The 456,315-nt window shown below is 65.0% G+C and carries 414 protein-coding genes, 2 tRNA genes, 2 pseudogenes and 3 riboswitches (2 of these 421 only partly in view); of the genes and pseudogenes, 267 read left to right on the forward strand and 151 right to left on the reverse strand.

Annotation, left to right across the window (positions count from 1 at the left end; all coding sequences use genetic code 11):
• The 15 genes from AC0WRY_RS12440 to mmsB (AC0WRY_RS12510) all read left to right on the forward strand — a co-directional run.
• Window positions 1–1,419 carry the 3' portion of a fumarate reductase/succinate dehydrogenase flavoprotein subunit gene (locus AC0WRY_RS12440; RefSeq protein WP_194407254.1) on the forward strand. It extends 324 nt beyond the left edge of the window, so only the last 1,419 of its 1,743 coding nucleotides appear in the window; its start codon lies beyond the left edge, outside the window; its stop codon occupies window positions 1,417–1,419.
• Window positions 1,420–1,450: 31 nt separating this feature from the next.
• A complete protein-coding gene (locus AC0WRY_RS12445; protein WP_007593252.1) occupies window positions 1,451–1,684 on the forward strand; it encodes a 4Fe-4S dicluster domain-containing protein in 234 nt (77 codons plus the stop codon).
• Between the two features lie 2 nt (window positions 1,685–1,686).
• Window positions 1,687–2,664 carry a HEAT repeat domain-containing protein gene (locus tag AC0WRY_RS12450; RefSeq protein WP_194407255.1) on the forward strand — a complete coding sequence of 326 codons (978 nt, stop codon included), beginning with the start codon at window positions 1,687–1,689 and terminating at the stop codon, window positions 2,662–2,664.
• Between the two features lie 132 nt (window positions 2,665–2,796).
• A complete protein-coding gene (locus AC0WRY_RS12455) occupies window positions 2,797–3,969 on the forward strand; it encodes a fumarylacetoacetate hydrolase family protein (RefSeq protein ID WP_491123166.1) in 1,173 nt (390 codons plus the stop codon).
• Window positions 3,970–4,309: 340 nt separating this feature from the next.
• Window positions 4,310–5,275: a galactofuranose ABC transporter, galactofuranose-binding protein YtfQ gene (ytfQ, locus tag AC0WRY_RS12460; RefSeq protein WP_194407257.1), complete on the forward strand. Its 966-nt coding sequence runs from the start codon at window positions 4,310–4,312 to the stop codon at window positions 5,273–5,275.
• A gap of 121 nt (window positions 5,276–5,396) precedes the next feature.
• Window positions 5,397–6,941 carry a sugar ABC transporter ATP-binding protein gene (locus tag AC0WRY_RS12465; protein ID WP_313754977.1) on the forward strand — a complete coding sequence of 515 codons (1,545 nt, stop codon included), beginning with the start codon at window positions 5,397–5,399 and terminating at the stop codon, window positions 6,939–6,941.
• A complete protein-coding gene (locus tag AC0WRY_RS12470) occupies window positions 6,938–7,930 on the forward strand; it encodes an ABC transporter permease (protein ID WP_194407259.1) in 993 nt (330 codons plus the stop codon). The genes AC0WRY_RS12465 and AC0WRY_RS12470 overlap by 4 nt, the downstream gene beginning before the upstream one ends.
• Entirely contained in the window at window positions 7,927–8,907 is a 981-nt protein-coding gene (gene yjfF / locus AC0WRY_RS12475; protein ID WP_211417554.1) for a galactofuranose ABC transporter, permease protein YjfF, read from the forward strand. Before AC0WRY_RS12470 ends, yjfF begins: the two co-directional genes overlap by 4 nt.
• Entirely contained in the window at window positions 8,904–9,680 is a 777-nt protein-coding gene (locus AC0WRY_RS12480; protein ID WP_194407261.1) for a FadR/GntR family transcriptional regulator, read from the forward strand. Before yjfF ends, AC0WRY_RS12480 begins: the two co-directional genes overlap by 4 nt.
• Window positions 9,677–10,603, forward strand: coding sequence for a Gfo/Idh/MocA family protein (locus tag AC0WRY_RS12485; protein ID WP_491123167.1), 927 nt, complete (start codon window positions 9,677–9,679; stop codon window positions 10,601–10,603). The genes AC0WRY_RS12480 and AC0WRY_RS12485 overlap by 4 nt, the downstream gene beginning before the upstream one ends.
• A 2-nt stretch (window positions 10,604–10,605) precedes the next feature.
• On the forward strand, window positions 10,606–11,682 hold the full coding sequence (locus tag AC0WRY_RS12490; protein ID WP_491123168.1) for an aldose epimerase family protein: 1,077 nt from the start codon (window positions 10,606–10,608) through the stop codon (window positions 11,680–11,682).
• On the forward strand, window positions 11,682–12,560 hold the full coding sequence (locus tag AC0WRY_RS12495; RefSeq protein ID WP_194408245.1) for an SMP-30/gluconolactonase/LRE family protein: 879 nt from the start codon (window positions 11,682–11,684) through the stop codon (window positions 12,558–12,560). The genes AC0WRY_RS12490 and AC0WRY_RS12495 overlap by 1 nt, the downstream gene beginning before the upstream one ends.
• Before the next feature lie 73 nt (window positions 12,561–12,633).
• Window positions 12,634–13,707 (forward strand): multiple monosaccharide ABC transporter substrate-binding protein, encoded by a 1,074-nt coding sequence (chvE, locus tag AC0WRY_RS12500; protein ID WP_194407264.1) that lies wholly within the window; start codon window positions 12,634–12,636, stop codon window positions 13,705–13,707.
• Window positions 13,708–13,886: 179 nt separating this feature from the next.
• Window positions 13,887–15,464 (forward strand): multiple monosaccharide ABC transporter ATP-binding protein, encoded by a 1,578-nt coding sequence (gene mmsA, locus AC0WRY_RS12505; RefSeq protein ID WP_491123169.1) that lies wholly within the window; start codon window positions 13,887–13,889, stop codon window positions 15,462–15,464.
• Window positions 15,461–16,651: a multiple monosaccharide ABC transporter permease gene (mmsB, locus tag AC0WRY_RS12510; RefSeq protein ID WP_194407266.1), complete on the forward strand. Its 1,191-nt coding sequence runs from the start codon at window positions 15,461–15,463 to the stop codon at window positions 16,649–16,651. Before mmsA ends, mmsB (AC0WRY_RS12510) begins: the two co-directional genes overlap by 4 nt.
• Before the next feature lie 77 nt (window positions 16,652–16,728).
• On the opposite strand, the gene AC0WRY_RS12515 is transcribed toward mmsB (AC0WRY_RS12510), so the two are convergent.
• Window positions 16,729–16,896 carry a hypothetical protein gene (locus AC0WRY_RS12515; protein ID WP_194407267.1) on the reverse strand — a complete coding sequence of 56 codons (168 nt, stop codon included), beginning with the start codon at window positions 16,894–16,896 and terminating at the stop codon, window positions 16,729–16,731.
• 173 nt (window positions 16,897–17,069) lie between these two features.
• On the opposite strand from AC0WRY_RS12515, the gene AC0WRY_RS12520 reads away from it, so the two are divergent.
• The 15 genes from AC0WRY_RS12520 (at window position 17,070) to AC0WRY_RS12590 (ending at window position 32,220) form a co-directional block, all read left to right on the forward strand.
• Entirely contained in the window at window positions 17,070–17,648 is a 579-nt protein-coding gene (locus tag AC0WRY_RS12520) for a cytochrome c oxidase subunit 3 family protein (protein ID WP_491123170.1), read from the forward strand.
• Window positions 17,648–17,908: a cytochrome C oxidase subunit IV family protein gene (locus AC0WRY_RS12525; protein WP_374762332.1), complete on the forward strand. Its 261-nt coding sequence runs from the start codon at window positions 17,648–17,650 to the stop codon at window positions 17,906–17,908. The genes AC0WRY_RS12520 and AC0WRY_RS12525 overlap by 1 nt, the downstream gene beginning before the upstream one ends.
• Before the next feature lie 112 nt (window positions 17,909–18,020).
• A complete protein-coding gene (locus AC0WRY_RS12530) occupies window positions 18,021–18,473 on the forward strand; it encodes a c-type cytochrome (protein ID WP_100177802.1) in 453 nt (150 codons plus the stop codon).
• 40 nt (window positions 18,474–18,513) lie between these two features.
• Complete coding sequence (locus AC0WRY_RS12535) at window positions 18,514–19,860, forward strand: cbb3-type cytochrome c oxidase subunit I (RefSeq protein WP_194407270.1); 1,347 nt, start codon at window positions 18,514–18,516, stop codon at window positions 19,858–19,860.
• 64 nt (window positions 19,861–19,924) lie between these two features.
• The gene (locus tag AC0WRY_RS12540) at window positions 19,925–20,734 is read left to right on the forward strand and encodes a CbbQ/NirQ/NorQ/GpvN family protein (RefSeq protein WP_194407271.1); all 810 of its coding nucleotides are present in this window, start codon (window positions 19,925–19,927) and stop codon (window positions 20,732–20,734) included.
• Between the two features lie 10 nt (window positions 20,735–20,744).
• A complete protein-coding gene (locus AC0WRY_RS12545) occupies window positions 20,745–22,664 on the forward strand; it encodes a nitric oxide reductase activation protein NorD (RefSeq protein ID WP_194407272.1) in 1,920 nt (639 codons plus the stop codon).
• A 72-nt stretch (window positions 22,665–22,736) separates the two neighbouring features.
• Window positions 22,737–23,399, forward strand: a complete 663-nt coding sequence (locus tag AC0WRY_RS12550) for an HAD family hydrolase (RefSeq protein WP_194407273.1) — start codon at window positions 22,737–22,739, stop codon at window positions 23,397–23,399.
• 7 nt (window positions 23,400–23,406) lie between these two features.
• Window positions 23,407–24,357, forward strand: a complete 951-nt coding sequence (locus AC0WRY_RS12555; RefSeq protein ID WP_194407274.1) for a sugar-binding transcriptional regulator — start codon at window positions 23,407–23,409, stop codon at window positions 24,355–24,357.
• 304 nt (window positions 24,358–24,661) lie between these two features.
• A complete protein-coding gene (locus tag AC0WRY_RS12560; RefSeq protein WP_246776500.1) occupies window positions 24,662–25,915 on the forward strand; it encodes an ABC transporter substrate-binding protein in 1,254 nt (417 codons plus the stop codon).
• A gap of 152 nt (window positions 25,916–26,067) precedes the next feature.
• Entirely contained in the window at window positions 26,068–26,940 is an 873-nt protein-coding gene (locus tag AC0WRY_RS12565) for a carbohydrate ABC transporter permease (protein WP_063203477.1), read from the forward strand.
• A gap of 4 nt (window positions 26,941–26,944) precedes the next feature.
• Window positions 26,945–27,775, forward strand: coding sequence for a carbohydrate ABC transporter permease (locus tag AC0WRY_RS12570; protein ID WP_211417539.1), 831 nt, complete (start codon window positions 26,945–26,947; stop codon window positions 27,773–27,775).
• 15 nt (window positions 27,776–27,790) lie between these two features.
• On the forward strand, window positions 27,791–28,798 hold the full coding sequence (locus AC0WRY_RS12575; protein WP_491123171.1) for an ABC transporter ATP-binding protein: 1,008 nt from the start codon (window positions 27,791–27,793) through the stop codon (window positions 28,796–28,798).
• A gap of 20 nt (window positions 28,799–28,818) precedes the next feature.
• On the forward strand, window positions 28,819–29,592 hold the full coding sequence (locus tag AC0WRY_RS12580) for an SDR family NAD(P)-dependent oxidoreductase (protein ID WP_194407278.1): 774 nt from the start codon (window positions 28,819–28,821) through the stop codon (window positions 29,590–29,592).
• Between the two features lie 40 nt (window positions 29,593–29,632).
• Complete coding sequence (locus AC0WRY_RS12585) at window positions 29,633–31,279, forward strand: FGGY-family carbohydrate kinase (protein ID WP_491123172.1); 1,647 nt, start codon at window positions 29,633–29,635, stop codon at window positions 31,277–31,279.
• Between the two features lie 5 nt (window positions 31,280–31,284).
• A complete protein-coding gene (locus AC0WRY_RS12590; protein ID WP_491123173.1) occupies window positions 31,285–32,220 on the forward strand; it encodes a carbohydrate kinase family protein in 936 nt (311 codons plus the stop codon).
• A gap of 6 nt (window positions 32,221–32,226) precedes the next feature.
• On the opposite strand, the gene AC0WRY_RS12595 is transcribed toward AC0WRY_RS12590, so the two are convergent.
• On the reverse strand, window positions 32,227–33,114 hold the full coding sequence (locus AC0WRY_RS12595) for a LysR family transcriptional regulator (protein WP_483069635.1): 888 nt from the start codon (window positions 33,112–33,114) through the stop codon (window positions 32,227–32,229).
• A 122-nt stretch (window positions 33,115–33,236) separates the two neighbouring features.
• Between AC0WRY_RS12595 and AC0WRY_RS12600 the strand changes: the two genes are divergently transcribed.
• The 9 genes from AC0WRY_RS12600 (at window position 33,237) to AC0WRY_RS12640 (ending at window position 44,320) form a co-directional block, all read left to right on the forward strand.
• Window positions 33,237–34,658 carry an amidase gene (locus AC0WRY_RS12600; RefSeq protein ID WP_491123467.1) on the forward strand — a complete coding sequence of 474 codons (1,422 nt, stop codon included), beginning with the start codon at window positions 33,237–33,239 and terminating at the stop codon, window positions 34,656–34,658.
• Window positions 34,659–34,757: 99 nt separating this feature from the next.
• On the forward strand, window positions 34,758–35,708 hold the full coding sequence (locus AC0WRY_RS12605; protein ID WP_194407282.1) for an ABC transporter permease: 951 nt from the start codon (window positions 34,758–34,760) through the stop codon (window positions 35,706–35,708).
• Window positions 35,705–36,592 carry an ABC transporter permease gene (locus tag AC0WRY_RS12610; RefSeq protein ID WP_194407283.1) on the forward strand — a complete coding sequence of 296 codons (888 nt, stop codon included), beginning with the start codon at window positions 35,705–35,707 and terminating at the stop codon, window positions 36,590–36,592. Before AC0WRY_RS12605 ends, AC0WRY_RS12610 begins: the two co-directional genes overlap by 4 nt.
• A gap of 2 nt (window positions 36,593–36,594) precedes the next feature.
• On the forward strand, window positions 36,595–37,608 hold the full coding sequence (locus AC0WRY_RS12615; protein WP_194407284.1) for an ABC transporter ATP-binding protein: 1,014 nt from the start codon (window positions 36,595–36,597) through the stop codon (window positions 37,606–37,608).
• Window positions 37,605–38,609: an ABC transporter ATP-binding protein gene (locus AC0WRY_RS12620; protein WP_212067043.1), complete on the forward strand. Its 1,005-nt coding sequence runs from the start codon at window positions 37,605–37,607 to the stop codon at window positions 38,607–38,609. Before AC0WRY_RS12615 ends, AC0WRY_RS12620 begins: the two co-directional genes overlap by 4 nt.
• Before the next feature lie 54 nt (window positions 38,610–38,663).
• Window positions 38,664–40,160 carry an ABC transporter substrate-binding protein gene (locus AC0WRY_RS12625; protein ID WP_194407286.1) on the forward strand — a complete coding sequence of 499 codons (1,497 nt, stop codon included), beginning with the start codon at window positions 38,664–38,666 and terminating at the stop codon, window positions 40,158–40,160.
• Between the two features lie 522 nt (window positions 40,161–40,682).
• A complete protein-coding gene (locus AC0WRY_RS12630; protein ID WP_491123174.1) occupies window positions 40,683–41,783 on the forward strand; it encodes a calcium-binding protein in 1,101 nt (366 codons plus the stop codon).
• Window positions 41,784–42,000: 217 nt separating this feature from the next.
• Entirely contained in the window at window positions 42,001–43,206 is a 1,206-nt protein-coding gene (locus AC0WRY_RS12635) for a calcium-binding protein (RefSeq protein WP_194407288.1), read from the forward strand.
• Between the two features lie 247 nt (window positions 43,207–43,453).
• Window positions 43,454–44,320, forward strand: coding sequence for a L,D-transpeptidase (locus tag AC0WRY_RS12640; protein ID WP_194407289.1), 867 nt, complete (start codon window positions 43,454–43,456; stop codon window positions 44,318–44,320).
• 48 nt (window positions 44,321–44,368) lie between these two features.
• Here the strand turns inward: AC0WRY_RS12640 and AC0WRY_RS12645 are convergent, their stop codons facing one another.
• Window positions 44,369–44,995 (reverse strand): alpha/beta hydrolase, encoded by a 627-nt coding sequence (locus tag AC0WRY_RS12645; protein WP_491123175.1) that lies wholly within the window; start codon window positions 44,993–44,995, stop codon window positions 44,369–44,371.
• Window positions 44,992–45,930 carry a ring-cleaving dioxygenase gene (locus AC0WRY_RS12650; RefSeq protein WP_194407291.1) on the reverse strand — a complete coding sequence of 313 codons (939 nt, stop codon included), beginning with the start codon at window positions 45,928–45,930 and terminating at the stop codon, window positions 44,992–44,994. The genes AC0WRY_RS12645 and AC0WRY_RS12650 overlap by 4 nt, the downstream gene beginning before the upstream one ends.
• 131 nt (window positions 45,931–46,061) lie before the next feature.
• Between AC0WRY_RS12650 and AC0WRY_RS12655 the strand changes: the two genes are divergently transcribed.
• Window positions 46,062–46,970, forward strand: coding sequence for a LysR family transcriptional regulator (locus tag AC0WRY_RS12655; RefSeq protein ID WP_194407292.1), 909 nt, complete (start codon window positions 46,062–46,064; stop codon window positions 46,968–46,970).
• Window positions 46,971–46,994: 24 nt separating this feature from the next.
• On the opposite strand, the gene AC0WRY_RS12660 is transcribed toward AC0WRY_RS12655, so the two are convergent.
• The 3 genes from AC0WRY_RS12660 to AC0WRY_RS12670 are packed head-to-tail and all read right to left on the reverse strand — an operon-like array spanning window position 46,995 to window position 51,044.
• Window positions 46,995–47,303 carry a barstar family protein gene (locus AC0WRY_RS12660; RefSeq protein WP_194407293.1) on the reverse strand — a complete coding sequence of 103 codons (309 nt, stop codon included), beginning with the start codon at window positions 47,301–47,303 and terminating at the stop codon, window positions 46,995–46,997.
• Window positions 47,304–47,322: 19 nt separating this feature from the next.
• On the reverse strand, window positions 47,323–50,016 hold the full coding sequence (locus AC0WRY_RS12665; protein ID WP_194407294.1) for a hybrid sensor histidine kinase/response regulator: 2,694 nt from the start codon (window positions 50,014–50,016) through the stop codon (window positions 47,323–47,325).
• On the reverse strand, window positions 50,013–51,044 hold the full coding sequence (locus AC0WRY_RS12670) for an ABC transporter substrate-binding protein (protein ID WP_194407295.1): 1,032 nt from the start codon (window positions 51,042–51,044) through the stop codon (window positions 50,013–50,015). The genes AC0WRY_RS12665 and AC0WRY_RS12670 overlap by 4 nt, the downstream gene beginning before the upstream one ends.
• Window positions 51,045–51,339: 295 nt before the next feature.
• On the opposite strand from AC0WRY_RS12670, the gene AC0WRY_RS12675 reads away from it, so the two are divergent.
• From AC0WRY_RS12675 to AC0WRY_RS12690, 4 genes are all read left to right on the forward strand, one after another.
• Window positions 51,340–52,089 carry a hypothetical protein gene (locus AC0WRY_RS12675; RefSeq protein WP_491123176.1) on the forward strand — a complete coding sequence of 250 codons (750 nt, stop codon included), beginning with the start codon at window positions 51,340–51,342 and terminating at the stop codon, window positions 52,087–52,089.
• A 66-nt stretch (window positions 52,090–52,155) separates the two neighbouring features.
• Entirely contained in the window at window positions 52,156–68,778 is a 16,623-nt protein-coding gene (locus AC0WRY_RS12680) for a leukotoxin LktA family filamentous adhesin (protein ID WP_491123177.1), read from the forward strand.
• A gap of 3 nt (window positions 68,779–68,781) precedes the next feature.
• Entirely contained in the window at window positions 68,782–70,464 is a 1,683-nt protein-coding gene (locus AC0WRY_RS12685; RefSeq protein ID WP_194407298.1) for a ShlB/FhaC/HecB family hemolysin secretion/activation protein, read from the forward strand.
• Between the two features lie 195 nt (window positions 70,465–70,659).
• On the forward strand, window positions 70,660–71,790 hold the full coding sequence (locus AC0WRY_RS12690; RefSeq protein ID WP_491123178.1) for a hypothetical protein: 1,131 nt from the start codon (window positions 70,660–70,662) through the stop codon (window positions 71,788–71,790).
• Between the two features lie 17 nt (window positions 71,791–71,807).
• Here the strand turns inward: AC0WRY_RS12690 and bluB are convergent, their stop codons facing one another.
• From bluB to cobU, 3 genes are read right to left on the reverse strand one after another with little or no spacing between them, the layout of a single operon-like run.
• Window positions 71,808–72,440, reverse strand: a complete 633-nt coding sequence (gene bluB, locus AC0WRY_RS12695; protein WP_194407300.1) for a 5,6-dimethylbenzimidazole synthase — start codon at window positions 72,438–72,440, stop codon at window positions 71,808–71,810.
• 4 nt (window positions 72,441–72,444) lie between these two features.
• Window positions 72,445–73,227 (reverse strand): adenosylcobinamide-GDP ribazoletransferase, encoded by a 783-nt coding sequence (gene cobS, locus AC0WRY_RS12700; RefSeq protein WP_194407301.1) that lies wholly within the window; start codon window positions 73,225–73,227, stop codon window positions 72,445–72,447.
• The gene (gene cobU / locus AC0WRY_RS12705) at window positions 73,224–73,727 is read right to left on the reverse strand and encodes a bifunctional adenosylcobinamide kinase/adenosylcobinamide-phosphate guanylyltransferase (RefSeq protein WP_194407302.1); all 504 of its coding nucleotides are present in this window, start codon (window positions 73,725–73,727) and stop codon (window positions 73,224–73,226) included. Before cobU ends, cobS begins: the two co-directional genes overlap by 4 nt.
• Before the next feature lie 122 nt (window positions 73,728–73,849).
• Here cobU and cbiB point away from each other — a divergent pair, with 122 nt between their 5' ends.
• Together cbiB and cobD are read left to right on the forward strand one after the other, a co-directional pair.
• A complete protein-coding gene (gene cbiB, locus AC0WRY_RS12710) occupies window positions 73,850–74,791 on the forward strand; it encodes an adenosylcobinamide-phosphate synthase CbiB (RefSeq protein ID WP_194407303.1) in 942 nt (313 codons plus the stop codon).
• A gap of 11 nt (window positions 74,792–74,802) precedes the next feature.
• On the forward strand, window positions 74,803–75,768 hold the full coding sequence (cobD, locus tag AC0WRY_RS12715) for a threonine-phosphate decarboxylase CobD (protein ID WP_194407304.1): 966 nt from the start codon (window positions 74,803–74,805) through the stop codon (window positions 75,766–75,768).
• Here the strand turns inward: cobD and AC0WRY_RS12720 are convergent.
• Both AC0WRY_RS12720 and cobO read right to left on the reverse strand, forming a co-directional pair.
• On the reverse strand, window positions 75,757–77,205 hold the full coding sequence (locus AC0WRY_RS12720) for a cobyric acid synthase (protein ID WP_194407305.1): 1,449 nt from the start codon (window positions 77,203–77,205) through the stop codon (window positions 75,757–75,759). The genes cobD and AC0WRY_RS12720 overlap by 12 nt on opposite strands.
• Before the next feature lie 5 nt (window positions 77,206–77,210).
• Entirely contained in the window at window positions 77,211–77,846 is a 636-nt protein-coding gene (gene cobO, locus AC0WRY_RS12725; protein ID WP_194407306.1) for a cob(I)yrinic acid a,c-diamide adenosyltransferase, read from the reverse strand.
• A 40-nt stretch (window positions 77,847–77,886) separates the two neighbouring features.
• Window positions 77,887–78,106, forward strand: a riboswitch (cobalamin riboswitch).
• Window positions 78,107–78,199: 93 nt separating this feature from the next.
• Between cobO and AC0WRY_RS12730 the strand changes: the two genes are divergently transcribed.
• Genes AC0WRY_RS12730 through cobJ form a run of 7 tightly spaced genes read left to right on the forward strand, consistent with a single transcriptional unit; the run spans window position 78,200 to window position 86,107 of the window.
• The gene (locus AC0WRY_RS12730; RefSeq protein ID WP_194407307.1) at window positions 78,200–78,574 is read left to right on the forward strand and encodes a DUF1636 family protein; all 375 of its coding nucleotides are present in this window, start codon (window positions 78,200–78,202) and stop codon (window positions 78,572–78,574) included.
• On the forward strand, window positions 78,571–79,605 hold the full coding sequence (cobW, locus tag AC0WRY_RS12735; RefSeq protein ID WP_194407308.1) for a cobalamin biosynthesis protein CobW: 1,035 nt from the start codon (window positions 78,571–78,573) through the stop codon (window positions 79,603–79,605). The genes AC0WRY_RS12730 and cobW overlap by 4 nt, the downstream gene beginning before the upstream one ends.
• Window positions 79,605–82,853: a cobaltochelatase subunit CobN gene (gene cobN / locus AC0WRY_RS12740; protein WP_491123179.1), complete on the forward strand. Its 3,249-nt coding sequence runs from the start codon at window positions 79,605–79,607 to the stop codon at window positions 82,851–82,853. Before cobW ends, cobN begins: the two co-directional genes overlap by 1 nt.
• Entirely contained in the window at window positions 82,850–84,013 is a 1,164-nt protein-coding gene (gene cobG, locus AC0WRY_RS12745) for a precorrin-3B synthase (protein WP_194407310.1), read from the forward strand. The genes cobN and cobG overlap by 4 nt, the downstream gene beginning before the upstream one ends.
• A complete protein-coding gene (locus AC0WRY_RS12750) occupies window positions 84,013–84,642 on the forward strand; it encodes a precorrin-8X methylmutase (protein WP_194407311.1) in 630 nt (209 codons plus the stop codon). The genes cobG and AC0WRY_RS12750 overlap by 1 nt, the downstream gene beginning before the upstream one ends.
• Before the next feature lie 2 nt (window positions 84,643–84,644).
• Window positions 84,645–85,376: a precorrin-2 C(20)-methyltransferase gene (locus AC0WRY_RS12755; protein WP_194407312.1), complete on the forward strand. Its 732-nt coding sequence runs from the start codon at window positions 84,645–84,647 to the stop codon at window positions 85,374–85,376.
• Complete coding sequence (cobJ, locus tag AC0WRY_RS12760; RefSeq protein WP_194407313.1) at window positions 85,373–86,107, forward strand: precorrin-3B C(17)-methyltransferase; 735 nt, start codon at window positions 85,373–85,375, stop codon at window positions 86,105–86,107. Before AC0WRY_RS12755 ends, cobJ begins: the two co-directional genes overlap by 4 nt.
• Here cobJ and AC0WRY_RS12765 read toward each other — a convergent pair.
• Complete coding sequence (locus AC0WRY_RS12765) at window positions 86,083–86,829, reverse strand: cobalt-precorrin-6A reductase (protein ID WP_194407314.1); 747 nt, start codon at window positions 86,827–86,829, stop codon at window positions 86,083–86,085. The genes cobJ and AC0WRY_RS12765 overlap by 25 nt on opposite strands.
• Between AC0WRY_RS12765 and cbiE the strand changes: the two genes are divergently transcribed.
• The 8 genes from cbiE to cobT all read left to right on the forward strand — a co-directional run bounded on the left by cbiE (window position 86,828) and on the right by cobT (window position 94,027).
• Complete coding sequence (gene cbiE, locus AC0WRY_RS12770) at window positions 86,828–88,009, forward strand: precorrin-6y C5,15-methyltransferase (decarboxylating) subunit CbiE (protein WP_194407315.1); 1,182 nt, start codon at window positions 86,828–86,830, stop codon at window positions 88,007–88,009. The genes AC0WRY_RS12765 and cbiE overlap by 2 nt on opposite strands.
• Window positions 88,006–88,374: a cobalamin biosynthesis protein gene (locus AC0WRY_RS12775; protein WP_194407316.1), complete on the forward strand. Its 369-nt coding sequence runs from the start codon at window positions 88,006–88,008 to the stop codon at window positions 88,372–88,374. The genes cbiE and AC0WRY_RS12775 overlap by 4 nt, the downstream gene beginning before the upstream one ends.
• Entirely contained in the window at window positions 88,371–89,153 is a 783-nt protein-coding gene (gene cobM, locus AC0WRY_RS12780; RefSeq protein WP_194407317.1) for a precorrin-4 C(11)-methyltransferase, read from the forward strand. The genes AC0WRY_RS12775 and cobM overlap by 4 nt, the downstream gene beginning before the upstream one ends.
• A complete protein-coding gene (locus tag AC0WRY_RS12785) occupies window positions 89,153–90,463 on the forward strand; it encodes a cobyrinic acid a,c-diamide synthase CobB (protein ID WP_194407318.1) in 1,311 nt (436 codons plus the stop codon). Before cobM ends, AC0WRY_RS12785 begins: the two co-directional genes overlap by 1 nt.
• Entirely contained in the window at window positions 90,460–91,191 is a 732-nt protein-coding gene (gene cobA, locus AC0WRY_RS12790) for a uroporphyrinogen-III C-methyltransferase (RefSeq protein WP_194407319.1), read from the forward strand. Before AC0WRY_RS12785 ends, cobA (AC0WRY_RS12790) begins: the two co-directional genes overlap by 4 nt.
• A gap of 45 nt (window positions 91,192–91,236) precedes the next feature.
• Window positions 91,237–91,455: riboswitch (cobalamin riboswitch) on the forward strand.
• Between the two features lie 37 nt (window positions 91,456–91,492).
• A complete protein-coding gene (locus AC0WRY_RS12795; RefSeq protein WP_194407320.1) occupies window positions 91,493–92,170 on the forward strand; it encodes an energy-coupling factor ABC transporter permease in 678 nt (225 codons plus the stop codon).
• 44 nt (window positions 92,171–92,214) lie between these two features.
• The gene (gene cobF / locus AC0WRY_RS12800; RefSeq protein WP_194408247.1) at window positions 92,215–92,964 is read left to right on the forward strand and encodes a precorrin-6A synthase (deacetylating); all 750 of its coding nucleotides are present in this window, start codon (window positions 92,215–92,217) and stop codon (window positions 92,962–92,964) included.
• Window positions 92,965–92,974: 10 nt separating this feature from the next.
• Complete coding sequence (cobT, locus tag AC0WRY_RS12805; protein WP_194407321.1) at window positions 92,975–94,027, forward strand: nicotinate-nucleotide--dimethylbenzimidazole phosphoribosyltransferase; 1,053 nt, start codon at window positions 92,975–92,977, stop codon at window positions 94,025–94,027.
• Here the strand turns inward: cobT and AC0WRY_RS12810 are convergent.
• The gene (locus tag AC0WRY_RS12810; RefSeq protein WP_194407322.1) at window positions 94,020–94,592 is read right to left on the reverse strand and encodes a histidine phosphatase family protein; all 573 of its coding nucleotides are present in this window, start codon (window positions 94,590–94,592) and stop codon (window positions 94,020–94,022) included. The genes cobT and AC0WRY_RS12810 overlap by 8 nt on opposite strands.
• Window positions 94,593–94,667: 75 nt before the next feature.
• Window positions 94,668–94,869, forward strand: a riboswitch (cobalamin riboswitch).
• A 115-nt stretch (window positions 94,870–94,984) separates the two neighbouring features.
• Here AC0WRY_RS12810 and AC0WRY_RS12815 point away from each other — a divergent pair.
• From AC0WRY_RS12815 to AC0WRY_RS12845, 7 genes are all read left to right on the forward strand, one after another.
• Entirely contained in the window at window positions 94,985–97,348 is a 2,364-nt protein-coding gene (locus AC0WRY_RS12815) for a TonB-dependent receptor (RefSeq protein WP_194407323.1), read from the forward strand.
• A 12-nt stretch (window positions 97,349–97,360) separates the two neighbouring features.
• Complete coding sequence (locus tag AC0WRY_RS12820; RefSeq protein WP_194407324.1) at window positions 97,361–98,794, forward strand: PepSY domain-containing protein; 1,434 nt, start codon at window positions 97,361–97,363, stop codon at window positions 98,792–98,794.
• A 148-nt stretch (window positions 98,795–98,942) separates the two neighbouring features.
• The gene (locus AC0WRY_RS12825) at window positions 98,943–100,544 is read left to right on the forward strand and encodes an ABC transporter substrate-binding protein (RefSeq protein ID WP_194407325.1); all 1,602 of its coding nucleotides are present in this window, start codon (window positions 98,943–98,945) and stop codon (window positions 100,542–100,544) included.
• A 17-nt stretch (window positions 100,545–100,561) separates the two neighbouring features.
• Window positions 100,562–101,503, forward strand: coding sequence for an ABC transporter permease (locus tag AC0WRY_RS12830; RefSeq protein WP_194407326.1), 942 nt, complete (start codon window positions 100,562–100,564; stop codon window positions 101,501–101,503).
• On the forward strand, window positions 101,500–102,423 hold the full coding sequence (locus tag AC0WRY_RS12835; protein ID WP_211418257.1) for an ABC transporter permease: 924 nt from the start codon (window positions 101,500–101,502) through the stop codon (window positions 102,421–102,423). Before AC0WRY_RS12830 ends, AC0WRY_RS12835 begins: the two co-directional genes overlap by 4 nt.
• A 13-nt stretch (window positions 102,424–102,436) precedes the next feature.
• Window positions 102,437–103,426, forward strand: coding sequence for an ABC transporter ATP-binding protein (locus AC0WRY_RS12840; RefSeq protein ID WP_194407328.1), 990 nt, complete (start codon window positions 102,437–102,439; stop codon window positions 103,424–103,426).
• The gene (locus AC0WRY_RS12845; protein WP_194407329.1) at window positions 103,423–104,415 is read left to right on the forward strand and encodes an ABC transporter ATP-binding protein; all 993 of its coding nucleotides are present in this window, start codon (window positions 103,423–103,425) and stop codon (window positions 104,413–104,415) included. Before AC0WRY_RS12840 ends, AC0WRY_RS12845 begins: the two co-directional genes overlap by 4 nt.
• Window positions 104,416–104,504: 89 nt before the next feature.
• Here the strand turns inward: AC0WRY_RS12845 and AC0WRY_RS12850 are convergent, their stop codons facing one another.
• From AC0WRY_RS12850 to AC0WRY_RS12900, 11 genes are all read right to left on the reverse strand, one after another.
• The gene (locus tag AC0WRY_RS12850) at window positions 104,505–104,792 is read right to left on the reverse strand and encodes a YciI family protein (protein WP_194407330.1); all 288 of its coding nucleotides are present in this window, start codon (window positions 104,790–104,792) and stop codon (window positions 104,505–104,507) included.
• Between the two features lie 69 nt (window positions 104,793–104,861).
• Window positions 104,862–105,836 (reverse strand): sugar ABC transporter substrate-binding protein, encoded by a 975-nt coding sequence (locus tag AC0WRY_RS12855; protein WP_194407331.1) that lies wholly within the window; start codon window positions 105,834–105,836, stop codon window positions 104,862–104,864.
• Between the two features lie 42 nt (window positions 105,837–105,878).
• Window positions 105,879–106,856 carry an ABC transporter permease gene (locus AC0WRY_RS12860; protein ID WP_194407332.1) on the reverse strand — a complete coding sequence of 326 codons (978 nt, stop codon included), beginning with the start codon at window positions 106,854–106,856 and terminating at the stop codon, window positions 105,879–105,881.
• On the reverse strand, window positions 106,853–107,803 hold the full coding sequence (locus AC0WRY_RS12865; RefSeq protein ID WP_194407333.1) for an ABC transporter permease: 951 nt from the start codon (window positions 107,801–107,803) through the stop codon (window positions 106,853–106,855). The genes AC0WRY_RS12860 and AC0WRY_RS12865 overlap by 4 nt, the downstream gene beginning before the upstream one ends.
• Complete coding sequence (locus tag AC0WRY_RS12870) at window positions 107,796–109,319, reverse strand: sugar ABC transporter ATP-binding protein (protein ID WP_194407334.1); 1,524 nt, start codon at window positions 109,317–109,319, stop codon at window positions 107,796–107,798. The genes AC0WRY_RS12865 and AC0WRY_RS12870 overlap by 8 nt, the downstream gene beginning before the upstream one ends.
• Window positions 109,316–110,710, reverse strand: coding sequence for an FAD-linked oxidase C-terminal domain-containing protein (locus AC0WRY_RS12875; RefSeq protein WP_194407335.1), 1,395 nt, complete (start codon window positions 110,708–110,710; stop codon window positions 109,316–109,318). Before AC0WRY_RS12875 ends, AC0WRY_RS12870 begins: the two co-directional genes overlap by 4 nt.
• 58 nt (window positions 110,711–110,768) lie before the next feature.
• On the reverse strand, window positions 110,769–111,653 hold the full coding sequence (locus AC0WRY_RS12880) for an intradiol ring-cleavage dioxygenase (RefSeq protein ID WP_194407336.1): 885 nt from the start codon (window positions 111,651–111,653) through the stop codon (window positions 110,769–110,771).
• Window positions 111,654–111,667: 14 nt separating this feature from the next.
• A complete protein-coding gene (locus AC0WRY_RS12885; protein WP_194407337.1) occupies window positions 111,668–112,570 on the reverse strand; it encodes an NAD(P)-dependent oxidoreductase in 903 nt (300 codons plus the stop codon).
• Window positions 112,571–112,591: 21 nt separating this feature from the next.
• Window positions 112,592–113,956 carry an amidohydrolase family protein gene (locus AC0WRY_RS12890; protein ID WP_194407338.1) on the reverse strand — a complete coding sequence of 455 codons (1,365 nt, stop codon included), beginning with the start codon at window positions 113,954–113,956 and terminating at the stop codon, window positions 112,592–112,594.
• A gap of 4 nt (window positions 113,957–113,960) precedes the next feature.
• A complete protein-coding gene (locus AC0WRY_RS12895; RefSeq protein WP_194407339.1) occupies window positions 113,961–115,040 on the reverse strand; it encodes a maleylacetate reductase in 1,080 nt (359 codons plus the stop codon).
• Entirely contained in the window at window positions 115,037–115,360 is a 324-nt protein-coding gene (locus AC0WRY_RS12900) for a Dabb family protein (RefSeq protein ID WP_491123180.1), read from the reverse strand. Before AC0WRY_RS12900 ends, AC0WRY_RS12895 begins: the two co-directional genes overlap by 4 nt.
• 108 nt (window positions 115,361–115,468) lie before the next feature.
• Here AC0WRY_RS12900 and AC0WRY_RS12905 point away from each other — a divergent pair, with 108 nt between their 5' ends.
• The 6 genes from AC0WRY_RS12905 (at window position 115,469) to AC0WRY_RS12930 (ending at window position 123,055) form a co-directional block, all read left to right on the forward strand.
• The gene (locus AC0WRY_RS12905) at window positions 115,469–116,392 is read left to right on the forward strand and encodes a LysR family transcriptional regulator (RefSeq protein WP_194407341.1); all 924 of its coding nucleotides are present in this window, start codon (window positions 115,469–115,471) and stop codon (window positions 116,390–116,392) included.
• A 13-nt stretch (window positions 116,393–116,405) separates the two neighbouring features.
• Window positions 116,406–117,851, forward strand: a complete 1,446-nt coding sequence (gene xylB / locus AC0WRY_RS12910) for a xylulokinase (protein WP_491123181.1) — start codon at window positions 116,406–116,408, stop codon at window positions 117,849–117,851.
• Window positions 117,852–117,981: 130 nt separating this feature from the next.
• Window positions 117,982–119,505, forward strand: coding sequence for a sugar ABC transporter ATP-binding protein (locus AC0WRY_RS12915; RefSeq protein ID WP_194407343.1), 1,524 nt, complete (start codon window positions 117,982–117,984; stop codon window positions 119,503–119,505).
• Window positions 119,498–120,538 (forward strand): ABC transporter permease subunit, encoded by a 1,041-nt coding sequence (locus AC0WRY_RS12920; protein ID WP_491123182.1) that lies wholly within the window; start codon window positions 119,498–119,500, stop codon window positions 120,536–120,538. The genes AC0WRY_RS12915 and AC0WRY_RS12920 overlap by 8 nt, the downstream gene beginning before the upstream one ends.
• 101 nt (window positions 120,539–120,639) lie before the next feature.
• On the forward strand, window positions 120,640–121,587 hold the full coding sequence (locus AC0WRY_RS12925; RefSeq protein WP_194407345.1) for an ABC transporter substrate-binding protein: 948 nt from the start codon (window positions 120,640–120,642) through the stop codon (window positions 121,585–121,587).
• A 463-nt stretch (window positions 121,588–122,050) separates the two neighbouring features.
• The gene (locus tag AC0WRY_RS12930; protein ID WP_491123183.1) at window positions 122,051–123,055 is read left to right on the forward strand and encodes a hypothetical protein; all 1,005 of its coding nucleotides are present in this window, start codon (window positions 122,051–122,053) and stop codon (window positions 123,053–123,055) included.
• A 157-nt stretch (window positions 123,056–123,212) separates the two neighbouring features.
• Here the strand turns inward: AC0WRY_RS12930 and AC0WRY_RS12935 are convergent, their stop codons facing one another.
• The 3 genes from AC0WRY_RS12935 to AC0WRY_RS12945 form a co-directional block, all read right to left on the reverse strand.
• Window positions 123,213–124,748 (reverse strand): glucosamine inositolphosphorylceramide transferase family protein, encoded by a 1,536-nt coding sequence (locus AC0WRY_RS12935; protein WP_491123184.1) that lies wholly within the window; start codon window positions 124,746–124,748, stop codon window positions 123,213–123,215.
• Window positions 124,749–124,776: 28 nt separating this feature from the next.
• Entirely contained in the window at window positions 124,777–125,952 is a 1,176-nt protein-coding gene (locus tag AC0WRY_RS12940) for a glycosyltransferase family 4 protein (protein ID WP_194407347.1), read from the reverse strand.
• 212 nt (window positions 125,953–126,164) lie between these two features.
• Window positions 126,165–127,511: a lipopolysaccharide biosynthesis protein gene (locus tag AC0WRY_RS12945; protein ID WP_491123185.1), complete on the reverse strand. Its 1,347-nt coding sequence runs from the start codon at window positions 127,509–127,511 to the stop codon at window positions 126,165–126,167.
• Window positions 127,512–127,967: 456 nt separating this feature from the next.
• Here AC0WRY_RS12945 and AC0WRY_RS12950 point away from each other — a divergent pair, with 456 nt between their 5' ends.
• Entirely contained in the window at window positions 127,968–129,167 is a 1,200-nt protein-coding gene (locus AC0WRY_RS12950; protein ID WP_491123186.1) for an FAD-dependent oxidoreductase, read from the forward strand.
• A gap of 28 nt (window positions 129,168–129,195) precedes the next feature.
• Here the strand turns inward: AC0WRY_RS12950 and AC0WRY_RS12955 are convergent, their stop codons facing one another.
• The gene (locus tag AC0WRY_RS12955; RefSeq protein ID WP_194407350.1) at window positions 129,196–130,332 is read right to left on the reverse strand and encodes a GNAT family N-acetyltransferase; all 1,137 of its coding nucleotides are present in this window, start codon (window positions 130,330–130,332) and stop codon (window positions 129,196–129,198) included.
• A 208-nt stretch (window positions 130,333–130,540) separates the two neighbouring features.
• Between AC0WRY_RS12955 and AC0WRY_RS12960 the strand changes: the two genes are divergently transcribed.
• From AC0WRY_RS12960 to AC0WRY_RS13010, 11 genes are all read left to right on the forward strand, one after another.
• Window positions 130,541–131,533: a Bug family tripartite tricarboxylate transporter substrate binding protein gene (locus AC0WRY_RS12960; protein WP_194407351.1), complete on the forward strand. Its 993-nt coding sequence runs from the start codon at window positions 130,541–130,543 to the stop codon at window positions 131,531–131,533.
• Between the two features lie 227 nt (window positions 131,534–131,760).
• Window positions 131,761–134,022: a TonB-dependent receptor gene (locus AC0WRY_RS12965; RefSeq protein ID WP_491123187.1), complete on the forward strand. Its 2,262-nt coding sequence runs from the start codon at window positions 131,761–131,763 to the stop codon at window positions 134,020–134,022.
• 203 nt (window positions 134,023–134,225) lie between these two features.
• Complete coding sequence (locus AC0WRY_RS12970) at window positions 134,226–135,305, forward strand: HoxN/HupN/NixA family nickel/cobalt transporter (RefSeq protein ID WP_194407353.1); 1,080 nt, start codon at window positions 134,226–134,228, stop codon at window positions 135,303–135,305.
• Entirely contained in the window at window positions 135,286–137,595 is a 2,310-nt protein-coding gene (locus AC0WRY_RS12975; protein WP_491123188.1) for a TonB-dependent receptor, read from the forward strand. The genes AC0WRY_RS12970 and AC0WRY_RS12975 overlap by 20 nt, the downstream gene beginning before the upstream one ends.
• 150 nt (window positions 137,596–137,745) lie before the next feature.
• Window positions 137,746–138,129 (forward strand): DUF3455 domain-containing protein, encoded by a 384-nt coding sequence (locus AC0WRY_RS12980; RefSeq protein WP_491123189.1) that lies wholly within the window; start codon window positions 137,746–137,748, stop codon window positions 138,127–138,129.
• A gap of 5 nt (window positions 138,130–138,134) precedes the next feature.
• Window positions 138,135–138,248, forward strand: a complete 114-nt coding sequence (locus AC0WRY_RS12985) for a DUF3455 domain-containing protein (RefSeq protein WP_491123468.1) — start codon at window positions 138,135–138,137, stop codon at window positions 138,246–138,248.
• Window positions 138,249–138,411: 163 nt separating this feature from the next.
• Window positions 138,412–140,859 carry an autotransporter family protein gene (locus AC0WRY_RS12990; RefSeq protein ID WP_491123190.1) on the forward strand — a complete coding sequence of 816 codons (2,448 nt, stop codon included), beginning with the start codon at window positions 138,412–138,414 and terminating at the stop codon, window positions 140,857–140,859.
• Window positions 140,860–141,223: 364 nt separating this feature from the next.
• A complete protein-coding gene (locus AC0WRY_RS12995; protein WP_491123191.1) occupies window positions 141,224–142,360 on the forward strand; it encodes a helix-turn-helix transcriptional regulator in 1,137 nt (378 codons plus the stop codon).
• 137 nt (window positions 142,361–142,497) lie between these two features.
• On the forward strand, window positions 142,498–143,739 hold the full coding sequence (locus AC0WRY_RS13000; RefSeq protein WP_491123192.1) for an MFS transporter: 1,242 nt from the start codon (window positions 142,498–142,500) through the stop codon (window positions 143,737–143,739).
• Between the two features lie 251 nt (window positions 143,740–143,990).
• The gene (locus tag AC0WRY_RS13005; protein ID WP_371746339.1) at window positions 143,991–144,773 is read left to right on the forward strand and encodes a Crp/Fnr family transcriptional regulator; all 783 of its coding nucleotides are present in this window, start codon (window positions 143,991–143,993) and stop codon (window positions 144,771–144,773) included.
• Window positions 144,774–144,797: 24 nt separating this feature from the next.
• On the forward strand, window positions 144,798–145,181 hold the full coding sequence (locus AC0WRY_RS13010) for a c-type cytochrome (protein ID WP_491123193.1): 384 nt from the start codon (window positions 144,798–144,800) through the stop codon (window positions 145,179–145,181).
• Window positions 145,182–145,216: 35 nt separating this feature from the next.
• Here AC0WRY_RS13010 and AC0WRY_RS13015 read toward each other — a convergent pair whose 3' ends face one another.
• Both AC0WRY_RS13015 and AC0WRY_RS13020 read right to left on the reverse strand, forming a co-directional pair.
• Complete coding sequence (locus AC0WRY_RS13015) at window positions 145,217–146,206, reverse strand: FAD:protein FMN transferase (protein WP_491123194.1); 990 nt, start codon at window positions 146,204–146,206, stop codon at window positions 145,217–145,219.
• A gap of 9 nt (window positions 146,207–146,215) precedes the next feature.
• Entirely contained in the window at window positions 146,216–148,294 is a 2,079-nt protein-coding gene (locus AC0WRY_RS13020) for a 4Fe-4S binding protein (RefSeq protein WP_491123195.1), read from the reverse strand.
• Window positions 148,295–148,424: 130 nt separating this feature from the next.
• On the opposite strand from AC0WRY_RS13020, the gene AC0WRY_RS13025 reads away from it, so the two are divergent.
• The 11 genes from AC0WRY_RS13025 (at window position 148,425) to AC0WRY_RS13075 (ending at window position 158,560) form a co-directional block, all read left to right on the forward strand.
• On the forward strand, window positions 148,425–150,209 hold the full coding sequence (locus AC0WRY_RS13025; RefSeq protein WP_491123196.1) for a cytochrome D1 domain-containing protein: 1,785 nt from the start codon (window positions 148,425–148,427) through the stop codon (window positions 150,207–150,209).
• Between the two features lie 75 nt (window positions 150,210–150,284).
• The gene (gene cobA, locus AC0WRY_RS13030; RefSeq protein ID WP_491123197.1) at window positions 150,285–151,064 is read left to right on the forward strand and encodes a uroporphyrinogen-III C-methyltransferase; all 780 of its coding nucleotides are present in this window, start codon (window positions 150,285–150,287) and stop codon (window positions 151,062–151,064) included.
• On the forward strand, window positions 151,054–151,365 hold the full coding sequence (locus AC0WRY_RS13035; protein ID WP_491123198.1) for a c-type cytochrome: 312 nt from the start codon (window positions 151,054–151,056) through the stop codon (window positions 151,363–151,365). Before cobA (AC0WRY_RS13030) ends, AC0WRY_RS13035 begins: the two co-directional genes overlap by 11 nt.
• The gene (locus AC0WRY_RS13040) at window positions 151,362–152,537 is read left to right on the forward strand and encodes a cytochrome D1 domain-containing protein (protein ID WP_194407364.1); all 1,176 of its coding nucleotides are present in this window, start codon (window positions 151,362–151,364) and stop codon (window positions 152,535–152,537) included. The genes AC0WRY_RS13035 and AC0WRY_RS13040 overlap by 4 nt, the downstream gene beginning before the upstream one ends.
• Entirely contained in the window at window positions 152,534–153,517 is a 984-nt protein-coding gene (gene ahbB, locus AC0WRY_RS13045; protein WP_194407365.1) for a siroheme decarboxylase subunit beta, read from the forward strand. The genes AC0WRY_RS13040 and ahbB (AC0WRY_RS13045) overlap by 4 nt, the downstream gene beginning before the upstream one ends.
• Complete coding sequence (locus tag AC0WRY_RS13050) at window positions 153,517–153,969, forward strand: Lrp/AsnC family transcriptional regulator (RefSeq protein ID WP_194407366.1); 453 nt, start codon at window positions 153,517–153,519, stop codon at window positions 153,967–153,969. The genes ahbB (AC0WRY_RS13045) and AC0WRY_RS13050 overlap by 1 nt, the downstream gene beginning before the upstream one ends.
• Before the next feature lie 2 nt (window positions 153,970–153,971).
• Complete coding sequence (gene ahbB, locus AC0WRY_RS13055) at window positions 153,972–154,448, forward strand: siroheme decarboxylase subunit beta (protein ID WP_491123199.1); 477 nt, start codon at window positions 153,972–153,974, stop codon at window positions 154,446–154,448.
• A gap of 15 nt (window positions 154,449–154,463) precedes the next feature.
• Complete coding sequence (nirJ, locus tag AC0WRY_RS13060) at window positions 154,464–155,672, forward strand: heme d1 biosynthesis radical SAM protein NirJ (RefSeq protein WP_491123200.1); 1,209 nt, start codon at window positions 154,464–154,466, stop codon at window positions 155,670–155,672.
• Window positions 155,650–157,215, forward strand: coding sequence for a cytochrome D1 domain-containing protein (locus AC0WRY_RS13065; RefSeq protein WP_491123201.1), 1,566 nt, complete (start codon window positions 155,650–155,652; stop codon window positions 157,213–157,215). The genes nirJ and AC0WRY_RS13065 overlap by 23 nt, the downstream gene beginning before the upstream one ends.
• A complete protein-coding gene (locus tag AC0WRY_RS13070; protein WP_491123202.1) occupies window positions 157,199–158,020 on the forward strand; it encodes a CbiX/SirB N-terminal domain-containing protein in 822 nt (273 codons plus the stop codon). Before AC0WRY_RS13065 ends, AC0WRY_RS13070 begins: the two co-directional genes overlap by 17 nt.
• Window positions 158,021–158,050: 30 nt before the next feature.
• Window positions 158,051–158,560, forward strand: coding sequence for a DUF2249 domain-containing protein (locus AC0WRY_RS13075; protein WP_491123203.1), 510 nt, complete (start codon window positions 158,051–158,053; stop codon window positions 158,558–158,560).
• 25 nt (window positions 158,561–158,585) lie between these two features.
• Here AC0WRY_RS13075 and AC0WRY_RS13080 read toward each other — a convergent pair whose 3' ends face one another.
• From AC0WRY_RS13080 to AC0WRY_RS13135, 12 genes are all read right to left on the reverse strand, one after another.
• The gene (locus tag AC0WRY_RS13080) at window positions 158,586–159,497 is read right to left on the reverse strand and encodes an HD domain-containing protein (RefSeq protein WP_491123204.1); all 912 of its coding nucleotides are present in this window, start codon (window positions 159,495–159,497) and stop codon (window positions 158,586–158,588) included.
• 77 nt (window positions 159,498–159,574) lie between these two features.
• On the reverse strand, window positions 159,575–160,051 hold the full coding sequence (locus tag AC0WRY_RS13085; protein WP_491123205.1) for a type III secretion system chaperone: 477 nt from the start codon (window positions 160,049–160,051) through the stop codon (window positions 159,575–159,577).
• A 117-nt stretch (window positions 160,052–160,168) separates the two neighbouring features.
• Complete coding sequence (locus AC0WRY_RS13090) at window positions 160,169–160,951, reverse strand: hypothetical protein (RefSeq protein ID WP_491123206.1); 783 nt, start codon at window positions 160,949–160,951, stop codon at window positions 160,169–160,171.
• Between the two features lie 30 nt (window positions 160,952–160,981).
• Complete coding sequence (locus tag AC0WRY_RS13095; RefSeq protein ID WP_491123207.1) at window positions 160,982–161,953, reverse strand: hypothetical protein; 972 nt, start codon at window positions 161,951–161,953, stop codon at window positions 160,982–160,984.
• Window positions 161,954–161,985: 32 nt separating this feature from the next.
• On the reverse strand, window positions 161,986–162,567 hold the full coding sequence (locus AC0WRY_RS13100; protein ID WP_491123208.1) for a tetratricopeptide repeat protein: 582 nt from the start codon (window positions 162,565–162,567) through the stop codon (window positions 161,986–161,988).
• A 141-nt stretch (window positions 162,568–162,708) separates the two neighbouring features.
• On the reverse strand, window positions 162,709–163,350 hold the full coding sequence (locus AC0WRY_RS13105) for a hypothetical protein (protein ID WP_491123209.1): 642 nt from the start codon (window positions 163,348–163,350) through the stop codon (window positions 162,709–162,711).
• A gap of 150 nt (window positions 163,351–163,500) precedes the next feature.
• Window positions 163,501–164,055, reverse strand: a complete 555-nt coding sequence (locus AC0WRY_RS13110; protein ID WP_491123210.1) for a hypothetical protein — start codon at window positions 164,053–164,055, stop codon at window positions 163,501–163,503.
• A gap of 141 nt (window positions 164,056–164,196) precedes the next feature.
• On the reverse strand, window positions 164,197–166,638 hold the full coding sequence (locus AC0WRY_RS13115) for a hypothetical protein (protein ID WP_491123211.1): 2,442 nt from the start codon (window positions 166,636–166,638) through the stop codon (window positions 164,197–164,199).
• A 150-nt stretch (window positions 166,639–166,788) separates the two neighbouring features.
• Window positions 166,789–167,247 carry a hypothetical protein gene (locus AC0WRY_RS13120; protein ID WP_491123212.1) on the reverse strand — a complete coding sequence of 153 codons (459 nt, stop codon included), beginning with the start codon at window positions 167,245–167,247 and terminating at the stop codon, window positions 166,789–166,791.
• A 2-nt stretch (window positions 167,248–167,249) separates the two neighbouring features.
• Complete coding sequence (gene sctX, locus AC0WRY_RS13125) at window positions 167,250–167,630, reverse strand: type III secretion apparatus assembly protein SctX (protein ID WP_491123213.1); 381 nt, start codon at window positions 167,628–167,630, stop codon at window positions 167,250–167,252.
• A 69-nt stretch (window positions 167,631–167,699) separates the two neighbouring features.
• Window positions 167,700–169,358, reverse strand: coding sequence for a hypothetical protein (locus AC0WRY_RS13130; RefSeq protein WP_491123214.1), 1,659 nt, complete (start codon window positions 169,356–169,358; stop codon window positions 167,700–167,702).
• 17 nt (window positions 169,359–169,375) lie between these two features.
• A complete protein-coding gene (locus tag AC0WRY_RS13135) occupies window positions 169,376–169,756 on the reverse strand; it encodes a hypothetical protein (RefSeq protein ID WP_194407382.1) in 381 nt (126 codons plus the stop codon).
• Between the two features lie 180 nt (window positions 169,757–169,936).
• Between AC0WRY_RS13135 and AC0WRY_RS13140 the strand changes: the two genes are divergently transcribed.
• Entirely contained in the window at window positions 169,937–170,602 is a 666-nt protein-coding gene (locus AC0WRY_RS13140; protein WP_491123215.1) for a hypothetical protein, read from the forward strand.
• A gap of 30 nt (window positions 170,603–170,632) precedes the next feature.
• On the opposite strand, the gene AC0WRY_RS13145 is transcribed toward AC0WRY_RS13140, so the two are convergent.
• The 4 genes from AC0WRY_RS13145 to AC0WRY_RS13160 form a co-directional block, all read right to left on the reverse strand.
• On the reverse strand, window positions 170,633–170,968 hold the full coding sequence (locus AC0WRY_RS13145) for a hypothetical protein (RefSeq protein WP_491123216.1): 336 nt from the start codon (window positions 170,966–170,968) through the stop codon (window positions 170,633–170,635).
• A gap of 108 nt (window positions 170,969–171,076) precedes the next feature.
• Entirely contained in the window at window positions 171,077–171,415 is a 339-nt protein-coding gene (locus AC0WRY_RS13150; RefSeq protein WP_194407385.1) for an EscF/YscF/HrpA family type III secretion system needle major subunit, read from the reverse strand.
• A 72-nt stretch (window positions 171,416–171,487) separates the two neighbouring features.
• Window positions 171,488–171,733 carry a hypothetical protein gene (locus tag AC0WRY_RS13155; RefSeq protein ID WP_194407386.1) on the reverse strand — a complete coding sequence of 82 codons (246 nt, stop codon included), beginning with the start codon at window positions 171,731–171,733 and terminating at the stop codon, window positions 171,488–171,490.
• A complete protein-coding gene (locus AC0WRY_RS13160) occupies window positions 171,726–172,556 on the reverse strand; it encodes a Crp/Fnr family transcriptional regulator (RefSeq protein WP_491123217.1) in 831 nt (276 codons plus the stop codon). Before AC0WRY_RS13160 ends, AC0WRY_RS13155 begins: the two co-directional genes overlap by 8 nt.
• Window positions 172,557–172,941: 385 nt before the next feature.
• Here AC0WRY_RS13160 and AC0WRY_RS13165 point away from each other — a divergent pair, with 385 nt between their 5' ends.
• The 3 genes from AC0WRY_RS13165 to AC0WRY_RS13175 all read left to right on the forward strand — a co-directional run bounded on the left by AC0WRY_RS13165 (window position 172,942) and on the right by AC0WRY_RS13175 (window position 177,281).
• Window positions 172,942–174,960: a hypothetical protein gene (locus AC0WRY_RS13165; RefSeq protein ID WP_491123218.1), complete on the forward strand. Its 2,019-nt coding sequence runs from the start codon at window positions 172,942–172,944 to the stop codon at window positions 174,958–174,960.
• Between the two features lie 123 nt (window positions 174,961–175,083).
• Complete coding sequence (locus tag AC0WRY_RS13170; RefSeq protein WP_194407389.1) at window positions 175,084–176,091, forward strand: hypothetical protein; 1,008 nt, start codon at window positions 175,084–175,086, stop codon at window positions 176,089–176,091.
• Between the two features lie 140 nt (window positions 176,092–176,231).
• A complete protein-coding gene (locus AC0WRY_RS13175) occupies window positions 176,232–177,281 on the forward strand; it encodes a hypothetical protein (RefSeq protein WP_194407390.1) in 1,050 nt (349 codons plus the stop codon).
• Between the two features lie 76 nt (window positions 177,282–177,357).
• On the opposite strand, the gene sctU is transcribed toward AC0WRY_RS13175, so the two are convergent.
• The 12 genes from sctU to sctI all read right to left on the reverse strand — a co-directional run bounded on the left by sctU (window position 177,358) and on the right by sctI (window position 186,865).
• Window positions 177,358–178,476, reverse strand: coding sequence for a type III secretion system export apparatus subunit SctU (gene sctU / locus AC0WRY_RS13180; protein ID WP_194407391.1), 1,119 nt, complete (start codon window positions 178,474–178,476; stop codon window positions 177,358–177,360).
• Window positions 178,473–179,330, reverse strand: coding sequence for a type III secretion system export apparatus subunit SctT (sctT, locus tag AC0WRY_RS13185; protein WP_194407392.1), 858 nt, complete (start codon window positions 179,328–179,330; stop codon window positions 178,473–178,475). Before sctT ends, sctU begins: the two co-directional genes overlap by 4 nt.
• Window positions 179,331–179,338: 8 nt before the next feature.
• Entirely contained in the window at window positions 179,339–179,605 is a 267-nt protein-coding gene (gene sctS / locus AC0WRY_RS13190; protein ID WP_194407393.1) for a type III secretion system export apparatus subunit SctS, read from the reverse strand.
• A gap of 71 nt (window positions 179,606–179,676) precedes the next feature.
• Window positions 179,677–180,321 carry a type III secretion system export apparatus subunit SctR gene (sctR, locus tag AC0WRY_RS13195; RefSeq protein ID WP_194407394.1) on the reverse strand — a complete coding sequence of 215 codons (645 nt, stop codon included), beginning with the start codon at window positions 180,319–180,321 and terminating at the stop codon, window positions 179,677–179,679.
• A 23-nt stretch (window positions 180,322–180,344) separates the two neighbouring features.
• Window positions 180,345–181,448, reverse strand: coding sequence for a FliM/FliN family flagellar motor switch protein (locus AC0WRY_RS13200; RefSeq protein WP_194407395.1), 1,104 nt, complete (start codon window positions 181,446–181,448; stop codon window positions 180,345–180,347).
• Window positions 181,449–181,484: 36 nt separating this feature from the next.
• On the reverse strand, window positions 181,485–182,189 hold the full coding sequence (locus AC0WRY_RS13205; protein ID WP_491123219.1) for a hypothetical protein: 705 nt from the start codon (window positions 182,187–182,189) through the stop codon (window positions 181,485–181,487).
• Window positions 182,186–182,662: a type III secretion system stalk subunit SctO gene (sctO, locus tag AC0WRY_RS13210; protein ID WP_194407397.1), complete on the reverse strand. Its 477-nt coding sequence runs from the start codon at window positions 182,660–182,662 to the stop codon at window positions 182,186–182,188. The genes AC0WRY_RS13205 and sctO overlap by 4 nt, the downstream gene beginning before the upstream one ends.
• Window positions 182,659–183,984, reverse strand: coding sequence for a type III secretion system ATPase SctN (sctN, locus tag AC0WRY_RS13215; RefSeq protein ID WP_371746360.1), 1,326 nt, complete (start codon window positions 183,982–183,984; stop codon window positions 182,659–182,661). Before sctN ends, sctO begins: the two co-directional genes overlap by 4 nt.
• A gap of 71 nt (window positions 183,985–184,055) precedes the next feature.
• Window positions 184,056–184,736 (reverse strand): FliH/SctL family protein, encoded by a 681-nt coding sequence (locus AC0WRY_RS13220; RefSeq protein WP_194407398.1) that lies wholly within the window; start codon window positions 184,734–184,736, stop codon window positions 184,056–184,058.
• Window positions 184,715–185,404: a hypothetical protein gene (locus tag AC0WRY_RS13225; RefSeq protein ID WP_491123220.1), complete on the reverse strand. Its 690-nt coding sequence runs from the start codon at window positions 185,402–185,404 to the stop codon at window positions 184,715–184,717. Before AC0WRY_RS13225 ends, AC0WRY_RS13220 begins: the two co-directional genes overlap by 22 nt.
• Before the next feature lie 107 nt (window positions 185,405–185,511).
• Window positions 185,512–186,327, reverse strand: coding sequence for a type III secretion system inner membrane ring lipoprotein SctJ (gene sctJ / locus AC0WRY_RS13230; RefSeq protein WP_194407400.1), 816 nt, complete (start codon window positions 186,325–186,327; stop codon window positions 185,512–185,514).
• Between the two features lie 49 nt (window positions 186,328–186,376).
• Window positions 186,377–186,865, reverse strand: a complete 489-nt coding sequence (gene sctI / locus AC0WRY_RS13235; RefSeq protein ID WP_194407401.1) for a type III secretion system inner rod subunit SctI — start codon at window positions 186,863–186,865, stop codon at window positions 186,377–186,379.
• Between the two features lie 335 nt (window positions 186,866–187,200).
• Between sctI and AC0WRY_RS13240 the strand changes: the two genes are divergently transcribed.
• The 3 genes from AC0WRY_RS13240 (at window position 187,201) to AC0WRY_RS13250 (ending at window position 191,610) form a co-directional block, all read left to right on the forward strand.
• The gene (locus AC0WRY_RS13240) at window positions 187,201–188,439 is read left to right on the forward strand and encodes a hypothetical protein (protein WP_194407402.1); all 1,239 of its coding nucleotides are present in this window, start codon (window positions 187,201–187,203) and stop codon (window positions 188,437–188,439) included.
• 6 nt (window positions 188,440–188,445) lie between these two features.
• The gene (locus tag AC0WRY_RS13245) at window positions 188,446–188,826 is read left to right on the forward strand and encodes a type III secretion system chaperone family protein (RefSeq protein WP_194407403.1); all 381 of its coding nucleotides are present in this window, start codon (window positions 188,446–188,448) and stop codon (window positions 188,824–188,826) included.
• Between the two features lie 450 nt (window positions 188,827–189,276).
• Window positions 189,277–191,610 (forward strand): secretin GspD/PilQ domain-containing protein, encoded by a 2,334-nt coding sequence (locus tag AC0WRY_RS13250; protein ID WP_194407404.1) that lies wholly within the window; start codon window positions 189,277–189,279, stop codon window positions 191,608–191,610.
• Window positions 191,611–191,654: 44 nt separating this feature from the next.
• Here AC0WRY_RS13250 and AC0WRY_RS13255 read toward each other — a convergent pair whose 3' ends face one another.
• From AC0WRY_RS13255 to AC0WRY_RS13295, 9 genes are all read right to left on the reverse strand, one after another.
• Complete coding sequence (locus AC0WRY_RS13255; RefSeq protein ID WP_194407405.1) at window positions 191,655–191,912, reverse strand: hypothetical protein; 258 nt, start codon at window positions 191,910–191,912, stop codon at window positions 191,655–191,657.
• A gap of 18 nt (window positions 191,913–191,930) precedes the next feature.
• A complete protein-coding gene (locus AC0WRY_RS13260) occupies window positions 191,931–192,695 on the reverse strand; it encodes a hypothetical protein (protein WP_194407406.1) in 765 nt (254 codons plus the stop codon).
• Complete coding sequence (locus AC0WRY_RS13265) at window positions 192,692–193,207, reverse strand: hypothetical protein (RefSeq protein WP_194407407.1); 516 nt, start codon at window positions 193,205–193,207, stop codon at window positions 192,692–192,694. Before AC0WRY_RS13265 ends, AC0WRY_RS13260 begins: the two co-directional genes overlap by 4 nt.
• Window positions 193,204–194,361, reverse strand: a complete 1,158-nt coding sequence (locus AC0WRY_RS13270) for a MotA/TolQ/ExbB proton channel family protein (RefSeq protein ID WP_194407408.1) — start codon at window positions 194,359–194,361, stop codon at window positions 193,204–193,206. Before AC0WRY_RS13270 ends, AC0WRY_RS13265 begins: the two co-directional genes overlap by 4 nt.
• Complete coding sequence (gene sctV, locus AC0WRY_RS13275) at window positions 194,358–196,484, reverse strand: type III secretion system export apparatus subunit SctV (RefSeq protein WP_491123221.1); 2,127 nt, start codon at window positions 196,482–196,484, stop codon at window positions 194,358–194,360. Before sctV ends, AC0WRY_RS13270 begins: the two co-directional genes overlap by 4 nt.
• Window positions 196,485–196,552: 68 nt before the next feature.
• Window positions 196,553–198,004, reverse strand: coding sequence for a hypothetical protein (locus AC0WRY_RS13280; protein WP_491123222.1), 1,452 nt, complete (start codon window positions 198,002–198,004; stop codon window positions 196,553–196,555).
• Between the two features lie 68 nt (window positions 198,005–198,072).
• Window positions 198,073–199,083 (reverse strand): hypothetical protein, encoded by a 1,011-nt coding sequence (locus tag AC0WRY_RS13285; RefSeq protein WP_491123223.1) that lies wholly within the window; start codon window positions 199,081–199,083, stop codon window positions 198,073–198,075.
• Complete coding sequence (locus tag AC0WRY_RS13290; protein WP_491123224.1) at window positions 199,080–199,685, reverse strand: hypothetical protein; 606 nt, start codon at window positions 199,683–199,685, stop codon at window positions 199,080–199,082. The genes AC0WRY_RS13285 and AC0WRY_RS13290 overlap by 4 nt, the downstream gene beginning before the upstream one ends.
• Window positions 199,686–199,690: 5 nt before the next feature.
• Window positions 199,691–200,164: a pathogenicity island protein gene (locus AC0WRY_RS13295; protein ID WP_194407413.1), complete on the reverse strand. Its 474-nt coding sequence runs from the start codon at window positions 200,162–200,164 to the stop codon at window positions 199,691–199,693.
• A gap of 355 nt (window positions 200,165–200,519) precedes the next feature.
• On the opposite strand from AC0WRY_RS13295, the gene AC0WRY_RS13300 reads away from it, so the two are divergent.
• The 3 genes from AC0WRY_RS13300 (at window position 200,520) to AC0WRY_RS13310 (ending at window position 202,758) form a co-directional block, all read left to right on the forward strand.
• The gene (locus AC0WRY_RS13300) at window positions 200,520–200,906 is read left to right on the forward strand and encodes a tetratricopeptide repeat protein (RefSeq protein WP_491123225.1); all 387 of its coding nucleotides are present in this window, start codon (window positions 200,520–200,522) and stop codon (window positions 200,904–200,906) included.
• Between the two features lie 127 nt (window positions 200,907–201,033).
• The gene (locus tag AC0WRY_RS13305; RefSeq protein WP_491123226.1) at window positions 201,034–201,789 is read left to right on the forward strand and encodes a hypothetical protein; all 756 of its coding nucleotides are present in this window, start codon (window positions 201,034–201,036) and stop codon (window positions 201,787–201,789) included.
• Between the two features lie 186 nt (window positions 201,790–201,975).
• Window positions 201,976–202,758 (forward strand): hypothetical protein, encoded by a 783-nt coding sequence (locus tag AC0WRY_RS13310; protein ID WP_491123227.1) that lies wholly within the window; start codon window positions 201,976–201,978, stop codon window positions 202,756–202,758.
• 375 nt (window positions 202,759–203,133) lie between these two features.
• Here the strand turns inward: AC0WRY_RS13310 and AC0WRY_RS13315 are convergent, their stop codons facing one another.
• Complete coding sequence (locus AC0WRY_RS13315; protein WP_194407417.1) at window positions 203,134–204,030, reverse strand: LysR substrate-binding domain-containing protein; 897 nt, start codon at window positions 204,028–204,030, stop codon at window positions 203,134–203,136.
• Window positions 204,031–204,232: 202 nt separating this feature from the next.
• On the opposite strand from AC0WRY_RS13315, the gene dctA (AC0WRY_RS13320) reads away from it, so the two are divergent.
• From dctA (AC0WRY_RS13320) to AC0WRY_RS13330, 3 genes are read left to right on the forward strand one after another with little or no spacing between them, the layout of a single operon-like run.
• Window positions 204,233–205,567, forward strand: a complete 1,335-nt coding sequence (gene dctA, locus AC0WRY_RS13320) for a C4-dicarboxylate transporter DctA (RefSeq protein WP_491123228.1) — start codon at window positions 204,233–204,235, stop codon at window positions 205,565–205,567.
• Window positions 205,568–205,591: 24 nt separating this feature from the next.
• Window positions 205,592–206,092 carry an ureidoglycolate lyase gene (locus tag AC0WRY_RS13325; RefSeq protein WP_211418215.1) on the forward strand — a complete coding sequence of 167 codons (501 nt, stop codon included), beginning with the start codon at window positions 205,592–205,594 and terminating at the stop codon, window positions 206,090–206,092.
• Between the two features lie 30 nt (window positions 206,093–206,122).
• Entirely contained in the window at window positions 206,123–206,962 is an 840-nt protein-coding gene (locus AC0WRY_RS13330; protein ID WP_491123229.1) for a bifunctional allantoicase/(S)-ureidoglycine aminohydrolase, read from the forward strand.
• A 31-nt stretch (window positions 206,963–206,993) separates the two neighbouring features.
• Here the strand turns inward: AC0WRY_RS13330 and AC0WRY_RS13335 are convergent, their stop codons facing one another.
• From AC0WRY_RS13335 to AC0WRY_RS13355, 5 genes are all read right to left on the reverse strand, one after another.
• Entirely contained in the window at window positions 206,994–207,548 is a 555-nt protein-coding gene (locus tag AC0WRY_RS13335; protein WP_211418213.1) for a TIGR02281 family clan AA aspartic protease, read from the reverse strand.
• A gap of 28 nt (window positions 207,549–207,576) precedes the next feature.
• A complete protein-coding gene (locus AC0WRY_RS13340; protein WP_491123230.1) occupies window positions 207,577–207,780 on the reverse strand; it encodes a DUF1289 domain-containing protein in 204 nt (67 codons plus the stop codon).
• Window positions 207,781–207,824: 44 nt separating this feature from the next.
• Window positions 207,825–209,420 (reverse strand): sensor histidine kinase, encoded by a 1,596-nt coding sequence (locus AC0WRY_RS13345; protein WP_211418211.1) that lies wholly within the window; start codon window positions 209,418–209,420, stop codon window positions 207,825–207,827.
• A gap of 138 nt (window positions 209,421–209,558) precedes the next feature.
• A complete protein-coding gene (gene nhaD / locus AC0WRY_RS13350; RefSeq protein ID WP_194407424.1) occupies window positions 209,559–210,839 on the reverse strand; it encodes a sodium:proton antiporter NhaD in 1,281 nt (426 codons plus the stop codon).
• A 114-nt stretch (window positions 210,840–210,953) separates the two neighbouring features.
• Window positions 210,954–211,826, reverse strand: a complete 873-nt coding sequence (locus tag AC0WRY_RS13355) for an NAD(P)-dependent oxidoreductase (protein ID WP_194407425.1) — start codon at window positions 211,824–211,826, stop codon at window positions 210,954–210,956.
• A 208-nt stretch (window positions 211,827–212,034) separates the two neighbouring features.
• Here AC0WRY_RS13355 and AC0WRY_RS13360 point away from each other — a divergent pair, with 208 nt between their 5' ends.
• From AC0WRY_RS13360 to AC0WRY_RS13380, 5 genes are all read left to right on the forward strand, one after another.
• The gene (locus tag AC0WRY_RS13360) at window positions 212,035–212,472 is read left to right on the forward strand and encodes a VOC family protein (RefSeq protein WP_194408252.1); all 438 of its coding nucleotides are present in this window, start codon (window positions 212,035–212,037) and stop codon (window positions 212,470–212,472) included.
• A 129-nt stretch (window positions 212,473–212,601) separates the two neighbouring features.
• The gene (locus AC0WRY_RS13365) at window positions 212,602–213,744 is read left to right on the forward strand and encodes an Mrp/NBP35 family ATP-binding protein (RefSeq protein ID WP_194407426.1); all 1,143 of its coding nucleotides are present in this window, start codon (window positions 212,602–212,604) and stop codon (window positions 213,742–213,744) included.
• A 218-nt stretch (window positions 213,745–213,962) separates the two neighbouring features.
• Window positions 213,963–215,051, forward strand: a complete 1,089-nt coding sequence (locus tag AC0WRY_RS13370) for a TRAP transporter substrate-binding protein (RefSeq protein WP_194407427.1) — start codon at window positions 213,963–213,965, stop codon at window positions 215,049–215,051.
• Between the two features lie 166 nt (window positions 215,052–215,217).
• A complete protein-coding gene (locus AC0WRY_RS13375) occupies window positions 215,218–216,306 on the forward strand; it encodes a TRAP transporter substrate-binding protein (RefSeq protein WP_194407428.1) in 1,089 nt (362 codons plus the stop codon).
• 262 nt (window positions 216,307–216,568) lie between these two features.
• On the forward strand, window positions 216,569–216,919 hold the full coding sequence (locus AC0WRY_RS13380) for a YunG family protein (protein WP_194407429.1): 351 nt from the start codon (window positions 216,569–216,571) through the stop codon (window positions 216,917–216,919).
• A gap of 36 nt (window positions 216,920–216,955) precedes the next feature.
• On the opposite strand, the pseudogene AC0WRY_RS13385 reads toward AC0WRY_RS13380, so the two are convergent.
• Both AC0WRY_RS13385 and AC0WRY_RS13390 read right to left on the reverse strand, forming a co-directional pair.
• A pseudogene (locus tag AC0WRY_RS13385) lies at window positions 216,956–218,484 on the reverse strand (FAD-dependent monooxygenase).
• Between the two features lie 227 nt (window positions 218,485–218,711).
• Window positions 218,712–219,446: a P-loop nucleotide/nucleoside kinase family protein gene (locus AC0WRY_RS13390; RefSeq protein ID WP_246776460.1), complete on the reverse strand. Its 735-nt coding sequence runs from the start codon at window positions 219,444–219,446 to the stop codon at window positions 218,712–218,714.
• A 3-nt stretch (window positions 219,447–219,449) separates the two neighbouring features.
• On the opposite strand from AC0WRY_RS13390, the gene AC0WRY_RS13395 reads away from it, so the two are divergent.
• On the forward strand, window positions 219,450–220,124 hold the full coding sequence (locus tag AC0WRY_RS13395; protein WP_038946264.1) for a response regulator: 675 nt from the start codon (window positions 219,450–219,452) through the stop codon (window positions 220,122–220,124).
• Window position 220,125: 1 nt separating this feature from the next.
• A complete protein-coding gene (locus tag AC0WRY_RS13400; protein WP_194407430.1) occupies window positions 220,126–221,553 on the forward strand; it encodes a sensor histidine kinase in 1,428 nt (475 codons plus the stop codon).
• Window positions 221,554–221,672: 119 nt separating this feature from the next.
• On the opposite strand, the gene AC0WRY_RS13405 is transcribed toward AC0WRY_RS13400, so the two are convergent.
• The 6 genes from AC0WRY_RS13405 to AC0WRY_RS13430 all read right to left on the reverse strand — a co-directional run bounded on the left by AC0WRY_RS13405 (window position 221,673) and on the right by AC0WRY_RS13430 (window position 227,967).
• Entirely contained in the window at window positions 221,673–222,962 is a 1,290-nt protein-coding gene (locus tag AC0WRY_RS13405) for a M20/M25/M40 family metallo-hydrolase (protein WP_194407431.1), read from the reverse strand.
• Window positions 222,963–223,081: 119 nt separating this feature from the next.
• Window positions 223,082–224,737, reverse strand: a complete 1,656-nt coding sequence (locus AC0WRY_RS13410) for a TRAP transporter large permease (RefSeq protein WP_194407432.1) — start codon at window positions 224,735–224,737, stop codon at window positions 223,082–223,084.
• A gap of 26 nt (window positions 224,738–224,763) precedes the next feature.
• Window positions 224,764–225,345 carry a TRAP transporter small permease subunit gene (locus AC0WRY_RS13415; protein WP_194407433.1) on the reverse strand — a complete coding sequence of 194 codons (582 nt, stop codon included), beginning with the start codon at window positions 225,343–225,345 and terminating at the stop codon, window positions 224,764–224,766.
• A gap of 171 nt (window positions 225,346–225,516) precedes the next feature.
• Window positions 225,517–226,536 (reverse strand): GTP 3',8-cyclase MoaA, encoded by a 1,020-nt coding sequence (gene moaA, locus AC0WRY_RS13420; protein ID WP_194407434.1) that lies wholly within the window; start codon window positions 226,534–226,536, stop codon window positions 225,517–225,519.
• Window positions 226,537–226,644: 108 nt separating this feature from the next.
• Entirely contained in the window at window positions 226,645–227,139 is a 495-nt protein-coding gene (locus tag AC0WRY_RS13425) for a hypothetical protein (protein WP_194407435.1), read from the reverse strand.
• 156 nt (window positions 227,140–227,295) lie between these two features.
• Window positions 227,296–227,967 (reverse strand): HAD family hydrolase, encoded by a 672-nt coding sequence (locus tag AC0WRY_RS13430; RefSeq protein ID WP_194407436.1) that lies wholly within the window; start codon window positions 227,965–227,967, stop codon window positions 227,296–227,298.
• A 171-nt stretch (window positions 227,968–228,138) separates the two neighbouring features.
• On the opposite strand from AC0WRY_RS13430, the gene rpiA reads away from it, so the two are divergent.
• Genes rpiA through gor form a run of 3 tightly spaced genes read left to right on the forward strand, consistent with a single transcriptional unit; the run spans window position 228,139 to window position 230,835 of the window.
• Entirely contained in the window at window positions 228,139–228,858 is a 720-nt protein-coding gene (gene rpiA / locus AC0WRY_RS13435) for a ribose-5-phosphate isomerase RpiA (RefSeq protein ID WP_194407437.1), read from the forward strand.
• Complete coding sequence (locus AC0WRY_RS13440) at window positions 228,855–229,400, forward strand: DUF2059 domain-containing protein (RefSeq protein ID WP_194407438.1); 546 nt, start codon at window positions 228,855–228,857, stop codon at window positions 229,398–229,400. Before rpiA ends, AC0WRY_RS13440 begins: the two co-directional genes overlap by 4 nt.
• A gap of 46 nt (window positions 229,401–229,446) precedes the next feature.
• Entirely contained in the window at window positions 229,447–230,835 is a 1,389-nt protein-coding gene (gene gor / locus AC0WRY_RS13445) for a glutathione-disulfide reductase (RefSeq protein ID WP_194407439.1), read from the forward strand.
• A 9-nt stretch (window positions 230,836–230,844) separates the two neighbouring features.
• Here the strand turns inward: gor and AC0WRY_RS13450 are convergent, their stop codons facing one another.
• Entirely contained in the window at window positions 230,845–231,984 is a 1,140-nt protein-coding gene (locus tag AC0WRY_RS13450) for a hypothetical protein (RefSeq protein ID WP_194407440.1), read from the reverse strand.
• Between the two features lie 372 nt (window positions 231,985–232,356).
• Between AC0WRY_RS13450 and AC0WRY_RS13455 the strand changes: the two genes are divergently transcribed.
• Window positions 232,357–232,665, forward strand: a complete 309-nt coding sequence (locus AC0WRY_RS13455) for a hypothetical protein (RefSeq protein ID WP_246776461.1) — start codon at window positions 232,357–232,359, stop codon at window positions 232,663–232,665.
• Between the two features lie 13 nt (window positions 232,666–232,678).
• On the opposite strand, the gene AC0WRY_RS13460 is transcribed toward AC0WRY_RS13455, so the two are convergent.
• From AC0WRY_RS13460 to AC0WRY_RS13470, 3 genes are all read right to left on the reverse strand, one after another.
• Window positions 232,679–232,864 carry a hypothetical protein gene (locus tag AC0WRY_RS13460; RefSeq protein WP_194407441.1) on the reverse strand — a complete coding sequence of 62 codons (186 nt, stop codon included), beginning with the start codon at window positions 232,862–232,864 and terminating at the stop codon, window positions 232,679–232,681.
• Between the two features lie 62 nt (window positions 232,865–232,926).
• Entirely contained in the window at window positions 232,927–234,156 is a 1,230-nt protein-coding gene (locus AC0WRY_RS13465; protein WP_194407442.1) for a carboxylate-amine ligase, read from the reverse strand.
• A gap of 17 nt (window positions 234,157–234,173) precedes the next feature.
• Entirely contained in the window at window positions 234,174–235,001 is an 828-nt protein-coding gene (locus AC0WRY_RS13470; protein WP_194407443.1) for a class II glutamine amidotransferase, read from the reverse strand.
• Between the two features lie 135 nt (window positions 235,002–235,136).
• On the opposite strand from AC0WRY_RS13470, the gene AC0WRY_RS13475 reads away from it, so the two are divergent.
• From AC0WRY_RS13475 to AC0WRY_RS13500, 6 genes are all read left to right on the forward strand, one after another.
• Window positions 235,137–235,523 carry a nuclear transport factor 2 family protein gene (locus AC0WRY_RS13475; RefSeq protein WP_194407444.1) on the forward strand — a complete coding sequence of 129 codons (387 nt, stop codon included), beginning with the start codon at window positions 235,137–235,139 and terminating at the stop codon, window positions 235,521–235,523.
• A gap of 267 nt (window positions 235,524–235,790) precedes the next feature.
• Complete coding sequence (locus AC0WRY_RS13480) at window positions 235,791–236,264, forward strand: tellurite resistance TerB family protein (RefSeq protein ID WP_194407445.1); 474 nt, start codon at window positions 235,791–235,793, stop codon at window positions 236,262–236,264.
• 2 nt (window positions 236,265–236,266) lie between these two features.
• A complete protein-coding gene (locus AC0WRY_RS13485) occupies window positions 236,267–236,629 on the forward strand; it encodes a hypothetical protein (RefSeq protein ID WP_194407446.1) in 363 nt (120 codons plus the stop codon).
• A complete protein-coding gene (locus AC0WRY_RS13490) occupies window positions 236,626–237,261 on the forward strand; it encodes a TerC family protein (RefSeq protein ID WP_194407447.1) in 636 nt (211 codons plus the stop codon). The genes AC0WRY_RS13485 and AC0WRY_RS13490 overlap by 4 nt, the downstream gene beginning before the upstream one ends.
• A gap of 34 nt (window positions 237,262–237,295) precedes the next feature.
• Window positions 237,296–237,877, forward strand: a complete 582-nt coding sequence (locus AC0WRY_RS13495; RefSeq protein ID WP_194407448.1) for a TIGR00645 family protein — start codon at window positions 237,296–237,298, stop codon at window positions 237,875–237,877.
• Between the two features lie 205 nt (window positions 237,878–238,082).
• Window positions 238,083–238,346, forward strand: coding sequence for a hypothetical protein (locus AC0WRY_RS13500; protein WP_194407449.1), 264 nt, complete (start codon window positions 238,083–238,085; stop codon window positions 238,344–238,346).
• 7 nt (window positions 238,347–238,353) lie between these two features.
• On the opposite strand, the gene AC0WRY_RS13505 is transcribed toward AC0WRY_RS13500, so the two are convergent.
• Window positions 238,354–239,250 carry an alpha/beta hydrolase family protein gene (locus AC0WRY_RS13505; protein WP_194407450.1) on the reverse strand — a complete coding sequence of 299 codons (897 nt, stop codon included), beginning with the start codon at window positions 239,248–239,250 and terminating at the stop codon, window positions 238,354–238,356.
• Between the two features lie 181 nt (window positions 239,251–239,431).
• Between AC0WRY_RS13505 and AC0WRY_RS13510 the strand changes: the two genes are divergently transcribed.
• From AC0WRY_RS13510 to AC0WRY_RS13520, 3 genes are read left to right on the forward strand one after another with little or no spacing between them, the layout of a single operon-like run.
• Window positions 239,432–240,820, forward strand: coding sequence for a class II 3-deoxy-7-phosphoheptulonate synthase (locus AC0WRY_RS13510; protein ID WP_194407451.1), 1,389 nt, complete (start codon window positions 239,432–239,434; stop codon window positions 240,818–240,820).
• 4 nt (window positions 240,821–240,824) lie between these two features.
• Complete coding sequence (locus AC0WRY_RS13515; RefSeq protein ID WP_194407452.1) at window positions 240,825–241,178, forward strand: diacylglycerol kinase; 354 nt, start codon at window positions 240,825–240,827, stop codon at window positions 241,176–241,178.
• A gap of 23 nt (window positions 241,179–241,201) precedes the next feature.
• On the forward strand, window positions 241,202–242,959 hold the full coding sequence (locus AC0WRY_RS13520) for an NAD+ synthase (RefSeq protein ID WP_194407453.1): 1,758 nt from the start codon (window positions 241,202–241,204) through the stop codon (window positions 242,957–242,959).
• A gap of 42 nt (window positions 242,960–243,001) precedes the next feature.
• Here AC0WRY_RS13520 and AC0WRY_RS13525 read toward each other — a convergent pair whose 3' ends face one another.
• Both AC0WRY_RS13525 and AC0WRY_RS13530 read right to left on the reverse strand, forming a co-directional pair.
• Window positions 243,002–244,195: a DUF2865 domain-containing protein gene (locus AC0WRY_RS13525; RefSeq protein WP_194407454.1), complete on the reverse strand. Its 1,194-nt coding sequence runs from the start codon at window positions 244,193–244,195 to the stop codon at window positions 243,002–243,004.
• 131 nt (window positions 244,196–244,326) lie between these two features.
• On the reverse strand, window positions 244,327–244,626 hold the full coding sequence (locus AC0WRY_RS13530) for a hypothetical protein (RefSeq protein ID WP_194407455.1): 300 nt from the start codon (window positions 244,624–244,626) through the stop codon (window positions 244,327–244,329).
• Window positions 244,627–244,914: 288 nt separating this feature from the next.
• Here AC0WRY_RS13530 and cysS point away from each other — a divergent pair, with 288 nt between their 5' ends.
• From cysS to AC0WRY_RS13550, 4 genes are all read left to right on the forward strand, one after another.
• Window positions 244,915–246,297, forward strand: a complete 1,383-nt coding sequence (gene cysS, locus AC0WRY_RS13535) for a cysteine--tRNA ligase (RefSeq protein WP_194407456.1) — start codon at window positions 244,915–244,917, stop codon at window positions 246,295–246,297.
• A 115-nt stretch (window positions 246,298–246,412) separates the two neighbouring features.
• Complete coding sequence (locus AC0WRY_RS13540) at window positions 246,413–246,904, forward strand: GNAT family N-acetyltransferase (RefSeq protein ID WP_194407457.1); 492 nt, start codon at window positions 246,413–246,415, stop codon at window positions 246,902–246,904.
• Entirely contained in the window at window positions 246,901–248,499 is a 1,599-nt protein-coding gene (gene cimA, locus AC0WRY_RS13545) for a citramalate synthase (protein WP_194407458.1), read from the forward strand. Before AC0WRY_RS13540 ends, cimA begins: the two co-directional genes overlap by 4 nt.
• A gap of 43 nt (window positions 248,500–248,542) precedes the next feature.
• Window positions 248,543–248,920, forward strand: a complete 378-nt coding sequence (locus AC0WRY_RS13550; RefSeq protein ID WP_194407459.1) for a VOC family protein — start codon at window positions 248,543–248,545, stop codon at window positions 248,918–248,920.
• A gap of 6 nt (window positions 248,921–248,926) precedes the next feature.
• Here the strand turns inward: AC0WRY_RS13550 and AC0WRY_RS13555 are convergent, their stop codons facing one another.
• Window positions 248,927–249,844, reverse strand: coding sequence for a LysR family transcriptional regulator (locus AC0WRY_RS13555; RefSeq protein WP_194407460.1), 918 nt, complete (start codon window positions 249,842–249,844; stop codon window positions 248,927–248,929).
• 100 nt (window positions 249,845–249,944) lie between these two features.
• Here AC0WRY_RS13555 and AC0WRY_RS13560 point away from each other — a divergent pair, with 100 nt between their 5' ends.
• Window positions 249,945–250,562, forward strand: a complete 618-nt coding sequence (locus AC0WRY_RS13560) for an FMN-dependent NADH-azoreductase (protein ID WP_194407461.1) — start codon at window positions 249,945–249,947, stop codon at window positions 250,560–250,562.
• 98 nt (window positions 250,563–250,660) lie between these two features.
• On the opposite strand, the gene AC0WRY_RS13565 is transcribed toward AC0WRY_RS13560, so the two are convergent.
• Entirely contained in the window at window positions 250,661–251,266 is a 606-nt protein-coding gene (locus AC0WRY_RS13565) for an LOG family protein (protein ID WP_194407462.1), read from the reverse strand.
• Window positions 251,267–251,467: 201 nt separating this feature from the next.
• Between AC0WRY_RS13565 and AC0WRY_RS13570 the strand changes: the two genes are divergently transcribed.
• The 4 genes from AC0WRY_RS13570 to AC0WRY_RS13585 all read left to right on the forward strand — a co-directional run bounded on the left by AC0WRY_RS13570 (window position 251,468) and on the right by AC0WRY_RS13585 (window position 256,013).
• The gene (locus AC0WRY_RS13570; RefSeq protein WP_194407463.1) at window positions 251,468–253,423 is read left to right on the forward strand and encodes an ABCB family ABC transporter ATP-binding protein/permease; all 1,956 of its coding nucleotides are present in this window, start codon (window positions 251,468–251,470) and stop codon (window positions 253,421–253,423) included.
• Between the two features lie 78 nt (window positions 253,424–253,501).
• Window positions 253,502–254,200: a phosphatidylserine decarboxylase gene (locus tag AC0WRY_RS13575; RefSeq protein ID WP_194407464.1), complete on the forward strand. Its 699-nt coding sequence runs from the start codon at window positions 253,502–253,504 to the stop codon at window positions 254,198–254,200.
• An 86-nt stretch (window positions 254,201–254,286) separates the two neighbouring features.
• On the forward strand, window positions 254,287–255,171 hold the full coding sequence (locus tag AC0WRY_RS13580) for a CDP-alcohol phosphatidyltransferase family protein (protein ID WP_194407465.1): 885 nt from the start codon (window positions 254,287–254,289) through the stop codon (window positions 255,169–255,171).
• 122 nt (window positions 255,172–255,293) lie between these two features.
• The gene (locus AC0WRY_RS13585; protein WP_194407466.1) at window positions 255,294–256,013 is read left to right on the forward strand and encodes an RraA family protein; all 720 of its coding nucleotides are present in this window, start codon (window positions 255,294–255,296) and stop codon (window positions 256,011–256,013) included.
• 14 nt (window positions 256,014–256,027) lie between these two features.
• On the opposite strand, the gene AC0WRY_RS13590 is transcribed toward AC0WRY_RS13585, so the two are convergent.
• On the reverse strand, window positions 256,028–256,321 hold the full coding sequence (locus tag AC0WRY_RS13590) for a hypothetical protein (protein ID WP_194407467.1): 294 nt from the start codon (window positions 256,319–256,321) through the stop codon (window positions 256,028–256,030).
• A gap of 299 nt (window positions 256,322–256,620) precedes the next feature.
• Between AC0WRY_RS13590 and AC0WRY_RS13595 the strand changes: the two genes are divergently transcribed.
• From AC0WRY_RS13595 to AC0WRY_RS13625, 7 genes are all read left to right on the forward strand, one after another.
• Entirely contained in the window at window positions 256,621–257,394 is a 774-nt protein-coding gene (locus AC0WRY_RS13595) for a motility protein A (RefSeq protein ID WP_063195489.1), read from the forward strand.
• A 24-nt stretch (window positions 257,395–257,418) separates the two neighbouring features.
• A complete protein-coding gene (locus AC0WRY_RS13600) occupies window positions 257,419–258,249 on the forward strand; it encodes an OmpA/MotB family protein (protein WP_194407468.1) in 831 nt (276 codons plus the stop codon).
• Window positions 258,250–258,461: 212 nt separating this feature from the next.
• Window positions 258,462–260,360: a potassium transporter Kup gene (locus AC0WRY_RS13605; protein WP_194407469.1), complete on the forward strand. Its 1,899-nt coding sequence runs from the start codon at window positions 258,462–258,464 to the stop codon at window positions 260,358–260,360.
• Between the two features lie 140 nt (window positions 260,361–260,500).
• Window positions 260,501–262,429 carry a potassium transporter Kup gene (locus AC0WRY_RS13610; RefSeq protein ID WP_194407470.1) on the forward strand — a complete coding sequence of 643 codons (1,929 nt, stop codon included), beginning with the start codon at window positions 260,501–260,503 and terminating at the stop codon, window positions 262,427–262,429.
• 304 nt (window positions 262,430–262,733) lie between these two features.
• Complete coding sequence (locus AC0WRY_RS13615; RefSeq protein ID WP_194407471.1) at window positions 262,734–263,060, forward strand: rhodanese-like domain-containing protein; 327 nt, start codon at window positions 262,734–262,736, stop codon at window positions 263,058–263,060.
• 21 nt (window positions 263,061–263,081) lie between these two features.
• Window positions 263,082–264,260, forward strand: a complete 1,179-nt coding sequence (locus AC0WRY_RS13620; protein WP_194408254.1) for an aminotransferase — start codon at window positions 263,082–263,084, stop codon at window positions 264,258–264,260.
• 7 nt (window positions 264,261–264,267) lie between these two features.
• Window positions 264,268–265,392: a polyamine ABC transporter substrate-binding protein gene (locus AC0WRY_RS13625; protein WP_194407472.1), complete on the forward strand. Its 1,125-nt coding sequence runs from the start codon at window positions 264,268–264,270 to the stop codon at window positions 265,390–265,392.
• A 32-nt stretch (window positions 265,393–265,424) separates the two neighbouring features.
• Here the strand turns inward: AC0WRY_RS13625 and AC0WRY_RS13630 are convergent, their stop codons facing one another.
• From AC0WRY_RS13630 to AC0WRY_RS13655, 6 genes are all read right to left on the reverse strand, one after another.
• Complete coding sequence (locus AC0WRY_RS13630) at window positions 265,425–266,357, reverse strand: lipid A biosynthesis lauroyl acyltransferase (RefSeq protein WP_194407473.1); 933 nt, start codon at window positions 266,355–266,357, stop codon at window positions 265,425–265,427.
• A gap of 11 nt (window positions 266,358–266,368) precedes the next feature.
• Window positions 266,369–267,646 carry a beta-ketoacyl-ACP synthase gene (locus tag AC0WRY_RS13635; protein WP_194407474.1) on the reverse strand — a complete coding sequence of 426 codons (1,278 nt, stop codon included), beginning with the start codon at window positions 267,644–267,646 and terminating at the stop codon, window positions 266,369–266,371.
• A gap of 18 nt (window positions 267,647–267,664) precedes the next feature.
• A complete protein-coding gene (locus tag AC0WRY_RS13640) occupies window positions 267,665–268,870 on the reverse strand; it encodes a beta-ketoacyl-ACP synthase (RefSeq protein ID WP_194407475.1) in 1,206 nt (401 codons plus the stop codon).
• Complete coding sequence (locus AC0WRY_RS13645; RefSeq protein ID WP_194407476.1) at window positions 268,867–269,337, reverse strand: 3-hydroxyacyl-ACP dehydratase FabZ family protein; 471 nt, start codon at window positions 269,335–269,337, stop codon at window positions 268,867–268,869. Before AC0WRY_RS13645 ends, AC0WRY_RS13640 begins: the two co-directional genes overlap by 4 nt.
• Window positions 269,338–269,347: 10 nt before the next feature.
• Window positions 269,348–269,635, reverse strand: a complete 288-nt coding sequence (locus AC0WRY_RS13650; RefSeq protein WP_007592476.1) for an acyl carrier protein — start codon at window positions 269,633–269,635, stop codon at window positions 269,348–269,350.
• Window positions 269,636–269,857: 222 nt separating this feature from the next.
• Complete coding sequence (locus AC0WRY_RS13655) at window positions 269,858–270,199, reverse strand: hypothetical protein (protein ID WP_194407477.1); 342 nt, start codon at window positions 270,197–270,199, stop codon at window positions 269,858–269,860.
• Window positions 270,200–270,525: 326 nt separating this feature from the next.
• Between AC0WRY_RS13655 and AC0WRY_RS13660 the strand changes: the two genes are divergently transcribed.
• The 3 genes from AC0WRY_RS13660 (at window position 270,526) to AC0WRY_RS13670 (ending at window position 271,865) form a co-directional block, all read left to right on the forward strand.
• On the forward strand, window positions 270,526–271,155 hold the full coding sequence (locus tag AC0WRY_RS13660) for a ParB-like protein (RefSeq protein ID WP_211418170.1): 630 nt from the start codon (window positions 270,526–270,528) through the stop codon (window positions 271,153–271,155).
• A 24-nt stretch (window positions 271,156–271,179) separates the two neighbouring features.
• On the forward strand, window positions 271,180–271,476 hold the full coding sequence (locus AC0WRY_RS13665) for a hypothetical protein (RefSeq protein ID WP_491123231.1): 297 nt from the start codon (window positions 271,180–271,182) through the stop codon (window positions 271,474–271,476).
• Window positions 271,477–271,559: 83 nt separating this feature from the next.
• The gene (locus AC0WRY_RS13670) at window positions 271,560–271,865 is read left to right on the forward strand and encodes a hypothetical protein (RefSeq protein WP_491123232.1); all 306 of its coding nucleotides are present in this window, start codon (window positions 271,560–271,562) and stop codon (window positions 271,863–271,865) included.
• Window positions 271,866–271,893: 28 nt separating this feature from the next.
• On the opposite strand, the gene AC0WRY_RS13675 is transcribed toward AC0WRY_RS13670, so the two are convergent.
• On the reverse strand, window positions 271,894–272,253 hold the full coding sequence (locus AC0WRY_RS13675; protein ID WP_491123233.1) for a hypothetical protein: 360 nt from the start codon (window positions 272,251–272,253) through the stop codon (window positions 271,894–271,896).
• Window positions 272,254–272,317: 64 nt separating this feature from the next.
• Here AC0WRY_RS13675 and AC0WRY_RS13680 point away from each other — a divergent pair, with 64 nt between their 5' ends.
• Window positions 272,318–272,461 (forward strand): hypothetical protein, encoded by a 144-nt coding sequence (locus tag AC0WRY_RS13680; RefSeq protein WP_194407481.1) that lies wholly within the window; start codon window positions 272,318–272,320, stop codon window positions 272,459–272,461.
• A 34-nt stretch (window positions 272,462–272,495) separates the two neighbouring features.
• Here the strand turns inward: AC0WRY_RS13680 and AC0WRY_RS13685 are convergent, their stop codons facing one another.
• Window positions 272,496–273,467 (reverse strand): hypothetical protein, encoded by a 972-nt coding sequence (locus tag AC0WRY_RS13685; protein ID WP_491123234.1) that lies wholly within the window; start codon window positions 273,465–273,467, stop codon window positions 272,496–272,498.
• A gap of 420 nt (window positions 273,468–273,887) precedes the next feature.
• On the opposite strand from AC0WRY_RS13685, the gene AC0WRY_RS13690 reads away from it, so the two are divergent.
• Both AC0WRY_RS13690 and AC0WRY_RS13695 read left to right on the forward strand, forming a co-directional pair.
• Window positions 273,888–274,055: a hypothetical protein gene (locus tag AC0WRY_RS13690; RefSeq protein ID WP_194407483.1), complete on the forward strand. Its 168-nt coding sequence runs from the start codon at window positions 273,888–273,890 to the stop codon at window positions 274,053–274,055.
• Window positions 274,052–276,616 carry an HAD-IC family P-type ATPase gene (locus AC0WRY_RS13695; RefSeq protein ID WP_491123235.1) on the forward strand — a complete coding sequence of 855 codons (2,565 nt, stop codon included), beginning with the start codon at window positions 274,052–274,054 and terminating at the stop codon, window positions 276,614–276,616. The genes AC0WRY_RS13690 and AC0WRY_RS13695 overlap by 4 nt, the downstream gene beginning before the upstream one ends.
• On the opposite strand, the gene AC0WRY_RS13700 is transcribed toward AC0WRY_RS13695, so the two are convergent.
• Window positions 276,613–277,116 carry an MgtC/SapB family protein gene (locus AC0WRY_RS13700; protein ID WP_211418166.1) on the reverse strand — a complete coding sequence of 168 codons (504 nt, stop codon included), beginning with the start codon at window positions 277,114–277,116 and terminating at the stop codon, window positions 276,613–276,615. The genes AC0WRY_RS13695 and AC0WRY_RS13700 overlap by 4 nt on opposite strands.
• A gap of 289 nt (window positions 277,117–277,405) precedes the next feature.
• Window positions 277,406–279,145 (reverse strand): ATP-binding protein, encoded by a 1,740-nt coding sequence (locus AC0WRY_RS13705; RefSeq protein ID WP_194407486.1) that lies wholly within the window; start codon window positions 279,143–279,145, stop codon window positions 277,406–277,408.
• A gap of 436 nt (window positions 279,146–279,581) precedes the next feature.
• Here AC0WRY_RS13705 and AC0WRY_RS13710 point away from each other — a divergent pair, with 436 nt between their 5' ends.
• Window positions 279,582–280,550, forward strand: coding sequence for a catechol 2,3-dioxygenase (locus AC0WRY_RS13710; protein WP_491123236.1), 969 nt, complete (start codon window positions 279,582–279,584; stop codon window positions 280,548–280,550).
• A 12-nt stretch (window positions 280,551–280,562) separates the two neighbouring features.
• On the opposite strand, the gene AC0WRY_RS13715 is transcribed toward AC0WRY_RS13710, so the two are convergent.
• Entirely contained in the window at window positions 280,563–284,084 is a 3,522-nt protein-coding gene (locus AC0WRY_RS13715) for a molybdopterin cofactor-binding domain-containing protein (protein ID WP_491123237.1), read from the reverse strand.
• The gene (locus AC0WRY_RS13720) at window positions 284,084–284,566 is read right to left on the reverse strand and encodes a (2Fe-2S)-binding protein (RefSeq protein ID WP_194407489.1); all 483 of its coding nucleotides are present in this window, start codon (window positions 284,564–284,566) and stop codon (window positions 284,084–284,086) included. The genes AC0WRY_RS13715 and AC0WRY_RS13720 overlap by 1 nt, the downstream gene beginning before the upstream one ends.
• Before the next feature lie 250 nt (window positions 284,567–284,816).
• Between AC0WRY_RS13720 and AC0WRY_RS13725 the strand changes: the two genes are divergently transcribed.
• The 8 genes from AC0WRY_RS13725 (at window position 284,817) to AC0WRY_RS13760 (ending at window position 293,066) form a co-directional block, all read left to right on the forward strand.
• Window positions 284,817–286,274 (forward strand): 6-hydroxynicotinate reductase, encoded by a 1,458-nt coding sequence (locus AC0WRY_RS13725; protein WP_194407490.1) that lies wholly within the window; start codon window positions 284,817–284,819, stop codon window positions 286,272–286,274.
• On the forward strand, window positions 286,271–287,167 hold the full coding sequence (locus tag AC0WRY_RS13730) for a UPF0280 family protein (protein ID WP_194408255.1): 897 nt from the start codon (window positions 286,271–286,273) through the stop codon (window positions 287,165–287,167). Before AC0WRY_RS13725 ends, AC0WRY_RS13730 begins: the two co-directional genes overlap by 4 nt.
• Before the next feature lie 15 nt (window positions 287,168–287,182).
• Entirely contained in the window at window positions 287,183–287,767 is a 585-nt protein-coding gene (locus AC0WRY_RS13735; protein ID WP_194407491.1) for an amino acid synthesis family protein, read from the forward strand.
• A gap of 76 nt (window positions 287,768–287,843) precedes the next feature.
• Entirely contained in the window at window positions 287,844–289,046 is a 1,203-nt protein-coding gene (locus AC0WRY_RS13740; RefSeq protein WP_194407492.1) for an ABC transporter substrate-binding protein, read from the forward strand.
• Between the two features lie 159 nt (window positions 289,047–289,205).
• Window positions 289,206–291,095 carry an ABC transporter permease gene (locus tag AC0WRY_RS13745; protein ID WP_194407493.1) on the forward strand — a complete coding sequence of 630 codons (1,890 nt, stop codon included), beginning with the start codon at window positions 289,206–289,208 and terminating at the stop codon, window positions 291,093–291,095.
• Window positions 291,092–291,883 carry an ABC transporter ATP-binding protein gene (locus tag AC0WRY_RS13750; protein ID WP_194407494.1) on the forward strand — a complete coding sequence of 264 codons (792 nt, stop codon included), beginning with the start codon at window positions 291,092–291,094 and terminating at the stop codon, window positions 291,881–291,883. Before AC0WRY_RS13745 ends, AC0WRY_RS13750 begins: the two co-directional genes overlap by 4 nt.
• The gene (locus AC0WRY_RS13755; RefSeq protein WP_172786252.1) at window positions 291,880–292,584 is read left to right on the forward strand and encodes an ABC transporter ATP-binding protein; all 705 of its coding nucleotides are present in this window, start codon (window positions 291,880–291,882) and stop codon (window positions 292,582–292,584) included. Before AC0WRY_RS13750 ends, AC0WRY_RS13755 begins: the two co-directional genes overlap by 4 nt.
• 26 nt (window positions 292,585–292,610) lie before the next feature.
• Complete coding sequence (locus tag AC0WRY_RS13760; protein WP_194407495.1) at window positions 292,611–293,066, forward strand: MarR family winged helix-turn-helix transcriptional regulator; 456 nt, start codon at window positions 292,611–292,613, stop codon at window positions 293,064–293,066.
• Window positions 293,067–293,084: 18 nt separating this feature from the next.
• On the opposite strand, the gene AC0WRY_RS13765 is transcribed toward AC0WRY_RS13760, so the two are convergent.
• Together AC0WRY_RS13765 and AC0WRY_RS13770 are read right to left on the reverse strand one after the other, a co-directional pair.
• On the reverse strand, window positions 293,085–293,774 hold the full coding sequence (locus AC0WRY_RS13765; protein WP_194407496.1) for a hypothetical protein: 690 nt from the start codon (window positions 293,772–293,774) through the stop codon (window positions 293,085–293,087).
• A gap of 125 nt (window positions 293,775–293,899) precedes the next feature.
• On the reverse strand, window positions 293,900–295,096 hold the full coding sequence (locus AC0WRY_RS13770) for an amidohydrolase family protein (protein WP_211418157.1): 1,197 nt from the start codon (window positions 295,094–295,096) through the stop codon (window positions 293,900–293,902).
• A gap of 159 nt (window positions 295,097–295,255) precedes the next feature.
• On the opposite strand from AC0WRY_RS13770, the gene AC0WRY_RS13775 reads away from it, so the two are divergent.
• The 6 genes from AC0WRY_RS13775 to AC0WRY_RS13800 all read left to right on the forward strand — a co-directional run bounded on the left by AC0WRY_RS13775 (window position 295,256) and on the right by AC0WRY_RS13800 (window position 298,656).
• Entirely contained in the window at window positions 295,256–296,029 is a 774-nt protein-coding gene (locus tag AC0WRY_RS13775) for a ferredoxin--NADP reductase (RefSeq protein WP_194407498.1), read from the forward strand.
• 95 nt (window positions 296,030–296,124) lie between these two features.
• Window positions 296,125–296,451 carry a hypothetical protein gene (locus AC0WRY_RS13780; protein ID WP_194407499.1) on the forward strand — a complete coding sequence of 109 codons (327 nt, stop codon included), beginning with the start codon at window positions 296,125–296,127 and terminating at the stop codon, window positions 296,449–296,451.
• Window positions 296,452–296,533: 82 nt separating this feature from the next.
• A complete protein-coding gene (locus AC0WRY_RS13785) occupies window positions 296,534–297,805 on the forward strand; it encodes a cytochrome P450 (RefSeq protein WP_194407500.1) in 1,272 nt (423 codons plus the stop codon).
• A 140-nt stretch (window positions 297,806–297,945) separates the two neighbouring features.
• Window positions 297,946–298,131, forward strand: coding sequence for a hypothetical protein (locus tag AC0WRY_RS13790; protein ID WP_194407501.1), 186 nt, complete (start codon window positions 297,946–297,948; stop codon window positions 298,129–298,131).
• 15 nt (window positions 298,132–298,146) lie between these two features.
• Window positions 298,147–298,347, forward strand: coding sequence for a hypothetical protein (locus AC0WRY_RS13795; RefSeq protein WP_194407502.1), 201 nt, complete (start codon window positions 298,147–298,149; stop codon window positions 298,345–298,347).
• Window positions 298,348–298,413: 66 nt separating this feature from the next.
• Window positions 298,414–298,656, forward strand: coding sequence for a hypothetical protein (locus AC0WRY_RS13800; protein WP_194407503.1), 243 nt, complete (start codon window positions 298,414–298,416; stop codon window positions 298,654–298,656).
• Between the two features lie 35 nt (window positions 298,657–298,691).
• Here AC0WRY_RS13800 and AC0WRY_RS13805 read toward each other — a convergent pair whose 3' ends face one another.
• The gene (locus AC0WRY_RS13805) at window positions 298,692–299,942 is read right to left on the reverse strand and encodes a DUF763 domain-containing protein (protein WP_194407504.1); all 1,251 of its coding nucleotides are present in this window, start codon (window positions 299,940–299,942) and stop codon (window positions 298,692–298,694) included.
• 127 nt (window positions 299,943–300,069) lie between these two features.
• Here AC0WRY_RS13805 and AC0WRY_RS13810 point away from each other — a divergent pair, with 127 nt between their 5' ends.
• Window positions 300,070–301,209, forward strand: coding sequence for a mechanosensitive ion channel family protein (locus AC0WRY_RS13810; protein ID WP_194407505.1), 1,140 nt, complete (start codon window positions 300,070–300,072; stop codon window positions 301,207–301,209).
• A gap of 12 nt (window positions 301,210–301,221) precedes the next feature.
• Here the strand turns inward: AC0WRY_RS13810 and AC0WRY_RS13815 are convergent, their stop codons facing one another.
• On the reverse strand, window positions 301,222–302,145 hold the full coding sequence (locus tag AC0WRY_RS13815) for a PepSY domain-containing protein (RefSeq protein WP_491123238.1): 924 nt from the start codon (window positions 302,143–302,145) through the stop codon (window positions 301,222–301,224).
• Window positions 302,146–302,282: 137 nt separating this feature from the next.
• Window positions 302,283–303,260, reverse strand: coding sequence for a tripartite tricarboxylate transporter substrate binding protein (locus AC0WRY_RS13820; RefSeq protein ID WP_491123239.1), 978 nt, complete (start codon window positions 303,258–303,260; stop codon window positions 302,283–302,285).
• A 94-nt stretch (window positions 303,261–303,354) separates the two neighbouring features.
• Here AC0WRY_RS13820 and AC0WRY_RS13825 point away from each other — a divergent pair, with 94 nt between their 5' ends.
• The 8 genes from AC0WRY_RS13825 to AC0WRY_RS13860 all read left to right on the forward strand — a co-directional run bounded on the left by AC0WRY_RS13825 (window position 303,355) and on the right by AC0WRY_RS13860 (window position 310,541).
• The gene (locus tag AC0WRY_RS13825; RefSeq protein WP_194407507.1) at window positions 303,355–304,065 is read left to right on the forward strand and encodes a TetR/AcrR family transcriptional regulator; all 711 of its coding nucleotides are present in this window, start codon (window positions 303,355–303,357) and stop codon (window positions 304,063–304,065) included.
• A 70-nt stretch (window positions 304,066–304,135) separates the two neighbouring features.
• Window positions 304,136–305,095 carry an amidohydrolase family protein gene (locus AC0WRY_RS13830; RefSeq protein ID WP_491123240.1) on the forward strand — a complete coding sequence of 320 codons (960 nt, stop codon included), beginning with the start codon at window positions 304,136–304,138 and terminating at the stop codon, window positions 305,093–305,095.
• Complete coding sequence (locus AC0WRY_RS13835; protein WP_491123241.1) at window positions 305,095–305,979, forward strand: amidohydrolase family protein; 885 nt, start codon at window positions 305,095–305,097, stop codon at window positions 305,977–305,979. The genes AC0WRY_RS13830 and AC0WRY_RS13835 overlap by 1 nt, the downstream gene beginning before the upstream one ends.
• A complete protein-coding gene (gene dctA, locus AC0WRY_RS13840; RefSeq protein WP_491123242.1) occupies window positions 305,976–307,277 on the forward strand; it encodes a C4-dicarboxylate transporter DctA in 1,302 nt (433 codons plus the stop codon). Before AC0WRY_RS13835 ends, dctA (AC0WRY_RS13840) begins: the two co-directional genes overlap by 4 nt.
• 67 nt (window positions 307,278–307,344) lie before the next feature.
• A complete protein-coding gene (locus tag AC0WRY_RS13845) occupies window positions 307,345–308,058 on the forward strand; it encodes a PIG-L deacetylase family protein (RefSeq protein WP_194407511.1) in 714 nt (237 codons plus the stop codon).
• Window positions 308,055–308,738 (forward strand): 4-carboxy-4-hydroxy-2-oxoadipate aldolase/oxaloacetate decarboxylase, encoded by a 684-nt coding sequence (locus tag AC0WRY_RS13850; protein WP_491123243.1) that lies wholly within the window; start codon window positions 308,055–308,057, stop codon window positions 308,736–308,738. The genes AC0WRY_RS13845 and AC0WRY_RS13850 overlap by 4 nt, the downstream gene beginning before the upstream one ends.
• Before the next feature lie 19 nt (window positions 308,739–308,757).
• A complete protein-coding gene (locus tag AC0WRY_RS13855) occupies window positions 308,758–309,627 on the forward strand; it encodes a substrate-binding domain-containing protein (protein ID WP_491123244.1) in 870 nt (289 codons plus the stop codon).
• Window positions 309,624–310,541 (forward strand): DUF1932 domain-containing protein, encoded by a 918-nt coding sequence (locus AC0WRY_RS13860; RefSeq protein ID WP_194408256.1) that lies wholly within the window; start codon window positions 309,624–309,626, stop codon window positions 310,539–310,541. Before AC0WRY_RS13855 ends, AC0WRY_RS13860 begins: the two co-directional genes overlap by 4 nt.
• Here AC0WRY_RS13860 and AC0WRY_RS13865 read toward each other — a convergent pair.
• Window positions 310,531–310,878, reverse strand: coding sequence for a hypothetical protein (locus AC0WRY_RS13865; RefSeq protein WP_194407514.1), 348 nt, complete (start codon window positions 310,876–310,878; stop codon window positions 310,531–310,533). The two genes, AC0WRY_RS13860 and AC0WRY_RS13865, sit on opposite strands and share 11 nt — an antisense overlap.
• Window positions 310,879–311,084: 206 nt before the next feature.
• Window positions 311,085–312,326 carry an amidohydrolase family protein gene (locus tag AC0WRY_RS13870; protein WP_194407515.1) on the reverse strand — a complete coding sequence of 414 codons (1,242 nt, stop codon included), beginning with the start codon at window positions 312,324–312,326 and terminating at the stop codon, window positions 311,085–311,087.
• Window positions 312,327–312,471: 145 nt separating this feature from the next.
• Here AC0WRY_RS13870 and AC0WRY_RS13875 point away from each other — a divergent pair, with 145 nt between their 5' ends.
• Both AC0WRY_RS13875 and AC0WRY_RS13880 read left to right on the forward strand, forming a co-directional pair.
• On the forward strand, window positions 312,472–312,891 hold the full coding sequence (locus tag AC0WRY_RS13875; RefSeq protein WP_194407516.1) for a nuclear transport factor 2 family protein: 420 nt from the start codon (window positions 312,472–312,474) through the stop codon (window positions 312,889–312,891).
• Between the two features lie 131 nt (window positions 312,892–313,022).
• Window positions 313,023–313,931 (forward strand): amino acid ABC transporter substrate-binding protein, encoded by a 909-nt coding sequence (locus tag AC0WRY_RS13880; RefSeq protein ID WP_491123245.1) that lies wholly within the window; start codon window positions 313,023–313,025, stop codon window positions 313,929–313,931.
• Between the two features lie 84 nt (window positions 313,932–314,015).
• Here the strand turns inward: AC0WRY_RS13880 and AC0WRY_RS13885 are convergent, their stop codons facing one another.
• Together AC0WRY_RS13885 and AC0WRY_RS13890 are read right to left on the reverse strand one after the other, a co-directional pair.
• Window positions 314,016–315,227: an acyl-CoA dehydrogenase family protein gene (locus AC0WRY_RS13885; protein WP_491123246.1), complete on the reverse strand. Its 1,212-nt coding sequence runs from the start codon at window positions 315,225–315,227 to the stop codon at window positions 314,016–314,018.
• Window positions 315,228–315,273: 46 nt separating this feature from the next.
• Window positions 315,274–316,899: a long-chain fatty acid--CoA ligase gene (locus AC0WRY_RS13890; RefSeq protein WP_491123247.1), complete on the reverse strand. Its 1,626-nt coding sequence runs from the start codon at window positions 316,897–316,899 to the stop codon at window positions 315,274–315,276.
• A gap of 177 nt (window positions 316,900–317,076) precedes the next feature.
• On the opposite strand from AC0WRY_RS13890, the gene AC0WRY_RS13895 reads away from it, so the two are divergent.
• From AC0WRY_RS13895 to AC0WRY_RS13965, 15 genes are all read left to right on the forward strand, one after another.
• Window positions 317,077–318,930 (forward strand): flavin-containing monooxygenase, encoded by a 1,854-nt coding sequence (locus AC0WRY_RS13895; RefSeq protein ID WP_491123248.1) that lies wholly within the window; start codon window positions 317,077–317,079, stop codon window positions 318,928–318,930.
• Window positions 318,927–319,730 carry a shikimate dehydrogenase family protein gene (locus tag AC0WRY_RS13900; protein WP_194407521.1) on the forward strand — a complete coding sequence of 268 codons (804 nt, stop codon included), beginning with the start codon at window positions 318,927–318,929 and terminating at the stop codon, window positions 319,728–319,730. Before AC0WRY_RS13895 ends, AC0WRY_RS13900 begins: the two co-directional genes overlap by 4 nt.
• 119 nt (window positions 319,731–319,849) lie before the next feature.
• The gene (locus AC0WRY_RS13905) at window positions 319,850–320,665 is read left to right on the forward strand and encodes a lytic murein transglycosylase (protein ID WP_194407522.1); all 816 of its coding nucleotides are present in this window, start codon (window positions 319,850–319,852) and stop codon (window positions 320,663–320,665) included.
• 130 nt (window positions 320,666–320,795) lie between these two features.
• Complete coding sequence (locus AC0WRY_RS13910; protein WP_018319783.1) at window positions 320,796–321,017, forward strand: hypothetical protein; 222 nt, start codon at window positions 320,796–320,798, stop codon at window positions 321,015–321,017.
• Window positions 321,018–321,029: 12 nt separating this feature from the next.
• Window positions 321,030–321,452 carry a hypothetical protein gene (locus tag AC0WRY_RS13915; RefSeq protein ID WP_194407523.1) on the forward strand — a complete coding sequence of 141 codons (423 nt, stop codon included), beginning with the start codon at window positions 321,030–321,032 and terminating at the stop codon, window positions 321,450–321,452.
• A 443-nt stretch (window positions 321,453–321,895) separates the two neighbouring features.
• Window positions 321,896–322,393, forward strand: a complete 498-nt coding sequence (locus AC0WRY_RS13920) for a hypothetical protein (RefSeq protein WP_194407524.1) — start codon at window positions 321,896–321,898, stop codon at window positions 322,391–322,393.
• A 305-nt stretch (window positions 322,394–322,698) separates the two neighbouring features.
• Window positions 322,699–323,850 carry a helix-turn-helix transcriptional regulator gene (locus tag AC0WRY_RS13925; protein WP_194407525.1) on the forward strand — a complete coding sequence of 384 codons (1,152 nt, stop codon included), beginning with the start codon at window positions 322,699–322,701 and terminating at the stop codon, window positions 323,848–323,850.
• 236 nt (window positions 323,851–324,086) lie between these two features.
• On the forward strand, window positions 324,087–325,052 hold the full coding sequence (locus AC0WRY_RS13930) for a helix-turn-helix transcriptional regulator (RefSeq protein WP_194408257.1): 966 nt from the start codon (window positions 324,087–324,089) through the stop codon (window positions 325,050–325,052).
• A gap of 119 nt (window positions 325,053–325,171) precedes the next feature.
• Window positions 325,172–325,420: a DUF6894 family protein gene (locus AC0WRY_RS13935; RefSeq protein ID WP_194407526.1), complete on the forward strand. Its 249-nt coding sequence runs from the start codon at window positions 325,172–325,174 to the stop codon at window positions 325,418–325,420.
• A gap of 261 nt (window positions 325,421–325,681) precedes the next feature.
• On the forward strand, window positions 325,682–328,459 hold the full coding sequence (locus AC0WRY_RS13940; RefSeq protein WP_491123249.1) for an autotransporter family protein: 2,778 nt from the start codon (window positions 325,682–325,684) through the stop codon (window positions 328,457–328,459).
• Between the two features lie 229 nt (window positions 328,460–328,688).
• A complete protein-coding gene (locus AC0WRY_RS13945; RefSeq protein ID WP_491123250.1) occupies window positions 328,689–331,892 on the forward strand; it encodes an autotransporter family protein in 3,204 nt (1,067 codons plus the stop codon).
• A 145-nt stretch (window positions 331,893–332,037) separates the two neighbouring features.
• Window positions 332,038–333,153, forward strand: coding sequence for a helix-turn-helix transcriptional regulator (locus AC0WRY_RS13950; RefSeq protein WP_491123251.1), 1,116 nt, complete (start codon window positions 332,038–332,040; stop codon window positions 333,151–333,153).
• 108 nt (window positions 333,154–333,261) lie between these two features.
• Window positions 333,262–334,380 (forward strand): helix-turn-helix transcriptional regulator, encoded by a 1,119-nt coding sequence (locus AC0WRY_RS13955; RefSeq protein WP_491123469.1) that lies wholly within the window; start codon window positions 333,262–333,264, stop codon window positions 334,378–334,380.
• A gap of 251 nt (window positions 334,381–334,631) precedes the next feature.
• Window positions 334,632–334,868 (forward strand): hypothetical protein, encoded by a 237-nt coding sequence (locus AC0WRY_RS13960; protein WP_483069741.1) that lies wholly within the window; start codon window positions 334,632–334,634, stop codon window positions 334,866–334,868.
• A gap of 186 nt (window positions 334,869–335,054) precedes the next feature.
• Window positions 335,055–335,783, forward strand: coding sequence for a sulfite exporter TauE/SafE family protein (locus AC0WRY_RS13965; protein ID WP_212069478.1), 729 nt, complete (start codon window positions 335,055–335,057; stop codon window positions 335,781–335,783).
• On the opposite strand, the gene AC0WRY_RS13970 is transcribed toward AC0WRY_RS13965, so the two are convergent.
• Window positions 335,780–338,968 (reverse strand): efflux RND transporter permease subunit, encoded by a 3,189-nt coding sequence (locus tag AC0WRY_RS13970; RefSeq protein WP_491123252.1) that lies wholly within the window; start codon window positions 338,966–338,968, stop codon window positions 335,780–335,782. The genes AC0WRY_RS13965 and AC0WRY_RS13970 overlap by 4 nt on opposite strands.
• Window positions 338,969–339,144: 176 nt before the next feature.
• Entirely contained in the window at window positions 339,145–340,386 is a 1,242-nt protein-coding gene (locus AC0WRY_RS13975) for an efflux RND transporter periplasmic adaptor subunit (protein WP_285812224.1), read from the reverse strand.
• A gap of 199 nt (window positions 340,387–340,585) precedes the next feature.
• Here AC0WRY_RS13975 and AC0WRY_RS13980 point away from each other — a divergent pair, with 199 nt between their 5' ends.
• Together AC0WRY_RS13980 and AC0WRY_RS13985 are read left to right on the forward strand one after the other, a co-directional pair.
• A complete protein-coding gene (locus tag AC0WRY_RS13980; RefSeq protein WP_194407534.1) occupies window positions 340,586–341,188 on the forward strand; it encodes a TetR/AcrR family transcriptional regulator in 603 nt (200 codons plus the stop codon).
• A gap of 229 nt (window positions 341,189–341,417) precedes the next feature.
• Window positions 341,418–341,750, forward strand: coding sequence for a hypothetical protein (locus tag AC0WRY_RS13985; RefSeq protein WP_491123253.1), 333 nt, complete (start codon window positions 341,418–341,420; stop codon window positions 341,748–341,750).
• Window positions 341,751–341,904: 154 nt separating this feature from the next.
• On the opposite strand, the pseudogene AC0WRY_RS13990 reads toward AC0WRY_RS13985, so the two are convergent.
• Window positions 341,905–343,385: pseudogene (locus AC0WRY_RS13990) on the reverse strand (amidase).
• A 436-nt stretch (window positions 343,386–343,821) separates the two neighbouring features.
• Between AC0WRY_RS13990 and AC0WRY_RS13995 the strand changes: the two are divergent.
• The 4 genes from AC0WRY_RS13995 to rnz are packed head-to-tail and all read left to right on the forward strand — an operon-like array spanning window position 343,822 to window position 348,381.
• The gene (locus AC0WRY_RS13995) at window positions 343,822–345,039 is read left to right on the forward strand and encodes a multidrug effflux MFS transporter (RefSeq protein ID WP_194407536.1); all 1,218 of its coding nucleotides are present in this window, start codon (window positions 343,822–343,824) and stop codon (window positions 345,037–345,039) included.
• A 15-nt stretch (window positions 345,040–345,054) separates the two neighbouring features.
• Window positions 345,055–346,452, forward strand: a complete 1,398-nt coding sequence (gene guaD / locus AC0WRY_RS14000; RefSeq protein WP_194407537.1) for a guanine deaminase — start codon at window positions 345,055–345,057, stop codon at window positions 346,450–346,452.
• 14 nt (window positions 346,453–346,466) lie between these two features.
• Window positions 346,467–347,450 carry an antibiotic biosynthesis monooxygenase gene (locus AC0WRY_RS14005; protein WP_491123254.1) on the forward strand — a complete coding sequence of 328 codons (984 nt, stop codon included), beginning with the start codon at window positions 346,467–346,469 and terminating at the stop codon, window positions 347,448–347,450.
• 28 nt (window positions 347,451–347,478) lie between these two features.
• Window positions 347,479–348,381: a ribonuclease Z gene (gene rnz / locus AC0WRY_RS14010; protein ID WP_491123255.1), complete on the forward strand. Its 903-nt coding sequence runs from the start codon at window positions 347,479–347,481 to the stop codon at window positions 348,379–348,381.
• A 16-nt stretch (window positions 348,382–348,397) separates the two neighbouring features.
• Here the strand turns inward: rnz and AC0WRY_RS14015 are convergent, their stop codons facing one another.
• Window positions 348,398–349,249: an IclR family transcriptional regulator gene (locus tag AC0WRY_RS14015; RefSeq protein ID WP_246776463.1), complete on the reverse strand. Its 852-nt coding sequence runs from the start codon at window positions 349,247–349,249 to the stop codon at window positions 348,398–348,400.
• 103 nt (window positions 349,250–349,352) lie between these two features.
• On the opposite strand from AC0WRY_RS14015, the gene AC0WRY_RS14020 reads away from it, so the two are divergent.
• The 8 genes from AC0WRY_RS14020 (at window position 349,353) to AC0WRY_RS14055 (ending at window position 356,864) form a co-directional block, all read left to right on the forward strand.
• Complete coding sequence (locus tag AC0WRY_RS14020) at window positions 349,353–350,273, forward strand: dihydrodipicolinate synthase family protein (RefSeq protein WP_491123256.1); 921 nt, start codon at window positions 349,353–349,355, stop codon at window positions 350,271–350,273.
• 4 nt (window positions 350,274–350,277) lie between these two features.
• Window positions 350,278–351,723, forward strand: a complete 1,446-nt coding sequence (locus AC0WRY_RS14025) for an FAD-binding oxidoreductase (protein WP_491123257.1) — start codon at window positions 350,278–350,280, stop codon at window positions 351,721–351,723.
• Window positions 351,720–352,826 carry a four-carbon acid sugar kinase family protein gene (locus AC0WRY_RS14030; RefSeq protein WP_491123258.1) on the forward strand — a complete coding sequence of 369 codons (1,107 nt, stop codon included), beginning with the start codon at window positions 351,720–351,722 and terminating at the stop codon, window positions 352,824–352,826. Before AC0WRY_RS14025 ends, AC0WRY_RS14030 begins: the two co-directional genes overlap by 4 nt.
• Window positions 352,823–353,860 carry a 4-hydroxythreonine-4-phosphate dehydrogenase PdxA gene (pdxA, locus tag AC0WRY_RS14035; protein WP_194407543.1) on the forward strand — a complete coding sequence of 346 codons (1,038 nt, stop codon included), beginning with the start codon at window positions 352,823–352,825 and terminating at the stop codon, window positions 353,858–353,860. The genes AC0WRY_RS14030 and pdxA overlap by 4 nt, the downstream gene beginning before the upstream one ends.
• A gap of 13 nt (window positions 353,861–353,873) precedes the next feature.
• Window positions 353,874–355,004: an iron-containing alcohol dehydrogenase gene (locus AC0WRY_RS14040; protein WP_246776464.1), complete on the forward strand. Its 1,131-nt coding sequence runs from the start codon at window positions 353,874–353,876 to the stop codon at window positions 355,002–355,004.
• A gap of 59 nt (window positions 355,005–355,063) precedes the next feature.
• Window positions 355,064–356,035 carry a Bug family tripartite tricarboxylate transporter substrate binding protein gene (locus tag AC0WRY_RS14045; RefSeq protein WP_194407545.1) on the forward strand — a complete coding sequence of 324 codons (972 nt, stop codon included), beginning with the start codon at window positions 355,064–355,066 and terminating at the stop codon, window positions 356,033–356,035.
• Window positions 356,036–356,283: 248 nt separating this feature from the next.
• Window positions 356,284–356,357: transfer RNA gene (locus AC0WRY_RS14050), tRNA-Gln, on the forward strand.
• Between the two features lie 144 nt (window positions 356,358–356,501).
• Window positions 356,502–356,864, forward strand: a complete 363-nt coding sequence (locus AC0WRY_RS14055; protein ID WP_194407546.1) for a DUF1428 domain-containing protein — start codon at window positions 356,502–356,504, stop codon at window positions 356,862–356,864.
• Window positions 356,865–356,872: 8 nt separating this feature from the next.
• On the opposite strand, the gene AC0WRY_RS14060 is transcribed toward AC0WRY_RS14055, so the two are convergent.
• Entirely contained in the window at window positions 356,873–357,547 is a 675-nt protein-coding gene (locus AC0WRY_RS14060) for a TetR/AcrR family transcriptional regulator (protein ID WP_491123259.1), read from the reverse strand.
• Between the two features lie 137 nt (window positions 357,548–357,684).
• Here AC0WRY_RS14060 and AC0WRY_RS14065 point away from each other — a divergent pair, with 137 nt between their 5' ends.
• Complete coding sequence (locus AC0WRY_RS14065; RefSeq protein WP_194407548.1) at window positions 357,685–359,973, forward strand: arylsulfatase; 2,289 nt, start codon at window positions 357,685–357,687, stop codon at window positions 359,971–359,973.
• 12 nt (window positions 359,974–359,985) lie between these two features.
• Here AC0WRY_RS14065 and AC0WRY_RS14070 read toward each other — a convergent pair whose 3' ends face one another.
• From AC0WRY_RS14070 to AC0WRY_RS14080, 3 genes are all read right to left on the reverse strand, one after another.
• Complete coding sequence (locus tag AC0WRY_RS14070; protein WP_194407549.1) at window positions 359,986–360,552, reverse strand: invasion associated locus B family protein; 567 nt, start codon at window positions 360,550–360,552, stop codon at window positions 359,986–359,988.
• A 64-nt stretch (window positions 360,553–360,616) separates the two neighbouring features.
• Window positions 360,617–363,763: a multidrug efflux RND transporter permease subunit gene (locus AC0WRY_RS14075; RefSeq protein WP_194407550.1), complete on the reverse strand. Its 3,147-nt coding sequence runs from the start codon at window positions 363,761–363,763 to the stop codon at window positions 360,617–360,619.
• A complete protein-coding gene (locus AC0WRY_RS14080; protein WP_194407551.1) occupies window positions 363,760–364,929 on the reverse strand; it encodes an efflux RND transporter periplasmic adaptor subunit in 1,170 nt (389 codons plus the stop codon). Before AC0WRY_RS14080 ends, AC0WRY_RS14075 begins: the two co-directional genes overlap by 4 nt.
• 379 nt (window positions 364,930–365,308) lie before the next feature.
• Here AC0WRY_RS14080 and AC0WRY_RS14085 point away from each other — a divergent pair, with 379 nt between their 5' ends.
• From AC0WRY_RS14085 to AC0WRY_RS14110, 6 genes are all read left to right on the forward strand, one after another.
• Entirely contained in the window at window positions 365,309–365,548 is a 240-nt protein-coding gene (locus tag AC0WRY_RS14085; protein ID WP_027571757.1) for a hypothetical protein, read from the forward strand.
• A gap of 243 nt (window positions 365,549–365,791) precedes the next feature.
• A complete protein-coding gene (locus AC0WRY_RS14090) occupies window positions 365,792–368,194 on the forward strand; it encodes a TonB-dependent receptor (protein WP_194408260.1) in 2,403 nt (800 codons plus the stop codon).
• 2 nt (window positions 368,195–368,196) lie between these two features.
• Window positions 368,197–368,886 (forward strand): Fe2+-dependent dioxygenase, encoded by a 690-nt coding sequence (locus tag AC0WRY_RS14095; RefSeq protein WP_194407552.1) that lies wholly within the window; start codon window positions 368,197–368,199, stop codon window positions 368,884–368,886.
• Window positions 368,883–369,836 carry a tonB-system energizer ExbB gene (exbB, locus tag AC0WRY_RS14100; protein WP_194407553.1) on the forward strand — a complete coding sequence of 318 codons (954 nt, stop codon included), beginning with the start codon at window positions 368,883–368,885 and terminating at the stop codon, window positions 369,834–369,836. The genes AC0WRY_RS14095 and exbB overlap by 4 nt, the downstream gene beginning before the upstream one ends.
• Before the next feature lie 3 nt (window positions 369,837–369,839).
• On the forward strand, window positions 369,840–370,295 hold the full coding sequence (gene exbD / locus AC0WRY_RS14105; protein ID WP_194407554.1) for a TonB system transport protein ExbD: 456 nt from the start codon (window positions 369,840–369,842) through the stop codon (window positions 370,293–370,295).
• Between the two features lie 11 nt (window positions 370,296–370,306).
• Window positions 370,307–371,119, forward strand: coding sequence for an energy transducer TonB family protein (locus AC0WRY_RS14110; RefSeq protein WP_194407555.1), 813 nt, complete (start codon window positions 370,307–370,309; stop codon window positions 371,117–371,119).
• Here AC0WRY_RS14110 and AC0WRY_RS14115 read toward each other — a convergent pair.
• The 7 genes from AC0WRY_RS14115 to gntR form a co-directional block, all read right to left on the reverse strand.
• Window positions 371,107–371,529, reverse strand: coding sequence for a hypothetical protein (locus tag AC0WRY_RS14115; RefSeq protein ID WP_194408261.1), 423 nt, complete (start codon window positions 371,527–371,529; stop codon window positions 371,107–371,109). The genes AC0WRY_RS14110 and AC0WRY_RS14115 overlap by 13 nt on opposite strands.
• A 63-nt stretch (window positions 371,530–371,592) precedes the next feature.
• A complete protein-coding gene (locus AC0WRY_RS14120; RefSeq protein ID WP_194408262.1) occupies window positions 371,593–372,273 on the reverse strand; it encodes a site-2 protease family protein in 681 nt (226 codons plus the stop codon).
• A 156-nt stretch (window positions 372,274–372,429) separates the two neighbouring features.
• Window positions 372,430–372,822, reverse strand: a complete 393-nt coding sequence (locus tag AC0WRY_RS14125; protein ID WP_194407556.1) for a GFA family protein — start codon at window positions 372,820–372,822, stop codon at window positions 372,430–372,432.
• 7 nt (window positions 372,823–372,829) lie between these two features.
• On the reverse strand, window positions 372,830–373,576 hold the full coding sequence (locus AC0WRY_RS14130; protein ID WP_194407557.1) for an SDR family NAD(P)-dependent oxidoreductase: 747 nt from the start codon (window positions 373,574–373,576) through the stop codon (window positions 372,830–372,832).
• A 19-nt stretch (window positions 373,577–373,595) separates the two neighbouring features.
• Window positions 373,596–374,327: an SDR family oxidoreductase gene (locus AC0WRY_RS14135; RefSeq protein WP_211418104.1), complete on the reverse strand. Its 732-nt coding sequence runs from the start codon at window positions 374,325–374,327 to the stop codon at window positions 373,596–373,598.
• A gap of 137 nt (window positions 374,328–374,464) precedes the next feature.
• Window positions 374,465–376,294 carry an IlvD/Edd family dehydratase gene (locus AC0WRY_RS14140; RefSeq protein WP_211418103.1) on the reverse strand — a complete coding sequence of 610 codons (1,830 nt, stop codon included), beginning with the start codon at window positions 376,292–376,294 and terminating at the stop codon, window positions 374,465–374,467.
• Between the two features lie 123 nt (window positions 376,295–376,417).
• Window positions 376,418–377,518, reverse strand: coding sequence for an HTH-type transcriptional regulator GntR (gene gntR / locus AC0WRY_RS14145; protein WP_194407560.1), 1,101 nt, complete (start codon window positions 377,516–377,518; stop codon window positions 376,418–376,420).
• Window positions 377,519–377,720: 202 nt separating this feature from the next.
• Between gntR and AC0WRY_RS14150 the strand changes: the two genes are divergently transcribed.
• The 14 genes from AC0WRY_RS14150 to AC0WRY_RS14215 all read left to right on the forward strand — a co-directional run bounded on the left by AC0WRY_RS14150 (window position 377,721) and on the right by AC0WRY_RS14215 (window position 390,941).
• Complete coding sequence (locus AC0WRY_RS14150; RefSeq protein WP_194407561.1) at window positions 377,721–378,788, forward strand: ABC transporter ATP-binding protein; 1,068 nt, start codon at window positions 377,721–377,723, stop codon at window positions 378,786–378,788.
• Between the two features lie 47 nt (window positions 378,789–378,835).
• The gene (locus AC0WRY_RS14155) at window positions 378,836–380,155 is read left to right on the forward strand and encodes an ABC transporter substrate-binding protein (RefSeq protein ID WP_194407562.1); all 1,320 of its coding nucleotides are present in this window, start codon (window positions 378,836–378,838) and stop codon (window positions 380,153–380,155) included.
• A 100-nt stretch (window positions 380,156–380,255) separates the two neighbouring features.
• Complete coding sequence (locus AC0WRY_RS14160) at window positions 380,256–381,173, forward strand: carbohydrate ABC transporter permease (RefSeq protein ID WP_018319834.1); 918 nt, start codon at window positions 380,256–380,258, stop codon at window positions 381,171–381,173.
• An 81-nt stretch (window positions 381,174–381,254) separates the two neighbouring features.
• Window positions 381,255–382,178: a carbohydrate ABC transporter permease gene (locus AC0WRY_RS14165; RefSeq protein WP_194407564.1), complete on the forward strand. Its 924-nt coding sequence runs from the start codon at window positions 381,255–381,257 to the stop codon at window positions 382,176–382,178.
• Between the two features lie 67 nt (window positions 382,179–382,245).
• Window positions 382,246–383,232, forward strand: a complete 987-nt coding sequence (gene denD / locus AC0WRY_RS14170; protein ID WP_491123260.1) for a D-erythronate dehydrogenase — start codon at window positions 382,246–382,248, stop codon at window positions 383,230–383,232.
• Between the two features lie 24 nt (window positions 383,233–383,256).
• Entirely contained in the window at window positions 383,257–384,225 is a 969-nt protein-coding gene (locus tag AC0WRY_RS14175) for a sugar kinase (protein ID WP_194407566.1), read from the forward strand.
• Between the two features lie 18 nt (window positions 384,226–384,243).
• Window positions 384,244–384,894, forward strand: coding sequence for a bifunctional 4-hydroxy-2-oxoglutarate aldolase/2-dehydro-3-deoxy-phosphogluconate aldolase (eda, locus tag AC0WRY_RS14180; protein WP_194407567.1), 651 nt, complete (start codon window positions 384,244–384,246; stop codon window positions 384,892–384,894).
• Window positions 384,895–384,954: 60 nt separating this feature from the next.
• Window positions 384,955–386,124 carry an acetyl-CoA acetyltransferase gene (locus AC0WRY_RS14185; protein WP_491123261.1) on the forward strand — a complete coding sequence of 390 codons (1,170 nt, stop codon included), beginning with the start codon at window positions 384,955–384,957 and terminating at the stop codon, window positions 386,122–386,124.
• Between the two features lie 192 nt (window positions 386,125–386,316).
• Window positions 386,317–386,523, forward strand: a complete 207-nt coding sequence (locus AC0WRY_RS14190) for a hypothetical protein (protein WP_194407569.1) — start codon at window positions 386,317–386,319, stop codon at window positions 386,521–386,523.
• Between the two features lie 126 nt (window positions 386,524–386,649).
• Window positions 386,650–387,849 carry a CaiB/BaiF CoA transferase family protein gene (locus AC0WRY_RS14195; RefSeq protein WP_194407570.1) on the forward strand — a complete coding sequence of 400 codons (1,200 nt, stop codon included), beginning with the start codon at window positions 386,650–386,652 and terminating at the stop codon, window positions 387,847–387,849.
• Window positions 387,850–387,995: 146 nt separating this feature from the next.
• Window positions 387,996–389,132 carry a thiolase family protein gene (locus AC0WRY_RS14200; protein WP_194407571.1) on the forward strand — a complete coding sequence of 379 codons (1,137 nt, stop codon included), beginning with the start codon at window positions 387,996–387,998 and terminating at the stop codon, window positions 389,130–389,132.
• Complete coding sequence (locus AC0WRY_RS14205) at window positions 389,129–389,488, forward strand: Zn-ribbon domain-containing OB-fold protein (protein WP_194407572.1); 360 nt, start codon at window positions 389,129–389,131, stop codon at window positions 389,486–389,488. The genes AC0WRY_RS14200 and AC0WRY_RS14205 overlap by 4 nt, the downstream gene beginning before the upstream one ends.
• Before the next feature lie 596 nt (window positions 389,489–390,084).
• Entirely contained in the window at window positions 390,085–390,612 is a 528-nt protein-coding gene (locus tag AC0WRY_RS14210) for a carboxymuconolactone decarboxylase family protein (RefSeq protein ID WP_194407573.1), read from the forward strand.
• A 26-nt stretch (window positions 390,613–390,638) separates the two neighbouring features.
• Window positions 390,639–390,941, forward strand: coding sequence for a nucleoside triphosphate pyrophosphohydrolase family protein (locus tag AC0WRY_RS14215; protein ID WP_194407574.1), 303 nt, complete (start codon window positions 390,639–390,641; stop codon window positions 390,939–390,941).
• Window positions 390,942–391,031: 90 nt separating this feature from the next.
• Here AC0WRY_RS14215 and glsA read toward each other — a convergent pair whose 3' ends face one another.
• The 4 genes from glsA to AC0WRY_RS14235 form a co-directional block, all read right to left on the reverse strand.
• Entirely contained in the window at window positions 391,032–392,879 is a 1,848-nt protein-coding gene (glsA, locus tag AC0WRY_RS14220) for a glutaminase A (protein WP_194407575.1), read from the reverse strand.
• 21 nt (window positions 392,880–392,900) lie between these two features.
• Window positions 392,901–394,976 carry a TRAP transporter permease gene (locus tag AC0WRY_RS14225; protein WP_194407576.1) on the reverse strand — a complete coding sequence of 692 codons (2,076 nt, stop codon included), beginning with the start codon at window positions 394,974–394,976 and terminating at the stop codon, window positions 392,901–392,903.
• 231 nt (window positions 394,977–395,207) lie between these two features.
• Window positions 395,208–396,374: a TAXI family TRAP transporter solute-binding subunit gene (locus AC0WRY_RS14230; RefSeq protein ID WP_194407577.1), complete on the reverse strand. Its 1,167-nt coding sequence runs from the start codon at window positions 396,372–396,374 to the stop codon at window positions 395,208–395,210.
• Window positions 396,375–396,540: 166 nt separating this feature from the next.
• Window positions 396,541–396,762, reverse strand: a complete 222-nt coding sequence (locus tag AC0WRY_RS14235) for an acyl-CoA carboxylase biotin carboxyl carrier protein subunit (RefSeq protein WP_194407578.1) — start codon at window positions 396,760–396,762, stop codon at window positions 396,541–396,543.
• 94 nt (window positions 396,763–396,856) lie between these two features.
• Between AC0WRY_RS14235 and AC0WRY_RS14240 the strand changes: the two genes are divergently transcribed.
• From AC0WRY_RS14240 to AC0WRY_RS14250, 3 genes are all read left to right on the forward strand, one after another.
• Window positions 396,857–397,831 (forward strand): IclR family transcriptional regulator, encoded by a 975-nt coding sequence (locus AC0WRY_RS14240; RefSeq protein ID WP_491123262.1) that lies wholly within the window; start codon window positions 396,857–396,859, stop codon window positions 397,829–397,831.
• Window positions 397,761–399,320, forward strand: coding sequence for an acyl-CoA carboxylase subunit beta (locus AC0WRY_RS14245; protein WP_194407580.1), 1,560 nt, complete (start codon window positions 397,761–397,763; stop codon window positions 399,318–399,320). Before AC0WRY_RS14240 ends, AC0WRY_RS14245 begins: the two co-directional genes overlap by 71 nt.
• Window positions 399,321–399,430: 110 nt before the next feature.
• The gene (locus AC0WRY_RS14250; protein WP_491123263.1) at window positions 399,431–401,128 is read left to right on the forward strand and encodes a GMC family oxidoreductase; all 1,698 of its coding nucleotides are present in this window, start codon (window positions 399,431–399,433) and stop codon (window positions 401,126–401,128) included.
• A gap of 5 nt (window positions 401,129–401,133) precedes the next feature.
• Here the strand turns inward: AC0WRY_RS14250 and AC0WRY_RS14255 are convergent, their stop codons facing one another.
• Entirely contained in the window at window positions 401,134–402,609 is a 1,476-nt protein-coding gene (locus AC0WRY_RS14255; protein ID WP_491123264.1) for an FAD-binding oxidoreductase, read from the reverse strand.
• 496 nt (window positions 402,610–403,105) lie between these two features.
• On the opposite strand from AC0WRY_RS14255, the gene AC0WRY_RS14260 reads away from it, so the two are divergent.
• From AC0WRY_RS14260 to AC0WRY_RS14285, 6 genes are all read left to right on the forward strand, one after another.
• On the forward strand, window positions 403,106–404,527 hold the full coding sequence (locus AC0WRY_RS14260) for a TadE/TadG family type IV pilus assembly protein (protein ID WP_491123265.1): 1,422 nt from the start codon (window positions 403,106–403,108) through the stop codon (window positions 404,525–404,527).
• 33 nt (window positions 404,528–404,560) lie between these two features.
• A complete protein-coding gene (locus AC0WRY_RS14265; protein WP_249132198.1) occupies window positions 404,561–405,097 on the forward strand; it encodes a TadE/TadG family type IV pilus assembly protein in 537 nt (178 codons plus the stop codon).
• Window positions 405,097–405,753, forward strand: coding sequence for a TadE/TadG family type IV pilus assembly protein (locus tag AC0WRY_RS14270; RefSeq protein WP_211418084.1), 657 nt, complete (start codon window positions 405,097–405,099; stop codon window positions 405,751–405,753). The genes AC0WRY_RS14265 and AC0WRY_RS14270 overlap by 1 nt, the downstream gene beginning before the upstream one ends.
• Window positions 405,754–406,118: 365 nt before the next feature.
• Window positions 406,119–406,694, forward strand: coding sequence for a peroxidase-related enzyme (locus tag AC0WRY_RS14275; protein WP_491123266.1), 576 nt, complete (start codon window positions 406,119–406,121; stop codon window positions 406,692–406,694).
• Window positions 406,695–406,800: 106 nt separating this feature from the next.
• Window positions 406,801–407,607: a CoA transferase subunit A gene (locus AC0WRY_RS14280; RefSeq protein ID WP_491123267.1), complete on the forward strand. Its 807-nt coding sequence runs from the start codon at window positions 406,801–406,803 to the stop codon at window positions 407,605–407,607.
• Window positions 407,604–408,350: a CoA-transferase gene (locus AC0WRY_RS14285; protein ID WP_491123268.1), complete on the forward strand. Its 747-nt coding sequence runs from the start codon at window positions 407,604–407,606 to the stop codon at window positions 408,348–408,350. Before AC0WRY_RS14280 ends, AC0WRY_RS14285 begins: the two co-directional genes overlap by 4 nt.
• A 188-nt stretch (window positions 408,351–408,538) precedes the next feature.
• Here the strand turns inward: AC0WRY_RS14285 and AC0WRY_RS14290 are convergent, their stop codons facing one another.
• The 3 genes from AC0WRY_RS14290 to AC0WRY_RS14300 all read right to left on the reverse strand — a co-directional run bounded on the left by AC0WRY_RS14290 (window position 408,539) and on the right by AC0WRY_RS14300 (window position 412,067).
• The gene (locus AC0WRY_RS14290; RefSeq protein WP_194407587.1) at window positions 408,539–409,837 is read right to left on the reverse strand and encodes an MFS transporter; all 1,299 of its coding nucleotides are present in this window, start codon (window positions 409,835–409,837) and stop codon (window positions 408,539–408,541) included.
• A gap of 111 nt (window positions 409,838–409,948) precedes the next feature.
• Window positions 409,949–411,145 carry an acetyl-CoA C-acyltransferase gene (locus tag AC0WRY_RS14295; protein ID WP_194407588.1) on the reverse strand — a complete coding sequence of 399 codons (1,197 nt, stop codon included), beginning with the start codon at window positions 411,143–411,145 and terminating at the stop codon, window positions 409,949–409,951.
• 151 nt (window positions 411,146–411,296) lie between these two features.
• On the reverse strand, window positions 411,297–412,067 hold the full coding sequence (locus tag AC0WRY_RS14300) for an enoyl-CoA hydratase (protein WP_194407589.1): 771 nt from the start codon (window positions 412,065–412,067) through the stop codon (window positions 411,297–411,299).
• Window positions 412,068–412,224: 157 nt separating this feature from the next.
• Here AC0WRY_RS14300 and AC0WRY_RS14305 point away from each other — a divergent pair, with 157 nt between their 5' ends.
• Together AC0WRY_RS14305 and AC0WRY_RS14310 are read left to right on the forward strand one after the other, a co-directional pair.
• Window positions 412,225–412,758 (forward strand): PaaI family thioesterase, encoded by a 534-nt coding sequence (locus AC0WRY_RS14305; protein ID WP_194407590.1) that lies wholly within the window; start codon window positions 412,225–412,227, stop codon window positions 412,756–412,758.
• A gap of 64 nt (window positions 412,759–412,822) precedes the next feature.
• Window positions 412,823–413,437, forward strand: a complete 615-nt coding sequence (locus AC0WRY_RS14310) for a TetR/AcrR family transcriptional regulator (RefSeq protein WP_194407591.1) — start codon at window positions 412,823–412,825, stop codon at window positions 413,435–413,437.
• Window positions 413,438–413,465: 28 nt separating this feature from the next.
• Here the strand turns inward: AC0WRY_RS14310 and AC0WRY_RS14315 are convergent, their stop codons facing one another.
• Window positions 413,466–414,374, reverse strand: a complete 909-nt coding sequence (locus tag AC0WRY_RS14315; protein WP_194407592.1) for a LysR family transcriptional regulator — start codon at window positions 414,372–414,374, stop codon at window positions 413,466–413,468.
• Between the two features lie 102 nt (window positions 414,375–414,476).
• Between AC0WRY_RS14315 and AC0WRY_RS14320 the strand changes: the two genes are divergently transcribed.
• The 8 genes from AC0WRY_RS14320 to AC0WRY_RS14355 all read left to right on the forward strand — a co-directional run bounded on the left by AC0WRY_RS14320 (window position 414,477) and on the right by AC0WRY_RS14355 (window position 423,951).
• Window positions 414,477–415,973 carry a CoA-acylating methylmalonate-semialdehyde dehydrogenase gene (locus AC0WRY_RS14320; protein ID WP_194407593.1) on the forward strand — a complete coding sequence of 499 codons (1,497 nt, stop codon included), beginning with the start codon at window positions 414,477–414,479 and terminating at the stop codon, window positions 415,971–415,973.
• Between the two features lie 23 nt (window positions 415,974–415,996).
• Window positions 415,997–417,142, forward strand: a complete 1,146-nt coding sequence (locus AC0WRY_RS14325; RefSeq protein ID WP_194407594.1) for an isobutyryl-CoA dehydrogenase — start codon at window positions 415,997–415,999, stop codon at window positions 417,140–417,142.
• A complete protein-coding gene (locus AC0WRY_RS14330) occupies window positions 417,139–418,206 on the forward strand; it encodes an enoyl-CoA hydratase/isomerase family protein (RefSeq protein WP_194407595.1) in 1,068 nt (355 codons plus the stop codon). The genes AC0WRY_RS14325 and AC0WRY_RS14330 overlap by 4 nt, the downstream gene beginning before the upstream one ends.
• A gap of 25 nt (window positions 418,207–418,231) precedes the next feature.
• Entirely contained in the window at window positions 418,232–419,119 is an 888-nt protein-coding gene (gene mmsB / locus AC0WRY_RS14335; protein ID WP_194407596.1) for a 3-hydroxyisobutyrate dehydrogenase, read from the forward strand.
• A gap of 128 nt (window positions 419,120–419,247) precedes the next feature.
• Complete coding sequence (locus AC0WRY_RS14340; protein WP_491123269.1) at window positions 419,248–420,966, forward strand: AMP-binding protein; 1,719 nt, start codon at window positions 419,248–419,250, stop codon at window positions 420,964–420,966.
• Window positions 420,967–421,446, forward strand: a complete 480-nt coding sequence (locus tag AC0WRY_RS14345; RefSeq protein ID WP_194407598.1) for a MaoC family dehydratase — start codon at window positions 420,967–420,969, stop codon at window positions 421,444–421,446.
• Window positions 421,447–421,715: 269 nt separating this feature from the next.
• Window positions 421,716–422,633 carry an SDR family NAD(P)-dependent oxidoreductase gene (locus AC0WRY_RS14350; RefSeq protein ID WP_194407599.1) on the forward strand — a complete coding sequence of 306 codons (918 nt, stop codon included), beginning with the start codon at window positions 421,716–421,718 and terminating at the stop codon, window positions 422,631–422,633.
• Window positions 422,634–422,766: 133 nt separating this feature from the next.
• Window positions 422,767–423,951: a TIGR03862 family flavoprotein gene (locus AC0WRY_RS14355; protein WP_246776503.1), complete on the forward strand. Its 1,185-nt coding sequence runs from the start codon at window positions 422,767–422,769 to the stop codon at window positions 423,949–423,951.
• Between the two features lie 9 nt (window positions 423,952–423,960).
• On the opposite strand, the gene AC0WRY_RS14360 is transcribed toward AC0WRY_RS14355, so the two are convergent.
• Window positions 423,961–425,178 (reverse strand): MFS transporter, encoded by a 1,218-nt coding sequence (locus AC0WRY_RS14360; protein WP_194407601.1) that lies wholly within the window; start codon window positions 425,176–425,178, stop codon window positions 423,961–423,963.
• A gap of 92 nt (window positions 425,179–425,270) precedes the next feature.
• Here AC0WRY_RS14360 and AC0WRY_RS14365 point away from each other — a divergent pair, with 92 nt between their 5' ends.
• Window positions 425,271–426,173, forward strand: a complete 903-nt coding sequence (locus AC0WRY_RS14365) for a LysR family transcriptional regulator (protein WP_491123270.1) — start codon at window positions 425,271–425,273, stop codon at window positions 426,171–426,173.
• On the opposite strand, the gene AC0WRY_RS14370 is transcribed toward AC0WRY_RS14365, so the two are convergent.
• The 3 genes from AC0WRY_RS14370 to AC0WRY_RS14380 all read right to left on the reverse strand — a co-directional run bounded on the left by AC0WRY_RS14370 (window position 426,174) and on the right by AC0WRY_RS14380 (window position 429,623).
• On the reverse strand, window positions 426,174–427,253 hold the full coding sequence (locus AC0WRY_RS14370) for a D-TA family PLP-dependent enzyme (RefSeq protein ID WP_194407602.1): 1,080 nt from the start codon (window positions 427,251–427,253) through the stop codon (window positions 426,174–426,176).
• A gap of 64 nt (window positions 427,254–427,317) precedes the next feature.
• Window positions 427,318–429,129, reverse strand: a complete 1,812-nt coding sequence (locus tag AC0WRY_RS14375) for an ABC-F family ATP-binding cassette domain-containing protein (protein WP_194407603.1) — start codon at window positions 429,127–429,129, stop codon at window positions 427,318–427,320.
• 2 nt (window positions 429,130–429,131) lie between these two features.
• Complete coding sequence (locus AC0WRY_RS14380) at window positions 429,132–429,623, reverse strand: YaiI/YqxD family protein (protein WP_194407604.1); 492 nt, start codon at window positions 429,621–429,623, stop codon at window positions 429,132–429,134.
• A 105-nt stretch (window positions 429,624–429,728) separates the two neighbouring features.
• Here AC0WRY_RS14380 and AC0WRY_RS14385 point away from each other — a divergent pair, with 105 nt between their 5' ends.
• Window positions 429,729–430,529: a hypothetical protein gene (locus AC0WRY_RS14385; RefSeq protein ID WP_194407605.1), complete on the forward strand. Its 801-nt coding sequence runs from the start codon at window positions 429,729–429,731 to the stop codon at window positions 430,527–430,529.
• 99 nt (window positions 430,530–430,628) lie between these two features.
• Here the strand turns inward: AC0WRY_RS14385 and AC0WRY_RS14390 are convergent, their stop codons facing one another.
• On the reverse strand, window positions 430,629–433,001 hold the full coding sequence (locus tag AC0WRY_RS14390; protein ID WP_194407606.1) for a xanthine dehydrogenase family protein molybdopterin-binding subunit: 2,373 nt from the start codon (window positions 432,999–433,001) through the stop codon (window positions 430,629–430,631).
• Window positions 433,002–433,212: 211 nt separating this feature from the next.
• Between AC0WRY_RS14390 and AC0WRY_RS14395 the strand changes: the two genes are divergently transcribed.
• On the forward strand, window positions 433,213–434,298 hold the full coding sequence (locus tag AC0WRY_RS14395; RefSeq protein ID WP_194407607.1) for a Ppx/GppA phosphatase family protein: 1,086 nt from the start codon (window positions 433,213–433,215) through the stop codon (window positions 434,296–434,298).
• A gap of 1 nt (window position 434,299) precedes the next feature.
• Entirely contained in the window at window positions 434,300–434,998 is a 699-nt protein-coding gene (locus tag AC0WRY_RS14400) for an RlmE family RNA methyltransferase (protein ID WP_194407608.1), read from the forward strand.
• Between the two features lie 62 nt (window positions 434,999–435,060).
• Here the strand turns inward: AC0WRY_RS14400 and AC0WRY_RS14405 are convergent, their stop codons facing one another.
• Window positions 435,061–436,551 (reverse strand): DHA2 family efflux MFS transporter permease subunit, encoded by a 1,491-nt coding sequence (locus AC0WRY_RS14405; protein WP_194407609.1) that lies wholly within the window; start codon window positions 436,549–436,551, stop codon window positions 435,061–435,063.
• 476 nt (window positions 436,552–437,027) lie between these two features.
• Here AC0WRY_RS14405 and guaB point away from each other — a divergent pair, with 476 nt between their 5' ends.
• On the forward strand, window positions 437,028–438,521 hold the full coding sequence (gene guaB, locus AC0WRY_RS14410; protein WP_194407610.1) for an IMP dehydrogenase: 1,494 nt from the start codon (window positions 437,028–437,030) through the stop codon (window positions 438,519–438,521).
• Window positions 438,522–438,590: 69 nt separating this feature from the next.
• Here the strand turns inward: guaB and AC0WRY_RS14415 are convergent, their stop codons facing one another.
• Complete coding sequence (locus AC0WRY_RS14415; RefSeq protein ID WP_491121955.1) at window positions 438,591–439,532, reverse strand: IS110 family RNA-guided transposase; 942 nt, start codon at window positions 439,530–439,532, stop codon at window positions 438,591–438,593.
• Between the two features lie 353 nt (window positions 439,533–439,885).
• Between AC0WRY_RS14415 and curA the strand changes: the two genes are divergently transcribed.
• Together curA and AC0WRY_RS14425 are read left to right on the forward strand one after the other, a co-directional pair.
• Entirely contained in the window at window positions 439,886–440,908 is a 1,023-nt protein-coding gene (gene curA, locus AC0WRY_RS14420) for an NADPH-dependent curcumin/dihydrocurcumin reductase (protein ID WP_194407611.1), read from the forward strand.
• A 154-nt stretch (window positions 440,909–441,062) separates the two neighbouring features.
• On the forward strand, window positions 441,063–441,359 hold the full coding sequence (locus tag AC0WRY_RS14425; protein WP_194407612.1) for a hypothetical protein: 297 nt from the start codon (window positions 441,063–441,065) through the stop codon (window positions 441,357–441,359).
• A gap of 14 nt (window positions 441,360–441,373) precedes the next feature.
• Here AC0WRY_RS14425 and AC0WRY_RS14430 read toward each other — a convergent pair whose 3' ends face one another.
• Window positions 441,374–442,216, reverse strand: coding sequence for a metallophosphoesterase family protein (locus AC0WRY_RS14430; RefSeq protein ID WP_194407613.1), 843 nt, complete (start codon window positions 442,214–442,216; stop codon window positions 441,374–441,376).
• Window positions 442,217–442,285: 69 nt separating this feature from the next.
• Window positions 442,286–442,900: an acriflavin resistance protein gene (locus AC0WRY_RS14435; RefSeq protein ID WP_194407614.1), complete on the reverse strand. Its 615-nt coding sequence runs from the start codon at window positions 442,898–442,900 to the stop codon at window positions 442,286–442,288.
• Between the two features lie 167 nt (window positions 442,901–443,067).
• Here AC0WRY_RS14435 and AC0WRY_RS14440 point away from each other — a divergent pair, with 167 nt between their 5' ends.
• Both AC0WRY_RS14440 and AC0WRY_RS14445 read left to right on the forward strand, forming a co-directional pair.
• Window positions 443,068–443,490 (forward strand): MAPEG family protein, encoded by a 423-nt coding sequence (locus AC0WRY_RS14440; protein WP_194407615.1) that lies wholly within the window; start codon window positions 443,068–443,070, stop codon window positions 443,488–443,490.
• Window positions 443,491–443,518: 28 nt separating this feature from the next.
• Complete coding sequence (locus AC0WRY_RS14445) at window positions 443,519–444,817, forward strand: RsmB/NOP family class I SAM-dependent RNA methyltransferase (RefSeq protein WP_194407616.1); 1,299 nt, start codon at window positions 443,519–443,521, stop codon at window positions 444,815–444,817.
• A 68-nt stretch (window positions 444,818–444,885) separates the two neighbouring features.
• Here the strand turns inward: AC0WRY_RS14445 and AC0WRY_RS14450 are convergent, their stop codons facing one another.
• Entirely contained in the window at window positions 444,886–446,406 is a 1,521-nt protein-coding gene (locus AC0WRY_RS14450; RefSeq protein ID WP_194407617.1) for a PAS domain-containing sensor histidine kinase, read from the reverse strand.
• A 143-nt stretch (window positions 446,407–446,549) separates the two neighbouring features.
• Here AC0WRY_RS14450 and AC0WRY_RS14455 point away from each other — a divergent pair, with 143 nt between their 5' ends.
• Genes AC0WRY_RS14455 through AC0WRY_RS14465 form a run of 3 tightly spaced genes read left to right on the forward strand, consistent with a single transcriptional unit; the run spans window position 446,550 to window position 449,221 of the window.
• Window positions 446,550–447,107 carry a GbsR/MarR family transcriptional regulator gene (locus tag AC0WRY_RS14455; protein WP_194407618.1) on the forward strand — a complete coding sequence of 186 codons (558 nt, stop codon included), beginning with the start codon at window positions 446,550–446,552 and terminating at the stop codon, window positions 447,105–447,107.
• A gap of 15 nt (window positions 447,108–447,122) precedes the next feature.
• Window positions 447,123–447,788 carry a DUF4166 domain-containing protein gene (locus tag AC0WRY_RS14460; RefSeq protein ID WP_194407619.1) on the forward strand — a complete coding sequence of 222 codons (666 nt, stop codon included), beginning with the start codon at window positions 447,123–447,125 and terminating at the stop codon, window positions 447,786–447,788.
• Window positions 447,785–449,221, forward strand: a complete 1,437-nt coding sequence (locus AC0WRY_RS14465; RefSeq protein WP_194407620.1) for a TIGR01777 family oxidoreductase — start codon at window positions 447,785–447,787, stop codon at window positions 449,219–449,221. The genes AC0WRY_RS14460 and AC0WRY_RS14465 overlap by 4 nt, the downstream gene beginning before the upstream one ends.
• Window positions 449,222–449,225: 4 nt before the next feature.
• Here AC0WRY_RS14465 and AC0WRY_RS14470 read toward each other — a convergent pair whose 3' ends face one another.
• Window positions 449,226–450,080 (reverse strand): LysR family transcriptional regulator, encoded by an 855-nt coding sequence (locus tag AC0WRY_RS14470; protein WP_194407621.1) that lies wholly within the window; start codon window positions 450,078–450,080, stop codon window positions 449,226–449,228.
• Between the two features lie 111 nt (window positions 450,081–450,191).
• Between AC0WRY_RS14470 and AC0WRY_RS14475 the strand changes: the two genes are divergently transcribed.
• A complete protein-coding gene (locus tag AC0WRY_RS14475; RefSeq protein ID WP_194407622.1) occupies window positions 450,192–450,614 on the forward strand; it encodes a tautomerase family protein in 423 nt (140 codons plus the stop codon).
• 43 nt (window positions 450,615–450,657) lie between these two features.
• Here the strand turns inward: AC0WRY_RS14475 and AC0WRY_RS14480 are convergent, their stop codons facing one another.
• Complete coding sequence (locus AC0WRY_RS14480) at window positions 450,658–451,371, reverse strand: DNA helicase (RefSeq protein WP_491123271.1); 714 nt, start codon at window positions 451,369–451,371, stop codon at window positions 450,658–450,660.
• 200 nt (window positions 451,372–451,571) lie between these two features.
• Window positions 451,572–452,309, reverse strand: a complete 738-nt coding sequence (lipB, locus tag AC0WRY_RS14485; protein WP_491123272.1) for a lipoyl(octanoyl) transferase LipB — start codon at window positions 452,307–452,309, stop codon at window positions 451,572–451,574.
• 68 nt (window positions 452,310–452,377) lie between these two features.
• Between lipB and AC0WRY_RS14490 the strand changes: the two genes are divergently transcribed.
• From AC0WRY_RS14490 to AC0WRY_RS14505, 4 genes are all read left to right on the forward strand, one after another.
• Window positions 452,378–452,620, forward strand: a complete 243-nt coding sequence (locus AC0WRY_RS14490; RefSeq protein ID WP_018647371.1) for a FliM/FliN family flagellar motor switch protein — start codon at window positions 452,378–452,380, stop codon at window positions 452,618–452,620.
• Between the two features lie 183 nt (window positions 452,621–452,803).
• Window positions 452,804–452,888: transfer RNA gene (locus tag AC0WRY_RS14495), tRNA-Leu, on the forward strand.
• 260 nt (window positions 452,889–453,148) lie between these two features.
• Window positions 453,149–453,757, forward strand: a complete 609-nt coding sequence (locus tag AC0WRY_RS14500) for a cysteine hydrolase family protein (protein WP_194407625.1) — start codon at window positions 453,149–453,151, stop codon at window positions 453,755–453,757.
• A gap of 367 nt (window positions 453,758–454,124) precedes the next feature.
• A complete protein-coding gene (locus AC0WRY_RS14505; protein WP_194407626.1) occupies window positions 454,125–454,325 on the forward strand; it encodes a hypothetical protein in 201 nt (66 codons plus the stop codon).
• Between the two features lie 158 nt (window positions 454,326–454,483).
• Here AC0WRY_RS14505 and AC0WRY_RS14510 read toward each other — a convergent pair whose 3' ends face one another.
• Entirely contained in the window at window positions 454,484–454,768 is a 285-nt protein-coding gene (locus AC0WRY_RS14510) for a hypothetical protein (protein ID WP_057197072.1), read from the reverse strand.
• Between the two features lie 180 nt (window positions 454,769–454,948).
• Here AC0WRY_RS14510 and AC0WRY_RS14515 point away from each other — a divergent pair, with 180 nt between their 5' ends.
• The 3 genes in view from AC0WRY_RS14515 to AC0WRY_RS14525 are tightly spaced (at most 60 nt apart) and all read left to right on the forward strand, a layout consistent with a single transcriptional unit that may run on beyond the window.
• Window positions 454,949–455,155, forward strand: a complete 207-nt coding sequence (locus AC0WRY_RS14515) for a hypothetical protein (RefSeq protein WP_194407627.1) — start codon at window positions 454,949–454,951, stop codon at window positions 455,153–455,155.
• A 2-nt stretch (window positions 455,156–455,157) separates the two neighbouring features.
• Window positions 455,158–455,358 carry a hypothetical protein gene (locus AC0WRY_RS14520; protein ID WP_194407628.1) on the forward strand — a complete coding sequence of 67 codons (201 nt, stop codon included), beginning with the start codon at window positions 455,158–455,160 and terminating at the stop codon, window positions 455,356–455,358.
• 60 nt (window positions 455,359–455,418) lie between these two features.
• Window positions 455,419–456,315, forward strand: the 5' portion of a protein-coding gene (locus tag AC0WRY_RS14525) for a flavodoxin family protein (RefSeq protein WP_194407629.1). The gene runs 180 nt beyond the window's last position; only the first 897 of its 1,077 coding nucleotides appear in the window; the start codon lies at window positions 455,419–455,421; the stop codon falls past the right edge of the window.

Consider the following 456,315-nt stretch of genomic DNA (forward strand, 5'->3'; position numbering starts at 1 on the left):
GACAGTTTCGGCATCCGTTTCCTGAAGAATGAGAATGGCGACTACGCCGTCAAGAAGGTGCACCACATCGGCACGTACGTCCTGCCGATGCCGAACGGCGAGACCGTGAAGAAGGCGCTCTACCGCCAGCTCCGCCGCGCCCGTATCTTGATCTCCAACCGCTATATGGCGACGCGGCTGCTCAAGTCCGCCGACGGTCGCATCGCCGGCGCGGTCAGCGTCAACACCCGCACCGCAGAGATGCTGGTGATCAAGGCCAAGGCCGTCATCCTTTGCATGGGCGCTGCCGGCCGCCTCGGCCTGCCGACCTCCGGTTACATGTTTGGCACGTATGAAAACGCCGCCAATTCAGGCGACGGTTACGCCATGGCCTATCACGCCGGTGCCGCGCTCGCGAACCTCGAATGCTTCCAGATCAACCCGCTGATCAAGGACTATAATGGTCCGGCCTGCGCCTATGTCGCCGGCCCCTTCGGTGCCTATACGGCGAACAACGAAGGCTCGCGCTTCATCGAATGCGACTACTGGTCCGGCCAGATGATGCTGGAATTCTACAACGAGCTCCTGTCCGGTAAGGGCCCGGTGTTCCTCCAGCTCAAGCATCTGCATCCCGACACCATCTCCGAGATCGAATCCACGCTGCACAAGGTGGAGCGTCCGACGCGCGGTCTGTTCCAGCAGGGACGCGGGGTCGACTATCGCAGCGAGTCGATCGAGATGCACATCTCCGAGATCGGCTTCTGCTCCGGCCACAGCGCCTCCGGCGTGTTCGTGGACGACAACGCCCGCACCACCGTGCCGGGTCTCTACGCCGCCGGCGACATGGCGAGCGTGCCGCACAATTACATGCTTGGCGCCTTCACCAACGGATCGGTCGCCGGCATCGACGCGATGGAGTACGCCGACAACCACGATTTTGCGGAGTTCGACGCCGCCGACATCGCGATGGAGCGCGACCGCGTGATGGCGCCGACCAAGCGCGAGGACGGCATTCCGCCGAACCAGGTCGAATACAAGACCCGCCGCCTCGTCAACGACTATCTCCAGCCGCCGAAAGTCACGCGCAAATACGAGCTCGGCATGCGCCGCCTCGCCGAGGCGCGGGAGGATATGCAGGAGCGCATGATCGCGCGCAACGCGCACGAATTGCTCCGTGCCCTCGAAGTGCAGTCGATCATGGACTGCGCCGACATGGCGGCGCACGCCTCGCTCTACCGCGAGGAGAGCCGCTGGGGCCTCTATCACTGGCGCACCGATTTCCCGGAGAAGGACAACGAGAACTGGTTCTGCCACACGTTGCTGTCGAAGCAGGACGGCAAGATGACCAGCGAGAAGCGCGCCGTGGAGCCCTATGTCGTGCCGATCGCCGATGACGAGAAGGATCTCTACGACAAGCAGCGCATCCGCGCCTCCGCCTGACCCACCGCGCCACAGCAACAGGAGACATCACATGCCTCTCGCGTCCTATCAGACCTCGGTTCCGGTGGTCGTCGACGATGCCAAGTGCATCGCCGACAAGGGCTGCACCGTCTGCGTTGACGTCTGCCCGCTCGACGTCTTGCGCATCAGCGACATGACCAACAAGGCCTACATGGCCTATGACGAGTGCTGGTACTGCATGCCCTGCGAAGCCGATTGTCCGACCGGCGCCGTCACCGTCAATATTCCCTATCTGTTGAGGTGAACATGTCGAGCCCGTTCGAGTCCTACGACGACCTCGAAGACGCGGACGAGCGGCTGCAGGCTGCCGATCCCGCCGAACGCCGCGTCGCCATCATCGCGCTGGGCCATTCCGGCGATCCGGCCGCGGTCGGACATCTCGCCAACATGGTCGCCGACCCCGATGCAGGCGTGCGCCAGCAGGTCGCGATGGCGCTCGGCGAGTTCGACGGTCCGGAGGCGGCAAGCGCACTGGTGAGACTGCTGGTCGACCCGGAGAGGATCGTCGCGGCGGCCGCCGCCGACAGCATGGCCGAGTTCAAGGATCCTGCTTGCGCGGGCGTGATCCTGCCGCTGGTGAAGCACCCCCACGCCTTTGTCCGCATGGGCGCGCTGCGTGCGCTCAAGGAATTGCGAAGCAAGGACACGCTGAAGCCGGCGCTGGAAGCGCTCCAAGACACGGACGCCGCCGTGCGCGTGCAGGCAATCGGCGTGATCGGTTTTCTCAAGCTGGAAGAATCGATTCCCGCGCTGACCGCGCTGATCAACGATCCCGACGCGCATGTCCGCCGTGCCGCCGTGAGCGCGCTGGCGTTCTCGCAGATGAAACCCGCGGCCGAGACCATCACCCGTGCGTTGAAGGATAGCGACTGGATGGTCCGCGAGATGGCCGCGGAAACGCTGGGCTTGAACGCCAATGGCGCGATCGCGGCCGACCAACTCATCGGCTCGCTCGCTGATGAATTCTGGCAGGTGCGGCTGAAAGCGATCCGCAGCCTTGGCCGGATGAAGATCGAGCGCGCAGTGCGGCCGATTGGCTATTGCGTCAATCACGACCAGGCCAATTTGCGTAAAGAAGCGGCCGCCGCGCTCGGCGAGATCGCCCATCCCGACGGCGAGGCGTTCCTCGCCGTGATCGCTGACGATCCCGATCCCGAAGTCCGCAAGAATGCGCGTTGGGCGCTGCAGCAGATCGCGGCGCGCAAGGCGCGGGCCGGCGCGTAAAGGGGAGGGCCGGGACATAGCGGGCCTTTCGCGGCCGCTCTGGACTTCCCCCGCCAGACGTTTATTGGTCTTCGCCAATGGGATCAGCGGCTGCAAACGCGGCTGGTCCTTAGAAACAGCGAGGGCGCGGCCATGACGACATTGACGGTGAAGGACCTTCTCCCCGAGGATGGAACGAAGGGGACGCTGGTCGGCCGCGTCTGGTTGCCACAGGTCAACGGTCCGGCCGTCGTCGCCGTGCGCGGTGACGGCGTCTTTGACGTCACGGCAAGGTTTCCGACCGTCAGCGCGCTGTGTGAGGAAGACAATCCGGCCAAGGCGCTTGGCTCGACCAAGGGCGAGCGCATCGGCGAACTCGAGGCGATCGTTGCCAACACCGCTCCCGACGGGCGTGATCCGAACAAGCCCTGGCTGCTCGCGCCTGTCGATCTCCAGACATTGAAGGCGGCCGGTGTCACCTTCGCGATCTCGATGCTGGAGCGCGTCATCGAGGAACGGGCCAAGGGCAATCCCGCCTCCGCCGAAGCCATCCGCAAAGAAGTGACGCGGCTGATCGGCGATGATCTGTCAAAACTCAAGCCGGGCTCGGATCAGGCCATGCACCTGAAGCAGGTGCTGATCGACCAGAACGCCTGGAGCCCGTATCTCGAGGTCGGCATCGGCCCAGATGCCGAGGTCTTCACCAAGGCCCCGACGATGTCGTCCGTCGGCACCGGCATGGATGCGGGCCTGCATCCGAAATCGACCTGGAACAATCCGGAGCCGGAGTTGGTGCTGTTCGTCTCCAGCCGCGGCAAGATCGTCGGCGGCGCGCTCGGCAACGACGTGAACTTGCGCGACTTCGAGGGCCGTTCGGCGCTGCTGCTGTCGAAGGCCAAGGACAACAACGCGTCCTGCTCGATCGGCCCGCTGCTGCGCCTGTTCGACGACACTTTTACGCTCGACGACGCGCGCAAGCTGGACATCAGCCTGAACGTGAAGGGCACGGACGGCTTCGTCCTCGACGGTCATTCCTCGATCAGCAAGATCAGCCGCGATCCAACCGACCTCGTCGCGCAGACCATCGGCAAGATCCATCAATATCCCGACGGTTTTGTGCTTTTCCTCGGCACCATGTTCGCGCCGGTCAAGGATCGCGATGCGCCGGGGCAGGGGTTCACGCACAAGCGCGACGACATCGTCACCATCGCGGCGCCGGAGCTCGGCAAGCTGGTGAACCGCATGCGCACCAGCGACGAGTGCGAGCCCTGGACCTTCGGCATCGGCGCGCTGATGAAGAACCTGGCGCAGCGGAAGCTGATCTAGTTCTTCGCCTCTTTCGCCTGCGGCGAGAGACCGACACGCGAGCGTGGCGGGTGAGGGCGCTTTCCACGAGTCGTTTATCTCCGTCGCTGCGGATGAGCGCCTGCACCCACCGCGCAAAATTCCCTTCATCTCCCCGTTGCATCTCTGGAACAAAGTCGCGCTGAGCGTGTCATAAAACCGCGCGCTCTCCCTCTCGCGCGTTTTCCTCCAAATAGTCAAATAATATGACTAGTCGGAACTCGCCTCCTATGGAATAGTGCCTCCCGCCGCCTCAGAGGCCGGCCTGCGGGTGCCATGCTACCAATCGGCGCCCCGGATAACATCTTGGGAGACACGCCTGATGACCCTCAAAGCCCTCTTTGCGGCCAGCGCCACGGCCGCCTTGCTGCTCGCGCTGCCTGCCAATGCCGGCCAGCTCACCATCGGCTTCTCGCAGATCGGATCGGAATCCGGCTGGCGCGCAGCCGAAACTTCGGTCTCCAAGCAGGAGGCCACCAAGCGCCAGGTCAATCTCAAGATCGCCGACGCGCAGCAGAAGCAGGAGAACCAGATCAAGGCGATCCGCTCCTTCATCGCGCAGAACGTCGATGCGATCTTCCTCGCGCCGGTCGTTTCGACCGGATGGGACTCGGTGCTGAAGGAAGCCAAGGAGGCCAAGATCCCGGTGGTGCTGCTCGACCGCGATATCGATCCCTCCGGCAAGGAACTCTATCTCACCGCCGTCACCTCCGACAGCGTGCACGAAGGCGCGGTCGCGGGCGACTGGCTGGCCAAGACCGTCGGGACGAAGGCCTGCAACATCGTCGAATTGCAGGGCACGGTCGGCGCCAGCGTCGCCGCAAACCGCAAGAAGGGTTTTGACACGGCGATTGCCAAGCACGCCAACCTGAAGGTGGTACGCAGCCAGACCGGCGACTTCACCCGCGCCAAGGGCAAGGAGGTGATGGAGAGCTTCATCAAGGCCGAAGGCGGCGGCAAGAACATCTGTGCGGTCTATGCGCATAACGACGACATGATGGTCGGCGCGATCCAGGCGATGAAGGAAGCCGGCCTCAAGCCCGGCAAGGACATCCTCACCGTCTCGATCGACGCGGTCCCCGATATCTTCAAGGCGATGGTCGCTGGCGAAGCCAATGCCACGGTCGAGCTGACGCCCAACATGGCCGGTCCGGCCTTCGATGCCGTCGCGGCCTTCAAGGAGAAGGGCACCGTTCCGCCGAAATGGATCCAGACTGAATCCAGGCTGCTTACCGCCTCTGACAATCCGCAGAAGGAATACGACAGCAAGAAGGGGCTCGGTTACTGAGGCGGCGCATTGCCGGACCGCCGTCGTCCGGTGGTCCGGCAACCCGCTTCGAAACCGCCGCGCGAACGCGTAGGCTGGATGTCCGCATCATTGGCGGACACCCGTGGGAGTGATTTTTGCCATGCAGAACAGCCGTGATCCTGCTGCCCCCCTGCTGGAGGTGCGCGGGATCAGCAAGAGCTTCGGCGCCGTGCACGCGTTGCAGGAGGTCGACTTCACACTGCGCGCCGGCGAGATCCATGCGCTGCTGGGCGAGAACGGCGCTGGCAAGTCCACGCTGATCAAGGTCGTCACCGGCGTGTTCCCGCGCGACTCCGGCATCGTCAGGATCGGCGGAGAAGAGATCGCGCCTCGCTCGGCCAAGGCGGCGCTCGCAGCGGGCATCGCCACCGTCTACCAGGAGGTCAATTTGCTGCCGAACCTCTCGGTGGCGCAAAATCTCTTCCTTGACCGCCAGCCGATGCGCTTCGGCATCGTGCGCGAAGGCGAGATGCGCCGTCGCGCCAAGGCGCTGCTTGCAGATTTTGGTCTCGACATCGACGTCGCCGCGCCGCTTGGCAGCTATTCCGTGGCCATCCAGCACGTCACCGCGATTGCCCGCGCTGTCGATCTCTCCGCGCGCGTGCTGATCCTGGACGAGCCGACCGCGAGCCTCGACCGCCACGAGGTCGAGATTCTCTTCGGAATCATGCGCCAGCTCGCGGGGCGCGGCATCGGTATCGTCTTCGTCAGCCATTTCCTTGATCAGGTCTACGAGATCTCCGACCGGATCACGGTGCTGCGCAACGGCCGCCTTGTCGGCGAGCGCGAGACCGCGTCCCTGGCGCGGCTCGAGCTGATCCGGATGATGCTCGGCCGCGAGTTGGCGGAGACCACCAGTGCGCGGGCGGCGGCGAGCGAACATGAAGTGCGCGAGGTCTGCGCGAGCTTTGAGAATTTTGGCAAGGCCGGTTACGTTGCGCCGTTCAATCTCGAGCTGCGTCATGGCGAGGTCGTCGGCCTTGCCGGACTGCTCGGCTCGGGCCGCACCGAAACCGCACGGCTGGTGTTCGGTGCCGAGCGCGCCGATCGCGGGCAGGCGAGGGTGGAAGGCGCGCCCGTCCGCCTTCAGTCGCCGCGCGACGGCGTCCGCCATGGCTTCGGCTATTGCCCGGAAGAGCGCAAGACCGACGGCATCGTCGCCGAGCTCACCGTGCGCGAGAACATCGTGCTGGCGCTCCAGGCCAAGCGCGGCCTGCATCGCCCGCTGTCCCGCCGCGAGCAGGACGAGATCGCGCGGCGTTACGTCAAGATGCTCGACATCCGTCCGGCCGACCCCGAGCGTCCCGTCGGGCTGTTGTCCGGTGGCAATCAGCAGAAGGTGCTGCTGGCGCGCTGGCTCGCGACCTCGCCGCGGCTCCTCGTGCTGGACGAGCCGACCCGCGGCATCGACGTCGGCGCCCATGCCGAGATCATCCGGCTGATCCGCGAGCTCTGTGACGATGGCCTCTCGCTGCTCGTGATCTCCTCCGAGCTCGACGAGATCGTGACTTATTCGGACCGCGTCGTGGTGCTGCGCGACCGCGCCCATGTCGAGGAGCTCGCGGGCGAGGCGGTCGACGTCGGCAACATCCTCGCCGCCATCGCCGCCGATAGCGTCACTGTTGCGCTTGAGGCTCACACATGACAGCGCTGCTGCCGCGCCGCGGCCTCGCCCAGATTCTCGCGCTGATCGTCATCCTCGCGGTCGACCGCGTGGTGTCGCCGCAATTCTTCGATCTGCGGCTGCAGGACGGCCGTCTGTTCGGTAGCCTGATCGACGTGCTCAACCGCGGCACGCCGGTGGCGCTGCTCTCGCTCGGCATGGTGCTGGTGATTGCGACGCGCGGCATTGATCTCTCGGTCGGCGCGGTGATGGCCATCTGCGGCGCGATCGCCGCAAGTCTTGCCGACAGTCACAGCCTTCCGGTGGTGGTGGCGGCCGCGCTGGGGGCGGGCCTTGTCTGCGGCCTCTGGAACGGATTTCTCGTCGCCGTGCTCGGCATGCAGCCGATCGTGGCGACGCTGATCCTGATGGTCGCGGGCCGCGGCATCGCCCAGCTCATCACCGAAGGACGCATCGTGACGTTCTCCTCGCCGGATCTGGTCTGGCTCGGGAATGGTTCGGTGCTCGGCCTTCCGGTGCCGGTCGTCATTGCCCTCGGTATGCTCATTCTCACTGGCGCTGTGGTGCGCGGCTCGGCGCTCGGGCTGCTGATCGAGGCGACCGGCGGCAACGCGCGCGCGAGCGAGCTTTCCGGCGTCGGCACCCGTGCGATGATCCTGTCGGTCTATGTCTGGTGCGGAGTCTGCGCCGCGCTCGCGGGCGTGATCGCAGCGGCCGACATCATGGGCGCTGACGCCAACAACGCCGGCTTGTGGCTCGAGCTCGATGCGATTCTGGCCGTGGTGATCGGCGGTACCTCGCTGTTCGGCGGCCGCTTCAGCCTCGTACTCGCGGTGTTGGGTGCGCTGATCATTCAGACGATGAACACCGGAATTCTCCTGTCCGGCTATCCGCCGGAGTTCAACCTGCTGGTCAAGGCGGTGGTGGTGCTCGCGGTGCTGCTGTTGCAATCGCCGAAGCTGTCCGGCTTTGCCGGTATCGCCGCACGGCTGCGGAGGACGAAAGCATGAGAGGCCTACCGCCCGTCCTCATCACCGCGATCGTGCTCGTGGCAGGCTTTGCGCTCTGCGCCATGCAGTTCCCCAATATCGCCTCGACCCGCGTGGTCGGCAATCTCCTGACTGACAATGCCTTCCTCGGCATCGTGGCAACCGGCATGACGTTTGTGATCATCTCCGGCGGCATCGATCTGTCGGTCGGCTCGGTGATCGGCTTCACCACGGTCTTCGTGGCGCTGGCGATCGAGCGTTGGGGCGTGCCGCCGCTGGTCGCCTTCGTCGCCATCCTCGCGCTCTCGGCGGCCTTCGGCGCGGCGATGGGCGCCGTCATCCATGTCTTCGACCTGCCGCCGTTTATCGTGACGCTCGCCGGCATGTTCCTGGCCCGCGGCGCCAGCTTCCTGCTCTCGACGGAATCGGTGCCGATCACGGCACCTGTTTATTCCACGGTGTCCGACTTCGCACTGCGGATGCCCGGCGGCGGGCGATTGACCGCGGTCGCGATCATCATGCTGGTGATCGTCATCGGCGGCGCCCTGCTGCTGCATCTCACGCGGTTTGGCGCCAACGTCTATGCACTCGGCGGCAGCCGGGCGACCGCGAGCCTGATGGGCGTTGCCGTCGGCAAGATGACGGTGAAGATCTACATGCTGTCGAGCCTGCTCGCGGGCATCGCCGGCATCGTCTTCTCGTTCTATACCAGCGCCGGCTATTCTCTCTCCGCCGTCGGCGTCGAGCTCGACACCATCGCCGCGGTCGTGATCGGCGGCACGCTGCTCACGGGCGGGCAGGGCTCGGTGATCGGAACCTTCCTCGGCGTCCTGATACAGGGACTGATCCAGACCTACATCAATTTCGACGGCACGCTGTCGAGCTGGTGGACCAAGATCGCGACCGGCGTGCTGCTGTTCGCGTTCATCGCGTTGCAGCAGGCCCTGGTCGCACTCGCGCGGCGGCCGGCGGCGAAACGCGCGGGAGCTGCCATATGACTTCGCGCATCGTCATCATCCCGACGCGGCGGGCCCATTCCAACCATGCGGAGGTGGCCCGCTCGATCGGCGTCGACATCATCGCCGGCCGCTATGCGGAAGGGACGCGCCTGCCGGGCGATGCCGAGATGATCGCGATGTTCGGCGTGTCGCGGCCGGTGCTGCGCGAGAGCGTGAAGACTCTCGTGGCCAAGGGCTTGCTCACCACCAAGGCGCGGGTCGGCACCGTCGTGCGCGAACGCGCGGCCTGGAACATGTTCGACGCCGACGTGCTGGCCTGGCATCTGGACGCCGGCATCGACAAGCGTTTCCTCAACGATCTCGCCGAGATCCGTCTCGCGGTCGAGCCGCGCGCGGCGATGCTGGCGGCCACGCAGCGGTCGGAGCAGGATCTCGTCGAGCTTCGCCGGTGCATGGACCATATGCGGCTTGAGGCGTCGGATTCGGTCGGCTTCGCCGATGCCGACCTCGCACTGCATGTCGCCGTCGCGCGCGCCTCGGGCAACCTCTTCATGCGCTCGATCGGACACGTCATCGAGGCCGCGCTGCGCGCTTCGTTCCTGCTGAGCGCGCCGGTCGAGCCGGAGGACCGCGACACCGTGCTGCTCTGGCACCAGAAGATCGTCGATGCCATCGCAGCGGGCGATGCCGAGGCTGCGTCGGAGGCGATGGTCTATGTCATTCACAACGGCATGAGGCGTCACGAGGGAACGGTGATCGAAACAGCCCCGGCGGACCCGCCGTCTTCTGCGAATACGGGAGAGCAAGCGTGACCGAACTTCGCATCGCCATCGTCGGTTTCGGCAAGATCGCGCGCGACCAGCATGTCGGCGCGATTGCCGCGGTGCCCGGCGTGACGCTGGCGGCAGTCGCCAGCCGCAACGCCTCGTTGCCGGGATTGCCGCATTTTGCGACCATCGAGGAATTGCTGGAGAAGGGACCGCCGATCGACGCGGTCTCGCTCTGCACGCCGCCGCAGGTGAGGCGCGCGCAGGCCGCGGCGGCGCTCGCGGCCGGCAAGCATGTCATGCTGGAGAAGCCGCCGGGTGCCGGCGTTGTCGAGCTCGACCCGCTGATCGCGATGGCGGCGGCGGCAATGCGAACGCTGTTTGCGACCTGGCATTCGCGCTACGCACCGGCGGTCGAGCCGGCCCGGCAATGGCTTGCCGCGCGCCGCATTGCCTCCGTTCACATCAGCTGGAAGGAGGACGTCCGCGTCTGGCATCCCGGTCAGGGCTGGATATGGGAACCGGGTGGCCTCGGCGTGTTCGATCCCGGCATCAATGCACTGTCGATCCTGACCAGGATCCTGCCGAAGCCGGTGTTCGTCACCGCGGCTGAACTTTCCTTTCCCGCCAATTGCCAGGCGCCGATCGCCGCGAACCTGACAATGACCGACGTCGACGGCCTGCCTGCAACCGCCGAGTTCGATTTCCGCCAGTCCGGGCCGCAAAGCTGGGATATCGTCGTCGACACCGATCGCGGCCGGATGACCTTGTCCAGCGGTGGCGCGCGCATGGCCGTTGACGGCAAGGTGCTTGCCGAAGCTCCCGATGAGGAATATCGCGGACTCTACCGGCGCTTCGTCGAGCTCGCGGCGACCGGCGCGAGCGACGTCGATCTGACGCCGCTTCGCCTCGTCGCCGACGCCTTCCTGCTCGGCAAGCGCACAATTGTCGAACCGTTCGTGGATTAGACATGGCTGGCTCAAAAATCGAAAGAGATGTCTTCGGAAGACTGCCTGATGGCCGCGACGTCGAGCGCATCGTGCTGCGCGCGGCAGGCGGGTTCGAGGCGCGCATCATCACCCATGGGGCAGTGCTTCAGGCGCTGATCGCGCCGGACGCGAAGGGCGGCCATGACGACGTCGTGCTCGGCCATGACGCGTTCGCCGGCTATCTCGCGGAACGAAAGTTCTTCGGCGCCACCGTCGGCCGCTACGCCAACCGCATCGCCAAGGGACAGTTTTCGCTCGATGGTAAGACGGTGCAGCTTGCCGTCAACAACGGGCCGAATGCGCTGCATGGTGGCCTCGATGGATTCGACCGCAAGCTCTGGGAGATCGTGGAGATCGACGAGGGCGCCGCGCCTGCGGTGACGCTGACCTATGTCAGCCCGCACGGGGAGGAGAATTATCCCGGCAAGCTCGACGTCCGCCTGACCTATCGTATCACCGGGCCGACCGAGCTGTCGCTGAACATGGAGGCGCGGAGCGACCGGCCAACCATCGTCAACCTGACCAACCACAGCTTCTTCAATCTCGAAGGCGCGACGTCAGGCATTCCCATTCTCGACCACCGCTTGACGGTGGCCGCCGAGCATTTTCTCGCCATCGATCCCACCGCCATTCCCTTGCCGGAGCCGCCGCGTCCCGTTGCCGGCACGCCGTTCGACTTCCGCGAATCTCGGCCGGTCGGCGAGCGCATCCGGCAGGGCGATCAGCAATTGCAGAACGGCCGGGGCTACGACCACACCTACTGCCTCGGACGTGATGGCAAGATCGCGCTCGCCGCGCGGCTGGAGGCGCCGCGCTCGGGGCGGATCATGGAGCTTTTCACCGACCAGCCCGGCCTTCAGGTCTATTCCGGCAATTATCTGGACGGCACGATTTCGGGGAAGGGCGGCAAGCTCATCCGGCAGTCGGACGCCATGTGCCTGGAGCCGCACATCTGGCCTGATGCGCCGAACCGGCCGGATTTTCCGAGCCCGCGCCTCGATCCCGGCCAGGTCTATCGCCATCACACGGTCTATCGCTTTGCAGTGAGGACGCCATGATGGAGCAGGTCGCCACCACCGTTCTCTCTAGCGATCCCTGCCATCTCGGCGAGGGTCCGACCTATGACGTGACCACCGATACCGCCTGGTGGTTCGATATCCGCGAGGGACGGCTGTTCGAGGCGCAGCTTTGCAGCGGCAGCATCCGCATTCATACGCTCGGCCGGATGGCGAGCGCGCTCGGGCGCATCGATGCCGAACGGCAGCTGATCGTCGCCGAGGACGGGCTTTACATCCGCAAGCTCGCCGACGGTGAGATGACGCTGTTCCTTCCGCTCGAGGCGGACAATCCCGTCACGCGCTCCAATGATTGCCGTGTGCATCAATCCGGCACGTTCTGGATCGGCACCATGGGCAAGAAGGCCGAGCCGAAGGCAGGCGCGATCTACGCGCTCCATCGCGGCAAGATCTCCACACTGTTTCCCGGCATCAGCATTCCCAATTCGATCTGCTTCTCGCCGGATGGAGCCACCGGCTACTTCACCGACACCCCGCGCGCCGTACTCTATGCCGTGCCGCTCAATCCCGCGACCGGCCTGCCGCGCGGCGAGCCGGAGGTGCTGCTGCGCCATACCGGCATTGGCGGTCTCGACGGCTCGGTGTGCGATGCCGACGGAAACATCTGGAACGCCTGCTGGGGCGCGGGCCGGATCGATGTCTATTCCCCGCAAGGCGAACGCCAGCGCTCGCTCAGCGTGCCGGCCAAGCAGGCGAGCTGCCCGGCCTTCGTCGACCCCGACCTGTCGCGCCTTCTCGTCACGTCCGCATGGCAGGATATGGACGCAGCCGCACGCGCCGCCGATCCGCAGGCCGGCTGCACTTTTCTACTAGAGGCCTCCGCGCGCGGTCGTGCGGAGCCCGACGTCAAGCTCGCATAGGAGACGACAAAGCAGCCCACGACCACGTTCGCGACGACACGAAGAAATAATCTGACACCCAAGGGAGTGAAACATGCTGAAACTGAAGACCACATTCCTCGCGCTGGCGCTGGCGGGCGCTGCGACGATGGCGACAGGTCTCGCCGCCTCCGCCCAGGACAAGGCGACCGTCGGCATCGCCATGCCGACCAAATCCTCGGCGCGCTGGATCGATGACGGCAACAACATGGTCAAGGTGCTGAAGGAGCGCGGCTACAACACCGATCTGCAATATGCCGAGGACGACATTCCGAACCAGCTCTCGCAAGTCGAGAACATGGTGACCAAGGGTGCGAAGGCGCTGGTGATCGCCGCGATCGACGGCACCACGCTGTCCGACGTGCTCAAGCAGGCCAAGGCAAAAGGCATCACCGTGATCGCCTATGACCGCCTGATCCGCGGCACGCCGAACGTCGATTATTACGCGACCTTCGACAATTTCCAGGTCGGCGTCTTGCAGGCGCAATCGATCGAGCAGGGGCTCGGCCTGAAGGACGGCAAGGGTCCGTTCAACATCGAGCTGTTCGGCGGCTCGCCCGACGACAACAACGCCTACTTCTTCTACAACGGCGCGATGAGCGTGCTGAAGCCCTACATCGACAGCGGCAAGCTCGTCGTCGCCTCGGGCCAGATGGGCATGGACAAGGTCGCGACCTTGCGTTGGGACGGTGCCACCGCCCAGGCTCGCATGGACAATCTGCTCAGCGCCTATTACGGCAACAAGAAGATCAACGCCGTGCTGTCGCCCTATGACGGCATCTCGATCGGCATCATCTCCTCGCTGAAGGGCGTCGGCTATGGTAGCGCCGATCAGCCGATGCCGATCATTTCGGGCCAGGACGCCGAGGTGCCCTCGATCAAGGCGATGCTGCGCGGCGACCAATATTCGACCATCTTCAAGGACACCCGCGACCTCGCCAAGGTGACCGCCGACATGGTCGACGCCGCGCTCGCCGGCAAGCAGGTCACGGTCAACGACACCAAGACCTACGAGAACGGCGTCAAGACCGTGCCCTCCTACCTGCTCAAGCCGGTCGTGGTCTACAAGGACAATTGGGAGAAGGTCCTGGTCGAGAGCGGCTACTACAAGAAGTCGCAATTCCAGTAAGACGTTTTCTTCCCCTCTCCCCGCTTGCGGGAAGAGGGGTGGGTGAGGGGGAGCCTCCACGGGGACGGTGGACATTGCTCCTGCGGAGACTCCCCCTCATCCGAAATCCGCGCGACGCGCGCATTTCGACCTCTCCCCGCAAGCGGGGAGAGGTGAGGTAACGGATGGGATATGACACGATGACCGCCATGCTGGAGATGCGCAACGTCAGCAAGAGCTTTGCCGGTGTGCAGGCGCTGCGCGACGTCAACTTCTCGGTTCACGCCGGGCAGATCCACGCGCTCGTCGGCGAGAACGGCGCCGGCAAGTCGACGCTGATGAAGGTGCTGAGCGGGGTCTATCCCGCCGGCAGTTACGAGGGCACCATCGTCTTCGACGGTGAGGAGCGGCGCTTTCGCGACATCAACGATTCCGAGGCGCTTGGCATCATCATCATTCATCAGGAGCTGGCGCTGATTCCGTTGATGTCGATCGCGGAAAACATCTTCCTGTCGCATCCGCCCTCGAAGCTGGGCGTGATCGACCGCGACGAGGTCTATCGGCGCACGCGCGCGCTTCTGGCGCAGGTCGGCCTGAAGGAATCCCCGGATACGCTGATCACCGATCTCGGCGTCGGCAAGCAGCAGCTGGTCGAGATCGCCAAGGCGCTGTCCAAGCGGGTGCGGATGCTCATTCTGGACGAGCCGACCGCCAGCCTCAACGAGGCCGATAGCGCCGCGCTGCTCGAACGACTGATGGTCTTCCGCGAGCAGGGCATCGGCTCGATCCTGATCTCGCACAAGCTCAACGAGGTCGCCAAGGTCGCCGACCACATCACCGTGCTGCGCGATGGCCGCACCGTCGACAGCATCGATTGCCGCAGCGAGCCGATCCAGGAAGACCGCATCATCCGCAGCATGGTCAATCGCGATATGGCGCACCGTTTCCCGGAGCGCAGCGCGAAGATCGGTGAACCCGTGCTCGACGTCGCGAACTGGTCGGTCTATCACCCGATCCATCCCGAGCGGCAGGTGATCAAGAACGTCAATTTCGGCGTCAGGCGCGGCGAGGTCGTCGGCATTGCCGGATTGATGGGCGCCGGGCGCACCGAGTTCGCCATGAGCCTGTTCGGCCGCTCCTGGGGCACTGCGATCAGCGGCTCTCTCCGGCTTGAGGGCAGAGAGATGGCATTGCCGAGCGTCGCGGCGGCGATCGACGCCGGACTTGCCTATGTCACGGAAGACCGCAAGCAGCTCGGGCTGATCCTGGCCGACGACGTTCGCAAGAATATCACGCTCGCAAGCCTTGACCAGGTCGCGCCTAAACGGGTGATCGACGACATCGCAGAGCTGAAGATCGCCAGCGATTATCGCACCCGCATGCGCATCCGTTGCTCCGACGTCTACCAGGAGACCGGCCAGCTCTCCGGCGGCAACCAGCAGAAGGTGGTGGTGTCGAAATGGCTGATGACCGACCCGAAAGTCCTGATCCTGGACGAGCCGACGCGGGGCATCGACGTCGGTGCCAAATACGAGATTTACTGTATCATCAACGAGCTGGCGGAAGCCGGCCGCGGTGTCGTGGTGATCTCCTCGGAGATGCCCGAACTGCTCGGCATCTGCGACCGCATTTGCGTCATGAATGACGGCGCCTTCGTCGGGGAGTTCGCAGGCGCCGAGGCGACGCAGGAAAAGATCATGCGCGCCATCATGCGCAACGAACGAAACATTGGGAACGCCGCGCGCGCGGCCGCGGAAATGGGAGGAATGCAGCCATGACCGACAAGACGGTATCGCTGCCCGAGGAGCGCCGGCACGGCAGCTTCATCAAGAACAATCTGCGCAACTACGGCATGTTGATGTCGCTGGTCGCGATCATGCTGTTCTTCCAGGTCATGACGGGCGGCACGCTGCTGCAGCCGCTCAACCTGACGAACCTCGTGCTGCAGAACAGCTACATCGTCATCATGGCGCTCGGCATGCTGCTGGTGATCGTCACCGGCCATATCGACCTCTCGGTCGGCTCGGTCGCCGGCTTCGTCGGCGCGGTCGCCGCCGTGCTGATGGTGACCTACAAGGTCGACTACACGCTCGCCTTTGTCGCCTGCCTGTTGCTGGGCGCGGCGATCGGCGCGGCGCAGGGTTATTGGGTGGCCTTTTTCGGCATTCCGTCCTTCATCGTGACGCTGGCGGGCATGCTGGTGTTCAAGGGGCTCGCGCTTGCGGTGCTGCAGGGCCAGTCCCTCGGCCCGTTCCCGGCGACCTTCCAGAAGCTGTCCTCCGGCTTCATTCCGGAGCTTCTGCCCGAAGCCGGCACGCTGCATCCGACCTCGATGCTGATCGGCGCCGTGCTTGCGCTCGGCCTCGTCTATGCCAGCGCCAAGGGCCGCTCGCGCGAGCAATCGCATGGCATCGAGGTCGAGCCTTATGCGTTCTTCCTGGGCAAGAGCGTCCTGCTCGCCTGCGCCGTGCTCTATTTCACCTATCTGATCGCCTCGCATCGCGGACTGCCGAACGTGCTGGTGATCATGACCGCGTTGATCGCGTTGTACGGCTTCGTCACCCGGCGCACCGTGATCGGGCGGCAGGTCTATGCGGTCGGCGGCAATGCGAAGGCGGCAAAACTGTCGGGCATCAAGACCGAGCGGCTGACCTTCCTCACCTTCGTCAACATGGGCGTGCTCGCCGCGCTCGCCGGCCTCGTCTTCGCCGCGCGCCTCAACACCGCGACCCCGAAGGCCGGGCTCGGCTTCGAGCTCGACGTCATCGCCGCCTGCTTCATCGGCGGGGCCTCGGCCTATGGCGGGGTAGGGCGCGTCGGCGGCGCCGTGGTCGGCGCCATGATCATGGGCGTGATGAACAACGGCATGTCGATCCTCGGCATCGGCATCGACTATCAGCAGGTCATCAAGGGCCTGGTGCTGCTCGGGGCGGTGTGTATCGACGTGTATAACCAGCGGCGGTAACGATGCCGTAGGGTGGGTTACACCGAGCGATTGCGCGTTGCGCAATCGTAGGGCTAATCCACCCTACGCCTCCGACACTACTGCAGCGGTGATTGCGTCGTGAACAGCACGGTCGCGATCGCGACGGAGAGGGTCACCGCCGAGACGGTCGCCACGGTCGACAGCACCCCCATGCGCCGGAGCGCGATGGCAAACACGATGATGATGGGGGTCGCGGTCAGCAGCCCGATTTGTGCATCGCTCATCGCATCGCTCACTGTTTTGCGGAACCGCTCTAAATATCCACCCTATGACGGCGGGGCGGCCGGAACGTTGCGATAGCGCAAACGCGCCCCTGGCCGGTTGCACTATTTGTCCGGCGACAAAGTCGGAATCGCGCCGGTGGACTATCTGTTCGGCGACTTGATTTGGAAATCAGATGTCGGCGACGGATTGCGAACAAGAGGGAACCGGTTGGGGAATCCTGGAAGATCTTCCCGGCGATCCCATGATCTGGGTGCTCATCTTCAGCGAGCTCGCCGCCTTCGGCTTGTTCCTCGGCGCTTTCGTCATCACCCGCGCGCTTCACCCGGCGCTCTTTGCCGCCGGACAGGCCACGCTCGACCCACATTTGGCGGGACTCAACACCATCGTGCTCGTGACCAGTGGCTGGGCCGCCGCGCGGGCAGCGGCTGCTGCACGGGCGGGGGAAAGAGGGCGCGCGCGCGGTTGGCTGCTCGGCGCCATGGCCCTTGGCGGCGTCTTTATCGCGGTCAAGCTGACCGAATATGCCGGCGAGATCGCGCAAGGAAACGGCCTGGAGACCAGCCCGTTCTTCACGCTCTACTTTCTCCTTACCGGCTTCCATCTCCTGCATGTCGGCCTCGGCATCGTCATCCTGGCCGTAGTCTTGCGGGGTGCCCGGCCGGCTGGCGTCGAGACCGGAACCGCTTTCTGGCACATGGTCGATCTGCTCTGGATCGTCATGTTTCCCATCATCTATCTGGTGCACCCGTGATTCCCGATCGTCTCGACATCGCCTGGATGACGTTGATCGGCCTAGCGCTCGCGACCCTTCTGGTTCCGACGCTGGTGTCGCGCCCCTTGTTCGCCAATGCTTTGCTGCTGACCTTCGCCGCCCTCAAGGGCCGCCGTATCGTGCTCGATTTCCTCGATCTTCGCTCGGCGCCGGCGCTTTGGCGCGGCCTCGTCAGCGCATGGGTTGTCATCGTGGTGCTGTTCGCCTGGCTCGCATCCGCCATCGTCGCCCTGATCTGACCGGCGGTTTGCGTATCGTCGCCATCGTTGCGCTTCGTCAAAGAGCGCTCCCTACCGATCGGCAATAAATAGCATCACAGATTTTCTCGACTCAAACCGGAAAGGATTGGCAATGGCTGAACGCCTAACCAAGTCGGCCGCGCGAAATGTGTTTTACGGCGGTTCGGCCTTTTTCTTCGCCATCTTCATAGGGCTGACGGCGCACAGCCATTACTACATGGCCACGACGTCCACGGACGCGACGACGCTGACCTCGTCGGTCGCTCGCGGCAAGCATGTCTGGGAGAAGAACTCCTGCATCAACTGCCACACGCTGCTGGGCGAGGGCGCCTATTTCGCCCCCGAGGTAGGCAATGTCTGGGATCGCTGGGGCGGCAAGGAGGATCCGGCCGCTGCACGCGAGACGCTGAAAGCCTGGATGCAGTCGCAGCCCTCGGGCGCAGAGGGGCGGCGGCAGATGCCGCAGTTCAACCTGACCGACCAGGAGCTCAATGATCTCGCTGACTTCCTGCAATGGGCCAGCACGATCAAGCGCCAGAGCTGGCCGCCGAACAAGGCCGGCTGAGCATGCTGCTTTCTTCTTCTTAAGACAGAGAGAACCCGAGATGAAATATCAAACCCAGAAAGTCGCGATGCTGTATTTCTACGGCGCGCTGACCTTGTTCCTGGCCCAGGTCCTGTTTGGCCTCCTTGCCGGAACGATCTACGTCCTGCCCAATACCCTGTCGGTCATCCTGCCGTTCAACATCGTCAGGATGATCCACACCAACGCGCTGATCGTATGGTCGCTGATCGGTTTCATGGGAGCGACCTACTACCTGCTTCCGGAAGAAACCGAGACCGAGCTCTACAGCCCGCTGCTGGCGAAGATCCAGTTCTGGATGTTCTTCGGCGCAGCCGGCGTCGCCGTGGTCGGCTATCTCTTCCACTATCACGAGGGCCGCGAGTTCCTCGAACAGCCCTTCATCATCAAGGTTGGCATCGTCGTCGTCTGCCTGATGTTCCTGTTCAACGTCACGATGACGGCGCTGAAGGGCCGCAAGACCACGATCACCAACATCCTGCTGTTCGGCCTGTGGGGCGTCGCGATCTTCTTCCTGTTCGCCTTCTACAACCCGGCGAACCTTGCCGTCGACAAGATGTACTGGTGGTACGTCGTCCATCTCTGGGTCGAGGGCGTCTGGGAGCTGATCATGGCCTCCGTGCTCGCCTATCTCATGATCAAGCTCAACGGCATCGATCGTGAGGTCGTCGAGAAGTGGCTCTACGTCATCATCGGCCTTGCCCTGTTCTCCGGCATCCTCGGCACCGGCCACCATTTCTACTGGATCGGCGCGCCCGGCTACTGGCAGTGGATCGGTTCGCTGTTCTCCACGCTCGAGGTTGCTCCGTTTTTCACCATGGTGATCTTCACGGTGCAGATGACCTGGAAGGCCGGCCGCAAGCATCCGAACCGCGCCGCGCTGTTGTGGTCGGTCGGCTGCTCGGTGATGGCGTTCCTCGGCGCCGGCGTGTGGGGCTTCCTGCACACGCTGTCGTCGGTGAACTACTACACCCACGGCACCCAGGTCACCGCCGCGCACGGCCATCTCGCCTTCTTCGGCGCCTATGTGATGCTGAACCTGTCGGTGATGGCCTACGCGATCCCGCAGCTCAAGGGACGGGCGCCCTATAACCAGTGGCTCTCCATGACCAGCTTCTGGATCATGTGCACGGCGATGATGACCATGACCTTCGCGCTGACCTTCGCCGGCGTGGTCCAGGTCCATCTGCAGCGCGTGCTCGGCCAGGGTTACATGGACGTGCAGGACCAGCTCGCGATGTTCTACTGGGTCCGGCTCGGCTCCGGTGTGTTCGTCGCGATCTCCGCGCTGATGTTCGTCTGGGCCGTGCTTGTGCCGGGCCGCGAGAAGCAGGCGGTCATCCCCGCCGCGCTGCAGCCGGCCGAGTAAACGAGAAAGGGCGGCCGCGGTTCGCGGCGGCCGCCAGCTTCCTTGGAAATTCCGGAGAGACATCATGAAAGCTGCCCTTCACACGGTCACCTCGGCGCCCGAATTGCCGGCCTATGTTCCGTCCGGAAAGGAATGCGAGCTGTTCGAGCATGCCTGGCGGCGGCGTCTGCCGGTTCTGCTCAAGGGGCCGACCGGCTGCGGCAAGACCCGCTTCGTCGCGCACATGGCGGCGCGGCTGGGACTGCCGCTTCACACCGTCGCCTGTCATGACGATCTGACCGCCGCCGATCTCACCGGCCGCTATCTGCTCAGGGGCGGCGACACCGTGTGGACCGATGGTCCGCTGACACGCGCCGTGCGCGAAGGCGGCATCTGCTATCTCGACGAGGTCGTTGAGGCCCGCAAGGACGTCACCGTCGTGCTGCATCCCCTGACCGACGATCGCCGTATCCTGCCGCTGGAGCGTACCGGCGAGGAGCTGGTGGCGCCGAACAGCTTCATGCTCGTCGTCTCCTACAATCCCGGCTACCAGACGCTGCTAAAGGCCCTGAAGCCCTCGACGCGCCAGCGCTTCGTCGCGATCGAATTCGATTTCCTCCCGCCAGAGCAGGAGATCGGCGTCGTGTCCGCCGAAAGCGGGCTGTCGCCGGAGCGCGTGCGGCCGCTGGTGGGGCTGGCTGGGCGGCTGCGCGCGCTCAAAGGCCACGATTTGGAGGAGGGCGTCTCGACCCGGCTCGTGGTCTATTGCGCGACCCTGATCGCCGCGGGCACGCCGATCGCCGATGCCGTGCTGGCGGGCATGATCGAGCCGCTCACCGACGATTCCGACGTGAAGGCGGCGCTGCTCGACGTCGCACGCGCCGTCATCGGGTGAGGCCGCGCCGATGCTCGACTTCCTCGAACTGGAGGAGACGGTCGGCCGCGCCTGGCACAGGATGGTCGGCGGCACCGCGAGCTATCCGGTTCACGACGATCACGCCGTCGCACTGACCGAGGTGAGGGGCCGGCTCGCGGTGATGTTCCGCGCGCTCGGCGGCGAGACCGGGGTGCAGATCGCAAGCGCAGGCGCGCGAAAATCGGGGCACCGTCTCGGCTGGCGGCAGCGTATCGGCCTCGGCGACGAGCGGCTCGAGCAGCCGGGCCGTGACGCCGCGACCATCTTTCTTCCCGATCGCATCTCGATTTTTCCCGACCGCGCGTTGAACGCGGCGCTCTATCGCTGGCTTGCGGCGTGGTTCGCGGCCGCGCCGATTGAAACGATCACCGAAGCCGATCCGCTGCGGCGCGATCTTCTGGTGTTGCGCCGGGCCAGCGAGACGGCGGTCTGGGTGCTCACGCAATTTCCCGGGCTTGTTGCCGACTATGCGCAGCTCGCCGCGGCAACTGCCGAGGCCCGGCCGCGTCGCCCCCTGCCGCGCATCGAGCAGGAGGTCGAGCAGATCGTGCTGGCCCTGCTCGGAACCGGCAAGGCGCCTTCGGGCAGACTGTGGCCGGCGATGATGGGGACGGGCCCGCTGCCGGACAAGGCGCCGCCGGGCTATCATTCGATCCTGCCGTGCCCGCTCTGGGGGGATTGCTGGACGCGCGAGCTCTCGCCCGCGCATGCCGGCGAGGACGAATGCGCACCGGGCGCGGAAGCGGCGGCCGAGAACGATCGCAAGCGCTTTGCCGTCCGCGAGCGTGAGGACAATGCCAACCGCCGCGATCCTTTCGTGCTCAATCGCTTCGAGAAGATCCTCGCGATGGCCGAGATGGTCAATGTCGACCGTCCGGCCGATGACAGCGAGGACGAGGATGCGCAGAAGGCCGCCGACGATCTCGAGGAGATCACGCTCAGCCGCCGCACCGGCAAGCCGGCGAGCCGGTTCAAGTTCGATCTCGACCTGCCGCCGGAAGCCCTCGACGCCTCGAAGCTGAATGCTGACCTCACTTATCCCGAATGGGACTACCGCAGCGGCTCCTATCTGCCCGATCATTGCCGCGTGCTCGCGGCTGCGGCCTCCGAGCAGGGCGAGAGCTGGACGCCTGACGACGCCACGCGCCGGCACATCCGCCAGGTGCGCCGCCGCTTCGAGGTGCTGCGGCCGCGCCACGAGCTGATGCGCGCCCAGGCCGACGGCCACGACCTCGATCTCGACGCGCTCGTGCGCGCGCAGTGCGACCTGCGCGCCGGCAGCGGCGGCAGCGGTCTCGATCGCATCCATGTCGCGATGCGCCCGCAAGGGCACGATCTCGCCGTCACGCTGCTCGTCGACGTCTCGCTGTCCACGGACGCCTGGGTCGACGGCTACCGCGTGCTCGACGTCGAGAAGGAGGCGCTGCTGGTGCTTGCCCACGGGCTTTCGGCCTGCGGCGATCACCACAGCATCCTGACCTTCACCTCGCGCCGGCGCTCCTGGGTGCGGCTCGAAACCGTGAAGGCCTTCGGCGAGCCGATGAGCGGGACGGTGGAACGCCGGATCGGCGCGCTGAAGCCCGGCTATTACACGCGGATCGGCACGGCCGTGCGCCATGCCGCGGCCGAGCTCGCCCGCCAGCCGCAGCGCAAGAAGCTGCTGATCGTGCTCACCGACGGCAAGCCGAACGACGTCGACCATTACGAAGGGCGCTTTGCGGTCGAGGACACTCGCAAGTCGGTGCAGGAGGCACGCCGGCTCGGCATCGCCGCCTTCGGCGTGACGGTGGACGCAACCGCGCAATCCTACTTCCCGACCCTGTTCGGCCGTGGCGGCTACGCGATCGTCGGCAACATCAAGCGGCTGCCTGCGGCGCTGCCGGCGATCTACCGGCAGGTCGCGCATTAAGGGGAAAGGCCGCGTCGTTCCGCTCCCGCGTGAGCTATTGCTCATATGTTGAGTATATGATCGTATAGCCGGATGGACCCCGGCCGGCCAAGACCCGATCTGATCATCTTCGATTGCGATGGCGTGCTCGTCGACAGTGAGCTGCTGAGCTGCCGGTGCCTGTCCGAGGTGCTGGCCGAGTTCGACATCGCGCTCAGCCCGCAGCAGGCGCTCGAACTCTTTCTCGGGCGCAGCACCAAGGCGATCGAGCAGCACTATCGTGATCTCGGGCAGATCGTGCCGGACGGCTTTCTGCCGCGCCTGAAGTCGCAAGTGCTGTCGACATTCGCAGCATCGCTGCAGCCGATCCCCGGCATTGCCGGCGTGATCTCCGAGCTCCCCGTGCCGTTTTGCGTGGCATCGTCCAGCGACCTCGATCGCGTTGCGCTCTCCCTCGATGTCACCGGCCTGCGGGCGCATTTCGGCGACCGGCTCTACACCGCGCAAATGGTCAGGCACGGCAAGCCGGCGCCGGATCTCTTTCTCCTCGCGGCGGAGAAGATGGCGGTGCAACCTGCGCGCACGCTGGTGATCGAAGACAGCGTCAGCGGCGTTGCGGCGGGCAAGGCGGCCGGCATGACCGTCTGGGGATTTGTCGGCGGCAGCCATTACCGCGGCCGTGACGGGCGGGCTATATTGTCCGGCGCGGGGGCCGACCGGGTCTTCGCGCGCATGAGCGATTTCTGGGAGGCGTGAGGCCCGCATGGCCGCCGAGAACGACAGATCGCGACTCGACGATGCCGCGCGTGCCGGCTGGCTCTATTTCATCGCCGGTCACACCCAGGACGAGATCGCAAAGATGCTCCAGGTCTCGCGCGCCTCGGCGCAGCGGCTGGTCTCGTTGTGCCTCGCCGAGCGCCTCATCACCTTTCGGCTGGAGCATCCCATCGCCGCCTGCATGGAACTCGCAGCGCGCCTCAGGGAGCGTTTCGACCTTGCCCATTGTGAGGTGGTGCCGGCCGATCCGGCGGCGCCGCAGGCCACCGCAGGCATCGCGGAGCGCTGCGCCAATCTGCTCGACGCGACGCTGCGGTCGGAGACGCCCGTGATCGTCGCGCTCGGCACCGGCCGTGCCGTGCGCGCCGCGGTCGAGCGCGTCACGCCGATCGACCGGCCCAATCACCAGATCGTCTCGCTGGTCGGCAACATCTCCGCCGACGGTTCGGCGAGCTTTTACGACACCGTCGGCCGGCTCGCGGACCGCACGGGCGCGCGGCACTATCCGATGCCGCTGCCGTTCCTGATGTCGTCCGAGGACGAGCGCAACAAGATGGTCCGCATCGAGCCGATCGCCAAGGTGAAGGCGGTGGCGGCCAAGGCGGATTTGCGCCTCGTCGGCATCGGCCAGATGGACCAGAAGGCGCAGGTTCACATCGACGGCTTCGTCACCCGCGACGAGTTGTTCGAGATGATGCGGCTGGGCGCCATCGGCGAGATCACCGGCTGGGCCTACGATTCCAAGGGCCGCCTGCTCAAGGCCGGCACCAACAAGCGCCTCACCAGCATTCCGCCGGAAGTGCCGGCGAAGACCACGACGATCGGTGCCGCGGTCGGGGCAGCCAAGGTGCCGGCCATCGCGGCGGCGCTGAACGGCGGCCTGGTCAACGGGCTCATCACCGACGAGACGACGGCGCGGGCGATCCTGGAGCGGTAGGCGAAGTTAGCGCGGCAGCGGCGCTGCGCTCCCTCTCCACGCAAGCAGGAGAGGGTGGAGCAAGCCGCGCGTTCGCCCGAGCCACTGCCGCCGCTCCGCGCTGCCACTCTCATCCCTGTCGCACCGCAGCACTCATAAGTTGAGCAAATGCGTGCGCGCCTGCTTGACAACCGTCGCCCTCTCGGTTGAACATACGCCCAACGCGTGGGCATATGCTCAAAACGCGAGTTGAGGGGAGGTCACCGTGAAACACGTCCTGGGCGCCGTCTGCGGCGCGTCTGCACTTTTGCTGGCCGTCCCCGCGATGGCCGAAACCACCCTGACGATCGCCACCGTCAACAATGGCGACATGATCCGCATGCAGGGGCTGACGGCCGAATTCACCAAGAAGAATCCAGACATCACGGTGAAGTGGGTGACTCTGGAGGAGAACGTGCTGCGCCAGCGCGTCACCACCGACATCGCCACCAAGGGCGGTCAGTTCGACGTGCTCACCATCGGCACCTATGAGGTGCCGATCTGGGCCAAGAAGGGCTGGCTGGTGCCGCTGGCCAATTTAGGGGCCGATTACGACGTGGCCGACCTCCTGCCCAAGATCAAGGACGCGGTCTCCGTCGACGGCAAGCTCTACGCCGCGCCGTTCTATGGCGAGAGCTCGATGGTGATGTATCGCACCGACCTGTTCGAGAAGGCCGGGCTGAAGATGCCGGAAAAGCCGACCTGGGATTTCGTGGTGGATGCCGCCAAGAAGCTCACCGACAAGAGCGCCGGCACCTACGGCATTTGCCTCCGCGGCAAGGCCGGCTGGGGCGAGAACATGGCGTTCCTCTCGGCCATGGCCAATTCCTACGGCGCGCGCTGGTTCGACGAGAAGTGGCAGCCGCAGTTCAACACGCCGGAATGGAAGACGACGCTGACGACCTACGTCAATCTGATGAAGGAAGCCGGTCCTCCCGGCGCGAGCTCCAACGGCTTCAACGAGAATCTGGCGCTGTTCAACGCCGGCAAGTGCGCGATGTGGATCGACGCCACGGTGGCGGCATCCTTCGTCACCAACCCGAAGGATTCCAAGGTCGCCGACAAGGTCGGTTTCGCGCTGGCGCCCAACACCGGCCTCGGCAAGAACGCCAACTGGCTGTGGGCCTGGAACCTCGCGATCCCCGCCGGCTCCAAGAAGACGGAAGCTGCCGAGAAGTTCATCGCCTGGGCAACCAGCAAGGACTACACCAAGCTCGTCGCATCGAAGGAGGGCTGGGCCAACGTGCCGCCGGGCACGCGCACCTCGCTCTACCAGAACCCCGATTATCTGAAGGTCGCCCCGTTCGCGAAGCTGACGCTGGCCTCGATCGACGCGGCCGATCCGAACAAGCCGACGGTGAAGCCGGTGCCTTACGTCGGGGTGCAATACGCCGCCATTCCCGAATTCCAGGGCATCGGCACCCAGGTCGGCCAGCAGTTCTCGGCCGCACTCGCCGGCTCGATGACGGTCGATGCCGCGCTGACCGCGGCGCAATCGGCGACCGAGCGCGAGATGAAGCGCGCCGGCTACATCAAGTGAACCCGGGCTCGACCTCCTGAGCTCAGACTTGCGGCCATCCGCCCATCCCCGGATGGATGGCCGCCTTCTTCCCGAGGTTTCATTTTGACGCGTTTTCTTCCCGCGAACCCGTCGCACCTCCGCGCGAAAACGCTCTGAAGGAGAAGTCAGGGATGGCAACCCGGCAGACGCAGTTCCTTGCGCGCTCGCTCCTGACGCCTGCGGTCGGGCTGCTCTTCATCTGGATGATCGTCCCGCTGGCGCTGACGATCTACTTCTCGACGCTGCATTACAGCCTGCTCGATCCCGGCTCCGAGTCGTTCGTGGGCCTGGAGAACTTCCGCTACTTCCTCACCGATCCCGCCTTCCTGGCCTCGCTTCAGAACACGCTGGTGCTGGTCGGCTCCGTGCTGGCCCTGACGATCCTGCTCGGCATCCCGCTCGCGCTGCTGATGGACCAGCCGGTGATCGGGCGCAATTTCGTGCGGCTGATGGTGATCGCGCCGTTCTTCGTGATGCCGACGGTCAGCGCGCTGGTCTGGAAGAATCTGTTGATGCATCCGGTGTCCGGGCTGTTCGCCTGGCTCGCCTCGCTTTTCGGATTGACGCCGATCGACTGGTTCAACGACGTGCCGCTCTTTGCGGTGATCCTGATCGTGACGTGGCAATGGCTGCCGTTCGCGACGCTGATCCTGCTCACCGCGCTGCAATCGCTCGACGAAGAGCAGAAGGAGGCTGCCGAGATGGACGGCGCCAGCGCGGTCTCGACCTTCATCTACATCACGCTGCCGCATCTGGCGCGCCCCATCACGGTGGTGATCCTGATCGAGACGATCTTCCTGCTCACGGTCTTTGCAGAGATCTATGTCACCACGGGCGGCGGCCCTGGCCTGTCCACCACCAACATCGCCTTCCTGATCTATTCGCAGGCGCTGATTCAATACGATGTCGGCACGGCCTCGGCGGGCGGCCTCGTCGCGGTCGTGATCGCGAACATCGTCGCCTTCTTCCTGGTCCGCATCGTCGGCCGCAATCTGGAGGCGTGAGATCGTGGCACGGAGGGCGACGACGCAGCAGGTGGTGGTCTCGACGATCGGGGCCTGGTTCTTCGGCTTCCTGATCTTCTTCCCGATCCTCTGGATGGTACTGGCGAGCTTCAAGACCGAGCTGGAAGCCTTTGCCATCCCGCCGTCCTTCCTGTTCTTCCACTGGACCACCGAGAATTACGCGACGGTGCAGGAGCGCAGCGACTACCTTCATCACGCGATGAACTCGATCATCATCGCCGGCGGCTCGACGCTCATCGCTCTCTTGATTGCCGTTCCCGCGGCCTGGTCGATGGCGTTCTCGCCGACCAAGCGCACCAAGGATATTCTGCTCTGGATGCTCTCGACCAAGATGATGCCGCCGGTCGGCGTGCTGGTGCCGATCTACCTGATCTACAAGTCCTTCGGTCTTTTGGATTCTCGCATCGGCCTCGTCTTCATCCTGTGCCTCGGAAACCTGCCGATCGTCATCTGGATGCTCTTCACCTATTTCAAGGAGATCCCGCGCGACATTCTTGAAGCCGCGCGCATGGACGGCGCCACCATCGGCCGTGAGCTGGTCTATGTGCTGACGCCGATGGCGATCCCGGGGCTGGCGTCCACGATGCTGTTGAACCTGATCCTCGCCTGGAACGAGGCGTTCTGGACGCTCAATTTGTCGACCTCGAACGCGGCGCCGCTCACTACCTTCATTGCCTCCTATTCCAGCCCGGAAGGGCTGTTCTGGGCAAAGCTGTCGGCTGCCTCGACGCTGGCGATCGCGCCCATTCTCGTCCTCGGTTGGTTCAGCCAGAAGCAGCTCGTGCGTGGGCTCACCTTCGGCGCGGTGAAGTAGAGGGGCTGCGGGATCATGGGTCAGATCACACTTCAAGGCGTGCAGAAATCGTTCGGCCCCGTGCACATCATCAAGGGCGCTGACTTGGACATCGCCGACGGCTCCTTCGTGGTGTTCGTCGGTCCGTCCGGCTGCGGCAAGACCACCTTGCTGCGGCTGATCGCCGGGCTCGAGGACGTCACCGGCGGCAACATCCTGATCGACGGCAGGAACGTCGTCGACACGCCGCCCGCCAAGCGCGGACTGTCGATGGTGTTTCAGTCCTACGCGCTCTATCCGCATATGAGCGTGCGCGGCAATATCGGCTTCGGCCTGAAGATGGCTGGGCTGGCGAAAGACGAGATCAACCGCAAGGTCGAGGCCGCCGCCGCGACACTGAATCTCACACCCTATCTCGATCGCAAGCCGCGCGAGCTTTCCGGTGGCCAGCGCCAGCGCGTTGCGATCGGCCGGGCCATCGTGCGCGAGCCCAAGGCGTTCCTGTTCGACGAGCCGCTGTCCAACCTCGATGCCGCGCTGCGCGTGCAGATGCGCATCGAGGTGACGCGGCTGCAGAAGCAGCTCGGCACCACCGCGATCTACGTCACCCACGACCAGGTCGAGGCCATGACGATGGCCGATAAGATTGTCGTGCTCAACGGCGGCAAGATCGAGCAATATGGCTCGCCCCTGGAGCTCTACGAGCGGCCCGCCAATCTTTTCGTCGCCGGCTTCATCGGCTCACCCAAGATGAATTTCGTCACCGGCGAGCTCGCCCAGCAGCAGGGGGCGGCGACCATCGGCGTGCGGCCGGAGCATCTCAAGATCGAGCGCGACCGTACGGGCGGCTGGCAGGGCACGATCGCGGTCGCCGAGCATCTCGGCAGCGACACCTTTCTCTATGTCGATGCCGGCGCGCTCGGCATGCTGACGGCGCGCTATATCGGGGAATTGAGCCTGCACGCCGGCGACTGCGTCTCACTGGTGCCGGACCCCGCCCGCATTCACCGCTTCGATGCGAGCGGCAACGCGCTTCGGAACTGACAAGAAACGGAAAGACGACCATGTACCTGGAAAAATTCAAGCTGAACGGCAAGACCGCGTTCATCACCGGCGGCGGGCAGGGCATCGGCCTTGGCTGCGCGGAAGCGCTGGCTGAAGCGGGCGCCAGGGTGATCATCGGCGACCGCGACAGCAGGATCGCCGACAGTGCCAAGGCCAGCCTGAAGGCGAAGGGCTTTGACATCGAGACCGCGATCATGGACGTGACCGACACCAAGCGCGTGGCGGAGGTCGCCAACGACCTCGTCGCCCGCCACGGCAAGGTCGACATTCTCGTCAACAATGCCGGCATTGCCCGCAGCGAAACTCCGGCCGAAACCGTCACCGATGAGCACTGGCTCAACGTCATCGACGTCAATCTCAACGGCACCTTCTGGTGCTGCCGCGAATTCGGCAAGCACATGCTGAAGGCGAAGAGTGGCGCCATCGTCAATGTCGGCTCGATGTCCGGCTTCATCGTCAACAAGCCGCAGGAGCAGTGCTTCTACAACGCCTCCAAGGCTGCGGTTCATCACCTGACCAAATCGCTGGCCGCCGAATGGGGCGCGCGCGGCATCCGCGTCAATGCGGTGGCGCCGACCTATATCGAAACGCCGCTCAACGCCTTCGTGAAGAGCAACGCCAAGATGTATGACGCCTGGATCGGTGGAACTCCGATGGCGCGGATGGGACAGGTCGAGGAGATCGCCTCCGTCGTGCTGTTCCTCTCCTCGGAGGCCGCAAGCCTGATGACCGGCAGCATCGTGCTGGTGGATGGCGGTTACACTTGCTGGTAGGCTCACCGTCAAAACTGACGGAAAGCGACCGGGAGCGACAATGCTGCGAGCGTATATCGGCGTCGACGTGGGGACCACCAGCACGCGGGCCGGGGTGTTTGACGAGTCTGGAACACTGCTTGCAACCGCCCGGCATCCAATCCGGATCTGGCACGAGCCCGGCGACGTTGTCGAGCAGTCCTCGCAGGACATCTGGGAAGCCTGCGTCAGATCGGTGCGGGCCGCGATGGCCGAAGCGTCGATCGCGCCTGACAGCATCGGCGGCATCGGCTTTGACGCCACGTGTTCGCTGGTTGTCCTCGATAGACAGGGCGAGCCGCTCACCGTCAGCGCATCCGGCGAGGCCGAGCGCAATGTCATCGTCTGGATGGATCATCGTGCCGTTGCCGAGGCGCGGCTGATCAACGAGACCGAGGATGCTGTGCTGCGCTATGTCGGCGGCTCGATCTCGCCAGAAATGGAAATGCCGAAGCTGCTATGGCTGAAGCGGCACCTTCGTGGGAGCTTCGACGCCGCCGGCCACTTCTTCGATCTCGCGGATTATCTGACCTGGCGCGCGACCGGCTCGCTGCAGCGCTCGACCTGCACCGTGACCTGCAAGTGGAACTATCTCGCCCATGACGGCGGGGGCTGGAGCGCGCAATTCTTCAAGCGCATCGGCCTGTCGGACTTCGTCACCGAGAAATACGCCCGCATCGGCACCGAGATCGTCGCCCCCGGCACGCGGCTTGGCTCCGGACTCACCCGCACGGCCGCGGCCGAACTCGGCCTGCCAGCGGGCATACCGGTCGGCGCCTCGCTGATCGACGCCCATGCCGGGGGCATCGGCGCGATCGGCGGCCGCGACGGCGCGGGCGGGGCCAGCGATGCCTGCGACCGGCTCGCCTATATCATGGGAACGTCGGCCTGCATCATGGCGACGACGAAAGAACCGTGTTTCGTGCCGGGGGTGTGGGGACCTTATTACTCCGGCATGGTCCCGGACTTCTGGCTCAACGAGGGCGGCCAGTCTGCAGCGGGTGCGGCGATCGACCATCTCCTCAAGTCGCATCCCGGCCATGCCGAGGCCAGCGCCGCTGCGCGCGGTGAGGGTCTCGACCTCATCGACTTCCTCGAGCGCCGCATCATCGTGCGTACCGGCAGCGCCAGCCATGCTGCGCTGCTTGCCCGCGATATCCATGTGCTTCCCGAGTTCATCGGCAACCGCTCGCCCTACGCCGATCCCGACACGCGCGCGGTGATCGCGGGCCTCGATCTCGATACCGACATCGCCTCGATGGAGCGGCTGTTCGTCGCCGGCCTGTGCGGACTCGCCTATGGCCTCGCCGAGGTGATCGAAGCCTTTGCCGCGCATGGCGTGCGCTCCAGCATCATGATCATGGGCGGCGGCGCCAGCCGCAGTCCGCTGGTACGGCAGATCATGGCCGACACGACAGGGCTTACCGTCGCGCTGCCGCAGACGAAGGAGCCGGTGCTGCTTGGTGCTGCGATGCTGGGGGCGGTGGCCGGAGGAGCCTACGCCTCGATCGGCGAGACCATGGCCAGGATGTCGGCGCTGGGCCGCAAGAGCGAGCCGACCGCGCCCGACATGGCGGCGTTCCACAGGCGCAAGCGCGAGGTCTACAAGCTGCTGCGCGAGCTCGACCGCGGCAGCCGAGCGGCGATGGGCGACATCGCGAGAGGTTGAAAGACATGCTGATTGCTTGCGGCGACGCGCTGATCGATTTCGTGCCGACGCGAAACGCCGAGGGGCGCGAGGCGGTGATGCCGGCGGTCGGTGGTTCCTGCCTCAACGTCGCGATCGGGATGGCGCGGCTGGGCGCGCCGGCCGGCTTCGTCGGCGGCATCTCGACAGACTTGTTCGGGCGGATGATCGCAGATCATGCCGCGGCCTCGCATGTGGACCTCAGCTTCGCCACTCGGAGCGATCATCAGACCACGCTCGCTTTCGTCCGCATTGTCGCGGGCGAGTCGCATTACGCCTTCTACGATGCCGAGACCGCGACACGAAACTGGACCTATCGGCGTGGCTCCATTCCGTTCGACACGGTCGAGGCCGTCCATGTCGGCTCAACCACGCTCGTCAACGACCGGGGCGCAGCCGAGACCGAGGCGCTGATCGCGGATGCGCGCACGTCCTCGACGATCTCCTTCGATCCGAACTGCCGCCCCAATCTGGTCAAGGACAAGCCGGCCTATCTCGCGCGCATGGGCGAATTTGCGGGGAGGGCCGATCTCATCAAGATGTCGGACGTCGACTTCGCCTATCTCCATGGCGACGAGCCTTATCCGCAGCGCGCCCGCATGCTGCTCGGGCAGGGCACCAGTCTCGTCGTCATCACCCGCGGCAATCATGGCGCGATCGCGTGGCACGCGGGGGCAGGGCAGATCGAGGTCGCCGCGCCCAAGGTCGAGGTTGCTGACACGATCGGCGCGGGCGACAGCTTTCAGGCGGCACTGCTCTTTGCCCTGCACAAGCAGGGACGCATTGCCCGGCAAGCATTGAAGGACATCAGTGCCGACGAGCTCCGTCGCGCCCTGTCCTTTGCCGCCAATTGCGCCGGCCTCACCTGCACGCGCCCGGGCGCCGATCCGCCCTGGAGCCATGAGATCAATTGGCGCTGGTAGCCCGCCTCACATCCGCGCGACGGCCTTCTCGGCGCATTTGAGAAACCTGGAGATCAGCGGGCTCTGGGAATCCCGTCGCCAGCACACCGCGATGTCGATGGAATCGGCGGCATCGCGCAGCGGCCTGAACACGATGCCGCTTGGCGCGCCGAGCTTGGCGCAGGCCGGCACGATCGCAAAACCTTCGCCGGCGAGCACCAGGCTCAGCGCCGAATGCACCGTCTCCACCCGGCTCGCAATCGGCATCACGATCTGATGCCGGCGCAGCAGGGCCGCGACTGCGGAAGAGGCGGGATCCTGCTCCGGCGGCGGCAATGCGATCAGCGGGCGGCCCTGCAACCGTTCCATCGGCACGGTGCCGAGCCGCGCCAGCGGCGAGCGGATCGGCATGGCCAGCATGAAGGGCTGGGCACCGATCCGAGCCACCTGGATTTCGGGATGGTTGATGGCCGGCATGCACAGCGCAACCGTGACGCTGCGATCGAGCAGCCGGGCCTCGCGCGTCGATGCGCTGAGCTCGGCAAACTCGAGGTCGACACCGGGCACCGAGCGCCGCAGCTCGGGGATCAGCCGCGGCAGCATCGCATTCGCCAGCACGAACATGTAGCCGACCGAGAGCCGCCCGCGCTTGCCGGCGGCGACCGCGCGCGCGGCTTCGGCGCCGTCGGCGGCCAGCGCCAGCGCCTCGCTCGCGCGCGACAGCAGCGCCTGGCCCGCCTCGGTCAGGTCCATGCCGCGGGTGCCGCGGCGGAACAGCGGCGCGCCGATCTCGGCCTCGAGCTTGCGGATCTGCACCGAGAGCGGAGGCTGCGCCATCCGCAGCCGCTCGGCGGCCTTGCCGATGCTGCGCGCCTCGGCGACGGCGACGAAATAGCGGAGCCGGCGAAGATCCATTGGCATACCGAAAACGTATGGGTTGGCGACCAAAATCGTATTGGACGGCCAGTTAACAGAACTGTCATTCTCGCTGTCAATGCTTTGGCCAACGAGGGCCAGCTTCGGAGCGTGGTGTGACGATGAACGGCGATCCCTGTCTCCTGTCTGCAACCGAGCTGCGCGGCCTCATCGCCGCCAAACGCATTTCTCCGGTCGAGATCACCCGCGCCGTGCTCGCCCGCGCCGAGGCGCTGCAGGGCGAATTGAACTGCTTCATCACGATCTGCGGCGACGAGGCGATGGCGCAGGCCCGCGCGGCCGAGCGCAAGGTGATGACCGGCGAGGAGCTCGGCCTGCTGCACGGCATCCCCGTCACGGTCAAGGACATCGTCAACACCAGGGGCGTCAAGACCACCTTCGGCGCCGTTCCCTACAAGGACAATGTGCCGACCGAGGACGCCGTGGCGGTGGCGCGGCTGCGCCGCGAAGGTGCGATCCTGATCGGCAAGACCACGACGCCGGAATTCGGCAGCAAGTGCCTGACGGATTCGCCGCTGTTCGGCCGGACCCGCAACGCGTGGGACGCCTGCCGCTCCTCCGGCGGCTCCAGCGGCGGCGCGGCGGTGGCGGTCGCCAGCGGCATCGCGCCGCTTGCGATTGCGACCGATGGCGGCGGCTCGACGCGGATTCCCGCCGCCTGCAATGCCGTGGTGGGTTTGAAGCAGAGCAACGGAGTGATCCCGCACAGCCAGGCGCTGGATGTTTTCGGCAACCAGACCTATGTCACGCCGACCACCCGCACTGTTGCCGACACCGCATTGATGATGCAGGCAATGGCCGGAGAGGATGCCTGCGATCCCTGGTCGATCGGCGTGCCCGTGCCTGACTTCATCGGCACGAGCGCGGCGGGCGGTGACCTGCGCGGGCTCAGGATCATGTGCTGCCTGACGCCGCCGGGCCGTCCAGTGTCCGCTGAGGTCGCCGCCAATTTTAGGGCGAGCCTCGATCGGCTGGCGGGGTTAGGGGCGGAGCTCGAGGAATTCTCCGGCGAGGATTTCGACATCGAGCCGATCTGGCGTGCCATCAACCACACGGTCTGGCGCACGCGCTTTGCCAAGCTCGCTGCCGAGCACAAGGACGAGCTGAGCGAGGCCTTCCTGAAGCAGCTCGCGCTCGCGACCGAGGTCAGCGGCGTCGACTACCAGGAGGCGATGTTCGCGCGTACCGCGCTGTTCCGCCGTGTGCAATCGCTGCTTGCGCGCGGGCATCTGCTGGCGATGCCCACCCTGACGCGGACCGCACTTCCGATCAGCCAGGACCTGTTCGGCAGCATCGAGATCGATGGCCGGCATTTCGACAGCGTCCGGCCACACTGGTTCCCCTGGACCATGCCGTTCAACATGACCGGCCATCCCGCGATCAGCCTGCCCTCAGGCTTTGCCCGCGACGGCTTGCCGATCGGCCTTCAACTGGTCGGCCGCTTCCGGGCCGACGCGGAATTGCTGCGCGTGAGCGCGCTGTTCGAGGCCTCGAGCGGCCTTCTGTCGCGCTGGCCGGAGTGACGACATGCCCACGCAGCAAAAGGGCCGTTGTCAAAGGACTTGCCTCCGGCGGCCGGACATGTTGATCGTGCCGCAAGTGAGCTTCGAGCCCGAGCGCGCATGAGCGTATTTGTCCTCCGACGTCTGGTGACCTTGCTGGCGACGCTGGTCGGCGCCTCGCTGATCATCTTCCTGGTGCTCGACGCGCTTCCCGGCAATGCCGCGCAGATGCTGATGGGCGCGGATGCCTCGCCGGATGCGGTCCGCGCGCTCACCGTCAAGCTCGGGCTCGACCAGCCCCTGGCGGTTCGCTATCTGCAGTGGATCAAGGGCCTTTTCATCGGCGATCTCGGCAACTCCTATGTCTACGGCACGCCGGTTGCGAGCCTGATCGCTGAGCGGCTGCTGCTGACCGTTCCGCTCGCCATCATGGCCATGACGATCACGGTGACGCTGGCGCTCTCGGCCGGCATCTACACCGCTGCCAACCACAACAAGCTCGGCGACGTCGGCGTGATGTCGTTGACGCAAATCGGCATCGCGCTGCCGAATTTCTGGTTTGCGATCCTGCTGGTCCTCTTGTTCTCGGTGCGGCTGCAATGGCTCTCGGCGGGCGGCTTTGCCGGCTGGGAGGACGGCATCTGGCTCGGTATCAAGTCGCTGCTGCTCCCCGCCGTCTCGCTGGCGGTGGTGCAGGCGGCGATCCTCGCGCGCGTCACGCGTTCCGCCGTGCTGGAAGTGCTGCGGGAGGATTTCGTTCGGACTGCGCGCGCCAAAGGGCTCGGCAAGCGCGAAGTGCTGTGGAGCCACGTGCTGCGCAACGCCATGATCCCCGTGATGACGGTGATGGGGCTGCAATTCGCCAATCTGCTGGCCGGCACCATCGTGATCGAGAACGTGTTCTACCTGCCGGGCCTCGGCCGCCTGATCTTCCAGTCGATCGCCAACCGCGACCTGATCGTGGTGCGCAACTGCGTGATGCTGCTCGCGACCATGGTCGTCATCGTCAATTTCGTGGTCGACGTGCTCTATGCCTTCATCGACCCCCGCATCAAGGTTCACGACCTGTGAGCGAGCCCCTGATCATCGATGCACCGCTAGCGACGCGCCCGCTGCCGGCGCGGACGTTCTGGCGACGCGCGCTGCGCCATCGCAGCTTCGTGCTCGGCGGCGCGCTGAGCCTTCTGGTGCTTCTCTCCGCGTTGCTGTCGCTGGTGTGGACGCCGTGGTCGCCTTACGAGATCGATATCGCCTCGAAGCTGCGGCCGCCGTCGGCAGCGCATTGGCTCGGCACCGATTCCTTCGGCCGCGACATCGTCTCGCTGCTGCTCGCCGGCGCCCGCTCCACCATCATGGTCGGGATCATCGCCGTCAGCATCGGTCTCACTTTCGGCGTCACGCTCGGCCTGATCGCTTCGGCGCGGCGCGGCTGGACCGAAGAGGTCATCATGCGGTTCTCCGATTTCACCTTCGCCTTTCCGGCCGTTCTGTCCGCGATCATGCTCGCCGCGGTGGTGGGGCCGGGCATGGTCACCTCGATCGTCGCGATCGGCATCTTCCAGATCCCGACGTTGACCCGGCTGACGCGCGGCTCGGCCAACGCGATCTGGGCGCGCGAATTCGTGCTGGCCGCGCGTGCGGCTGGGAAGGGGAAATTCCGCATCACGGTCGAGCACGTGCTGCCGAACATCCTGTCGATCCTGATCGTGCAGGTCACCATTCAGTTCGCGCTCGCCATTCTCGCCGAAGCGGCGCTGTCCTATCTCGGCCTCGGCACGCAGCCACCGCAGCCGTCCTGGGGGCGGATGCTGAACGATGCACAGACGCTGCTGTTCCAGTCGCCGATGCTCGCGGTCTATCCGGGCGCTGCCATCGCCATCGCGGTGCTCGGCCTCAATCTGCTCGGCGACGGCTTGCGCGATCTGCTTGATCCCAGACTGGCGCGGGAGCGATGACGATGGTTGAGCGCTCCGATATGCCGCTGATCGAGGTCGACAATCTCGGCGTCCGCCTCAACACCAGCCGCGGGCCGGCGCAGGCCGTGCGCGGTGTCAGTTTCTCGCTCAAGCGCGGCGAGACGCTCGGGCTGGTCGGCGAGTCCGGTTGCGGCAAGTCCGTCACCGCGATGTCGCTCATGGGGCTGCTGCCTGATAGCGCCGTGGTCTCGGGCAGCATCAGGCTCGACGGCAACGAGCTCGCCGGGCTGCCGGATGCGGATTATTGCCGCCTGCGCGGCAACCGCATCAGCATGATCTTCCAGGAGCCGATGACCGCGCTCAATCCGATGCACACGATCGGGCATCAGGTTGCCGAGCCGCTGCGACGTCACAAGAAGCATTCGGCGGCACAGGCACGCCAGGAAGCCATTGCCTTGCTCGATCGCGTCGGATTGCCCGATCCGGCGAGGCGGGTCGATGCCTATCCGCATCAGTTTTCCGGTGGCCAGCGTCAGCGCATCACCATCGCGATGGCGCTCGCCTGCGAGCCGGATCTCTTGATCGCGGACGAGCCGACCACCGCGCTCGACGTCACTATCCAGGGCCAGATCCTCGACCTCATTGCCGACCTCGTCGAGGAACGCGGCATGTCGATGATCCTGATCTCGCACGATCTCGGCGTCATCGCCGAGAACGTGCAGCGCATGATGGTGATGTACGGCGGCACCGTCGTCGAGAGCGGACCGACCGACGAAGTCTTCCGCCGCATGGGCCATCCCTATACGCAAGGCCTGTTCCGCGCCCGGCCGAAGCTCGGCGCGCGCAAGGGGACGCGGCTGATGACGATCTCGGGCACCGTGCCGGAGCTGGCTGATTTGCCGGCTGGGTGCACCTTCTCCGCGCGATGTCCGCTGGTAATCGATGCGTGCCGCGCCGCGCTGCCGCCGATGGTGGAGGTGGGACCTCGCCATGGCGTGCGCTGCGTCCGAACTGACGTCTCGATGGCAGAACGTGTTGGAGCGCTGACCGCATGACCGCCGCACCGCTTCTCGACGTGAGGGATCTCGAGCAGCGCTACGCACTGCCGCGGGAGAGCCTGTTTCGTCCGCCGGGGCAGGTCCGTGCTCTCAATGGCGTGAGCATGCAGGTTGCCGCGGGCAAGAGCCTCGGCGTCGTCGGCGAATCCGGGTCGGGCAAGTCGACCTTCGCGCGGCTGGTGATGGCGCTGGAGCGGCCGACGTCGGGGCAGGTCGCGCTGCTCGGGCGCGATCTCAACCGCATTCCCGCGGATGAGCTGCGCCGCGCCCGGCGCGATTTCCAGATGGTGTTCCAGGATCCCTACGGCTCGCTCGACCCGCGCCAGACCATCGCGCGCATCGTGGCCGAGCCCTTGACCGTGCTGGAAGGCGCCGATCGCACCACCTTCCGCGACCGCGTCGCCGCCGTGCTGCGCCAGGTCGGCTTGCGCGATGCGGACATGGAGAAATATCCGCACGAATTCTCCGGCGGCCAGCGCCAGCGCATCGCCATCGCGCGCGCGCTGATCACCCAGCCCAAGCTGATCGTCGCCGACGAGCCGGTCTCCGCGCTCGACGTCTCGGTGCAGGCCCAAGTGCTGAACCTGATGCAGGATCTGCAGGAGCAGTTCGGCCTGAGCTACATCCTGATCAGCCATGACCTCGCCGTCGTCGACTATCTCTGCGACGAGGTCGCGGTGATGTATCTCGGCCGCATCGTCGAGCAGGGCCGCCCCGAAGACCTGTTCGAGCATTGCGCCCATCCCTATACGCGGGCGCTGCTGGAGGCCGTGCCGCGGGCGCGTGCCGTCGGCGGCCGGCGGCGGCGCGGCGGCCAGGCGATCGCCTCGCAATCGGCGGCGACGGCCGGATGCCCCTATGTCGCGCGCTGCCCGCTCGCCGAGCAGCATTGCCGAGAAGCCTTGCCTGCGTTACGCAAGGTCGGCGAGGGGCACCTTGCCGCCTGCCACAGGGCGGAGGCCGTGATGGCGTTGCCGCGGACGGCCATGGAAGGTTAGCGTCCCAAGCAGGATTGGCGTAGGCTTAAGACAAAAGCAGGCCGGGGAGTACGCATGTTCAGGAAACTATCGATCGTCGCCTTTGCCGCCGCGTTGCTGGCAGCGCCCTTGCCGGTGCTGGCGCAAAGCAAGAAGGACAGCGTCGTCATGGCGATGGCGCTGGAGCCGCCGGGGCTCGATCCGACCAACGCCGCGGCTGCCGCGATCGCCGAGGTGACGCTCTACAACATCTACGAGACCCTGACCAAGATCAACGAGGACGGTTCCACCTCGCCGCTGCTGGCCGAGAGCTGGACCGCATCGCCCGACCTGAAGACCTATACGTTCAAGCTGCGCAAGGGCGTCAAATTCCACAATGGCGAGCCGTTCAATTCCGCCGCGGTGAAGTTCTCGTTCGAGCGCAACGCCGCGCCGAACAGCACCAACAAGGACAAGAGCCTGTACCAGGCTTTCGAGAAGGTCGAGACGCCCGACGCCGACACGGTCGTGATCACGGTGAAATATTCCGAGCCGAACCTGCCGTTCCTGCTCGGGCAGGCGGGCGGCTCGATCGTCGAGCCGAAGAGCGCGGCGACCAACGTCACGCAGCCGGTCGGGACCGGACCTTATCAGCTAGGGGCCTGGGCCAAGGGGTCCTCGATCACGCTGACCAAATGGGCAGACTATCGCAATGCCTCGGCGATCAAGCTCTCCAAGGTGACGATCCGCTTCATCTCCGATCCGGCGGCGCAGGTGGCGGCGCTGCTCTCGGGCGACGTCGATGCGTTCCCGCGCGTCGCCGCGGCGCGTGCCCTGGCGCAGTTCAAGGCCGATCCGCGCTTCACCGTTCTGGTCGGCGGCTCCAGGGCCAAGACCATCGTCGCGATCAACCACCGCAAGAAGCCGCTCGACGACGTCCGCGTGCGCCGCGCCATCCTCGCCGCGATCGACCGCAAGGCGATGATCGACGGCGCCGTCGATGGTTTCGGTACGCCGATCGGCAGCTTCTACGTGCCTGGTGCGCTCGGCTATGTCGACACCACTGGCGTCAACCCCTACGACCCCGAGAAGGCCAAGAAGCTGCTCGCTGAAGCCGGCGTCACCACGCCGCTGGAACTGTCGCTCAAGCTGCCGCCGCCGTCCTATGCGCGGCAGGGCGGCGAGATCGCCGCGGCCCAGCTCGCCAAGGTCGGCATCATCGCCAAGATCGAGAACGTCGAATGGGCGCAATGGCTGTCGCAGGTCTTCGCCGGCAACGGGCCGCACAATTTCGATCTCACCATCGTCAGCCACGTCGAGCCGTTCGACCTCGTCAAGATTACTGAGCCTGACTACTATCTCGGCTACAACAACGAGAAGTTCAACGCGCTCTACAAGCAGATCGTGTCGACGCCGGAGGAGGCCGCCCGTGCCAAGCTGCTCGGCGACGCCCAGCGCATGCTGGCCACCGACGCCGTCTCCGCCTATCTCTACCAGCCGCAGCTGATCACCATCACGGCCAAGAAGCTGAAGGGCGTCTGGAAGGACGTCCCGCAATACGAGAACGATTTCTCGACCTGGTCCTGGGAGTAAGGAACGCCCGATCAAGCCGAGCCTGTTGCTTCAATTCTGGCCTCTCCCCATCGGGAGGGGCCAATCTTTTTGGCGTGTCCAAACAAGAATCTGAAAAACAACCCCATGCACAGTAGCCGGGCGTAGTCATTTCAATGGCTTGCGTCTTGCGCATTCAATGCTCGAGGCGATGCGCCGGGGCATTGATCCGTCGGGCAAAACACCGGCAATCCAGCATCGGCGCGTCGGCCGTCGCCGTGCAGCGGGAACGCAGCGCGGTTCCCTGCGGCAATCAAACTCTCTCCCGAATTCCTGCAAATCTCTGCCATCTACCAAAGGTAGATTCGCTCCCGGTGAAGCGTGGTCAACAACGCGTCTTGCAAAAGAAAAGCATTCTGCAGGCGTCAGGCCCGCTTCCGACAATGAAATGGGAGTTACGCCATGCAGCATCTGCCGAACGACAGCTACGACGTCACGCTTGACCAATTTGGCCAAATCGCGACGGTCTACGGAGATCCCGGCTTTCCGGCATCCACCGACGTCGTGGGCGGCAACGACACCGTGACGGCCACCGTCGCCGCGCTCAATGCCAAAATCACGATCTTCGGCGACGACCACACGATGTTGCTTGGTCATTCCCGAGGCGGAAACGACACGTTGATCGCCGACATCGACGGCGGCTGGGACACCGCCGTCGTAGTGGGTGATAGCCAGTCGATGATCGACGACGCCAAGGGCGGCAATGACACCATCGTCGCGGATGCCGGCGGCACGGTCTACACCACGGTTTCGGCCTTCGGCGACGTTGCGGGGGATATGTCAGGCAACGCGCAGGGCGGCCATGACGACATGACCGGCTCGATCGGGTGGCGCGGTGGCGAGAACCAGTTCGCCGGCGATGCCGGCGGTTCCATGATCGACACTTCGCACGGCGGCAACGACACGATCGATGTGAGCGTGCTCACCACCGACGGAGGGGCGACCATCAGCGGCGACGCCATCGGTGCCCTGCGAGGTCTCGCACAAGGCGGCAACGACAATTTGACCGTGACGCTGAACGGCGACAGCGCCATATCCGGCGGACGGTTGTCGGGCGATTCGTCGACGTCCCTGATGGATCTTGCCCAGGGGGGCGACGATGTCCTCAACGTCAAGATCGACGGCCAGTATGCGGATGCGATCTCGTTCGTGTATGGCGACGCGCCGATCATGTCGGGTCATTCTCATGGCGGCAACGATATCCTCAACGGCGGCGCCGGCCGGGACTTCATGTATGGCGATGCGTGGAGCTATGAGCCTGCATCGCCCGGGTCGATCACCGGCGGCATGGATACGCTGAACGGCGGGGCTGGCGACGATCAGCTGTGGGGCGGTGGAAACAGCGACCTTTTCGCCTTCGACACGGGCTCCGGCAACGACACCGTCAACGACTTCAACCAGGGCAACAAGGTCGTCGGCAGCACCGCAGCGGAACACGACCTGATCGACGTGCAGGACTACGGCTTCGCGGACTGGGCGGCGCTGTCGAAACTGATCAGCGACAATACCGCTGGCGATGCCGTGATCCATCTTTCCGCCAGCGCATCGATCACGCTGGACGGGGTTCACGCGGCGGACTTGCATCCAGCCGACTTCATCATCTGAGGGCCCGGAGCAAGGGCGGCATCGCGATCGCGACCGCGCCATGACGAGTTCGCTGCACGACGCAGCGAAACTCGTCGCTATCAAACTCTGTCCCGAATTCCAGCAAACCTCCGCCATCCAACAAAACTACATTCGTCTCCGCGAAGCGGGTCACAGCACGTCGCAAAAAATCCAGCGACGTCAGGCCCGCTTCCGACAATGAAATGGGAGTTACGCCATGCAGCATCTGCCGAACGACACCATCGACGTCCTGCTCGACCAGTTTGGTCAAATCGAAACCGTCTACGGCGATCCGAACTTTCCGACCACCACGGACGCTTGGGGCGGCAACGACACCGTGACGGCAACCGTCACCCAGCCCGAAGCCGATGTCACGATCTTCGGCGACGACAATACGACGTTGCATGGCCAGTCCCACGGCGGCAACGACACTCTGACCGTTAATCTGAACTACGGCTGGAACTCGTTCCTCGTGGTCGGCGATGCCCAGGCGATGACCGACGACGCCGAGGGCGGCAACGATACGATCGATGTCCAGGCCAGGGGGCTGTACACCGACGTCCATGTTTTCGGCGATGTTGCCGGCGACATGTCGGGCAGTTCCCAGGGCGGCAGTGACACCATCACGGGTGCGGTGGGCTGGCGAAGCTACGACCATCTGTATGCCGGCGATGCCGGTGGTTCCATGAGTGGCACGGCCAAGGGCGGCAATGACACGATCGACATCGACGTGGACACTCTGCAGGGCTTTGCGACGGCCAGTGGCGATGCCATCGGCTCCATCGGCGGCGATGCGCATGGCGGTAACGACAACATCAGCTTCAGTTTCGGCACTGACGTCGCCATGACAGGCGGATTTGGCTACGGAGATTCGGTGACCTCGCTGACCGACAATGCCAAAGGGGGCGATGACATTCTCACACTTGCGTTCGATGGCATCGACACCGTCCAGTTTGCGCACCCGGAGCTCTTCGGCGATGCACGGACCATGTCCGGCAATGCCCAAGGCGGTAACGATATTCTCACCGGCGGGGGGACTAACGATCACCTCTATGGAGATGCCGCGAACTATGCCCCCGCAACGCCGGGCTCGATTACCGGCGGCAGGGATATCCTCAACGGCGGCGCCGGCGATGATCAGCTTTCGGGCGGAGGAAACAGCGATACCTTCGTCTTCAACACCGGCTCCGGCAACGACCTGATCACCGATTTCGATCAAGGCAACAAGGCGGTCGGCAGCACCGTGACCGAGCACGATCTGATCAACGTGCAGAACTACGGGTTTGCGGACTGGACGGCGCTGTCGAAACTGATCAGCGACAACGACGCCGGCGATGCCGTGATTCATCTGTCGGCGAGCGATACCATCACGCTCGACGGCGTCCAGGCGGCGAACCTGCATGCGACCGACTTCCTGATCTGAGCGAGTTGCTTCGGGCGCAACGACCTCGCCCTGCCGACAGCGGGGCGAGAGGTGGGTTCCGCCTTCGACGCCCGACAGGACCACCGCCTTCCCGCCTGGACGTGCCCCGCAGCCGCCAGGCGGAGCGGGTGTGCTCCACTGGTTCTGCGTTAACCATCATCGACGGTTTCAACCTGAACGCAATCGCTTCGAAGTTTCTTAAATTTTGCCGGGTTACCACTTCGGGCATGGTGACCTGGGGACGGATATGAGCAAGCGGGCCAAGCGCAAGAAAGCGGAAACGCTCGCAATACCCATGGTCGCGAGGGTTGCAATCGGCGCCGTGGCCGTCGCCGCATTGGGGTACGGTTTGCTCTCTCGCCCGGCGAGCGTGCCACCGGCACGGAAACCATCCGCATCCCAGGCCCAGGCCTCGTCAACTCCGGTTTACGTGGCACCTCCGGTTCATGCCTCGGCGCCGCCTCCGGCTCCAGTTCCGGCCCCGGCCCCGGCGCCTCTGGTCGAACCACCGAAAGCCGCTGAGGGTCCCGGCGCTCTTGCCCGCCAAGTGGTGGACTATGCCAGCCGCCAGGCGCCTGGCACCGTGATTATCGATACCAAAAACACGTTCCTCTATTTCGTCCTGAGCGATACGCAGGCATTGCGCTACGGCATCGGTGTTGGCCGCGAGGGTTTCACATGGTCCGGTGAGCAGACCGTGGCTCGCAAAGCGGAATGGCCGGATTGGCATCCGCCCGCAGAGATGATTGGACGTCAGCCTTATCTGCCGCGGTTCATGGCGGGCGGTCCCGGCAATCCGCTCGGCGCGCGCGCGATGTATCTGGGCGAGACCGAATATAGAATTCACGGCACCAACAAGCCCGATACGATCGGGAAGCGGGTTTCGTCCGGTTGTATCCGGCTGACCAATGAAGATGTCATGGACCTCTACGAGCGGGTGAAGGTCGGAGCGAAAGTGATCGTGCTTCCCGCGAGTGTTGCCCGTCGACCATCCCAGGGAACGCCGCCCGACGCCGCTTTCCGGTTGCCTGACCCTGCATCGCCGTCGAACCGGCCCTTGGCTGCCAACGCGCAGATGCTGTCATCCGGACCGAAGGTCGCCGAGGTCAAGTAACCGATGCAAGGCGGCGGCGCACCGTTCGAAAACGATGCGCCGCTCCTCTCATGCGGCTTCCGCGTCGACATTGCCGATCCAGTCGCGGGCGAGCGTCACGTCGGCTTGCGACAATTGATGGCCCGCCGGCAGCACCCTGTGGGTCACGCTCGCACCTGCTTGCGAGAGCAGGGCCGCAAGCCTGGCCGAATTGCCGGCCGGCACGATCGGATCGCCTTGCCCGGACAACAGCAGGACCGGCTTGCCTGCAAGATCGGCCCTTGGCGGATCCGACAGCGGCACCATCGCGCGCAGCAGGATCGCGCCGGCAAGCACGTCCGGCTTCAGCAGCAACAGCGCGGCTGCGATGTTGGCGCCGTTGGAGAAGCCGACCGCGACAGGCGCGGCGATGCCGTAGCGCTGCCGCGCCTCGCTCACGAAGTCGCCGAGCTCTTGCGCGCGGCGGCGCACATCGTCCTCGTCGAACACGCCCTCGGTGAGACGACGGAAGAAGCGCGGCATGCCGTGCTCGCGCACGCGGCCGCGCGGCGAAAGCAGGGCGGAACCTGCTGAGATCATCCTGCCGAGCCCGAGCAGGTCGTTCTCGTCGCCGCCGGTGCCGTGCAGCAGCAGCAGCGGAGGGGAGCCCGCGCGGGTCGCGGGCTCGAAGCGATGGATGAAGGCATTCTCGGTCATGACGCGGTCTCTTCCAGGCTCGGCAGCACGCCCTCGATCTGCTTGCGCTGATGCTCGAGGAAAACAGGCAGCTTGAGGTCGCGTCCCAGCGTCGCGACGGGCTCATCGACGGCGAAGCCGGGGATGTCGGTCGCGATCTCGAACAGCACGCCGCCGGGCTCGCGGAAGTAGATCGAGCGGAAGTAGTTGCGGTCCCGCTGCTCGGTCGGATGCAGGCCGTGATTGCTCATGAGCTTCTGCGCCATCCGGCCCTGCTCGGCATCGTCAGCCGCGCGGAAGGCGATGTGATGCACCGAGCCGCCGCCCTGATGCCCGCGCAGAAAGCCCTTGGCCTCGTAGATGTCGACGACGCTGCCCTCGGCATCGCCCGGGGCCTTGAAGCGGATCACCGAGCCTTCGCGGCCGGTCTCCTTGAAGCCGAACACGTCGGTGAGAACGGCGGCGGTCTTCGCGGCGCTGTCGAGCAGCAGCGTCACACCGTGGAAGCCGCGGATGGCATGCTCGGCCGGCACGTCGCCATTGCTCCAGCCGGGCTCATTCTCGGCGCCGGGAATGCCGACGAGGGCGAGCGCCATGCCGTCAGGATCGGTGAACGGCAGCACGGACTCGCCGAAACGCTTTTCAAGTGCCTCGTAGGCGATGCCCTTCTCGGTGAAGCGCTGGGTCCAATATCCGAGCGAGCGCTGCGGCACGCGGAAGGCGGTCTGATGGGTCTCACCGACGCCGCGGCGTCCGGGTGACACGCCGGCCCAGGGGAAGAAGGTCAGGATGGTGCCGGGGCGGCCGGTCTCGTCTCCATAATAGAAGTGATAGGTGCCGGGATCGTCGAAATTGACCGTCTTCTTGACGAAGCGCAGGCCCAGATCCCGTGTGTAGAAGCCGAAATTGCGGATGGGGTCGCCGGCGATCGCGGTGACATGGTGCAGTCCAGACATTGTTGTCCTCCAGAACTCGAGGAGCGGTTTCGCTCTCTGGGTGGAAATATTGTTCCGCTTTGGATTGAAGACAATCCATGCAAATATGACGGCTATGTCTACGATTTGGAAACAATCGGTGGAAGCAGCCTTTGGATAAGCTCGGCAGCCTCCGGGCCTTCGTGAAGGTGGTGGAAAGCGGCAGCTTTGCCGAGGCCGGTCGGCAGCTGCGGCTGTCGCGCTCGGCGATCAGCAAATACATCGCCGACCTCGAGGAAAGCCTCGGCGTCCAGCTCCTGAACCGGACCACGCGGCACGCCAGTCCGACCGAGAACGGCCAGCGCTATTTCGAACGCGCGCTCGTCATCCTCTCGGAGGTCGAGGCCGCCGACCAGGCGGTGACGCAGGCCCAGTCGGCGCCGCGCGGGCTGCTCCGCGTCAACGCGCCGATGTCGTTCGGCACGATGCGGCTCGGGCCGGTGCTCGCCGATTTCATGGCGCGCTTTCCCGACCTGCAGCTCCAGATCGTGCTCAGCGACGACCTGCTCGATCCGGTCCAGGATGGCTTTGACGTGACCTTGCGGATCGCGGAACTGGAATCCTCCAGCCTTATCGCGCGAAAAATCATGCCGGTGACGCGCATGATCTGCGCTTCGCCGGATTATCTGGCGCGGCATGGCACGCCGAAGCATCCGCAGGATTTGCGCGACCATGCTTCGCTGACCTACGGCTTCCTGCTCACCGGCAACCAGTGGAAGCTCACAGGCAGCGACGGCGATCACTGGATCCAGCCGGCCTGGTCGCTCTGCGTCAACAACGCCGAAGTGCTGCGCGACGTCGCGATCAAGGGCAGGGGGCTTGCGCTGCTTCCGGACTTCATCGCGACTGATGCGTTGAAGAAGGACGAGCTACGGACGGTGCTGGACGACTATGCCGCGCCGCCGCTCGCACTCTATGCGGTGTATCCGCCGACGCGGCATCTGTCGGTGAAGGTGCGGCTGTTCATCGACTTCCTCGTCGAGCGGTTTGGCCGCGAGGAGGAAGGCATGCGGTCGCGCTGAGGACAACTCATGATCGCGCCTCTGTCAGGCCTCGATTTCGAGCCGAACTTCCACATCCTCACCAATGCGGGCAAGCCTGCGCGCTCGTGTCTCCGCGATCGCTGATGAGAAATCGTGAACCATCTGTATCACTTCGGGCGCCAACTCGCCCGTGTTCACGATTTTGATCACATAGGGCGCTTTGAGAGCGTTCATCCCTCTGCCAAAAATCGAGTCGAGGAATGCTCCCACAATATCGCCATGCCATTCTGGCGCTCCCATTGCAGCCTTGAGCGCTAGTCGAAAATCCTGAGCAGTTTTCCAAGTGCTTGCATCGAGTTCTATGTCGTGCATGGCATACCAAGTGATTTGTCTAGCCGACCGACCGCTGTTCGGCCGGTGCGAGCAATTCGTCCAGCGCACTCATCGAGGCCTTCTGGAGCGCTGCGAGCTTTCCCGCGGCATCTTTGCATTCAGGCGCGGACAGTGATGGGGCGGCGTCCTCGACCTCGCGGCAGTGCTCGAACAGGCTGACGAGGCCGAGCGCGCCGGCGGCGCTGCCGAGCTGGTGGGTAAAGCGCGCGAGCTGCTTGTGGTCGCCGGTCGCTGCGGCCCTGGTGATGTCCTCGATCAGTCTGTCGCTGGTTTCCTGCAGCAGATGATGCAGCTTTGCGATCTGGGTCGGGCCCAGCAGTTCCCTCTGGTCGTCGAGGAAGTCCCGGTCGATCAAGGCGCCCACGGCGAGCCGTGCCGTGGCCGGCGCGACGTGCGGATCGTCCTCGAGCGCCTCGCGCAGCGCGTTGACCAGGATCGGCTTGCTGACGATCTGGACGATGCCGGCATCCGCGAGCCGTTCGCGCGCGCTGGTCGACACGTCCGCCGTGACGGCGATGATGCGCGGCGTGCTCCGCAGGCCGAGCTTGGCGATCCGCGATGCGGCCTCCACGCCGTCCATGTCGGGCATGTGCAGGTCCATCAGGATGACGTCGAATGAATGATCGCGGGCGAGCGCGACGGCCGATGCACCGTTCCTGGCGATCATGGGGTGATGGCCGAGCCGTTTCAGGATCGCCTCTCCGACCTCGCAATTGACGGGATCGTCGTCGACCAGCAGCACGTTGAGCGGCCGCGACGGTGGCGGAAGCGCGCCTTGCGCGACACCGCTTGCTGCCAGGTCCAGCGGCACTTCGAAGGTGAACGTGCTGCCCGCGCCCGGCGTGCTCGCAACCGTCAACTCGCCGCGCATCAGGCGGCTGAGGCGCCGCGCGATCGCAAGGCCGAGGCCCGTGCCGCCGAACCGCCGCGCGATGCTGTCGTCGGCCTGCACGAAATCCTCGAAGATCCGCTCGTGCATGTCGGGGGCGATGCCGATGCCGGTATCGCGAACGGTGACGCGCAGCAGGACATGATCGTCGTGCCGCCCGGCGGCCGCGTTCACGGCGATCCCGCCTGACGGCGTGAACTTGATGGCGTTGCCGATGAGGTTGAGCAGGATGCGATTGAGCCTGACGGGGTCGCCATGCACCGAGGCATGGACCGACGCATCGCAGGCCAGGTCGAAAGTCAGCCCCTTGCCCAGGGCTTGCGGACGCATCAGCTCGGCGGCCGTCTCGATCAGCTGGTCGAGGCGGAAATTGCGCGGCTCCAGCGTCTCGGTGCTGGCCTCCAGGCGGGCATATTCCAGGACGGCGTCGACCAGCGCGATCAGCGTTTCGCCCGATGCGGCTGCGGTCGCGAGGTGGCGCCGCTGTGCTTCACTGATGGTGCCGTCGTCGAGCAATTGCAGCACGCCCATCACGCCGTTCAGCGGCGTGCGCAGCTCGTGGCTGACGACGGCGAGGAAGCGCGATTTGGTTTCGTTGGCCTGCACGGCGAGGCTGCGCGCGCGCTCGGCGGCATCGTGCTCGGCCAGGGCCTGATCGCGCGCTTTCTCCAGCTCGGAGGTGCGCTCGATCACCTTGCGCTCGAGCGTCGCATAGGATTCGCGTAGGTGCGCGGCCATGCGGTTGAACTGGTCGCCGAGCGCTTCCAGCTCGTCGCCGGTCTTGATCGCGAGCCGAAGGCCGAGATCGCCGCTCCCGATCCGCCGTGCGCCCTGCGTCAGGAGCTGGATCGGCCCCGTCATGCGCCGGCTGAGAAAAAGCGAGACCAGCACCGCACCGACCAGGAGGACGACGAGGAGGAAGGTCGAACGGCCGATCGATGCATAGATCGGCGCATAGGCTTCGGTGAGCGGCAGCTCGACGAACACCAGCCAGCCGAGCGAGGGGACCGTCGCATAGGTCGACAGCACGCGCTGGCCGGTCAGATCCTCCTTGACCAATCCGCCGGAGGGCGGTCCCACACCATCGAGCGCGGAGCGGACGTCGGCATGGCCGGAGAGGTCGCTGCGCTGCAGGGCCCGCCACAAATCCGGATGCGCGATCAACACTCCCATGCGATCGACCACATAGGCCTTGCCGGTGTTGCCGACCCTGATTCCGGTGACGAGGTCCCAGATGAAACGCAGATTGACCTCGGCGACGATCACGTTCGGATTGCGGCCAGTGCCGCGCGTGGCGAGCGTCATGAACGGCTCGGTGTCGGCGAAGAAGTAGACCGGCCCATAATATGCGCGGCTTTCGTTGGCGCCGCGGAAGGCAGGCGAGGCGGACAGATCGGCCTTGCTGCCGATCCTGTCCGCCACGCGGCGGGACACCCGGACCTGCTCGAGCCCGCGCGAGTCCAGCTCGGCGATCTCCGCGATGGCCGGCGACAGGCGCAGGAGACGGATGGCGTTCAACCGCTCGTCTTCGTTGCTCGACAGCTCCGGCGGCAGGCGGGAGAGCCATCTGATCTGGTTCTCGATCTGGCCGACGAACTGGCCGATCTGGATCGCCGCGGACGCTGCCTGCTCGCGCTGGGTTGCCGCCAGAAGCTGCTTCTGCTCGCGATAGGAGAACCAGACGTCGAAGCCGGTGTTGATGGCGAGCGCGGCAAAGGCGAGGGCGAGGATCGAGTAGAGATATTTGCGGAACAGCCGGCCGGGAGGCGTCCGCAAATGTCCCTGGTCGATCGTCTCGTTCACTCGCGGATCTCGTCGGCACGCGCGAGCAGCGTGAATGGAATGGTCAATCCGAGCGTGCGAGCAACCGTGCGGTTGATCAGGAGCTCGAATTTCCGAGGCGATTGCACCGGAAGATCGCCGGCCTTGGTTCCGCGCAGGATGAGATCGACGTAATCGGCCGAGCGCACTTCCAGCGTCGGTCCGTAGCTCATCAACCCGCCGGCATCCATGAAGTAATGGAACGGATAGATCGTGGGCACGCGATACTTGTCCGCCGCGGCGACGACCGCCTGGCGGTTGACGACGAGGAAGCTGTCGACCAGCGCAATCATCGCCGCCTTGGGCGGTTCGGAGAAGCGCCTGACGGCATCTTCGATTTCCGCCGGCGCGCTCACGGGGGCGGCGAGGACCGACACCCCGGACTCCGCCGCCTCCTGCTCGATCGAGTCTAGGAAGAAGCGTCCCGCCCGAGGTGTGGTCGCCGGATTGAACAGGACACCGACGCGCGCAAGGTCGGGCACCGCCTCCCGGATCAGTTGCAGCCATTTGCCACCCATCTCGGCGGTGCTGTTGGTGAAGCCGGTCACGTTGCCGCCGGGATGGGCGAGGCTTTCGACAAAGCCGTTGCCGACGGGATCGTTGGCGGTGGCAAAGACGACCGGAATGGTCTTGGTGGCGGCAAGGACCGCCGCGGTTTCGACGGTGGATCCCGTCAGGATCACATCCGGCTTGAGGTCGAGCAACTCCTGAATGGCCGCCTTCAGCCGGTCCGGTGCGCCGAAGCTTGAACGCAGCTCGAGGCGGAAGTTGACGCCTTCGACCCAGCCGCGCTGCCTCAAGCCGACGATGAGACCGCCGAGGCGCGAGGTCGCGCTGTCGATCATGGCCCGCTTTGTCAGCTCGTCGTCGAGCGGCAATGCAGTCAACGATGCGACGATCCGCATGCGATCCGAACTTGCGCCGAGCGCGATCCATCCTGCGGCGGTGGCTCCCGCAAGACGAATGAGGCCGCGGCGATCGACCGCGAAAGCGGAAGGCCGTTCGGTCATGGAGTTCTTTGCATGATGGCTTGCCCCAGTTCGGATGCTTAGCGCGATCGGCCGGCGTCCACAATTGATCAAAAAATGCGCTTGTGAATGTTCATTCGCAGCGTTTGGCAGCCCGATACCGTATTCCTACGCCGCCAAAGAGTCGCTGTTTCGAACTTGGTCTCCTCGGTGGCGTCTTGTAGCGCCTTATGGCGTTGCAACATTTTCCGCCTCTGTTGCGGTGAAGGTTCGGGGAAGTCGATTTCGCAGCTACCGATTTTTGAAGCGTTCTTTCAAGTTGTTTCGAAGGTTTTCGATGCGCAAAATCTATCTCGTTCCGGCCGTCGTCGGCCTGCTCACCTCGTTTGCAGCCGGGCCGCTCGCGGCCCAGGGCGCCGTGCCGAAGCAGAAGGCTGCACCGGCACCCAAAGCCGCTGCTGCCGGGGCTCCTTCCGCAGCCGGCACGGCCGTCGCCGCCGGGACGAATTCGGCGGAGGCACCAGGCGCGGACGACAAGATCAAGGCGATCGACGGCTTCCGCTCGGCGAAGTTCGGCATGAACGAGGTCGACGTCCGCGCGGCGATGGCGAAGGACTTCAGCGTCAGGCCCGAGGCCATCAAGGCGCAGGACAATGCGTCCGAGTTGACGCACAGCATCCTGCTGTCGGTTCCCGAGCTGCTGCCGAACGGCGGGACCGCCGAACTCTCCTACGTGTTCGGCTACAAGTCCAAATCGCTGATCCAGGTCGGCGCGGTCTGGTCGAAGGGGACCGACACGGCGATGACGCCGGAGAAGCTGTTCTCCAACGCCAACATCCTGCGCGCCCATTTCATGGGCGAAGGCTTCAAGCCCGACTCCATCGCGGTCAACATGCCTGTCGCCGGCGGCATCGTGATGTTCCGCGGCAGCGACGCCAAGGATCGCTCGGTGATCCTGTTGCTCCAGGGCACGTTCGAGAACAAGGAGAACAACCAACGCATGCTGACGCCGACCAGCCTGCTGCTGTTCTACGTGGCCGACGCCAAGAGCCCCGACATCTTCAAGCTGCCGCCCGGCCAGTTCTGATGCCGGGCGCCGACATTCTCCCACCTGGTTGTGGATCGGCGCCAATGCCGATGATGAGGATCTGACATGCGCGGGCCATCTGCGACGCGAGGCAATGACGAGCTGACGACGCTGCGGAAGCTTTCCCGCTTCCGTTCGATGTCGCTGCTCTGCGCGATGCAGATGGTCTTCCTGCCGGTATACAGCGTTCGCGTCCGGGCGCAGACGGCGAACGTCATCCTCCCGGATGGGCGCACCGGGACCAGCCTTCAGACGTCCGGCAGCGTCACCAATGTCACGACGTCGACGGTCTCGGGCAACAGCGCCTTCAACTCGTTCTCGCAGTTCAGCGTCGGGCAGGGCAACACGGTCAACCTGCAACTGCCGACGGGCACGCAAAATCTCGTCAACATCGTTCGCGACGCGCCGGTCTACGTCAACGGCACGCTGAACTCCTACATGAACGGTGCGATCGGCGGCAACGTCTACTTCGCCGATCCCAAGGGCTTCGTGGTCGGCCGCAGCGGCGTGGTCAATGTCGGCAGCCTCAACGTCTCGACGCCGACGCGCGAGTTCACCGACAGCCTGATCGGCGCGGGCGGGCAGATCAACCAATCGGCGGTCGGCAACCTCATGGCGGGCTCGTTCCCGGTCTCGCCGGATGGCAATATCCGCATCTACGGCCGCATCAACGCCCAGGACGGCGTACGCCTAACCGGGCAGAACGTCTATGTCGGCGGCGCCAGCCAGCGCGACATCGCCAATCTCGACCATGCCGCGAAGTTCGCAGCCTCGGTCAATTCCAGGGGCCTGCGCAGCGCCAGCGCGATCACCGTCAGCAACGGGTCGATCCATATCGGCGCCGTCAGCAACGCGCGCGTCAACGGGCGCCTGACCGCGCACAGCAAGACCGCGACGCCGAGCAACATCACCGTTCAGGCCGGCAACAATATCGATGTCGGCAAGAACGCCAGGCTGAACATCGCGAGCAAGACCGGCGATGCCGGCGAGATCCGCCTGAAGGCGACGCAAAACCTGACCGTGGCGGGCGGCGCCAGGTTCAATGCGAGTTCGAAGACGGGCAACGCCGGTCTCGTGGACTTCAGCGCGAACGGGATCATCGACGTGGGCAGGGGCGTTGCAATCAACCTTGCCGCGCCGAACGGCAAGGCGGGCACGCTGCTGTTCGATCCGACCGACGTGGTGGTCGGCGATGCCGGTCAGGGCGACACCGGCGTGACCTTGTCGAACAGCTCGATCGCGAATGCGCTCGCGGGGCTCAGTGCCGGTGCCGACTACCTCATTCAAGCGGACAACTCCATCACGCTCGCCGCGCATGCGGTGATCGATGCCCGCCGCCTCGATGGCTCCGGCCATTCCACCGGCAACGCCAACAACGTCATCATCGATGCGCCGAACATCGATATCAGGAACGGGGCGCAGATCCTGGCGCAGACGGTCAATTTCGGCGGAACCAACTACGCCGACGGCAACGTCACGCTGAGGGCAACCGCGAGCGACATCAAGCTGTCCGGCCAGGCCACCGCTGCGACGGCGATCACCGTCGACGGCAAGATCACCGGCGGCACCGTCTCGATCACCGCGACGTCGACGGCGGTGTCGAGCTTCCTGGACGGTTCGCTGGCCGGCGATTTCGCGCTCGTCGGCTCGACACTTGCCGCCTCTCTGCTCGGGCTCAATGGCGGCTATGTCGCGGCCAGCGCCACGGCGACCATCAACATCAACAGCCACGCCGACATCAACGGCCGTGGCGACGTCACCATTTCGGCGCATACATCGGAGACCGCCTCGGATCCCGCGATCGCCTCCACCTTGCTCGGCAGTCTCACGCCGGTTGCCGCCGGCGTGGTCGTCGGCAAGATCGACGGCACCGCCACCACCAACGTCGCCTCGGGTGCGACGATCAACGCCGGCGATAACCTCGAGATCAAGGCGCTCAATGATGCGACCATCGCTGTCTCTGCCCTCGCGGCATCGACGAGCGCACAGATCGTCCCGACGGTGGCCTATTCCAAGGGATCGGTGACCACGATCGCCAACGTCGAGAGCGGCGCGCATCTTGCGGCGGGCACGGTGAGCATGAGCGGCAGCACCTTGAAGGTACGCGCGATCAACAACAATTCGTTCTCAACCAGCGCGACGTCGGTTGCTGCACCCGGATTGGGGGCGAGCGGCGCCGTCGGCGGCGCGTTCGCCATCAGCGACATCACGACGTCCGTGACCGCGACGCTCGGCGCATCGCTCGGAACCGATACCGCCAACCGGATGAACGGTTCCGTTCTGGTCGAGGCGACGTCCGACACGACGAGCAATTCCACGATGGCTTCGTCCATCGCCGGCCTGCCGGCGCTGATCGCGGCGATCGAGAGAGGACTGCGTTCCGTCACCGCGCCGACGTCGATCATCCAGGACCACATGTCCTCGCTCGTGCCGCTGAACTTCAATTTCAAGGCCGCAGGCGCGCTTTCCCTGGCCAACAGTACGCAGAGTGCGACCGCTGCGATCGCGCAAAACCCGAGCGGCGGCGCGCCAAGCATCTATGCCAGCGGCAACGTCGCCGTCGCGAGCAACGTCATCGATCGCGGCGTTCGCAGCAACGCGACGGCCAGCGCCATCACGAAGGACGTGGTGTCCGGCGAGAGCACGGCCATCAGCGCGGCCGTCGCCTGGGGCAATTTCACCCACAACTCGAATGCTTATGTCGGCAACGGAACCCTGATCAACGCGGCGAACATCGCCGTTGACGCCACCACCGAATTGCCCATCACCAACACCTGGCTGAAATGGGATGGGCTCGGCGCGGTTCTGAGCCACCTCAACGGCAGTCTCGGCGTCGGGGGCAACATCCTGACCAGCTATGCCAACGCCACGGCGGACGCGGGCGACACGATCGGCATCGCCGGCTCGCTGAACCATTTCGTCGTGAACAACAACACGACGGCGTGGGTCGCCGGCAGCGCGAACCTGACGGCAACCTGCGCCGCGGCGGCCTGCGGCAGTGGCACCGGCTGGTCGGTCGGAATGGACAATGGCGACCTCCACACCTACGACACCAGCATTCAGGTTGCGGCGACCACGACGACCGCGTCGATCGACGCCGCCGGCAATGTCGGTACGCTCGGCTTCCTGACCGGCAACACGTCGGGCGGCTCTTCGGTCGGCGGCGCGCTCAATCTCGTCCAGTTCAACACCAACACCATTGCCGGCGTCTCGGACCGCGCGACGCTCCGGGCGGCGGACGACATCGCCGTCAACGCGATCACGTCGGACCAGTTCGTCGCCGTCGCGCCGTCGTCCGGCAAGGCCGCGGGCGCGCTGGCGCTGAACGGCATTACCTCGCTCGGCTTCCTGAACAACACGACGCATGCGTCAATCTCCAGCCAAGCCACTGTCTATGCCCCGACCGTCAATATCCTGGCACAGCAGGATCTGTCGGTCGTGACACTGGCCGGCGCGATGAGCCGAAACACCAGCGGCGGTTCGGCCGTCGGGTTGGCTGTCGCCTATCTCGGCGCAAACACCGACACCTCCGCCTATATCGGGGACAATCATTCCGACATCCGGCCGGGGCCGTTCAGCGCCGACGATCCGTTTGCCGGCAATGGCGGCGGCAGCGGAGCCGTCAACGTCGACAATCTCACGCTCAGCGCGACCACCTCGGGGCGCATCACGGCAGCGGCCGTCGCAGCATCGATCTCCGAGCCGCAGGCGTCCAGTTTCTCCGACAAGGCGGGCGCTGCCGGGGCAGGCGCGACCGGAGGGGCCGCGGGCGTGGCGACGGCCGCGAGCAAGATCGGCTCGTCCTCGGGATCGAGCACCGAAGGCTTCAGCATCGATCTCGCCGGCAGCTCGTCGATCAGCGACGTCGCACTCGGCACCAGCGCCTATATCAGGAACACGGCGGTCAACAAGTTCACCACGACTGGGACCGTGGTGACCAACACGATCGTCCAGGCGCTGAACGACACCATGCTCAACAATGGGTCCGGCTCCGCGGCGCTCAATCTAGCCGGAGCATCCGCTCAAGGGGCCGCGATCGGCGGCGCGATCGCCGCGGCGATGTCGAACAATGCGACGCTGGCCTATATCTACGGCACCACCCTGAGCGACCAGAGTTCGGTGACGGTGCAGGCGCTCAATGGCGGCTCGGAGACCGTCGTCGCGCTCGGCGTGGCGGGATCGAAATCCAATGCCGCGTCACTGTCGGCCTCCGTCGGCATCGTCACTGACAGTGCCAACGCCTATATCGAGAGCTCGACGGTCACGGGCCAGTCCTCCGGCGTCAATCGCGCGCTCGAGGTCGATGCCTACCAGACCACGAACATCGCGATTGGTGGTGGCTCGCTCTACATATCGGGTGGCCAGGCCGGCGTCGGCATCGGCCTGACCTATGCGTCGGTCGCCGATCCCACGGGCGGCAACGCGACAGATGCGCATATCCGCAGCACGTCAATCTCGAACTACGACACCCTGCTGGTGTTGGCCGACAGCGCCAGCGTGATTGCCGCCGGTGCGGCCTCGGGCGGGGCGGGGTCCAACGGGCTTGCCGGTGCGATCGTCGTCAGCGAGATCGCGCCGACCACGACGGCCTACATCAACAGCGGCGCGACGGTGAACATCAATGTCGGTGGCGTGACGGTGCTGGCCGACAGCGGCGCCGTCTCGGCGCTGGACACCGCGCTCGGCAACCTCGTCAAGAAGTCGAACAACAACCATCTCGCCACCGACACCTGCACGGTCGCTGGCGGCACGGGCGGGCAGAACTGCATCGACTTCAGCGCGGCCGCGCTCAACGACGGCACGGGCAATGGTCCCGGCGCTAGCATCGTCTCCGTTGCGGGTCTCGTCCAGGCCGGCAAGAACAATGCGGGCGCCTCGATTGTCTACAACACCATCGCCACCACGCATTCGGCCTACATAGCCAACGTGCTGATGTCGGCCCCGGGCAATGTCCGCGTCAGTGCGGTCGATTCCTCGAAGATCCAGGCGGTTACGATCGGGTTCGGCCTTGCGACCGGCCAGTTTGCCGGCGTCGGCGGCACAACGATCAGCTCGATCGCCAACACCGTTTCGGCCGCGATCGGCAACAACCTGTCGAGCGCGTCGCAATCCTCCGTCACCGGGCGCAACATATCCGTCAACGCGACCGACAATTCCAGCATCACCGGCACCGCCGCCATTGCGGGCGCCTCGACGCAAGGCAGCGCCGCGGGCCTGGCGCTGGTCTACAGCAGCATCGCCAACAATGTCAGTGCTGGCGTCACCGGCTCCAAGCTGACCGCCTCGGGCAATGTCGGGGTCAACGCGAACTCGAATGCCAGCATTTCGACCGTCGCCGTCGGCATTGCGATGTCCTCGCAGGTGGGCCTCGCCGGCTCGGTCGCCACCAACCTGATGGGGACCAGCGTCACCGCCAGCATCACCGCCGCCGGCGCCAACGGCATCAACGGGGCCGACGTCACCGCCACCAACAATGTCGGCGTGATCGCCGGCAACAACGACAAGGCGGCCGTGTTCGCGGGTGCCTTGTCGATCAGCAAGGGCGCCGCCGGCGGCGCCGGCTCGCTGGTGACCAACCAGATCACCGGAACCACCGCGGCCTATATCACGGGCGCGAACACCAAGGTTGACGCGCTCGGGACCAGCTCCACCGATACGCTGTCGGTCAACAACGGCACGCTGGTCCACGCCTTCGACCTCGGCACCGCCCATGCGCCGACCGACACCACGCCCGATCTCTCCGAGAACCAGGACATCGTCCGCGGCCTTGCCGTGGTGGCGAGCTCGCATCAGGCGGTCGTGACCAACGTCGCTTCGGTCGCCGCGAGCGGCGGCATCTCGATCATGATCAACCCCATCACCAACGTGATGAGCGGGGCGACGCGGGCCTATATCGACAGCGCGGCCATCGACACGCGCCTGGTCTCCTCGACGCTCAAGCCGCAGATCGAAGTGGCGGCGTCGAGCTTCTCCTATTCCGGCGCGTTCGGCGCCGGCATCGGCTACGGCAGCAGTGGCGGCGGTGGTGCGACGATTGTCTCGACGACGATGTCGCGCGAGACCTTCGCCACTATCACCAATGCCACGGTCGGCGGCGTGCAGTCGTCGAGCGAGACGGTCGGCGCCGTCACCGTGAAAGCCAACGCGGAGCAGGATGCGTCCTCGATCGCGATCGGCTTCAACACCGGCTCGGTCGGGCTCAACGTGTTCCAGGCGACGACGGAGGCCTATGTCGACGGCGGCGGGCTGACGGCCTCGTCTCTGACGGTGAACGCCAACAGCAACACCGGCATCTTCTCCGCGAACGGGTCCGGCGCCTATGGCAGCCAGGCCGCGATCGGCGCGGCGTTCCTTGTCCAGGTCTCCGCGAACCGCACGCTGGCCTATGTCGGCGACGAGTTCCACTATGAGGGCGGCAGCGCGCCGCACACGACCGCGCTCAATTTGAGCGGCGCGCTCGACGTCGAGGCCAAGACCAAGAATCGTTTCGAGGCCTATGCGATCGGCGGCGCGCTCTCGACTGGCACGGCGGCGATCGCCGGCATGGCCAACATCGAGGTCGCCAACAATACCACCATCGCCGGTGTGTACGACACCACGCTGCAGGGGGTGACGGGCGGCGCGGCCGGTGCGGTGACGATCAACGCCAACGAAGACGTGGCGATCAAGGAGATCGCCGGCGCGCTTGCTGTGGGCGCAAGCGGGGCAGGGGTCGGCGTCGGCGCCGCGGCCAACGTCATCGTGTTCAAGAGCCGGACTGTTGCGGAGAGCTGGAACAGCAACCTGAATTCGTCCGGGGCGATCAACGTCACCGGGCTCAGCACCAAGGAGGTGCTGTCCTACGCGGTCACCGCCGGCATCGGCGGCAGCGTCGGTATCGGCGCGACCGTCGGCGTCATCATCATCGGCACCAATACCGCCGATGCCGACAGCCAGGGCCAGCAGACCGGCCAGCTGAATCAGAACGGCAACGGCACCATCGCGTCCGTCAACAGCGGCACCAGCAGCACGCATGGCAGCGACGCCGTCGCCAGCGGCACCGCCGGCAATCCGAACAGCGCCAATGTCAGCTCGACCTATGATGTCAGTGGTGTGCTGAGCGGAGGCAGCGATGTCGTCGTCGCGCAGATCGCAGGCGGCCACGTCACGAGCACCACGCAGGTCAACGTCGTTGCGACCAGCGCCAACGCGGCCAAGATGTATCTGCTCGGCGCCGGCTTTGCGAAGAATGTCGGCATCGGTGCCGGCATCGGCTATACCAGCGTCAACAGCACCGTGGTGGCCAATCTGAGTGACTACGGTCGCAACCGCTCCGGCGTGCTGGAGGCGGCGGATACGCCCTTGGTCGTCTCGGCGCCTTCCGTCAGCGTGGCGGCGGCGGTCAAGGACGCCGATACCGGACCTTATAGCGGCAAGACCATCGACACCGAGGCGATCGCCGGTGGTGCGGCGCTTTACTTCGGCGCCCAAGCCGCCGTGGCGGTCGGCAATGTCACCAATACCGTGGCGGCGCTGCTCGGCGGTCAGATCACCGGCACGGGCGGGACCGGCGCTGCCGTCATGGCGCAGGATACTACGACCCAGGTGGTCTTCACGGGCGGTGTCTCCGCCGGTGCTGTCGCCGTCGGCGCTTCGGTCGCGACGGCTAGCCGGACCAGTTCGGTCGCAGCGCGGGTCTTGAACGGTGCCACCATCAGCACCTCGCAATTGTTGGTTGGCGCTGCCGGGGCAGGCACCCTGAGCACGACGGCAACCGCACTCGGCGGCGGCATCGTCGCCGGCTCGGGTGCGGACGCGGAGGCGACGGAGAACTCCTCGGTGCTCGCGGAGATCGGCGCCAGCGCCTCGATCACGACGTCCGCGAGCGGGATCGGCACGCTGGTGTCGGCAGCGATCGCGCCGAATCTGTCGAGCGAGGCGATCGGCGTTTCGGTCGGCGGCGGTGCCGTCGGCGTCGCCATCGCACAGTCCACGGTCGGCGCCACGGTGACGGCCGATGTCGGCGACGGCGTCAGCTTCTCGGGCGGTGCGCTCGACGTGAGCGCCAAGGCGCTGGTTCCGACCAGTGGTACGACGACCTGGGCCAAGGCGCTCGCCGGCGGCGGCGGCTCGCTGATCGGCGCGCAGGGCAGCTACGCCAAGGCGTCGCAGAACGCGACCGTGAGTGCCTATGGCGGGGTGGGGATCAGGCTGCCCAACGCCAACGTGACGATCGAGGCTGAAAACGACAGCGCGCAATACGCCGAGGCGACCGGCCTTTCGACCGGGTTCCTGGCGCTCGGCGCCACCGTCGCGCAGACGTCATCCAGCGCGCACACCTATGCCTATCTGGGCGCGCCTGCGGACATGGATGGCCTCAACCACGGCAATTACACGGGCGTCCTCTGGATCAAGGCCACCGGCACGGATGCCAACCTGTCCAACGCGAAGGTCGGCGCGGGCGGCACCTATGCCGGCGCGGCGGCGGTCGCCACCACCAGCTCGTCCGCGGTGACCAATGCGCGGTTCGACGGCGGTGCGACGGACGACACGCTCTATTTCGGCGGCTTCCGCATCGACGCCAAGCACACCACGAATTACCTCGCGAGCGGCGACGCCTACCAGGCGTCCACGGCCGGCGTGTCCGCCGGCAAGGCGCGGAACGACGTCGACTCCACCACCACGGCGGAGGTCGGACCGCATCTGATCGTCAACTCTGCGGGCGGCGACATCGTCGTCATCGCCAACGACATCGTCAACCAGGCCGGCGGCGGTGCGCGTTCGGGTTCCGGCGGCTCGTTCTCGGGAGCGGCCGCGCTCAGCGAGTCCTATGTGACGCAGACCGTCACCACCAATATCGGCGCCGGCACGGTGTTGAGCCTCAACGACGATCCCAGGACCTCGACCGCGGTGATCAACATCGAGGCCTACAACACGCTGAACACCAACGACACCGCGAGCCTCGCCACCGCCAGCTTCTTCGCCGGCGGCGGTGCCGAATCCAACATGACGGCGAATGCCACGCTCGCGGTCAACATCAACGCCCGCCAGCTGTTCAGTGCCGGCAAGATCTATGTCGGCACGGCGGCGAAGATGGCGGCGTCCAACAATGCCAATGCCAGCCTCTACGGCGCGATCGCGGGCGTCGGCGCCAGCACCAACAGCTGGGTTCACGCCAACCAGTCCGTCAATGTCGGCGCGGGCACGAAGATCGTGGCCTGGCGCGACATCGCCATCTATGCCGGTCTTGCCGGCGACGGCTCGGTCTTCAGCAGCGTGCAGGCGATTGCGACGACGGTGGTCTACAACAACACCGCCATTCCGATCTCGACGCTGTACCGCGGAACGGCCAATGCCGACGACACCACGAGCCTGACGCTCGCGCCCACCTCGAGCGTGCTGGGCGCCCGAAATATCTATCTGGGCGCCACGCAGGGGCAGGTCACGGCCGTCGGCAACGGCAGCAACTACAATCCCTATCTCGATATCTTCAGCGCCAAGAACAGCGACAACCACAGCCACACCAGCGGCACCGGCGATGTCGCGCTCAACGGCCTCGTGGTCGCGGGCATCAACAACGATGTGACCATCACGATCGACCTCGGTGCGAGCACGCCGGCCCTGAGCACGACCAGCCCGTACTCGGCGCTGACGCTCGAATCCGTTGCCGACGTCAATCACTTCAACCCGGTGATGAGCTGGAACCACCAGATGGTCCAGTACACCACCATCGGCAACTTCAATCCCTATCAGCTGGTGGTCAACCAGTTGGCGACGCTGACCGGCCTCTCCGAGGCACAGGTCCGCTCCCAGCTTGCGGCGGCGACGGCGACGAACCCGGCCACGATGTCGCCCTCCGGTACCGATCCGACCGGCGACATCCAGCGCCAGATCGACACGCTGATCAAGCAGGCGCCGTTCACCTCCGACGCGCCCGGCAACGCCTTCGCATTCGGCAACATCCTGGTCTCCGCCGGCAACGTCTCCATCCTGGCGCAGAAGCTGACCGGCAACAGCGGCACGAACCCGGCCGCGCCGGCGGTCATCGCGCGCAGCTCGCCCTTGATCAAGATCGAGAACAAGGGCCTCGACTTCATGAGCCTCGGCAACCTCACGGTCACCGACGTGAGCGGAGGCAACATCACCTACCGCCAGATCGACCATGTCGACCCGGATTCGCACTCCAACGTGACCTTCACCGCGATGCCTAGCGCCTCGCCCGTGATCGACGTCTCGGCCACCTACAACCGCCTGGATCCCGACAGCGGCCAGGGCATCGACCAGAACGGCAACGTGCTGACCCGCACGCCCGACATCTATTTCAACGGAGCCGTCAACAACCCGAACGGCCTGCTCAAGGTCGTCAACAACCTCGGCAGTGTGGTCGCATCGAAGTCGCTCAGCGCTGCGACCGTGCAGATCGTGGTGCCCAAGGGCACGTTCACCTTCCTCGGCGGCATCGGCAGCTTCTACGACAGCAGCAGTGCGGTCACCTCGCAATGGGCGAGCACCGAAAACAGGCCGGAAGACGCGCTGACGGCGGTGATGACGGCGGCGACCTATCTCGGCGCCTATGGCGACTACTACACCGCTCCGCACATCGGCTCGGGAGGCGATCACCCGTACTTCTATTATTGCTGCGCCGACGGCAGCCACGGCATTTATCAGCCCGTCGGCAACGCCGACGCCAGCACGATCTTCACCGCGCGCATGCTGATGACGTATTACGACGGCACCTCGCTCTACTCGGCGATATTCCTGCCGATGGGCCAGGGCGCGCCGGGCAACGGCAATCCCAACGCCGGCAGCGTGCCGAGCGTCAGCACGCTCCAGCAAATCGAGGGGCCGACCAGTCAGGTGATCTCGACTGCGCCGTGGGAGAAGACGACCTACGACGGCCGCAACGTCTACGCTGATAGCGGTCCGTACAAGACGCCGTTCAACTGCGCGGGCTGCTCGGCCTTCTTCCAGGTCATCAACATCCAGCCGGATGCGATCACGCCCAAGACCGCTGAGACACCGGCCACCGTGACGGATACCCGGACCATCAGCGCCCAGGCGGTCATCATTTCGGCCTCGGTGATCAACATCAACGGCACCATCCAGGCCGGCTCGAGCAGCAGTTACTCGGTCAATATCGGCGCCGACGCGGCGCAGCAGGTCACGAATCTCAAGAACAACAGCGCCGCCTTCGCCCAGGCCCAGGCCAACGCGCGGAACGGCAGCTATGTCGACATCTCAGGGGCCAACCTGACGACGTCGGGCACCGGCGATGTCAAGATCGGCGTCAAGTACAACGCTCTCACCGACCAGTTCATGCTGAACGGCGTGGTGCAGGGCGCCGGCGGCTATGTTTATCTGAACGGCAAGATCATCTCGACCTCGACCGACAATACCCAGACCCAGGGCAACATCGAGATCAAGGGCGGCGCCGGCACGATCACGGTCAACAACACGAGCGGGCTTGCGCTCGTCACCAACACCATCAATACCGGCGCCACCGCGCAAAGCGTGGTCGAGATCGTCGACCAGCTCCAGGGCAAGACGACGTGGTATGTCTACGATCCCAAGGCGGCGAGCAACCAGCAGGTCACGAAATACGAGACCAACAGCGTCACTGCGGCCGCGGTCGACCCGTCGATGATCACATCCAGGACTGGTACTGCAGGCATCCAGTACGCGACGCAGGCGAACATGCTCTATCAGTGGGTCGACACCGCGACACTGGATCGCCCGACCAACAGCACGCAGTTCGACTACGGCTGGCACTTCACGCCCAATCAGGCCACCGGGGCGAACTGGACCACCACGACCAGCCTGGTTTCCGGCGTGCAGGGCAGCAACTACCAAAAGGTCACCACTGCGACCGGCAGCTATCACTGGGCTGACGGCGTCGACTCGCAAGGCAATCCCAATCCGCTCGGCACGCATCCGGACAAGTGTTGCGGTGCGGACGCTCAATTCAATTGGTACCAGCAGATCTACGATCATTTGACGCTGACGCTGACCAACACGGTCAAGGCGTCGAATCCGATCAATATCAAGTTCACCGGCGGCGGCAATAGCGACGTCCTGGTCAATTCGACCTCCGGCATCGTCGTGAATGGGTCGATCAACAACCTTCAGGGCACGACGACGCTCAACGCCACCGGCACGAACTCGTCCATCACGGTCGGCGCCAATGCCAACAACCCCGTGATCTCAGGCACGAGCGTGACGCTTCGGGGTGACGGCGGCATCGGCACGCTCGGTGCCAACGGGGCTCCCGTCCAGGTGCAGCTCTATGGCGGCAGCCTGACTGCCAGCTCGATCGACCGCGACATCGCGATCTCGGCCATCGGCGCGCTGTCGATCAACCAGGTGAAGGTGAATTCGGCGGGCGCCACGCCGCAGGGCAACGTCTTCCTCTCGGCGACCGGCGACATCAACTCGGTCTCTGCCTACAACCCCGCCAATCCCGTCGTGACCGGCAAGAACATCGAGATCAACTCCACCTCCGGTGCGATCGGCGCGACGAGCGCCGTCGTCAACGGCGCGAGCACGCTGACCAACATCAATCCGCTGGTGATCCAGGCGACGGGAACGGTTCAGGCCGGCGGTGCCGTCGATGGCGGCGTGCTCGACAGCACTTCTGCCACCGGCACCTACATCATCCAATCCAAGGGCGATTTGCGCCTCGGCACGATCCAGTCGACCGGCGGCCCAGTTTTCCTGGAAGCGGCGGGCTCCGACGGCAACCAGGCCAGCATCCTGAACGGGCGGGCGGCGGTCGGTCTCACCCCGGCGCAGAGCCAGCACCTGCAGGACGTCTGGGCGAGCCTCGACTTGCTCAGCGGCAACGCGGCCACCAACGCCGTCAACAGCTACCAGTCGATGGTGACGTCGGCCTACAACGACTATTTCCAGCTCAAGAACATCGCGTTCCCCAACGGCAGCACCTACGCCCCGACCTCGGTGGGGCTGACCGTGCTGCGGGCGCAGGTCGCCGCCAAGCTCGGCATCGATCCTGCCAACGTCACGGCGACCCAGATGAAGACCGAGGCCACGACGCGGTTCCTGCGGGATCAGTTCCTGCTCGGCAAGATCACCACCGACGAGCTCAAGAGCTCGCTGACGACCTTGCTCGGAACCGCTCCGGCTGATCCGCTGGCGACGCTGTTCGGCAGCTCGCTGTCGACGACGCTGTTCACCAAGCTGTTCGACGGCGTTTCGACGGCCAACCAGCGCTTGCCGAGCAACACGGCGCTGCAGACGGCGCTGAACACCTATGACGCGAGCTACAGCTATGCGCTGGCGTCGACCGAGCGGGTCTACAGCATCATCACCGCGGGTTCGCAGTGGACGCAGAGCCAGCTCGCCTACACGGTGTCGTCGTCGGCCGTCGGCGCGGCGCCGCCGCCGATCGACGACAACGTCATCGCCAATGTCAGCGCGAACCAGATCATGCTCTACGCGCCGCGCGGCTCGGTCGGCAATTCGGCCGCGCCCCAGACCTTCACCTTCACCAGCGTCGACTCCTCGTCGCTGACGCCGGAGCAGAGGGCATTGCTGGCGACGGCCGGTCCCGGCCAGCTCACCGTCGGCGCGGTCACGGACCCGACGACCCATGTCACGACCTATACGGTCAGCCTGTCGCAGCAGAACCTGGTCGTCGTCGACAATCCGATCGCGATCTCGGCCAAGGCGCTGACCAACATCTATCTCGGCAGCAAGAACAGCCTCGCGCTCGGCGGCGTCACCGCGAATTACGGCCCGATCACGGCCGCGCAGGCCAACGGCATCCAGGTGACCGGTCGCGGCGACGTCAAGCTCGATGCCGTCACCAGCATCTCCGCCAATGTGGGCGGCGCCGTGATCTCGGGCGACATCGCCAACCTGACCCTGATCGCCGAGCGCGGCAATGTCGGGGCTCCCTCGGGAACCGCCGGAAGCAATCCCGCCAACAATTCCAACGCGCTTCAGATCGCCTTTGCCGATCCGAGCCACGACCAGCTCGACCAGGTCTCGTCGGCGCAGGGCATCTATGTGAAGCAGACCACCGGCGATCTCATCCTCGGCAACATCTCCGCCGGCAATGCGATCCAGCTGGCTGCGACCGGCAGCATCTATGCCGAGGCCGATTTCACGGACCGCAGCGCGATCCATATCCTCGGCACCGACCTCGATCTGCGCGCGGGCGCCAGCATCGGCTTCAATGGCGGCGCCTTCCAGCCGCTGCAGGTGAACATCTCCGGCGCGGTGACCGGCTCGGCGGTGGGCGACCTCAGCCTCCTCGCGGTCACCGGCGATCTCGCGGTCGGCAGCAGCGGCAGCTATGGCACGCTGACGGCCGGCGGTGCGATGACGCTGAACGTGGCGCGCGGCGCGCTCACCATCAACACCAGCATCAGCAGCGACGGCCTGATGCAGTTGCTCGCCAATCGCGGCATGATTTTCGCGGCCGGCACCAGCGCGGCGCCGGTGGTCGCGACCAGCAGCACCGCCGGGGTGACGCTGGTGGCCGCGACGCTGTCGATGGGCGCCTATTCCGCCATCAACGCGCCCGGATTGATCTCCGTGACGACCACGGGCGATGCGACGCTTGGCCAGTTGAATTCGTCGCTGTCCTACGCGGCCGCCTCGAACACCCCGTCGATCATCGTCACCGCCGGCGGCGTGGCCTCGCTCGGCGCGATCGTCGACAATGGCGACGGCCAGACCAAGTTCATCGCGTCGGGCGCGGGCGCCGAAGTGTCGCTGAGCGCATCGAACGGCATCGGCAGCGCGACGGGCCGGTTCACCGCCGACGCCACGCGGTGGTCGGCCAGTGCGAGCGCCGGAAGCATCTACCTGAAGGCGCTGACCGACGCCGAAGTGAGCCTGCTGTCCGCGGTGAAGGGCAGCGTGGACATCATCGGCACTGCTGGCCTGACGCTCGACCAGGTGCTGGCAGGCACCGCGACCGGCGCGAGCGGCAGCTTCAGCGCCGTCGCGAACAACGGCAGCATCGTGATCGGCACCGCCGACAGCAGCGGTTCGCAGACGGTCCACGCAACGCAGAACGTGACGTTCAAGTCACTCGCGACCACCGGAGCTGCCGGCGACGTCGGCAACATCAACGTCACCGCCGACAGCGGCTTCATCCTGGCGCAGACGGTGACGTCGGGCGGGGCGACCACGCTGGGCTCGGTCTCGGCCCATGGCTCGGCGAGCCTGCTGGCCGCCACGACCATCACCGGCAACACGCTCGCCGCCACGACCGGCTCCGGCCTGCTGACCGCGGGCGGCGGCCCGATCAACTGGAACACGCTCAACGTCGGAACCACGCTGGGCATGACGGCGGGGCAGGGCAGCATCATGGTCCAAACCGCCCAGAGCGGCGGCACGCAGACCATCCGCGCCCGCGACAACGTGACGTTCAACGCGCTGACGGCGACGGGCATCAATGGCGATGCCGGCAGCATCAACGTCACCGCCGACAGCGGCTTCATCCTGGCGCAGACGGTGACGTCGGGCGGGGCGACCACGCTGGGCTCGGTCTCGGCCAACGGCTCGGCGAAGCTGATCGCCGCGGGCACCAACACCGGTCGTAACCTCACGGCCTCGACCGGCAACGCGGTGCTCAGCGGAACGGTCGTTCATTGGGACAATCTCAACGTCGGCGGCACCCTCGACGTCACCGCGACGACGGGAGGGATCACCGTCGGCACCGCCATCAGCGGCGGCACGCAGACCCTGCACGCGGTGAACGACATCGTCTTCAGCCAGCTCACCACGACGGGCATCCCGGGCGATGCCGGCGACCTCGAGGTCAAATCCGACAGGGGCTCGCTCCGCGGTGGCTCGATCTCCGCGAACGGCGCCACGCGTTTCGACGTGGCCGGATCTGTTTCGTTCGACCGGATCAGCGGCGACGTCGTCAAGATGACCTCGTCGGGTGACCTGACGATCGCCTGGGTCAGCGTCGTGAGGGAGCTCGACCTCGCGGCCGATACGATCAACGTCAAGGGCGAGCAGATCCGCTCCAACCCGGCCGTTCCGTTGATCCTGAACATCACCGGCTATAACGGCGGCGTCGCCAAATATGCCAACATCTCGATCGATCCCGACAGCATCATCATCAACCAGTTCAAGGTGGTCGACGCGACCTTCTGGACGGATGCGCCGGCGGTTTCGATCCTGAACGGCTATGTGCCGGGCCAGCTCATGCTGACCACGGCGACCCAGCAGGTGCTGCTGAACAACCGCACGCCGGCGCCGTCCAATTGGCCGACGCTGCAGCTCTACCAGCCCGGCGGCGTGTTCACGATGAGCCAGGTCGGCAACGCCAATGTCAGCAATGCCTATGTGGTGTTCTATACCGGCGACATCTCGGCGACCGTCACCAATTACGGTCCGACCCATACCTGCTGCAACGATTTCACCGGCGCGAGCATGATGCGCAACATCTCGGTCGATGGCGAGGGCAAGGAGAACATCGAGAGCTGGCTCGCGAAGAAGGACAGCGGGACGTTCTACCTGCTCGGCCTCTCGGGCCAGGCGCGTCTCGACGCGCTGCTGACGCCGCGGCCGGTCGAGACGATCGGCTCCGGTCCCGCGGTCAACATCGAGGGCCTCAGCGACATGCGCAAGCTGCGGCAGAAGGGGCAGCGTGCGGGCCGCGCGGGCTGGAAGGACGCAAGCGCGCAGACGGCGAAGCCGGCCGTGAGCCGTCTCGCGGAGGCGTGGTAGAGAATGCGGGTTCTGAGGGCAGCTCTGGTGATCGGGCTTGCAGGGTCCTGCATTGCATCCGCGCGCGCCCAGTCGATCAATCCCGGCGTGATCCAGAACGACGTCGACCGCCAGCGCCGGCAACTCGAGCAGCAGAGCGCGCCGCCCAAGCTCACAGGGCCGGCGGTAATCGGTGGCGAGCGCGAGAAGTCCCAGCTCCTCAAGCCGGGCGGGCCGAAATTCCGCCTGCGCAAGGTCACGTTCGACGAATCCAAGTTCATCACGCCGGCAGAGCTCGACGAGATCGCGAAGAAATATGTCGGCAAGGACGTCGACATCGCCTCGCTGTTGCAGCTCGTGGCCGACATCAACGCCGTCTATGCCGCGCGCGGCATCGTCACGGGCATCGCGACGCTGCCCGAGCAGGACGCCAAGGGCGGCGTCGTCAGGATCAAGCTGACCGAAGGCCGGCTCCAGAAGACGACCGTCGAGGGCAACAAGCAGACCCGCACCGACTACATCCTTCAGCGTGTGAAGGAGCCCGAAGGCGAGGTGCTCGACGTTCCCAAGCTCAACCGCGACGTGATCTGGTTCAACCGGACCAATGACGTGCAGATCAAGGCATTGCTGCAGCCCGGCACGAGTTTTGGTCTCACCGACCTGCAGTTCGCCGTGATCGAGCCGCCGGTCGACACCTTGCAGCTCTTCACCGACAACCAGGGGGCCGACAACACGGGGCGCTGGGAGGGCGGAGCCTTCTACAAGCGCCACGGCCTGTTCGGCGTCGACGACCGCCTGACCTTCTACGGCGTCCGCTCCGACGGCAATCTCAACGGCAATGTCGCCTACAGCATCCCGGTCAATCCCTGGGGCGGCCGCGCCGGCGTCAGCTATACCGAAGGCAAGATCAAGATCGTCCAGGGACCGTTCGTCGCGCTCGACGTTACCGGTCGCTCGAGCCAGGCCGCGGTCAATTTCAGCCAACCGGTCTGGGTGACGCAGGACTGGCTGGTGCTGCTCAATGCCGCCTTGACCGAAGGCAAGACGGTCAGCCGCTTCGCAACTGTTGCCGTCACCGACGATCACTACGACAAGACCACCGCGGGAATATCGGTGACCAAGTCCGGCAACACCTATTCGATCACGGTGTCGCCGGCGGTGAACTACGTCGCGTGGCATGATTACGTGCTCGGCAACAACCGCGCGTTCAACACCTTTACCGGCTCGCTGATCGCAACCAGCGCCGCGGGACCTCAGAACTTCAGTGCCAATGTGCTGGCGAGCTGGCAGTACGCGCAGGAGAAGCTGCTGCCGGGCGACCAGATCTTCTCGATCGGCGGCCCCACCACCGTGCGCGGCTACCCCTCCAACGCGGCGTCCGGCGACAGCGGCTATTACTTCAACGCCGAGCTGCACTACAACTGGTCGCAATGGCTGAGGGGTTTCGACACCTACATCTTCACCGACTGGGGCGCGGTGTATTCGACCTTCCCGGGCGTCACCGAGATGGCCTCTGTCGGCGTCGGCTTCTCCTGGACCTACGCGCAATTCATGACGTTCGAGGCGAACTACGCCACGCCGCTGAAGATGGCGGTGTCCACCCAGCACCATTACGAGGCCTATGGCCGCGTCGTCTTCCGGCCGCTGTTGATGTTCCAGAAGCAGGACAGCGTGGCGCCAGCCGCTGCAGCCGCGCGAAAGTCATAGCCGTTCCGCCTGCCGGGCCGGACCGCAAATGACCCCGCCGGGAGAGATTTGACGGTTGCTTAAACCGGCGGCTTGCGGTTGCATATGACATTGCAATCTACTCGGGACGGAGCCAGCCCATTTTTCGGGGCTGCGCCAGGGAGAGCATGTCATCCCGCGGCGCCAATTCGTTCCATAACTGGTTGGCGGGGAAAAATGGCCGCAGCAGATCCGAATGCCGAGCAGGCCCCGGTGAGTCTCGAGCGCTATCGCTTGCGCCTCGGCTTCTGGCAGGCGATCTGGGGCACGCTGATCAGCGGCGGTGTCGCCGTTGCCATTCCAGCCGCGGTCGATGCCTACAAGGCGCGGCTCGATCTCAGGAAGGCGGAGCAGGAGGTCGCCCTCAAGCAGAAGGAGATCGAGAGCAAGGCCCAGGATCTGCACCAGACCTACATCTCGAAATTCATCGACACGGCCCTCAACCAGGACATCGAGTTGCGCCTGCGCTTCTCCGAATACTTCTCGTATGTCTCGGACAAGGACAGCAGGGAGCAATGGAGGCTCTATCACGACGGCTTGGAGAAGCGGCGCGACGCGATCAGACAGAGCATCAACGACAAGGAGATGGATGCTGCGCATCTGGGCGCGCATGCTCGACCGAGCGAAGCCGACCAGATCAAACTTGCGGCCCTGCGCAGGGAGCTCGATTGGAACTATGCGGAGGTCGGATACGCGAGACAGGACAGCAATATCACCGTGCCGAGCCAACCGACTGTTGCCCCGAGGTTCGATCGGAAAGCGATCCAGTCGGAGGCCGAGCAACTCTTTGACCAAGCCACCCTCGATCCCCAACGCCTGTCCGATCTGGACAAGTTCGTTGGGCGCATCCAGGCCAACAAGGAGCGATATCAGTCCATCGAAGCCAGGATGAGTGTGCCCTGGTACGTCGTGGGCTTGATTCACGCGGATACCAATTTCGATTTTTCGCGTCACCTGAACGGCGATCCGCTGTCGGCCAAGACCGTGAACGTCCCGAAGGGACGACCCTCAGGCGATCCGCCGTTCTCTTGGGAGGATAGCACGATCGACTATCTCACCCTCCTTGGTTGGCAAGGTCTCGATTGGTCCGGCATCGGAACGGTCTTGTACCGGCTGGAAAGCTTCAACGGGCTCGGCTATCGAAACCACAATGCCAGGTCGCCGTATGTCTGGGGCTGCACCAATTTGTACGTGTCCGGAAAGTTCGGACGTGACGCCACCTTTGATCCCAATTTGAAGGACATGCGATGCGGGGTGGGCGCGGCTCTTAAAATGCTCATGCAGCGCAAGATTGTCGAGCTGCCGTAGCGGAAATCCCGTTCGTCTCAGCGCCGCAAGGTAAACTCGTCGGCGCCCAGCCGGTGCTCCCATTTCGCCTGCTCGAGCTCGGGTTGGTCGCATTCGACCTCGGGATAGCCGATGCAGAGATAGGCGATGAATTTCCAGGTATCCGGCACGTCGAGAATGGCATGGATGCGATCCGGGTTGAGGATCGACACCCAGCCGAGGCCGATGCCTTCCGCGCGCGCGGCGAGCCACATCGCGGTGATCGCGGCGACGACGGAATATTCCGTGGTCTCCGGCATGGTGGCGCGGCCGAGGCCATGACCGGTGTCGCTGGCCTTGTCGGCGAACACGGCGAGATGGCCGGGCGCCTGTTCGAGGCCCGACAGTTTCAGCGTGGCATAACGCGCGGCACGCTCGCCGGAATAGCAGCTGAGCGCATCGGCATTGCATGCCCTGAAGTCTTCGATCACGGCCCGGCGCCGCGCGGCGTCATCGACGATGACGAAGCGCCAGGGCTGGCTGAGGCCGACCGAGGGTGACAGGCAGGCGGTCTCGATCAGCCCTGCGATGGCGCCCTCCGGCAGCGGATCGCTGCGAAAGCGGCGGACGTCGCGGCGCCACACGAACAGCTCGTGCAGTTGCCGACGGAAGCTGTCGTCGAACTCGACCATGGGGTCAACGTCCGATCTGAAAGGCTGCGGCGACCAGCAGGATCAAGATTTCGCCGATCTGCTCGAACGCTCCGAGAATGTCGCCGGTCTGCCCGCCGATCTGGCGGATGGCCAGCCGCGCCAACGTCCATCCGGCGAGCGACAGCAGGACCAGGCCGACCAGCGCCTTGCCTGGCCCCAACGCCAGGACGAGCGCGAGCGTTCCAACCGCGAAGGCGATGGCGACACTGCGGCCCGGCGGCACGCCGGTGCTCGCTGACAGTCCGTCCGGCCGCGCGGGCGGCACCAGCGACATGAAGGCCGGCACGCCCGCGCGCGCCGCCGCATGCGCGGCGCACAGCGCCAGCGCGGCGGCGATGGGATCGGCGATCGTCGCGAGCGCGCTCCAGCGTAGGCCGAACGACAGGATCAGCGCGCAGGCTCCGTACGTTCCGATCCGGCTGTCACGCATGATCTCCAGCTTGCGCTCGCGCGTGCGTCCGCCGCCAAGTCCGTCGGCGGTATCTGCGAGACCGTCCTCGTGCAGCGCGCCGGTGATGAGGGCGGTGGTCGCCAGGGCGAGCAGGGCAGCAAGGTTCGGTGTCAACCCGCAACGGAAGGCGACCTTGTAGGCGAAGGCGCCGGCAAGGCCGACCAGCAGTCCCGCGAAGGGAAGCGCCCAGGTCGCCCGCGCGATGGCGCCGTCAGCCGCCGGCTTCGACGATGCCACCGGGAGGATCGTGACGAACGACGCCGCCATCCTGAGATCGGCGACAATGTCTTTGAGGAGTTCGGCGCGCGGCATCATTTCAGTTTCATCGGCAGGCCGGCGACGACGAACTCGACCTCGTCAGCGATCGCAGCGATCATCTGGTTCATGATCCCGGCGGCATCGCGAAAACTGCGCGCCAGCGCATTGTCGGGGACAATGCCGAGGCCGACTTCATTGGTGACGAGCACGACGGGGCTTTTCAAGCGGGGGAGGACGGCTGCGAGTTCGGTCACTTCGTGCTCCCAGTCGCGCGTCGCATGCATCAGATTGGAGAGCCACAGCGTCAGGCAGTCCACCAGTCGTGCGCCGCCGCCGTCCGTCTCGGCCAGTGCGGATACGAGATCGAGCGGCACCTCGCGTTCGAGCCAGTCGGTTCCGCGCCGCGAGCGATGCTTCGCGATGCGCGCCTCCATCTCGGTATCGAGCGCTTCGGCCGTCGCGACATAGACCGGCTGGCCGGCAAAGGTGCGCGTGCGCATTTCCGCGCGCTTGCTCTTGCCCGATCGGGCTCCGCCCGTGATCAAGATGACGGCCATGAAACTCTCCTCGAGGGCCTGACTAACCATCAATCGCCGCCAAAGACAAAGCCGAAATCAGATGCGGAGGGGGTTGCGCTTGGCCCTCGCTTTGCGCAACAGGGGCGGGACAGGAGGCGAGATTGGGCTTTGCGGGCGCGATGGTGGTGGCGATGGCGGTGGATGCCCTCCTGGGCTGGCCGTCATGGCTGTTCGCGTGGATCGGTCATCCCGTGACCTGGCTGGGTCGGCTGATCGGCGCCATCGATCGCAGCTGGAATCGCGCCTCCGATCCGCCGGCGCTCCGCCGCGCGGCCGGTATCGCCGGAGCGCTCTTGGTGATCGCAGCCGCCGTTGCGATCGGTTGGATGATTCAGGTCTTGCTGCCCGCGGGTTGGATCCAGATCGTGCTGGTCGGTGTCCTGGCCTGGCCCCTGGCCGCGCTGCGCTCGTTGCACGATCACGTCGCGGCGGTTGCGGCTCCGTTGCTGGCCGGGGACATTGCGTCCGCGCGCGAGGCGGTTTCGCGTATCGTCGGTCGCGATCCCGCGGCGCTCGATGAGGCCGGGATCGCGCGTGCGGCGATCGAGAGCCTTGCAGAGAACGCGTCCGACGGCATCGTGGCGCCGGTGTTCTGGGGCGCGCTGTTCGGATTGCCCGGCATTTTGGGCTACAAGGCGATCAACACGCTGGACTCCATGATCGGCCATCGCAGCGAGCGCCACGAAGCCTTCGGTTGGGCCGCCGCGCGCATCGACGATGTCGTCAACTTCATCCCGGCGCGCCTGACCGGATTCCTGTTCGTGCTGCTGGCGCCGCGACGATCCGAAGCGCTGGCGTGCATGACGCGGGATGCGCGCCGTCACCGCTCGCCCAATGCGGGCTGGCCGGAAGCGGCCATGGCCGGCGCACTCGGTGTACGGCTCAGCGGCCCCCGCATCTATCACGGCAGCATCACGAACGAGCCCTGGCTCAATGAAGGCGCGCGCGATCCGCTGGCCGCGGATATCGGCGAGGGACTAACGGTTTATCGCCGCGCCATGTTGCTGCTAGCCGGTGTGCTTGCGATCCTGGCCTTCGCGTGAAAGAACGGGGCATGCGCGAGCACGGTGGAAATCTCGATCTGGCCCAGCAGCGTTTTGGCGGACGCGCTGAGGACTGGATCGACCTGTCGACCGGGATCAACCGGCTGCCTTATCCCGTGGGCGAGGTGACGGCGCGCGCGTGGACGGCGCTGCCATCGCGAGCCGAAACCGACGCTCTGCATCAGGCTGCGCGGCACGCCTACCGCACGCGCGCGCCGATCGTCGCACTGGGCGGCGCGCAGGCCGCCATTCAATTGCTGCCGCAACTCGGGCCGCCCGGCCGCGCGGGCATCTTGGCTCCGACCTATAATGAGTATGCGGGCGTGCTGTCGGCCGCGGGCTGGGACGTGCAGGAGGTCGGCGAGCTCGGCGCGCTTGAAGACGCAGACCTCGCCATCGTCGTCAATCCCAACAATCCCGACGGCCGGAATCATGCGCCAAAGGATCTGCTCGCGCTTCTGCCGGGCGTCGGCCGTCTCGTGATCGACGAGAGCTTTGCCGATGCTGTTCCGGCATTGTCGCTCGCGAGCGAAGCGGATCGGCCTGGACTGCTGGTCCTGCGCTCCTTCGGAAAGTTTTATGGTCTTGCCGGCCTGCGGCTGGGTTTCGCACTTGGTAGTGCGGCTGATGTGGCCAAGCTCGCGGCGGCTTCGGGGCCATGGCCGGTCTCGGGTGCAGCGATCGCCATCGGTTGTCGCGCGCTGCACGACGATGCCTGGGCCGAGGCCACGACCGCGCGGCTTGCGCGCGATTGCGTTCGTCTCGACGAGATGGCGCGTGCGCAGGGATGGCGGCTCGTCGGCGGCGCGTCGCTGTTTCGTCTCTACGAAACGCCGGATGCGCTTGCCGCGCAGGAGCAGCTGGCACATCGCCATATCTGGTCGCGCGTGTTCACGCACAATCCGACATGGCTGAGGCTCGGCCTTCCCGGCAGCGAAAGCGAATGGTCGCGGCTCGGAGAGGCGCTAGCGTGCTAGCGCGAGCAGGCCTTCGACGTCGAGATGCTTTTCGATGTGATCGGCCAACGCCTCGAGCGCGCTCTCGACTCGGGCCGCATACGGCTCGTTACCGGCGGGAATGTCGAGCTTTGCCAGGTACGCCTTGCGGAAATCATCCGAGGTGAACAGGCCGTGCAGATAGCTGCCCTGCACGCGGCCGTCGCGCGAGATCGCGCCTTCCGGCTCGTCGTTCAGCTTCGCGAAGGGACGTGCGCGATCCGGTCCGTCGGTGCGGCCGATGTGGATTTCATAAGCTTCGATCGGCTGCTCCGTGGCGGCATGCACCGCCGCGACACGCGTCAGCGTCTTCTGCGGGCTCATCACCGTCTCCACATCCAGCAGCCCGAGCCCCGGCGTGTCGCCCGCGGGCCCTTCGATGCCGTCGGGATCGGCGACGCGGCGCCCGAGCATCTGGTAGCCGCCGCAGAGGCCGAGCACGTGGCCGCCCCGGCGATGATGCGCGAGCAGGTCGATGTCCCAGCCCTGCGCGCGCAGGAAGGCGAGATCGCCGCGAGTGGATTTTGAGCCGGGGATGATGACGAGCCTGACGTCGCCGGGGATTGCTTCGCCGGGGCGCACCATCACGAGATCGACTGAAGGCTCGAGCTTGAGCGGATCGAGATCGTCGAAATTGGCGATCCGCGACAGCGCGAGGCACGCGATCTTGCACTGGCCCGGCTTGCGCGCGTCGCTCAGCCCCAGCGCGTCCTCGGCCGGCAGCTCGCCGGCGCGGGCAAACCAGGGCAGCACGCCGAAACCGCGCCAGGCGGTTTTTTCTTCGATCAGCCGGTAGCCGTCGTCGAACAGCGTGGGATCGCCGCGGAACTTGTTGATGACAAAACCTTGGATCATCGCGGCATCGTCAGGATCGATCACCGTCTTGATGCCGACGAGCTGGGCGATGACGCCGCCGCGATCGATGTCGCCAATCAGTACGACGGGCACGTCGGCCTTGCGCGCAAAGCCCATATTGGCGATGTCGGCCTTGCGCAGATTCACTTCGGCCGGGCTGCCGGCGCCTTCGACCAGCACCAGATCGGCGCGCGCCTTCAGCCGCTCGAAGCTCTCCAGCACCGCGCCCATTAGCGAGGGCTTCATGGCCGCATAGTCGCGCGCGCGCGCCGTCGCGATGCGCTTGCCATGCACGATGACCTGCGCGCCGACATCGGTCTCGGGCTTGAGCAGCACCGGATTCATGTCGGTGTGCGGTTCGACGCCGGCGGCGAGCGCCTGCAACGCCTGCGCGCGGCCGATCTCGCCGCCATCGACGGTGACGGCCGCGTTGTTCGACATGTTCTGCGGCTTGAAGGGGAGCACACGCAAGCCCCGCCGCGTGAAGGCGCGCGCGAGACCGGCGACGATGAGCGACTTGCCCACGTCCGAGCCGGCCCCCTGAATCATCAGCGCCCGTGCCATCGACTTCAGAACTCGACGCCGGCCTGCGCCTTGATGCCGGAGCGGAAGGGGTGCTTGACCAGCGTCATCTCGGTGACGAGATCGGCGATCTCGATCAGCTCGTCCTTGGCGTTGCGCCCGGTGAGCACGACGTGAGTCATCGGCGGCTTCGAGGTCGTCAGGAACTCCACCACCTCGGCGATGTCGAGATAGTCGTAGCGCAGCGCGATGTTGATCTCGTCGAGCACGACCATGCGCAGGCTCTCGTCAAGGATCAGCTCCTTGGCCTTCTCCCAGCCGGCGCGCGCGGCGGCGATGTCGCGGGCGCGGTCCTGTGTCTCCCAGGTGAAGCCTTCGCCCATCGCGTGGAACTGACAGAGCTCGCCGAAATGGCCGGTGAGCAGGCGCCGCTCGCCGGTGTCCCAGGCACCCTTGATGAACTGCACGACGGCGCAGGGGAAGCCGTGAGCGACGCAGCGCACGATCATGCCGAAAGCCGAGGAGGACTTGCCCTTGCCGGCGCCGGTGTGCACGATGATGAGGCCCTTTTCGCCGCTCTTGGTCGCCATGATCTTGCCGCGGGCGGCCTTCTTCTTCGCCATTTTCTGGGCGTGCCTGATGTCGGTGTCCTCGGTTGTTTGGGTATCCGGTTCAGGCGTCATGGGTCCCGGTCCTTCGGCTTGACAAGAGGCGGCCACCGGCAAATGGTGGCCCGGCGTTGGTTCCTGTCCTATGACAGGCGAAGAGGGAATGCGATAGGGTCCGAATCGGCAAGATTAGGGTCCAAAATGCAGCCGCCCCCGCGACCGTGACCGGAGAGATGCCCGAAGCCACTGATTCCCACGGGAATCGGGAAGGCGGGGATCGAAGGGCAAAACCCTGCTCCGCAAGCCGGGAGACCTGCCAGCGCGACGAGTTTTGGACCGGCGGACGGGGTGTTCCGCGACGGGGAAACGGGCCTTCTGAAGAATGGTCCGTGTGCCTCATCGCCTCCCGCTGATATCTGGAAGAGGCGATGACCGTCACACTTCATGTCTGCATCACCTGCCGTGCCGGCGAGACGCTCGGCGAGGGCGAGACGACGCCCGGCAAGCGCCTGCATGGTGCGATCCTCGAGGCTGGCGTGCCTGACGGCGTCAATGTGGTTCCCGTCGAATGCCTCTCTGCATGCAGCCAGGGCTGCTCGGTCGCGCTCAGCGCGCCCGGCCGCTGGTCCTATGTCTATGGCCGCCTGTCGGATGCGAATGCGCAGGACGTGGTCGCGGGCGCGGCGGCCTACGCGGCCGCGCCCGATGGCCTCGTGCCCTGGCGCAGCCGGCCCGAAATCTTCCGCAAGCAGTCGCTTGCCCGCATTCCCCCTGTTGCCGTCGTGCCGGAGGCCGCCGAATGAGCTCGCTCGCAAAAGTCCCTGTGACGGTGGTCACCGGTTTCCTCGGCTCCGGCAAGACGACGCTGATCCAGCATCTGCTCGCGAATCCCAATGGCAAGAAGCTCGCGGTGCTCGTCAACGAGTTCGGCAGCGAGGGCGTCGACGGCGAGATCCTGAAGTCCTGCGCCGACGCCAATTGCCCCGAAGAGAACATCGTCGAGCTCGCCAATGGCTGCATCTGCTGCACCGTCGCCGATGATTTCATTCCGACCATGGAGCAGCTCTTGGCGCGCCCCGTGCGGCCCGATCACATCCTGATCGAGACCTCGGGCCTGGCGTTGCCGAAGCCACTCTTGAAGGCGTTCGACTGGCCCGAGATCCGCTCGCGCATCACGGTCGACGGCGTGATCGCGCTGGCCGATGCCGAGGCCGTCGCGGCCGGCCGCTTCGCGCCCGATCCTGATGCGGTCGAAGCGCAGCGCGCGGCGGACGAAAATCTCGACCACGAGACGCCGTTGTCGGAAGTGTTCGAGGACCAGATCGCCTGCGCCGACATCGTGCTGCTGACCAAGGCCGACCTTGCGGGCGCCGCCGGGATCGAAGCCGCCAGGGCTGTGATCACCGCCGAGATGCCGCGCCGCGTGCCGATGCTGCCCGTCACTGACGGCGCGATCGACGCCCGCTTGATCCTCGGCCTCGGCGCTGCCGCCGAGAACGATCTCGCCGCACGTCCCTCGCATCACGACGGCGAGGAGGAGCACGAGCACGATGATTTTGCCTCCGTCGTGATCGATCTCCCTGAGGTCGCCGACATCGACGCGCTGGTCGCCTCGGTGCAGAAGCTGGCGCGCGAGCAGAATGTGCTGCGCGCCAAGGGCTATATCGCGGTGGCGGGCAAGCCGATGCGCCTGTTGCTGCAGGCGGTCGGCGAGCGCGTGCGCCACCAGTTCGACAAGCCCTGGGGCGCAGATCTCCGGCAATCAAAGCTCGTCGTGATCGGCGAGCATGGCGATATCGACGAGGCCGCGATCAGGTTGGGATTAGGTATCTGATGCACGTCGTCTTCCGCGAGAGCCGCGGTCTCGAGGAGACCGCGACGCCAAGAGACATCGGCCAGGACCCGGCCGATCTCGTGGTGCTCTCGTATTCGGATTCCGACCTTGCTGCCTTCGCAGCCGGCTGGCGCCGTGGCCGGGGCAGCCTGCCGTCGCTGCGGCTCGCCAACCTCGCCGAGCTGCGTCATCCGCTGTCGGTCGACACCTATGTCGAGCGCACCTTGTCGCAGGCGCGCGGCATTCTGGTGCGGCTGATCGGCGGCGAATCCTATTGGCCATACGGCCTCGCCGCCCTTCAGCAACTGGCGAAGGATCGCGGCATCGTGCTCGCCGTGCTGCCGGCCGATGGCCGCGACGACGTCAGGCTTGATGCCTATTCGACCTTGCCGGTCTCGACGCTGCGCCGCCTCAAGGTGCTCTGCGATACCGGCGGCCCGGTCGCGGCGCAGGCGGCGATCGCGCAACTGGCACTGGCCTCGGGACTTTATGCCGGGCCTGTTGTCGGCGACATGACCGTGCCCGAGATGGGATTCTACGATCCCGCGCGCGGTGTCATTGCTGCGCCGGCGGGCGGCGAGGGGAAGCCCCTCGCGCTGGTGACCTTCTATCGCTCCTATCTCACGGCCGCCGACACCGGCCCGGTCGATGCGCTGATCGCGGCGCTGCGCGAGAATGGTTTTGACGCGTTCGGCGCGTTCGTCACCTCGCTGAAGGCTCCGGGTGTCGCGGACTGGTTGCGCGCGTATCTTGCGACGAAGCCTCCGGCGGCGATCGTCAACGCAACGGCGTTCTCCGCCATCGGCGACGACGGCACGACGCCGTTCGACGCCGCATCGTGCCCCGTGTTCCAGGTCGCGCTGTCCACGGCGCGACGCGAGGACTGGGCGACCTCGTTGCGCGGCCTGTCGCCCGGCGATCTCGCGATGCATGTGGTGCTGCCCGAGGTCGACGGCCGGCTGTTCGCGGGCGTGGTGAGCTTCAAATCCGCCGCCGACCGTGATCCGGATTTGCAGTTCTCGCATCTGGCGCACAGGCCCGATGACGAGCGCGTGAAAGCCGTCGCCACGCGCGTTGCGGCGTGGCGGCGCCTCGCGGAAAGGACAACCGCCGAGAAGCGGCTGGCGATCGTGCTCTCGAACTATCCGGGGCGGCCGCATCAGATCGCGCACGCGGTCGGACTCGATGCGCTGGCTTCGGTCGAGGCCCTGATGTCCGATCTCGCCGAGGCTGGCTTTGATGTCGCGCCGGTTCGAGCTCTCGGTGAGACGCTGCTGACGCGAAATTTGACGTGGAGCGTTGCCGACTACCGCACGGCGCTCTCGGGCCTGCCGCAATCCTTGCAGGACGATCTCGCGCAGGCCTGGGGCGCGCCGGAGAACGATCCAGGCTGTCGCGATGGCGCATTCCATTTCGCCGCAATCCCACGCGGTCGGTCGGTCATCGCGGTCCAGCCGGAGCGTGGCGATGCCGCCGCGCGTGATACCGACTATCACGATCTCGCCCGCACGCCGCGCCATGCCTATGTCGCGTTCTATCTCTGGCTTCGGCAGCAGGGCTGTGATGCCGTCGTGCATATGGGCGCGCATGGCACGCTGGAATGGCTGCCTGGAAAATCCGTCGCGCTGTCGTCTGCGTGCTGGCCTGAGGCGCTGATCGGCGATCTCCCGATCATCTACCCCTTCATCGTCAACGATCCCGGCGAGGCTGCACAGGCCAAGCGGCGCATCGGTGCCGTCACCATCGGCCATCTCCCGCCGCCGCTGGAAACATCGGCCGTGCCGGAAGGTTTGCGCCGGCTCGAACGTCTTCTCGACGAATATTCGACCGCCGACGGTCTCGACCCCGCGCGCCGCCAGCGGCTGATCGCGGCGATCCGCGACGAGGCGCGTGCGGCGGGCCTCGAAGACGATCTCGGCCTCGATGCCTCGGCCGCGCCGGCCGAAGCCATTCCGCGGATCGATCGCTTCGTCTGCGATCTCAAGGAAAGTCAGTTCGGCGACGGTCTGCACGTGTTCGGCCGCGGCGCCTGTGGCGAGGCGGAGCGCGATGCGCTACGTGCCGCCCTTGCAGGGCAGCGTGTCGCGCCGGGGCCGTCGGGCTCGCCCTATCGCGGCCGCGCCGACGTGCTGCCGACCGGGCGCAATCTCTTTGCGGTCGACCCGCGCGCCGTGCCGACGCCGTCGGCGCATGCGCAGGGGATCAAACTCGCCGAGGAGCTGCTGCGGCGCCATTTGCAGGATCACGGCGACTGGCCGAAAGGCCTCGTCGTCGATCTCTGGGGCTCGGCGACGATGCGCACTGCGGGCGAGGAGTTTGCCATGGCGCTGCATCTGGCCGGGCTCGCGCCGCGCTGGGATCACGCCTCCGGCCGCGTCACCGGCTACGACATCATCGCGCCGGCCGAGCTCGGCCGCCCGCGCATCGATGTCACGTTGCGCGTCTCGGGCCTGTTCCGCGACGTCTTCTCCGGTCTCGCGCAATTGTTCGAGGCCGCTTCCGAAACGCTTGCAGGCCGCGACGATGAGGGCGAGGAAAATCCGTATCGCCATCGCACCTCGCGCGTGTTCGCGCCGCGGCCCGGACAATATGGCGTCGGCCTCTCGGCGGTCCCCGATGCCTTCACGCCGGAGACGCGGGATGCCGCGGGCGAAGCCTGGCTGTCGGCCTCGTCATGGGCGTTCTCGGCGGATGGCGAGATGCAGCATGACCGCGCCGGCATCGAGCAGCGCCTCGCGGCCGCCGACGCCTTTGTCCATGTTCAGGATCTGCCGGAAACCGACCTGCTGCTTGCCGCCGATTACGCCGCGCATGAAGCCGGGGTTGCGGCGGCAGCCGTGCATCTCGGCGCGGCAGCGCCATCGCTCTATCACCTCGACACGACGCGTCCCGAACAGCCGCACGCGCGCACGCTGACGGAAGAGATATCGCGCGTCGTCCGGGCGCGCGCCGCCAATCCGGCCTGGATCGCCGGCATGATGCGTCACGGCTTTCGCGGGGCCGCGGAGATCACCGCAACGCTGGAGCATATGGCCGCCTTCGCGCATCTTGCCGGCGCCGTGCCGCCGCATCTGTTCGATCTCTATTACGACGCGACGCTTGGCCATGACGACGTCCGTGCCTTCATGGCGCGCGAGAATCCTGCGGCGCTTGCCGCGATGGAAACCTGTTTTGCGCGCCTGCACGATGCGGCGCTGTGGCAAACGCGCCGCAACTCGATCGCGGCGGCGCTGCGGGAGGCATCATGAGCGCGTCTGCGGTCAAGGGCTGGTGTCCCGGCGCGCTGCGCCCGATGCTGTCGGGCGACGGGCTCGTGGTGCGGGTGCGGCCGTTCGGTGGGCGGCTTGAAGCGCCACAGATCATCGGGCTTGCCGAACTCGCCGGGCAACACGGCAACGGCCTGATCGATGTGACGAGCCGCGCCAATCTCCAGATCCGCGGCGTCAGCGAGCAAAGCCACCGGCCGCTGCTCGACGGCCTTTCGCAACTCGCGCTGCTCGACCCCGACGCCGAGATCGAAGCCCGACGCAATATTCTGGTGACTCCGTTCTGGAGCGGCGGTGACGAAACCCAGTCGCTCGCCGCTGGGCTGGAGGAGGCGCTGGCCGATCGCGGCCTCGCGCTTCCCACCAAGTTCGGCTTCGCCATCGATGACGGACGGTCGCGGGTGCTCGCCGGCGATTCCGCCGACATCCGCATCGAGCGCGATCGCGCGGGCCGCCTTCTGGTGCGGGCCGACGGCGCGCGGCTCGGCCGCTCCGTCGCGCGCGGCGAGGCCGTGAGCACGGCGCTGGCGCTCGCAAGCTGGTTCCTGGTCTCCGGCGGCGCGAAGGACGGGCGCGGCCGGATGGCAGCCCACATCGCCTCCGGCGCGGCGTTGCCGCCATCGCTGCGCGGCGAGACGGAGCCTGCGCCCGTGATGGCGGCGTCGCGGCCCGGGCACTATCCGCAAGGCGCGATGGTCGGCGTCGCGTTCGGGCAGCTGCTGCACACGACGCTGCATCAGTTCGCCGGTTGTGGCCATGCGCTACGCATGACGCCCTGGCGAATGGTGCTCAGCGAAGGCAAGCGCGAGATGCCGAGCGCGCCGGGCCTCATCACCGAGCCCTTTGATCCCGCGCTGCGCGTCATCGCCTGCAGCGGTGCGCCGCGCTGCCGCGAAGCCCATGCCGATACCCGCGCGCTGGCCGCGGCGCTCGCGCCGCGCATCGCCGCCGACGCGCGGCTGCACGTCTCCGGCTGCGGCAAGGGCTGCGCCCATTCCGGCACGGCCGCCGTCACGCTGGTTGCGACGCGCGCCGGCTTCGATCTCGTCCGCAACGGTTCGATCCGCGATGAGCCGGTCCTGCGCGGGTTGAACGGCGCCGACATCGTCAGCGATCCCTCGATCCTCGTCGGAGGGAACTGATGCCGCACATTTACGAGACCGATGGCGCGGCGATCTACCGGCAGTCCTTCGCCACCATTCGGACTGAGGCCGATCTTGCCCGCTTCACGCCGGCCGAGGAGCAGGTCGTGGTGCGGATGATCCACGCCGCCGGCATGGTCGGCCTGGAGGCCCATATCCGCTTCACGCCGGGCATGGCGACGATCGCTCGCGCCGCTTTGCAAAGAGGCGCGCCGATTCTGTGCGACGCACGCATGGTTTCGGAAGGGATCACGCGTGCAAGGCTTCCCGCGGCCAATGCCGTCATCTGCACGCTCGGCGATGAGACCGTGCCCGCGCTCGCGCAATCCATGCGCAATACCCGCTCGGCCGCGGCACTCGAACTGTGGCGGCCGCATCTGGACGGCGCGATCGTCGCGATCGGCAATGCGCCGACGGCGCTGTTTCATCTGCTCAACATGCTGGAGGATACAGACTGCCCGCGGCCGGCGGCGATCATCGGCTGTCCGGTCGGCTTCGTCGGTGCAGCCGAGTCCAAGGCGGCGTTGATGGCCGCTCCGCCGGCGCCGGCGCTGACCGTCGAAGGCCGCCTCGGCGGCTCGGCGATCACGGTCGCGGCCGTCAACGCGCTGGCGAGCCGGAGCGAATAGCGATGGGACGCATCATCTGCTGCGGTCTCGGCCCCGGTGATCCCGATCTGATGAGCGTGCGCTCAGACCGCACGGTGCGGGCTGCGAAGCACGTCGCATACTTTCGCAAGAAGGGCAGGCCGGGCCAGGCGCGGCGCATCGTCGAGGGCATGCTCGCGACTGACGTCACCGAATACCCCATGGAATACCCTGTCACGACGGAGATCGCCTTCGACAGTGCGGAATACGTCCAGCTGCTCGCCGGTTTCTACGACGAATGGGCGGAGCGTCTGGCGCGGCTTTCGCGTGCGGTCGACGTCGTTGTGCTCTGCGAGGGCGATCCTTACTTCTACGGCTCCTTCATGCATCTGCACACGCGCCTGCAAGGGCGTGTCGAGATCGAGGTGATCGCCGGCATTCCCGGCATGGTCGGCTGCTGGAACGGCGTCGGCCAGCCGATCGCGCTTGGCGATGATGTGACGACCGTGCTGATGGGCACGCTTCCCGAAGGTGAGCTCGAGCGCCGCATGCGGGATTCCGATGCGCTCGTCGTGATGAAGACCGGCCGTAATCTTGCGAAAGTGCGCCGCGCGCTCGCATCTGCCGGCCGGCTGGACGACGCCTGGCTGGTCGAGCGCGGCACCATGCCGGGCGAGCGTGTGGCGCGGCTCGCGGAGATCGATGCCGCCGACTGTCCCTATTTTGCGATCGTGCTGGTGCACGGCAAGGGCCGGCATCTGGAAGCCGCCGAATGACGGGCACGCTGACCATCGCGGGCCTCGGGCCGGGCAGCGATGCCCTGGTGACGCCCGAGGTCACGGCCGCGCTTGCCACCGCGACCGACATTCTCGGCTACGCGCCCTATGTCGCGCGCGTGCCGCCGCGTGCTGGGCTGAAGCTGCATCCCTCCGACAATCGCGAGGAGCTGCAGCGCGCCGGCGAGGCTTTGCGGCTCGCCGCAGAAGGCCGGCAGGTCGTCGTCGTGTCATCCGGCGATCCCGGCGTGTTCGCGATGGCCTCGGCCGTGTTCGAGGCGCTGGAGCAGGCGCCGCAATATCAGGCGCTGCCGATCCGCGTGCTGCCCGGGATCACCGCCATGCTGGCGGCGGCTGCGCGTGCCGGCGCGCCGCTCGGCCATGATTTCTGCGCGATCAACCTCTCGGATAATCTCAAGCCCTGGACGATCATCGAGAGGCGTCTGCGCCTCGCAGCGGAAGCCGATTTTTCGATTGCGATGTACAATCCGCGATCGGCGAGCCGGCCCGAGGGCTTTGGCCGCGCGCTCGCGGTGCTGAAGGACGCCGGCTGCGGCGAGCGCTTCGTCATCTTTGCGCGCGCGGTCAGCGCGGCCGACGAGAAGATCGTGACCGTGACGCTGAACGAAGCGGCGCCGGAGATGGCCGACATGCGCACGCTGGTGATCGTCGGCAATTCGCAGACGCGCCGTGTCGGCCGCTGGGTCTATGCACCGAGGCGGGTCGAATGACCGAGCCACTCCATCACCTCAGCGACGCTCTCGACCCGTCGGCGCTCGGGCAGCGTCGGCCGCGAGATCATGACCACGGGAAGGCCGAGCATGCGGGCCGCGTCGACCTTGGCACGCGCGCCGTCGCCGCCGGAATTGCGGGCGACGATCCACGCGATCTCGCGGGCGCGCAGCATCTCGAGCTCGCTGTGAAGCGTGAACGGCCCGCGCGACACGATCACGTCAGCGGCGAAGGGCAGGGCCGCCTCCTGCGGATCGACGAAGCGCAGCGTGTAGGCATGCTGCGGCTTCATCGCGAACGGCGTGATATGCTGGCGGCCGATGGCGAGGAACACGTTCGCGGGCGCCTCCGGCAGCGCGGCGGCGGCGGCACTGATATCTGCAACCTCGATCCAATTGTCGCCGGACATGCTGCCCCAGGGCGCGCGCTCCAGCGCGAGCAGCGATGTCCCGGTGTCCGCGCAAGCTTCGACCGCGTTGCGGCTCATCTCGGCTGCGAATGGATGCGTCGCGTCGATCACATGCGTGATGCGCTCGTCGCGGATGTAACCCGCAAGCCCGCTGACGCCGCCGAAACCGCCGATGCGGGTCGGCAGCGGCTGATCGGCCGGCACGTGAGTGCGACCGGCGTACGAATAGACGGCATCGATGCGCGCGCGCGCGACCTCGGCTGCGAGCGAGCTCGCATCGGCCGTCCCGCCCAGTATGAGGGCGCGCATCATGGCTGATCCCTGGCTGACCATCATCGGTATCGGCGAAGATGGCCTTGCCGGGCTGTCGGAAGCAAGCCGAAAGGCGCTTGCCGATGCCGAAACCGTCTTTGGCGGGGAACGGCACCTCGCGCTCGCCGGTGTGGGCAGTCGCGGCCGTGCGTGGCCAGTGCCATTCGATGCCGGTGTCGTGCTGAGCTGCCGCGATCGGCCGACGGCGGTGCTCGCCTCTGGCGATCCGTTCTGGCATGGCGCAGGCGCTGTTCTCGCCGAGAGACTCGGTAGCGACGAGTGGATCGCGCATCCGGGACCGTCGACGTTTTCGCTCGCGGCTGCGCGCTTAGGCTGGCGGCTGGAGACCACGATATGCATTGGCCTCCATGCCGCGCCGTTCGAGCGTCTCGTACCGCATCTGGCGCGAGACGCGCGCATCATCTGCCTGATGCGTGATGCAACGGCGGTTGATGCTCTCGCGAAATGGCTGACCGATCGCGGATGGGGTGCCTCGCTGATGTGGACACTCGAGGCGCTTGGCGGGCCACAGGAATATACCGACCAGCATCGCGTCGACCTCTTTGCCGAGGAGGTGACCTCAAATCTGGTCGCGGTGGCCTTGTGGGCGAGGGGCACGCAAGGCATTCCCCGCAGCTCAGGGTTACCGGACGATCTGTTCGCCCACGACGGCCAGATCACCAAGCGCCCTGTGCGCGCGCTCGCGCTCTCGGCGCTGGCGCCGCGTCCGGGCGAAGGGCTGTGGGATATCGGCGCGGGATCGGGGTCGATCTCGGTCGAGTGGGCACTGTGCGGCGGGACGGCAACCGCCATCGAGGCGCGTGAGGATCGCGTCGCGAACATCAGCAAGAATGCAGCCGCGTTCGGGCTGGCGCACCGGATCAGCGTCGTCACGGGGAAAGCGCCCGAAGCGCTCGCTACACTGGAAGCGCCGGATGCGGTCTTCATTGGTGGCGGCCTCGATCGTGCGATGTTCGATGCCGTCTGGTCGCGCCTCGCGCCTGGAACGCGGCTCGTTGCACATTCGATCACGTTGGAAACCGAAGCGCTGCTCGGCGAGCTAGAGCAGGGCCATGGCGGTCAGCTGATGCGGGTCGAGATCGCGCATTCCGCGCCGCTCGGCCGCTATCGTTCCTGGGAAGCTGCACGGCCGGTGGTGCAGTGGAGTGTGACCCGATGAAAGTGGCTGGCTTCGGGTTCAGGAGAGATGTCACGCTGGCCTCGCTGCGCGATGCGCTGCGGGCGGCGGGCGGTCCCGAAGGTCTCGCAGCGATGGCGACTGTCAGCGACAAGGCCGACGCGGAGCCGCTAAAGCAGCTCGCGCGTGAGTGCGGTGTGCCGATCAAGGCTGTTCCGGCTGAGATGCTGGCCGGGATCGCAACGCCAAGCCAGTCGGATCTCGTGATGGAGAAGTTCAGGACCGGATCGGTCGCAGAAGCCGCGGCGCTCGCGGCGGCTGGCCCTCGCGCGCGGCTGATTGCGACGCGGGCGGTCTCGCAGGATCGCACCGCAACCGCCGCAATCGCGGAAGGAGACGGCGCATGACGGTGCATTTCATCGGCGCCGGGCCGGGCGCGCCAGATCTGCTGACCCTGCGCGGCCGCGACCTGATCGCGGCCTGTCCGGTCTGTCTCTATGCGGGCTCACTGATCCCTGACGGCGTGCTTGCGCATTGCCCTCCCGGCGCGCGCATCGTCAACACCGCGCCTTTGTCGCTCGATGAGATCATCGCGGAGATCGCCACGGCGCATGCCGAGGGCAAGGATGTCGCACGGCTGCATTCCGGCGATCTCTCGATCTGGTCGGCGATGGGCGAGCAACTCCGCCGCCTGCGCGCGCTGGGCATTCCCTTTTCGGTCACGCCGGGCGTGCCGTCCTTCTCCGCCGCTGCGGCAGCGCTCGAGGCTGAGCTGACCCTACCGGGGCTTGCCCAGACGGTCGTCCTGACGCGCACGCCGGGCCGCGCCAGTGCAATGCCTGACGGCGAGAAGCTGGCCGCGTTCGCCGCGACCGGCGCGGTGCTCGCGATTCATCTGTCGATTCACCTGCTCGACCAAGTCGTCGCCGAGCTCACGCCGCATTACGGCGAAAATTGTCCGGTCGCGATCGTCTGGCGCGCAAGCTGGCCGGACCAGCGTATCGTGCGCGCGACGCTCGGCACGCTCGATGCAGCAGTCGGCGCGGAGATGGAGCGTACTGCGCTGATCCTGGCCGGCAAGACGCTTGGCGCTACGGATTTTGACGAGAGCCGCCTCTACGCCGCCGACTACGACCGTCGCTACCGACCTGTCGGCGCCGAGCCTCGCTTTCCGGAGGCGTCGTGATGGCGGTGGGCCTTGTCATCTCCGCACCGGCCTCCGGAGTCGGCAAGACCACGCTGACGCTGGCGCTCGCACGCGCCTGGCGCCATCGCGGCCTGAACGTGCAGTGCTTCAAGAGTGGCCCCGACTACATCGATCCCGCCTTCCACGCGGCCGCGACGGGCCGCGCCTCCGTCAATGTCGATAGCTGGGCGATGGACCGCGGCACGATCGCCCATCTCGCCAGCCGCGGCGCGGATGCCGATATCGTGCTCGCCGAGGGCTCGATGGGCCTGTTCGACGGCGTCGCCGCGCGCGGCGTCTGCGGCACCGGTGCTACCGCCGACATCGCGGAGATGCTGGGCTGGCCGGTGCTGCTGGTGATCGACCCCTCTGGACAGGCGCAGACAGCGGCGGCGATCGCCGCAGGCCTGCGCGATTACCGCGCCGGCGTGCGCCTCGCGGGCGTCGTGCTCAATCGTGTCGCCAGCCCACGCCATGAAGACCTGGTGCGGCGTGCGCTCAAAGATGCCGGCATCGCCGTGTTCGGCGCGCTGCCGCGCCATGCCGAGATCAGCCTGCCGAAGCGGCATCTCGGCCTGGTGCAGGCCGAAGAGCAGGCCGAGATCGGCAAGCTGATCGACGAGGCCGCGCGCTTCGTCGCCGAGCATGTCGATCTCGCTGCCGTGTTGCGCTCCGCAGCCGGCTGGTCGCCGCAGCCGGCCGCAAATGGCCTGACCGTGGTGCCGCCCGGCCAGCGCATTGCGTTGGCGCGTGATGCCGCGTTCTCCTTCGTCTATCCCCATATGCTGGAAGCCTGGCGCGCGGCGGGCGCCGAGATCCTGCCGTTCTCGCCGCTGGCCGATGAAACGCCTGACGCGAGCGCCGATGTGTGCTGGCTGCCCGGCGGCTATCCCGAGCTTCATGCCGGCAGGATCGCGTCCAATGCGCGTTTTCGCGAGGGCCTGCGCGCCTTCGCCGAAACGCGACCCGTGCATGGCGAATGCGGGGGCTATATGGTGCTGGGAGCCGCTTTGACCGACGCGGACGGGATCCGCCATGAGATGACAGACCTGCTTGGCCTCGAGACCAGCTTTGCCAAACGCCGCATGCATCTGGGCTATCGCCTCGCGACGCTCGCCGCGCCGATGCCGGGATATCGCGCCGGGGCGCGCCTGCGCGGCCACGAGTTTCACTATTCGACCATTCTCGCCCAGCCTGACACGCCGCTCGCGGTCGTGCATGATGCGACGGGTGCAGTCATCGCCGAAACCGGCTCGCGGCGCGGCCGTGTCAGCGGCACGTTCTTTCATCTGATCGCGGAGGATCGGTGAGCGGATTCGTCTCCTTCATCTCCGCCGGACCCGGCGACCCCGAATTGCTCACGCTCAAGGGCGCCGCGCGGCTGCGCGAGGCCGACGTCGTGCTCTATGACGATCTCGCCTCGGGCGCGATCCTCGATCTTGCCCGGCCCGAAGCCAATCTCGTCTCGGTCGGTAAGCGGGCAGGGCGGCCCTCGACCAAGCAGCATCACGTCAACCGCCTGCTGGTCGACTATGCCGTAACGGGCGCGCGCGTGGTGCGGCTGAAGTCCGGCGATGCCGGGATATTCGGCCGCCTCGAGGAGGAGATCGAGACGCTGCGCGAAGCCGGCATCGGCTATGAGATCGTCCCCGGCGTCACCTCGGCTTGCGCCGCCGCGGCTCAGGCCGGCATTCCCCTGACAAGGCGCCACACCTCGCGCCGGGTGCAGTTCATCACCGGCGCGGACGTCACCGGCGAGCTGCCGCCGAACCTGAATTGGGCGGCGCTGGCCGACCCTGAAGCGACGACCGTGGTCTATATGGGCCGGCGCACCTTTCCGGCGCTTGCCGCAAAATTGATCGCGCATGGGCTTGCCGCGGATACGCCGGCGCTGGTCGCCGAATCCCTCGGCCGTTCCGACGAGCGGCTGGTCCGCACCACCATTGCCGAGCTTGCCGAGCAGCTTGCCCGCGGCGGCGCGGCTTCCACCGCCGCCGTGATCCTGTTCGGCGCGCTGGCAGGGGATTATCCGTCGTGACGGCCGCGGCCGCCCTTCGCCTCTTGACGCAGGCGCGCCGAAAGGAGCACACAGGAGAGGCATGGTGCTCAACGCGGCGCAAAGCGCCGGAGCATAATCGGGAATGGGGATGGGCGGACCAAGTTGCGGCGCTCAAAACCCCAGCCGCCCCCGCGACTGTAAGCGGTGAGGGGCTCCGATCAGCCACTGGGCCGCAAGGCCCGGGAAGGCCGGAGAACCCAGTGAACCGCGAGCCAGGAGACCGGCCCTGCACGTTTTGAGGCCAAGGCCGTCGGGTGTGACGGCAGGAAGGATCTGAGCCATGCATATCGAACCCGGGATCGTGACGGGCGCCAAGCTCGTGTTGAGTTACGCAACCGGCATCGCCGCAGGCGGCGTTGCCCTGAAGCTCGCGGCCGAGACCGTACGCGAGCAGGGCATGACGTCGTTTGCCGCGCGCGCCTTGGCCACGACGGTCCTCGTCTTCGTCTTCTTCGAGATCCTGCCGCACTTCCCGGTCGGCGTCTCCGAGGTCCACTTCATTCTCGGCTCGACCTTGTTCCTGCTGTTCGGTGCGGCGCCCGCCGCCTTTGGCCTCGCGTTCGGCCTGCTGCTTCAGGGCGTGTTCTTCGAGCCGGCCGACATCCCGCAATACGGCATGAACGTCACGACGCTCCTGGTGCCGCTGTTCGCGATCCAGGCGATCGCCACACGGACCATCCCGCGCAACACCGCCTATGTCGATTTGAAGTATCGCCAGGCGCTGGCGCTGTCGACGACCTATCAGGCCGGCGTGATCGGCTGGGTGGCGTTCTGGGCGCTCTACGGCTCGGGCTTTGCGATGAGCAACCTCGCCAGCATCGCGACGTTCGCCGCCTCTTACGCGCTGGTCATCGTGATCGAGCCGCTGGCCGATCTGGCCGTGCTGGCGCTGGCGAAGTCGCTGCGCGGCGTCACCGCGCCGGGCTTCGTCACCCCGCGCCTGCACAACGCGGCCTAAAGAGACAAGGGGCGGCCGTCATGGCCGCCCCCCCGGCGCCCGCGATGCTCACGCTTTCCCTGATCGGCATCGGTTGCGGCGATCCTGGCCAGCTCACGCGCGCCGCCATTGAAGCCATCAACGCCGCCGATCTCGTCCTGATCCCGCGCAAGGGAACGGCGAAGTCCGATCTCGCCGATCTCAGGCGGACGATCTGCGCGGATGTTCTGACCAATCAAACGACGCGTATTGCCGAGTTCGATCTTCCCGTGCGCGACACAGAGGAAGCGGATTACCGCAAGGGCGTGGACGACTGGCACGATGCGGTTGCCGCGACCTGGCAGCACGCGGTCGCAGATCATCTCAAGGGTGAGGGCAAGGTTGCGCTGCTGATCTGGGGCGATCCCTCGCTGTATGATTCCTCGCTGCGCATTGCGCGGCGGCTCGATCCCTTGCCCAAAATCGAAGTCGTACCCGGCATCACCGCGATCCAGGCGCTGTGCGCGGCCCATGCGCTGCCCCTCAACGACATCGGCGAGCCATTTCTGGTCACGACGGGACGGCGCCTGCGCGAAGGCGGCTGGCCGCAAGGCGTCGACACCGTGGTGGTGATGCTCGACGGCGGCACGGCGTTCCAGTCGCTCGATCCTGATAGCCTCCACATTTACTGGGGCGCCTATCTCGGCATGCAAGATCAGATCATCCTATCCGGCGCGCTCGCCGAAATCGGCCCGCGCATCGTGGCCGTGCGGCAGGAGGCGCGCGCGCGCCACGGCTGGATCATGGACAGCTACATTCTCAAGCGGACGCGTTAAGCGAGGCAGCATGCTCCCCGACTGGGTCACCGACAAATGCCCCGAAATCTCCGCGGTCCATCGCGACGCGGCGATCGCGCGTCAGGCGCAACTGACGAAGCCGACCGGCGCGCTCGGCCGGCTCGAGCAGCTCGCGATCGAGCTCGCGGGCTTGCAGGCCACCGAGCAGCCGCGCGCGGCGCGCGTGCCGATCATCGTCTTCGCCGGCGACCACGGCATCGTCGCGCAGGGCGTGTCGGCCTATCCGCAAGCGGTGACCATCGCGATGATGGCGAATTTTGCCGCGGGCGGTGCCGCGATCTCGGTGCTGGCGCGCGAGCTTGGCTCCAGCCTGGAAGTGGTCGACGCCGGCACGCTTGCGCAGGAGGAGATGACGGGAATCGTCACCGACAAGCCGCGCCGTGGCACGCGCGATTTCAGCGTCGAAGCCGCGCTCACACCTGCGGAACTGGCGTTCGCCTTCGAGGCGGGCCGGCGCGCCGTGGAGCGCGTGGCGGCCAATCCGCCCGATCTCCTGATCTTCGGCGAGATGGGGATCGGCAACACCACCACATCGGCGGCGATTGCCGCGAGCCTGCTCGGCATCAGCGCCGAGGAGATCGCAGGCAGCGGGACCGGCGTCGATGCCGCCGGCCGGGCGCACAAGGCGCGGGTGATCGACGCTGCGATTGCGCATCATGGCGTTGCGGGAGCGTCGCCCGAAAAAATCCTGTGCGCCGTCGGCGGTCTCGAAATCGCGGCGATCTCGGGCGCGATCATCGCGGCCGCGCAGCGCCGCATTCCCGTATTGATCGACGGCTTCATCGTGTCGGTCGCAGCGCTCGCAGCAGTGCGGCTGAACCCGTCCTGTCAGCCGTTCCTGCTGCCGTCGCATCAATCGGCCGAGCAGGGGCACCGGCTGGTGCTGCGCGCGCTGAACGTGCAGCCGCTGATCAGCCTCGATCTCAGGCTCGGCGAGGGATCGGGCGCCGCCATCGCGCTACCCTTGGTGCGCAGCGCTTGTGCACTTCACAACGGCATGGCGACCTTTGCCGAAGCCAATGTGCCGGACAGGCCTAGCTGACCCGCTGATTGACCGAGACGACGCGCCATCCGGTCGCGAGGCGATCGATCCGGGTCAGCGACAGCGGCTCGATCACGAAGCGCAAGGCGGCTTGCGGCGTGAGATCCAGCGCGATGCACAGCGCGGCGCGGATGGTGCCGGAATGCACAACGAGCGTGGCCGGTCCGGTCCCGATCCGCGACAGGCCTAGCCGGACACGCGTGACCTGATCCGCAAAGCTTTCGCCGCCCGGTGGCCGCCCGCCGGCCGGATCATTCCAGAACTGGGCGTAAGTCTCGTCGCCGGTCGCAGCGAGCGCGTCGTGCCGATGGCCGGTCCAGTCGCCGAAATCCTGCTCGCGGAATTCGCTGACCAGCTCCGGTTCGAGACCCAGCGCGCGCGCCGTCTCGACCGTACGCCGCGACGGGCTGGCATAGCTGGCGGCATTCCGCGGCAGATGGCGCTGCAGCGCCTCCAATTGCGCGCGATCGCCGAGGTCGGCCGGTGCGTCGGCGGCGTGGATGGTGCCTTTGATGCCGTCGACCGGCGCGTGCCGGATCAGCCAGAGGAAGGTCTCGCCTTCCATGCTCAAACACTCCAAGGAAGTTGGTTGCTGTGGCAATAACGTCGCACGGGATACATTGACTCTGTCCTGATGGTAATCCTAGATGCTCGCGACGGTTTCCCCGAGAGGGGATGAAAAGGGAATGCGGTGCGGGGACATTGTCTCCAATGCCGCGGCTGCCCCCGCAACTGTAAGCGGCGAATCTTGCATCACGAGCCACTGGGCATCTCGGTCCCGGGAAGGCGACGCAAGGTACTGACCCGCGAGCCAGGAGACCTGCCGTCAGCCGTGGTCACACGCGAAGATGTCGGTCGGGGAGTACAGACATTCGGCTTCATCGGACGGCCGCAAGGCCAAAGGTGAGACCTCGTTCGCTGTGACGTGCCACTGACGTCATACCGAGGTTTTGTGCCGTGTCTTCCATCCGCATCCTACGACCGCGCCGCTTCCTGATCGCCTCCGCAGCGCTCACGTTGGCAGTGGCCGATCTGCCCGCCGCGATGGCGCAGCAGGCTCGCGAACGGCTGCCGGCGGTCGAAATCTCGCCGGCCCAATCCCGCAAGCAGGCGAAGCCTGCTGGCCGGGAGGGGCAAAGCGCCCGCCGCGCGTCCTCGCACAGATCCGCTGCTACGGCAGCGCCAAAGCCTGCGGTGCCTGGCGATGGCGTACAGACGCAGGCGGCGACACCGCTCAACAGCAATGCGGTGGCCGAAAGCGCCTCGCGGCTCGGCCTGACGGTGCGCGAGACGCCGGCGACCGTCGAGGTGATCTCTGCCGAGACCATGCGCGAGCAGGGCTATCGCACCGTGTCCGAGGTGGCGCAGGGCGCGGTCGGCGTCACCTCCGGGGATGCGCCGGGGGAGCCGGCAGGTTTCTCGATGCGCGGCTTCACCAACAGTCAGATCAACACGCTCTACAACGGCATCAAGATCGGCCCGCAGAACATGACCTCGCGGATCATGGACACCGCCAATCTGGAAGCCGTGGAGTTCTTGAAGGGACCGGCCTCGCTGATCTCGGGCGAGGGCGCCGCCGGCGGTGCGATCAATTTCGTCACCAAGCAGCCGCATACGGGGCCGATCCGGAACGAGGCTGACTTCTCCTGGGATTCGCTGAACTCGTTCCGCGCGCATTACGGCTCGGGCGGCAGCACCAACGTGCAGGGCCTCGACTATCGCTTCGACATCAGCCGTTCCTCGCTCAACGGCTTTGTCGACGACACCAATACCAAGATGCTGGATGTGTCGGGTCAGCTCAACTACCGCATCTCCGACAGCCTCAAGGTCTGGGGCGCGATCGAATATCGCGAGGATCGCGGCAAGGCCTATTGGGGCGCACCGCTTGTGCCGGTCGCTTTCAGCGGCGCGCATGCGACGAGCGGGATCGTGTCCGGCAATTACGTCTCGAACTACAACAAGACCAACCTCGGCGCCGTCACCATCGACGACCGGACCTTCAACACCAATTACAACGTTCTCGACAATCGCAACGTGGCGCAGGAGGTGTGGCTCCGCGGTGGCTTCGAGCTGAAGCTGGCGCCCGACCTGATCCTGAAGAGCCAGGCCTATGGCTACGGCGCCGAGCGCACGTGGTTCAACAATGAGGTTGAGGCGTTCAATTCCGGAACGAACCTGGTCGATCGCGAGCGCTTTTACGTCGCCCATAGCCAGCGTCTCGTCGGCAATGTCACAGACCTGATCTGGGACACAGACATCGCCGGCTTCGACAACCGGTTGGTCACGACGTTGTCCTCGAGCTATCTCGATTTCGTCAGGCCGGGCGCCGCCAATTTCCCCGGCGATTCCGTGTCCCTCGTCGATCCCAACCGCGGCTTCTACGGCACGCTCACGACCAAGCGGCAGACCGCCCGGATCGACAACGAGGCGCTGTCGTTCGAGGACCGGCTGAAGCTGACGCGGACGTTCTCGCTGATCGGCGGCCTGCGCGTCGAGCATATCGGGCTCGACCGCAACTCGATGGACTCCGCGGGGCTCGTGAACGCGGGTTTCCCTTACACCAAGGACTGGGCCCCGGTGACCGGGCGCATCGGCTACACCTGGGAAGCCGTGCCGGGCCTGACCTTCTTCAGCCAGTACGCCACCGGCGCGGACGTCTCGGCCAACAACATCTTTTTGCTATCACCGACCCAGCCGCTCGATCTCACGACCGCGCGCACCTACGAGACCGGGGTCAAGCACCTGTTCTGGGACAACAGGGCGGAATGGTCGTTCTCGGCCTACGACATCCTGCGCAAGAACGTCTATGCCGCCGCCGGCGGGCAGGCGCTCAATATCGCCGGGCGGCAGGAGTCCAAGGGCGTCGAGCTTGCCGCCTCGGTGCGCCCGATCGATCCGCTGCGGCTGTGGGGCAACATCGCCTATGTCGATGCGCGCTATGCCGATTACGACTTCGTCGGCGGATCGTTCTCCGGCAACACGCCGCCGAACGTACCGCGCATCGTCGCCAATGCCGGCGCATCGTATCGGTTCTTCACGCCCTGGCCGGTGGAGCTCGGAATCACCGGCCGCCATGTCGGCGACCGCTACAACACCGACGCCAACACGGTGACGATGAAGGCTTACACCGTCGCCGACGTCTACGCCTTCGTCGACATTCCCAAGACCGTATTTGGCGCTGTCGACCAGGCCCGCCTGACCTTCCGCGTCCGCAACATCACCGACAAGCGCTACGCGATCTGGGGCGATCCGTTCTATCCCGATCAGATCCTGCTCGGCGCGCCGCGCACCTATGAACTCTCGGCGGCGTTCAAATGGTAGGGCGCTGACCGCATGATGGCCGCGATCGTCCTGCTGCATCGCTGGCTCGGGATCGCGTTCTGCCTGCTGTTCGCGATGTGGTTCGCGACGGGAATCGTGATGCACTTCGTTCCGTTTCCGTCGCTGACGGAAGCGGAGCGCTTTGCCGGTCTTGCGCCGCTGGACCGGACGGATGCGCGGATCGCGGTTGCCGATGCCGTCGTCGCGAGCGGAATCACGGACGCCACGCGTGTCAGGCTGATCCGGCGAAGCGATGGGCTCGCTTATGTCATTACGGGACCATCGCGCCTGCGCGCCGTGCGCGGCTCCGACGGGAGCGACGCAGAGGTGGTGTCCTCCGATGTGGCGCTCGCCATCGGGCGGGATCACGCCCGCAACCGCGGGCTCGATGCCGCGCACGCAACCTTGCTCGCGAAGGCGGATTACGATCAATGGACCGTGCCGAACGGCTTCGATCGTCACCGGCCGTTGTTTCGCATCGCCCTCGGCGATGCCGCCGGAACGGAGCTCTATGTCTCCTCGCGCACCGGCGAGGTCGTCCTGGATACGACGCGAGGCGAGCGCGGCTGGAATTGGGCCGGCAGCGTGCTGCACTGGATCTACCCGACGGTGCTGAGACGCGACTGGGCGCTGTGGGACGGCGTCGTCTGGACATTGTCGTTGTTGGCCTTGATCGCAGCCGTGCTGGGTGCGGCGCTCGGAATCGCGCAGATCAGGACGAGGAATGGCCGCCCCGCAACGCCTTATCGCGGGTGGCACGCATGGCATCACGTCCTTGGCCTTGCCGCGACGCTGTTCGTGCTCAGCTGGATCTTCAGCGGCTGGCTCTCGATGGACCATGGCCGGCTGTTCTCGCGCGGACAGCTGACGGGCTCGGAAGCTGGCGCCGCGTACGCCGTGCCCCGCTGGACGGAGGCACTGTCGCTGGAGCGGACGCCACTGGCGTCATCGGTCTGGGAAGCCGAATGGTTCGGCTTCGATGGCGAGGTCTATCGTCGCGATCGGCTCGCGCTGGCTTCGCAGAAATTGATCAGGACCAAAGATACATCCGGCGCGGGACAAGCCGGCGTCCTGAGCGCGGGCGAGGTTCGGGGCTTGACGTCCCGCCTTGCCAAAGATTGCGGCATCCCAGGCGTTTTGGCCGGCAATGATGATTATCCCGCACGATCCGCCGTACCAAGTGCGCCGGTCTACCGGGTGCATTGCGGCGAGCTCTGGTTCGATATCGACGGCGCCGACGGCAATGTGCTGCAAAGGCTGGATGCCTCGCGGCGCGCCTATCGCTGGTTCTACGCCGCGTTGCACACGCTGGATTTTCCGATCCTCATGGCGCATCCGCTTCTGCGCGATATCCTGATCGTCGGGCTCTGTGCAATCGGATTCGTGTTTTCCATGACCGGCGTCGTCATCGGCTGGCGGCGCCTGCGGCTGTCTCTGAGGGTCTGACTCCAGGCGAACCAGCCGGCCCGAATGGCGGTGAGATCCCGCTGGCGAAGGTCCGGTTAGTGGCATACCATTTGCACGCCAATGGGTTCTGGTTTCACCTGCCCTTGGCCAACGACGGCCGGCATCACAGCATTACTGGGAGGACGTCATGGATCGCAGGACCGTATTGAAGGGACTTGCCGGCGCGGGCGGTCTGGCATTGACCGGCCTCTCGGCCCCGGCGATCGCGCAAGGCGCATCAGCCCGTACCCTCCGCTTCGTGCCGCAGGCCAATCTCGCCAATTTCGATCCGATCTGGGGCACGCAATATGTCGTGCGCAATGCCGCGGCGCTGGTCTGGGACACGCTTTACGGCATCGACGCGCAGCTGCAGCCGCAGCGCCAGATGATCGAGTCCGAGGAGACCTCGGACGACGGCAAGACCTGGACGTTCCGCTTGCGCCCCGGTCTCAAGTTCCACGATGGCGAGCCGGTGCTGGCCAAGGACGCCGTTGCCAGCCTGTCACGCTGGGCTGCGCGCGATCCGATGGGGCTGATGATCATCGCCATCCAGCAGGAACTGACGGCCGTCGACGATCGCACCTTCAAATGGGTCTTGAAGCAGCCCTTCCCGAAAATGCTCTATGCGCTCGCCAAGAACAACGCGCCGTGCTCCTTCATCATGCCGGAACGGATCGCCAAGACCGATCCCTTCAAGCAGATCACCGAATATGTCGGCTCGGGTCCGATGAAGTTCGCCAAGAGCGAGTGGGTCCCAGGCGCCAAGTCGGTGTTCGAGAAGTTCACCGATTACGTGCCGCGGCAGGAGAAGGCCTCCTGGCTCGCCGGCGGCAAGCAGATCCTGGTCGATCGCGTGGAATGGATCGTGATGCCGGACCCCGCGACCGCGGCGGCTGCCTTGCAGAACGGCGAGGTCGACTGGTGGGAGAACCCGATCGCCGATCTCGTGCCCGTCCTGAAGAAGAACAAGAACATCAGCGTCGACATCGGCGATCCCCTCGGCAATATCGGCTCGTTCCGCATGAACCATTTGTTCGCGCCGTTCAACGACGTGCGGGCGCGGCGCGCGGTGCTGATGGCGCTCAGCCAGGAAGACTACATGCGCGCGATCGTCGGCGACGACAACGCGTTGTGGAAGCCGCTGCCCGGCTTCTTCACGCCGGATACGCCCGTGTACAACGAGATGGGCGGCGAGATCCTGAAGGGCAAGCGCGACTTCGATGCCGCCAAGAAGCTGCTGGCCGAAAGCGGCTATTCCGGCCAGCCGGTGACATGTCTCGTCGCGCAGGACCAGCCGATCACCAAGGCGCAGGGCGACGTCACTGCGGATCTGTTGAAGCGGCTCGGCATGAATGTCGACTTCGTCGCGACCGATTGGGGCACGGTCGGCTCTCGCCGTGCGGCGAAGACGCCGCCCGGGCAGGGCGGGTGGAACATGTTCCACAGCTGGCATGCCGGCGCCGACTGCATCACGCCCGCCGCCTACACCGCCATCCGCGCCAACGGCGACAAGGCCTGGTTCGGCTGGCCCAACAGCCCGAACACCGAGAAGGAGATTGCAGGCTGGTTCGACGCCAAGAGTGTCGAGGAAGAGAAGGCGGCGATCGGGCGGGTCAACAAGGCAGCGATCGAGGATGTCGTCTATGCGCCGACCGGCTTCTTCCTGACCTACACGGCGTGGCGCAAGAACGTCTCCGGCATCGCCAAGGGGCCGCTGCCGTTCTTCTGGGGCGTGTCGAAGTCCGCATGATGGTGTGCTGAAGCCAGATGCTCTCCTACATCCTCCGTCGCGTCGTCGCGACCTTGCCGGTGATGGCGATCGTCGCGCTGTTCGTGTTCAGCCTGCTCTACATCGCGCCGGGCGATCCCGCCGTGGTGATCGCGGGCGATCAGGCGAGCCCGGAGGATGTGGAGCGCATCCGCCAGAGCCTCGGCCTCGATCGTCCGTTCCTGGTGCAGTTCGGAAGCTGGGTCTGGCGCATCCTGCACGGCGATCTCGGCACGTCTATCTTCACCAATTTGCCGGTATCGGCGATGATCGGGCAGCGGCTCGGACCGACGCTGTCGCTGATGATCGTCACGCTGCTGCTCACGATCGTGGTGGCGGTGCCGCTCGGCGTCGTGGCGGCCTGGAAGGCCGGCAGCCTGATCGACCGCGTCATCATGGGCTTTGCCGTGTTCGGCTTCTCGCTCCCCGTCTTCGTGGTCGGCTACATGCTCGCCTACATCTTCGCCCTCGAGCTCGAATGGTTGCCGGTGCAGGGTTATACGCCGCTCAATCAAGGCTTCTGGCCGTGGCTGGAGAATTTGATCCTGCCAGCGATCGCGCTCGGCTGCGTCTACATCGCCCTGGTCGCGCGCATCACCCGCGCCGCCATGCTCGAAGTGCTGCAGCAGGACTATATCCGCACGGCCAAGGCCAAGGGCCTCGGCCAGGGCGGCATCCTGTTCATTCACGCCTTGAAGAACGCGGCCGTGCCGATCGTGACCGTGATCGGGATCGGCATTGCGCTGCTGATCGGCGGTGCGGTGGTGACCGAGAGCGTGTTCGCGATTCCCGGCCTCGGCCGTCTCACGATCGATGCGATCCTGCGCCGCGACTATCCCGTCATCCAGGGCATCGTGCTGCTGTTCAGCTTCGTCTACGTCCTCGTCAATCTGATGATCGACGTCATCTATACGCTCGTTGACCCGAGGATTCGCTATTGACCGACACCACCGTCAATCCGCAATCGCTACCCACCGGCCTCGTCCTCGCGCCGCAATTGCCGGAGATTCTCCGGCCGGTCAGGATACGCCGCGGCTTCGTCGGCCTGTTGCGCGGCCACCCCACGGTCGCGATCGGCGGCGCATTGCTGCTGACATTGGTGCTGATCGCGATTTTTGCGCCCTATCTTTGGACGGTTGATCCGACCGCGCTTGCGCCGGCCAAACGCACGCGGGCGCCGTCGGCTGATTTCTGGTTCGGCACCGACGTTCTCGGCCGCGACATCTATTCGCGTGTGCTGTTCGGCGCACGGGTCTCGCTCACGGTCGGCCTGTCGGTGGCGATTTTCGCATCCGCGGCGGGGCTTGCCATCGGCATGGTCTCGGGCTTCATCCGCTGGGCCGACGGCATCCTGATGCGCTTCATGGACGGGCTGATGTCGATCCCGCCGATCCTGCTCGCCATCGCGTTGATGGCGCTGACGCGCGGCAGCGTCGGCAACGTCATCCTGGCCATCACCGTGGCCGAGATCCCGCGCGTCTCGCGTCTCGTCCGCAGCGTCGTGTTGTCGCTGCGCGAGCAGCCCTATGTGGATGCGGCGGTGGCCTGCGGCACGCGCACGCCGATGATCATCCTGCGCCACATCCTGCCGAACACGGTGGCGCCGATGCTGGTGCAGGCGACTTATATCTGCGCCAGCGCCATGATCACCGAGGCGATCCTGTCCTTCATCGGCGCCGGCACGCCGCCGACCATTCCATCCTGGGGCAACATCATGGCCGAGGGCCGCGCGCTGTGGCAGGTCAAGCCCTACATCGTGTTCTTCCCGGCAGCGTTCCTGTCCGTCACGGTGCTTGCGGTAAACCTGCTCGGCGACGGCCTTCGCGATGCGCTCGACCCGCGCATGGCCAAGAGCCTGTGAGGGGCTGACCGCTATGGCCCTGCTCGAAGTCGAAAACCTCCAGACCCATTTCCGCACCCCCGGCGGCATCAACCGCGCGGTGGATGGCGTGTCCTTCCACGTCAATGAAGGCGAAACGCTTGCCATCGTCGGCGAATCCGGCTGCGGCAAATCGGTGACCTCGATGTCCTTGATGCGGCTGATCCCGGAGCCGCCGGGCAGGATCGCAGGCAGCATCCGCTTTGCGGGGAAGGATCTCCTCGAGCTCTCTGACCGCGAGATGCGCGCGATCCGCGGCAACGACATCTCGATGATCTTCCAGGAACCGATGACGAGCCTGAACCCGGTTCTCACCGTCGGTCGCCAGATCCGCGAGACCTTGATGATCCATCAGGGCCTGGACAAGCAGGCCGCCGAGGCACACGCGATCGAGATGCTGACGCTGGTCGGCATCCCCGAGCCGAAGCGGCGGGTGCGCGAATATCCGCACCAGCTCTCCGGCGGCATGCGCCAGCGCGTCATGATCGCCATCGCGCTCGCCTGCAATCCGAAGCTCCTGATCGCGGATGAGCCGACCACCGCGCTCGACGTGACGATCCAGGCGCAGATCCTCAAGCTAATGCTGGATCTCAAGCGCCGGGTCGGCGCGGCCATCATTCTCATCACGCACGACCTTGGCGTCGTCGCCGAGATCGCCGAGCGCGTCATGGTGATGTATGCCGGCCGCAAGGTCGAGGAGGCGCCGGTCGCCGAGTTGTTCCGTTCCCCACGCCATCCCTACACGCAAGGCCTGCTGGGCGCCGTGCCGCGGCTCGGCTCCTCCCTGACGGGCATGGCACGACGGCTTGCCGAAATTCCCGGCCAGGTGCCCGACCTGCGCAAGCCGATCACCGGCTGCGTCTTCGCCGGCCGCTGTGCGCTCGCGACCGATCTGTGCCGGCAATACGCGCCGGGCCTCGAAGAGAAGGGGCCGCGCCACATCGCCGCCTGTCACTACGCGGCCAAGGGAGCGGTCGCGGCATGAGCCCTCCGCTGCTCCAGGTCAACGACCTCAAGAAGCATTTTCCGGTCAAGGGCCGTCTGTTCAGCCGCAAGCGTGAGTTCGTCTATGCGGTCGACGGCGTCTCCTTCGAGATCGCGCGCGGCGAGACACTGTCGCTGGTCGGCGAGTCCGGCTGCGGCAAGTCGACGGTCGGCCGCGCCATCCTGCGGCTGTTCGACATCACCGCAGGGCAAGTCATTCTCGACGGCCAGCGCATCGATGACGCCGCACCCAGCACGATACGCCAGATGCGCCGCCGCGTGCAGGTGGTGTTCCAGGATCCGTTCTCGAGCCTCAACCCGCGCATGCGGGTGCGCGACATTCTCGCCGAACCGATCCGCAATTTCGGCCTCGCCAAGTCGGCGGAGGATCTCGAGGTTCGCCTCACGGCGCTGATGGACACCGTGCGCCTGCCGCGCGAGGCGCTCCATCGCAGGCCGCACGAATTCTCCGGCGGACAGCGTCAGCGTATCGGCATCGCGCGGGCGCTCGCGGCGGAGCCCGAACTGATCGTGTGCGACGAGGCGGTCTCGGCGCTCGATGTCTCGGTCAAGGCGCAGATCGTCAATCTCCTGCAGGATCTGCAGAGCGAGTTCGGCCTAGCGCTCTTGTTCATCAGCCACGACCTCGCGATCGTCGAGCACATGACGCACCGCGTCGCGGTGATGTATCTCGGCAAGATCGTCGAGGTGGCTCCCCGCCGCGAGATCTTTGCCGCGCCGAGACACCCCTACACCAAGGCGCTGCTCTCGGCGGTGCCGCTGCCCGAACCGGGCGCCCAGCGCAATCCGATCATCCTGAAGGGCGACGTCCCGAGCCCGATCAATCCGCCGAAGGGATGTCGCTTCCACACCCGCTGCCCGTTCGTCTTCGATCGCTGCCGGACCGAGGAGCCGGTGCTGCGCGCGGCCGGAGCCGAGCAGTGGGTGGCCTGTCATCTCGAAGACGGTGCCGCCGCGACGAGCAGCTGAGGACTGGATTTTCGTCGGAAATTCGTCAACAAAAACAACCCCATTCTACTGTGCATGGGGTTGTTTTCGCGTTTTCGATTTGGCCGGCCTCAACCCTGCCGGCGCAGGAAGCCTGTGATGGTAACCTTTTCCCAGATCCCGGCCGCGGCAAAGGGATCGGCGCGGTTGAAAGCCTCGACCTCGCTGCGGCCGGGCGCCTCGATCAGGAACAGGCTGCCGATCATCGTCTGGCCATCGTCGGAGACGAGCGGCCCCGACATCACGATCTTGACCCCGAAGCGCGAGGTGTCGCTGAGGAACGCCTTGTGGGCATCGTAATTGGCGAGCCGGGTCGGCAGCGCGCCGGCGCGGTCGACGGCGTGAATGGCGAACAGCATGGTGTCTCCGTGTCTTGCTTCAGTGTTGGGACGGCCGCCATGGCGGCCGTCCGGACGTGATGGGTGGAGTTACTTCGCGCCGAGCTTGCTGGCGTCCTCGAAGGTCGGGCACGTCCGCTGCTCCAGCGGCACGTCGAATGGCTGGTAATTGTCCTTGGTGATGACGGTCGGCTTCAGCACGATCTCGGCGATGACGGGCTGGTTGCGCAGGGCGCGGATCGCCATCATGGTGCCGAGGCATCCTTGCGCAAATCCGTTGTAGTCGCCGCTCGCGAGCAGCTTGCCTGACTTGATCGCGTCGATCGCTTCCTTGGTGCCGTTGATGCCGATCACCTGCGCCTTGCGGTTGGCGCCGTCGAGCGCCTCGATCGCGCCGACCGCCATGGCGTCGTTGGCGGCGAGCACGCCGTCGATCTGCGAATTCGACTGCATCAGGTTCTCCATGACCTGGAGCGCCTGCAGCCGTTGATAGTTGCCGGGCTGCGAGGCCAGCAGCTTGGCGCCCGCATTCTCCTTCAGCGCGTCGTTGAAGCCGCGGACGCGGTCGACGTTGGTCAGCGAGCCCTTGACGCCCTCGATGATGACGATGTTGCCCTTGCCGCCGAGTGTCTTCAGCAGGAAGCGTGCGGTCTCGAGGCCCAGGCTGTAATCGTCGGCGCCGACGAAGGACAGGAACTTGCCGCCCGCGGAGCGGTCGGTGATGTTGACGACAGGGATCTTGGCCTCGTTGATCTTCTCGACACCAGGCACCATGGCCTTGTAGTCGACCGGCGTGAACACGATCGCGCTCGGCTTCTTCACCACGACGTCTTCGATCTGGCTCAGTTGTTCGGGGATCGAGTCCGGCTTGGTCGGGATGTATTGCAGCGTCTTCGCATTCAGCGTCTTCGCCATGTTGTCGGCGCCGACCCGCACCGTCTGGAAGAACGGGTTGGTCTGGTTCTTGGTGAAGACGGCGATGGTCTCGCCGTCGGCCCGCGCTTGCGTGGTGAATGCCGCCGCCATCAGCAGCGGCAGCGTCAGATAGCCCAGTGTCCGTTTCATGTTGCCTCCATCCCTCGTTTTGCTTGTTGGAACTCTAAGAACTCATTGCGCGCGGCGGCGCGTCTTCATGTCGAGCCAGACCGCGAGAATGACGATGATGCCGGTGACGAGCGGCTGCCAATTGGCGCTGACCGAGAGCAGGTTCATGCCGTTCAGCACCAAGGTCAGGATCAGTGCGCCGATGAAGGTGCCGAACACGGTGCCGACGCCGCCGAACAACGAGGTGCCGCCGATCAGCACCGCCGCGATGGCGGGCAGGGTCAGGCTTTCGCCGATGTCGGCTTCGGCCGAATTGAGCCGCGACAGGAAGATGATCGAGGCGAGCCCCGCCATGATGCCTGAGACCGTGTAGACCAGCAGCAGGCGCCGCGCGACCGGAATGCCGGAGAGGCGGGCCGCGACCGGATTGGCGCCGATCGCATAGATCTCCTGACCCCAGATCGTGCGTTGCGCGAAGAACGTTCCGATGCCGAGGAACACCAGCAGCAGATAGACCGGGATCGGCAGGCCGAACAGATAGCCGCTGCCGATCTGGCGGAAGCCCGCGGGGAAGCCGTGCAGCGTTTCGCCCGCCATGTACCAATAGGTGAGCCCGTTCAGCACCCACAGCATGCCGTAAGTTGCGATGAAGGAGGGGATGCGCAGCGCGGTGACCATGACGCCGTTGAGGAGGCCGACGATGCCGCCGCAGGCGAGCCCCGTGAGGATGCCGAGCGCCGGCGAGCCGGTCTTGTGGATCACGGTGCCGGCGATGCAGGCCGACAGCGCGACATTGGCGCCGACGGACAGATCGAGGCCGGCGGTCAGCACCACCAGTGTCAGGCCTGAGGCGATGAAGAAGGTCAGGCTCGCCTGGCGCAGCACGTTGAGGATATTGCCGAGGCTGAGGAAGGAGTCGCTGAGCACGGCGAGCACCGCGCAGATTAGCAGCGCCGCGAGCAGGCGGTAGAACACCTGGATCGCGTCTTGCGACAGGAAAGAGCGCGGCGGCATGATCGTCTCTTTGGTGATGTCGGTCATGCCCGGCTCCTGAGGCCATCGAGGAACAGCGCGACGATGACGAGCACGCCGACGCTGGCGACCTGCACGGAGGACGGCAACGAGATCAGGTTCAGCCCGTTACGCAATACGCCGACGGAGAGGACGCCGAGCAGGGTGCCGAGCAGCCAGCCATTGCCGCGCTCGAACGAGGTGCCGCCGACGGCGACCGCGGCGATGGCATCGAATTCGAGGCCGAGGCCCGCGGTCGGGTGGCCGGAATTCATCCGCGCGGTCATCAACAGGCCGGCGATGCCGGCCATGGCGCCGCCGATCGCATAGACCGCGATCAGCAGCTTGTTCGGCGACAGGCCGGCATAGCGCAGCGCCTCGCGGTTGCCGCCGAGCGCGAAAATGTAGGTGCCGAAGCGGGTGTGATAGAGCAAGCCGTGGAACGCCGCGTAGGTGACCAGCGCCATCACGATCGGCACGGGAATGCCGAGCAGCGTCGCCGAATAGATGTCGCGCACGCTGTGGGGGATGCCGACCACGCTCTGGCCGTCGCTGACGATCAGCGACAGGCCCTGCGCCATGCCGAGCGTGCCCAGCGTCGCGACGAAGGGCGGAATGCCAAGGATCGCCACCAGCCAGCCGTTGGTGACACCGAAGGCTGCGCCGACGAGGAGCCCGGCGCCGAGGCCCAGCAGCATTGACTTGGTCGCGAGCGACACAATGGCAACGCACAGCGAGGTCAGCGTCAGCACCGCGCCCATCGACAGGTCCAGCCCCTCGGTCATGATGATCAGCGTCATCGGCAGAGCGAGCATGGTGAGGATGGTCGATTGCACCAGCACATTGGAGAGGTTGGCGACCGACAGGAAGCCGGGTGCGATCGCGCCGAACAGGGCGATGAGCAGCACCAGCACGATGGCGACGCCGGGAATGCGCTGCAATGGATTCGGCTGTGAGACGACCGCGGCTTCACGCATGATGCATCCCCAGGCGCACGATGTTTTCCTCCGTGAGTTCGTTGCGCGTCAGATGCCCGGCGATGCGGCCCTCGCGCATCACATAGGCGCGGTCGCAGACGTGGCAGATCTCGACCTGCTCGGACGAGATCATCAGCGCCGCCGCGCCGTCGGCCACAAGACGGTCGATCAGCGCAAAGATCTCCGACTTGGCGCCGACGTCGATGCCGCGCGTCGGCTCGTCGAAGATGAAGAGCTTTGAGCCGGCCGCCAGCCATTTGCCGATCACGACCTTCTGCTGGTTGCCGCCGGAGAGCAGGCCGACGGTCTGCCGCGCGCTCGGCGTTGCGATGCGCAATTGCCGGATCAGGGCGTCGGAGGTGCGCTGCGCGCCGCGCTGGTCGAACAAGCCGCTCGGGAACAGTTTTCGCAGCGCCGACACCACGAGGTTGTCGCTCACCGACCGCAGCAGCGCGAGGCCCTCGCTCTTGCGGCTCTCCGGGATCAGCGCGATGCCGCGGCGGGCGGCAAGGTCAGGCTCGCCGGAAATCGCCTTGCCGTCGAAGATGATCTCGCCTGACGTGACGGGATCGGCGCCGAAGATGGCGCGCGCGACCTCGCTGCGGCCGGAGCCGACGAGGCCGCACAGGCCCACGATCTCGCCCCGGCGCACCTCGATGTTGATGTCGGAGATGCCGGTGGGCGAAGTCAGGCCTTTGACCTCCAGCAGCAGCTCGCCCGGCTTGTCGGCAAAGTGACGGGGATAGGTCATGTCGACGTTGCGGCCGACCATCATGCGCACGAGCTGGTCCGGCGTGACGTCGGCGGGCCTGACGCCGTCGATGCGGCGGCCGTCGCGCAGCACCGTGATGCGGTCGCCGAGCGCGAACACTTCGGCCATGCGATGCGAGATGTAGACGATGGACACGCCGTCTGCCTTGAGCCGTGCGATCAAAGCGAACAAGAGCTCTGTCTCGCGGTCGGACAGCGCCGCGGTCGGCTCATCCATGACGAGGATCCGCGCGTTCTGGCTGATCGCCTTGGCGATCTCGACCATCTGCTGCTGCGCGACGCCGAGCTTGTCGACGGTGGTGGAGGGATCGATGTCAAAGCCGATCGTGTCGAGGACGCGCCTGGCGTCGGCCAGGATCCTGCGGCGGTCGATGGTGCCGGGGATACGGCCCTTCGGCTCGCGCCCAAGGAAGATGTTCTGGGCGATGTCCAGATAGGGGACCAGCGAGAATTCCTGGAAGATCACGGCAATGCCGAGCTTCTGCGCATCCGCAGTCGAGGAGATCGCGACCTTCTCGCCGTTGTGATAGAACTCCCCGGCATCGGCACGATAGGCGCCACACAGCACCTTCATCAGGCTCGACTTGCCGGCGCCGTTTTCGCCCAGCAGCATGTGGACTTCGCCGGGATACACTGCAAAGGACACGTCATCCAGCGCCTTGACGCCGGGAAACTCCTTGCTGATGCCGCGCAGCTCCAAGAGCGGCGTGGGTGAGGTAACATCGATCGGAAGCGCGTCGCTCATATGTTGGCTCCGCTCGCAAAGATCTTTCCGGGATTCATCAACCCGTCAGGATCGAGCGCCCGCTTGATTGATCGCATCACGTCCACTGCCTCGCCGAGTTCGTCCGTGAGATAGTCGATCTTGCCGAGCCCGATGCCGTGCTCGCCGGTGCAGGTGCCGTCCATGGATATGGCGCGGGCGACCATACGGGCCTGCAGCGCCTTGGCGCCTTCGGCTTCCTCGGGCTTCGCCGGGTCGATCAGGATCAGCATGTGGAAATTGCCGTCGCCGACATGGCCGACGATCGGCGCCGTAAAACCGTGCTGGTCTGCGTCCCGCCGCGTCTCGGTCAGGCATTCCGCCAGCCGGGAGATCGGCACGCAGACATCGGTGATCACGGCGCGCGCGCCAGGCCGCAGGCCCAGCCCCGCATAAAGCGTGTTGTCGCGCGCGTGCCAGAGCCGGCTGCGGTCTTCCTGTGCCTTGGCCCAGGCAAAGCCATGTCCGCCGTGGTCGGCGGCGATCGCCTGTGCGGCCTCGGCCTGCTCGGCAACGGAGCTCTCGGAGCCATGGAATTCGAAGAACAGGGTCGGTGCCTCGCGATAGCCGAGCTTGGCGTAGGCGTTGATGCCGCGCATCATGACGTCGTCGAGCAGTTCGATCCGGGCCACGGGGATCGCGGACTGGATCACCGAGATGGCGGTATCCACGGCGTTGTGCAGGCTGTCGAAGCTGCAGACAGCCGCCGAGATCGCCTGCGGCACGGGATGCACTTTCAGCGTGATCCCGGTGATGACGCCGAGCGTGCCTTCCGCGCCGACGAACATGCGGGTCAAATCGTAGCCCGCGGCTGATTTCCGCGCGCGCCTGGCGGTGCGGATGATGCGGCCGTCGGCCAGCACCACCTCCAGCGCCATGACATTATCCTTCATGGTGCCGTAACGCACTGCCATGGTCCCGGAGGCGCGGGTCGAGGTCATGCCGCCGATCGAGGCGTCGGCGCCGGGATCGATCGGGAAAAACAGGCCGGTATTGCGCAGCTCCGCATTGAGCTGCTTGCGGGTGATGCCGGGCTGCACCACGACATCCATGTCGCTGTCGTGCACGGCCAGCACCTTGTCCATGCGCGCGAAGTCGAAGCAGACTCCGCCCGCGACCGCGGCCGCATTGCCTTCGAGCGAGGTGCCGGCGCCGAACGGCACGATCGGCATATTCGCACCAGCGCACAGCTTGACGATCTCGGCGACCTCCTGCGTCGTCTCGGGGAAGACGACGATGTCGGGCGGCAGGCTCCGGTAATGCGACTCGCTCTGCCCGTGCTGATCGAGCACGCCGCGCGCAACGCTCGCGCGCGGGCCGATCAGGCCGGTGAGGCGATCGGCCAATATGCTCGTGCTGACCCGCGGTCCCATCCTGGTTCCCTGTCTGCTCCCTGTTGCCGGACTCTTGTTCGGTCCATCGCCGCCAAGCTTAGGCGGCTCTTGCGTTGCTCGCGACCTGCTTCAGGCCGAAATCATAATTGAGGTGAAAATACTCACCGTCCACCATGCGACCATCCGGCGCACGGCCGGCGGGGTGACGGACGAACTCCCGGATCAGGCTGTCCTTGACGCCGAACACCACGTCGCTGTCGAGATATTGGTCGCCGGCAACGAACACGTGCGTCACGAGCTGCTCGAAGCCGGGCGCCGAGATCATGAAGTGCACATGTGCCGGGCGCCAGGGATGGCGTCCCTGGGCCTCCAGCATGTCGCCGACCGGACCGTCATGCGGAATGGGGTAGGCGGCCGGCTTGATCGACCAGAAATGGAAGCGGCCGTTGGCATCGGTGTGGAAGCGGGCGCGCATGGCGAGATCGCCGATGCTGTCGAGTTGCTGCACGTCGTAATAGCCGTCATCGTCGGAGTGCCAGACGTCCACGACGGCGCCTGCCAGCGGCTTGCCGTCGACGGTCGAAACCGATCCGGTGACGAGCATCGAATCGCCTTCCATCGGGCCGGAGATGTCGGCGCCGCTGTCCTTCTCCGGCGCGGCCTGCACGAAGAACGGGCCGAGCACGGTGGTCTCGGTCGCGCCCTCCGGCACCGGGTGATTGATGGCATCGACCAGCATGGAGACACCGAGCGTGTCCGACAGCAGGATGAACTCCTGGCGCTTGTCGTTGCACATGTGGCCGGTGCGGGTCAGGAAGTCGATGCCGAACTCCCACTCCTTCTGGGTCGGACGCACCTCGCGGACGAAGGCGTGAAGATGACGCACCAGCGCTTCGCTGATCTCTTTGATCCGCGGATCGGTCGCGCCCGCGATCCGCTCCAGCACTGCTTCCGTGATCGTGGTCTCGTTGAAGTTACGCATGGGGCCTCCGAGGATCAGAGTTCGGGTTCGCCAAGGCCGGACAGCCGCTCGAGATGTTTGACGGTGGCGATGAAGTCGGTGTCGCCGTCGCCTTGGGCGACCAGCGAGCCATAGGTCTCGCGCACTTGTGCGGCGAGCTGAAGCGGCACGCCGACGGCATGGCCGGCACCGAGAATGAGGTCGAGGTCCTTGGCCATCTGCTTGCAGGAGAAGGTTGACTCGAAGTCGCGCCTGCGCAGTGGCGCGGTCTTGTACTTCACCATGGGGGAGGCGACCGCGCTGTCGTCGAGCACCTTCAGGATGTCCTGCCAGGCAATGCCGCCCTTGCGAGCCAGCGCGAGGCTTTCCGCTATCATCGCGGCCGACACCGCGATCATTAGATTGACCGAGAGCTTTGCGTAGCGCGCTTCTTCGGCGGGCCCGAGATAGGTCTGGGCACGGGTGAAGGCTGCGAACAGCGGCTTGAGTTTCTCGAACGCATCCTTGGGGCCCGAGACGAAGCAGGTCAGCGCGCCCGTGTGGACGATGCTGGCATTGCCGGAAACCGGCGAACGCAGATAGGCAATGCCGCGCGCCTGCGCGGCGGCTGCGACTTCGGTCGAGGCCTCGACGCTGACGGTACTGGTCTCGATGAGGACCGCGTCTGGCGCCATTGCGGCGACCAAGCCGGCGGAGCCGAGCAGCGCCCCGCGCAAGGCTGCATCGTCGGGCAGGGAGGTGACGACAGCGGCCTTGCCGCTGACGGCCTCGGCCGGCGATGCCACAGTCGCAATGCCTTGCGTGCGCGCCTCGTTGATCCGTGCCGCGCTCTGATCGAACGCGGTGACGGCGTAACCGGCCTTGGCCACGAGCGCCGACATCGGCAGGCCCATCTTACCAATTCCGATGAAAGCGATGTTCTTCGAAGCGTTTGTCATTGTTATCGTCCGTTGGCGCCTTCAGGCGGCGCGTCCCTGTCGTTCGATGTCCTGCACCAGCCGCCGGCCCGATTGCGCTAGCAGCTCTTTCTTGGCCTCCAATCCTTCGACCGGCAGTCGGCCATTCCGCTTCTTCCAGGCGCCGCCGATCATGACGGCCTCGATGTTGGCGAGGCTTGTCTGCATCACCACGGTCGCGACGGGATCATGAACCGGGTGGAGATTGAGGTCGGAGGCGTTGATGATGACGAGGTCGGCGAGCTTGCCCGGTGTCAGCGATCCGATCTGGTTTTCGCGGCCGAGCATGCGGGCACCTTCCGTCGTGATCCATCGCAGCGCCTCGCGCACGGGAACCGTGGTCGTCGCCGGAATGCTGCCGCTGGTCTTGCGCGACTCGGCATTGTCGAGCGCCCGCTGCATGGACAGCGCGATGCGGGCGGCGGAGAAGAGATCGCCGGCCAGGATGGATTCGAGGTCGATGCCGATCGTCGGCCGCACGCCGCGCTTGAGCAAACGCCCGGTGATCGGAAAACCATGGCCCTGGATCATCTCGTTCTCCGGCGTCACCGAGAACGACACGCCAAGATCGACCATCCGGTCCAGCAACGTGTCCGGCAGGTCGTTGCCATGGACGATGTTGGTGCCCGAACCGACGAGGCCAGCCTCGATCAGCTTCTCCCAGCCGCCGGCCGTCTTGGCCGGGCCGCCGCCCTGGTGCATGGAGGCGATCAGGTTCAGCTCGCGCGCCAGACGGAAGTCCTGCACCGCAACGTCGAGTGTCGAATAATGCGGACCGAGAATGGCGAGCCCGAGCGTGACGAGGCCGTCGCGGTCGGCAAGGGGGCCCGCCAGCAGCCGCTCGACCTCGCGGCGCGGGTGTGGCACTTCCGAGAAATGCGGCTCGCCCGGCTTCGGCTCCGGCTTGGGCGAACCGTGGAAGAAGGCGGCGCGGATCCCGCTCTCGATCAAGCCGTGTACGGCAGCGTCGGTGTGATCTGGCGTCGGATTGTTGTGGCACCAGTCAACCAGCGTGGTGGTGCCGCAATTGATCTGGTTCAGTGCGCCGACGAGGGTTGCAATGTGGATATCTTCGGGCCGGAACACGGTCGCAAGGCCGGCATGCATGCGGCGGAAATATTCCAGCAGCGTCCAGTTCGCGGCGAAGCCGCGCAAGCCGGTCTGCCAGGTGTGCATATGCGCGTTGATCAGGCCGGGAATGACGATGCGGTCCTTGCCGTCAATGATCTCGACATCTGTCGCGACGTCGATCGATGGCCGCACGTCGATGATGCGGCTGCCCTCGACCAGCACATCGCCGGTTGCGAGATCGCCGATCGCGTCATCCATGGTGATGACAATAGCGGATTTGATCAGCGTGCGCCGCATCGCCTCACACCGCCGCTTTGACGGGGACCGGCGGCTCGCCGGCCCAGGCGCGTGCAATCACATCGCGAATGGCGTTGCGGTCGAGCGGCCGCGGATTCCAGTAAGCATTGGTCACCGCGAGATCGGCCGCCTTGTCGATGCCGGCTTCGGGCATGCCGACGTCGCGCAGCGCCAGCTTCGCGCCGAGCCGCTTGGCGAGATCGTGAAGACCTTGCGGTGCGTCAGCCGCGCCGATCGCGCGCGAGATGCGTGAAATCGCATTGGGCACGGCCGGGGCGTTGTAAGCGAGCGCATGCGGCAGCACGATGGTGTGGGTTTCGGCATGCGGCAGATCAAACGTGCCGCCGAGCGTATGGCAGAGCTTGTGATGCAGCGCCATGCCGACAGTGCCCAGACAAACGCCGCACAGCCAGGCGCCATAGAGCGCTTCGGTGCGGGCCTCGCGATCGTCGCTTTTCGCGGCGATGGCGGGCAGGGCCTTGGCCAGGGCGCGAATGCCTTCTTCGGCCATCAGCAATGTCACGGGGTTGGCGTCGCGTGCGTACAGCGCCTCCACCGCATGCGCAATCGCGTTGATGCCGGATGTTGCCGCGAGGCTCGCCGGCAGCGTCAAGGTGAGATCGACATCGTAGATCACGGTCTCGGGCAGGATCGCCGCGTCGCGCACCGTGGTTTTCAGGCCGTTCTCGGTCTGCCCGACGATCGGCGTCATCTCCGAGCCGGCATAGGTGGTGGGAATGCAGAGCTGGTTGATTCCGGTGCGCAAGGCCAACGCCTTGCCGAGGCCCGTGGTCGAGCCGCCGCCGAGCGAGACGACGCAGTCGGCCTCGCACGCCTGCATCGCGGCGAGCGCGCGCTCCGTGACCTCGACCGGCGTGTGCATGGTCGCGCCGGGAAAGATGCCGGCATAGAGCGGGCCGAGCGCCGCGCCGAGGCTCTTGCCCTGCGCCTCCTGCTGCGGCGTCGTCAGCACCAGCGCGCGCTTGCCCCCGAGTCGCTCGACCTCGGCCTTGGCTTCAGCCAGCGTTCCGCTGCCGAACACGACGCGGCAGGGCAGGTTTTCAAAGGTGAACGAACCGATCATGCGCCGGTCTCTTTGATGGGATAATCGACCTGGAAGCGCCCGATCCGCAAGTCGCCCAATGCCTCGCGCACCCGCAGATGTTCCGGATGGTTGGCATAGGCGCTGAGCGCTGTCTGGTCGGTGAATTCGGAGAACAGAACGACGTCGCAGGCGTAATCGACCGCGCTGACATCCATGCCGACTTCGATATGGGTGAGGCCGTCGATCCGGCCCTTGAGGCCCTCGAACAGCGTCTTGACCTTGACCCGGGCGGCGGAGCGCTCCTCGGGGGTCTCCCCGCGCAGCCGCCACATCACGATGTGCCTGATCGGGCCCGACATTTCCTGATTTCCTCGCCTGTCCCAGTGCTTTGTTGGGAGCTATTTTGCCTTGCAGAAATCGGAAATAAAGACCAAAATTTGTAAGTCTCTTTTCCGATATACGCAAAAATGGACCGGCTGCTTCAACTCGAGGTCTTCTCCAAAACGGCCGAGCTCGGCAGCCTTTCCAAAGCTGCCGAAACATTGCGGATGTCGAACGCGGCCGCGAGCCGCCATCTCAGCGCCCTGGAGGAGCGGCTTGCGGTCCGGCTGATCGAGCGCAACACGCGCCGGCAATGGCTGACCGAGGCAGGGCAGGAGCTGTTGCAACGCTGCAGCACGCTCTTGAACGAACTCGCCGAAGCCGAGGACGCCGTCTCCGACCGTGCGCTGTCACCGAAGGGCATGCTGCGCGTCACGTCCTCGCTGTCCTTTGCGATGATCTATCTCGCGCCGATGCTGCCCGCCTTCCGCGCGCTCTACCCCGATCTCAGTGTGCAGATCATCAGCGCCAACCGCTATCTGGATTTCATCGAGGCCGGCATCGACGTCGCGATCCGCACGCGCGAGCATGAGCCGGATTCCAACATCGTCGTCCGCCGCATTGGCCAGATGCACCGTGTGCTCGCGGCGGCTCCTTCCTATCTGGAAAAGCACGGCCGGCCCGAGCATCCCGCCGATCTCGCCCGCCACGACATGCTGATCTACAATCTCGCCAACGATCCCTATTCGCTACGGCTGAGCCAGGGCAGCACGACGCAGACGGTGCGGATCGCGCCGACGCTCGACAGCAATGACGGCCAGATCATTTGTGGTGCAGCGCGTGCGGGGCTCGGCATCCTGATCCAGCCGCTCTACATCGTGCAGGGCGATATCGCGGCCGGTCGGCTGGTGCCTGTCCTGAGCGACTGGCAGCTGCCGCTGCTCACCATGAACATCGCTTACCAGAACCGCGTCAGGCTGCCGGCCAAGATCAGGGTGTTCTCGGACTTCCTGGTCAGCCACATCCGTGAGCATTCAGAGCCAGGGATCTGGATGGACGCGGCGAAGTGAGCGGGAAGCATCCATGTATCTCGGCATCGATCTCGGCACCTCCGCAGTCAAGACGGTTCTCGTCGACGACACCCAGCGCGTGATCGCAAGCGCGAGCAGGCCGCTGACGATCGCCTCGCCGCAGCCGGGTCATTCCGAGCAGGACCCCGCGCAATGGATCGATGCGGCCTTCGCCACGCTCGATGCGCTGAAGGCTTCGCATGGACAAGAGCTGGCGGCGGTCAAGGGCATTGGGCTGTCCGGCCAGATGCATGGCGCCACGCTGCTCGACGCGGGCTTGAGGCCCTTGCGGCCCTGCATCCTCTGGAACGATGGACGCGCCGCCGCGGAATGTCGTGTCCTGGAGCAACGCTGGCCCGCCTTGCGCGCGGTGACGGGCAACAAGGCGATGCCGGGATTCACCGCGCCAAAACTGCTCTGGATCGCAACGCATGAGCCCAACATTTTCGCTGCGACGAAGCTCGTGCTGCAGCCAAAGGCCTATCTGCGCCTGGCGCTTTCGGGCGAGGCCGTCGAGGATGTCTCGGATGCATCGGGATCCCTGTGGCTCGACGCTGCGCGCCGGGACTGGTCGGACGCCGCATTGGCCGCAACGGGCCTGACGCGCGAGCACATGCCGAGTCTGGTCGAGGGATGCGCGCCCGCAGCAAGGCTGCGGAGCGAGCTGGCGCGGCGCTGGGGCATGACCGGGCGGCCGGTAATCGCGGGCGGTGCCGGCGACAATCCGTCGGGCGCCATCGGCATCGGCGCGATCCAGCCGGGAACCGCGTTCATATCCTTGGGAACATCGGGTGCCCTGTTGGCGCCGACCGCCACGATCGCCGCCAATCCGGACCGCGCGGTGCACACGTTCTGCCATGCCATCCCGGGCATGTGGATACAGGCCGGCGCGATCCTGTCGGCCGCCTCCTGCCTGGCTTGGGCCGCGCGCCTGTTCGGTGTCACTGAGACCGAGTTGTTGGCGCCGCTAGGATCGCGCCCGCGGGCGCCGTCGCCGGTGAGCTTCCTGCCTTATCTCGCAGGGGAGCGGACACCGCATGACGATCCCGCCGTGCGCGGCATGCTCGATGGTTTAAGCCATGGCACCGATCGCAATGCGATCGTGCAGGCGGTGCTCGAAGGCGTTGCCTTCGCGCTGACCGATTGCCGCGACGCTCTCGCGGATGCCGGTATCGCGATCGCGGAAGCCGACGTCATCGGCGGTGGTTCGCGGTCATCGTTCTGGCTTTCGGTTCTCGCAACCGTGCTGAATGTTCCCATCCACCGCTTCGCCGGCGGCGAGACCGGCGCGGCGTTCGGTGCGGCAAGATTAGGGCGGCTTGCTGTCACGGGTGAGGCAATCGCAACCGTGTGCACGCGACCGCAACGCGTCGAGACGTTCGAACCTGACACCGGGCTGACCGATGCTTACGCCGAACGGCTTCCCGCCTGGCGCGAACTGTATCGGCCGCGCCACTAGCATCGCCGCGATATCGTATTTCGCTGTGTTCGGTATTGCCCTGTGCCGCGGCCTTTTGTTTAATGCGTGAGCCGCGCTGACAAGAAGATCGAGACGCGGGTGGGAAACGCATTGTGCGCCGGGAGGCACGATGAATGCTCCGATCCTCGAGATGCGCGGGGTCTCCAAATCCTTCTTCGGCATCAAGGCGCTGCGTGCCGTCGATCTCACCGTCTATGCCGGCGAGATTCATGCCTTGATGGGTGAGAACGGCGCCGGCAAGTCGACGCTGATGAAAATCCTGTCCGGCGCCTACAAGCCTGATCCCGGCGGCGAGATCCGCATCGAAGGGCATCCGGTCCGGATTGAAGGTCCGCTCGGCGGCCGCGCGGCGGGCATCTCCATCATCTATCAGGAGCTGTCGCTCGCTCCCAATCTCAGCGTCGCCGAGAATATCTATCTCGGTCGCGAGATCTCGCGTTCAGGACTGCTGGCGCGCGGGGAGATGCGTGAGGGCGTCGGTCCCATTTTGAAGCGGCTTGGCGCAGACTTCCTGCCCTCGACGCTGGTCGCCCATTTGTCCATGGGCCAGCGGCAACTGGTCGAGATCGCCCGTGCCCTGCATGCGAGGTCAAAGATCCTGATCATGGACGAGCCGACCACCGCACTGTCGGCGGGCGAGAGCGCGCGGCTGTTCGCGCTGATCCGCCAGCTCAGGGCGGAAGGGCTCGCCATCATCTACATCTCGCACCGCATGGACGAGGTCTACGCGCTCGGCGACCGCGTGACCGTGCTGCGGGACGGCCGGCTGGTCGGCTCGCTCGACAAGCCCGAAATCCGTGCCGACACCATCGTGCGGCTGATGGTCGGGCGCGACGTCTCCTCGTTCTACAAGAAGGACCACGATCCCGACGCGGGGCGCGGGCACCCCGTGCTCGCAGCGATCGACATAGCCGATGGCCAGCGCGTCAAGGGCTGCTCGCTTACGGTGCATGCAGGTGAGGTGGTCGGGCTCGCCGGCCTGATCGGCGCCGGCCGCACCGAGCTTGCGCATCTCATCATCGGCGCGCTGCCAAAAACCTCCGGCCGGCTCGAGCTGGAAGGACAGCCGGTCGAGATCCGCACCCCCGGTGAGGCGCTCGAGGCCGGCATCGCCTATCTGACCGAGGACCGCAAAGCGCTCGGCCTGTTCCTGGATATGTCCTGTCTGGACAACATCAACCTCGCGGTGCTCGGCCGCGATGCCAAGCTCGGCTGGTTCCTGGACCGTGACAAGGCGCGCGAGCGCGCCGATCGGGCCTTCGCTGGCCTCAGCATCCGCGCCGCCAATGTCGGCGTCCCCGCCGGTGGCCTGTCCGGCGGCAATCAGCAGAAGCTGCTGCTGTCGCGGCTTCTCGCCATCGCGCCGAAGGTGCTGATCCTCGACGAGCCGACGCGTGGCGTCGATGTCGGCGCCAAGTCCGAGATCTATTCGATCATCGACAATCTGGCCAAGGCCGGCACCGCGATCCTCGTCATCTCGTCCGACCTGCCCGAGATCATCGGCATTTGCGACCGCGTCGCCGTCATGCGGGCCGGGCACATCGCCGGCGAGGTGAGCCGCGGACCCAATTCGCCGCTGACACAAGAAGACATCATGGCGCTTGCCACGGGGATGGAGCATCTCGATGCCTGACAACGGTGCTGCGGAGGTCCAGTCCGCCCCGACGACGACCAATGGCGCTGCCGCCGAGACAAAGCGCCAGCGGGTGAGGGTGCTGATCAGCGCGCTCGGCATGCTGCCGGTGCTGTTGATCCTCTGCATCGGCTTTCATTTTCTGTCCGAGGGACGCTTCTTCACCGGACAGAATCTCGGCATCGTGTTGCAGCAGGCCGCAGTGAACACTGTGCTCGCCGCGGGCATGACCTTCGTCATCCTCACCGGCGGCATCGACCTTTCGGTCGGTTCGATCCTGGCGGCCTCCGCGATGGCCGGGTTGACGCTGTCCAAGCTGCCGGAGCTTGGCATGCTGTGGCTGCCGGCCTCGCTGCTCACGGGCCTTGGCTTCGGCATCGTCAACGGCGCGCTGATCGCGCTGCTCCGCCTGCCGCCTTTCATCGTCACGCTCGGCTCTCTTACCGCGGTGCGTGGCCTTGCGCGACTGCTCGGGGCCGACACCACCGTGTTCAATCCCTCGATCCCCTATGCCTTCATCGGCAACGGCTCGCTGACGCTCGTTCCCGGCGTCGCATCGATCCCGTGGCTCTCGGTGATCGCCTTGCTCGTCATTCTGGTGTCGTGGCTGGTGCTGCGCCGGACCGTGCTCGGCGTGCACATCTACGCGGTGGGCGGCAACGAGAGCGCGGCGCGGCTTGCGGGCATCAAGGTTTGGGCCGTGCTGATCTTCGTCTACGGTGTTTCCGGGCTTTTCGCCGGGCTCGGCGGCGCCATGCAGGCGGCGCGGCTCTATGCCGCCAATGGCCTGCAGCTCGGCCAGTCCTACGAGCTCGACGCGATCACCGCCGTGATCCTCGGCGGCACCTCGTTCGTCGGCGGCATCGGCTCGATCTGGGGGACGCTGGTCGGCGCGCTGATCATCGCGGTGCTGTCGAACGGCCTCATCCTCGTCGGTGTCTCCGACATCTGGCAATATGTGATCAAGGGCCTCGTCATCATTGGCGCCGTGGCGCTGGATCGGTACCGGCTGCAAGGCTCCGCCAGAACATAAAGGCTCCGCCAGAACTTAAAGGCTCGGCCAGAACATGAAAGCTTCCGTTGCGGCAACTGGTCTGCCGCGCCGGGGACCAAGACAGACCAGGGAGGAAGTCCATGTTGAAGACGATCATGCTCGCCGGCGCCGCGACGGCGCTTGTTCTTAGCACCGTGCCGTCCTCGGCGAAGGAGCTCAAGTCGATCGGCGTCTCGCTGGGGTCGATGGGCAACCCGTTCTTTGTCGCACTGGCGAAGGGCGCCGAGTTCGAGGCCAGGAAGACCAATCCCAACGTGAAGATCACGGCGGTCGGCTTCGAATACGATCTCGGCAAGCAGGTCACCCAGATCGACAATTTCATCGCCGCCGGCGTCGATCTGATCCTGCTCAACCCCGGCGATCCCAAGGCGATCGGGCCTGCGATCAAGAAGGCGCAGGCCGCCGGCATCGTCGTCGTCGCGGTCGATACCGCGGCCGAAGGCGCCGATGCCACCGTGACCACGAACAACGTGCAGGCCGGCGAGATCTCCTGCCAGTACATCGTCGACAAGCTGGGCGGCAAGGGCGAGGTCATCATCGAGAACGGACCGCAGGTCTCCGCCGTGATCGACCGCGTCGTCGGCTGCAAGAACGTCTTCTCGAAGAATCCCGGCATCAAGGTGTTGTCCAACGACCAGGACGGCAAAGGCTCGCGCGAAGGCGGTCTCACCGTTGCTCAGGGCTATCTGACCCGCTTCCCCAAGATCGACGCCATCTTCGCCATCAACGATCCCCAGGCGATCGGCACCGACCTTGCGGCGCGCCAGCAGAACCGAACCGGCATCGTCATCACCGCGGTCGACGGTGCGCCCGATATCGAGGCCGCGCTGAAAGATCCGCAGTCGCCGCAGATTCAGGCTTCGGCTTCGCAGGATCCGTTCTTCATGGCGCGCCGCGCCGTGCAGGTCGGTGTTGGTATCCTCAATGGCCAGAAGCCGGCCTCGACCGTCGAGCTGCTGCCGTCCAAGCTCGTGACCAGGGACAACGTCGCCGAGTACAAGGGCTGGACCTCCGATCGTTCGCAGTAAGCCTCCCTTGCTGAGGCGGCAAACCACGAATTGCGGGCGGTGTGTTTGATTCACGCCGCCCGTGGCGTCATGGCCGCAGGCTCGCGCCAGGGCGTGTACTCATAAATCCGGCCGGCCTGCGCGTGGGCCGTGTCCGCTAGTTTTTCACACCGGGCATGGCTAATGCGCCCTAGTTAGGCCGCTGAGGGCCACTTCCAGACGTCGCCGATGGGTATATGGAATCATCGTCCACCCCGGAGAACAGCAAGTGGCCCGAATAGAAACCTTCGTATGGATCGCAGCGAGTTTCATAATCCTTTTGGCCGCCACTTCCCTACGGGCTTTAGCAACACCAGAAGCGTCTGCATGCGGGTACCTCGCTGGTCTAATCGATAAGGCACCGCCAGGGCCGTTGTTTTTGCGCAGCTATCCGACCGTGGAATCGGGGCCTCTCCATGGCGCCGCATACCTTTATGACAATGCGGTGGCCGCCATCGCGTTGGTCGGTTGCGGTGAGCGAGACAAAGCGTCTCGAATCGGCTCGGCAATTCTCTGGGCCCTCGACAACGACCGCACCTGGCATGATGGTCGCCTCAGGAACGCTTACGCGGCGGGTGTGGTGGTGAACGGCCCCGCCAAACTTCCGGGGTGGTGGGACAATACTCAAAACAAATGGTTGGAGGATCGATATCAGGTGGGCAGCGATGTTGGTAACGTGGCATGGGCCATGTTGGCGTTGCTGTCGATCGATGGCGCAAACACCGGCTCTCGGTTCCGCGATGGCGCAGCGCGGCTTGGCGCCTGGGTCGCGCAATGGGCCGATACGCGCGGTACTGGCGGCTTCACGGGTGGTACGTTTGGGCACGAACCGACGCCGGAAGTGCGGACGTGGAAATCGACTGAACATAATACTGACCTCGCCGCCGCGTTTGGCCTTCTTGCGATCCGTACAGGCGACTCGCACTGGCGCGATAAGGCAACGGTTGCCGAGTACTTCGTAAATACGATGTGGGATCCGGGGTGCGCCTGTTTTGCCACGGGGACCGCTGAAGACGGAGTCACGCATAATCCGATTTTGGCCCTGGATGCCCAGATCTGGCCTTTAACAGCGCTTCACGGAGCGGCCGGGAAATTTGCAACGGCAATGACGACCGCTGAACAGCGGATGAGTGTCGACGGAGGCTTTTCTTACGGTGAAGACCGGGATGGTGTGTGGACCGAAGGGACGGGCCAAATGGCTCTCTTGATGAAATTGCTCGGCAAGACCGAGAGGGCGGAATCGTTGATCTCTGTCATCGAATCCCAGAGGTCGCCCGATGGTGGGTTCTATGCCACGAGTGTCCGCGCGTTACCGACGGGGTTCGTGTTGGACACCGACCCGACCAAGCCGCGAAACTATTTCCGATTGTCACATCTTGGCGCAGCTTCGTGGGCAGCCCTCGCGGAACGTGGGTTCAATCCCTTTACGATGACAAAAGGACTCCCCTAGCCGAGCCGCAGTGCTTCTCGTCTCAGCCGTTTCGGTCTGGGTTTGATTTCGATATGTCCGCAACGGCTCACAAGCCGCCGGTCACCCTCAAGTGGCGGACTTCCGCTTTGCGTTAGAAGCGAACGTTCATGAGTACACGCCGTAAATCTAATCTGCGTCAGCGCGCGGCGGAAGGATTGGTTCGCGCGGGCAACACACTCGACGGAGACTTGCTGGCAAAAGCGTTCGTCTTGGGCTGGACGTGCGATCCGTCGATCACCTCGAGCCGGCCGCAACGGTTCAGGGTGTGGAGCTTCCTGCCGGGCCATGCCGGTCCGGGCTTCAGCGAATGGCGCACGACCTGCCTGAAGGCGGTCGGCGACAACTCGACCACTTCCGCCAGCGCGAGTGCCGCGCCGTAGCCGTCGGTGCAGTTCTGCACCGGGCGCCACAATGTGCCGTTGATCGTGACGAAATTCCCCGCCGGCCGCGTGCTCGCGCGGTCGATCAGCACCGGGTTGCTGGCGTGCGGCAGCCAGGGCCCCAGGAGGTGATCGGCATGATAGATCGCCAGCGAATCCGAGTAGCCGCCGGCTCCGTCGCGCCAGGCGCCGAACAGGTAATGCAGGCCGTTATGCCGCGTGATCGTGACGTCGGCCAGCTCGAGGCCTGACAGCAGCGTCGCGTGCCGCTCCCATTTGTCCGGGAACCGGACGCATTTGTAGAGGGCGACGTCCCCGTTGGTCGAGCTCTCCGGGATCATCCACAATGCGCCACCGTCTTCGATCAGAAACGGATAGGAGAGATGCCAGGGCTCCTCCAGCACCGGCACGGCTTCTCCCACCGGGCCGGCGTCGTTGAACTCGATCGCCGAGATGATGCCTTTTCCGACGCGGTGGTCGAGATCTTCGAAGAAGACGAATGTTCGCCCCTGCCAATTGATCGGAAACGGGTCCGCGTAGAAGCGATGCCCTGGATCGGGAAGGACGTTCCAGCCCGGTCCGGACAGATCGCCGGTCTGCCAGACCCCTGCGCCGTCGTTGAAGCGCCAGCCGACATGCCAATGCGGGGCATAGCAGCAGAGGCGATAGATCTCCTTGGCAATTGAGACGGCAAGGCCACGTATGACGTAGCCAGCGGGGCCACGGCCCGAACCATGTCCGGCGCGGCGCGCCAGCTCCGGCACAATCCGCGGCCTTCCCGACAGGATCGCCGCCACCATGGTCAGGGTTCGCGCCATGACGGTTTCGAGAGCGCCGCTGAGCCCTGCGGCAATTTCACCGGATGGATGGCCGCGATCGAGGACTGAGCCGTCGATCTCGTTGACGATGTCGATCACCGGCAGGTCGCCGGCCAGAATGGCGGCGAGCGCGGCGTTCTCGCCGGCAACGCCATTGAACAGCGGACGGAGATACAGCTGGGCGGAGCTGTTCGGATCGCGCGCGCCGCCGGTGAAATCGACGACCACGTCGGCGCTCCCGGCATGAGCCAGCGTCCGCTCCGGAATGGCGTCGAGCCTGTTGGCGCCGCTGGGCTTGCCCTTGTGCAACACCAAACGTTCGAGCTCGAACAGGGCGTCGAGACCTGCGGGCCGCGGCTCGGCCGTTGCCGCCCAGGCGATTTGAACCGGAACATCCCGGCCGTCGACCGACAGCGTCGCGCGGCCCATCCATCGCCGCGCGTATTCACGTTCACAGCGAAACTCGATAATCATGTCGAGCCCATCACTTCCAATCGTCCGGTCAAATGACCTGGTCGAGAATTCGAACGTATTCCTCCACCATGGCATCTACCGAATAGCGCAACCTCAGGCCTTTGGCGTTTTGTCGCAGCTCGTCGCTCAAATGCTGGTCCGTCAGCAGCGTCGAGACGGCTGCCGAGAGCTTCGCATGATCGGAGGCATCGACGAAGAGCGCGGTCGGTCTGCCTTCGTAGGATAGCACTTCGCGCAGGACGGGAAGATCGGTCACGACGGAGGGAACACCGGCATTCGCGGCCTCGACCGCAGCCAGGCCGAAAGTCTCGGCCTGCGTCGGGAACACGAACACGTCCAGGCAGGCGAGAAACTCCGCCATCCGGCTCGGGGGAATTTCTCCGAGCAGATGCAGCCTGTCCGACACCTTCAATTCGTCAGCCAGCCGCCTCAGCCGCGTCTGGTCGGCGCCCTGGCCGGCGAGCGCGAGATGCCAGGACGGTTGATCCGGCAGCAGACGTATCGCCATGTCGAGCCGCTTGTGCGGATGCAGCCGCGCTGCGCAGCCGAGCAGGACGCGATCGGTCGGCAGATCGAATTTCTGCCGGGCCGCGTCCTTCGACAGCGTGAGCGCCTTGTCGTCGAAGCCGTGCGGCACATGCACCATGCGCGAACGGTAGGCCGCGGGGTAGCGCGAATATTCGCGCTCCATGTCCTTCGAATTGAGCGTGATGCGGTCGAAGAAGCCGAGGCTGCCCATGACGATGTCGGCGGTGCGGACCGGCCGGCTCATCGCGAGCGCAGATGAAACCTGATTGGCGACGACAGGTGCTCGGCTGACGAGGCGCGCGATGCCGGCGCCGATGACGTTGCCGAAATGCTGGAACGTCAGAACGGCGTCGGGCCTGACCGTCCTGATATGACGGGCGAGCGTCCACAGCATCCGCAGCAGCGCCAATGGATTGCCCGGCCGGCTCGGCGCGCAATAGAGCGTATCGGGCGGCTCATCGAAGGACTCCGATTTGCGGAAGAAGAAGAGATTGGTGACGCGGTAGCCGCGCGCGGTCAGCCCGGCGCCGAGCAGCCTGGAGATCTCCTGCGCGCCGGCGTTCTCGGCCTGGGTTTGCGCGAGAAGCACGTGCAGCTTTCGTCCGCTGCCGTTCGACTGCGCTGGTGCTGCCGCGGTCGTCTCGCCCAATTCCTTGTTTGGCTGATAGTGCAGCACGGATCCCGACCCGCTAGAGAAACGAAATCTTCACCTTCTTAACTCCGTACCTATCATGCGGGCACCGCGTGGACACCGACTAGAAACAAACGGAGTTAATGCAAGGCCCTGCCATCGCCATCGTTGGCGCAGCCATTTCACGGGTTCCAGAACACTGCGCAGCAAGCCTGTTAACCAATCGATCTTGCACGCCGCCGGCGCGTGAACCCGACCTACTCACCGGAGTCGGCGCCGCGGACCGCATAATTGCCGCGCTTGAATGCGCTGAAGCGCAGAAGCACGAGAATTGAAGGATCCACTCCCGTCCGGCGGCGACAGAGCACGTTCAGGGCAATGGTCGCGAGCGCCAGCGAAACCGTGGCGGAAATCGCAGCACCAAGCACACCGAGCCAGGGGATGAGAACGAGAAATCCCGCAAGGCGTAGCGCGACGTTGGCCGCAACGACGGGAACGTAGATTCGTTCATGGCCGGTCAGCTGCAGGATCGCAGCCGACGGGCCGCCTGCAGCCTGGATGGCCGTTCCGATGGCGAGGACGATCAGGACCGAATGCTGTTCGGTGAAATGAGGTCCGAACAGGTTGAGGAGATAGGGGCCGCCGATCCAGATCGTGGCGAGCCCGGCGGCCACGCAAAGCGCGGTCACTTCCGCCATCAACCGCAAGGTTCGCTCGAACTCCCGATGATTCTTGCTGAAATACAGCGAGGGAAGCCGGCGCGCGCCGAATGTGTACAGCGCCGCGGACACCATGGCGAAGATGTTGGCGAGGCGCGAGGCGGCGAAGTAGATACCGGCCGTCGCCGGATCCAGCATCCAGTAGACCAGGATGACGTCGAAATACTGGTTTGCGACCTCGAGGATGGACGCGAGCCAGAAGTGCAGGGCGCTCGATCGCCAGCGGGATGTTTCGGAGCCCGCCGCCGTGCCGCGCAAATTCGGCAGAACGCGCGCAATCGAAATGATCTGCGCAGCCAGCCCGACCGACATGGCAATCGTCATCACCGCGATCAGCTCGGCGGGATCGAGCTGCCGATGACCGACCAGCATGACGAGCAGGAACAGGACGACGATGACCCGCCAGAAGAACTCGCGATTACCTTCGCCCATGAGAATGCTGACCAGCGAGCGTGCGATCTGGCTGCCAAGCATCACGCCGGCGTTCACGGCCGTGTACGCGGACACTGCGAGGATCAGCACCCACCAGTCGCCTCTCATGTTGGCCGCGATGGCAATCCCCGCGATCACGATCAGCATGGCGATCGAGGTGATCTTGAAGCTGGACAGCAGGACGCCTTTGGTGAGATCCGGCCTGTCGCCGACCTGATACTCGTTCAGGAAGCGCACCAGCAAGGATTCCTGGCCGACCAGTCCCACGACGGCGGCGATCTGGGCAACCGAAAGCCAGGTCGCAAAGATGCCGAAGCCATCTGGCGACATCGTTCGTGCCGCCAGCGAGAACAACGCAAACGCGAGCGCGCCGCTGCCAACCTTGAGGAGGATGGTCCCGACGACACCGCGCGTGACGTCACGCCGCAGAAGCTGGAGGATGGATTCGATCATGGAAGTTTAGGGAGCTGCTTTCTCCTGAAGACGGCGCCGGCGACAAGCTAGCATGCCGAAAAAACACGAGTGTTAATGGGCGACATGCAGGATCCTGCCGTCGGCGACGATATCGCGGTGACGTCGGTTGCTTCACTGTGGAACATCGTCGTTCCCGTTGTCCCAAATCAAGCAAGGCCGGCTCGGACCGTCTGACGGCGTATCGCCGCAACGATGGCCGAGAAGGCCGAGATCAGCGGTCGGATGGCGAAGGGCTCGCGGGATCGGCCGCCAGGCTGCCAGAAACCGCAATTGACGGGGAATTCCCAGCAAGAGGTGTGCCGGATTGTTGTCAGGATAAGCGGCCCTCCCGCCCGTTAACCTCGATATCGAGAAATGATCGCGTTTGGCCGCGTGATGCGACATCAGGCCGGAGAATTGCACGTGCGACTTTGGTTGACCGTTGGAGCCCAGATCATGACGGCGGACAAAACCGTGAACGAGCCGATCGCTGCGGACATCGCGATCGTCGGCGGCGGCCTTGCGGGATCGCTCGCGGCGGCCGTGCTGGCGCGGGCAGGGCATCGCATCGTCCTGATCGACAAGCGGGCGGTCTATCCGGACGAATTCCGGGTCGAAAAGATCGGCGGCCATCAATTGGCGATGCTGCGCAAGCTGGGCTTTCTCGATGCGCTCGAGAGTGTCGCCAGTCGATATGATCAGGTGCTCAATATCCGGGAAGGCAAGGTGGTCGACGTCAGTGTCGGTCGGGCCTACGGGTTTCCCTATGCCGATCTCGTGGCGATGGCGCGCAGCCAGATGCCCGATCCGTCCAGCCTGATCGTCGACGAGGTCGCCGCGATCAACTGCGGCGACGACGTCCAGCATCTCGAACTGGCCTCCGGACGGCACGTGACCGCGCGCCTCGTCGTTCTCGCCACGGGCATGGCGGGAGCGCTCGGCTACAAGCTCGGCATCAAGCGGCGCGTGCTGGCCGAGCGCCACTCGGTCTCGTTCGGCTTTACGATTGCCCGCCAGGACGGCCGCCCATTCGATTTCGAGGCGCTGACCTGCTATGGCGAGCGCACGGCGGATGGCATCGACTATCTCAGCCTGTTTCCCGTCCGCTCCGGGATGCGGGCCAATCTCTTCATGTTCCGCGACCCGACCGACCCGATCATGCGCGAGCTGCGTCGCGAGCCGGAGGCGACCGTTTTGCGCCTGCTGCCGGGCTTGCGGCTCTATCTCGGCGATTTCCGCGTCATCGACCGGGTCCAGAACTGGGTGATGGACCTGACCGTCGTCGAAGGACATCTGCAGCCCGGAATCGTGCTGATCGGCGATGCGTTCCAGACCAATTGCCCCGCCGCCGGCACCGGTGTCGCGCGCCTCTTGGTGGACGTCGATCGTCTCTGCACTGAATATGCGCCGGGATGGCTCGCGACATCAGGCATGGGCCAGGAAAAGATTGCGCAATTCTATTCCGATCGCGACAAGATCGCGGCGGATCAGCAGTCCCTGAAAATGGCGCGCTTCCGCCAGGCGCTGACGTCCCGCGACGATATCGGCTGGGACGTCCGGCGCCGCTTGCACTTCCTGCGGCGCAGCCTGGCGCACCGTGTCGATCAGATGCATCCGGGCTGGATCGGCCGCGTTCGCGGCGCGCTGCGCGCCTGAGGCCTGCGCTTCTTTCGCCTGCTGTCGGTCAACGCGTCGGCGTCGGCGTGCGGGCGGGCAGGAGCCGCAAATCCGATAGCCGCTTGGCCGCGAGCTTGAGCCAGGGCGCCTGGTTCAGCGCGAACAGGGCGACGGCGCCCATTGCGCTGCCGGCCTGCGTGACCGCCCACATCGGCGACGGCTGTCCGCCGAACAATTTCTTGTAGGGCTCGTCTCCAATGGTGAAATCGAGCATCTGATCGCCGCGCTCGATACAATCGCGTGCCACCTGCTCGAACATCAGCGCGCCCAGGGACTGGCTCTTGTATCCGGCGATGTCGAAGGCGCTCATGATGATGAGGAAGCTGTCGCGATGGCATAGTCCGAGCACGGCCGCAATCACTTCGCCGTCCATCTTCATGGCGTAGAGGCGCACGAAGCCGCCGAGACCACGCAGGGCCACGTCGGAGTAGAAGCCGAAATATTCGGGACGCTGCAGCAGGTCGCCGTCGCCCTGCGCCTGAAAGCGCGGGCCGCGAAACTTCTTCATCACCTCCAGTGCCTCGAGCACGGAAGCGTTGTCGTCGCAGCAAGCAAAGCTCAGCGCGCCCTTCTTCTGGAGCTGGCGAGATTTCTTTGCGAGCTCCTTCTGATAGGAGCGGTCGATCGCGCTGGCACGCCATTGCTCGAACGGCGCGACGAGAACCGTCGCGTAGGCATTGGTCTCCATCGAGACGCGGCGGGAGGCCCCGAGGAGATTTTCGATCGGAAGCCGCCCGTCGGGCAGCTTGGTCATGCGAAGCAGATCGAACGGACGAACGAGGCGCCTGATCTCCGCGCATGCATCGGCGTCGTCGAGCAGCCGCGCAAACACGTCCGGGCTGCAGACCGGGGCCAGATAGTCGGAGACACGCAGGTCGGCGAACTCGACGGTTCGGATCGGACCGCGTCGTAGCCGGAGCAGGGGCAGCACCATCGCAAGCGTTCCCGTCGTGCGGTCACGGACGACGACGACCAGAGGTGTTGCTCCGGCATTCGCAGCAAGCCGGGCATAAAGGCTGTGCAGCCAGATTGGATGCTGGAACGCGGTCGCCGCCGAGCGATCGAACAGCTCGGCGTAGTCCTCGGACAAAAAGTCGAACGACTGCTCGATGACAATGTCGAAATCGTTGCTGGGCTTGTTCATGTGCAATCAGGGAAACCGGACAATTCGCGACGATCGATCGAGCCGTAGCTGGGCTTTATAGCAGGCTCGTTACGGGCTAGACACCAGCGGCCTGGGATTTGCATTAATGTGTTCAACCGCGTTCGTATCGTTACCAAACCCTTAATCCACCGATCGCGATCTCCTCGATCATGCAAGATGGTCCCGTACGGTCCAGAACACGTCGACGATGTCCCTCTCACGACGAGAATTGCTCAATACGGCGACACAGATCGCGACGCTGGCCGCCTGGCCCGGCGCCGCAGCCGCTGACGATTACCCCTCGCGGCCCATCAGGCTGGTCATTCCCTATACGGCCGGCGCCGCGGGCGATCAGATCGGCCGTCCCTGGGCCGACAGGATTGCTCCGCTGCTGGGGCCGGTCTATGTCGAGAATATCGGCGGCGCCGGCGGCGCGATCGGATCAGCCGCGGTGGCGCAGAGCGCGCCGGACGGCTATTCGCTGCTGCTCGGCAACGGCAGCACGCAAGTGATGATTCCGTTGTCCTCGGCGCAGCCGGCCTATGACGGGATTCGTGATTTCCGTGCCATCTACCGCCTGATCACCAGCACGCTCGCATTCTCGGTTCATCCTGCCTTGCCGGTCAAGGATCTGCGGGAGCTGATCATCTTTGCCAGGGCCAATCCGGGCAAGCTGTCCTATGGCACTCCGGGCGTCGGCACCGGCAATCACCTCGTCGGGGAGATGTTGAGGATGCAGTCCGGCCTCGCAGCGGATTTCATCCACGTCCCCTATCGCGGCATGGGGCCTGCGACCAACGACCTGGTGAGCGGCCAGATATCTTCGGTGATCGCGGTGGTCTCCAGCCAGATCCTGCAATTGCACTTTGCTGGCAAGCTGCGGCTGATCGCCGTGACGAGCGATCGGCGGTTGAACGGCGCGCCTGATATTCCGACGGTGATCGAGCAGGGCATGCCGGACCTCAGATATGCCGGCTGGTTTGGCTTGTTCGCTCCAAAAGCAACGCCGGATACGATCGTGGAGCGGATCGCTGCGGCGACGCGCACGGCGATGGCCGATCCAAAATTGCAGGAAAGCTATCGCTCACAGGGGCTGGAGCCGGACGTCGATTCAGGTCCCGACAGGTTTCAGCGCCTGGTCGAAGACGAGCTGGCTCGCCTTGCTCCCATCGTCAAGGCGATCGGGCTGAAGCGCGACTGAGATCACGCTCCAAAACTTAGCGCGGCATTTGCAAGTGACGTGCTGTCGCAGATCCAAGCGCGCTGCGTCATTCTGCGCGACTGAGAAGCGTCCTTTGGAATCGTTCCAGATGCGCTGTCCACTGCAGTCATTGATGATCGAGACATTCTAAGTCGTCGCGCACGCATTTTCGTTGCCGTCATCACGGCGCCTTTCTAGAGAGGGCTATCGATGAGGGGCTTTCTGGAATGCGGCGTGCGGGTGGAGTTGAGACGGTAGCGCGCTTCGGCGTGGCGCTGCTGGGTGGAGTAGCGTTGCTCACGTGGTTTGAATTGCCTGCTCGATCCCAGACATCGCAAGGCGGCAGCTCCTCCCTTCCACCGGTAACTGTCGAAGCCCCGGTCAAACAATCGGCCCGCCGCGCGCCGACCAGGCGAAACAACGCTCCGGTCCGATCGACGTCGCGGCGCGCTCCGCAAGCCCCAACGGTCGCAGTGCCATCGCAGCCCGGTGTCGTTCCCGCCTTCGCCGGCGGTCAGGTCGCGCAAGGCGCGCGGCTGGGACTGCTCGGAAACACCGGCACCATGAAGTCGCCATTCAGCGTGACGAGCTACACCGACAAGTTCATTCGGGATCAGCAGGCGGCGACGGGTGCGGATGCCCTCATCCTCGATCCGTCCGTGCGAAGCTCTCATCCCACGGGCGGCGTGGTGGACTCCTTCAACATTCGCGGGTTTCCGGTCAACGAAGGCAACAACGGTGAGTTCGCCTTCGAGGGTCTTTACGGAATTGCGCCGACCTATCGCATCTTCACGGACTACGTCGAGCGCATCGAGGTGCTGAAAGGTCCTTCCGCTGCGCTCTCCGGCATGGCGCCCAATGGCGGGGTTGGCGGCGTCATCAATGTCGTGCCCAAGCGCGCGGACGAGGACTTGACCCGCTTGACCGCAAGCTACGGCTCGACGGCCCGCTTCGGCGGGCACTGGGATGTTGCGCGTCGTTATGGCGACGGCAAGGAGTGGGGCGTACGCGCCAGCGGGAGCCTCCGCGACGGTGATACGCCCATCAACCGCCAATCCGAGACGACAGGTGTCGGATCACTCGCCCTCGACTATCGAGGGGAACGGTTCAGGTCCTGGCTCTATCTGATCGCGCAGACCGACCGGTTCGATGCGCCGTCGCGGCCCTTTCTGATTCCTTCCGGCCTGCAGGTGCCGAAGGCGCCGGATGGCCGGTTGAACGTGACCCAGCCCTGGGAATGGTCGCGCATCAACGATCAATCGGCCCTGCTGCGGACCGAGTACGACGTCAGCGACCAGGTCACGCTGTTTGCGGATGTCGGCGGCTCCAGGACGAATGTCGAGCGGTTCTTCGGTCTTCCAACCATTGTCAGCGGGAGCGGCAATACGACCTCGACGCCTCAGTACTTCGGCCTGAGTATCGATCGAACCACCTATGATGGCGGCCTTCGCGCCCGCTTTGATACCGGCTTCGTCCATCATGCTCTCGCATTCCAGGCCTCGGTCTATCATGATGCGCTGTACCGGCGGCTGACCAATGGCACTCTGGTCTCGTCGAACATCTACAATCCCACCGTCGCGCCAACCCAGTTCGCCAATGAGATCAGCGACCGGCCCCGGCTCTCTGACAGCCAGCTCACGGGGCTTTCGATTGCCGACACCATGTCCGTGCTCGACGAGCGCATCCTGTTGACCCTGGGTGTCCGGCGCCAGGGCATCGAGACGAACAACTATGCCTCCAATGTCGGCACGCTGGCGTCGTCCTATGACAGGAGCGCCGTTACGCCGGTGGTCGGCCTCGTCGTCAAGCCCGTGGAGAATGTCTCCCTGTACGCGAACTATGTCGAAGGCCTCGCGCGTGGCGACGTGGCGCCGCAGACCGCGTCCAATTTCGGCGAGGTGCTGCAGCCCTACGTCGCCAAGCAGTACGAAGCCGGCATCAAGGTGGATTTCGGCCGGATCGCAGCAACCTTCAGCGCCTTCGAGATTTCGAAGGCGAGCGGCGAGCTGTCCGCCGGTCGCTTCGCGGCGACCGCCGAACAGCGAGTCCGTGGGCTCGAGTTCAACGTCTACGGCGAGCTCATGCAGGGCGTCCGCGTCCTCGGAGGCATCTCGTTGCTGGACGGTACCCTGACGAAGACCGCGGTCGCGACGAATGTCGGCAACACGCCGATCGGTGTTCCGAACGTCCAGGCCAATATCGGCGCGGAATGGGATCTGCCGTGGATGCGAGACCTCACGTTGAACGGAGCCGTCATCTACACGGGCAGGCAGTTCGTCGACTCCGCGAACAAGCAGCCGATTCCGGAGTGGACGCGGCTCGATCTCGGCGCCCGCTACACAACGGCGATCAACGGCAGGAAGACGGTGTTCCGCGCCAACATCCAGAACGTGACCGGTGAGAGCTACTGGTCGAGCGTGGCCTCGTTCGGTACGTTCTTTCTGGGAGCGCCGCGCACCTATCTGCTGTCGATGACCGTGGACATGTGATCGTCGCGCACGCGCTTGCGTCAAACGCAGGCCAGCATTCCGTTCCGGCGCCGTGACGCGCCGGACTGAAAAAGCCTCCATGGAATCAACGGGGTGACTTCCGCCGCTGCCTGCTTTTCGGCCCGCCTGCCGAAAAATGGCGCGGCCCTTGCTCTTGCCAGTATGAGGGGTCTTGATAAACCTCATACTGCGGGATCGGGTGGATGGAGCAGGCTTTGAGGCGGACTTTGCGGGCGATCGAACCGGGCACGCTGGTGCTGTTCGGAGGGCTGATCGCCGTCAACATCGCCGCCTGGGCCTGGGCCTTCGCGCTGTTCGGCGACCGGCCGACGGTGCTGGCGACGGCGCTGCTGGCCTGGGTGTTCGGCCTGCGCCACGCCGTCGACGCCGACCACATCGCCGCCATCGACAACGTCGTGCGCAAGTTGATGCAGACGGGCGGCGCGCCGCAGAGCGTCGGCCTGTATTTTGCGCTCGGTCATTCCACCGTGGTGGTGGTTGCGACCATATTGCTCGCGCTCGGCGTGGTGAGCCTTGGTGGCGACAGCCTGCTCAAGGAGATCGGCGGTCTCATCGGCACGTCGGTGTCGGCGCTGTTCCTGCTGGTGATCGCAGCCATCAATCTCGTCATCTTCATCGGCCTGTGGCGGACGTTTCGCGCGGCGCGGGGGCAGGGCGTTCACGACGCCGAAGGGCTCGAGACGCTGCTCGCCAATCGCGGTTTCCTCGCGCGGCTGCTCGGGCCGCTGTTCCGGCTGGTCACAAAACCCTGGCACATGTATCCGCTCGGCTTCCTGTTCGGGCTCGGCTTCGACACGGCAACCGAGATCGGCCTGCTCAGCATCTCCGCCACCGAAGCCGCGCGCGGGGCGTCGATGGCGGATGTCCTGGTCTTCCCGGCGCTGTTCGCCGCGGGCATGGCGCTGGTCGACACCGCCGATTCCGCGCTGATGGTGAGCGCCTATCGATGGGCGTTCGTCGATCCCTTGCGCAAGCTCTGGTACAACCTCACGATCACCGGCGCCTCCGTGGCGGTGGCGCTGTTCATCGGCGGCATCGAGGCGCTCGGCTTGGCCGCGGACCGGCTCGGCCTGTCCGGGGGCCTGTGGACGTTGGTCGACGGCCTCAACGAGTCGCTCGCCAATGTCGGCTTCGCCGTGATCGCGCTGTTTGCGATCGCCTGGCTGGTCTCGGTCCTACTCTATCGTCGCATCTTCGAGGGCGGTCGGCAGCAGGCCGCAACGAAAGCTCTGGACTGCGCCGATGCGACCGAAGCGGCGTGAGCCCTGTCGTGGCGGCGCGCTGACGGTACTCTCGGCCGTGGTGCTGCTCGCGGATGACGGCCGCGCCTTCGCGCAGAGCAGCAACGCCTCACGAGAGCTGCCGCCGATCGAGGTCGGTGGCGGCCAAGATTTGGCGCGCAGGAAGCCGGTCGCACCCCGCCGCACCGCCAAGCCGCCTTCGGCGGGCCACCGCATCTTCGTCGATCCAGCGGCGGCGCAGACCCCCGATGGGCGCAGCGTTGCCTCCGGTGCAAAGAGCCAGCCTGGCATGGCCAGCGAGATCACAATCGCTGGTGAAGAGCTCAACGCCCGCCCTTTCACGCGGCCGGGCGAAGCGCTCGAAGCCGTGCCGGGCCTGATGGTGACGCAGCATTCCGGCGAGGGCAAAGCCAACCAGTATTTCTTGCGCGGCTATAATCTCGACCATGGCACCGACCTTGCGATCACCGTCGACGGCGTCCCCGTCAACATGCGGACCCACGCGCACGGCCAAGGCTATGCCGATCTCAACTGGCTGATTCCGGAAACCATCGCCGCCGTGGATGTGCGCAAGGGGCCGTACTTCGCCGATGAAGGCGATTTCGCCTCGGTCGGCAGTGTCCATGTCGGCCTGATCGACCGCACCAAGGGATTGGCACAGGTGAGTGTGGGCAGCTTCGGTTATCGCCGCCTGCTCGGCATGGATTCCGCGAATCTCGGGGACGGCGCGCTTCTCGTGGCCGGCGAGATCGGCGGCTATAACGGGCCGTGGGACAATCCGGACAATGTGCGCAAGCTCAGCGGCCTCGTTCGCTACAGCCAAGGCACCGCGACCGACGGCGTCGCCGTCACCGGCATGGCTTACACCAATGCATGGAATTCGACCGATCAGGTGCCGCAGCGCGCGATCTCGGCCGGCTTCCTCAACCGCTTCGGCTCGGAAGATCCGAGCGACGGCGGCAACACCAACCGTTTTGCGCTTTCGGGCCGCATCGCGCAGAGCGACGATCTCGGCTCCTGGAAAGCCAACGCCTATGTGGTGAAGAGCCAACTCGATCTCTTCAACAACTTCACCTATTTCCTCAGCGATCCCGTGCTCGGCGATCAGTTTCGTCAGCATGACGATCGCCTGATGCTGGGTGCCAACGTCTCGCGCACGCTGAACGGCTCGCTTGCCGGTCTGCCGATGCAAACGACCTTCGGCCTGCAATCGCGCTATGATGCGATCGACCTCGCGCTCAGCAACACCTTCCGGCGCGGCTTCCTTGCCGACATCCGCAGTGACAAGGCCGGTGAGGGCAGCGTCGGCGTCTACGCCGAGAATGCCGTGCGCTGGACCGATTGGCTGCGGACCAGCGTCGGCTGGCGCGGCGACTATTATGCCGCCGACGTCACCTCGCGGTTCAATGCCAACAATTCCGGCCGCGCGGACGCGGCGCTCGGCAGCCCGAAATTCAGGATGGTGGTCGGCCCGTTCCATCAGACCGAATTCTTCCTCGGTGCCGGCTACGGCATGCACTCCAACGACGCCCGCGGCGCGACCACGACGGAAGACCCCAGCGATCCCGCAACGAGGCTGACACCATCGCCACTCCTGGTGCGGACCAAGGGAGCAGAGGTTGGTGTGCGCAGCAGGATCGTTCCCGGCCTCGACACCTCGCTCAGCCTCTTCATTCTGGATCAGGATTCCGAGATCCTGTTCTCCGGCGATGCCGGCGACACCGCGGCGACCCGCGCCAGCCGCCGCTACGGCTTTGAATGGACCAACCACTACCGGCCCCGGTCATGGATCGATGTCGACGTCGATCTCGCCATGACCCATGCGCGCTTCCGTGGCTATGACAGCGAGCAGGCGGAGGTCTACGCCTCGCTCGCCGGTTATCCCGAGGCGCAGATCGGCAATGCACCCGGCAACTCCGTTCCGAACGCGCCTGCGATGGTGGCGTCGGCCGGCGTCACGCTGGGAGAGAAAACCGGCTGGTTCGGCGCCTTGCGCTGGCGCTATCTGGCGTCGAGTCCTCTGACGGAGGACAACGCATTCCGCTCCGCCGCGACCAGCATCTTCAACGGCCGCCTCGGCTATCGCATCGACAATGGCTGGCGTCTTCAGCTCGATGTGCTCAACCTGTTCAACACGAAGGCCAGCCAGATCACCTATGCCTACGGGTCGCTGCTCAAGACCGACACGCTCTATAACCTCTGCACATCGGGCGCCGCGCCAATGTCGGTCTGCCAGAATGGCGTGATGGATTACGTGCTGCATCCCGTGGAGCCATTGACGTTCCGCCTCACCATCGCCGGGGCGTTCTAGGTTTTTGGGGAGCGCGGGTCGATTGACTTGCCGATTGACAGCGTCCGTCATCCCGGGATTGCCGGCGCTGGCCTCCTAGGTTTGCAGGAGGCAGATCTCGCGCGCGACTGCTACCTGAACGGTCGGCTGAACGCCAGGCAGGAGACAGGCATGCAGAGCGTCGTCCCGACATTGTCGCTGATCCTCACGGTCGTCACGTTCGGCGGCGGAGCGACGAAGTCCGTGATTCCGAAGGAGATCGCCGCCGACGGAACGGTTGTCGCGAGCCTGCTGGCCGAGGGCGCGCAGACCTACGACTGCAAGGCCGGCAGCGACGGCAAGCTGATCTGGACATTCCGCGAGCCGATCGCGACGTTGATTTCGGACGGCACCACGGTCGGTCGTCACTATGCGGGCCCGGTCTGGGAGAACGTGGACGGCAGCGCGATCACCGGCAAGGTCGTCGCGAGCGTTCCGGGCGCCACGCCGAATGACATCGCCTGGCTCAAGCTCAGCGTCGTCAGCACGCGCGCGAGGGCGTGTTTTCGAAAGTGACGACCGTGCAGCGGATCGACACCCATGGTGGTGCCGTGCAAGGCCCCTGCGAAGCAACCGGCACCTCGCTCGTCGCCCCATACTCCGCCACTTACGTCTTCGTGCGCGAGAGAAGCTGAATCGGCCACGGTCGCAATGCGACCAGCGACGTGGCGAAAATATCTCACCACGCGAGAATGGAGGGATCGCGGGCAGCAGTCTCCTAGGTTTGCAGGACGCGGACGTCGTGCGCGACCGGTACGTGAATGGGCAACACGGAATCGAGTCACTCTGGAGCTGGAAATGCCGCGTTTGGTCCAACCTCATGATCTGCTGCGCCGCCGCCTTGTCCGCCTGCTGCCCCTGATCGCGATAGTCGCCTCTACGGACCGCGCCGCCGCAGCCTGCGACCCGGTCTCGCCGGTCGACCATGCGATCGCCACCTGTACCGGCGTGACGAATAACCAGAACGGGACTGTCGGCTATGGGTCCGCCACCGATACCGGCAACACCATCAACATCGTGTCAGGCGCTTCCGTGACGGGAGTTCTCGCTGGTCTGCAATTCCAGGACATTGTCAGGTTGGATAACTCCGGCACCATCTCGGTGCTGGACCCGAGCGGTGCCGCAATCGAAGCCAATGCGTTCGTCGACGTGACCAACGGGGCCGATGGGGTCATCACCGGCGGCTTCTTTGGAATCAAGGCAGGCAACACTGGCACCGCGATCATACACAACTTCGGTCGCATATCGAGTTTGGTCGGAATTCAGGCCGGAAACGTCAGCGTCGATAATGCGGGCGCCATCGCTGGAGGTAGCATCGGTGCCGGCATTGCCGCCGTCGCCGCCACGGTCAACAACACGGCGGATGGAACCATCTCTGGCGGTATCGGCGTTCTCGCCGAGACCGTCACCCTCTCCAACGCGGGGAGGATCTCAGCTCAACAGGATGGAATTATCGGTGGCGTCGTCAACGTCGCCAACACAGGCACCATCGCCGGCGTGCTGACTGCGATTGGCGCTTCGACCAGCGCAACCGTCCACAACAGCGGCCTCATCTCGGGCGGCGAATTCGGACTTGCCGTCTTCAACGGTGCTGGCGTCCCAACCGGGAGGCTCGACGTCACGAATTCCGGGACCATCGAGTCCGGTGACATCACACTCTCGGCAAACGATGTCAGCGTGAGCACGTCAGGAACCATATCGGGGAGAAACCGGGCGATCAGCGCAATCAATGTCGACCTATTCAATTCGGGCACGATGTCGAGCGGCGAAGCGGTCATTTCAGGCGCCAATGCAAGGATCGTGAATACCGGGTCAATCCTGGGAGGCCAGTGGGGCATAGCGGCGGGAACGCTGAACCTCGCCAATTCCGGCACGATCTCGGGCAATATCGGCGTCGAGGCGGGCAATCCGGCCAACGGCACGAGCATCGACAATTCCGGCACCGTCATCGGCACCGGCGGCACAGCCATCAAGTTGAGCTCGGCCGCCGACACGCTGACGCTGCGGCCGGGCTCGCACATCGTCGGCGTGGTCGACATGGGGCTTGGCGATGACGTCGTCAACGTCCTCGTCGCCGCGCCCAAGACACGGGTCTCGTCGCTGACAGCGGTGGAGCTGCCGTCCTTCGTCAACTTCACCGGTGTGCTCAACACCAGCTTTTCCAACGCCAACAGTAATTTAGCGGTCGCGACCGGAACAACGCTCGCCACGCTCGATCCGACCGCGCTGGCGCTCGCTGATCGCGCGTTGATGGATTTCACCGGCGGCGTGTCGTCGCTGGTGCAGGGCCGTCTCGGCGGCGTGCAGCCATCTGCGAACGGCGCGATGATGGCGATGGCCTATGCGCCTGACAGCAGCCATGCCGGCGGCTTCGTCAAGGCGCCCGGCGCCGGCGGCTGGAGCGATGCGGCGCCGATCACGGTGTGGGCCAACAGTTTCGGCGGCCGGCGCACCCAGGACGAGACGGCGGCCACGCTGCGCGCCACCAACACGGCCTGGAGCGCCGCGGTCGGCCTTGACCGAAGGATACGGCCGGACTGGCTGGTCGGCGCCTTCCTGGGCGGCGGCTCGGGAGCGCTGTCGGTCGATCTCGGCTCGCAGCGCGTCGACACGGATTATGTATTCGCGGGCGTCTACAGCCGCTTCGAATGGGCCGCGCAGTTCTTCGATTTCACCGTGCAGGGCGGCGGCTCCTCCAACAGGTCCAGCCGGCTGGTGCTGAACAACGGCGCCGTGGAGACGGCGCGGGCGACGTATGACGGCTGGTACATCAGTCCGGAACTCGCCTATGGCCGGCGCTATCAGATCGGCGACGGCTACCTGCTGACGCCGACGGCGCGCGTGCGCTACGTCGCGGGCTTCTTCGACGGCTATGCTGAAGCGGGCTCGGCCCAGGGCCTGGCGGTCGGCAGCCGCACGCTGCAGAACTTCGAGGAGCGCGGCGAGCTCGAACTGTCGCGTACCATGAGCTTCTTTGGCGGCGGCCACACCCTGAAGACCAGCGTGCACGGCGGCGTCATCGCGCAGCAGCGTGTCGGCGGCACGACGCTCAACACGGTGCTGATCGGGCAGGGCCTGTCGTTCGTAACACCCGGCCAGGCCAACACGGTGGGCGCGGTGTTCGGCGCCGGCTTCGATTATCGCACGGCCAGGGGCGTCACGCTGTTCGGCGCCGTGGAAGGCGCCGCCATGTCGGACCAGAGCCGGATCGGCACGGCAAGGGGTGGCCTTCGCGTGTCGTTCTGAAACGGTTCCGTCATCGCCCAGAGGGGCGGCGGTGACGCCCTCCAGGCGTTCGACGAAGCGCCGCGCGATGAGCCCTCACATCTGCTTGAGCGCGAGGTGCACGGCTGCGACCTCCTAGGTTTGCAGGAGGCGGAGTGGCTCCGGCGGTGATAGTTGCGGAGACCGTCGCTCGTTGACGGCCTGCTCGCGGCCTCCTCGCGACGGTCATCCTCCGAACGGAGGATGACTGAGCGCCTGCGCCAAGTGAGTGTGAGCGGGCGGTTTGACATGAAAGAAGCGGACGATGATCGGGTTGGAAGGCTCCAAAGATGCGCCGGCTCCCCTGAAACGTGCGCGAAACCTGCGATCGGTCCAGACATTGTCCGTGCCAGTCAATTCCGGTGATCCGCGAGAGTTCGGCGATCTGATCGGCATCGTCTACGACGCCGCGATCGATCCTTCCCGGTGGGAGGAGGCCATCGCAAGAACCGCCCGGTTTGTCGGCGGCACCGGCGGCGGGCTGTTCTGCAAGGATGTCGGCGTCCAGCACGCGACCATCCCCCATAGCTTCGGATTTCAAAGGCCGCTGCCGGTGGAGCTGTTTCGCGAGATCTATCCGGCTGCCGCTGCGCATTTTCAAGGTGACCTCGAGGAGCCGGTTGCGACCGCAGATATGATCCCGCTCGATGAGCTCACCCGGACCGGCTTCTATCGTCAGTGGGCCGAACCTCAGGGCCTGGTCGACTTTCTCAGCGCAGTCGTCGACAGAACCACGATCAGCGCGGCGATATTCGGCGTCTTTCGTCATCAGGCACACGGCATCGCCGACGAGCATGCGCGGCGGCAGATGAAGCTGATCGCGCCGCATATCCGGCGTTCGGTATTGATCGGCAGGATGTTCGAGTTCAGGGCGGCGGAAGTCGCGACGTTCGTCGATACGCTCGACGGGCTCGATGCCGGCATGTTTCTGGTCGATATGGCGGGGCGCCTTATTCACGCGAATGCTGCCGGCAACGCGATTCTCGCCACATGCGCAGTTCTGAACTCCGTCGGCGGGCGGCTCGTTGCGCGTGACACGCAGGTCGACCGGGCCTTGCGAGAGGTCTTCGCGGGCGCAGGACAGGGCGACGCCGCGCTCGGGACCAGGGGCATCGCCATGCCGCTGACGGACAGCGACGGCGAACGCTATGTTGCCCATGCGCTGCCCCTGACATCAGGTGCGCGCCGGCGCGCCGGCATCGTCTCTACCGCCGTCGCCGCTCTGTTCGTTCGTAAGGCCTCGCTTGCGATGCCCTTCGCGTCGCAGACGATCGGCAACGCCTTCAAGCTGACGCCGACAGAGCTCCGCGTTCTGCTTGCGGTCGTCGAGATCGGTGGGGTCCCGGAGATCGCCAACGCGTTCGGCGTTGCCGACACGACGATCAGGACGCATGTCAGCAGCCTGTTCGAAAAGACCGGCGCGGCGCGGCAGGCCGATCTCGTCAGGCTCGTGGCGGAGTATGCAACCCCGCTGGCGGGTTGAAGGCCTCTCCCGCCGAAATCCTCGTACATTCCTAGGACGACACGCCCGCAAGCGACGGCTCAGAATTGCCCGCGTCCGGTCGGCGCTGCTGACGGTCAGGCCGGCAATCCTGCATGTCATACAGCGAGGGCACAGCAATGAGCAGCGACGTCGTCACGGGCAAGGCTGCTGCCGAAAAGCCCGAGCAACGGACTGGGATCGCTGCAAGAGCAGTGATCTGTGCCTTTGCGGCGATGGGGCTCCTGTCGACCAATATCTTCCTCCCCTCCCTGCCGGCGATCGCGGTCGATCTCGGCGTGTCCAGCGCGGCCGTGACGTCGAGCATAACAGTGTTTCTGGTCGTCTTCGCCGGAGGGCAGCTCATCGTCGGTCCGTTGTCGGACAGGCTCGGGCGAAAGGGTCCGATCGTTGTCGGGCTCTGCATCTTCGTGCTCGGGACGGCATGGTGCGCGTTGGCGGGGGATTTCCTGAACCTGCTGGTCGGCCGATCGGTTCAGGCGGCCGGAGTCTGCGCTGTTGCCGTCTTGTCGCGTGCGATCGCCCGGGACCTGTTCGACGGCCAGGCGCTGACCAGGGTGATGGCGTCGATCACGATCGCCACCGCGGCGGCCCCGGGTTTTTCACCGCTCCTCGGCGGCGCGATCGATCTTCTCCTCGGCTGGCGCTTTGCGTTCGTCCTTGTCGCGGCCATCGCCGTCGGCGCAGGAGCGGCGTATGTGACCTTCGTCGGGGAAACCCTGGAGGTGGTCGGCGGCCCGCGCCATCCGCTCGAGATCATCCGCTGCTATCTCGGCTTGCTTCGAGACCCAGGCTTCAGCGTGCCCGCAAGGACCGCAGGCCTTCTCATGGCCGGCTTGTACGCAGTCCTGTCGAGCGCGCCGCGGGTGCTTCTCGAGGGATTCGGTCTGTCGCCGATCGCTCTCGGCTGGTTGTTTGCGGGCGTCGTCTTCATCGTGTTCGGCGCCGGCCTGCTGGCACCAAGGCTGTCGGCCCGGTTCAGCCGCCAAGCTGCGACGTCGGCCGGTCTTGCTCTGGCCGCCGTTGCAGCGGTTGCGCTGCTGGGGCTGATACTGGTCGACGAGGTCGCGCTGGGTTCATTTCTGATGATCGTTCCGGTTTTCCTATTCGGGGTCGGCATTGCGAGCCCGCTTTCGAGCGCAGCGGCCCTGTCGCCATTCGGCGACAGGGCCGGCCAGGCGGCGGCGTTATTCGGCTGTTCGCAAATGGCGGGCGCAGCTTGTGGTGCCTCGCTTGCGGCAGTCCTCTCCAGCGATCCGGTTCAAGGACTTACGGTCGTTCTTGCGGCGACATCTGTTGTCGCACTGCTGCTGCATGTCTTTTCGAGGACGTCGCGGCGGCTCATCGGCGATCATGCATAGCGTGCCGGACCTCGTTTCTCCTGTGTGGGACTTCAGGACCCGACGCTGCGAACGCGCCGGAGTTTGCGCTTCCACAAAGAGCTTTGGAGGAAAATAGGTCGATTGTCGCATCGCGGCTGTTCCGACGCGCCGACCGTTCTCTTGATGGAGCGCCGGGCGAGACGACCCTTCGGTGAATTGATCCAGCTCAAAATACGACGCGATGGATGATCAATAGTCAGGCAGCAAGATCAAGCATCAGGGATGAGACGATGATGGCGCCCACTCCGGTTGATCTTGAGATCGCCGCGGAAATACCCGTCTTCAGCGGGCTCGAACCGCAAGAGCTCGCGGTCTTGCTGGGGCCCGCCAACATCTTCAACCTCCGTCCGGGTCATACGCTGTTTCGCCAGGGCGAGCCGGCCCAGGCCTTCTTTGTCGTCATGGATGGCTGGATCAAGCTGTACCGGGTCACCCCCGCCGGCGACGAGGCCGTCCTCAACGTACTTACCAGGGGTGAGAGCTTGGCCGAGGCGGTCACATTCACGGCCGGCCGCTATCCAGCTACCGCCAGCGCCGTCACTGCGGCCCGTGTGATGGTCATTCCGGCCGACCACGTCATCGCCTGCATTCGCCAGATGCCTGACGTCGCGATCGCGATGATCGCGTCGACGTCGCAACATCTGCATCGAATGGTTCAGCAGATCGAGCAATTGATGGCGCAGAGCGCCACGCAGAGGGTGGCCGAGTTTCTCGCCTCGCTCGCGCCGCGTACCAGGGGGCCATGCACCATCACGCTGCCATACGACAAATCGCTGATCGCCGGCAGGCTCGGCCTGAAGCCGGAGTCGCTCTCGCGGGTGTTTGCCAAGCTGCGCATGGTGGGTGTCGATGTGCGCGCCTCGAACGTGGTGGTGCGCGACATGGCGCAGCTCTGCAAGCTCGTGGCCTGCGACCGGATCAGCGCGCGCTGCCCCGTGAAGCCGAGGATGATGTGCCCCGAGCTGTCCGCCCCACGCGCGATGCGGCCCGAGGCGAAATCCGTGCCGGCGTGAACCACTCAAACAGGAGACGACGAAATGAGGCGTGTTTTGATCGCAGTTGCAGTCGCTGCGGCTTCGGGCAGTGCTGCTTACGCGCAGGATGTGACGGCGGGCGCCACCGCGTTCAAGAAATGCGCCAGTTGTCACGACGTCGGCGCGACCGCGAAGAACAAGGTCGGCCCTGTGCTCAATGGTCTCGACGGCCGCAAATCGGGATCGATTGCCGGCTACAATTATTCCGACGCGAACAAGAGTTCCGGCATCACCTGGGATGAGGCGAGCTTCCTCGATTATATCAAGGATCCCAAGGCCAAGGTGCCCAACACCAAGATGGCGTTCGCCGGCATCAAGAACGAGGCCGAAGCCAAGAATCTCTGGGCGTTTCTCAAGCAATACGACGCCGACGGCAAGACGAAGTAATCCAAGACCAACTGGAGACCGGCGCGCATCGTCGCTCAGCCGACGATGCCGTCGTGTTGGCCGACGGCCCAGGTTGAGTGATGCCCGGCCGGATCGGTGGCCCAGATCGCGGTGCCGCTCAACCGTGGCAGCAAGGTCTCGATCTCCTCCGCGGACGCGATGGAAAGCGCCGTCGACAACGCGTCGGCCATTGCGGCCGAGCAATGGTGCACGGTGATGGTGCGCCAATGCGCGGCGCTGCGGCCGCTGCGCGGATCGAACAGATGATGCGCCGTGCCTTCGGCACCGAGCACGCAGCCCGAGGCTTCGGAGGTGGCGAGGGCGCCTTCCGCCAGATGCAGCGGATCGGCGCCGCCGCGCGCGATCAGCCATGGCGATCCGTCGCGCTGAGGGGCAAGCGCCCGCATCTCGCCGAGATCGACCAGGATGTTGCTGAACCCCTTGGCCGCCAGCAGCTCCGCCACGCGGTCGGTGACGTAACCCTGGCCGAGACCATTGAGCGTCAGGCGCTGGTTTTCGCCCAAACGAATTGAATCCGTTTCGAGCCGGACGCGCCGCCAGTCCACCGCCCGCCGCGCGTCGGCAAGGACGGCTTGCGGCGGCAGGGCGGTGTGGGTCTTGTCCGCGAACCAATCGACATGGGCTTCCCATAGCGCCTGCACGGTCGGATCGAACAGGCCGCCCGTGACATCCGCGATCTCCAGCGCCAGCGCCACGGCGCGACGCAGATCGCCGCCCGGCTCGGCGAGCGCGCCGGCACGATTGAGCCTGCACAGCTCCGATCCGGATTGGAACAGGCTCAGCGCTTTTTCCAGGCGATCGATCTCTGCCTCGACCAGCGCGGCGATGCCCTTTGCACTCTCCGGCTCGATGTCGCTGAACAGGATCCGCGCATCCGCGCCCATGGCGGTGCCCCGCCATTCGAAATCGGCTCGGGCCGGACGGGCAGGACCCGCGATGGCGACTGCGGCGGCCGATGCGAGGATCGTGATGGCGCGACGTCGTGTCGGATGATCAGGGAGCATCGTGTCTCCTCATGACGGCGGGGAAGGGGCTTGCGGCAATGGTTGGCGCCGCTGTGCGCGCTTCTTCAGATGCAGGCAGACGTCCTGGTCGAAATAATTGGCCTGGCACTTCAGGCAGTAGATGCATTCGTTGGGGTTGATCTGGCCGAGCGGATGAATTGCCTGCACGGTGCAGCGCCGTGCGCAGACGTGACATTCCGAACCGCATTCCCGGTAGCGCTTGAGCCATTCGAACATCCGCATCCGCGCCGGGATCGCCAGCGCCGCGCCGAGCGGGCAAAGATAGCGGCAGTAGAAGCGCTCGACGAACAAGCCAGCCAGCAGCAGCAATCCGGCGTAAACGCCGAACGGCCACTCCCGCAGGAACTTCATGGTGATCGCCGTCTTGAACGGCTCGACCTCGGCGAGCTGGAAGGCCGTCAGGATCGAACGCAGCGAGATCGCGAGGATGGCGACGAACAGAACATATTTGATCATCCACAGCCGCTCGTGCAGCCCGAACGGGATCTCGATCTGCTTGATGCCGAGCCGGCGCGCGAGCTGATTGGTGAGCTCCTGCAATGTGCCGAACGGGCAAAGCCAGCCGCAGAATACGCCGCGGCCCCAGAACAGCATGCTGAATGCGACGAAGCTCCAGAGCAGGAACACCAGGGGATCGAGCAGGAACAGCTCCCAGCGGAAGCCGGAGAGCAGGGCGTGGATGAAGGTCAGGACGTTGACGACCGAGAGCTGCGCGTTGGCGATGAAGCCGAGGAACACCAGTGTCGTGAGCAGATAGAAGGTCCGGAGCCGGTAGTAAAACACGCCATGTGCCGTCACCGCGTCCTGGAAGATCAGGATGCCGGCGAGCACGGTCAGCATCGCGCCGAGCACGCCGATCTCGTAGCGTCGCGCCCACCAGATCTCCTGCCACACCGTCTGGACCGGAGCGGGCGCGGCCGTCGTCGATGCCGCGGGCGGCTCGCTAGGTGCGGCGATCAAATAGCGATCGGGAATGCGATAATCGAGCGAGACCAGGGTGGCGCCGCTCGCTGCGGCGCCGGCGCCGAGATCGACGTCGAGCCGGAACGGCTTGGTCGCATCGAAGCCGCTCGCCTGCGGAATGCGGAACACCGCGATCTCACGCAGCTCCGGCGCGCCGGCGGCGTGCAGCGACTCCACCGCCGTGTGATCGGCCGGCTTGAGACGCAGGGTCCGCGAACCCTGGACGATCTCGATCCGGGTGAAGGTCCCGGATTGGCGCCATTCCGTGCCCTTGAACGAATAGAGCCCGGATGCGCCGATCAGGAGCAGGTCGTCATCGGGGCCGATCTTCGCCGTCTCGCTTTCGTAAGTCCGCTGGCCGAGCAGGCTCTCGCCGATCGGCGGCGGCGTGGCGAGCGCCATCCAGAGATCGATGAAGGCCTTGTCGGGTTCATTGTCCCGCGTCCCGAGCAGCTTTGCCGCTTCGCCGCGGCTCACGAGCCGTCGCTGCACCGCGCCTTCGGCGAGCAGTGAGGACCAGGATAGCCGGCGCAGGGTCTCTCGGTCGAGCCGCGCAGCCCGCTCCGGCGCATTGGTGCGGCTGCGCAGCACGGCGCGTGCCGAGCGCACGATCGCATCGCGGATCACGGTGCTCGTGATGGTCGCGCCGGCGACGGCGTGCGGGCCGCGCGCGGACTCGCCGGCGGGTTTGAGCGTGGTGCCGCCGCGCACGTCGAAGCCGCGGAAATTGGCGACATAGGCCGCGAGCGCATCGCGGGGAATCCCGATCACGAGGATCGGTTCTTCATGCGCGACGATCTCCGCGCCGGCAACGATGCCATCGGGCGTCACGGCCGCGACGATGTCGAGCGGCCGGCCTGCGTAGCCGACGGAGCCGGAGACATCGAGGCTTGAAAAGGCGTAGCCGAGCAAGCGCCCGTCCGCGGCACGTACGATCGCCGCCGGCGGCTTGCCGTCGGCACGATCGATCACGACGGGCTCGGAGAAGAACTTCGCGGCGACGCTGAGATCGGCTGCGTTTGCAGCGCACACCATCGACGCGAGCGCCGCCAGCGCGGACAGGACATGCCGTGCGGCGGCGGAGATGATTCCAGGCGATCGCATGCTGGGATCAGGCAGCGTTGTTGGCCGCGCGCATTGAGGTGGATCAATGTTGCGATTAACCGCGGTCAAGGAGAGTTCGTCGAATTCCCTGCATAAGGCTCCCATCGGATTCTCATGCTGGAGGAATGTAATGCGAGGCCGAGCTTCCCTGTTTCCAAAGCTTGCGGGCGGCGTAGCCGCAGCGGGCCTTTTGCTTCTGAGTGCGACGACGGCCGGCTACGCGCAGCAGCAGGCCCCGGCGCCGAAACCTGCCGACGTCGAGCAGCACAAGACGACACCGGGCGGCCAGTACCAGCCGAGCCTGGACGTTCTCGGCAAGGGCGCGACCGAGCAGCCCGGCACCAAGCCGGGCGATCCCAACCTCACCAAGGCCGAGTTCGACAAGGCCAACCAGATCTATTTCGAACGTTGTGCCGGATGCCATGGCGTGCTGCGCAAGGGCGCGACCGGCAAGCCGCTGACGCCGGATCTCACCAAGAAGCTCGGCTTCGACTATCTGCGTGACTTCATCACCTATGGCTCGCCCGGCGGCATGCCGAACTGGGGCACCTCGGGCCAGCTCGAGGCCGCCGATATCGACCTGATGGCGCGCTACCTCCTGAACACCCCGGCGCAGCCGCCGGAGTTCGGCATGAAGGAGATGAAGGACAGCTGGAAGGTCCTGGTTCCGGTCGCACAGCGTCCGACCAAGAAGATGAACAAGCTCGACATCGACAATCTGTTCTCGGTGACGCTGCGTGATGCCGGTGAAATCGCCTTGATCGACGGCACCACCAAGAAGATCGAGCACATCATCAAGTCCGGCTATGCCGTGCACATCTCGCGCATGTCGGCGTCGGGCCGCTATCTCTACATCATCGGCCGCGACTCCAAGCTCAACCTGATCGACCTCTGGATGGACCCGCCGCAGACGGTGGCCGAGCTCAAGATCGGCACAGAGGCGCGCTCGGTCGAAACCTCGAAGTTCAAGGGCTATGAGGACAAGTTTGCGATCGCCGGAGCCTACTGGCCGCCGCAATACGTGCTGATGGACGGCGCGACGCTCGAGCCGATCAAGGTGGTCTCGACCCGCGGCATGACGGAAGATACGCAGGAATATCATCCGGAGCCGCGCGTGGCCTCCATCGTGGCCTCGCACTTCAAGCCGGAATTCGTCGTCAACGTGAAGGAAACCGGCCAGGTCCTGCTCGTCAACTATCAGGATCTCAAGAACCTGAAGGTGACGTCGATCGAGGCCGAGCGCTTCCTGCATGACGGCGGCTTCGACAAGACCGGCCGCTACTTCCTGGTCGCGGCGAACGCTCGCCACAAGGTCGCGATCGTCGACACCAAGGAAGACAAGCTGGTCGGCGTCGTCGAAACCGGCGGCCAGACCCCGCATCCCGGACGCGGCGCCAACCTCGAGCATCCCAAGTTCGGGCCGGTGTGGGCGACGAGCCATCTCGGCAGCGAGCATATCTCCTTCATCGGCACGGATCCCGATAAGCACAAGCAGTTCGCCTGGAAGGTCGTGCAGACGGTCGACGGGCAGGGCGGCGGATCGCTCTTCATCAAGACGCATCCGAAGTCGGAGAACCTCTATGTCGACACGCCCTTGAACACGGACGCCGAGATTTCCTCGTCGGTCGCGGTGTTCAAGATCAAGGATCTCGCCAAGGAGAAGCCGACCTACAAGGTGCTGCCGATCGGCCAATGGTCCGGCATTTCGGAAGGCGCGCGCCGCGTGGTGCAGGGCGAGTACAACAAGGACGGCACCGAGATCTGGTTCTCGGTCTGGAACAACAAGGCGCAGGACTCCGCCATCGTGGTCGTCGACGACAAGACGCTGACCCTGAAGACGGTCATTCGTGACCGGCGACTGGTCACCCCGACCGGCAAGTTCAACGTCTTCAACACCCGTAACGACGTCTACTGACAAGCATGGGCTGGTGCGGCGAGCGATCGCCGCACCAGCCTGCTTTTTCGCAGATGGTTTTCGGCGGAGCGCATCATGGCTGTTGGAAAGGTCTATCTCGTCGGCGCCGGTCCCGGTGACCCGGAGCTGCTCACGCTGAAGGCGGTCCGCGCGATTGGTGAGGCCGACGTCGTCGTCTATGACCGTCTGGTGCCGCCCGAGATCCTGTCGACCATCGCGGACGGGGTGCTGCAGATCAATGTCGGCAAGCAGGCGGCCCATCACCCGGTGCCGCAGGAGGAGATCAACGAGATGCTGGTCCGGCTGGCGCGCGCCGGCCGCACGGTCGTCCGGCTCAAAGGCGGCGACCCCTTCATTTTCGGGCGCGGCTCGGAGGAAGCAGCCGAGCTCGAGCTGGCAGGCATTGCCTATGAGGTGGTGCCGGGCATCACCGCGGCACAGGGCTGCGCCGCGGCCGCGCGGATGCCGCTGACGCATCGCGGCATGGCCTCCGGCGTGCGCTATGTGACCGGCCATCGCAAGGCGAACGCGCCGCTCGATCTCGACTGGAAGAGCCTCGCCGATCCCGACACGACGCTCGTCGTCTATATGGGCCTGGCCAATATTCCCGAGATCGTCCGCAATCTGATCGCGCAGGGATTGCCGGAAACCACTCCGGTGCTTGCGGTGTGTCAAGGTACGACGCCGCAGGAAAGCAGAATATGTGCTCCCTTGGAGGCGCTTCCGGTCGCTCTGAAAGACGTCTCCTTCAGCGGTCCCGTCCTTTTCATCATCGGAAAGGTCGCAGGGCTCGCGTCAGAACGGAGCGCGCGGAGCGATGCGGCAACTTGCGAGGCGATCTCAGTTGTGGCCTAGCGTCGCCCTGGCGTCAGTCGTTGCGATCGGGCCGGCCGCTGCGGGCGAAGCAAATGCCAATGCCGCAAGGCTCGCCAGTCTGGTGCGGCAGGACTGCGGCTCCTGCCACGGGCTGACGCTGAAGGGCGGGCTCGGCAAGCCGCTGACGCCGGATCATTTGCGCGCCTGGAATCGCGACCAGCTCGTCAGCATCGTCCTCGACGGCGTGCCGGGCACGCCGATGCCGCCCTGGCGCCCGCTGCTGAGCGAAGCGGACGCGCGCTGGATCGTAGAGCGCCTGCAGCAGGGAGATCTGCCATGAGAGTTATGGCGCGATGGTGTCTGGCGTTGTTGCTGCTGATGCCGATGCTCGCGAGTGCAGCCGAGCTGCGCGGCACGGGCAATCTCGGCCTCGTGGTGGAGCGGGCGGCGGGTTCGGTGCTGATCGTCGACGCCACCGAACGCAAATCGATCGGCCGTGTCGAGGGGCTCGGCGATCTCTCGCATGCCTCCGCGGTGTTTTCGCCGGATCAGCGCTACGCCTATGTCTTCGGACGTGACGGCGGCCTCACCAAGGTCGATATGCTCACGAGCACGATCGCCAAGCGCATCGTGCAGGCCGGCAATTCCATCGGCGGCGCCATCTCCGACGATGGCGCGCTGATCGCGGTCTCGAACTACGAGCCGGGCGGAGTGAAGGTGTTCGACGCCAGGACGCTCGATCCCGTCGCCAACATTCCGGCAATCGGTGAGGGCGGCAAAGCCTCGAAGACGGTCGGGCTGGTCGACCTGCCCGGACGGCGTTTTGCCTGGGCGCTCTACGACGCCGGCGAGATCTGGATCGCCGATCTCACCAATGTCGAAACGCCTGCAATCACCAGGCTGACCAATGTCGGCAAGCTGCCTTATGACGGCAACGTCACGCCAGACGGCCGCCATTATCTCGCGGGTCTGTTCGGCGAGGACGGCGTCGTGCACGTCGATACCTGGCGCGCGCCCCTGAAGGCCGAGCGCATCCTCAACGGCTATGGCCGCGGTCAGGAGGCGCTGCCGGTCTACAAGATGCCACATCTGGAAGGCTGGGGCGCGGTGGGCGACAAGCTGCTGCTTCCCGCCGTCGGTCATCACGAATTGATCGCGGTCGATCTACGCAGCTTTGCGGAGGTCGGACGCACCGCCACCCACGGACAGCCGGTGTTTGCCGTGGCGCGGCCGGACGGGCGCCATGTCTGGGTGAACTACGCGCACCCCTTCAACGACACGGTCGAGATCGTCGACACTGAGACGCTGAAGGTGATCCATCGCCTGACGCCCGGGCCTGCGGTGCTCCACATGGAGTTCACCCCGCGCGGCAACGAGGTCTGGGTCTCGGTGCGCGATGCCGATCGCATCGATGTCTATGACGCCACTTCTTTCGTGAAAAAGACCGAGATCCCGGCACAGAAGCCGTCGGGAATCTTCTTCACCGCACGCGCGACGAGGATCGGACAATGACGCCAAGCTCCGTCGAACTCGCCCTGATCGATCGCTGGCAGCACGATTTTCCGCTTGTCGCGAAACCGTTCGAGATCGTCGGCCGTTCCGCCGCGCTCGACGAGCAGGCGACGATCGGCGTGTTCCGTCGCATGCGGGCGCACGATCTGATCTCCCGCGTCGGGGCCGTGGTCCGCCCCAACACGGTGGGCGCGAGCACGCTCGCCGCGCTGCATGTCCCGCCGGATCGTCTCGATCAGGTCGCCGAGATCGTCAGCCGCGAGCCGCTGGTCACGCACAATTACGAGCGCGAGCACGATCTGAACCTGTGGTTCGTGGTCGCCGGCGGCGATGCCGAGGCGCTCACAGAGACCATCGACAGGATCGAGGCGCAGACGGGGCTCCCCGTCGTGGATCTGCCGATGGTGCAGGCCTATCATCTCGGCCTCGGCTTTTCGTTGTGCGAGCCGCGCGCGCAGAAGCGCACGGCGCCGGCCGCCGGGGACTATCGCCCCGATCCGCGCGACCAGCGCATCCTCGCCGCGATCGAGAACGGACTGCCGCTGGTCGAGCATCCCTATCGTGCGGTCGCCGATCAGCTCGCGCTCGGCCAGGCCGAGGTCATCGCGCGGCTGGAGCACCTGGTCGCCGCCGGCGTCGTGACGCGCTTCGGCTGCGTGGTCCGCCATGACAAGCTCGGCTTCCGGTCGAATGCGATGGCGGTCTGGAATATTCCGGACGAGACCATCGACGATGTCGCCGCGATTTTCGCCCGACATCCCAGCGTGACGCTGTGCTACCAGCGTCCGCGCCGGCCGACGGTCTGGCCGTACAACCTGTTCTGCATGGTGCATGCGCGATCGCGCGACGAAGCCTATGCCGCGCTCGACGAAGTGAATCTGCTCGCCGATACCGGCCTGATGCAACAGGCCGTGCTGTTCTCGAAGCGCTGCTTCAAGCAGCGCGGCGCGGTCTTCTCGCGGCCTAAGGAGACGAATTGATGCGCGCGCTGGACCCGACCGAAAGGGCGATCATCAATGGCCTGCAGGGCGGCTTCCCCCTGACGCACCGGCCGTACCGCGATGCCGGCGCGCAGCTGGGATTGAGCGAAGGCGAAATGATCGAGGAGATCGGCAACCTGCTCGCCGGCGGACAGCTCAGCCGCTTCGGGCCGCTCTGGAATGCCGAAGCCCTCGGCGGCGCCGTTTGTCTTGCCGCCATCGCCGTCCCGCCCGAGCGGTTCGACGAGGTCGCCGGGCTCGTCAACGCCCATCCCGAGATCGCGCACAATTACCAGCGCGATCACGAGCTCAACATGTGGTTCGTCGTGTCGACGGATGCTCCCGAACGCATCGATCAGGTGATTGCGGAGATCGAGCGGGAGACGGGCCTTGCCGTGCGCGCGATGCCCAAGACGCGCGAGTTCTTCGTCGGTTTCCGCGTGGAGGTCTAGACATGCTCGATGCCATCGATCGCAAGCTGATCGCCGCCACGCAGGCGGGTCTTCCGCTCGTCGCAGAACCGTACCGCGCGCTCGCCGACGAACTCGGCCTCGACGAGGCCGAAATCGTCCGCCGCCTCGCGCGTTTGCTCGACGACGGGGCGATCCGCCGCATCGGGGCGATCCCCAATCACTATGCGCTCGGCACCACCGCCAACGGCATGTCCGTATGGGACATCGCCGATGAGGCCGTTGCCGATATCGGCGCCGGGGTCGGCGCGCTCGATTTCGTCACGCATTGCTATGAGCGGCCGCGTCATCTGCCGCTCTGGCCCTACAATCTCTTTGCCATGGTCCATGGCCGGACGCGCGACGAGGTGAGGGCGAAGGTCGCCGAGATCGCCGTGCTGGTCGGTCCCGCCGCGCGGGCCCACGAGGTTCTGTTCTCGACCCGGATCTTGAAGAAGACCGGCCTTCGCATTGCTGCCTGACGACGGGAGCCGGTCATGTTTCGCCTCAGCCAATATTTACGCGAGCTGGACGAGCCGGCCCCGAGCGGACCGGTTCGGCAGCCACCGGGACCGGTCGTGATCTGGAACCTGATCCGCCGCTGCAATCTCACCTGCAAGCACTGCTACTCGATCTCGGGCGACGTCGACTTTCCCGGCGAGCTGTCCACCGCGCAAGTGTTCGGCGTGATGGATGACCTCAAGGCGTTCCGCGTGCCGGTGCTGATCCTGTCGGGCGGCGAGCCGTTGATGCGGCGCGACATCTTCGAGATCTCGGCGCGCGCCAAGGCGATGCGGTTCTATGTCGGCCTGTCGTCGAACGGCACCCTGGTCGACGCCGCCATGGCCGACCGCATCCGCGACATCGGCTACGACTATGTCGGCATCTCCCTCGACGGCATCGGCGAGACCCACGACCGCTTCCGCCGCAAGCAGGGCGCCTATCAGGAGGCGCTGAACGGCCTGCGGCTGCTGCGCGACCGCGGCATCAAGGTCGGCGTCCGCTTCACCATGACGGAGGACAACGCGGCCGAGCTGCCGCGCCTGCTCGATCTGGTCGAGCAGGAGAACTTTCCAAAATTCTACCTCTCGCACCTCGTCTATGCCGGCCGCGGCAACAAGAACCGCGGCGACGACGCCATGTGGCAGACGACGCGCGATCGCATGGACATGGTGATCGCCCGTGCCTGGCGCTGGGCGCAGTCGGGCAGCGAGATGGAGATCGTGACCGGCAACAACGATGCCGACGCGGTCTACCTGCTGCATTGGGCCGAGCGAACCGTTCCCGATCGCGCGGCGAGCTTGCGCGCAAAACTCGTGCGCTGGGGCGGCAATTCCTCCGGCGTCAACGTCGCCAATATCGACAATCTCGGCAATGTGCACCCGGACACGATGTGGTGGCACCATACGCTGGGCAACGTGAAGACGCGGGCCTTCTCCGAGATCTGGCCGGACACCTCCGATCCGATCATGGCGGGCCTGAAGCAGAAGCCGCGTCGCGTCTCCGGACGCTGCGGCGCCTGTTCTCATTTCGACATCTGCAACGGCAACACCCGCGTGCGCGCCCAGCGGATCACCGGCGACGCCTGGGCGGAGGATCCCGGCTGTTATCTCAGCGATGCCGAGATCGGCCTTGCGGCACCAAGCGACCGGGTCAAGACCAGCATCTATCGCGGAACACGTCATGAAGCGCCGCTCTCTGTTTGATCGCAGTCTCCTCGCTCTCGCGCTCCTCGTGCTGGCAGGTCCTGCGCGCGCCGAGCCGGATGCGGCAAAGCTGTTCGCGGACAATTGCGCCGAATGCCACGGCGCGGACCGGCTTGGCCGTCTCGGGCCGGCACTGCTCCCGGAAAATCTCGGCCGCATGATGGGGGCGCGGGCCGCCGCGGTGATTGCCGACGGACGGACCGCCACCCAGATGCCGGGCTTTTCCAATAAGCTCTCCAAGGACGAGATCGCGGCGCTCGTGGCCTATGTCTCATCGCCATTGCCCGCGGTGCCGGCCTGGGGCGCGGCCGAGATCGACGCCAGCCGCGTCGTACATGCCAAGGCACCGCCACTGGAGCGGCCACGCTTCGAAGCCGACCCGATGAACCTGTTCGTCGTGGTCGAGGCCGGCGATCACCACGCGACGATCCTGGACGGCGACCGCATCGAGCCGCTGGCGCGCTTCCAGACGCGTTTTGCGCTGCATGGCGGTCCGAAATTCACCCCCGACGGGCGCTACGTGTTCTTCATGTCGCGCGACGGCTGGGTCAGCAAATACGATCTCTGGACGCTGACCATGCTCACCGAGGTGCGCGCCGGAATCAATTCGCGCAACATCGCGATCTCGCGCGACGGCAAACACATCGCGGTCGCCAATTATCTGCCCCACACGCTGGTGATGCTCTCGGCGGACGATTTGTCGGTCGAGAAGATCTTTGACGTGAAGGACCGCCTGGGGACGTCCTCGCGGGTCTCCGCGGTGTACCAGGCGCCCTCGCGCAACAGCTTCATCGCGGCGCTGAAGGACGTTCCCGAGATCTGGGAGATCGCGACCGATCCGAACGCCGGCCCGGTCTATGCCGGCTTCGTGCACAGCCACGAGAAGGGCATGATCGAGGCGCTGCCGTCCTCGCAGGGGCTCTTCGCGCTGCGCCGGATCGAGACCCCGGAGCCGCTCGACGACTTCTTCTTCGATCCGCCCTATCGCAATCTGATCGGCTCGGCGCGCGAGGGCAGGGCGATCGTGGTCAACCTGACGGTCGGGCGCGATATCAAGCAGCTCGATCTGCCGGGGCTGCCCCATCTCGGCTCGGGGATCTCCTGGACGTGGAACGGCCGGCTGGTGATGGCGACGCCGCTCTTGAAAGCCGGCAAGATCAGCGTGCTGGACATGCAGGACTGGTCGCAGATCAAGGTGATCGAGACGCCTGGCCCCGGCTTCTTCATGCGGAGCCACGAGAACACGCCCTATGCCTGGACCGACAGCATGATGGGCGCCGGCAAGGACACGCTCTCGATCATCGACAAGCGCTCGCTGGAAGTGGTCCGTCGCGTCACGCCGGAACCCGGCAAGACCGCTGCGCATGTCGAATTCGACAGATACGGGCGCTATGCCCTGGTGTCGATCTGGGAGGACCAGGGCGCGCTGGTGGTCTATGATGCGGCAACCTTTACCGAGGTGAAGCGTATTCCGATGTCGCGTCCTTCGGGCAAATACAACGTCTGGAACAAGATCACGTTTTCCGATGGCACCAGTCATTGAGCAGCCGGGCAGCGTCCCGTCGATCGCATTGCTGTTGGCAGCCCATGGCGAGCGGCGGCCGGGTGCCGGCAACACGGGCGCGTTCCAGCTTGCGCACGCGCTGGCCGCGCGCGGCCTGGTGGCCGAGGTCGCCGTCGGCTTTATCTCGGGCAAACCAGGCATCCGGGAAGCCCTGGAGACGCTGACGGCCGGTCGAATCCTGGTCTATCCGCTATTTGCCTCCAGCGGCTATTTCACCCGTGACCGTCTGGTCCAGCTTCTCGACGAAGCCAGGGGCGATGGCCGCAGGATCGACATGCTGCCGCCGCTCGGGCTCGATCCGGGCCTGCCGGATTTGCTGTGCGATCAGGCCGTGGCTTGCGCGCGCGACCATGGTTTCGCGCCGGAGCACTGCACCTTCGTCCTGCTGGCGCACGGCTCGAAGCGCAATCCAGCCTCGCGCCAGGCCACCGAGCAGGTCGCGCGTGAGATCGAGACGCGGGCGGTCTGCCGGAAGGTCGTCGTCGCCTTCCTGGAAGAGCAACCGTCGCTCGAAGAGGCCGCGGCATCGATCAGCGGGCCCGCGATCGTCCTTGGCCTGTTCTCCGGCGAAGGCCTGCATGGCGCCAAGGATGCGCCGAAGCTGGTTGCGCGGCTCGGCCGCCGCGACATCGTGTTCGCGGGCATCATGGGCAGCGGACCTGGGATCGAGGACCTCGTCGCACGGGCGGTGGTCGCGGCCCTGCAAGACGCAGGCGCGGTGCAGGTCGCGGAGCCGTCGTCGCTTGCGCCGGCGCCGAGAGGCTGGGCGGTTTCAGTCGATTGATGGCGCGGCGTTGCAGGAAAGGGACGAGAGATGACGGAGTATCTTGACGTCGATGTTCGTCCGATCCTGCGCGCCGGGGGCGAGCCTTTTTCGACGATCATGGCCGCTGTTGAAAGTGCAAAACCGGGCCAGGGCATCCGGCTGTACGCGCCCTTCAAGCCCGTGCCCTTGTTCGACGTGATGGCCGGCAAGGGCTTTGCCCATTCCGCGACGGAGATCGGCGGAGGCGATTGGCAGGTGCTGTTCACACCGACCGGGGCACCTGCCGAAGCGCCGGCGTCGCAAGCGCGGCCCAGCATCCAATGGCCGGAGTCGAAAATCCGGCTCGACACCAGACAGCTCGATCCGCCGGAGCCGATGACCAAAATCCTCGCCGCGGCCGAGACGCTGGGGCCCGGAGAAACGCTGACCGCGTTCCTCAGCCGCGAGCCGATGTTCCTGTTCCCGCAGCTGGAGAAGAGCGGCTACAACTGGCTCGGCGGCTTTCTGCCCGACGGCGTGACCTACGAGCTGACGGTGCGGGCGCCGTCCGCCTCGTAGGGTAGGCAAAGGCGCACTTGCGCCTCTACCCCGCGCCGGAGAGAGTCGGAGACAACGACCTCTGCCGCGCCGCGCGCGCGGCCTTGTTTGGCCCGAGCTGCGGACCCATCATGCGCAGCGCGTGCTCTGCGCACAGCACATGATGATGCAGATTGGCGATCCATTGCCGGCCCGAGATGGTCAGGTTCAAATACGTCATGCCGTCGCCGACATAGGTCGAGACGGTGTTCCAGAAGAACTCGGGATATTTGTCGACGAGGTCGGCGGGAGAGGAATAGCCGAGTTGCCGGTTGCGGCCGTTCTCCTCGAATTCGTAGAACAGCGCATTCACCTTGCGCGGATACATGGGATCGCCGAGCTGGCCGATGAAGTCCGCCGCCTGGACCAGCCGCGGCACGAAATCGGTCGTCGCGGACCTGTCGGCCGGCGAGGGTGGAAACCGCGTGAATTCGATCGCGTCGGCGATGCGGTTGGCATCGATGCCGGGAATATTGGCCAGCCGTTCGCGCACGTACATCTTCGAGCGGTTGACGTGACAGCCCATCAGCGCGGCGTCGGAGGCGCCGCGGGCAAGCCTGATCCTCCGACCATCCTCGTGTGCGACGAACTCCTCGGCCGTATCGCCGCCGAGGATGCCGCGGACATAGCCGATGTCGTGGAACAGGCAGGCCAGGATCAGGTGCATGTAGTCGGAAGGCTCGATCCGCCGCGACATCATCAGGCCGTGCAGGATGTCGCGGCCGGCCATCGTCACCAGCCAGGTGTGCTCGTAATTGTGATAGAGCGCATCGCTCCTTGCGACGCATTCGATGGTCATGCGCGCGAGCGATCCGAGCTGATCCGCCAGCGTGCTGGCGGCCGGCCCGAACATCGAGTGAAAGTCCCTGACAAGAAACCTTCCGAGGCTGCTCGCCGCGTCGGACGTGATGGTCCTCATAGGCCTTCTCCACGCAATGAGTCGTTCGGCAATTGGTTCGACTCCGGCAATCATTGGCGGCCTTGGGCCGACGGGCGTCAGGGTCGGAAAATCAGAATGGTCTCGTCATGGCCTTGGCTCGGCGCGGGCACCCGCAAACGCGGCGCCTTGGGATGGCCGAGCTCCGCGGCATAGTCCACCGCCATATGCGCGACGTCGCCGATGGTCTCGACCAGGCGGGTCATCGCGTCGCGCAGGCAGGGCGAGATCGCCTCGATCCTGACGGCCGGCGGCGAGCATCCGTTGTCGATGCGACAACAGGCGCGCCGGTAGGGCAGGCATCGCAGGTTGGACTTGAGCAGGCGGACGATCTGCTCCTCCATCACGAGGGGATCGTCGGAGAGTGTGCCAACCGGAGCGCAGACCACGACATGGCGTTCGTCATGGCTCAGTGTCAGCGCGACGGAGATGCCGTCGACGCTGAGCGAGGCGCCGTCGCCGGACCGGAAACGGGGCGGCGACAGGCCGAGCGACTGCCAAAGCGTTTCGATCAGGCGATGAAATTCGTCGTTCATCGCGGGCCGTCTCGATGGCCGTGCCGCAGCCGCCGGGTGGCGGTGCGGCACGCTTGTGCGATCATGAAGGATGTGCTCATCGAGCCCCGCGCGCTTCGCCGCTTTCAGACCGGCGGATCAGACCAACGCGCGAAGCTGGTTGGCCTTCTCGGCCCGCATCTCCGACAAGGCCTGGAACAACTGCTGAAACTGCTGGCGCAGCCGCTCGGTCAGGTCGTTGGCGTCGGCTTTCTGGCTGTTGGCGGCTGCGGCGTCGGACGCGGCGAGGTGACCCTCCGCGTCATGAATCTTGGTATCTGCTTGGGTCGCCGCACCATACTTCTGCGCGCGAGCGTCAAGCACCTTGGAGCCCGCTAGGAGCCAGTCGTTGTTCCACTTGGAGGCTGCCAAACCGGCGCCGGCGGCAGTCGCCGCGGCTCCGAATTGCTTCCAAGAGTTGCTGTCGATGTCCTTGGCGGCCGCCCTTTCCTGCGCGGCCTGTGCCAATTCCTTCCCGCGCGCAACCTCCATGGCGTCCTTGCGCTTCTGGAGGGCGTCGTCCTGCTGGTGATTGTTCGATTCCAGAGCCGCCTTGAACAGGGCACGGGCGGCATCCAGTGGCGACAGTGCGAGGCCCGCGTCGCCGCTCGCTGCGATTGCGGGGTCCAGGGCGCTCGCCGCGGCAGCGAAACGGCCAGCGGCACCGTCCACCGCGCCGTCGTACACGGTTGCTGCAACCTTGGAGGTCGGCGCAAAGGCCAACGCTACGCTCGGCGACGCCGAGGCCGTGGATGGCGGAACGGTGCCTTGCAGGCTGGAGATGCCCGAAGCGGTGTGACGGCCGGTTCTGCCAACCGGTTGCGCATCGTCCTGCAACGGCTGGTCGAGCCGAGGGCCGGAATTTCGAATGGTCTCGATCATGATCTGGTGTCTCCTTGCGTGAATGGATGGTCAGGCGAAGCGAACCCGCGACGTCACGTTTGCCTTGTTGCGCAGGGTCTCGGCCGTGTCCTGGAGGACGTGGCTCCAACTCTCGCTCGTGGTCGTCAGGCGCTTGATGGCCTGCTGCACGTACTCGTCGATCTGCTCGATCGTGGCCTGGGCGATCTCTTGATCGGCATGCGCCCGCCTGCTTGCAGCCTGGTGGCCGGCGTTCTCGTAATCGATATAGGCGGCCGTCACATCGCCTCCGAATTTCACGAGATTGGTGGCCAGGAGAATGTCATTCTGGATCTCGGCTGGGTTGCCGCATGCCAGCGTCATCAGGCCGACAGTCGTCTGCGCGATACCGAATGCGAGGTGGAAGCCTTCATCGGCCTCTTTGGCGCCATCCTCGTCGCCCGGGTGCATCAACAGATGAAGGTTGCCCGCAATGCCGTGCCCGTTCGTCATGTTCAGCATGCTATCGGTCGCGGATATCAACCCACAGACACCGGAAGCGATCAGCAACACGCCGATCGGTCCGCCGACGCCGGTTGCGATTGCGGCCCCTCCCGCGACGATGCTGAGGGCCGTGGCGATCGCGTCGCAGACGCTCGAGAGATCATCCCAGAACGAGCCGTCCGACTGCTTGGCGAGCTCGTCGATCGCCTTCTGCGCGGCCGCCATTCGCCGGGCAACCACCTCCTGGCGGCGCTGGTCGTCCACCTTGATCTCGTCACGGCTTGCCTTGCCCAGAATCTCCGCGATCTTGGCGGCGGCGACCGCGCAGACCAGCTCCGGGCTCTCCTGGTTCGGCATGAATCCGGCGAGGCTGGCGAAGGCCGCGCCGAGGTCGTCGGCAACGCCGCCTGGCGGCGGCAGGTTGCCGCTGCCGGCGACGGCACCGGCCACACCGGCGCCGACTTTCGGATCGACCGGCGCGACCTGCGGCGCAATTTGTCCGGTCGAGATCGGCGAAGCTGGCTTGACTGCGACGTCCATGGCGAACTGCTCTTGCTGGTGGTGACTATTCGCTATCGCGCGGCCCGGCCTGCGTGCCTCTGCGCGGAGCGGCGCTCGATGGCATGCGCATGCATCCGTACGGCGTGTGCCGCGGCGGCCGCATTGCTGCCGCGGCTGAGCCGTTCGCCCACCGCGAAATGCGCGATCGCGCCATCATATTCGCGGGCGGACAATAGGCACTCGCCGAGCCGCAGATGTCCCTCCGGATTGGCGGCGTCGAGGGCGATGAAATGCACGTAGAGCTTGGCGGCGAGCGCGACGTTGCCTTCGCTCTGATAGGTGAGGGCGATCGCGTAGATGACGCGGGCGTCGAGCGGTTCGAGCTGATGCAGCACAATCATCCACTCGCGCCCCTTTTTGACGTCGCCGGCCTGGATCATCCGGCAGCCGCGGATGAACATGGCGTCGCGCTCCTCGCTGGTAAGGCCGCAGATGTCGGCCAACGCCATGCCTTCCGACATCAGCTTGAGGACGGTCCGCACCTTCGGCGGAAGCGCGAGGCCGTCGATCAGCCCTTGCGCGACCGGAGCGGCGATCTCGATCCGGCGGCGCCAATCGGCCTCGGTCTTCGGCAGTCCATCCAGTATCGACATGGCGATGAGGTCCTTGAACCCGGTGCCGGCACGATAGCCCCGGCTCCATCGGCCCCGTGTCGCAGGAGTTACAGCGCCGGTCTGTTTTGCAGGCTGCGCCGCTCCGATGCGCAGGCCCCGGCGTTGCGGAGCAACTCTCGTCTATTCGAGGGGAAGCGGCGGCGGCTTGACGCCCAGAAGGTGATAGACTCTCAATTGGAGCTTATGGGCCTCTCTGGCGTGGCGTTGCGCCTCGTCATAGACGTTTTCGGTCCGCTCCTTTTGTATCCTCGTCCTGTCCACTTCCCCGTAGACGGAGTCGAAATATTGCGCGGCGCCAGGCGTTTCCGAGTGGACGGTGTGCCTGGCGAGCCAAAGCGTCTTTCCTGCGCGCTTCGAGGCCTCACCGGCCTCGCGCTTCGCATCCCATGCCTGCCGCAGGAATCGTTGCTGCCATTCGACATTCGCGTCGGCCATGTTCCGCGCTTCGGTGGCGTGACGTTCGAGCGCGGGTCGGAGCTGAGCCAGCTTGTGTTGCTTCGTGGCGGGTGCCAGGTTCGATTGCTCGATCGCTCGCCTCGTCCCGATGTCGGTCTCGTAAACGGTGAGCGCATCGACCGTCGCCTTGTTGAGCGCTTCGACGATCTCGTGGTTGAGATTGAAGGGTTCCGACGCAGGCGGCGGCGTCGTTTGCGAGGCGATTCCGCTGGAGATTGGCTTGCCCGGCGCGGGTGCTTGTGCGACGCGGATCTGCGCCTGGACGTGCAGCGGTTGATCTTGTGGACGTACGATCCCATCGCCCATCCTGTCCCTCCTGTTCGAAATCGCAAGCGGCGCCGACGGCGGTGGCCGCGCTTGAAGACGAAGCGTAGCGTGGCGGATCGTGCGGCGAGAGCGGTCACGTCCGCTGCAGCGGTCGGGGAGCACGCAGTTCGGTCTGGCTCCGCTTCACGTCTACCAATATTTGCTATTCTTTAGATTGAATGCCTCGGTGTGGCGCTGTTGGGCGCCTATATAGGTGTCGTAGGTGTTCGCATATTTGTGTGCTGCCGCGTGGATCGCCTGTTGGTCATTTCCCTTTTTGGCTTGTTCCAGTTCCCCCTTGACCTTCTGCAATGCATCCCAGGCCGGTCGAAGCATCAGATCCTGCGGCTCGAAATTGGATTTGGTGAGCCGATACGCTTCGGCCCAATGATGGTCGAGGCTGGGCCTGAGGGCTTCCAGCTTTTCCTGCTTTGCCTTCCGCGGCAGGTCCGACTGCTCGATCGCTTCCATTTCTTTCTTGTCCTGCCTGTAGCGCGCGACCGCATCCCTGGCCGCTCTGGCGCTGTGCTCCGCCGTTATCTCGAGCTCTGTGCGTGGTTCGGGCGGGGCAGGCGGAGGCGTTGTCTTCTGCGTGGCAATCCCGCCGGAGACCGGCTTGCCGGCCGCAGGCGCTTCAGCAACCTCGATCGGGGACGGCAGGTGCACCGGCTGTTGGGGTGTGGAGCTACTGACTTCACTGCTCATTGTGTCTTCTCCCATGCTGTCGCGTCAGCCGATGTCGCCTGTCGCGCGTGCCTGCACACATTGCTGACACGGTTGCTTGATCGGAATTGTGCCGGGGATGACAGAGGCTGGAAGCTTTCATCCCGCGGCCGACGATCGACCCTAGCGATAGGGATTTATCTCCTCAGCCAGCGGATGAGGAATTCGCTCGCGATCGAGCCCGTGGTCGAAGACCCCGAAGATGGTGTCCTGATCCAGCCCGTAATTCACGCCCTTGGCGATCGCCGCACCGGCCCATTGCGGCCCGACCTCAGCGGATCTGTCGCGGCCGTCCTCACCCTGTCCGAGCTCGGACAGCACGCTCTCGGAGAGCTGCCGCAGCTGGCCGGCATTGAGGCCGTTGATCCAGGAGAGAAGCTGATCGGGCGTCATCTGCCGGTATTCTGCATATCGGGCGAGGAAGGCGACTTGGGAGCCGCCGGGAAGCGCGGTCAAATAGTCGCTTTGCTTGCTCAGTTCGCTCGCTGCCAACGGGTTGAAGCCGGCCGCGCGCAGCATGATTCGCATGGGCTCTTCGTATTGATGAGCTGCTTTGTGCCCGTCGTAGACTGCCTTGCCGACCACCGATACTGTCGCGACGGCAATTCCCGCGGGTCCAGCCCAGGATGCCGCGCCGAACGCCGGTGCGACCGCGGCACCGAATCCGATGGCCGAGCCGGCGGAAGCCAGGGCTGCAGCGGTGTCCTGGGGAACGCCGAGTCCAAAACCGGAGCGCACGCTGTTCACGGCTTCGATCAGCGCGAACACACCAATCAAGACCTCGCCGGCGGCCACGCCGCTCACTTTCGCGCCGGCCAACCGTCCAAATCCCTTGGTGGCGTCGGCCCAACCGACACTGACCAACGATTCACTAAGCCTCTGCGCCGCGAGGGCGCCGAGCACCCCGGTCTTGGCCACGCCGTTCAGGTCGAGATGCCCGAGGCTAATGGTATTGTACAGGTTGAGGGCAACCACCCCGAGCGCAAGGCCGCGCATCAACTTGCCGGCCGGGGTTTCCCGCGCGAAGGCGCCGGCGGTGCGTCCGGCTGCTTTCAACTCGGCCTCCAAGCTCGCGAGCGCTGCAGCATCGTCGGTAGCCAGGCGCGAAACCTTCGTCACGGCGGCGACGGCCTTGTCGAGCTCGGGCTTGGAAACTCCCAACAGTCTCGCGAGGCGCGTATCCGCCAATCCCTTGATGGCCTCCATCGCCTTTTCGATCCGTTTCGGGTCCGTCACGCTGAGACCAGCGAGCTTGCTGGACACCATCCGGCGCACGATCACGCCTGCGGCGACGTTGGTGAGCCGCAAGCCGAGAAAGCCGAGTTTGCCTGCGGTTGCCAGCGAGAAGGCAGAGCCGTCGTGGTCCTTGATAGACTTGAGCATGTCGGCGATATCGCTCAGCGATTCGTCCTTCTGCAGATTTGGGTCTGCCTGAATCGCCATCTCGATTGCCAGGCGTGCGGACTTGTCGTTCGCAATGGCCATCCACTGGCCGAGCAATTCGGGGCCGGCGTTCAGTTTGCCCGTCAGCTTGCCCAGCGCGATCATGTGCCGGACCAATTTGCTGCCGTCGTCGATGAGCGCCTGATTCAAGCGGTCGTGTTCGGTTCGCCATTCCGGGCCCTTATGCGCGAAATAGGCATTCATCGCCGCTTGCGACTGCTCCGCGGAGACAGCCGGGCCCAGTGTGGTCGACAGCCAAGCCAGTTCGCCGTCATGCTTGGCGAGCGCCTCGACGTCGGATTTCGTCTTGTGCTGAATCTCGGCCTGCGATCCCGGTGTCCCGGCGGCGAGGGTCTGAAACACTTCAGATGCATCGCCGCCTTGCGCCCGGGCCTGACGGGCATTGGCGACCGCGTAGGCCATGCCGCCTCCGCGCTGCATGGCGCTGAGCACGGCCTCCGCATCCCATGCGGTGAGGGATGCGAAGTCCGCGACCACGCGATCGCCACTGCTCGCGCCGGAGATCCGGTCGCAGAGCGCAACGACGTCGGCATGGCCGTCCGGTCCGAGCGCCGCGAGCGTCGGCAAGCTCTGATGGTTTCCGGCGCCCTGGCGATACTCCACTGCCGCCCATTCCGCGAGCGTGGCGGCGAATTCGCGATCGACGAGAGCGGCCGCCGCCGCGAGATTGTGCACGGCTCGGTCCGCCCGCTGGCGCGGCAGCAGAGCAGTGTCGGCCAACGGCGCGTTGATCTGCTTGACGGCTTCGTTGACGAGGTAGGACGTCATGGCGTCCTGCAACACCAGTCGTCGCACGTCATCGGGCTGCTGCTGACAGCTCGTACTCAGATGCTGCAGCGTCTTCAGGGCGTCGCCGTGGGCGTCCTTGAGCGCCGCCGCAACGATATCCGACGCGGTCTGAATGGCCTGCGGACTGACCACCGACGCTGCCGTCGTTTGCGCCGTTGGGAGCAGGGTGAGGGGCGCAGCAGGTGCCTGCGATGGCCCGAGAAGCCCCGCCGACGGGCGAGATTGCTGAGCCTTCGCATCAGGCCGCTCGTCGCTGCCTGGGATCGTCGGGGGAAGCGCCGGCCGGGGAGCTGCTTCGGTACGTGGCGACATCCGATTTCTCCTGTTTACACCGCGCCGATGCCGCGGTTGCTGTACGAAGACTTCAGGCGTGTTGTTGCACGAGAGGCCGCGGCCTCCTGTCTCAGGCGTGACACGTCGCGCAGGGCGCCTTGGCGAAGTTTGCAAGGAACTGGTGCTGGGCTATCCCGCCTGGTCCGCCGCTTCCGTGCCATGGCGCAGATAGCTCTCCACCACGTCACGGGCGCGGGGGAGGTCGTCGAGCTCATAGAAGCACCGCGCCTTGAGATAGCGGCGCAGCCGCTGCGCATCGGTCATCCTGTAGGCGCCGAAGCGTTCGACCGGATCGATGCGGTCGAGCTCGTCGAGGCAGGCCAGCGCCGCGCGCCAGTCCTGCGCGAAAAAGCCGAGCACGGCACGCGCCAGCGTCACCTCGGCCGAATTGTCCCCCAGCACGTGCAGCGCCTGCGCGAGGGTGGAGGCGCGTTCGGTGAAGCCGTTCTGCGCCAGGACGTAGATGTTGAGCAGCAGGAAGTCGCGCTGCTTGACCGACAGCGGGCCCGTGGCGAGCGGCGGCTGGCCGGTGGTCGCGCGCACCGTGCGCGAGGCGTCCTTGACGGTTGGAAGGTTGGTCGGGCTCATGTCTAGCCGCGCAGCAGTGCGGCAAGCGAGCGGCGCACCTCCTCGTCGAGGCTGTTTTCGTCCTCGAGACAACTCGCCGCCCGCGCGAGCAGATCTCTGCGAGCGCCGCTCTCCCGGCTCGCACAAGCCGCGATCAATTCCTGCGCCTGCAGCCGGATATCGGCCAGTGTCGAGGGTTCGAGCAGGTCGGGATCGAGGAATTCCGGCTGGAGCAGAGCCGGCAGGCGTTCATCGAGCGATGGCCGTTTCAAGACGTCGTCGAGCGGCTGGCTGACCGGCAGAAAGACCGGACGCAGTCCTTTGTCCTTGGGAAGGTGGACGTCGTCTCCCACCTGGTAGCGGGAGATCGTCTCCAGGCCGACTTCGAGGCTCCTGATCCGCATGGGCGACTCCGCTTGGTTGCAGCATGGAGGAGGGGCCGACGGAAGATCCCAGCTCTTCCCCGCGATGCGCTAACTGATGTTTCGGCCGATGCTCGCGATGATGTCGCCGGCCTTCGTCAGCGCGTTGGTGGCCGCCTGGAAATGCGTGGTGCGCTCCTTCTCCAGCGTGTTGATGTCGTTGAACTTGAGCTGGTTCTCCTGGCTGATCTGCTGCACCGTGTTGCTCAGTGTCGCCGACCATTGGTCCCAGGTCGACTTCTGGAAGTAGTTCAGCGTCTTGCCCGCGTTGTCATAGAAATCGAGGCCGCTGGGCCGCGTGACGCCGAGCAACTCTTCGATCGGGCTCAGGGTGCTGTTGAGGTCCTTCTCGAACATGCTGACGGCCTTGAGCTGCGCATCGCTCAGGGCGGGCGGGGTGAACTGGTTCTTTTTGCCGGGGTCGACAACGACGGGATTCTGCAGTGTCTCAATCGCGGTCTGAGTAACGATCGCGTGATCGTGATCCTCCGTGCCCGGTTCTTTGCCCGAATTGTTGCCGACGTCGCCGCTTGCGTCGTAGCCGAGCAGCCCACGCTTCTCGTCGGTCTCCGACGCATCGAACGTCGCGATGGTCTGGTTGATGAGCTCCTGGATCACGTTGTAGGTTTTCAGGAGCTGGTTGATCTGGTTGATCTCCTCGGTGTCGGCGGCGTTGATGGCCTGGTCCTTGAGGTTGGCGCTGAGCTGAAATGCCGCGAGAAGGTTCGGCGCGTCGAGATGTTTCGTGAGCCCGACCAGCGTGCCGGTGTTGGCGATCTGCATCGCCGCGTTGTCCGCCGCCAGAATCTGCTTCTCCGCGTTCATGAAGCCTTTAAGGCCGTTCAGGATATCGAGGTTGTTGCCGTCATCGTCGAGATTGAGGCCGGTGACGTTCCTGAACTGATTGGGATCGCTCGGATCGGGGACGAGCGGGCCGGCGGCCTTGGCTCTTGCGAACACCGCAACACGATGGAAGCGATCCGATATGGCGCTGACCTCGCTGTTGATGTTGGTGACGGAATAGACCTTGGTGGCATCGACGCGCTTCTGGACGTTGGCGAGCTCGTCGAGGAATACCTGCTTGTCTGCGCTGGACACTGACGTGTCCTTGCCTATCGCCGTTTTCAAATCATCAATCGCACTGCTCGCCTCGTCGACCTTTGCCGTCATCCCCAACCGTACCAGTGTCTTGGCGGCGGCGCCGGTCCCGTCCATATCGGCGGCCGCCTCCGATGAGATTCGCGTCTGGTCGGCCATGGTCATGGTGGCGAAATCCGCCTTCTGCAGGGCTTCCAGGATGTACACCTTGGTCTGGTCGCCTGAGAGCATGACGTGGATCGCGTCGTTTCCGGTGCCGATGGTCAGGATGCCCATCTCATCGCCTTCGCCTTTTTTCCTGCGACTATTGATGTACTCCGCCTGATACGCGCTATGCCAGCTGGCGAAGATGTTTGCGGTGAGCGCGAAGGGTGGATCGTCGAAGTGGGCGGGCTTGCCGGCCTTTGCGATCAGGCTGTCCGGCGAATCCGGATCTGGGTTCAGAACCGGAAACACCGCCTGGGCACCGGCGTTGTTGATCGACGGATCGAGCCCAACGGCCCCGCCCAGCAGATTGTCATAGGGCGTGTTCTGCGGCGGCGGCAGCTGCTCGCCGCGGGTCGGTTGGATCACCGGCGAATTGCCGAACGCACCGCTCCAGAAATCGCTCATGCCATGTTCCCCAGGAATCAAAGGTGGATGCGGGCGCGCGGGACGAAGCCCGCGGTGTTCTGCTCGCCGAAGTCGTGCTGCAGGCTGTTCCTGCGCAGGGCTGTGCGACCGTGCGCGCGCGCCTTGTGGACGAGGCGGGTGAGTTGTGACGGGTCGCCGGTCGCCGCCGACAGCAATTCGCCGACGCGGATCAGGAGGCGATCCATCAGCGCGTCGACCTCGGTCATGTCCGCGCAATACGGCATCGTCAGGATGATGCGCCTGGCTTCGCCGTCGGATGCGATCAGCGGAACGGCGCAGATGCGCTCGAGCTGCGCGCGAAGCTCACCGAGTACGCGAGCCCATTCCCGCGTCTCGCGGGAGGGCGGCTGGTCTTGCACGAACCGTTCAGTATCCAAGACAGCATCCGTCAGTTTGCGCGCGCCGCCGGCGCGCCTGCCGCTCTTCGTACGAGGTCGCATTGAAGAGTGACACTCAGGGTCGTCAGCCCGGATCTAGCGCGTATCATCCCGCTCTGCGGCCGGGTGTCATGTAGGTGACAACCCGGATTGAATGATGATGGCTTGTCTGTACGCCGAATGATCGTGGAGCTGTCGTTGGAAAGCCGGGATATCGATATCGTGCTGGATCTTCTCGCGCCACGCGCAGCCGGGGTCGGCTTTGCGATGTCGGCGATCGCCGGGGCGATCGACCTGACGCGGCCGGATCTCGTTCTGCGTGGGGCGCGCAGCGCGTTCGAGGCCCGCCGGTGGAGCGGCGATCCGGTTGCCTCGGCGGTGCTGGCGCTCGTCCGGGACGACTGGAGCGATGACGCCATCGAAGGCTTGCACGAGACGATCGCCGCGCGTCGGGCGGATATGGAATGCGGCGAGCCGTCGCTGCTGCTGCGCGACTGCGTGGCCGAGGCATTTGCGGCTGAATCCATCGGCCGTGCCGCAGTCCTGCTCGCGACGCTGCTTCATCTTGAGGTCGACGAGGCGGAGACGCTCTCGGCGCTCGCGCTGTGCGCTGCTCGCCTCGGTCGCTTCGAAGAGGCACTGCTGCTTGCCAACGAATGCCTGAAGCTGCCGCAGAAGCACCCACGCGCCTATTGCATTGCGGGCTTTTGCGAGCTCGAGCGCGGCAACCGCAAGGCTGCGCAGTCGCTGCTGGCGGTCGGCGCCCGGATCGCGCGCGGCCGTCCGGACTTTGCCGAAATGCTGCGTGCCGCCCAGCGTGTGCTCCTGATCTTGCACTTTGCCTGACGTCGGACGACCGACCGAAATCTCGGCGGTCTATTTGACGATCAACGGCGCTGGGCGAGGTTCGATCGGAACGCGCGGCACCGGCGGACGGATGCGGAAGTCGTTGTAGGTCACCGGCTCGAGCGGCAACGGGCATCCGAGCTGCCGCATCTGGTCGATGATCCGCAGGCGGATGCCGTCGGCGCCGCCGAGATGGGAACGCGGGCCACCCACGTAGAAATGCGCAACCTGATGCGCGCGGCGGTCGAAATTCGCGAGATCGTTGTGCAGCGTGTAGCAGATCAGCACGAGCTGCGCCTTGGCCGGCGCCGCGAAGACCAATCCAGCGGCCACAAGGGCCAAGGCGAAGAGGCGTTGCGAGGACATGATTGATCCCGGTCGCGGAAGGGGCGGGCGATCCGCAACCGTCGTTGCGAGTGCATTCCGCCAGCAGCGAATGCACTCGCCGGAACGTCCGGATCGGTGCCCCGCCGGTTACTCGATGTTGCGGGCGCAGGACCGCAGCACGTCGGACACCGCCTTGAGCGTATTGGTGCGCAAGTTCGCGATGGTCGACCACGTGTTCATGGCCATCTGCATCGAGAATGCCTTCTCGGTATCGGAGAGGTTGGCGTTCTGCTGGATGTTGCGAATGTCGTCTTCGATCTTGCTCATCTGGGTCTGCAGATGCTGCTGGTTCCAGACCAGGTCGAAGCCGTCCCGGTTGAGATAGCTATACTTGAAGCCGCCTTGGGTGATGGTTCCGTTGTGATCCGAGCCCGAGTCGAGCGTCGGTGCAAAGTCCGATGATCCAGCGTTGGTTGAGCCGGCCATAGTCAGTTCTCCTGTGTTGCTCGCCGGGAGGTTCCCGGCGAGGTTGCCTGCAGCATTGCTCGCGAGCGAGGCTCATCGAGCCGGGTGAGCTCCCGTGATGACGCCGCGCGCGGCGGCGACGGCATTGCCGATCGTCGTTGCGCGCGCGTAATCGCCGGGAGAAGGGCCTGAACGTTGAAATGCCGCGATCCCGGCGGCGATATGGTCGAGCCGCGCCAGCGTCGCCGCGATGACGGCGAGGCGGTCCCTACCGTACAGCCGCTCCTCGAGCTCGGTCATCGCGAAGCCGGAGAGTCCGATCGGTCCGAGGTCAGCCATCGCAGTCCTGCTCCATGGCGACGGTCTCCAGTGCCTTGCGATCGACGATCAAGATCGCGCGATCCTTCGAGACGACCCATCCCGCGCGTTCCCATGCCTTCAAGGTCCGGTTGACGCTCCCGCGCGCGCCCCGCGCCATCAGGCCGATGTCGGCCTGCGTGACCATCGGCCCGATCCGCGGCACCGCTTGCCCGTCATGATCCTCCTTGGAGCCGAGGCCGTCGGCCAGCCTGAGCAGCGCCTGGGCAACGCGCCCGTGCAGCGTCTTCAGGCTCATGAGCCGGGTGAGATCGACGTAGGACCGATAGCGCCGCGCGATCAGGTGCGCGATGCAGTCCTGGAGCGGAGGAAAGCGTCTGCGCAGCTCGTTGAACTTTGCGGTGGCCAGGCTGCCCACGATGGTCGCCCCGATGCCGGTCGCCATGTCGCAATGCACGCCGCCGTCGAACACGCCGAGCTCGCCGAAGCTCGCGCCGACCGGCAGGATCGCGTAGAGAATCGCGGAGCCGTCGTCGAGCACGTAGGACAGGCGAACGTGCCCCGATATCACGAAATAGAGCTGCTGCGCCGGCTCTTCCTGAAGATAGATCACTTCGTTGTTGCCGTAGAGCCGGCGCGACGATGCCGAGATCAGGGCGTCCCAGGCATCGTTGCCGACGGATGCGAAATCGGAGCAGGATTTGAGCGCGCGAAACCCCACGGCGGCGGTTGCACTGGTGGTGCGCGCCACCGCGGCACCGACATCGGTGTCGAATGCCGAAACGGCGCGATGATGTGCGCTCGTCGATTCCGAATTCAGGACTGTTCGATCATGTAAGGACACGCCAGTTTCCCGCACGATAAATATCCGAAATCGTTCTGATGCTGAAAGACCCGATGTCCAGCAGCATCGCAATCATGGAACCCGTCGCATCGTCGCGCGGTCGCGAGCGTTCGTCGGTGAACGGTGTCACGTATCGACGCGATCGACGGTCAAATACGACTTGCGGCAGAGGCCGACCTCACGAAGTTGATGGCGAGTGCGCTCCTGTCGAAGCGACGGTCGCAATTGTCCAAGCAAACATGGAGCGCGTTTCATACTAGAAGACATATCGGCAAACGCGTGCCGATCAATCCTTCGATCGGAGGATGTGGCGGAATCGTCTGGGAGTAGAAGGACGATCCGGAATCGTAGCGGCTGACATGCGGATCGGATTGCGGGGCTGGCGATGGATGAATCGAAACTGTTCGACCGTGTCATCCTGAAGATCCTCAACGGGGTCCAGGTCGGCGCCGAGGTCTCACTCGTTCCGGGTGAATATTCGATCGGTTCCGGAAACGATGATGACATTCAATTGATCGACGTCAGCCTACAGAGCGGCCAGGCGAGGTTGCGCATTGCGCCGGGCAAGATCGAGATTGCAGGCGGCTCGGGCGGCGTGACGGTCGGCGGATCGACCGATATCGCCGCGGGGTCGGAATGGCACGACGTCGAGCCGCTGGACATCATCACCGTTGGCATGATGCGCCTGGTTCTGGCACCGCCCAATGCCAACTGGACCACGCTGATCGAGCAGAACGAGCCGAAGAGCGAGGTTCGGAAGAGCGGGCTGTCGGCCTTCGTGGCGGCGCTGCCATCAGCGCTGAAGCTGAACGGCCGGACCGTACGATTGGCGATGCCGGTTGCAGCCCTGCTCGGCGTTATCGGGATCGGCGTTGCCTATCTCGCTTTCGGCAGCCGGGAGCGCTCGGTGCCCCGGGTCGAGCAAGCCGATACCGAACGGGTGGCGCGCGCAGCGCTGGATCAGTTTCCGTTCGGCAGGGCGGTCGCCTTGAAGCGAGAGGTCGACGGCACGGTGTTCGCGAGCGGCTTCGTCAAGGACGGCTTCGAACGCCGCGCTCTGGTGGCCGCGGTCGATAAGACCGGTGCGCAGGTCTATTTCCGCCTGGGCGTGTTGGAGGCGCTCAGGAGCGAGATCGAAGGGCTGATCAAGTCCGAAAAGATGCCCGTGAGCTACACGCTCTCGCCCAACGGAGAGCTCACGCTGGACGGCGTCGTTCTCAACGAGGAAGCCGCTCGGCAGTTCGTCGAGAAGTTGAGGGGGTCGATAGCGGGCTTGAACGCCGTCGAGTCCAGGATCCGAACCGGTCGAACGCTGCTCGACGACGTTCAGAAGATCGCGCGCACGGCGCAGATCGATCAGTTCGTATTGCTCCGGCTCGATGGCGAGCTGATCGAGGCGAGCGGCATTCTCCCGATCGAGAAGATCGACTCCTGGGTCGGATTCCTGACATCCTATTCGCGTCGGGTGAGCAAGGATATTCCGTTGCGATCCTTCGTCCAGCTGCAGAAGCCGGACGGAACGTTGGTGGGAGCGGCGACCCTGCCGGTCACGCTCGGAGCGCAAGGGGGTGATCGTACGCTCGATCGGGACAAGCTGCTGCAAGGGCAATACCGGATCGACGATCTGTTCGCCGGGGCCTCGCCGCAGGTGGCCGATGCCAAGCCGACGGGATCGGTGAGAGCGGCCGCGAGCAGCCTCATGGCCCCGCGCGTCAGCGCTGATCCGTTGCGGCTCGCCGAGCGTGCCAACGAGCTGCTGGCGGGATGGCGGAGGGGGGCGGACGACGCGACGGCGAGGGACTTCGAGTTCCTGTTGCAGCAGCGGCTCGCAATCGCGCGGCGCGGCAATGCTGACGGGCAGACCGACCGCGACAAGGCCGTTGAGAAATACATGCCGCTGCTCGCGACCGGGAATCTTCAGGGGATCGCCAACGCTTGCCGCGTCGGATCGCGTCTCACGACCGAGAACCTGCCAACTGCGATCTTCTGGCTCGACCTGCTCAGCATCTCGAACTCCTACTCCTTGACGGAGTTTGCGCAGGAGGACCAGGCGTTCATCCTGGAAGCCGCACTGGACCCGAGGCTGGCGACCGAATGCCTTGCGCGCATTCCGGGGGACATTGCGCCGATCTCGCTGTATCTGAGCGAGGCGCCGCGCAATCCGGATTTCATTCGCTTCTTGCTGCGGGATTTTCGGCCATATGCCCTGGATGTATCCGGCGCGAGCGTGGTTGGAAGCCGCTACGTGCAGACCCGCAGCGGCGAGCGGATGCGCGAGGGTGGAGCACCCGACGGCGCCAGCCGTCTCGCGCTGGTGGGCGAGCTCGGCTCCGTGATCCAGCAGAAGAACGGTTACGCGACCGTCATCTACGCGCAGCAGCTGAACTGGTTGAACCAGAGATAGGCTGTCATCTACCGCACTCCACCCGGCGCCGCGATGCGTTAGCCAGGTCTGACCGGAGGTGCCGCCATGGTAACCTCGATCGCGGCGTCCGCATGGTTGCCGCGGAGATCTGGAGAGCGTCCCATGACCGTGTCGGCAAGCGCAGGCCAGTCCATCGCGTCAGTCCCCCAATCGCCGGCGGAGGCTGGCCGGGTGGATGAGGCGGTACGCAAGGAGAGCGTCACGCCTGGAAATCTGAGCCAGGACGTCGCGCAGACCGTCCTTGTCGGACAGCACGGGAGCTACGCAGCACCTGCGCAGGATGGTGCGCCGGTTCATCCCGGCGCGACCATTCCGGCTTGGCGTCTCGGAGAGGACGATGTGCCGGCGACGATGCGTGATCCCCCGCCGGGAACGGCGGACATACCCTTTGCCTGGAACGCGCGAGCGCCTCACGCAGAAAGCCAGACCGGTCACGTGGTGACAGAGGAATTGCCGCTACTGGGAAAGATCGGGGTGATCGACGCGCATGACGCGCCCGAGTTCGTTTATGAGCAGATCGTGGGCTATGGCGGAATGCAGATCGCTGACCGATCCGCGGACCGGCGGCTGGATTATGAGCATGTCAATGACATGTTCACCGGGATGACGAAGAAGCTGATACCCGTTCTGGTGAAGGCAGAGGTGAAAGTGGTGTGGACCGATACCCTGTCTTCGGACCAGCCCTTGGTAACCCGGATCCTGGCACGAGAGGGCGGCCCCAGTGAGCAAGACTGGAACATGATGCTCAAGAAGGTCGCGAGCGACCACAAGAACGTGCCCGACTTGTCGACGAGGCTGAAATCCGCCGTTGGATTTCTGAAGGCCGCTCACGAGCAAGGGATCGAGATCCGCGTGCTGAAGAAGGGCGAGCAACCGGTCCGCGCGCCGGGTGACGATGGTGCGTTCGTGGTTCTCGGCGGCGCCAGGGATAACGACAAACCGTTCCTCGACATCGACGTCACCCGCAGGGAGCATTTGGCGCCGGGCCAGATCAGGGCATTCGACGACAAGAGGAGTGTCATCGACGTCTGGCCGAACCGGCCGTCCCAGTCGCCGTCGCCTAGGCCCTCGTCCGCGTCCGCTACACGGAAGCCCTGGGATGATATCTGACGCGAGCCTGCGCAGGTCAGCGCCGCGTCCTGCGGGACCAGGGGCGGAAACCCTGCCATGACGTTCGACACATCATTTGGCGGCCGCGCGCGCTACCGGTTGGCAAGACGGACGCAAGGAACGGGACTGGAGCAGATCAGATGATCGAAACGACCCAACCTCGGCAGGTCGATGCCGACAATTCGATCCAGGGCGTGCAGAACCGGGTCGCGCCATCCAAACCGGAAAGCCGTGTCTCATCGGGCATCTCGACGCAGCAGTCCTCGGCGCCTGTGACCGTCGTTGCGGATCTGCATGTCGGGGTGAAAGGGACACCTGCCGCTCACGCGAAAGGACCGCTGGTGCCTGCATCGGCTTTCGTCGGTCCGGATGGCGTCACGAGCGGAGGAGGCGCCCCGGCTACGAAGCGGCCATCCACGCTGCTGGAAGCGCTCGAAGACTTCGATCGATCGTTCAAAGGGCCCGGCGATGCCAAGGACCGCGCGGCAAAGCTCACCAACCTGCTGTACTTCGCCACCCATCGAAAAACCGAGGTCGACAAGGTTGCGACCGGCCAAATCGTTCGAAACGTGATGTCGAGCATCGTTCAGCACGGCGGCACCGTTCCGCTGCTCGAGGCGATCGAAGCGCTCGACGTCGGGCAGGCCAACGTTGCGGCCTTGCCGCTCGTGCAGGCGATCGGCATCCTGCCTGGCGAAGACGAGAGAAAGTTGTATGCAGGAGCGCTGGTGATTACGCTCAATAGATTGCTTGCCGATCCGAGCAGTGACCAGGCGACTGTCGGCCGAGCCGTTTCGCAGGCCGCGGGATATACCGGCCAAGAGACGGTGGTGAACAGGGAGATTGCGAGCCTGAGCAGCGAGAAGCTCGACGCCTATAGCCGAGCGACTGTGCTGAAATACGTTGTGCGCGAGGGAACACCGCGCACGATGCAATCCCTGGTGAACAAGCTGCAACACCACCGCGAACTCGTTCCGGGAATCATCGCCCAGCTGGACGACCCCAAAGAAGCGCTCATAGTCCTTAGACGTCTCGCCACCGCGGTCGATCAGAATCACGGACCGCATCGGGTGGAACTCGCGAAGGCCATTCGTGTGAGCTGCATCAAATATGCGGCCACGCTGGTCGACCCCAGCCTGCAGGGTCCCTTCAAGAGGCTCGGCGAAAAGCTGGAGAGTGATCTGAAGTGACGCTTTGCGCTGCACGAGCGCCCTGATCGCGCCCTGCAACGGAATGGAGCGGGTCCGCGTGCGCTGCGCCGATCGGCTATTTCCTCGGCCGGTGGTCGCCGGCGTCCATGTCGATCACGCCGCGCTCGAGCGGGCCCTTGTAGAGCAGGTGCCGGTTCGCCTGGACCCAGACCAGCACCTCGGCGACGGCATCGAACAGCTCATCGGGCACGATATCCTCCAGCTCGGTTCTGGCGTAGAGCGAGCGTGCCAGCGTGACATTGCGGAAGATCGGCACGCCTGCAAATTCGGCCTTGGTGCGGATGACATGAGCCTGGCTGCCGAGCCCTTTTGCCGTCACGATCGGCAGTTTCACCTTGTCGCTGTCGTAGTGCAGGGCGATCGCGACGTGCGTGGGATTGACGACGATCGCGGTCGCGCGGCGGGCCTTCTGGCCGGCATCGCCCATCACCAGCTCCTGCGCCAGCCGGCGGCGATGGCTCTTGATGTGAGGGTCGCCCTCGCTTTCCTTGTATTCGCGCTTGCGTTCCTCCTTCGACATCATGAGGCCCTTGGTGTAGCTGTATTTCTGATACATGAAGTCGAAACCGGCCACGACGACGAAGGCCAGGGCCGAATACAGCAGCAAATCGCGCAGCATCGCTACGGTGATCGACGTCTGGCAGATCAACCCGCACGACAGCGAGGCGATGTAGGGGCCGATCGCGTCCTTGATGACGAGGTAGAGCAGGGTGGACAGGAAGCTGATCTTCACCAGCGATTTCAGCACCTCGACCAGCTGCTTCATGGAGAAGATGCGCTTCAGGCCCGAGGCGGGACTGACCTTCTCGAGCTTCGGCATCAGGCTTTCCAGCGCGAAGATCGTGCCGATCTGCAAATAGTTGGCGAAGATGCCGGCGATCAGCGCGGCGGCGAGGATCGGGAGCAGGATCGCGACCGTCTCATGCGAGGCGATCTCGATCGCCACGGCCGCGGTGTCGCTGAAGCTTCCGGTTTGCAAATACGCGATCTGGTCGAGCAACCCGACCAGACGTGCCATCATGTTCGGCCAGTTGAACCAGATGGTGGCGCACACGGCGGCGAGCGATGCCGTGGTCACGACCTCCTGGCTCTTCGCCACCTGGCCCTTGGCGCGGGCGTCGCGAATCTTCTTTGGGGAAGGCGGCTCGGTCTTTTCACCCGTCGACTGGCTCATTTGCGGCCTCCCGCGGCCGGTTCGGTGGCGGTTGCGGGTGGGCCGATCCGGTCGCCGAGCTTCAGAAGCCCATACATCTGACCGACGTTCCGCTCGAAGGAGGCGAACTGGCGCTCGACGAAGGGCATCAAGGTTGGCGCGTAGAAGACCAGCACCAGGATTGCGAGCACGCTCTTGATCGGCATCGCCAGCACGAAGACCTGCACCTGAGGCGAAAAGCGGCTGACGATGGCGAGGGCGAACTCGGCAAGAAACATCACGGCGAGCACGGGCGCCGCGGTCACGAAGGCCATTCGCATGGCGACGTCGACCAGGCCGAGCGCCATCCCGGGAAACAGATCCGATGCAATCGGGATGGCCTTGGTCGCCGGCCATATCGCGTAGGATTTGAAGACGACGCCCAGCACCAGGAGGAATGCCCCGGTCGACAGAACATAGGTCAGAAAGGCCTGAGACAGCAGCGTGCCCAAGAGGGAGGTTTCCTCGCCCTGCAGCGGGTCGATCGCGGACGCCACGGCCGCACCGCGTTGACTGTCGATCAGCCCGCCGGCGGCCTGTATCGCCCAGAACATCCATCCGACGACGTAGCCGGCCAGGAAGCCAACCGCATATTCCTTTGCGAAGTAGAGCGCGAGCGCGGCGGCGGAATGGTCGAAGCTCATCGCGTAGTCGAGATTGATGGGGGCGGCGATCAGGGCCAGCGACAGGATCGTCGCGGTGCGGGGCATCATGGGAACTGCGGCGGAGTTCAACAGCTGCGAGGCGCTGAGAAACGCGTAGAGCCGTGGCAAGGACAGCAGCAGCGCCAGGAAATAGTCGGTGTAGAGCCGAAACACCTCGACCAGGGCCTGCATCGGAAGCCTCAGGTCATCGCCGGGAAGTTGTTGAAGAGATTCATGGTGTAGGTGAAGATCTCGCCGCCGAGGAAGCCGGCCATGGCGGCGATGGTAACGGCGACGGCAATCAGCTTGGCGGCGAACGAGATCGTCTGTTCCTGCACCTGGGTCAGCGCCTGCAGCAGGCCGACGAGGATACCGACCCCGGAGGCAACCAGGATCGGCGGCAATGACAGCAGCAGGACCAGCATCATCGCCTCGTTCAATTGGTGCACGGCTTCATTGGGAGACATGGTGATCTTTCCTGGGCGATCGTTCCTGGGAATGGTCCGCGTCGTGAGTCGCGGGGGACGCGGTGAGGCGATCAATGGGAGTAGGTTTTCACCAATCCAAGGATCAGCCGAGACCATCCATCCACCGTGATGAACAGGAACAGCTTGAACGGCAGCGAAATGGTCAACGGGCTGACCATCATCATGCCGAGTGCCAGCAGGATGTTGGTGACTATCAGATCGATGGCGAGAAAGGGAAGGTAGAGCAGGAAGCCGACTTCGAAGGCTTCACGGAGCTGGCTGACGGTGAAGGCCGGCAGGACGATCACGATGTTGTCCGCCGTCAATCCGTCGGAGAGGGTCTTGGGCCACAGCTCCCGTGCCGATTCCAGGAAAAAGGCCTTCTCGCGGCCCGAGGCATGTTTGCCGAGGAAGCGCTCCAAGGGGCCGCGGCCGGTCTCGAAGGCGAGCTTCAGGCCGTCGGCGGTTCCGTAGTTCGGCTTGGCCGTGCTGACGAGATCGTACGTCTCCATGACCACCGGCGCCATGATATAGGCCGAGAGGATCATGGCGAGTGCGTTGAGCGCGATGTTCGGCGGCACTTGCTGGACGCCGAGCGCGTTGCGGACCAGCGACAGCACCACCGAAAGCTTGATGAAGCTCGTGGTCACCACGGCGATGAACGGCAGGAGCGCCGCGACCGCGAGGATGAGGATGAGGTTGAAAGGATCGGTCATTGGCGCGTGATGCCGGGGGTGCGTTAGGCCGGAGACGACATGACGCGGGTGATGCGTACACCGATGCGTCCGTCGATGCGGATCAAATCGCCTGTCCCGATCAGTTGGCCGTTGGCGCGGATCGCGACCTCTACGCCGTTGTCGAGCGCGGGCGGATCGAGCGAGACGATGGTGCCGGGCTGCCACGCCTGCACCTGGGCGAGCGGGATGCTCATGCGGCCGATGTCGAAATCGATGATGACGCCGAGTTCGGCCATGGCCGCGACTTGCGTCTCGGCCGTGGCGGATTCCTGGTGCGGATCTTCGCCGATCCGGGGCAGGGGATCGTGGTCGTCGGACATGCTGTTCACCCTCTCGAGCAAGGATCGTCGGTAGCGCTCGGTGACTTCGTGGCCGAGGCAGACCCAGGTTTCATCGGTGCGGCGGAACGCATGCGCGCGGCCTTGCGCTCGCAGCACGATGAGGTCGGGCGGCAACTGCGGGAGCGCAATGACGTCGCCCGGTCGGAGCCCCGCCAGATCGCGGTACGTCAACCGAAGGCTTCCGAGGGTGTGGCAGGCCTCGGCCGCGAGGCTCTCCGCCAGCCCCCTGTTGACAGCCGCGGGCGCAAACGCTCTTGCCGCGACCAGTGAGCCAAACGAGGACATCGTCGCGCCGAGGGACAGCCTGACCGGCTCGGCCGCGACGCGGTCGATGCTGACCGACAACCATTGCACGCCTTCGCCGATCTGCCGGGACACGGTCTCCAGCGCGCCGCTCGCGACGATTTGCGGCCTGCCCATGTGGTTTTCGGGAATTGCATCCCAGATGGTTCGCACGACGCCTTCCTCGATGCAGCTGCGCAGTGCAGGCGGCAGGTCACGAACGTCATGCATATCGAGATCGGCGCCAAACAGCGCCGTGAACGGGAAGGCGTCGATGATGGCCGCGAAGCGCGGACCGCCATCCGGTTGCAGCAAGAGTGCCGGCATTGCCGGATCGGGCGGATCGATCGCCGAAAACCGAAACGCCGCGGTGGAGCCGCCGTGCGACAGCGGCACGTCACGATACGACAGGATCGCGTTCCACAGCTCGTGGTCCTTGAACGCGCCTGACAATGCGGGCGGGTGCCAGTGAGCGATGGTCATGGGCGTAAGGCAGCGATCATTGCGGTGGGTGAGCCGTCAGAGAAACAGGCTGAGCGGCGGCGACGAAGCCTCGGGCTCCCGATCAGCCGATTCAGGACGCTTTTCGATATCGAGAATGCGGACGATCTTCTTGGACTGGCGCGTCAACAACCGGGCCGCGAGGGCCTCCGCGGCACGGACCAGCGCTTCCGAGAGTTCCGGGCCGACGCGCTCGAAGGTGACGTCCAGGGTGGTTGGCGTGACCGTGATGTAGAGCCCGGTCAGACCCAGGCCTTCGTGGGGAAAAGCTATGGCGAGCTGCAGCGGAGTGCCGTCGCGAGGCGCCATCTCGGCACGTATCGAGCGGTCGATCGCTTCCGTCACGGCGTTCACGATCGCGTCGGTCGACGATGTGCCGGCGGACGCGGGAGCCGCGTCGGCCGGCGTCGGCAATCCGGTCCAGCGCGGCTGCTCGGCGACGGCCACCACGCGCGGCTCCGGCATCTGCTGCTCCTGGCCATCCTGGCCCTGGGAATCGCGTTTCGACTCGCGGAGAGCGGCACGGAAGCTGCGGAGAAAGCCGGCCTCGCGGTCCGTCATCGCGTAGGACGATCCGGTGGCGTCCTCGTCGAAGTCGAGGCATCCGCCGTCCGTCAGGTCGGCCTGAGGGCCGGTGCGTGGATCGACGCCGACATTGTTCGGCGTCATGAGCCCGTTCCCGGGCAACGCGCCGCTGCCGGGTTTGCCGACATTGATCATCATGGCCTCCTGCTTCTCGAGCTGAACATGTCGTCGATCTCGATCTCTTCCCGGTAGATCGCCTCGCCGCGAACCTCGTCGCCGATCGTGTCGGTGAGGATCGAATATTTGTCGCGCTCCTTCATCGACCGGCGATGCGCGGCAACGGCGTCCTTCAATTGCCGCTCGAGGCGGGCGTGGACGTGCACGGCGCGTTCGGAGGCGTCCACCAGCCTGGCGTGCTGGCTCTCCAGCTGCCACAGCAGACCCTTGGTCTCTTCGATCTTGTCGTGGTCGATCACGCGGCCGATGATGGGTTCGTAAATGGCATCCTCGCGCTCCGGCAGCGTCCTCTCGCTGTCGCTGACATGGCTTCGCGCGCGGTCGAGCTCGGCGAGCGCGGCAGACACCTCGATGCGCTTGCTGTTCACCGCGCGCAATGCGCGGTCTTCCTTCAGCTCCTTGAGTCGTAGCAACAGCTTCAGCTGCTCGATCATGAGGTGAGCTCCGCGAGCTTGGCGAGCGTCGTTTCCATGTCGTCGAATTCGTCGGTTGCCTGCTGCAGGTACTGGTTGATCGGATCGTGCTTGTCGATCGCGAGGTCCGACTGCGGGTCCGAGCCCTTCTTGTATTCGCCGACCTTCACCAGCAACTCGATATCCGCGTAAGCTGCGAGCCAAGCGTTCACCTTGCGCGCCATGGCCGTCTGCCGTTTCGGGACGATCGTATCCATCACGCGGCTCTTGGAGTTGAGGATATCGATGGCCGGATAGTGGCTTGCCGCCGCCAGTTTTCGCGACAGGATGATATGGCCGTCGAGGATCGACCGGGTCTCGTCGGCGACGGGCTCGTTCATGTCGTCGCCCTCGACGAGGACGGTGTAGAGCGCCGTGATCGAACCGGTGTCGTTCATGCCGACGCGCTCCATCAGCTTCGGCAGCGTGGCGAAGACCGACGGCGGGAAACCACGCCGGGTCGGCGGCTCGCCGGCGGCAAGGCCGATCTCGCGCTGTGCGCGCGCGAAGCGGGTCACGGAATCCATCAGGAACAGCACCCGCTGGCCCTGGTCGCGGAAATACTCGGCGATCGCGGTGGCGACATAGGCGGCCTTGGCGCGCTCCATCGGGCTCTTGTCGGAGGTGGCGACCACCAGCACCGCCTTGGCCATGCCGTCGGGACCGAGGTCGTGCTCGATGAATTCGCGAACCTCACGCCCGCGCTCGCCGATCAATGCCAGCACCGTGACGTCGACATGGGCGCCCTTGACCATCATGGAGAGCAGGGTGGATTTGCCGCCGCCCGCCGCGGCGAAGATCCCCATCCGCTGGCCCTCGCCGAGCGTCAACAGGGCATCGATGGCTCGCAGCCCAGTGGTGAGCGGCCGGTCGATCACCCGCCGCTTCATCGGATCGGGTGAGCCCTTGTGGACGGGATACCAGGCCTCGGGCTCGAAACGCTCGGGTCGGCCGTCGATGAGGTTGCCGAGCCCGTCGAGCACGCGGCCCTTGAGCCCGGGACCGACTGCGACCGACTGCACGCGGCCGGTGCGGCGCACCTCGGTCCGCGGCGAGACGCCATGAGTTTCGCCGATCGGCGACAGCAGCGCCTCCTCCTGCAGGAATCCGACGCATTCGGCGAGCAGGCTGCTGCCGGTCGACCGCGTGTAGAGCTCGACGATTTCTCCGACCTGAACGTCCGGAACCGCGGCGTGGATGATGGTGCCGACGACTTTCCGCACCCGCCCCGTGAGATGAAACGGCTCGAATGTCGCGATCCGCGATTGCAGGTCGGTGACGAAGCCGGCCAGCCTGGAGGTGATCCGCGCCGACCGCGCGGCACGGATCGAGGCTGCGTCGAAGGCTGCGGTGTCGTTCGAGCCTGCATATTTGTTCACGGCTGGATCTCGTTCGAAGCGTCGCTGTGGTTGCTGAGGGCGTCGAGCACATCGGCGGCGGCCTTCGCATGCGCGCTGCGGATGACCGCTTCGAGCTCGGCGAACCGCTCCGCGATGTTGCCGTCGACGCGGCCGACACCGGTCTCGAGGATGATGCGCGATCCCTGCAGCGTCGCATCCTCGACGAGGTCGACGAGCTGGACTTCCGGGAATTCGTGCAGGATGGCCGCGATGCGTCCGCGAAAATGCGCGTGCAGGGTGGGCGAAACCCGAAGCTCGGCGCTCTTCTCGCGGCGCATCTGCCGCAGCGCGGCCTTGACCAGCGCCTCGGCCCTCGCCACATCGTCGAACCCGTCGACGAGCTTGCGGACGCACTCGACGACCAGGCGGGAAAGATCGCGCTCGATCGCGACCAGTCCCACATCGAGCGTGCGGCTCTCCTCGATGAGCTGACCGACCGATCGAATGCGCGCCTCGACGAGACCGTCCTCGTAGCCGCGCCGCGTCTCGCTCTGATACGACAGCTCGGCGCGATGGCGCAGTTCCGCCGCCGCAGCTTCCGCATCCGCGATCAGCCGATTGGCTTCCTCGATGGCTGCGAATTCCGATCGCGGCAGGACATGGGCACCGGCCGCGAGCGTGTAGTCGAATTCCTTCAATCGATAATAGCCGACCACGATTGCTGTCTCCGGCGCACGATCTTCACGATCTGATCGCAATGGATTGTCTCGAATCGTCCAACGGCGCTGGCGCGCGCGGCATAATCGGTTGCCGGCGGCAGGCGGAGCGCAAACGGCCCGGCGAGCGAGGGCTCGGTGGCGTCGAGAAACCTGCCGAGCGCGGACATCCCGAGCTGCTCGATCTGTCCGATATCACTGTGCTCCTCGGCCGGCCGTACCGGCTCATCGCGGGGCGTCAGGTCGAGCTCGCACAGTGCAGGATAGAGCACCGGGACTTCCTGGATGGCGAATTCGAAGACGCCGTCGCCGAGTGCATCGCGGATCCGCTTGCGATCGACCTTCATGACCGTGCCACGGATTTTCCGGGACAGGATAGCGGCTGCCAGCAGCCTTGCCACGTGCGTCACCTCGACCATCGGAGCCGTCAGGATAGCGACCGGGAGGCGAGAGGATGGCGCCCGGCGCAGGCGGCTGAGCATCGGCTCGTCGATTGAAACCGCATCGAAACCGATCCGGCCGGCGACGACGCGGTTGATCGGCGCCCGAAACGCCCGATGATCGGCCATGGCGCCGATCATGTCGGGATCAAAAGGATGGAGCGCGCGGTGGAACGGATCGATGTAGTCGATCGGACGGCGCAGCAGCGATGCGAGGCGCACGGCCAATTCCAGCATTCTGCCGTCGGCGCGCGGATCCGCTGTCGGGGGAATGTCGGTGAGCGGAGGCCGCGCCGGGTCGGGGAGCTCCGCGGCTCGCGCTGCCAGGACCGATGTCACGACGGCTCCACCATGGCCATTGCCGTTGCTGGTGATCGGGCGCTCCGTTCGTGCCGGCGGCTGCGCCACCACGACAGCAGGGAGATCACGCTATGGGCGAGCAGAACGACGAGCAGGGCAGCAGCTCCCGAGGCGACCTGCCAGAAACGGGCCTGGCTGCCTTCGAGGACGCTCAGACCGGGAAGAACCTCGATGGTCCGGGGCCGATCGGCCGGTCCTGCCGTGCTCAGCTTGGTCGGCGCCGCGTCCATCAGCACGACGGTGACAGCCGAGTAGTCCAGGCCCTCGACGGCGCTCGAAACCAATCGGCGGATTTGCGGCTGGAAGAAATCGAGGTCGACGCCGGGCTGGTGCTTGATGAAGACCGCCGCGGAGGAGGGCTTGACCGGTTGACCGAGGGTCGGAGAATCCGGAAGCACGATATGGACCCGCGCCGAGACGACGCCGTCGATCTGGCTCAACGTCTGCGACACCTCGGCGCCGAGCGCATTGATGTAGCGGACCCGCTCCTCGAACGGTGTCGACATTATGCCGGTCTTCTCGAACGCCTTTGCGAGCGACACGTAGCTGCTCTTCGGATAGCCGGCGTCCTTGAGCAGCGCTATTGCGCGCAACATGTCGCGCTGGTCGACCGAGATGGCGAAGCCGTCCTTGCTTCCCTTGGAGGCCTTGTCCACCGCGATGCCGTTGGCCGTGAGGACGGCGAGCATCTGGTTGGCGTCGGCTTCGGAAAGATTGGAATAGACTTCCTGCTGGCACCCCGCGAGCACGAGCGTAGCTAGAACGATCAAAGCCCTGATACGCAGGCCCATGCGGGCGGCTCCGCTTGCTGTGAGTCCTGGAAGCGACTGTCGTTGGCCGTCATTGCCCCTTGAGCAGGGACTCGAGCGCCTGTGTCGACTTTCCGGTCAGCTTCGAGGTGACGTCGACGAGCACGGAGAACTTTGCGACTTCCATCTGCATGGAGAGCAGCGTGTTGGTGTCGGCCGCCCGCACTGAGGAGAGATTGTTGATGCGGGCCTCCTGCTTGTCGAACACGCCGCGCAGATTCTGCAGGCCATGCAGGATCGTGTCGCCTTGAGGCGCCGTCTTCGGCGGATTGAGGTTCAGTGCGCGGCGCGCGCGCTCCTGCGCGTCCGCGGTGGTGCTGCTATTGGCAGCGACCTTTACCTCGGGGGGACGCGTCGCGGTCGTGCTGTCGAGGGACGATGAGGTGGTGGCGGACCTGTCCGTCGCGGTTCTTTCCATCGCGGCGGAAAACCGCTGGCCAGCTGCTTCGCTTGCTTCGAGCCGTCCGACCTTTGGGGTGCCCGCCTGTCGCGCAAAATCCGTCAAGCCAATGCTAGCCACGAGCCACTCTCCCGAAATAAAAAATCAAAGTACGGGCGATCCAGTGAAAGCCCCTTGTGGGTACGGGCTTATCACCAAAAATTCCGCCCAACATCCGTCGATCGAATGACGCGTCGTTGAATCGTCGATCAGCTTTTCGCGATGACGCGTGTGCTGCACAGTTCCATTCGAGAGATGCATGCCCTGTAACCTGCGGCACACGTCGCTGGCGATCGGGTTGATACCGTCGATAGGAAAACGGTTCGCCGAAGGAGAGGACGTTGGCAGTATCGGTCGAGACGGTTCGGCAGTCGATCGCCGCCGAGAACGCCAACTCGCCGGTTGGAACCGGGCTGATGGCCGAGCGGCAGGGCAGCTATCGCAGTGAAGCCGTACGGCCGACGCTCGAGAACGCGGTGATCACCAAGGCCGCGGCGCAGGGTGCTGGGGTGATGACGGCGGTGCGCACCAACGTCCAGGACCTGGCGCGCCGAGTCCAGCAGGACCCGCCGGTGACGACGGCGTCTCTCTATGAGACGCTGGCCGAATTGCCCGAGATCGACAAGACGGCGTTGCCGCGCATGTTCGAATTTATCGACGGCCTTGCGGAATTGGCCGGCGGCGATACCGCGCACGAGCACCTAGCCGAGGACAGCGAGCCGGTTGAAGGCGCTGATGCGCTTGCGGAGCAGGAGGCGGCGCAGGTCGACAGTGAGCGCGTCCGCACCATCGGTGACCGCGAAGGCAGCCGCGGTGGCGGCGACGGCGAGGGGCAGGCGCGGGACGAAGAGGATCTGGAGAGCAAGCTCACGCAGGCGCTCGGCAAGTTCGGCAGCACCACCGACAAGGCCACGGCCGTGGCGTTGGCGCGCGGCTATTTCGAGTCCAGGGGCGCGAACCCGCTCTTCCTCAACATGCTGAGCCTGCTGTCGGCCAAGCTGGACGGTATCGTCCCGCAGGCCACATTGGCGCAGGTGATTGCGGCGCAGGAAGCCCTGCTTGCAGCGGAATCGCTTGAAACGAGCCCCGCCGCAGTCCGCAGGCGGTACCGCAAGAGACTTCGCGAGAGGAAAAATCTCGGCGAATTGTTCGAGGAGCTCGTCGAGATCGGGTTGGAGAGCAGCCTGTCGGCGCTGCTCACCGAGATCGGGAGCGATCTCGCCGGCGTGACCAGGCAGAGCGATCGAGCTTTTCTGCGCTCGCTGACCTCCGAACTGAAGAAGCTCTGGCAGCTGAGGAGCGCGTGGGAAGACACGCGCGAGATGTTGCGCCTGACCGAGCCGCATCTGCCGCGCGTCGAATGGCGTCCCGAGCCGGTCAAGCTGACGTTGGTGCTGCTGTTGTTCTGTGCGAAGCCCGTGGTCGGTCCGTCCGACTCGCGTGCTCTGCTTGGTCCAGTCGCCAACGCGGCGCTCGCAAGCCAGGTGGTGTTTGCCAACGGCCTGATGGATCTGCACAGCAGATTGCCCGATGGAATCTGGTCCAATGCCAAGGAACGGATGCTGCAGCATCTGTCACTTGGCGCATTGTGCCAACGGCTCACCGAGGAAGAGGAGCGCCTTTATGAAGAGGCCAGCGGCGCGTCGGCGGCATAAAGCGAGATGGCCCAGCTTTCCGTGATGGCGCGGCGGGTCATCGAGACCTTTGCCGGGAATGCCGGAATTGTCGCCCAGGCGGCTCCGGATTTCAGCTACGGATTCGAGTTCGCCGAGCGGGGAACGCTGTCGATCGTGGCGGCGGAGGACGGCCAGCGGATCATCGTCTGCCTATCGCGCAGGCCGCGCCGCGCGGGTTCATCCGTGCTGAAGGATCTGCTCGACATTGCCGGCTACGATCCCTTCAGCGGAGCCATGGTCCATGCGGGATTGGCGCTGGATGGCGCACTCGCGCTCGCGATCGACATGGACGAGCCGCGCTTCGATCTGCAATCGCTCGACGAGGCGCTGTCGCGGCTCGACGAACTCCATCGCTCGATCTCGTGATGGGATAGGTCATCCACGATGACGCGCGATGATGGCTTTGCTGTAACAACGCTCGAAAATCTCGCTTGGCGCCGCTCCAGATTAGCCCGGCATTGCCCCCGCCGGACTGAAACGGCTGCACTTTTGGAGCTGTCCATTGGGGCAATGACTGAGAAAACGTTTTGCATCGTTCGAACGTAGGACGCCTGAATTCCATTGGTCTGGCAAGGAGGAGTTCGGGGGACACCATTCGTGTTTGCGCCCGCGACGATATTGGTCCGCGGGACCTGGAGATTTGAGCTTGAAGTGTGTTTCTCGCGAGAGTTGTTCGACGCCGTCACCGGTTCACCGAGCCGTCGCTATCGGCGAGACCCCCAGGCGCCAAGCCGGACCTGTCCGCAGCCTGAACGATCGCGTGACGCTTCCGAACGCCTCGCCGCCCAGGCCGGACGAAAGAAGGACCGCCCTCTGATGATACGTGCAGGGCGCTCTGCCGTTGCGACAGTCGCGGCGCTGATCCCGGCCGCATTTCTGGTGTCGGGCTGTGCGTTCCTGAACGCCGATAGCTGTGCGGATCGCGCCAACCTTCCGCCGGACCAGCTCGAATTCAGGGGCTGCAACGGCGGTGTGCTGTCGGCCGAGACGACGCGGGAAACTGTCTATCGCGGCGATGACAGCTCGCGGCTTTGGACGGGGCCCGAAGTGCGGCGCGGCGCCAATGTTGACCCAAGCAGGGTCAACCAGCCGCCGGCGTCGCGCTCGCCGATCTCGGCCTGGTCTGGCTCTCTGAAGATAGAGGTTCCCTCGGAAGAGGAGGTGACCAGCAAGGATGCTGCGGAGATCCGGTCGGCGGGAGGCAACAAGTTCGATCCCGACGAGAAGGTCACGGTGAAGTTCGAGAAGGCGTCGCTCGCCTTCTTCCTGAAGCAGATGCTGGGCGGTGCGCTCGGCGTCAACTATGTCGCGCCGGACGATATGACGGGGTCGGTGACGTTCCGCACCGAGCAGCCGATCTCCAAGAACCAGGTGCTGCAAGTCGTGCGCGACGTGCTCGGCCGCAACGGCCTCGAGATGCGTTACATGAACGGCGTGTACCAGATCGCGACCTCGGAGGCGATGACCGGGCTGCAGCAGACCGTGGCGCCCGGACGAGCCACCGATCAGACGACCCGCGTGCTGCGGCTGCGCAAGGGCAGCGCCAATGAGGTCATCGCCTTCGTGCGGCAGCTGGTGCCAGAGGAGATCACGATGGTCCCCGCAAGCGGCGGTGCCTCGATCGTGGTGAAGGCACCGGCGACCGAGCTCGACAAGATCGCGGAGCTCGTGAGCATCTCCGACAGCAGCCTCGGCGACGATCGCGTCGCCATCGTTCCCCTGAGCCAGAGCTCGCCGGAGAAGATAGCTCAGCAGCTCGGGGAATTCTATCGTGCGCAGGCGCAGGCCGCGACCATCGTTCCGCTCGACAACCAGCAGGCGCTGTTGATCGGCGCCAAGGACAGGAGGGCGCTGCAGGGCCTGAAGGAGCTGATCCGGCGTCTCGATCGCGACACCGGCGGTGATCTGGCGATGCGCATCATTCCCTTGATCCATCTCGGTGCCGACGAGATCGTGCCGCAACTGACGGCGATCTACGCCGCGAGCGGCGGCGTTGCGGCTGCGGCCGCCGCGCCAGCGGCGGCGCCCGTGGCCGCGAGCGCGCAACCGGGCCAGGCCGCGGCGTCCGCTCCGTCGGCGGCCCCGGTGCCTCCGGTCCAGGTGCCCCGCGGCGTCGCGCCCGAAGAAGGCGGGTTCAGCAGCCCCGGTTTTGCGCTCGGGGGCGGCGCATCGCCGCCGGCAGGCGGTGCGGCGCCTTCGGGCAATGGCAGCACCGCTGCCGCCATCGCGTCCAGCCTCATCGGCCAGGCGCCGGTCGCCGTCGCGGTGGCTGGAGCGCCGCCCGTGAAGTTCGTCGCCGACACGCGCAGCAACGCCGTGATGGTCTATTCGTCCTATTCCTTCTTCAAGCTGATCAGGGATCGGTTGAAGGTGCTCGACGTGCCGCAGGCGCAGGTGGTGATCGAGGCGACGGTCGCGGAAGTGACGTTGAACGATACCCTGGCTCGTGGCGTCGAGGCGTTTCTCAGCGGAAAGGGATTGGAGGTCGGCTCGACGCCGCACGGCGCGGTCACCGCGAACCAGGGCGGAGGGTATGTTCGTGCGAAATTCGGGGTACAGGGTGCGACGGTCGATGTGGTCCTGCGGGCCTTGCAATTGGTGACCAATGTGAAGGTCATCTCGACGCCATACCTGACCGTCGTCGACGGCAAGACCGCGCGCCTCGTCATCGGCGACCAGATTCCGTTCTCGTCCTCGACGGCGACCGCACAGCTCAACACCGGCACCACCGTGACCCAGCAGATCACGGTCAAGGACACCGGAATCGTTCTGGAAGTCACGCCAAAGATCCGGGCCGACAGTTCGGCGTTGTTGACGATCGACCAGCAGGTCAGTGACGCGGTGCCGAACGACACGACAGGCGGATTGACGCCGACGATCAAGACCCGGCAGGTGAAGTCGGACATCATGGTGCAGTCGGGCGCCACAGTCATGCTGGCAGGGCTGATGCAGGAAAGCGTCGATCGAACCGAGACTGGCATTCCGGTGGTTCGCAAGGTTCCGGTGCTCGGTGAGCTATTCAAGCAATCGGAGGAACGCGCGGTCCGCCGCGAGCTGATCGTCCTGATCACGCCGCGGGTGATCCGGGCCTCGAACCAGATCGAGAACATCACGCGCCAACTGCGCGGAGCGATGCGCATCCGCGAATGATCCCACGGACTGCGGAACGACCGATGGAACGATCGGCCGTTACGTCAGAATCGGAACGAATAAATGCTCTCCTCGCGCAAATGCGCGAGGGTGCTGAACAGCAGGGAGCGCTCCTCGACCCGCGCTTCGTGGGATCGCCTCGCGTGATTGTCGAGATAGCTCTCGAATTTGTGCGCGGCTTCGACCTGTTTCTTCGTCTCCAGCGGCGAGCCGAGCGGCAGCGGGTCTCGGCCGCCCGCCTCGGTCTGAAAGCGCGGCAGGGGAGCGGCGGTGCGCTGAATGGGATCGCTGTCGAAGGGCATGGCTGTCTCCGTGTCTCGCTACGTCGTGGCGGCCGACAATGCCCGGCGTCGGCAGAATTCCACCCAGATGATGAAGATCAGCCCGCCCAGGATGACGATCGCGTTGAGGGCCGCCCGTGACCAGCGCGCGATTCGATCGCCGGTGCTGCTCGGCTGCATCTGGTCGCCTGCGGCCTTGAACGCCCGTGCGGCTGCCTCGTCGCCGCCCGACTGGAGCAGCCGGGCAAGTCCATGGCGGAACCGCGCGCGATCGGAGGGCCTCGAGACCAATCCCATGAAATCGTCAGACCAGCCGTGGTCGCTTGTCACCGAGCTGCTCTTGAGCGCCTGCGGCACCGACATTTCGCGCCAGCTCGCGCCCGATGCCTCAAGGGCCGCGAGCACAGCCCGGTAGAAGCGTGGACTGAACACATAGAGCCCGATGGAAACCTTACGCGGCGCGATCAGACGAGCGAGGCGCGGCGTGACATCGTCGGCGAGGCCGAGACGTGCGGTCCGGCCCTGCGATGTCACGACGATCCCCTGGTTGAGCAGGTCGATGCGGATCGAGTCCGAGTCCTGACGGCGTTCGTACAGAAGGTCGAAGAGATCCTCGCTGCCAAGCGGTGTGCGGTCGACACTGACGAGATCGTTCTCCACGTCGATGGGCGAAAGGGCCGTCGCGGGGGAACCCGGTGATCCCGGCCGGGCGCCGAGCAGCAGGATGAGAACGAGCAGCAACAATGCGAACAAATTCGCGGCAATGTCGGTCAGGGCGGATAGGCCGGCCGGCGCGGATTTCATCGAACTTGCTCGCTTGGAAGAGGCGGCCGCCGCGCGCAGTGTAGCGCGATGGTTCGTTCGCAACCGGAATCCAGCCGCACCTGGCGTATGCGCCGAATTCCATGCCGGCTCGCGATCACCTCGAGCTGAAACGCTGCTTCGCTGCCGCCCGGCGCGATGAACAACACCAGCGGTTCGCTGGTGCGCTGCATCCCCTGCAATGTCGCGGCCAGGGTCTGGTCGAGGAACATGCGGTCCAGCGGGATCAGAGTTGTCGGGGGAGCGTCGATCGCAAGACCGGCTGCGGTGGCCAGCCAGGGTGTCACGCGGCGCCCATCCAGTTGAAACTCGACCTCCGCCTCCGCCGTCGATGCGTCTCGCTGCGGCAGGCTGGGCAGGATGGCGAGGACCGCTAACACGATGATGGCTGCGACGCTGAGCAGGAGATCCGCCAGCGGGTCGCCCGCCAGCACTGGATCGAATTCCTCGTGATCGGGCATGACGGCCCCGAGGATCCCGGGCGGGTTGGTCATCGGGCCTCCCGTGTCTTGTCCACGATCAGCATGCACATCGCGGCCAGTTCGGTTTCCCGCTTCTCGAGCAGACCGAGGGCGAGCGAGCAGATGATGCTTGCGATCAAGCCGAGCAGCGTGGTCTCGAATTTGACCGCGAGCCCGGCGAGGCTCGCGGAAATGTCGATATTGTGGCCCGACGAAGCGTTCAGATCATGGGGGAGGTCCGATATCGCGCTTGCGAGGCCAATCACCGTACCGAGAAAGCCGAGCAGCGGCAGAAGCGGCAGCAGCGACCGCACGAACTGGCGTGACGCCCACTGGAAACGATCGAAAGACAGCGCCGTCAGGCGCGACGGACCTGCAACCTCCGCTCCCGCGCCATCGATCGCGGCATTCAGCAACCGGACCGCGCGGGTGTGAGCGGCCGGGGCGAGCTGCCGGGTGAGGATGGCGGAGAGATCGACGCGGCGACCATTGCCGCGCTCGGCCTCGATCGTGCGGCTGAAGCCGGCGATCACCCTTCTGTCGGCGATGTGCAAGGACGCGGCGTCGACGATCGAGGCCATCACGACAAGGAACAGGAAGACGATGGCGCTGTGCACGATGGTCCGTCCGAGCACGGCGGACACGACGACGGACTGCACCTGTCCGGAGCCGGGAGCGAAGAGGTGAGGTATCACCAGATAGAACAGGAGGATGAGGAAGCAGGCGAGGGCGACCGGCGCCGCGGCCGACTGCATCTCGACCGGTCCGGTCCGGTCGAGCGGCCGTAGCCAGAAGCGCGCGAAAGCGAGGTGGCTTTCGCTCGCCAATGCACGGCTTGCCATCAGCGTCACGAGAAGCTGAGGCCAGACGGGAAAGCGGGCGACGAGGGCGACGAGCGGTTCGCCGGCCGACACGGCCTCCACCAGGAACGGAAACAGCAGCGCGTGGATCGTTCCAGCCACGAGGCCGCCGCGCAGCCACCGGTGGTGGATCTTCCATGCGCCGAAGCCGGTCGTGACGAGCACCGCAGCAGCAACCACGGGCCAGTGCTCGAAGCCGCCCGAGCCAAGATAAAGCAGGTAGGAAACGATGAAGCCGATGCTGTAGATGCGCACCCGCCAATGTTCGACGCGAAGCCTTGTATCGACCTGGCCGGCCGGCCCTGCGGTGGCGGCGGTCGAGGTCACGCGGCGGAGAGCTGGTTGACGAGCTTGATTCTCTCCAGCGGCTGCACGTTCGAGCTCGGCTCGAGCTCCTGATAGGACAGCACGGCCAGATCGGGAAAGTCGCGCTCGATGACCTTGCGCATGAAACGGCGGATATCCATCGGCGCGAGCAGAACGGGCGACAGGCCGTGCTGGCCGGAACTGCGGATCACGTTCTTCATCGAGGCGATGAGCTGGCGATGGATGTCGGGCGCGAGCGCCAGATAGGAGGCGCCACTGGTCTGCCGGACGGCGCCGCGCACGGCGTCCTCGATCTCCTTCGACAGCAGGTAGGCGGGGATGATGTTCTGGCCGCCCGAGAACTTGTGGGTGATGTAGCGGGACATGGCGCCGCGCATGTGCTCGACGAGGATGATGGGATCCTTTTCGCGCTGCCCCCACTCGACCAGCCCTTCGAGGATGGTGCGCATGTCGCGGATCGAGATCTGCTCCATGACGAGCCGCTGCAGAACGTCGGTGATGGTGATGACCGGCAGGACGCGCGTGGCCTCGCGCACGAGCTCGGCGAAATTGTCCTCCATCTGGTTCATTAGGTACATGGTCTCCTGAATGCCGATGAACTCCGACGCGTGGCTCTTCAGCACGTGAGCCAGGTGATAGGTCAGCATGCTGGAGGGCGTCATGACCTGCATGCCGGCACGCTCGACCAGCGGCAGATGCTTCATCTGAACCCAGTAGCTGGGCGTGTTCGGCAGAAAGTCCTCGCCGCGTTCGAATGGAATCTCGAACATGTTGAGGTTTTCCTCCGTCTCGCGAACGATGAACCAGTTCGGCTGCAGCATGCCCGCGGCCACCGGAATCTCGTTCACCAGGATGCGGTATTGGCCCTCGCGCAGATTGTCGTTGAGGCGGAGGTGAACGCCGGGGAACGGCACGCCGAGATCGAAATAGAGCGCCCGGCGCACGCGCGCCACCTCGCGGTCGAGCTTGTTCGGACGGATCGAGTTGCGCACCGCGGAGGAGAGGTCGACGATCAGGGGAACGACGAGGGTGAATTTCACGTTCTCGATCGGCTCGTTGTCCTCGGCATCCTCCTTCGGAAAGGAGGGGACGTCGCCACCGGAGAGGGCCGCCGCGAGCGCCGGCATTTCCTGCGTGCGCTGGTCGGACAAATTGCGCTTGCGGGCGCGCGCGGTCAGAATGCCGGCGCCGGCGCAGGCCATCGACAAGGCGATGAAGACGATCGGCGGGAAGCCGGGCACGATGGCGAAAATACCGAGGATGCCGGCCGTGATCATCAGGGCCTTGGGCTCGTTCATGAGCTGGGAGGCGATGTCGGTGCCGAGATCCTTGTTCTCCTCGGAGGAGACGCGGGTGACGATGAAGCCGGCTGTGATCGAGATGAACAGCGCCGGAATCTGCGAGACCAGGCCGTCGCCGATGGTGAGGAGCGAGTAGCGCTCCAGCGCCTCGGCGGCCGTCATGCCGTGCTGCAGCGTCCCGATAGCGATGCCGCCGATGAGGTTGATGGCGATGATGATGAGGCCGGCTATGGCGTCGCCCTTGACGAATTTCATGGCGCCGTCCATGGCGCCGTAGAGCTGACTTTCCTTCTCGAGCTTATTGCGCCGGCGCTTCGCCTCGCCGAGCTCGATCTGGCCTCCGCGCATGTCAGAATCGATCGACATCTGCTTGCCGGGCATCGAATCGAGCGAGAACCGTGCGGACACCTCCGCAACCCGTTCGGATCCCTTGGTAATGACCATGAAATTGACGATGGTCAGGATCAGGAACACCACGAGGCCGACGACGAGATTGCCCGCGACGACGAACTGGCCGAACGTTTCGACGATGTGGCCGGCGTCGGCCTGGATCAGGATGAGGCGGGTCGTGGAGATTGCCAGCGCGAGACGAAACAGCGTGGTGAGTAGCAGGATCGAGGGAAACGAGGACAGTTCGACCACGTTCTGAAGATAGACCGAGGCCATCAGCAGGATCGCCGCGAGCGTCAGGTTGATGCCGATCAGGAGATCGATCACCTGCGTCGGCAGCGGCAGGATCATCATGAAGACGATGCAGACCAGCATGAATGCCAGCATCAGGTCGTTTCGCTTGGAGATCGTTCGCAGGAAACCGGTCAGCATGTTCAATTCCTCGTATCGTCTGGCGGCGGTCGCGGCGGCAGGCCCGCCTCTCGGCTCGCGCGGACGGGCTAGATTGGGATCCGCAGCCGTCCCGAGCCGTCCTGCAGGTTCGCGGGCGTGAGGCCGTGTCCTGACGGGCCGGTTGAGGCCGCCGGCGGATTGAGGAGATGGTTCAACGTCGCGACAAGCCGGTCGGCATGGTCGACCAACTGGTTGAGGAGCGCGCCCTGGTCGGTCGCATCGCGCCGCTGAAACCGGACCGCGATCTCGCGGTTAGCCACGGCCCGTTCGGCAGACGCGACGGCATCGGCATTCGCGGTGCGTTCGTGTTGCAGGACGGCGGTCGCGGCGTCGCGCGCGTCGACCTGAGGAGCAGGGGCTTCCGATCTGTCAGGACCCAGCGCGATGCCGCGGTCAGGCCCGCGGTCGTCCCGCGTAGGATCGTCCTTGCGCGCATCTGCGGTAGAGTCCGTTGGGGGGCGTGCAGCCTGCGCGGCGATGATCGCCGCGGCGTCAGTCCGTCCGATATCGTCGGGCCGTGCTGACGGATCGTCGGCCGCTGCCGATGGCCCGGCCAGCTCGTTCGCGCGCGCGGAATCGAGGCCGAGCGTCTGCTGCGATTGCCGGCCGGCTTGCGCGATCGCGTCGTCCCTCGCGCTGCGAGCTGCCGTTTCCAAGGCGGCCGCCCGATTGTCGGCAGCGGTCTCAGCCGTAACTCGCGGCGTTGCCGCCGTGTCGGCGTTCTGCCGCGTCGAGACCTCGGTCTGCTGCGTCGAGATCTCCTTTTCGTCGGCCGTCCTGTCCTGCTGCAGCCGCTGCTCCTTGATGGCCTGGGCCTCGTTCAGGAACTGCTGTACATCGGCGTAGATGCTCTCGATCAGGCTGATCGAGCTGTCGTTGTCGGTGCCAACGGCGCGCTGCTGGCTGGCGAGGTTGCGGCTGATTGCGGCTGCGATCGACGCGAAGCCGTTGAGGAAGCCCGATTGCAGGCCGGCGATCCTGGCAGCGTTTGCGTCCGATTGAGCCTGGAGATTGCCGATCGTCTGCGTCAGCGTGGCGATCGAGGCCTGGATCGCCGCGATGGCATCCATGTCGGCCTTGACGAGATCGGGATCGGGAGGGTCGAGTTGTTGGTCGTGCTGCAGCCTGTCCTGGGCAGTGGCAAGATCGGACGCGGCACTGCTCTTCTGCTGCTGCAGGCCGGCGATCTCGGCCGCATTGGCGGCATTCTGCTCGACCAGCCGTTGTCGCTGGATGGCATTGGCACCGAACGCACCGATCACGCCGGCGAAGCCGGTCAGGAGCGCGCGAATCCGGTTCGCCGCGGCCTTGTCGCTGTCGCTCCGCAGGATCGAGAGCACGAGCTGCAGGCTGGCGTCGTCGCTCGAAGGCCCGATGGGCGGCAGGCCGGTGGCGAACGCCCCCGATGTTCCGTCCGGGCGTGGGCCCCCGGCCGGCTCGTTCGGCAGTTCGAGCCAGAGGGAGGACGCATAGGGGGAGACGCCTGAGACGGAGGACATTGCATTTTCCCTCGCTTGATGGATGGCGCGAGCCTAGTCGGGCCGCACGGCGGCTGTTGTGCAGAAAATCACTCGATGTAGAGCCGATGCCGTGCGCCGGTCCGGCCATGCGCGTTCGCGGCCGCCCGATCCTGCGCAAGCGCCGTTTCGTCCCCGGCCAGCAGGGCGAGCTCACTGGCGATCGCGTCGACGACCGTCTCAACTGCTGTCAGCATGGCCGCCAGACACAAGAGCAACCGCTTGCCGGCGGGCGGCCGCGACTTCCGGAGCTTCTCGACCAATTCGCCCTGAGCGCCCATGTTCGCCAGATAAGCGAGAAGCTCCTCCTCGCTGATCTTCGGGGCGCCGGCCACGAACTGCGTCTGGTAGGGCCATCCCGGAATCATGGCGGCGTTCAACGCGAACGAAGCGATGATGCCTCGCATCTCGTTCACGGAAGAGCCCGCCGCAATGAAATTGCCGGGACTGAGCGCCTTGTCCGCGGCCCGCGATGGCTGGTCAGGTGCAGCGGTCGAGTCCGCGGTTGGTTGTGAGGTAGAAAGCGTCGTCGCGGTATCGGTCGCTTCGCCGTGCCGTGGCTGCGCGTTCGATCCGGATGTCGCGCCGTCCCACAGCTCCGTCCGGAAACCGCTCGCGACGACCTGCTGATGCAAGGGCATCGCGAGACGGGCGGCTGAAGGCGGCGTGGCGAGCAACTGAGCGGCATCTTCCCCGGCGAAGCCCTGCTGCTCCGCGGCGATCTCCGGCTGCGCGGCCAGGGCCTGGCGGATTGCGGCCGTCAGCATGAGTGAGTGCGCCTCGGGTGTACCGGGGTTGCCGCTTCCGGTGAGACTCATCAACACCGCGCGGACGATCTCGGCCTCGAGCCGGTCGGAAAATGCCGTAGGCGACCGCAGGCCGGCAAAGCCGGGCGAGTTCGCCTGCGAGGACGTGGCGCCGGTGCCGTAGCTGCCGGCCGCGGGCATCTCCGACGACGTCGCATCATCCGAGTCCGGCGCGAGCGCCTTGGCGATCTCCACCGCCGTGCTGGTTCGCAAGAGGCCATCGAGCGTGTGAAGCAGGCCTTCGATCGGCGTCATGGCCCGGCTTCTCCCGCGTGGTGCGCGTCCGATTGTTCGGACAGGTGCAGTTCGATGGCGATGCGGTAGCGGTCGGCTTCCGCTTTCAGGGCAGGCGGTGTCTGCGTCGTCGTCTTCTGGTCGAAGGCGGCAAGTTCGGCCGCGGCCTTGGTCCAGTCGCGGCGGCGGGCGCACAGTTCGAGCAGGTGCAAATGCGGGACGTCCCAGTGTGGCCGCAGCGCCGCCGCACGCTCGAACGCGGTCACCGCCTCCGGCCAGAGTGAACGCGCCCTCAGGCAGACTCCGAGGCCGACCCAGTGATCGGCGCAGCCGGCTTCGATGATGCAGAGCGCCCGGAACAGCCGTTCGGCCCTCGCGTGTTCGCCGATCGTCCCCCAGCGATGTGCCCGGGCGTACAGGAGTTCAATGGGCTCGCGCTTGATTCCGAGCGCTTGGCCAAGCATGACGCCGTCTTTCAGTCGCGCGATAATCTTGCGGCCCGGCAGGCCTCGTGCGCCCGCGGCCGCGACGAAGAGCTGCTCCAGCAGTTGAAATTCGGTCGCCGCCGGGTAGGCATCGGCCGGTTCCGGAATGTCGCGATGGACTGCGGGCTCGGCCGACATGGCGGTTACTTCTTGAGCAAGGCAATCCGGTCCAGCAGCTTCCTGGCTTCTTCGCGAATGGCAGGGGCATCACCTTGCCGTCCTCTGGCCAGCCTCGTCGACTCCGTCAGGTCTTCGATCGCTTCGGCGAGCTGGCCCATGGCAAGGCAGGCGCGTCCGGAAAAGAAGTAGCCGCGGGGATCCGACGGAGCGAGCGTAACGATCGCCGACGCGGCATGGAGGGCAAGGCTGTGTTCGCCGAGCAGCAAGGCGCAATTGGCAAGTCCGGCCTGAAGCTCTGGATCGCTGGGATCGCATACGACGAGGGCAGCATAGGTACGGAAGGCCTCGATTGGCGCGCCCTTCTGAAGCTGATTGCGCGCGACGTCGAGGCCGAGGCGAAGATCAACCGGCTCCAGTCCGAGCGCCTTGCGAACCGCTCCCTGGGCGATGAGGCGCTCCGCTTCACCGAGCTCGGCGCGTTCGTCCGCATCGTGCATGGGAGGTCTTCGTGGAATCGCAACGGACATCTTGGCGCTCGCGTTGTTTCAAGGCGTGGGTGCCGCAGGGCGGCTCCGGTTATAGCGGGGCACGATCGGGCAATAATCCTCCGATCGTCGGAGGCGCGGCGCCGGCGGGTTGGTCAATGACGACAAAGCATGTGCCGTAAACGAACTCCCTCTGTCATCCCCTCGGGTACGAAAACGAAGTGAGCGTCGTAATAGATCATGAAAGCGGCGAGCCGTGTGCCGCATGTGACAAGTGCTGTGCAGTTGTCCGCTTGCAGCTTGATCGCTGCGTTATATCCTCGGCGGTTGATGCCTCGAAGAGCAACCGCTTCTGGATTGGACCCGCATGATCGAGCTCACGGCCGACGACGTACGGACACTCGCCGAATTGGGCTTCATGGCGCTGTCGCGCGGACAGGGGGCCAAGGCCGCGACGATCTTTGCCGGCGTCCAGGCTGCGCGACCGGCGGAAGAGGCGGGCTTTATCGGCGCCGCCCTGGTGGACTTGGCTGCGGGCAATTACGCCGGCGCAGTCAGGACAATGCGGGCGTTGCCGCCGACCGATACGCAGCAGGCCTTCCTGGCCATGGCGCTCTATCGCAGCGGAGATCGCGCCGCGGCGCGCGAGATTCTGCTCGAAGTCATGCAGACCGCCGGCGACAGGCCGGACGCCGCGCTGGCGCGTGAGTTGCTCGTCGAGCTGGACGGCGTGGCCGAGCCGATGCTCCGATGACCGTCCGGCGAAGCGCAGGAATGCCGAGTCTCCTGCTTTCGCATGACGCGGCGGCCGGCGGCGGTGTGCATGATGGCGACACCGCTCGATGGAGGCGGATATCTGACGCGCTATCATGGAGAATGAGATGAGCGGCTCGACGATAGATCCGGCGGCGACGCGGACGATACATCAACCGTCTGCGCCGCGAACCGCACAAGCCGAATCCACACCTGCCCGGAAGAGTGCAGGTATTTCCGGTGTGCAGACGCCTCCGCCCGCGGTCAAGCCGCAGCCGGCCGCGCCGCCGATGCCGGCAGGAGCGTCCAAGGCCGAGACGGCGGTCGCTGAATTTCTCGATCATCACTATGGTCTGAACAAGGAATTCGCCGAGATCGACAAGCACAGTGCCCCGAAACCGGGCAAGAGCGATCCCTTCGCACCGCTCAAGGCGGAGAAGAAGAAGGAGGCGCAGGAAAAGGACGCTGCGCTCAAGGTCAAGGCGCTGGCGTTGGCAAAAGAGCAGGTCGCGCTTGCAAAGCAAGAATATCACAGGATTTACCAGGATCCCGGCGCTACCCATAAGCAGCGGTTGGATGCGGGTGATCGCCTCGCGCACGCAGAAGAGCTGGCCAAGACGCTGACGCCGGCGGGCATCGCGGTGGATGCGGATAAGCGGCTCACGAAGGCGTTCGAGGCGGCCAAGCAGGCCGAGCAAGACCATATCAACTGGCTGAAGTCGGACCACGATCCGAAAACGCCGAGAACGAATGCCGCAACCAATCGCATCCGCCAGAAAGCGGTCGACGACGCAAACGACGTCATTCGATACGCGACACAGTATCGTGATCAGCAAAAGGCAGTTGCTGCCGCGGCGGCGGCAGGTGGAGCCAGCAAACCTTGAGCCGCCGTCGGGCGACGTTGCCGCCTCGTCGCCTCGCGTCCTGAAGGCCGCTCGCAGCGGCGCGACTCATCGATGAGCTGCGATGACAGTCACATCAGGCACAGGCAGGTGCGCATCGGCGTGTTAGCTCAGTTGCCACCCGGCAATCGCGTGCCTGCGACGCCGGTGAAACAGTGAAGGGTCAAAATGGGAATCGTTGCGGATATCGCCGACAGGCTGAACAGCCAGATCGTGTCGGCGCAGGACCAGAGCAAGGACGCCAAGCCGGAAGCGCAGAAGCCTCCGGTGTCGTCCGGGCTGCTGGCGAGCGGAATTGGTGCGGCGGCAACGAAAAGCGAGCGGGCGGCGGCCATCGCTGTCGAGAACTTCGTGTCTTACGATCGCACCCCCGGCAGGGATTGGCAGATCAATTCCCAATACCAGCAACATGCCGTTGACGTCGCCGAGGCAAATTACGAAACGCAGCTGTTTGCAAAGAAGGTCGGCGAAGCCTTGGGCGACCGTACCGACCAGACGGTCCACATCGACTATGCCAAATACCTGCTCGAGCAGGCGAAGGACCCGAAGGTGCGGTTGGCTGTATCGGCCGAACGACAGGCTCAGCCGATACAGGAGGCCGAACAGAAATTCACAGTTGCAAAGAACAAGAACGTGAAAGAGGCCTTCACGAAGACGCCGGCGGGTCTCCTGGACCGCGAGGCTACGAAAGCGGAGCGGGACTTGGCAACCGGGTCGCTGTTGGCAGCGAAGAACGAGTTCAATCTGCGTGCCGAGCAGAACAAGGATCTGTGGAAGCATGCGTTGGAGGTTGCCAAGCTCGACTCGCAGCGCCGTCCATACGCCGGTGAGGTGAAGGATGATCTTGCGGCGTGTCAAGACGGCTTCAAGGCGGCATCGCAGAAGGTCGAGGAGGTCGTCAAGGCAACTGCGAACCTACCTTACGGCGATGATGAGCAACTCCGGCCGTGACCGACCGGTCGTGACCGATCCCGTCAAGCCAGCGCTGGGGGCGCGCTCGTGAGACCCGAATGATCTGTGTGCCCCGGCTGGTGCTGGGCCAACCCTCTCCTGCAAGCGGGAGAGGGGCACCTCCGCTGGGCCAATCAAATCCGATCTGATCACGCTCTCATCGTCCGCGCACGCTGCCGGCGTCATGCTTGTCGCTGCAAGACGGCATGTCCGCAGGTAGGCGAATGATCACGCCGCAACTGCGTTTGACCTTCATGAAATCCTGGAAAGGTCGAGTGGTTTTTCGCCGAGTTGAATCTGAATCCTCCCTTGCGCGCTCTGGGTCTGATGATGAACGATGCGCGAGAGGCCCGGCCAAGATCGGCGTTGTGGGTTCTACCCCAGCCCCTTCCGAGGATTCAGGTATCGAAGCGCGAGCTTGATGAAGTTGTGCACCACCATCGACGTCTCGTCCGCCCTGAAGACCAGGAACACGTCGGCCGTGGGCGGCGAGGGTCTGACCGGACGGAATGCGATGTCGGCGGTGGTGAAGCGGGCAATCGACTGCGGCACGAGCGCCACACCGAAACCCGCGGCGATCAGGCTCGGGATCGACTGGGCGTCGACGACCTGCTGGGACACCTTTGGCAGGAAGCCGGCATCGACGCAGCACGTCTGCACGTATCGCGCGAAATCGGAGCTATTGGGATCGAGGATGACGTGATCCTCGGACGCCAGTTCACCGAGGGCGATGCGTTTGCGGCGCGCCAGCTGATGGGTGCGGGGCATTGCGATGACGACCTCTTCCCGCCATGCAAGCTTGCTGGTCAGGTCGCGCTCGGTGGGAATTCCACGGATGAGACAGATGTTGGTCGTGCGGCTGAGGAGCGCCGCGATCTGCAGGGCCGGGGCCTGCTCATGCACGGTCATCCTCACCTGCGGAGCGACCTTCCGGTACGCGGCGAGCAGCTCTGCGAGACGGCCGCGCAGGATCGAGCCGGTCGCTCCGACATCCAGCGTTCCGATCAGGCCGGCGCCGATTGACCGTGCCTCGTCCTCCGCGGCCTTGACCTGTTGCAGGATGGCGCGGCCCCGCACCAGCATGGCTTCTCCCGCCTGCGTCAACTCCACCTTGCGGCTGGTCCTGTAGAGCAGCCGGGTCCCGAGCTCTGCCTCGAGAGCCTGGATATGTTGGCTGAGCGGCGGCTGCGACAGGTTCAGGCGCCGGGCGGCGAGGGTGAAGCTGCGCTCTTCGGCGACGGCGATGAAGTACCGAAGCTGGCGGAGATCCATAGTGAAAGCCTATCAATCCTGTCGCTCTATATATTGGACTTAATGTCGCACCTGGTCAACGAATGACCGATGGAGCCTTCCACGCGTGCCGTCGCGGCGAAACGCTCCCTCCGCGGCGACCTCGCGTCGCTGCCAATGACAAGAATGGCGAAGGCTTCGGCCGACCAAGCCAGATCGACGTGCAGCGAGCGAGGAAATCTTCATGCCCAAGATCTTCAAGTCACTCTTCTTCCAGGTCGTCGTCGCGCTCGCCGCCGGCATTGCGCTCGGCGTCGCCTATCCGGACACCGCGGTGCAGCTGAAGCCTCTGGGTGACGGCTTCATCAAGCTGATCAAGATGCTGGTGCCGGTGATCGTGTTCTGCGTCGTCGTGCAGGGTATTTCGGCGGCCGGTGATCTTTCCAAGGTTGGAAGGGTCGGCATTCGTTCGCTCGTCTATTTCGAGGTCGTCACCACGGTCGCCTTGGTGTTCGGCATTGCGCTCGCCTATTATTTCCAGCCGGGCGCCGGCATGAACATCGATCCGAAGGCGTTGGACGCCAAGGCGCTCAGCGGGTTCAGCCAGACCGCCGCCCAGGTCGCCGGCGGAGGTGTCTCCGAATTCCTGATGAAGCTCATTCCTTCGACGCTTGTGGGCGCTTTCAGCTCCGGCGACGTTCTGCAGGTCCTGATCGTCTCGATCATGTTCGGTTGCGCCGTGTCGCTGTGCGGCGAGCGCGCGAAACCCGTGGTCGAGTTCGTCGAGCGGGTGAACGAGATCATCTTCAAGATGATGAACTTCGTGGTCCGGCTCGCGCCGATCGGCGTCTTTGGTGCAATCGCATTCACCGTGGGGAAATACGGCATCGGTTCGCTCAAGCAGCTCGGGGGCCTCGTTGCCCTGTTCTACCTGGCGGTGGTTCTGTTCGTGGTCGTCGTTCTCGGAGCGATCATGCGGCTCTCCGGGTTCAGCCTGTTCAAGTTGCTGGCCTATCTGCGCGAAGAGCTGTTGATCGTGCTCGGGACGGCCGCGGGCGACAGCGTGCTGCCGCAGACCATGCGCAAGCTCGAGCTGCTCGGGATCAAGCGATCGACCGTTGGTCTCGTGATCCCGACCGGCTACTCGTTCAATCTGGATGCGTTCTCGATCTACCTGACCCTGGCGGCAATCTTCATTGCACAGGCGACGAATACGCCGCTTGCCACGGGCGATCTCCTGGCCATCCTCGGCGTAGCCTTGCTCACCTCCAAAGGCGCTCATGGTGTGCCGGGTTCGGCCATCGTCGTCCTCGCTGCGACGCTCGCCGCCATTCCGGCCATCCCGGCGATTGGACTGGTGCTGATCCTGTCGGTGGATTGGTTCATCGGCATCGCGCGCGCGCTCGGCAACTATGTCGGAAACTGCGTCGCGACCGTCGTCGTCGCCTCGTGGGAGGGCGACCTCGATCACGCCAAGGCGCGTCGCATTCTGAACGGCGAGATTGATCCTTCGGTTGACAATCTGCGGGTCGATCCGGCTAATGCCGATGCTCCCGTCGCGGGCCTGCAGCCCCTTTGAGCACGGTAGCGCTTGAGGCCCCCAATGGTGACACTCGCGATCGAGCCTTTGACGAAGCAGGCGTTCGCTCTGTTCGGAGACGTCGTTGAGACGGATGGGAAGACGCCCCTCTCGATCAACCAGGGCTACGCTCAGCGCTTCAACGGGCTCGCCAATATCGACGTTGCCGCGGAAGGCGGACAGGTCAACATCAGCTGGTTTGTCGCCTCGGTGCGGCCGGCGCCGATCGCGATCAGCCTGATGGAGCGCCATCCGCTGGGAAGCCAGATGTTCATGCCCTTGAACGGGGCGGACTGGCTGGTCGTTGTCTGCGCGGATCCCCACATCTCGTCGAGCTACCGGGCGTTCGCAGCAAAAGGCCATCAGGGCGTGAATTATGCCCGAAATTGCTGGCACCACCCGCTGTTGGTGCTCAAGGACAGAAGCCCGTTCCTCGTCGTCGACCGCAAGGGTGAGGGCGACAATCTCGAAGAAGTGTGGCTGGGTGAGACGATACAGCTCGGTTTCAACCCAGCTGCAAGCTGATATATCCTGTCGATAACCCGAGGCTTGATCATGTCGTCGCGCACTTACCACATACCGCAGGGTGGCCTGCCGCCGCAGACGGATCTCCTGAGCGGTCGCGCGGTCTTCACCAACGCCTATGCTGTCATCCCGAGCGGCGTGCAACGCGACATCGTCGTCAGCTATTTGCCGCACTGGGACGACACGCGCGTCTGGGTGTTGGCGCGACCGCTCTCCGGCTTCGCCGAGACGTTCTCCCACTATCTCATGGAGATCGCAGCTGGCGGCGGCAGCGACATGCCGGAACCGGACGACGATGCGGAGGGAGCGCTGTTCGTCGCGGGCGGCCAGCTGACCCTCAAATTGTCGGAGCGAGAGTTTGAGCTGAGGCCTGGCAGCTTCGCCTATCTGCCGCCGCGCTGCGCCTGGAGCGTTCGCAATCGCGGCGAGGGCCCTGCGCAGGTTCACTGGATCCGCAAGCTGTATCAGCGCGTGCCGGGGTTGGCCGCGCCCGAAGCTATCGTGGTCAACGAGGACACGCTCGAACCGGTCGCAATGCCGGGCACGGAGGGCAGGTGGGCGACGACGCGCTTCGTCGACCCCGCCGACATGCGCCACGACATGCACATCACCATCGTGACGTTCGAGCCAGGCGGGACGATCCCGTTCGCGGAGACGCATGTCATGGAGCACGGCTTGTACGTGCTCGAAGGCAAGGCGGTTTACCGTCTCAACCAGGATTGGGTGGAGGTCGAGGCCGGCGACTACATGTGGCTGCGCGCCTTCTGCCCGCAGGCGTGCTACGCAGGAGGCCCCGGCCGGTTTCGCTACCTTCTCTACAAGGACGTCAACCGCCACATGAATCTGCGGCAGGGATCTCCGCTGATCTAGCCCGGGCCGTGGCGCTGCGTCCCGCTGCGATCTAGTCGATCGCGGTGCGCGAGCGGCGGTGGCTGCTCTGAAGCTCGGGATAGCCGGTCAGCATCAGCTTGTCGGCGCGGACGCCCCAGCTCTCCAGGCGGTCGAGGAAGCTCATGCCGAGCAAATTGGTCTTCATCTGCCCGCGCTGAACGACGAGGGCCGGCACTGATTTTTCGACGAGATGGCCGACGGAGAGACGGTCGAGCGTGAGGCGCGCCGCCTTGGTATGGCCGCCCGCGGTTTCGAGATCGACATCGTATTCGAGCATCTCGAGCGGGAGCCCGATGGCTTTCGCGGTCTCCCAGGTCAGCACCACCGACGTCGCACCGGTATCGATCACCATCGGCGCCGCAACGCCGTTGATCTTGGCCTTGAGTGCAAATTCGCCGCCCTGGCCGCGCGGGATCTGCACCGCAGGGGCAAGCGCCACCGGCTGCGTGCGAAAGATGTGCGAGACCTTGTGGCTGGCGCGCGCGATCTGGTCGGGATCGCCATAAGCGACGACCGCGCCTGCCGTGCAGGCGAGCATGACGAGAACGAGCAGGAAGCGGATCATCGTGCGCCTCCGCGGGCGCGCGGGCCGTTCAGCTGCGTTGCGGCGATGGCGCGATCGGAGTTAGTCCGGCTTCCGTCATGCGTGCCGGCAACAGAGCCATGACCGCGAGCCGTTCGGCACTTTCCATGGCGTGCCAACGCGCGATCTCGGGCAAGGTCCGGCCGCAGCCGAAGCACAGCTTGGTCCTGGGATCGATCATGCAGACGGCGACGCACGGCGTTTCTTTGCTCATTCGGACATAGTGGGGGATGGTCGGGCATCTCTGCAAGCTTCTGGTTAAGAGCCGGTGCCGGCGCTCATGATCGGCTTGTGGCGCGGCCGACGCTTCTCGTCGGGCAGTACGGAACTCTCCGGCTGGAGCGGCGGCGAATCATCCGACAGCGGCGCAAGCGCGCTCATCACCCGCTCCGGCGGGAAGGTGACGATCACCTCGGTGCCGATGCGCAGTTTCGATTTCAGCGTGAACGTGCCGCCATGCAGGTCGATCAGATTCTTGGCGATCGGCAGGCCGAGGCCCGCGCCCTGTTCGGCCGATTTGATCGAGTTGGAGCCCTGGCCGAACGAGGCGAGCACGACCGGGATCTCGTCCTCGGGGATTCCGGAGCCGGTATCCTTCACCGAGAGATATTGCCCGCCCGAGGCGGTCCAGCCGGCCTTGAGCCAGATCTCGCCGCCCTGCGGGGTGAACTTGATCGAGTTGGAAATCAGGTTGAGCACGACCTGGCGGATCGCGCGCTCGTCCGCCCAGAGCCGCGGCATGGCCTGCTCGAACACTTCGTGGATGGTGATGCCGCGGCTCGAGGCACGCAGCTTCATCAGATGATGGCAGTCGGCGACGATGCCGACTAGCGACACTGCTTCCTCGTTCAGCTCGTAGCGGCCGGCCTCGATCCGCGACAGGTCGAGGATCTCGTTGATGAGGTTGAGCAGGTGCACGCCCGAATTATGGATATCTGCCGAGTATTCCTTGTAGACCGGCACCGCATGCGCGCCGAAGATCTCGCTCTTCATCACCTCGGAGAAGCCGAGGATCGCGTTCAGCGGCGTGCGCAGCTCGTGGCTCATCTGGGCGAGGAAGCGCGACTTGGCGACGTTGGCGGATTCGGCGCGGTGGCGGGCTTCGTCCGAGATCGCCTTGGCTTGTTCGAGCTCGCCGATCAGGGCGTCCTTCTCGGCGCGCGCTTCCAGCGCGGCAAAGGTGGAGGAGTGCAGGCGATGCGCCAGCAGCACGAAATAGCCTTCGGCGGCGAGCGCGAGCGCGGCCAGGATGTAATTGTCCAGCGAGCCGGTCATCGCGAAGCTCAGCGCCATGGCGACTGCAACCGGCGCGGTGGCGGCAAGGGCCGCGATCGGCAAGTTCGCGGCGACCATGCTCGATACTGCGATCACCAGCAGCATCAGGAACATCATCAGCGTTTCCGTGACCATGTCGAGCACGGGATGGATCAGGATCGCCATCCAGCACAGGCCGTAGAGCAGATCGAGCACGACGAAGCGCGTCCGCCATGCACGCGTCGCCGCAGGGGAAGAGGGCTCGGTCAGGAAGCGCCGGCAACTGCGGATCATCGCCGCGTGGATGCAGAGCATGCCGGCGGTCCAGGCGGCGGCAGGGATTGGCTGCATCCACAGGCCGAACAGCACGCCGGTCGCGACCACCAGCAGCATCACGACATAGGACGCCGACAGCCGCGTCTGAGCATATTGGCGCAGCATCTCGGCGTCGAACGCCGGTCGGGTTCCACTGGTCGACGTTAACTTATCGCGCGCCTCGCGGACCCGCTGCGCCGCAGCCCGTCGGCTGCTCGCCGATGGAGCGCTCACCGGCTCGGCCGGAAGCTGCACTACCTCTGGCTTTTCAGCGGGGTTACTCATCAAGCAACAACGATTCCTGCCCACGCCGGACGCGGGCCTTCTGCATTGTCTATCTCTGGCAAGAAATCCTTAAGAGGTGACTTAAGGAGCTAAAGAATTACGTTAACCCGGCGTTAATTTGGATCCCGCCTGCGCGGTTCAGTGCAGCGCCGCGTGCTGCACGATGTAGACCATCGCTCCCGCCAGATAGCCGACGAGGGCGGGGCCCGCGATCCGGCGGGCGTACCAGAAGAACTCGATCTTCTCGAGGCCCATGGCGGCGACGCCCGCGGCCGAACCGATGATCAGGATCGAGCCGCCGGTTCCTGCGCAATAGGCGATGAACTCCCAGAGGAAGCTGTCCGGCGGATATTGCACCAGATTGTACATGCCCATCGTCGCCGCGACGAGCGGCACGTTGTCGATGATCGCGCTCAACAGACCGAGCAGGATGACGATGATGTCTAGACGGCCGACCGTGGCGTCGAGCCATTTCGCCAACAATTCGAGGACACGGGCGTGCTCCAGGCACGCGACGGCCATGAGGATGCCGACGAAGAACACGATCGAGCCCATGTCGATTCGAGTCAGCGCATGGACGAGGGTGAGGGGACGGCGCGCATCCTCGTCCTTGTGACGATGCACGACCTCGCCGACCAGCCAGAGGATGCCCAGCCCGAAAAGGATACCCATGAACGGCGCAAGGTGCGTTACGGCCTTGAAAACCGGTACGGCCACCAGGGTGCCGAGGCCCAGATAGAACATCAGATTGCGCTCGAACACCTCGACCCTGAGGGCCTGATCGCGCCCTTGCAGCGGAGGGACGATCTCCTTTCCCCTGAGCGAATAGCCGATGATGAGCAGCGGGACCAGCAGGTTGAGCAGTGACGGCAGGAACACCGCTCTCATGATGTTGACGGGCGAAATCTGGCCGCCGATCCAGAGCATCGTCGTGGTGACGTCGCCGATCACGGTCCAGGCGCCGCCGGCATTCGCGGCGATCACGATGATGGAGGCGAACAGCAGGCGATCGCCCTTGTGGCCAATCAGCTTCTGGATCAGCGAGATCATCACGATGGTGGTCGTCAGATTGTCGAGGATCGCGCTCAGGAAGAACGTCACGAAGCCGATGATCCACATCAGCGTGGTCTGCTTCGTGGTGCGGATGACGGAGGTGATGACTTCGAAGCCGTTGTGGGCGTCGATCACCTCGACGATCGTCATGGCGCCGATCAGGAAGAAGACGATTTGCGCGGTCGAGGCCACGGATTCGTCGAGCTGGTGGTTGACGAGCGAGGCATCGCCGACGGACACCGCGTAGATGGTCCAGAGCAGGCCCGCTCCCAAGAGAGCCGACGCGCTCTTGTTGACGCCAAGCGGATGTTCGAGCGCGATGGCAGCGTACGCAACGATGAAAACGGCGGCTATCACGCTCAGCAAGTCAGTCCCCCCGGTATTCGTTCTTCAGCTCAATGCGGGCCGCATCGCGGCGCAGGTGCGGCCTCGAGACCCGTGACGGTCGCGGCTGCCCGGCCGCGACCGCCGAGGCGTTCCTCAGCGCTGCAGGCGCGCGAGCAGGCTGGAGGTGTCCCAGCGCTTGCCGCCCATCTTCTCGACCTCGGAATAGAACTGATCGACCAGTGCGGTGACCGGCAGGTTGGCGCCGTTGCGACGGGCTTCAGCCAGCGAGATCGAGAGGTCCTTGCGCATCCATTCGACCGCGAAGCCGAAATCGTACTTGTCCTCGTTCATGGTCTTGTAGCGATTCTCCATCTGCCAGGACTGCGCGGCCCCCTTCGAGATGGTCTCGATCACGGCGGCGACGTCGAGGCCGCTCTTCTTGGCGAAGTGGATGCCCTCGGAGAGACCCTGCACCAGACCGGCGATGCAGATCTGGTTGACCATCTTGGTCAGCTGGCCGCTTCCGGCGGGCCCGAGCAGCTTGCACATCCGCGCATAGGAGGCCGTGATGATCGGCTCGGCGCCGGCATAGGCATCGGGCGCACCGCCGCACATCACCGTCAGCACGCCGTTCTCGGCGCCGGCCTGGCCGCCGGAGACCGGGGCATCGACGAATTTGAAGCCTGCCTTGGTCGCGGCTGCGTCCAGCTCACGCGCGACCTCGGCCGAGGCGGTGGTATGATCGACGAAGGTCGCACCCTTCTTCATGCCGGCGAAGGCGCCGTCGGCGCCGATCGTGACTGCGCGCAGGTCGTTGTCGTTGCCGACGCAGCACATCACGAAATCCTGACCTTCGGCGGCCGCCTTCGGGGTCGCCGCGGTCTTGCCGCCGAACTTGTCCGCCCATTCCTTCGCCTTGGCCGCGGTGCGGTTGTAGACGGTGACCTCATGGCCCCCTTTTTTCACGAGGTGTCCGGCCATGGGGAAGCCCATCACGCCGAGACCGAGGAAAGCGACTTTAGCCATGTGTGGTACCTTGTCCGTAGTTTTGAGATTTACGGTTGTAGCCGGGTGAGGGCGCCGGGCGGCACCCTCGAAGTTCCGCCGCGAGGGCGGATCGGAGGCGCACCATAAACCGTTAAGGGCGGAGGGCAACGGCTTCGTTTGGCGGCCTCCTGTGCTAGGATGGCGGACCTAAGGACTTCGAAAAAGGGAGCGAAACATGGCATCGGGCTTGGGCGGCGTGAGCGTTGGCGTCCTCGATCATTTCAACATCCGGACCCGGAATCTGGCCGAGACTGTCGGTTTCTACGAGGACGTGCTGGGCCTGGAAAAAGGCCCCCGGCCGAATTTCGCCTTCCCAGGCGCCTGGATGTACAGCGAAGGCAAGCCGGTGGTGCACCTCGTCGATATCTCGGCGACGGCGGAGCCGCAGAAGCCGGATTCCGGTGTCGTGCATCATGTCGCCTTCGCCAGCCGCGGCTTCGACGGCATGAAGCAGCGCCTGACCACCAAGGGCATGAAATTCGACTCCCGCCAGGTGCCCGGCGGCGAGCTCTGGCAGATCTTCGTCAACGACCCCAACGGGGTCATGATCGAGCTGAATTACGAGGCCGCCAGGGAGCAGGGAGCGGCGCCCGCCGAGATGGCTGACGATATCGGCAGGCAGTAGCCTTTTGGGCGTTTCCGCTCTAATGGGGCATCCCAGAGTTTCGAGCATGACCTTGCCGGAAAGCCGCTCCACGCTTTGCGCTGCTGCGGCCCTCCGGGTCCGGATCAGGCTCCGTCCAGGAGATGTACTTTGAGCGTGACGCAGCAACAGGTTCTCGACAGCCTCGCCAGGATCAAGTCGCCCCGCGGGGTCGCGCTCACCAATGCCAATGTGCTGAGCGCGATCAGCGCGTCCGACGGCAAGGTGTTCTTCTCGATCAATGTCGACGCCCCCGAGGCCAGGGCCTGGGAATCCATCCGGGCCGAGGCCGAGGCCGCCGTACGCGCCATCCCCGGCGTCACCACCGTGATGGTGGCGCTGACCGCCGAGCGCAAGCCGGGCTCCTCACCACCGCCGCCTCCGCAACCCAGCCGCGGCGCGCCGGGCGTGCAGCCGGTGCATGCCCACAAGCCGCCGCCGCAGGGCGGCGCCCAATCGCCCATGGCGCGGCAGTCGGAGATCCCCGGCGTCGCCGCCGTGATCGCAGTCGCCTCCGGCAAGGGCGGCGTCGGCAAGTCGACCACCGCGCTGAACCTGGCGCTCGGCCTGCGCGACCTCGGCCTCAAGGTCGGGCTGCTCGATGCCGACATCTACGGTCCCTCGGTGCCGCGGCTGACGGGCCTGCACGACAAGCCGGAGCTGAACGACGAGCGCAAGATGATTCCGCTCCGGCGTTTCGGCCTCGCCATCATGTCGATCGGTTTCCTGGTCGAGGAAGAGACCGCGATGATCTGGCGCGGTCCCATGGTGATGTCGGCGGTGACGCAGATGCTGCGCGACGTCGAATGGGGCAAGCTCGACGTGCTGGTCGTCGACATGCCGCCGGGCACCGGCGATGCCCAGCTCACCCTGGCGCAGAACGTGCCGCTCAAGGGCGCGGTGATCGTCTCGACCCCGCAGGACCTGTCCCTGATCGATGCGCGGCGGGGGCTTGCCATGTTCAAGAAGGTCAACGTGCCCGTGCTCGGCATCGTCGAGAACATGAGCTATTTCCAGTGCCCGCATTGCGGCACCAAGTCCGACATTTTCGGCCATGGCGGGGCGCGGCACGAGGCCGAGAAGCTCGAGGTCCCGTTCCTCGGCGAGATCCCGCTGCACATGGCGATTCGTGCCACGTCGGACGCCGGCAATCCCGTCGTCGACAGCGAGCCGGACGGTCCCCATGCGGCGATCTACCGCGCCATTGCGGGTCAGGTCCGGGACCAGCTCAAGGGTGTGATCGCAGCGGCCTGAATCGGCCGCCCGCGGCGCGCGCCCTCATGACTTCTGGGGACATGCGACTTTCGTAGAGCCCCGTCATGCCATTGTCGCGTTCCGAAACCGGGCCGTCCGTGTTAAAGGCCCACCGCAGTCAAGCCCCTTCGGTTCGACGCGTCCCTGGCGCGTCGCCGGAATGAGCGGTGGCAAAAGAGAAGTTAAGGGGAAACGCCCCAGCAAGGAGAGACCTGAAGATGAAGCGTCGTGATTTTCTGAAAGTGTCGGCAGCAGGCGCGGCAGCGACCGCGGTGGCCTCGCCGGCGATCGCGCAGTCCTCGCCCGAGGTGAAGTGGCGCTTGACTTCGAGCTTCCCGAAATCGCTCGATACCATCTATGGCGGTGCCGAGCAGGTGGCAAAGTATGTCGCCGAGATGACCGACAACAAATTCCAGATCCAGGTGTTCGCCGCCGGTGAACTCGTTCCCGGCCTGCAGGCGCTCGACGCGACATCCAGCGGCACCGTCGAGATGTGCCACACGGTGTCCTACTATTATGTCGGCAAGGATCCGACCTTCGCAATCTTCGCTTCGGTGCCGTTCGGCCTGAACGCGCGCCAACAGAATTCGTGGCTCTATCAGGGCGGTGGCAACGAGCTCGCCAACGAGTTCTTCAAGAAGTCGAACGTGGTCGGATTCCCGTGCGGTAACACCGGCACCCAGATGGGCGGCTGGTTCCGCAAGGAGATCAAGACCGTTGCCGACCTCTCCGGCCTGAAGATGCGCATCGGCGGCATCGCCGGCCAGGTGCTCCAGAAGGTCGGCGTGGTGCCGCAGCAGCTCGCCGGCGGCGACATCTATCCGGCTCTGGAGAAGGGTACCATCGACGCGGCTGAGTGGGTCGGGCCTTACGACGACGAGAAGCTCGGCTTCGCCAAGGTCGCGAAGTACTACTATTATCCGGGCTTCTGGGAGGGCGGTCCCACCGTCCACGCCTTCGCCAACCTGGAAAAGTTCAATGCGCTGCCCAAGAACTACCAGGCGATCCTCACCAACGCGACGGCCAATGCCAACACCTGGATGGCGGCGCGCTACGACATGCAGAACCCGGCGGCCCTGAAGCGCCTGGTTGCCGGCGGCACCCAGCTTCGTCCCTTCACCAACGAGGTGCTGGAAGCCTGCCTCAAGGCGACCAACGAGCTGTGGGGCGAGGTCTCGGCCAAGAACGCCGACTTCAAGAAGGCGATCGACGCCATGCAGGCCTATCGCTCCGACGAATATCTGTGGTGGCAGGTTGCCGAATATACCTACGACAGCTTCATGATCCGCTCGCGCACGCGCGGCTGATCGCCTAGGTCTAAAGTCGCAAGACTAAAAGCCCGGCCTCCGTGGAGGCCGGGCTTTTTCTTTGCCGCAGTGCGATCGGGATGGCATTCGGTCCCGGCTTGCGTCATGCTGGTTCCAAGCCTCGGCAAGAAGGCCCACAATCACTGATACATCAGGGCAGGAAATCATGAAGAGAAGAGACTTCATCAAGGTCACAGGTCTTGGCGCGGCCGGCGCCGCCACGCTCGCGGCTCCCGCGATCGCGCAGTCGATGCCGGAAATCAAATGGCGTATGCCGACGAGCTGGCCGAAGTCGCTCGACACGCTGTTTGGCGGCGCCGAGATGATGTGCAAGATGGTCGCGGAGGCGACCGACAACAAATTCCAGATCCAGATCTTCGCGGCTGGCGAGATCGTCCCGGGCCTCCAGGTGCTCGATGCCGTGCAGAACGGCACCTGCGAAATCGGCCACACCGCGTCCTACTATTATTTCGGCAAGGATCCGACCTTCACATTCGGCTCGGCCGTGCCGTTCGGTCCCAACATGCGCATCAACCAGGCCTGGTACATGCAGGGCGGCGGACGCGACGTGCTCAACGAATTCTACAAGGGCTACAACGTCGTCTCGCTGCTCGCGGGCAACACCGGTTGCCAGATGGGCGGCTGGTTCAGGAAAGAGGTCAACACACCCGACGATCTCAAGGGCATGAAATTCCGCATCGGCGGCTTCGCCGGTCGCGTGCTCCAGAAGCTCGGCGTGGTGCCGCAGCAGCTCGCCGGCGGCGACATCTATCCGGCGCTGGAGAAGGGCACCATCGACGCCGCCGAATGGGTCGGCCCCTATGACGACGAGAAGCTCGGCTTCTACAAGATCGCGCCGCACTACTACTATCCCGGCTGGTGGGAGGGCGGGCCGATGCTGCTGGCCTTCGTCAACCTCGACAAGTGGAACGCGCTGCCGAAATATTACCAGAGCGTGCTGGAGCAGGCCGGCCACTACGCCAACAACTACATGATGGCGCGCTACGACACCGCCAACCCCCTGGCACTGAAGAAGCTGCTGGCGGGCGGCACCAAGCTGCATCCGTTCTCGCCGTCGATCATGGATGCTTGCCACAAGGCCGCCAAGGAGCTGCACGCCGAGGTCGCCGCGACCAACCCCAACTTCAAGAAGGTGCACGACTCGCTCGCCAAGTTCACGAGCGACGGCTACGCCTGGTTCCAGGTCGCCGAGGTCGGCTACGACATCTTCATGGCGCGGCGCTCGCAGAGCTGATCACGCCACCTGTTGCAGGCAACGCCCCGGCGCGAAAGCTCCGGGGCGTTGTCGTGTCTGGAGGGCCAGACTCAAAAAGATGAAAAACAACCCCATGCACAGTAGCCAAGGGCTTGATAAGTCATCGGAAAAAATTGGCCGTTCGAGCGGCATTCGCGGACTCGGAGCAGTGCTGCACTTGATCTGTCGGGCAAAACAATCGTACAAGACAAATATCGAATAATCCGAAACTTCATTCGTCGATGCCAAGCCGGAGACGACGATGAGCTTCGATCCCGACGACGTTCGCAGAGCGCTGCGCAAGGCATGGTCGCCATCGACAGCGAGCCAATGGACCGCGAGCAATCCGGCGGCGGGACAGTGCAATGTCACCTCGCTGCTCATTCACGACATGTTCGGCGGCGAGCTTTTGAAGACGCCGCTGCCGGCCGGCGATCATTTCTACAACAGGATCGAAGGCAAGAGGTACGACTTCACGGCAAGCCAGTTCGACGCGTCGATCGATTATCTGGACTTGCCCGCGAGTCGGGCCGACGCTGAGCGGGGCGCGACGGCGCCTCAATTAGCCGAATTCAAGAGCGCTTTTCGGCTGCATTGTCCGAAGTCACGCTAGATCGAAACGACGCTGCCGACGACGACGCGAACGGCTTCAGCTCGCATTGGGCTCACCGAACCATCGCGCCGCGGCCCGAGATACGTCCTCGTTGTCGGCAGCCTGTTCGCTGGCCCAGGCCACGACGCCGTCGGGGCGCACGAGCAAAGCGAGCAGGCCCAGTCGATCCTTTGCTTCGCTTGCAACATAGGCGATCCGGCCGTGCCAACGGCTTGCGAGCGCTTGAAGCGATGGCTGCGCGCCGAAATCCAGCAACAGCCCTTTCCCTGTTCTGAGGAGCTCGTTCAGTCTTGTCCCATCGCTGAGCTCGAAGTCGGGCACACTGCGCCCCACCAGCGGATGGTCCTCGCCGAGGTCATAGCGGAGGGATAGGCCCCATACGCGCGCGGCGAAGTAGCTCGCGCCGTCGAGCGTGTCGATGAGATCACGGATAATGGCTTCGAGCGCGCGCGAGCTTCTGCTCGGGCGCATCAGCCCGACCTGGGCGCGCGACCAGTCGAGGATCTGTGCTCCCACCGGATGTCGCTCGGTTGAATAGCTGTCCAGCAGCCCGGCGGGCGCATCGCCACGAATCGTTGCCGCGAGCTTCCATCCGAGGTTCATGGCATCGCCGAGGCCGAGGTTCAGGCCTTGGCCGCCCAGCGGCGAATGGATGTGCGCGGCATCACCGGCCAGCAACACGCGGCCGGCGCGATAGTTCGTTGCCTGATAGGCGCGGTCTGTCCAGGTGGTTGCGAGCAGCAGGGCGGAGACCGTCAGGTCGACGCCCGAAACCCTGCGCAGCACCGCCTCGACATGATCGCGCTCCAGTTCGCTGCGGTGCGCGGCGCCGCCGTCGAAATCGACCATCGCGATCGTCCCCGGCGCCGCATAGGTGTACATCCCGAAAGGTGTGTAATGGCGACCCGGCGCGAGCGCGGCCGGATCGGCCAGCTCGATCTGCACGGAATAGCCGGTGAATTCCGGATCGGTCCCGGTGAAGCCGATGCCGGCCGCCTTTCGCACGCTGCTGCGCCCGCCGTCGCAACCAACGAGCCAGCGGCCGTGACGGCTCCGCCGGCCGACTCCACCGTCACGCCATCCGTGGATTGCCTGAGAGCCTCGACGGCGCAGCCGCGCCGGATCTCCGCACCCAGAATCTCGGCGCGGATCGCAAGCACGGCCTCGATGCTAGCCATGTCGGCCGCGATGCTCCCGATCCGGCCGGGCAGGCGGTATGGCCATTGCGTTGCGTCGATCTGATCGTGGAAGAACTGGATGCCGGCGAAATGACCGGCAGGGCGACGCTGCTGCTGCATCCAGTGCGCACCCGTTGGTATTTCCCGGCTCGCCGTGCGATCTGTCAGATGCTCCAGCAGGCCACGACGCTCGAAGCTCTCGATCGTCGGCGCCGAAAGACCGCGCAACCCGAAAGGCAGGCCCTTGAGCGGCGCGTGCGGATCGTCTGTCTTTTCCAGGACCAGCACCGAACAGTCGGCCATCCGCAACTCGCAAGCCAGAAACAGGCCGACGGGACCGGCGCCCGCGATGATGACGTCATATAGGGGAGTGTCGGAAATCTGCATGAACGGCTCCATTGTCGATGTTCGACCGGAGCGTTTCCCAGACCTGAGGACCTCACGGACGAACGCCTGATCGCCCAAACAGCGATCGTGTTCGTCGTGGGGATCTCAGGCACGAGGCCAAAGACCAGAGCTTTCGTTACCGAAAGGACTTGGGCTTACCAGACCAAGTCTGCCTTTTCCGACATGGCCAATCTAGCCGTCTGGTCGCAGCCTCGTCAATGGAACGACTATGGCGACGGTCCTGCGAGCCGGCCAATCCTGTCACGAATGTAGGTCTCCGCCCGCTCCAGCAGATCGTCAAGCGAACCATCGGCGGTGTCGAGCACGAGGCGTTCACGATCCCACGGTTCATACGCTCTGCTCACGACATCACTCCAGGGTGGGAGTCGAAAACCTTCAATGTCGGGGGTGCGGCTTTCCACGCGTTGCCGGTGCAGCGGCGGCTCGCTGCAAAGCGTCTCGATCTCAACCAGGCGTGCCGAGGTCTTCACGGCACATCGCCGCCAGGCAGCGCGGCTTGCCAGTACCGGATTGACGCAGTCAGCGATAACGATGCGCCCGAGCTTGAGATTTTCGGCAGCCAGCGCATTGGCGATCGCATAACCCTCTGCGCCGGCGGCAAAGCCAGCGTCGCGCAACGCCTGCTCGATCGAGTCGATACGAAGATATGTGGCCGAGAGCCGAACGGTCAGCTCGCGAGCAATCGTCGTCTTGCCGGTGCCGGGAAGGCCGCCGAACACAATGAGTACAGGTGAGAGGCTCATGATGTCGATGATGCGGCATCGGGCCGAGGCCCGCAACGGGGCCGGAGCCGGCGCTGCCGAGGGTTGCTGACGCGAACCTGACGACAGGTTGAGCTGCCTTCCGGTCACTTTTTCGCTGGCCGAGGCGGCCGGAATGGTGGAAGAGAGCAGAGATGCCGCGCGCGGGCCGTGCGGTGACTTTGAGTATCTTGCGGACATGCGATGCGTCTTCTGATCGTCGAGGACAATGCCGAACTGTCGCGGCTCGTCGCGGGCGGGCTGGCGGCGGCCGGCTACCAGAGCGACATCGTGGGCAGCGCGGCCGAGGCACGCGAGGCGGTGAGCAGCGTCAGCTATGCCGCGATGATCCTCGACCTCGGGCTGCCCGATGGCGACGGTCTGTCGGTGCTGCGCGAGCTGCGCCTCAAGATGGAACCGCTCCCCGTGCTGGTGCTGACTGCACGAGGCGGCCTGCAGGACCGCGTCAGCGGCCTGCGCAGCGGCGCCGACGATTATCTCGCAAAGCCGTTCGCGATGGAGGAGCTGGTGGCGCGGCTGGAGGCGATCCTGCGCCGACCCGGCCAACTGCTTGGCCGCTCGCTCAGTCTCGCCAACCTTGTCTACGACACCGAGAGCCGCCAGATCTTCGTCGACGACCAGCCGCGGATCATCTCCGCGCGCGAGACCTCGGTGCTCGAGATCCTGCTGCGCCGGCAAGGGCGGGTGGTGCCGAAGAAGAACGTCGAGGACCATATTTTCGGGCTGGACGGCGAGGTCGCCTCCAACGCGGTCGAGGTCTATGTCTCGCGGCTGCGCAAGCAGCTTGCCGAACACGGCGCCAAGGTCGTGATCCACACCATCCGCGGCGTCGGCTATCTCATGGACGTGGAGAAATAGCGTGGCCCGGATCGGGTCCCATCCCGGCTCCCTTGCCGGCTCCTATGGCAGGTCGCCGACGTTCAAATCGCTGATCTGGCGCATCGTCTTCCTGCACATCCTGGCGGTCGCGGTGGTCGCGGTCTTCCTGCCGCTGGTGCTGTTCTGGCTGCTCAATTCGGAGATCGACCAGCTGCATCGCGATGCCATGCGCGCCCAGGCCGAAGTGCTGGCGGAGCGCATCGTTGCCCAGCCGGGCGGCTCGTTGACGTTCAATCTGCCCGACAGTCTCAAGGGCCTCTATTCGGAAGCGTATGGCCGCTATCAGTACGACATTCGCGATGCCGAGGGCCGCTTGCTGTTCTCCTCGCACCGGCGTTCCGCTGCCGCAGTGCGCTCGTCGGAGAGCATTTCCGGCGCCACCGTCACCCGCGATATCGACGGCAAGACGGTGCGCATCCAGGTCGCCGAGGACCTCGCACACCGCGACGTCATCATCGACGACATCGTCTCGAACTTCTTCCGGCGCGTGGGATGGATCACCATTCCGATCCTCCTGATCCTGCTCGCCACCGACATCATCATCTTTCGCCGGGCGATCGCGCCGCTGTGGAGGGCCTCCGAGAAGGCCAGCAATATCGGTCCGGCGCGCACCGACATTCGCCTGCCGACGGAGCAGATCCCGCGCGAGATCCTGCCGCTGGTCACCGCCGTCAACGAGGCGCTCGACCGGCTCGAAGGCGGCTTTCGGGTGCAACGGCAGTTCACGGCGGACGCCGCGCATCAATTGCGCACGCCGCTCGCGATCCTGCGCACGCGGATCGAGACGCTCGACGATCGCGCGGCGCGGCAGGCGCTGCATGCCGATATCGAAACCATGAGCCGCCTCGTTGCCCAGCTCCTGGAGATCGCCGAGCTCGACACCCTGGTGCTCGATCCCGCAGAGACCGCGGATCTGCGCGCGGTCAGCGCCGAGGTGGTGGCCTCGATCGCTCCGTTCGCGATCGCGCAGCACAAGGACATCGCGCTGAAGGGCGCCGACGTGCCGGTGCTGATCCACGGCAATGCGGAGATGTTGCAGCGCGCGATCTTCAACCTCGCCGAAAACGCCATCAAGTTCACGGCAAAGGACACCACCGTCGACGTCGAGGTGGGCGAGGACGGTTCGGTGCGCGTGCGCGATTCCGGCCCGGGGATCGCGGAGGCCGAGCGCGAGCTGATCTTCCAGCGCTTCTGGCGCGCCGACCGCCGGCGCAGCGACGGTGCGGGCCTCGGACTCTCGATCGTGCGCGCGGTGGCGGACGATCACGCGGCCACGGTCGCGGTGGAGAATCTTCCGGGAGGCGGAGCCGAGTTCACGCTGCGGTTTCGGCTGGCGGAGGAGGAAGCTTCTTTTTCCTCTCCCCTTGTGGGAGAGGGCGGCTCGCCGCGACAGCGGCGAGACGGGTGAGGGCTCTCTCTCAGCGTGTGAGCCGTCTCCAATGGAGTTTGCTGAAGCAACCCCTCATCCGGCGCGGACTGTGTTCGCGCCACCTTCTGCCACAGGGGGAGAAGGAAGAAGCGCCGTCGCTATTTCACCTTGCCGCTCGACAGGTCCATGATCATCCGCGTCGCCAGATACAGCCGCGGCACGATGCTGCCGAGCTGCACATATTCGGCATCGTTGGAGTGTGCACCGAAGCCTGACAGGCCCATGCCTTCGACCACGGCTCCGCTGGTCTTCAACGCGGCGAACGCGGCGTCGGTGCCGCCGCCGGTCGCCTTCTCGTCGACCTTGAGGGATAGTCCGATCTCGCCATAGATCGTCTTGCCGTGGGCCGCCACGCGGCGCGAGGCCTCGTTGGCCTCGAGCGGCGGGCGACGCACCTCGAACTTCAGGTCGACCTTGGAATCGGGCAGCAGGCGATTCTTGATCTTGTCCTGCAGCTCCTTCTGCAACGCGTCGAAATCCGACACCTTGAGCGCACGCGCATCGGCCTGCGCCATGGCGTTCGCAGGGATCACGTTGCGGTTGGTGCCGGATTGGGCGACCGTCCAGTTCAGCTTCAGACCCTGCTCGGGCTTGGACAGGTCCTTCATCTGCAGCAGCTGGTGCGAGAGCTCGTACAGCGCATTCACGCCGCCCTCGGGCCGCGCGCCCGCATGTGACGACTTGCCCTGCACGGTGAGATAGGCCGAGCCGATGCCGCTGGTGGCGAGTCGCAGCGTGCCGTCGGCGCCCCCGCCCTCGAACGAGAACACCGCGTCCTGATCCGCAGCGAATTTGGTGATGGTGCTGCGCCAGCCGGGCGAGGAGATCTCCTCGTCGCCGTTCGTGAGAACCGTGAGCGTGCCGTAATCCCTGAAATTCAACTTCTGCAGCAACGCCACGGCATGGAGAATGAGCGCAACGCCCTGCTTGTCGTCGGCGATGCCGAGGCCGTAGGCCTTGTCGCCGTCGATGCGGAACGGCTGGTCCTTCAGCATGCCCTTCAGGTACACGGTGTCCATATGGGCGATCAGCATGATCTTCCTGGTTCCCGTGCCCTTGAACACGGCGTGCACGGCCGGCCCGATCTTCTCAGGGCTGTCGTCGAGGCGATGGATGTCGGTGGGTTGCAGGATCTCCACCGTGCCGCCGAGCTGCTTGAGCTGACCGGCAACGCGCTCGGCGATCTGGTTCAGACCCTCGATGTCCTTGCTGCCGGATTCGATATTGACGAGATCGCGCAGCGTGTCGAGCAGCGGCTGCTGCTCCTTTTGCGCCAGCACGTGGAGGTCGGCGGCCGGCTCGGCGTGCACCGTCGCTGCGGCACATGTCAGCCAGAGCGAGGTGAGCAATGGGCCGAGGGCGGAGGGAGCAGGGTGCGAGCTGGGCATGAGCGGCCATCCCTAGGACTGAGGATGGCCCGATATGCCCGCGTTTCCCGTGCTTGTCACGCGCGCCGTCGCGCGTCATGCGCCACTTGCGTGGAACACGACGGCGGGTGTGGTTCCCACTACTTCGACGGCGGTCCGAGATCCAGCGGCGGCAGCTCGATCTGCGGCACCTCGATCTTGATCGTGGAGGGATCGATATTCGACTGCACGCCCTTGTAATGCATGACCATCGACGGGAACGCGATCACCAGACCGACCATGATCATCTGGATGACGACGAACGGCACCGCACCCCAATAGATCTGCCCCGTGGTGACCGGCTCCATTCGCTTGCCGGTGACGCGATCGGTGTAGCGATCCTTCGGCGCGACCGAGCGGAGATAGAACAAGGCGAAGCCGAACGGCGGATGCATGAACGAGGTCTGCATGTTGACGCCGAGGATGACGCCGAACCAGATCAGGTCGATGCCGAGATGCTCGGCCGCAGGTCCGAGCAACGGAATCACGATGAAGGCCAGCTCGAAGAAGTCGAGGAAGAAGGCCAGCACGAACACGAAGGCGTTGACGAAGATCAGGAAGCCGACCTGGCCGCCGGGCAGCGAGGTCAAGAGGTGTTCGACCCAGACGTGGCCGTTGACGCCGTAGAAGGTGAGCGAGAACACGCGCGCGCCGACCAGGATGAACACCACGAAAGCCGACAGCTTCGCGGTCGATTCCGTGGCCTGCCGGATCAGGTCCCAGCTCAGCCGCCGCTTCGCGGCACCGAGGATGAGGGCGCCGGCGGCCCCCATCGCGCCGCCTTCGGTCGGGGTGGCGACGCCGATGAAGATCGTGCCGAGCACGAGGAAGATCAGGAACAGCGGCGGCACCATGACGAAGGTGGTCTGCTGCGCCATCTTCGAGAGGAATCGGAAGCCGGTGAGCTTGTCGATGACCCAGTTCACCACGGCGACGATGAAGGCGAAGATGATGCCGCAGAACATGCTGAGCACGACGTAATCGGCGCCATGTACGGTCGAATTGCGCATCATGAACCAGCCGAACACGCAGCTCGCCAGGAACAGCACGCCGAGCGAGAGCAGGCCGCGATCGCCATTGTCCTCGCGGAAGCCGATGGCTTCCTTGGGCAGGCCCGGCGTCGCCTTCGGGAAGATCATGCTGACGAGGAAGGCGTAGGAGGCGTAGAGGCCGGCGAGCACGAGGCCGGGAATGAAGGCGCCCTCGTACATGTCGCCGACGGACTTGCCGAGCTGGTCGGCCATCACGATCAGGACGAGCGAGGGCGGAATGATCTGCGCGAGCGTACCGGACGCGGCGATGACGCCGGCTGCCACGCGGCGGTCGTAGCCGTAGCGCAGCATGATCGGGAGCGAGATCAGACCCATCGAGATCACGGACGCTGCGACCACGCCCGTCGTCGCCGCGAGCAGCGCGCCGACGAAGATCACGGCATAGGCAAGGCCGCCGCGGATGGTACCGAACAATTGGCCGATGGTGTCGAGCAGGTCTTCGGCCATGCCCGACCGCTCCAGCACCAGTCCCATGAAGGTGAAGAAGGGAATGGCCAGCAGCGTGTCGTTGTTCATCACGCCGTAGACCCGCTCCGGCAGCGCCTGGAGGAAGTCAGGGTGGAATTGGCCAAGCTCGACGCCGATGATGGCGTAGAACAGGCCAACGGCGCCGAGCGAGAATGCCGCGGGATAGCCGAGCAGCAGCACGACGACCAGCGACGCGAACATGATGGGCGCCATATTGGCGATAATAAAAGCGGTCATGATTTCCCCTACACCGTCGCCAACGGCTACTTCTTCTCGATCGCTTCGACGAGATGCTCGACTTCCGCTTCCAGCGCGGACACCTGGGATTCATGCGGGTCCGGAATCATTCCGCGCATCACCGCAATCCGCTTGATCAGCTCGGAGATGCCTTGAACGAGCAGGAAGGCGAACCCGATCATGATCAGGGCTTTGGCGGGCCATTGCGGCAGGCCGCCGGCATTGCCGGATTGCTCGTTGATGTGGAACGAGCGCTGGAAGAACGGCACGCCGGTGATGATCATCACGATGCAGAGCGGAATGAGGAAGAACAGGTGACCGATCACGTCGATGACGTTGCGGAGCGTCTTCGGCAGCGCGTTGTTCACGATGTCGATGCGGATGTGCTCGTTGTCGAGCAGCGTCCAGGGCGAGCACAACAGGAATACGATGCTGAACAGCACCCATTGCAGCTCGAGCCACGAATTGGAGGATGTGTCGAAGGTCTTGCGGACGATCGCATTGACCGCCGAGATGATGACGGCGGCGACGATCAGCCACGCCAGGCGTTTGCCCGTCCAGCGTGTGAACGCGTCAATCCCCTGGCTCAGCTTTAGGAGCGCTTGCAACGATAGGTCCTCCCCCGATGGTATGCCCCGGCCGTCTTGACTGCGCCGAACTGGCGCGTGGCTTATTTCGCCGCGCAGGCATGAAGCCGCCGCACCAAACCAGCGGGCGTGCCGCCAGTCAATCGGAAGTTTGTTGATAGTTAAGGGGAATAAGGCCGTAGTCCGACGGTGTCAGCCGCCGGTGACGCTCATGTGCCTGGAGACGCTGGGACGGTCGTGGCGGCGGTCGATGATGAAATCATGGCCCTTGGGCTTGAGGCCGATGGCGCGGTCGATTGCATCCGCAAGCAGCACGTCGTCGTCAGATGCACGCAAGGGTTTGCGCAGATCCGAGGCATCCTCGTGACCGAGGCAGGTGTGCAGCGTTCCCGTGCAGGTAATCCGAACCCGGTTGCAGGATTCGCAGAAATTGTGCGTCATCGGCGTGATGAAGCCGAGCTTGCCGCCGGTCTCGGCGACGCTGACATAGCGGGCCGGCCCTCCAGTGCTCTCGGCGAGGTCCGTCAGCGTGAATTGCTGGGCGAGGCGTGCGCGCACCAGCGAGAGCGGCAGATACTGGTCGATGCGGCCGGAGCCGATCTCGCCCATCGGCATCACCTCGATCAGCGTCAGGCCCATGCCCTTGCCGTGGGCCCAGCGCATCAGCTCGGGAAGCTCGTCCTCGTTGAGGTTCTTCAGCGCCACCGCGTTGATCTTGATGGCAAGGCCTGCGGCCCGCGCGGCCTCAATGCCCTCCAGCACCTTGTCGATCTCGCCCCAGCGGGTGATCTCGCGAAACTTCTTGGGATCGAGCGTGTCGAGCGAGACGTTGATACGGCGGACGCCGCAATCGGCGAGCTCGCTTGCGTGTTTCGCCAGCTGGGTGCCGTTGGTGGTCAGCGTCAGCTCGTTCAGGGCGCCGCTGGAAAGATGCCGCGATAGCGAGCGCACCAGCGTCATCACGTTGCGCCGGACCAGCGGCTCGCCCCCGGTGAGCCGCAGCTTCTTGACGCCCTTGGCAATGAAGGCCGAGCAGAGCCGGTCGAGTTCCTCCAGCGTCAGCAGGTTCGCCTTGGGCAGGAACGTCATGTCTTCGGACATGCAATAGAAGCAGCGCAGGTCGCAGCGGTCGGTGACGGACACGCGCAAATAACTGATGGTCCGCCCGAACGGATCGGTCATCGGGGTCGACAGCGCGGCAGGTCCGTCCATTGAAAAGGCCTTGTCACTTACGGCGACGGGTGCACCTTTGCTTCAGCGGTGCTCAGGATGCAATCTAAGCATCGGACGCGACGAGGACAATCGGGTGGTATACGTAGGTTAGCGCCTGCCGGCGTTCGGATCGGGGAACGGCGAGGCGGCGGCCGGAGCCGCTTCGGCGGGTGCTGCAGTCGGCGCCGCTGCGGCGGGTTTGGGCTTCCTGGGCCGGTGAGGCTTGCGAACCGGTTTGGGCGGGGTGGCCGGCTGGAGTTCCGCAAAGACCGGATTCGGGTCCGTCGTCACCGAGGCAGGCGTGGTGAAATCCCCGGGATTCCTGATCACGTTCACCGGCACGCTTGCCGGTTGGTACTTTGGGAGCGCGAAAGCCACCGTGAAGGGGGCGTCGGGCGCGGGAACCGAGACGGAGCAAGGCGTCTTGCAGCCCGGACCGAGCGAGGTCGTGGCGTCCGCACCCGGGGGGTTGGATTCGAGCCGGACCTGGACGGCCGGCGGCGCCGATTTGAACATGTCCCAGGACATCGAAGAGCAGCCGCCAAGACCCGCCGCTCCCAACAGACCGGCTCCCGCTAACGCAACCGCGATGACACGACGCATGACCCATCCACTTCAACTGCGACAAACCGCCACACAACCCCGCGCGGACCTTAGGAGCGTCGTTTGGGGCAGGCAACCGGCGGGCGGCGCATGGTTGATGAATGGTTAATGCCGAGCCTCGCAGAATAGCAATGTGATTTCAGTAGCTTGACGGCGCTAGGCGGTCATCAGGCTGCTGGCTGCTTCCGGCAGGTCGCGCATGTGATGGATCAGCCGGTCCGGCTTCAGCTCGGCGATCGGCACGTCCGTATAGCCGAAGCTGACCCCGATGACCGGCACTCCGGCCCGGCGGGCTACCCCGACATCGGTTCCGGCATCGCCGACCATGAGGCTGGCTTTGACCGCGCCGCCGGCGCGCGCCACCGTTTCCCGGAAGATGGTCGGGTCGGGCTTCTGGACGCCAAAGGTGTCCGCGCCGCAGATCGCGGCAAAGCGGCGGCTGAGGTCGAGCTGGTCCAGCAGCCGCTTCGACAGCCATTCCAGCTTGTTGGTGCAGACCGCGAGGCGATGGCCCTGGGCCGCAAAATGATCGAGCGCGGCCTCGAGCCCCTCGAAGGGGCGGGATTCGACCGCGATATGGTCGGCGTAATAGGCGATGAAATCCGCGGTCATCCGGTCCATGTCGGCGGGGGTGACGCTGCGGCCCTCCGCTTCCAGCCCCCGCTCGATCAGCTTGCGGGCGCCGGCGCCGATCATGTTGCGCGCCGAGGCCATCGGCACCGGCGGCAGGCCTTCGCGGTCGAGCACGTGGTTCAGCGCGGTGATCAGGTCGGGCGCCGTATCCACAAGCGTGCCGTCGAGATCGAAGACGATGGTGTGAGGGGTCATGACCCCAGCGCTACCGGCCCCCCCGTGTCCGCGCAAGGGGCGGGCCCATAAGATCACCTTATAGGCCTGTTCCCAGACCCTGTTCTCCGGGGGAAAACGAGGCTACATAGGCCGCCGAAAGCGGCCACGATCGGCGGCAGATCTCCCGGATTTCAGAAGGCGGGCCCAGACGTGAACATGGACCAGTTGAAGCGACAGGCTGCTGCCCGCGCGCTCGAAGAGGTGCGGGACGGCATGCAGCTCGGGCTCGGCACCGGCTCGACCGCCAAGCATTTCGTCGAGTTGCTCGGCGAGCGCGTCGCCGCCGGGCTGAAAGTGATCGGCGTGCCGACCTCCGAGGCGACGCGCCTCGACGCGACGCGCTGCGGCGTGCCGCTGACCACGCTCGACGAGATCGACCATCTCGACATCACGGTCGACGGCGCCGACGAGATCGATGCTGAGCTCAACCTGATCAAGGGCGGCGGCGGCGCGCTGCTGCGCGAGAAGATCGTGGCGGCCGCTTCGGATCGTATGATCGTGATTGCCGATGACACCAAATGGGTGCCGACGCTCGGCAAATTTCCGCTGCCGGTCGAAGTCATCCCCTTCGGCCTCGGCGCGACGCGGCGGGCGATCGAGAAGGCATTTGCGCAATGCGGCGTTTCCGGGCAAATGGCGGTCCGCAAGGGCAAGGACGGCCACGTTTTCGTCACCGACGGCGGCCACTGGATCGTCGATGCCCAGCTCGGACGTATTGTGGATCCACCCGGCCTCGCCAGGGCGTTGAGCACGATCCCCGGCGTGGTCGAGCATGGATTGTTCATCGGCTTGGCCAGCTCTGCCGTTCTGGCGGGTGGCGAGGGAATTCGCGTGATTGAACGGCGCAAGCCGAAAGGAGACCAGGAATGAAGAGCGTTTTGAAATTCTTGCCGGCCGCGACGCTCGTCGTGGGATTGGCCCTTACGGCCGCCCCGGCCGTGGCGCAGCAGCCCGCCCAGCCGAAGGCTGGCGCCGCACCTGCCCAGCCGAAGGCCTCGCCCGCGGCGATCGCTGCGGCCAAGGAGATTTTGCAGATCAAGAACGCCAATGCGATGTATGCCGGCGCCGTACCCGGCCTCGTCGAGAAGACCAAGATCGCGCTGACCCAGCAGAATCTGAATTATCAGAAGGACCTCAACGAGGTCGCTCCGATCGTGGCGCAGCAGCTCCAGGGCCGCCAGAACGAGATCGGCGAGGGCATGGCGCAGATCTATGCCAGCGAGTTCACCGAGCAGGAGCTGAAGGACCTCGTCACCTTCTACAAGTCGCCGCTCGGCAAGAAGCTGATCGACGCCGAACCGCGCGCCATCGGGCTCAGCATGGCCTTCATGAACTCCTGGGCCCAGAACTTCTCCGAGACCGTGATGGGCGCCTTCCGCGCCGAGATGCGCAAGCGTGGCAAGGAGATCTGAGCGCACCTATCTGAAGGGTGATTGCTGAAAGAGGTCGGAGTGGACAATGGCTGAATTCGACGTCGACCTCTTCGTCATCGGTGGCGGTTCGGGCGGCGTGCGTGCCGCCCGCATCGCGGCCGGTTACGGCGCGCGCGTGATGATCGCGGAAGAGTACCGCATGGGCGGGACTTGCGTGATCCGCGGCTGCGTGCCGAAGAAGCTGTTCGTGATCGGCTCGCATTTCCGTCACGAGCTCGAGGACGCCGCGGGCTTCGGCTGGACCGTTCCGCCCGCCACCTTCGACTGGGCGACGCTGATCGCCAACAAGGACAAGGAGATCGCGCGGCTGGAGGCGGCCTACACCGCCAATGTCGAGAAGTCGGGCGCGCAGATCGTCAAGAGCCGCGCGGTGATCGAGGACAAGCACACCGTCCGCCTGCTCGAGAACGACCGCAAGATCACCGCAAGATACATCCTGATCGCCACCGGCGGCGCGCCCAACCACGGCGCCGCCATTCCCGGCATCGAGCACGTGATCTCCTCCAACGAGGCGTTTCATCTCAAGAAGCTGCCGAAGCGGATCGTGATCCAGGGCGGCGGCTATATCGCGCTGGAATTCGCCGGCATCTTCGCCGGCTTCGGCTCCGACGTCACCGTGATCTATCGCGGCGACAACATCCTGCGCGGCTTCGACGAGGACGTTCGCGCCCATGTCCGGAGCGAAATGGAGAAGCAGGGCATCACCATCCTCACCGGCTGCACGGTCGCCAAGGTCGATCGCCACGGCGAGGAGTTCACCACGCATCTGTCGAACGGATCGAGCCTTGCTTCCGACCAGGTGATGTTCGCGATCGGCCGCCATCCGGCGGTGGCCAATCTCGGCCTGGAGAAGGCCGGCGTCGCCATCAATCCTGCGAATGGCGGCATCGCGGTCGACCATTTCTCGAAGAGCTCGGTCGACAGCATCTACGCGATCGGCGATGTCACCCATCGCTTCAACCTGACTCCCGTCGCGATCCGCGAGGGCCATGCCTTCGCCGACACCGTGTTCGGCAAGCGCGAGGTGCAGGTGGACCACGCCAACATCCCGACCGCGGTGTTCTCGCAGCCGGAAGTCGGCACTGTCGGCCTGACGGAGACCGAGGCGCGCGCGCAATTCAGTCACGTCGACATCTACAAGACGACGTTCCGCCCGATCAAGGCGACGATGTCCGGCCGCGACACCCGCGTGCTGATGAAGCTCGTGGTCGACGGTGCGACCGATCGCGTGCTCGGCTGCCACATCGTCGGCGATGCCGCAGCCGAGATCACGCAGGCCGTCGCGATCGCGGTGAAGATGAAGGCGACCAAGGCCGATTTCGACGCGACGATCGCACTGCATCCGACCGCGGCCGAGGAGCTCGTTACCATGCGCACGCCGAGCGCGCGCCACGTGCGGCAGGCGGCGGAGTAACTCCGGCGCTCAGCCGTAGAGATATCCGACCGGCTTGCCCTCCGTACGCAGCGGGCGAACGTCCCTTTGCGTGATGATCCGGCCGGCGAGGCCGTCGATCTCGTCGCGCTGCGTCGGCGTCCAGCTGCGCAGCTCGTTCATGCCCTTGAGCAGGCCGAGCCGGAGTACCTGCGTGTTCTCGCCGACGCCGACAAGGCTGATCGAAGCCTTGCCCGCCGTCACGACATCCCCGGCTGAGAGTTCAAAGCTCTCGCCAGACGTCTTCCTGAATTCCGCCGTGCCGCGAATGAGGCGATAGATAACGACCTCGCCCTTGGCGAGCGAGGCGGCGTCCGCGGCGGCCGACGTGCTCTTCGGCAGCAGCGACTGGCCGCGCGGGTCGGTTGCGATGATGTGGCCGGTGACGAGATGACCGCTCGGCACCTCGATGCCGATATCGCGCAAGTAAACCGGCAGCGCCGATTTGATCGCGCCGTCCGCGAGCGGCTTGAACAGCGCATCCAGCGCCAGGGGATCCTGCAGCCAGAAGCCGGCATCGGCCGGTCGGTTGTGCAGCTTGTGGCTCCAAGCCACGCGCGGTGTCTCGGCCTCGTCGATCTGGTCGGGACCGACGATGGTCGGATTCGGAAAGGTGGTGGGATCGGTGATGAAGGCTTCGAGGAATTTGCCGGAATAGCCCATCGAGATCGGGTCGGGCACGACCGTCTGGGGCGTCCTCAAATTCTGTTCGGTTGGCAAGCCCGACCAGGTGTAGAACAGCTGGCGATGCACGATCGCGCTTTGCAGCATCACCGCGCCAGGGCCGACATTGTAGAAGCGCCCGTCATAATCGAAGGTGAAAGCGCCCGAGGTGACCAGCACGAGCTGAAAGCCGCCGGGTGGAAGATGCAGATGAAAGTCGGTGGGGCCGGTGTCGGGACGGTAGATCGGCAGGTTGGTCGCGACTTCGTGCAGCAGGAAGGTCTCGTTGTTGGCGTGAAAGCCTTCATTGGCGCGATTGTAGAGCGCTTGCGGGCGATAAGTCGCCTCGAACGTCGCATTCCGGTCCCGGTCGATCGCGACGAAGTCCTGCATGTTGAGGCGGAGCGGCGCGCCATTCGGACGGGTGAGGCCGGTCGTCTCGAGATCAACCACGGCATGCACGTTCATGACGTTCTCCGCTCCGCGCCGTTGCTTCGCTGACGACGTCATTGCGAATTCCGGGCCAGTTGATTTGCGGAGCAGCGAGCGCGCCTACGCCGTGATGCGCGCGTGCCGTTCGGGATAAAATCCGGTGGTTGCACGGGACGTTAGACGATGACCTGCTCTGATCGTTCGATGCCGTGCGAGCCGCGCCCGCTTTCGGGGCGCGGCGGGACCTGTCTAATTTGTCAGCAAGCCTCATCAGGACGCGTGCAGCGGTGTTGCCGGAGATCGGCGCGATGCCGCCTTGCGATCGGCAATAACATCGCGACCCTCAGGGCGGCGATTGACAGATTGTTCATGTTTTGTTCTTATGCTGAGACCGAGATGGAGGCAGCCATGGACAACCGCATCAGCGAGATTCGAAAGACCATCAGAGCACTCCGCGTCAGCATGCGCGAAGCTGAGGCGATCATGCACGAGCAGATCAACCGCGACGAGGACTGCAGCTTCGTGGCGCATGAGGTCATCAAGATGCGCCAGGTCATGGGCCTGCTCGCGAAGGAACGGATCGCGCTCGGCGATCACGACCCCATCCTCGTGAACAATTTCTTCATCCCGCGGCGCCGGCCGACGCGAAAGCCGGTCGCGGCGTTGTCCCTCACCGCCGAATCCGTATTCCGTCCGCGCGTGGTGGCGCGGGTTTGACGCGGCAGGATGCTCACTCAAAAGCGCGAGGCGCGGCCCGATCCGGCTTGCCGGCCGGGCTGTCCGCCCACTTCGCCATCTCCATGGCCTGGGCGTCGACGCCCTCGCACCAGAAACAGCTTGGCCGCGCGCGGCCGTTCTCTGACAGGATCGGAACCAGGCTGTGGCCGCAACCGGCGCAGCAGGCGATGTCAGTCATGCGTTCCCCCAAGGCGTACAAATTCAGAAATGACGTTCTCGTTCGCGAAGCTTGCGCGAGCGCTATGACGGCGCCGGCGTAGAGCGTCCGATGGGCGCGCTCGTCCCTGAGACCGTCGATGTAGCGATCCATCGTGACACGGCTGCGATGTCCTCGCCGTTCTCGCGATAGGCGCGAAGCTGGAATTCGGCCGAGCTGCCGCGGTTCACAATGACGCGGCAATGCTCTATCTCGGCGGCACAGCCCAATGCGTCCGCGTCCCCGGCGGTGTCGTCGATGATTCGCGACAGCATCTCCGAGATCGTGACCGGTCCGTCTCGGGAGGCGAAGATGCAATCGGTTCCGTAGCGCTGGGCGCGCCATTTGTTCTCCACCGCGATCGCGCGCTCGACCACCGTGACCTCCCTCGACAAATGAGGCCGCAGATAGAGGTGACGCGTCAGGCAGCGATACAGCGAGGCGATGGCAACGGCATCGTCGACGAGGGTGCAGGTGTCGGGCGCACGAAGCTCGAGCGTCGGGTGCCGCATCGAAGGACGCATCGCCCACCAGATGTGGCTCTCGTCGGGTATCACGCCGGAGCGCTGCAGGGCGCCGACATATTCGTCGTAATCCCGCCTGGTCTCGAACAGCTCGGGCAGGCCGGTGCGCGGCAGCTCGGAATAGGCGGCGAGCCGGTAGCCCTTCAGTCCGGTCTTGTGCGAATTCCAGAACGGGGATGAGGCCGACAGCGCGATGAACAGCGGCAGATGCGGCAGCATCGCTCGCATCACCGCCATGCGCTTCTCGGGATCCGGCAACTGGACGTGCACATGCATGCCGCACATCATGTTGCGATGGCCGATGCTGCGCAGATCCTCGATCATCTCCTCATAGCGCGGCTTCGGGCTCGGCTGCGACATGCGCCAGACCGCCGTCGGATGCGTGCCGCAGGCCATGATCACGAAGCCATATTGCGCGGCGACGTTCGCGACTTCGCGCCGCAGGAAGCGGAGCTCTTCGCGGGCGTCGTTGACGTCGACGTGAATGTTGGTGGCGACCTCGAGTTGGGATTGCAGCATCTCGCGCATGGCCTGGCCGCCGGTCGACCAGTTCGCCGATTCGAACAGCGCATTGGGCGTTTCGATCGCGACCTCGAAGCTGCGGCGATCGGCGAGGAAGTATTCTTCCTCGATGCCGAACGAGTATTCGGCCGCCTTGCCGCCGCCACCCGCCGAGCGAATCACCAGATGCTGCTTGTCGTCAGAAGGATCCAGCCGAAGGAGTTTCAGAACGTCTGAAGCAAAAGTCATGTCCCACCCGGCAAAGGTCACCTGCCGGCACTAATCCTTTTAGCTGGGACGGGTTCCCGCCCGCTGCTACTGCAAATTGCCGCGTCAAAGGGAACAATTTTCACGTTTTCTGACTCGCGCGCGATCAACGCGTGATTGGGCGGCACTTCGGTCCAGTTCTCTTCCTTATCGAACGGCTCGGACACGACGATGACCTGGCCGCCGTCCTCGCGGAAATAGAGTGTGTTCGCGGCGTCGTTGACCGCGACGCGGAAGGCGTAGAGATCCTTGCCGTTGGCGATCGCACTGGTGAAGCGTAGCCGTTCGCGCAAGTGGCCTTCGTTGACGAGGCCGACGAGGGCTTGCAACACGCGCCGCGTCGCCTGAAGCGGATCGCTGTCGAGACCGGCGCCCATCATCGCCAGGAAGACGGCTTCCGAATCGGTCGTGCCCAGTCGCGACGGATAATAGGCATCGGGAATCAGCGCCTCGACCTTGCGCCGCAGCCGATTCCAGCTTCCGACGAATCCGTTGTGCATGAACATCCAGTGGCCGCATGCGAAAGGATGGCAGTTCTGCCGCGTCACCGCCGTGCCGGTGGCGGCACGCACATGGGCAAAGAACAGATGCGAGCGCAGATGCCGGCAGAGGTAGCGCAAATTTTCGTCCGACCAGGCCGGCCGCGTCTCGCGATACAGGCCGGGTTCCTGATGCTCGCCGTACCAGCCGAGACCAAAGCCGTCGCCATTCGAGCCCGCGGTGGATTGCAGCGAGCGGATGCTCTGCGCAATCAGCGAATGCTCGGGTTCTGTGACATAGGGCTCGAAAGACGTTGTCTCGCCCCGGTATGCGATCCAGCGGCACATGGAAGTCCCTGTCGGCGGCGGATAGGTCGTGAGTTGCACTAACCGAGTGCCGGCACGGTGGTTCCCGGCGCGAAGCGGTTATCCCGACCGAAAGCCTTCGGTGTTAGGATGCAGGTGTCGAGATCGGAGACCGAGATGGACGATCAAGCCATATTGGCGGCGCTTCAGCGCCATTGGGACGCTTCGGACGCGAATGATTTCGATACCGAGCACGACATCTATCGCGACGATGCTGTGCTCGACTATCCGCAGTCGGGCGAGCGCATCAGCGGTCGCGGGAACATTCAGGAGAGCCGGTTCGTACAGCCGAACCGGAAACGCTTCACCGTTCGACGGATCGTTGGCGGTGGCAATCTTTGGGTGAGCGAATTCGTGCTGAGCTATGACGGGGTGCCGTCGTATGTCGTGAGCATCATGGAATTTCGCGACGGCTTGGTGGCGCACGAGACGCAATATTTCGGCGACCGCTTCGAGCCTGCGCCGTCGCGGGCACATCTAGTCGAGCGTCGCACGAACGTTTGACCAAACCCGCCACACGGAACCCGATGCGGCGGCTGGTCGCAGTCATCTCGCCTTGATTCCGGCAGGCCCACCTTTATCTCTGGCACGAACAAGAATCCGGGCCCCTCTGGCGAGGACGCCGACGATGTCGGCAAACCTCGTGATGTCGGATGACCTGTCCCGCGCGAATGCGATGGATTGGCCGATCGTCGGGCCTTGGACGTTCTTTCCGACCATTCGTCCCCATCGCAGCTCCGTGCGGTCATTTCGCAAGATAAGGGAGCAACGATGACTGACGCCAAGCATTCAAATTCTGTCGAGATCGAGATCGCGGAGCCGTCCAGCCTGAACGAGCAGGCTGCGGCCGCGCTGGTGATTGCCGGCGCGCTCGTCGCCGTGGCCGACCGGCAGGTTTCGCCGGTCGAGCGCGACGAGGTGATCCGGTTCATCAGGGATCGCGGACTGGCGCCGCATATCGACGACGAGCGGCTGTTTGCGATGTTCGACGCACTCGCCGAACGACTGGAGGAGCCGGATTTTGCCAATGTCGTGATCGACACGCTGCGGCCGGTCTCGAACATGCCGTTGTCGTCACATCTGATGGAACTCTCGGAGCGAGTCGCGGCCGCCGACGAAGACGTCCATCCCCACGAAGTGCAGGCGATCAAATTGCTGCGCTTGCTGACGCTGGCGCTGCCGCGCGCCAAGCCGGTCAACTCGAGTGAGGGGCGCATCAAGCAGCAGATGGCCACAAAGGAGTAAGCATGAGCGCAGCATCGAACGAGCGTACCAACGAGGCCGCAGGCCCCGCCAGCGAATTGGCGGGCGGTGACCCGCGCTTTGAGAGGCTCGTCGATCGCCTGCCGCCGCGCATGGGTGACACGGTCACCTATCTGCTCAAACCGTCGAGCCGTTGGGTCAGAATCCCCTCCGGCGCGTTGCTCATTGTCGGCGGCGTGCTGTCCTTCCTGCCGATTCTCGGCGTCTGGATGCTGCCCCTCGGTCTCGCGCTGCTCGCCGAGGACGTGCCTGCGCTGCGCTCCTCACGTTCGAAGGTCCTGGATTGGGTCGAGCGGAAGAAGCCGCATTGGCTCGAGCCGTCTGCACCGAAAAATGACCAGACATGATTGAATTCATCACGCCCGATGCGCTGACCGCGCTCCTTCAAGTCGTCCTGATCGACCTCGTGCTCGCCGGCGACAATGCCGTCGTCATCGGCCTCGCTGCGGCGGGCCTGCCGGCCGAGCAGCGCCGCCGCGCCATCATCGTCGGCATTGCGGCCGCCACGGTGCTGCGCATCGTATTTGCCGGCGTCGCGACCCAGCTTTTGCAAGTCATCGGCCTGCTGCTTGCCGGCGGCGTGCTGCTGCTCTGGGTATGCTGGAAGATGTGGCGCGAGCTGCGCGAGCAGTCGCATACGGGACAACTCGCGTTCAGCCATGGCGGCGGCGCGGATGCCGCTCCGGCGCAGCGCAAGACCTTCGGCCAGGCCGCGGTGCAGATCGTCGCCGCCGACGTCTCGATGTCGCTCGACAACGTGCTCGCGGTGGCGGGCGCCGCGCGCGAGCATCCCTACATCCTCGCCTTCGGCCTGTTGCTGTCGGTCGCGATGATGGGCGTCGCCGCCGACCTGCTCGGTCGCGTGCTCCAGAAGCATCGCTGGGTCGCCTATGTCGGCCTCGCGATCATCATTTACGTCGCCTTCGAGATGATCTATCGGGGCTCGCTCGAGCTCGCCCCCGTCATCGCGAGTCTCTGAGGCGAGGCTTCCTGTCGGCATTCCGGAGTGATCAATGACGTCTGAACCCAAAGCACCTTCGGCGCAGGCCGTGCCGCCGCGCCTCGGCCTGTTCGCCCAGCTCATCTTCGGCTCGCGCTGGCTGCAATTCCCGCTCTATATCGGTCTCATCGTCGCGCAGGCCGTCTATGTGCTGTTGTTCCTGAAAGAGCTCTGGCATCTGGTTGCGCACTCGTTCGACGCCAGCGAGCAGCAGATCATGCTGGTCGTGCTCGGGCTGATCGACGTCGTCATGATCTCGAACCTCCTGATCATGGTGATCGTCGGCGGCTACGAGACTTTCGTCTCCCGGCTGAACCTGACCGGCCATCCCGACGAGCCCGAATGGCTCAGTCACGTCAATGCCAGTGTGCTGAAGATCAAGCTTGCGATGGCGATCATCGGCATTTCCTCGATCTCGTTGCTCAGGACCTTCATCGAAGCCGGCAATCTCGGCACCACGCGCAGCAATTTCACCGAGACCGGCGTGATGTGGCAGGTGCTGATCCACCTGACCTTCATCATCTCGGCGGTCGGCATCGCCTGGGTCGACCGTCTCAGCGAGAGCGCCCATCGCGAGAAGGCCGCCCACGACTGATCAACCTGGCCGTCTCAATTACCTCCCGAGCGGCCAATCCTGAGCCCGCCTGATCCTCAGATCCGGCGGGCTCCTTTTCGAGATAGATAAAATTGTCTGCAATCCGCTCAGCGGCGGCAAACCGTGCGGACAAGAAGCGTGGTGCCTTAAACCAGGTCTTTGGAACCGATCTGCATCCTGCTCGGAAAAGGGCAGGGCTATCGGCATGTCAATTCTCAGGGAGATCGTCGCAGCGGTTGCGGGAGTCTACGCACTCCTGCTCGTCTGCGACGCATTGTTCGGAGTCGGCGAGGTGCGCTTCGACGACAATTATTACCGCGCGAGCTTCTACGCGCCGCGACCGAAGGAATTTCGGTTTGCGACAGACACGCCGCCGGCGGTCCGCGTCAGCGAAGCGTTCGCTCTATTCTCGGCAGGCGAGGCCAAGCCGACCCGGCGCTACTCGTCGCTGACGACCATCATTCGCTGACGCGGCCTCACTCGCCCTGGACCCATTCCGCCAACCCGCGCCACAGCGTGTCGCGGTGATCGGGGCGGAAGAAGCCGAAATGGCCTATTCCCTTGGCGCCGACATCGGACGGCGTCACCGTCAGCACCTCCGGCTTGATCGCAGTGAATCCGCTCGCGAGCAGCTCGACCGCCGGCCGCGTCGCCCAGGGATCGTCGGAGAAGCACAGCGCGCGCAGCTCGCCCTTGAACTTTGCAAAGTTGTCCAGCGCCGGCAGCTTGGAATCGAAGAGATAGCGCGGGCTCGAAACCCACTCGGCCCATTGCAGGAAGACGCCCTTGGGCAGATCCTCGCCGACGCCGGCCCAGCCCGGCGCATAACCGAGCGCGTAGGTGAGGGGCACACCGACAAAATTCATGAAGGCGAAGACGCGGTATTTTTCCGGCGAGGTCATCAGCCGCCAGGTCGCGGCCTGCGAGGCCACGAACGCCGCGCGTGAGATGTCGGTGTTGTTCGCGATCAGCCCGAGCGCCTGGCCGCCGAAGGAATGACCGATATAGGCGAGCGGCAGCGTGTTGTAGCGCTCGCGCATCCAGCGCACCGCGGCGGTGACGTCGAGCGCGGCCCAGTCCGACATCGAGGCCTTGAAGCCGACCAGCGATTTCGGCTGGTTGTAGCCGACCATCGCCGGCAGGCGGGAATCGCCGATGCCGCGGTAGTCGTAAGTCAGCACCGCGCAGCCGCGATGGGCGAGGTAGGACGCAAAGCCGCGATAGATCTTGCGCGGGACGGCGGTCGCTGAGTTGATCAGTACGGCATGGCGCTTGGCGCCCCGCGGCAGGAACAGGGTGCCGGTCAGCCCATACCCGTCGGTCGCCGGGAAGCTGATCTCGTCGATGAAAACGTCGTCCAGTGCCACGTCCATGGGTGCAAGGTTATCCTGCCAGTTTCCTCGCCCACCCAGCAAATGCGAATTTGGCTTTCCCTGCAAGGGTTTGCCATGCGAAACGGATTTACAACTGGCGGGGCGGAGCCAGCCTGTGTATAAGGCGGCCCTCGCAACCCCTAGATCAGGTTGCACTTTTTTGCTTCACGGAGAGATTGTGATGTCCGAGCGGTGGACGCCCGAGTCCTGGCGCAGCAAGCCGGTGCTACAGGTGCCCGACTATCCCGACGCCAAGGCCCTGGCCGACGTCGAGGCGCAGCTTGCGACCTTTCCGCCGCTGGTGTTCGCGGGCGAGGCGCGCAATCTGAAGAAGGCCTTGGGCCGGGTCGCGGCCGGTGAGGCCTTCCTGCTGCAGGGCGGCGACTGCGCCGAGAGCTTTGCCGAGCACGGAGCCAACAACATCCGCGATTTCTTCCGCGTGCTGCTCCAGATGGCGGTCGTGCTGACCTATGCCGGCGCGGTGCCTGTGGTAAAGGTCGGCCGCGTCGCCGGCCAGTTCGCCAAGCCGCGGTCATCGCCGACCGAGAAGATTGATGGCGTCGAGCTGCCGAGCTATCGCGGCGACATCGTCAACGACATCGCCTTCACCAAGGAAGCGCGCGTTCCCGATCCGCAGCGCCAGCTGATGGCCTATCGCCAGTCGGCCGCGACGCTGAACCTGCTCCGCGCGTTCGCGACCGGCGGCTATGCCAATCTCGGCAGCGTGCATCAATGGATGCTCGGCTTCCTCAAGGATAGCCCGCAGTCGCGCCGCTACAAGGAACTGGCCGACCGCATCTCGGACGCGCTGAATTTCATGCGCGCCTGCGGCCTCGATCTCGAGGCTCATCCCGAGCTGCGCGCCACCGATTTCTACACCAGCCACGAGGCCCTGCTGCTCGGCTACGAGCAGGCCATGACCCGCGTCGATTCCACCACCGGCGACTGGTACGCGACCTCGGGCCACATGATCTGGATCGGCGATCGCACCCGCCAGCTCGATCACGGCCATATCGAATATTTCCGCGGTATCAAGAATCCGATCGGGCTGAAATGCGGCCCGTCGCTGAAGCCTGACGAGCTCCTGAAGCTGATCGACGTGCTCAACCCCGACAACGAGCCGGGCCGGCTGACGCTGATCGGCCGCTTCGGCTCGGACAAGGTCGGCGAGCACCTGCCGAACATGATCCGCGCCGTGAAGCGCGAGGGCAAGGTAGTGGTCTGGTCCTGCGATCCCATGCACGGCAACACGATCACCTCGACGTCGGGCTACAAGACGCGCCCGTTCGACCGCATCCTGTCCGAGGTGAAGTCGTTCTTCGCGATCCATGCCGCCGAAGGCACCCATGCCGGCGGCGTGCATCTGGAGATGACGGGCCAGGACGTCACCGAGTGCCTCGGCGGCGCCCGCGCGATCACGGACGAGGACCTCAACGACCGCTATCACACGGTCTGCGATCCCCGCCTCAACGCCGAGCAATCCATCGACATGGCCTTCCTGGTCGCAGAGCTCCTCAAGCAGGAGCGCGCCGGCAAGGCTCAGCCGATGCCGGTCGCAGCGGGGCTCTAAAACCTTGTTGCGGATCTGGAAGGCCACGATCAATTCCCGTAACGGTCTGGCCTTTGCGATTGGATCGGAGCAGGCCGTTCGCGAGGAGATCTTTGCGCTCCTGCTGTCGGTGCCGCTCGCCTGGTTGATCGGCGCGACCGCGATGCGGGCCGTCGAGCTGGTCTGTGCCGTTGCCTTCGTGCTGGTCGTCGAGCTGCTCAACACCGCGATCGAAAAGCTCGCCGACCGCCTGACCATGGACCACGACAAGCAGATCGGCCGGGTCAAGGACATGGGCTCGGCCGCGGTTGGCGTCGCGCTGCTGATGGCCGGCGCGTTCTGGATCTTCGCCGTCGTCGAGCGGTTGGGTTTCGTCTAACGCGGATCGAATAAGGGCGCCCGATGACCGAACGTCTCAACGCATTCGCGGTCACGCTCGCCCAGCTCAATCCGACCATGGGCGACATCGAGGGCAATGCCGCCAAGGCACGTTCGGCGCGCGCGCGCGCGATCGCCGACGGCGCCGATCTCGTGCTGTTTCCGGAATTGTTCATCGCCGGCTATCCGCCGGAAGACCTCGTGCAGAAGCCGTCTTTCCAGGCGGCCTGCCGCGCCGCGGTCGAAGCTCTCGCCCGCGAGACCGCCGATGGCGGGCCCGCCATGCTGGTCGGCACGCCCTGGGTCGAGGAGGGCAAGCTGTACAATGCCTGTGCGCTGCTCGACGGCGGCCGCATCGCGAGCCTGCGCTTCAAATGCAATCTGCCGAATTACGGCGTGTTCGACGAGAAGCGGCTGTTTTCGCGCGGGCCCGCCGCGGGCCCGGTGACGGTGCGCGGCGTACGCATCGGCGTGCCGATCTGCGAGGACATCTGGCTGGAAGAGTCCGAGGACTACGAGAACGTAGTCGAGACGTTGGCCGAGACCGGCGCCGAGATCATCCTGGTGCCGAACGGCTCTCCTTACGCCCGCGACAAGAACGACGTGCGCCTGTCGGTCGCGGTGGCGCGCGTCACCGAGAGCGGGCTGCCGCTGGTCTATCTCAACCAGGTCGGCGGCCAGGACGAGCTGGTGTTCGACGGCGCGTCCTTTGCGCTCAACGGTGATCTGTCGCTGGCGGCGCAACTGCCGGCATTCGAAGAAGGCATCGTCACGCTGCGCTTCACTCGCAACGGCGACGACTGGCGCTGCGCAGGGCCGATCGCTACGCTGCTCGAGGGCGACGAGGCCGATTACGCCGCGTGCGTGCTCGGTCTGCGAGACTATGTCGGCAAGAACGGTTTTCCCGGCGTGCTGCTCGGCATCTCCGGCGGCATCGATTCAGCGCTGTGCGCCGCGATCGCGGTCGACGCGCTCGGTGCCGATCAGGTGCACGGCGTGATGCTGCCGTATCGCTACACGGCGGTACACTCGATTGCGGATGCCGGCGAACTCGCCGGCCATCTCGGCATCCGCTACGAGGTCTTGCCGATCGCGGAAGCCGTCGGCGGGTTCGAGATGATCCTCTCGGGCCTCTTCAAGAATCTCCCGCCTGACATCACCGAGGAGAATCTCCAGGCCCGCACCCGCGGCACGCTCTTGATGGCGATCTCCAACAAGACCGGCCTGATGGTGGTGACGACAGGCAACAAGTCCGAGATGTCGGTCGGCTACGCCACGCTCTATGGCGACATGAATGGCGGCTTCAATCCGATCAAGGACATCTACAAGACGCAGGTGTTGCGGCTGGCAAGCTTGCGCAATAGCTGGAAGCCGGACGGCGCGCTCGGGCCTTCAGGCGAGGTGATCCCGCCCGACATCATCACGCGCCCGCCGAGCGCCGAGCTGCGCGAGAACCAGACCGATCAGGATTCTCTGCCGCCTTACGAGGTGCTCGATGCCATCCTGGAGCGTCTTGTCGAGCGCGAAGAGCCGCTGGATCAGATCATCGCCGCCGGCTTCGATCGCGAGATCGTCACCCGGATCGACCATCTGCTCAACGTCGCCGAATACAAGCGCCGCCAGGCCGCGCCCGGCGTGAAGGTCACACCCAGGAATTTCGGCCGCGACCGCCGCTATCCCATCACCAACCGCTTTCGCGACAAAGGCGAGAAGCTGCCGGCGGCGGACGAGACGCTGGTGTCACGCGGCAGCAAGGCCTCGATCGACGCATTCGAGGGGTGAGTTGATCGGCGTAGGGTGGGAGGTGGCGGCTCGCCGCTGCACCTATTTCTGCTGCTGCGGCAGGAAGGTCGGCCCGACCGAGCGGATCGGCTTGTTCTCGGAGCCTGCGGCGGTGCCCGTATCCGCGGGCGGCGTTGCGGCCGGTGCAGTTGCCGTCGTCGGCGCGGGAGCTGCGCCTTTCCTGGCATTCGCAGGCGTGCCCTTGTTGAGCCGCTGCTGCTGCATTTTCTTGGCGCTTTCCTCGGTCACGATGATGTCGCCCTGCTGCTCGGCTGTCGCCTTATCGTCGGCCGATTTCAGCGCGTCCGCCCAGGTCTGGCCCGCGGCCTTGCAGGAGCAGGACGGGTTGAACTCGCTGCGGAATTTGAAGGCGGTCGGCAGTGCCGTGTAGGGCTGGCCGCTGATCGAGACCGCCGAGTTCATGTCTTCGCCGGGATTGCGATGGGTGTAGAGCACGGCTTCGGCGGCCGGGCAGAGCGCCTTGCAGGTCTTCTCGTCGTCGGGGAAGCGCGCAGGCACGGTCGCGAACGAGACCGGGAAATAGGCGCCGTCGCAGGTGCGCACGCACACGGTGCGGTAGGTGCCGGATTGCGATTGCGGTCCGAGATCGGAGGGCGGCAGGCCTTGCGGATTGCCGGCGTTGTTACCGCCGAACAGATTGCTGAGGAAGTTGCCGCCGCCTTGCTGCTGCGCCGCCGCCGCGTATTGCGGGCCGCAATTGTTCTGCGCCAGCGCTGCCAGCACCGAGCGGCGCTGGTTGTCGCGCTCCGGGCTGAAGCCGCCTTGGCCGCCGCCGCGCAGGCGCTCGAGATTGCCGGTGATCTGGTCCAGATTGGCGCGCATCTGCTGGATCTGGGTGTTCACCGGGCCGCATTGCGCCGACTGGCCGTTGAACAGTGAGAAGAAGCCGGAGGAATCGCAGCCCATGCGCTTGGCCTGCATGGTGACGCGGTCGAGCTCGGCCTGCTGGCGGCTCTGGGACTCCTGGTAGCGGCGGATCTGCTCCTCACGCGCGGCATCACCGCCGCCGCCGCGGTCCAGTGCCGCGAGCTGACCCTCCAGTCGCACGCACATCGGATTGGGGCCGAGACCGTTCTGGCCCGCTTGAGGCGGCGGTCCCGGGGGACCCGCCTGCGCAAAAGCGCCGGTGGCGAGCACGACCGTGCTCAGAAGCACGGTACAGGCAAGGAGGAAGCGGGTACGGGACAGGAGCAAAAATTCAGGCATATCCGCCATTCTAGCGAGGTCACGGCCCGGCATGACTCTGAAGGGCCGAAGCGCGCCCTCCCATAGCCGCTTCCTGCGGCATCGTCACGTCGTTTCGGGGCCGAAGCACCGGGCCTAAGCTACGCCAGCTCCGAGCGAATTCAGCGCTGGCAGGTGATTGCGACATATTCGTCGCAATGGCCATGGGAGCAATTTGTGCCGGATTTGGGGACGGAGCCGGTAATTTCGTCGGGATCGACCCGCCGATAGGCCGAAGCCTGGGCAAAATCTCGTGACTGGCAGTAGCTGCGGGCGGCGGAGGCGCCGCATTTGTCGCCTTTGGCCAGGCACTGGTCATAGCCGTTGGCCTGGTTGGCGATGATGAAGACGCGGCTCTCGGCAAGGGCGCTGGAGGCCGCAAAGACGAAGGCGCTGGAAATGAGCGCGGGCAAAAATCGCATGAAAAAGCACCGGGGGCAAAAAGGGGAACCGCCGGTTCCAAAATGGGCTCAAATGGTTAGGGGATTATGAACCATCGTGGCGGGCAGCGCGCCTTGCGGAGATAAAACGGCGGTTTCGCGCCTCTCTTGACGCCGGGGCGCCTGATAGCCCATATGTTCCGCATGAACGGTCTCCTCGCCATTTGCGCCATTTGCCGCGAGATTACGAGCTAGCGATTCGCTGGCTGGAGCCGTCTTTTCTCAAAACATTGAGAGCCTCGGACGCCCGGCCGCAAGGGATGGGTTGTCATGGAATTGCGTCTTCACGATACGCTGACCCGGGAAAAGCGCCCCTTCGTGCCGCTCGATCCCAACAATGTCCGCATGTATGTCTGCGGACCGACCGTCTATGACTTCGCCCATATCGGCAATGCGCGGCCGGTGATCGTGTTCGACGTGCTGTTTAGGCTGCTGCGCCATCTCTATGGCGAGGCGCATGTCAAATATGTCCGCAACATCACCGACGTCGACGACAAGATCAACGACCGCGCCGCGCGCGATTTCCCGGGCCTGCCGCTCAACGAAGCCATTCGCAAGGTGACCGAGCAGACCGGCAAGCAGTTTCATGCCGACGTCGATGCACTCGGCGCGCTGCGGCCGAGCGTCGAGCCGCGGGCGACCGAGCACATCACCGAGATGCGCGAGATCATCGAGCGGCTGGTCAAGGGCGGCTTTGCCTATGTCGCCGAGGACCACGTGCTGTTCTCGCCGCAGGCGATGAACGCGGCCAATGACGGGCTGCCGCGCTACGGCGCGCTGTCCAATCGCTCGCTCGACGAGATGGTTGCCGGTGCCCGCGTCGACGTCGCACCCTACAAGAAGGGCAATACCGACTTCGTGCTGTGGAAGCCGTCGAAGCCCGGCGAGCCGTCATGGCCGTCGCCTTCAGGCATCAAGGCCGAGGGGCGGCCGGGCTGGCACATCGAGTGCTCGGCCATGGCCTGGAAGCATCTTGGCGAGCATTTCGACATCCATGGCGGCGGCATCGATCTCGTGTTTCCGCATCACGAGAACGAGGTCGCACAGACCTGCTGCGCCTTCCATCAGGAGCGCATGGCGAACTATTGGATGCACAACGGCTTCCTGCAGGTCGAGAGCGAGAAGATGTCGAAGAGCCTCGGCAACTTCATCACGATCCATGAGCTGCTCAAGGATTGGCCGGGCGAGGTGCTGCGTCTGAACATGCTCAAGACGCATTACCGTTCGCCCATTGACTGGACCATGAAGTCGCTGGAGGAGAGCGCCAGGACGCTCGACGACTGGTATCGTGTCGCGGCGGACGTCGAACCCGGCAAGCCGGCCGCGTCCGTCGTCGAGCCGCTGCTCGACGATCTCAACACGTCGCTGGCGATCGCGGCGCTGCACAGCCTGCGCGGCAGCGATGTGCCCGCCCTGGCGGGGTCGTTGCGGCTGCTCGGCTTCCTGTCCGAGAGCGCTGCGCAGTGGGAAGGTCGCAAGCAACAGGCGAGCGGCGTCGATGCCGGGGAGGTCGAGCGCCTGATCGCGGAGCGGACGGCCGCGCGCGCTCGCAAGGACTTCAAAGAGTCCGACCGCATCCGTGATCTGCTCGCCGCGATGGGTGTCGCGATCAAGGATTCCAAGCAAGGAACGACGTGGGAGGTCGCGCGATGAAGCGGCCCGACACGCCTTTCCCGCGGCACTGGCTCTATTACATCGCGCTGAAGATCGCGCTGCTCGTGGGCGCCGTCGCGATCGTGCTCAAGCTGTATGGGATGTGGTGAGGACGATGGGACAGACTTTGCCAAAGCCCGGATTGCGGCCGTTCCTGCCGGATGACGTTCCCGTGCTCGCCGCGATCTTCACCGCGAGCATCCAAGAGCTGACCGGTGACGATTACAGCGAGGCGCAGCAGCAGGCCTGGATGGAGGCGGCGGAAACCGAAGAGTTCGGCAAGCGGCTTGCGGCTGACCTGACGCTGATCGCGACGCTGGAGGGCTCGCCGGTTGGTTTTGCCTCGCTGCGCGGTGCCGACCACATCCGCATGCTCTATGTGCATCCGGCCGTCAGCGGGCAGGGCATCGCCGCCATGCTGGTCGATGCGCTGGAGAAGCTTGCCGGCGGCCGCGGCGCGCAAAGCCTCACCGTCGATGCCAGCGACACCGCGCAGGGCTTCTTCGCCAAGCGCGGCTACGTCGCCCAGCAGCGCAACAGCGTCACCGTCAACGACGAATGGCTCGCCAACACCACGATGAAGAAGATGCTCGGAGCCGCGGCATGAGCAAGGAGCGGCTTTATCTGTTCGACACCACGCTGCGCGATGGCGCGCAGACCAATGGCGTCGATTTCACGCTTCAAGACAAGCAGGTCATCGCCGCGATGCTCGACGACCTCGGCATCGACTATGTGGAAGGCGGCTATCCCGGCGCCAATCCGACCGACACCGAATTTTTCGGCACAAAGCCGGAGTTCAGGCACGCGCGCTTCACCGCCTTCGGCATGACGCGCCGGGCAGGGCGCTCGGTCTCGAACGACCCAGGCGTTGCCGGGCTGTTGGAAGCGAAGGCGGATGCGATCTGCTTCGTGGCGAAAGCGTCGGCCTATCAGGTGCGTGTGGCGCTGGAAACGACGAAGGAAGAAAACCTTGCGTCCATCCGCGACAGCGTCGCGGCCGCGAAGGCCGCCGGTCGCGAGGTCATGCTCGACTGCGAGCATTTCTTCGATGGCTACAAGGAAGATTCGGGCTTCGCGCTCGCCTGCGCCAAGGCTGCCTATGATGCCGGCGCGCGCTGGGTGGTGCTGTGCGACACCAATGGCGGCACCATGCCTGACGAGGTTGAGGCCATCGTCACCGAGGTGACAAAGCACATCCCCGGTGATCACGTCGGCATCCACGCCCATAACGACACCGAGCAGGCGGTGGCCAATTCGCTCGCCGCCGTGGGGGCCGGCGCGCGGCAGATCCAGGGCACGTTGAACGGCCTTGGGGAGCGCTGCGGCAACGCCAATCTCTGTTCGCTGATCCCGACGCTAAAGTTGAAGCAGGGGTTCGCCGATGCCTTCGAGATTGGCGTCACGACGGAGAAGCTGGCGACCCTTGTCAAGGTCTCGCGTACGCTCGACGACATGCTCAACCGCGTGCCGAACCGGCACGCGGCTTATGTCGGCGAGAGCGCTTTCGTCACCAAGACCGGCATCCATGCGTCCGCGGTGCTCAAGGATCCGCAGACCTATGAGCATGTGCTGCCTGAGCTGGTCGGCAATCACCGCAAGGTGCTGGTGTCCGATCAGGCCGGCCGGTCCAACGTCATTGCCGAGCTCGACCGTGCCGGCATTCCTTACGAGAAGAGCGATCCGAAGCTGACGCGCCTCGTCGAGGTGCTGAAGGAGCGCGAGGCGCAAGGCTACGCCTACGAATCCGCCAATGCCTCGTTCGAGCTGCTGGCGCGCCGCACGCTCGGCAAGGTGCCGCATTATTTCGAGGTCGAGCAGTTCGACGTCAATGTCGAGCAGCGCTACAACGCGCTCGGCGAGCGCGTCACCGTGGCGCTCGCGGTGGTGAAGGTCGACGTTGCCGGCGAGCACCTGATCTCGGCCGCCGAAGGCAACGGCCCCGTCAACGCGCTCGACGTCGCCATGCGCAAGGACCTCGGCAAGTACCAGAAATACATCGAGGGCTTGAAGCTGATCGACTACCGGGTGCGTATCCTCAACGGCGGCACCGGCGCGGTCACGCGCGTCCTGATCGAGAGCGAGGACGAGAACGGCGACAGCTGGACCACGGTCGGCGTGTCCCCGAACATCATCGACGCCTCGTTCCAGGCGCTGATGGATTCGGTGATCTACAAGCTCGTGAAGTCGGGCGCGCCGGCGTAGGACTTGCTCCGCCCCGGAATGACAGCGGAGGGGAGAGTAACCAATGATCGACCACATTTCCGTCGGCGTCAGCGATCTCGACCGCGCCGCAAGATTCTACGAGGCGACGCTCGCAGCGCTCGGCCTCACGCGCCTCGTCACGCGGCCGCGGACGGTGGGCTTCGGCAAGGCCTATCCCGAGTTCTGGGTCAACTTACGCGAGACCATGCCGCGCGTACCGGCGGAAAGCGGCGTGCACATCTGCCTGCGGGCGAAGACGACGGGCGAGGTCGATGCGTTTCATGCCGCAGCTCTCGCGGCGGGCGGGGCCTCCGACGGCGCGCCCGGCATCCGCCCGCACGATCGCGTGCGCTATTACGCAGCCTTCGTCACCGATCCCGACGGCAACCGGATCGAGGCGGTGACGTTTCCGAGCGCGTAGCGAAGCTCACCGTCGCGCGCGCTTTGCCTGCTTCACCAAATGCCGGCGCAGGAAATCAATCGTTCGACGCACCTTGACTGGCAGGAATGCCCGGTTTGGGTAGAGCACGTAGGCCGCAGTATCGAACGTCGTCGCCGTCACCTGCCAATCGGGAAACAGATCGACGAGCCGCTTGCCGACGAGATCCTCGTCGATCAGCCAGTCCGGCAGGAGCGCCGGACCGAGCCCCGCCCGTGCGCAATCGCGCAGCGCGAGCGCGTTCGAAAGCAGAAGGTCTCCCTGGACGGCGACCTCGGTGATTTCGCCGCGTCGGTCGCGGAACATCCAGCGGGATCGGAAATCGGGAAACGTGAACAGAAGGCAGGACATCGCGGACAGATCGGCGGGCCGTCTTGGCCGGGGCTTCCCACGCAGAAAAGCCGAGCTTGCACAGACCCGGTAACGGGTATCGAACAGCTTGGCGCCGACGAGGTCGCCGCTGAATCCGGGACCGAGACGGATCGCGAGGTCGATTCCCTCGCTGACCAGATCGAGATTGCTGTCCGTCAGGATGAGTTCGAGCTGGAGCTGGGGAAATTCCGCCCTGAATTCGGGCAGCAGCGGCACCAGGCAGCGATTGCCGAATGCGACTGAAGCGGTCGCGCGAAGCCGGCCGCGGGGAATGGTGCCAAGGGCGGTCGCCTCCTCGGCGGCGGCATCGAGCTCCTGTAGAACGAGCTCGGCCCTGCCCACGTAGCGTTCGCCAGCCTCCGTCAGCGACATGCTGCGTGTGGTGCGCTGGAAGATGCGAAAGCCAAGCTCCGCTTCGACCTGGGCGATCATCCGTGAGACCGAGGAGGGGTCGACGTCGCGTTGCCGCGCGGCGCCGGCAAAGCTCGCCTGGCGAGCGACCTCGATCACCAATCGAATTGAATCGATGTCCATTCGTGCAAATTAAGCATGAGCGTGGTGCGACGCCAGCCGTTTTTGCCGGGCGGCACCGCGAATAGCGTCCGGGTGTCAATTCGACATTCCGGAGAGCCCAATGCCTGTCTTGCTTCGTATCGATTCCAGCGCCCGCCTTCAGGGCTCCGTTTCCCGCGACCTCGGCGACGGATTCGAGGCGGCGTGGCGTGCGCGCGGGTCGGACTTTCGCGTGACGCGGCGCGATCTCGCCGCCGATCCGGTCCCGCAGATCACGCAGACCACGATCGCCGGCTTCTACACCGCCGCACAGGAGATGACCGCCGAGCTGCGCGCCGCGACGGCGCTATCGGACAGGTTGATCGCCGAACTCAAATCGGCCGATGAGATCCTGATCACCGCGCCGATGTACAATTTCACGATTCCGGCAGCGCTGAAGGCCTGGATCGACCAGATCGTCCGCATCAACCTGACGTTCTCCTATGACGGCACGAACTTCAAGGGACTGCTGACCGCGCGCCGTGCGACCGTGGCCAGCGCTTACGGCGCCGGCGGCTATCTCGCGGGCGGGCCGCTGGGCGGCGCGGACTTCTGCTTCAACTATCTGAAGTTCGTGCTGGGCTTCCTGGGCGTCGCCGAGATCCAGCAGATCGGCGTCGAGGCCACGACGGGCGATCCTGCCGACCTTGCCCGGCAGGTCGAGCACGCGAAAGCCGGTATTGCCGCCAAGGCGGCATGACACGCCGAAGCCCGGACCGCGCGTGATGGACCGCGACGTCGGCGTGAGCCACGTCGCGGGCATCATCCAGGCCGGTCCGGATCGATAGGGGCGCAGCTCTAGAGCTTGCGCGCCACTTCCGGCGCGAGATCGCGCTGGCTGTCGGGAATCTGCGCGGCCGCGGCGCGCAGCCGTGGGACGATTTCCTCGACCTTGTCCGCCTTCAGGATATCGACCGAAAGACCGGCGCGGATGAACTCGGTTTGGCGCATGTGGGACACCAGGGAGAACAGCGGCTCCCAGAAATTGTCGATATTGGCGAGCAGCACCGGCTTGGCATGACGGCCGAGCTGCTGCCAGGTCAGCTGCTCGACCAGCTCCTCCAGCGTGCCGAGCCCACCGGGCAGGGCAACGAAGGCATCAGAGCGCTCGAACATCAGCCGCTTGCGTTCGTGCATGTCTGGTGTGACGACCATCTCCTGCACGCGAGTCAGCGCGTTCTCGCGCATCCGCAGGAAGTCAGGGATGATGCCGGTGACCATGCCGCCGTGATCGAGCACTGAGGTCGCGACCGCCCCCATCAGTCCGAGCGAGCCGCCGCCATAAACGAGGCGGATCTTGTTGTCCGCCAACGATTTGCCGAGCGCCTTCGCCGCCTCGATGAAGTTGGGATTGGTTCCAGGGCCGGAGCCGCAATAGACACAGACGGTTTTGATCGTGCTCATTGATGCCATGATGCATTGCAGCGAAGAGACGTCAAGCCCTTCAGGTGATTCGGATCGCCCGGAAATCTACCGGTAAATGGCGACAAACAATCGAAGATTCGCCATCTGGCGGGGTGCGCTGACACGGGGAAGGCTCTATATGACAGGCGAAAATCGTAAATCGTGGTGACGCCCGCATCCGGCGGGCTTTCAGGCTTCTTGATGGACCAACCTCAATCGTTCGACGGCGCCGACGTTCCCAATCCTGTCGGCGGCCCGCCTGAGCGGGCCACGCTGATGGGCACGTTGGCCCATCTGTGGCCCTATATCTGGCCGGGCGACCGCTTCGACCTGAAAATGCGCGTGGTGTGGTCGCTGGTGCTGCTGCTCGCCGCCAAGCTGATCACGCTCTCGGTGCCGTTCAGCTTCAAATGGGCGACGGACGCGCTGACCGGGGCCAATTCGGCGCCGGTGCAGGCCGACAATTGGCAGCTCTGGGTGCTCGCCTCGCCGTTGTTGCTGACGGCGAGCTACGGGGTGATGCGCATCCTGATGGCGCTGCTGACGCAATGGCGCGACGGCATCTTCGCCCGCGTCGCCATGCACGCGGTGCGCAAGCTCGCCACCATCACTTTTGTTCACATGCACGAGCTGTCGTTGCGCTTTCATCTCGAACGCAAGACCGGCGGCCTGACGCGCGTGCTCGAGCGCGGCCGCGAGGGCATCGAGGTCATCGTCCGCATGGTGATCCTGCAGCTGATCCCGACCATCGTCGAGGTCTCGCTGCTGATGGCCGTGCTGCTCTGGCAGTTCGACTGGCGCTACGTGGCCGCAACGCTGATCACGGTCACGCTCTACATGTACTACACCTACATTGCGACCGAGTGGCGGATCGGCATCCGCCGCAAGATGAATGATTCCGACACCGAGGCGAACACCAAGGCGATCGACTCGCTGCTCAACTACGAGACCGTGAAATATTTCGGCGCCGAGGCCCGCGAGGCGCAACGCTACGACAAATCGGTCGCGCGCTACGAGGAAGCGAGCATCCAGACGTACACCTCGCTCGCGGTGCTCAACACGGGACAAGCCGTGATCTTCACGCTGGGCCTGACCGCGACCATGCTGATGTGCGCGATCGGCGTGCGCAACGGCACCAACACGGTCGGCGATTTCGTGCTGGTCAACGCCATGATGATCCAGCTCTACCAACCGCTGAACTTCATGGGCATGGTCTATCGCGAGATCAAGCAGGCGATCATCGACATCGAGAAGATGTTCGGCGTGCTCGGCCGCGAGGCCGAGATCAAGGACGCGCCCGATGCCAGGCCGCTGGTCATCTCCGCCGGCACCGTGCGCTTCGAGGACGTGCGCTTTGCCTATGAGCCGACGCGTCCGATCCTGAAGGGTCTCAGCTTCGAGGTGCCGGCCGGCAAGACGGTCGCCATCGTCGGCCCGTCGGGTGCAGGCAAGTCGACCATCTCGCGCCTGCTGTTCCGCCTCTATGACGTCTCCGGCGGCAAGATCCTGATCGACGGGCAGGACATCCGCAGCGTGACGCAGGATTCGCTACGCGCCTCGATCGGCATGGTGCCGCAGGACACCGTGCTGTTCAACGACACCATCCGCTACAACATCCGCTACGGCCGTTGGGACGCCAGCGATGCCGAAGTCGAGGAGGCCGCGAGCCTCGCGCAGATCGATCATTTCATCCGCATGTCGCCCAAGGGCTACGAGACCCAGGTGGGCGAGCGCGGGCTCAAGCTGTCCGGTGGCGAGAAGCAGCGGGTCGCGATCGCGCGCACCGTCTTGAAGGCACCGCCGATCCTGGTGCTCGACGAGGCGACCTCGGCGCTCGACACCCATACCGAGCACGAGATCCAGGGCGCGCTCGAGCGCGTGGCGAAGAACCGCACCTCGCTGGTGATCGCGCACCGGCTCTCGACCATCGTCGGGGCCGACGAGATCATCGTGTTGGATCAGGGCCGCATCGCCGAGCGGGGCACCCACGCCAAGCTGCTCGCGCATGGCGGCCTCTATGCCAGCATGTGGAACAGGCAGCGCGAGGCCGAGGAGGCACGCGAGAAACTGGCCAAGATGGCGGATACCGGCGAGGCGCCCAACCGGGAGCCGCCGCCGGTCAACGATGCCCTGACGGCCCCCGCGGCGGCGGAGTGAGCTTGTCTCCGGTCCCAACTCTGGCCTAAACAGGCCCGCGCGACGATCCGCGCCATTAACCCCGAGCGGCAGATAACGATGTCCATTCTCGATTCGATCCAGCGTCAGATCCCGCCGATCCACAAGGAGGGCTATCCCTTCATCGGCGGCTTTGCGCTGGCAAGCCTGATCCTGTTCTGGCTGTGGTCGCCGCTGGGCTGGATCGGCACGATCCTGACCGTGTGGTGCGCGCTGTTCTTCCGCGATCCCGTGCGCGTGACGCCGGTGCGCGAGGGGCTGGTGGTGTCGCCGGCCGACGGCCGCGTCTCGATGATCACCATGGCGCTGCCGCCGGCCGAGCTCGGCCTCGGCGACCGGCCGCTGCCGCGCATCTCGGTGTTCATGAGCGTGTTCAATTGCCACGTGAACCGCGCGCCCGTCGCAGGCAGGGTGGACCGCATCGCCTACCGGCCCGGCCTCTTCATCAATGCCGAGCTCGACAAGGCCAGCGAGGACAACGAGCGCAACTCGCTGGTCATCTCGACGCCGAATGCGCGGATCGGCGTGGTGCAGATCGCAGGTCTCGTCGCCAAGCGCATCGTCTGCTTCGTCAGGGAAGGCCAGGCGATCGGCGCCGGCGAGCGCTTCGGTCTGATCCGCTTCGGCTCGCGGCTCGACGTTTATCTGCCCGTGGGGACCAGGGCGCTGGTCTCGGAAGGACAGACCGCCATCGCGGGCGAGACGATCTTGGCCGATCTCGCGGGCGAGGACCCCAACCGCGCCTTCCGCGCCAATTAACCAATAGTCGGTCCACGAGGGCCTTCCGCCGCAATGGCGGAGGGGGACGCGGCTTGCTATATCTCGCCTCAAGGTGAGGACGAGCCATGACGCCCTATGACTTCAAATATCCCGATACGCGCCGGCGGCGGTTCCGTCCGATTCCGGTGCGGATGCTGGTGCCCAACGTCATCACGCTGCTGGCGATCTGCGCCGGCCTGACCTCGATCCGCCTGTCGATCGAAGGGCGGATGTCGCTCGCCGTCTACGCCATCGTGTTCGCCGCCGCGCTCGACGGTATCGACGGGCGCATCGCGCGCATGATCAAGGGGCAGTCCAAGTTCGGCGCAGAGCTCGACAGCCTCGCCGATTTCGTCAATTTCGGCGTCGCGCCCGGCCTGATGCTGTATTTCTGGCAGCTGCACGAGCTCGGCAATGCCGGCTGGATCGCCGCCATGGTGTTCGCGATTTCCGGCGGCCTGCGTCTCGCGCGCTTCAACGCCACGATGGACGATCCGAACAAGCCGGCTTTCGCCGCCAATTTCTTCACCGGCGTGCCGGCGCCCGCTGGTGCGATCACCGTGCTGCTGCCGATCTATGTCGCGTTCCTCGATCTCGGCCGCTGGCCGGCCGGGTTGACCGCCGCCTACACGCTGCTGATCGCGTTCCTGATGGTGTCGCGCCTGCCGGTGTTCTCCGGCAAGACCAAGCGCATGCGCGTGCCGCCGGAGCTGGTGCTGCCGGCGTTCGTCGCGGTGATCGTTTTCATCGCGCTATTGATCGCCTATCCCTGGCACGTGCTGTCGATCGGCACGGTGCTGTATCTTCTCGCCTTGCCGCTCGGCTACAAATCCTATCGCGACCAGGCGCGTGCGTTGGAAACGGCCGGGCCGGCGGACGGCGAGGTCTCGTCGCCGCCCTCGGCGCCGACGCTGGCGAATTTGTCGGAGCCGCCCCACGAGGACGACGACCGGCCCGGACGGCTGCACTGAGCGGTTCTCGGGGATATCTGCCATGAAGGCGTGCTGAGTTGGGTTGAGGCCCGATCTCGGCTATATCGCCCTGTGCCGGCGGCACCGCGCCAACAGCGGCCGCCAATCTGGGAGAGAACGCCGTGACTGATAAAGCGACCGGGCCGCTGCCCGCTTCCGTGCTCGAAGCGCTGGGCCGCTACGACACGCCGACGATCTGCAATGCCATGGAGATCGTGGCGCCCGAGCGCCGGCTGATCGGCTACACCACCAAGCAACTGGTCTGCCCGTTCCCCGATCTGCCGCCGATCGTCGGCTATGCCCGCACGGTCGCGATCCGCTCCGTGCTGAAGTCATCGCTCCCGCCCGAAGAGCAGTCCAAGCGCCGCATCGAATATTACGAATATGTCGGCACCGGCCATGGCCCGCGCATCTCGGTGATCCAGGACATCGACGGCCCCGATGTCGGCTATGGTGCGTTCTGGGGCGAGGTGCAGAGCAACGTGCACAAGGCGCTCGGCTGCCTCGGCGTCATCACCGACGGCTCGATCCGCGACATTCCGCAATGGGCGCCGGGCTTCCAGGCCCTGGCCGGCTCGATCGGCCCGTCCCATGCCTGGGTGCATGCGGAAAGCTTTGGCGGCGAGGTGCGCGTTGCCGGCATGACCGTGAGGTCGGACGACCTGATCCATGCCGACCAGCACGGCGCCATCGTGATCCCGCTCGACATCGCTGCCAAGCTGCCCGAGGCCGCCGAGCTCTGCGGCCGCCGCGAGACGCCGATCCTGGAGATCGCCCGCAGCCCAGACTTCTCGCTGGAGAAGCTGAAGGCGGCGCTGAAGCGCTCGGCGGAAATTCACTGACGCGACTGAACGGCTTACGGCCGCGACGCCGGCCGTAGGCCGCCTTGTTCCGTCAGAAACAGCGCGGCCTGATCCGGCTCGCCAAACACCGCGGCGGCGCATCCGATCAGGGTGAAGCCGCCGGCGAGGTCCCACAGCGTGAGACCCTCCGCATTGTCGGGGAGATGAATGAGGCGCGCTGCGATCACCGCGAAGGCGGCCTCGGCAAACAGCGCAAGGCTGAAGGCGGGCAGCACGAGCTCCGGCTCGAGCAGGTGGAGCGCCAACACCGCAGGCAGCGCGGTGAGAAGACTGAACAGCGTCAACATGGCGATTGCTCCCGCGATCGGTATGCGGTGCTGCTACATGACACCAAAGGCTCCATGGCCTCGATGTGGCGCAGGGCCGCAGCGGCGGGGCGTCCGGTTGCCGCCGGTATGGTTAGCGAAGTGTTGAAATTCCTATCGCGGGACGGCAATCGACACGCCTCCAGCGGCGCCTACTGCGCTGTCCAGACTTAACCTTTACGCGGCTTTAAGGGCAGCGCTCTAGGGTTTCCGATGCGGTTCGGGGTTGGGCCGCGCCAGCGGCCAGGACGGCCGTTGTTGCGTACGCGTTGGAGTATCCCATGGATATCATGACGAGCGTCGGGCTCACGGCGGGCATCATCGTCATCACCGCGATGATCTTCATGGGCGGCGACCTGCACATGTTCATCTCCGAACATGCGATGATCATCATCTTCGGCGGCTCGATCTCCGCTACCATGATCCGCTTTCCGCTCTCGGCACTCCTGCACGGCCTTCCGCTCGGCGCCAAGTTCGCCTTCACCATGAGCCGCCTGTCCGCGCACGACCTCGTCGACGAACTCGCCCGCATCGCCGAGATCGCCCGCAAGCAGGGCCCGGTGGGTCTCGAAAAGGTCGAGACCGACGAGCCGTTCCTCGCCAAGGGCATCCGCTACGTCGCCGACGGCTACGACCTCGACTTCATCCGCGACAATCTCGAGCGCGACCGCGACAACTTCCTCATGCACCTCGACGAAGGCAGCAAGATCTACCGCGCCATCGGCGACTGCGCCCCGGCGTTCGGCATGATCGGCACCCTGATCGGCATGGTGCAGATGTTCGCCAACATGACCGACCCTTCCAAGCTCGGCCCGTTCATGGCGACCGCGCTGCTCGCCACGCTTTACGGTGCGCTGGTCGCGAACCTGTTCTGTCTGCCGATCGCCGACAAGCTGCACGGCAAGCTGCTCGACGAGGAGACCAATCGCACGCTGATCATCGACGGCATCCTGATGATCCGCGACTCCAAGAGCCCGACGCTCGTGCGCGAAATGCTGCTGGCCTATCTGCCGGAGAAGCATCGTCACGCCGAGGGCGAGCCGGTGCCGGCGTAAGCCCGGCCGCCGGGATTTTCAGCCATGGCCAAGAAGAAACGCGGCGATGCGCATGGAGGCGGTCACGGCTGGTTCGTGACCTTCGCCGACCTCATGGGCCTGATGATGAGCTTCTTCGTGATGCTCGTCGCGTTCTCGACGCAGGACGCCAACAAGCTGAAGATCGTCGCCGGCTCGATGCGCGACGCCTTCGGCGTGCAGAGCGAAGCGCGCTATGCCGGCATTGTCGAATCCGACGGTCTGCCGACCCGCCCGCGGCTGAAGAACGTCGACCACATCCAGCCCGAGGATGCCTCCAATACGCCGACGCCGGACCAGGAAGACCGCGACAAGACGTCCGGCGCGAAGATCAAGGTCGACCGCAATTTCGCGCTTGCCGCGGCCTCGTTGCGCCAGGCGCTGCAGGACATGCCGGAGCTGACCGAGATGTCCAAGCACATCATGTTCGAGGAGACCAAGCAGGGGCTCAACCTGGAGATCGTCGACCAGGACGGCCGCTCGATGTTCGCCGACGGCTCCAAGGTGCCCTATGACCGCACCCGCCGCCTGGTCGAGAAGCTCGCGATCCCGCTCAAGGCCACGCCGCTCCGCGTCTCCATCGCCGGTCATACCGCGGCCGGCTTCGTGCCGACCCGCAGCGAATACGGTGCCTTCGACCTGTCGGCGGACCGCGCCAATGCCGTGCGCCAGATCCTCGAGCGCGAGGGCCTGCCGCCCTCGCACATCTTCGCCGTCTCCGGCAAGGCGGACACCCAGCCGCTGTTTCCGGACGATCCTTCGCTCGCGGCCAACCGGCGGGTGACCATCACCCTGATGCGCGAGGATCCGCCGCTGCCGCCGAATCTGAAGCCGTGAGCACGATCCGGAGACGGTGAGCACCGGTCTTCCAACAGGCTCCCTTGCGCTACCATCTTACCTGAGGCATGTCGTCGCGCTGACGATAAGCGTGGCTGTGGTGTCACAGCTTCCGGCTCGGCGCCTGCTATGGTGGTGCGCCGATTGACACGCGCGCCGGAAGCGTCAAAAGGCGCCGGATCAATTCCAGGGAAGAAGCGTTTTCCACCTTCATGACGGCGAGCATCACACAGGCCGAGACCCAGGAAGGGCCGGTCACATCAGGTTTTTGGGCCCTTACGCTCGGGAGCATCGGCGTCGTCTTCGGCGATATCGGCACCTCGCCGCTCTACGCATTCCACGAGGCGGTCAAGGGCGCGGCCCATGGCGAGCCGGTCTCGCGGGTCATCGTGCTCGGCGTGCTCTCGCTGATCCTGTGGGCGCTTTTGATCGTCGTCACGGCCAAATACGTCCTGCTGCTGCTCCGCGCAGACAATAACGGGGAGGGCGGCACGCTCTCGCTGATGGCGCTCGGCCAGCGGGCGCTCGGGCGGCGAAGCTGGGTTCTGCTCGCCCTCGGCGTGGTCGGCGCTTCGATGTTCATCGGCGATTCCATGATCACGCCGGCGATCTCGGTGCTATCGGCAGTGGAAGGCCTCAAGCTCGCAACTCCTGCGTTCGAGCACTATGTCGTGCCGCTCACGGTCCTCATTCTGGCGTTGCTGTTCGCGGTCCAGAGCAAGGGGACCGCGCTAGTCGCCTCGGCCTTCGGACCGGTGATGGTGATCTGGTTCACCGTCATCGCCGTGATGGGGGCTGTCCACATCGTCGATGATCCCTCCGTGCTGGCGGCGATCAATCCCTATTACGCGGTGCAGTTCGTGCTGTCGCACGGCACGATCGGGCTCGTGACGCTCGGTGCCGTGTTCCTGGCGGTCACCGGAGGTGAGGCGCTTTACGCCGATCTCGGCCATTTCGGCCGCAAGCCGATCCAGCTCGCCTGGATGTTCTTCGTGTTGCCCGCGCTCTTGATCAACTATTTCGGGCAAGGTGCGCTGGTGCTGTCCGACCCCAGCGCGATCGAGCACTCGTTCTATCGCATGGTGCCCGAGAGTCTGGTGCTGCCGCTCGTCGGGCTTGCGACCGCGGCGACCGTCATCGCGAGCCAGGCCGTGATCACCGGGGCCTATTCGCTGGTCTATCAGGCGGTGCAGCTTGGTCTCCTGCCGCGCTTCGAGGTCCGCTATACCTCCGAGACCCATGCCGGCCAGATCTATCTGCCGCGCGTGAACCGGCTGCTCCTGATCGGCGTGATGCTGCTGGTGCTGCTGTTTCACACCCCGAGCAACCTGGCCTCGGCCTACGGCATCGCGGTCTCCACCACCATGGTTGCCGACGGCATCATGGGCTTCGTCGTGATCTGGAAACTGTGGAACTGGCGCGCCGCCACCGCGGCGGCCGTGATCGTGCCCTTCGTCGTGGTCGACATCAGCTTTTTTAGCGCCAATCTCCTGAAGCTGCTGGAGGGCGCCTGGGTGCCGCTGCTGTTCGGCGTCGCCATGGCGGGAACGATCTGGACCTGGCGGAAGGGATCCGGGATTCTGATCCAGAAGACGCGCCGGATCGAGGTGCCGCTCGACGACCTGATCCGGAGCCTCGAGAAGCGGCCGCCGCACATCGTCAAGGGGACCGCGGTGTTCCTGACCAGCGATCCCTCGTTCGTCCCCACCGCGCTGCTGCACAATCTCAAGCACAACAAGGTGCTGCACGAGCACAACGTGATCCTGACCATCGAGACCGCCCACACGCCGCGGGTCGATTTGGCGGAGCGCTTCCGCATGGAGAAGGTCAGCGACAAGTTCTCCAAGGTCCGCCTGCGCTTCGGCTTCATGGAGCAGCCGAACGTGCCCAAGGCGCTCGCGATCGCGCGCAAGCAGGGCTGGCAGTTCGACATCATGTCCACGTCATTCTTCGTGTCACGACGGTCGCTGAAGGCCTCGGCGCAGTCGGGCATGCCGCTGTGGCAGGATCATTTGTTCATTGCCCTCAGCCGGTCGGCGAACGATGCCACGGACTATTTCCAGATTCCCACCGGGCGCGTGGTTGAAGTCGGAACCCAAGTCACCATCTAGAACGCAACTGCTGCATCTATGCAAATTTGCATGGCTAAGGCCCGGAATCGGGCTAGGCTATGCCGGCAGCGCAGGACTATAAGCCGCGCGCTCTTCCGCCATTGTGCAGTGAAGCATTTTAGAGGCCATTGGGCTCTCCCATGACAAGTGACGTAGCGATTTCCGCCCCGGAAACGGCGGCGGCCAATGGGCATGGCGATGCCCACACGACCGCTGGTTTCGGTGCGCTGACCCTCGGCAGCATCGGGGTCGTCTATGGCGATATCGGCACCAGCCCGCTCTACGCCTTCCGCGAGGCGGTGATGGCTGCCTCGGGCGCCGAGGGGCTGCCGACGCCGGCCGCGGTGCTCGGCGTGCTCTCGCTGATCCTGTGGGCGCTGATCGTCGTGGTGACGCTCAAATACGTCGTGATCCTGCTCCGGGCCGACAACAATGGCGAGGGCGGCACGCTGGCGCTGATGGCGCTGGCCCAGCGTGCGGTCGGCACTGGGGGCGCCACCATCGTCCTGCTCGGCATCATCTCCGGCGCGCTGTTCTACGGCGATGCCGTGATCACGCCGGCGCTCTCGGTGCTATCGGCGATCGAGGGCATGAAGGACGTCACGCTGCGGTTCGAGCCCTATATCGTGCCGCTGACGGTGGTGATCCTGGTCTGCCTGTTTGCCGTGCAGTCGCGCGGCACCGCCCGCGTCGCCGCCTTCTTCGGTCCGATCATGTGCGTCTGGTTCGCAGTCATCGCGGCGGCGGCCATCCATCCGATCATCCAGCAGCCCCAGGTGCTGCTGGCCCTGAACCCGCTCTACGCCGTGTCCTTCATGCTCCACCACGGCATCATCGGCTTCGTGACGCTGGGCGCCGTGTTCCTGGCGGTCACGGGTGCGGAGGCGCTCTATGCCGATCTCGGCCATTTCGGCAAACGGCCGATCCAGATCGCCTGGCTGTCGATCGTGCTGCCCTCGCTGGCGCTGAACTATCTGGGGCAGGGCGCGCTGGTGCTCAGCGATCCCGGCGCGATCGTGAGCCCGTTCTTCCAGCTCTTCCCGCAAGGCTTCTTCCGCGGCTGCATGGTCGTGCTCGCCACCATGGCGACCGTCATTGCCAGCCAGGCCGTGATCACCGGCGCCTATTCTCTAACGCGCCAGGCGATCCAGCTCGGCCTGCTGCCGCGCTTCGAAATTCGCCATACGTCCGAAGCCCATTCCGGCCAGATCTTCATCCCCCGCATCAACCAGCTGCTGCTGGTCGCGGTGGTGCTGCTGGTGCTGTTGTTTCGCTCATCCAGCGCGCTGGCCTCAGCCTACGGCATCTCCGTCACCGGGACCATGGTGGTCACGGCGATGATGGGTTTTGTCGTGATCTGGAAGGGCTGGCAATGGAAGCCGCTTGCGGCCGCGGCACTGATCGCCCCGTTCCTGTGCCTCGACCTGACCTTCCTCACGGCGAACCTGCTCAAGGTGTTCGAGGGCGGCTGGGTGCCGCTGGCGCTCGGCGCGCTCATGATCATCCTGATGTACACGTGGCGGCGCGGCAGCCGGCTGCTGTTCGAGAAGTCGCGCAAGCTCGAGTTCCCGCTCGCCGACCTTGTGGCGATGCTGGAGAAGCGGCCCCCGCAGCGCGTGCCGGGCACCGCCGTGTTCCTGACCTCGGACCCGCTCAGCGCGCCGACCGCGCTGATGCATAGTCTGAAACACTACAAGGTCCTGCACGAGAAGAACGTCATCCTCACCATCGAGACGGCGCAGACCCCGCGGATCGATCCCGCCGAGCGCGTCAGGCTGGAGCAGATCTCGCCGACCTTCTCCAAGGTGACGCTCAAGTTCGGCTTCATGGAATCGCCCAACGTGCCGAAGGCCCTCGCGATCGCGCGCAAGCTCGGCTGGCAGTTCGACATCATGTCGACTTCGTTCTTCCTGTCGCGGCGGGCGCTGAAGCCTGCCGCGCATTCGGGCATGCCGCGCTGGCAGGACCGGCTGTTCATCTCGCTCAGCCGCTCCGCCAACGACGCCACGGACTATTTCCAGATCCCGAGCGGTCGCGTGGTCGAGGTCGGTACCCAGGTGGCGATCTAATTTAGCTCCGCTGTCATCGCCCGGCTTGACCGGGCGATCCAGTACGCCGAGACGGGTGTGGTTGAGCCGCGAAGCCGCGGCGTACTGGATTCCCCGCCTTCGCGGGGAATGACACCGAGCGCGGAGTGAGAGAGCTGGGATACTCAGACATTCCGAAAGCCGCACTTCAAGTCGCTGCGATTTAGCTTTAACTTGCGCCGCGCGGCTCAAGCCTTTGTAGCGCTTGATTTTCGTCTCCCGAGAGGCGAGGTTGCCGCCGGCCGGGGACGCCCCGGCATGCGGCCCCGCGACGTTGGAGGATGATGTGGCAAACCAGGTACAGGATCTGACCCCGGACGAGGTCTCCAAAGGTGTCGCGGAAGGGCGCTATCTGCTGGTCGACGTGCGCGAGCCGAACGAGGTCCAAGCCGAGGCCTATCCTTACGGCGTCGTCGTGCCGCTCTCGACCTTCGATCCCAAGGCGATCCCCGATCCCCAAGGCAAAGAGGTCGTGTTCGCCTGCCGCTCGGGCAAGCGCTCGGTGACAGCTTCCCTTGCCGCCCAGGAGGCGGGCCTGCCTTACGACAAGCATTTGGCCGGCGGCATGCTCGGCTGGAAGGCGGCGGGTCTCCCCAGCAAGGTCGGCGGCTGATCGGGCCCAATGTCCAATTCGATGTCAAAGAGCTCCTCGCTGAACAAGGTCTTTGCCGACCTTCCCGTCACCATCTTCGAGGCGATGTCGCAGGCCGCGCGCGACAACAATGCGATTAATCTCGGCCAGGGTTTTCCTGACGATCCCGGCCCCGAGGACATCCGCCGCGCCGCGGCCGACGCCTCGCTGAACGGCTACAACCAGTACCCCTCGATGATGGGCCTGCCGGAACTGCGCCAGGCGATCGCGACCCATTACGGCCATTGGCACGGCCTCAACCTCGATCCGATGAGCGAGGTGATGGTGACATCGGGCGGCACCGAGGCGCTGACCTCGGCCATCCTCGCGGTGGTCCAGCCCGGCGACGAGGTGGTCTGCTTCCAGCCGGTCTATGATTCCTATTTGCCGATCATCCGCCAGGCCGGCGGCATCCCGCGTCTGGTCCGGCTCGAGCCGCCGCATTGGCGGCTGAATGAGGACATGCTGAAAAGCGTCTTCAATTCAAAGACCAAGGCGGTGCTGTTCAACAATCCCTTGAATCCGTCCGCGGTGGTCTATCCGCGCGAAGACCTCGAGCTGCTGGCGCGCTATTGCCAGGAGTTCGACGTCATCGCGATCTGCGACGAGGTCTGGGAGCACGTCACCTTCGACGAGCACAAGCACATCCCGCTGATCACCCTCCCGGGCATGCGCGAGCGCACCATCAAGGTCGGCTCGGCGGGCAAGATCTTCTCGCTGACGGGGTGGAAGATCGGCTTCGTCTGTGCCGCGCCGCCGCTGCTGCGCGTCGCCGCCAAGGTGCACCAGTTCCTGACCTTCACCACCGCGCCGAACCTGCAGGCCGCCGTCGCCTATGGCCTCGGCAAGTCCGACGACTACTTCCTGACCATGCGCAAGGATCTGACGCGGAGCAGGGACCGCCTGACCAAGGGGCTGGAGAGCCTCGGCTTCCCCGTGCTGAAGTCGCAAGGCACCTACTTCCTCACCGTCGACCTGTCGCCGCTCGGGCTCAACGAGAGCGACACCGAGTTCTGCTGGCGGATCGTGAAAGACTACAAGGTTGCGGCGATCCCGGTCTCGGCGTTCTACGAGCAGGACCCGGTGACTTCAGTGGTGCGCTTCTGCTTCGCCAAGAAGGACCAGACGCTGGACACCGCGCTGGAGCGGCTGTCGGACGCGGTGCGCGGACGAAAGAGGTAAGATAGCGATGACGAATGCCAGCCGCCCGGGGGGTCGCCTTGGTCTCGCGTTCGCCGCCGCGCTGACGTTGCTCTCTGCGCCCGTTCGCGCCGAGGAGCGGGTCGTCAACTTCTACAACTGGTCCAACTACATGGCCCCGGATGTCCTGGAGGCCTTCACCAAGGAGACCGGCATCAAGGTGGTCTACGACACCTTCGATGCCAATGAGACGCTGGAGACGCGCCTGATGGCCGGCAAGTCCGGCTACGACGTCGTGGTGCCCACCGCCTATTTCCTGCAGCGCCAGATCAAGGCCAACATCTTCCAGAAGCTCGACAAGGCCAAGCTGCCGAACCTTGCCAACGCCTGGCCCATGGTGACCAAGAACCTTGCGACCTACGACCCCGGCAACATCTACGCCGCCAACTACATGTGGGGCACCACGGGCATCGGCTACAACGTCGCCAAGGTGAAGCAGATCCTTGGGGCCGATGCCAAGATCGACAGCTGGGACATCGTCTTCAAGCCGGAGAACCTCGCCAAGTTCAAGGATTGCGGCGTCCACATGCTCGACTCCGCCGATGACATCTTCCCGGCGGCGCTGAACTATCTCGGGCTCGATCCGAACTCGACCAAACAGGCGGACCTCGAGAAGGCTGCCGATGTCGTCGCCAAGGTCCGCCCGTCGGTGCGCAAGTTTCACTCGTCCGAATACCTAAGCGCGCTTGCCACCGGCGAGATCTGCTTCGTGGTCGGCTGGTCCGGCGACATCATGCAGGCCCGCGCGCGTGCGGCCGAGGCCAAGAAACACGACAGCAGCGGGATCGAGATCGGCTATGCCATTCCGAAGGAGGGGGCGCAGATGTTCTTCGACAATCTCGCGATCCCCGCGGACGCCAAGAACGTCAGCGAAGCCTATGAGCTGATCAACTATCTCTACCGCCCGGATGTTGCCGCCAAGAACTCGGACTTTTTGTCATATGCCAACGGCAACCTCGCCAGCCAGAAGCTGGTCGATCCGAAGATCCTGAACGACAAGAATATCTATCCGGACGAGGCGACGCTTTCAAAACTGTTCGTCATCACCGCGCGCGAGCCGGCAACCCAGCGCATCATCAACCGGCTCTGGACCAAGGTGAAGACGGGGCGGTAGAGGGCTGCCACGGGCTCCTGCCGTGACGGCAGCTACCGCCACCTTCTGTGCAGCCACAACCACTGCTCGGGATGCTCGCGCACCCAGCCCTCGACCACGTTGGTGACGGCCTGCGTCGTGCCCTGGATGTCGATCTTGCCTTCGGCATCGCGCACGGGCTGCACCTCTTCGGTCAGCTCCGCGGCGAAGCGGCCGCCGGGCTTGCGGATGATGCGCACGCCGTGGATCGGGCATTCGACCTGGCGCAGCAGGCGCGCCAGCATCGGATTGGCTCGGGTCTTGCGGCCGAAGAAGGTGACCTCGACGCCGCCGGTCAGATACTGGTCGATCAGCATCGCGACGTGCTTGCCGTCCCTCAGCGCCTGCGCGAGCCGCAATGGCGCGTCGCGGCCCGCGGGGATCAGGGTGCCCATGTTGACCTGGCGCATCTCCTGGATGATGCGGTCGGCGGACGCGATGTTGGGGCGGCGGTAGAGGATTGCAGTATCCAGCCCATGCGCGACCGCGGCGAGCGCCGGCAGTTCCCAATTGGCGAGGTGCGCGGCGAAGATCAGCGCCGGCTTGCCGTCGTCGCGGATGCGGTCGAACCGTTCGATGCTGGGCTGGGGCAGCTCGATCCGGCTGTTTTCCGGATGGGCGCGGTCGTAATCCCAGACGTGGTCCATGTGAGCGAATTCGGCGCCGACGCGGCCGAGATTGTCCCACACGCCCATCAGGATCTGTTCGATCTCCTCCGGCGATTTCTCGGGAAAGGCGGCAGTGAGGTTGGCACGGCCGATGCGGTGCTCGCGCAGGCGCGGGCCGATCGTTTTCACGACGCGTGCGAAAAAGTCCGAAGTCTTGACCGGATCGAAATAGCGCGTGGTGCGCAGCATGCCGACCGTGGCAGCTCCGATCAGGCTGCCGCTGAGCGATTTGGCTGCATTCCGCGCGCGAATCTTCGTGCTGATAGGAATCAGCGCCATGCTGCGTCCGGTCAGGCCGGTTCGCGGGTCAGGATCAGCGAGGCGTTCTGGCCGCCGAAGCCGAACGAGTTCGACATCACGGCGGTGACGCGGGCGTCGCGGGCCTTGTTGCCGACCACGTTGAACAGGATCGTGGGATCCGGGGTCTCGTAATTGATCGTCGGCGGGATGCGCTGATGCTCGAGCGTGAGCAGCGAGAAGATCGCCTCGACCGCGCCGGCCGCCGAGATGGTGTGGCCGACCATCGACTTGTTGGAGGTGACCGGAATCTTCTGCGCGAGCTCGCCGAATACGGCCGACGTCGTGTTGAACTCCATCTTGTCGTTCTCGGGCGTCGCGGTGCCGTGCGCGTTGATGTGGTCGATCTGGTCCGGCGTCATGCCGGCATCGGCCAGCGTCTTGTTCATGCAGCCGATGATCGGCTTGCCGTCGGGCGAGGAGCGGGTGCGATGGAAGGAATCGGTGAGCTCGCCGCAGCCGGCGATCACGCCGAGGATCTTTGCGCCGCGCGCGGTGGCCGCTTCATAGCTTTCCAGCACGAGCGCGCCGGCGCCTTCGGCCATGACGAAGCCGTCGCGGTTCTTGGAGAAGGGGCGGGAGGCCGCCTGCGGCGGATCGTTCTGGGTCGACAGCGCCGAGAGCAGCGAGAAGCGCACCAGCGCCTCCGGATTCACGGTGCCGTCGGTCGCGACGCACAGAGCCGCATCGGTCTCGCCGCGGCGGATCGCCTCGACGCCGAGCTGGATCGAGGTGGCTCCGGACGCGCAGGCCGTCGACAGCGAGATCGGCGAGCCCTTGGTGCCGAAGGTCTCGGCGAGGTGGGCGGCGACCGAGCCGAACATGAAACGGTGATGATATGCGCTGTACTTGCCGCCGCCGGAGATGCGCAAGAGATCGTCATAGGTGAAGTCGGGCGCACCGACCGCGCGGCCGAGCTCGCGGCGCTGCGGCCATTCCACCTCGACCGGTGCGACCGCCAGGAACAGGGGACCCGGGAAATCGGCCTTGGCGCCGATGCCGGCCTGCTCGAGCGCTTCCTCCGTCACCAATTCAGCCATCCGCTCGGACAGGCCGGTGGAGGAGAACGGATCGACGCTGACGAAATCGACAGTGCCGGCCATCGTGGTCTTCAGGCCGTCGACCGGGAAGCGGGTGATGGTGCGGATGCCGGATTCGCCGGCGACGAGCTTGGCCCAATTGTCGGCCTTGCCGGCACCGAGCGAGGTCATGATGCCCATGCCGGTGACGACGACGACGGGACGCCCGAGTTTGTCGCGTGGTGCAGTCATGTCGATCCCCCGGGTGAGCTAGCCAACTGCCTCGACCAGCGCCATGCCTTCGCCGCGCCAGTGTCCGGCTCCCACCACCACAATCTGGGTGGGCGCTCCCTGCATTTCAATCTCGGTGCCCGTGGAATCGTTCGGCGGGAACAGCGCACCACGCGAGATCGACAGCGCAGCGAGCGCGATGCCGAGCGGGAATTGCGTCTCCATGGTGTGGCCGAACATGGTACCGGTCGAACGCACCGGGAAGTCGGCGTGAGCCTTCAGGAAGCCGCGCTCTTCGCTCGTCGCCGGCTCCGCGCCGGTCGCGCCTGATATGATCGCGCCCTTGCCTTCGCGCCTGGGCAGCTTGGCCCACAACTGCTCCAGCGTCGCGGCCATGTCGCCGGGCTGCTTGCGCCGGGCGAGATCGGCAACGACGCTCGACAGCCTTGCGAACGGCTTGGCGCCGCGCGCCTCTGCATGCGCTTTCGATTCCAGCACCAGGAACGCGCCGGCCGAGCCGAGCGCGAAGCCGGGATGGTCCTTGCGCGCCCACACCGGCGCAAACTTGTCCTTCAGGTTGAAGTCGCCGAATTCGTAGAGGACCATGAGGTCCTTGCGCTCGCCGTTGTGCGAGCCGCCGACGAGGGCAATGTCGCTCTCGCCCGAGGCGATGCGCGCGAGCGCAATGCGGGCGGCATCGGCGCCCGCAACCTCTTCGCCCATGAAGGTGCGCGAGGTGCCGCCGAGGCCGTGCACGATGGCGATGTTGCCGGCGAGCAGGTTGGAAAGCTGCGCCAGGAACAAGGTAGGGCGCAAATCGCTCATCAGCCGTTCGTTGAGGAAGCCGGGCGCGTTCGCGCCCTTGGCCTCGGCCGTCAGGACGCCGGTGTCGACATTGAGGTCGCGCTCGCCGCCGCCCGCGGCCACCACCATGTCGATCTTCGACAGGATATCCTTGTTGCCCTTGATCCCGGCGGAATCGAGCGCAAGGCCGGCGGCATAGGTGCCGATGCGCTGCCAGGCTTCCATCTGGCGCTGGTCGCCCTTCTTGGGGATCTGGCTGTCGAAGGTCACGGGCATCAAGGGATGCACGATGTAGGGCGCAAAGCCCTTCTCGTCGACGTTGATGCGCTTCTCGGAAAGCGCAGCCCAGTTGGCGTCGAGGCCCTCGCCGAGCGAGGTTGCGAGTCCAATGCCGGTGATCCAGACTTCCGTCTGGCCGGGCTTCGAAGCAGTGTCAGTCATGGCGATACGGCCTGTTGCGGAAAGCCGACACGCTCGGCGACTTTCGCCATGTATCCGCGCATATCCGCATTGGGGAAGGGGATCAGCGTGAAGGTCAGCGCCGAATTCGCGCGCAGCTTGCCGCCGACCTTGATCTTGGCCTCGGTCATGGCATAGCCGGAGCCTTCATAGGTGAGGCTCGCCTCGATGCTCATGAGATCGCCGGGGAAGACCGAGCCGCGGACCTTGGCCTCCTTCACGGCGGCAAGGATCGGCATGCGCTCGAACTTGAACACGCCGAGCTGAAGCCAGCCCGAAGCCTGCGCCATCGATTCGATCAGGAGCACGCCGGGCATCAAGGGGTAACCCGGGAAGTGCCCCTCGAAGATGGTGCTCTCCTTCGGGACCTGGGCTTCGACGACGATCGTCTTCTCGTCGACCTTGAGGTCGACGATGCGATCGATCATGTGGAAGTATTCGAGTTGCATGGCCGCGCGCTTACGCGCTCGCGCCCTTGGCCGCAACCAGTTCGTCGATGCGGGCGCACAGGTTCTTCAGCACGAAATACTGCTCGGTGGTCGCCTTGCCGTCGTTGACCTCCTGGGTCCACTTTTCCAGCGGCAGCTTGATGCCGAACTGCTTGTCGATCGCGAACGCGATGTCGAGGAAATCGAGGCTGTCGATGCCGAGATCGTCGATGGCATGGCTATCCGGCGTGATCGTGTCGCGCGGGATGTCGCAGGTTTCAGCGATGATCGTGGCGACCTGATCGAATGTGGAAGACATCACTAAGCCTTTGATATATTGCGGATATTTGTCAGATTGTCCAGAGTGGCACGGTGGGTGGGCATCGCGCCCCTGATGACGCCCTCAAACCCCCCTCTGGCCGGGTCGAAAGCCCGTATATCGGAGCGCCGCCCTGAGTTCAATGGAGCCGGGCAGGCGAGGAGACGGGGGTTGGGGATGCCCGCCGGAGCCCCTTCGGCCGGGCCGGCCGGCGGATCGGGCCTAGATATGCGGTGTCGTGATCTTGACGCAGTCGCGACGGCCCATCAGCACGCAATCCTGGGTCCGGCGCAGGTCCGCAATGCTGACCGCGAGCCAGATTCCGATGGCGGTCAGCGCGATGGTGAAGGCCAGCGCCGCGATATTGGCGAGCATGCGATGACGGAAATCGTCCGGCTCGGCGCGGGGCTGCTCGTAGCGTGACAGGTCGAGCGGTTCGGGCGCGACGCGCAACGGCTGTACGGTACCGCTACCGTGGCGGACCGACGGGGAAGGCGAGGTGCGCGGCCTGAACTGGAGCACCCGGTGCTCGTCGTCAGAGCTTATGGGCCGCTGGGTCGTCATGGGGCGGGGATCACTCCGAAGCAGCGGTTTTTGATAGCACACGGGATGAACGCGTTGCAGAAAATCTTCTCAATGCCCGCGTGTAATCGAGCGCCCGCGCTATTTGTGAATGGATCGGCGCGGAGCGTTCGCGGTCACGTCCCCCGCGCGACGCGAGGGTTGCGTTGCAACAACGGGCACAGCGACAGTCAGGGACTTCGTGCCTTCTTGTCCGTCTACAGCGGCTTGTGATCCCGTCGTCCTTCCGAGCACGTTTTGCCGCTGCAGGGCCCATGGCATAGTTGGGAACCTGAATGTCAGTTGCATCCATGCGAGGGGCTTCGACCATGACCACGACCAACGCGCGCGAGCCAAGAGTGCATCCGGTTCCGATCCTGTCGCTCCGGCCGACGCAGATGACGGTCGGCATGCGGGAGGTCAAGGAGAAGCGCAAGCGCTGGCGCGAGCATGACAAGAAGAAACAGGCCGATCTGCTCGGCAAGCACATGATCCCCGTCGTCTACGGCCCCGACGCGCGCTACTACGTGATCGACCACCATCATCTCGGCCGCGCGCTGCACGACGAAGGCGTCAAGGAGGTGCTGGTGACCATCGTCGGCGACCTCCGCATGGTCGAGCGCGAGGCGTTCTGGGGCGTGATGGACAACAAGCGCTGGGTCTATCCTTACGACGCCAAGGGGGAGCGGCAGCGCTTCCGCGACCTGCCGAAATCGATCGCCGATCTCAAGGACGATCCGTTCCGCAGCCTTGCCGGCGAATTGCGCCGCATGGGCGGCTTCGCCAAGGACACGACGCCGTTCTCAGAATTCCTGTGGGCCGACTTCCTGCGCCGAAAAGTCTCGCGCAAGGTGGTGGAGGGCGATTTCGACAAGGCCCTCGAGAAGGCGATGTCCGCAGCCAAGAGTAAGGATGCGATCTATCTGCCCGGCTGGTGCGGTCCGGAGGACGATGATTAGAGGCATCGGGAATTGGACGTTGTGATGCCTCAGCAGGGCATTTTCATCCTCGCGATAATGGCGTCCATTCCGCCACTCATTGCCATCCTCCGCCGGGATGGCCGGGCGCTGAGCTGGAGCCTGCCGGCCGTCGTTCTGGTGTGCTGGCTCGCCAGCTATTCATATCTGGTGCCGGTTGCGATCCTCCTGATCATTGCGTCGTTTGGATTGGCGTGTGGTGGATTGGGCCAGCGTCTGCCGGCCGTCTCGGCAGGGGCGTCTCTTCGGATACGCACCATAGCGTTCTATTGCTGTTCTTCGCCATCACGGGATACGCGCTGAAGCTGTCGCTCACATACAATTGGGCACCGCCAAGAATCCTGGCGGAGCCGCTCGCCTCGCCTTTGAATGACCGAGATGGTCCGATGACCGCGGCCTTGAATGCGCAGTTCCCAGAGGGGACAGAAGAGGCGGTGTTGAGAGCATCCCTGCTGAAGGACGGCTTTTCGGACGTCGCGCAGCCGCGCCCGTTATGCAGGTTGCCCCAGATATCGCCGGGATCGATGCGCCGCTACGGGTCATGCCCCGCTGGTTCACGGGAGATGACGTACGAGTACCGCGGGCCAGTCAATTTCATCTGCGGGTCCACACGCATCTCGATGAAGTGGTCGGTCAGTCCGAACGGCAAGGTCGTGGGGCTGCAGGCGACTGGATTCACCCCGCGCCTCTAGTGAGTGGACCATCATGCGCAATCGCCCGTCAGTCGCGCTGGAAGATCCTGGCGCCTGGGTAGGCGCGGCGGGCGTAGGTGATCACCAGGGCGCGGTCCTGGGTGTCCAGGAAGGGCGTTCGGATCTGGCACGACCCGACGATGAGGTGCCACAGGCCATTGAGCTTCTGGATCACGATCTTCATTTGGATAGTCCTCGATAACTCCCATTCCAGCGTATGCTGCTTGTCGCTGCAGTGCTTGGGATCGTGGCCGCGGGTGTGGAATTCCCGACAATGCTCGCGCTCTGCTGCAAAAACACGTCGACCATTATTAGGTAGTTGCGGCACGCGCCCAGATAAGCCGAATCTCATCACAGCCGCTTGAGCGAAATCAATTTCCTCACCCACGAAACCGTCCTGAAACATAGCCGCCCCATGCTTTGGAGGAGTCGAGCTCACACGGGAGGCGAACATGCGCCGTCTGGTTTTCGTAGTTGCCTTGCTCGCGGTTGCTTCGGCAGGAATCTCGGCATCCTTTGCCGCGGTTCATCACGCCAAGACATTGACGTTCGCCGAGCGCTTTGCTCCGGCGCTCGAGTTGATGGCGAAGCAATAGCGGCATCGCGACTTGCGCGGGCAAGCGTATGGCTTTAACCGGCCAGTGCGCGATCGATGTTGCGCAGCCGCACGAAGGCTGCCCAGGCCTGTGGATAGTCCTTGTCCGCGGGATCGATCGCAAGCAGCGCACAGCGTGCTGTTCCGATCTCCTCCGACGACACACGTTTCGTCGGAGGCTGCAATGTTCTCGGCTGATCCCAGCGCGCCTCGATCTCCTTCGCAAGAGCCAGGGCTTCAGCGGCCGTCCGCGGTTGCATCGATTTCGCCGGGCATTGGCCTGTGGGGAGCGCCGGCCATGCGACCGGCGGCCGATCGGCCTGCCAGGTGAGTTCGGTGTCCGGGACAGCCTTCGGCGAAGCTGAAGGCTGTCCTGCCGGCGCCAGTCCCGTCCCAGCCATTCCCGTCCCGGTCAGTCCCATCCTCGTCAATCCCGTTGCGGAGGGTCTTGTCCCCGCCGGACCCGACGAGCCTCCCGCAGCCGGTGCGACGGCTGTTGTCTGCGCGGCCAGTTGGCCAAGCTGTTGCTCCATCGTCCCGCCGCTGGATTGGGGAATGACCTTCCCGATGACCTTGGCCGCTGCCAGCGCGCCGGGGGATATCGGCATTTGCTGTTCGGCAGTCCTGACGTCGGTTGCGGTTGGGCACGATTTGTATGGAAAGTGTTGGGAGGTGATCCGGCCTTCGTCGTCGACCCGGGCGAAGTCGCTGGCCACGGTGTAGACGAACGCGGCATCGACCGCATGGCCCGCCTTGTTCTTCGCGTTCACGGCGCCGCATACGTATCTCGCCGTGTCTGCCTCGACCGTTCGCAGACCGCTGAAGTGAGCTGAATGCGGCTCGATGAGCATGCGAGAGACCGCCGCTCGGGCCTTGCGATGCTCGGATTGAAACATGCTCCATATTTCATCGGGATTGACGATGTCGGGCTGGTAGTTCCAGACGTAGCCAACCCCGAGGAATGCCGCGCCGACGCATGTCGCGATGATCGATGCTCGCAGGTTCATGAGAGGGCGCCCCCTTTTCGTTTTGCAGGCACGACTCGTCGGCGTCTCCGTCCGCGGTGGGAACGGAACTGCGCAGGTTGTGCCGAAGTGTTTGCGCTAGTAACGGGCGAGACCTCTTAATAAAACGTGTTCGATTGTGAAATCGTTGCGGTTCCCGTCGAGCGCGAATTTTAGTTCCCGCTGGCGGCGTCATTTCGCATGCGAGTCACACGCCGATCATCCGGCCGTGCTGGTCGTGGACATGTCATAAAGCAAGCGGTTCACCGGACCAGCGGCATCGCGTCCCAGGTGCGGCTTGACATGCCGCAAATGTTCCTCGGTGCTGACCGGTACTGTCCGCCTGCATGAATGCCGACGAGCATTGCGCCCCGATGTCGAGGGCGAGGTAGGCTCCAGGTCATGCTGATCGGAGACATGGCCATGAGCATCATCTTTCGCATCCTCTTTGTCATCGCCGGCGCGATCACCGCGCTGTTCGTCGCGCGCGACGCCCTGAACTTCACCATCTTCCAGACCTTCGTCGCCGTGTTGCTTGCGACGGCCATCGTCGGAGCCGGAAGTCTCTGGAGCGTGCGGCGCAAGACGTGAGCAAGGAAGAACGCGCAGATTCAGCGGGGCTGAGCGAAGCCGAGGCCCGGCTGCGACTGCAACAGGACGGTTACAACGAACTGCCTCGGCCGGAACGGCGCACGCCGCTGCGCATCGTGCTCGAGGTCGTGCGCGAGCCGATGCTCGCACTCCTTCTTTGCGGCGGGCTGGTCTACCTCCTGCTCGGCGACCTCCGCGAGGCGCTGCTGCTGCTGGCCTTCGGCGGCATCTCCGTCGTCATCACCATCGTGCAGGAGACCCGCACCGAACGCGTGCTGGAGGCGTTGCGCGAGCTGACCAGTCCGCGGGCGCTCGTGGTCAGGGATGGGGAGCGGCGACGGATCGCGGGCCGGGACGTCGTCCGTGGGGATCTTCTCGTTCTGGCCGAAGGCGACCGTATTCCGGCGGACGCTATGCTGGTCAGCGCGCGCGATCTGGCGGTCGACGAGTCGCTGCTGACAGGAGAGTCGGTCCCGGTGCGCAAGCAGGCCGTCAAGACGCCGGCCCCTGACGGCGCTTTGGCCGAGCATCGTCCGGGCGGCGATGATCAGCCCTTCGTGTATTCGGCCTCGCTGGTCGTGCGAGGCGAGGGCCTAGCCGAGGTCGAGGCCACCGGCCCCCGCAGCGAGATCGGGAAGATCGGATTGTCGCTGCATGGCTTGCAGACAGAGCCGCCGCGGCTGCAGCAACAGACCGCCCGGCTCGTGCGGCTTTGCTTTCTCGGCGGCGCGGTGATCAGCCTGGCCGCAGTCCTGCTTTACGGAACATTGCGCGGGGATTGGCTGCAGGCGCTGCTCGGGGGCATCGCCATCGGCATGTCCATGTTGCCCGAGGAGTTTGCCGTCGTCCTCACGGTGTTCATGGCCATGGGCGCCTGGCGCATCTCGAAGGCGCGCGTGCTGACGCGGCGCGCTGCTGCGATCGAGGTGCTTGGCTCGGCCACGGTGCTGTGTACCGACAAGACCGGCACGCTGACGCAGAACAGGATGTCGGTCGCGGAGCTGAGGCTGCCTGGCGGGACGAGCCTGCGCCTTGCCGCGTCGCAGGCTGCAGCTGTAGGCGCGGAGTTCTTCGAGCTGGCGCGTTGCAGCGTTCTGGCGAGCTCGCCGGAGCCGTTCGACCCGATGGAGAAGGCCCTGCATACGTTCGTGCAGGCGAGCCTGCCGAAAGATGAGGACACCGAGGGCGCCCGGACCTTGATACGCACCTACGGCCTGCGGCCCGAACTGCTGGCGATGACCCAGGTCTGGCGCTTGCCGCATCACGAGGAGCTCTTCGTCTCGGCGAAAGGCGCCCCCGAAGCGATTGCGCGTCTCTGCAAGCTGGATGCCGCGGAGCAGGCCGCGATGCGCGAGTCGGTCGCGGACATGGCGAAAAATGGTCTTCGCGTGCTGGGCGTTGCCGCTGCGACCTGCCACAGTGAGTCGCAGCCGGCCTCGCAGGACGGCTTTTCATTTCGCTTCCTCGGTCTCGTCGGGCTTGCCGATCCGCTTCGTCCGCACGTCCCCGAAGCGGTGGCCGAATGTCGCTCGGCTGGCATCCGCGTCGTCATGATCACGGGCGACTATCCGGCGACCGCCATGGCGATCGCCGGGCAGGCCGGGCTCGACGTCAACGAGGTCGTGACCGGCGAGCAGATCAAGCTTGCGGACGACAGTGAGCTGGAGGCTCTCGTTGGGAACGTGAACGTCTTCGCGCGGGTCCTGCCGGAGCAGAAGCTGCGGATCGTTCAGGCGATGAAGCGCAACGGCGAGATCGTCGCGATGACCGGCGACGGCGTCAACGACGCGCCGTCCCTGAAGGCTGCCCATATCGGGATCGCGATGGGCGGCCGCGGCACGGATGTCGCTCGCGAGGCCTCCTCGATCGTCCTGCTCGACGACGATTTCGCATCCATCGTTGCATCCATCCGCCTCGGGCGCCGGATCTACGACAATCTCCGCAAGGCGATGGCCTTCATCTTCGCCGTCCACGTTCCGATCGCAGGGCTGGCCCTGCTTCCCCTGGTGTTCGGGCTGCCCCTGATTCTCGGTCCCGTGCACATTGCGTTTCTGGAACTGATCATCGACCCCGTCTGCTCGCTCGTATTCGAAGCCGAGCGGGAGGAGCGCGATGTCATGACGCGCCCGCCGCGGCGCGCCGATGCGGAGTTGTTTTCGTGGGCCTTGGTCGGCTGGAGCATTCTGCAGGGCGTGTTGGCATTTGCGTTGATTGCCGCGATCTTCGTCGTCGCGCTTCGTTCCGGCATGCCGCCCGACGACGCGCGCGCACTGGCTTTCGTTGCACTGGTCGTCTGTATCGTCGCGCTGGTGCTGGTCAACCGGTCCTTCAGCGCGTCGTTCCTGTCCGCCTTCTTCCGTCCGAACCTGGCATTGCTCTGGATCTTCCTGTCGATCGCGCTCGTTCTCGCCGCGGCCTTGTTCTGGCCGCCGGCGTCCAGCCTGTTTCGGTTCGGTCCGCTGCACCCGGACGATCTGATGTTCACGCTCGGCGCAGGACTATTGGTGCTCACGGTGCTCGAATTGCTGAAGCCGATCTGGGCGCGGCGGTTGCGGTTCTAGCGACTCTCGACATGATCGCGAGATGCCGCGGTTTCAGCGTGGTGTGGATCGTCTTTACCGCCCAGTGCGCGATGCAGCCAGCGCTCGCCGCGGCGGCCGATCGTGAGCAGCACGAACGCAAAGGCCAGCGCGACCAGGACGATTCTCCACTGCCCGGCGCCGCAGGCAATGCCGAGACAGGCGGCGAGGAAGGTGCAGGCCGCGCTGGTCAGGCCGCGCACGCGAAACCGTTCGCTCTCGTGGACGATGACGCCGGCTCCGAGGAAGCCGATGCCGGTCAGGATGCCCTGGATCACCCGGCTCGCCGCGTCGGTAATCTTGCCGGGCTCGCCGAACTGAACCGCGAGCAGCACGACGGTTGCGGTGGAGAGCCCGACAATGCCGAGCGTCTTCAGCCCGATCGGCTTGCCGTGCAGGTCGCGGTTCAGGCCGATCGCGCTGCCGGCGAGCGTCGCAGCTCCGAGGCGCAGCAGAATTTCGGGCCAGTCCAGTTCGGTCATGTCTTTTCCGTCACGTCGTCGGAATGCGCGCGCAGGCTTGCCACGGTCAGGAAAGCCGGCTGCGAGGGGACAAACCATAGTCCACGCGGGCGCGACGCTCCAGAGGCGTCGGAACGTCTCGTGCCCCGGACGCAGCGCAGCGCTCCCCCGGGCGATGCGCAGCATCGTCCGGTTCAGCGCTTCGCTGCAGAGCCGGGGCCCATCTCACTGACATGTGCGGTGTTGCGGTTGGATCCCGGCTCTGCGCAGCAGCGTCTCACGCTGCAGCGCGTCCGGGACACGAGAGTCTCTACCGCAGCGGCTTCTTCAGGAGCGAGAAGCGGTCGGGATCGAGCCCCATCGAGGGCTGCAGCATCGGGGCCTCGACGTTGGAGAGCGTCTTGGCGGGCGGGGCCGAGAACACCGGATCGTTCGGCACGTCGCGTTGCGAGGTGGCACCGCGCCAGCGCTCGAGCACGGCGCCGACGAAATGCATGTCGTGGCCGGAGGTGACGGACGGGACGCTCGAGATGGTGGCTTCGCCGCGCGGCAATTGATGCGGCGGTACCTCCTTGAAGCGCAAGCGCGTGGGCAGCGCAACGCCCTCGCCGAAGGCCAGCACTTCACGCGTGCCGAGGGAGGGCACGAAGGACAACAGGTTCGCGGCGGCGTCCGACACCGCGGCACGCAGCAACGCCTGGTCGCGCTCGTTGGCAAGACGCATCGTGAACAGCGTGTTGCACTGGGAGATGATGGTGGCGTCGAGCTCGGCCGGACGCTGGGTGATGAGACCGAGATAGACGCCGTATTTGCGGCCTTCCTTGGCGATGCGCGACACCGCCTTGCGGGTCGGCCCGAAACCGATGTTGCGGTCGGCGGAGGCGTATCGATGCGCTTCCTCGCACACGAATAGCAGCGGCGAGACGCCGTCGCTCCACAGTCCGAAATCGAAGGCCATGCGGCACAGCACCGAGACGACGGAATCGATGACTTCGGCCGGGAAGCCGGCGAGCTGCATCACCGTCATAGGCTTGCCGTTCGCCGGCAGGCGAAACAGATGACTGATGACCTCGGCCATGGTGTCGCCGCCGACATTGGCGTTGTCGAACATGAAGGCGTAGCGCGGGTCATTGCGCACCGCCTCGATGCGCGAGATCAGCTTGTGATAGATGATGCGCGAGGAGCGGTTCTCGAGCTTGCCCATGCGCTCGTCGATCAGCGACATCAAATCGACCAGGCGATAGGGCACAGGCGTGTCGACGGTGTAGCCGATCTGCTTGGGATCGATGCGCTTGAGACCGATGCGGTCGGCATTCTGGTACTGGGTGTAGACGCCCTTGGCGAGCGGGATCACCTCGGCGAGGATGTCGAGCTCCTCGGGCACGCCGGCGCGGCCGCCGAACAGCACGTCGACGATTTCCTCGAAATTGAATAGCCAGAACGGCAGCTTCAAGTTTCGCGGGTTGAGCACCAGCGCGCGGTCGCCGAAGCAGCGGCCATATTCGTTGTGCACGTCGAGCAGGAAGATGCGCAGGTTCGGACGTGCCTTCAGGATCTCGTTGAGCAGCAAGGACACGCCGGTCGATTTGCCGACGCCGGTCGATCCCAGCACCGCAAAATGCTTGGACAGCATTTCCTCGACGTCGACATAGGCGACGACCGAGCGGTCCTGCTGGAGGAAACCGACATTGATCTGGTCCGAGCCGGTCGGCGCGTAGATCGTGCGCAGCTCCTGGCTGGTGATCAGATCGACGGAATCACCGATGGTCGGATAGTTGGTGACGCCACGCTGGAATTTCGGCTTGTCGCTGGCGTTGAGGATCTCGCCAAGCAGGTCGACCGAGGCGACCGCGATGTAATTGTCACTGCTCGACAAATTCTCGCAGGACACCTCGGTGATCATCGCGACGATGACCGAGCTGGCGCTGCGAATGCTGACGAAGCGGCCGACGGTCGCCCGAACTTCCGAGATGGGCATCTGGCTTTCCGCCAGCAGCCCGACCCGGGCGAGCGATCCGCGAACCGAAATCACGCGTCCAAAGGATGTCACGATCGATGAACCTGGCAAGAGCAAGCGATTTACACCGGACTATGCGCGGCCGTCGCTGCACAAACGGTTAAGCGGCAGGCGCGGCCGCTTCGTTAAATCCGCGACAATTCGGCCGCGAGGTTTGTTCCGATTGCCCTTTTACAGGCGGAAACGGCGGGAAAATGCTGCAATTCCAGGCTGTTGAAGGCCGGAAGCAATTAAGGAATATTTTACCATCCGGCCAGTCGGGTCCGCCGTTTGGAGGGTGCCTTCGAGCAGCGAACTTCGTCAGAGCCAGGGGATGTCGTTTGATTTGTTGACGAGACCTAATCATTTGTACATTAGTACAAATGAACCGGCGGCTTAGATGCCGCCTTCGGGCGGGTGAGCTTGTTGCAGCCCTGCGCCCGATCGCGCGATCCGGTCCGGCGGATCGCTAGCTGTGCTGGAGAACAACATGCAGCCCGAACCGATCCTCGATCTCGCGCATCTCGGCCATATGGAGCTGCTAACGCCGAAGCCCGATGAGAGCCTGAAATTCTTCGTCGACGTCATGGGCATGACGATCAGCGGCCGGAAGGGCGAGTCCGTGTACTTGCGCGGCTGGGACGATTACGAGCGGTATTCGCTCAAGCTCACCGCGTCGAAGACCTCGGGCATGGAGCACATGGCGCTGCGCGCGCGCAGCCAGCAAGCGCTGGAGCGGCGCGTCGCCGCGCTGAAAGGATCAGGCTTCGACATCGGATGGATTGACGGCGACATGGGGCAGGGCCCGACCTTCCGTTGCCGAGATCCCGATGGTCACATCGTCGAGCTGTATTACGAGACCGAATGGTACGAGGCGCCGCCGGAGCTGAAGCCCGCGCTGAAGAACCAGGCGCAGCGCTTTCCGGCGCGCGGCGTCAATGTCCGCCGGCTCGATCACCTAAACTGCCTCGCCGTCGACATCAAGGCCAATCGCGAGTTCTTCGAAAACTATCTCGGCTTGCGCCTCACGGAGCAGATCGTGCTCAACGACGGCCGGGAAGCTGCGATGTGGCTGACGATGTCGAACAAGAGCTACGACTTCGCCTATTCGCTCGACCATTCCGGCGTGCCGGGCCGCTTCCATCACGTCACCTACGCGCTCGACAGCCGCGAGGAGATCCTTCGCGCGGCCGATATTTTTCTCGAGAACGGCGTGCACATTGAGACCGGACCGCATAAGCACGCGATCCAGCAGACCTTCTTCCTCTACGTTTACGAGCCCGGCGGCAACCGCGTCGAAGTCGCCAATGCCGGCGCCCGCCTCATTCTCGCGCCCGACTGGAAGCCTATCGTGTGGACGGAAGAGGAGCGCAAGAAGGGGCAGGCGTGGGGATTGAAGACGATCGAGTCCTTCCACACCCACGGCACGCCGCCGGTGGAGGCGAAGAAGCACGGGTGAGTGCAGGATTGTCTAGCGCACTGACGATCGCGCCCGTGCGATCGTTTCGCGGATACCGGTCCACGCTGGCTTGTCCGGCGCAAACTGCTTGCGCAGGAAGGTGGCGAGCTCCTCGATCTGCGTGTCGCTCATGCTGTTCCTGAAGGCCGGCATGTAGCCGAGATCGCTGGAGACTGGCTCGGTGATGCCGTGCAGGATCACCTGCACGAGATTGTCCGCCTTCGTGCTGTGAATGTTGCTATTGAGTGCGAGCGAGGGGCGGCTGCCGAACAACGGGAGGCCGCCGACTTCGTGGCACACCGCGCAGGCGCCCTGATAGATGCGCGCGCCGGCGGTCGAGGCGACGGTGACCTGCGTTGCGCTCTCGAGCTTCCCTGCAAGAGCAGGCGCATCGGCCACGGCGTCGTTAAAGGAATTGAGATAGACCGCCATTGCACGGATGTCCTGATCTGGCAGGGCCTTGAGGTCCCTGACTACAGGCGCCATCGGGCCGGCGGCGACGCCGTGATAGCGCGAATGGCCGGTCCGCAGATAGGCGAAGAGGTCGTCCTCGCTCCATGGGATCGGCGCGTGGGACAGCGCGGTCAGCGGCGGCGCCTCCCAGCCTTCGGCAAAGCCGCCGGCGAGATAGGCATTGCGCTGCTCGGCGCCGAGCGCGTTGCGCGGCGAATGGCAGCCGCTGCAATGGCCGAGGCTCTCGATCAGGTACGCGCCGCGGTTCCAAGCTTCCGATTTGGTAGGGTCGGGTTCAAAAACTTTGCTCTGATGGAAGAGCGCATTCCACCCCGCGAGTAGCGGGCGGAGATTGAACGGGAAGGCGAGCTCATTCGCCGGCGGGGTCGCGCGCACCGCAGGCTGTGCCATCAGATAGGCGTAGAGCGCCTGCATGTCGGCATCGGCAGTCTTGGCGAAATGCGTGTAGGGAAAGGCGGGATAGAGCTGTCGTCCGTCGCGATGCAAGCCATCGCGCATCGCGCGCTCGAAGGCGGGATAGGACCATGCGCCGATGCCGGTCTCGACGTCGGGCGTGATGTTGGTGCTGTAGATCGTGCCGAATGGCGTCTCCAGGGCGCGGCCGCCGGCGTTGAGCACGCCCTTGAGGCTGGTGTGGCACTCCGCGCAATTGCCGAGCGCGGCAAGCTGCTCGCCGCGGGCGATCGTCGCTGTGGAATAGACTGAGGCATCCGGCCGTGTGATCGGCGCGATGGCGCGGCCGGGCAGCAGGGCTGCGCCGATGCCGATCGCGGCGGTGCAGACGGCTGCGATCGTCGCGAAGACGCCGGCGCGTCTGGCGACGGGATTCTCCCAGATCCGCGACGGTTTTGCCGCGGCGGGTGCGGGCAGGGCCTGCGCCACCGGTGCTGCCTCACCGTACAACCCCTTCAAGATGCGTTCCGGCGTGAACGGCGGCTCGCGAAAGCGCACGCCGGTGGCATCGAAGATCGCATTCGCAATCGCCGCCGCACTCGGCACCGAGGCGGACTCGCCGACGCCGAGCGGCGGCTGGTCCTGACGCGGCAGCATCAAGACGTCGATCTTGGGCACGTCGGGGAAGGGGATGATCGGATAGGCGCCCCATTCCCGCGCTGCCACGGCGCCGCGCTCGAACGAAACCTCCTCCATCAGCGCGCGGCTGGTGGACTGGATGACGTTGCCGTGGATCTGGTGGCGCACGCCTTCCGGGTTGATCATCAGGCCGGAATCCTGTCCCGCGACAACGCGGGTGACGCTCACGTCGCCCGTCGTCTTGTTCACGGCAACGTCGGTGACCCAGGCCGACCACGCCGCGCCATAGCCGGGAAATTTGCTGTGGACATAGAGCGCATAGGCAAAGCCGCGCCCATGCACGATTTCGCCGTCCTTTTCCTCGCGCACCGGTCGCGGTTTCCAACCGGCGCGCTCGGCGACCGCGTTGACCAGATCGACAGCGCGCGAGTCCTTCAGATAGCGCAGGCGATATTCGATGGGGTCAACGCCGGCCTCGGTGGCGGCCTCGTCGATGTAGGATTCGTGCGCAAAAGTGTTCGGCAGCGCGGAGACGCCGCGAAACCAGGACGCGCGCACGATCGGCGCCATGTCGTGGGCGACGACGCGCATGTGGTCGTAATCGTAAGGCGGGATCGCGGTGCGGTCGCCCATCTGCAGCACCGCGGGATCCGGAGAGATCCGTCCCGTCAGCAGCAGCGCCAGCGTCGGCGCGGCGTTCGAAGGATAGCGCGTGGCGAGGTCGTAGCCGGCAATGCTGCCGTCCGCATTCAGCCCGCCATTGACGTCGATGAGCTGGGCGGTGCCCTTTGGCTCCCAAGCGTGTTCTTGCTCGCGCGTCAGCTGCACGCGCACGGGGCGTCCCACCGCACGAGACAGCAGCAGCGCGTCGGCCGTGACGTCGTCGGCACAGTTGCGGCCGTAGCAGCCGGCGGCCTCCAGGCGGATGACGTCGATCTCGCTCTCGGGCCGCTCGATCAGCAGCGCAAGGTCGCTGCGCAGCATGTGCGGATTCTGCGTGCCCGACCAGACCCGGATATTGCCATCCCTGAAATCGGCGACCGCGCAGGACGGGCCGATCGAGGCGTGCATCTGGTACGGCCAGACGTAGGTGCGCTGCATCGGCTTGGCCGCACCCGAGATCGCGGCATCGACATCGCCCTTGTCGATCAGCGTGCGCGGCGTCGATGGATTGGCGCGCAGCGCGGTCTCGACGTCGGACAGATCGGTGAGGGCGGGCGTCCGCTTCCAGCTCACCTTGAGCTGCTCCGCCGCGCGGATCGCATTCTCCTCGCGCTCGGCGACGACGCCGACGAAATCGCCGATGCTCACCACGGCGACGATGCCGGGGATGTCGCGGACCGATGCTTCGTCGACCGCGATCAGGCTGGTGCCGACGAACGGCCCGGCATCGACCCCGGAATAGGGCGGTCGCACCACGCGGCCGTGCAGCATGCCCGGCACGCGGATGTCGTGCACGAAGGTCAACCCGCCTGTGGCCTTGGCCGGCAGATCGACGCGCGGCGTCGACTGACCGACGATCGTGTAGTTGCCGACGGGTTTGACCGTGACGTCGTCGGCAAGCTCGAGCCTGATCTCGTCGCCACCGATCAGTTCGCCATAGCTGACGCTGCGGTTGTCGTGCCCGCGCACGAGGCCGTCTTCGATCCTGAGGTCAGTCGCGGGAAGTTCGAGCCGCTCGGCCGCGCGCGCGATCAAAAACCGACGCGCCTGCGCTGCGGCCTTGCGCAGGGGCACGGCGGTGATCTGGATGGTCTCGCTCGCGATCGTCGCGCCCTGGTTCGGCACCAAAGCGGTGTCGCCGAGCACCACGACGACGCGCGCAAAGGAGACGTCGAGCTCTTCGGCGACGATCTGGCCGAGCGCGGTGCGTATGCCGGTGCCGAGATCGACATGACCGTTATAGGCCGTGACCGATCCGTCCGGGGTGATGCGGACGAAGGTCTCGGAGGTGACCTCGTCCACGGTGCGGACGACGACGAGCGAACCGGGGGACTGCTCAGTCCCGTTCGAAACAGGGGAGGCCATCAATCCGCGGCCTCGGTGAGCTCGCCCGATGCGCGCATCACGGCGCGCAGGATTTCGACATGGGTGCCGCAGCGGCAGAGATTGTAGCGCAACGCCGCCAGTGCCTCCTGTTCGGTCGGCCGCGGGTTGATCGCGAGCAACGCCTTGGTGGTCATGATCATGCCGTTGAGACAGTAGCCGCATTGCGCGGCCTGCTCGTCGATAAAGGCCTGCTGCACGACATCGGGCTTGTCGCGCGTGCCTAGCCCTTCGAGCGTCACGATGTCGCGGCCCGCGCAGCCGCTGACGGGAATCACGCAGGAGCGTGCCGCCGCGCCGTCGATCAGGACGGTGCAGGTGCCGCATTCGCCGAGGCCGCATCCGTATTTCGGGCCATTGAGTGCGAGATCGTTGCGCAGCACGTAGAGCAGCGGCGTCTCCGGCGCCGCGGCGATCTCGTGGATCCCACCGTTCACGGTGAGGCGGATCGGTGTCTGCGTCATCCTCATTCTCAGGCTCGCGGCAAATTGCTGCCAAATCTCGACCGCGACGATACCGTTTGTACACAAACGTGCAAGCCGTGCATGCCGCACTGCAGCGCGCTGCCTTCTTTGTGGACAGGTCGGATAGGCAAATGAGGTTTTATGCGGCAGCCGTATCTTTTGCACTGCACCGCCGCTTGACAGCTCCCGGGGACCGCGCGCAACATTGTTCGTATACGAATGATAACCGCCTCGATCCGCAGGCTCGCACATGCTGACTGAACCGACGAGCGTTGTTGCCGACAAGATCCGCTGCGATGCGTGTCCGGTGATGTGCTACATCAAGCCGGGCGCGGCGGGTGCCTGCGACCGCTATGCCAATCACGAGGGCAAGCTCGTCCGGGTGGATCCGCACGTGATCCTGGAGCGCACCGTCTCGCATGGCGGCAAGCTGGTCCCGTTCAGCCGCACGGAAGATTGGGACGGCAAGATCGTCCACGAACCTTCAACCTTCGTGACGGCGATCGGGGCAGGCACGACCTATCCCGATTACAAGCCGGCGCCGTTCATCGTCTCTGCGGAGGTCGACGGCGTCGATATGGTGACCGTCGTCACCGAGGGCATCTTCTCCTATTGCGGCATCAAGGTGAAGATCGACACCGACCGCTATCTCGGCCCGGAAACCGCGACGGTGCGCGCGCAGGGCGAAGCGGTCGGTCACGTCACCACCAGTGAATACGGCTCGCAGATGCTGTCGCTGGGCGGCGTGCATCACCTCACCGGCGGCTCCAAGAAGGAGGGCCGCGTCACCTGCGACACGCTGATGGACCTCGCCAATTGCAAGGCGGTGGAGCTTACCATCGACGGCGGCGCGAGCGTGGTGGTGCAGGCCGGCCAGGCGCCGATCGTCAACGGCGTGAAGGAAGAGCGCATGCGCGTCGGATGCGGCTCGGCGACGATCGGCATGTTCGCAAAACAATGGCACGGCAAGGTCGACGAGGTCGTCGTGGTCGACGACCACATCACCGGCGTGCTGAGCGAGCACCAGGCCGGCAAGCTGCTCGATATCGCCGATACCGGCATCAAGATGAAGGGCCGCCGCTCGACGCCCGGCCGCTATTTCCAGGTCGCCGATCCCGGCACGGGCTGGGGCGGCACCAACATTTCCGATCCGCTGGCGATCCTCGGGCCGTTCGATGCCAAGGAGGCAAGACCCGGCCTCTCCATGCTGATGGTCTCCACCACCGGCGAGCACTCGTCCTATTACGTGCTCGACGAGACCTTGAAGCCGGTCGAAACCGAAATGCCTGATGATCTGAAGTTCTCGGTCGAGCGCATCCAGGAGAATTGCGAACCGGCGTTGTGCACGGTGCTGTTCATGGCGGGCGCCGGTGGATCCTTGCGCGCCGGCGTCACCGACAATCCGGTGCGGCTGACGCGCTCGGTGAAGGACGCGCTGACCCGCGTCACCAGCGGCGGCGCGCCTGTTTATGTCTGGCCCGGCGGCGGCATCACCTACATGGTCGACGTGACGCAGATGCCCGCCGGCGCGTTCGGCTACGTGCCGACGCCGGCGCTGGTCGCGCCGATCGAGTTCACGATGAAGCTGTCCGACTATGCCGCGCTCGGCGGTCACATGGATTACGTGAAGCCGCTGTCCGAGGTGCAGAACGGCGACGACGTCCGCCAGCTGCCTTGGCAGAACCCGATCCCGGGACCTCGGGCATGACAAGGCTCCCGCAAATCGCATTGCTGTCTGATGGCCGGCGGCTGCATTTGCAGGATGGACCGATCGACCTGATCATTGAGGGGAGGGGGCCTGCGGATGCGGTGCGCGCGGCTTACGAGGCGGCGGCGCAGCGGTCCACGGGCCTGCTCGACGAGCTCTGCGCGGAGCTGCCGCAGCTGCGTGCTGCGGCCGCGGCGCGGACCTCGCTGAGGGGCGTGGTGGCGCGCCGGATGCACGCCGCGGTCGCGCCCTTTGCCGTTGATGGCTTCATCACGCCGATGGCTGCCGTTGCCGGCAGTGTGGCGGAGGAGATCTTGGGTGCCATGCTGGGCGCGGCAACGCTCGATCAGGCCTATGTCAACAATGGCGGCGACATCGCACTTCATCTCGGCAAAGGCGAGCATTTTTCGATTGGGCTGATGGATCGTCCCGATCGTGATGGCGTGATGCGGGCCATGAGGGTGGATGCGGACGACCCGGTTCGGGGCGTTGCGACCAGCGGGCGTCACGGCCGCAGTTTTTCGCTCGGGATTGCCGACGCGGTGACGGTGCTGGCGGCGACGGCATCGCAAGCCGATGCGGCGGCGACCGTCATCGCCAATGCCGTGGATCTGCCGGGACATCCTGCCATTGTCAGGCAACCGGCCTGCGAGCTTCAGCCCGATAGCGATCTCGGTGCGCGCCTCGTCACCCGACATGTCGGTGAGTTGTCACAGAATGAGATCGCCGCTGCCCTCGACTCTGGCGCGGAATGTGCACGGCAATTGTTCGATCGCGGATTGATCGAGGGTGCCGTGTTGCAGCTTTGTGGTGATATGCTTGTCATCGGACCTAAGGATATAGAACAGCGACGATCGCGCCCGCTGGTGCTGGAGAACGCGGTCTGTGCCTGAGCAGGGAAGCGAAACATGAGCGCGATCATCCGCAAGATCGTCACCGTCGTCGAAGAGACGCAGATGGAGATGGGCCGCCAGGTCTCGCCGCCGACCCGGCGGGCCGCGGCGATCGCTGTGATCGAAAATCCCTTCGCCGGACGATATGTCGAGGATCTCTCGCCGCTGATCGCGATCGGCGAGGAGCTGGGGGAACTTCTATCGAAGCGCGCGGTGGCTGCGCTCGGCATCGATGGCGCGAAAGCGCAGAGCTATGGCAAGGCGGCCGCCGTCGGCGAGAACGGCGAGCTTGAGCACGCCGCCGCGATCCTTCATCCGAAAATGGGTGCGCCAGTACGCAAGGTTCTGAGCAAGGGCGCAGCGCTGATCCCGTCGTCGAAGAAGCGCAGCGGGCCCGGTACGACGCTCGACATTCCGCTCGGGCACAAGGATGCTGCCTTCGTGCGCAGTCATTTCGATGGCATGGAAGTTCAGATCAATGATGCGCCGCGCGCCAACGAGATCATGGTCGCTGTTGCCGTCACCGACAGCGGGCGTCCATTGCCGCGCGTCGGTGGGCTCACGGTTGCGGAAGTGAAGGGCGAGGACGGTCTGAGATAGGATTTGAACCGGGGAGGTGGCACAGCTTTCCCGACAAGACACGCTGAAGACGTAGAGTTCAAAACTGGAGGTTGGGATGCGAGCGAGAAACACTTTTGTAGGCGCGGCCTTCGCGCTTCTGGCGGGCGGTATGGCTCATTCGGCCCTGGCGCAGGACATCAAGATCGGCGAGATCAACAGCTATTCGCTGCTGCCGGCGTTCACCGAGCCCTATCGCAAGGGCTGGCAGCTCGCGGTCGAGGAGGTCAACGCGGCCGGCGGCATCAACGGCAAGAAGCTCGTCGTCATCTCCAAGGACGACGGCGGCAAGCCCGCGGATGCGCAGACTGCGGCGAACGAGCTGGTGTCGAGCGAGGGTGTCGCGATGCTCGCCGGCACGTTCCTGTCGAACATTGGTCTTGCCGTCAGCGACTTCGCGAACCAGAAGAAGGTGTTCTTCCTCGCGGCCGAGCCGCTGACCGACGCCATCACATGGTCGAAGGGCAACAAATACACCTTCCGCCTGCGCCCATCCAACTACATGCAAGCGGCGATGCTGGTCGAGGCCGCCGCCAAGCTGCCCGCCAAGCGCTGGGCGACGATCGCGCCGAACTATGAATATGGCCAGTCGGCGGTCGCGGTGTTCAAGAAGCTGATGTCGGAGAAGCGCCCCGATATCCAGTGGGTCGACGAGCAGTGGCCGCCGCAGGGCAAGATCGATGCGGGCCCGGTGGTGCAGGCCGTTGCCGCCGCCAATCCCGAGGCGATCCTCAACGTCACCTTCGGTGCCGACCTCGTCAAGCTCGTGCGTGAAGGCAACACCCGTGGTCTGTTCAAGGGGCGCGAGGTCGTCTCGTTCCTGACCGGCGAGCCCGAATATCTCGACCCGCTCAAGGACGAGACGCCGGAGGGCTGGATCGTTACCGGCTATCCCTGGTACTCGATCAAGACCCCCGAGCATGATGCGTTCCTGAAGGCCTACCAGGCCAAGTACAACGACTATCCGCGCCTCGGCTCGATCGTCGGCTACCAGACCATCAAGTCGGCGGCTGCGATCCTCGCAAAGGCCGGCTCGAGCGATCCGGAGAAGCTGATTGCCGCGGCGGAAGGCCTCTCCGTGCCGTCGCCGTTCGGCGAGATCACCTTCCGCAAGATCGACCATCAGTCGACGCTCGGTGCCTATGTCGGCAAGACCGCGCTGAAGGACGGCAAGGGGGTGATGGTGGAATCTGCCTACAAGAAGGGCGCGGACTACCTGCCTGGCGATGCCGAAGTCGCGAAGCTTCGCCCGAAGGACTGAGGAGTTGTTTCGACCTCCGCTGCCGTAGGGTGGGTTAGCCAAAGGCTAACCCACCGCCTTCGGCGCCACACGAGAAAAGAGGGGCGGGTTACGCGTCGCTAACCCGCCCTACAAGGTCCGCGCTTGCCGCGGCATCGCACGAACCAACCCGGACCGCCGATGGCCTTTTACGTCGTACAGTTTCTGACCGGTCTCGCCAGCGCGGCGTCGCTGTTCCTGGTGGCCTCGGGTCTGTCGATCATCTTCGGCGTGACGCGGATCGTGAATTTTGCGCATGGCGCCTTTTACATGATCGGCGCCTACATCGCCTTCACGCTGACCGAGCGCCTGTCGGGCGCGTTCGGCTTCTGGGGCAGCATCGTGCTGGCCGCGCTGGCCGTGGCGCTGATCGGCGTGCTGGTCGAGATGGTGCTGCTGCGCCGCATCTATCACGCACCAGAACTGTTCCAGCTGCTCGCGACCTTCGGCCTGACCTTGATGGTCGAGGACCTCGTGGTGCTGATCTGGGGTCCGGACGATCTCGTCGGCCGCCGCGCACCGGGCTTCAAGGGCGCGGTGGATTTCTTCGGCCAGAACATCCCGAGCTACGACCTGTTCCTGATCGTGCTCGGGCCCGTCGTGCTCGGCATTCTCTGGCTGCTGTTCCAGCGCACGCGATGGGGCGTGCTGGTGCGCGCGGCGACGCAGGACCGCGACATGGTCGCGGCGCTCGGCGTCAATCAGAAATGGCTGTTCACGTCGGTGTTTGCGGTCGGCGTCTTCCTCGCCGCGCTCGGCGGTGCGTTGCAGATCCCGCGCGATGCCGTCCATCACGCCATGGATCTGCGCATCATCGTCGAGGTCTTCGTCGTCGTCGTGATCGGCGGCCTCGGCAGCATCATCGGGGCTTTCGTCGCAGCGGTGCTGGTCTCCGAACTCAATGCTTTCGGCATCCTGATCTTTCCGAAGATCTCCATCATCCTGGTCTTCCTGGTGATGGCGGTGGTGTTGATCGTGCGGCCCTGGGGACTGTTCGGCAAGCCGGAGGCTGCCGCGCGCAAGACGCCGGGCCTTACCGTCAATCCGTGGCGGCCGTTGACGTCGAACGAGCGGCTCGCGGCGCTGGCAGCTCTCGTCGTCGCGGCGATGTTGCCGCTGTTCGCCGGCAATTATGCGCTGACCGTCGGCTCGGAGATCGCGATCTTCGTCATCTTTGCCGTCAGCCTGCACTTCCTGATGTCGGTCGGCGGGCTCGCGTCGTTTGGCCATGCCGCTTATTTCGGCCTTGGCGCCTATGGCATCGCCTTCCTCGCCAAGATGGCGGGGCTGCCGATGATCGTCTGCCTGCTGCTCGGGCCGCTGCTCGGCTGCATGGGCGCGGCCGTGTTCGGCTTCTTCGCCGTGCAGCTCTCCGGCGTCTATTTCGCGATGCTGACGCTGGCCTTCGCACAGATCGTCTGGTCGATCGCGTTCCAGTGGGTCAGCGTCACCGGCGGTGACAACGGCATATTGGGCGTCTGGCCCTCGAGCTGGGCCGCGAGCCCGTCGCATTTCTATTGGCTTTCGCTCGGCGTCGCCGCGCTCGTCACCATCGCGCTCCGGGCCATGGTGTTCTCGCCATTCGGCTACGCGCTTCGCGCCACGCGCGACTCGCTTCTGCGCAGCGAAGCGGTCGGCATCAACGCCAAACGCATTCAGTGGACGGCCTTCGTGATCGCGGGCACCACCGCCGGTATCGGCGGCGCGCTGTTCGCGTATCTCAAGGGCAGCGTCTTCCCCGACAATCTCGGCATCTCGCTCTCGGTCGATGCGCTCGTCATGGTGCTGCTCGGCGGCGTCGAGACGGTGTCGGGCGCGGTGATCGGCGCCATCGTCTACAAGGCGCTCAACATCTGGCTGGTCAGCCAGACCGATCTGTCAAAACTCGTGCTCGGCGGCTTCATCGTATTGATCGTTGTCGTCTTCCCCAAGGGCATCGTCGGCATGCTGGAGATGCTGGCGCAGCGCCGCCGGAAGTCCTCGCCGCCGGGATCGTCCCTGCTCGCCAAGCCGATCGAGTCCGCCGAATGAGCGTTGCACCCACACTTCTCGCGGTCGAAGGCCTGACCAAATCCTATGGCGGCATCCACGCCGTGCGCGGCGTCTCGTTCTCGCTGCGCGCCGGCGAGATCCTGGCGCTAATCGGGCCGAACGGTGCGGGAAAAAGCACCTGCTTCGACATGCTCAACGGCCAGAACAAGCCTGATACCGGCCACGTCCGCCTGCTTGGCGAGGAGATCACGGGCAGGAAGCCGCGTGAGGTCTGGCGGCTCGGCGTCGGGCGCACCTTCCAGATCACCGCGACCTTCGCCACCATGACCGTGCGCGAGAACGTGCAGGTCGCGCTGATCTCGCACGGCAAGCAGCTGTTCAATCCGTTCGGCTCGGCACCGAAGTTCGATCGCGCCGAGGCCGGCCGTCTGCTCGAACTGGTCGGCATGGGCGGTTACGCAGATCGCCCCTGCGGCGAGCTTGCCTATGGCGATCTCAAGCGGCTCGAGCTTGCGGTGGCGCTCGCCAACCAGCCGAAGCTCCTGTTGATGGACGAGCCGACCGCCGGCATGGCGCCGCGCGAGCGCGTCGATTTGATGCGGCTCACGGCGCAGATCGCGCGCGAAAAATCCATCGGCGTGCTCTTCACCGAGCACGATATGGACGTGGTGTTCGAGCATGCCGACCGCATTCTCGTGCTTAATCGCGGCACCCTGATCGCCGAGGGCTCGCCGGCCGAGGTGCGCGGCAATCCGCAGGTGCAGGCGGTCTATCTCGGCGAGGGCCTCGTCTACGATGCCCGCCATCGCGAAGGGGCCTCGGCATGAAGCTCACGGTGCAGGACCTCAACAGCCATTACGGCCCGGCGCATATCCTGTTCGACATCGGCTTCGAGGTCGGGGAGGGTGAGGTGGTGGCGCTGCTGGGACGGAACGGCGCCGGCAAGTCGACGACGTTCCGCTCGATCGTCGGCCTCGTCGCGCAGCGCTCCGGTCGCATCACGTTCGAGGGCAAGGACGTCTCGTCAAAGCCGACCCACGAGATCGTGCGCGAGGGGCTCGGCTATGTGCCGGAGGAGCGGCGTATCTTCACCGATCTGACGGTAGAGGAAAATCTTGAAGTCGGCCGCCAGCCGAAGCGTCCGAACGCTCCGCACTGGACCCGCGAAAAGCTGTTTGCGCTGTTTCCCAATCTCGGCGAGATGAAGAACCGTCCGGGCGGCCGCATGAGCGGCGGCGAGCAGCAGATGCTCACCATTGCGCGCACGCTGATGGGCAATCCGTCGCTGGTGCTGCTCGACGAGCCCTCGGAAGGCCTGTCGCCGAAGATCGTGGAGCAGATGGTCGATGCCATCCTGACCATGAAGAAGGAGGGCGTCAGCATCGTCGTCTCCGAGCAGAACCTGCATTTCGCGCGGCTGATCTCCGATCGCGCCTATATCATCGAGCGCGGCCGCATCTGCTTCGGCGGCACCATGGCCGAGCTCGATGCGCGTCCGGACATCCGCGACGCGCATCTGTCGTTGTGAAGGCAAAGGGAAGAGGCAGCGGACGGATGGCCAGAAGCGTTGCGGCGAAGAAGAGCATCAAACCGGCAAAACCGCCTTACGTGCTCGACGAGCAGGTCGGCTTCATCCTGCGCCAGGTCTGGCAGCGTCACAGTGCGATCTTCTCCCGCGACATCGGCACCAATCTGACCCCGACGCAATGGGCGGCATTGTCGAAGCTCGCCGAGACCGGTGCGTGCTCGCAGAACCAGCTCGGCCGTCTCACGGCCATGGATGTCGCCACTATCAAGGGCGTGATCGACCGCCTGACGGCGCGCGGCCTCACCGAGACCAGCCAGGATCCCGAGGATGGCCGGCGGCTGCTGGTGAGCCTGACGCGGGCCGGTCAGCAGCTTGCGGAGAAGGTTGCGCCGAATGCGCTTGCCATCACCCGCGAAACGCTGGCGCCGCTGGACGCCAAAGAGCGCGAGACGCTGATGGCGCTGTTGAACAAGTTGCGGTAGCGACGGTGATTTGAACGTTCATGTCTTGCCCGGCCACTTTGCGCGGTACCTGATTTCGCTGCCATCCGCGAGCCGCCGCCAGGTTCCAAACTCCGGCGTATGCGGCGCGCGGGCGCTCAAGTCGATCGGATAGATTCGGCTCGGTTGGCCCTGGATGTCGACCGCGAGTTGCCGATGCGAGGTTCGAAACGCGAGCTCGACCTCGCCCGCGATGACAGCCTGGTCGCCATCGCGATAAGACGCGGCCTGGTTCACTTTTCCCGGCATGGTGTTGAGGTCGGTCTGCAGTTCGATGGCTATGCCCTGCTCTGATGTCGGGACCCTTACCCCTGCAGGGAAACGGACTTCGAACACGAGCAGGGGATTGGCGCCGTTCCGGTTGAGCCAGGGCGTCGCCGTCGCATACGCATAGGCAATGTAGATGCCGATCCCGGCGATGCAGAGCAGGGCGAGGACGCCGAGCGACTTCAAGCTATTGCTGGCGATGCTGCCACTGCTGGTTTGCTTGCCCGCACTCCCCATCAGCCAGTTGGCGAGCACGGCGCCGGCGATCGCTCCCATGGGGGAGTAAACGAGCAGTCCCAGCAGCCCCGATGTGATCGGGTCTGCCCGGTTGCCGAAATCGACCAGGGAGAGCAGCACGAAAGTCGCAACATAGCCCGCCATTGCGGCGACAACGCCGATAGCTACGCGAGATGAGCTCTTCATGTCTCCTCGATGGGTCCAGCAATGAACTGCCGCCGCCGAGGGCTGCCTGCGTTAGACGCAGCAGGCCGCAGACTTGTTCAACGCCTCCGAGAGAGGATGCTGAGCGGTGCGCCGCTCCGGCTGCGTCACTTCGCCACCACCTCCGGCACTTTCCCCGCCGGCGGCGTGTTGCGGCTGCGCTGGGTGCGCACGATACCGTCGATGATGGTCATGCCGATGCCGGGGAGGTCGCCGAGCTGGACGCTCTCCAGGATGTTCTTGCCGGGCGAGTGCTGCGCCTTGTCCATGATGACGAAGTCGGCGGAGCGGCCGACCTCGATCAGGCCGCAATCGAGTTCGCGCATCCGGGCGGTGTTGCCTGTGGCGAGGCAGAAGGCGAGTTCGGCCGGCAGCTCCCCGAGCGAGGACAGCATCGAGACCATGCGCAGGATGCCGAGCGGCTGCACGCCGGAGCCGGCGGGCGCGTCGGTGCCGAGGATGACGCGGTGCAGATCGCCCATCTCGCGCGCGGTGCGCAGCGTGAACAGCGCCGAGCGTTCATTGCCGTTGTGCACGAGCTCGAGCCCGCGCTTGCAGCCCTCGCAGATGCAGCGGATCTGGTCGTCGGGCAACGCGGTGTGGCCGCCATTGATGTGGCCGACCACGTCGGTGTCGGCCTCCAGCACCACATCCTTGTCGATCAGGCCGGAGCCGGGGATCGAGGGGCCGCCGGTGTGGATCGTGCTCTGGATGCCGTATTTGCGCGCCCAGCCCACCATCTTTCGTGCGGTCGGGCCGTCCTTGACGCCGCCGAGGCCGACCTCGCCGAGCAGCTTGACGCCGTTGGCGGCCATCTCCTTGAAGTCTTCTTCCACCATCTCGCATTCGATGACAGGTGCGCCGGCGTGAACCTTCACGCCGCCGGGACGCAAGGTCCAGAACGCGCGCTGGGCGAACACGGCCATGGCCTTCAAGCCGACGACATCGCGCGGGCGGCCGGGCATGTGCACCTCGCCGGCGGAGATCATCGTGGTGACGCCGCCGTGCAGGTAGCTGTCGATCCAGTTGATCTGGTTCTGCCGCGGCGTCCAGTCGCCGGCGACGGGGTGGACGTGGCTGTCGATCAGGCCCGGCGCCACCGTGGTGCCCTGGGCGTCGACGATGGTGGTCGCGCCTTCGATGTCGACGTCCTTGAAGCGGCCGATCGCGGTGATCTTGCCGTTCTCTGCGACGATGGTGTCGCCGTCCAGGATCGGCTTTTCCAGGGCGCCGGACAGGATCAGGCCGATATTGCGGATCACGAGCTTCGAGGGTCCGGTGGCCTGGGGTGCGTCATGCGCCATGGAAGGGGCTCCTTATTCCTAACTGCAACGCTTTCGATCTTGGGCAGCCTTGACCGCGGGATCAAGCGGGATTATTCATTAGTATACGAATGATCGTGTACAAACGACGCATAGCTGGACCGCCTCGACACCCGCAATTGACGCGACAGGGAAGGTGAGATGAGCAATTTCAATCAGGAAAGCGTTTTGAGCGTCCACCATTGGACCGACACGCTGTTCTCCTTCAAGACCACCCGCAGCCCGACCTTCCGCTTCCGTAACGGCGAGTTCACCATGATCGGGCTCAAGGTCGGCGAGAAGCCCTTGCTGCGGGCCTACAGCGTCGCCAGCGCCAATTACGAGGACACGCTGGAGTTCTTCTCGATCAAGGTACCGGATGGACCGCTGACCTCGCGCCTCCAGCACCTGAAGGAAGGCGACGAGATCATCGTCAGCCGCAAGGCCACCGGCACGCTCGTCATCGACAATCTGGAGGAGGGGCGGAACCTCTACCTCATCGGCACCGGCACCGGCCTCGCGCCGTTCCTGAGCGTGATCAAGGACCCCGAGACCTACGAGCGGTTCGAGAAGGTGGTGCTGCTGCACGGCTGCCGGCACGTGAAGGAGCTCGCCTATGGCGAGATGATCACGCAGACGCTGCCGAAGGACGAGCTGATCGGCGAGTACATTCGCGAGCAGCTGATCTACTACCCGACTGTGACCCGCGATCCCTTCCGCAACCGCGGCCGCATCACCGATCTCATCACGTCGGGCAAGCTGTTCGCCGATATCGGCCTGCCGGCTCTGGAAGCCGCCCACGATCGCGTCATGATCTGCGGCAGCCCGGCGCTCGTGACCGATACCCGCGTGCTCCTGGGCGAGCGCGGCTTCGCCGAGGGCAATCATGGCGAACCGGCCCAATTCGTGGTCGAAAAGGCCTTCGCCGAGCGCTAAGCCCGCAATAAGACCGTATTTTCGCCGTCGGGCAGGCGTTGCGGCGTCGATTCGGCGCTTGATACACTGCGGGAGCGAATCAGCGGAGTTCCCACATGGTTGCGGACAGCGACAGCAACATCGCCTGGCACCGGGTCCAGTTGAAGAAGAACCGCGCCGAGTTGAAGGCGGTGGAGACGGCGCGCTTCACGATGGGCGAGATTGCCTCATCGAAGCGCAACGGTCAGACCCAGAAGACCATCGCGGAACTCAAGCGGAAGATCGCGCAGTCGGAACGCGTGATCGCCGACCATGACAAGCGCACGCGCCGTCCGCTCGGCACCGACATGCAGAGCCTCAGCAATGGCAGCTGGAGCCACTGGGACTCCTATACCAACCAGCAGCAGCGCAAGACCGGCCAGCGCTCGCCGGGGCGCGGATAGTCGCACCTCGTTCGCAGCCTCCTTGCACCGGCCGCGCCGCGCACCATCTGGGTGACACGCCAGCAATCAGTCCGGTGATCCCATGACAGTGCGCCTCGATTTCACCAGCGAGGCCTTCTTTCGCGATCCGCCCAAGGTCATTGCGAGCTTGCGCATGTCCGGGCCCGTGGTCGCGACGCGATTCCCTCTCATCGGCGACGTCTGGATCACCACGACCCATGACGCGACCGCGCAGGTCCTGAAGGGCGGCGCGACCTTCACGCTACGCAAGGAAGACGGCGACGTCGCCGGTCTGCGCTGGTGGATGCCGCGATACGTCAGGACCATCGCCAACAACATGCTGACGATGGACGAGCCTGACCATACCAGGCTGCGCAGCATCGTGGATGAAGCCTTTCGCCGCCGCGCGATCGTCGCCATGGAGCCGCGCATCCGTGCCATCGCCGACGGTCTCGCCGACGAGCTGTTCTCGGCGGGACGTCCGGCCGATCTCGTCCAGCGCTACGCCCGCATCCTGCCGCTCGCGGTGATCTCCGAACTCCTGGGCTTGCCGCCGGCGGACCGGCCGAGATTCATCGCCTGGGCCAACGAGATGTCCTCGCTGACCAATGTCGTCAGCTTTTTCCGCCTGTTGTGGGCGTTCCGCAAGATGCGCGCCTATCTCGAACGGCAATTGCAGATCGCCCGTGTGCAGGGCGGCGAAGGCCTGATTGCCGAACTGATCCAGGTCGAGCGCGAAGGCGGCGAGATCTCGCCGGACGAGATGGTCTCGATGGTGTTCCTGCTGCTCGCGGCGGGTTCCGAAACGACCACGCACCTCATCAGCGGTTCCGCCTATGAGCTCCTCAGAAGTCCGGGCTTGCGCGATTGGCTGGAGCAGGATTGGAGCCGTATCGGGCTTGCGGTGGAGGAGTTCCTGCGCTTCGTCTCGCCAGTGCAGTTCTCCAAGCCGCGCTATGTGCGGCGGCATGTCGAGGTCGAAGGTGTCCGTCTGAAGAAGGGCGATCGCGTCATGGTGATGCTCGCCGCCGCGAACATGGATCCGGCGATGCACGACCGCCCCGAAAGCCTCGATCTCGAACGCAAGCCGAACCGTCACTTGTCGTTCGGGACTGGAATCCATTTCTGCCTCGGCCACCAGCTCGCGCGCATCGAGGCGGCTTGCGCGCTGGAAGCGCTGTTCGTGCGATGGCCCAAGCTTGGCTTGGCCGTCGACCCCGTCGATGTCCACTGGCGCAAGCGGCCAGGGCTTCGTGCCATCGCAAAGCTTCCTGTCACGCCAGAGGGGCGCGGAACACATGCCGCGGCGTCTGAGGGCGCGATCGTTGATCGCTCCCTCGCGCGCGCGGACTGAGACGTCTGGATTCGGCAAATCGTCGCTGGTTGTGATCTGCCAGGAACGGTCCCCAGCGCTTGCTGTTGTCATCGGGACTGCGGGCACGCCATGGAACAGGCTCCGCATCCGAGGTTTCCACATCTCCCGGAGGTCAAATCATGACCAGCAAGATGCCACCTATTCCGCCGGAAAATCAGAGCCGCAAGGGAACCGGCGACAGCAAACAAATGTCCGCTGATCAGACGCCGCGCGGCCAACAGCGCGCGGAAAATCCGGACCAGCAGGGACAGCAGGGCAACATCAAGCAGAACACGACCAATCAGGGATATCAGCAAGATCGCTGAGGAAGGCGACATTCCATGTCGACATCCACCAAGACACCAAGCAGCATTCGCCAGGGTGGCCCCGGTGCTTCGCACGAGAACGCGAAGGCGCCGCTGGAGGTCAAGAAGCCGCCGGCTGACAATGCGCAGCGCAGCCATAGCCGCGTCTCGGGTGGCGGAGGCGAGCAGGACTCGCATCACGCGCACGACGAGGCGGGCAAGGGCGGCGGCAGATAAAGAGTGAATCCGATGCGAGGCCCGCAACGGAAGCCTTAACGAGGATCACGGCAAGAGGAGAGACCGATGCCATCTGGGCACGGCAGCAAGACGCATTTCAGATCCGGCATGCATGGCAAGGGCGACGGCACCGGCGGCATGACCGAAATCCCCAAGGAGATGATCGGCGACAACATGGTCCTGTCCAACCGCGACAAGAAGCAGCATTCGGACATCCGCGGCATGGACGGCAAGACGATCCAGACCGAACAATATCAGGATCATTCAGCCAACCGGCTCGACGGGAAGCCGGAGGCTGACGAGACCTGAGAGCGTTCCTCCCCGACCAACTCGCGGACCGATGTTCAGCCGGTCCGCTTTTTTGTCGGCGCGAGATCGCGCTCCCAGCCGAACACGGAGCGGCCGTCGAGATCGGGCGAAGCCGCGCGCTCGCCGGCGATGTAGGCCTCAACGGATGGTCCGTGCGCGGACCGCTCCAGGCGCCGTGCCTGATCGTCGAGCCGTTTCATCGCCTGCATTTCCTCGTCGCGTCCGAGCTTGGCGTTCTGGATCGCGTCCTTCAACACGCGAATGGTCTCGTCATAGACCTTGATCGGGACGGGATAGGGATGCCGGTCCTTGCCGCCATGGGCGAGCGAGAAGCGCGCGGGGTCCTTGAAGCGATAGGGCGCGCCGTGCACGACCTCCGCGACCATCGCGAGTGAGCGAACGGTGCGCGCGCCGACGCCGGGCGTCAGCAGCAATTCCGGGAAGTCGACCGGGCCGCGCTCGGCTGCTGCGGCGAGCGTGCCGTGCAGGCGGCGCGCGAACACGTCCTTGGGCCTGACATCGTGATGCGCGGGCATGATCAGATGCGGCAGCATGGCCTGCGCCGGCTCGGGCGCGGTCCCGGCCAGCCGTTCGAATTCGGAGACGATGCGATCGGGGCCGAGATCCCCCAAGAGATCGAGCTGCGCGCTACGCGAGACGTCGGCGCGATGGTCGGTGAGATTGACGATCTCGCCCTGTTGCGGCCCGTCGATCGCGCTATGCGGCGTATCGACGAAGCTCTTGAGCGCCTCGGAATGCCAGTGATAGCGGCGAGCCTGGCGCTTGTCGCCGTTCATGCCCTGCTGCACCACGGTCCATTTGCCGTCGGCGGTGACGAAGAAGCCGTGGAGATAGAGGTCGAAGCCGTCCTGCACGGCCGCGCTGTCGACCTTCGCCACCAGGCGGCTGGCGCGGGTCAGCTTCGCGCCATCGAATCCGACGCGCTCGCCGAGCTGCATCAGCTCGTCCGGTGTCTTGCGCGAATGCTGGCCGCGGCCGCCGCAGACATAAATCCCGAGCTCGTCCTGAAGCGGCCCCAGCCCGCGCTTCAACGCGCCGATCACCGAGGTCGTGATCCCCGAGGAGTGCCAGTCCATTCCCATCACGGCGCCGAACGACTGGAACCAGAACGGATGGGACAACCGCTGCAGAAATGCATCACGACCGTAATGATGCACGATGGCCTGCGTGACGATCGACCCGAGCGAAGCCATGCGGCTCGCCAGCCAGGGTGGAACCCGTCCGGTGTGCAAGGGAAGATCGGCGCTGCCGCTACGTCGAGTCATGGGTGCCGCAAATTAGCCCAGTTCGGCAACGCTTGCACCTGGGGAATGCTGCGTTGCACAGGGCGGGGGAGCGAAGCCGGCCGCGATGCGTTGAGCCGGCTACGCGAATACAAGGACGGGGACAGCAATGAATTGGCAGGCTCTCATGGCCGACATCGACAGGATGTTCGGCTGGATACCGTCGTGGTTCATCGGCCTCGGTCTCGTTGTGGGAGCGATGCTCCTTGCGCTGTCGTTGTACCGGATCGCCACATGGCTGCTGAACCGCGCCTTTGGCACCCGCCTTCCGCTTCTCGGCGTGTTCATCGAACGCACGTCCGGTCCGGCCCAGCTGGCGCTATGCCTGGCCGCCGTTGCATTGGTTCTGCCGCTTGCGCCGCTCGACGACAACATCCGTACGCCCTTGATGCGGCTGTTCGTCGTCGCCGTCATCGCCCTGATCGGCTGGATCTCGATCAGGGTCGTCGATATGAGCGCGGCGCGCTACCTGCAGAATTTTCGCGATGTCACTGAGAATTTCGTCGCGCGCAAGCACGTCACGCAGGTCCGCGTGTTCAAGCGCGTCACCGACACCATCATCGTCGTCATCACTGTGTCCACCGCGCTGATGACGTTTGACTCCGTAAGGCAATACGGCGTCAGCCTGTTCGCATCGGCCGGTGCCGCCGGTATCATCGTCGGTCTTGCCGCGCGGCCGCTCTTGAGCAATCTGATCGCCGGCTTGCAGATCGCGATCACCCAGCCGATCCGCATCGAGGATGCGGTGATCATCGAGAACGAGTGGGGCTGGGTCGAGGACATCGCCTCGACCTATGTCGTGATCCGGCTGTGGGACTGGCGCCGCATGGTGGTGCCGCTGTCTCATTTCATCGAAAAACCGTTCCAGAACTGGACCCGCGACACCGCGTCCCTGATCGGCGTGATCGCGCTCCATGTCGATTATCGCGCCGACGTTCCGCGCATCCGGCGCTGGCTGGAGGATGCGGTGAAGCAGTCCAAGCTCTGGGACGGGGCGGTGGTCAATCTCCAGGTGATCGACGCGGACTCGCGCACCATCGAGCTGCGGGCGCTGGTCAGCGCGCGGAACGCGCCGCAATCCTGGGACCTGCGCTGCGAGATGCGGGAGAAGTTGATCGCATTCATCCGCGACGAGATGCCGGAGGCGCTGCCGCGCGATCGCGCGATCCTGATCCCGTCGGCCAACGACGATGGCGATCTCCTCCAGCGCGTCGCACCGCAGAGAATGCGGGCGAGCGCGCGCAATTGACCCTCCGCCCGATCAGCCGGCGCCGACCACGGCCGCGTCGGCCGGCCCCTGCGCGCGCGGTCGCCGCTTGCGCAATGTCCGTCGCGCCCAGATCAGGAGGCCGGTCGACAGCAGCGTCAACAGCGCGATTGACGTCACGACATTGAGCGGCGAGGCGATCAGGGCCGACCAGTTTCCTTCATGGATCAGGCGCGGCCAGTTGCGCGGCAGCGGTGTGACCTCAGACGATGTGACGGCGTAGGCGCGCAGCTCTCCGCCATCATACAGTCTCGCCATCATGCTGCCCCCGCGGATGCGGATCGAGATCACGTGCGACAGCTCGTGCGAGCCTGCGACCATGCGTATCGCATCTGGCAGGGCGAGCGGGCGGCCAGCCGCGGCGGGCGCAGGTGAAGTCTGAAAAGTCAGACCGAACGCCATGCAAAGGCCGGTCAGCGGGCTGAGCAGGATCAGCGGCAGCGTGAACCAGGCGGTTGCCTTGTGCCATCCCGAGAGCGTGTTGCGCAGCCGCGGCAGTCCCATGACGATACCGAGCAGCAGGATGATCACCATCGCCAGCGTGGATGCCGTCACCAGCCAGGCCTGCCCCATGAGACGTTCATGCGTGAACCGCGCCCAGAGGAAGACATTCGACAGGGTTGAACCCGCCGCGGCGGCTTCGCCGGTTGCAAGATCGATTGCGGGCACGCTCGTGCCCTGCAGGGTCATCCGCCGGCTGGCTGCATTGATCGAGAGTCCGCGCGCCTTGCCGTCGGGGTCATACCGCTTCACCAGCTCGACGACACGGCCGGCGTCGATCGCGGGACCGCCAATGCCACTCGTTTGCACGAGCGGCTCGATGGACAGGATGAGGCCGGTGACGATGATCGCGAACAGGGGAAGAGCAAAGACCAGAGTGATCCAGCGATGCAGTCGCAACAATAATGGTTTGCTCATTCGTCGTCCTCGGTGTTCTCAGGACCGTGCTCGCGCAGAGCCGTGCAAAACACAAATGACGCTTTGTCCATGTTGTTGCGTTGATTTGCAGCAACGGAATTAAAGTTCGCTGATGCATATTTCAGTCGCGCGCAGCCTCACTGCGCGCGGATGTTGGCAGCCTTCAGCACCGGCTCCCATTTGGTCGCCTCGGCGTGCATATAGGCGTCGAACTCCTTGGCGGAGGAGCCGACCGGAGTCGCGCCGATCTTGCCGAGCGTCGACAGGACGTTTGCATCCTGCAGCGCAGCCTTGAGATCGGTCTCGAGCTTCGCGACGATCTCGGGCGGCATCTTGGCCGGACCGAGAACGCCCCACCAGACCGAGACGTCATAGCCGGGGATGCCGGATTCCGCGACGGTCGGCACGTTGGGCAGCGCCTTGGAGCGTTCGGCCGAGGTCACGGCGAGCGCCCGCACCGGGCCGCCTTCGAGCTGGCCGATCGCTTCGGCGAGCGGGTTGATGCTGAGCGGGATCTCGCCGGCGATCACGGCCGTGAGCGCCGGCGCGCCGCCCTTGTAGGGAATCGCGACGATCTTGGTGCCGGACATGTGCTTGAGCAGCTCGCCGGCGAGATGAGCCGAAGTGCCGTTGCCGGACATGCCGTAGGAGAGCTTGTCCGGCTCTTTCTTCGCCGCAGCGAGCAGATCGCCGAGCGTCTTGTAGGGACTGTCCTTGGCCACGACGATCGCGAGCGGCGAGGAGGCGACTTCCGTGATGGCCGTAAAGTCCTTGAAGGTGTCGTAAGGCACGCTCGGATAGATGAACTGGTTGAGCGGATGGCCGCTCGCCACCAGGATCAGCGTGTAGCCGTCGGGCGCGGCCTGCGTCAGCGCCTGCGAGGCGACGATGGCGCCGGCGCCGGGCCGATTGTCGACCACCGGCTGCTGGCCCCAGGTCTTGGCCAGCGCCTGGGCGAGCGTGCGCGCGAGCACGTCGACCGCGCCGCCGGCCGCGTAAGGCACCAGGATGTGGACCGGCTTGCTCGGATAATTGTCTGCCTGCGCGGCGCTGCTCGCGAGCAGCAAACCGGCACCGAGCATCAGACGGCCGATCTTCTTGTTCAAACCCAGCATTTCCCAGCACTCCTAAGGGCATTCGCGCACGATCGCACGCTGCCCGTGGTTTTTGTTGACGAGACCTGATCTTTTGTACGATAGTACAAATCACATGGTACGCAAGCCCACCAGCAAGGAAACGGCCCGGAAGCCGAATATGCGCGAGGCAATCCTCGCCGCGGCCGAGGAGCTCTTCGCCACCAACGGCTTCAATGCCGTCTCGGTGCGCGACATCGCCCAGGCCGCCGGAGCCAATCCCGGCAGCGTGACCTATCATTTCAAGACCAAGGACGGCCTGCTGCTGGAGATCTATCGGCGCCATTGCGGGCCGATGAACCTGCGCCGTTCGGAGTTGCTCGCGGCGGCGAGGCGTGTGCGCGATCTCCAGGACCGGCTCGAAGCGATCGTGCGCGCCTATGTGGTGCCGGCCTTCACCTCGGGCAGCGATCTCGCCGGCGGCGGGGCGCGCTTCACGCGGCTGCGCGCTGTGATGTCTGCGGAAGGCAACGAGGTCGCGCGAAAGATCATCGCGCAGACATTTGACGACACCAGCCACGCCTTCATCGATGCGATCCACGAGAGCCTGCCGCACATCCCGCGCACCGACATCGTCTGGCGCAGCCACTTCCTGCTCGGCGCGCTCTATTATTCACTGGTGACGCCGGACCGCGTTTCGCGCCTGTCGCGCGGCGAGGCCGACGGCGGCGATCCCGCAGGGGCGATCGAGCAACTGGTGCAGGCGACGGTTGCCTCGTTCCAGGCGCCGCCGCTCGATCAGGCCGCGCCGGCACGGCGCCGGCCGGTCGTCAGCAGCAAGACCTGAAAGAAGCCACCGAGGGGAGGCGCGTAGCGCTTCCGCTCGCAAGCGGACGATGTGACGGGGTGTTGGAGACATGAACAGGCGGGAGTGCTTGCATCTTTTGACCGGCTTGGCAGGCGCCGCGCTCGCGAACGAAGCGCGCGCGCAAGGCGTGGAGCCGAAAGTCATGCTGACGATCACGCCACCGGATCCAAATCCCAAGATTCCGTCATTCAAGCTGCCGGCGAAATCCTGCGATAGCCACACCCACATCTTCGGCCCGGCGTCCCGTTATCCCTTCGCGGAGAAGCGCCCCTACAACACGGCCGATGCGCCGCTGGAAGCGTTCCGCAGCGTGCATGAGACAATCGGCGTCGAGCGCTGCGTCATCGTGAATGCGACCGTGCACGGCACCGACAATCGCGTCGTCACCGATGCCATCGCCCAGAGCGAGGGCGCCTATAAGGGCATCGCCAACGTCAATGACGAGATGAGCGAGAAGGAGCTGGCGGCGCTCGACAAGGCCGGCATCTGCGGTTGCCGCTTCGCTTTCCTCAAGCGCCTCGGCGGCGTCGGCGACATGAACAAGTTCCAGCGCATCGTGCACCGTGTCGCCGAGCTCGGCTGGCATATCGACGTCTATTTCGAGCCGGGCACGATCGCCGAATTTGCGCCGATCCTGACCGCGCTGCCGACGCCCTACGTGATCGACCACATGGGCACGGTGCAGGCCGCGAAGGGGCTCGACGATCCCGGCTTCACGGCGCTGCTCGACCTTCAGAAGAAGGACGAGAAGTGCTGGGTGAAGATCACCGGCCTCGAACGGGCCTCGAGCGCCGGCAAGCCGTTCCACGACGCCGTGCCGTTCGCGAAGGCGCTGATCGACAATGCGCCCGACCGTGTGTTCTGGGGCACGGATTGGCCGCATCCCAACGTCAAGGTCATGCCGAATGACGGCGAGCTCGTCGACCTGATCCCGCTCTACGCGCCCGACGCAAAGATCCAGCACAAGCTGCTGGTCGACAATCCCGCGCGCCTGTTCAAATTCAGCTGATGAAAATGATGTACACGCCGACCATTCCGCCGCCCGATCCGAACACGCGCACGCCGAAGTTCAAGCTGCCGAAGCTGTCTTGCGACGCGCATTGTCACATCTTCGGACCCGGCGCGAAATACCCCTACGCGCCCGACCGTTCCTACACACCGCCGGATGCGCCGCTCGAGGATTTCAGGGCATTGCACGCCAAGCTTGGTGTCGAGCGCGCGGTCATCGTCAACGCCAGCGTGCACGGCACCGACAACACGGTCGCGCTCGATGCCATCGCGCAGAGCAACGGCGCCTACCGCGCGGTCGCCAATATCGACGACACCATCACCGAAAGCGGGCTTCGCGTGCTGCACGAGGGCGGCTTCCGCGGCTGCCGGTTCAATTTCGTCCGGCATCTCGGCGGTGTTCCCGACAAGCGCGCGTTCGACCGCATCGTCGCGATGGTCACCCCGCTCGGCTGGCACATCGACCTGCATTTCGATGCGATCGACCTGCCTGACTATGCCGACATGCTGACAAAGCTGCCGCTGAGTTACACCATCGACCACATGGGCCGGGTGAAGGCCTCCGAAGGGCTCGACCAGCTTCCGTTCAAGATCCTGATCGAGCTGATGCGGCGCGACGAGAAATGCTGGGTCAAGATCTGCGGCTCGGAACGGGTGTCGTCGGCCGGTCCGCCATTCACCGACGCGGTGCCTTTTGCGCGAAAAATCGTCGAGACCGCGCCGGACCGCATTATCTGGGGCACGGACTGGCCGCACCCCAACGTCAAGGCGATGCCGAATGACGGCGACCTCGTCGATCTCATTCCGCTGTTCGCACCGGAGCCGGAGCTTCAGCAGAAGATTCTCGTCGACAATCCTGCGCGCCTGTTCGAGTTCGACCGATGACGGCGCTCTCGATCGACAAGCCGCGCCGCCGCGCCTGGTGGAAGGAGCTCTGGATCCAGGTGCTCATCGCCATGGTGGCCGGCATCGCGCTTGGGATCGTCAGCCCCGAGGCTGGCGCCAAGATGCAGCCGCTGGGCGATGCCTTCATCAAGGCGATCCGGATGCTGATCGCGCCGATCATCTTCTGCACCGTCGTGCACGGCATCGCCCATATGGCCGACATGGCGCGCGTCGGGCGCGTCGCGGTCAAGGCGATCGTCTATTTCGAGATCATGACCACGATTGCGCTGATCATCGGCCTCATCGCGGTCAATCTGCTCAAGCCCGGCGTCGGCATGAACATCGATCCTGCCAGCATCAATGCCAGCGCGATCGAGCCTTATGTCAAGCGGACCGGTGCGATCGGCTTCGTGCCGTTCCTGATGAACATCGTGCCTGCGACCTTCATCGGCGCCTTCGCCGAGGGCAACATTCTGCAGGTTCTGTTCATTTCCGTGCTGTGCGGCTTTGCACTGGTGCAGCTCGGCGAGCGCGGCGCGCCGCTGGTTCATCTGATCGACGTCGCCGCCAAGATGGTGTTCGCGGTGGTCGGCTTCGTGATGTGGGCCGCGCCGATCGGCGCGTTCGGCGCCATTGCGTTCACGGTCGGCAAGTTCGGCGTCGGCTCGCTCGCCTCGCTCGGAAAGCTCCTGGGCGGCTTCTATCTGACGTGCCTGGTGTTCATCGTCGTGGCGCTCGGCCCCGTCGCGCGGCTCTGCGGCTTTTCGCTGCTCAAGCTGATCCGCTATATCTGGGAGGAACTGCTGATCTGCGTCGCCACGACCTCGTCCGAGACGGTGTTGCCGCGGATGCTGATCAAGCTGGAGAAAGCCGGCTGCGAGAAGAGCGTGGTCGGGCTGGTGATCCCGACCGGCTATTCCTTCAATCTCGACGGCACGTGTCTTTACCTCGCCGCGGCCTCGGTGTTCCTGGCGCAGGCGACCAACACGCCATTCGGGCTCGCCGAGCAGATCGAGTTGCTGCTGATCCTGCTGGTGACCTCCAAGGGCGCAGCGGGAATCGCCGGGGCGGCCTTCGTCGTGCTGGCGGCGACCCTGTCGGCCACCGGCACGATTCCCGTCACGAGCGTCGCGCTGGTGCTCGGCATCCATCGCCTGATGTCGCAAGGGCTGACCCCGACCAATCTGATCGGGAACGCGGTTGCGACCATCGCGATTGCCAAATGGGAGGGCGCGCTCGATGTCGAGCGCCTGAGGCGCGTGCTCGACGGTGAGGAACAGGCGGCCGTCGCAGCTTGAGGAACTTGCTCCCCGCATGAAGCAGGGAGCCTATGATGCTTACGAATGAAATAGGGGAGTTCGTCCCATGAAGACAGGTCTCGTGGTCACCGCCCATCCCGGCGATTTCGTCTGGCGCGCCGGCGGCGCCATCGCGCTGCATGCGAAGAAGGGCTATCGCATGAAGATCGTCTGCATGTCCTTCGGCGAACGCGGCGAGAGCCAGTTCGCCTGGAAGGAGAAGGGCGCGACGCTGGAATCGGTCAAGGCCGGCCGCAAGGACGAGGCGGAGCGGGCGGCCAGGCTTTTGGGCGCCGAGATCGAGTTCTTCGACTGCGGCGACTATCCGCTGAAGCTCACGGAAGCGCATTTCGACCGCATGGTCGACATCTACCGCGAGCTCAACCCCAGCTTCGTGCTGACGCACGCGCTGGAAGATCCCTATAATTTCGATCATCCCAATGCGGCGCATTTCGCGCAGGAGACGCGTGTAGTCGCGCAGGCGATGGGCCACAAGCCCGGCGCGCAATACAAATACTCCGCGCCGCCGGTGTTTCTGTTCGAGCCGCACCAGCCGGAGCAATGCAACTACAAGCCGGACACGATCCTCAAGATCGACGAGGTCTGGAAGGAGAAATACGAAGCGTTCCAGATCCTCGCCGCGCAAAAGCACCTCTGGGGCTATTACGAGCGCGTCGCGCTCAACCGCGGCATCCAGGGCAGCCGCAACACCGGCGTGCCCATGACTTATGGTGAGGCCTATCAGCGCCTGTTCCCGACGGTTGCGGAGGAGCTGGCATGAAGCCGATCGTCGTTCGCAACATCAAGCGTGCCGATCCCGCCGGCATGGCCGAATACGGCGTCTCGACCGTGCACGAGGCCTATGGCCGCATCGGTCTGATGAAGCCCTATTTGCGGCCCGTCTGGCCGGGCGCTGCGATTGCCGGTCCCGCCGTCACCGTGCTGGCGCAGCCTGGCGACAATTGGATGATCCATGTCGCGGTCGAGCAGTGCAGGAAGGGCGACATCCTCGTCGTCGGCTGCACCACCGACAATACCGACGGCATGTTCGGCGAGCTGCTGGCGACCTCGCTGCAGGCGCGCGGCGCGCAAGGCTTGATCATCGATGCCGGCTGCCGTGACGTCAAAGCGCTGCAAGAGATGAAGTTTCCGGTGTGGTCGCGCGCGATCTCGGCCAAGGGCACGGTCAAGGCCACGCTCGGCTCGGTCAACGTCCCCGTTGTCTGCGCCGGCGTCAACGTCGATCCCGGCGACATCGTCGTCGCCGATGACGATGGCGTCGTCGTGGTGCCGAATCGCTATGCCGCCGAGGTCGCCGAGAAGGCGAAGAAGCGTAACGCGGACGAGGGCGGCAAGCGCAAGCGGCTCGGCTCCGGCGAGCTCGGCCTCGACATGTACAACATGCGCGAGGCGCTGGCGAAGGCGGGTCTCGTCTATGTCGACAATCCCGAGGATGTCTGAAGGTTAGCGGAGCGGGCGGATGGATCGTCTCAAGCTGAAGGCCGTGCTCGGCAGTCACCCCCATGTCCAGGCGGTCAAGAGCGGCGAGCTCCGCTCCGGCCTCTTCGATCTCGACTTCATCGACTACGCGCCGACCAACACGGCATTCAAGCCGATGGTGCGCGAGCAGGCGTTTGATGTCTGCGAGATGGCGATCGTCACCTATCTGATGGCGAAGGCGCATGGCAAGCCGCTGGTGCTGCTGCCGGCGACCATGCTCGGCCGCTTCCAGCACTCCTATGCGCTCTACAATCCCGCACGGGGACCGTTCGGCCCATCCGACCTCGAAGGCAAGCGCGTCGGCATCCGCTCGTTCACGACCACGACCGGCGCCTGGATCAGGGGCATCCTCGCCAACGACTATGGCGTCAACCTCGACAGGATCAATTGGGTAACCTTCGAGGATCCGCATGTCGCCGAATATGTCGACACCACCGAGCGCGCCCCGAAGGACAAGAAGATCCTGCAGATGCTGCTCGATGGCGAGCTCGATGCCGTGCTCGGCGAAACCTCTGATAACCCCAAGCTCAAGTCTCTCTTCCCTGATCCGGCCGCGGAAGCCGCCAGATGGTACGCCCGGCGCGGCGTCGTGCCGGTCAATCATCTCGTCGTCGTGACCGAGCAGCTCGCGAAATCGCGCCCCGATGTGGTCGCTGATGTCTATGATCTGCTCAAGCGCAACAAGGAGCAGATGAGGCCTGCGGCAGCACCCGATCTCCTTCCATTCGGGATCGCGGCCAACAGGAAGCCGCTCGAGCTGATCGTCGACTACGCCTTCCAGCAGGCGCTGATCCCGCGCCGTTATGCGGTCGAGGAGCTGTACGACGCGACGACAGGAGGATTGAACTGATGGCGGATCCGAAGCGCTGGCAGATCGGGCTGGTCGGATATGGCGAGGTCGGCCGGATCCTGGCCGAGGATCTGCGCCAGCAGGACATCAAGGTCTCCGCCTACGACATCAAGCTCGGAGGCGAGCAGGGTGCACCGCTGAAAGAGCATGCGACGAAATTCGGCGTGACGCTCGCGACTTCGCACGCCGAACTGACGGCGAAATGCGACTTCATCATCTCCGCCGTCACCGCCAGTCAGGCTGTGCCGGTGGCAAAGGCCTGCGCCGCCGCGCTCAACCAGGGCACCTGGTTCCTCGATTTCAATTCAGCCTCTCCCGGTGCCAAGCAGCGCGCGGCGGACCTGATCGATGGCGGGGGTGGTCGCTATGTCGAGGGCGCGGTGATGACCTCGGTGCCGCCTTATCGCATCAAGGTGCCGCTGCTGCTCGGCGGGCCCGGCGCGAAGGAGCTGGAGCCGCTGCTGAATGCGATCGGTTTTGCGGCGAAGGTCGCCAGCGACAAGCTCGGCGTGTCCTCAGCCGTGAAGATGTGCCGCAGCATCATGATCAAGGGCCTCGAGGCCATGGTCATTGAAAGCTTCACCACCGCGCGCGCCTATGGCGTCGAGGATGCCGTGCTGGCCTCGCTCGCGGAGACGTTTCCCGCCATCAATTGGGAGAAGCAGGGCGCCTATTTCTTTCAGCGCGTGATCGAGCACGGCCGCCGCCGTGCCGAGGAGGTGCGGGAGGTCGCCGAGACCGTGCGCGAGGCGGGCCTGACACCATGGTCCGCGCAGGGCACGGCTGAGCGGCAGGCGTGGGTGGCCGATCTCGCCGATGAAGGGCTGTTCGGGGCCAGGGGAACCGAGGAGTTCGCCCGCAGCGCGGATTGGCGGACCGAGGCAGACCGGATACTTGCAAGAATCAAGCGCTGACGCCGAACCCGTGCGTTCGGCTCAAGACCCTGCCGTCGTCGCGATAGTTCGAGATTTCGTCGCGAGCGAGCTCGATCAGATCGACCAGGCTCTTGGCCTTGCGCGCGACCTGCTCCTTGGCGGGCGCCGTGCGGAACTCGGCGAGGATCATGCGGATGCACTTGTCGGCGGTATCGAGCGTCCAGAGTGCGCGGGTCATGTCGTCCTGCGTGTGGATCGCCGAGATATCGAGGTCAGATAGAACTTCGCCGATTCCATTCAGTCGCTTGACGGCCGTTTCGGCAGGCGTGTTGGCCCGAATGGAGCGATAATCGATGCTACTGAATGCGCTGAACATGTACAGACTTCCCCACTGAACCCACGTGGTTCAGAGCGCCCCTTTCGTATGATCCGGGCAGCTCTTGTGCAATGCGCAGGGCTACGGTCCGGGATTCTACCGGACTCACATTTTGGACAAGATCGGTCGTGAAATCAGAGCGCAGGATTGGACAATCGGCTGCGTTCCCGACCATTTTACCGCTACGAGTTCGACCGGAAACGGGTTCAGCGCCCGGGGCGGAACAGGGCAGGCCGCTGCCGCTCAAATGTCTGTCGGCCGCGCTTGAAGCCCATCAGGACATCAGGCAGTTCGGCCACGGCAAAGCGGCTATCCCTGGTATCGAGCACGATGAGATCGGCGGGATTTCCGGTCCTGATGCCGTAGTCGTCGAGGTTCATCAGCCGTGCCGGCTGTTCGGTCACGAGATCGAGGCAAGTGTCGAAATCGTTCACCGAGGCGTGCGCGACATTGGCGTAGAAGTTCGCCATCCGCAGCAGCGAGGCGTCGCCGAACGGGGTGAAGGGATTGAGCACATTGTTGGTCGCGACCGAGCACACGACGCCATCGCCCGCGAGCTTGTGGGCGAGGGTCAGCCCGCGCGGCGCGTTGTGGGTGGCCTCGCGCCCCATCAGATAGAGATCGGTCGCGGGCAGCACGGTGACGGCGACGCCGGCTCTTGCCAGTTGCGCGGTCGCAGCCTTCATCCGCTCCGGCGGTAGGGCCGAGAGTTTTGTCGCGTGGCCGATCGTGACCCGCCCGAGATAATTGCGCCGCTCGGTCTGCCGGCAGACTTCGTCGAGGTGGCACCAGGAGGGATCGAGGTCGAAATCCAGGTGAAGGTCGACGTCGACGTCGAATTCCTGCGCGAGATCGAAGATGCGCTCCAGATGCGCGTTCGGATCGGTGTCGGTATAAGGACAGCCGCCGATCACCTCGCTGCCGTCGCGCAACGCCTGGATCAGCAGGTCCTCAGCGCCGGGGTCGTTGGTCAGGCCTTCCTGCGGGAAGACGCAGAGCGACAGGTCGATCGCCCAGGCGTAATCGCGCTTCAGCGCCTTCACAGCCTCGAAGCTGCGCAGGCCGATCCGTGGATCGATCTCCACATGCGTGCGCATGCGCGTCGTGCCGTGCACGATCGCGCGCTCCAGCACCTTGGCACCGCGGGCGTAGACGTCCTCGACGGTGAAGTCGCGTTTCATCGCCGACACTGCCCGGATGGCATCACCGAGGCTGCCGTGATCATGCCCGCAGCGGTCGAGCAGGCAGGCCTTGTCGAGGTGGATATGGGTATCGACGAAGCCGGGCAGGGCGAGATGCCCGCCGAGATCGACCTCGACTGCTTCGCAGGCCAGCCGTGGCTCGATCGCGGCGATCCGGCCGTCCTTCACGCCGATGTCGACGGGCGCGGCGGATGATCGCAGCAGTGCGTTACGGAAGATCAGGTCGAAGGCAGGCTTGATGATCATGGGCTCTTGCGGACGGAGTTTAGAGCAATCAGCCGGGATCGGCGGCTCCAGATTGTCGGCAGTGTAGCGAGGCAAATGTTCAAAATATATGCATGGATCTTGCGCAGGTGGCGGTAGTATTCCATCAATCCTGGGAGAACCAGCCATGTCCGTTGCCGTCAGAACCGAAGCTGCTCATTTGTCCGACGCCGCGATCGTGGAGGCCTATCTCACGGCATCGATGATCCCTGATCCGGACGCTGCCGCAGCCTATATGGCACCGGGCACGGTGATCACCTTCACCGGCGGAAACACGTTCGATCATCCACGCGGCCCGACCGCCTTCAACGCCAAGCGCTACCGCTGGGTCAAGAAGAAGATGGACCGGTTCGACGTCTGCCCCGGGGACGGCGAGACCGTGGTCTACAGCATCGGCACGCTTTACGGCGAGTGGAAGGACGGGACCCCGTTCGAGGGCAACCGTTATGTCGACCGCTTCGTGGTCCGTAATGGCAAGATCACCAAGATGGATGTCTGGAACGACAGCGCCGAGCGCATCCTGGTCCAGCGCGGCATCGACGCGTAAGCGCCTCTCGTCGTATCGAAAGCTGCGATAGCTGCTAGGCACGGGCACGTCTGGCGACTTGAGCGATGCTGCGCTATCAAGTCCCCGCTTGCGCCCGGCATGGAGGCGCGAGACCCCTTGAGGAGCAGCCGATGCGTCTACCTATCGTTATCCTGGCCCTGACATGTCTTGCCGGTGCGGCCTCGGCCGAAGATCTGTCGGGCACGCTCCAGAAGATCAAGGAGACCAAGAAGATCACCCTCGGCTATCAGGAGGCCTCGGTCCCGTTCAGCTATCTGGACGGCAACCAGAAGCCGGTCGGTTTTGCCATCGATATTTGCCTTAAGATCGTCGACGCCGTGAAGAAGCAACTGGGCATGCCCGACATCGCCGTCGACACGCTCGCCGTGACCTCGTCGAACCGGATCCCGTTGATGGTCAACGGCACGCTCGATCTGCACTGCTCGGCGACCACCAACAACGCCGATCGCCAGAAGCAGGTCGCCTTCACCAACACGCATTTCCTCAGTGCGACGCGGTTCGCGGCCAAGAAGGCGGCGAAGATCAACACCATCGACGACCTCAAGGGTAAGGCGGTCACGGCCGTCGCCGGCTCGGTCAACCTGACGCAGCTCGCCAAGGTCAATACCGAACGCAATCTCGGCATCAATCTGATGCCCGCGAAGGACCAGGCCGAGGCTTTCCTGTTGCTGGAAACCGACCGGGCCCAGGCCTACGCACTCGATGACGTGCAGCTCGCGGTCGCGATCGCGCGCTCCAAGGAGCCGCAAGCCTTCATGATCTGCGAGGAAGCGTTCTCGAAGCCGGAGCCTTACGGCATCATGCTGCGGCGGGAGGATGCGCCGTTCAAGGCGCTCGCCGATCGCGCCACGGCGGAGCTCTATGCAAGCCCCGAGATCGAGGTGCTCTACAAGAAATGGCTGCAATCGCCGACGCCGCCGAACGGCCTCAACTACAACGTCCCGATGTCGTCCGCCTTGCGCAACGCCTTCAAGAAGCCGAGCTCCAGCGCCGATCCGGATGTGTATACGGCGAACTGAGGCAAGGGCGGGGAGTTACTGCGCCCTCTCCCCTTGTGGGAGGGGGCATCTCCGCCTTATCGCGGCAAGATACGCGCCTTTGCTTCACCCGTTCGAATACTTCTTCAGCTCGAACCGCGCGATTTGGTTCCGGTGAACTTCATCCGGACCGTCGGCGAGCCGCAGCAGCCGCGCGGTGGCGTAGGCCTGGGTCAGGCCGAAATCGTTCGAGGTGCCGCCGCCGCCATGAGCCTGGATCGCCCAGTCGATGATCTGGCAAGCCATGTTGGGCACGGCGACCTTGATCATCGCGATCTCGCTCTTTGCGACCTTGTTGCCGACCGTATCCATGGCAGAGGCGGCGTTGAGCGTCAGCAGCCGGGCCTGCTCGATCATGATGCGGGCTTCCGCAATACGCTCCTGCGTCACCGTCTGCTCGGAGACCGGCTTGCCGAAGGCGACGCGGCTGCGCACCCGCCGGCACATCTTCTCCAGCGTGCGCTCGGCAAGGCCGATCAGCCGCATGCAGTGGTGGATGCGGCCGGGCCCGAGACGGCCCTGCGCGATTTCGAAACCGCGGCCTTCGCCGAGCAGCATGTTTTCCTTCGGGACGCGGACATTGGTGAAGACGACCTCGGAGGCCCGATCAGGCACGCCGTAGAAGCCGAACACCGGCAGCGGGCGTTTCACCTCGATGCCAGGCGTCTCCATCGGCACCAGAATCATGGATTGCTGCTTGTAGCGGTCGGGATTATCAGGGTCGGTCTTGCCCATGAAGATGCAGATCTTGCAGCGGGGATCGGTTGCGTTGGTCGTGTACCATTTGCGCCCGTTGATGATGTAATGGTCGCCGTCCCGTACGATCGAGCTCTCGATGTTGGTCGCATCGGATGATGCGACCGCGGGCTCGGTCATGGCGAAGCAGGAGCGGATCTCGCCGGCGAGCAATGGCTTCAGCCAACGCTGCTTGTCCTTTTCCGTGCCGTAGCGCTCCAGCACCTCCATGTTGCCGGTGTCGGGCGCCGAGCAGTTGAACACCTCGGGCGCGAGATGCGAGCGGCCCATCACCTCGCAGAGCGGGGCATATTCGAGATTGGTGAGACCCGCGCCATGGCTGCTCTCGGGCAGGAACAGATTCCAGAGGCCTTCCGCGCGTGCCAGCGGCTTCAGCTCCTCGACGACAGGATAGACCTTCCAGGGTCCGAGCTCCTCCGCCTCGCGATAGAAGCGCTCCTCGTTCGGGTAGATGTGCCGGTCCATGAAGCTCTCGAGCTTGCGCTTGAGCTCGACGACCTTGGGCGACATCGGGTAAAGCATCATTCGTTCCTTAATCGATGGACGGAATCTTCTTGGGCGCACCGGCTTAAGCGACGCGATACTCTCTAAATTTCTCGCGCAGCGCCGACTTCAGCACCTTGCCGGTCCCCGTCATCGGAAACTCGTCGAGGAATTCGACGGCGTCCGGCATCCACCAGTTCGCGATTTTCGGGCGCATATGGTCGAGCAGCGTCTTGCCATCAACCGTCGCGCCCTTCTTGCGGACGACGAGGAGGAGGGGGCGTTCCTGCCATTTCTCATGGTGGATCGCGACGACGGCAGCCTGCAGCACATCGGGATGCGACAGTGCGACGTCCTCGAGCTGGATCGAGGAGATCCACTCGCCGCCGGACTTGATCACGTCCTTGGAGCGGTCGGTCAGTGTGACGTGGCCTTGAGGATCGATCACCGCCATGTCGCCGGTGATCAGCCAGCCGTCGCGGTCGAGACCTTCGTCCAGCTTCATATAGCCGGAGGCGACCCAGGGGCCGCGGGCTCGGAGATGGCCGACGGTCTTGCCGTCGCGCGGCAGCTCGTTGCCGGCATCGTCGACGATGCGCAAGGCGGTGCCGAAACAGGCGCGGCCCGACACCTGGCGCCGATCGAATTTTTCCTTCTCGCCGAGGTGCTCGGAGCCGGGCCGCAGGCCTGGCATGGAGCAGCCCAGGGCCTCGGTCATGCCCCAGGCCTGGATGTAGTCGATGCCATAGTCGCGCTTGAGCTTCTCGACCATCGCGCGCGGCGGGGCCGAGCCCGACGACAGCGTTGCGCGCAGGGTGGAGAACTTGTTGCCGGTGCGACCGAGCCAGTCGAGCAGGATCAGCCAGAAGCTCGGCACGCCGGCCGAGAGCGTCACCTTCTCGCCTTCGAGCAGTTCATAGAGTTTATCAGGCTCGTAGTTGCGGCCGGGCAGCACCAGCTTCGAACCGGTGTAGGGCGCGGTGAACGGCATGTTCCAGCCATTGCCGTGGAACAGCGGCGCCATCGGCATCATCACTTCGCGGACGCCTTCGACATGGCCCGGCAGGAAGTCGAAATTGCAGCAGGTCATGGTCTGCAGGATCGCGGCGCGATGCGAATAGATCACGCCCTTCGAATTGCCCGTCGTGCCCGATGTGTAGCAGATCGTGGATGCCGATTTCTCGTCGAACTCCGGCCAGGCGAAGCCGGCCTCGTTCTCCTTGTCGAGCAGGTCCTCATAACAATGCACGTTGGCAAGCTTGGTCTCGGGCATCCTCTCGCGCGAGGACATCACGACGAAAGCCTCGATCGTCGTCAGCTGCGGCGCAATCGCCTCGACTAGCGGCAGCGTGGCGCGGTCGATGAACAGCAGGCGGTCTTCGGCGTGGTTGATGATGTAGACGAGTTGCTCGGGAAACAGCCGCGGGTTGATGGTGTGCAGCACATAGCCCATGCCCGGCGCGGCATAGAACATCTCGAAATGACGGTGCGTGTTCCAGGCCAGCGTCCCGACGCGGTCGCCTTGCTTCATGCCGAGCCGCTTCAATGCCAACGCCATCCGCTTGATGCGCGGGTGGGCGTCCGCATAGGTATAGCGATGAATGTCGCCCTCGATCTCGCGCGCGACAATCTCGGCTTCGCCGTGATAGTCCGCGGCATACTGGATCAGGCCACTGATCAGAAGCGGCATGTCCATCATCAATCCCTGCATGGTCTCCTCCGGAAGCCACGTCGTTGCGTGGCGCACGCGTGTGATTTGCGCGCGAGGTTAGCGGAACGTCCGGCGGCGTTCACGCAAAAAACAGCGGACGCGATTGCATGCGTCACTTTTTCAGGGCTAACGTGAGATGAGCTGCCGGCGAAGCAGCGCTCGTCGTGGAGGAAATGCATGTCAGCGGAAAGACACAAGACCGGTGCAGCCGGCGAACCTACCGTCGATATCGCAGGTCTCCGTGCGCGCTATCGCGACGAGCGTGACCGCCGCTTGCGTGCCGAGGGCAAGGCCCAGTATGTCGAGGCAGCGGGCGATTTTGGTCGCTACCTCGACGACCCCTGGGCCGATCCCCGATTTGCGCGCGCACCTGTCACTGAAGAGACCGAGGTGCTGGTCGTCGGCGGCGGCTTCGGCGGGCTGCTTTGCGGCGCGCGGTTGCGCGAGGCCGGCATCGATGATTTCCGCATCGTGGAAAAGGCTGCCGATTTCGGCGGCACCTGGTACTGGAATCGTTATCCCGGCGCTGCCTGCGATACCGAGAGCTACATCTATCTGCCGCTGCTGGAAGAAACCGGCTACATGCCGGTGCGCAAATATGCGAGGGCGCCGGAGATCTACGAGCACTCGCGCCGCATCGGCCGTCATTTCAAGCTCTACGAGCGCGCGCTGTTTCAGACCGTCATCTCGCGGATGGTGTGGCAGGAGCGGAAGGCGCGCTGGCTGGTCGAGACCGATCGGGGCGACCGGATCCTTGCCCGCTTCGTCATTCTCGCGGGAGGTCCGCTCAGCCGGCCGAAGCTGCCGGGCATTCCCGGCATCGAGACCTTCAAAGGTCACAGCTTTCATACCAGCCGGTGGGACTACGGCTACACCGGCGGCAACGCCGATGGCGGCCTGACCGGACTTGCCGACAAGCGCGTCGGCATCATCGGCACCGGTGCCACCGCCGTGCAATGCGTGCCGCATCTCGGCCGTTCGGCAAAGGAGCTTTATGTCTTCCAGCGCACGCCGTCGGCGATTGGCGTGCGCGATGATCGCGCGACCGATCAAGGCTGGGCGGACAGCCTGAAGAGGGGCTGGCAGCGCGAGCGCATGGACAATTTCACCGCCGTGATCTCGGGCGAGCCGTTCGAGCGGGACCTGGTGCAGGACGGCTGGACCGGCCTGCTCGGCGAGATCCTGCTGGCGCCGCGTCGTCAGCCGCAGCCGGTGACCTCGATGGAGGAGGCGCTGAAGGTGATCGAGCAGGCCGACTACCGCAAGATGGAGGAGATCCGCGCCCGCGTCGACGCCGTCGTCAAGGACAAGGCGACGGCGGACGCGCTCAAGCCCTGGTACAAGGCGTTCTGCAAGCGGCCATGCTTCCACGACGAATATCTCGACACCTTCAATCGGCCGAACGTGCATCTCGTCGACACCCAGGGCCAGGGCGTCGAACGCATCACCGAGAATGCGGTGATCGTCGACGGCAAGGCCTACGAGCTCGACTGCCTGATCTATGCCAGCGGTTTCGAGGTCGGCACCGACTACGCCCGCCGCATGGGCTTCGAGGTCTATGGCCGCGATGGCATGAGCCTGTCCGAGCGCTGGCGGGACGGAGTCAAGACCATGCATGGCTTCTACAGCCGCGGCTTCCCGAACTGCTTCCTGATCGTCACGGTGCAGGCCGGCCAGAGCGCCAACTTCCCGCACATCATCGACGAGCAGTCGCGACACATTGCCTATGTCATCGATCAGGCGCGCAAGCGCGGCGCCAAAACGCTGGAGCCGACGCTCGCCGCCGAGAACGCCTGGGTCGAGGAGGTCGTCAAGGCCGCGATCGGCCGGCAGACCTATCTCGCGGAGTGCACGCCCGGCTACTACAACAACGAAGGCGTGTTCGATCCGATCGCGGCCAGAAACAGCCAGTATTGGCGCGGGCCGGTGGCGTTCCTGCGCTTGCTCGACAAATGGCGCAAGGACGGCAATCTGGAGGGACTCGAACTGACCTCGGAGGACGGCTTCGCGGTTCCGGCCCGAACGGCATGATCCCGGCCCCGACAGGCGCGACCCGGCTCCACGTCATCGTCGGCGATCCCATCGCCCAAGTGCGCTCTCCGGCAGGCGTGACTGCCGCCTTCGCCGCGCGGGGGCACGACGGCATTCTCATGCCCGTTCAGGTCGCGCCGGCGGATTTGCCCGATTTCCTTGCGGTCGCGGCGCGGCTGAAGAACCTCGACGGCATCGTCGTGACCATCCCTCACAAATTCGCCTGCTACCTGGCTTGCGCAAGTGCGACCGACCGTGCGCATTTCCTGGGCGCCGTCAATCTAATGCGCCGGCGCGCCGATGGCGCGTGGCATGGCGACATGGTGGATGGTCTTGGCTTCGTCGGTGCGGCGCGGGCGAAGGGGATCGATCCGAAGGGAATGCGGGCGCTGCTTGTCGGCGCCGGCGGTGCCGGTTCGGCGATTGCACGCGAACTGGTCGAGGCCGGCGTCAGCGAGCTTGCCGTTCATGACAGCTCAACTGAGCGCCGCGACGCCTTGATCGGCCGGCTCAACGCCCTCGGCAAAGCGCCGGTGCGGGCCGGCACCAGGGATCCCCAAGGCTTGGATTTTGTCGCCAATGCGACGCCCGCTGGGATGAAACAAGGCGACCCGCTGCCGGTCGATGTCGCGCGGCTCGCGCCGTCTGCCTATTGCGGCTGCGTTATCACCAGGCCCGAGGTCTCGCCGTTCATCGCAGCGGCCCGAGAGCTCGGCTGTGTCACGGCCACCGGCACGGACATGTACCAACAGCACCAGGGCATCATGGTGGATTTCCTGCTGGGAACGGATGAGGCGTGACTGCTGGTGTCAAGGGCTTTCACTGGATCGATTGGTGCCGTCGGGACTTGAGCGATTGCGACTGACGTAGGATCATGCGCTCGCGCGAGCCGGTCGCGCAGCAGCAAAAGGAACGCGCAATGATCAAGGGCAGGTTAGTCGCAACGGCGGTGATCGGCGCGACCGCGCTGCTGCTCGCTCTGCCCATGGCCGAGGCCGCCACTTGCGGCAACGGGCCCGGCGGCTTCGAGGCCTGGAAGCGCGAGTTCGGCGCGGAGGCGCAAGGCAAGGGCATCGGCCAGACTGCGCTCTCGGCCCTGATGCAGACCAACTATGCCAGTGCCACCATCGCGGCCGACCGCGGCCAGCGCAGCTTCCAGCTCACGCTCGACCAGTTCCTCGCCAAGCGCGGCGCCACCACCATCGTCGCCAAGGGGCGTCAGCTCAAGCAGTCGCAGGCGGCCTTGTTCGCCTCCATCCAGCAGCGCTACGGCGTCCCGCCCGGTCCCCTGATCGCGATCTGGGGCATGGAAACCGGTTTCGGCAGCCAGCGCGGCAACCAGAACATGCTGTCGTCGATCGCAACTCTTGCCTATGACTGCCGCCGCCCCGAATTCTTCACCGACCAGCTCTACGCCGCCTTGAAGCTGATCGACCGCGGCACGCTGTCGGGGGCGACCCGCGGCTCCATGCACGGGGAGGTCGGCCAGACCCAGTTCATGCCCAAGAACATCCTGGCCTATGGCACCGGCAATCTCGAGGTGGCCGCCAACGCGCTGAACTCGACGGCAAATTTCCTGAAAGCGCATGGCTGGCGCGCCGGCGCCGGCTATCAGCCTGGCGAGCCGAATTTCGCCGCCATCGAGGCCTGGAATGCCGCCGGCGTCTATCAGAAGGCGATCGCCTTGATGGGCCGTCAAATCGACGAAGGTGGAGGGGCGGCGGCCTCCCGCTGACGACTTCGCTCGATAACGGTCATGTTCAGCAAGGCGTGATGCGCGGGCACGAGAAAGTTGTTGCTATCGGGAACCGACGGCACGAGGTTTGCTTTGATCAGATTCAGGGGTGGGCATGAGGAGACTCAACATGGCAACCCAGATCGTGATGGACCAGACTGGCGACACGCGCCACGAGTTTGATCCTGGCAATGCCGAAGCGCTGGCGCGAGCCGAACGACGCTTTCGGGAGCTGACCGGCGCCGGCTTCACCGCCGCCCTTCGCAACGGACCCGGCGAAGTCACCCGCATCAGATCGTTCGACCCGACCGCGCAGGAAACGTTGTTCTATCCCCGCTTGGTCGGCGGTTGATCTGAGCTGCAGATGATTGCGGCAGTTTGGCTCCGCGCGCCGGCGCGTGCGCGTCTGCATGCGCTGCGGGAACTCTATCGACGGTTCTTCGGCGAGAACACGCCGGACGCGCGTGGCCGCCGGCTTCTGGCCGAATGGCTGTCGCCGGCGCAGCGCGCCCAGTTCGAGCAGTACCGGTATTTCGACGTCGTAGGTTGCGATACCGGCAAGACCTATCGCATTCACTACGGCACGGCTGCCAATGTCCACGAGATCGACGAGGCCGGGCATCCGACGATGGGATGGTGCTTCGTCCCGTCAGGCTTTCTGGTGCCGGGCGACGTGATGCTGGCGCAGAAGATCGCGCTCGAAACGGACGAGAAGGGCGCGTTGGCGCTTGCCAATCGGTTTCCGCCGGCAACGCATTCGGAGCATTTCTACCGGCGGCCGTTCTAGCGCCGGAGCAGCGAAGCGGTCAGTAGTGCGTGGTGCGGTAGGCATCCACCGCATGCGCCGCAAAAACGCCGACGCTGCAAAGGGCGAGAAGGGCGGAGATCAGCTCGATCATAACTCGTCCTCCTGTGGCGGCTGGGCGACGAGGTTTTGACAGCAGGCATAGTCGTAGATCAGGTCGAGAAGGAATTGCATGGTGGCCGTCCCTGTATTTATTTTGACAACCACTTAGACGGCCTTCTGTTTCAGGCGTGTTTCGTCGCATCGGGAAAGGGGTTTCGCGGGGGAACCCGCAGGTGGGTTTGTGCGCTGCGGCCGCGCGAATGTCGGGGGCCGGACAGGGGATTCAGGCACGTCTTGCGGCTGGCGCGGCCCTTATGGCTCTCCCCTTGCGGCTCTCCCGCGGAGGTGGTCATCTCGGCCTGGGGAACGCGCTGGAGGCTGACATGAAACGATTTCTTCTCGCCGCTTTGCTGACCGCGGGCGTCTTGGACAGCGCGCCGGCGCTTGCGCAACAATCCAAGGTCGGCGACTGGACCATCGAAAAGCGGACGCAGGACACGCATTGCAACGCGAGCCGTGGTTACAAGGACAAGGATGACGAGAACCGCGACTATGTCATCGTGATCACCTATTCCGAAAAGGCGATCGTGATCGTGATGATCTACGATGGCTGGGAATGGGAGACGGTCGGCGAGATCCTGCGGGCCGATGTCGGCACGGACGATGCGGACATCATGAAGAGGGCGAAGTGGGAGGTCATGGACAAGACCACCGTGCGCGGCATCTTCGAATACGATCAGTCGATGATGGACCGCCTGTCGAAGGCGAGGCGCCTCACGCTCGACTTCGAGGACGATGACGACGACAGTATCGAGATGCAGATACCGCGCGCCGGCGAAGCGCTGGCCGCGTTGAAGTTCTGTGAGGAGAACCGGAAATAGATTGCCGATGCGGGCTGTGAAAACCGGCAGGACGGCAGCCGAGAAGTCGATGGCAGCGAGCAGGCGCGTGACTCATCGCACACAGTCCGCGTGGTGTTCGCATTTATCCTAGTCTTTGGCGAAACAGTCCAAGCCGCACCCTGCGGTTGACGTTACGCAAGGACGATGTTCGATATTCCAGCTTCCGGCTGCAACGTATTTCCCTCGTCGAAGGCGGCAATTGACCGGCCCGTCTTCTCCGTCAGTTTCCCGATCGCGAACTCTCCGACTCGCGCGGGCCGCGCGCCGATTGCGTTGTCCGCCCGATGACGACCCACCAGGCAAATCGGTTCTCGTCCCTCATCGGCGAGATCTACGATGCGGCGGTCGATCCAGCGCTACGTAGCCGCGCACTGGAGCAGGTTTCGCATTTCGTCGGCGGTTGTGCCGCGATGATCGTGTCCAGGGACTCAGCGCGGCTTTCGATCGAGATTCACCAGCATTTTGGCACCGACGCCCGTTTCCGTCAGCTCTATCGGGACCGTTACGTGGAGCTCGATCCTCTGCTCGATCGTCATCTCGCCCTCGGGTCCGAACAGGCGATCGGCGTGACCGACATCATGCCCCATGCGGAGTTTCGTGAGACGAGCTTCTATCGCGAGTGGGTGGAACCGCAAGGGGCGATCGACCTTGCGACGGTCGAACTCGAGAAGACCGTCGCCCGCACCACGATTCTGCAGGTGTTGCGCCATCGCTCCCGCGGAACCGTCGACGATGCGATGCGCGATCGCATGCGGTTGCTCGCTCCGCACATCCAGCGATCGCAGACCATGGGCCGGCAGATCCGCGCTCGCTCTCACACGGTGGACGACCTTGCCGACGTGCTCGACGGATTGAACATTGCGATCTGCCTGCTCGATGCGGATGGCCGGGTCGTCCACGCCAACGCGGCATGCCGGCAATTGTTCGTCGATGCCAATCTGCTTGCGCTGGTTGGCGACCGGATCGTGGCCCGCAACACCCAGACCGACAAAATATTCCGCGGCTTGTGCGAAATCGATTCAGGCGTACACCCTGCAGCTCCTCGTCAGATTGAGCTTGCGACGTCGGCCGATGGGCAGCATTATCTGCTTCATGCCTTTCCGTTGAAGCGGGAACGCAACCTGCCGCGCGATATTGCGGCCACGATGCTCTTCGTTCAAAGAGCTTCCATGCTGCCCTTGCTCGCCGCCGACGCGATCGCGGCGGCCTTCAGGCTGACGCCATCCGAATTGCGCGTGCTGATGGCGATCATCGAGATCGGCGGTGTTCCCGACATCGCTGCAAAACTCGGCGTCGCGGAGACGACCGTGAAAACGCACCTTGGGCGTCTGTTTGAAAAGACGGGCGCGGGCAGGCAGGCCGATCTGGTGAAGATCGCTGCCGGCTTTGCCGTGCCGTTCGCGCGGCGAGCGAGCGGCGACGACAAGGCGACCTAATACGTTTCCGCGCGCCTCGATGTTACGCGCCGCGCTCTCAATCCATTGTGATGGGTCGATCTCGCGGGTCCTCCGAACGCAGGACGCGAGTCATTCGAGACTTTCGTATATCGCGCTTCCGAGAAGAAGAGCAGCGTGCGCCGCACGGACATGCCGCGACGGCATCGAATGCGCGTGTGGGGAACGACAGCAAATGGCCGGCCTGCTCGTCGGTTGGAGAGATTGCAGTGAGCAGCATGATTGATTTTTCGGTTCTCAATGTTTCAACGAACGAAGTTCCAGAAGGTGAGCGCATTTCGATGCTTCGCGATTTCTATTGTCGTGGAGTGTTGAAGGCGGAGGTCGAGGCAAGAGAAGGAAAGCCGGCCGCGGCGAGTTTCACGTCGCACGTCCTGCCGGAAGCCCAGTTGTTGTTCGGCGGACTGTACGGAGCGCGGGTCATTCGCACCAAGCAGCTCGTGTCCGACGGCGACGACAGCCTCGCCCTGATCGTGAACAGGTCGGGCGTTCTCGGGATATCCGAGCGAGGACACGATTTGAGGCTCCATGCCGGGGAGGCGGTCCTGACGAGTGCGGAGGACGTCACGACGTTCGAGCGTCTGTCGCTGGGGAGCTGCTTCTCGTTGCGCGTCCCGAGGCGCGTTCTGGCGCCGATGATCGTGGACGTCGATGATGCCGTGATGCGCGTCATGCCGGGAAGTTCCGCCGGGCTCAGATTGCTGGTCGACTACGCGGTGACGCTGGTGCGGGAGAAAGCGTTCGCGACGCCCGAGCTCCGGCAGCTCGGGGTCGGGCATCTGCACGATCTCCTGGCGCTCGTCCTCGGCGCGACCGGGGAGACGCGTGAGCTGGCCGGACGGCGCGGCGTCAAGGCGGCCCGGCTCCAGAAGGCGAAAGTCTCCATTGCCAACAATTGCTGGCGGCAGGATCTGTCGGTCGCTTCGGTCGCCCAGGAGCTCGGCGTCACACCGCGATATCTCCAGCGCCTGTTCGAGGCGGACGGCAAGACGTTCTCTTCCTTTCTGATCGAGCAGCGTGTCAAGCGTGCGCATCGCATGCTGCGAGAACCCGGATTCGCCGAGCGAACGGTGAGCTCGATCGCCTACGACGTCGGATTCGGCGATCTCTCTTATTTCAACCGCTGCTTCCGGCGGACCTATAACGCGACGCCGAGCGACGTCAGGAGCGGCGAGATGCCCTGACCGGGCGCGACTGAATTCAGTCATCTGCAATTTCGATCGGCGGACGGAGATTGCCCCGTTCCGTGATCGCCAAGACGTGACCACGGCATTGCGTGCGGCATCGGCAGCCGGAGTATCGAATGCGCCGTTTCTTTTTCGACCTTCTGGTCGGCAACATCGTCAAGATCGATCCCGGCGGCATGGTCTTCGAGCAGGCCGACGCGACGTTCGTCGTTGCCGACGAGATGGCGCGGCACCTGTTCGTCTGGCGCGACGATTTGCGCGATCGCGACGCCTTCATCCGCGTCAGGGATGCCGGCGGGACCGAGATCTATCGCGCCGCGGTCTGGTCGGAATGTGCTGAGAAGCACGGCTGGGACCAAGCGTGAGCGGCGCAGCGGTGTAGCAACTCTGCACCAGTGCGGCGCGAAGCGCATTCGGTTCGTTTTGAGCCGAGCGGCGGTCGTGTTCGTCCAAGTCGCACCTTGCTGAAGTTTCTACCTTAGGGGTCGCGAATCCAGTTCGCGGCGATCGGCCTCATCCGAGCGGAGGAGGTCGATGGTGAACGCCTGCACGCCCCCGGCGGTGAAGGCATCGACCGGGGAATTGCTATGCAACGTAAGCGTCTTACGACCGTCAATGATCGGCTTTTGCGAATTTCAGCAGCGGCGCTGCTGCTGGCGCCCTGCTTCGTGATCAAGCGGGTGGAAGCCGCCTGTTCGCCGGCTTCCCCCGTCAACAACGCGACGGTGAGCTGCACTGGGACGACGACGGATTCAAATGGCACCAACGGCTATGGCACGCTTATCGACGTCGGCAACACCTACGTGATCGGACCCGGCGCGACGCTGACCGGAACGGACGTCGGTCTGGTATTCGAGACCGGTACAGTCAACAATTCCGGCACCGTCACGGGTGGCGACTTTGCGGTCGATTCCAATCGCACTGCCATCATCAATAACATCGGGACGTCATCGATCATCTCTGCCACCGGAAACAATGCCAGTGCCGTCGTGGGATCTGAGCTGCATGTGCGGAATGAGGGCTCCATTACGGCATCAGGGATCAACGGAACTGCGGTCAATGCGGGAAACACCGAGCGGAGCGAGGTCTTCAACTCGGGCGCCATAGAAGGAACCGCAGCTGGCATCCGCAGCGTCGGAACGATCGCCGTGACCAATTCCGGAAGGATAGAAGCCGCTTCAGGCGGAACGGCGATCTTCAGCAGCACCAACGTGAACCTCCTGGGCAACACGGGCACAATTACCGGCGGTCGCTTTGCGATCGCGGCTGACACGATGAATCTGGTGAACGACCGAACGGGGCGGATCAATCAAATTGATCCGAACGGCAGCGTGATATCCGTCAGGGCGCTCACCGGTTCGAATGCCGGGCAGATCGTCGGACTTGCCAGCAACAGCCTTGCGATCGATTCCGACATCGTCAACCTGACCAATACCGGACTGATCCAGGCGGACCTGGGAGGCGTCAAGGGCCGGACCGTGACGGTTACAAACGACGGAAAGATCGCGTCCTTCGCCGTAAACAGCGTTGCAATTCAGGGTCTCCAGACAACGGTCGTCAACACCGGCTCCATCTCGGGAGCGTGGGGTGTCTCAGGTACCAATGTCTCGGTTTCGAACTCGGGCACGATCTCCGGAGACGTTCTCGGAATATTCGCGAGCAAGGCCACGGTCAGGAATTCCGGCTTGATTTCGGGAGCGGGGACCGCATTCGCGATAGGAACGGTCGGCACGCTCGAGCTGGAGAATTCCGGAACGATCCGAGGCAGCGGCGCATCAGAGGCCCTTCATATCGGAGGTGGCGGAACGATCGTCAACACGGGAAGCGTAGTCGCAGACCGGGCGGCGATCCTCCATTTTGCCAACCCGGATGTGCCTTTGACGATAACGAACGCGGCTTCTGGCACTATCATCGGCGCGGACGGAATATTGTCGGCGGGCACGGTGAACCTCGTGAACGCCGGGACGATTCGCGGGACAAGTTCGATCGACGGAACTGCGCTGCTCGCCAACGTCGTCAACGTGAATAACAGCGGCTCCATTGCTGGCATCGTGGGTATCCTCTCGCTTGGCGCTGCCAACATCACGAACTCCGGCGCTGTCACCGGCACCGGGGGCACCGCGATCAAGCTGTCGAACGCTGCGGATACGCTGACCCTGCTACCGGGCTCCAAGATCAACGGCGTGGTCGATTTCGGCTTCGGGGCCGACGTCGTCAATGTCAACCTCACTGCGCCGACGACGCGGGTGTCGTCGTTGACCACGATTCAGCTCCCGACCTTCGTCAACTTCGAGGGCACCATCAAGACGAACATCTCGAACGGCAACTTCAACGGCCCCTCGGTTGTCTCCGGTACTTCCGTCGGAACCCTCGACCCGACCGCGCTGGCGCAGACCGATCGCACGCTGATGGACTTTACCGGCGGCGTGTCGTCACTGGTGCAGGGCCGCCTCAGCGGCGGCGCCGGGCCGGCCGGCAGCAACATCATGGCGATGGCCTATGCGCCGGAGACCGCGCAGGCCGGGCCCTTCACCAAGGCACCGCGCAGCCTGTGGACCGATCCGGCGCCGATCACGGTGTGGGCTAACAGCTTTGGCGGCCAGCGCATCCAGGACGAGACGGCATCGACGCTGCGTGCGACCTCGACGGCGTGGGGCGGAGCGATCGGTCTCGACCGCAAGGTGCGGCCGGACTGGCTGGTCGGCGCCTTCCTCGGCGGCGGGCAGGGCGGCCTCTCGGTCGATCTCAACTCGCAGTCGGTCGACACCAATTACGTGTTCGCCGGCGCCTATAGCCGGTTCGAATGGGCCTCGCAGTTCTTCGACTTCTCGCTGCAGGGCGGCAACGCTGACAACAAATCGCGCCGCCTCGTGCTGAACAATGCTGCGGTCGGCGGCTTGGAGACGGCGAGAGCGAATTACAGCGGCTGGTACATCAGCCCGGAGGTCGCCTACGGTTACAGGCTCAACATCGGCAACGGCTATGTGCTGACGCCGACGGCGCGGCTGCGCTATGTCGCGGGCCGGTTCGACGGCTACAGCGAAACGGGTTCGGCGCAAGGACTATCCGTCGGCGGGCGCACGCTGCAGGATTTCGAGGAGCGCGGCGAGGTCGATCTCTCGCGCGTCACCGCCTTTGCCGGCGGCGAACTGAAGGCCAACATCCACGGCGGCGTGATCGCGCTCCAGCGTGCCGGCGACACCGGCATCAACGCGGTGCTGCTCGGGCAGAACCTGTCGTTCGTGACGCCGGGCAGCCGTAGCACGGTCGGTGCGGTGGCCGGCTTCGGCTTCGATTATCGCACCGGGGCGAACGTGTCCGTGTTCGGCGCGGTCGAGGGCGTGATGATGTCCGATCAGAGCCGCACCGGCACGGCGAAAGGCGGCGTTCGCGTCGCGTTCTGAAAGCGGGTGCATGCTGATCTATGGCGCTCATGCAACACGCCCGCGGATTATGCGCCGGTTCGTTTCCGGCAAAGCCGCTGACGTTTCCCTCCAAGCTGGAAGGAAACCGCGTGCCTACGCTGCCAATCGAAGAATCATGCGTTTCGATCTCCGTCCCGCGTTTGCCGCGGACAGCGAGGGATGGCGCTTTCGGCCTGTGAAATCGTCTGGGGATATAAAGATGCCGGGAATGAATTGGTCCGTCGCGCAACGCAGCCGTCTCCTGAGTTGGGGATCGACCACCGCGCTTACGTTGGCACTGATGCCCTGGATCCTTGGCGGTCGTGCCGAGGCGGCGTGCACGCCTCCGTCGCCGACCAGCGGCGCAATCGTGACCTGCACGGGAACGACGACCGACGCGAACGGAACGACGGGCTACGGCACCGCCACGGATAGCGGCAATACCATCAACGTGGTTGCGGGGGCCAGCGTCATCGGTACCAACATCGGCATCGCGCAGAGTCGCGTGACCGTCAACAATGCCGGCTCGATCCGCACCGATGTAACGAACGGACAAACCGGGATATCCGCGCTTCAGGGCGTGGATTTGATCAACACGAGCACCGGCCGCATCGATGCGCGTGGCGCGAACAGCATTGCAGTCGACGCTCTGTCAGGCACAGTGAGCCTCGAGAACGCCGGCACGATCGTGGCATTTGGCACCGACGCGGCCGCGATCAGGGGGGATGCGGTCAACGTCACAGCCAACTCCGGCACTGTTTTGGGTGATCGGTTCGGAATCGTCGCCACCAATGCCACAGTCACGAACAACAGCGAGGGGCAGATCTTCATCGCCGGATCGAACGGCTTGGCGATAGTCGCGAGCAACGATGTCGTCGTCAACAACGCCGGCGTCATTGCCGCAGCCGGAGCCGGCGGGACCGGCATCTCCGGCGGGACCGTGACCATTGCAAGCAACACGGGTCGCATCGCAGGTCACCACACCGCGATCACTGCCATCACGTCGTCTACCATCAACAATAGCGCAGGCGGGCTGATCGAGGCCACCGGCCCAAGCGGCATTGCCGTCTTTGTTGTCAGCGGTACCGCGACGGTGACCAATGCCGGTGAAATCTCCGCAAAGGTTACCAACGGTGCGGCTATCGAAGCGGATGCAGTGGTGGTGTCAGCAAATACTGGCCTCATCTCCGGCGGCACACGTGGTATTTTGGCAAACACGGCAACAATTTCCAACGGTGTGGGCGGCACGATCTCGGCGCTCGACGCCAACGGCAAGGCCATCCGGGCGACCACCGCGACGGTTGCCAACGCCGGACAAATATCAGCGTTGGCAACCGGGGGCGTCGGCATCGACGTCGACACCGTGAATGTGACGGCCAACACCGGCCTGATTTCGGGCGAAAGCTTCGGGATCCGCTCGTCGGCAGGCGTTGTGGCCGTGAACAACAATGCAGGCGGCACGATCCTGGGCACGAGCCTCGGTGCTGTCGCGATTTCCGCGGGCCCAAACGCCAGCGTGTTCAATGCAGGCACGATCAAGGGCGGAATCGGCGGCGGAATTGGAATCCGTGCCACCGGTAAGGCGACCGTCGAGAACGCGGCCGGTGGGCTGATTTCCGCTGGCCAGTTTGCGGTCAGTGGGGACGAGGTCAAGGTCAGCAATGCCGGCATCATGGAGTCGACGCTCGGTGGGGCCGCCATCGACGCGCAGTCCGCTGACATCAGCAACTCCGGTATCCTTAGGTCGGTGGCTGGCAGCGCGGTTCAAGTCTTCGGTGATCTCACCTTGAACAACTCGGGCACCATCCAGGGTGCGCCGACGGCGCCTGCGGTCTTCGCCCAAGGGCAGGCAACAATCATCAACGCCGGTGCGATCTCGGGGCGCTACGGCATACAGACCCTCGGCGGCCTCGATTTGACGAACGCTGCGGGCGGTGTCATCTCGGGCAGTGTCCATGGCGTCCTTTCGCAGGGGCATTTTGTCCTCAACAATGCGGGTTCGATCTCGGGAGCGGCGGGCGGGGCGGTCGGAGCGGCGACCACCGCGACCCTGTTCAACTCCGGCGTCATCTCCGGTGGCACCGGTATCGGCTCGGGCGGGGCAGCAAACATCACGAACTCCGGCACGATCACCGGCACCGGCGGCACCGCGATCCTGCTCTCGAATGCGGCTGATACGCTGACCCTGCTGCCGGGCTCCAAGATCAACGGCGTGGTTGATTTCGGCTTCGGGGCCGACGTCGTCAACGTCAATCTCGTTGCGCCGACGACGCGAGTGTCGTCGCTGACCACGATTCAGCTCCCGACCTTCGTCAACTTCGAGGGTACGATCAACACCACCGTCTCTAATGGCAACTTCAAAGGCCCGTCTGTTGCCTCCGGCCTGACGCTCGCAACGCTCGATCCGACCGCGCTGGCGCAGACCGATCGCACGCTGATGGACTTTACCGGCGGCGTGTCCTCGCTGGTGCAGGGCCGCCTCAGCGGCGGCGCCGGGCCGGCCGGGAGCAACATGATGGCGATGGCCTATGCGCCGGAGACCGCGCAGGCCGGGCCCTTCACCAAGGCGCCGCGCAGCCTGTGGACCGATCCCGCGCCGATCACGGTCTGGGCCAACAGCTTTGGCGGCCAGCGCATCCAGGACGAGACGGCATCAACGCTGCGTGCGACCTCGACGGCGTGGGGCGGAGCGATCGGTATCGATCGCAAGGTGCGGCCGGACTGGCTGGTCGGCGCCTTCCTCGGCGGCGGGCAGGGCGGCCTCTCGGTCGACCTGAACTCGCAATCGGTCGACACCAACTACGTCTTCGCCGGCGCCTATAGCCGCTTCGAATGGGCCTCGCAGTTCTTCGACTTTTCGATCCAGGGCGGCAACGCTGACAACAGATCGCGCCGCCTCGTGCTGAACAATGCTGCGGTCGGCGGCTTGGAGACGGCGAGAGCGAATTACAGCGGCTGGTACATCAGCCCGGAGGTCGCCTACGGCTACAGGCTCAACATCGGCAACGGCTATGTGCTGACGCCGACAGCGCGGCTGCGCTATGTCGCGGGCCGGTTCGACGGCTACAGCGAGAGCGGTTCGGCACAAGGACTATCCATCGGGAGCCGCACGCTGCAGGACTTCGAGGAGCGCGGCGAGGTCGATCTCTCGCGCGTCACCGCCTTTGCCGGCGGCGAACTGAAGGCCAACATCCATGGCGGCGTGATCGCGCTCCAGCGTGCCGGCGACACCGGCATCAACGCTGTGCTGCTCGGGCAGAACCTGTCGTTCGTGACGCCGGGCAGCCGTAGCACGGTCGGTGCGGTGGCCGGCCTCGGCTTCGACTATCGCACCGGGGCGAACGTGTCCGTGTTCGGCGCGGTCGAGGGCGTGATGATGTCCGACCAGAGCCGCACCGGCACGGCGAAAGGCGGCGTTCGCGTCGCGTTCTGAGCCGGCATCAGCCCTGGCGGCTCGAACGCGATGCCGCCGGCCGGGTGCCATCCGCCCGGCCGGCGCCTCCTCCGATCGGATGATGTCGCATGCGTCCGCTGTGTTAATCTCGCCGGCATTGATCATTCCAGTGCCATTTCGAGCCATGCCCGGACCGCAGAAACTGCCAGACCTCGTCGAATCCATCTACGATGCCGGGCTCGATCCCTCGCTCTGGACCAACGTCGTCGCCGGCGTCCGCGATTTCGTCGGCGGCCAGGCCTGCGGATTGTTTTCGAAGGATTCGATCAGCAAATCCGGCGTCACGCACTACTATTGCGGAGCGGATCCGCATTTCATCCAGCTCTATGCCGACACGCATGCGAAGTTCGATCCGCTCACGGTTTTGCCGCCACACGGCAAGGTTGTGAGTGTTCCGGACCTCGTCGAATTCGAAGAATATCGCAAGGGGCGTTTTTACCAGGAATGGATGCAGCCGCAGGGCTGCAGCGACGCGGCCAACGTCGTGCTCGAGATGTCCAATGCGAGCTGCCCCGTGATGATGACCGTGCTGTCGGGCCGCCGCATGGTCGATCCCGGCATGAAGCATCGCCTCTCGCTTCTCGTGCCGCACGCCAGCCGCGCGCTCCTGATCAACCGCACCATGACCGCGGAACTCACGCTGGCGACGGCACTGGCTGATGTCCTCGACAATCTGACGGCCGGGATCTTCCTGCTCGACGCCTTCTGCCGCGTGGTGCACGCGAATTCGGCCGGTCACGCCTTGCTTGCAGCCGACGACGTGGTTCGCACCATCGCCGGACAGCTCGTGACCAGCAGCACCGAAGCCAATCAGATGTTCCGCGAGACATTTTCGGGCCGCAATGCCACGCTGCTTGCCGCTCGCGGCCATGCCATGCCGCTGCTGTCGTCTACGTGCGAGCGCTATGTCGCTCATATGCTGCCGTTGTCCTCCGTGCTGCGGAACGGCAGCGAGCGCGTCGTCGATGCCGCCGGCGCGCTGCTGCTGCGCAAGGTGTCGCTCGACGGACAATCCTGGGGCGAATTGATCGGGCGGACCTTCGACCTGACGCCGACAGAGCTCCGCGTGCTGCTGTCGATCGTCGACATCGGCGGCGTTCCGGAGACGGCGACCGCGCTGGGCATCGCGGAAAGCACGGTGAAGACGCATCTGCACCGCGTCTTCGCCAAGACCGGCGTCAACAGGCAGGCCGATCTCGTCAAGCTCGCGGCAGGGTTTGCCAATCCGCTCGTCAATTGACCGGCACGACCGCAGTGGGCGTTGAACCTTTTGTCGCCGGGACAGACTCACCATAGCCTCTGGGCGTGTAGAACATTTCCGCAATCGCGTTTGACCATGGCTGTTCGGATGTCCCGAGTTCCCAATCACGCCGAGCTGATCGAGAGCATCTATGATGCAGGGCTCCACCCTGAGTTGTGGGGCGACGTCGTCGTCATGCTCAATGCGTTCATCGGCAGCCAGGCCTGCGGCCTGATCTCGAAGGATACGGTCAGCAAATCAGGTGCGACCCATTATTATTGCGGGGTCGATCCGCACTACATCCAGCTCTATTCCGAAACCTATTCGCAATACGATCCGCTCGCCCGGCTGCCCCAGTACGGCGAGGTGCGCAACATTCCGGACCTCGTGAATTTCGACGAGTACCGCCGCGGGCGCTTCTATCAGGAATGGCTGCGCCCCCAGGGCTGCGTCGACGTTGCCAACGTGGTGCTCGAGCAATCGAAGTCGCCGTGTCCGATGTTGATGACCGTCATCCCGGGCCGGGAGATGCTCGACGCCGGGCAACGCGCGCGCATGCAGTCGCTGGTCCCGCATGCGAGCCGGGCGCTGCTGATCAACCGCGCGATCGAGCGGAAACAGCAACGCGCGACCGCGCTGGCCGACGTCGTGGATCGCCTGAATGCCGGCGTCGTCCTGCTCGATGCGGCCTGCCGGATCGTCCACAGCAATCCGGCCGCGGAGACGATCCTGGCGACCGACGATGTCCTGCGCTCGATATCGGGCCGGCTGGTGACGAGATCGCCCGACGCCAACTGGGCCCTGCGCAATATCTTCCGCGATCCAGGAGAGGTTGCGGTGGCGGCGGCCGAGGGCCGAAAGATCCCCCTGACGTCGCATGACGGGTCGTACTACGTCGCTCATGTGATCGCGCTGCCGTCGCTGTTGCGCGATGGCGCGACGGAGCGGACGTCGGCTGTCGGAGCCTTGCTCGTCTGGAAAGCGGAACTCGACAGCCGCTCATGTGCCGGCCTGATCGACCGCACGTTCGAATTGACGCCTGCGGAACTGAGAGTTCTGCAGTCGATCGTCGAGGTCGGCGGTGTGCCGGAGACCGCGGCGGCGCTGGGAATTGCCGAGACGACGGTGAAGACGCACCTGCATCGGGTCTTCGCCAAGACCGGCGTGTCCCGCCAGGCCGATCTCGTCAAGCTTGCGGCCGGATTTTCCAATCCGCTTCTGCACTGACGCGCAGCCGCGCCGCTGACTGATCGCTGCAGCTCGCGCTGGGTTCAAACAGCAACATCATTAGAAAGTTATCGCGCGTCATACGATCGAATGACGCGATTTTTTTTGTCCTCTTCTAGAGAGGCATCACACGAGTTCTTGTTCGACCCATCAGATGCTTCTGTGAAGCAACTCACAGCAGGCTGGAGTGAATCCCGTCATTCTCTCGCGCAGGTTGAGAGGAGATTGTCATGCGAAGGACGTCACTTGTTATGGCCGACAAGTTCCGAGACATCTTAGCTCGCGTCGGTGCTGTATTTCACGAGCAGCGCAAGATCGACGCGCGGCGCGCGTTGCAGCGCTATCACCATTTGCTGGCTCAGCCGGACCAACCATTGCTCTTGAACGACGTCATTTCGGTCAGCAGGAAAGAGGATATTTCAGGAAATGCCCACGGATCTGATGCGCGCGGGCGCCCCGCCGGCCAGCCGGCCCTCGAGCGCGCGTAATTTCAACATCGTCGCGGTCGTTCTGACCGCGGCGCTCGTCGCTCTTCAACTGATCGGTCTCGCAATCCTGGAGCGGTCCCACGCCCACGCGATGCAAACGCCGTTTCCGCACGAGACGGCCGTCTGCTCCGAGGGCCTGGATGCCGAGGCTTCGCAGATTCCAACCGACTGACCGGAGGACGGTCCGTGCCTGATGTTACGACTCTGATTCTGCTGAGCGTTGCCGTATTCGCGGGGGCCTTCGTTTCGGGACTCTCCGGCTTCGCGTTTTCGGCGGTCGCCGGCGCGATCCTGCTGCGGGTGTTTCAGCCGCTCGAAGCCGTGCCGCTGATGATGGCGTGCAGCATCGGAGTGCAGGCGACCAATCTGTGGGCGCTCCGGCGCAACATCCGCTGGGAGGGCAGCCTGATGCTGATCGTCGGCGGATTGATTGGCGTTCCCATCGCAGTGTCGCTGCTGCAGTCTACGGACACGCATCTGCTCAGGCGCGGATTCGGCATCATCGTTTCGCTCTATGCCGCCTACATGCTGCTGCGGCCGACGCTGGTGACGGCCGGTGAGGCCGTCGGTCGGCACTGGGTCGCGCTGATCGGCTTCGGGGGAGGGCTGGTCGGTGGCCTCACGGCGATGCCCGGTGCGATCCCGACGATATGGTGCGATATGCGCGGCATGCCCAAGAGCGAGCAACGCGGCCTGGTGCAGCCGTTCATTGCGGCGATGCAGGTCTTTGCCATCGCGCTGCTGGTCGGGCACCAGGACCTGTCGTCAAAGGTCTTCGTCGATCTCGCCATCAGTCTGCCGGCGCTGTTTGCCGGCTCGGCGCTCGGCGTGATCGCCTTCCATCGCGTCAACGAGACGGTCTTTCGCAAGACCGTGCTCGTTCTGTTGCTGATATCGGGAGTTTCCCTGGTTTAGTGACCCGCCGTCTGAACCGGCGCGGCGCTGATGTCGCTGCCGTGATGCACCAGCGGCTTGTTGCCGGTGATGGTCCGCAGCAGCACATAGAACACCGGGGTCAGGAACAGGCCGAACACGGTGACGCCGATCATGCCGGAGAACACGGCAACGCCCATGGCCCGCCGCATCTCCGAGCCGGCGCCGGTCGAGAGCACCAAGGGCAGCACGCCCATGATGAAGGCCATCGACGTCATCAGGATCGGGCGAAGCCGCAAGCGGCTCGCCTCGATCGCGGCCCGGATCGGCGTCCGCCCGGCGAATTCGAGCTCGCGCGCGAATTCGACGATCAGGATCGCGTTCTTGGCCGAGAGGCCCACGAGCACGATCAAGCCGATCTGGGTGAAGACGTTGTTGTCGCCCTTGGAGATCCACACGCCGAACATGGCAGCCAGAAGCCCCATCGGCACGATCATGATGATCGAGAGCGGCAGCGTCAGGCTCTCATAGAGCGCGGCCAGCACCAGGAACACCAGGAGGATCGCCAGCGGAAACACCCAGAGGCCGGAATTGCCGGCGATGAACTCCTGATAGGTCAGGTCGGTCCATTCGAAGGCAAAGCCCTGCGGCAGCACTTCCGCCGCGATCCGCGTCGCGGCTTCCTGCGCCTGCCCCGAGGAGAAGCCGGGCGCAGCCGCCGCGTTGATGTCGGACGACAGGAATCCGTTGTAGCGGATCGCGCGCTCCGGCCCCGCGCTCTGGCGGATCTTGAGCAGGGCCGACAACGGCACCATGTCGCCCGAGGACGAGCGCACCTTCAACTGCCTGATGTCGTCGGCACGCGCGCGGAACGGCGCGTCAGCCTGCACGCGGACGGAATAGGTGCGGCCGAATTTGTTGAAGTCGTTGACGTAATAGGAGCCGAGGTAGATCTGCAGCGTGTTGAAGACCTCCGTCACGGGCACGCCGAGCTGTAGTGCCTTGGTGCGGTCGATGTCGGCGAACAGCTGGGGCACGTTGACCTGGAAGCTCGAGAACACGCCGGCGATCTCCGGCGCCTTCTGCATCGCCGTCATGAACGCCTTGGTCGCTTCGTTCAGCGCGTCGTAGCCGAGGCCGGCGCGGTCCTCGATCTGCAGCTTGAAGCCGCCGATGGTGCCGAGGCCGTTGACCGGCGGCGGCGGGAACATGGCGATGAAGGCTTCCTGGATGCCGGCATATTTCTTGTTCAGCTCGGCCGCGATGGCATTGCCGCTCAGGGCCGCATCCTTGCGCTCGTCGAACGGTTTGAGCGTCGAGAACACGATGCCGGCGTTGGACGAGTTGGTGAAGCCGGAGATCGACAGGCCGGGGAAGGCCACCGAGCTCTCGACACCGGGCTGGGTCAGCGCGATGTCGCTCATCTTGCGGATCACCTCTTCGCTGCGGTCGAGAGTCGCGCCGTCGGGCAGGCGGGCGAAGCCGACGAGATATTGCTTGTCCTGGCCGGGCACGAAGCCGCTCGGCACCTGCTGGAACAACAGAGCTGTCAGTCCTACCAGCAGGACATAGAGGCCCATCACGGCGGCTTTGCCGGAGATCACCTTGGTGACGGTGCCGCTGTAATTCTCCGAGGAGCGTGTGAAGGCCTTGTTGAAGCCGCGGAAGAACCAGCCGAGGCCCTTCTCCATGATCAACGTCAGCCGGTCCTTCGGCTCGTTGTGGCCCTTGAGCAGCAGCGCCGACAGTGCTGGCGATAGCGTCAGCGAATTGACGGCGGAGATCACGGTCGAGATCGCGATCGTCAGCGCGAACTGCTTGTAGAACTGCCCGGTGAGGCCGGAGATGAAGGCGAGCGGCACGAACACCGCGATCAGCACCATGGCGATGGCGATGATCGGCCCCGAGACCTCGCGCATCGCCTGATAGGTGGCATCGCGCGGCGACAGCCCGGCCTCGATGTTGCGCTCGACATTCTCGACCACGACGATGGCGTCGTCGACGACGATGCCGATCGCGAGCACGAGGCCGAACAGGCTGAGCGCATTGATGGAGAAGCCGAACATATGCATCACGGCAAAAGTGCCGACGATCGACACCGGCACAGCCAGCAGCGGAATAATCGAGGCGCGCCAGGTCTGCAGGAACAGGATCACGACCAGCACCACCAGCGCGATCGCCTCCAGCAGGGTGTGGATCACCGCCTCGATCGAGGAGCGCACGAACTGCGTGGGGTCGTAGACGATCTGGTAGGACACGCCCTCGGGCATGTTCTTCTTGATCTCGGCCATGGTGGCTCGGACGTTGTCGGAGATCTGCAGCGCGTTGGAGCCAGGCGCCTGGAAGATCGGAATTGCCACCGCCTGCTTGTTGTCGAGCAGCGAGCGGAGGCCGTATTCGGAGGCGCCGAGCTCGATGCGCGCAACGTCGCGCAGCCGCACGACTTCGCCGCGTGTGCCGGTCTTGACCACGATGTCCCCGAACTGGTCCTCGTTGGCGAGGCGGCCTTCCGCGTTGACCGAGAGCTGGAGATCGATGCCCTTAACGTTCGGGGAGGAGCCCACCACGCCGGCGGCGGCCTCGACGTTCTGCGCCTGGATCGCCCTCACGATATCGCTCGCGGTCAGCCCGTGCTCGGCGGCCTTTTGCGGATCGACCCAGACCCGCATCGAATAGTCGCCGGCGCCATAGAGCTGGACGTCGCCGACGCCGTCGATCCGGGCGAGCCGGTCCTTGACATTGAGCACGGCGTAGTTGCGCAAATACGTCATGTCGTAGCGGCCGTTGGGCGACAAGAGATGCACGACCATGGTGAGGTCGGGCGACGACTTCTTGGTGATGATGCCGAGCTGGCGCACCACTGCCGGCAGGCGCGGTTCGGCCTGCTGCACGCGGTTCTGCACCAGCTGCGTCGCCTTGTCGGGGTCGGTACCGAGGCGGAACGTCACCGTCAGCGTCATCGCGCCGTCGGTGGTCGCCTGGCTCGACATGTACAGCATGTTCTCGACGCCGTTGATCTGCTCCTCGATCGGCGTCGCCACCGTTTCCGCGATCACCTTGGGGTTGGCGCCGGGATAGGTCGCGCGCACCACGACGGAGGGCGGCACGACATCGGGATATTCCGAGATCGGCATCGCGAACAGCGAAATCAGGCCGGCAAGGAAGATCACGACCGACAGAACCCCGGCGAAGATCGGACGATCGATGAAGAATTTTGAGAGATTCATGGCCTTGCCCCTGGGCAATATTGTGCGGTTCTCCGGCAACTCCCCCGCCATTCCGGGGCGCGTAGCACGCGCGACCCGGAATCCAGAGGTGAGGCGATCGGAGCTTTGTAATTTCTAGATTCTCGGGTGCGCAATTGCGCACCGTAGTTCGCGTTTGCGTGCGCCCCGGAATGACGTCAGCGTTGCACCACGTCCTGGTTGCTGTGATTGGAAGCTTGCTGCCCCCGCGCACCCATCGCCGCCACCTCGGTCTTGAGCAGCGCACCAGGCCGCACGCGCTGCAGGCCGTTGACGACGATGCGATCACCGGGCTTCAGGCCCTCGGTGACGACGCGCAATCCGTCGACGGCGCCACCGAGCGTGATCGGCCGGTACACCGCGCGGCTGTCGTCGCCGACCGCCATCACGAACTTCTTGTCCTGGTCGGTGCCGATCGCGCGCTCGTCGATCATCACCAGCGTCTGCTGCTTCGGCTGGCCCATGCGCACGCGGGCGAACTGGCCGGGGATGAGACGCCCGTCGTCGTTCTGGAACACCGCGCGGACACGGATCGTGCCGCTCTGGCCGTTGACCTGGTTGTCGATGAGCTGGATATGGCCTTTCGCCGCCAGACCGCCGGAGGTCGTCATCTCCACCGGGATCTGGTCGAGCTTGCCGCGCTGGCCGGAGCTGTCCGCAATCGAATTCAGCGCGCGCAACACGATCTCTTCATCCGCATCGAACGAGGCGTAGATCGGATTGACCGAGACCAGCGAGGTCAGCACCGGGGAGGCGGTGCCCGCAGCGACGAGGTTGCCGACGGTGACCTCGATCTTGCCGACGCGGCCGTCCACGGGCGCGCGCACCTCGGTGTAGTCGAGATTGAGCTTTGCGGTCTGCAGCGTTGCCTCGGCCGCCTTCACGTTGGCGATCGCTTCGCGGTTGGCGTTCTCGCGCTGATCGAAATCGCGCCGCGTCACGACGGCGTTGCCGACGAGCTGCGCGCCGCGCTCGACCTCGCTGGTGGTGAACACCACGCGCGCCTTCGCCGCCTCGAGCTGGGCGTTGGCCTTGTCGACCTCGGCCGCGTAGGGCGCCGGATCGATCTTGAACAGGACATCGCCGGCCTTCACCAGCGCGCCCTCGGTGAAATTCGCCGACAAAATCGCACCGGCGACCCGCGGGCGCAGCTCGACCCGCTGGATTGCCTCGAGCCGACCGGAAAAATCGTCCCACAGCGCGGTCTGCTTGGGTTCGATCAGTGCGACCGTAACGGGGACGGCTTGCTCGGCCGCGGCTGCCGTTGCCGTCGCTTGGGCGGCGTGGAAGTAGTGGCCGGTCGCAATCGAGCCGGCGGCGGCGAGGGCGCCGACGATAGCGACACCGCCGAGAAGACGGCGAAAACGGCCGGCAGAAGATGTTTCTTGGGAGGGGGGCATTTGCGCGCTCCAGATATGTAGTGTTCACTACAGATGTGGAGCTGGATACCGCAGCGCAAGATACTTATGTATCAGTCGCTAAGAAAATTGTACGCCGATACCGCGACGATTGGAAGACATAAGAAAAAGAAAGTCAGAACAAATAGATAGGGACTGGCGTTAGACTCATAAGGCCCGCTGATTCCGAGGAGACTGGCACATGCGCATGGGACGCCCCCGCGAATTCGACGCCGAAACGGCGTTGGACCAGGCGATGGAAGTGTTTTGGCGCCATGGCTATGAGGGCGCCACGATCGCCCAGCTCACCGAGGCCATGGGCATCAACCCCCCGAGTCTCTATGCCTGCTTCGGCAACAAGGAAGGCCTGCTCAAGGCCGCCCTCGATCGCTACAGCAAATTGCGGGGCGCGTGGATGGACGAGGTGGTCGCGGCCCCCACCGCGCGCGCCGTCGCCGAGCGGATGCTGATGGGCATCGCCGACAAGCAGACCGATCCCGCCAATCCGCCCGGCTGCCTGCTCGTGCAAGGTGGCATCGCCTGCGGCACCGGGTCCGAGAACGTCCCCTTCGAGCTCGCCGCCCGGAGAGCCCAGAACGAAGACCAGCTGCGCGCTCGCTTCGTCCGCGCCAAGGCCGAAGGTGATCTCAAGGACAGCGCCGATCCCGCGGCGCTCGCGCGCTATGTTTCGGCGGTGTCGGTCGGCATGGGCGTAATGGCGTCCTCTGGCGCCGATCGTGAAGCGCTGCGACAGGTCGCTGATGTCGCGGTGCAGGCGGTCGAGGCGCAGTCGGGGAACAGATAGGTCCTGGTCGTGTCTCGACGAGAATACTCGCGGCAAGCGGCGCGTTTGGGCGAGCCTTCCTCTTAATCCTTGGCCCGCTTTGCGATTGCCGCAGCCGGCCTCGGCAAACCGATCAGTCCGTCGGCCATGGAGGCCCTGATCAATCAACCGGGATCGATCGCGGTCAGGACTGTCGCGAGTTCGGATTGGAAACGTTCCGAAAGACGTTCCGTTCTACACAGGCCCTGGTGTGGCTGAGGAGAAGAAGTTCGAAAACGTCGTCGTTCAGGGGATGGAGGATGGCTTCTTTGAAGGTAGACCCGCAATCCAGGAGTTTCAGTTCACGAAGGACCCCGATGGGAAACTGGAAGGCGTGATCGATGTCTTTGGCGATGGTTCACTGTTTGCGATCCTGACCCCCGGACATACGGCCGGCCACCTCTCCTATCTCGCCCGCACCCCAACGGGCCGGTGCTGTTTACCGGCGATGCTTGCCATACCCGCTGGGGGTGGGAGCATGGTGTCGAGCCCGGAAGCTTCACCTTCGAACGGGAAAGCGAACGAAAGAGTCTGCTCCAACTGAAAGCCTTGAGTGAACGTCACCCCAACATGATCGTGAGGTTAGGTCATCAGCCTTGGGTCCGGCGGAGCTGAATGTCCATGGCGCGTCGTGACATGTCGCGACCGCACGACTTGGTCGCGGCTGTCAACGCTGCCGGCCTCGATCATCGCGCAGATTACTTTGCAGCCAGCCCCGGCGGCGCCACGAACCCGCCGAATTCGCGTTCGATCAGACCGGCGAGCGCGATCGTCGTGCGGTCCTCCAGATACGGCCCGATGATCTGGACGCCGATCGGCAGGCCCGACGGCGCGCGCTCGATCGGGATGGCGGTTGCAGGCAGTCCGCAGGTCGAAGCCGGGTCGGCCCAGATGAAGCAGGCATCGGCGTAGTTGTAGAACTTGCCGTCGATGTCGAGCTGCCGCGCGTCGAACGGCTCGGACTGGTCTTGCGGAAAGGCCGGCACGGCCGCGGCCGGATAGATTACCGCGTCGAACTCGCGGAAGAACTGATGCCACTTCTGTTGCAGCTGTAACCGCGCCGCGTCGGCCGCGAGCCAGTCGCGGTGGCTCATGCCCCAGCCGCGGGCGCGCTCGGCCTGCAGGCTGCGGTCGTCTGGCGAAAGTGTCGCGGCAGCTGCTTGCGCTTCGGCGAGCGCGGCCGCCGTCAGGCGCGGACTTCTCGCTCCGTTCAACAGCCTCATGTAGAGCCGCGCGGACTCGGCGAGATCGGGCAGGGCCGCGCTTGAACGAGCAACGCGCGCGCCGGTTCGTTCGAGCCGCTCAGCCAATCGCCCGATGGCAGAACGCACCGCATTGCCCGTCGGCATCAGTGGATGGGTATCGACCACGAGAATCCTGAAATCCTCGAGCTGATCGTGGCGCGCGGGAGGCAGTGCAAGCCGATAGCCAACCCCGTCACGCGTCTCATCGGGACCGGCAATCACGTCGAGCGACAGCGCGAGGTCGGAGGCGGTGCGCGCCATCGGCCCGACGACGGCGAGATCGCCTTGACCGGGAACGGGCGGCGCCGGCGGCAGACTATATCCGCGCAATGGGACGAGGCCGAGGCTCGGCTTGTGTCCGAACACGCCGCAAAAATGCGAAGGCACCCGGATCGAGCCGCCGATATCCGAGCCGATCGAGAGCGGACCGAAGCCCGCCGCGAGCGCCGCGCCCGATCCGCCCGAGGAGCCGCCGGGCGAGCGGCCGAGGTCCCACGGATTGTTGGTCGTCCCGTAGATCTCGTTGTAGCTCTGGAAATCCCTGAGGCCGATCGGGATGTTGGTCTTGCCGATGATGATCGCGCCCGCCGCCTTCAGCCGCGAGACGATGAGAGCATCTTCCGCCGGCTTGTAATCCCTGAAATGCGGGAAGCCCCATGTCGTCGGCAGGCCGGCGACGTTGAACGGCTCCTTCAAGGTCACGGGGATGCCGAGCAGCGGCAGCCGCTCGCCGCAAGCGCGGCATCGGCGGCGCGCGCAGCCGCTCTCGCGCGATCGAAATCGCGAACGATGATCGCGTTGATCTGTCCGTCCAGCGCCTCGATGCGCGCGATCGTGTGTTCGAGCAGTTCCGACGCAGATATCTTGCGCGTGTGCAGGGCGCTCAGCAATGTCCTGATCGAGCCGTAGCTCAAGTCGCCGGCATCTGCGTTCAATCCCTTTTGCACCACGCACTCCGTTGTATCGCAGCCATGGCACCGTCATCCGAATCGAGCGCCTTCCGATGCGGATAGGGCGCGGGGTGGTCGCCGTTGCTCATGCCTTCCGACAGGTTAATGGGGCGTCTCAACGGCGAATTGATCCTAGGCTGATGATGTAACCGTGCGCCTGTTTTGCCCGACGTGTCAAATCTGCGCGCTCGCCGACATCGAACTGTCCGCTCGCAAAATTCTTCAATGATTTGTACTGTGCATGGGGTTGTTTTCGCACTTTTTGTTTTGGAGGCCGACGGCCGGGGCTCAGCCGGCAGCTCCTAAGAGTTTCTACACACAGTTCTGGCACGTTCCGCGCGTCAATGTCCGCAACCCGCATCGTCGCCTCTCATTGCGCGCACGAAAAGACGGGCCCGCGGGAATCGAGGGGGCGTAATTCATGACTGCACTCGCTTCGGACGCCGGTCGCGCCGGGAGCGGGATCGTGCCGATCCTGCTGTGCGTCGTGCCGTTCAGCCAGATCCCGCTCGATGCCTATACGCCCGGCCTGCCGCAGATGGTGGTGGATCTCGCCACCGACGCGGCCTCGATGCAGAACACCGTCACCGCCTACATGCTCGGCATGTCTCTCGCGCTGGTGCCGGTCGGCATCGCCTCCGACACGCTCGGTCGCCGCAAAGTTCTGCTCGCGGGCCTGTCGGTACTCGTTGCGATGAGCATCGCCTGCGCGCTCGCCACCAGTGCCTCGCTGCTGCTTGGCTTGCGCTTCCTGCAAGGCATCGGCGGCTGCACCTGCCTCGTCGTCGCCTATGCCGTCGCGGCCGACTGCTTTCGCGGCCGTGAGCTCACGGCGATCTCCGGTCTGCTCGGCGCGGCCTGGGGTCTTGCGCCTGTGCTGGCGCCCGCGGCCGGCGGCTTCATCGTCGAGCTGACCTCATGGCGCGGCGTCTTCGTCATCATCGCCATCGCCGCGGCGATCGTAGCCGGGATCGTCGCATTCTTTCTCCCAGAGACGCTGCCCGCTGACCGGCGGGCACCGTTCGATCCGCGCCGCACGGCCGGCATCCTGCGCGATGCGCTGCTGCGTCCGGGCTTCCTGGCTTTCGTCCTTGTCTTTGCCGCAGCGGCCAGCGCGCAGCTGGCCTTAGGCGTCGTCGCGCCTTTCTTCTACCAGACCGGGCTCGGCTACTCGGCGGCGATCTACGGCCTCGTCGCGCTCGGCCTCGGCGGCGTCAATCTCGCCGGCGAGCTCGGCTGCGCGCATTTCGCGCGCTTCATGCCGGCGCGCGTCCTCGGCTTCGGCGCCTTCGCGCTGTTTCTTGCCGGCTCGGCCGTGCTGACCGCGACAGGCATGACGGTCGGTCTCGACTTCGTGTCGATCACGATCGGCGGCGCGCTGGTGCTCGGCGGCTGCGGCGTGTTGTGCCCGATGATGTACGGCATGGCGCTCGGCCTGTTCGAACGCGACCACGGCCTGATCGGCGGCCTGATCAGCGCGCTCTGCTATCTCGCCGTCAGCGGCGCCATGGCGATCGCGGCGGTGCTGCCTGAAGCCACGCAGGCGCCGATCGGATGGCTCTATCTCGGCCTCTGCGCAATTGCGGGCGCGCTGCTTGCGATCTCGCTGCCGTCAGTGCGCCACGCCACACAGACCTAAGGGAGGAACCCATTCATGACCAGCGTCGGTATTCGCGGCACGTTCTTCGATTTCGTCGATGATCCCTGGAAGCACGTCGGCAACGAGCAGGCCGCCGCGCGCTTTCACCAGGACGGCCTGATGATCGTCACGGACGGCGTCATCAAGGCGTTCGGTCCTTATGGCAAAATCTCTGCTGCGCATCCGGGCGTGCAGGTCACTCATATCAAGGACCGCATCATCGTCCCTGGCTTCATCGACGGTCACATCCATCTGCCGCAGACCCGCGTGCTCGGGGCCTATGGCGAGCAGCTGCTGCCATGGCTGCAGAAATGGGTCTATCCGGAAGAGCTCAAATACCGCGATCGCAACTATGCGCGCGAGGGCGTGAAGCGTTTCCTCGACGCGCTGCTGGCGTCCGGCACCACCACCTGCCAGGCCTTCACGAGCTCCTCGCCGGTTTCGACCGAGGAATTGTTCGAGGAAGCGGCGCGCCGCAACATGCGCGTCATTGCAGGCCTCACCGGCATCGATCGCAACGCGCCGGCCGACTTCATCGATACGCCTGAGAATTTCTATCGCGACAGCAAGCGGCTGATTGCGGAATATCACAACAAGGGCCGCAACCTCTACGCCATCACGCCGCGCTTCGCCTTCGGCGCCTCGCCCGAATTGCTCAAGGCGTGCCAGCGCCTCAAGCACGAGCATCCCGATTGCTGGGTCAACACCCACATCTCCGAGAATCCGGCCGAGTGCAGCGGCGTGCTGGTCGAGCACCCGGACTGCCAGGACTATCTCGGCGTCTACGAGAAGTTCGACCTGGTCGGGCCGAAATTCTCCGGCGGCCACGGCGTCTATCTCTCCAACAACGAATTTCGCCGCATGTCGAAGAAGGGCGCCGCGGTGGTGTTTTGCCCTTGCTCGAACCTGTTCCTCGGCAGCGGCCTGTTCCGCCTCGGCCGCGCCACGGATCCGGAGCACCGCGTGAAGATGTCGTTCGGCACCGACGTCGGCGGCGGCAACCGCTTCTCGATGATTTCCGTGCTCGACGACGCCTACAAGGTCGGTATGTGCAACAACACGCTGCTCGACGGCAGCATCGATCCAACGCGCAAGGATCTTGCCGAGGCCGAGCGCAACAAGCTCTCGCCTTATCGCGGCTTCTGGTCGATCACGCTCGGCGGCGCCGAAGGCCTCTACATCGACGACAAGCTCGGTAATTTCGAGGCCGGCAAGGAGGCCGATTTCGTCGCGCTCGATCCGAACGGAGGGCAGGTCGCGCAAGCCTGGCACCAGTCGCTGATTGCCGACGGCGCCGGCCCGCGCACGATGGACGAGGCCGCGAGCATGCTGTTCGCCGTCATGATGGTCGGCGACGACCGCTGCGTCGACGAAACCTGGGTGATGGGCAAGCGCCTCTACAAGAAGAGCTGAGCGGCGGCAAGCTCATGAGCGCATCGTCAGACACCGCCGGTCAGCCGGTTGCCCTCGTCATCCAGCGCCGTATCGCCGATGACGGCTTCGCCGCGTTTGCGCGGTGGAACGGCGAGGTCGGCGAGGCGCTCAAGGCCTGGCCCGGATTCCTGGGGCAGGAGGTGGTGCCGCCGCGGCCGCCGGCCCACGTCGATTGGGTGACGATCCTGCGCTTTGCGAGTCCTGCCGCGGCGCGCGCCTGGCTTCAGAGCGAGGTGCGGGCGAAGCTGATTGCGGAGGTGCAGCGCTATTTCGTCGGCTCGGAGGACGTTCACATCCTGCCCGATACCGGCGTTCAGCGCGACAACGCGGTGTCCGCGGTGATCTCCTTCAGGGTCCCGGCCGAGCTGGAAGATTCGTTCCTCAAATGGCAGCAGCGCATCCAGGCCACGGAGGCCGAGTTCAAGGGATTTTTGCGCCACAAGATCGAGCGGCCGATTCCGGGACTGCACGAGGAATGGATCGTCATCCTGTCGTTCGACTCTGATGCCAACCTCGATGCATGGCTCGGCTCGCCCGTGCGGCAGACGCTGCTGAAGGAAGGCGAGCGCTTCAACGCCGGCTTGAACGTCAAGCGTGCGAGCTACGGCTTCAATTTCTGGTTCCCGGCCGGCAAGGAGCGGGCGCCGGAGCAAGGGCCGGGCTTCATCTGGAAGAGCAACCTCATCGTCCTTCTCGTGCTCTACCCCGTGGTCTACCTCTGGAGCACGTTCATCAGCGCACCGCTGATCGACAGCCACGGCGTGCCGGTCTGGCTGTCGCTGTTCGTCGGAAATCTCGTCAGCACCCAGTTGCTCGGCTGGTGGCTGGTGCCCGCCGCCTTCAGGGCGCTCGACTGGTGGGTGGCGCCGAAGGCGGCTATCAGTCGCCAGATCGCAGGTTACACACTGCTTGCCGCGCTCTATGCGGCGTCGATGGGTCTGTACGCGCTGCTGCTCGCGTGGCATTGGGGGCGGTGAGACCGTCCACAGCTGGCACGCGACGACCATGTTTGCCCTGACATTCCTTGGCACTTCGGCGAGCGTTCCCTCGGCGGAACGCAACCATCCGGCCCTGCTGGTCGAGGCGGCCGGTCAGCGCATGCTGGTCGATTGCGGCGAGGGCACGCAGCGCCAGCTGCTGCGCAGTGGCGCCGGCTTCCGGCGGCTCGACCGCATCCTGCTCACGCATGCGCATCTGGATCATGTGCTCGGCATCCCCGGCCTGTTCTCGACGCTCCGCTTGCGGCAGAGGGCCGAGGTGATGACGGTTCATGGTGGCCCAGCCACGCTCGAGATCGTCATCCAGATGTTGGCCAGGATCTGGGGCGCGGGCAGGGCACCGCTTCCAGTGGAGTTCGCAGGCTTGGCCGCGGGCCAATTCCTCGACGCCGGTGATTTCACCATCGACTGCTTTCCGGTCCGTCACCGCGACACCGACAGTTTTGGTTTCGTGTTCCAGAGTCCATCGCGTCGCCACCTTCGGCCCGATCGCCTCGCGGCGCTTGACGTCCCGGATGGTCCCATGCGCGGCGAACTGGCTGCAGGACGGCCGGTCGTGATCGACGGTCGAACGATCGATCCGGAAGAGGTTCTGGGCCCGCCGAGCGGCGGCAGGAAGCTCGTGGTGATCGGCGACACCGAGACCACCGACGGGCTGTCCGGCTACGTCGCTGACGCCGATCTGCTGGTGATCGAGGCGACCTTCCTCGATCGTGACGCCGCGACTGCGCGGGATTACGGCCATCTGACCGCGGCGGAAGCGGCCGCCTTTGCGGCCGCCAGCAACGTCGGCCGACTCGTGCTGACCCACATGTCGGGACGGTACGAGGACGATGAGATCTTGGCCGAGGCGGCGAGGATCTTTCCGAATACCGGGATCGCCGCCGATTTCGATCATATCGAGATCTAGTTACCCCGTCCCGTGATCAGCTCGTCAGTCCCGACTTGATCGCGAGATCCTGCACCTGGGCCGTCAGCTGCATCAACTTCGGCAGCGCCTGATCGCGGAAGGCTGCCATGTCCATGCGCATCGCATCGACCGTGACGCTCAATCCTCCGATCACCTGGTCCTGCGCGTCGAAGATCGGCGTTGCCAGCGTGCGCAAGCCGTAGGCGTTCTCGCCGTCGGAGACGGCGTGGCCCTTTTTCTTCACCTGGTCGAGCCGGGCGAGCAGGGCATCGAGATCGGTCAGCGTCCGCTCTGACAGCTTGACGCGTGGGCGCGCTTCCAGCCGCGCAATCTGTTCCTCACGCGCCAGATGCGCCAGCATGACATGGCCGAGCGCGGCGCTGTAGGCGGGAATGCGCGTGCCGGGCCGGCGGTCCATCTTGTGGCGGTCGAGGCCGGCGCCGACGCGCGCGAGATAGACGACGTCGCCGCCGTCGAGGATGCCGAGGGAAGCCGCGTCGCCAACATCAGGCACGAGGCCGCGCAGCAGCGGCTCGACCATCGGCCGCAACGATCCATGCGAGAGCACGTTGTAGCCGAGGTCGAGACACGCAATCCCGAGGCGGAACCGCCGGCTCGGTGGAACAGCCTGGAGATAGCCGAGCTCGACCAGGGTCTGGATCAGGCGAAACGCCGTTCCGCGATCGAGATCGGCCCGTGCGGCAATCTCACTCAGGGTCAGCTCGAAAGCCTCACTGCTGAAGCTCTGGAGCACGGCAAAGGCCTTGCCGACGGAAGCAACGTAGTTCTTTGGATTTTTCGGGAGCGATTCCGCTTTGCGCTTCGTGGCCTTTTTCTCGACCTTGGTCATGCCCGAATGCCTCGCCATGACGCACCGCCCTTGACGTGGCGGCCGGCTGATTTTACGACAGGTCAACACAATAACAAATGTTCGCATTCCGAACAATATCGATTTGGCGATCGGAGGAAGTTTGTCGACATCATCGCTGCACCCTCATGGCGTGTTCTCCGCCGCGCTGACGCCGCTCGACGCCGAACTTGCCCCCGATCATGCGCGCTTCGTCGCGCATTGCCGCTATTTGCTGGAGGAGGGCTGCGACGGCATTGCGCTGCTCGGCACCACCGGCGAGGCGAACTCCTTCTCGGCGGCCGAGCGCATGGCACTGCTCGACGCGGCGGTGGCCGCGGGCATCGCGCCGCAGCGGCTTCTTCCGGGAACGGGCGTCGCCGCGCTCACCGAGACCATCGCGCTGACGCGTCATGCGCTCTCGGTCGGCGTCGAGACCGTGGTGATGCTGCCGCCGTTCTATTACAAGGGCGTCAGCGACGACGGCATCTTTGCCTCCTACAGCGAGGTCGTGCAGCGCATCGGCGATGCCGGGTTGAAGATCGTGCTCTATCACATTCCGCAGATGTCGGCGCAGCCGATCTCGCATGCTCTGATCGAGCGGCTGCGCAACGCCTATCCGACGACCTTCACCGGCATCAAGGATTCCTCGGGCGACTTCGCCAACATGAGTGCCATGGTCGAGTGCTTCCCGGGCTTCTCGGTTCTGGTCGGGGCTGATCCCTTGCTCCTGCCGCTGCTGCGCAAGGGCGGCGCCGGCTGCATCACCGCGACCTCCAACCTCGTCGCGCGCGACCTGGCCTATGTCTACAAGCACTTTCGCGACAGCGACGACGACGCACCCCTCAAGGCGGCGCAGGCGCGCATCGTGAAGGCGCGCGAGCTGGTCTCGCGCTTTCCGCAGATGGCCTCGCTGAAGGCGCTGGTGGCCGATCGCACCCGGCATGCCGGTTGGCAGCGCCTGCGGCCGCCGCTGGAATCCTTGCCGCCAGCTCAGGTGAAAGAGCTGCTCGCGAATGCGGCGGCGTTCGCCGCGGACGTCTAGCGCCATGTCCTGCGCATTCCAGGATGCGTTGACCGGGCTCGCCGCGATCGTCGGCGACAAGCACGTCATCGCGGCAGGGACCGACCAGGAGCCTTATGTGGTGGACTGGCGCGGGCGCTATCACGGTCGGGCCGTCGCCGTGGTGAAGCCCGGCTCGACGGCCGAGGTCGCCGCAATCGTGAAGTTCTGCGCAGCAAGGCGGCTCGCGATCGTGCCGCAGGGTGGCAACACCGGCATGTGCGGGGCGGCGACGCCCGACGATCACGCGGGCAATGTCGTGATCCGGCTCGACCGGATGCGGGCCGTGCGCGACGTCAGCCCGCTTGCCAACACCATCACGGTCGAGGCCGGTTGCATTCTCGCGGAGGTGCAGAACGCGGCGCGGGACGTCGATCGCTATTTCCCCTTGAGCCTCGGCGCCGAGGGCTCCTGCCAGATCGGCGGCAACATCTCGACCAATGCGGGCGGCACCGCCGTGCTGCGCTACGGTCCAACGCGCGATCTCGTGCTCGGCCTGGAGGTCGTGCTGCCTGACGGGCGCGTCTTCAATGGGCTGCGCGCCTTGCGCAAGGACAACACCGGTTATGCGCTGAAGCAGCTCTTCATCGGTGCGGAGGGCACGCTCGGCATAGTCACCGCGGCGGTGTTGAAACTGTTCGCGCCGCCGCGCAGCACGGCGCTGGCGCTGTTGAAATTGCAGGGCGTCGAGCAGGCGCTCGAGATCATGCAGCGCCTGCGCGGCACGGTCGGGGACCGGCTCGGCAGCCTCGAGATCATGTCGCGGTCGCAGATCGAGGCGATTGCCGCGACCGTGCCGCATGTCACCATTCCCTTCGAGCTGACGACGCCATGGTATCTGATCGTCGAGCTGACCGACACGCTTCCCGGCGTCGATCTCGACGAGCCGCTGGCCACGGTGCTGGCGGACGCGATGGAGGTCGGTCTGGCTGAAGACGTGATCCTCGCGTCCAATCTCGCGCAGGCCAAGGCGATCTGGGCCGTCAGGCACAGTGTGTCCGAAGGCAACAAGCGTAGCGGCTATGTCGTGTCGCATGACAGCGTGGTTCCGCTGGAGCGTCAGGCGGCCTTCGTGACCAATGTCGAAGCCCGGATCAAGGCGGCCGTCTCGCATGCGAACGTGGTGATGCACGGCCATATCGGCGACGGCAACATCCACGTCGTGGCCCTGATCGACCGGATGCATTGCCAGGACCCGGATGCTACGGCCAAGCTGGTCGCCGAGATCAACGAGATCGTCGATGACGAGACCGCGGCGCAGGGCGGGGCGATCAGCGCCGAGCATGGCATCGGCATCACCAATCGTGGCCGTCTCGCCCGCGTCGCCGATCCCAACGACATCGACCTGATGCGCGACATCAAGCGGCTGCTCGACCCGAACGGCCTGATGAATCCGGGCAAGATTTTCGCCGCAGGAGGCGTGCAGCGATGACCAGCGTCCGCCTGCTCGCCGACGATCTCACCGGCGCGCTCGACACCGCGGCGGAGTTCGTCGGCCTGTGCGGGCCGTTCGACGTTATCTGGTCGGAAACATTTGCGCCGCGGGGCTCCGGCAGCCTGGCAATCGACAGCGGCACCCGTGAGCGGTCGAAGGCGGAGAGCGTCGGAATCGTCGGCCGACTGGCGCCGTACCTCCAGGGCGGGACGATCGCCTACAAGAAGGTCGACAGCCTTCTTCGGGGCGCGTGGGCGGCCGAGCTTGGCGCCTGCCTGCGCACTGGCCATTGGGCCTCCTGCGTGGTCGCGCCCGCCTTCGACTATCAGGGGCGCCGCACCGTCGGCGGCCAGCACTTCGCGCGCACCGTGCATGGCGATTGGCATCGGGTCGGCGACAATCTGCTGGATCAATTGAGGCAAGACGGCTTCGATGCACGGCCGGGCACACCCGACACGCTCTCGCAAGGCGGCGTTCAGGTGTTCGATGCCGAGAGCGACCTCGACCTCGATCGCGTCGTCGACATGGCGCGCCGCATGCCGGGGCCCGTGCTGTGGTGCGGCAGCGGCGGCCTGGCGGGTGCGCTGGCCCGCAGCCATCGTGCCGATGCGCCGAGCCAATTGAAGTCGCCGGTGCTGGGGCTGTTCGGCTCCGACCAGGCTGCCACCGCAGCCCAACTCGCGGCATGTGGCGAAGCCACCATCGCGGTGACGGAGGGCGAGGGTGGCGCGGGCGTGCGACGCAAGCTGGCCGACGAGGGCGTGGCGCTGGTCAAGTTCTCGCTTGCCGACGGTCTGTCGCGCGTCGAGGCGGCGCAGCGGATCGCGCGCGAAATGGCAGCACTGACTGCGGCACTCGAACCGCCGGGCACGCTGATCGTTGCCGGTGGAGAAACCCTGAGAGCCGCATGCGTCGCCCTCGGCGCGCATGCGCTCGAGGTGACAGGGCGAGTTGTTCCGGGACTGCCGCGCTCGATCCTGCAGGGCGGCCGCTGGGCCGGCGTCGAAATCATCTCGAAATCCGGTGCATTCGGTCCCAGCGAGCTGTGGCGAGATCTGCTGCGGGACAATCATCTACTCAGAATGGAGAGTCCGACATGACCTCTCGTCATCTTGCCATCACCATGGGCGACCCGGCCGGGATCGGCCCGGAGATCATCGTCAAGGCCTGCGTCGGGCTGAAGGACCGGATCGCGACCGGCGATCTGCGCCTGCTGATCATCGGCAGCGGCGCGGCGCTCGATGGTGCGAAGGCGGCTCTCGGGGCCAATGTTGCGATCCCCCAAGTCTCCGCGGAGGATCGTGAGTGGCCGAACCTCTGCTACCTGCAGGCGGATGCTGAGGGAGACCCGATCAAGCCCGGCGTGCTCAGCGCCGATGGCGGCCGCTTTGCCTACAAGGCGATCGAGCAAGGCGTGCGTTTGACGCAGGCGGGACGGACCGGGGCCATCGTCACCGCGCCGCTCAACAAGGAAGCGCTCAACAAGGCCGGCTATCATTTTCCCGGTCATACCGAGATGCTGGCGCATCTCACCGGCGTGCGCGGCTCGGTGATGCTGCTCGCCCACGGCAACATGCGTGTCAGCCACGTCTCGACCCATGTGGCGCTGGAGGACGTGCCGAAGCGTCTGACGCCGGAGCGCCTGCGCATGGTGATCGACCTCACCAATGATGCCTTGCTGCGGCTCGGCATCGCCAAGCCGAAGATCGCGATCGCCGCGCTCAATCCACATGCCGGCGAGGGCGGCCTGTTCGGCCGGCAGGATATCGACGTCTCCGCGCCGACGATCGCGAAAGCGGTTGCGGATGGTCTCGACGTCGTCGGCCCCGTGCCCGGCGACACCATCTTCGTCAAGCTGCGCGCCGGCCAGTACGATGCGGCGGTCGCGATGTATCACGACCAGGGCCATATCCCGGTCAAGCTGCTCGGCTTCCAGGTCGATCCCGCGACCGGCCGCTGGCAGGAGCTCTCGGGCGTCAACATCACGCTGGGGCTGCCGATCATCCGCACATCCGTCGATCACGGCACCGCCTTCGACATCGCCGGCAAGGGCATCGCCAATGAGCACAGCCTGATCGAGGCCATCGACTATGCCGAACGGCTGTCCGCCGGCGCCTCCGCATCCAAATCATGAGATCGAACGCAAGATGACCAACGCCTTCACGCCCATCGAAATCCAGCGCCCCACCATCCTGGAGTTCGGCAACGGCACCATCACCGCCGCGGCGCGCTTCGCCGCGCGGATCGGCGCCAAGCGGCCGCTGGTGATCTCCGATCCGTTCAACGCACGCCGCGTCGACACGTTGGCGCTGCCGGGCGCCGTCAAGGTGTTCGGCGACGTCAAGCCCGAGCCGGACCTGCCCAATCTCGAGAAGGCGGTGGCAATGGCGAAGGACGTCAAGCCCGATCTCGTCGTCGGTTTCGGTGGCGGCAGCGCGATGGATCTCGCCAAGCTGGTTGCGGTGATGTGCACGAGTGACGTGCCTTTCGCCGACATCGTCGGGCCGGAAAAGGTGGCCGGCCGCAGCGTGGCCCTGATGCAGATCCCGACGACGTCGGGCACCGGCAGCGAGGCTGGCACGCGCGCGCTCGTCACCGATCCCGTCAGCCAGAACAAGCAGGCGGTGCAGAGCCGCTTCATGCTGGCCGACATCGCCATCGTCGATCCGGACCTGACGATGACCGTGCCGAAGGACGTCACCGCGGCGACCGGCGTCGATGCGCTGGCGCATTGCGTCGAGGCCTATACCAGCCGCAAGGCGCATCCGACGATCGATCTCTACGCGCTCGAGGGCGCGCGGCTGGTCGGACGCTATCTCAAGCGCGCGGTGGCCGATGGCGGTGATCGCGAGGCGCGCGCGGGTCTGTCGCTGGCCTCGCTCTATGGCGGCTATTGCCTCGGGCCGGTGAACACGACCGCCGGTCATGCGGTGGCCTATCCGCTCGGCACGCGTCACCACGTGGCGCATGGGCTGGCCTGTGCGGTGATCTTCCCGCACACGCTCGCCTTCAACATGCCGGCGGTGGAGGCGAAGACGGTCGCGGTGCTGGGCGCACTGGGCTTGCAGGAACGCAACGATCCGAAGCTCGCATTCGACGCGACCTATGGGTTCTGCAAGGAGCTCGGCATCGAGATGCGGCTCGCCGCGCTCGGCGTGCCCAGAAACGATCTCGGCGTGATGGCCGACGAGGCGCACGCCATTCGCCGCCTGCTCGACAACAATCCGCGCGACCTCGGCCGGGACTCGATCCTGAGCATGTACGAGGCCGCGTTCTAGCTCTTTCCGCCGCTCCGCGCGGCGGCCAATCAACGACACGGACAACGGAGGAAACTTTGATGAGATCGATGTGGGCTGCTCTTGCCTCAGTCATGCTGCTGGCGACGTCACCGGCGAAGGCGCAGGATGCCTATCCGTCCAAGCAGGTGACGGTGATCGTTCCCTTTGCCGCCGGCGGCACAGCGGACATTTTCGCGCGCATGGTCTCCAACCATTTGCAGGTGAAGTTCGGCAAGCCCTTCGTGGTCGAGAATGTCGGCGGTGCCGGCTCGATCCTCGGCGTGACGCGGCTCGCGAAATCCGCGCCTGACGGCATCACGCTCGGCGTTGCCAGCACGTCCGCGCTTGCGATCAACCCGTCGCTCTACGGGCCGAAGCTCAGCTACCAGCCGGACAAGGACCTGATGCCGGTCGCTCAGATTAGCGTCGTGCCCAACGTGCTCGTCGTTAACCCCAACAAGATCAAGGCGCGCACCGTGCCCGAGCTGATCTCCTATCTGAAGGCGAATCCGGACAAGGTCTCGTTCGGCTCGGCCGGTGTCGGCACCTCGCAGCATCTTGCCGGCGAGCTGTTCCAGCAGATGACCGGCACTAAGATGGTGCACGTGCCCTACAAGGGCTCGAGCCAGATGCTGACGGATCTGCTGAGCGGACAGATCGATCTCGCGTTCGACAACGTGCCGCTGCTGCTGCCGCAGGTGAAGACCGGCCAGCTCGCGCTGCTCGCGACCGCAACGCCCAAGCGCGCAGACTTTGATCCGCAGGCGCCGGCCGTCGCCGAGTTCCTGCCCGGCTTCGAGGCCGTGGCCTGGCACGGCTTCTTCGTTCCTGCCGGGACGCCGAAGCCGATCGTCGAAAAGCTCTCAGCCGAGATCCGTGCCTTCATGCAGCAGCCGGAGACGGTGCAGAAATTGGCCGAGCTCGGCGCCACCGCGGTCGCCGTGGATTCCGAACCGTTCGCGGCCTACATCGCCGCCGAGACGGCGCGCTGGAAGAAGGTGATCGAGGCCGCGAACATCAAGCTGGACTAAAGCGCGATGCGATGAGGATGGAATCGCCATCGCGCTCGAGGTTAATGGTTAAAGCGTGATCTTTTCGGAAAACCGCTGCGCACTTTTCCGGGTCATGCTTTAGGCGGCGATCCATCCACCGCGGCGCTTGCCAGCCCGGAAACGAGCGGGTAGAACCCTGCCACGCCCGAGCCGTGATTTGCGCCAAACGCGCTTCCGGTGACAGTCGAACAAATCAGCAAGTGTTTGAATTTGTTCGACTATTCCGTTGGGGAATGGTGTAACGGTAGCACAACAGACTCTGACTCTGTTTGTCTTGGTTCGAATCCAGGTTCCCCAGCCAGTCCCGGGCATTCTCCACGATCCAGGCTTCGTTCGGATAGCCGCGCCGCTCGCGACGGTTTGCCTCAGCTGAAAATCGCATCTCGCCGTCGGATCGCCGCGCTCTGCATCGTCCTTGGGCCATACAACCCTTGGGAGATCCGTGATGCCCTATGTCGATGGTTTCGTTCTGGCCGTGCCGAAGGACAAGATCGAGGCTTACAAGACGCTGACGGCGACCACCTGCGCGCTCTGGATGGAGCACGGTGCACTCGATTACGTCGAATGCATCGGTGACGACGTCCCCTATGGCGAGCTGACCTCGTTCCCGCGTGCGGTGATGGCGAAAGAAGACGAAGTCGTGGTGTTCTCCTGGATCGTCTACCGCGACCGGGAGACCCGCGACGCCGTCAACAAGAAGGTAATGGCGGACCCGCGGCTGAAGATGGAGGGCATGCCGTTCGACGGCAAGCGCATGATCTATGGCGGCTTCACGACGCTCATGCAGGCGAGCGACGTCGTCGGCTGACAGAAGTCCTATCTCGGGGCCGCGCGGCCGCATTCGGCCTGGAGCAGCAGCAACAGGCAGTCGGCGAGCCGCGTCTCCATCTCCTTCGACGAGAGCGACAGCGGTCCGGGATCGTTGAGGATCGCGTTCACCAGCGTGCCCAGCACGATCTGGAAGCCGAAGGCGATGGCGCGGGTCTTTGCCGCCTTGCGGCCCTTGCCCATGGCCGGCAGCAGGAGCGGGGTCGCGCGCGTGGTGGTCGCCCGGGCGAGGGCTTTGAACGGCGTCCATTGGTCCGGACGAGTGTCGTCGTGCTGAAGTGCGGCGCGCAGCACGCCCTCGTGGCTGCGCATCCAGACGATGACGCCGCTGACGACGACATGGCAGAGCTCGTCGAGGCCCATGCCGGGGAAGGGCGGACGGATGTCGCCGAGCCGCTGCTCCGCGTCGCGTGTGGCCAGTGCCATCAGCGCGTTGAAATAGCTCTCCTTGCTTTCGAAACGGCTGTAAAAGGCGCCGACGGTGGCTCCGACTTCGGTGCACAGCGCCTCGATCGAGAGCTCTCCAAGGCTGCGCGTCCTCAGCATCGCGGCGCCGGCGTGCAGCAGAGCCAGCGTCGTTTCCCGGCTGCGCTTCTGCCGCGACGGAGCCACCCCCGGCAGGTCGAAATCGGGAAGCTCATGCTGGTCTGACCGTGGGCGCATCCGGGCTTGCATCCGCCAAAAATCATAATCATAATTCGGATTATAATTTAGGCCGATACGAACCGCGGGTCAACCGCGGGCGCGCCACAGACAACGGGGCTCAAGACAACGAAATACGGCCCAGCAGGGAGGATCAGATGAGCGCAGGCAGCGGTACGCCGTTCCGCGGCAGCGTCGGCAAGACGGTTGCGGAGTCAAAACCCTGGTGGCCGGACGCCGTGAAGCCGCCCGCGGGCGCGCCGAACATCCTCGTCGTGCTGTTCGACGACGTCGGCTTCTCCGATTTCGGCTGCTACGGTTCGGTGATCAAAACGCCGACCATCGACAGGCTCGCCGCGGAAGGCCTGCGCTACAGCGGTTTCCACACCACCGCAATGTGCTCGACGACGCGCGCCGCGCTGCTCACCGGGCGCAACCATCATTCGGTCGGGGTCGGGTGCCTCGCCAATTTCGATTCCGGCTATCCCGGCTATCGCGGTAAGATCGCGCGCGAGGCGGGGACACTGGCCGAGATGCTGCGCGGGCACGGCTATCGCAACTACATGGTCGGCAAATGGCACGTCACGCCGCTGACCGAGAGCGGGGCCACCGGCCCGTTCGACGGCTGGCCGCTCGGGCGCGGCTTCGATCGCTTCTACGGCTTCCTCGATGCCGAGACTGACCAGTACGCGCCGGAGCTCGTCTCCGACAACACGCATGTCGATCCGCCGGGCAGCTACGCCGACGGCTATCATCTGACCGAAGACCTGATCGACCAGTCGATCCGCTTCATCGGCGATCACCTCGCCGATCGGCCTGATGTGCCCTGGCTGACCTGGGTCGCGCTCGGGGCCTGCCACGCGCCGCATCAGGCGCCGGCCGAGATCATCAGGAGCTATGACGCCGCCTTCGCCCATGGCTGGGACGTCGAGCGCGAGCAGCGTCTCGCGCGCCAGAAGGCGATGGGCCTGGTGCCCGCGGCTACGAAGATGCCCGCGCGCAATGACGGCGTGAAGGCCTGGGAGGAGCATTCGGCCGACGAGCGGCGCGTCTTCACCAGGCTGCAGGCGGCCTTCGCCGGCATGCTCGACCATTCCGACCGCCATCTGGCGCGGCTGGTCGCATTCCTCGACACGGCCGGCATCCGCGACAACACCGTGATCATCGTGATGTCCGACAATGGCGCGAGCCAGGAGGGCGGGCCGCTCGGCTTCGTCAATGCGATGGGGCCGTTCAACTTCAAGCCGGAGCCGATCGCCGAAAAGCTCGCCCGCATCGACGATATCGGCGGGCCCGACACCCATAGCAACTTCCCGCATGGCTGGGCGATGGCGTCCAACACGCCGTTGCGCCGTTACAAGCAGAACACCCATGGCGGCGGCATCCGCGATCCCTTCGTCATCAACTGGCCGAAGAGGATTGTGGCCAAAGGCGAGCTGCGTCACCAGTTCGTCCACGCCTGCGACCTCACGCCGACGCTGCTGGATCTGATCGGCATCGACGCTCCCGCGGATATCGCGGGCTGCCGGCAGATGCCGCTCGAAGGCGAGAGCTTTGCGCGGTCGATCGCGGATGCATCCGCGCCGTCGAAGAGCTCGCCGCAATATTTCGAGATGTTCGGCCATCGCGGTCTCTGGCACGCCGGGTGGAAGGCGGTCGCCTTTCATCCGTCGGGCACGCCGTTCGAGAACGACAAATGGGAGCTGTTCCATCTGGATGCGGATTTCTCCGAGACCAACGACCTTGCGACAACCGAGCCGGAGCGTCTCGGCCGGATGATCGCGATGTGGTGGGACGAGGCCGAGAAGCACAACGTGCTGCCGCTCGACGATCGCTTCGGGCCGCGCTTTGCGGAGAATGCCAAGCGTTTCCACGGTGCGCGCCACCACTTCGTCTTTCACGCCGGCATGGGCCACGTGCCGACCGACGTCGCGCCCGATGTGCGCAGCCGCAGCTACACGATCGAGGCGCATGTCGAGACCGACGAGCAGGGCGCTGACGGCGTGCTGATCTCGCACGGCGATGCGACGTCGGGCTACAGCCTCTATGTCAGCGACGGCCATCTCGTGCACGATCTCAACATCGGCGGCAGCCACCAGATCGTGCGGTCGGACCGCAAGGTACCGTCAGGCGCGCGGCGGCTCGGCGTGCATGTCGAGCGTCTGGTGCGCAAGGAGCCGCCGGCGAAGGGCGCGCGCACCGGCGTCAGCGCGTACACGCTGCTGATCGACGGCGAGCCGGCGGGGTCGCTGCAGACCCAGCTCGGCTTCCACACGCTGATCTCGTGGTCAGGCCTCGACATCGGCCGCGACCGCGGCAGCCCGGTCTCGCATTACGCGGCGCCGTTCGCGTACGGGGGAAAGCTGCTGCGCGTCACTGTCACCATGCATGACGACCAGAAGCTCGACGGCGAAGCCGTCGGCAACGCGCAGATGGCGCGGCAGTGACGGAGAAGCCCCTTACTTGATCTTGTCGTAGGCGGCCGCAAAATCGCCCAGCGGCATCGGGATCGCGATCGTCTCCTTGGCCATGTTCTGGAACGAGACCTTCAACTGCTTGCCCGACCGCAAGGCGGCGAGGAGGTCCGCCGCGACCGGCGTCGAGGCGTAGCAGCCGCGATTCTCGCAGGTTTGGATCTGCAGGTCGAACGTCTTGCCTTCATCGACCTGAAGCTTGGCGCCGACGGGAAGGTTGAGGCCGAGCGGCAATTGCAGCAGCGCAACCGGCGTGCGGGTGTCGGGCGCGATGCGGATGTTGATCAGGACGACGGTCTGGCCGGTCTTGGTCAGCACCGCGTTCTGCTCCATCGCGCATTCGAGCGGCGCATCGCGGCTGGCGCTGGTGCAGCGGACGATCCAGCCGGGCTGCCCGGGCGCACCGTCAGCCTGTGCTTGTGTCGACGCGGGCGAGGGGTGTACGGCCGGGGCAGGTGCTGCGTTCTTCTTCGCGCCCTGCTGGGCATGCGCGGCGCCCAAGGACAACAGGATAAATGCGGCGAGGGCGACAAGTCTGGATTGCATGAGCATGACGAAACCGCGTTGGCGTGAACCGGGGGCCCCGCTGTAGCGTCGCGGGAGGCGCGGCGCAAGCTTACTCGGCCGCTTGCTTGACGGTGCCGTGCGCGGTCGCCTCGTCGCCTTCGTCGTCGTCCGAACGGCCCCAGGTGGAGAACCAATTGTTGAGCTTGTCGAGATAGAGATAGACGACGGGCGTCGTGAACAGCGTCAGCGCCTGGCTGACGATGAGGCCGCCGACCATGGCGTAGCCGAGCGGCTGGCGGATCTCGGCGCCGGTGCCGTGACCGAGCATCAAAGGCACGCCGCCAAGCAGGGCGGCCATCGTCGTCATCATGATCGGGCGAAAGCGCAGCAGCGCGGCCTGGCGTATCGATTCCTCCGGCGTCTTGTGCTCGTCGCGTTCGGCGGCGATCGCAAAATCGACCATCATGATGCCGTTCTTCTTCACGATGCCGATCAGAAGGATAATGCCGATCAGCGCAATCAGGCTGAAGTCGAAGCCGGCCGCCATCAGGATCGCGAGCGCGCCGACGCCGGCCGAGGGCAGCGTCGACAGAATCGTGATCGGATGGATGTAGCTCTCGTAGAGAATGCCGAGGATCAGGTAGACGACGACGAGCGCGGCGAGGATCAGCAGCGGCACGGTGCCGAGCGATTGCTGGAACGCCTGCGCGGTGCCTTGGAAGCTCGAGTTGAGCGTCGGCGGCGCGCCGAGATCGGCCATCGCCTTCTGGACGGCTTCGGTTGCCTGGCCGAGCGCGACGCCTTGCGCGAGGTTGAAGCTGATCGTGATCGCCGGGAACTGGCCCTGATGGCTGATCGAGAGCGGGCGGACCGGATCGGTGGTCCAGGTCGCGAATGTCGACAGCGGGACCTGATCGCCCGTCAGCGGCGATTTGAGATAGAGCTTGTTGAGGCTGTCGAGATTGCCCTGCATCTCCGGCAGGATCTCCAGGATCACCTTGTAGGTGTTGAGCTGGGTGAAATACTGCGTGACCTGCCGCTGTCCGAAGGCGTCATACAGCGTGTCGTCGATCAGCTGCGGCTGGATGCCGTAGCGTGAGGCGGTGTCGCGGTTGATCTTGAGCTGGACGGTGGTGCCCTGCGTCTGCTGGTCGGTCGCGACGTCGCGCAGCTCCGGCAGCGTCTGCATCTTGGCGAGGATCTTGGGCGCCCATTCGTTGAGCTCCTCCAGATTGGCGTCCTGCAGCGTGAATTCGAACTGCGTACGCGTCGGCCGGCCGCCGAGCCGGACGTCCTGCGACGCCTGCATGTAGAGGCGGGCGCCGGGCACCTTGTCGAGCTGGGGACGGAGGCGTGCGATGATCTCCTGCGCCGAAGCGTCGCGCTGATTGCGCGGTTTCAACGTGATGAACAGGCCGCCGTTGTTGCCGGCCCTGCCGCTGCCGCCGATCGCCATGGCGACGCTGGCGACGCCTGGATCCGCCTGCACGACCTTGGCGAGCGCCTCTTGCCGCTCCTTCATGGCCGCGAAGGAAATGTCCTGCGAGGCTTCGGAGGTCGAGGTGATCAGGCCGTTGTCCTGCTGCGGGAAGAAGCCCTTGGGGATCAGCACGAAGAGATAGACCGACAGGGCGAGGGTCGCAAAGAAGATGGCGAGCGTGGTGCGCCTCCAGCTCAGGGCGATGTCGAGAACATGCTCATAGCCGCGCAGCATCGCGTCAAAGGCGCCTTCGCTCCACTGATAGAAGCGGCCGTGCTTGACTTCGCCATGGGCGCGCAGGAAGCGCGAGGCCATCATCGGGGTCAGCGTCAGGGAGACGACCATCGAGACGAAGATGGTCATCGCCAGCACGACGGCGAACTCGCGGAACAGGCGGCCGATGATGCCGCCCATCAGCAGCAGCGGGATCAGCACCGCGACCAGCGAAATGCTGATGGAAACGATCGTGAAGCCGATTTCCTTCGCGCCCCTGTAGGCGGCGGCCATCGGCGCTTCGCCTTCCTCGACGTAGCGGGAGATGTTTTCGAGCATGACGATGGCGTCATCGACCACGAAGCCGACCGCGATCGTCAGTGCCATCAGGGAGAGGTTGTCCAGGGTATAGCCGGCCACCCACATCAGCGAGCAGGCGCCAAGCAGCGCCAGAGGGACGGTAATCGTGGGAATGACCGTCGCCCAGAAGCTGCGCAGGAAGATGAAGATGACCATGACCACAAGGACGATGGTCAGGAGCAGGGTGAACTGGACGTCTTCGACCGCGGCCCGGATCGTCTGGGTTCGGTCGCTCATCAGCTCGATCTTGATCGCCGGCGGGATCGCCGCAACGAGGCGTGGCAGGGCCGCCTTGATCTTGTCTACGGTCTCGATGACGTTGGCACCGGGCTGCTTGAACACGACGAGGAACACGCCGCGTTTGCCGTTCGCCCAGGCCGCCTGCTTGGCATCTTCCGGGCCGGTGACGGCCTGCCCGATGTCGCGGATGCGCAGCGGCCCGCCGTTGCGGTAGGCGATGATGACGTCGTTCCAGTCCTTGGAATGGGTGAGCTGGTCGTTGGCGTAGATCGTGTAGGCGCGGTTGGGCCCGTCAATGTTGCCCTTGGGGCTATCGACCGTCGTGATCGCGATCTGGCTGCGCACGTCCTCCAGCGACAGGCCCTTGGCGACGAGCTTGGCGGGATCGATCTGGATACGGATCGCCGGTTTCTGCTGGCCGCCGATGATGACTTGCGCGACGCCGGATATCTGGCTGATCTGCTGCGCCAGCTGCGCATCGACGGAGTCGCTCACGGTGGTCAGCGGCAGGGTGTCCGACGTGGCGGACATGATGAGGATCGGCGAGTCCGCCGGATTGACCTTGCGGTAGGTCGGTGGCGACGGCAGGTTCTTCGGCAACTGGCCGGAGGCCGCGTTGATGGCTGCCTGAACGTCGTTGGCGGCACCGTCGATGCTGCGATTGAGGTCGAACTGAATGGTGACCGACGCGGTGCCCAGATAGCTCGTCGAGGTCATCTGCGCGATGCCGGGGATCTGGGCGAACTGGCGCTCCAGCGGCTGGGCCACGGACGAGGCCATCGTCTCGGGGCTGCCGCCCGGCAGATTGGCAGTGATCTGGATGGTCGGGAAGTCGACCTGCGGCAGCGGTGCGACCGGAAGCAGGGGATAGGCGACGAGACCGATGAAGAGAATACCGGCCATCAGCAGCGAGGTGCCGATGGGATAACGGATGAAAGGTGCCGAAATCCCGCCCTCGGTCATTCCCGTCGTACCTTGCTCTGGGCCGGATCCGAGCTCGCCACCGCCGTCGAGACGAGGCTCCCGGGCTGGACCTTGAACTGACCGCCGACAATCACCTGCTGACCGGGGCTCAAGCCTTCTTCGATGACCGAATGGCCGTCGATGGCATAGCTGACCTTGACCTTGTGCACCTCGGCCTTGTTGTCCTGATTGACCGTATAGGCATAGAGGCCGTTGGTGGAATGCTGGACCGCGTCATCCGGAACCACGGTCGCGTCCTTCAGCGTCCGCACGAGAAGCCGCGTCGAGACCGATTGGCCCGGCCACAGCGCGTGGTCCTTGTTGTCGAACACCGCCTTGAGCCGGATCGTCCCGCTGGTCGTGTCGACCTGGTTGTTGATGACCGCAAGCTTGCCCTCGGCCAGTGTCTTCTTGCCGTCGGTGCTGAAAGCGATGACCTTGAGCGCGCCGCTCTTCTGGCCCTCGCTGATATAGGGAAGCTGGTCTTCCGGCGCGGTGAAGATCACGGAAATCGGCTCGACCTGCGAGATCGTGACGATGCCCGTCTGCGTCGAGGCGTTGACGATGTTGCCGATGTCGACCTGGCGCAGGCCTGCGACGCCGGTGATCGGCGCCTTGACCTGGGTGTAGTCGAGCTGGGTCTGGGCGTTGGCGATCGCGGCTTCGTCGGCGGCGATCTGGGCGGTGAGCTGGGCGACGGTCGAGCGCTGGGTGTCGACCCGCTGCGCGGTCGCGAATTCGCCGAGCTTCATGGCGCGCTGAAGTTCGAGATTGGCGTTGGCGAGGCTGGCCTCATCCTGCGCCTTCTTGGCCTTGGCCTGGTCGAGCGTGGCCTGATAGGGACGGGGGTCGATCGAGACCAGAAGCTCGCCCTCCTGGACGATCTGGCCTTCCCTGAAGGTGAGTTTGTCGATCTGGCCATCCACCCGGCTGCGGACCTGGACGGTGTTGAAGCCCTGAACCGTGCCGAGACCGGTCAAGTAGACCGGGAAGTCGACCTTTTGGACCGGCGCAACGCTTACAGGGACGGCGGGCGGGCGGGGTGGACCCTTCTGGGCGGTCTGGGTTTTTCCGGCCCCAGATCCGAATTTCTGCCAACCATAGTAACCCGCGGAGGCCACGGCCGCGATGATCAGAAGCCAGAGGATCGGCCGGGACTTTTTCATGTCGTCTCGTGTCGGCTCGTATGCCCTCAGCTAACGAATGACAGGGCAATCGCAGGGTTCCAGCGAGTTTGTATAATACACGCCAAGTTCCAGTGTAAACAGCACTATCGGTTGAGAATCCTAAACAATTGGAAAGCTTTGCACCGTCTGGGCAGTGCTCTGGCGCGGCGGTGTGCAGGGCTGCATTTGCTTGGCCGGCTCGAACGGCGGGCAAGTCTTGTGCGGCACCCGCAGACAGTGTGCTCGATCCGAATGGCGCCGCGCCGGGTCGCCGCTCGGCACTGCTCGCAAGAATGGTTCTAAATCGTATGGCAGCCGTTTTGGTTGTCAGCAATTCGTGCATCGGCCATATCCGGCGCCGCCACCTATGGAGCGCAGAATGGATGAATTGAACGGCAAGCTGATCGCGTGTCAGATTCTGATCACGGGATTGATCGCGCGGGTGGCCAACGAGCAGCGCGATCCCTTGCGCTTCCTCACCGACTTCCGGGACGAGATCAAAGCCGTCGTGAACGGTGTCAACATCGCCGGCATGGACTCAACCGATCGCGTGCGCGCCGTCGCGCAGAAGACCGTCGATGAATTGTTTTCGCTGATGAAGCCGCCGAGCAGCGATTGATGTCGTGCGGGAGATCGATGATGTGAAGGAGGCTGCGCTTATGCCGGCAAATGGCGCAGCTTTTTAGAATGAGTCCAGTCATAGTTTAGAACGGTTTCAAACTGCAGTTTAGAATTGTTTTGATCTGGATCGATTCAAGGGTTCTTGCGAGCTGCTCGCATTGACCCGCTATTTTGCCGCCGATACCAACAACTCATCGTTCGTCGAAGTGAATGAGCGAACAGGAAGATGGGGCGTTTGGTAATGGGGCAGGTGGTCGCACCGAAATCGTTGCGTTCGGTCGCAGCATTCGATCTGGTGGATGAAAAATTCGCGGGCGTTTCTGGCAAGAAGGCTTCAGCGGTTGCGAGCTTGATCGCGGTGGCGTCGGTATCGAGCGGCGCGCAGGCGCAGCAGTCGAACCTGCCGCCGGTGACGGTCGACGCTCCCGTCGAGCGGCCGCGTCCGACGGCATCGAAGCCCTCGCCGGAGCAGGTCCGCGCCCGCAACGCGATTCGTCGTGCCGCGCAACGCGAACAGGCGGCGCAGCAGGCCGCGCCGACCACGCCGTCAGGCGCTGTCGACGGCAATCCCTATGCCGATCCTGCCGCTCCCTACAAGGTCGACCACGTCCAGGCCTCGGGCAAGTTTCCCGAGAAGATGCTGAACACGCCCAAGAGCATCACGGTGCTCAGCAAGGAAGTTCTCGAGGACAAGAACGCGACGACCCTGAAGGAGATCGGGCGCTCGACCGCGGGCGTGACGCTTGGCTCGGGTGAGGGCGGCAACGCGTTTGGCGACCGCTTCTTCATTCGCGGCTTCGATGCGCGCAACGACGTGTTCATCGACGGCATCCGCGATCCCGCCGTTTCCATCCGCGAGAACTTCTTCACCGAGCAGATCGAAATCCTGCGCGGCCCTGCATCGTCCTACGCCGGCCGCGGCACCGCCGGCGGTGCCATCAACATCGTCACCAAGCAGGCCGGTGACCGCAACTTCCAGCGCATGGACACCGAGTTCGGCACCGACCGGACCAAGCGCGTCACGCTCGACGTCAACCAGGTCATCGACCCGACCTTCTCGGTGCGTACCGGTGGCCTGTTCCAGGACGCCAATGTTGCCGGCCGCGACTACGTGACCGACAATCGCTGGGGCACCTTCATCTCGACCAAGTACACCCCGACCAGCGACCTCAAGATCACGACCAACTACGTCCACACCGACCTCAGCGGCTACCCCGATTTCGGCGTGCCCTATTACAAGCAGGGCAACGTGCCGGTGACCTCGGCCGGCATTCCGCGCGGCAACTGGTACGGCTTCCTCAACCGCGACTTCCAGACGGCGCGGCAGGATTTCGGCACCGGCACGGTCGAGTACAAGGTCAACGACGCCATCACGCTGACCAGCAAGGTGCGTGGCGAGCACTCGCTGCTCAACTACATCGGCACGCTGCCGCAGAACCCGATTACGACCAGCCCCAATCCGCTGCTCTGGACCACGACGGCGAGCGCGCAGAGCCGCTATCAGACCGTGGACGTGTGGGCCAACCAGAACGAGGCTACGTTCAAGCTCGACACGGGCGGGGTCAAGCACACTGCGGTGTTCGGCGTCGAATATGCGAACGAGAACATCTCGATCGACCGTTACTCCGGCCTCGCGGCGGAGCTGTCCGGCTCGCCGTTCACGAGCACCGGCGCCATCTCGGGTGTCAATCTCTATGCGCCCCAGTACACCTATCTCTCCGGCTTCGGCATTCCGTCACTCATCGGAAATCCGACGCGTTACGGCGTCAACACCAGCAGCGTGTATGTGATGGACACCGCGAACTGGCAGGACACGATCATCGTGAACGGTGGCGTTCGCTACGACGGTTATAGCCAGAGCGCGTCGAACAATACCAATTATGTGAAGCAGAACTCCGATCTGGTGAACTACAACGTCGGTTTGGTCTACAAGCCGATGTCGATCGGCAGCGTCTATGCAGCCTACGCCACCTCGGCCAATCCGTTCGGTTCGGAGCTCGACGCGACCGGCACCGACTACGGCGGCGTTCCCGCCAACTCGACCATCTTGCTTGGGCCCGAGCGCAACAAGGCGATTGAGGTCGGCACCAAATGGGAGCTTGCGGATCGCCACCTGCTGGTGACCGGTGCGCTGTTCCAGACCACTAAGGACAACGCGCGCGAGACCGTCAACGGCCTGCTGACGTCGGGTGCTGCCTACAGGATCCAGGGCATCGACATCGAAGCCGAGGGCAAGATCACCGATCGCTGGAGCATCTTCGGCGGCCTGGTGCTGATGCAGTCCAAGGTCACGCAGAGCGGCGTCGCCTCCAATCTCGGCCTGCAGCTTGCCAACGTGGCTCACCAGTCGTTCAGCATGCTGACCAAGTACAAGTTCGACGACGGCTGGGAGCTCGGCGGGCAGGCGGTGTACCGCTCGAAGGTCTATGGCGGCACGTTTGCGGCCAACACCAACGAGCTGCCGAGCTATTGGCGCTTCGACGCGTTCGTCGAGAAGAAGATCGACAAGAACTGGACCATGAAGTTCTACGCGCAGAACCTGACCAACAAGCTCTACTACGACTCGTTCTATCGCAGCAACGTGCCGTTCGTTGCGGTCGCGCCGGGGCGGGCGTTCTACCTCGTGACGACGGCGAAGTTCTGATCATGTTGACATGCCTGCCTGGCGTTCTCAGCAAGGATGATGTGGCGGATTTCCGCCGCATCATGGACGCCAGCGCATGGGAAGACGGCCGTTCGACCGCCGGCGCGCAATCGGCGATGGTCAAACGCAACGAGCAACTGCCGCCTGATAGCGAGGTCGCGCGAAAACTCGGCAACCGCATCATCTCGGCGTTGACGTCGAATCCGCGCTTCATCGCGGCCGCGATCCCGCTGCAGATCTTCCCTCCGCTGTTCAACCGCTATGCGGCCGATAGCGGCCACCATTTCGGCCTGCATGTCGACAACGCGATCCGCGGCGACCGCCTGACCGGCCTTCGCATCCGCACAGACCTGTCGGTCACGCTGTTCCTCGCCGAACCGGAAGAGTACGATGGTGGCGAACTTGTGATCGAGGACACCTACGGCTCGCACGAGGTCAAATTGCCGGCCGGCGACTGCGTGCTCTATCCTTCGACCAGCCTGCATCTGGTCACGTCGGTGACGAAGGGAACGCGGGTTGCGTCTTTCTTCTGGCTTCAGAGCATGATACGGGACGATCAAGCCCGGAGCATGATCTTTGACCTCGACACCGCGATTCAGGCGCTGGTGGAACGGCTCGGGCGTGACGATCCCGAAACGGTCAAATTGACGGGTATCTATCACAACCTCATTCGCTACTGGGCCGAAGTATGAAGATCATGTCCCTCCAAGCAAGCCTTGCCGCAGCCGTCATGCTGACGGCCGCCTGGCTCGCATCTCCCGTTTCCGCCCAGACACAAACCCCTCCCACGGCGGCCGCGCAGCAGGCGGCTCCGCCGCCCGTAGCCAGCCCGGCTCCGGCGGCTGCGCCCTCGGCAACGGCACCTGCGGCTTCGACGGCTCCGGCAACCCCGTCCGTGGTCGCAGCTCCAGCGCCTGCCAAGTCCGAGCCGGCATCCGGTATCGCGCCGGCGATGAAGGAATTGTCGCCCTGGGTCATGTTCATGTCGGCCGACGTCATCGTGAAGGCGGTGATGATCGGGCTTGCCTTCGCATCGCTGATGACCTGGACCGTCTTCATCGCCAAGTCGATCGAGCTGTCGGTCGCCTCCACCAAGCTTCGCTCGGCCTTGAAGAAGGTTGCCGAGACGCGCTCGCTTGCCGAGGCGCAGATGGCGCTCGGCGCCAAGGAGGGCATCCTGCCGTCCTTCCTGGCGGCGGCACTGCGCGAGGCGCGGATGTCGGCCGGCCTGTCCAGCGATGCCGGCATCAAGGAGCGCGCGGCCTCCAGCTTCCAGGAGATCGTGCGCGCAGAGGCGCGGCGCATCCGCATCGGCATGGGCGTGCTCGCGACCATCGGCTCGACGTCGCCCTTCGTCGGCCTGTTCGGCACGGTCTGGGGCATCATGAACAGCTTCATCGGCATCTCGAAGTCGCAGACCACGAACCTCGCCGTCGTCGCGCCCGGTATCGCCGAGGCGCTGCTCGCCACCGCGATCGGCCTCGTCGCCGCGATCCCCGCGGTCATCATCTACAACCACTTCTCGCGCGTGACGAAGGGCTATCTCGAGCTCGTCAGCCGCGCCTCGGGCGCGGCAGGACGGCTGCTCTCGCGCGATCTCGATCGCAGCCACGGCAGCGTGCATTCGCGCGCAGCGGAGTGAACCATGGCCGTTTCGCTCGCAGACAATGATGACGACGACGATTTCTCGGAAACGCATGACATCAACGTCACGCCGTTCATCGACGTCATCCTGGTTCTGCTGATCATCTTCATGGTCGCAGCACCGCTCTCCACGGTCGATCTGCCGATCGACCTGCCGACGTCCAGCGCGACGCCGCAGAAGAAGCCGGACAAGCCGACCTATCTCAGCATCAAGCCCGACCTGACGCTCGCGATCGGAGAAAATCCGGTCCAGCGGGCCGAGTTGATCGGGACCCTCGACGGCCTGTCCGACATGAGCAAGGACAAATACGTGTTCCTGCGTGCCGACAAGTCGGTACCGTATGGGGAGTTGATGGGCGTCATGGAGCTCCTGCGCTCAGGCGGCTATACCAGGGTGAAGCTGGTGGCGCTGGAAGGCGCTCCGGGGGCGCCTGCGGCCGGCGCCGCTCAGCCTTAAGAAGACCCGTTATGTCAGACGAACTCAGACCATCCCGAAAACTCTGGATCCTGGCGGCGGTAGCGGCGCTGGTGCTCCATCTGGGTGGTGCTGCACTCGCGCTGGCGCATTTGCGCGCCGATGATGACGGCGACGGTCTCGGGGCCGCCGGCGCGGAGTTCGCGGTCGAGATGGCCTCGCCCAAGGCGCCCGAAGCCGACCTGCCGCCCGGGCCCGACAGCGAAGCGATGCAGGAGCAGCAGGCGCTTCCCGAGCAAAAGGCCGAGACCAAGGAGACGGAGCTGCCAAAGGATCAGCCGCAGCAGGTCGAGGATCCCGATCGCGTCGTGACCGAGAACAACGCGAAGAAGCCGACGGAAGAGGATCCGAAGATTCAGGCAGTCGAAACGCCGGCCGCCGAAGCGTCGCCGAAATCGGTGGCGACGGCACGGCAGACGCTCGACGAGGATGCGCGCGAGGCCGAGAAGGCGCTGGCGCCCGTCATCGGGCTCGGCAAGGACATCCTGAAGATCACGGCCGACTGGAACCGCAAGATCAGCGCGCACCTTGCGACTCACAAGGTCAATCCGGAGGGCAAGCAACCGAGCAACCAGAAGGTCAAGGTGAGCTTCGCGATCAATCGCAAGGGCAACGTGCTGTCGGTGGATGTCGTGGAATCGTCCGGGGATGCAGCCTATGACGCGGCCGCGGTCTCGATCGTCCGCAAGTCTGATCCCATCCCGCAGCCGCCTGCCGGCCTGACCGAGGACCGGTTCGAGCGCACCGTCGATATCATCTTCACGCCGCCGGACGCGAAAAAGAAGAAGACCGCTCAGCGCCAGTAGAGCCGGATTCCGACATAGACCACGACCAGGCACGCGAAGATCAGCGCCACCGGGAGCGGTCGCTTCTGAGGGCCGGCGAACGCCGCCGCCCCGAAGGACGCCGACTTCTTCGGCGCCGGAGCCGGGCGGCGGAAGGCGGTAACATTGTCCGCAGCCGGCTCGGCCGCGCGTGGGCGGACGTCGGGCGGGGTTCCCGCCCCGCCCATCTCCGCATAATAGGCCTTGTAGATCGCGCCGATGGTGGCCTCGGTGGCTTCGCCCTCGCTCATCTGCGCCAGCAGGTTCTGGTAGCTTGCGAGGAACTCCTGGGCTTCCGGCGGCAGCGCGGACGATCCGTTGAGCTTGGCCATCATCTTCCAGGTGGCGAAATCGGCGCGGGCGCGGGTATCGGCGCGTCGCGCGATGAGCATATCGGCAGCTTTGACCAAGTCGGCCTCTGGCCCTTCGGCTTGTGTTCGAATGTCGCTGTTCAACTACGCATTGCCGGTCAGGAAGAGAACAGCCTGAATCACATAACCGGTCAACGTCCGCAGTATTGCTGAAATAACATCAAGATTTAGACCGAACTGCGAGCCCGCGAGCGGTAGCAGGATCAGGAGGCCGATCAGGATCAGCATCCCGAACGGCTCGAGCCGGGCCAGCGGCAAGGCGAGCGGCCGCGGCAATAGCCCGACCGCCACGCGCCCGCCGTCGAGCGGCGGGATCGGCATCATGTTGAAGACGGCCAGGATCGCGTTGATGATGAGGGCATTCTTGAGGTTGTCGGCCACCCATTTCGCCGAGCTCGCCGGCACCAGGGGCAGGGCATGGAAGGCGAGGGCGGCGGCCAGCGCCAGCAGGATGTTGGTGACGGGCCCGGCCAGCGCCACCCAGACCATGTCGAGCCTGGGGTTGTTCAGCTTGCGGAAGTTGACCGGCACCGGCTTGGCATAGCCGAACAGGAACGGCGAATGCGCGAACAGCAGCATCGCCGGCAGGATCAGCGTGCCGAAGGGGTCGATGTGCCTGATCGGATTGAAGCTGACACGGCCGAGCTGCGCGGCCGTGTTGTCCCCGAGCCGGTCCGCGACGAAGGCATGCGCCGCCTCATGGAAGGTAATGGCGAGCACCAGCGGCAGCACCCAGACCGAGAAGTCATAAATGGAAATGTTCACGGCTCGTTGATCCCGGTTTGCTTGCGGCCTTGCAGCCGTCCCAGCCAACCGGCGGTGCAGCAACGCTTAGGCTCAAGATAGGGGCGCCGGTTCCGAAATGCCACGCTGCAGATGACCCGCGAATAATGCCGCGCAACGGCCGACCGTTGCCTGACGTCACGCCGGGATCGTCGTCTGATATTGGGTCAGGCCGTCGTCGAGCTTCAGCCATGCGAGCTTTTCCGACACCCAGATGTGCTCCGTCGGCGCAAAGGCATTGCGGTCGTCGAATGTCGCAAGCGCGGCGCCCGCGAGCGTGCCGTTGCGCCGCCAGGCGAACAGCCGCGTGCCGCAGCGCTTGCAGAACACGCGATCGATGTTCTCCGAGGACGCGTAGCGCTCGGTCTCGCCCTCGACGGTCAGCGCGCGCTGGTCGAACTGTGCGCGGGCGAAGAAGGGCGAGCCCATCGCCTTCTGGCAGGTGCGGCAATGGCAGACGCGAACGTTGAGCGGCTCGCCCTCGGCCTTGAACCGCACCGCGCCGCACAGGCATCCGCCCTCGTGGATCATGCTGTCCTCAATAGGTTGCGCGCCCGCCCGAGATATCGAACACGGCGCCGGTCGAGAATGCGCAATCCTCGGATGCCAGCCAGCTCACCATCGCGGCCAGCTCCTCGACCAGCACGAAACGCGCCTTCGGGATCTTCGACAACATGAAGTCGATATGCTGCTGCGTCATCTGGTCGAAGATCGCGGTCTTGGCGGCCGCCGGGGTCACCGCGTTGACGAGAATGTCGTGCGCCGCGAGCTCCTTGCCGAGCGACTTCGTCAGCGCGATCAGGCCGGCCTTGGACGCCGAATAGTGCGAGGCGTTCGGATTGCCTTCCTTTCCGGCGATGGAGGCGATGTTGACGATGCGTCCGTACTTCTGCTTGAGCATCGCGGGCACGATCGCCTTGCAGACGATGAAGGGACCGTCGAGGTTGATGCGCAGCACCTTGCGCCATTCCTCGAGATCGGTCTCCCAGACCGGCTTGTTGACACCGGCGATGCCGGCATTGTTGACGAGGATGTCGATCTTGCCGAAGGCGGCAAGCGTCGCGTCGCGCGCCTGCTCGACACCGACGGTGTCGGTGACGTCGACCTTGAACACGCGGACGCTATCGCCGATCTGTTTCGCGGTTTTCTCGGCCAGCGCCGCATCGAAATCCCAGATCGCGACCTTGGCACCGGAGGCGACGAAGCGCTCGGTGATGGCGCGGCCAAAGCCCTGCGCGCCGCCGGTGACGACAGCGATGCGGCCGTTGAGATCGATCTTGTTCATGAGACTGATCCCCGCGCCGTCAGAGCATGTAGCCGCCGTCGACGACGAGGTCGACGCCGGTGGTGAAGGCGCTTTCGTCGCTGCCGAGATAGACCGCCATGGAGGCGATCTCGTCGGCGGTGCCGAGCCGGCCCATCTTCTGGCGGGAGATGAACATCTCCTTGCCCTGCGGTCCCTGCGCGGCGGCGCGGTCCAGCATCGAGGGCGTCTCGACGGTGCCGGGGCAGATCGAGTTGCAGCGGATGCCCTTGGTGATGAAGTCGAGCGCGACGGCACGCGACAGCAGCGACACCGCTGCCTTCGACGAGGAGTAGACGTAGCGGTTCGCCGGCGGCCGCAGAGCCGCGCAGGACGAGATGTTGACGATGCTGCCGCCGCCGCCCGCGATCATGTCGGGCAGGAATGCCCTGATGGTCCGGTGCATCGACTTGACGTTGAGGTCGAACGAGAAATCGAAGTCTTCCTCCGAGCATTCCAGGATGGTGCCGTGATGCACGAAGCCGGCCGCGTTGAGCAGGATGTCGATCTTGCCGACGCGCTTGGCAAAGGCGTTGACGTCGGCGGTGTTGCGAACGTCGAGCTTTGCGACCTCGGCGATGCCTTCCTTGGTGAGGCCAGCGATGCCGGCCTCGTTGATGTCGGTGGCGATGACGGTTGCGCCTTCACGCGCGAATGCGATGGCGCAGGCGCGGCCGATGCCGGCCGCTGCAGCCGTGACGACGGCGCGTTTGCCCTTGAGGCGGTTTGCCATGTTGTTCTTCTCCTTGTGGGTTCGTCATTCCGGGGCGCGCCTCTTGGCGCGAGCCCGGAATGCATTGTGCAGCGTGTTGTGAGGTTCGATCGATTCCGGGCTCGCGACTGCGTCGCGCCCCGGAATGACAGACGTCGTCAGTGATTATCCCGCGCCACGCCGAACGTGCCGGCGACGTTCTGGTAGCGCGTGGCGAGCTCCATGCAGGCGCCGGTCGATTGCTGGCCGACGGTGTTGCGATAGATCTCCTGCCACGGCGTCTGGTTCGCCGGATGCTTGAAGCCGCCATCGGCCATCAGTTCGGCGTGGCGCTTCTTCACTTCGTCGTCCGAGATCAGAATGTTAGCGCTGCCCTTGTTGAGGTCGATGCGCACCTTGTCGCCGGTCCTGAGGATCGCAAGGCCGCCATTGGCCGCGGCTTCCGGCGAGGCGTTCAGGATCGAGGGCGAGCCCGAGGTGCCGGACTGGCGGCCGTCGCCGATGCAGGGCAGGGACAGGATGCCGCGTTTGATCAGGGCCGCCGGCGGCTGCATGTTCACGACCTCGGCGCCGCCGGGGTAGCCGATCGGGCCGGTGCCGCGGATGAACAGCACGCAGCGCTCGTCGATCTCGAGCGCGGGATCGTCGATCCGCTCGTGATAATCCTCAGGCCCCTCGAACACGACGGCGCGGCCTTCGAAGGCGTTGAGGTCCTTGGGGTTGCTGAGATAGCGGTCGCGGAACTCCTTGGAGATCACGGAGGTCTTCATGATCGCGGAATCGAACAGATTGCCCTTCAGCACCAGGAAGCCGGCGTCCTTCACCAGCGGCTTGTCATAGGTCCAGATCACGTCGTTGTCGGGTTTTGGCGCATCCTTGCAGTTCTCGCCGATGCCGCGGCCGTTGACGGTGACGGCGTCCTCGTGGATGCGCTTGTGCTTCATCAATTCGCGCACCACGGCGGGCACGCCGCCGGCGCGGTGGAATTCCTCGCCGAGATAGAAGCCCGCCGGCTGCATGTTGACCAGCAGCGGCACGTCGTGGCCGACTTTCTGCCAGTCCTCGATCGTGAGCTCGACGCCGATGTGGCGGGCCAGCGCGTTGATGTGGATCGGCGCGTTGGTCGAGCCGCCGATCGCCGAATTGATCACGATGCAGTTCTCGAACGCCTTGCGTGTCAGGATGTCCGAAGGCTTGAGGTCTTCCCAGACCATCTCGACGATGCGTTTTCCCGTCTCGTAGGCGATCTGGCCGCGCTCGCGATAGGGGGCGGGGATCGCCGCGCAGCCCGGCAGCGAGAAGCCGAGCGCTTCGGCGAGGCCGTTCATGGTCGACGCCGTGCCCATGGTGTTGCAATGGCCGACCGAGGGCGCGGAGGAGGCCACGATCTCCATGAACTCTTCATAGTCGATCTCGCCCGCGGCGAGCCGCTCGCGCGACTTCCAGACGATGGTGCCGGAGCCGGTGCGCTCGCCATTGTGCCAGCCGTTCAGCATCGGCCCGCCCGACAGCACGATCGCGGGCAGGTTCACGGTTGCCGCCGCCATCATGCAGGCGGGCGTGGTCTTGTCGCAGCCGGTGGTGAGCACGACGCCGTCCAGCGGATAGCCGTAGAGGATCTCGACCAGGCCGAGATAGGCGAGGTTGCGGTCGAGCGCCGCGGTCGGGCGTTTGCCGGTCTCCTGGATCGGATGGGTCGGGAATTCCATCGCAATGCCGCCGGCCTCGCGGATGCCTTCGCGGACGCGGTGGGCCAGCTCGAGATGGTGACGGTTGCAGGGAGAGAGGTCGTTGCCGGTCTGGGCAATGCCGATGATCGGCTTGCCGGACTGCAGCTCGGCGCGGGTGAGGCCGTAGTTTAGGTAGCGCTCCATATAAAGCGCGGTCATGCCCGGATTATGTGGGTTGTTGAACCATTCCTGCGAGCGAAGGTGGCGGCGAGAGCCGTTGCCGGCGGGGGCATGCCCATTGGTTGGCTTTTTTGTCATTGGTTTCTCCTGCAATGCAAACGCACTGGCTTCCGTCCTTGGGCTGTCGGCTTGTGCGATGCCCAACGGCGCGAATGATGGATCGCTGGCCCGCTGGCGGGTCGTTTCCTCACAATTCCGATACTAGTCATGGCTACTTGGTAACGCTACCATTTTGTTCGCCGCACCCGCGCCCGAGCCGGCTGGCCTGCTGTCCGAATGGCGCGACGCCGAGCTTTGCCGCTCGATCACCTTGAAGCCGAGATCGAGCACCGGCTGCTCCGGACGCCGTCCGTCGATCGCCTCGATCAGCATGGTGGCGGCCGTGTTGCCCATCTCGTAGCGGTTGGTGCGCACGCTGGTGAGGGTGGGCACCGCGGAGGCCATGAATTCGAGATCGTTGAAGCCGACGATCGCGATCTGGTCGGGGACCGTGATCTCGCGGCGGCGGCATTCGAACAGCACGCCGAGCGCGAGGTCGTCATTGGCGCAGAACACCGCGTCGAGGTCGGGCTCCCGCGCCAGCAGATCGGTGAACAGGGCGCCGCCGAGCGTCACCGAGGTCGGCGTCGCCGTGGTGACGACGAGTCGCTGCTCGAACAAGGCCGCGTCCTTCATGGCCGAGACGTATCCGTCCAGTCGTCGCTGCACCCGCGGATCCATGCGCGCACCGACGAAGCCGATCTTGCGGCGGCCCTGTTCGAACAGGTGCGCAACCGCTGCGCGGGCTGCATCATAGTGTGAAAAGCCGATCATCATGTCGACCGGATCGGGGCCGATCTCCATGATCTGCACGATCGGGCAATCGGCGGCATCCAGCATTGCACGCGATTCCGCGGTCTGGTCGATGCCGGTGACGATCAGCCCGGCCGGCTTCTGCGCGAGAAACAGGCGCAGCAGCTTCTCCTCCTGGAGAATACTGTAGCGCGTGTTAGACAATTGGATCGAGTAACGGCTGCCTTCGGACGCGTCGTAGATGCCGCGCAGCACGTCCGAGAACACGTTGTTGGTGAGAGAGGGAATCAAGACACCGATGACCTCGGTGCGTTGCGAGGCCAGCGCGCGCGCCGCAAGGTTCGGCACATAGCCAAGCTCCTTGGCCGCGCTCTCGACCCGCGTCCGCTTGGCGACCGACAGGGCTTCCGGATTACGAAAGAAACGGGACGCCGTAATCGGGCTGACGCCGGCAAGCTCGGCGACTTCCGCCAGCCGGATTTTGCCTGACTTGGTGCGTTTTCGAACCATTTGCTGCTCTTAACACAGTCAGTCCCGCAAACAAAGGAACGTTGACAGCGCTACCAGCAACGACTAACCAAAGACAAATTGCCAAAACCGCACAAACTGCCGACAATGTTGCCCGCTACGGTCGGGCTTCGTTTGGCGAAGTCTGAAAAAACAAGACGGTCGCGGCGCGAGAGGCGCCGTGGACTTTCGAGGAGGGAGCTAGATGTCGTCTGTGCAAATCCGCGACGTGCGGAAATCGTTCGGCAATTTTGAAGTCCTGCACGGCGTGACTGTACCGATCGAGGATGGCCAATTCGTCGTTCTGGTCGGCCCCTCCGGCTGCGGCAAGTCGACGCTCCTGCGCATGCTCGCGGGTCTCGAGAACATTACCTCCGGCACGATCTCGATCGGCGACCGCGTCGTCAACAATGTCCAGCCCAAGGAGCGGGACATTGCCATGGTCTTCCAGAACTACGCGCTCTATCCGCACATGACCGTTGCCGACAACATGGGCTTCTCGCTGAAGCTGCGGAATGCCGGCTCCGACGAGATCAACAAGCGCGTCAAGCGGGCTGCCGAAATTCTCGCACTGACGCCGCTGCTCGATCGCTATCCGCGCCAGCTGTCGGGCGGTCAGCGCCAGCGCGTCGCGATGGGCCGCGCCATCGTGCGCGACCCCCAGGTCTTCCTGTTCGACGAACCCTTGTCCAACCTCGACGCCAAGCTGCGCGTCGCCATGCGCACCGAGATCAAGGAGCTGCACCAGCGGCTGAAGACGACGACCGTCTACGTCACCCACGATCAGATCGAAGCCATGACCATGGCCGACAAGATCGTCGTCATGCATGACGGCATCGTCGAGCAGATGGGCACGCCGCTCGAGCTGTACGACAGGCCCGACAATCAGTTCGTCGCCGGCTTCATCGGTTCGCCCGCGATGAACTTCCTGAAGGGACATGTGCGCACCAACGGCGTTGCGACCTTCGAGGGGCCGAACGGCGTCAAGCTGCCGCTCAAGACCGCGCCCGCGGCGTCCGACGGCCGTCCCGCGGTCTACGGCGTGCGGCCCGAGCATTTCACCATCGCCGACGACGGCGCCGAAGCCGAGATCATCGTGGTCGAGCCGACCGGCTCGGAAACGCAGGTGTTCGCCAAGATCGGCGGCGAGCAGGTCGTCGCGGTGTTCCGCGAGCGTCACCAGTTCAATCCGGGTGACAAGATCCGGCTGAAGCCCGACCCGTCACTGGTGCACTTGTTCGACGAGGCGACGGGAAAACGCCTGAACGCGTAGCGTGAGTTTTACTTAAGACAATAAAAAAGCATCACAGGGAGGACGACATGCAAGACTTTACCCGCCGGACTCTGCTTCAGGGCGGAACGGCACTGGCTGCAACCGGCATGCTCACCGGGCCGGCACTCTTCGAGTTCGCAAAGGCCTGGGCGCAGAGCTCGCCCTGGAAGGCGGAGCCCGGTGCAAAGCTGACCGTGATGCGCTGGAAGCGCTTCGTGCCGGCTGAGGACGATGCGTTCAACGCGATGGTGGCGGCCTTCAAGGCCGCGACCGGCACCGAGATGAACGTGTTCAGCGAGTCGTTCGAGGACGTGCAGCCGAAGGCCTCGGTTGCGGCCAATACCGGCTCGGGGCTCGATCTTGCCTGGGGCTTGCACACGCTGCCGCAGCTGTTCCCGACCAAAGTGCTGAAGATGAATGACGTCGCCGACTACCTCGGCAAGAAGTACGGCGGCTGGACCGATGCGGCGGCCAAGACCTGCAAGCAGGGCAACGACTGGCTCGGCATTCCCGTCGCAACCAACGGCGGTTACATGACGTACCGCAAGTCGGCGCTCGAGAAGGCGGGCTTCAAGGAATTCCCGAAGGACTTCCCCGGCTTCCTCGAGATGTGCAAGGCACTGAAGAAGAACAACACGCCGGCCGGCTTCGCTCTCGGCCATGCCTCGGGCGACGGCAATTCGTGGCTGCATTGGGTGCTGTGGGGTCACGGCGCCTACACGGTCGACCAGAACGACAAGATCATCATCAATTCGCCGGAGACGGCGAAGGCGCTGGAATATTGCAAGGCGCTGTACGACAGCTTCATTCCCGGCACGGCGTCCTGGAACGATTCCTCCAACAACAAGGCGTTCCTCGCCGGCGAGCTCTATTGCACGGCGAACGGCATCTCGATCTACGTCGCCGCCAAGACCGATGCGAGCAAGAAGGAGCTCGCCGAGGACACCTATCACGCGCTCTGGCCGGTCGGACCGGTCGGCAAGCCGACCGAGCTGCAGCTTGCGCTGCCGATCCTCGCGTTCAACTTCACCAAATATCCGAACGCGGCGAAGGCCTTCGTCGCCTTCATGCTGGAGAAGGAGAACTACGAGAAGTGGCTGGATGGCGCGCAGGGCTATCTGACGCAGACCCTGAACGGCTATGAATCGGCACCGATCTGGAAGGCCGATCCCAAGAACGAGGTGTTCTCGCAGGCGTCCAAGCGCACGCTGCCGGCGTCCGGTATCGGCACGGTCGGCGAAAAGGCGGCAACGGCAATCGCCGACTTCATCGTCGTCGATATGTTCGCCAATTACTGCACCGGCACCAAGGATGCGAAGGGCGCGATGGCGGAAGCCGAGCGCCAGCTGAAGCGCATCTATCGCTGAAGATCACGGAGCGGGCGGCAGTCGTGCCGCCCGCTCGTCAACATTTCGATCAGGGATATCGGGCATGGCTGATGTCGCAATTCCCCGGGCCAAGCCTCAGATGAGCGAGGACAGCGCCTGGACCCAGCTCAAACACAACCGCAACTGGCTCGGCTTCTGGTTCATGGTGCCGGCCATGGCCTTCCTGATCTTCTTCCTGGCCTATCCGCTGGGGCTTGGCATCTGGCTGTCCTTCACCGACACTCGCATCGGCAGGGTCGGTCACTTCGTCGCCACCGAAAACTATGAATGGTTGTGGGACGATTCCATCTTCTGGCTGTCGGTGTTCAACACGCTGCTCTACACCTTCGTCGCCAGCGCCCTGAAATTCGCGATCGGACTCTATCTCGCGCTGCTGCTGAACGAGAACATGCCGTTCAAGGCGATGCTGCGCGCGATGGTCCTGATCCCCTTCATCGTGCCGACGGTGCTTTCGGCATTGGCATTCTGGTGGATCTTCGACTCGCAATTCTCGATCATCTCCTGGTCGCTGAGGCATCTTGGTCTGATCGATCAAAACATCAACTTCCTCGGCGACACGACCTGGGCGCGCATTTGCGTGATCTTCGCCAATATCTGGCGCGGCGTTCCGTTCGTGGCGATCACGCTGCTCGCAGGCTTGCAGACGGTATCGCCGTCGCTCTACGAGGCCGCAACGCTCGACGGCGCCACGCGCTGGCAGAATTTCCGGTTCATCACCTATCCGCTGCTGACGCCGATCATCGCCGTCGTGATGACCTTCTCGGTGCTGTTCACCTTCACCGACTTCCAGCTGATCTGGGCGATGACCCGCGGCGGCCCCGTCAACGCCACCCATCTGATGGCGACGTTGTCCTACCAGCGCGCGATCATCGCCGGACAGCTCGGCGAGGGCGCGGCGATCTCCAGCGCCATGATTCCGTTCCTGCTCGCTGCGATCATGGTGTCATGGTTCGGCCTGCAGCGTCGCAAGTGGCAGCAGGGGGAGAACAATGACTGATCTCCGCATTGTGCCCGTATTTTTTGCGCGAACGCGGCAAGCCCCTCGCGCGCTGCCGCAACTGGCAACAGGGAGAGAACAATGACTGATCTTCCTGCCTCGAAAGTGGATCTCAAGACCGTCCTGGCGACGTCGGCGCGCGTCGATAACAGCGAGGGCATGAGCTATCTGCAGTCGGTGCCGCGCCGCATGGTGACGCTGTACCTGCCGCTCACGATCATCGTCGTGGTGCTGTTGTTTCCGTTCTACTGGATGGCGCTGACCTCGGTGAAGCCCGACGATCAGCTGCTCGATCTCGACAGGTTCAACCCGTTCTGGACCTGGAATCCGACCTTCAAGCATTTCCACAAGCTGTTGTTCGAGAGCTACTATCCGCACTGGCTCTGGAACACCATGTACGTGGCGATCTGCGCCACGATTCTCTCGATCATCGCATCGGTGCTCGCGGCCTACGCCATCGTCCGCCTGCGCTACAAGGGTGCCAATCTCGTCGGCGGGCTGATCTTCCTCGCCTATCTGGTGCCGCCGTCGATCCTGTTCATCCCGCTGGCCACCGTCGTATTCCAGTACGGCCTGTTCGACTCGCCGCTGGCGCTGATCCTGACCTATCCGACCATCCTGATCCCGTTCTCGACCTGGCTCTTGATGGGCTATTTCAAGACCATCCCGTTCGAGCTCGAGGAATGCGCGCTGATCGACGGGGCGAGCCGCTGGCAGATCCTGATCAAGATCGTCCTGCCGCTCGCCATCCCCGGCCTGATATCGGCCTTCATCTTCTGCTTCACGCTGTGCTGGAACGAGTTCATCTACGCGTTGACGTTCCTGCAGTCGACCAGCAACAAGACGGTGCCGGTCGCGATCGTCAACGAGTTCGTGGACGGTGACATCTACCGCTGGGGTTCGCTGATGGCGGGAGCCTTGGCCGGCTCGCTGCCGCTCGTCATCCTTTACGCCTTCTTCGTGGAGCATTATGTGTCCGCGATGACCGGCGCCGTGAAGGAATGATCGCGGGGCTGCCTTAAGAGCGCGCCAGGAGCGGTGCGCTCCAGGCCAATAAGAAGGAGTTGAGCTCTTGCACATTCTGGTTCTCGGCGCCGCCGGCATGGTCGGCCGCAAGCTCTGTGAACGGCTGCTGCGCGACGGCCGGCTCGGCAAGAGCGACATCACGAAACTGACCATGCATGACGTGGTCGAGCCGAAGAAGCCGGAGAAGGCCGGTTTCCCGGTCGAGACGGTGTCGGGCGATTTCGCAGTCCCCGGCGCGGCCGAAAAGCTGATCGCCGGCCGCCCGGATGTGATCTTCCATCTCGCCGCCATCGTCTCCGGCGAAGCCGAGCTCGATTTTGACAAGGGCTACCGCATCAATCTCGACGGCACGCGGATGCTGCTCGATGCCATCAGGCTCGTCGGCGGCGGCTACAAGCCGCGCGTGGTCTTCACGTCTTCGATCGCGGTGTTCGGCGCGCCGTTCCCGGATGCGATCGGCGACGAGTTCTTCCACACCCCGCTGCTGAGCTACGGCACGCAGAAAGCGATCGGCGAGCTGCTGCTGGCCGACTATTCGCGCCGCGGCTTCCTCGATGGCATCGGCATCCGCCTGCCGACCATCTGCATCCGGCCCGGCCTGCCCAACAAGGCGGCGTCGGGCTTCTTCTCCAACATCCTGCGCGAGCCGCTGGCCGGCAAGGAAGCGGTGCTCCCGGTGTCCGAGGACGTTCGTCACTGGCACGCCACGCCGCGCTCGGCCGTCGGCTTCCTGCTCCACGCCGGCACCATGGATCTCGCTGCCGTCGGCCCGCGCCGCAATTTGACCATGCCGGGCCTGTCGGCCACGGTCGGCGAGCAGATCGCGGCGTTGAAGCGGGTTGCGGGCGACAAGGTCGCCGCGCGCATCAAGCGCGAGCCCGATCCCTTCATCGTCGGCATCGTCGGCGGCTGGCCGCGCAATTTCAACGCCAAGCGGTCGCTCGAGCTCGGCTTCACCACGGCCGAGAAGACTTTCGACGACATCATCCGCATTCACATCGAAGACGAGCTCGGCGGCAATTTCGTCGCCTGATCTCCGACAGAGCGGGCCCTGGTGATGGCGAGCGTTGCTTGCATCGGCGAATGCATGGTGGAGCTCAGGCAGGCGCAAGGCGGCGCGTCTGCCGGGCAGGGGGGCGGCCTTTACTCACGCGGCTTCGGCGGCGATACCCTCAACACCGCCGTCTATCTGGCGCGGCTCGAGGTCAAGGTCGACTATCTCACCGCGCTCGGCGACGATGCTCTCAGCGATGAGATGATCGCCGCCTGGAACGCGGAGAATGTCGGCACCAGACGCGTCGTGCGGATCCCGGGCAAGCTGCCCGGCCTCTACATGATCCAGACGGATGCGAAGGGCGAGCGCCAGTTCTTTCACTGGCGCGACAGCGCGGCGGCGCGGCAGCTGATGTGCCTGCCGGAGACCGACGAGCTGCTCAATTCGCTGATGAGCTACGACATCGTCTATCTCTCCGCGATCACGCTCTCGATCTACGACGCTTCGGGGCGCGATCGCCTGTTCGCGGCGATCAAGCGCGCGCGCCTGCTCGGCACCCGCTTCGTGTTCGACACCAATTTTCGCGCGCGGGGCTGGCCGGACCGCGACGTCGCGCGCGAGGTGTTTGCCGCAGCCTTCGCGGCCGCCGACATCGTGCTGACCTCGACCGAGGATCTGCTTGCGCTCTATCCCGCCGAGAGCAATGACCAACTGATGGCGCGCATCCCGACGCCCGAGCTGGTGTTCCGCCTCGCCGAGCCGGTCAGCCTGCTGCGCGTTCCCGGGGCTACGCACGAGGTCCGCGCCGAGCCCATGACCAAGCCCGTGGTCGACACCACGGCGGCCGGCGATAGCTTTGCCGCCGCCTACATTGCCGCCAGGCTCGCCGGTTCCGATCCGGTCGAGGCCGCCCAGGCCGGGCATCGCCTCGCCAGCCTCGTGATCTGCTATCCCGGCGCCATTATTCCAGGCTATGCCATGCCGCCGAAGAAGCGGCACCGGCCGGCGGCCACGCGCCAAGCGACCAAGTAAAGCGAAAAGATCCACGAGATGCCCACTGCTGCCCAACAGAACCACCTCGTCGCGCTGTTCAAGGCGGCGACCGTCATTCCCGTTCTCACCATCGAGCGCATCCAGGACGCAGTGCCGCTGGCGCGTGCGCTGGTCGCCGGTGGCGTCCGCACGCTGGAGGTGACGCTGCGCACCCCCGTTGCGATCGAGGCGGCGCGGGCGATGATGGCCGAAGTGCCCGAGGCTGTCGTCGGCATCGGCACGGTCCTCAATCCGGCCGACTTCACCCGTGTGGAGAAGCTCGGCGTCGCGTTCGCCATCAGCCCGGGCCTGACCCCCGACCTCCTCAAGGCGGCCGCCCATAGCTCCTTGCCGTTCGCGCCGGGCATAGCCACGGCGTCCGAGCTGATGATGGCGCTGTCCCATGGCTTCGACGTCGCAAAATTCTTCCCGGCCGAGCAGGCCGGCGGCATCAAGGGCCTGCGCTCCCTCGGCGGTCCGTTCCCGAACGTGCGGTTCTGCCCGACCGGCGGGGTCGGTGAGGCCAATGCGGCGAGCTGGCTGGCCGAGCCGAACGTGGTCTGCGTCGGCGGTTCCTGGCTGTGCCCGGCGGCCGAGGTCAGGGCCGGGAACTGGGCCGGCATAACTGCCATCTGCCAGCGCACCCTCGGGGCGCTTAAACCTGCGTGAAGTCTTGCCATCCCTGCGCTAAGACTTAGGTCAGCAAGAGACCGCCAGGGAGAAAAGACCATGACCGCCAGCATCGTCGGATGGGCGCATACGCCGTTCGGCAAGTTCGACACCGAGACCGTCGAAAGCCTCGTCACCCGCGTCGCCAACGAGGCGATGGCCGATGCCGGCATTTCGGCCGGCGATGTCGACGAGATCGTGCTCGGCCATTTCAACGCCGGCTTCTCGGCGCAGGATTTTACCGCCTCGCTGGTGCTCCAGGCCGACCCGAAGCTGCGCTTCAAGCCGGCCACCCGGGTCGAGAACGCCTGCGCCACGGGCTCGGCCGCCGTCCATCAGGGCCTGCGCGCGATTGCCGCGGGCGCCGCCAAGATCGTCCTCGTCGTCGGCGTCGAGCAGATGACCCGCACCCCGGGGCCGGAGATCGGCAAGAACCTGCTGAAAGCGTCCTATCTGCCCGAGGACGGCGACACCGTCGGCGGCTTTGCCGGCGTGTTCGGCAAGATCGCCAGCTCCTACTTCCAGAAATACGGCGACCAGTCCGACGCGCTGGCGCTGATCGCGGCCAAGAACCACAACAACGGCGTCGCCAATCCCTTCGCCCAGATGCGCAAGGATTTCGGCTTCGACTTCTGTCGCGCCGAGAGCGAGAAGAACCCTTACGTCGCAGGTCCCCTGAAGCGCACCGACTGCTCGCTGGTTTCCGACGGCGCCGCGGCGCTGGTTCTGGCCGACGCCGAGACCGCCAAGAGCATGAGCAAGTCGATCGGCTTCCGCGCCACCGCGCACGCCCAGGATTTCCTGCCGATGTCCAAGCGCGACATCCTCCAGTTCGAGGGCTGCACCGTCGCCTGGCAGCGCGCTCTGGAGAAGGCCGGCGTGACGCTGTCCGATCTCTCCTTCGTCGAGACCCATGACTGCTTCACGGTCGCCGAGCTGATCGAATACGAAGCGATGGGCCTGACGCCGAAGGGGCAGGGCGCCCGCGCCATCAAGGAAGGCTGGACGCTCAAGGACGGCAAGCTGCCGGTCAATCCGTCCGGCGGCCTGAAGGCCAAGGGCCATCCGATCGGCGCCACCGGCGTTTCCATGCATGTGATGACCGCGATGCAGCTCGCCGGCCAGGCGCCCGAGGGCATGCAGCTCAACAACGCCAAGCTCGGCGGCATCTTCAACATGGGCGGGGCCGCGGTCGCCAACTACGTCTCCATCCTGGAGCCGCTGAAATAGGCTCTTGTAGGGTGGGTTAGCCTGCGGCTGCGCGAAGCGCAGGTGCCGGCGTAACCCACCTCTTTCGTCTCCGCGGAGACAGAGTTGGTGGATCACGCATGCGGCTAAGTCCACCCTACGACCTTTGCGCTAGATCATGGTGGGCCGGCCAGCGGCCCTTAAAGCTCCTGATTGATTTGCGGGGAATGCATCATGAGCAATGACTACGAAGACTCTCTCTCCCTCGACGCACTCAACGATCGCATCGCGATCCTCGAGGACAATATCCGCCAGCTCATCGAGCAGGCCGCGGCCGCCTCGGGCGAGCAGAACGAGTCGCGTATCGCCGACCGGATCAGCCAGCAGAACGACGAGCTTGACCGGCTGCTCAAGATCCGCGAATCCCGCCAGAAGAAATAGCGTCCGGTAACGCCGCGCGGCGCATGCGGCCATACGCCGGCCGCCCTTGTGCGCGCGGCCTCGCTGCCTTTAGCTGGACCCAATCGCGGGGCCGCGCCTTGGCTCCCGCGCAATCGGGAGCGAACGATGGGGCCGCTGAAGGGCGTCAAGGTCGTCGACATGACCACCGTGCTGATGGGGCCCTATGCGACCCAGATGCTCGGCGACTATGGCGCCGAAATCATCAAGGTGGAATCGCTCGACGGCGACGTCACCCGGCTGATCGGCCCGATGCGCCACGCCGGCATGGGCCCGGTGTTTCTCAACACCAATCGCAGCAAGCGCTCGATCTGTCTCGACCTGAAGAAGCCCACGGGACGCGAGGTCGTGCTGAGGCTGCTGAAGGACGCCGACGTCCTCGTCTACAACGTCCGCCCGCAGGCGATGGCGCGGTTGCAGCTGGGCTACGACGTCGTCTCCGCCATCAATCCGCGCCTGGTCTATGCCGGCGTGTTCGGCTTCGGCCAGGACGGGCCGTACGCGGCAAAACCCGCCTATGACGATCTGATCCAGGGTGCCACGGCTCTGCCGGCGCTGATGGCGCAGACCGGCGACGGCGTGCCGCGCTACGTGCCGAATGCGCTGGTCGACCGCATCGTCGGCCTCACCGCCGTCGGCGCGATCTGCGCCAGCCTCGTCCATCGTGACCGCACCGGGCGCGGCCAGCGTCTGGACATTCCGATGTTCGAGACCATGGCCGGCTTCGTCATGGGCGACCATATGGCCGGCCTCACTTACGAGCCGCCGCTCGACAAGGGCGGCTATGCCCGCCACCTCTCGCGCGACCGCCGCCCTTACAAGACCTCGGACGGCTATCTCAGCGTCATCGTCTACAACGACAAGCAGTGGGAGAATTTCTTCAAGGCGACGGGACGCGACGACCTGCGCGCCGATGCGAAATTCGCGACCTTCGCCGGCCGCGCCGCCAACATCGACGTCGTCTATGCCGAGCTTGCCCGCATCTTCGAGACGCGCCCCACGGCCGAATGGATCGACCTGCTGACCAAGGCCGACGTCCCCGTCATGCCGATGCACGACCTCGGCTCGATCCTGCACGATCCGCATCTGGAGGCGACGAATTTCTTCCCGGTCGTGACCCACCCGACGGAGGGGCCAATCCGCAGCATGAAGGTGACGGCAAGCTGGTCGGAGACCGAAGCCGAGCCGGTGCGGCTGGCACCGCGACTGAATGAGCACGGCGCGGAGATCCTTCGCGAGATCGGCTACTCGGCCGATGAGATCGCCGCCATGGTGCGCGACGGCGTCACGCGCGCGGCGCCGGAGTAGGGAATGACGATAAATCTCTCATCCGTCATTCCAGGGCGCGCCCACCTCGGCGCGAGCCCGGAATCCATCTGTCCTCCGCACACGCGGCGCGATGGATTCCGGGTTCGGCCCTTCGGGCCGCCCTGGAATGACAGCGGAGAGAGAGCATGAGCTTCATCACCGGCGTAGGCCTCACGCCCTTCGGCAGACACGAAGGCGCATCCTCGCTCGACCTGATGAGCAAGGCCGCGCAAGCCGCGCTCGACGATGCCGGGCTGAAGCGCAGCGAGATCGACGGCATCCTCTGCGGCTATTCCACGGTCTCACCGCACATCATGCTCGCGACCGTCTTCGCCGAACATTTCGGTATCCGCCCGTCTTACGCCCACGCCGTGCAGGTCGGCGGCGCCACCGGGCTCGCGATGACGATGCTGGCGCATCATCTCGTGGAAGCCGGCGTTGCGCGCCACGTACTCGTCGTCGCCGGCGAGAACCGTCTCACCGGGCAGAGCCGCGACGCCTCGATCCAGGCGCTGGCGCAGGTCGGCCATCCCGATTACGAGGTGCCGCTCGGGCCGACCATTCCCGCCTATTACGGCCTCGTCGCAAACCGCTACATGCACGAATACGGCGTGACCGAAGAAGATCTCGCTGAATTCGCCGTGCTGATGCGCGCGCACGCCTGCACCCATCCCGGCGCGCAATTCCACGATCCCATCACGATTGCCGACGTCATGGCCTCCAAGCCGGTGGCGATGCCGCTCAAGCTGCTCGATTGCTGCCCGGTGTCCGACGGCGGCGCGGCCTTCGTCATCAGCCGCGAGCGGACCGGGGACGCGGGCGTGCGCATCCGCGGTTGCGCCCAGGCGCATACGCATCAGCATGTCACGGCCGCGCCGGCGCTGAGTGAACTCGGTGCCGAGATTTCGATCGCGCGCGCCAAGCAGGCCACGGGCCTAGCGATCTCCGATGTCCGCTACGCCGCGATCTACGACAGTTTCACCATCACGCTCGCGATGCTGCTGGAAGACCTCGGCCTTGCCGTTCGGGGCGAGGCGGCGGCGCAGGTGCGTGCGGGTCATTTCGGCCGCGATGGTGCGATGCCGTTGAACACCCATGGCGGGCTGCTCAGCTATGGCCATTGCGGTGTCGGCGGCGCGATGGCGCATCTGGTCGAGGCGCATTTGCAGATGACGGGGCGGGCGGCGAATCGCCAGGTGCGCGACGCCTCGATCGCCCTGTTGCATGGCGACGGCGGTGTGCTGTCGTCGCACGTCAGCATGTTCCTGGAGCGCGTGCGATGAGTGAGCCTGTGGCAGACTGGACCGAGGGCGAGGAGGCCATCACCTACCAGGCCTGCACCTCATGCGGGCATGTGCAATATTTTCACCGCGCCTTCTGCGCGGCGTGCGGCGAATCGAATCCGCGCGAGCTGCGCGCCAGCGGCAAGGGTAGAGTTTACGCCACCTCGCTGGTCTGCCGCGCCGCTACGCCCGAGACGCGGGCGCACGTGCCCTACAACATCCTGCTGGTCGATTGCGCCGAGGGATTTCGCATGATGGCGCACGGCGAGAATGACCTCGCCATCGGCGATTCGGTCGTTGCGAGCTTCAAGCTGTTCGCCGGAAAGCTCGTGCCGTTCTTCGCCAAACAGAAATAGTGAGATTGGGATTGCCGTAGCCCGGATGGAGCGAAGCGTAATGGGTCCTCACCTCGCTGTTGGACTTTCCCGGATTGCGCTTCGCTTCATCCGGGCTACGGAGCAACGATGGGATTCGTCATTCGGGGGCGGTCCTGAGAGACCGAGCCTGGAACGGGAATTCTGGGCCTGGCCTGTGCGAGAGCCACCCCGGAATGACGAAAACTCTCACACAACGCTGACTAACGCCCGTAGAACAAGATGCTGGCGATGACCAGCATCGCCGTCACCGCCAGCATATGCGCGAGCGCTCCCGAGGCCGCCCCCTTGGTGGCTTCCTTCATGCCGTTTTCTCCCTAGACTTGGGCGTGACTCATCGTTGTGCGGCAAGCGCACCCGACGGCCAATTGTTTTACTCGGAACACCCCACTTCTCGAGTACTCACCGCGATGTGTCCCCACACGGCGAATATCGACTGTCTCAAGGTCGATCAGCAATGCGGCGGCATTTTGACTCGATGATGTTGCTCCGGCGTCGGTGCAAGAATAGAGTTTCAGGGAAATCTCGCCGGTACCTACAAAAAGCATCAAAAACTCAGGGAAAACTTCAGGAAAATCATGGCCCGCATTCCGTACAGCGACCCGTCCAAGGCATCAGACCGCACCCGCGAGATCCTCGAAAAGAACCGCAATGCCAATATCTTCCGCATGATGTCGCACTCGCCGAGCTATTTCGAGCAGTACTGCCGGCTCGGGGGCGCGATCCGCCACAAGGGCGAGCTCGATCCTGTCGTCCGCGAGCTCGCGATCACCCGCACCGGCATCTTGTGCGAGGCGCCGTACGAGATCGTCGCGCACAAGCGCATCGGCAAGAATGTCGGCGTCACTGACGAGCAGAACGAGGCGCTCGAGAATTGGCAGGCCGCGACCTGCTTCAACGAGGTGCAGCGCGCCGCGCTCGCCTTCACCGACGAGATCGTGAAGCTGAAGAAGCCGACCGATGTGACCTTCAAGGCGATCGCGTCGAAGCTGACGCCGGCCGCGCTGGTCGAGCTGCAGCTCTCGGTCGGCTTCTACATCATGACCTCGAAATTCCTGGAGACTTTCGAGATCGACCTTCAGCCTGTTACCGAAGTGGTGGGCTGAGCCGACAGAAACGGCGAGGGATGCCGATGACGATCGACGAATATGCGGCCTGGGCTGCGACCATCGCGAAGGTCGATGAGCATCCGTCCAACGAGCGGTTGTCCTATCTCGGTCTCGGCCTCGCCGGTGAATCCGGCGAGGTCGCCGACCACATCAAGAAGCTGCTGCGCGACGACTGGCTCGACAAGGCGGGTCTGGTCGATGAGCTCGGCGATGTCATCTATTACTGGGCCTGCCTGTGCGCGGCCACCGGCCAGCAGCCGTCCGAGCTGCTGGAAGCCAGCGCAAGGAAGATCAAGCGGCGGCTGAGCGAGGCGGCGAGCCGCTGAGCAAACGTGTACGTTCGCGGGCGACAGTCCCTCCGCAGGGTCATGCCCGGGACAGGCCCGGGCATGACGACCTCTGGTGAATGAGGCCGCTCACGTCGACGTCAGAATATCCACCTTCGCATTGGCGACGATCAGGCGGTCGGCAAGCAGCTGCGCGAGATTTCGCATGACGCGCTCGCTGGCGTGCGGGTGCTGCTTGCGGAAACGCTCAAAATCCTTCAGCGGGACCTCGAACGCGGTCGCCGCCATGTCGGCGAACACGTCGGCCGAGCGCGTCGTCTCCAGCAGCGCCATCTCGCCGAAGGCCATGCCGGCGGTCAGCGTCGCCAGCCGCACGCCGTCGGGCAGCGTGACATGCACCGCGCCGCTGCGCAGGAAGAACAGGGAGGAGGCGGGATCGCCCGTGGTGATGATCTTCGCGCCGGCCTGAAAGGTCCGGATCGTGCAGATCGAGGCGAGATCCGTCAGCTCTTCTTCGTTGAGGCCTTCGAGCAGCGGCTGCTCGGCAAGCTCGGTGGTCTCGTGGAAATCGATCGAGCCGCCATAGCGGTAGACAATCTGGTCTTCCGCCCATTCGATCGCGGTATCTAGCAGGTAGAAGTCGCGGACGTTCTTCAGTTCGGCGGTCCATTCGCGCAAAGAGTCCCATTCCCTGGACGCACGCCTGACGCCGGACAGCACGACCGTGACATTCAGTGCGGCAAGCTCCTCGAACGCTTCGGCAACGAGCCGCGCCCCGGCGCGGGTGGTCGAGGTGACGCGATGCAGGTCGAACACGACGATCTGCGGCCGCGGTTGCCCCGCCAGCCTGCGCGTCACGTAGTCGACCGCGGACAAGGACAGCACGCCGACCAGCTCGATCACGCGTACTGCCTGGTCGTGCGCGGCCAGGATCTCGCGCTCCTGCGCCCGGCGCACGCGGCGCGACGGGCTCTTGCCGATATCGTAATCGGCGATGACGGCGTTGCGGGCATCGTCGCTGCGGTTGAGCATGTGCAGGTCGTAATGCGCCGACAGCGCCTCGCAGACCTTGATGCCGCGCACGCTGTTGCCGTGCTTGTCGAGCTTTGGCGAGTAACTGCCGAGACCGAGTCGAGCGGGCAGCGCCGCCAGGATGCCGCCGCCGACGCCGCTCTTGGCGGGAATGCCGATCCGGTAGATCCATTCGCCGGCATAGTCGTACATGCCCGACGAGGTCATCACCGAGAGCGCGCGCGAGATCGCGTATGGCGTCAGCACCTGCTCGCCCGTGACCGGATTGACGCCGCGATTGGCCAGCGTTGCCGCCATCACCGCGATGTCGCGTGCGGTCACCAGCACGGCGCATTGCCGGAAATAGACGTCGAGCACCGCGGCGACGTTGTCTGAGATCACCGCGTTGGTCTTGAGCAGATACGCGATCGCGCGGTTGCGGTCGCCGGTCTGGCTTTCGGAGGCGTAGACGGCTTCGTCCACATCCAGATCGCGTCCGGCAAAGCGGCCGAGGGCGAGCCGGATTCGCTCGAAGGCCTCCGCGCCCTTGCTGTCGTAGATCAGCCCGGTGCAGGCGATCGCGCCGGCATTGACCATCGGGTTGAACGGATGGTTCTCCGCATTGAGCCGGATCGAGTTGAAGGGATCGCCGGAGGGCTCGACACCGATCGCGCTCTCAACCTTGCCGGCGCCGAGCAGGTCCAGCGCCAGCGCGAACACGAACGGTTTTGACATCGATTGGATGGTGAAGGGCACCCTGGAATCGCCGACCTCATAGACATGGCCGTCCAGCGTAGCCAGGCTGATGCCAAAATAGGCAGGGTCGGCCTTGCTCAGCTCGGGAATGTAATCGGCGACACTGCCCGAGGTTTCGGCAGAGAATTCGTTGAGGCAATTGTCCAGAAACCGCAGCAAAGGCGGCTTCGAGCGGGTCCAGGCGGTGGCAAGAGGCGAGAGAGGTGTCATCGCCTCACTTGTGCAACGCAATCAGGGAGCGCGCAACCCGTGCGGCACCATGGTCTGCCGCCGGACCAGCAGCAGGGCGAGCAGAGCCGTCGGCGCCAGGATCGCAAGTCCCAGCAGCGTCACCTGCAGCTGCGACAGCGGCATGATCCCGCCGCCAGGCGTCGCCACCACGAAGCCGCCGATCACCAGCAGAACGCGGATCGGCCATTCCAGGCTGCCCGTCCCGCGCAAGTCACCGACGAAGGGCTGGTAGCCCTGAATGCCACCGCAGATGAACAGCGTCCCGAATGCCGCGAGCCCCATCAGGCCGAACCCGGCCAGATACGGGCTCGGCCCCTGCAGCACCAGCGCCGGATTGAGCACGAAGAAGAACGGCAGGAAATAGATGATGCTGCCGACCCACATCGATTCCCAGCCCGTCTTCATCGCCGGGGAGCCGGCGATGCCTGCGGCGGCGAAGGACGCGATCGCGACCGGCGGGGTGATCGACGACAGCATGCCCCAATAGAAGATGAACATGTGCACCGCCATCCTGTTCAGCCCGAGCTTCTCCAGCGCGGGCGCGACCAGGATGGCGAGGAAGATGTAGCAGGCCGTCGTCGTCAGCCCGAGGCCGAGGATCAGGCTGGTGAGGGCGCACATCGCCAGCAGCAGGAAGGGATTGTCGCCTGCAATATGCAGCAAGTCGTTGGCGAGGCTCGACACCACGCCCGTCATCGAGAACGCGCCGATCAGGAGGCCACAGCCGGCGAGGATACCGACGAGCTCGACGAAGGTGCGGCCGTTGACCTCGAGGAATTTGCCGATGGTCGCGAACGTCCAGCGCGTATCCTTCGAGAAGAACTGGTTGAGCACCAGCAGCAGCGCGGTGGCATAGAACGGCGCGTGGCTCTCGCGCTTGAAGTAGAGCAGCATCACGATCAAGAGCGCGATGACGAAGACGTAGTACCAGCCGTCCTTGATCGTATCCATGATGCGCGGCAGCTCGGCGCGCGGAATGCCCTTCAGCTTGTGGCGGGCGGCGTAGGCGTCGACCTGCATGAAGAGGCCGACGTAGTAAAGCACCGCCGGAATGATCGCGGCGAGCGCGACGTCGGCGTAGCTGACGTTGAGGAACTGCGCGATCACGAAGGCGGTTGCGCCCATCACCGGGGGCGCCAGCACCGCGCCGGTCGAGGCGCAGGCCTCGATCGCGCCGGCATAGGAGGCGCGAAAACCGCTCTTCTTCATCACGGGGATGGTCATGGTGCCGGCGGTCAGCACGTTGGAGATGATCGAGCCGGACATCATGCCGAGCAGGCCGCTGGCGAAGATGCAGACTTTTGCCGCGCCGCCGCGGAAGGTGCCGCACAGCGCGAAGGCGAGGTTGATGAAGAACTTTCCGGCGCCGGTCATCATCAGCGCGGTGCCGAACACGAGGAAGCCGATCACGGTGTCGGCAAAGGCCTGGATGGGAATCCCAAGCAGGCTCTCGCCCGACAGCACGTGATAGGCGGTCGCCTGTTCGATCGTCGATTGCGTGCCGCGGAACGGTCCGAGCCAGCCGGACTCCGCAAACAACGGGTAGACGGTGAAGGGGAGAACGCTCAAGAGCAGGCTCCAGCCGCCGGTGCGGCGCAGCGCTTCCATCAGCATCACCCACATCACGAGCCCGGCGGCGATCACATTGTTCGGTGCACCGCCGAATTCCCAGCCGGCTTCCGCCGCCTTGCGCACGTTCGACATCAACAGCAGCGCCGCGGCGAAGGTCACGACGAACAGGACGAGATCATACCAGGGAATGCGGTCGAGCGGCGCGCGCTCGGTACCGGGGAAGATCAGGAACGTGAACGGCAGCATCAGCGCGATCAGGAGATAGAAATACTCCGTGTTGAGCTGGGTATAGCCGACGAAGAATCGCAGCGAGAATTGCTGGTTGATGCAGAGCAGGATGGTCGCCGCGGTCGCGGCCACCAGCATCCAGCGCCAGGCGCCGCGAAGCGCGCGCACGCGCGTGACCTCCGCTTCCTGCATGTTAGCGGCGGCACCGTGCGGATCGTCGAACACAATCCGCTTGGGCGCGTCTTGCGGGGCGGTGGAGGTGGAAGCAGAAGGCATCATCGATCCCGCGCGTGGGCAGTTGAATGCAGATTAAGCGAACGGCCGTTGTTTGAATCGGTCGGGCCGCGGGCTCCTTAACCTCTCCCGCTTGCGGGAGAGGTCGGCGCGCAGCGCCGTGTGAGGGCTCTTGCCCCTTGAGGAATCGCAATGCGGAGAAACCCTCTCCCGCAAGCGGGAGAGGGAGCGCACTTCTCGCGGAGCCGCGATCGGGCGCAATAACATCGCGTTCTATTCCTCGAACCCGTTCGTCATGTCAGCCTTCGCAAGCGCAGCCGCGCGCGCCTTCATCCAGCCCGCGAGAAACGCCTTGTCGTCCGACGGCGGACTGGACTTGCCGTAATCAGCCCACGCCGCGCCGAGTACCTCCTGCCGCTTGATCAGCTTGTTGTTGTGTGCCTCCTGCGCATCGCTCCATTGCCCGGCTTCCTTCAGTGCCTTCACCGAGCCAGGATGCACCGGCACCACCCAGTTCTTGGTCTGGCGGTCGGCGGCGAGGCCGCCGGCGCCCGGTGCGGAATCCTTGTAGGCGTCGTAGTTCACGATCATGGCCTTGGTCATCGCATAGACCTGATCGGCCGGCTGCGACGCGTAGGTTACGAAGATCGGGTAGGGGTAGTTGCCGAGTTCGACGGGTTTCTCCGGCGAGATGCCGGCGCCACAGGTCGCGACCTGCGGGAAGAAGAACGAGCCGACCTTCTGCATCCGCGCCCAGCCCTCCTTGTCCTTCGCGGGCAGCGGCGGCCAGATCAGGCCGCGCGGCGAGGTCTCAGCCTCCTTGGCGGGGCCGGTGATGGTGGTGCCGAAGGCGGCATCGACGTCGTTGTTGATCAGGCCTTTCCACATCGCGCCGTAGCTTGCGAACTCGACAGCCTTGACGTCCTTCTGCGTCAGGCCGGCGAAGGCGAGCACGGCAAGCGAGTTCTGGTTCAACGCCGGCGAGCCGACCACGAAGCCGACACGCTTGCCTTTGAGGTCTTTCAGCTCCTTCACGCCGGTGTCGGCGGCGACACCGAGCGAGCCGCAATTGCAGTCGACGGTCGAGAGCAGGATCTGCAGCGGCTGCGGGCCCCATTCCTTCGCGCCGAACTCGAACACGCCCTCTTGCGCGAAATAGGTGCCCGATCCCATCGCCGCGGATGCCGCGCGCTTGGCACGCAGCGGCGCAAGGCGCGCGACGTCGTTGCCTGCGGGGAGCACGCGCACGTCGGTGCCGTATTTGTCCTTCATCATCTTGCCGACGCCGACGGCGATGTTGAAGCCCGCTGTTCCGGTGTCGTAGGCGGTGAAAGTCAATGTCGCCGGCAACTTGACGTCTTCGGCGAACGCGTAGCGTGTAGACGCAAAAGAAATGCCTGCCACCAAGGCAGGCGCGAGTATGAGCAGCCCACGAAGCATGTTTTCCTCCAATGATCCTCGCTTTGCCGCGAAGATTTTCTTTCTTTGTTTGAAACAACGTTTTGTTTGCAGCAGATCATGTCACCGCCATCAAACGATGGCAACGCCGTACCGCGCATGCGGGGATGAAGCTGACAGATTGTCGCGCAATTGACGGAGAGAATGCTCAGCTCGCGACGATCGCGATCGCCTGTCCCTCGGCAACGATGTCGTCGAGTTTCACCAGAAGTGACGTGATCGTGCCATTCGCGGGCGAGGGCACCGGTATCTCCATCTTCATCGCTTCGACCACCACAATTTCATCGCCATCCGCAACGGTTCCTCCAACTTGCACGGGAGTTGCGCAGACACGTCCCGCGACTTCGGTGACGATCTTAATTTCTGGCATGCCATCGCCTTTTTGTTGTCGTCGCAAAATGCCTGAGGTAGCGTCGTCTGCAAGTGGAATTTAATTCCGCAGAGCGGAACAGACGGTAGGGAACATGGGACGACGATCCGAGCGGTTGAGTAGGCAAGGCGTGCTCGCTGGCGATGCCGGTGAGGGAGATGTCATCCAGGTGGTCTCGCGCGCGTTCGACGTGTTGCGATGCTTCGAGGGCCACGAGGCGAGACTCGGCAATCTCGAGATTTCAAATCGCTGCGGCCTGCCGCGCTCGACGGTGTCGCGGCTCACGCACACGCTGACGCGAATGGGGCAACTGGTTTACCTGCCGCGCGATCAGAAATATCGCATCGGCCCGAGCGCGGTCGCGATGAGCGCGACGATGATGAAGGGCGCGCAGCTGCGCAGCATGATCCGGCAGCGACTGCAGGACGTCGCCGAGCAATTGCCGGGAACGGTCGGCTTCGTCGTTCCGGATCGCTTCCATCTCGTCTATCTCCTGTTCGCGCGCTCGGCGACCGCACTCGGTCTGCACGAGGGCACCGGCAGTCGCATCTCGATGGCCTCGACGGCCGCGGGCGCGGCCTACACCGCGGCCTTGTCGCCGGAAGTCGGCGATGCCTTCATCGCGGAGATGGAGCGCGAAGCGCCCGAGGCTGCGAAGATCCTCAAGCCCCGCATCGAGGCGAACAGGCAGTCGCTGCGTGAGCGCGGCTATGTCACGGCCTGCGGCCTGTGGAGCCCGCACATCAACGGACTCGCGGTGCCGATCTGGTCGCCGCAGTACCAGACCTTCGTGGTCATCACGATCGGTCTTCTCTCGTCGATGTACGACGAGGAGCGGCTGCACGCCGAAGTCGCACCATTGATGCTCGAACTCGGTCGCTCGCTCGGCAGTCTGGTGGAAGGCGCGGAAGGCGACGTCTTCAACAACCGCATCCCGCGTAAACCGGTCGCAATGGCCGTGCACAACAATAACAAGCCGATCCGTTCGGAGGGAGTGAATGAACTGGAAGCCGGAACTCGACGAGCTCGCCCGGCGCGAAGCCTTCGCGCGGGAGATGGGCGGCGTTGACAAGGTCAAGCGACAGCATGACCAGGGCCGGCTGACTGTTCGGGAGCGTATCGACAAGCTGATCGACAAAGGCAGCTTTCACGAGATCGGTGCCGTCTCCGGCATCGGTGAATACGATAGCAGCGGCGAGTTGCAGAAATTGACGCCGGCGAACTGCGTGTTCGGCCGGGCGCGCGTCGACGGGCGCACCGTGGTGGTCGTCGGCGACGATTTCACCGTCCGCGGTGGTTCGGCTGATGCGTCGATCTCGGCAAAGCCGTTGATGGCGGAGGAGATGGCGCACGACTTCCGCCTGCCCATCGTCCGCATCATCGAAGGCTCCGGCGGCGGCGGCTCGGTCAAGACCATCGAGACCAAGGGAGCAGCCAATTTGCCGGGAGGCATCGGCGGCACGCGCTGGTACCGCTTCACGACGGAGAACCTGTCGCGTGTGCCGGTGGTCGCACTTGGCCTCGGCTCGGTGGCGGGCCTGGGGGCGGCGCGCCTTGCCGCCAGCCACTATTCGATCATGACCCGGAAGTCCGCGATGTTCGTCGCGGGGCCGCCTGTCGTGAAGGCGCTGGGGCAGGATCTCTCGAAGGAGGAACTCGGCGGCGCCGACATCCAGACCCGCGCCGGCGCGGTCGATCATGCCGTCGATACCGAAGAAGAAGCGTTCGCCTGCGCGCGGCGTTTCCTGTCTTATCTGCCGTCGTCGGTCTATGAGCTGCCGCCGACCTTGCCCTGCGCCGACGATCCCGAGCGCAGCGAAGACGCGCTGATAAAGGCGGTGCCGCGCAACCGCAAGCAGGTCTACAAGATACGGCCGATCGTCGAGTCTGTCGTGGACAAGGGCTCGTTCTTCGAGGTCGCGAAGAATTTCGGCAAGCCCATCATCGTCGGCCTGGCGCGGCTCGAGGGCAGGGCGGTGATGGTGCTGGCCAGCGACAGTTTTCACTATGGCGGCTCCTGGACGGCGGATGCCTGCCAGAAGGTGGTGCGCTGGGTCGATTTCGCCGAGACCTTCCACCTGCCGATTGTCTATCTCATGGACTGCCCCGGCTTCATGATCGGCCTCGATGCCGAGAAGGCGGCGACCATCCGCCACGGCGTGCGCGCCATGGCCGCGGTAAACCAGACCACCGTGCCTTGGTGCACCGTGATCCTGCGCAACGCGTTCGGTGTTGCCGGCGTCGTGCACCAGCCGGCCGACCGCTTCTCGATCCGCTACGCCTGGCCCTCGGCCTATTGGGGCTCGCTGCCGCTCGAGGGCGGCATCGAGGCCGCCTATCGCGCCGACATCGATGCGGCCGAGGACAAGGCGGGCAAGCTGGAGGAAATCCAGGAGCGCCTCAACAAGCTGCGCTCGCCGTTCCGCTCGGCCGAGAAATTCTGGGTCGAGGAGATCATCGATCCCCGCAAGACCCGCTCGCTGCTGTGCGAGTTCGCGCGGCTGGCGGAGCCGCTGCGAAAAGCGGGGCCGCCGGAGAACATGACGATCAGGCCGTGAGGTTCGGCTGCTGGTGCGGCTGCGCGGCATCTTGCCGGGCAGCTTGCATCGTGACCTCCAAATAAGAACGCGCTACGTTCCCCGGGCAAGAACAAGAGGAAGCGCCAATCGTGTATGACTTCATTATCGTGGGCGGCGGCTCGGCGGGGTCCGTGCTGGCCCACCGGCTCTCCGCTAGGAGCGCCAACAAGGTCCTGCTGTGCGAAGCCGGACAGGATACGCCGCCCGGCAACGAGCCGGCTGAAATTCGAGACAGCTATCCCGGCACAGCCTATTTCGATCCGCGCTTCCACTGGACCGAGCTGAAGGTCACGACCCAGGTCGTCAGCCACAACAATCCGAACGAGGCTCGTCCGCCGCTGCGCAAATACGAGCAGGCCCGCGTGCTTGGTGGCGGCTCTTCGATCAACGGCCAGATGGCCAACCGCGGCGCGCCGACCGACTACGACGAATGGGACGCGCGCGGCGCGGAGGGTTGGACGTGGAATGACGTGCTGCCCTTTTTCAAGAAGGTCGAGCGCGACCTCGATTTCGACGGTCCCTATCACGGCAAGGACGGCAAGATTCCGGTCCGCCGGATTCCGAGGGAGCACTGGACGAAGCACTCGCAGGCCTTTGCCGAGGCGTTTCAGCAGGCCGGCCACCGATTCCTGCCCGACCAGAACGGCGAGTTCGTCGACGGCTTCTTCCCGGTGACGCACTCCAACCAGGCCGAGCAGCGCGTCTCGGCCGCCATGGGTTATCTCGACCGCGACACCCGTAAGCGCGCCAATCTCACCATCTCCACCAACACGCAGGTGAAGGAGCTGCTGTTCGAAGGCACGCGATGCGTGGGCGTGAAGGCCGTTGTCGGCGGACGCGAGCAGGACTTCCGGGGACGCGAGATCATCCTCTCCAGCGGCGCGATCCATTCGCCCGCGCATCTGCTCCGCGCCGGCATCGGGCCCGTCGGCCACCTCAAGGATCTCGGCATTCCCGTGCTGATGGGTCTGCCGGGCGTCGGCCAGCGCCTGATGGATCATCCCTCGATCTCGCTGTCGTCCTTTGTCCGCCGCGGCGCGCGCATGAACGAGCACACCAGGCGCCACATGCAGCTGGGGCTGCGCTACTCGTCGGGGCTGCCTGATGTGCCGAAGGGCGACATGTTCGTCGTGCTGCTCTCCAAGTCGGCCTGGCATGCGGTCGGCGAGCAGATCGGCTCGCTGCTGACCTTCGTCAACAAGACCTATTCCGAAACCGGGCAGGTCAAGCTTGCCTCGCGCGATCCGTCCGCGGAGCCGCTCGTCGAGTTCAATTTGTTGTCAGACCGGCGCGATCTCGATCGGCTGATGAGCGGATTCCGCAAGATGGCTGCGGTCCAGATGAGCGACATCGTCAGGACAGTGACTGACAAGCCGTTCCCGGCCGCCTATACCGACAAGGTCCGCAAGATCGGGGTGGTCAATACCAAGAACAAGATCCTGACCAAGCTCGCCGCGGCCTTGATGGACGGGCCGGCCGCGCTGCGCCATTACATGATCGACAATTTCGTGGTCGAAGGTTTTACCTTCGATCAGGTCATGAACGACGACGATGCGCTGGAGGCCTTCGTGCGCAAGGCCACCATCGGCGTGTGGCACGCCTCCTGTTCATGCCGGATGGGCCGCGCTGACGATCCGATGGCGGTGGTCGACAACCAGGGCCGCGTCAAGGGCATCCAGGGCCTGCGCGTCGTCGACGCCTCGATCTTCCCGGTGGTGCCGTGCGCCAACACCAATTTCCCGGTGTTGATGTCTGCGGAGAAGATCGCGGCCGCGATCATGCAATAGGACCCCTACACCCGAAGCACCTTGCCGGGATTCATGATGTTCTGCGGATCGAGCGCGCGCTTGATGGTGCGCATGATGTCGAGCTCGGTCTTGGAACGGTAGTGGCTGAGTTCGTCGAGCTTGTCGATGCCGATGCCGTGCTCCGCCGAGATCGAGCCGTCCATGGAGGTGACGAGATCGTTCACGGCCCGCGTGATGGCGGCCTTGTATTGCGTCAGCGTCTGCTGATCCATGCCGACGGGCGCCATGAACGAAAAGTGCAGATTGCCGTCGCCGATATGCCCCAGCGGATAGGGCCGGATGGTCGGGAGGATCTCGAGCGCCGCCTTGAGCCCGAGGTCGATAAACTCGGGAATCCTGGAGATGGCCACCGAGATGTCGTAGCTGAGCCCCGGCCCCTCGGCGCGCGAGGCCTCCGCGACGCTTTCCCGGATCCGCCACATATTGCGCGACTGGCTTCCGGTCTGGGCGATCACCGCGTCGAGCACGCGTCCGGCCTCGAGCTGCTGGCTAAGAAATTGCTCCAGCTTCTCGGACATGCCCTCGGCGCCATCCCGGCGTGCGCGCGCCGACGACCATTCCATCAGGAGATACCATGGCGTCTCCGCCCTCAGCGGATCCTGCACGCCGGGTATGTGACGGAGCACCATGTCGATCGCGCTGCGGCTCATCAGCTCGCAGGAGCCGACATTGTCCTCGGATGCGCTATGGGCTTCCGACAGAATCTCCAGCGCCGCGCGCGGATCGCGGATCGCCAGCCACGCCGTGCAGACATCCTTCGGCGCGGGCCAGAGCTTGAGCACAGCTTTGGTGATGATGCCGAGCGTTCCCTCCGCGCCCATGAAGAGGTGCTTGAGGTCGTAGCCGGTATTGTCCTTCTTGAGCGCGCGCAATCCGTTCCAGACCTGGCCATTGGCCAAGACGACCTCGAGTCCCAGGACGAGATTGCGGGCATTGCCGTAGCGGAGCACCTGCACGCCGCCGGCATTGGTCGACAGATTGCCGCCGATCATGCATGAGCCCTGGGCGCCGAGGCTGAGGGGCAGGAACCTGTCGTGCCGGCTTGCTGTCTCTTGCAGGATCTGCAGCACGCAGCCGGCCTCGACCGTCATGGTGTAGCCGGTGGCATCGACCTCCAGCACGCGGTTCATGCGGCCGAGCGACAACACGATGCCGGTGTGCGCGGGCCAGGGCGTTGCGCCGCCCATCAGGCCGGTGTTGCCGCCCTGCGGCACGATCGCGATCCCATGCTCGTGGCAGAGCTTGACCACCTGCGCGACTTCCTCGGTGCTGCCGGGGCGGACGACGGCGCCGGCACCTCCAATCAGCAATCCGCGCCAATCCGTCACGAAGGGCTGCTTGCCATGTTCGTCCTCGATCAGGCCCTTCTCGCCCACGATCGCGCGCAGTGAATCGCGGACCTGGGCGGTGAGCGGAATGGTTGGAATGGTGGGTTCGGACGACGGGCCGGCAGCCGGCATTTGTTTCCCTTCTTGTTTCCCCTGGCGCATCTTGATGTGCACTGCGCACGCTGGCGTGCGTCAGGGCATTGTCCACGTTTGCGCCGTGGAGTCTAACGGCAATATGCCTCTTCCCCGGAGAGCCAGGCGGGCAGGGCGGCTCGCGCCGACGACCCTGTGGGGCTGTTTCGGATTTGCCGTTTGAGCGGCCGGACCGCCTGAGGCGCGTTCTGTCGGCAAGCGCATCGGGGCAGCCCGGAGTTTTACGGGTGTTTCTTAGGGTTTAGCGTCAATCACTGCGATCGCATTTAAGCGACATTAATGATGCCTTCTCGATATGAGACATCTGCATCATGTGAGGTTCCGGTTTGCGGAATGCCCGTAAGTGTTGATTAAGAGACCAATCGCCATATTCCGCCCGTGATGGGCGAGTGCCGGGATCGAACCGGGCAGCCTCTTCCGTCGATGTCACAGGGAAAGGACCGTTGCCGCCACGACGGCAGCCAGGATGAACCTCATGCTCCGCCGCGCAATGCTCTGTTTCGCGACAGACCGGAAGGCCAACGTCGCCATCATCTTCGCGCTGACGATGGTTCCCATCATCTTTCTCCTGGGCATGACGCTCGACTACACGCTGGCCTTGCGCAAGCGCGAGCAATTGAACGCAGCCGCCGACGCGGCTGCGATCGCTGCCGTGCGGCCCGCGATGCTGACGCAGACCACCAAGTCCGTCATCGAGAACACGGCGGCTGCCGTCTTTGCCGCGAAGGCGAACCTGCCCGGGTTGGCGGCCGTGCCGACGCCGACGATCACCGTCACCGATTCCGGTCTCTCGCGGACTATCACGGTCTCCTACACCGCAGAGTCCGTCAACAATTTCCCCGGCGTCCTCGGCAAGTCGACCTGGCAGGTGGCCGGTTCGGCAACGGCGAAGGCGTCCAGCGCCCCCAACATGAATTTCTATTTGCTGCTGGATGATTCCCCGTCAATGGCGTTGGCGGCGACCCAGAGCGACATCGACGCGATGGTTCTCGCCACGAAGAACCAGCCCAACTACGCGAAGAACTGTGCCTTCGCCTGCCACGAGGCGCATCCCAACAACGCAGCCCCGAGCTCGACGAACAAGGACAATCTCACGGTCGCGCGTGCGAACAACATCACGCTGCGGATCGATCTCGTGACGAATGCCGTCAAGCAATTGATGGTCGGACCCTGGTCGTGCCCGCAGTCGGGGACGTCGGGCGGCGTCATGCAGTGCATGTCGGCGCTCAACAACACGACCTACAAGGCCGCCATCTACACCTTCGACTACGCCTTGAATACGATCCAGACGCTGACCACCCCGACCACGGCCGGCACGCAGATCGGCAACATTCAGCTCCTGACGGTCGACCACCAGAACTGCCCGGTTCTCGACAGCAAGGGCGCCTGCACCTACACCACCGACTACGGCACCGACATCTCGAAGGGGCTGACCGACCTCAACGCCATCATGCCCAATCCCGGCGACGGTACCGCGGCCGGTACGCCGCAGGAGGTGGTCTTCCTCGTCACTGACGGCGTCGAGGACAAGTTGATCTCGAAGACGGGTGGCAGCTGCGATCCCAATGCCACCTATGCGCTGCCGGCGGCCAACTCGACGACTTTGCGATGCCAGCAACCGCTCAACACGGCGATCTGCGATACCATCAAGACTCGGAACATCCGCATCGCGATTCTCTACACCGAGTATCTGCAACTGCCGAGCGACGGCTGGTACACCAGCCGTATCTCGCAATTCAACAACCCGTCCTCGTCGACCGGCACGATCGCGCAACGGTTGAAATCCTGCGCGTCGCCGGGCCTGTACGCAAACGTTCAGAATGGCGGCGACATCAACCAGGCATTGACGGATCTGTTCATCAAGGTCGCGTCCAGCACGGCCAGCCTCGTGCAGTAAGGAAAAGAGGCCATGCTTGGATCAGCTTCGACAATGAAGAGACGCCGCAACCGTTGCGCCGCTTTTGCCGCGAATGACAGCGGAGCCACGGCCGTCGAGTTCGCGCTCGTCGCCGCGCCGTTTCTCGCGCTTGTCATCGCACTGATCCAGACCTTTCTGGTTTTCTTTGCCCAGCAGACGCTCGAATCTATCGTCCGCCAGTCGGCGCGTCTCGTGATGACCGGACAGGTTCAGTCTGCGAACATGTCGCAGGCCGTCTTCAAGCAGAAGGTCTGCGATCAGATCGTGATCCTCTTCAACTGCAGTGGCCTGATGGTCGACATGCAGGTGGCGACCACGTGGACAGCAGCGAACACGGCGATGCCGACCCTGACCTATGACGGCACGGGCAAGGTCTCCAATGTCTGGCAGTACGATCCGGGCCAGGCTGGCGATATCGTCGTGCTCCGCATCATGTACGAGTGGCCGGTCGTCCTCGGTCCGCTCGGTTTCAACCTGTCGAACCTCAGCAACGGCAACAGGCTGATCATGTCGTCCGCCGCGTTCCAGAACGAGCCAGGAGCTACCTGATGATCTCGGCCCTGTCATCTCGCGTCCGGCACCTGGTATCCGATGTCCGCGCCGTGGCAGCGACGGAGTTCGCGATCGTGACGCCGTTCATGCTGCTACTCTATATCGGCGGCGTCGAGCTCGGCACCGCGCTCTCCATGAACGTCAAGGTCAGTGCGACCGCGCATGCTGTCGCCGACATGATCACGCAGAACACGTCCGTTAGCCCGAGCCAAATGGACGGTATCCTCGCGGCTGCGACCGCCATCATGGCTCCATATCCCATCAAGAATGGTAGCAACTCGTTGATGACGATCACGGTCTCGGAAGTATCGACCGACAGCAGCGGCAACGCAACGGTGCAATGGAGCAAGTCGACCAGCGGGTCGGGGGCGAGAACGCCGGGGACCGCCATGACTTTGTCGTCCTTTACCGCGCCGGGCGGGACTACCAACGCTAAAATCTCGCTCATCCTGAGCGAGGTCTCCTACGATTACACGCCCAACCTCGGCTTCACCATCGCAGGCACGGTCAAACTGTCCGACAGCTACTATCTGTTCCCGCGCTGCTCGACCAACGCCTCGAGCTTTCCATATTACGACGTGAAGTATAAAACGACTTCTCCGACGTCGACCACCTGCACATGCGTCCAGCATTTGCAGCAGAAGACCTGTTAGCCTCGCGGGAGCGAGGTTGATCGATCGGGGATGGTGCCGGGCGGCACGTCGGTCTCTTCGAGCAGTTCATTACGCCAGAGCAGGGGCTTGCAGGCGGGGACGTCTGCGTACAGGCGCGCGCCTGCAATCGTTCCGGCGCGCTCGGCGAGGGGGGCTGGGTTACGGTAGCCCGCATTGCTTTACGACGTCGAAGCAGGCATTGATGGCGATAGCCGCGCTGGGAGGGGGCGCTACGGGCGACCGCGGACCACCCCTGACGCGCTCGACGCAACCGCCCGAGGATGTCCTGCAATCACCCGGGCCAAGAACATGAGGAACGCGATGGGTAGAGAATCCCATCGACCAGCCCCGAGGATATCCAAGCCATGACCCAGGCACCTGCCATCAGTCGCTTCCCCGTCCCTGATCTCGCCGACATGCCGGACGACATCCGGGCCCGTATCCTGGCCGTCCAGGAGAAGTCCGGCTTCATTCCGAACGTCTTTCTCGTGCTCGCGCACCGGCCGGTCGAATTTCGCGCATTCTTTGCCTACCATGATGCGCTGATGGACAAGCCCGGCAATCTCACCAAGGCCGAGCGGGAAATGATCGTGGTTGCGACCAGCAACCTCAATCAATGCCAATATTGCGTCATCGCGCATGGCGCGATCCTGCGCATCCGCGCAAAGAATCCGCTGATCGCGGATCAGGTCGCGGTCAACTACCGCAAGGCCGACATCACGGACCGGCAAAAGGCGATGCTCGATTTCGCCGTGCGCGTCTCGACCGAGGCCTATGAGGTTTCCGAATCCGATTTCGCCACGCTGAAATCGCACGGCTTCACCGAAGAGGACATCTGGGACATTGCCGCGATCACGGCTTTCTTCGGCCTGTCCAACCGGCTCGCCAACGTCACCAGTATGCGGCCGAACGCAGAGTTCTACAGCATGGGACGCGGCTGACGGAGTTCGCTCATTCACGATCGGGCGGTTCGTGCGACTTAGGCGTTTCGACGAATCCGGAAGTTGATCTTGCTCGATCGGCGTCTTGATTGAGAGAGGTGAAGAGATGACAGACTTCGTAACGCCGCAAGAGATGGCGGAGATGATACCCTCGGGGTGCAAGCTCGGTCTGGCGCCTGACGATTACGCTGCGTCCCCCGGAATGATTCGGCTGCTGATCGATCGCGGCGTTCGCGATCTCCATGTAGTGTGTGCGCCGATCGGGGGCATGCAAGTCGATATGCTGATCGGCGCCGGCGCCGTGACGACGCTGGAGACCAGCGCCGTCAGTCTCGGCGAAGCCGGCGGCGCACCCTGTTTCAGCCGGGCCGTCCGCGACGGGTCCATTCGCCTGCGCGATGCGACCTGTCCCGCGGTGTTCGCAGGCCTGACGGCCGCCGAGAAGGGCGTGCCGTTCATGCCGATCCGCGGCATCATCGGCAGTGACGTCCTCAAGAAGCGGGACGACTGGAAGGTGACGTCGAATCCGTTCGATGACGGCGAGAAGATCGTCGTGGTCTCGGCGATCCAGCCTGACATTGCCTTGTTTCATGCCCCTGAAGCGGACCGGTTCGGCAACGTTCGGCTGGGGCGCCGGCGCGAAACCATGCTGCTGGCGCACGCCTCGAAGAAGGCGTTCGTGACCGTCGAGCGCATCTCCGAGACGTCACTGCTCGAGGACGAGAAAATGGCCGCGGGCGTCCTGCCTGCAATCTATGTGAGTGCGGTGGCGCAGTTGAAGAACGGCGGGTGGCCCACGGGGCTTTACGCCGAGTATCCCAGGGATGGGCGGGAAGTCGAGAAATACGCGCGCGCGGCGCGCTCGCCGGAGGGGTTCCAGGCCTATATCCGGGGTTCAAGGAGCGCGGCATGACCGAGGCGTGCACCAGCCGCGAGCTGATGATCCATACGATCTCGCGGCTGCTGAAGGGCGTGCGGCATGTTGCGGTCGGTCAATCCTCGCCGATGCCGGCGGCCGGTGCGATGCTGTTGCGTGCGCTCAACGAGCGTGACGGAGCGGGGCGCGTGCAGCTCTCGATCCTCGGATCGGTCAAGCACAATTCCTTCACCGGTGGTGCCGAGGAGTTGTTCGATTGTGCCGCGCAGGGGCGCCTGGATGCCTTCTTTCTCGGCGGCGGCCAGATCGACGGCCAGGGCAATGTCAATCTCGTAGGCACCGGCGACTACCCGAACAATCCGGTCAGGTGGCCCGGCTCGTTCGGCTCCGCCTATCTGTACTTCCTCGTTCCGCGGGTCATCCTGTTCCGCGAGGAGCACAGCCTGCGGTCCCTGGTAGAGCGCGTGGACTTCGTGTCTGCGCCTGGGGTCACCGACGAGACGGTCTATCGGCGCGGCGGCCCGCATGCGCTGCTGACCAACGCGGCGCTATTCTCCTTCGACCGGGAGGCGGGGCGCTTTCGCCTCGAGAGCACGCATCCCGGCTATGGTTGGCGCGACATTCGCGGCACGACGGGCTTTGCCTACGACAACGAGCAATGCGAGGTCACGACGCCGTCGCCGGACGACGCGACGCTGGCCTTGATCCGGGGACGGATCCGCGAGGAGCTGCGCGAATGCTATCCGCAGTTCGCGGGCAACATGCCGGGTCCGGGGTAGGGGATCGCGCCTGCACTCTGCGGTCGGGTTAGGGCGCGTACTCATGAACATTCGTCGATATCTGCCTCGCGTCGATACTGCCGTCCTCATGCAATTGCGGCAGATGTCGTGAAGGGCCACACCTGATTTGGACCGAGAGGCGAAACGCCGCACTTGACGAGTAGGGAAGAGTTGCGTCCTCCGTCTGCCTACGCCGCTTGCGCCATCGCGGCTTGAGGTTTCGATTGCCGCGACAGCGCCAGCACGATCAACGCGGCGAACACGCAGAGTGCGCCGGCGATGAAGAACGCGGGCAGGTAGCTCTGATAGACCGTCCGCGAGAAGCCTGCCCCGAAAGCCGCCGCGCCGGCGCCGAGCTGATGGCCGGCAAAAATCCAGCCAAACACCAGATTGGCGCGCTCGGGCCCGAATTTCTGCGCGGTGAGACGCACTGTCGGCGGCACCGTCGCGATCCAGTCGAGACCGTAGAACATCGCGAAGATCGAGAGGCCATAGAACGAGAAATCGCTGAACGGCAGGAAGTTCAGCGAGAGCCCGCGTAGCCCGTAGTACCAGAACAGCAGATAGCGGTTGTCGTAGCGGTCCGACAGCCAGCCCGACATGATGGTGCCGAAGAAATCGAAGATGCCCATCGCCGCGAGCAGGCTTGCGGCCTGCACCTGCGGGATGCCGAAATCGAGGCACATCGGGATCAGGTGCACCTGGACGAGGCCGTTGGTCGAGGCGCCGCAGACGAAGAAGGTCGCGAACAGGATCCAGAACGCGGTCGACTTCGAGGCGTCGCGCAGCGTGCCGAGCGCCACGCCTGTGATCGAGCCGTGGCTGACGGGCGGTGCGGGCAGGGGTGTCGTGCCTTCGTCGCCGAACGGACGCTGGCCGACATCGCTCGGCCGATCGCGCATCGCGAGCAGCACTGCCAGCGCGGAGACGCCCAGCATGATGCAGACGAAGCCGAGCGCGAGCCGCCAGCCGTAACGTTCGGTCAGGCTTGCCAGCAGCGGCAGGAACACGAGCTGGCCGGTGGCGACGCTCGCAGTCATGATGCCGACGACGAGGCCGCGCCTTGCTGCGAACCAGCGCGTGGCGATGGTCGCACCCAGCACCAGGGCGGTCATGCCGGTGCCGATGCCGATCACCACGCCCCAGAGCGCGATGAGCTGCCATACCTCGGTCATGCCGAGGGAGGCTACCAGCGCCGAGACGACGATCAGCTGCGCGGTCAGCGTGACGTTGCGCAGGCCATAGCGGTTGAGCAGGGCGGCCGCGAACGGGGCCATCAGCCCGAACAGGATGAAGCGGATCGACAGCGCGGAAGAAATCTCCGCCGTGCTCCAGCCGAACTCCTTTTGCAGGGGAACGATGAAGACGCCGGGCGCGCCGACCGTGCCGGCGCTGATCAGCGCGGCGAGGAAGGTCACGCCGACCATCACCCAGCCGTAATGGACGTTGCGGCGGGACAATGCTGCCGCGAGCCAGTTCGAGATCATTGGGCCTCAATCTTTTTGGCGGGCCCCTGGAGACCCGCATCACGGTTGCAATCTGGCACAAGGAATGGAAGTCTAAAATGACAGACTTCCCTCAATTTCGGACATCATTGATCAGCGGGCCGACCGCTCGACGGCGATGGCCGTGGCTTCACCGCCGCCGATGCACAGCGCGGCGATGCCGCGCTTGAGGTTCTGCGCCTCGAGCGCATGCAGCAGCGTCACGATCAGCCGTGCGCCGGTGGCGCCGATCGGGTGGCCGAGCGCACATGCGCCGCCATTGACGTTGAGCTTCTCGCGGGGAATGCCGAGATCGCGTTGCGCCGCCATCGCCACCACGGCGAAGGCCTCGTTGATCTCGAACAGGTCGACGTCGGACGCAGCCCAGCCGACCTTGTCGAGCAGCTTGCGGATCGCCGGGATCGGCGCCGTGGTGAACCATTGCGGCTCCTGGCTGTGCGTGGCGTGGCCCTTGATCTCGGCGAGAACGGGAAGGCCGCTCCGGTCGGCGAGCGAACGCTTCGTCAGCACCAGCGCAGCCGCACCGTCGGCATTGGCGGAAGAGGCCGCCGGCGTGATCGTACCGTTGGCGCGGAACGCCGGCTTCAGGCCCGGGATCTTGGCCGGATCGACCTTCAGTGGATGCTCGTCATTGGCAACGATGCGGGGACCTGCCTTTTCGGCGAGCGTGATCGGCGCAATCTCGGCCTGGAACGCGCCGCCATCGACCGCCTTGCGGGCGCGGCTGAGCGTCTCCATGGCGTAAGCGTCCTGGTCCTTGCGCGTGAACTGATAGGCCTCCGCCGTTGCTTCGCCAAAATCACCCATGGAACGGCCGGACTCGTAGGCGTCCTCCAGCCCGTCCATCATCATGTGGTCGATGATGCGGTCATGGCCGACGCGATAGCCGCCGCGGGCCTTGGCCAGCAGGTACGGCGCGTTGCTCATGCTCTCCATGCCGCCGGAGACGACGATCTGGGCCGAGCCGGCGCGGATGATGTCGTGCGCCAGCATGGTCGCCTTCATGCCGGAGCCGCACACCTTGTTGACGGTGGTCGCGCCGGTGGCATCGGGAAGACCCGCGGTACGTGCAGCCTGGCGTGCCGGCGCCTGGCCTTGGCCGGCCGGCAGCACGCAGCCCATGAAGACTTCGTCGATCTTGTCGGGCGAGAGTTTTGCGCGCTCCAGCGCAGCGCCGATCACGTGTGAGCCAAGCTTGTGCGCGGGGAGTGGGGACAATTCGCCCATGAAGCGGCCGAGTGGGGTGCGGGCGGCGGAGACGATGACGACGGGATCGGCAGCTTCGGCCATGATGGAACTCCCTGGCGATGGCGGGTAAGATTATGATCATCATATTATGCAGTGCAAAAAATGCAACCGCGGCGAGGATGAGAAATTGTCGTGGTGAGATGAGATTTATTGCGGCGGCTGCTGCTGCGTCCGGGGCACGGAAGCCTGCATCCTACCGCTTCCGGTTCACAAACGCGCCCATCAAGCGCGTCGGCTCGTCCGTCAGGAACGACTCGCCGAACACCTTCACGCTCAAATTCACGGACTCGGTGAGCGGCAGCTCCTCCCATTGCCGCAGCAGGGCCTTCTGCGAGCGCAGCGCCTCGGGGCCGCATTCCAGCAAAGCCTTCACCAGGTGCTCGATCTCCGCATCCAGCCCGCCCTCCGGCGCGACCTTGTCGACCAGTCCCCAGGCGAGCGCAGTCGGCGCGTCGATGTTCTCCGCCGTCATCACCAGCCAGCGCGCGCGGGCCCAGCCGATCAGGCGCGGCAGCAGCGCCGCATGGATCACCGACGGAATGCCGACACGCACCTCGGGCATGCCGAAATGGGCATCATGCGCGGCGATGCGGAAATCGCAGGCCGCGGCGACCTCGAGGCCGCCGCCGAGGCACCAGCCGGGCATCCGTGCGATCACGGGCGCCGGGAATTGGCGCACGGCCTCGCAGAGATCGCGCAGGCGGCTGATGAAGGCTTCGGCCGATGCCTGGTCGAGCTTGGCCATCTCCTTGATGTCGGCACCGCCGATCATGCTCTTCTCGCTCTGGCCGCGCAGCACCACGACGCGAATGCTGCGGTCGGGCGCGAGCTGCTGCAAGCCTTCGCGCACGGCATTGGTCACCGCTGAGCCGAGAATGTTGAGCGGGCCGGCGTTGCAGATCGCGACATGGACGACGCCGCGCGCATCGCGCGTCACGCCGCAATGGTGGTTGAGCATTTCCATCGTGGGATCTCGATTGGCTTTCGTAGGCGCGCAAGGCGCACTGGTCGGAGATTACTTCCGGGCCGAAGCGTCCTGCTTGTCAAGCGGGCAGGCGAGGTGGAGTTGCCAGCGCGAAGTCCGCGACATAGTATGACGCGTGTCATTCAAAGGGGCGGCCATGACCGACATCGAACAACTCGACCTGTTTTCGCCGGCACAGCGGCGTGAGCGCGTGGTGGACTGGCAGATGCCCGCCCCGGTCGCGAGAGCGGCCATGGGGTTGTCCGGCATGGATGCCATGCTGGGGATTCGCGACGGCCGGCTGCCGCCGCCGCCTTTCGCGAAACTGATCGGCTTCACCATGGCGATGGTCGAGCCGGGCCGGATCGTCATGGAACTAGAGCCGCGCGAGGATCTCGAAAATACCATCGGTCTTCTCCACGGCGCGACCGCCGCGGCGCTGCTCGATACCGCGATGGGCTGTGCCATTTCGACCCGGCTCGCGGCCGGGCAGGGTTCGGTGACCTTGGAGTTGAAGCTGGCCTTCCTGCGTCCGCTCTCGGTTCGTTCCGGGCTGATTTCGGCCGAAGGTAAAGTGATCAAGCTCGGGCGGCAGACCAGCTACACCGAAGGCTTCGTCCGGGACGGCAAGGGCGCCCTTGCGGTGCACGCAACTGCAACGTTTTCGATGATCGGCGGCAACTTAACATGAATTAATGCACCTAATTCGTCATTTGCGTGTTATGAGATGACCTTCGACATCCAATGAGACCAGCATGCGCTATTCCCCGGAACACAAGCAGGAAACCCACGACCGCATCGTGAGGAAGGCCTCCACGCGGTTGCGTGAAAAGGGCGCCCACGGCATTGGCGTCGCCGACCTCATGAAGGAGGCCGGCCTGACCCATGGCGGCTTCTACGCGCATTTCGATTCCCGCGAGGCGCTGGTAATCGAGGCGTTCGGTTATGCGATGGACCGCTCGATGGAGCACTGGCGCCAGATCACCGACGAGGTCTCGCCGGACAAGCGGCTGGCGCTGGTCGCAGAGGCCTACCTCTCCACGCTGCATCGCGACAATCCCGGCCATGGCTGCTCGATTCCCGCATTGGGCGCCGAGATTGCCCGCGAGAGCCCCAAGGCGCGCAAGGCGTTCGCCGGCAAGCTCGACGAGATGATCGAGCAACTGACGGACTACATCCCGAACATGCCGCGCAAGGCGGCGCGAAAGCAGGCGATCGCGACGCTGGCGACGATGGCCGGCACCATGCTGCTGGCCCGCATCGCGGGGTCAAGCGAGCTGTCGGACGAGGTGTTGAAGGCGGGCAGGGACAGTACGCTCGAGGGCGCGAAGCGCGAGCCGAAAGTGGCGGCGAAGAAGGCAAAGAACTAGGCGCGTTGCGCATCCTGCGAGACCGGTGCTACCGCCCCGCAAACAGCGCCCGCTCGCGCTCCACGATCTCACTGACGTAATCCGCCACCGCGCGGATGCGCGCCAGATCCTTGCTGTCGGCGTGCATCAGCATCCAGAACGTCCGCGTGATCGCGATCTCATCGGGCAGCACTGGGACGAGTTGCGGGTAGTCGCTCGCCATGAAGTGGGGCAGCACGGCGATACCGAAACCTGAGAGCGTGGCATTGAGCTGGGCGATCAGATTGGCGCTGCGAAAGCGCGCGGAGATCCGCGGCGACACCTGCGGCAGATAATCGAGCTCCGGCGTGAACAGCAGCTCCTCGATGTAACCGACGAAGCGATGCTGCGGCAGCACCTCGCGCGAGGTGATTTTCGGGAAGCGGTCGAGATAGGCGGGGGCCGCATAGAGGCCGAGGCGGTAGTCGAGCAGCTTGCGGCCGACGATGCGGCCTTCCTTCGGCATGGTCAGACTGATGGCGATATCGGCCTCGCGCTTGGAGAGACTGAATAGTCGCGCGGTGGCCACAAGTTGCAGGTCGAGATCGGGATACCGGTCGGCGAAGGGCGCCAGCCGCGGCGCCAGGAACGCGGTGCCGAAGCCATCGGGCGCGCCGATCCGCACCGTGCCGGTCAGCCGCGCCACCGAGCCGCCGACCTGCTCCTGGTTGGCGACGATGGTCGATTCCATCGCTTCCGCGCTGTCGGCGACGCGCTGGCCGGCCTCGGTGAGGAGGTAGCCGGTCTTGCGCCGGTCAAACAATTTCGCCGAGAGGTGCTTTTCCAGCCGGTCGACACGACGGATCACCGTGGCATGGTCGACGCCGAGCTGTTTTGCCGCAGCCGAGACCGAGCCGCCCCGCACGATGGCCAGCACGAAGCGAAAGTCGTCCCAATCGATAGCGCCTTGATCCAGCATTTTCGCACATCTATGGTGCATTATCTCAGACTTGAATCCTATAAAATGCAGGTCAATAGGATTTGTCAAAGCGTTCAAGCTCGGACCTCAGGAGATCATTCCATGCGCTCAATCGGACATTTCATCGGTGGCAAGGAGGTCAAGGGCACCTCAAACCGCACCGCCGACGTCTTCGAGCCGATGACCGGCGACGTCCAGGCCAAGGTGGCGCTGGCGTCCAAGGCCGAGGTCCGCGCCGCCGTCGAGAACGCGCGCGCCGCGCAGCCCGAATGGGCCGCGACCAACCCGCAGCGCCGCGCCCGCGTCATGTCGAAATTCGTCGAGCTGGTGCAGCGCGACTACGACAAGCTCGCCGAGCTGCTGGCGCGCGAGCACGGCAAGACCGTACCCGACGCCAAGGGCGACATCCAGCGTGGCCTCGAAGTCGCCGAGTTCGCCTGCGGCATTCCGCATCTGATGAAGGGCGAGTACACCGAAGGCGCAGGCCCTGGCATCGACATCTATTCGATGCGCCAGCCGCTCGGTGTCGTCGCCGGCATCACGCCGTTCAACTTCCCCGCGATGATCCCGATGTGGAAGTTCGCGCCCGCGATCGCCTGCGGCAACGCCTTCATCCTCAAGCCTTCGGAGCGCGATCCCGGCGTGCCGATGCTGCTCGCTGAACTCATGATCGAGGCGGGCCTGCCCGCCGGCATCCTCAACGTCGTCAACGGCGACAAGGAGGCGGTCGACGCCATCCTGGACGATCCCGATATCAAGGCCGTCGGCTTCGTCGGCTCGACGCCGATCGCGCAGTACATCTATGAGCGCGCGGCGCAAACCGGCAAGCGCTGCCAGTGCTTCGGCGGCGCCAAGAACCACGCCATCATCATGCCCGACGCCGACATGGACCAGGCGGTCGACGCGCTGATCGGTGCCGGCTACGGCTCGGCCGGCGAGCGCTGCATGGCCGTCTCGGTTGCCGTGCCCGTCGGCAAGTCCACTGCCGACCGGCTGATGGAAAAGCTGATCCCGCGCGTCGAAAGCCTCAAGATCGGCACCTCGATCGATCCGTCGGCCGATTACGGCCCGCTGGTCACGCGCGAGGCGGTCGAGAAGGTCAAAGGCTATATCGACATCGGCATCAAGGAAGGCGCGACGCTCGCCGTCGACGGCCGCGGCTTCAAGATGCAGGGCTACGAGAAAGGCTTCTATCTCGGCGGTTCGCTGTTCGACAACGTCACCAAGGACATGCGGATCTACAAGGAAGAGATCTTTGGCCCCGTGCTCTCGGTCGTGCGCGCGCATGACTACAAGGAAGCGCTGGCGCTGCCGTCGGACCATGACTACGGCAACGGCGTTGCCATCTTCACCCGCGACGGCGATGCCGCGCGCGACTTCGCGGCCAAGGTCAATGTCGGCATGGTCGGCATCAACGTGCCGATCCCGGTGCCGATCGCCTATTACACCTTCGGCGGCTGGAAGAAGTCGGGCTTCGGCGATCTCAACCAGCACGGCCCGGACTCCATTCGCTTCTACACCAAGACCAAGACGGTAACGTCGCGCTGGCCGTCCGGCGTCAAGGAAGGCGCGGAGTTCTCGATCCCGCTGATGAAGTAATCCTTTCAGGAGCGAGGCCGGGGATGCAGTTCGCTCTGAACGAGGATCAGATCGCATTTCGCGACATGGCGCTGGCGTTTGCGGCGGAGAAAATCGCGCCGCACGCGCTGCGCTGGGACGAGGAAAAGCATTTCCCCGTCGAGGTCATGCGCGAGGCGGCAACGCTCGGCATGGGCGGCATCTACATTCGCGACGATGTCGGGGGATCCGCGATGACGCGGTTCGATGCGGCGCTGATCTTCGAGGCGCTGGCGACGGGCTGCCCGACCACGTCCGCCTTTATCTCCATCCACAACATGGCGTCCTGGATGATCGATGCCTATGGCAGCGACACCCAGCGCCATCAATGGCTGCCGAAGCTCTGCACCATGGAGCTGATCGCGAGCTACTGCCTGACTGAGCCGGGCGCCGGCTCCGACGCGGCAGCTCTGCGCACCCGCGCCGTGCGCGACGGCGCTCATTACGTCCTCAACGGCCAGAAGCAGTTCATTTCCGGCGCCGGCGGTACCGACCTCTTGGTCGCGATGGTGCGCACCGGCGGCGACGGTCCCGGTGGCATCTCGACGCTCGTGATCGACGGCAAGACGCCGGGCGTCTCCTTCGGCGCCAATGAGCGCAAGATGGGCTGGAATGCGCAGCCGACCCGTGCGGTGATGTTCGAGAACGCCCGCGTGCCCGTCGCCAACCGGCTGAGCGAGGAGGGCATCGGTTTCAAGATCGCGATGGCCGGCCTCGACGGCGGCCGCCTCAACATCACGGCGTGCTCGCTCGGCGGTGCCCAGACCGCGCTCGACAAGGCGCGCGCCTACATGAAGGAGCGCAAGGCGTTCGGAAAGCGCCTCGACGAATTCCAGGCGCTGCAATTCCGCCTAGCCGACATGGCAATCGAGCTCGAGGCCGCGCGTACCTTCCTGTGGCGCGCCGCCGCGGCGCTCGACCGCAAGGACCCCGATGCCACCATGCTGTGCGCGATGGCAAAGCGCTTCGGCACCGACGTCGGCTTCGAGGTCGCCAACCACGCGCTGCAGCTTCACGGCGGCTATGGTTACCTCAGCGAGTACGGCATCGAGAAGATCGTGCGCGATCTTCGCGTGCACCAGATTCTCGAAGGCACCAACGAAATCATGCGGCTGATCGTGGCGCGCAAGCTGATCGAGGGCGCGCGATGAGCGAAGCGGAGGAGGGCGATCTCGTCGCCCGCGTCGAGGGTGCGGCCGGCATCATCAGGCTGAACCGTCCGAAGGCCATCAATGCCGTGACGCTGGAGATGTTTCGCGACGTCGACAAGGCGCTCGACCGTTTCGAGGCCGATCCTGCCGTTGCCGTGATCGTGCTGGAAGGTGCCGGCGAGCGCGGCCTCTGCGCGGGCGGCGACATCCGCACGCTCTGGGAAAGCTCGAAGGTCAACGGCGACCTCGGCAAGATCCTGTGGCGCGAGGAGTACATCCTCAACGCCCGCATCAAGAAGTTTCCGAAGCCGTATGTCGCCTTCATGGACGGCATCGTGATGGGCGGCGGCGTCGGCCTGTCGGCCCATGCCAGCCATCGCGTCGTCACGGATCGCACCAAGCTGGCGATGCCCGAAGTTGGCCTCGGCTTCTTCCCCGATGTCGGCGGCACCTATCTCTTGTCGCGTTCGCCGGGCGAGGTCGGCACCTATTTCGGACTGACCGGCCAGACCATGAACGGGCCGGACGCGATCCATGCGAAGTTCGCCGATTGGGTCGTGCCGGCTTCGAGATTGCCGGAGCTGCGCGAGGCGCTGACGAAAGTCCGCTCCGGTGCGACCGCAGCGGACGTCAGCAAGCTCATCGACGGCTTTGCGACCGGCGAGAGCACGGGGCCGGTGGCCGCAAAGGAGCCTGTTATCGATGCCTTGTTCGGCTTCGACCGCATGGAGGACATCTTTGCGGCGCTGAAGCGCGATGGCTCCGACTTTGCGCTGGCCACGCTGAAGACGCTGAGCGAGAAATCGCCGCGCGGCATGGTGGTGACGCTGAAGCTGTTGCGGCTCGCGCGCGCTTCATCGAGCCTGGAGGAGTGTCTGGTGCGCGAATACCGCGCTGCCCTGGAAGTCTTCCGCAGCGATGATTTTCGCGAGGGCGTGCGTGCGGCGGTGATCGACAAGGATCGCAATCCGACGTGGTCGCCGCGAGCAATCGAGGATGTGACGCCGCAGATGCTGGCGCCGTATCTTGCCGAGATCGGCGCGGATGAGCTGAAGTTTACCTAACAACGCGACAGCGGAGGAAACGACAATGGCCACGATCGCATTCATTGGTCTGGGCAACATGGGCGGCCCGATGGCGGCTAACCTCGTGAAGGCCGGCCACAAGGTGGTGGCGTTCGATCTCGTCGAGGCCTCGCGTGCGCAAGCCAAGGCCGACGGCGCGGGCATCGCCGACAGCGCGCCCGCCGCGGTGAAGGGCGCCGATGTGGTCGTCACCATGCTCCCCGCCGGCAAGCACGTGCTCGGCGTCTGGAACGAGGTCGTGCCCGCCATGGCCAAGGGCGCGCTGATCATCGACAGCTCCACCATCGATGTCGAGAGCGCGAGGGCCGCGCATGCGTTGGCTGCCAAGAGCGGCGTGCTGTCGGTCGATGCGCCGGTCTCCGGCGGCACCGGCGGCGCCAAGGGCGCGACGCTCACCTTCATGTGCGGAGGCGAGGACAAGGCATTCGCCGCGGCCAAGCCGGTGCTGGAAAACATGGGCAAGAAGATCGTGCATTGCGGCGGGGCCGGTGCAGGGCAGGCGGCCAAAATCTGCAACAACATGATCCTCGGCATTTCCATGATCGCGGTCAGCGAGGCCTTTGCGTTGGCTGAGAAGCTCGGGCTCTCGCATCAGGCGCTGTTCGACGTCGCATCGACTTCCTCAGGCCAGTGCTGGTCGCTGACGACCTATTGCCCGGTGCCCGGCCCGGTGCCGACCTCGCCCGCGAACAACGACTACAAGCCGGGCTTTGCCTCGGCGCTGATGGTGAAGGATCTGACGCTGGCGCAGGACGCCGCCAAGGCCGCGGGTGCCGCGACGCCGCTCGGCAAGCACGCGCAGGAGATCTATCAGTCTTTCGACGCAGCCGGCCAGGGTGGGGTGGATTTTTCCGGAATTATCAAGCACGTTCGCAGCCTCGCTGGAAAATAGCGAAGCTTCGTAGCCCGGATGGAGCGAAGCGAAATCCGGGACAATTCCCTCGACTGGCGCGACCGGCCCCGGATTGCGCTTCGCTCCATCCGGGCTACGCTCGAACGCTCATTCGACGGGCCCGGATCATGACGACATTTTTGGACGCACGCGCGTTTCTGCTGGACCACCGCACGGATTACGAGGCCGCGGTCAAAGGTTTCCGCTGGCCGGATCCGGTTCCCTTCAACTGGGCGCTCGACTGGTTCGACGCCGAGCTGGCGGCGAATGCGGAGAGCAGGGACCGCCCCGCGCTCTGGATCGTCGATGCCGCGCAGGACAAGCAGACCAAGCTGTCGTTCGCGGCGCTTTCCAAGCGCTCGAACCAGGTCGCGAAATTCCTTCGTGCGCAGGGCCTGAAACGTGGCGATCATCTTCTGTTGCTGCTCGGCAATGTGGTTCCGCTGTGGGAGACGATGCTGGCGGCGATGAAGCTCGGCGTCGTCGTAATTCCCGCAACGACGCTGCTCACCGCGGACGAGCTGCGCGATCGTCTCGATCGCGGCAAGGCGAGGGCCGTGGTGGCCGCCGAGGATCAGGTTGCGAAATTCGCAGGCCTTGGCGCGGAGAACATCGTTCGCATCATGGTCGGCGGCGCCTCCGACGGATGGCTCGCTTACGACGAAGCCGCGAAGGCCTCCGAAAGTTTTGCGGCGGACGGCCCGACCAACGCCGACGACCCGATGCTGCTCTATTTCACCTCGGGCACGACGGCAAAACCAAAGCTCGTCCGGCACAGCCAGCGCAGCTATCCCGTCGGGCATCTGTCGACCATGTACTGGATCGGGCTGAAGCCCGGTGACGTCCATCTTAACATTTCCTCGCCCGGCTGGGCCAAGCATGCCTGGAGCTGCTTCTTTGCGCCGTGGAACGCGGGCGCCACCGTGTTCGTGGTCAACCAGCCGCGCTTCGACGCGAAAGCCCTGCTCGCCACCATCGGCCGCTGCGGCGTCACCACGCTATGCGCGCCGCCGACGGTGTGGCGCTTGTTCATCCAGGAGAACCTTGCCTCGTTCAAGGTCGCGCTTCGCGAGGTCTGCGGCGCCGGCGAGCCGCTTAACCCGGAAGTGATCGACCAGGTGCGGGCGGCCTGGGGTCTCACCATCCGCGACGGATATGGCCAGACCGAAACCACTGCGCTGGCCGGCAACTCGCCGGGGCAAAAGATCAAGGTCGGCTCGATGGGCCGGCCGCTGCCGGGTTATCGCGTGCAGATCAGCGATGCCGACGGCCAGCCTGCCAGAGAAGGCGAGGTCACGCTGGTGCTCGGCGCTGACCGTCCCGCCGGCCTGATGCAGGGTTACCAGGGTGCCGATGGCCAACTGTCCGGCGCCGAGGGTGAGCTCTACCGCAGCGGCGACGTCGTGTTCGAGGACGACGAGGGCTATCTCACCTTCGTCGGCCGTTCCGACGACGTCTTTAAATCGTCGGACTATCGCATCAGCCCGTTCGAGCTCGAGAGCGTGCTGCTGGAGCACGAGCTCGTTGCGGAAGCCGCTGTCGTGCCGAGCCCGGATCCGATCCGCCTTGCCGTCCCCAAGGCGTTCGTGCTGCTGACCTCCGGCGCAGACCGAACGCCGGAGACGGCGCTCTCGATCTTCCGGCATCTGCACACGCGGCTTGCCCCGTTCAAACGCATTCGCCGCCTCGAAATCGTCACCGAGCTGCCAAAGACGATCTCTGGCAAAATCCGCCGCGTGCAGCTACGACGGCTCGAACGCGACGACGATCGCGAGGATCCCCTGCGTGGCCGGGAATTCCGCGAGGAGGATTTTCCGGAGTTGTCGAAAACACGGAGTGAGAGCTAAGTGAACCAAATCTGGAAGTCGCCGCCGATCACGCTCGAGGCCTATCAGGCCCTGGTCGGCAAGGAGATCGGCGTGTCGTCGTGGCATCTGATCGACCAGCCCCGCATCGACACCTATGCCGACGTGACCGAGGATCACCAGTTCATCCACGTCGATCCCGAGCGCGCCAAGAAGGAAACGGCGTTTGGCACCACCATCGCGCACGGCTTCCTGACGATGTCGATGTTGTCGGTAATGTCCTATGAAGTGATGCCGGCGATTGCGGGCACCACGATGGGTGTCAATTACGGTTTCGACAAGCTGCGCTTCATCTCGCCGGTGCGCTCGGGCAAGCGTATCCGCGGACGCTTCGTGCTGGCGGAAGCCAAGCTGCGCAAGCCGAACGAGCTGCAGTCCCGCACCAATGTCACGGTCGAGATCGAAGGCGAAGACAAGCCGGCGCTGGTCGCGGACTGGCTGGGGTTGATCTATTTCGCGTAGGGCGGCACGGGCTTGACCCGGCCACCTATCGCTGCTCAAAAGCTGACCCGAAGCGCGGTGTAACCCTCTCCCCCTGTGGGAGAGGGTGGCTTCGCGGAGCGAAGCCGGGTGAGGGGTATCTCTCCGCGGACTCGCCTGTAGCGACAACCCCTCATCCGGCGCCGTAGCCGACGCTACGCGTCGGCGTCCATTTTAGGTACGGCGGCCGCTTGCCGCCTATGCCACCTTCTCCCACAAGGGGAGAAGGAAGAAGAAGCAGGAACTGCATCATGGCAATCAGGTTCGACGGACGCGTCGCCATCGTCACCGGCGCGGGCAATGGTCTCGGCAAGGCGCATGCGCTTGGGCTGGCCAGCCGCGGCGCCAAGGTCGTGGTCAACGATTTCGGCGGCGCGCGCGATGGCACTGGCGGCTCGCTGTCACCGGCGGAGGCCGTGGTCGAGGAGATCCGCAAGGCCGGCGGCACCGCGATGGCCGACGGCGCCGACGTCTCGAATTTCGAGCAGGTCACCGCCATGGTCGAGCGCGCCACCAAGGAATGGGGCAGCGTCGACCTCTTGTGCGCCAATGCCGGCATCTTGCGCGACAAGTCGTTCGGCAAGATGGATGCGGCCGATTTCCAGAAAGTGCTGGACGTGCATCTCGTCGGCACCTTCTATTGCTGCAAGGCGGCCTGGGCCGGCATGCGCGACCGCAGCTACGGCCGCATCGTGCTGACGACCTCGTCCTCCGGACTCTACGGCAATTTCGGCCAGGCCAATTACGGCGCGGCGAAATCCGGCATGGTCGGCCTGATGAACGTGCTCGCCGAGGAAGGCCGCAAGAACGACATCCGCGTCAACATCATCTCGCCGACGGCGGCGACCCGCATGACCGAAGAGCTGCTGCCGCCGCAGGCGCTGCAGCTGATGAAGCCGAACGCGATCACGCCGGCGGTCGAGTATATGCTCAGCGAGGACGCGCCGACCCGCACCATCATGGGCGCTGGCGCCGGCTCGTTCGCCGTGATCAAGATCATGGAGAGCGAAGGCATCAACCTGCCGGAATCCGATTGGACCCCGGACGCGGTCGCCGCGCATTTCGGTGAGATCAGCGACATGTCGAAGGCCAAGGCGCTCACGGGCGCATTCGAGCAGACGCAGAAATATGTGGCGCAGGCCGCGGCACGGGCGGGGATCAAGCTCTGAGTTGTCCTTCCGGGTTCGCGCCAAGTGGCGCGCCCCAGAATGACGAGCTAGGCGCGAGAATCTGCCTTAAACTCCAGCCATGACCTCAACCGACTCCCGCATCGCAATCATCGGCGCCGGCCCTGCCGGCTTGATGGCGGCGGAAGTGCTGGCGCAGGGCGGCGCCCGCGTCACCGTGTACGACGCGATGCCGTCGGCGGGCCGGAAATTCCTGATGGCGGGCCGGGGCGGGCTCAATCTCACCCACAGCGAGCCACTGCCGCAGTTCATGGCGCGCTATCGCGAGGCAGCGCCGAAGCTGCAAGCCGCGATCGAGGCATTTTCGCCCGAGGCGTTGCGGGCGTGGAGCGAAGCCTTGGGCGAGCCGACCTTTGTCGGCACCAGCGGCCGGGTGTTTCCAAAAGCGTTCAAGGCCTCCCCCCTGTTGCGCGCCTGGCTGCGGAGACTTGCAGCGAGCGGCGTATCGTTTGCGTTCCGTCATCGCTGGACGGGCTGGGACGGCGAGGGGCGTCTGGTGTTTCGAGCGCCGGATGGCGAGGCGGCTGTCGTTGCCAACGCCACGGTCCTCGCGCTCGGCGGCGCGAGCTGGCCGCGGCTCGGCTCAGATGGCGGCTGGGTCGAGTTCCTCGGTGCCAAGGGCGTCGCCATCTCAAAGCTGCGGCCCGCCAATTCCGGCTTCACGGTGGCCTGGTCAGATGTGTTCCGCGATCGTTTCGAGGGACAGCCGCTCAAGGGCGTGGCGTTGACAGTCGGTGCGCATACGGTGCGCGGAGAAGCCACGATCACGCGCAGCGGTATCGAGGGCGGCGCCATCTATGCGCTGTCGGCGGAGCTGCGCGAGGCGGTGCTTGGGCTGGGGCAGGCAACGCTGATGATCGCGTTGCGGCCCGACCTCGACACGGCTGCGCTGACGACGCGACTCTCAGGCGTGCGCGGCAAGCAATCGCTGGCGAACTTTTTGCGCAAGGCGGCGCAAGTGCCGCCTGTCGGCATCGGCCTGATGCAGGAGGCCGCCATCGCCTCCGGCCGGCCGCTGGCCGCGTTCTCGCCGGCCGAGCTCGCAAAGCTGATCAACGCCATTCCAGTTCAGCTCACCGGCGTCGCCCCGATCGAGCGCGCGATCTCGACCGCGGGCGGGATCACGTTCGAAGAGCTCGACGATCACTTCATGCTGCGCAAGCTGCCAGGCGTGTTCACCGCCGGCGAGATGCTGGACTGGGAGGCGCCAACCGGCGGCTATCTGCTGCAGGCCTCGTTTGCGACCGGGGCCGCGGCGGGCAGGGGTGTATTGGGTTGGCTCAGCCAATTATCGCCGTGACCTTCCCGGTTATGACGTGCCGGTTCGGGTGATGAGGCTGGTGAGGAGTGCCAGCACGCCGAAGCTTGCCGCCACCGCGCAGACCATCGTCCAGCCGCCGTAGCTCCAGCCCAGCGATGCCGCCGCCCCGCCGACACCACCGCCAATAAAAAACAGCGCGACGAACAGGCCGTTCATGCGGCCGCGGGCTTCCGGACGCAAAAGGTTGATGGCGCGGCGGCCCAGCGTCTGGTCTGTGGTGATGCCGACGTCGAGCAGGATGGTGCCGAGGCTCAGCACGAGCAGGCCGGCGATGCGGGATTCCAGCATGCCCGCCCATGCGCAAAGTGCGAGCGAGCCGATGATGAGCAAATGTGCCGCGAAGAACATCGGACGTGCCCGGCCCTTGTCGCCCCATCGGCCGGCCATCGGTGTCGCCGCGGCGCCCGCGACGCCGATCAGCGCGAACGCCGCAATTCCCCGGGCGTCGAGGTTGAACGGTGCCTCCGGCAGCCGCAGCGCGACCGCCGACCAGAAGGCCGTGAAGGAGGCCATGACGAGGGAGGCCGTCCAGGCGCGTACGCGCAGCACGGGCTCTTCGCGCAGCAGCCGTGGAAAGGAAAGGAGCAATTCGGCGTAGCTCGCGCGTGCCGAGGGTTGAAGAGTGGGAAGGTAACGGGCGAGCGCGCCGGCAAGCAGCGCCATCAGAGCGGCCGAGACGACGTAATAAGCCCGCCAGCTCCAGAGATCAGCGATCAGGCTCGCCGCAGGCCGTGACAACAGAATACCGATCATCAATCCGCCCATGACCTCGCCGATGGCCCCGCCACGACGATCCGGCGCCACCATGGATGCGACCAACGGAACCATCATCTGGATTGCAGCGCAGGAGGCGCCGAGGATGAAAGTCGCGAGCAGTAGAAGTATCGGCGTTGGCGCGAACGCCGTCGCAAGCGCTGCAAGGATGGCGCAGCCCAGCGTCCGCAGGATGACAAGCCGGTTCTCGACAAGATCGACCAGTGGCACGAGCAGCAGCAGGCCGAGGGCATAGCCGAACAGGGTCAGCGTGCCGATCAGGCCAGCCTGCCAGGCGGGCATGAACAAAGACTGGCCGATCAGGCCGAGCAGGATCTGCGGTGCGAACAGATTGGTGACGACGACACCGGCGGTGATCGCGCCGAGCCAGATCAGGGGCCGCTCGGCAAGCTGGTTTCGAGACTCAGGCGTTGTCGTTTCGGAAGCGGTCATGGGCCCTCGCAGTCGTGGTGCGGAGACCCTTTAAGCGGCACTATCAATATGCTACAATTCAAATAAGTCTATAAAGATTATGCGAGTTTCTTATGAACACCCATGACCTCGTGGCCTTCGTCGCCGTGGTCGAGACCGGATCGATCGTCGCGGCTTCGGCGCGTCTCAATCTCACGCAGCCCGGTGTGACCCGACGTATCCAGAATCTCGAGGAGATGCTGGGGGCGCAGCTTTTGGACCGGCTCTCGAAGCCTCTGAAGCCAACGGCGGCGGGCCATGAGGCCTATGAGCAGGGCCGGCGCCTGCTCAGGATGCTGGACGATCTCAAGTCGGGTGTGGCTAACGACGGCATCGTGCGCGGCGAGTTCAGGCTCGGTCTGACGCCGTTTCTTTCAGAGGCTGGGCTGACCGGACCGCTCGATGCGGTGCGCGCCGAATTTCCGGGGCTGGCCGTGCGGGTGGTCTCCGGTTGGTCGCCGAACCAGCTCGAGCGTGTTTGCCGCAACGAGCTGGACGTGGCCGCGATTTGTCTGCCTGACGGCGCAGTGCCGCCTGCCGATCTTGTCGCCGACGATCTCGGCGCGCAGCCCGTCGTCTTCGTCGTCGCGCGCGACATGAAGATCCCGCGCACTGTCGACCTTGAACGGCTGTCGCAGCTATCGTGGGTAATCAATCCGGACGGTTGCGGATTTCGCGACACGCTGAAGCGAAAGTTCGATGCCGAGCATCTGCCGTTCAGTATCGCCGTCGAGGCGCTGGACAGTGAGCTCCGGCTGTCGCTGGTGTCGCGCGGTCTCGGCGTCGGGCTGGTCACCCCGATTGCGCTGAAGCACAGCGCGTTTCGCGAGAAGCTCAAGCCTATTGCCGCGCGCGACTTCAAGCCTGCCGTGCGCGCATGGGTGGTACATCGTGCCCCAGCCGGTCGGCTGGAGCGGCCGATCAGACTCTTCCGTGATGGTCTGGTCCGGGAACTCCGGGCGCTGATTGAGGGCTAGCTACCGCAGCTTGCCGCGTGCTGCGACCGGCAGCGTGCCGATGATCTCATCGCCGCGCACCATCACCACCTCGTCCATCATGTTGACGACGACGCAGACGTGGTTCGGCACGATGCGGACGACGTCGCCGACGTTCGGGCGCGTGTTGCTGCGGGAGAGGTCGAGGAAGCCGTGCTCCTCGGCGAATTTTGCGATCTTGGCTTCGGGGTGCTCCAGGATCAGGCCGTGGCCGTCGAGGCCGCCGGTGTCCGTCGTCAGCGTCTTCGAGCCGGCATCGAGGATGCCGCGCTCGGGCGCGGCGCGGCTCACCACCGTCGAGTAGATGTGCAGCGCGCAGTCGTCCCACGTGGCAGAGCCGGCCGCGACCTGCATGCGGTCGTTGTAGATGTAGGTGCCGAAGCGATGCTCGGTGCCGCCCTTGAGCTTGCCGATGTTGACGAGGTTCGGCGTGCCTCCGGTCGAGACGATCTTCGCGTCCAGCCCGTGCGCGCGCACGCCGGCCAGCGCCTCGTCGTAGAATTTCTGCGCGTCGGCCCAGCCGGTCTCGGTCGGATAGAGCATGAAGCCCGCGAACTCGAGACCCTTCGATCCCGCGATCTCGCGCGCCAGCGCAATCGCCTCCGCTGGCGTCTCGACGCCCGCGCGCTTGCGACCGGTATCGCACTCGACCACGACAGAGAGCGGGCGGCCCGACGCCGCGGCGGCCTTGGGCAGGCCGGCGACGACGGTCGAATTGTCGGCGGCGACCGTCATGTTGGTCTTGGCGTTCAGCGCGCCGAGACGCGCCATCTTTTCCTCGCCGAGAAGATTGTAGCTGATCAGGATATCGTCGATGCCGGCATTGGCCATGATCTCGGCCTCGCCGATCTTCTGGCAGGTGATGCCCTTGGCGCCGGCCGCGACCTGCATCTTCGCAATGGTCGGGTTCTTGTGCGTCTTGATGTGCGGCCGGTTGGCGATTCCGGCCTCGTCGCAGGCCTTTTGAATGCGCGCGATGTTGCGCTCGACCCTGTCCATGTCGATGACGGCACAGGGCGTGCCGTATTCGCGGGCGATCTTGGCGGCGAGGGGAGTTGTCATGGGAGTCTCTTGGTTGGCGTGCATTCTGATCGCAAAACCGGTGCCCGCTTTTGCGGAATGCGCGCTATGCCTGTTCGATCTCTTCGCGGAGCATTTCAAGTTCGAGCCAGCGCTCCTCGGCGGCGGATAATTCTTCATGTGCCTTGGCGATCGCAGCTGATGTGTCGTCGAATTTCTTGCGATCCTTGGCGTAGAGGTTGGGATCGTCAAGCACGCGCTGCAGTTTTGCAATATCGGCTTGCAGCGCCTCCATCTTCTTCGGCAGCGTCTCCAGCGCATGCTTGTCGTTGAAGCTCAGCTTGCGCTTCGGCGCGGAGGCGGGGGCAGCAGAGCGCCCCTCTTTCTTCTCGGCAGCCGGAGTTGCTTTGGCCGTCTCGCGCTTCAGATCCGCGCCGCGCTGGGTCAGCATGTCGCTGTAGCCGCCGGCATATTCGGTCCACTTGCCGTTACCCTCCGGCGCGATCACGGAGGTGACGACGCGGTCGAGGAAGTCGCGGTCGTGGCTGATCAGGATGACCGTGCCGTCGTAGTCGCCGAGCATCTCCTCGAGCACGTCGAGCGTTTCGAGATCGAGATCGTTGGTCGGCTCGTCCAGCACCAGGAGGTTCGAGGGTTTTGCGAGGGCGCGCGCCAGCATCAGCCGGCCGCGCTCACCACCGGAGAGCACCTCCACCGGCGTGCCACGCTGCTCCTGCGCAAACAGGAAGTCCTTCATGTAGCCGACGACGTGCTTCGGCTTGCCGCCGACCATGATCTGGTCACCGCGGCCGCCGGTCAGGGCCTCCGCGAGCGTCGACTTGGGATCGAGGCTTTCGCGGTGCTGGTCGAGCGTGGCCGTCTCCAGATTGGCGCCAAGCCGCACGGTGCCGGAATCAGGCTCCATGCCGCCGGTCAGAAGGTTGACCAGGGTGGTCTTGCCGGCGCCGTTCGGGCCGATGATGCCGAGGCGGTCGCCGCGCTGGATGCGGATCGAAAAATTATCGACGATCTTGCGCTCGCCGTAGGCCTTGGTGACGCCCTTGGCCTCGATCACCAGCTTGCCCGACTGCTCGGCTTCGGAAGCCGCGAGGCTGGCGGTGCCGGCCGTGCCGCGATAGTTGCGGCGCTGGTCGCGCAACGTGTGCAGATTGGCGAGGCGCTTGACGTTGCGCTTGCGCCGGCCGGAGACACCGTGGCGCAGCCAGTGCTCTTCGTCGACGATCTTGCGGTCGAGCTTGTGCTGGTCGCGCTCTTCTTCCGCGAGCACCTCGTCGCGCCAGGCCTCGAAGGAGGCAAAGCCGCGGTCGATCTGCTTGATCCTGCCGCGATCGAGCCAGGCGGTCGAGCGCGACAGATTGGTGAGGAAGCGGCGGTCGTGGCTGATGATGACGAGCGCGCTGCGCCTGGAGTCGAGCTCCTGTTCCAGCCATTCGATGGTGGCGAGATCGAGATGGTTGGTCGGCTCGTCCAGCAGCAAAATGTCGGGCGAGGGCGCCAGCACATAGGCCAGCGCCGCGCGGCGCGCCTCGCCGCCGGAGAGATTGTGCGGATTCTCACCGCCGGTGAGCCCGAGCTGCTCGAGGAGATAGCGCGCCTGATGCTGGTCGTCACCGGGCGCGAGGCCGGACTCGACATAGGCGAGCGTGGTCTTGTGCTCACCGAAATCGGGCTCCTGCGGCAGATAGCGCACGGTGGCGCCGGGCTGCACGAAGCGCGTGCCGCCGTCGGGCTCGACGATGCCGGCCGCGATCTTCAGCAGCGTGGACTTGCCGGAGCCGTTGCGGCCGATCAGGCAGACGCGTTCGGATGGTGCGACATTGAGCTCGACGCCCGACAGCAGCGGCGTGCCGCCAAAGGTCAGCTTGATGTCTTTGAGTTGGATCAGGGGGGGCGCCATGGTCAGCTCTGGCTGGTTGCGGCTGTATCCGCGCGGCGGCGCTGAATGCGGCGCAGCGTCTGGTCGAGCGCCGAGAGGAAGGTGGAGCGGTCGCGCGGGGAGAACGATCGCGGGCCGCCGGTGACTTCGCCGGCCGAGCGCAGATCCGTCATCAGATTGCGCACCGCCAGCGTCATGCCGATCGATTCCTCGGTGAACGGTTTTCCGTTCGGCGCGATCACATCGGCGCCCGCCTTCACGCAGCGGCTGGCCAGTGGGATGTCGGAGGTCACGACGACATCGCCGGGCCGGGCGCGCTCTGCGATCCAGTCGTCGGCCGCGTCCATGCCGCTGCCCGCGGCGATGCGCTCGATCAACGGGTCCTGCGGCACGCGGATGAAATTGCCGGCGACGACGCTGACGGGCACGCCGTGCCGGAGCGCCACGCGGTAGATCTCGTCCTTCACCGGACAGGCGTCGGCGTCGACATAGATGCGGGTGGGGATGTCGGTCATTCGCCGCGTGGTACCGCATTCAGGGCCCAAAGGCGAGGGGATTGACCGCTGTTCCCGGGGGCCTACGATCGGCCCGAAACAACAAGAATATCGGGAACGCCAGCCATGCCGAACCGGCTCGAAACCTACCGCGTCGAGGCCTACAACACCGCCAAACAATCCGAAAACAAGATGCACGATGACAATGTGGCGCGCCGCTTCGGCTTTGAAGGCGGGCTGGTCCCTGGCGTCGACGTCTTCGCCTACATGATGCACGTGCCGATCGCGCGCTGGGGGCGCGACTTCCTGAGCCGTGGCCTGGTCGAGGCCCGCTTCATCAAGCCGGTCTATGACGGTGAGACCGCCGATGTCGATGCGACCGAGCACAACGGCCTCTTGACCATCGAGGTGTTCAGCCGCACCACACTGTGCGCCACGGGCACGGCCTCGTTGCCGGCGGCCGCGCCGGCGGTGTCGCTCAGCGACTATCTCGCGGTGCCCGTGGTGGACGAGCGCAAGCCGGTCAGTCCCGCGACGTTCGAGGCGGGCAAATGGCTGGGCACGGCGCCGCGCCGCTGGGCCGGGCAGGATGCGGCGGACTATCTCACTGATGTCAGGGAGAAGGACCCGATCTTCGCGCGCGAGGGGCTCGGCCATCCCGGCCTGATCCAGCGCGTCATGAACCGCGTGCTGGTGGACAACACGATCCTGGGTCCGTGGATCCATGTCGGCAGCCGCATGCAATTGCTGTCCGCCGCGCGCGCCGGCGACGAGATCACCGCGCGGGCAAAGGTTACCGCGAATTACGAGAAGAAAGGCCACCGCTTCGTCGAGCTCGACGCGCTGGTCGTCGGCAACGGCACGACGCCATTGGCGCATTGCCAGCACACCGCGATCTACCAGCCGCGGGAGCAGGCGGCGGCGTAATATTCTAGACCGTCATTCCGGGGCGGTCGCAGGACCGACCCCGGAATCTCGAGGTTCTGGGTTCGATGCTTCGCATCGCCCCGGAAATGACAAACAGCCCTACGCCGCCTTGCTCTTCGCGTCCTGGATCGCGCGCCAGACACGCTCCGGCGTCAGCGGCATGTCGATGTGCTTGACGCCGTAATCCGAGAGCGCATCGAGCACGGCGTTGACCACCGTCGACAGGCTGCCCGCGCAGCCGGCCTCGCCGCAGCCCTTGCTGCCGAGCGGATTGGTGGTGGCGGGCACCGGGTGATCGCCGACCGTCATGTTGGGGACGTCCTCGGCGCGCGGCAAAGCGTAGTCCATCAGCGAGCCCGTGATCGGCTGACCGCTCTCGTCATAGCGGATGTGCTCCATCAGCGCCTGGCCGATGCCCTGGACCACGCCGCCATGGAGCTGGCCTGCGACCAGCAGCGGGTTGATCACGGTGCCGAAATCGTTGACCGCGCTGTAGCGCACGATCTGCACCACGCCCGTTTCCGGATCGATCTCGACCTCGGCGACGTGACAGCCGTTGGGGAAGGCCGAGGCGATCGGTTCACTGGTGTGATCGACGTCGAGTGAATCAGGCACGCCCTCCGGCATCTTGCCGTCATGCAGGCGCTTGGCGAGCTCCATGATGTCGATGCTGCGATCGGTGCCGGCGATCGTGAAGTTGCCGCCTTCGAATTCGATGTCGGCTTCGGATGCTTCGAGCATGTGTGCGGCTGCGCGCTTGCCTTTCTCGATGACGAGCTTGGCTGCCCCCACGATGGCCTGGCCGCTCGCCGTGATCGAGCGAGAGCCGCCGGTGCCGTTGCCGGTGTGGACGATGTCGCTGTCGCCCTGCACCAGCTTGATGCTCTCGAAGGGCACCCCGAGCTGCGCGCTCAGCACCTGCGCGAACGGCGTGGCATGGCCCTGGCCGTAGTCGAGCGTGCCGGTGATCAGCTGCACGCTGCCGTCAGGCTCGAACACGATCTTGCCGAGCTCGGGGCTCGGCGGCGCGGTGACCTCGAGATAGGAGCCGACGGCGATGCCGCGCAGCTTGCCGGCTTTCTTGCTCTCCTTCTTGCGCTTGGCGAAATTCTCGTGGTCGGAGATTTCCAGCGCCTTGTTGAAGACGGCCTGGAAGTCGCCGCTGTCATAGGTGACGCCGGACGAGGCCGCGAACGGGATCTGGTTCGGCTTGATGAAGTTGCGCTTGCGCAGCGTCAGCCGATTGATGCCCATCTCGTCGGCGGCGCGGTCGATCAGCCGCTCCATGTAATAGTTCGCCTCCGGCCGACCGGCGCCGCGATAGGCGCCCATCAGCGTGGTGTTGGTCAGCACCACCTTGATGTCGACGGCCATCAGCGGCGTGCGGTAGACGCTGGAAAAATTCTTGCCGGTGTTGAGCGAGAGCGGTCCGGGCGCGACACCGGTGATATAGGCGCCGAGATTGCCGTAACCGGACAGCCTGGCTGCGAGGAAATGCCCTTCGGCGTCGAGCGCGAGCTCGGCATGGATCTTTTGCGCGCGGCCGTGGCTGTCCGAGAGGAAGGCGGTCGAGCGTTCGTCGAGCCATTTCACCGGGCGGCCCAGTGCCTTCGCCGCATACAGGATGCACATGTATTCGGGGTAGTTGATGTTCTTCATGCCGAAGGAGCCGCCGACATTGGCGGTGAGGATGCGCACCTTCTCGTTCGGCACTTTCAGGTTCTTGGCGAGATTGGCCCGGTTGCCCGCGACGCCCTGCGTCGGCACCTGCAGCGTGTAGCGCTCGGTCTTCTTGTCGTAGGAGGCTAGTCCAACGCGCGGCTCCATCGAGACCACGGCGACACGGGTGTTCTCGATGTCGATCCTGGTGACATGGGCCGCGCTGGCGAAGGCCGCGTTGACCTTGTCCACGTCGCCATAGTGGTAGTCGAGCGCGACATTGTTCGGGATGTGCTCATAGAGCTGCGGCGCGCCGGGCTTGGCAGCTTCCTCGGGGTCCGTCACGGCCGGGAGCGGCGCGACGTCGAGCTCGACGGCCTCGGCGGCATCGCGGGCCTGCGCCAGCGTCTCCGCCACCACGAAGGCGACGGGATCGCCGACGAAGCGGACCTTTTCGGTCGCCAGCGGCTGGCGGTTGGTCTGGAGCAAGGGCGAGCCGTCGCGGCTCTTCAGCGGCAGGCCGCAGGTGAACGGGCCGTAACCGGCGGCATCGAGGTCCTTGCCGGTCCACACGCCGAGCACGCCCGGCATCGCCTTGGCGGCATCAATGCCGATGCCACGAATGGTGCCATGGGCATGGGTGGAACGGACGACCACGGCATGGGCCTGGCCGGGCAGGTTGAAATCGTCGGTGTAGCGGCCCTTGCCGCGCACCAGCGTGTCGTCCTCCTTGCGGCGGACGGGCTGCCCGACGCCATATTTTTGCAGTGCAATAGCGTTTTCGAGCGTGGACGATTTGGTGTGTTCTTGCATGGAATTGACCTGAAAAGCCGGCAATTGCGCGTTTGGGAGGGCGCCTGGGGGACCGGACCCTTCGAAAATAGCCCACGGCTCAGTTCACGACAACGCACGAATGGGCATGGTCCCATGTGATGCGATGTTGCGCAGGCCTGCCGCGCTGCTAATGTTTCAGGCGAAAAAGCAATTCCTGACCGGCCCGACCGGCCTCGGAAAGACAGTTTGTATGAATGACCACACGCGGCTCCGCGACGGCCATGTCAGCCAACATGGGCCGCACGGTGAGCTGGAGGGGTCGATGGCGGCGGTGGCGTTGGCCACCGATCCGGCCGTCGGCGCGCAGGCGCCGGGAACCGGCGTCTATGCGGCGCTGGACCTCGGCACCAACAATTGCAGGCTGCTGATCGCCTGTCCGACCCAGGACGGCTTTCGTGTCGTCGATTCCTTCTCGCGCATCATCCGGCTCGGGGAGGGCGTCTCGGCGACCGGTTGCATCAGCGATGCCGCGATCGAGCGCGCCATCGCCGCGCTTAGCGTCTGCCGCGACAAGATCAATTTGCGGAAGGCGCGCCGGTTGCGGCTGATCGCAACCGAGGCCTGCCGCGCAGCCTCGAACGCGGAGGGGTTCCGCAGCCGGGTCGCGGCCGAGACCGGCATCGAGCTGGAGGTGATCGACCGCGAGACCGAGGCTTCGCTCGCGGTGCTCGGCTGCTCGCCGCTGGTCGACCCGAGGGGGCGGGGCGCAATCCTGTTCGACATCGGCGGCGGCTCGACTGAGCTGGTGCGGATCGAGCGCGACGCGGACAATCCGGAGCCGCGCATCAAGGCCTGGATGTCGATCCCTTATGGCGTCGTCACGCTCGCCGAGCAGTTCGGCGGACGCGACGTGACGCCGGAGATCTACGCCGCGATGGAGCAGGAGGTCGCGAACCACGTCACCCCGTTCGCAGAAGAACATGGCGGCGATCTCGCCGACATGCACCTGCTCGGCACGTCGGGCACCGTGACGACGCTCGCCGGCATCCATCTCAACCTCGCGCGCTACGATCGCCGCCGCATCGACAGCATCTGGATGAACGATTCCGACATCACCGCGACCATCAACAAGCTGCTCGGCATGAGTTACGAGGAGCGCGCGGCCAACAATTGCATCAGCGTCGAGCGCGCCGATCTCGTTCTCGCCGGCTGCGCCATCCTCGATGCGATCCGCCGCGCCTTTCCGCTGCCGCGCCTGCGCGTCGCCGACCGGGGCCTGCGCGAGGGCATGCTGGTCGAGATGATGCGCGAGGACGGCGCGCTCAGGAGCTGGTGAGATGGCCAAGGACACCACCGGCCGCTTGCACGTCCAAGTCAAGACCAAGGTCAAGACCGGCGGCAAGCGCAAATTGTCGTCGAAGCTGTGGCTGGAGCGGCAGCTCAACGACCCCTATGTCGTCAAGGCCAAGGCGGCGGGCTATCGCTCGCGCGCGGCGTTCAAGCTGCTCGAGATCGACGACAAGTTTCGGTTTCTGAAGCCCGGCATGGCCGTGGTCGACCTCGGTGCCGCGCCCGGCGGCTGGAGCCAGATCGCCGCCAAGCGCGTCGGATCGACGGAGGGCAAGGGCAAGGTCGTCGCGATCGATCTCCTGGAGATGCCGGAGATTCCCGGCGTCGACTTCGCGCAGCTGGATTTCATGGACAACGATGCGCCCGAGAAGCTCACCGCGATGCTGGGCGGTGGCGCCGATGTCGTGATGTCCGACATGGCCGCCAACACCACCGGCCACCGCAAGACCGACCAGCTCCGCATCGTCGGCCTGGTCGAGACCGCGGCCGCCTTTGCCTGCGACGTGCTCAAGCCCGGCGGCACCTTCCTGGCCAAGACGTTCCAGAGCGGCGCCGACGCCGACCTGCTCGCCCAGCTCAAGCGCGACTTCGCCGCCGTGCGCCACGTCAAGCCGGCGGCGAGCCGACAGGATTCTTCGGAACGCTACGTGCTGGCGACAGGGTTTCGCGGCGAGGGAACAGCGTAGCCGCAAACTCCGTCATTCCGGTTTCGATGCTTCGCATCGCCCCGAAATGACCGAGGAGGTCGTCACCCCAGCCGCTGATCCCGCACGTCCTGCGTATCCTCGCTCGCCGCCTTGACCGCCGCCTTTTCTATGCCTTTGCCGGCGCCCTTGCGGCTCGCGATCTCAACGGCCTTGCGGCCTGAGATCTCGTGGCCGGCATCAGCCGGCATCTGCCAGAAGAACCAGCTCGACGCCGCCGAGGTCAGCGCGATCACGACGAAGGCCGGCGCGAACACGGTGGCATCGATCTCGCTGACATGGTTGAACCACATGGTGGTCTCGACGCACGCCGCGCCGACGGCGACGCCAGTCGAGACCGCGAGTTGCTGGTTGACGCTGACGAGCGTGGTGGCGCGGCTCATCTGCGCGGTCTCGACGTCGGCATAGGCGACCGTGTTGATCGCGGTGAACTCCAGCGAGCGGAAGAAGCCGCCGACCACCAGGATCACCATGATGATGAGCAGCGGCGTCGTCACCGTGAACAGCGCGCACACCGCGAGGAAGAACGCGCTGACGATCGCGTTCACCGTCATCAAATTGCGGAAGCCGAAGGTGCGGATCAGGCGTGCCGCCAGGGTCTTCATGCCCATGGCCCCGAGCGAGGAGGCGAAGGTGACGAGACCCGAATGGAACGGTGACAGCCCGAAACCGATCTGCATCAGGAGCGGCAGCAGGAATGGCAGCGCGCCGATGCCGAGCCGGAACAGGAAGCCGCCGAGCACGGCCGCGCGCAGGGTCGGCAGCTTCAGCAGCGAGAAATCGAGCACCGGCGAGCCCGTGCGCCGGGCGTGCAGGACATACAGCGTCATCGAGATCGCACCGCCTACGACCAGCGCGGCCACCGTGCTCCATGGCAAGAGGTTCAGTCCGGCAACCGAGAGCCCGAACGCGATGCCGGCAAGCCCGATGCCGGCGAGTACCATGCCGTAGAGATCGAACGGCTCCCGGGTCTCGCTCTTGATGGGATCGATGAAGCGCAGCGCCATGAAGATGCCGAGCAGCCCGATCGGGATGTTGATCAGGAAGATCCAGTGCCAGGACGCATAGGTCGTGATGAAGCCGCCGAGCGGCGGTCCGATCACGGGGCCGATCAGGGCCGGCACCGTCACCCATGCCATGGCGTTGACCAATGCGCTCTTGTCGACCGAGCGCAGCAGCACGAGGCGCCCGACCGGCGTCATCATCGCCCCGCCCATGCCTTGCAGGATGCGGGCGAACACGAAATCGGTGACCGAGGAGGAGAGCGCGCAGCCGACCGAGCCCACCATGAACACGCCGACCGCAATCGCGAACACCATCCGTGCGCCAAACCGGTCGGCGGTCCAGCCGCTCGCGGGGATGAACACCGCGAGCGACAGCAGATAGGAGGTGATCGCGAGCTTCAGCGTCAGCGGGCTGGTACCGATGTCGGCCGCAATCGCCGGCAGCGAGGTGGCGATCACCGTCGAGTCCATGTTTTCCATGAAGAGCGCGGTGGCCACGATCAGCGGAATGATGCGTTGCTTGTCGACCATGACGGATTGGTAAGGGAAATCGGAAGGAAGGTGTGCTTGCGGCTTATCACCGCCGCCGGCCTGCGACCATTGCGGATCGACGCATGGCACCTAAATCCTGCGTGACGACGGGATGACCCTCCGTGTCCGTCATTCCGGGGCGCGCCACTTGGCGCGAGCCCGGAATCCATTGGGCCGCGGGACCTCTGTGGAATGGATGCCCAGGTGCGCAATTGCGCACCATAGTTCGCGACTTTGTCGCGTCCCGGAATGACAGCGGGTAGGCGGGGACATGGGCTATCCCCACCGAATTTGCGTAAAAAGCCTGTGCATGGCTGGTCGGCGGTCCGATTTGCTTTGATTCGTCACGCGGCCGTGCTATCGACCCGCGTCAACCCCACCGATGGGCTCCGATTCTCCCGGCCAACCGCAAGGTACGCCGAGGGCGGCGCTCATCCATTAGCATTTGCGGCACGGCCGCAGGAAGGAGTTGGCAAATGGCCACGGTGCAACTTCAGGGCATCCGCGAAGCCTTTACGTTCGACGACGTGCTGCTGAAGCCGGGCCTGTCGGACGTCATGCCGGGCGAGGTCGACATCCGCTCCCGCGTCACCCGCGCCATTCCGCTCAACATCCCGATCATGGCCTCGGCCATGGACACCGTCACCGAGGCGCGCATGGCGATCGCGATGGCGCAGGCCGGCGGGCTCGGCGTCATTCACCGCAATTTCGATCCCGAGGGGCAGGCCGCGCAGGTGCGGCAGGTCAAGCGCTTCGAGTCGGGCATGGTGGTGAACCCGCTCACCATCAGCCCCGAGGCCTCGCTCGACGACGCGCTCAAGCTGATGAGCGATCACGGCATCTCCGGCATTCCCGTCGTCACCGGCGCGGGCAAGAACACGCCGGGCAAGCTGGTCGGCATCCTCACCAATCGCGACGTCCGCTTTGCCACCGACCGCCGGCAAAAAGTCTCCGAGCTGATGACGCATGAAGGCCTCGTCACGGTGCGCGAGAATGTCAGCCAGGACGAAGCGCGGCGGATGCTGCACCAGCATCGCATCGAGAAGCTGCTGGTGGTCGACGAGCAATATCGCTGCGTCGGCCTGATCACCGTGAAGGACATGGAGAAGGCGGTCGCCCATCCGCTCGCCTGCAAGGATGCGCAGGGGCGCCTGCGCGTCGCCGCCGCCACCACCGTCGGTGACACCGGCTTCGAGCGCACTGAGCGGTTGATCGATGCCGGCGTCGATCTCGTCGTCGTCGACACCGCGCACGGCCATTCCCGCCACGTGCTGCATGCGGTGAACCGCATCAAGCGTCTGTCCAATTCGGTGCAGGTCGTCGCCGGCAACGTCGCCACCACGGAAGGCACGCAGGCCCTGATCGATGCGGGCGCAGATTGCATCAAGGTCGGCATCGGCCCAGGCTCGATCTGCACCACGCGCATCGTCGCCGGCGTCGGCGTTCCCCAGCTCACCGCGATCATGGATGCGGTGGAAGCCGCGAAGAAGGCCGACATCCCCGTCATCGCCGACGGCGGCATCAAGTTCTCCGGCGACCTCGCCAAAGCGCTCGCCGCCGGCGCCGACATTGCCATGGTCGGCTCGCTGCTCGCCGGCACTGACGAGACCCCCGGCGAAGTGTTCTTGTGGCAGGGCCGGTCCTACAAGGCCTATCGCGGTATGGGCTCTGTTGGCGCGATGGCGCGCGGCTCGGCTGATCGCTACTTCCAGCAGGACATCAAGGACACGCTCAAGCTCGTGCCCGAGGGCATCGAGGGCCAGGTGCCCTACAAGGGTCCGGTCGGCAATGTCATGCACCAGCTCGCCGGCGGCTTGCGCGCCGCGATGGGCTATGTCGGTGCACGCGACATGAAGGAGCTGCACGACAAGGCGCAGTTCGTCCGCATCACCGGCGCGGGCCTGCGCGAGAGCCACGTCCATGACGTCACCATCACGCGCGAGAGCCCGAACTATCCGGGCGCGGGTTAGTTACTTCGCTCTCGTGCCCGGGACGCAGCGCAGCGCTTCTTCAGTGGTGCGCTGCAGAGCCGGCAACTGTTATGTTGGTCTAGTGTACAGGTACGGCTTTCGATCGCGCATGATGGCGTTGAGGACCGTCAACAGCTTCCTGGCAACGGCAATGAGAGCGAGCTTGGCAGGTTTACCGGCCTGTCGCAGTCGAGCGTAGAAGGCCTTGAATGGATCGGCCCGGCGGACCGCATTGAGAGCGGCCATGTAGAGGGCATCGCGGACGCGCTTTCGGCCCCCGACGATCTTCCGCTTGCCGCGGTAAGCGCCGCTGTCGACGTTGAAGGGAGCCAGGCCGGCGAGCGCGGCCACCTGCTTCGGTCCCACTTTTCCGAGTTCCGGCATCTGCGCGATCAGCTGCATGCAGGTTACGGGGCCCACGCCGGGAAGTGACCGCATCAACTGCGCATCATCGGAGACCTCCGGCTCAGTCTTGATCAGTGCGCTAATATCGGCCTCGATTGCGGCGATCTCATTGTCGAGGACTTCAATGAGCCGACCGATGCGATCGGCCATGGCGCGGTCCTCGGCCTCGCTGCGCCTGTTCTTCTCCTGGGCACGCATGAGAACCAGTTGATCCCGCCGTTTTGCAAGCCCCGCCAGGGCATTGCGGGCAGGATTGGCAGCCTGCTCAGCGGCAGGCTGCATGGCCCGGGCAAAGCTCGCCAGCATCCGGGCATCGATCGGGTCGGTCTTGGCGAGCTGGCCGCTGGCGCGCGCAAAGTCCCGGGCCCGGGCCGGGTTGATCCGGGCAAAGCGGATGCCGGCCTGGCTGAGCGCCTCACGAAGCTCAAGGTCATAGACGCCCGTGGCTTCAAAGACGACCAGCACATCGCAGCGCCAACGCGCCGCGATCTGTGTGATGGCCTGCGGCGCGTTGGCGATGCGCTCCGGCACGCCCAGGCTCTCATCGAAGATATCGAGATATCGTTTGGAGACGTCGATTCCGACGTAACGAGGGCGTATGATCATGGTGCCTGTCCCTGTGATGCGAGGTCTGTTGGCGCAGCCTCGTGCAACTGTTCAGGTTGATAGATGGAACGGGCGGGAGACCGAGCCGGCTCACGGCGTCAAGCGCCAAGGACCCAACGGCTTCCCGCCCACTCCACCATGACAGGATTTCGATACACAGGGGCCCATGTCTTCTGCATTCTGCCGTGTCGCCTTCTGGGGGCCCGGCTCTGCGCAGCAACGCTGCGGGTTGCAGCGCGTCCGGGACACGAGAGATGTGCGTGCCTCTGCGTCTTATCGCTCCACTCCTTTTGTATTGACGCAGCTAACTCCCTCCGCTTCCGTCCACGTCGAAAGACAATCAGGAGGAAGCCATGTCCCAAGCCAAACGCATCGTTCTTGCCGCGCGCCCCGTCGGCGAGCCCAAGCCGTCTGATTTCCGCTTGGAGGAATTCGCGGTGCCGACGCCGGGCGCAGGCGAAGTTCTGCTGCGCACGATCTGGCTGTCGCTCGATCCCTATATGCGCGGGCGCATGAGCGAGGGGCCGTCCTATGCCGCGCCGGTGCCGGTCGGCGGCGTGATGGAAGGCGAGGCGGTGAGCGAGGTTGCGGCCTCCAACAATCCTGATTTCGCGGTTGGCGACATCGTGCGCATTCGTTCCGGCTGGCAGACCCATGCGATCTCGAACGGCAAGGGCCTGATCAAGGTCGATCCCAAGCTCGGACCGATCTCGACGTCGATCGGCGTGCTCGGCATGCCCGGCATGACCGCGTATACGGGGCTGCTCGACATCGGCAAGCCGCAAGCTGGCGAGACCGTCGTCGTTGCCGGCGCCTCCGGTGCGGTCGGCTCGGCGGTCGGCCAGATCGCCAAGATCAAGGGCGCACGCGCGGTCGGCATCGCCGGCGGCAAGGACAAGTGCGACTACGTCGTGAGGGAGCTCGGCTTCGATGCCTGCATCGATCACCGCGACCCTGATCTCGCCGCGAAGCTGAAGGACGCCTGCCCGAAAGGCATCGACGTCTATTTCGAGAATGTCGGCGGCGCCGTGTTCGAGGCGGTCTTCCCGTTGCTCAACCCGTTTGCCCGCGTGCCGGTCTGCGGCCTGATCGCGCACTACAACGACACCGAGGCAAAGCCTCCGAAATGGGCCGCCAGCATGATGCGCGCGACGCTGACCAAGCGGCTGACCTTCCGCGGCTTCATCGTCTCCGACTTCGCCGCGCGGCACGGCGATTTCCTGCGCGACATGTCTTCCTGGGTTCGTGACGGCAAGGTCAAGTACAAGGAGTTCGTCACCGAGGGCCTGGAAAGCGCACCCGGCGCCTTCATGGGGCTGCTGAAGGGCGCCAATTTCGGCAAGCAACTGGTCCGGGTCGGGCCGGACAAGGCCTGACCTGCCGCTCCCGCCTCCGAAGGCGGGGGCGAACATGGTTAACAAAGAGTGACCGATCGGCCACACCTGTTCCGCAAAAGCCGCAGGTGTGACCGCCGGTTCATTGACCCCACGACGAAGACGTTGAATCATCGCGCATATTTTGGGTGTTGCGATGTTAGAGATCAGTGTTTTCTGCGTTATCCTGCTGGCGGCCGGCTATTGGACGACCATGTTCGTCATGGGCCGCCGCGACGACGTCATCCATGGCAAGTTCGTCCATGTCGACGAGGAGGGCGATTTGGTCCGTCCCGCGATGCCGGCGCCGCCGCCATTCCCGAAGCGCCCGGTCAAGGCCGCGCAGCCTGTCAGGTCGCCATCCGCCAATGATCTCGCGGCCAAGCCGGTGAACAGCGAAGCGCTGCAATCGCTGCTCGCCGCGATCCAGCAGGATCTCAAGAGCGTCGCCTGAGCCGATGGCAGGCCTTAATGCTCGCCGCCCATCTGGGCGAGCAGCTCCTCGATGTCGACATCGACCTGGCCGGCGGCCCTGACGTGGCGGACCTCGAAACTGTCGGGTCGGAAGCGATACTCGACCAGGCCGACCTCCTTGAGCGCGATCCGGTCCTGCCGCGCATCGTTGATGACGAAGCCGGCCGACGGCGCCCAGACATGGCGGGTGTGGTGCCAAGTGAAATCGCGCCGCTGGTGCACGTGGCCGCTGGCGATGAGGCGCAGGTCGACATGCGCGAACATCTCGATCAATCGGGCCCGCGCCGGCTGCGGCACGTAGCGGATCGAGGTCTCCGGCGTCTCCGGATCGTCGGGCCGGTTGAGAAACAGCGGCTTGTGCAGGAACAGTGCGACCGGCTTGCGGTTCGTCTGCGCGATCTCGGATGCCAGCCAGTCAAACTGCTCGGCCTCGAAGGCGAGCCCTGAAGTCATCACCAGCGAATTGAGGCCGATGAAGCGCCAGCCTCCAGCCTCGAATGCCCAATGGTCTTCGCCGATGATGTCGCAGAACTGCAGGCGGTGTGCTTCGCTGACCGGCGGCTTCGGCGCCGGCCCGATCGCGGTCGGATTATCGCCGATGTCGTGATTGCCGGGGAGATAGCGGCACGGGACGGGCAGGGCGTCGTGGAGGCCTTTTGCGAAGACCACATCGTCGCGGCCGGTCGGTCCGTCGAAGGAGACGTCGCCGGTGTTGACGACGAGATCGGGCCGATCAGCGTCGATGTGCTCGCAAACGCGATGGAAGTTGGCGACGAGGCCGGGGAAGCGCCGGCCGAGATGGGTGTCGGAGATCTGGGTCAGGCGAAATTCGGACATGCGATCAACTTACCCGCCCTCGCGCGTCGGAACGATGACGGCGCAGGCCCGGATCGCAACGAACAAAGTTTAAAGCACGCGGTAGCGGATCGTGTAGCCGTCCTGGGGTGCGATGGCTCCTGCCAGCGGCGAGGCGATGTGGTCGGCGAGATGCCAGGGGCCGAACTCGCCGGTGCGATGCGGCTCGGCGGGCAGGCGGAGGCGGAACTCGAACGTGCCCTTGCCCGGCAGGCTGACGACGAGCATGCGGTCCGCGGTGCGGTGGTTGAGCGCAACCGCGCCGCGCAGCAGCGCGCGGCCGTCATCGAGATCGCGCACGCCATCGACCAGCGCCAGCGTCTGGTTGCGGTCGGTGTGCAGCTCGATCTGGCTGTCGGTCGCCGCGGTCAGCATCTCCCGGGGCATGCGGATCTCGAACTCGACGGCGGGCTTGGAGGGATTGAGGCCGAGATAGGCAAGCGCGGCATGGCGCATGTCGTAGGCGGCAAAGGCGAACAAGGCGATCGCCGCGAGCCCGGCCAAGCCATGCCTGACGACGTCGCGCCAGCTCCGGTAGCTCAGGCGGAAGCACACCGTCATTGCAAGCGCGACCGCGAGCGCCATGGCGATACCCGACAGCGCCGACATCAGGATGCCGAGCTGTCCATCGGCGGATTCGGTCCATAGGCTGGACAGGGTGGTCATGGCGCCATCTCGCCTCTATTTCGCTTGGCCCCGACCAGGGCCGAAATCGCTTTAACGATCGGTGGTTGGTCGCAAGAGCGGGAACGCCGGTTCAACTCGCTGATTGTCAGCGTCAGAAGTCGCCGCTAATGACGGGCGGCGACGTTTCGCCTTGCGGGAAAGTTCCGATGTCCGTTCAAATGGTCTTGCTGCCGGTCTTCGTCCAGATCGGGCTCACCTTCGCCTTGCTGATCGGCATGGTTTTCGCGCGCCGCAAGACGCTGGTCTCGGGCGAGACCAAGATCCGCGACGTTGCGCTCGGCGAGCCGAACTGGCCGAAGGGCGCCACCCAGATCGCCAATTGCTACCGCAACCAGTTCGAGCTGCCGGTACTGTTCTACGTTCTGATCGCGCTGGCCTTGCCCTTGCGCCGCGCCGATCTCTTCATCGTGCTGATGTCCTGGGTGTTCGTGGTGACGCGCTTTGCCCATGCCGGGGTCTTCGTCTCCTCGAACGATCTCGGCCGGCGCTCCACGGTCTGGATCGCCGGCGTGCTGGTGCTGCTCGCCATGTGGATCTACTTCGCGCTGAAGCTCTTGTTGCTGATCTAGGCGCTCGCCCGCCAACGAAAGATAAAGAATGACCCCCGCTGCCCGGCTGTCCGCAGCCATCGAACTGATCGACACCATCGAGAGGGATCGCGTGCCCGCGGCCAAGGCGCTGAAGGAGTGGGGCACCGCGCACCGCTTCGCCGGTTCCGGCGACCGCGCCGCCATCGCCGGCCTCGTCTGGGACGTGCTGCGCCGCTACGCCTCGAGCGCGTTCCTGATGGATTCCGATACCGCCCGCGCGCGGCTGATCGGCATGCTCCGCCTCGAGCGCGACATGGACACGGCGACGATGGGCGCCTTGTTCGACGGCAGCCGCTTCGCGCCGGCGCCGCTGACGGAGGCCGAGCAGGCCGCGCTCGCCTCGCGGTCTCTGAAAGATGCGCCGGCCGCGATCGCCGGCGACTATCCGGAATGGCTGGATCCGCACCTTGCAAAAGTGTTCGGCGAGGACCGTGTAGCGGAGGCGGCCGCGATGGCGAGCCGGGCGCCGCTCGACCTGCGCGTCAACACGCTAAAATCCAACCGCGACAAGGTGCTGAAGGCACTTGCTCATCTTCATGCGAAACCGACGCGATGGTCGGTAACGGGCTTGCGCATCGAGCTTTCGGCCGATGCGCGCAACCCCGGCATCCAGGCGGAAGAGGATTTCATCAAGGGCGCCATTGAAGTGCAGGACGAGGGATCGCAGCTTGCGGCCCAGTTCACCGCGGCAAAGCCCGGCGAGCAGGTGATCGACCTCTGCGCCGGTGCAGGCGGCAAGACATTGGCGCTCGCCGCCCTGATGCAGGGCAAGGGCCGGCTGATCGCGACCGACCGCGACAAGCGCCAGCTCGCGCCGATCCACGAGCGGCTGTCGCGCGCCGGCGTCCACAATGCCGATGTCCGCACGCCCAAGGGCGAGGCCGATCCGCTGGCCGACATTCGCGCCTCGGCTGATCTGGTCGTGATCGACGCGCCCTGTACGGGAACCGGGACCTGGCGCCGCAACCCCGACGCCAAATGGCGCATGCGGCCGGGCGCGCTGGAGATCCGCCTGCGCGACCAGGCCGAGGCGCTCGCGCGGGCGGCTCCGCTGGTGAAGCCGGGCGGCCGCATCGCCTACATCACCTGCTCGGTTCTTTCAGAGGAGAACGGCGAGCAGGTGAGGGCGTTCGTCGGGCGCCATGGCGAGTTTTCGGTCGTCCCGCCCGAGCAGACCGCCAGCGTGCTCTGGGACCAAGCGGAGGGTTTTGGCGAGGCCGCGCTGCGCTCGGACGAAGGCTGGCTGATGACGCCGCGGCGAACCGGAACGGACGGGTTTTTCGTCTCGGTGCTGCGGAAATCGTAAGCCTGTGGAGGGTGAGCAAAGCGAAGCGCGCGCCTTCGCCCACCCGAGGTGTTCACCTCTCGAGGAGCTCACCTTGGCAGCTTGGCGATGGCCTCGCTGAGCTCGTGGATCTCATATGGCTTGCGCAGGATCGGGAAATCCCCGCGCACGCCGGCGGCGACCTCGCTGTAGCCGGTGGCGAGCAGGATCGGCAGGTTGGGATGGATCTGGCGCAGATGATGGGCGAGCGAGAGGCCATCCATCTTGCCGGGCATGACGATGTCCGAGAACACGAAGTCGACGCCGTTGGTCTCGATCTCGCGCAAGGCGGCTTCGGCGTCGGCGACGCGGCGCACGTGATAGCCGAGCTGCTCCAAGAGGCCAATGCTGACGATGGCGACGTCCGGATTGTCCTCCACCAGCAACACCGTGCCGCTGCCCTGGAACGCCGGCTCCCTAACCGTGTCCTGCGACGGCGCGTCTTCTCCGCGCGGCAGGACGATGGTGAACGTCGTGCCCTTGCCGAGCTCGCTTGCGACCTTCACGGTGCCGCCGGCCTGATGCGCGAAGCCGTGCACCTGAGAAAGGCCGAGGCCCGTGCCTTTTCCGATCGGCTTGGTGGTGAAGAAAGGCTCGAAGATCTTGTCGAGCACGTCGGAGGGGATGCCGAGCCCGGTATCCGTGACGTCGATTGCGACGAAATCGCCGGCGAGGGGCGCTTCGTCCAGCACGACATTGCGCGCGCGGATCGTCACCGTGCCTCCGTCGGGCATCGCGTCGCGGGCATTGATGACGAGGTTGAGCAGCGCGGTCTCGAGTTCGGAAGCGTCGGTCTTGACCGGCCAGACGTCGCCGCCGATGTCGAAGGCCAGCCGCACGGAGCTGCCGACGCCGGCATCGAGCACCTCGCGGATCGCCGCGATGCGTTCGGCGAAATTGATCGCCTGCGGGTTGACGCTCTGCCGCCGCGCGAAAGTGAGCAGTTGGTTGGTCAGCGCCGCGCCGCGCCTGGTGGCGGTCTCGATCGCGGAGATCGCGCGCTGAAGCTTGGCCGGGTCGTCGGCCCCTCGCTTCAGCATGTGGAGGCTGCCGCTGATGATCATCAGCAGGTTGTTGAAGTCGTGGGCGACCCCGCCGGTGAGCTGTCCCAGCGCGTCGAACTTCTGGGACTCGGCGAGCTGCTTCTGCATCGCCTCGAGCTTGATCTGGGTATTGCGGCGTTCGGTGATGTCGCGCGTGATCTTGGCGAATCCGACCAGTTTGCCGTCCTCGTAGATCGGATCGATCACGACGCTGGCCCAGAAGAACGTGCCGTCCTTGCGGACGCGCCAGCCTTCCTCCTCGTAGCGGCCCTTGTCCCTGGCGATGCCGAGCGCACGGGCCGGCTTGCCGTTGGCGCGGTCGGTTTCGGTGTAGAAGCGGGAGAAATGCTGGCCGAGGATCTCTTCGGGTGAATAGCCCTTGATGCGTTCGCCGCCGATGTTCCAGCTGGTGATGGTCCCCTTGGGATCGAGCATGTAGAGGGCGTAGTCCGCAACTCCCTCAACCAACAGCCGGAAACTGCGTTCGCTCTCGAACAAGTCTCTCTGTTGACTGACTTTTTCAACCATTCCGGGACCCCGCCTCGACTGGAGCAAACGCCACAGGCGCCGGATGGTTCCCTGGGCCTGGAACATTTTTAAGCAGATTCCCAGCCTCGTATGCCGACGGCGTTGCTCTTGACAGCGGATCGGTCTTATCAGATATTTCTGTAATGACAGAAATGACCGGAAAGAAGAAACTCCCCGCCGCCGTCGAGCGCTTCATCCTGCATTGGGGCGACATGGGGGACGAGTGGGGCGTCAATCGCTCGGTTAGCCAGATCCACGGGCTGCTCTACCTTTCCGAAGCACCGATGACTGCCGAGGATATCGCCGACACGCTCGGCATGGCGCGCTCCAACGTCTCCAACTCGATCAAGGAATTGCTCGCCTGGAACCTGATCCGCCGGGTGCCGATCCTGGGCGACCGCCGCGACCATTACGAGGCCGAGACCGACATCTGGGAGGTCGCCGCCAGAATTGCGGCCCGGCGCAAGGAGCGGGAGCTCGATCCGGCGATCGCGGCGCTCAGGGCCTGCGTGTCCGACGCCACCGACGATCCCAACATCAATCCGGTCGCCAGCAAGCGGCTGAAGGAGATGCTCGCCTTCACCGAGCTCGCCGACCACTGGTTCATGCAGATGCTGAAGGTGCCGCGGCCGCGGCTGGTCGCCTTGATGCGGCTTGGCGAGAAGATCGTGAGCCTGCTGCCGCTGGGCAAGGTCAAATAGTGTCGGGAGGGTGCGATGACGTCGGCTCGATTATCAGGCTCCAGCGCACCTTTCTCCGTTTACACCAAACTGTTCGACGATCGCCGTTTCCGTTCGCTGTTGTCGGACGAGGATTGGGGCCGTCTGCCGCTCGCGACCTGGCGGCGCTTTTCCAAACGTGTCGCCGATGGCGACAGCGTGGTCTATGTCGGCGTGGTCGACGAGATCTCTTTCAGCGACATCGGCTGGTGGTTCGCGCAGGCAGCAAGGCTGATCGGCGGGCCGTTGCCGACCGGCCGTGACACCGGCGTGCCGATGATCGTGACCGTCACCGAGGACAGCGCGACCGGCGGCCAGACCTGGACCCGCATCTGCGCGCGCAAGCGCGGCTTTCCGCAAGTGATCCATTCCGCCAAGCGTTTCGCCGGACCGACCGGGCTCGAGGAATATGTCGGCTTCGGCGTCTCGATGGCGCTCCGGATCGCGGTCGAGGACGAGACGCTGACCTTTCGCAGCGCCGGTTATGGCCTCCAACTCGGCTCGCTCTGGATCCCGCTGCCGCAATGGCTCACGCCGGGCGACCTCATGGTGACCCATCGCGATCTCGGCGAGGGCGCCTTCCGTTTCACCCTCGATGTCACCCACCCGCGTTACGGCGCGCTGATCCATCAGTCCGCCACCTTCAGGGAGGCCGTATCATGACGCCGCTGTTGTGGACGCTCATCGCCATCCAGATCGTGATGGGTGTGTTCGACACCTTCTATCATCACGAATTCACCGAGCGCCTGGCCTGGCGGCCGTCACAGCGCTTCGAGCTGAAGCTGCACGGCATCCGCAACATGTTTTATGCGCTGCTGTTCCTCGTGCTCGGCTGGTTGGAGGTCTACGGCGCGCTGGCGCTGCTGGTCGTCGCAGTGCTGGTCACCGAGATCGTCATCACGCTGATGGATTTCGTCGAGGAGGATCTGAGCCGGAAACTGCCGCCGAGCGAGCGAATCAATCACACGCTGCTCGCAATCAATTACGGTGCCATTCTCGTGCTGCTGCTGCCGGTCCTGATCGAATCGGCGATGCAGCCGTTCGGCGCGACGGTCGTGTACCAGGGCCTACTCAGCATCGCCGCCACCGCCTGCGCGGTTGGCGCTGCGCTGTGCGGCGTCAGGGATTTTGCGGCGATGCGCCGGCTCGGCCGGATGCGGAGCGTGCCCGCTGCCGGGCTCGTCGAGAAACTGCCCGGTCGCAAGACCGTGCTCATCACGGGGGCCACCGGCTTCATCGGCAGTAGGCTTGCCGCGAGCCTCGGCGGGGCAGGACATGATGTCATTGCGCTGATCCGCACCCCCGCCAAGGCCGAAATGTTGCCGCCGCCGGTGACGCTGATCACCAGCCTCGATCAGCTCTCCTCGGAAACAAGGATCGATGCCATCGTCAATCTCGCGGGAGAGCCGATCGGCAATGGTCTTTGGACCGAGGCGAAGCGCGCCAAGATCATCGGCTCGCGTGTCGACATGACCGGCGAGGTGGTCAAGCTGATCGCGCGGCTCGACCACAAGCCCGACGTGCTGGTCAGCGGCTCCGCGATCGGCTGGTACGGTCTATGGGCCGACCAGGTGCTGACGGAGTCCGCGAAATCGCACGCCTGCTTCAGCCACGAGCTATGCGCGGCCTGGGAGCAGGCGGCGCGTCCGGCGGAGGAGCTCGGCGTGCGCGTGGTCTATTTGCGCATCGGCCTCGTGCTCGGCACCGAGGGCGGATTCATCACGCGCATGCTGACGCCGTTCGAGTTCGGCCTCGGCGGCCCGCTCGGCACCGGGCGGCAGTGGATGTCGTGGATCGAGCGCGACGATCTGATCCGCCTGATCGCCTATGTGATGGCAACGCCGGATCTCGCCGGGCCCGTCAACGCCACTGCGCCGATTCCGGTCACCAACGCGAAGTTCACCGAAGAGCTCGGCCGCCGTCTGCATCGGCCCGCGGTGTTCCGTATTCCCGGCGGCCTGCTGCGGCGGATCGGCGGCGGTTTTGCCGACGAGCTTTTGCTGGGCGGTCAGCGCGTGCTGCCGAACAAAGCGCTCAGCCGCGGTTTTGTGTTCAAGCACGAAACGCTGCGCAGCGCGTTCGAGGCGATTTTGTGAGACCTCAGTTGGCGGCGACACTTCTAAACGTCGCCGCCACCGCACGCAGCGCCGCAAGCTTCGCGGGATCGCTGACCTTCGAATGCAGCATCACCTTCGAGCTGCCGAGCTTCGGCAGCTTGTGCGCGGGCCCGATGTCGACCAGCCCGGCAGGTGCGATCCGGCGCGCCAGCGGTGCGACGGCAAGTCCGGCGAGCGCCGCTGCGACCACCGCGGTCACCCCGCCGCCGACGAAGCGTTCGCGCCAGGCAAGACCCGCCTTGTCGAGCGCGCGCACGGCAATGGCGCGAACGCCGCAGGGCGGGGCGAGCGTCGCAAGCGGAAGCGGCTCACCTTTCGGCAGGGAGAGGCGCCGTGCGGCGAACCAGCCGAACTCGTCCTCGGTCAGCGTCTCGCCGCCGCGGCGGCTGCCTTCCTGGCGGACGATCACCGCATCGAGCTCGCCTGAATCGTAAGCATCCTGCATCTCGCGCGAGAAGCCGATGGTGACGGCGAGGGTGAGATTTGCTGACATCGCGTGCAGGCGTTCGAGCAGCGGCACCAGTTCGGGGCCGGTCGCATGATCGGAGATGCCGAGCGAGAGCGATTGCGCGGCAGGTGCCTCGCCTGACAGTGCCCGGTCATGCGCCGCCATCAACGCGCGGGCGCGATCGAGGAAGCCGGCGCCGTCAGCAGTGAGCCGGACCGCGCGCGGCGACCGCTCGACGAGGCGCTTTCCCAGCAACGTCTCCAGCCGTTGCAGCTTGAGGCTGACCGCGGCCTGCGTCGTGCCGAGCGCTTCGGCGGTCCGCGTAAAGTTCTGGAGATCGGCGACCAGCAGGAAGGCCTTGATGGTGGAGATGTCGAGTGTGGCTGCCATTATGAAGTCTTATCACTGGTATCAATAGAGATAAGATACCAAAATGAAGGCCGCGGGTCTAGCTTCTCACCGACGCCGCGCAAGCAGCGCTGCATCTCGAGGAGAGCCACAATGCCCCTGATCACCGTGTCCTACACCACCTCCCGCCAGGCGCCGTCGCTGAAGGCCGACATCGCGAGCGCCGTGTCCGAGCTCACCGCAAAAATCCTGCATAAGGATCCGAAAGTCACCGCCATTATCGTCAAGTCGGTGGATGCCGATGACTGGTTTGCCGGCGGCAAGTCGCTGGCCGAGCAGAAGCTCGCGAGCTACTGGCTCGACATCCACGTCAGCGAAGGCACCAACACCAAGGACGAGAAGGCGGCCTATCTCGCTGCGATGTTCAAGCGCATGGCCGAGATTCTCGGGCCGCTGCATCCCGAGACCTATGCGCATGTCGACGAGGTCAAGAGTGACGCCTACGGCTTTGGCGGCCTGACCCAGGAGCGGCGCTACATCGCCGGCAAGCTCGAGGTGCCGCTGCAGACGGCGTGAGGCTGCAGGCCGCGGGTGAGGCGTCTCACCCACGGCCCGATCGTCAGCTCGCGGTGCGGAACTGGACTTCGGAATTGTTCAAAAAGCATGCCTTGTCGAACAGCGTCAGGTCCAGCGGGTTGGGCAGCCTGACGTCGCCGAGATCAGGGCAGGGCTTGACCTGGGGATCATAGGATCGGTCGATCTGTGAGATGAAGACGACGATCAGTCCCCGGTCGCGCGCGAAGGACTTCAGTGCGCGCACCTGAACGGTAAGGTCGGGGTTTTCCCGCCTCTGGTCGAGCAGCTGCAGATAATCGATCACCACGACCGTGCCACGGGGCGCTGCTGCCATCTGCTTGACGACGTAATCGGCGCTGATGGCGTCGGAGCAGTCGACCTCGAAGAGGTCATCGAATTGCGCGGGCTCGACGCCGATCGCACGCAAGCGATCGAAAACATCCTGCTCGGTATATTCGAGCGAGAAGAACGCGGCGCGGTGGCCCGACTTCATGGCCTCCACGGCAAGCTCGAGGCTCATCAAAGTCTTGCCCTGACCGGGCCGCGCGCCGACGAGCACGAGGTCGCCGGGGTGGAATTGAGGGAACAGCCTGTTCGCCGGCGTCATCGCGGCAGCTTTCGCCGCGAGCATGCTCCAGGCGGAAAACCCTTCCGTCGCAGCGACGCGGTCGAGTGCATCGTGCAGCGGAATGTTTTCGTCGCGGGACAGGCGCTTTGCTTCTCGCTTCAGATGATAGATCGGCGCAGAGAGTCTCATCGTCAAAACCTCCCATTGCGAGCAGGTAACGCAATCCCTCCTTATGCCCAGCGCTCGAACAGTCGGTCCGATGATCTCATCGCCCTGCATGAGGTCTGCTTTCCCGGCGGAGGGGGGAGGCGTGGGCGGCACCTGACTTGAGAATGGCCGATTCTGCGGCGGCGGAGAACGCGAGACAGTGCGTCTTCAACAGGACTAGATCAGGCGGCCGCTTCCGCCACCGGCGCACGGGTCGGCCCGAACAGCTGCTCGAACGCCTGGCGCAGCGCGATATCGACGTCCGCCATGGTCACGAGCTGGCCGAGGTCGACCAGCGAGGTGACGCCGTAGCGGGGATCGACGACCCCGCACGGCACGATGCCGGCGAAATGCGACAGCTCCGGCTCGACATTGATGGCGATGCCGTGGAACGAGACCCAGCGCTTCAACCGCACGCCGATCGCCGCGATCTTGTCCTCGTGCTCAGGCCCCTTGTCGGGGCGCTTCACCCAGACGCCGACCCGGTCCTCGCGCCGTTCGCCGCGGACGTTGAAGGCGGCCAGCGTCGTCAGGATCAATTCCTCCAGGCTCGCGACATAGGCCCGGACGTCCGGCCGGCGGCGCTTGAGGTCGAGCATGACATAGGCCACGCGCTGGCCGGGCCCGTGATAGGTGAGCTGGCCGCCGCGGCCGGTGGCGAAGGTCGGGAATCGGGCATCGAGCAGGTCGGTTTCCTTGCCCGAGGTCCCCGAGGTGTAGAGCGGGGGATGCTCCAGCAGCCAGACCAGCTCCGGCGCCTCGCCGGCCGCGATCGCGGCGACCCGCGCCTCCATGGCGGCGACCGCCTCCGGATAGGCCACCGGCGCGTCCGAGATTCGCCATTCGACGGGCTCGCCGCCGGCAGCGGAAAACGACGTCAAATCGAGCTTTTCGCGGGGGTTTTGAGGCGAATTAACCATTGGCTAACCATAACGTGGTGATGATCGCAGGTGCAAATGCCAAGTCCCTAGTTGCGGCGGTCCTGACAGTGCCCACTCTCGATAAAGTCACCGTGGATCTCATGGTCGTCCTCGGGACGACCACCATGCCGATCCATCAGGTATTACGTCTTTCCCGCGGCGCCATCATCGAGCTGGACGCAACCGAGGCCGACGAGGTCAAGGTCCTCGCCAACAACCTGCCGGTCGCCTCCGGGGTCGTGCTGGTGGATCGCAACCGAATCGCGGTCGAGGTCAAGCAGATGCTGCCGCGCTCGCCGGGCACGCGGTAGCCGGCCTGGGCACGCGGTAGCGGCCCCCGCATCGGGTCAGGGCCGATTTGGGCAAGGAGCCCGAACTTTCCTGCAAAGCTTGTGGAATTCAGGGCCTTTGCAGGCTTGTACCCCTCTGATGGATTTGTTAGATCGGCGCCGTTGATCCGGCCGGCCTTCAAGCCTCAAGCCGGCATCCCCAAAGCGCTCGTGGCGGAACTGGTAGACGCGCTGCCTTGAGGTGGCAGTGAGTAAAATCGTGGGGGTTCGAGTCCCTCCGAGCGCACCAAATCCTCGTTTGTCACTGAAATAGCTGAGCTTTTTTCAAAGCTTCATCGGGCATGGCACGACCTCGTGCCGCGCTGCTTTCGTCCGCCGCCCATCCCCGGCGTCAGCTCATCCCGGCCTCGATTCGGCGGGGCCGTGGCATATCCGGGCTCGGTCTGCTCGATCATCGGATGCATGAATACGGAACGAGGGCCGTCCGGATCGCATTTGCAGGTAAGCCGCCGCGGACGTGCCGCGGCATGCGTTCGCCGGTGGAGGACAATGAGAAACAGCGCGTCGGACGTTGCCGAGATCAGGGACGCCGTTCACCTCTGCATCGACATGCAGAACATTTTCGCTCCCGGCGGTTTGTGGGCGACGCCGTGGATGGAGCGGGTCCTGCCGACGATCGCTTCGATCGTTGCACGCTATCAGGCCAGAACTGTCTTCACGCGCTTCATTACCCCGGAAGATCCCGCGGATCGTCGCGGGCAGTGGCAGCGATATTTTCATCGATGGCACCAGGCAACGCGCAGGAATCTTCCGCCGTCCGCCCTCGATCTCGTGCCGGCCCTGACCAGGTTCGTTCCGCCGGCCGCGATCATCGACAAGCCGGCTTATTCCGCGTTCAGCAATCCCGCGCTTGCGACCTCGCTGGTCGACAAGAACGTCGGCACGGTCGTGATCTCGGGCGCCGAGACGGATGTTTGCGTGCTCTCGACGGTGCTGAGCGCCGTCGATCTCGGCTTCCGGGTCGTCATCGTCGAGGACGCGCTGTGCTCATCGTCGGACGTCGGGCACGACGCGCTCATGACGATGTATCGCACCCGCTTCCACGGCCAGGTCGACCTCGTGACCGCTGAGGAGCTGGCCGAGTTCTGGCGGGAGTAGGGTGCCATCGGCTCAATTGAAATTGTCGCCGAACATGTTGCGGAAGGCGGTGGCGACGGCCGCAGGGACGCCGGACTGTATTCCGGCGGCTGACCTGCGACCAGACCTTCGCGGCAGTGGCGGCGGCCGGGCGATCGGTCATTCAACGTCGCGATCATTTGGATCACCCTGACCGTCACCGGGGTCGAGCCTCTCCTTGGGAAGGGCTCGTAGCTCTTGCGGCTCTGACCGAGCGTCAGCGCCCTTTGGCACCACGCGCAACCGTTCCGCTTCTGGAACGTTATGGGGATAATCGCCCGGGTGCGATGATCTCAAATCGGTAAGGAGGCAACGAAGCGCTCCGACGCAATGATCAGGGAGAGGGCCCATGTTGACGCGGCGTCGAGTTAGGCAAACGGATCCATTGGAGATACGCCTTGCCGCTGAAGCGGAGCGGCTGCGCGAAGAAGCCAAATCGCTTCCGCCCGGCGCAGCCCGCGATGAGATCCTGCGCAAGGCGCGTCAGGCAGAGACGGGCTCCCAGATGAGCGAATGGCTGAGGTCACCGGGCCTGCAGCCGCCGAGCTAAAGGGTGTCGCGGGCGCAGCCTGCCAAGGCTGCACGCGCCGGGAACGGGTTAGATGTCGGCGCGTACCGATGCGCTGATGTCGTGGGCAGAAACCGGAAAAATGAGCGCCACGTCCATCGTCCCCGTTGTGTCCGGTTGTCACCCGGCGGTGCGCGTCGTCAACGCCGCTTCGCCGCTTTGGTTCGCCGGTTGTAGGGCGAGCGGTTGACGGGCCGCAGCGAAATGCCTTCGCGCTGCGCCTTGCTGCGGATGGCCGCGACCGGCCGCTGCAGCTTGATGCTCATCACGCCGGTCGGCGTGTTGCCCTTCGCGAGCTGCTTCAGTTTGCTCACGTCCGCGGGCGTCCAGGGCTGCCGCGCGCGACGCTTGTAGGCCGGGTTTGCCTTGCGCGGTCCCTTGCGGCCGATCGGTGAGCCCGGCCGCTTCCATGCTGCTTTTGCCATGATGATCCTCCTTCAAGTCGTTCTTGAACATACGAATCAGCATTTCGGTTCCGCCGCAATCGGCGCCGCGTGCCGCCGTTTGCGCAAAATCACGCAGCGTTAACTTATGGAAATGCCGGAACCGCAAATTGGGGCGGAAGCTGCCAGTTCTTTCCATCCGAAACCCGCTGTGAAAGTCACATGACCGCCAAACGCAACCGCAGGAAACAGACCCAATCGCTTCAGGAGCGGCTGGCCGCCTTCGCCGAAAGCGCTCGCGAGCGCGCGCGCAACCTGCCGCCCGGCAGGGAGCGGGAGATGCTGCTGCAACGCGCCAGGCAGAACGAATTGACCTCGAACCTCACGGACTGGCTGAGCGCACCCGTCTACCCTCGACGAGGAGGATGACCATGCGGAGCATCAAGCACTACCGCGCGTTCCAGATCGATCCGGACGGGCACGTGTTCGGATGCATCAACCTCGTCTGCGACGATGACGAGGAGGCCAAGCGCGAAGCCGCCGCGCTCGTGCTGGCCCACCGCATCGAGCTGTGGCGGCTGGACCGGCGGATCGCGAAGTTCGAGGCGCCACAGGAAGTGGCCCGCCAGTAACCGGAAGGAACCGCGTCGTGCGCCCCGGGTTGGTCGGAGACCGACTTCGCCGGAGCCAGTATGACGGACGCCGAAATTCGCCAGGGGATGCCGCCCGTCAAGCTGACGCGCCAGGAGTTCGAGCGGCGCTACAGGGCTCGCTTTGTCGATCCCGCCTTTGCCCCGCTGCAGCGCGAGCTCGATGCCATCGTCGCTGCGGCCTGGGACGCCTACAGCCATTCGCGCAAGGCGCCCTTGACGCGGAAAGCAGGCGAAGGCTTTTCCGATCCCGACTACGACATCGCCGTCGACTGGCTGGATGCGCGCGCAAAAATTCTCGAGGCCCAGCGGCGGCACGATGATGCGAACGAGACGCCGCGCATCCTTCTCATCAACGGCTCGGCCCGCAGCGAGCACACCTGTCCCGGCGAGATGTCCAAGACCTGGCGCTTGGTCAAGCTGGCCGAGCCTGTTTTCGTCGAGATGGGGTTTGCCGTCGACATCCTCGATCTTTCGCGCCTCGCCTCGGAATTCGGCAAGACGATCCATCCTTGCAAATCCTGCGTCAGCACCGCCATGCCGCTCTGTCACTGGCCGTGCAGCTGCTATCCGAATTATTCGCTGTCGCAGACGGGCGACTGGATGAACGAGATCTATCCGTTGTGGGTGGCCGCTCATGGCATCCTGATCGTGACGCCGGTGAACTGGTATCACGTGCCCTCGGGCCTCAAGGCGATGATCGACCGCATGGTCTGCGCCGACGGCGGCAATCCCGATCCGACCTCGACGCACGGCAAGAAGGCGGATGAAGCCAAGGCGCTGGAGCTGAAGGGCTGGCCTTATCCGCGCCATCTCGCCGGCCGTCATTTCGGCATCGTCGTTCACGGCGATGCCGTCGGTGCCGAGGGCGTGCGCCGTGCCTTGTCGGACTGGCTGACCGACATGCAGCTGATCTCGGCGGGGCGCTTCGCCGAGCTC

Source organism: Bradyrhizobium sp. T-12, from assembly GCF_058314695.1.

Coding starts and splice junctions, on each gene's coding strand:
- AC0WRY_RS12445 (WP_007593252.1), top strand. CDS start 1,451: ATGCCTCTCGCGTCCTATCAGACCTCGGTTCCGGTGGTCGTCGACGAT.
- AC0WRY_RS12450 (WP_194407255.1), top strand. CDS start 1,687: ATGTCGAGCCCGTTCGAGTCCTACGACGACCTCGAAGACGCGGACGAG.
- AC0WRY_RS12455 (WP_491123166.1), top strand. CDS start 2,797: ATGACGACATTGACGGTGAAGGACCTTCTCCCCGAGGATGGAACGAAG.
- ytfQ (WP_194407257.1), top strand. CDS start 4,310: ATGACCCTCAAAGCCCTCTTTGCGGCCAGCGCCACGGCCGCCTTGCTG.
- AC0WRY_RS12465 (WP_313754977.1), top strand. CDS start 5,397: ATGCAGAACAGCCGTGATCCTGCTGCCCCCCTGCTGGAGGTGCGCGGG.
- AC0WRY_RS12470 (WP_194407259.1), top strand. CDS start 6,938: ATGACAGCGCTGCTGCCGCGCCGCGGCCTCGCCCAGATTCTCGCGCTG.
- yjfF (WP_211417554.1), top strand. CDS start 7,927: ATGAGAGGCCTACCGCCCGTCCTCATCACCGCGATCGTGCTCGTGGCA.
- AC0WRY_RS12480 (WP_194407261.1), top strand. CDS start 8,904: ATGACTTCGCGCATCGTCATCATCCCGACGCGGCGGGCCCATTCCAAC.
- AC0WRY_RS12490 (WP_491123168.1), top strand. CDS start 10,606: ATGGCTGGCTCAAAAATCGAAAGAGATGTCTTCGGAAGACTGCCTGAT.
- AC0WRY_RS12495 (WP_194408245.1), top strand. CDS start 11,682: ATGGAGCAGGTCGCCACCACCGTTCTCTCTAGCGATCCCTGCCATCTC.
- chvE (WP_194407264.1), top strand. CDS start 12,634: ATGCTGAAACTGAAGACCACATTCCTCGCGCTGGCGCTGGCGGGCGCT.
- mmsA (WP_491123169.1), top strand. CDS start 13,887: ATGACCGCCATGCTGGAGATGCGCAACGTCAGCAAGAGCTTTGCCGGT.
- mmsB (WP_194407266.1), top strand. CDS start 15,461: ATGACCGACAAGACGGTATCGCTGCCCGAGGAGCGCCGGCACGGCAGC.
- AC0WRY_RS12515 (WP_194407267.1), bottom strand. CDS start 16,896: ATGAGCGATGCACAAATCGGGCTGCTGACCGCGACCCCCATCATCATC.
- AC0WRY_RS12520 (WP_491123170.1), top strand. CDS start 17,070: ATGTCGGCGACGGATTGCGAACAAGAGGGAACCGGTTGGGGAATCCTG.
- AC0WRY_RS12530 (WP_100177802.1), top strand. CDS start 18,021: ATGGCTGAACGCCTAACCAAGTCGGCCGCGCGAAATGTGTTTTACGGC.
- AC0WRY_RS12535 (WP_194407270.1), top strand. CDS start 18,514: ATGAAATATCAAACCCAGAAAGTCGCGATGCTGTATTTCTACGGCGCG.
- AC0WRY_RS12540 (WP_194407271.1), top strand. CDS start 19,925: ATGAAAGCTGCCCTTCACACGGTCACCTCGGCGCCCGAATTGCCGGCC.
- AC0WRY_RS12545 (WP_194407272.1), top strand. CDS start 20,745: ATGCTCGACTTCCTCGAACTGGAGGAGACGGTCGGCCGCGCCTGGCAC.
- AC0WRY_RS12550 (WP_194407273.1), top strand. CDS start 22,737: ATGGACCCCGGCCGGCCAAGACCCGATCTGATCATCTTCGATTGCGAT.
- AC0WRY_RS12555 (WP_194407274.1), top strand. CDS start 23,407: ATGGCCGCCGAGAACGACAGATCGCGACTCGACGATGCCGCGCGTGCC.
- AC0WRY_RS12560 (WP_246776500.1), top strand. CDS start 24,662: ATGGCCGAAACCACCCTGACGATCGCCACCGTCAACAATGGCGACATG.
- AC0WRY_RS12565 (WP_063203477.1), top strand. CDS start 26,068: ATGGCAACCCGGCAGACGCAGTTCCTTGCGCGCTCGCTCCTGACGCCT.
- AC0WRY_RS12575 (WP_491123171.1), top strand. CDS start 27,791: ATGGGTCAGATCACACTTCAAGGCGTGCAGAAATCGTTCGGCCCCGTG.
- AC0WRY_RS12580 (WP_194407278.1), top strand. CDS start 28,819: ATGTACCTGGAAAAATTCAAGCTGAACGGCAAGACCGCGTTCATCACC.
- AC0WRY_RS12585 (WP_491123172.1), top strand. CDS start 29,633: ATGCTGCGAGCGTATATCGGCGTCGACGTGGGGACCACCAGCACGCGG.
- AC0WRY_RS12590 (WP_491123173.1), top strand. CDS start 31,285: ATGCTGATTGCTTGCGGCGACGCGCTGATCGATTTCGTGCCGACGCGA.
- AC0WRY_RS12595 (WP_483069635.1), bottom strand. CDS start 33,114: ATGGATCTTCGCCGGCTCCGCTATTTCGTCGCCGTCGCCGAGGCGCGC.
- AC0WRY_RS12600 (WP_491123467.1), top strand. CDS start 33,237: ATGAACGGCGATCCCTGTCTCCTGTCTGCAACCGAGCTGCGCGGCCTC.
- AC0WRY_RS12605 (WP_194407282.1), top strand. CDS start 34,758: ATGAGCGTATTTGTCCTCCGACGTCTGGTGACCTTGCTGGCGACGCTG.
- AC0WRY_RS12615 (WP_194407284.1), top strand. CDS start 36,595: ATGGTTGAGCGCTCCGATATGCCGCTGATCGAGGTCGACAATCTCGGC.
- AC0WRY_RS12620 (WP_212067043.1), top strand. CDS start 37,605: ATGACCGCCGCACCGCTTCTCGACGTGAGGGATCTCGAGCAGCGCTAC.
- AC0WRY_RS12625 (WP_194407286.1), top strand. CDS start 38,664: ATGTTCAGGAAACTATCGATCGTCGCCTTTGCCGCCGCGTTGCTGGCA.
- AC0WRY_RS12635 (WP_194407288.1), top strand. CDS start 42,001: ATGCAGCATCTGCCGAACGACACCATCGACGTCCTGCTCGACCAGTTT.
- AC0WRY_RS12640 (WP_194407289.1), top strand. CDS start 43,454: ATGAGCAAGCGGGCCAAGCGCAAGAAAGCGGAAACGCTCGCAATACCC.
- AC0WRY_RS12645 (WP_491123175.1), bottom strand. CDS start 44,995: ATGACCGAGAATGCCTTCATCCATCGCTTCGAGCCCGCGACCCGCGCG.
- AC0WRY_RS12650 (WP_194407291.1), bottom strand. CDS start 45,930: ATGTCTGGACTGCACCATGTCACCGCGATCGCCGGCGACCCCATCCGC.
- AC0WRY_RS12660 (WP_194407293.1), bottom strand. CDS start 47,303: ATGCACGACATAGAACTCGATGCAAGCACTTGGAAAACTGCTCAGGAT.
- AC0WRY_RS12670 (WP_194407295.1), bottom strand. CDS start 51,044: ATGACCGAACGGCCTTCCGCTTTCGCGGTCGATCGCCGCGGCCTCATT.
- AC0WRY_RS12675 (WP_491123176.1), top strand. CDS start 51,340: ATGCGCAAAATCTATCTCGTTCCGGCCGTCGTCGGCCTGCTCACCTCG.
- AC0WRY_RS12680 (WP_491123177.1), top strand. CDS start 52,156: ATGCGCGGGCCATCTGCGACGCGAGGCAATGACGAGCTGACGACGCTG.
- AC0WRY_RS12685 (WP_194407298.1), top strand. CDS start 68,782: ATGCGGGTTCTGAGGGCAGCTCTGGTGATCGGGCTTGCAGGGTCCTGC.
- AC0WRY_RS12690 (WP_491123178.1), top strand. CDS start 70,660: ATGGCCGCAGCAGATCCGAATGCCGAGCAGGCCCCGGTGAGTCTCGAG.
- bluB (WP_194407300.1), bottom strand. CDS start 72,440: ATGGTCGAGTTCGACGACAGCTTCCGTCGGCAACTGCACGAGCTGTTC.
- cobS (WP_194407301.1), bottom strand. CDS start 73,227: ATGATGCCGCGCGCCGAACTCCTCAAAGACATTGTCGCCGATCTCAGG.
- cobU (WP_194407302.1), bottom strand. CDS start 73,727: ATGGCCGTCATCTTGATCACGGGCGGAGCCCGATCGGGCAAGAGCAAG.
- cobD (WP_194407304.1), top strand. CDS start 74,803: ATGCGCGAGCACGGTGGAAATCTCGATCTGGCCCAGCAGCGTTTTGGC.
- AC0WRY_RS12720 (WP_194407305.1), bottom strand. CDS start 77,205: ATGGCACGGGCGCTGATGATTCAGGGGGCCGGCTCGGACGTGGGCAAG.
- cobO (WP_194407306.1), bottom strand. CDS start 77,846: ATGACGCCTGAACCGGATACCCAAACAACCGAGGACACCGACATCAGG.
- AC0WRY_RS12730 (WP_194407307.1), top strand. CDS start 78,200: ATGACCGTCACACTTCATGTCTGCATCACCTGCCGTGCCGGCGAGACG.
- cobW (WP_194407308.1), top strand. CDS start 78,571: ATGAGCTCGCTCGCAAAAGTCCCTGTGACGGTGGTCACCGGTTTCCTC.
- cobN (WP_491123179.1), top strand. CDS start 79,605: ATGCACGTCGTCTTCCGCGAGAGCCGCGGTCTCGAGGAGACCGCGACG.
- cobG (WP_194407310.1), top strand. CDS start 82,850: ATGAGCGCGTCTGCGGTCAAGGGCTGGTGTCCCGGCGCGCTGCGCCCG.
- AC0WRY_RS12750 (WP_194407311.1), top strand. CDS start 84,013: ATGCCGCACATTTACGAGACCGATGGCGCGGCGATCTACCGGCAGTCC.
- AC0WRY_RS12755 (WP_194407312.1), top strand. CDS start 84,645: ATGGGACGCATCATCTGCTGCGGTCTCGGCCCCGGTGATCCCGATCTG.
- cobJ (WP_194407313.1), top strand. CDS start 85,373: ATGACGGGCACGCTGACCATCGCGGGCCTCGGGCCGGGCAGCGATGCC.
- cbiE (WP_194407315.1), top strand. CDS start 86,828: ATGGCTGATCCCTGGCTGACCATCATCGGTATCGGCGAAGATGGCCTT.
- AC0WRY_RS12765 (WP_194407314.1), bottom strand. CDS start 86,829: ATGATGCGCGCCCTCATACTGGGCGGGACGGCCGATGCGAGCTCGCTC.
- AC0WRY_RS12775 (WP_194407316.1), top strand. CDS start 88,006: ATGAAAGTGGCTGGCTTCGGGTTCAGGAGAGATGTCACGCTGGCCTCG.
- cobM (WP_194407317.1), top strand. CDS start 88,371: ATGACGGTGCATTTCATCGGCGCCGGGCCGGGCGCGCCAGATCTGCTG.
- AC0WRY_RS12785 (WP_194407318.1), top strand. CDS start 89,153: ATGGCGGTGGGCCTTGTCATCTCCGCACCGGCCTCCGGAGTCGGCAAG.
- AC0WRY_RS12795 (WP_194407320.1), top strand. CDS start 91,493: ATGCATATCGAACCCGGGATCGTGACGGGCGCCAAGCTCGTGTTGAGT.
- cobF (WP_194408247.1), top strand. CDS start 92,215: ATGCTCACGCTTTCCCTGATCGGCATCGGTTGCGGCGATCCTGGCCAG.
- cobT (WP_194407321.1), top strand. CDS start 92,975: ATGCTCCCCGACTGGGTCACCGACAAATGCCCCGAAATCTCCGCGGTC.
- AC0WRY_RS12810 (WP_194407322.1), bottom strand. CDS start 94,592: ATGGAAGGCGAGACCTTCCTCTGGCTGATCCGGCACGCGCCGGTCGAC.
- AC0WRY_RS12820 (WP_194407324.1), top strand. CDS start 97,361: ATGATGGCCGCGATCGTCCTGCTGCATCGCTGGCTCGGGATCGCGTTC.
- AC0WRY_RS12825 (WP_194407325.1), top strand. CDS start 98,943: ATGGATCGCAGGACCGTATTGAAGGGACTTGCCGGCGCGGGCGGTCTG.
- AC0WRY_RS12830 (WP_194407326.1), top strand. CDS start 100,562: ATGCTCTCCTACATCCTCCGTCGCGTCGTCGCGACCTTGCCGGTGATG.
- AC0WRY_RS12840 (WP_194407328.1), top strand. CDS start 102,437: ATGGCCCTGCTCGAAGTCGAAAACCTCCAGACCCATTTCCGCACCCCC.
- AC0WRY_RS12845 (WP_194407329.1), top strand. CDS start 103,423: ATGAGCCCTCCGCTGCTCCAGGTCAACGACCTCAAGAAGCATTTTCCG.
- AC0WRY_RS12850 (WP_194407330.1), bottom strand. CDS start 104,792: ATGCTGTTCGCCATTCACGCCGTCGACCGCGCCGGCGCGCTGCCGACC.
- AC0WRY_RS12855 (WP_194407331.1), bottom strand. CDS start 105,836: ATGAAACGGACACTGGGCTATCTGACGCTGCCGCTGCTGATGGCGGCG.
- AC0WRY_RS12860 (WP_194407332.1), bottom strand. CDS start 106,856: ATGACCGACATCACCAAAGAGACGATCATGCCGCCGCGCTCTTTCCTG.
- AC0WRY_RS12865 (WP_194407333.1), bottom strand. CDS start 107,803: ATGCGTGAAGCCGCGGTCGTCTCACAGCCGAATCCATTGCAGCGCATT.
- AC0WRY_RS12870 (WP_194407334.1), bottom strand. CDS start 109,319: ATGAGCGACGCGCTTCCGATCGATGTTACCTCACCCACGCCGCTCTTG.
- AC0WRY_RS12875 (WP_194407335.1), bottom strand. CDS start 110,710: ATGGGACCGCGGGTCAGCACGAGCATATTGGCCGATCGCCTCACCGGC.
- AC0WRY_RS12880 (WP_194407336.1), bottom strand. CDS start 111,653: ATGCGTAACTTCAACGAGACCACGATCACGGAAGCAGTGCTGGAGCGG.
- AC0WRY_RS12885 (WP_194407337.1), bottom strand. CDS start 112,570: ATGACAAACGCTTCGAAGAACATCGCTTTCATCGGAATTGGTAAGATG.
- AC0WRY_RS12890 (WP_194407338.1), bottom strand. CDS start 113,956: ATGCGGCGCACGCTGATCAAATCCGCTATTGTCATCACCATGGATGAC.
- AC0WRY_RS12895 (WP_194407339.1), bottom strand. CDS start 115,040: ATGATCGGTTCGTTCACCTTTGAAAACCTGCCCTGCCGCGTCGTGTTC.
- AC0WRY_RS12900 (WP_491123180.1), bottom strand. CDS start 115,360: ATGTCGGGCCCGATCAGGCACATCGTGATGTGGCGGCTGCGCGGGGAG.
- AC0WRY_RS12905 (WP_194407341.1), top strand. CDS start 115,469: ATGGACCGGCTGCTTCAACTCGAGGTCTTCTCCAAAACGGCCGAGCTC.
- xylB (WP_491123181.1), top strand. CDS start 116,406: ATGTATCTCGGCATCGATCTCGGCACCTCCGCAGTCAAGACGGTTCTC.
- AC0WRY_RS12915 (WP_194407343.1), top strand. CDS start 117,982: ATGAATGCTCCGATCCTCGAGATGCGCGGGGTCTCCAAATCCTTCTTC.
- AC0WRY_RS12920 (WP_491123182.1), top strand. CDS start 119,498: ATGCCTGACAACGGTGCTGCGGAGGTCCAGTCCGCCCCGACGACGACC.
- AC0WRY_RS12925 (WP_194407345.1), top strand. CDS start 120,640: ATGTTGAAGACGATCATGCTCGCCGGCGCCGCGACGGCGCTTGTTCTT.
- AC0WRY_RS12935 (WP_491123184.1), bottom strand. CDS start 124,748: ATGATTATCGAGTTTCGCTGTGAACGTGAATACGCGCGGCGATGGATG.
- AC0WRY_RS12945 (WP_491123185.1), bottom strand. CDS start 127,511: ATGATCGAATCCATCCTCCAGCTTCTGCGGCGTGACGTCACGCGCGGT.
- AC0WRY_RS12950 (WP_491123186.1), top strand. CDS start 127,968: ATGACGGCGGACAAAACCGTGAACGAGCCGATCGCTGCGGACATCGCG.
- AC0WRY_RS12955 (WP_194407350.1), bottom strand. CDS start 130,332: ATGAACAAGCCCAGCAACGATTTCGACATTGTCATCGAGCAGTCGTTC.
- AC0WRY_RS12960 (WP_194407351.1), top strand. CDS start 130,541: ATGTCCCTCTCACGACGAGAATTGCTCAATACGGCGACACAGATCGCG.
- AC0WRY_RS12965 (WP_491123187.1), top strand. CDS start 131,761: ATGCGGCGTGCGGGTGGAGTTGAGACGGTAGCGCGCTTCGGCGTGGCG.
- AC0WRY_RS12970 (WP_194407353.1), top strand. CDS start 134,226: ATGGAGCAGGCTTTGAGGCGGACTTTGCGGGCGATCGAACCGGGCACG.
- AC0WRY_RS12975 (WP_491123188.1), top strand. CDS start 135,286: ATGCGACCGAAGCGGCGTGAGCCCTGTCGTGGCGGCGCGCTGACGGTA.
- AC0WRY_RS12980 (WP_491123189.1), top strand. CDS start 137,746: ATGCAGAGCGTCGTCCCGACATTGTCGCTGATCCTCACGGTCGTCACG.
- AC0WRY_RS12990 (WP_491123190.1), top strand. CDS start 138,412: ATGCCGCGTTTGGTCCAACCTCATGATCTGCTGCGCCGCCGCCTTGTC.
- AC0WRY_RS13000 (WP_491123192.1), top strand. CDS start 142,498: ATGAGCAGCGACGTCGTCACGGGCAAGGCTGCTGCCGAAAAGCCCGAG.
- AC0WRY_RS13005 (WP_371746339.1), top strand. CDS start 143,991: ATGATGGCGCCCACTCCGGTTGATCTTGAGATCGCCGCGGAAATACCC.
- AC0WRY_RS13010 (WP_491123193.1), top strand. CDS start 144,798: ATGAGGCGTGTTTTGATCGCAGTTGCAGTCGCTGCGGCTTCGGGCAGT.
- AC0WRY_RS13015 (WP_491123194.1), bottom strand. CDS start 146,206: ATGCTCCCTGATCATCCGACACGACGTCGCGCCATCACGATCCTCGCA.
- AC0WRY_RS13020 (WP_491123195.1), bottom strand. CDS start 148,294: ATGCGATCGCCTGGAATCATCTCCGCCGCCGCACGGCATGTCCTGTCC.
- AC0WRY_RS13025 (WP_491123196.1), top strand. CDS start 148,425: ATGCGAGGCCGAGCTTCCCTGTTTCCAAAGCTTGCGGGCGGCGTAGCC.
- cobA (WP_491123197.1), top strand. CDS start 150,285: ATGGCTGTTGGAAAGGTCTATCTCGTCGGCGCCGGTCCCGGTGACCCG.
- AC0WRY_RS13040 (WP_194407364.1), top strand. CDS start 151,362: ATGAGAGTTATGGCGCGATGGTGTCTGGCGTTGTTGCTGCTGATGCCG.
- ahbB (WP_194407365.1), top strand. CDS start 152,534: ATGACGCCAAGCTCCGTCGAACTCGCCCTGATCGATCGCTGGCAGCAC.
- AC0WRY_RS13050 (WP_194407366.1), top strand. CDS start 153,517: ATGCGCGCGCTGGACCCGACCGAAAGGGCGATCATCAATGGCCTGCAG.
- ahbB (WP_491123199.1), top strand. CDS start 153,972: ATGCTCGATGCCATCGATCGCAAGCTGATCGCCGCCACGCAGGCGGGT.
- nirJ (WP_491123200.1), top strand. CDS start 154,464: ATGTTTCGCCTCAGCCAATATTTACGCGAGCTGGACGAGCCGGCCCCG.
- AC0WRY_RS13065 (WP_491123201.1), top strand. CDS start 155,650: ATGAAGCGCCGCTCTCTGTTTGATCGCAGTCTCCTCGCTCTCGCGCTC.
- AC0WRY_RS13070 (WP_491123202.1), top strand. CDS start 157,199: ATGGCACCAGTCATTGAGCAGCCGGGCAGCGTCCCGTCGATCGCATTG.
- AC0WRY_RS13075 (WP_491123203.1), top strand. CDS start 158,051: ATGACGGAGTATCTTGACGTCGATGTTCGTCCGATCCTGCGCGCCGGG.
- AC0WRY_RS13080 (WP_491123204.1), bottom strand. CDS start 159,497: ATGAGGACCATCACGTCCGACGCGGCGAGCAGCCTCGGAAGGTTTCTT.
- AC0WRY_RS13085 (WP_491123205.1), bottom strand. CDS start 160,051: ATGAACGACGAATTTCATCGCCTGATCGAAACGCTTTGGCAGTCGCTC.
- AC0WRY_RS13090 (WP_491123206.1), bottom strand. CDS start 160,951: ATGATCGAGACCATTCGAAATTCCGGCCCTCGGCTCGACCAGCCGTTG.
- AC0WRY_RS13095 (WP_491123207.1), bottom strand. CDS start 161,953: ATGGACGTCGCAGTCAAGCCAGCTTCGCCGATCTCGACCGGACAAATT.
- AC0WRY_RS13100 (WP_491123208.1), bottom strand. CDS start 162,567: ATGTCGATACTGGATGGACTGCCGAAGACCGAGGCCGATTGGCGCCGC.
- AC0WRY_RS13105 (WP_491123209.1), bottom strand. CDS start 163,350: ATGGGCGATGGGATCGTACGTCCACAAGATCAACCGCTGCACGTCCAG.
- AC0WRY_RS13110 (WP_491123210.1), bottom strand. CDS start 164,055: ATGAGCAGTGAAGTCAGTAGCTCCACACCCCAACAGCCGGTGCACCTG.
- AC0WRY_RS13115 (WP_491123211.1), bottom strand. CDS start 166,638: ATGTCGCCACGTACCGAAGCAGCTCCCCGGCCGGCGCTTCCCCCGACG.
- AC0WRY_RS13120 (WP_491123212.1), bottom strand. CDS start 167,247: ATGAGCCCGACCAACCTTCCAACCGTCAAGGACGCCTCGCGCACGGTG.
- sctX (WP_491123213.1), bottom strand. CDS start 167,630: ATGCGGATCAGGAGCCTCGAAGTCGGCCTGGAGACGATCTCCCGCTAC.
- AC0WRY_RS13130 (WP_491123214.1), bottom strand. CDS start 169,358: ATGAGCGATTTCTGGAGCGGTGCGTTCGGCAATTCGCCGGTGATCCAA.
- AC0WRY_RS13140 (WP_491123215.1), top strand. CDS start 169,937: ATGATCGTGGAGCTGTCGTTGGAAAGCCGGGATATCGATATCGTGCTG.
- AC0WRY_RS13145 (WP_491123216.1), bottom strand. CDS start 170,968: ATGTCCTCGCAACGCCTCTTCGCCTTGGCCCTTGTGGCCGCTGGATTG.
- AC0WRY_RS13150 (WP_194407385.1), bottom strand. CDS start 171,415: ATGGCCGGCTCAACCAACGCTGGATCATCGGACTTTGCACCGACGCTC.
- AC0WRY_RS13155 (WP_194407386.1), bottom strand. CDS start 171,733: ATGGCTGACCTCGGACCGATCGGACTCTCCGGCTTCGCGATGACCGAG.
- AC0WRY_RS13165 (WP_491123218.1), top strand. CDS start 172,942: ATGGATGAATCGAAACTGTTCGACCGTGTCATCCTGAAGATCCTCAAC.
- AC0WRY_RS13170 (WP_194407389.1), top strand. CDS start 175,084: ATGACCGTGTCGGCAAGCGCAGGCCAGTCCATCGCGTCAGTCCCCCAA.
- AC0WRY_RS13175 (WP_194407390.1), top strand. CDS start 176,232: ATGATCGAAACGACCCAACCTCGGCAGGTCGATGCCGACAATTCGATC.
- sctU (WP_194407391.1), bottom strand. CDS start 178,476: ATGAGCCAGTCGACGGGTGAAAAGACCGAGCCGCCTTCCCCAAAGAAG.
- sctT (WP_194407392.1), bottom strand. CDS start 179,330: ATGCAGGCCCTGGTCGAGGTGTTTCGGCTCTACACCGACTATTTCCTG.
- sctS (WP_194407393.1), bottom strand. CDS start 179,605: ATGTCTCCCAATGAAGCCGTGCACCAATTGAACGAGGCGATGATGCTG.
- sctR (WP_194407394.1), bottom strand. CDS start 180,321: ATGACCGATCCTTTCAACCTCATCCTCATCCTCGCGGTCGCGGCGCTC.
- AC0WRY_RS13200 (WP_194407395.1), bottom strand. CDS start 181,448: ATGACCATCGCTCACTGGCACCCGCCCGCATTGTCAGGCGCGTTCAAG.
- AC0WRY_RS13205 (WP_491123219.1), bottom strand. CDS start 182,189: ATGATGATCAATGTCGGCAAACCCGGCAGCGGCGCGTTGCCCGGGAAC.
- sctO (WP_194407397.1), bottom strand. CDS start 182,662: ATGATCGAGCAGCTGAAGCTGTTGCTACGACTCAAGGAGCTGAAGGAA.
- sctJ (WP_194407400.1), bottom strand. CDS start 186,327: ATGGGCCTGCGTATCAGGGCTTTGATCGTTCTAGCTACGCTCGTGCTC.
- AC0WRY_RS13240 (WP_194407402.1), top strand. CDS start 187,201: ATGGCCGAGCGGCAGGGCAGCTATCGCAGTGAAGCCGTACGGCCGACG.
- AC0WRY_RS13245 (WP_194407403.1), top strand. CDS start 188,446: ATGGCCCAGCTTTCCGTGATGGCGCGGCGGGTCATCGAGACCTTTGCC.
- AC0WRY_RS13250 (WP_194407404.1), top strand. CDS start 189,277: ATGATACGTGCAGGGCGCTCTGCCGTTGCGACAGTCGCGGCGCTGATC.
- AC0WRY_RS13255 (WP_194407405.1), bottom strand. CDS start 191,912: ATGCCCTTCGACAGCGATCCCATTCAGCGCACCGCCGCTCCCCTGCCG.
- AC0WRY_RS13260 (WP_194407406.1), bottom strand. CDS start 192,695: ATGAAATCCGCGCCGGCCGGCCTATCCGCCCTGACCGACATTGCCGCG.
- AC0WRY_RS13265 (WP_194407407.1), bottom strand. CDS start 193,207: ATGACCAACCCGCCCGGGATCCTCGGGGCCGTCATGCCCGATCACGAG.
- sctV (WP_491123221.1), bottom strand. CDS start 196,484: ATGCTGACCGGTTTCCTGCGAACGATCTCCAAGCGAAACGACCTGATG.
- AC0WRY_RS13280 (WP_491123222.1), bottom strand. CDS start 198,004: ATGTCCTCCGTCTCAGGCGTCTCCCCCTATGCGTCCTCCCTCTGGCTC.
- AC0WRY_RS13285 (WP_491123223.1), bottom strand. CDS start 199,083: ATGACGCCGATCGAAGGCCTGCTTCACACGCTCGATGGCCTCTTGCGA.
- AC0WRY_RS13290 (WP_491123224.1), bottom strand. CDS start 199,685: ATGTCGGCCGAGCCCGCAGTCCATCGCGACATTCCGGAACCGGCCGAT.
- AC0WRY_RS13295 (WP_194407413.1), bottom strand. CDS start 200,164: ATGCACGATGCGGACGAACGCGCCGAGCTCGGTGAAGCGGAGCGCCTC.
- AC0WRY_RS13300 (WP_491123225.1), top strand. CDS start 200,520: ATGATCGAGCTCACGGCCGACGACGTACGGACACTCGCCGAATTGGGC.
- AC0WRY_RS13305 (WP_491123226.1), top strand. CDS start 201,034: ATGAGCGGCTCGACGATAGATCCGGCGGCGACGCGGACGATACATCAA.
- AC0WRY_RS13310 (WP_491123227.1), top strand. CDS start 201,976: ATGGGAATCGTTGCGGATATCGCCGACAGGCTGAACAGCCAGATCGTG.
- AC0WRY_RS13315 (WP_194407417.1), bottom strand. CDS start 204,030: ATGGATCTCCGCCAGCTTCGGTACTTCATCGCCGTCGCCGAAGAGCGC.
- dctA (WP_491123228.1), top strand. CDS start 204,233: ATGCCCAAGATCTTCAAGTCACTCTTCTTCCAGGTCGTCGTCGCGCTC.
- AC0WRY_RS13325 (WP_211418215.1), top strand. CDS start 205,592: ATGGTGACACTCGCGATCGAGCCTTTGACGAAGCAGGCGTTCGCTCTG.
- AC0WRY_RS13330 (WP_491123229.1), top strand. CDS start 206,123: ATGTCGTCGCGCACTTACCACATACCGCAGGGTGGCCTGCCGCCGCAG.
- AC0WRY_RS13335 (WP_211418213.1), bottom strand. CDS start 207,548: ATGATCCGCTTCCTGCTCGTTCTCGTCATGCTCGCCTGCACGGCAGGC.
- AC0WRY_RS13340 (WP_491123230.1), bottom strand. CDS start 207,780: ATGAGCAAAGAAACGCCGTGCGTCGCCGTCTGCATGATCGATCCCAGG.
- AC0WRY_RS13345 (WP_211418211.1), bottom strand. CDS start 209,420: ATGAGTAACCCCGCTGAAAAGCCAGAGGTAGTGCAGCTTCCGGCCGAG.
- AC0WRY_RS13355 (WP_194407425.1), bottom strand. CDS start 211,826: ATGGCTAAAGTCGCTTTCCTCGGTCTCGGCGTGATGGGCTTCCCCATG.
- AC0WRY_RS13370 (WP_194407427.1), top strand. CDS start 213,963: ATGAAGCGTCGTGATTTTCTGAAAGTGTCGGCAGCAGGCGCGGCAGCG.
- AC0WRY_RS13375 (WP_194407428.1), top strand. CDS start 215,218: ATGAAGAGAAGAGACTTCATCAAGGTCACAGGTCTTGGCGCGGCCGGC.
- AC0WRY_RS13380 (WP_194407429.1), top strand. CDS start 216,569: ATGAGCTTCGATCCCGACGACGTTCGCAGAGCGCTGCGCAAGGCATGG.
- AC0WRY_RS13390 (WP_246776460.1), bottom strand. CDS start 219,446: ATGTCCGCAAGATACTCAAAGTCACCGCACGGCCCGCGCGCGGCATCT.
- AC0WRY_RS13395 (WP_038946264.1), top strand. CDS start 219,450: ATGCGTCTTCTGATCGTCGAGGACAATGCCGAACTGTCGCGGCTCGTC.
- AC0WRY_RS13405 (WP_194407431.1), bottom strand. CDS start 222,962: ATGCCCAGCTCGCACCCTGCTCCCTCCGCCCTCGGCCCATTGCTCACC.
- AC0WRY_RS13410 (WP_194407432.1), bottom strand. CDS start 224,737: ATGACCGCTTTTATTATCGCCAATATGGCGCCCATCATGTTCGCGTCG.
- moaA (WP_194407434.1), bottom strand. CDS start 226,536: ATGGACGGACCTGCCGCGCTGTCGACCCCGATGACCGATCCGTTCGGG.
- AC0WRY_RS13425 (WP_194407435.1), bottom strand. CDS start 227,139: ATGCGTCGTGTCATCGCGGTTGCGTTAGCGGGAGCCGGTCTGTTGGGA.
- AC0WRY_RS13430 (WP_194407436.1), bottom strand. CDS start 227,967: ATGACCCCTCACACCATCGTCTTCGATCTCGACGGCACGCTTGTGGAT.
- AC0WRY_RS13440 (WP_194407438.1), top strand. CDS start 228,855: ATGAAGAGCGTTTTGAAATTCTTGCCGGCCGCGACGCTCGTCGTGGGA.
- gor (WP_194407439.1), top strand. CDS start 229,447: ATGGCTGAATTCGACGTCGACCTCTTCGTCATCGGTGGCGGTTCGGGC.
- AC0WRY_RS13450 (WP_194407440.1), bottom strand. CDS start 231,984: ATGAACGTGCATGCCGTGGTTGATCTCGAGACGACCGGCCTCACCCGT.
- AC0WRY_RS13455 (WP_246776461.1), top strand. CDS start 232,357: ATGGACAACCGCATCAGCGAGATTCGAAAGACCATCAGAGCACTCCGC.
- AC0WRY_RS13460 (WP_194407441.1), bottom strand. CDS start 232,864: ATGACTGACATCGCCTGCTGCGCCGGTTGCGGCCACAGCCTGGTTCCG.
- AC0WRY_RS13465 (WP_194407442.1), bottom strand. CDS start 234,156: ATGACTTTTGCTTCAGACGTTCTGAAACTCCTTCGGCTGGATCCTTCT.
- AC0WRY_RS13470 (WP_194407443.1), bottom strand. CDS start 235,001: ATGTGCCGCTGGATCGCATACCGGGGCGAGACAACGTCTTTCGAGCCC.
- AC0WRY_RS13475 (WP_194407444.1), top strand. CDS start 235,137: ATGGACGATCAAGCCATATTGGCGGCGCTTCAGCGCCATTGGGACGCT.
- AC0WRY_RS13480 (WP_194407445.1), top strand. CDS start 235,791: ATGACTGACGCCAAGCATTCAAATTCTGTCGAGATCGAGATCGCGGAG.
- AC0WRY_RS13485 (WP_194407446.1), top strand. CDS start 236,267: ATGAGCGCAGCATCGAACGAGCGTACCAACGAGGCCGCAGGCCCCGCC.
- AC0WRY_RS13490 (WP_194407447.1), top strand. CDS start 236,626: ATGATTGAATTCATCACGCCCGATGCGCTGACCGCGCTCCTTCAAGTC.
- AC0WRY_RS13495 (WP_194407448.1), top strand. CDS start 237,296: ATGACGTCTGAACCCAAAGCACCTTCGGCGCAGGCCGTGCCGCCGCGC.
- AC0WRY_RS13500 (WP_194407449.1), top strand. CDS start 238,083: ATGTCAATTCTCAGGGAGATCGTCGCAGCGGTTGCGGGAGTCTACGCA.
- AC0WRY_RS13505 (WP_194407450.1), bottom strand. CDS start 239,250: ATGGACGTGGCACTGGACGACGTTTTCATCGACGAGATCAGCTTCCCG.
- AC0WRY_RS13510 (WP_194407451.1), top strand. CDS start 239,432: ATGTCCGAGCGGTGGACGCCCGAGTCCTGGCGCAGCAAGCCGGTGCTA.
- AC0WRY_RS13520 (WP_194407453.1), top strand. CDS start 241,202: ATGACCGAACGTCTCAACGCATTCGCGGTCACGCTCGCCCAGCTCAAT.
- AC0WRY_RS13525 (WP_194407454.1), bottom strand. CDS start 244,195: ATGGCGGATATGCCTGAATTTTTGCTCCTGTCCCGTACCCGCTTCCTC.
- AC0WRY_RS13530 (WP_194407455.1), bottom strand. CDS start 244,626: ATGCGATTTTTGCCCGCGCTCATTTCCAGCGCCTTCGTCTTTGCGGCC.
- cysS (WP_194407456.1), top strand. CDS start 244,915: ATGGAATTGCGTCTTCACGATACGCTGACCCGGGAAAAGCGCCCCTTC.
- AC0WRY_RS13540 (WP_194407457.1), top strand. CDS start 246,413: ATGGGACAGACTTTGCCAAAGCCCGGATTGCGGCCGTTCCTGCCGGAT.
- cimA (WP_194407458.1), top strand. CDS start 246,901: ATGAGCAAGGAGCGGCTTTATCTGTTCGACACCACGCTGCGCGATGGC.
- AC0WRY_RS13550 (WP_194407459.1), top strand. CDS start 248,543: ATGATCGACCACATTTCCGTCGGCGTCAGCGATCTCGACCGCGCCGCA.
- AC0WRY_RS13555 (WP_194407460.1), bottom strand. CDS start 249,844: ATGGACATCGATTCAATTCGATTGGTGATCGAGGTCGCTCGCCAGGCG.
- AC0WRY_RS13560 (WP_194407461.1), top strand. CDS start 249,945: ATGCCTGTCTTGCTTCGTATCGATTCCAGCGCCCGCCTTCAGGGCTCC.
- AC0WRY_RS13565 (WP_194407462.1), bottom strand. CDS start 251,266: ATGAGCACGATCAAAACCGTCTGTGTCTATTGCGGCTCCGGCCCTGGA.
- AC0WRY_RS13570 (WP_194407463.1), top strand. CDS start 251,468: ATGGACCAACCTCAATCGTTCGACGGCGCCGACGTTCCCAATCCTGTC.
- AC0WRY_RS13575 (WP_194407464.1), top strand. CDS start 253,502: ATGTCCATTCTCGATTCGATCCAGCGTCAGATCCCGCCGATCCACAAG.
- AC0WRY_RS13580 (WP_194407465.1), top strand. CDS start 254,287: ATGACGCCCTATGACTTCAAATATCCCGATACGCGCCGGCGGCGGTTC.
- AC0WRY_RS13590 (WP_194407467.1), bottom strand. CDS start 256,321: ATGTTGACGCTGTTCAGTCTTCTCACCGCGCTGCCTGCGGTGTTGGCG.
- AC0WRY_RS13595 (WP_063195489.1), top strand. CDS start 256,621: ATGGATATCATGACGAGCGTCGGGCTCACGGCGGGCATCATCGTCATC.
- AC0WRY_RS13600 (WP_194407468.1), top strand. CDS start 257,419: ATGGCCAAGAAGAAACGCGGCGATGCGCATGGAGGCGGTCACGGCTGG.
- AC0WRY_RS13605 (WP_194407469.1), top strand. CDS start 258,462: ATGACGGCGAGCATCACACAGGCCGAGACCCAGGAAGGGCCGGTCACA.
- AC0WRY_RS13610 (WP_194407470.1), top strand. CDS start 260,501: ATGACAAGTGACGTAGCGATTTCCGCCCCGGAAACGGCGGCGGCCAAT.
- AC0WRY_RS13620 (WP_194408254.1), top strand. CDS start 263,082: ATGTCAAAGAGCTCCTCGCTGAACAAGGTCTTTGCCGACCTTCCCGTC.
- AC0WRY_RS13625 (WP_194407472.1), top strand. CDS start 264,268: ATGACGAATGCCAGCCGCCCGGGGGGTCGCCTTGGTCTCGCGTTCGCC.
- AC0WRY_RS13630 (WP_194407473.1), bottom strand. CDS start 266,357: ATGGCGCTGATTCCTATCAGCACGAAGATTCGCGCGCGGAATGCAGCC.
- AC0WRY_RS13635 (WP_194407474.1), bottom strand. CDS start 267,646: ATGACTGCACCACGCGACAAACTCGGGCGTCCCGTCGTCGTCGTCACC.
- AC0WRY_RS13640 (WP_194407475.1), bottom strand. CDS start 268,870: ATGACTGACACTGCTTCGAAGCCCGGCCAGACGGAAGTCTGGATCACC.
- AC0WRY_RS13645 (WP_194407476.1), bottom strand. CDS start 269,337: ATGCAACTCGAATACTTCCACATGATCGATCGCATCGTCGACCTCAAG.
- AC0WRY_RS13650 (WP_007592476.1), bottom strand. CDS start 269,635: ATGTCTTCCACATTCGATCAGGTCGCCACGATCATCGCTGAAACCTGC.
- AC0WRY_RS13655 (WP_194407477.1), bottom strand. CDS start 270,199: ATGACGACCCAGCGGCCCATAAGCTCTGACGACGAGCACCGGGTGCTC.
- AC0WRY_RS13660 (WP_211418170.1), top strand. CDS start 270,526: ATGACCACGACCAACGCGCGCGAGCCAAGAGTGCATCCGGTTCCGATC.
- AC0WRY_RS13665 (WP_491123231.1), top strand. CDS start 271,180: ATGCCTCAGCAGGGCATTTTCATCCTCGCGATAATGGCGTCCATTCCG.
- AC0WRY_RS13670 (WP_491123232.1), top strand. CDS start 271,560: ATGACCGCGGCCTTGAATGCGCAGTTCCCAGAGGGGACAGAAGAGGCG.
- AC0WRY_RS13680 (WP_194407481.1), top strand. CDS start 272,318: ATGCGCCGTCTGGTTTTCGTAGTTGCCTTGCTCGCGGTTGCTTCGGCA.
- AC0WRY_RS13685 (WP_491123234.1), bottom strand. CDS start 273,467: ATGAACCTGCGAGCATCGATCATCGCGACATGCGTCGGCGCGGCATTC.
- AC0WRY_RS13690 (WP_194407483.1), top strand. CDS start 273,888: ATGAGCATCATCTTTCGCATCCTCTTTGTCATCGCCGGCGCGATCACC.
- AC0WRY_RS13700 (WP_211418166.1), bottom strand. CDS start 277,116: ATGACCGAACTGGACTGGCCCGAAATTCTGCTGCGCCTCGGAGCTGCG.
- AC0WRY_RS13710 (WP_491123236.1), top strand. CDS start 279,582: ATGCAGCCCGAACCGATCCTCGATCTCGCGCATCTCGGCCATATGGAG.
- AC0WRY_RS13715 (WP_491123237.1), bottom strand. CDS start 284,084: ATGGCCTCCCCTGTTTCGAACGGGACTGAGCAGTCCCCCGGTTCGCTC.
- AC0WRY_RS13720 (WP_194407489.1), bottom strand. CDS start 284,566: ATGACGCAGACACCGATCCGCCTCACCGTGAACGGTGGGATCCACGAG.
- AC0WRY_RS13725 (WP_194407490.1), top strand. CDS start 284,817: ATGCTGACTGAACCGACGAGCGTTGTTGCCGACAAGATCCGCTGCGAT.
- AC0WRY_RS13730 (WP_194408255.1), top strand. CDS start 286,271: ATGACAAGGCTCCCGCAAATCGCATTGCTGTCTGATGGCCGGCGGCTG.
- AC0WRY_RS13735 (WP_194407491.1), top strand. CDS start 287,183: ATGAGCGCGATCATCCGCAAGATCGTCACCGTCGTCGAAGAGACGCAG.
- AC0WRY_RS13740 (WP_194407492.1), top strand. CDS start 287,844: ATGCGAGCGAGAAACACTTTTGTAGGCGCGGCCTTCGCGCTTCTGGCG.
- AC0WRY_RS13745 (WP_194407493.1), top strand. CDS start 289,206: ATGGCCTTTTACGTCGTACAGTTTCTGACCGGTCTCGCCAGCGCGGCG.
- AC0WRY_RS13750 (WP_194407494.1), top strand. CDS start 291,092: ATGAGCGTTGCACCCACACTTCTCGCGGTCGAAGGCCTGACCAAATCC.
- AC0WRY_RS13755 (WP_172786252.1), top strand. CDS start 291,880: ATGAAGCTCACGGTGCAGGACCTCAACAGCCATTACGGCCCGGCGCAT.
- AC0WRY_RS13760 (WP_194407495.1), top strand. CDS start 292,611: ATGGCCAGAAGCGTTGCGGCGAAGAAGAGCATCAAACCGGCAAAACCG.
- AC0WRY_RS13765 (WP_194407496.1), bottom strand. CDS start 293,774: ATGAAGAGCTCATCTCGCGTAGCTATCGGCGTTGTCGCCGCAATGGCG.
- AC0WRY_RS13770 (WP_211418157.1), bottom strand. CDS start 295,096: ATGGCGCATGACGCACCCCAGGCCACCGGACCCTCGAAGCTCGTGATC.
- AC0WRY_RS13775 (WP_194407498.1), top strand. CDS start 295,256: ATGAGCAATTTCAATCAGGAAAGCGTTTTGAGCGTCCACCATTGGACC.
- AC0WRY_RS13780 (WP_194407499.1), top strand. CDS start 296,125: ATGGTTGCGGACAGCGACAGCAACATCGCCTGGCACCGGGTCCAGTTG.
- AC0WRY_RS13785 (WP_194407500.1), top strand. CDS start 296,534: ATGACAGTGCGCCTCGATTTCACCAGCGAGGCCTTCTTTCGCGATCCG.
- AC0WRY_RS13790 (WP_194407501.1), top strand. CDS start 297,946: ATGACCAGCAAGATGCCACCTATTCCGCCGGAAAATCAGAGCCGCAAG.
- AC0WRY_RS13795 (WP_194407502.1), top strand. CDS start 298,147: ATGTCGACATCCACCAAGACACCAAGCAGCATTCGCCAGGGTGGCCCC.
- AC0WRY_RS13800 (WP_194407503.1), top strand. CDS start 298,414: ATGCCATCTGGGCACGGCAGCAAGACGCATTTCAGATCCGGCATGCAT.
- AC0WRY_RS13805 (WP_194407504.1), bottom strand. CDS start 299,942: ATGACTCGACGTAGCGGCAGCGCCGATCTTCCCTTGCACACCGGACGG.
- AC0WRY_RS13810 (WP_194407505.1), top strand. CDS start 300,070: ATGAATTGGCAGGCTCTCATGGCCGACATCGACAGGATGTTCGGCTGG.
- AC0WRY_RS13815 (WP_491123238.1), bottom strand. CDS start 302,145: ATGAGCAAACCATTATTGTTGCGACTGCATCGCTGGATCACTCTGGTC.
- AC0WRY_RS13820 (WP_491123239.1), bottom strand. CDS start 303,260: ATGCTGGGTTTGAACAAGAAGATCGGCCGTCTGATGCTCGGTGCCGGT.
- AC0WRY_RS13825 (WP_194407507.1), top strand. CDS start 303,355: ATGGTACGCAAGCCCACCAGCAAGGAAACGGCCCGGAAGCCGAATATG.
- AC0WRY_RS13830 (WP_491123240.1), top strand. CDS start 304,136: ATGAACAGGCGGGAGTGCTTGCATCTTTTGACCGGCTTGGCAGGCGCC.
- AC0WRY_RS13835 (WP_491123241.1), top strand. CDS start 305,095: ATGAAAATGATGTACACGCCGACCATTCCGCCGCCCGATCCGAACACG.
- dctA (WP_491123242.1), top strand. CDS start 305,976: ATGACGGCGCTCTCGATCGACAAGCCGCGCCGCCGCGCCTGGTGGAAG.
- AC0WRY_RS13845 (WP_194407511.1), top strand. CDS start 307,345: ATGAAGACAGGTCTCGTGGTCACCGCCCATCCCGGCGATTTCGTCTGG.
- AC0WRY_RS13850 (WP_491123243.1), top strand. CDS start 308,055: ATGAAGCCGATCGTCGTTCGCAACATCAAGCGTGCCGATCCCGCCGGC.
- AC0WRY_RS13855 (WP_491123244.1), top strand. CDS start 308,758: ATGGATCGTCTCAAGCTGAAGGCCGTGCTCGGCAGTCACCCCCATGTC.
- AC0WRY_RS13865 (WP_194407514.1), bottom strand. CDS start 310,878: ATGTTCAGCGCATTCAGTAGCATCGATTATCGCTCCATTCGGGCCAAC.
- AC0WRY_RS13870 (WP_194407515.1), bottom strand. CDS start 312,326: ATGATCATCAAGCCTGCCTTCGACCTGATCTTCCGTAACGCACTGCTG.
- AC0WRY_RS13875 (WP_194407516.1), top strand. CDS start 312,472: ATGTCCGTTGCCGTCAGAACCGAAGCTGCTCATTTGTCCGACGCCGCG.
- AC0WRY_RS13880 (WP_491123245.1), top strand. CDS start 313,023: ATGCGTCTACCTATCGTTATCCTGGCCCTGACATGTCTTGCCGGTGCG.
- AC0WRY_RS13885 (WP_491123246.1), bottom strand. CDS start 315,227: ATGCTTTACCCGATGTCGCCCAAGGTCGTCGAGCTCAAGCGCAAGCTC.
- AC0WRY_RS13890 (WP_491123247.1), bottom strand. CDS start 316,899: ATGCAGGGATTGATGATGGACATGCCGCTTCTGATCAGTGGCCTGATC.
- AC0WRY_RS13895 (WP_491123248.1), top strand. CDS start 317,077: ATGTCAGCGGAAAGACACAAGACCGGTGCAGCCGGCGAACCTACCGTC.
- AC0WRY_RS13900 (WP_194407521.1), top strand. CDS start 318,927: ATGATCCCGGCCCCGACAGGCGCGACCCGGCTCCACGTCATCGTCGGC.
- AC0WRY_RS13905 (WP_194407522.1), top strand. CDS start 319,850: ATGATCAAGGGCAGGTTAGTCGCAACGGCGGTGATCGGCGCGACCGCG.
- AC0WRY_RS13910 (WP_018319783.1), top strand. CDS start 320,796: ATGGCAACCCAGATCGTGATGGACCAGACTGGCGACACGCGCCACGAG.
- AC0WRY_RS13915 (WP_194407523.1), top strand. CDS start 321,030: ATGATTGCGGCAGTTTGGCTCCGCGCGCCGGCGCGTGCGCGTCTGCAT.
- AC0WRY_RS13920 (WP_194407524.1), top strand. CDS start 321,896: ATGAAACGATTTCTTCTCGCCGCTTTGCTGACCGCGGGCGTCTTGGAC.
- AC0WRY_RS13925 (WP_194407525.1), top strand. CDS start 322,699: ATGACGACCCACCAGGCAAATCGGTTCTCGTCCCTCATCGGCGAGATC.
- AC0WRY_RS13930 (WP_194408257.1), top strand. CDS start 324,087: ATGATTGATTTTTCGGTTCTCAATGTTTCAACGAACGAAGTTCCAGAA.
- AC0WRY_RS13935 (WP_194407526.1), top strand. CDS start 325,172: ATGCGCCGTTTCTTTTTCGACCTTCTGGTCGGCAACATCGTCAAGATC.
- AC0WRY_RS13945 (WP_491123250.1), top strand. CDS start 328,689: ATGAATTGGTCCGTCGCGCAACGCAGCCGTCTCCTGAGTTGGGGATCG.
- AC0WRY_RS13950 (WP_491123251.1), top strand. CDS start 332,038: ATGCCCGGACCGCAGAAACTGCCAGACCTCGTCGAATCCATCTACGAT.
- AC0WRY_RS13955 (WP_491123469.1), top strand. CDS start 333,262: ATGTCCCGAGTTCCCAATCACGCCGAGCTGATCGAGAGCATCTATGAT.
- AC0WRY_RS13960 (WP_483069741.1), top strand. CDS start 334,632: ATGGCCGACAAGTTCCGAGACATCTTAGCTCGCGTCGGTGCTGTATTT.
- AC0WRY_RS13970 (WP_491123252.1), bottom strand. CDS start 338,968: ATGAATCTCTCAAAATTCTTCATCGATCGTCCGATCTTCGCCGGGGTT.
- AC0WRY_RS13975 (WP_285812224.1), bottom strand. CDS start 340,386: ATGCCCCCCTCCCAAGAAACATCTTCTGCCGGCCGTTTTCGCCGTCTT.
- AC0WRY_RS13980 (WP_194407534.1), top strand. CDS start 340,586: ATGCGCATGGGACGCCCCCGCGAATTCGACGCCGAAACGGCGTTGGAC.
- AC0WRY_RS13995 (WP_194407536.1), top strand. CDS start 343,822: ATGACTGCACTCGCTTCGGACGCCGGTCGCGCCGGGAGCGGGATCGTG.
- guaD (WP_194407537.1), top strand. CDS start 345,055: ATGACCAGCGTCGGTATTCGCGGCACGTTCTTCGATTTCGTCGATGAT.
- AC0WRY_RS14005 (WP_491123254.1), top strand. CDS start 346,467: ATGAGCGCATCGTCAGACACCGCCGGTCAGCCGGTTGCCCTCGTCATC.
- rnz (WP_491123255.1), top strand. CDS start 347,479: ATGTTTGCCCTGACATTCCTTGGCACTTCGGCGAGCGTTCCCTCGGCG.
- AC0WRY_RS14015 (WP_246776463.1), bottom strand. CDS start 349,249: ATGGCGAGGCATTCGGGCATGACCAAGGTCGAGAAAAAGGCCACGAAG.
- AC0WRY_RS14025 (WP_491123257.1), top strand. CDS start 350,278: ATGTCCTGCGCATTCCAGGATGCGTTGACCGGGCTCGCCGCGATCGTC.
- AC0WRY_RS14030 (WP_491123258.1), top strand. CDS start 351,720: ATGACCAGCGTCCGCCTGCTCGCCGACGATCTCACCGGCGCGCTCGAC.
- pdxA (WP_194407543.1), top strand. CDS start 352,823: ATGACCTCTCGTCATCTTGCCATCACCATGGGCGACCCGGCCGGGATC.
- AC0WRY_RS14040 (WP_246776464.1), top strand. CDS start 353,874: ATGACCAACGCCTTCACGCCCATCGAAATCCAGCGCCCCACCATCCTG.
- AC0WRY_RS14045 (WP_194407545.1), top strand. CDS start 355,064: ATGAGATCGATGTGGGCTGCTCTTGCCTCAGTCATGCTGCTGGCGACG.
- AC0WRY_RS14055 (WP_194407546.1), top strand. CDS start 356,502: ATGCCCTATGTCGATGGTTTCGTTCTGGCCGTGCCGAAGGACAAGATC.
- AC0WRY_RS14060 (WP_491123259.1), bottom strand. CDS start 357,547: ATGCGCCCACGGTCAGACCAGCATGAGCTTCCCGATTTCGACCTGCCG.
- AC0WRY_RS14065 (WP_194407548.1), top strand. CDS start 357,685: ATGAGCGCAGGCAGCGGTACGCCGTTCCGCGGCAGCGTCGGCAAGACG.
- AC0WRY_RS14070 (WP_194407549.1), bottom strand. CDS start 360,552: ATGCTCATGCAATCCAGACTTGTCGCCCTCGCCGCATTTATCCTGTTG.
- AC0WRY_RS14075 (WP_194407550.1), bottom strand. CDS start 363,763: ATGACCGAGGGCGGGATTTCGGCACCTTTCATCCGTTATCCCATCGGC.
- AC0WRY_RS14080 (WP_194407551.1), bottom strand. CDS start 364,929: ATGAAAAAGTCCCGGCCGATCCTCTGGCTTCTGATCATCGCGGCCGTG.
- AC0WRY_RS14085 (WP_027571757.1), top strand. CDS start 365,309: ATGGATGAATTGAACGGCAAGCTGATCGCGTGTCAGATTCTGATCACG.
- AC0WRY_RS14090 (WP_194408260.1), top strand. CDS start 365,792: ATGGGGCAGGTGGTCGCACCGAAATCGTTGCGTTCGGTCGCAGCATTC.
- AC0WRY_RS14095 (WP_194407552.1), top strand. CDS start 368,197: ATGTTGACATGCCTGCCTGGCGTTCTCAGCAAGGATGATGTGGCGGAT.
- exbB (WP_194407553.1), top strand. CDS start 368,883: ATGAAGATCATGTCCCTCCAAGCAAGCCTTGCCGCAGCCGTCATGCTG.
- exbD (WP_194407554.1), top strand. CDS start 369,840: ATGGCCGTTTCGCTCGCAGACAATGATGACGACGACGATTTCTCGGAA.
- AC0WRY_RS14110 (WP_194407555.1), top strand. CDS start 370,307: ATGTCAGACGAACTCAGACCATCCCGAAAACTCTGGATCCTGGCGGCG.
- AC0WRY_RS14115 (WP_194408261.1), bottom strand. CDS start 371,529: ATGCTCATCGCGCGACGCGCCGATACCCGCGCCCGCGCCGATTTCGCC.
- AC0WRY_RS14125 (WP_194407556.1), bottom strand. CDS start 372,822: ATGATCCACGAGGGCGGATGCCTGTGCGGCGCGGTGCGGTTCAAGGCC.
- AC0WRY_RS14130 (WP_194407557.1), bottom strand. CDS start 373,576: ATGAACAAGATCGATCTCAACGGCCGCATCGCTGTCGTCACCGGCGGC.
- AC0WRY_RS14135 (WP_211418104.1), bottom strand. CDS start 374,327: ATGGCAAACCGCCTCAAGGGCAAACGCGCCGTCGTCACGGCTGCAGCG.
- AC0WRY_RS14140 (WP_211418103.1), bottom strand. CDS start 376,294: ATGACAAAAAAGCCAACCAATGGGCATGCCCCCGCCGGCAACGGCTCT.
- gntR (WP_194407560.1), bottom strand. CDS start 377,518: ATGGTTCGAAAACGCACCAAGTCAGGCAAAATCCGGCTGGCGGAAGTC.
- AC0WRY_RS14150 (WP_194407561.1), top strand. CDS start 377,721: ATGTCGTCTGTGCAAATCCGCGACGTGCGGAAATCGTTCGGCAATTTT.
- AC0WRY_RS14155 (WP_194407562.1), top strand. CDS start 378,836: ATGCAAGACTTTACCCGCCGGACTCTGCTTCAGGGCGGAACGGCACTG.
- AC0WRY_RS14160 (WP_018319834.1), top strand. CDS start 380,256: ATGAGCGAGGACAGCGCCTGGACCCAGCTCAAACACAACCGCAACTGG.
- AC0WRY_RS14165 (WP_194407564.1), top strand. CDS start 381,255: ATGACTGATCTTCCTGCCTCGAAAGTGGATCTCAAGACCGTCCTGGCG.
- AC0WRY_RS14175 (WP_194407566.1), top strand. CDS start 383,257: ATGGCGAGCGTTGCTTGCATCGGCGAATGCATGGTGGAGCTCAGGCAG.
- eda (WP_194407567.1), top strand. CDS start 384,244: ATGCCCACTGCTGCCCAACAGAACCACCTCGTCGCGCTGTTCAAGGCG.
- AC0WRY_RS14185 (WP_491123261.1), top strand. CDS start 384,955: ATGACCGCCAGCATCGTCGGATGGGCGCATACGCCGTTCGGCAAGTTC.
- AC0WRY_RS14190 (WP_194407569.1), top strand. CDS start 386,317: ATGAGCAATGACTACGAAGACTCTCTCTCCCTCGACGCACTCAACGAT.
- AC0WRY_RS14195 (WP_194407570.1), top strand. CDS start 386,650: ATGGGGCCGCTGAAGGGCGTCAAGGTCGTCGACATGACCACCGTGCTG.
- AC0WRY_RS14200 (WP_194407571.1), top strand. CDS start 387,996: ATGAGCTTCATCACCGGCGTAGGCCTCACGCCCTTCGGCAGACACGAA.
- AC0WRY_RS14205 (WP_194407572.1), top strand. CDS start 389,129: ATGAGTGAGCCTGTGGCAGACTGGACCGAGGGCGAGGAGGCCATCACC.
- AC0WRY_RS14210 (WP_194407573.1), top strand. CDS start 390,085: ATGGCCCGCATTCCGTACAGCGACCCGTCCAAGGCATCAGACCGCACC.
- AC0WRY_RS14215 (WP_194407574.1), top strand. CDS start 390,639: ATGACGATCGACGAATATGCGGCCTGGGCTGCGACCATCGCGAAGGTC.
- glsA (WP_194407575.1), bottom strand. CDS start 392,879: ATGACACCTCTCTCGCCTCTTGCCACCGCCTGGACCCGCTCGAAGCCG.
- AC0WRY_RS14225 (WP_194407576.1), bottom strand. CDS start 394,976: ATGCCTTCTGCTTCCACCTCCACCGCCCCGCAAGACGCGCCCAAGCGG.
- AC0WRY_RS14230 (WP_194407577.1), bottom strand. CDS start 396,374: ATGCTTCGTGGGCTGCTCATACTCGCGCCTGCCTTGGTGGCAGGCATT.
- AC0WRY_RS14235 (WP_194407578.1), bottom strand. CDS start 396,762: ATGCCAGAAATTAAGATCGTCACCGAAGTCGCGGGACGTGTCTGCGCA.
- AC0WRY_RS14240 (WP_491123262.1), top strand. CDS start 396,857: ATGGGACGACGATCCGAGCGGTTGAGTAGGCAAGGCGTGCTCGCTGGC.
- AC0WRY_RS14245 (WP_194407580.1), top strand. CDS start 397,761: ATGAACTGGAAGCCGGAACTCGACGAGCTCGCCCGGCGCGAAGCCTTC.
- AC0WRY_RS14255 (WP_491123264.1), bottom strand. CDS start 402,609: ATGCCGGCTGCCGGCCCGTCGTCCGAACCCACCATTCCAACCATTCCG.
- AC0WRY_RS14260 (WP_491123265.1), top strand. CDS start 403,106: ATGCTCCGCCGCGCAATGCTCTGTTTCGCGACAGACCGGAAGGCCAAC.
- AC0WRY_RS14265 (WP_249132198.1), top strand. CDS start 404,561: ATGAAGAGACGCCGCAACCGTTGCGCCGCTTTTGCCGCGAATGACAGC.
- AC0WRY_RS14270 (WP_211418084.1), top strand. CDS start 405,097: ATGATCTCGGCCCTGTCATCTCGCGTCCGGCACCTGGTATCCGATGTC.
- AC0WRY_RS14275 (WP_491123266.1), top strand. CDS start 406,119: ATGACCCAGGCACCTGCCATCAGTCGCTTCCCCGTCCCTGATCTCGCC.
- AC0WRY_RS14280 (WP_491123267.1), top strand. CDS start 406,801: ATGACAGACTTCGTAACGCCGCAAGAGATGGCGGAGATGATACCCTCG.
- AC0WRY_RS14285 (WP_491123268.1), top strand. CDS start 407,604: ATGACCGAGGCGTGCACCAGCCGCGAGCTGATGATCCATACGATCTCG.
- AC0WRY_RS14290 (WP_194407587.1), bottom strand. CDS start 409,837: ATGATCTCGAACTGGCTCGCGGCAGCATTGTCCCGCCGCAACGTCCAT.
- AC0WRY_RS14295 (WP_194407588.1), bottom strand. CDS start 411,145: ATGGCCGAAGCTGCCGATCCCGTCGTCATCGTCTCCGCCGCCCGCACC.
- AC0WRY_RS14300 (WP_194407589.1), bottom strand. CDS start 412,067: ATGGAAATGCTCAACCACCATTGCGGCGTGACGCGCGATGCGCGCGGC.
- AC0WRY_RS14305 (WP_194407590.1), top strand. CDS start 412,225: ATGACCGACATCGAACAACTCGACCTGTTTTCGCCGGCACAGCGGCGT.
- AC0WRY_RS14310 (WP_194407591.1), top strand. CDS start 412,823: ATGCGCTATTCCCCGGAACACAAGCAGGAAACCCACGACCGCATCGTG.
- AC0WRY_RS14315 (WP_194407592.1), bottom strand. CDS start 414,374: ATGCTGGATCAAGGCGCTATCGATTGGGACGACTTTCGCTTCGTGCTG.
- AC0WRY_RS14320 (WP_194407593.1), top strand. CDS start 414,477: ATGCGCTCAATCGGACATTTCATCGGTGGCAAGGAGGTCAAGGGCACC.
- AC0WRY_RS14325 (WP_194407594.1), top strand. CDS start 415,997: ATGCAGTTCGCTCTGAACGAGGATCAGATCGCATTTCGCGACATGGCG.
- AC0WRY_RS14330 (WP_194407595.1), top strand. CDS start 417,139: ATGAGCGAAGCGGAGGAGGGCGATCTCGTCGCCCGCGTCGAGGGTGCG.
- mmsB (WP_194407596.1), top strand. CDS start 418,232: ATGGCCACGATCGCATTCATTGGTCTGGGCAACATGGGCGGCCCGATG.
- AC0WRY_RS14340 (WP_491123269.1), top strand. CDS start 419,248: ATGACGACATTTTTGGACGCACGCGCGTTTCTGCTGGACCACCGCACG.
- AC0WRY_RS14350 (WP_194407599.1), top strand. CDS start 421,716: ATGGCAATCAGGTTCGACGGACGCGTCGCCATCGTCACCGGCGCGGGC.
- AC0WRY_RS14355 (WP_246776503.1), top strand. CDS start 422,767: ATGGCGGCGGAAGTGCTGGCGCAGGGCGGCGCCCGCGTCACCGTGTAC.
- AC0WRY_RS14360 (WP_194407601.1), bottom strand. CDS start 425,178: ATGACCGCTTCCGAAACGACAACGCCTGAGTCTCGAAACCAGCTTGCC.
- AC0WRY_RS14365 (WP_491123270.1), top strand. CDS start 425,271: ATGAACACCCATGACCTCGTGGCCTTCGTCGCCGTGGTCGAGACCGGA.
- AC0WRY_RS14370 (WP_194407602.1), bottom strand. CDS start 427,253: ATGACAACTCCCCTCGCCGCCAAGATCGCCCGCGAATACGGCACGCCC.
- AC0WRY_RS14375 (WP_194407603.1), bottom strand. CDS start 429,129: ATGGCGCCCCCCCTGATCCAACTCAAAGACATCAAGCTGACCTTTGGC.
- AC0WRY_RS14380 (WP_194407604.1), bottom strand. CDS start 429,623: ATGACCGACATCCCCACCCGCATCTATGTCGACGCCGACGCCTGTCCG.
- AC0WRY_RS14385 (WP_194407605.1), top strand. CDS start 429,729: ATGCCGAACCGGCTCGAAACCTACCGCGTCGAGGCCTACAACACCGCC.
- AC0WRY_RS14390 (WP_194407606.1), bottom strand. CDS start 433,001: ATGCAAGAACACACCAAATCGTCCACGCTCGAAAACGCTATTGCACTG.
- AC0WRY_RS14395 (WP_194407607.1), top strand. CDS start 433,213: ATGAATGACCACACGCGGCTCCGCGACGGCCATGTCAGCCAACATGGG.
- AC0WRY_RS14400 (WP_194407608.1), top strand. CDS start 434,300: ATGGCCAAGGACACCACCGGCCGCTTGCACGTCCAAGTCAAGACCAAG.
- AC0WRY_RS14405 (WP_194407609.1), bottom strand. CDS start 436,551: ATGGTCGACAAGCAACGCATCATTCCGCTGATCGTGGCCACCGCGCTC.
- guaB (WP_194407610.1), top strand. CDS start 437,028: ATGGCCACGGTGCAACTTCAGGGCATCCGCGAAGCCTTTACGTTCGAC.
- AC0WRY_RS14415 (WP_491121955.1), bottom strand. CDS start 439,532: ATGATCATACGCCCTCGTTACGTCGGAATCGACGTCTCCAAACGATAT.
- curA (WP_194407611.1), top strand. CDS start 439,886: ATGTCCCAAGCCAAACGCATCGTTCTTGCCGCGCGCCCCGTCGGCGAG.
- AC0WRY_RS14425 (WP_194407612.1), top strand. CDS start 441,063: ATGTTAGAGATCAGTGTTTTCTGCGTTATCCTGCTGGCGGCCGGCTAT.
- AC0WRY_RS14430 (WP_194407613.1), bottom strand. CDS start 442,216: ATGTCCGAATTTCGCCTGACCCAGATCTCCGACACCCATCTCGGCCGG.
- AC0WRY_RS14435 (WP_194407614.1), bottom strand. CDS start 442,900: ATGACCACCCTGTCCAGCCTATGGACCGAATCCGCCGATGGACAGCTC.
- AC0WRY_RS14440 (WP_194407615.1), top strand. CDS start 443,068: ATGTCCGTTCAAATGGTCTTGCTGCCGGTCTTCGTCCAGATCGGGCTC.
- AC0WRY_RS14445 (WP_194407616.1), top strand. CDS start 443,519: ATGACCCCCGCTGCCCGGCTGTCCGCAGCCATCGAACTGATCGACACC.
- AC0WRY_RS14450 (WP_194407617.1), bottom strand. CDS start 446,406: ATGGTTGAAAAAGTCAGTCAACAGAGAGACTTGTTCGAGAGCGAACGC.
- AC0WRY_RS14455 (WP_194407618.1), top strand. CDS start 446,550: ATGACAGAAATGACCGGAAAGAAGAAACTCCCCGCCGCCGTCGAGCGC.
- AC0WRY_RS14460 (WP_194407619.1), top strand. CDS start 447,123: ATGACGTCGGCTCGATTATCAGGCTCCAGCGCACCTTTCTCCGTTTAC.
- AC0WRY_RS14465 (WP_194407620.1), top strand. CDS start 447,785: ATGACGCCGCTGTTGTGGACGCTCATCGCCATCCAGATCGTGATGGGT.
- AC0WRY_RS14470 (WP_194407621.1), bottom strand. CDS start 450,080: ATGGCAGCCACACTCGACATCTCCACCATCAAGGCCTTCCTGCTGGTC.
- AC0WRY_RS14475 (WP_194407622.1), top strand. CDS start 450,192: ATGCCCCTGATCACCGTGTCCTACACCACCTCCCGCCAGGCGCCGTCG.
- AC0WRY_RS14480 (WP_491123271.1), bottom strand. CDS start 451,371: ATGAGACTCTCTGCGCCGATCTATCATCTGAAGCGAGAAGCAAAGCGC.
- lipB (WP_491123272.1), bottom strand. CDS start 452,309: ATGGTTAATTCGCCTCAAAACCCCCGCGAAAAGCTCGATTTGACGTCG.
- AC0WRY_RS14500 (WP_194407625.1), top strand. CDS start 453,149: ATGAGAAACAGCGCGTCGGACGTTGCCGAGATCAGGGACGCCGTTCAC.
- AC0WRY_RS14505 (WP_194407626.1), top strand. CDS start 454,125: ATGTTGACGCGGCGTCGAGTTAGGCAAACGGATCCATTGGAGATACGC.
- AC0WRY_RS14510 (WP_057197072.1), bottom strand. CDS start 454,768: ATGGCAAAAGCAGCATGGAAGCGGCCGGGCTCACCGATCGGCCGCAAG.
- AC0WRY_RS14515 (WP_194407627.1), top strand. CDS start 454,949: ATGACCGCCAAACGCAACCGCAGGAAACAGACCCAATCGCTTCAGGAG.
- AC0WRY_RS14520 (WP_194407628.1), top strand. CDS start 455,158: ATGCGGAGCATCAAGCACTACCGCGCGTTCCAGATCGATCCGGACGGG.